The sequence below is a fragment of the Sphingomonas sp. CROZ-RG-20F-R02-07 genome, assembly GCF_022662335.1.
Taxonomy (GTDB): Bacteria; Pseudomonadota; Alphaproteobacteria; order Sphingomonadales; family Sphingomonadaceae; genus Sphingomonas.
On the sequence record NZ_JAKNQJ010000001.1, the window covers coordinates 1 to 450894 of the forward strand.

Genomic DNA, 450894 nt, shown 5'->3' on the forward strand with positions numbered 1-450894 from the left:
TCACATGCGCGGGTGAAGCATGGTGAACGCGTTAACTGTGAGAGAACAATGCTTTGATGGGCCAGGAAACATTGGAGTGGGAATAACCGCCGGCCCGCTTAGAGTTCGATGACGTTACTTTGAACCGTTCGCCCTGAGCTTGTCGAAGGGCCTGTACCGCCTGCGGAAGCACGCCTGCGGAGAGCGTGCTTCGACAAGCTCAGCACGAACGGATCGCGTGATCCGGTCACGCTGATGCCATCCCGCTTAGCCGAGCCCGGCGAGCCACCCGTCGATCGCATCGCACGCCGCCGCCGTGCCGCCCTGTTCTTGGAGGGTCAGTGCGCGTTCGTCGGTGCCGGGCCGCTCCAGCGTGGCCAATTGGCTGTCGAGCAGCGACACCGGCATGAAGTGCGTCCGGTGGACCAGCCGGTCGCGCAGCGTCGCCTCGTCGGTGTCGAGCAGGACGAAGCCGAGCGTGGGGCGGCCGGCGGCGCGCAAGGCGTCGCGATAATCCCGCTTCAGCGCCGAGCAACTGACCACGCCCCAGCCGTCGCCGCGCTCCGCGATCCAGTGCCCGACCGCGGCCAGCCATGGCGCGCGATCGGTGTCGTCGAGCGCGATCCCAGCGCTCATCTTGGCGATGTTGGCGAGCGGGTGGAGATCGTCGCCCTCCTCGAACGGGCATCCCAGCCGTTTTGCCAGCATCGCGCCCACGGTCGACTTGCCCGATCCCGATACGCCCATCATTACGATCACGCGCGGCGTCATGCGCGGCGTAAGCCTAGCAACACATTGCCCTCCGTCGAAAGATAGTTGCGCGCATAATCGAAGCGCGGCGTGTCCGAGAACAGCAGATAATAATATTTCATCTGCTCGGACCACCAATAGCCTGGGCAATGATCCGATTGCACCATCGGCTGCACGCGCATGTCCTCGATCTGGGCGTAGCCGAAGCGCGCGCGGTTGAAGCGTTTCATGTTTAGGTAATGGGTGCGCCCGATCATCCGCCATTCCGGTGCGCGGTCGAGCAGCCAATGGTTGAACGCGGCATCGGCGAGTTCGGGGCGCAGCGCGTTGGTGGGCGCGAACGCCTCGCCGGTCAGATAGTCATAGCCCTCGGGCAGGATGCCGAACCGGTCCTGCACCGCCGCCCAGGCGCGGGTATAGGCGGCGGCCAGCGCGGGCGCGCCGCCCTGGGCGAGCAGGCCGCCATAGAAGGCGGCGAGTTCGTCCTGCTGTGCGCTCAGCGGGCCGCCGGTCTCAAAATCCACATCGCCGAACCAAGTGTGCGGGCCCGCGCGCACCGCCTGGTATTTGACAATCGCCGCGGTGCAGACATCGTACATCGCCTTGCAGTCCCGGTCGCCGAAGAGCTGCCAGCCGTCCCACAGATATTCGTAGTAGCTGTCCGACGGCGGCCCCACGGTCGCGCGGCGGGTGAGCCAGATGCCGGTATCGGAATCGATCCCGTCCGCCAGCAGCCCGATCGTCGAGCGGCGCGCGAACAGTGCGACCTGCGCGCGCTTGGCGGCGTGGTGGTAGCGCGGATCGCCGGTCAGCCGGCTCAGCGTGCCGAATTCGGGGAGATAGGTGCCGATCTCGGCGGGATTGGTCTGCGTGCCGCGCGTCGCGCCGGTGCGCAGATTGACGAAGCGATGCGGCATGCCGGTCGGCGTGGCGAAGGCCGGAAGCAGCCGGTTGCCGAGATCGCGGGCGTGCGCCAGCAGCATCGGATCGCCGCTCGCGTGATGCGCCGACAACAGTCCGCCGAGCAGGCGGATCGCGGTTTCGAAGACCGAGACCTCGCCGTCGACGTCGAAGCTCAGATGCGCCCGCACCCAGCGCTGCGCCTCGGCGAATTCGGCGTCGAGGCCCATCACCCACAGCGTGTCCATCGCCTCGATCAGGCTGAGGCCCAGATGATGGGTCTTGAGCGGAAAGCTCTCATAGCCGCCGCTGATCGGCAGGATCTGGTCGCGGCCCCAGGCATGCGCGCGGTAGTTCGCCCAGGCCCAGCGCATCTCGGCCCGGACGTCGGCGGCGAGCGCATGCCAGTCGACCGCGCTCGCACCCTCTTGCGCGAAGGCGGGCGCAGCCGCGAGAGTGAGCCCGCCGCCCAGCAATCCGCGCCGTCCGATCCTGCTATCCACCCGCGTCTCCTCCATGCCTCATCCTGTGCCAAACGGAGCGCCGGGGGCAAGGTTCATCCGGGGATGACGGTGCCGCAACGAACTGCTTTACTGCGTTTATGCGCATCGCTTTCGCCCTGACCCTGCTCCTCCCGTCGATCGCCGCCGCGCAGACCGCGCCGGCGCCGCCCACACCCTATGCCGCCGTCGATCCGATGATCGGAACGGGTGGGGAGGGGCATACCTTTCCCGGCGCCACCGCGCCGTTCGGCATGGTGCAATTGTCGCCCGACACCGATACGTCCTGCGTGATCCGCAGCTGCTATGGCCATGCGGCGGGCTATCGCTACGAGGATCCGACGATCCAGGGCTTCAGCCACACGCATTTCTCGGGCGCGGGGCATAGCGATCTCGGCGACATTCTGGTGATGCCGGTATCGGGCGCCCGCGTGCCGCTGGAGCCGGACGATTCCAAGCTGCCGGGCTCGGGCTATCGATCGCGCTTCGCGCATGCAAACGAGACGGCGCAGCCCGGCTATTATGCGGTAACGCTCGACGATGCTAGGGTGCGCGCGGAGATGACCGCGGGCACGCGCATCGGCGTGCATCGCTATACCTTCGCCGACAACGCTGATGCGCATCTGGTGATCGATCTGCGCACGTCGCTCTATGCCTATCCGGGCAAGATCCTATGGTCGACGTTGCGGTTGCGCCCCGACGGCACGCTCACCGGATCGCGCGAGACGCGGGGCTGGGCGCCGGGGCGCAAGCTGTTCTTCGCCATGCGCTTTTCCGCGCCGATCACCGGCCATGGCTTCGTCGATACCGAGACGGGCGTCGCCTATAGGGGATTCCAGGGGCCGGGGCGCGGCAGCGATGCGGTGCCCGAACGGCTCGGGCGGGCGCTGGTCGCGCGGCTCGATTTCGGGACGCTCGCCCGGCCGCTGGAAGTGCGTGTCGGCCTATCGGGGGTGGACGAGGCGGGCGCGATCGCGAACCTCGATTCCGAACCGGGCAATTTCGACGCGATCCGCGCGAGGACGCGCGCGGCGTGGGAGACGGCGTTGGGCGCGGTCGCGATCGATGCGCCCAGGCCGATCCGCACCAGCCTCTACACCGCGCTCTACCACGCGCTGCTCGCGCCGTCGGTGTGGAGCGACGCGGACGGCCGCTATCGCGGGCCCGACGGGCAGGTGCATGTCGCGGACGGCTTCACCTTCCGCTCGACCTTTTCGCTGTGGGACACGTTCCGCGCCGAGCATCCGCTGCTCACGATCGTGCAACCCGCCAGCACGACCACCGATGTCGTGCGTTCGCTGATCGCGAGCCAGCAGGAAAGCGCGTTCGGCATCCTGCCGGTGTGGCAGTTCGCGGGTGCCGAGACATGGACGATGATCGGCTATCACGCGGTGCCGGTGATCGCGGACGCCTATCTGAAGGGTATCGGTGGCTTCGACGCGAACGCCGCGCTGGATGCGATGGTCGCCAGCGCCACCTATGCGCCTTATGGCGGGCTCGGCGCGTATATGGCGCGCGGCTATGTGCCGATCGAACAGGAGCCCGAGGCGGCGTCCAAGACGGTTGAATATGCCTATGACGACTGGACGATCGCGCGGATGGCGCGAAAGCTCGGCCGCACCGACATAGCCGACCAGTTCGAGAAGCGCGCCGGCAACTGGCGCAACAGCTTCGATCCCGCCACCGGCTTCGTCCGCGCGCGCCTGTCCACGGGCGCATTCCGCACGCCGTTCGATCCCACCGCGATCAACTATGGATCGGATTATACCGAGGGCAATGCCTGGCAATATAGCTGGTTCGTGCCGCAGGATCTGGGCGGCCTCGTCACGATACTGGGTGGCGATGCGAAGACCGTCGCAAAGCTCGACGCGATGTTCGACTATGACAATTCGAAGCTCGATTATAGCCATGCCGAGGATATCGCCGGGCTGATCGGCCAATATATCCATGGCAACGAGCCGAGCCACCATGTCGCCTATCTCTACGATTACGCCGGCGCACCGTGGCGGACTCAGGCGCGGCTGAAGCAGATCGTCGACAGCCAGTACAAGCCCACGCCTGACGGCCTGGCGGGGAACGACGATCTGGGCCAGATGTCGGCATGGCTCGTCTTCACCGGGCTTGGCTTCTATCCGGTCACGCCGGGCAGCGGCGAATATGCGATCGGCCGGCCGTTCGTGGATCGCGCCGTGATCGCGCTGCGGGGCGGGCGGCGCTTCACGATCGTCGCGGACGGCTTGTCGGAGGCGAACCGCTATGTCGGCGCGGTGACGCTGAACGGCCGGCCGCTCGACCGGGTGTATCTCCGCCATGCCGAGATCATGGCGGGCGGCGAACTGCGGTTCCGGATGCAGGCTATGCCCGACACGCGCTGGGCGGAGTCGGTGGCCGCGCGTCCGGCGTCGATGACGCCTTATCGCTGAAGGTCTGGCGCTGGCGGTCAGGCGGAGCCCGTCACGCGCGCCGGCCTCGCGACGGAAAGGGCGGGCGGGGCATCAAGTTGTCGGTTGACCCCCATGAGAGGGATGTCTGCAAGGTTGAAATGGCGGAATTTAGCCATTCCTGCATTGTGATTAGGCCAAGGTTTTACCTGCGTGCCGTACCAGCGCGGTTGATGTCGGGGATCGATTAACCTCGTATGGGGTTCTGTCAGACCAACGTGGCAGGCCGGGCAGGAGGCTGATAACGGCGGCTGATGCCCCGCCGTTAACGTGCCCTGCCGCCATCGCCGTTTCGCCGCTTCAACTCGTCGCCTGAGGTGATCCGCCTGGTGGTCATGATGTACGTGCGTTTCCCGCTGAGTTTGCGGAACGTTGAAGACCTGCTGTTCGAACGCGGCATTGATGTCTGCCACGAGACGGTGCGGATGTGGTGGAACCGCTTCGGGCCGCTCTTCGCCGGCGACATCCGCCGTCAGCGGGTAAACCACATACGCGGCTTTCGCCATTGGCGGTGGCACCTGGATGAGACGTACGTGAAGCTGAACGGCGAGATGGTGTACCTCTGGCGGGCAGTCGATCACGAGGGCGAGATCCTTGAGAGCTACGTCACGAAGACGAGGGACAAGGACGCAGCGCTGACCTTCATGAAGAAGGCGCTGAAACGCCACGGCAGCCCTGAGAAGGTCACTACCGACGGGCTTCGCCCCTATGGTGCGGCGATGAAGGAGCTTGGTAACGCCGACAAGCAGGAGGTGGGTCGCTGGGCCAACAACCGGGTGGAGAACAGTCACCTGCCGTTCCGACGACGAGAGCGGGCGATGGTGCGCTTCAGGCGGATGAAGACGCTACAGAAGTTCGCCTCGGTCCATGCCAACGTCCACAACCACTTTAGCCTCGAACGCCATCTCGTCGACCGCCAGACCTACAAGGAACGACGCTCCGCCGCGCTGGCGGAGTGGCAGGTCCTCGCAAGCTAGGCAGATGCGTACAAAGCGCGACGTGCATCGTGTAGAGACCGGTTCGCTTTAGACTGACAGCACCCGTACACCGAGTGCGTAGCCCCGCGCTCGCGGGTGGTAACGGCCCGGAGGGTCAGCGCCACGCGCTCTGCCCGGCCCATCCATTCGGGCCTAGCCGCAGGCAAGGAGTCGCGCAGGGTTGCTTAGCCGGAAGGGAACTGCCGGCGCAGCGGTACCAGCAGGTCCTCGACCAAGCGGGTCCGATCGAGCCGGAGCGCCGCTCGCCGCTGCACCGTGACGACGGGCAAGCGCTCGCGGTTGCCGGCGCGGCCGATCATAACGGAGCTAGGGCTGGCTGCATGCTGCGCCTGGGTGCGCCAAGCGCGGTACTCCGCGCCCGAAATGCGCGCGGCGATGGCAACGTCGGTGATGCGCTGCGTCGGGTCAATGTGCTCGATGGCTGCCGCGGCGTAGCCGATGGCGGTGGATAGCTTTGCCTGAATGACCTCCTCAAGGAGGACCATCATCCCGCCCATGTCCATCCCGCCCCGTCGGCGTTCGGTGCCGTCGAGGGGCAGCTGGACGAGCAGCGATCCCTGCTCGTCCAGCCGGAGCGAGCCGCCACGCTCCTGCGTGATGGTCAGTGCACCTCCGGCGAGTCCAACCTCGTTGCCCAGAGCCCGGTCGAAGATCTGGTTTTGGCCGAACAGCGCGGTCTGCAGCATGAAGTCGCCTAGCGTGGCGGCCTCGATTTCCACCGGCCTCAGGATCGGCTGCGTTGGTCCGGCTGCGATCGCCACGTCAAGCGAGGCGGCCGACACCATATTGCGGCTCTCGGGCGGAATGAGACCCGTCGCCCGTTTGGCGAGATCCTCCGGATCGACCGCGCCGACCACGGTCGCAACGGCGTTGTCGTGCAGGGCGCGGATCACGCCTGCCTGCAGGTCCGCAGAGTCGTCGAAGCCGCCGCGGAAAAGGCCGCCCTCCCATCCCTGCACCTCGGCAATAAACGCCGCCTGCTGAGGGTCGGGGGTGACGCCCTGCTGCACGAAGGCGAGCACGGGCTTGGTCTGGCGCGCCTTCGCGGTACTCCTCGTGCGTGGCCGACAGGCCCGACCCCGGCTGGACGGCGCCGTAGCTGTCGCCGAGGACGAGGACGACCATGTCGGAGAGCCGCAGACCTTGAAGGCAGGCAACTTGGGGCGACGTGGGGAGCGCACCGAAGTCCTCGGCCATCACTGCCTCATGGCGCAGCGTAGTTACACCTGCCTTGGCGGCCTGCCGTTGAGGGGCGAAGCCGGCAATGAGCGAGCTGATGAAAATCTTCATCTGGTCTGTTTAGGCGATGCATCGGGCGTCTCCAACGCTTTACGCCCACTTGTTGGACGCTTGCACATAATATCAGAAAGATCTGCGCCGCCTTAAGCGAGAACAGCGTCGCAAGGTATTTGCCCTCGCCGTCTTAGCCACCCCCGGTCTACCGAGAGATGAACGAGTGACCGGAGTTGGGAACCGCTGATAAGCCCGTGAATGGCCGAAGATGGGTCTTCGCGCGCTTTAGGACGAACGGCAGCTTTCTCGTTTCCGCCGCTGGAAGCTGCCGTTCAGCAGTCGCCCACCTTCGGCCATTCAGCAAATGAGGCTGATGCCACGCTCCACGGCGGAGTGTACGGAAAACAGGCGATCTGGACAGGGTGGCCGCTTGAATAGCCCTAGCCGATTGGCTGCTCGCGGCACCGCGCCTTTTTCTACAGCCTCGAGCGGTTGTGACACCGCCACCCTGACACATTGCGAATACGCTGCTGCCAAACGCCTTCTCGACTGAGCGAGGGCAAACCTCCTGCCAGTAGCGCCGACACCGGCTTGGCTCGGATCGGGCCAATACCGCGTTGTGATGCAAGTACGAGGTATAAGGAACGTTGATGGCAGATAACACACCGCCCCATTTCACCTGCGACGTGGCCATCATTGGCGCTGGCACCGCAGGCCTGGCAGCCGAGCGGGTTGCCCGATCCGACGGTGCCCGGACCCTGCTCATCGACGATCGCTTTGCCGGCACCACCTGCGCAACCGTCGGCTGCATGCCGTCCAAGCTACTCGTCACCGCGGGCATGGCCGCCCAAGCGGTACGTCGCGCGCATCTTTTCGGGATCGACGCCACGCCCCATGTCGATGGCACCCGCGTCATGCAGCGAGTCCGCCAGGAGCGCGATCGGTTCGTAGCCGCTACCAAGAAGGGCTTCGATGATTTGCCTGAAGGCGTGGCGATTAAGGGCTGTGCCCGCTTCACTGGTCCGACCGCGCTCACACTCGACGACGGCAGAACGGTGTCGGCACGCGCCGTCGTAATCGCCACGGGGTCGAAACCGATCGTACCGGAGCCTTATCGCGCACTCGGCGATCTCGTCGACACGAACGAGACCATCTTCGATCGGGACGAACTGCCCCGCGCGCTAGCCGTCATCGGCGCGGGCGCGCTTGGGCTCGAACTGGCGCAGGCCTTTGCCAGCCTCGGCGTCGAGGTCGTCGTATTTGAACGTGGCGAGCGGGTTGGTGGCGTTCACGATCCTGTGGTGCACGACGAGCTGGTCCGCATCCTCCGCCAGTGCATGACGCTTCATCTCGGCGTCGACGCATCTCCATCACCCGGTAATGGCGGCGTGGTCATCAGCTGGGATGGTGGAAGCAAGCGCTTCGATCGGGTGCTGGTGTCGACGGGACGCGAACCCAAGCTCGAGGGCCTAGGGCTCAACCAGACGGGCTTTGCGCTGAACGACCACGGCGTGCCAGTCTATGACAAGCGCACCATGCAATGCGGTGATGCGGCGGTATTCATCGCTGGCGATGCCGACGCCGACCGACCGGTGCTGCACGAAGCATCGGACGAAGGGACGATCGCGGGGCGCAACGCCGCCCGGTTCCCGAAGGTCGAGCCTGCGGCGCGCGATCTGCCCTTCACCATTACCTTCACCGATCCGCCGGTTGCCATGGTGGGCGAGCCAGCGCGCGAGGACAGCGTGATCGGCTGTGCGCCCTATGACGATCAGGGTCGCGCCAAGGTTATGGCGCAAGCCGAAGGCATGGTGCGGCTCTACGCCAGCAAGCCCGATGGGCAGCTGACCGGCGCCGTCATGATCGGCCCCGGCATGGACCACATTGCCCACCTGCTCGCACTCGCCATCATGCGCGGCGAAACCGCGACTAGTTTGTTGGAGTTACCCTTCTATCATCCCACGCTCGAGGAAGGATTGAAGCCCGGCCTTCGCGCGATCTGTCACGAGGTGCATGCGCCGCTCCCTCCACGCGACCAGGGCACACCGCCAGGCGCGTAATCGAATTCTCGACCAATCAGGAGTCCGACCGATGCTGACCCTTCACCACCTCGCCTTCTCTCGCTCGCAGCGCGTCCTGTGGCTGATTGAGGAACTCGGCCTATCGGTCGAGCTCGTCCGCTATGATCGCACGCCGGAGTTTCGTTCACCTCCCGAGCTCAAGAAGGTCCATCCGCTCGGCAAGTCGCCCGTGATCCAGGACGGTGATCTGACGTTGGCAGAGTCCGCCACGATCTTGCGCTATCTGGACGGCTGCTATGGCGCAAATCGGTTCTCGCCCGCACCCGACACTACCGAGCATGCCATTCATGAGGAGTGGCTCGACTTTGTCGAAAGCACAGCAGCTGGCCCCCTGCTGACGGTGCTGCTTTCCGAGCGTACCGGCGAACAGGGAGCAGGCGATCGTGCACGTCCCATGGTCGGCAACGTCCTGTCTTATATTGCTAACGGCCTTGGCGATAAGCCGTTCCTGATGGGCGAGCGGCCTATGCTCGCTGATATGCAGATGAGCTATTTCCTGGCCATGGCGCGCATGGCCAAGGCGTTGCACACCTATCCTACTCTCACTGCCTACCTCGATCGACTGGAAGCCCAGCCCGGATTTCAGCGGGCACAGGCACGTGGCGGACCGATGCTGCCCGCCGCGCTCCCATAGACCGTCAACGTTGGTTGGGATTCGGGGAAGTAAAAAGGTAGACCTGACGTTCAGCAGGCAAAGGGCCGGTGCGTACACCGGCCCCAAACGTGGCGTTCCTTCCAGACGAAGCTATTCAAGCATTACTTTGCCTTCGACGATAGAGTGTCCCACTCGTCCCATTCGGCGAGCCGGCTCTCATAGTGCTTGCTGATGATCGGCAGACCATCGCTGCCGAGCAGAAAACGCAGCGGCGGCTTCTCGGCATCAACGATCTGAAGGATCGCGTCTCCAATCGCTTCGGGATCACCCTTCATGCGTGATTTGCCGCTCTCCGCCCGCTGCTCGCGGACCGGATCGTAGGCAGCGATCTCAGTCGCATGCTGCGACGAGGGTCCGCTCCAATCGGTCGTGTAGCCGGCCGGCTCGATCAACGTCACCCTGATGCCGAAGCTCGCGACCTCCTGCGCCAGCGACTGGTTGATCGCTTCCAGCCTCCATTTCGAAGCATGGTGCAGACCAACGGTTGGGAAGGCGGTAACCCCGCCGATGCTCGACGTGCTGAGCAGATGACCGCTAAGCTGGCCTGCGAAAACGGCTGTCAAGCTGACGTGAACGAATGTCCGAAGTTGGCGAGCCGAAAACAGGCCGCGAGCGGCGGAAAGTGGGTCTTGAGTATGCGAGCTCAGAAGCCTTGGGAGCGGCACTCATATCGCGTGCCGCTTCGCTTTAGTCGCTTGAGGACAGGGCGCCTAGCTGCTGTCACGGCCAAGGGCAGCCCCGGATGGACCCGGTAATCACCTAAACTGGATGGCAATCGGGGACCCTCAACGCCAGCGAAGTGTCTCTATCCACATTGACGACAACGACCTGCGACCTAGAACAGTGAGTGAACGGGTTGCTCTGCTTGCCCGGTTAGGAGCGGGTCGGTCCGGGTCATGGCAGTGCTAACTGATGGTGCCGCCGGCGCTCTCGACTCCTTCCTCACGCTGCGCCGCTTCTGGTCCGAGAAGCGGCACGCCCTCGGCGGGCTCGCGGCCATGGCCGGCTTCGACTTCCAGTTGGCGAGCGCATTGCACGTCATCGTGCGACAGGAGGCAGCGGGGCAGGGCGGCTCGGCGTTCGTCGAGGTGCTCTCCGACATCGTGGAGAGCTCCGACGGCTTTCTGATCACGCAGGCCAAGCGCACGCTCTCCAGCTCGGCGTTCAGATCGGCGCTCGACGAGCTCTGGGGTGTGCATCTGCTGGCCAAGGAGCGGACGCCGGAACTGCTTCCCCTCCTTCGCTACAGGGTCCAGGCGGCTACGCGGACGCTTGGCGACTGGTCCGGAAGTCTCGAGCGCTGGAGTCCGGAAGGCGCCGACGGCGATGAACTGGCCGTGTTCCGCGAGCGCGTCGACATCGCGGTCACTCCCTCTCCGCGGATCGAGGCGGCAAAGATCCTCATCGAGGACTTTAGGGATGCCGATCCTTTCGACAGACTCGACAGGGCGATGTCGCGCTTCCTCGCCGGTTCGGGGGGCGTTCTCGATCAGGTCGTGGACGAGTTCCGCGGCGAACTGCGGGCGCTTCGACTGGCGGCGGCAACCGTGGCGCGGCGCTTCGGGCTGTGGAGCAGCGAGGACAGGGCGCCGGATGTGGTCGTCCGAGAGGACGACGACAGACGCGCGGTGCGGATCGGGGAACGCCTGTCCGTGTCCGACTTCCGAGAAGGCAGGCTGGCGAGGCGCTCCGTCTACGATCGGATAGAGCGCGCCTGCGAGGAGCGCCTCGCCGGCGAGCGCCCGCTATACAAGCTGCCCGTGTTCTGGATCTCCGGAAGGTCGGGATGCGGCAAGAGCGCCGCGCTGCTGCATGTGGCGGCGAGACTTCATGCGCAGAACCCCGACCGGCTGGTGCTCTGGCTCGGCCACCGCCCCGAGCTCATCGGGCCGGCCGTACGGTGGGCGGGCCGGATGGCGGCGGAGGGGCGCGCGGTCGTGCTGGTGCTCGACGACCCGTTCACCGCCGAGCGCCAGTCCGAGTTCATCAGGTCGGTCATCGATGCCCAGGCCGAGTGGGAGGGCATATGCGTGGGTGCCGGGGAGGCGGCCCGGTCGCCGCTCCTCCTCTGCTGCGGGCCGAACGAGCAGCGGGCGTCGGCCGAGGAGACCTGCGGGGGCCAGCTCGACTTCGACGGCTTCGACATGCCGAACGAGACGGACGCTGACTTCGTCGAACTCGCCGAGTGGTATCGCCTTCGGACCGGAAGGTCCGTCGAGCCGATGGAGGGCAACGTCCTACTCGTCCAGCAGCTGTTCGAGTGGACGAAGGGCAGCATCGCCGAATTTGGCAGGCGCTTCCGGGAACGGATCAGCGCCTTCGACGACAGCAGCCAGGGCGGACCGGTCCTCGAGGCGATCGCCAGCATCCTGGCCCTCAACCGCCTCTACGTCGACTATCCCATGTCGGAACTGCTCCGTCGGCAGCATGAGCATCCGACGCTGGAGAGCGCGCTGATCCGGCTGCAGGAGCTCGAATCGCACTTCGAGTTCACGGCGCAGTCGTCGGGTGGCATCAGGTTGACCCATCCCCACCTCGCCGACGCGATCTACCGGGAGTGGTTCGGTCGGGTCACGGACCGGCCCTGGCGCAAGCGGCATCTCGCCGCGTCACTAGCGGCCGACCTCGCGAACGACGAACGACCTCCCGAAGTGCGATACGCTCCCTTCTGGGCCATCAGCCGGCTCGCTCGGGAGCGCGATCGGGGAGGTCGCGAGACCGACCCGGCGCTGCGCGCGCGCATCGACCTCATCCGACCGGAGCTGCGGGAGGTGCTCGCCTCGATCTACGCGAACGGGGTTGGAGACGGACTGCACCCCATCGCGGACCTTCCGGTCTGGCTGGCTCTCGACCGCCTCCTCGACCTTCGTCTGAATTCATCGCCCGCGAACCTTCTGGTGGCCGCCATCGACGAGGTGCGCGAACCGGTCAGAGGACTTCGGCTGTCCTGCCACTGGCTGCTTGCGGAGGAGGGTCCGTTCCGCGACCGCGCGGTCGCTTCGGTCTGCGACTGCCTGCGGCGGCTCGCGTCCTGGGGCGATCCGCTGCCGTGGCACGACTGGGCGCCGCTCGCGATGGACTACGTGGCGAGGGAGGGCGGCGAGACCCTGCTCGACGAGATCTCCGCCCTGTCGCGCGACGCTCCGCAGCTGAGGGGAATGTCGCGCCTGATGAACGGCCTTGCCCAGGGCGATAGGTCCGACCGGGTAAGAGGCATCGTCGTCGACTGGCTGCAGCGGACGCCCGACGACGAGTTCGGCTGGGGCTCGATCCTCTCGAACCTGATCGATGGGCACGGGCACTGCGCGGAGACGGACGTGCTGTCGCAGCGTCTGCTCGCTGCAGGCCGCGATCGAGTGGCGTGGCCGCGGGTCTGGGCGGCGCTGATCGATGCGGGGAGGGGACAGGCGGCCGTCCTGCGGATACAGGGCATGCGCTGGCTCGGTCTCGCCGAGGGGAGCAGCCTCGTGGCGGGTCCGGAGACGCCCGGCTGGGACATGATCTGGCGTCGTCTGCTGGAGCAGGCGATCCATGGCGGGGAGCCGGAGGTCGGTCGACTGCTTCGGGTCGGGCGCGACTGGGTCGAGGCGTCTGACGTGGGGGACGAGCGCTGGACGCGGGTCTGGCCCATCGTCTTCGAGCACGCGGATTCCCGCACGCGTGGTGAACTGCTGACCCTGGCCGTCCGTCGCCTGCGGTCAGCGCCAGCCGAGCTCAAGGGGTGGTCCCACGTCTGGGGACCGGCGATTCAGGAAGCTCGTCGGGCCGCCGACCATGACGCGATCGCGAATCTGGAAGGGGTCGGCCGGGAGTGGCTCGCCACGGCGGACCCGGAGCATCTCGGCTGGGCGTTCGTCTTCGAGGGTCTGCTGCTCGCGACCGAGCCTGACGAGCAGCGACGTGCGCTGCGGTTCGGGGCCGAATGGCTGGAGCGCTCGTCGGGCGGGCATCGGAGTTGGGCGCACGTCTGGCTCGCGCTGGCCAAGGCGGGTCCGGAAGACACACGGGACGCCATCGAGGCGCAGGGACTGGCGTGGTTGCGCAGGACGCCGGGTGAGCATGTCGGTTGGTCCCGCGTGGCCGGCTTCCTGCTCGAGGACGGCTCCCCCAATGCGGTCGGAGCCGTGCGTGCCCTCACTTCCACGTGGCTGCTCCGCCATGACGGCCATCCCGGATGGCTGCCGGTGATCCCGTCCTGGATTGCGGCGGATCCCGACACGGGCGAGCTGGAGGCGTTTCACCGTCACTGTGCGGACCGGCTGTCTCGTTCCGATCTCGACGACGATGCGTGGTTCCGCGTCTGGCAGGGCGCTCGCCGGGCGCGGTTCTCGGCGAGGATCCTCACCCGCTCGGCGCTCGACTTCCTGACGTCCGGACGTGGGGTGGAGCGCCGTCGTGCGACCGTATGCTCCTATGCGCTGAGCCTCCGCGCGGAGGCGGCTGTCGCTGCCGCGCTGGTCGACCAGGGCATATCGCTGATCCGGTCGGATGCCCTCGGCAGGTCCTGGCCATCGTTGTGGGAGGGCCTCGCCAAGCGCGAGCCGCCATCCGGCTGGGCGGAACTGCTGGACGCCGCGTCGGCATGGCTCCTTGCGGTAGGGCCATCACACGACAGATGGGATCGGGTCCTGCTGAGGGCTCGAGCAATCGACAAGCGCTTCGCGAGACGCCCGGACATCGCGGAGGGCATGACGATCTGGCTGCGCGCGAACGCCGGCGCCGAGCGGTGGATCAAGGTCTGGAGCGTCCATCCCGACGGCGAGGCTCTTCTCGACGATCGCACGCTGCGTGACCCGGCCTTCGCCGCCGTGCTGAAGCCGCAGGACAATGGAGCGTGGGTGCATCTCTGCGCGGCGCTGCTTCCGAGGCTGGACGGCGGCGCGCGCGATCAGGCGCTGGGCCGCGCGCGCCCCTGGCTGGAGGGGCCCGCCGATCGATATGGATACGGCCTGCTTTGGCGCTCGGCGTTCGACGTCGAGACGGACCACAAGCGGCTCGCCCGTCTAATCGATGTGGGCATCGAGGCCTTGCCGCTGATCGAGCCCAGGAGGTGGTATCCGGTTTTCTCGGCGCTCCTGCGGGCGGCGCCCGAGAGACTCGGAACCGGAGACGTGATCGCTTCTGTGGACCGCTGGCTCGGCTCCGACGCAGGCGGAGGAAAGGGCTGGCTGCGCGTCCTGAAGTGGCGCGAACCCGTCGATCCTTCTCCGTGGACCGATGCGGCGATCGTCGCCCGGGCGCAGCGGTGGCTGTCGCAGACGGACTTCTCGGATCGGAACTGGAGCCTGATCTGGCGTTCGGCGAGCCGTGCCAGGGCGGGCAGGGACACGATTTGCCTGCGTCGCCTGGGTGAGCGCTGGCTGGAAGAGGTGGCGTTCACGATGCCGGGGTGGCCGTATGTCTGGCGCTCGATCTGGGACATGCGAAGCCGCGACGGGACGTCCTCGCTCGACATGCGGGCTCTCGGGCTTCGGTGGCTAGCAAGCGGCGTGACCCACAAGGATCGGCGCCTCGTTCAAACCAAGCTGAAATGAAGGACCCCCGACGTTGCCGCCGGGGGTCGTTGTTGCCTTGCGGCCTGTGGGACGCCTTGGAGCGTCCGTTGGTGAGAATGCTCTCGGTCCGATGTCGGTTCCGCTCGCTCGAGCGTATAACCGGATCGGCTTAACGAACCTTAAAACCAATTCAGTCGCCGACGTGCATCGGAGCGACCGGCACCTTCTTCCTCGGCATTCGCTAGGCCGTCAAGCCCCATCGTCAACTTGGAGCGGTCCCGCGGAAGGACCAGCGCCGTTATGGGTTGTAGTCGGCTGCGCCGCAGCCGATCGGCTTCGTGCCATGGCTGATCAGCCGCAGCGGGGAACTGGGCCGGTCTACCAGCAGTCGGCCGGGCTCTGTCGGAAAATTCAGGAGCGCTTTCACTTGCTGTCGACCTTGGTGAAAATACAGATGAACGATGGCCGAAATTGGAAAGGACAGTCGGCAGCGTGAATGGCCGCAAGTGGGTCGTCCTGCCCACGAACTAAGTGACGAAGGCGTGCTCATGGTCGAGGCGGCTTGACGGAGCTGAACCGAGCACTCCACAGACGGGCATGACCTTTTCCCTACATGCTGCGATCATTCCATCCCAGGCGCAAATCCTGCGTGCCTGTGCTGCTCTGATCGACAAGGCCGAAGCGTTCTGCGCCGAACGCACCCTTTCGCCGGATTCCCTGATCCAGGCGCGGCTTGCAGAGGACATGCTGCCTTTCGCCTATCAGGTGAAGTCGATGGCGGTGCATTCGCTCGGCGCGATCGAGGGCGTGCGCAAAGGCGTGTTCGAGCCCGACATGACGCCGCCGCCATCCGACTTTGCGGGGCTGAAGATGCGTCTCACTGAGACTCTGGCCGACCTCGAGGCGATCGATCCAGCGGAGGTCGACAGCTTTCTCGGCCGCGACATGCGCTTCGAGTTCGGTGAGCGTCGCATGGAGTTCGTGGCGGAGGAGTTCCTGCTCTCTTTCTCGCAGCCAACTTCTACTTTCATGCCACCACCGCGTACGACATCCTGCGCTGGAAGGGATTGCCGATTGGCAAGCGCGACTTCGCGGGAATGCCACGCATGAAGCGCTAACCGCTTAGATCTCACTCAAGCGGCCTGCTTCGGAGCAGACGGCCGATTCAGGGGGGCTGCAGTTGGGTGAGAAACCCGAGCGGAGGGCTTGCTCAGTGGCTCGATTTGAGTACGGTCGTTGACCAAGCGTTAGATCGCGTGCATTCCGCGACTCGCACTCCATAAATCCAATAAAATCAACAGCGAAGGATTCTGACGGTATCCTCGACGGTATTTCCGTTTTTTCAGGCCGGATAAGCGATGGGAAATCAACACGTTAACGGGTCAGGAAACAATGGAGTGGGAATGATAGCGAGGCCGTTTCCCGCCACGGGAATCAAGGGCGATACCCCGATCCGATGCCATGGCCCGTTCGCCAGTGTCCGTCCGCGCGAGCCATGCTCCATGGCGCATCCCTCACCCGTTTAGAGAATGCCGGGCGCTCAGTCGCCGAACCACCCGCTTTCGCCGCCGATGGGCATGCCCGGCGGAATGACCGGCTCGGGCCGCGCGCCCTTGGCGATTTCGCGGGCGAGCCGGGAGTCGTCGCGGAGCAGGGTCGCCATGCCGCGACACCATTCGGCGTCTTCCCCGTTTCCCTTCACCGCGGCGAAGCGCGCAGCGATCGCTTGCAGCCGGCCATCGAGCACCGCGGCGACGTCGGTCGAAACGGTGGGATCGCGCCGGGTCTTGGCCATCGTCAGGATCGTGCGGTGCGCCACTCGCCGCTCGACCGCGTCGCGGCGCTGGTCGATCGCCGCTGCGGTCAGCTTGTCGAGCAACGTGCCCAAGCCGGGAAGGGAGGGATCGCGCCCGTGCTGGAGGTACACGCGCGTCAGGCGGGACGGCGCGAGCAGCGTGTCCAGCGTCACCTGCGCCGCGACGTCGGCGGCGACGAGCGGATCGAACGCCGAGGCGCCGGCAGTGTCGAAAACCTCGGTATCGAACTGGGGGTCCGACCGGCCGTTGACGCCCGAGGACAGTGCCAGAGCGAGCGGCCCCGGCACGGTCAGCTCTCTGGCGGACAGGGTCTCCAGCAACGCGTCGAGCGCCGCGTTCTGGTCGGCGGCGGATGCCGGGGCGGGCGGCGGGCTGCCGTCGCCTGCGACCGCATAGCGGTAGTCGATCCCGCCGATGTTTTTGCCGACCGCGATCACCTCGTAGCGGTGGAACAGCCAGATCGGTGCGAATTTGCGCCGCAGATCGGCCAGCGGCTCGCCCCGGTGCAGCACGCCGGGGCCGAAATGGGCGAGCGCCACCCGGCGCACCGCCATCATCCGCGTCAGATCGGGCGCCTTGTCGTCGCCATCGGTCCACATATTGTCGCCGGGCACCGCGAGATCGGGCGCGCGACCGTCGATATCGGTCATGTATCTGAGGCCTGCCGCCTGCGCCGCGTCCGCCTTGCGCGCGGCATCGGCGTCGGGATCGACGCCGGGCTTCGGCTGACCGTACAGCCAGTCGACGGTGAACTTGTCCCACCGTCCGATGCCGACCGCATAGGCGTCGCCGAGATCGAGCTTGCCATCGACGAGTTTGATCCGCGCGAACGGGTAATCCATCACGGAGCTGCGATCCTGCGTGCTCCCGGCGAAATTGTGGACGAAGCCGATCGCGTGGCCGACCTCGTGTGCGCCGAGCTGGCGGATGCGCGCGAGCGAGATGCGGATTGGATCGTTGGGGCCGCCGCCGTTGTCCTGCGCGGTGCCCAGCAGCCCTTCGAAGATGTTGATGTCCTGCCGCAACCGTAATCCTTCGAGAACGACATTGCCCTTGATGATCTCGCCGGTGCGCGGATCGATCACGCCGCCGCCATAGGACCAGCTCCGCGTCTGCCGCTCGTCCCAGTTGACGATATTGTAGCGGACGTCCTGCGGATCGGCGCCGGGCGGCAGGATCTTTACCTGGAAGGCATCGATGAACCCCGCGGCCTCGAATGCCTGGTTCCACCACGCGACCCCTTCGGCCAGCGCGGAGCGGATCGGCTCGGGCGCGGCATTGTCGATATAGAAGACGATCGGCTTCTTGACCGCCGAGCGCGCCGCGCCGGGGTCGATCTTGTCCAGGCGGAAATGGTTGGCATATTGCTGCACCACATCCTCGCCGAGCGGCGTGCCGAAATCATAGACCTGGGTCGCGTGGGTGCCCGAGCGGATGTCGAACCTGCGCGGCACGAAGCCGGGTGCGGGAAGCCGGACCAGCGAGTGATGGACGGTGAAGCTGACCTGCCGCCCGTCGGGCGCGATCGTGTCGACCTCGCTGCCCGGCGTATCGGAGGCGAAGGTCTGCACCGACTCCATCTCGATATTGTCGGGGAAGATCTTGACCGAAGCCGGATCGGCGGCGCTGAGCGCGTCGACCAGCTTGAACCCCTTGCCCTCGGTGTTCAGCGCCTCGGCGAGCCGCATCACATCCTTGGTGAGGAACGGCGCCAGATCGACGGTCACGCCGCCATCGGGCGTGGAGGACACCGCGTCCAGCATCGCGATCGTGCTGAACGGGAAGCTGTCGCGCACGCCCCGTTCGGTATCGGCATTGCCCGTGCCCTTGTAACGCGGGTTCTCGTAGATCACCGCCACCTTCCTGCCCATGCGCCGGAAGGCGAGGAGATGCGTGTCGCCCAGCATGCCGTGATCGATCCGGATCGGTGCCGAGCCGAGCCCGGTCTTGATCGCGGTGGAATAAAGGAAGCGCCCCGACATGCCATCGGCCGCGGGCGCGGGCAGGGTGAGCAAGATCCGCCCGGCCTCGGGTTCGACCTTCACCGGCAGCAGCGCGCCGTCGGCGGGCGCTGCCGGCGCCGCCCAGGACGGCTGTGCTGCGGTCAGCGCCAGACCGAGCGCGACGCCGATCGTCGATCCGCCCCGCAGCATGGTGTGCAATCTCGCCATGGCCATCCCTCTTCGCTCTCGCCCGCCGAGGAGCCTATCACGACCAGGATTGCGTGTTCCGACATTTTCAGAACAAATCGGCAGGGTGAGCGATGAATTCCATCATGGAGGCTGCCGGCTATGAACGAAATGATCCTGACCGACCTGGATCGGACCGACTTTCGCCTACTTCGTGAGATCAGCGAAGATGGCCGCCTGTCCGACGTGGCGCTCGGCGAGCGCGTTCACCTGTCGAGCACGGCGGCCGCCCGGCGGCGGCGGATCCTGGAGGAGCGCGGTGCGATCGCCCGCTATTCGGCGACGCTGGACCTCAACCGGCTCGGAATCGGCATCGTCGTGCACGTCGCCATCGAACTGCGCTCGCAGGCGGAGGAGGTGCTCAACGAGTTCGAGGCCGCCGTCGTCAAATGCCCCTCGATGACCTATTGCAGCTTCGTCTCGGGCGACACCGACTTCATGATGATCGTCCATGTCCGGTCGTTCGAGGATTATGACCGGGTCTATCGCAGCGAATTGTCCACGCTGCCCCATGTCGCCAAGATCCGCAGCAGTTTCGTGATGCGGCATGTCGCGAAACGCATCGTACCGCCGGTGCTGTTCGCCGGCATCCTGTAGGCGATTCGGGCCTGGGAGCCCGGCCCGGTGGCTTTCCCGATCCTCGAACGTGCCGGCGCAGGATCTCGGCAACGATCCAGCCTTTTACGCAGGAAACCACCTCCACGCTTGCCAATGAGCAACGAATTTAACGAGAAGCTGCGCAACCGTTAGGGCAATATTACATCACCAAGAAAGCAGAACGCGCAAGATTATAGCGCGCTTTCCTGGGAACAGCCCGATCGGTGCCCGGCAAACCGGGATCGTGGGCGGAACGGTACGAGTCGCGACATAACGCACGAATGCGCGGTCGCGCTCGAGCCGGACTTCGGTCCGTCCGTTTCGACGCATCGGGGAGAGGATCGTCCTTGGCACGGCATGTCGTCAAAAGGGGGCCTCGTTGTGGAAATAGTCTCGAATTGGATCGGCGGATATCGGCCGCGATCATACCTGCGGGCCGCTCTGCTTGCGGGCGGCGCCACCGCGACGCTGATCCTGGCTGGGCAAGCCGGCGCACAGACCTTAGCGCCACCCTTGTCGGCCGTGGCGTCGAGCGCGGCCCCGGCGCAAGTCGTGCCGGCGGATCCGCCGATCGCGCCGCCCCCCGCCGCCGACGAGGCGATGATGCCCGGGAACGAGATCACCGTGACCGGCAGCCGCATCGTCCGAGACGGCTATAGCGCTCCCACCCCGGTCACCGTGCTGGGGGCGGCGGATATCGCCGCGCAGGCGCCGGCCAACATCTCGGACTTCGTCAACCAGCTTCCCGCGATCACCGCGGGCGGCAGCACCTCGTCGAACAGCTCGGGCAGCCTTTCCAACGGCATCGCCGGAATCAACTCGGTCAATCTGCGCGGCCTGGGCGCGGGGCGCACCCTGGTGTTGCTCGACGGCCAGCGCTCGGTCGCCTCCGCGGTCAACGGGGTGGTCGACGTCAACACCTTCCCGCAGGACCTGATCGAGCGCGTCGAAGTGGTGACCGGGGGCGCTTCCGCGCAATATGGGTCGGACGCGGTCGGCGGTGTCATCAACTTCATCCTCGACAAGAAGTTCAAGGGCTTCAAGGTCTCGGCGGACGAGGGGCTCTCGACCTATGGCGACGGCCACAACTACACGTTCAGCGCGAGCGCCGGGCTGTCGTTTCTGGACGATCGGCTCCACGTCCTGCTCAACGGCGAATATTTCCATCAGGACGGCGTTCCGACCATCGATCGCGCCTGGAACGGCAGCGGCTATTTTCAGATCAACAACCCGGCTTATACCGCCACGAACGGCCAGCCGCAGCGGCTCGTCGGCGCAGGCTTCGCGCCAGCGACCTATACCGCCGGCGGCCTGATCGCCTCGGGGCCGCTGCGCGGGACCTATTTCCTCGGCCCCGGCGTCACGGGTCAGCTCAACTACGGCACCACCAACACCGTCTCCAGCCCGTGGATGATCGGCGGCGACGGTGCGACGACGCTGGCGGGCCATGTCGGCACCAACTCGCTGTTGCCGACCGAAGAGCGGATCAGCGTGTTCGACCGCACGGCGTTCGACCTGACCGACGCTATCCAGATCTACGGGCAATTCTCCTGGAACCGCTATCAGGGGCAGAGCTTCTACCAGCAGACGCCCAGCACGGGCGTCTCCATCCGCAGCGACAATGCCTATCTGACCAGCCTGTACCCGCAGGTCGCCGCGCTGATGCGCGCCAACAATCTCGGCACGATCACCATCGGCACCAGCAATGCCGGCTTTCCGGTGCCCGGCAACGACAACAGCCGCGAGGTGTTCCGCTATGTCGCGGGCGCGACGGGCCGGTTCGCGCTGTTCGGGCGCGACTGGAAATGGGACGCCTATTACCAGCACGGCGTCACCAAGGCGCATGAGGAGCTGACCAACACCTGGAACAACGCACGCATGGCGTTGGCGCAGGATGCGGTCTTCTCGGGCGGGCAGATCGTCTGCCGCTCCACGCTGACCAATCCGGCGAATGGCTGCGTGCCGATCGACCGGCTCGGCACCGGCGGCCCGTCCGCGGCGGCGCTCGCCTATATCTATGGCGGCCAGCAGCCCTATCGCGACGAGACGATCAAGCAGGACGTCGGCTCCGCCAGCGTGAACGGCGAATTGTTCAACCTGCCCGGCGGCCCAATCGCGATCGCGCTGGGCGGCGAATGGCGCAAGGAGCAGATCGACGGCTATGTCGATCCGCAGTTCAACAGCGGCTGGCTCTACGGCAACTATCTGGTCAACAAGGGCGAATACAACGTCAAGGAAGGCTTCGTCGAGATCGACGCGCCGCTGTTCAAGGGCTTCACCGTCAACGCGGCGGGGCGCTACACCGATTACTCGACCTCGGGCGCAGTGCAGACCTGGAAAGCAGGTGCGACCTATTCGCCCGTGCCCGACATCAAGTTCCGCGGCACGTACAGCCACGACATCCGCGCACCCAATCTGCAGGAACTGTTCGCGGCCGGGACCGCGCGGACCAACACCGTCATCCTGCCGGCCAATTCCCCGCTCGGTGCCGGCAACTACCAGTTCATCGAAAACACCGTCGGCAATCGCAACCTCAAGCCGGAAAAGGCCAATACCTGGACCGCCGGTGTGGTCATGACGCCGCGCTTCCTGCCCGGCTTCACCGCGTCGTTCGACTATTACGACATCAGGATCACCGATGCGATCGGATCGATCACGTCGCAGAACACCGTCGATTTCTGCTATACCGGCGTCACGGCCTATTGCTCGAACATCGCCTATGGCAACGGCGCGCTGAGCGCGATCACGATCCAGCCCTTCAACTTCGCCAGCCAGCGCGAAAAGGGCTTCGACATCGAGGCGAGCTACCGCACCGAACTGTCCGCCATCTCGCCCAAGCTGCCGGGTGCGTTCAGCATCCACAGCGCGATCACCCACTATATCTCCAACGTGATCGACAACGGGATCTTCCCGGTCGACTATGCCGGGGTGAACGGCGGCAGCCTGTCGGGCACATACAGCGAACCGAGCTGGGTCTACCGCGTCAGCGCGTTCTACGAAATCGATCCGCTGACCTTCAATCTGGTCGGGCGCGGGTTCAGCTCGGGCGTCTACGGCAACGACTATGTCCAGTGCACGTCGAACTGCCCCACTTCGACCACGCGGTACCGCACGATCAACGACAATCATATCGACGGCATCACCTATTTCGATGCCTCGGTGAGCGTCAGGATCAAGGCGGCCGGCCATGACGGCGCGCTCACCTTCGTCGTCAACAACATGTTCAACCGGGCGCCGGTGCTGATCGGCAACGGGCCGGACGGCAACAACGTGCCCGCCTATTCGCAGACCAACCGCTCGCTCTACGACGTGGTCGGCCGCGTCTTCCGCGTCTCCACCAAATTCCGGTTCTGATCGCTCCCGCACAACCAGAGGCTTTGCTCATGATCCATTTTCGAAAGACCCTGCTGGCCGCGCTGATGGCCTCGACGCTCTATGCTCCGGCCGCGCAGGCCGCCGCGGGAAAGGCGCTGAAGGCGGAAGTCGCCGCCGGCGTCGATGCCCAGACCAAGCAGATCCAGGTGATGGTCGACCAGGTGTTCAGCTATGCCGAGCCCGGCTTCCAGGAGGTGCGCACCTCGGCCTATCTCGAGGACATTCTCGAAAAGAACGGCTTCACCGTCACGCGCGGCGTGGCGGGGATCCCGACCGCCTTCACCGCGACCTGGGGTTCGGGCGGGCCGCTGATCGCGCTGGGCAGCGATATCGACGATCTGCTCGGCGTTTCGCAGGTGCCGGGCATCCCCAACATCAAGCCGCTGGTGGCGGGCGCGCCGGGGCATGGCGAGGGCCATAATTCGGGCATGCCGCTCGTCATCGCCGCCGCGATCGCGACCAAGGCTGTCATGGAGAAGAACCACATCCCCGGCCGCCTGATGATCTGGCCAGGCGTCGCCGAGGAGTTGCTCGCGACCAAGGCCTATTATGTCCGCGCCGGCCTGTTCAACGGCGTCGACGCCTGCATCTTCAACCATGTCGGAAGCGACTTCACCACGGCCTATGGCGATCTCGGCATGAACGGGATGGTGTCGGTGGAATATACCTTCCACGGCAAGACCGCGCATGCCGCGGGCGATCCCTGGGACGGCCGCAGCGCGCTCGACGGCGTCGAGATCATGGACACCGCCTGGAACTTCCGCCGCGAGCATCTGCCCGTCACGCAGCGCTCGCACTATGTCATCACCGATGGCGGCGATCAGCCCAATGTGGTGCCGGGCAAGGCCTCGGTCTGGTATTATTTCCGCGATCGCACCTTCGGTGCCGTCCGCAGCCTCTATGATACCGGCAACGAGATTGCCGAGGCCGCGGCCAAGGCGACCGGCACCACCGTGACGCGCCAGGTGCTCGGCTATGCCGCGCCTGACTGGGGCAACAAGCCGCTCGCCGAGGCCGCCTATGCCAACATCCAGGCGGTGGGCATGCCCAAATGGTCCGCCGACGACCAGGCCTTCGCCAAGGCCGTGCAGACCGTCAACACCCGCAAGATCGAGCCGCTGCACGACAAGGTGACCGCGCTGTCCACGCCCGAGAATCGGCCGCAGTCGCTGGGTGGGGGCTCGGACGATATCGGCGACATCATGTGGACGGTGCCGACGATTACGATCCGCTACCCCTCCAACATCCCCAACACGATCGGCCACAACGTGACCTCGGCCATGGCGATGGCCACGCCGATCGCGCACAAGGGCGTGGTGGTGGGCGCCAAGGCGCTGGCGATGACCGTGCTCGATCTGATGACCACGCCCAGGATCCTCAGCGACGCCAAGGCCTATTTCACCGACGTTCAGCTCAAGGCCGATCATTATGATCCGGTGCTGACCCCCGCGGACAAGCCCGCCATCTGGCTGAACACCAAGACGATGAAGGAACTGCGGCCCGCGATGGAGAAATATTACTATGATCCGGCGAAGTACCCGACCTATCTCGATCAACTGGGGATCAAATATCCGACGCTGACGCCGCAGTGACGTTCGCCGAATACCGCTGGCATCACCGGCGCTCGCGCCGGGATGGTGACCCCTACGAGAATCGAACTCGTGCTTTCGCCGTGAGAGGGCGACGTCCTAACCGCTAGACGAAGGGGCCGTATGCGGGTGAGCGGCGCGTCTAGGCGGCGGCGCGGGCGGCGTCAAGCGGCATCGTGCCGCCCCGCCGCCCGCGCGGCCCGCTCTCAGGCGGCGACCTTACGCCGTTCCGCCATCTCGGCGTTGAGCATCTCGGCGAGCAGGAACGCCAGTTCCAGGCTCTGCCCCGCATTCAGCCGTGGATCGCAATGCGTGTGGTAGCGGTCCGCCAGGCTCTGCTCGGTCACGTCCACCGCGCCCCCGGTGCATTCGGTGACGTTCTGCCCCGTCATCTCGGCATGGATGCCGCCGGCATGCGTGCCCTCGGCGCGGTGCACCGCGAAGAAGCCGCGCACCTCGGTCAGGATGCGGTCGAACGGCCGCGTCTTGTAGCCGGTCATCGCTTTCACCGTATTGCCGTGCATCGGATCGCACGACCAGACGACCGGATGCCCCTCGCGCGTGACCGCACGGACGAGGCGGGGCAGGGCGGCCTCGATCTTGTCATGGCCATAGCGCGTGATGAGCGTCATCCGCCCGGGCACGCGGCCCGGATTGAGCGTGTCGAGCATCCGCAGCAGCGCGTCGGGCTCGAGGCTCGGCCCGCATTTGATGCCGATCGGATTGCCGATGCCGCGCAGATACTCGACATGCGCGCTGCCCTCGAACCGGGTGCGATCGCCGATCCACAGGAAATGCGCCGAGGTGTCGTACCAGTCGCCGGTCAGCGAATCCTGCCGCGTCAACGCCTGCTCATAGGGAAGCAGCAGCGCCTCGTGGCTGGTGTAGAAGCTGGTCTGCGCGAGCTGCGGCACGGTTTCGTAATCGATCCCGCACGCCGCCATGAATTCGAGCGCCTCGCCGATCCGGTCCGCGGTCTCGGCATATTTGCGGCTCCACGGGCTGCGGCCCATGAAATCGTGAGTCCAGCGATGGACCTGGTGGAGATTGGCATAGCCGCCGCTGGCGAAGGCGCGCAGCAGGTTGAGCGTGGCGGCGCTTTGCGAATAGGCGCGGATCATACGCTGCGGATCGGGCGCGCGCGATTCCGGCGTGAAGCCGATATCGTTGACGTTGTCGCCGCGGTAGCTCGGCAGCTCCACGCCGTCGATCGTCTCGGTGGCGGTGGAGCGCGGCTTGGCGAACTGTCCCGCCATCCGGCCGAGCTTCACCACCGGCAGCTTGGAGGCATAGGTGAGGACGACCGACATCTGGAGGATTACGCGGAACGTGTCGCGGATGTTGTTCGCGCTGTGCTCGGCGAAGCTCTCGGCGCAATCGCCGCCCTGGAGCAGGAACGCCTTGCCCTCGGCCACGCGCGCCAGCTCGGCGGTCAGGTTGCGTGCCTCGCCCGCGAAGACGAGCGGCGGATAGGTGGCGAGCGTCGCGGTGGCGGCGTCGAGCGCGGCGGCGTCGGGATAGTCGGGAAGCTGGCGGGCTTCGGCCCGTGTCCAGCTGTCGGGGGCCCAGTTCGCGGCCATGTCACGTCGTCCGATGATGAAGGGAGGCATTTCCATGCGCCAAAAGCGCCGCAGACGCAACGAAGCTTTCCTCGTCAATAGCCGGCGGCGAGATCGACGACGTTCTTCATCGGCCTGTTCTCGCGCCATGCCGCCAGGTTTTCGAGGAACAGCACGGCGGCGCGGCGAAACATCGTCGTCTGGCTGCGTCCCGACAGATGCATGGTCACCATCGTGTTCGGTGTGTCCCAGATCGGATGGTCGGCCGGCAGGGGCTCGGGATCGGTCGGATCGAGAAAGGCCCCCGCGATCGTCTTCGTCGTCAGCGCCGCGATCAGGGCATCCTCGTCGATCATGTCGCCGCGCGCGATGTTGATGAGCCAAGCGGTGGGTTTCATCGCCGCGAGCTCCGCCTCGCCGATCAGCGCCTTGGTGGTCTGCGTCGACGGGGCGGCGAGGATGACCCAGTCGAACGTGCCGAGCCTGTCGCGCCATTCGTCGGGCGTCAGCAGGCCATCGCCGCCCGATCGGGTGACGCCTGTCACCGCGACGCCGAACGCGGCCAGCCGTTCGCCGATCGCGCGCCCGATCGATCCATAGCCGATCACGAGCGCACGGGTATCGGACAGTTCGATCTTGCCCGGCGCGTCGCCCAGCCATTCGTGGCGGTCGTGCGCGCGGACGACTTCGTCGAAGCGCTTGGCGGCCACGAGCACGCCCATCACCGCATATTCGGCGACCGCGATCGCCAGGATGCCGGCGCCGTTGGTGACGACCGTACCTTGTCGGGCGAGCGCCCCCAGATCGAGCGACTCCAGCCCGGCGATTGCGGTAAAGAGCCATTTCAGCTTTCCGCCCGCCGCGACCGCCTCTTGGGTCAGGCCATGGGGGAGCAGGTCGACCCATGCGATATCCGCATCGGCGACGGCGGCGACCGCTTGCTCGCGCGTCGCGACCCAAACGACTTCGATATCGTCGGGCAGACGGTCGGCGAGCAGCGTACGCGTGAAGGCGGGGAGGACGGCTTTCATGGCCATCGTTCTGCACATGGGGTTGCCGCACCGTCCAGCCCCACCGGCCAGCGGCGATGACATATAAAGACATCTTTATATTTGATCCGGCGCCGTTCTCGGCCTATGGGTCGCCCATCCGGCACGGGCACGCGGCCCGCCGATCATGCCCGTTTCAGGAGACTTCCTCGTGGCCACCACGCTCGCGCCCGCGAAGACCGATTACGTCGTCGCCGATATCGCCCTTGCCGATTTCGGCCGCGCGGAGATCAACATCGCCGAAACCGAAATGCCGGGCCTGATGGCGCTGCGCGAGGAATTCGGCGCGTCGCAGCCGCTGAAGGGCGCGCGGATCACCGGTTCGCTGCATATGACGATCCAGACCGCGGTGCTGATCGAGACGCTCACCGCGCTCGGCGCCGACGTCCGCTGGGCGACCTGCAACATCTTCTCGACGCAGGACCATGCCGCCGCCGCGATCGCCGCGACCGGCGTTCCGGTGTTCGCGATCAAGGGCGAGAGCCTGGCCGACTATTGGGATTATGTCGGCGACATCTTCAACTGGGGCGCCGACGAGTCCGGCAATGGGGGCGGCCAGACCGCGAACATCATCCTCGACGATGGCGGCGATGCCACCATGTTCGCGCTGTGGGGTGCCAAGCTCGAGGCGGGCCACACGCTCGGCGAGCCCGAGAATGACGAAGAGGTCGAGTTCCAGCGCGCGCTGAAGGCGTTCGTCGCGAAGTACCCCGGCTACCTGACCGAGACGGTGAAGAACCTGAAAGGCGTCTCGGAAGAGACCACCACGGGCGTCCACCGTTTGTACGAGATCGCCAAGAAGGGCGAGTTGCCGTTCCCCGCGATCAACGTGAACGATTCGGTGACCAAGTCGAAGTTCGACAATCTCTATGGCTGCAAGGAGTCGCTGGTCGACGCGATCCGCCGCGCCACCGACGTGATGCTCGCCGGCAAGGTGGCCTGCGTCGCCGGTTTCGGCGATGTCGGCAAGGGTTCGGCGCAGTCGCTGCGCAACGGCGGCGCGCGCGTGATGGTCACCGAGATCGATCCGATCTGCGCGCTGCAGGCGGCGATGGAGGGCTTCGAGGTCGTGACGATGGACGAGGCGGTGAAGCGCGCCGACATCTTCTGTACCGCGACCGGCAATGCCGACGTCATCACCGCCGATCACATGAAGGCGATGAAGCCGATGTCGATCGTCTGCAACATCGGCCATTTCGATTCGGAGATCCAGATCGCGGCGCTGTCGAACTATGACTGGACCGAGGTGAAGCCCGGCACCGATCTGGTGAAGTTTCCCGACGGCAAGCAGATCATCATCCTGGCGAAGGGCCGCCTTGTGAATCTCGGCTGCGCCACCGGTCATCCGTCGTTCGTGATGTCGGCCAGCTTCACCAACCAGACGCTCGCGCAGATCGAATTGTGGACCAAGGGCGAGGACTACAAGAACGAAGTCTATGTCCTGCCGAAGCATCTCGACGAGAAGGTCGCGGCGCTCCACCTCGAAAAGCTCGGCGTGCACCTGTCGAAGCTGACGCCCAAGCAGGCGGGCTATATCGGCGTGCCGGTCGAGGGCCCGTTCAAGCCCGATCATTACCGCTACTGATCGCCCCGACGCCTGTCGGCAAAAAGGGGCTCGGTCGCAAGGCCGGGCCCTTTTTCCTTGCGAGTCTGGTTTATACGGGCGGGGCGTGGAGGGCTGAAGCTTGATGGCGCTACCTTGATCCGTTCGCCCCGATCCTGCCGATGGGCTTATGTCGCATGCCAAGGCTCGACTGCGGATAGCGTGCTTCGACAAGCTCAGCACGAACGGCTCTGAGGCCGGCCCTAACTCACGTCATCCTGCTCTTTCCTCGGGTGACCATGCCGGTGCGGAGCACCATGCGCCGTCAGGCGATCTCAATGCTGTCCCGATGGAAGGCTCAACTCCTCAGACGGCAGCGCCTTCGTCTTTTCGATGGCATCCCACTCGGCCTGGGTATGACAGACCGAAACTGGCATGCGGCTCCCTGTCACGTTCTGCGTCATGCAGATGCGGTGGCGAGACACGGATGGCTTTGCCTTTGCCGGCCGATCAGTGTCTTGTGCAACTGCGACCGACGCGAGCGGGCAGAGGGGCAGAATAACGGCGAACGCCAGCCTCATGATGCCATCTCCTTTGATTTCGGAACATCCGATACGATGGAGATTGCCGCGCCATCGCTGCGGCGTCCACCCCCGTCAACATTGTCCTTGCCCGCTTTGGACCCTAGACGTTCAGTATGATGCCGTGCTGCTCTTCCTTCGTCCGATGATCGTGCTCGGCACCGGTGCGATCGTCGCCGGCGGCGTCGTGCTGTTCGCGCTGGTCGCGGCCGGGGCGGCTGCGTTGTTCGTGGGCCTGCGCGCACGCTCCGATGCGGCGGCGATGGTGGCGGAGAGCGTCCGGCTGGCGGCGATGCTGCGCGCCGCGCCCGCGCAGGCGATGCTGGTGCGCGGCGATGGCCGGGTCGAGATGCCGCAGCGGATGGCGGACTGGCTGGGCCTCGCACTCGCCCCGCGGACGCTCGCCGATTTCGCCGATGGTGATGCCGGTCTGTCGGCCGAGGACGTGGCCGCGCTCGACCGGGCGGTGGGCGCGGCGGCGCGGGCGGGGCGGGGCTTCGTCCTGTCGGTGCGGCCGCTGCAATCGTCGCGCACCATCGCGCTGCGCGGCGAGCGGGCGCCGGCCGATCTCGGCGGTGGGGGCGGCGTGCTCGTCTGGGCGTTCGATGCCACCGACAGCGAAGGCGAGATCGCGCGGCTGGGCGCCGAGACGACGCGGCTGAGCGACGCGTTCGCCGCGCTCACTGGGCTGATCGAGGCGGCGCCGCTGCCGATGTGGTATCGCGGGCCCGACCTGCGGCTGGCGATGGTCAATTCGGCCTATGTCGAGGCGGTGGACGGCCAGGATGCCGCCGACGTGGTCGCGCGCGGGATCGAACTGGTGGAGGGATCGGGCCGGGGCGGCCCGCTGACCGGGGCGGCGGCGGCGCGCGACGCCGGGCGGCCCTACGACCAGGTTCTGCCCGCCACGATCGGCGGTGCGCGGCGCTCGCTTCGCGTGTTCGACGTGCCGCTGCCGACCGGCGGGATCGCGGGCTTCGCGGTCGACATCGAGGATCTGGAGCAATCGCGCGCGGGCGCCAAGCGCTTCGCCGACGCCCAGCGCGCGATGCTCGACCGGCTGTCGGCGGGTGTCGCGCAATTCGGCGCGGACCGCGGTCTCGTCTTCTGCAACCAGCCCTTTCGCCGCATGTTCGCGATGCGCAGCGAATGGCTGTCCGACCGGCCCGAGTTCGAGCGCGTGCTGGAACGGATGCGCGAGGCGAACCGCCTGCCCGAGGTGCGCGACTTCCCGGCGTGGCGGGCGGAGCGGCGCGAATGGTTCGTCCCGGCCGACGAAGCGACCGAGGAACATTGGCATCTGCCCGGCGGCACGCATGTCCGAGTCGTCGCCCAGCCGCTGCCCGATGGCGGGCTGCTGCTGATCTTCGAGGATCGCACCGAGGAGGTGCAGCTGGCGAGCGCGCGCGATACGCTGCTGCGCGTGCGCACCGCGATCTTCGACAATCTGTTCGAGGCGCTGGGCGTCTTCGCCGCGGATGGGCGGCTGCAATTGTGGAACAACCGGCTACGCGCCGTGTGGGGGTTCGAGGAGGAGTTCCTGGCGGGCCATCCGCGCGTCGATGCCTTTGCGGAGGCCGTGGCGGGGAAGCTCGCGACGCCCAACCGCGCCGCGTTGATCCCCGAACTCGTGCGATCGGCGACGATCGAGCGGCAGCAGCGCGGCGGGCGCGTGGCATTCGCCGACGGGCGGCATTTCGAATTCGCGGCCGTGCCGCTGCCCGACGGCAACGCGCTGTTCACCATGCTCGACATCACCGACAGCCGCCGCGCGGAACAGGCGCTGCGCGACCGCAACGCCGCGCTGGAGGCGAGCGACAAGGTGAAGACCGCGTTCGTCGCCAATATGAGCTATGAACTGCGCACCCCGCTCACCTCGATCGGCGGCTTCGCCGAGATGCTGCACGGTGGCTATGCGGGCAAGATGACCAAACAGGCCGATGGCTATGTCGAGGCGATCCTCGAATCGGTCGAGCGGCTGGGATTGCTGGTCGACGACGTGCTCGATCTCACGCGCGCCGAGGCCGAGGGGTCGGCGATCGAGAAGAGCGACGTCGATCTGGGCGCGGTGGCGCGCGCGGCGGCCGAGACGGTGCTGCCCGCGGCCAAGCGGCGGCGGCTCGATTTCGCCGTCGAGGTCGCGCGCTCGGCGGGGCGGCTTCAGGGCGATGCGGCGCGGCTGCGCGAGGTGATCGAGCATCTGCTGCGCCATGCGCTGGCCGCCACGCCCGAGGCCGGGCGGGTGCTGCTCCATGTCGACGGCAATGCCACCGGCGCGCGGATCGTGGTGTCCGACGACGGGCCGGGCATGGATGCCGCCAGCGTCGCGCATGCGTTCGATCGGTTCGCGGAACCCGGCATCAAGCCGATCGGCGAACGCGCACTGGGGCTCGGCCTGCCGCTCGCCAAGCAGTTCGTCGAGGCGCATGGCGGCACGATCGACCTGGTGTCCGAGCCCGGCTCGGGCACGCTGGTGACCGTCCGGCTGCCGCGGCGATGAGCGGCATCCGGCTGGCCGATCCGGCGGCGACGGAGGCGTTCGGCGCGACGCTCGCGCCGCTGGTGCGCGTGGGCGACGTGGTGGCGCTGGTGGGCGATCTGGGTGCGGGCAAGACGAGCCTCGCGCGCGGGCTGCTCGCCGCGCTCGGTCTGGCGGGCGAGGCGCCGAGTCCCAGTTTCGCGATCGTCCAGCCCTATGCCCCGCCCGAGACGCGGCTGCCCGTGCTCCATGTCGATCTCTACCGGATCGAATCGCCCGACGAGATGGAGGAGCTGGGGCTCGACGAGGCGCTGGGCGATTCGGTGCTCTTGGTCGAATGGCCGGAGCGCGCCGGGGTGGCGCGCTGGCCCGACGCCCTCGTCCTGACGCTGGCGGCGGAGCCCGATGGCGCGCGCCGCTTGACAGTGACGGTGCCGGAGGGCTGGAAGCGGCGATGGCCATCGACATGACCCCGCCGCCCGGCGCCGCCGCCTTTCTCGCCGCGCATGGCTGGGGAGGGGGCACCGTCGCGCCGCTGGCGGGCGACGCGTCGTTCCGCCGCTATTTCCGCGTGACGCACGGCGCGCGCGCGGCGGTGCTGATGGATGCGCCGCCCCCGCACGAGGATCCGCGGCCGTTCCTGACGGTGGCGGGCTGGCTGGCGGAGCGCGGCTTTGCAGCGCCCGCGATCCATGCCGCCGATGCAGCCCAGGGGCTCGTGCTGCTCGAGGATTTCGGCGATGCCCGGCTGCGCGAGGCGGCCGACGCCGCGCCGCACGACGCCTTCGGCCTCTATGCGGCGGCGGTCGACGTGCTGGTCGAACTGCGCCGCCATCCGGCCGGCCCGTTCGCACCCTATGACCGCGCGGTGCTCCAGCGCGAGGCGGGATTGTTCGTCGATTGGTACATGCCCGCGGTGGGCCGCGATGCCGATGCGGCGGGTTACCACGCGGCGTGGGACGCGGTGCTCGATCATGCGCTGACAGCCGAGCCGGTGACGGTGCTGCGCGACTATCATTCGGAAAATCTGATGCTGGCGGGCGGGCGGCTCGGCCTGCTCGATTTCCAGGACGCGCTGGCGGGGCACCCGGCCTATGATCTCGTTTCGCTGCTCCAGGATGCGCGGCGCGACGTCGATCCCAACATCGAACAGGCGATGCTCGAACGCTACCGGGCCGAAACCGGCGCCGGCGACGATTTTCTCGACACGTATCATGTGCTCGGCGCGCAGCGGAATGCCAAGATCCTCGGCATCTTCACCCGGCTGTGGAAGCGCGACGGCAAGCCGCGCTACGCCGCGCTGTGCCCGCGCGTCTGGGCGTATCTCGAACGCGATCTGTCGGAGCCGGTGATGGCGCCCGTCGCGCGGTGGTTCGACGATCACGTCCCGCCCGAGCTGCGCGGCGATCCGGCGATGATCGGCGCATGACCCGCCAGCGGATGATCCGCCCCGATCCGGGCGGCACGGTGCCGGAAACGGCGATGGTGATGGCGGCGGGCCTGGGCAAGCGGATGCGCCCGCTGACCGCGACGCGGCCCAAACCGCTCGTCGTGGTGGCGGGCAAGCCGCTGATCGACCATGTGTTCGATCGCCTCCGCGCCGCGCAGGTGAAGCGCGCGGTGGTGAACGTCCATTATCTCGCCGACGCGCTGGAGGCGCATGTCGCCAGCCAGGCGGACGGGATCGCGGTCGCCTTTTCCGACGAGCGCGCCGCGCTGATGGAGACGGGCGGCGGGCTGGTGAAGGCGCGCGCGCTGCTCGGCGACGCGCCCGTGCTGGTCATCAACAGCGACAATCTGTGGATCGACGGGCCGGTCGACACGCTCCGCTTGCTCGCGTCGCGCTGGGACGATGCGACGATGGACGCGCTGCTGCTGCTGGTCCCCTACGCCCGCGCGCACAACCACAAGGGACAGGGCGATTTCAACCTCGCGCCCGATGGCCGGATCACCGGCCGCCGGGTCGCCGGGCGCACCGCGCCGTTCGTCTATTCCGGCGTGCAGATCGTCCATCCCCGCCTGATCGCCGATTGGCCCGAAGGACCGTTCTCGACCAACATCTTCTGGGACCGGGCGATCGCCGAAGGTCGCGCCTATGGTCAGGTGCACCAGGGCCTGTGGTTCGACGTCGGCACGCCCGCCGCGATCCCGCGCACCGAGGCGATGCTCGCCGATGGTTGAGCGCGCCGATGGCTGAACCGGGGGGGCTCCACCTGTTCACCATCCCCGCGCACCGGGCGTTCGCCGATGCGCTGGTCGCGGGGTTGATGCGCGACGCGGATAGCGATCGGCTGGCGCTCGCGCGCGGGCTGGTGCTGCTGCCCAACAATCGCGGCGTGCGCGCGGTGACAGAGGCGTTCGTGCGGGCGAGCGGCGGCGCGCTGCTGCTGCCGCGGCTGGTGGCGCTCGGCGATCCGGAAATCGGCGAGGCGGTGGGCGCCGCGCTCGATCCCGCCGGTACGGAGGACGACATCCCCCCGCCCGCGGTGGCGCCGATGCGGCGGCGGATGATCCTCGCGCGGATGGTGAGCGAGGAGCGCACGCGCGCCGGGCAGCCGGTCGATGCCGCGGAGGCGGTGCGGCTCGCCGGCGATCTCGCGCGGACGCTCGACCATTTGCTGGTCGAGGAGGTCGATCCCGCCCGGCTGCGCGCGATCGATCTGGCGCCCGAACTCTCCGATCATTGGCGGCGCTCGCTCGAACTGTTCGGGCTGGTGCTCGACCGCTGGCCCGCCGAGCTCGCGGCGATGGGCTGCACCGATGCGGCGGTGCGTCGGGCGCGGCTGCTCGATCGGCTCGAGCGGCAATGGCGCCGGCGACCGCCGGGGGGCTTCGTGTGCGCGGCGGGGATCACCGACAGCGCCCCTGCGGTCGCGCGGCTGCTGCGCTGCGTGAGTGCGATGCCGAACGGGCAGGTGGTGTTCGCCGGGCTCGACACGCTGATGCCGCGCGAGGAATGGGATGCGCTGGGGCCGCACGATCCCGATCCGGTGACCGGCCGCCGCGTGCGCGCGATCGAGACTCATCCGCAATTTCACCTGAAGCTGATGCTCGACCGGATGGGGGTAGGCCGCGACGAGGTGGCGGTCTGGCGCGCGAGCGGCGGTCATGACGCCAATGCGGCGCGCGGCCGCGCCGTCGCCAACGCGCTGGCGCCCGCCGACTTCACCGCCAAATGGACCGATCTCGGCCCCGAGGACCGCCGGCTCGCGGGCGTGGCGGTCGCCGAACTGGCGAGCCCGGCCGAGGAGGCGCAGGCGATCGCGCTGGCACTGCGCGAGGCGCTGGAGACGCCCGGGCGCACCGCCGCGCTCGTCACCCCCGATCGCGCGCTCGCGCGGCGCGTCGCGGCGCATTGCCGGCGCTGGAACATCGAGGTGGACGACAGCGCCGGGCGGCCGCTGTCGATCCTGCCGCCGGGCACGCTGCTGCTGGCGCTGGCGGAGGCGGCGGCGCAGCGTTTCGCGCCGCTCGCGCTGCTGGCGCTGCTGAAGCATCCGCTGGTGCGCAGCGGCGCCGCACGGCTCGAATGGCTCGACGGCGTCCGCGCGCTCGATCGCGCGCTGCGGGGTCCGCGCCCGGCGGCGGGACTGGACGCGATCGCCGCGCATGTCGCCGGGCGCGAGACGCTGGCGGCGTGGTGGGCGCAGGTGCAGCCGATGCTCGCGCCGCTCGGCGACACCTTTGCCGAGGGGCCGAAAAGCCTGTCCGCGCTCGCGCTCTGCCTGCACGAGGCGGCGGACGCGCTGTGCGGCGGCGAACTCTGGGCGCGGCAGGAGGGGCGCGCCGCCGCCGACTTCCTCGCCGCCATCGAGGAGGCCGCCGATGCCGGCCCCGCCAGCGTCGATCCCGGCAGCGTGCCGGCGCTGCTGCGCACGCTGCTCGACGAGGTGGCGGTCCGGCGCCGTCAGGGTGGATCGCGGCTCGCCATCTACGGCCTGATCGAGGCGCGGCTGCAGACCGCGGACCTGATGATCCTCGGCGGCCTGAACGAGGGGACATGGCCGGGCACGCCCGCGCCCGACCCGTGGCTCGCGCCGCGCATCCGCGCCGAACTCGGTCTGCCGGGGCTGGAGCGGCGGATCGGCATCGCCGCGCATGATTTCGGCCAGGCCCTGGGCGCGCCGCATGCGCTCGTCACGCGCGCGCGGCGCGATGCGAAGTCGCCCGCGCTCGCCTCGCGCTTCTGGCTGCGGCTGGAGGCGATGGCGGGCGATCGGTTCGAACGCGCGCGCACGCTGGAGGGCTGGACGCGCTCGCTCGACGATCCGGGCGAGCACGCGCCCGCCGAACGCCCCGCGCCCTCGCCATCGGCCGAGCTGCGCCCCAAGGCGATCTCGGTCACCGAGGTCGATCGCCTGAAGGCCGATCCCTATGCCTTTTATGCGCGGCGCGTGCTGGGGCTCGGGCCGATCGACCCGGTCGATGCGGATCCGAGCGCCGCGTGGCGCGGCACCGCGGTGCACGACATCCTCGAAGCCTGGTGGAAGGAGGACCGGTGCGCGATCGATGCGCTGCGCCCGCGCGCGATCGCGATGCTGGCGGATGCGCGCACCCATCCGATGATGCGCGCGCTGTGGCAGCCGCGGCTGATGGAGGCGATCGACTGGATCGCCGCCGAGGTGGCGGAGCAGGCGGGCGACGGCCGCATGGTGCTGAGCGCGGAGGGGCGCGGCGAGATCGCGATCGCGGGGGTGCGCCTGTCGGGCCGTTACGACCGGATCGACCGCACCGCGGGCGGCGCGCTGGCGATCGTCGATTACAAGACGGGCAAGCCCCCCTCGACCAAGGCGGTGCGCGAGGGGTTCAGCCTGCAGCTCGGGCTGCTCGGCCTGATCGCCGAGCGCGGCGGCTTCGCCGATGTGACGGGCACCGCCGAGCTGTTCGAATATTGGTCCATGGGCAAGGCGCGCGACGCGTTCGGCTATATCGCCACCCCAGTCGATCCAACAGGCAAGCGCGACCGCATTCCCGCCGCCGATTTCGCCGCGCTCGCCGCGCACAACTTCACCGTCGCGGCGGGCCGGTGGCTGACGGGCAACGAGGCGTTCACGGCCAAGCTGGTGCCCGAATATGCGCCCTATGCCGAATATGATCAATTGATGCGCCGCGACGAATGGTATGGCCGTGACTGATCCCGGCGGCCCCACGCGCACGCTGCCGCATCTGAAGGGCGCGCAAGCAGCGGCCAGCGATCCGCACGCGCATGTCTGGCTCTCCGCCTCGGCGGGTACGGGCAAGACTCAGGTGCTGGCGGCGCGCGTCTTTCGCCTGTTGCTGAAGGGCGTCGATCCCGGCGCAATCCTGTGCCTCACCTTCACCAAGGCGGGCGCGGCCGAGATGGCGGGGCGGATCGGTGCGCGGCTCGCCGCATGGGTGCGCATGTCCGACACGCTGCTGGGCAAGGATCTGATCGCGCTGGGCGAGCAGCCGAGCCCGTCGCTGCGCGCACGGGCGCGGACCTTGTTCGCCAAAGTGCTCGATGCGCCCGGCGGCGGCGTGCGCATCCAGACGATCCACGGCTTCTGTCAGGGGCTGCTCGCCGCCTTTCCGGTCGAGGCGGGGCTCACCCCCGGTTTCCGCCCGCTGGAGGCGCGCGAAGAGGCCGGGCTGGCGCGCGAGGCGTTGGCGGGCCTGCTGACCGATGCCGAGCGGGACGGGCGCACCCGGCCGATCGCCGCGATCGGCGCGCTCAGCATGCGGCTGGGCGAGGGCGGTGCCGAGGGCTTTCTGATCGCATGCGCGCGCGCGCTTCCCGCGCTGGAGGCGCTGCCGAGCGGCATCCAGCCCTGGCTCCGCCGGGTGCTTGATCTGCCCGCCGGCGATATCGCGGAGGTGATCGCGCAAGGCTGCGACGATCTCGACCATGACGCGATCGATCGGCTTGCCGCCGCCAACCGCGCCTGGGGCACCGCGACCGGAGCAGGCCATGCAGAGTCGATCGCGACATGGCTCGCCGCCGCGCCCGATGCGCGCGCCGCGTCGCTCGACCTGCTGGCGTCGGTGGTGCTCACCGGCAAGGGCGATCCGCGCAAGGCGAGCAAGAAGCTGATCGATCTCGAGCCCGATTACGAGGCGATCGCCGCCGAGCTGGGGACGGCGTGCACCGGGCTGCTGTCGCTCGCCACGCGCGCCGCCTATGCCGATCTGCTGGCGGATGCGCTGGAGGTGGGTCGCGATTATGCGCGCGCCTATGCGCTGGCCAAACGCCGCACCGGCGCGGTCGATTTCGACGATCTGATCGCCACGACGGTCGGGCTGCTCGAACAGCCGGGGATCGGCGAATGGGTGCGCTTCAAGCTCGATCAGGGCACCGAGCATATCCTGATCGACGAGGCGCAGGATACCAACGTCAACCAGTGGCGGATCGTGCGCGCGCTGGCGGACGAGTTCTTCGTCGGCCGCGGCGTTCATGCGCCCTCGACGCGCACGCTGTTCACGGTCGGCGATTACAAACAGGCGATCTTCGGCTTCCAGGGCACCGATCCGATCAACTTCGCCGCCGCGGAGCGCCATTTCGGCGGCGCCGCGCGCGCGGTGGCGGGCGACGAGGATTGGCCGATCGAGGAACGCGGGCTGCCGTTCGAGCAGCTCTCGCTCAACCAGTCGTTCCGCTCCACCCGCGCCATCCTCGAATTCGTCGATGCCACGCTCGACGAGGTGGGCGAGGAGGGGCTGGGCGTCGCGGGCGCGCTCGACCGGCATGCGAGCGAGGTGCCCGGCCCCGGATCGGTGACGCTGTGGCCGCCGATCGCGGCGGGCGGCAGCGACGAGGACGAGGAGGGCTGGATCGAGGATTCGGTCCGCGAACAGGCCGCGCACATCGCGCGCACCATCCGCGACTGGCTGGCGAGCGGCCGGATGCTGGAGAGCAAGGGGCGGCCGATCGCGCCCGAGGACATCATGATCCTGGTGAAGCGCCGCGGCGACCTCGCCTCGCTGATCGTCGCGCGGCTTTATGCCGAGAAGGTACCGGTGGCGGGCGTCGACCGGCTGCGGCTGAACGCGCCGCTCGCGGTGCAGGATCTGCTCGCGGCGATCCGCTTCGTGCTCCAGCCCGACGACGATCTGAGTCTCGCCAGCCTGCTCGTCTCGCCGCTGATCGGCTGGAGCCAGGACGACCTCATGGCGGCGGCACCGCGCGACCGGGGGAGCCTGTGGCGGCATCTGGGCGCGACCCAGCCGCCCGAGCGGCTGGCCCCGTTGCGCACGATCCTCGCGCGCGCCGACATCGCCACGCCTTACCGCTTTCTGGAGGAGATGCTGTCGGGGCCGCTCGACGGGCGGCGCAAGCTGATCCGCCGGCTGGGCGCGGAGGCGCGCGACCCGATCGAGGAACTGCTCAGTGCCGCACTCGATTTCGAGATGGTGACGACGCCGTCGCTCCAGCGGTTCCTCGACTGGTTCGATCGCGGCGACGTCGATATCGTCCGCGATCCGTCCGCGCCGCTCGACGCGGTGCGGGTGATGACCGCGCATGGCGCCAAGGGGTTGCAGGCCCCCGTCGTAATCCTGGCGGACGCGACCGCCGATCCCGCCGCCGCGCCGCGCTCGATCCTCAAATGGACGCCGGATGGCATGACGGCACCCATCCCGGTGTTTCGTCCGCGCAGTGGCGAACGGGGCGGCCCGCTCGACGCGGTCGCGGCGGAGGCCGAGGCGCGCGAATTGCAGGAGCATTGGCGGCTTTTCTACGTCGCGGCGACACGCGCCGAGGAGCAGTTGGTGATCGCAGGCGCGCTCGGTCCGCGAGCGAAGGGGGTGCCGCCGCCGTCGAGCTGGTATGCGGTGGCGGCGCGTGCGCTGGACGGGTTGGGCGTGGACGCCGCCCCCGGCGCGCGCCTGTTCGGCGGCCGCACCGCGCAGAAGCCGGTCGCGCGGTTGGCGCAGGCCGGCGTCGCCGCGGATGCGCCCGTGGCGCTGCCCGCCTGGGCGCATGCCGATGCGCCGGAGGAGGCACGCCCGCCACGGCCGCTGTCGCCGTCCGCGCTCGGTGACGACCAGGTCTCCGATCCGCCGCCCGGCGCAGCGATGCGCCAGGCCGCCGAGCGCGGAAAGCTGGCACATGCGCTGTTCGAGCGGTTGCCGGGGGTGGTGCCGGCGGCGCGGGCCTCGGCCGCGGACGCCTGGCTGGCGCGAATGGGCGGCATCGCCGATCCGGACGAGCGGCGCGCGATCGCCGCCCCCGTGCTCGCGATCCTCGTCGATCCGGCCTTCGCCGCGGTGTTCGCCGCGGACGCCTTGGCGGAGGCGCCGATCACCGCCACGTTGCCCGACGGCACCGTCGTGGCGGGCACGGTCGATCGGCTGCTGGTGGAGGAGGGACGCGTGCGCGTGGTCGATTTCAAGACGATGCGCCGCCCGCCCACGCGGGCCAACGACGTGCCCGATTATCATCTGCGCCAGATGGCCGCCTATGCCGCGGCGCTGGCGGTGATCTTCCCGAGCGCGCGGATCGAGGCGGCGTTGTTGTACACGGCGGGGCCCGTGATGATCGATCTGCCGCCCGCCCTGCTCGCCGCGCACAAGCCGCGCTTGGGGCCGATGGAGCAAAGCTAGCGTGGCGATGGTTGAGCGCGCGAGTGGCCTTTCCTAAATGGGATCCGAAGGAGAAATTTTGTGGCGACCAAGACGATCACCGATGCGAGCTTCCAGGCCGATGTGCTGAATGCGGACGGCCCCGTGCTCGTCGATTTCTGGGCCGAATGGTGCGGCCCGTGCAAGATGATCGGGCCGAGCCTCGAGGAGCTTTCCACCGAACTCGGCGAAAAGGTGACGATCGCCAAGCTCAACATCGACGACAATCCCGACGCGCCTGGCAAATATGGCGTGCGCGGCATCCCGACGATGATCCTCTTCAAGGGCGGCGCACCGGCGGCGACCAAGGTTGGCGCAGAGCCCAAGGGACGGATCAAGGCCTGGCTCGAGGGCGAGCTGGCCTGATCGTGGGGCGGCATCGTTGGTCACACCACGATGCCGCCTTTTTACTTGGCGCGGCGGTGCTCAGCTCCGATAATCGGCATTGATGGCGATGTAGCCGTGCGTCAGATCGCACGTCCAGACCGTCGCCGCGCCGTCGCCCAATCCCAGATCCACCCCGATCTCGATCTCGCGGCCTTTCAGATGGGCGGCGACCGGCGCCTCGTCATAGCCGGTCACCGCCAGCCCATCGCGCGCGACCGGCGTGTCGCCGAAACGGATGGCGAGCCGGTCGCGTTCGGCGGCTTCGCCGGCCTTGCCGACCGCCATCACCACGCGGCCCCAATTGGCGTCCTCGCCGGCGATCGCGGTTTTCACCAGCGGCGAGTTGGCGATGCTCATCGCGATCCGGTGTGCGCTGCGATCGCTCTCCGCGCCGGATACCACGATCTCGATCAGCTTCTGCGCACCCTCGCCATCGCGCACCACGAGCATCGCGAGCTGGTGGCACAGGTCGGCCAGCGCCGCCCGAAACGCATCGGCCCCGGCGCTGTCGCCGGTGAGCGGCGCGTTGCCCGCTTGGCCCGTCGCGAAGGCGAGCACGGTGTCGCTGGTCGAAGTGTCGCCATCCACGGTGATGCACGAAAAGCTCCGCGCGTTCGCCGCCGACAGCGCGGTCTGGAGGAAGGCGGGCTCCACCGCGGCATCGGTGAAGACGAAGCTGAGCATCGTCGCCATGTCGGGCGCGATCATGCCCGAGCCCTTGATGATCCCGGCCAGCGTCACGGTGCGGCCATCGACGATCGCGGTGGTGACGGCACCCTTGGTGAAGGTGTCGGTCGTCATGATCGTGGCGGCGGCCTCCTCCCAGCCGCAGGGGGTGGCACCGAAGGCGGCGTCGAGCCCCGCTTCGGCCTTGTCGATCGGCAGCGGCACGCCGATCACCCCGGTGGAGGCGACGAACACGTCCGACGGGTGGCAGCCCAGATGCGCCGCGGTGCGCGCGGCGATCGCCTCGACCGCGCTGCGCCCGCGATGACCGGTAAAGGCGTTGGAATTGCCGGCATTCACGACCAGCGCGCGCGCCTGTCCGAGCGTCAGCGCGGCGCGGCACCATTCCACCTCGGGCGACGGGCAGCGGCTGTTCGTCAGCACGCCGGCCACGGTCGTGCCGGGCTCCAGCGTCACGAAGGTCAGATCGCAGCGGTCCCAGCTCTTGTAGTGCGCCCGCGCGACGCGGGGCATGACGCCGGCGATCGGCGGCAGCGGCGGAAAGGGCGTGGCAAGCGGCGAACGATCGGACGACATCGGCATTTCCCGCGACTGGCTTCGAGGATGAGGCCTCGGGCGTTAGCGTCGCCGCCGGGCAGAGCAAGCGCCTTGCGATGCCGATCCGACCGATGCCGGGATCGGCGGGGCAGGGGTGTACGACGGGCCGTTCCCTTTTTACGTTGGACGATCCCGGCCCCGATCCCTATGTCCGACCCGCCATGAACCTGTTGCTGCTCCTGTCTGCCCTCCTGTCCGCGCTGAATGGCGTGGGCGTGGCGGTCCGCCGGCAGGAACTGGCGCAGTCGGTCGCGCAGATCGCCGCAGCCGCGGACAGGGTCTGCGACACGACCGCCGCCGCGTCGTCGCGGCCGCGAGCGGCGATGCCCTCGCTGGCGCAGGTCGCGGCGGCCGGTACGCGCCGCGCGGTGCCGCTGTTCGCAGCCATCGCGCCATGGACAGAGCGCCGGCGCGAATAGCGGCCGGCCGGCGGTTTCCGTTGCGGCACCGCGCGCCTTCTTCCCGATTATCGCTGGCAGCCGCTTCGATCGGTGCCGCTGCGTCTCTTGCTATCCAGGAATTCCCATGTTCGGTGGCTTCGCCAAATCGCTGTTCGGTTCGTCCAACGACCGTTACGTCAAATCGCTCAACCCGATCCTCGCCAAGATCGCCGCCTTCGAGCCCGCGCTCCAGGCGATGGGCGACGATCAGCTCGCAAACCAGACCGTGCTGTTCCGCGAGCGGCTCGCCAATGGCACGAAGCTCGACGATTTGCTGCCCGAGGCCTTCGCCACGGTGCGCGAAGCGGCGCGCCGGGCGCTGGGGCAGCGGCATTACGACGTGCAGATGGTCGGCGGCATCGTGCTCCACCGCGGCGAGATCGCGGAGATGCGCACGGGCGAGGGCAAGACGCTCGTCGCCACGCTTGCCACCTATCTGAACGCGCTGCCCGGCAAGGGCGTTCACGTCATCACCGTCAACGACTATCTCGCCGCGCGCGATTCGGACTGGATGGGGCAGGTGTATCGCTTCCTCGGCCTGAAGGTGGGTGTGATCGTGCCCAACCTGACCGACGAGCAGCGCCGCGACGCCTATGCCGCCGACATCACCTACGGCACCAACAACGAATTCGGCTTCGACTATCTGCGCGACAATATGAAGTACGACCGCGCGTCGATGGTGCAGCGGCCGTTCGCGATGGCGATCGTCGACGAGGTGGATTCGGTGCTGATCGACGAGGCGCGTACCCCGCTCATCATCTCCGGCCCCACCGACGACAAGTCCGAGCTGTACATGCAGGTGGATGCGGTGGTGCGGCTGCTCGATCCGATCGATTACGAAAAGGACGAGAAGCAGAAGTCGATCATACTGACCGAGGACGGCACCGAAAAGGTGGAGCGGATGCTCGAAACCGCCGGGCTGCTCGAGGGGCAGAACCTGTATGATTTCGAGAATACGCAGGTGGTCCACCACCTGAACCAGGCGCTGCGCGCGAACATGATGTTCAAGCGCGACACCGACTATATCGTCAAGGACGGCAAGGTCATCATCATCGACGAATTCACCGGCCGCATGATGGACGGCCGGCGTTGGTCCGACGGGCTGCACCAGGCGGTGGAGGCGAAGGAGGGCGTGACGATCGAGCCCGAGAACCAGACGATGGCCTCGATCACCTTTCAGAATTATTTCCGCATGTACCCGAAACTCAGCGGCATGACCGGCACCGCGGCGACCGAGGCGGCCGAATTCTACGACATCTACAAAATGAACGTGGTGACGATCCCGACGAACGTGCCCATCCAGCGCGAGGACGAACAGGACGAATTCTATAAGGACACGCAGGACAAGTTCCGCGCCATCGCCAAGAAGATCCGCGTCCATGCCGAGCGCGGGCAGCCGGTGCTCGTCGGCACCGTCTCGATCGAGAAATCCGAACTCCTCTCCGAATTTCTCCAGCACGAGGGCGTCGCCCACAAGGTGCTGAATGCGCGCCACCACGAGATGGAGGCGCATATCGTCGCACAGGCGGGCCGCGCGTCCGCGGTAACGATCGCGACCAACATGGCGGGGCGCGGCACCGACATCCAGCTCGGCGGCAATCTCGAATTCCGCATGCTCGACGAGCATCCCGACCTGACGGCCGGCACGCCCGAATATGAGGCCCGCGCCGCCGAGATCCTCGCCGAGATCAAGCAGGAGAAGGCCGCCGTGCTCGCGGCCGGCGGCCTGTTCGTGCTCGGCACCGAGCGCCACGAGAGCCGCCGGATCGATAACCAGTTGCGCGGCCGTTCGGGTCGGCAGGGCGATCCGGGGCTCAGCCGCTTCTATCTCAGCCTCGATGACGACCTGCTGCGGATCTTCGGCCCCGACACGCTGTTCGCCAAGATGATGCGCAACAACATCGAGGATGGCGAGGCGATCGGCTCCAAATGGCTGTCCAAGGCGATCGAGACCGCGCAGAAGAAGGTCGAGGCGCGCAACTACGACATCCGCAAGCAGGTCGTCGAATATGATGACGTGATGAACGACCAGCGCAAGGTGATCTACGAGCAGCGCGCCGACATCATGGATGCGGACGGTGTGAGCGAGATGGTCGACGACATGCGCGCCGAGACGGTCAATACGATCGTCGGCAGCGCCTGCCCGCCCAACAGCTATCCCGAGCAATGGGACGTGGAGGGCATGCGCACGCGGCTCGCCGAGGTGTTGAACCTGCAGCCGCCGCTCGAGGAGTGGCTGAAGGAAGAGGCGATCGATCCCGAGATCGTGGAGGAGCGCGTGCGCGCGGCTGCGGACGCTTCGGTCGCGGCCAAGTCGGCCGATCTGTCGCCCGAGACCTGGACGTCGGTCGAGAAGTCGATCCTGCTCCAGAATCTCGATCATCACTGGAAGGAGCATCTGTCGACGCTCGATGCGCTTCGCCAAGTGGTGCATCTTCGCGCCTATGCGCAGAAGACGCCGATCAACGAATATAAGCAGGAGGCGTTTTCGCTGTTCGAGCGGATGCTGGACAATATCCGCGAAGACGTGACGCGCACCATCGCCTTTGCCGAGTTCCAGATGCAGGCGCCGGTCGGCCTGCCCGAACTCCCCGACTTCATCACGACCCATTTCGACCCGTTCACGGGTGAGGACAATTCGCACGATACCGACGGTGGTTCGCTGGGCTTCGTCTCGACGCAATTGCCGCCGCTCCAGATCCCGCAGCCCCAGCCGGCCGAGTTCGGAATGGATCCGGCCGATTGGATGGGTCAGGTGAGCCGTAATGCGCCGTGCCCCTGCGGGTCCGGCCTGAAATACAAGCACTGCCACGGTGCGGTGACGAGCGCCGCCTGATACGAAAAGGGCCGGTGGTCGTAAACCACCGGCCCCTTCTTTTCCGAGCGATACGCCTCAGTAGGAACGCGGCGCCGCTGCCGGTCGCGGCGGTGGCGGGTTGCCGCGATTGTCACGCTCCTGTCCGGGCAGCACGATCGTCGGCCCCAGCGTTTCGACGACGCGGTGCGCATCGAAGGCACGGATGTTGCCGGTGGGAATGGGCCCGCGGCGCATCACGATCTCCGCGGTCGCCTCGAACTTGTCGACGGTTTGGATGTCGAAATCGTCGCCGAAGCCACCAAAGCCGCCGAACCCGCCATAGCCGAAGCCACCGCCAAAGCGGCGCCAGCCATAGCCGCGACCATAGAAGTTCCACGACGGGCCCCAATAGCCGCCGAACCCGCCATAGCCCCAGCCCGGACCACCGATGCCCGGCGTGCTGTAGGTCCGCGAACGCAGCTTGGTGTCGCGGTCTGCCATCAGGAAATAGTCATAGCCCTGCTGGAGCGTCAGCTCGGCCGACCGGAAGAACAGATAACGCTCCACCGTGTCGCGCGAGGTGACGCTGTTGCCCGCGAAGCTGACGAGGAAGCGGCCCGGCTCGATCATGCGATCGCTGTAGCCGGTGCGATCGAACCCGCGGCCGGTGGCGGGGCGGTAGGTGGTTTCGGTCGCGCAGCCCGCGACCAGAAGGACGCTCGACGCGAGCGCGGCAAGCACGAGCTTGCGACCGAAAGGGTTTGGCATGTGTATCGTCTCCGTTCGCGATCCATACGGCGAAACGCCCCGTATTAACCGCTGCTGATGGAACGTGCGATGAACAGGTTCGATCCAGCGATGAAACGTTGTTCATGTTCCGATCAGATGGAGCGCCAGCGAACGGCGATGCGGGCGGCGGCGATGTTCGAACAGATAGATGCCCTGCCACGTTCCGAGCGCCGGACGCCCCGCGATGATCGGGATCGCCAGATGCGTCTGCGTCAATGCGGTGCGCAGATGCGCCGGCATGTCGTCCGGCCCTTCGTCGTCATGCGCATAGGCGGGGCTCTCGGGCGCGAGCCGCGCGAAATAGGATTCCATGTCGCTGAGTACCTCGGGCGACGCATTTTCCTGGATCAGCAGCGACGCAGAGGTGTGGCGGCAGAAGACGGTGAGCAGCCCTTCGTCCACCCGCTCGCCCGCGACCCAATCCAGGATCGGCCGCGAAACGTCGAGCATCCCGGGACGGCGGGTTTCGACGGTGAGAATGGTGGTGGCCTGACGCATCGGCGTTGAACGCGTTGGCGGTGAAGATGCTCCGGGCATCGCCGCCCGTCCGCCGTGACGCCCGCTTGACATGCTCTTGTCAGACGTAGCGCTAACAGCCGAGGCTAATCATAGCCATTGGAGAGGGCAGGATGGAGCGGCCGACGGTGGCGCCAAAATAATTGGGTGCGCGAAGATAGCCGGTCATGTCGCGATAGCCGAGCACGATGTCCGCCGATCGTCCCGCGCGGTCCGGCACCTCCACCGCTTGCAGGATCGCGCCCCAGCTCAGGACGCGCACCCGCATGCCGTGCGCGTTCGTCAGCGTGACCGCCTCGACCGGCTGGCCGTCGCGGGTGGTGCCGAACGCGACACGGTCGGCCTTGGCTGCAAGCGCGCTGCCGGGCAGCGCAACGCCGAGCAGCGCGCTCGCGGCGATCAATCGGTGAGCCAAGCCATCCTCCATCGTGTTCGCGTCATCGTGCGCGCAACATCCTGCATCCGTCTATGGCCGGACAAGTGGTTGCGCAACCATTGCACGCAGGCGGACGGACGCTCAGGGCGAAACGCGGTCGTTGAGCCCGCGGCGCGAACATCAGGAAAACCCCGCCGACGATAACGCTTACATCTCGACGGGCGCCGGCCTCGTCCATAGACACGCGGCATAAACAGACATGGAGAGGTATGACATGCGCCGCCAACCCCGTTTCGCCGCGGCCGTCCTGACTTTGACGATCGCTGCGCTGAGCCCGGTTCCGGCGGTCGCGCAGGCCACCGAGGACGCCACCGCGACGATCCACGCCGATCGACCCGGCCCGGTGATGAACCGGCAGGTGTTCGGCCAGTTCGCCGAACATCTCGGCCACGGCATCTATGGCGGCATCTGGGTCGGCGAGAAATCCGCCATCCCCAACGACCATGGCTATCGCCGCGACGTGCTCGACGCGCTGCGCGCCATCAAGGTGCCCGTGGTGCGCTGGCCCGGCGGCTGCTTCGCCGACGATTACCATTGGCGCGACGGCGTCGGCCCGCGCGCGAAGCGGCCGGTGAAGATCAACACCAACTGGGGCGGGGTGGACGAGGACAACGCGTTCGGCACCAACGAATATATGGGGCTGGCCGAGCGGCTCGGTGCGGAGGCCTATATTTCCGCCAATGTCGGCAGCGCACCGCCGAGCGAGACCGAACAATGGTTGGAATATATGACCTCGCCCACCGGATCGACGCTGGCGAAGGAACGCGCGGCGAACGGCCATCCGGCACCGTTTCCGGTTCGGTATATCGGCCTCGGCAACGAACTATGGGGCTGCGGCGGCAACATGCGCGCGGATTATGCCGCCGACCTGACCAACCGCTACGCGCAGTTCGCCAAATCGGGCAGCGGCAAGATGCTGAAGATCGCCAGCGGCCCAAGCGATGCGGATTACGCCTGGACCGAAACGCTGATGCGCCTGTCGGGCAAGTATATCGATGGGCTGTCGCTGCATTACTACACCCGGCCGCGCGACAAGGAATGGGGCGACAAGGGCGCAGCGCTCGGCTTTCCGGAACATGAGTGGGCGACGACCATGGCGCACGCGCTGCAAATGGACGAGTTCGTCACCAAACATTCCGCGATCATGGACAAATATGATCCCGGGAAGAAGACGTGGCTGGTCGTGGACGAATGGGGAACGTGGTACGATCCCGCGCCGGGCAGCAACCCCGGCTTCCTCGTTCAGCAGAACAGCGTGCGCGACGCGGTGGTCGCCGGGCTCAACCTCAACATCTTCGCGCACCATGCCGATCGGGTGAAGATGGCGGCGGTCGCGCAGATGGTGAACGTGCTGCAGGCGATGCTGCTCACGGACGGCGCACGGATGGTGAAGACCCCCACCTATTGGGTGTTCGATCTCTACAAGCCGTGGATGGATGCGACCACCTTGCCGGTCGACCTTCGATCGCCCTGGTATCACGATCAGGAGGTGGCGGTGCCGGCGGTCAGCGTGTCGGCGGTGCGCGACGCGGCGGGGCAGGTGCACGTCGCGCTCGTCAACCTCGATCCGCACCGTGCGATCGCGACGTCGCTCTCGCTCGCCGGGGTTCAGGCGACGGCCGTGACGGGGCGGATGGTGACCGGCCCCGCGATGGATTCGCACAACAGCTTCGACCAGCCCGATGCGGTGCGGCCGGTGGCGTTCACCGGTGCGCAGGCGAACGGGAGCACCCTGACCGCGACGCTGCCGCCTATGTCGGTAGTGGTGCTGGATCTGCGTTGAGGCGAGTCGCCGATCGGGCCGGGGGGCGCGGCCCCGCCGCGTCACAGCGGGATGGCGGCGGCCTGGGTGGTGGTGAACGGGGCCGACTGACCGGGAACGCCGGTGTCCGGTTGCCCCGATCCGACCGTCACGCGGTATCGCCCCACCATGACGTGCCGGATGCCGTCCGCCCCCACTGCGCTCAGATCGCGCGGCGACAGGTCGAAGGTGAGGGTGCGGTGCTCACCCGCCTTCAACGCCACGCGCTGATAGCCACGCAGCGCGACGCGCGGCGCGCCGGGTTCGTCGGGGAAGTTGAGGTAGAGCTGCGCCACCTCGTCGCCCGCGCGGGTGCCCGTGTTGCTCACCTCCGTCACGACGCGCATGCCGCCCTGCGCCCCGGATGCCGACGGCGTGACGGTCAGCGGCGCATAGGCGAAGCTGGTGTAGCTCAGCCCGTAACCGAACGGATAGACCGGCGTGCCGGTGAAATAGCGATAGGTGCGCCCCGTCATCGCATAGTCGCTGAACGGCGGCAGATCGGCGACGCTGCGGTAGAAGGTCAGCGGCAGGCGCCCGCCCGGGTCGGCACGGCCGGTCAGCACGTCGGCCACCGCCGCGCCGCCCGACTGGCCGGGATACCACGCCTCGACGATGGCCGCGGCATTGTCCTTGGCCCAGGACAGGTTGATCGGGCTGCCGTTCATGGCGACGACGATCAGCGGCTTGCCCGTCGCCTTGGCGCGCTCGAGCATCCGGACCTGATCGGGGGCGAGGTCGAGCGAGGTCTTGTCGCCGCCCTTGAAGCCGGGCACGTCGACGCCCGTCTCTTCCGCCTCCAGATCCGAGGTGAGGCCCACCACCGCGACGATCACGTCGGCGCGGCGGGCGGCATCGTCCAGATCCGCGTCGGGCTGCGCCGAGATCCGCTTCCACACCAGATCGGTGTTGCCGAAGCCGCGCGCGGTCGACACGATCCGCACGGCGTAGCGATGGCCCTTCGTCAGCGTGATCGTCTTCAGCGTCGGCAAGGGGCTGTGGTGATCGGCGCCGACGTCGAGAAACGTCTTGCCGTCCAGTTCCAGCAGGCCGCTTCCGCCAAGACCCAGGCGATAGCTGCCGGTTTCCGGGGGCACGATGAAGCCCGTCCATTCGGCGCGGTGATAGTCGTTGACGGCGGGCAGATCGAAGGCGCGGTTGGCCACATCGGCTTCGCGCCGCGTCACGACCGCGTTCGTCTCGTAGCGGAGCGCCGCCAGCTGCGCGCCGTCCGTCCCGGGGGCGAACGGCAGCACCGGCGGCGTGACCGGGTTGTAATAGCGGGCGAGCAGCCCCGGCTTGCCGTCGGGCGCCCGGAGCGCGCTCGTCGGGATCCGGTCGCCATCGGTGATCGACTCGCCGAAGGGCACCAGCGTCACCTGGCCCCCACCGACCGCGCGGCGCAGGCCGTCGACGACCGACACCGGCGGCGCGGACAGCGCCGAGGAATAGTTGCCGCGCAGCACGCGCGTGGCGTCTCCGAGCGGCCCCACGACCGCGATGCGCACGCCGGGGCGCAGCGGCAGCACGCCGTCGTTCTTGAGCAGCACCAGGCTCTTGCGCGCGGCTTCCAGCGCCAAGGCGCCGTGATCGGGGGCGCCGATCATGCGGACCGGCACGATTCCGGGCGCACTTGCGACGCCCGGCAGGTCGCCGTTGCGCAGGCGCGCGGAGAACAGCCGGGTGAGCGTCCGGTCGATATCCGCCTGCGAGATCAGGCCGCGCGCGAACGCTTCGCCGAACCGGTCGGGCAGGCCGCCGACATCGCCGATCGTCTGCGTGTTGCACTCGTTGTCGACGCCGGCCTTCATCGCCGCGGCGACCGCGGTGGCCTGATCGGGTGCATATTTGTGGTTGTCGGCGATATCCTTCACCGCGTCGCAGTCGGACACGACATAGCCGCGAAAGCCCCACGCCCCGCGCAGATGGTCCTTCAGCAGCAGATCGCTGGCGCAGGCGGGCTGGCCGTCGATGCGGTTATAGGCGCACATGATCGACCCGGCATGCCCCTCCACGATCGCGGCGCGAAAGGCGGGCAGATAGGTGTCCTCCAGATCGTGCGGCGAGACATAGACGTTGGCCATGTGGCGCGTCGATTCGGGGCCGCTGTGAACGGCGAAATGCTTGGGGGTCGAGATCACGTCGGGCAGGTCGGGATCGGGGCCCTGCATGCCCGTGACGAACGCCACGCCCATGCGGGCGGCGAGATAGGGGTCCTCGCCATAAGTTTCCTGCCCGCGCCCCCAGCGCGGATCGCGGAAGATGTTGATGTTGGGCGACCAGGTGTCGAGCCCGGTGCCGATCCGCCCGAGATGCCCGGTCTGCCGGCCCAGCGTGTGCAGCGCGCGCACCTCCATGCTGATCGCGCCCGCCACGTCATGGACGAGCGGCGCATCGAAGCTGGCGGCGAGGCCGATCGGCTCGGGAAAATTGGTGGTCGGCAACGGACCGAGCGCGCCGTGCAGCGATTCCGTCCACCAGTTATAGGCGGGAATCCCCAGCCGCGGAATCGCCGGCGCGACGTTCAGCAACTGGGGCAGCTTTTCGGCCAGCGTCATGCGCGCCACGATCGCGGCCGCGCCTTCGTCGGCGCGCGCGCGTACCGTGTCGGACGAGGCTTGCACCTGTGCGGACGCGGGCGTCCATGCGAACAGGATACCCGCAAGCAGCGCGGCACGGCGCATGGCCAGGTGCTTGGGCACGATCGATCCCCTCCATTGTTGTCGGAGCGATCTAGCGCGGCCCGGGCAGCATTGGCTACGCCGTTTTCTAAGCCTGTATCCAGTAGATAGCGGCTGCAACGGCGCCGTTTCGCCCGGTTGCGCGATTGACATCGACGCGTTTTGCCGGACAAGCCACGGACCCATGGCAGGGTGAGGAAATGGAATGACGCGATCGATCCGGTCAGGCCTGGGCCGTCGCCTGCTCCTGCTCGTCACCGCCGCGCTGGTGCCGGCCTGCGCCTGCGCTGCCGACCCGCTGGCGCCCACCGGCCGATGGAGCGCGAACATGCGCGGTCAGGCGCCGGTGCCGCCGATGGGATGGAGTTCCTGGAACGCATTTGCCACCGATGTGACGGAAGAGAAGATCCTCGCCTCGGCCGAGGTCATCGCGCGTTCGGGGCTGGCCGCGAAGGGCTATCGCTACATCAACATCGACGATGGCTGGTGGCTGAAGCGCCGTCAGCCGGACGGCCGGGTCCTGATCCGCACGGCCAATTTCCCCTCCGCAAATGTGCCGGGGCAGGATCCGAGCTTTCGCCCCTTGACCGATCGCCTGCACGCGATGGGGCTCAAGGCGGGGATCTACAGCGATATCGGGCGCAATTCGTGCGGGCAGGTGTTCAGCTCCACCATGCCCAACCAGCCCGAGGGCAGCGTGGCGGAACGCGAGATCGGCCTGTACGGCCATGTCGATCAGGATCTCCGGCTGTATTTCGCCGATTGGGGGTTCGACTTCATCAAGGTCGATGGCTGCGGCATCCGCGCCCTGACGGCGAGCAATCCCGATGTTCGATCCGGCAAATACCGGCTCTTCACACCGCTCGACGACGCGGACTCGCTCGCCCGCACGAACGTCCCGGCGGTGCGCGCGCTCTATGCCGACGTCGCAAGGACGCTGGCGCGCTACAGGCCCGACAACGACTATCTGTTCTCGATCTGCCTGTGGGGATCGGCCGACGTGCGCGCCTGGGGCAAGGATCTCGGCGGTCTGTCGCGCACCAGCGAGGATCTGTCGCCGCAATGGGGGCGGATGCTCCACAATTTCGATTCGGTGACGCACCGTGCGCTCTACGCGCATCCCGGTTCGTGGAACGATGCCGACATGCTGTATGTCGGCAGCGGCGATTTCGACGACCGGCACCCGACCGAGGCGCGCACTCATTTCGCGCTATGGGCGATGGAAAATTCGCCGCTGTTCATCGGCTACGATCTGCGCCGCGCGTCGCCGGCGCTGCTGGATCTGCTGGGCAATGCGCGCATCATTGCGGTGAACCAGGATCGGGCGGGCAACCAGGCCACGCTGGCGTTCGACTCGGACGAGGTGCAGATCCTCGTCAAGACGCTGGCCGACGGGCAAAAGGCGGTCGCGCTGTTCAACCGCGGCAGCGGTGCCGCCGACGTGACGCTGACCGCGAGCCACCTGGCCATGGTCGATACCGCCGATGTCGAGCTGACCGATCTATGGTCGGGCGCGCGGTCCCGCTTCGTGGGGGAGCATGGATTTCATCTGGCGCCGCGGCAGACCTTGATCTTCACCGCACGCGGCACGCGCCTGCTCGCCAACGGGCTGTTCCTGTCCGAACAGCCGGGCAGCGTGAACCCCGCGGTGGACGGCGTCGAGGTGCCGACGCCCGATCCGCTCATCCACCGTGCGCCGCTCGCCTGGCGCGGCACGCACGGATCGGGCGATTTCCCACGTTATGGCGGCTGGGGCGGTGCGCAAGTCGATCGCACGCCCTACGATCAACCGATCCGGATCGCCGACCAGGCGGTGGACCATAGCATCGGCGTGCTGGCGAATTCCCGGCTCGAAGTGCGCAACGCCGGGTTCACGCGGTTCAGCGCGCGCGTGGGCGTCGACGATGCGACGACGGAGCGGCAGCGGGGAGTCACGTTCCTTGTGTTCGGCGACGGCCGGCTGCTCGCCCGCTCGCGTCTGGCGCGCGGCGGCGATCCGGCCCAGGTGCTGACGGCGAACGTCGCGGGGGTGCGGATCATCGAACTCGTCGCGCAAAGCCCCGGCGCCGGTGGCTCACGCATCTCGGCCGATTGGGGAGAGGCGGCGCTGACCCGGTGACGGTAGCAAAGCCGTTCTCCGGGCCGCGCGATGCCGCAGCAGAGGTCCGTCTCCACTTAGACAAACCCGCCGCGGGGATGGTCGAGGAAGCGCTACCGCCGCCGACCGGGCTCGCGTCCTATTTCACACCGGCGATGCCCGGCGCCGTCGCACCGGACGAGGATGGCTTCCTGCGCCGCTGGATGCTGCTGGAACCGGTCGTCAAGCCCAACCGCACCAATGCCGGCTTCACCCCCAGCTATGCGCGCGACGCGCTCGCACTCAGCCATTATCCCGGCCGGCCGGGCGATTTGCCGCGTGATGGCGATGTGGCGCCGGGGGGGGCATGCGCTGGCATGCGCTCGATTCCACGCTGTTCGACGTCAAGCTGTTCAACCTGGCACAGGGGCTGGGCAAGCCGACCTATGGCGTGATCTTCTGGGCGAGCACCGTGGTGAACAGCCCGCACGAGATGCGCGACGTCCGGCTAGCGGTCCGCTCCAATTCCGCGTCCTTGTGGTGGCTCCACGGCAAGGAGGTCGCCGGCCTGTTCGGCGATCGCCGCATGCGGCAGGGCGATGTCGTGTCGGCGCCGCTGACGCTGCAAGGGGCGCAACGTGCTGCGCCGCGCGGTCATCAACGGTCCGGGCCTCAGCGATTTCTGCGTGCGTTTCCTCGACGCGGACGGCCGGCCGGTCCGCGACCTTGCCATCGCGGTGAAATAGCGTGGCTGCGCCCGACCGGACCGACCGGACCGACCGGACCGACCGCCCGATTGATCCGGAGACGCCATGAAGTACGCAGCTTTCGCCACGACGTGCCTTGGCCTTCTGCTGGCGATGCCGGGCGCCGCCACCGCCCAGTTGGCCGGCGAACCGTTCATTCACGATCCGTCCACCATCGCGCTGTCGGACGGCCGCTATTACACCTTCGGCACGCGCAGCGGCGGCCTGGTGTCGGACGATGGCTGGACATGGAATAGCGGCGGCGTGCGGCCCGGCGGCGGCGTGGCGCCCGATATCGTCAAGATTGGCGATCGCCATTATGTCGCCTATGCGGCGGGCGGCTGGTTCGGCGCGCCCTATTACCGGATCGCGATCGCTGGCACCGCGCGTTCGCTGGCAGTGGCCGGCATCGATGTCGTGGCCGTCCCCGATTTCACCGGCGCGCCCGAGCAATCGTGGCGGATCGATCAACTGACCGATGGCACCTACCGGATCATGCCACGCACGATGACCGGCGCGAAGGTGCCGCTCGCGCTGGTGGCGATCGGTGCCAGCACCCCGGCGCTTGTCCGCTTCGATCCGATGAGCGATGCGGGTCGCTGGAGCTTCCAGCAGCCCTGACGCGGCCGACCGTGCGTCGATCCGCCCAAGCTCAGCCGGACGGACGACGTTTGACAAGCGACGATGGCGCCGGCGCACGCCGGCAGAGGATGAGGAACAGGGTTGATGAGAATGGTGACGACCTCATGGTATCTGACCGGGCTGGCGGCCCTGCTCCAGCCCGTGGCCGCGCCCGCCGCCGATCCGCTCCCGGTGGTCACCACCGTCCCGGCGGCGATCCCGCTCTGGCCGAACGGGGCGCCAGGATCCGAGGGGCGCCGACACGAGGCCGAAATCGGCCGCGATTATTGGGTGCGCAACATCCACGATCCCTCGCTGATCCCGTTCGCGGCGCCCGTCCGGCACAATACGGGGGCGGCGGTGATCGTCGTGCCGGGCGGCGGCCACAAGCTGCTGGTGTGGACCAACGAGGGCACCCGGGTGGCGACCGCGATGAACCGGATGGGGGTCTCCGCCTTCGTGCTGAAATACCGGCTCGCCCGTGAGGAGGGCTCGCGCTACTCGGTCGCGGGCGATGCGGCGGACGATCTGCGGCGCGCGATACGCTGGGTCCGCGCGCATGCGACCGCCTATCACATCGATCCCGCGCGGGTCGGCGTGATGGGCTTTTCGGCCGGCGGCGAGCTGGTGACGCTGGTCGCCGACAATGCCGAGCCGGCCGGGCGCCCGGTGCGCGACGCCATCGATCGGATCGGCGCGCGCCCCGATTTCCAGGTGCTGATCTTTCCGGGACCGGCGGGCCAGCCCGCCGACGCCATCACCCAGGCGCCGCCGGCGTTCATCGCCGCGGGTTCGGTGGACCAATGCTGTGCCGCGCCCTCGGTCGCGCTGTACGAGCAGTTGCGCAAGGCACGGATCTCCGCCGAGCTCCACATGTACGCCGGCGCGGACCATGCCTTCAATCTCGACGAAACCGATCGCATCGCCGTCCTGCACTGGCCCGACCGGCTGGCCGACTGGCTCGCGGACGGCGGCTGGCTCGATGGTTCGAAGAATGGCGCATCCGATCGCGGCGCAGCCGGGTCGGGGCAAGCCCGGGATGGAGCCTCTGGGGCTAAGCGGCCTTAGCCCGGAGCGTTGCGGGTTGTGATCGCCCAGCGCAGGCATGCGATGCGGTGGTGGGCCCGGCAGGACTTGAACCCGCAACCTAGCCGTTATGAGCGGCCAGCTCTAACCAGTTGAGCTACAGGCCCACGCCGCGCGGTCCTATAAGCCCGATGCGCCGCTCGCAACCCCGCCGCTCTGCCGATCGAGCACGGCGCCGTTCACCACGGCCGCGGGGCGGTGGCGCCACAGCAGGAGGTTGACCTCGGCGGCGAGCGCCATCGCCGCGAACGCCACGAACGCGCCGATCACCATGTCGATCAGATAATGCGTGCCCTCCACCGGCGTGGACAGCAGCATGGCCACGTTGATCGCCAGCACCGGCCAGCGCAGCACCGGATAGCGCCACGCGCCGAAGATGTAGAGCATCGCCGCCGTGGTGTGGAAGCTGGGCGCCGACACCAGCCCGCGCAGCGCGCCGATATCGACATAGTGCATCGCGTGGAGCCGAAGCGCGGGGATCAGCTCGGGCTGCCACAGCGCGCTTTCGGGCATATAGGGCACCGAGCCGTGCCAGAGATAGGCGAGCGGGCCGACCGCGGGCATGAAGTGGAACATCGCGAGCGCGATGATCGCCGCCAGCCAGAAAGTCGCGATGAACGCGCGCGCCTCGGCCCGGCGGTTGGTCCAGGCCAGATAGGCGAGGAAGATCGCGGGCGTGACATAGATGCTCTGATAGGCGGCGCGTCCGAGAAGCTGCAGGCTGTGATGCGCGGCGACCGTGCGATACCAGGCGAGCCAGTCGAAATGGAGCATCACGTCCATCCGCTGAAGCCGCGCATCGACGAAGCCATGCGTCGCCGCCGCGCAAGGATAGCTCGCCACCGCGCCGATCAGCGTCACCAGCGTGATGAGCGCATAATATTCGGCGCCGTCGCGCAGCGCGCGCTGCAGCCGCGTGCGGGGATGGCGATAGCCGAGGCGAAGCGCGGCGGCGATCAGGCCGCAAACGTAGAAGGGCGCGTCGTCCGCGGCGAAGGGATCGATCTTCAGCCCCGTGGCCGCCATCATCACCGCCAGCACCGCGAAGCTGACGAGCAGCATCGTCACCAGCCATGTGCCGGGGATCATCCGCACCGGCGGCGTGGCCGGACGCACCACCGAGCCGCGGTCGATCAGCGACGCGGCGATGGAGGACAATGGATGAATCATTCGCGACCTTTGCATCCGGCGACGACGCGTCGCCGGCTCCCCCCGGAGGATGCGCGATAATCTACGACACCTGAACGTAATATAACAGTCTTATGACGATCCCCCCGATCCGCAGGTGCCTGCGCCCGCCGGAGGCGCGACGCAGGCGATCGTTCAGCGGCAGCGGACCTGGCTGTTGTTCTGGTCGATAGCGCGGCCCGCGAGCCCGCCGACCGCCGCGCCGAGCAGCGTACCGACGGTTCGCGAATGGCCGCCGTCGATCACGTTGCCGAGAATGCCGCCACCCGCGGCACCGATGATGAGGCCCGTCGTGCCGTCGCTGCGCTTGCAATAATAGCGGCCGTCGGTGCCGGCATAGACGCGGTCGTCGGTCGAGAGCGTGCGCTCCTGATAGGTGGAGCCCGAACGGTAATAGCGCGCGGGATCATAGCCCTGCTCGACGCGGTCGTCCGGATAGCCGCCATTGTCGTAGCCGGCGGGCGGGGCCTGGCGATAGCCGCCATTGTCGTACCCGCCATTATAGCCGCCGCGCCGCGAGGCCTGGTAGCGTTCGGCTTCCTGGCGATAGATCTGGTATTCCCGGTCGAACCGCGCCTGTGCGGCGTTGAAGCGGGCATCGTCCTGCGGGCTCTGCGCGAGGGCGGGCATGGCGGTGCCGAGCGTCGCGATGGCGAGACCGGCGGCGAGGAGGCGGGTGAACATGGCAAGGTTCCTCTCGGAAAAGGGCGACCCGACGGTTCGGGCGTGCGGGGAATACGTTGCGCAGGCGAGACGGTTCCTGAACGGGATCGTCGGCTGGCGTTCAGTCGGCTGGCGCGAGCGGCGGTTCGGACGCGGATCGGCCATGTGCTCGCTCCTCCGCTCGCAGGGAGGATTGGGCGACCCGCCGCGTCAGCGTGCGCCGGCGGCCTCGACGAACCGGGTGGCGCGATCGTGGAGGCGGCTGGCGGAATGATCGAGCGTTTCGGACAGTTCGCGGAGCACGACGGCGTCCTTGCCGAGCCCGGCGGCCTTTTCGTTCATGCCCCGCGCGCGGTCCGCGATGTCCAGCCCGGCGTCCACGGCCTGATCGACATTGTTCGCGATCGTCCGCGTGGCACCCTGCTGCTCACCGATCGCGGTGTCGATCGCGCGCGAGATGTCGGCAATGGCGGCGATCGCCTGATCGATGTCGCGATGGCCCACCAAAACCTGGTCGAGCACGTGATGAAGCGAGCGGACATGCGAACCGACGTCGCGTGCCGCCGTCCGCGTCTGCTCCGCAAGGCTGCGCACTTCGGCGGCGACGACGCTGAAGCCGCGGCCCGCATCGCCGGCATGCGCCGCCTCGATGCTCGCGTTGAGCGCCAACAGGTTGGTGCGTGCGGCGATCTCGCCGATCGTCGCCAACATGGTGTCGATCGTGCGGGTGGTGGTGGCCAGCAGATCGACGCGTTCGCCCGCCGCGCTGACGGTGGAGCGGGCGTCGACACGGATCGTCTGCGCGTCGGTCGTTCGCCGCGTCACGCAGTCCAGCGCGTCGTCCAGCATCCGGCCCTGCGTCCCGATCGCCTCCAGCGCGCTCGACGACTGGCGCGTCGCCGTCGCGATCGACAAGGCGTTGCTGCAGGTTTCGTGAGCCTTTCCGGCCACCTGGCGGGCGAACCCGTTCACGCCCAGAGCGATCGTTCGCAGCTCCTGCGCCATAGCGAGGATCTCCGCATTGAACTCGCGCCCCGCCGCATCGAGCCGCGCGACGCGTTCCGCCTCGTCGCGGCTCGCCCGACGATCGCGTTCGACCGACAGGCGGACGAAATCGCGATGGCCCAGCACGCCCGCATAGAAGCCTCCACGGGTCAGGATGATGCCCGCGATCGCGCCTGCCGCGGCGTAGAGTTCGAGCAGATCGGCGGTCGATCCCTGCATCTCGGCGATCGGGCAGGGCCGGATCATGGGCTCGAGAGATCCGCCGAACGCCGGATTCATCGTGAGGGCATGGCCGTAAGGATTGAACAGGATGTCGCGCATCTCGCGCTCCAGGATCATCCCGACCGGCCGGTCGTCCTCCCCGACGACCACCAGGAAGGGCAGATACGGATCGTCGCGAAACCGCTCGAACGCCGTCACGAGCCGGGAGCCGCGCGCGATCGGCGGGCCATAGGAAAAGGCCTCACGATCCTCATCCGCGAACATGATTTGGGACGTGACGGCCATGCCCCCTATTAACCTGAAGCAGTAAACGGGAGTTTATCCGGGCGTGACGCTTTCGTGACGCAGCGCGTCACGGCGCCAGCGTCACGAAACTGTCCATCACCCGTTTCCGCCCCGCCGTTTCAAAATCGATTTCCAGCTTGTTGCCCTCGATCTCGGCGATCGTGCCATAGCCGAATTTCTGATGGAACACGCGCAGCCCCGGCGACACGTCGTCGCGCCCCTTGTTGCCCAGGCTGACCGCGCTCGCGCGCGCCTCGACCACGCGGGCGGGGGTGGTGGCATAGCCGCCGGCCGAGGCCGCGCGCTGCCAGCCCGGGCCGCGTCCGGTGCCCCGCGCCACGTCGGCGAACGGGTCGGCCCGGTCCGACCAGTTCGCCTGCCACAGGCTCGCGCCGCCCGACAGCGTGGTCTCGCTCTCGATATGTTCGGGGGGAAGTTCGCCGACGAAGCGACTGGGAATGCTGGAATTCCACTGGCCGTAGATGCGCCGGTTGGCGGCGTGGAAGATCACTGCCAGGCGCCGGGCGCGGGTGATCGCGACATAGGCAAGGCGGCGTTCCTCCTCCAGCGCGGAGGTGCCGCCTTCGTCGAGCGAACGTTGCGACGGGAACAGCCCTTCCTCCCAGCCGACCAGGAAGACGGTGTCATATTCCAGCCCCTTGGCGGCGTGGATCGTCATGATCGTCACTTGCGGCTCGGCGACACGACCTTCGGTGTCCATCACCAGCGAGACATGTTCGAGGAACGCGCCGAGGCTGTCATATTCCTCCATCGCACGCACGAGTTCGGAAAGATTCTCCAGCCGTCCGGCGGCCTCGGCCGATTTCTCGTTCTGGTACATCGCGGTATAGCCGCTCTCGTCGAGCAACTGCCGCGCGAGTTCGGCATGGGGCAGCGTCGTCGCCATCTCACGCCAGCGCGCGATATCGCCGACGAGGCGGCCGAGCGACTTGCGTGCGGGGCCGGCCAGCTCGTCGGTATCGAGGATGCGCGCGGCGGCGGTGGTGAGCGGCACATGCGTGGCGCGCGCCAGTTGGTGGATACGCGCCACCGCCTTGTCGCCCAAACCGCGCTTGGGCACGTTGACGATGCGTTCGAAGGCGAGATCGTCCGCGGGCTGGTTGACGACGCGCAGATAGGCGAGCGCGTCGCGGATCTCGGCACGCTCGTAGAAGCGGAAGCCGCCGACGATCTTGTACGGCATGCCGGTCGCGATGAAGCGATCCTCGAACTCGCGCGTCTGGTGCTGCGCGCGCACCAGGATTGCGACGGAGTCGAGGCTCTTGCCCGACCGCCGCGCGCTGTCGATCTCCTCGCCGACGCGGCGCGCTTCCTCGGGGCCGTCCCAGACGCCGATCACCTTCACCTTTTCGCCGGCGTCGAGTTCGGTCCAGAGCTGCTTTCCGAGCCGGCCGCCATTGTTGGCGATCACGCCCGATGCGGCGCCCAGGATGTGCGGCGTACTGCGATAATTCTGTTCGAGCCGGATCACCTTGGCGCCGGGAAAGTCGCGTTCGAACTTCAGGATGTTCTCGACCTGCGCGCCGCGCCAGGAATAGATCGACTGATCGTCGTCGCCGACACAGGCGATGTTCCGGCGCTCCTGCGCTAGCAGGCGGAGCCACAGATACTGGCTCGAATTTGTGTCCTGATATTCGTCCACCATGATGTAGCGGAAGCGTTTCTGATAGAGTTCCAGCACGTCGCGGTGCGTCTTCAGGATGACGAGCATGTGGAGCAGCAGGTCGCCGAAGTCGCAGGCGTTGAGCGCGATCAGCCGCGCCTGATATTGCGCATAGAGTTCGCCGCCGCGGCCGTTGGCGTAGCGTTCGCTCTCGCCGGCATCGATATCGGCGGGGACGAGCCCCTTGTTCTTCCACTGGTCGATCAGCCCCGCCAAGCTGCGCGCGGGAAAGCGTTTCTCGTCGATGTCGGCGGCGAGGATGAGCTGTTTGAGCAGCCGCAACTGGTCGTCGGTGTCGAGGATGCTGAAATTGGATTGCAGCCCCACGAGTTCGGCATGGCGACGCAGCATCTTGGCGGCGATCGCGTGGAAGGTGCCGAGCCAGGGCATGCCCTCGACCGCGTCACCCACCAGCCGGCCGACGCGCTCGCGCATCTCGCGTGCGGCCTTGTTGGTGAAGGTGACGCTCAGGATCTCGCTGGGATACGCCTTGCGGGTGAAGAGCAGATGCGCAAGCCGTGCGGTCAAAGCCGCGGTCTTGCCCGTGCCGGCGCCCGCCAGCACGAGCACGGGGCCGTCGGTCGTCAGCACCGCCTCACGCTGTTCGGGGTTCAGGCCGCGGAGATAGGGCGCGTCGGCGGGGTTCTGGGCGAGCTGGTTCACCGGTGAACAGGTAGGGAACGCTGGGCTTCAGGGCAACCTTGCGGCGGCGGGGCATGGACTTTCGCGCCGTCTTCATACCGTCGCGAAGCGGTCGCGAGCCCGTCACGGGAGCCGACTAGGGGAGGCGTGCCGGTGATGCCGGCCCGTGATTTCGGTCCGTCAGAGGCGCGATGCGGGCCCGGCGCGGCGGTTGGCAGATCGTCCATCAGGAGAAACATCGTGATCCATTTCGTCTGTCGCGGCGCCGCCGCGGCCGTTTTCGCCATGCTTTGCATCGCGCCCGCCGTCGCCCAGACTCGCGAGCCGGTGAAGGTCCATGTGTCGAGCGCCGGGCTCGACCTCGCCAATCCGCGCGACCGTACGATCCTGAGCGACCGGATCCGCATCGCGGCCGACCAGGCCTGCGTCTCGATGGCGATCGGCCTCGTTCGCGAGCGCGACGAGCAGCAGTGCCACGCCGAAATGCTCCGCGACGGCGCCACGCAGATCGCGGCGATCGCGGCGCGTTCGGGCGTCGAAGTGGCCGCCATCCAGCGTTGAGGCGGTGGCCGGGCCGGGGGCGGAGCCGCCGGCATCGCCCCCGGATCCGCCGGCGCCCGTGTCAGTCGGCGCGCAGCAAGGTGATCCGCGCCTTGCCGTGAACGCGGCTGGCATCGACCGTGAAGCCGGCGATCACGGGCTCCTCGGCCTTGGCGGTCTCGATGCTGATCCACGTCGCCGGGCTCGTCCAGCCGAGCCGCGCGAGGCGATCGAGCGCGACGACCCCCGCGCCGGTGCCATAAGGCGGATCCATAAGGATCAGGTCGAGCGGCGCGGCGGCGGGCGGCAGCGCCATAACCGACGTGGCGCGCACGTCCTGCCGCGTGCCCAGCTTCGCCAGATTGGCCTTCAGCGCGTCGAGCGCGGGGCGATCCTGTTCGACGAACAGGCACGCCGCGGCACCGCGCGACAGCGCCTCGATCCCGAGCGCACCCGATCCGGCGAAGAGATCGGCGACGGTCAGCCCCTCGAAACTGCCGACGCGGCTCGTCAGCATCGAGAACAGCGCCTCGCGCGTGCGATCGGCGGTGGGGCGCGTGGCCTCGCCCTTGGGCGCGACGAGCGGGCGGCCCCGCCACTGGCCGGCGATGACGCGCATCAGCGCTTGCCCCCGCGCGGGGTGCGCGGCGGATGGCCGCGGCCGCCTGCCGGACCCTTGGCCGGCTTTCCGCCGGCGGGCTTGCCGGCCGTGGGGCGGGGGGCGCCGCGATCGTCCGAGCGGGTGCGATCCGTGCGCACGCGCTCGGTGCCGGCATAGGGCGTGCGCGCCGCGGTGCGCGCGGTGCGGCCGTTCGCGGTTTCGTCCGCCGGTGCGCGGTCGCGGCTTGCAAAGGCTCCGCGCTCACCCTGGCGACCCGAGCGGCCACCCCCCTCGGGCTTGGCGAAGCCCGTGCGCGGGGCGTCGCGGCCGGTGCGCTCGGTGCGCGGCGCATCACCGCGGGCATTGCGGTCGCCGAAGCGCGGGTTGGTCGCATCCGTCCGAGCGGGGCGGTCGGTGCGGGTGTCGCGGTCCACGCCGGGCTTGGCATAGGGCCGGCTCGTGCGGAACCGTTCGTCGGTGGCGACTTCGCGGATGCGGAAGGGCCGCTCGGTGGTGGCGGCGCGGGGCGTCTGTGGGCGGACGGGCCCGCCCTCGCTCGCCGGGCGGATGCGGAACGGCCGTTCGGGTTCGCGCGCGGGGCGCAGGTCGCGTGCCGGGGCGGGGCGGGGCGCCCGCGCGGCCGGCGCGGCGCGGCGTGCCTCCACCGTCACGACGGCCGGCGCGACCGGCGCATTGGGCACGTCGAGGCTCGCCGACAGCGCCGGCGCGCGCCCGAGCGACTTGCGGAAATCGACCAGATCGTGCTGCTTGACCTCGCCGAGCTGCCCCGGCTCCAGTTCGCCCAGCACGAACGGGCCGTAGCGGATGCGGATCAGCCGCGACACCTGAAGCCCGAGATGCTCCAGCACGCGGCGCACCTCGCGGTTCTTGCCCTCGGTCAGCGTCATCTCGATCCACACGTTCGCGCCGGTGCGCCGCTCGATATTGGCGTCGATCGATCCGTAGCGGATGCCCTCGATCTCGATCCCCTGGGACAGATCCTCGAGCTGCTGCTGCGTGATCGGGCCATAAGCGCGCGCACGGTAGGCGCGTTCGACGCCGGTGGCGGGCAGTTCCAGTTGCCGCTTCAGCCCGCCATCGGTGGTGAGCAGCAACAGCCCCTCGGTAGCCAGATCGAGCCGCCCCACCGGCACGACGCGTGGCAGATCGTCGGGCAGATGATCGTAGATCGTCGGCCGCTCACGCGGATCGCGCTCCGTCACCAGCAGGCCGGGCGGCTTGTGGTAGAGGAACAGCCGCGTCGGCTCGGGCGCCTGGACGGGCTGGCCGTCCACCGTGACGCCGTCGAGCGTCGTCAGGACGGTAGCGGGCGTGGTCAGCACGGTGCCGTGGATCGCGATCCGCCCGTCCTCGATCATCCGTTCCACCTCGCGGCGCGAGGCGATGCCGGCGCGGGCGAGCAGCTTGGCGATGCGCTCTCCGGCGCGTGGCGCGGGGCGTTCGCCGGCGCCGGGATCTCGAGGGGTATCGGTCATCGCCGCGCTGATAGCCGAATGCGCACCCCCATGCGAAAATATTTGCATCCCCGCGCGCAGCGGCGCGTTAGGAGACGGACGCGTAACGAGCCCGCTGGGCGGACGAGGATGAGCAAGGCATGATCTTCGGACGGAAGAAGCGGCAGATCGTGCGCCTGCTCGTCGTGGAGGACGAGCCGCTGGTGGCGTTCGATACCGAACATTTCCTGTCGGATGCGAATTATACGATCGTCGGTACGGTCGACCGCGTGGCCGATGCGGTCGCGGTGATCGGGCGGGGCGAGCCCATCGATCTGGTGCTGGTGGACGTCCGCCTTGCCGACGGATCGGGGCTCGACGTGGCCCGCGCAGCGCTCGCGCAGGAGATCCCGGTGTTGTTCGTGACCGGCAATTTCCCGCCCGAGGCGCAGCCTTTGGCCGCGGGCTGCCTCGCCAAACCCTATGCGCAGCGCGACCTGATCGCCGCGATCGCCGCAATCGAGGCGGCGATCGACGGCCGGCCGGCCAAGCGTATGCCGCCGGGCTTGACGATCTTTCTGGAAGCCTGAGTCGTTCCCGTTATGCGGGCCGGTCGGCGAGGCACGGGATCTGCGGTGCGGCGTCGCGCGGCAGCGTGCCCGACAGGCGAGGATCGGGGAACGTCTCCATGGTGCGTGACGTCGCGGTGAAGCCCTGTGCGCGGTAGAAGCCGAGTGCCGACGGATGGTCGAGCGTGCAGGTGCACACCGACAACCGCGTCACGCCCGGCGCCCAGGCGCGGGCGAGCGTCTCCGCCATCATCCAACGGCCATGGCCCTGGCCCGCCAGTTCGGGCACGAGCCCGAAATAGGCGAGCCTGACCTCGCCCGGCTGGCGGTGATCGAGTTCGACCATCCCCACCTCGATCCCGCGCGGATCGACCGCCGCGAAGACCTGCACGCCGGGGTCCGCGAGAATGGCGGCGAGATCGGCATCCGCCATCACCAGCCGCGAATACCAGAGCCAGGGCGAGCCCACCTGCGCGAACAGCATGCGATAGCGGGCGAGCGTCGGCTCGGCCCAGCGCACCAGCCGCAACGGCGAGGGTGGGACGGGGCGCAGCGGCGGCCGCCGCGTCATCTCCAGCGTGGTGACGATCGTGGCGAGATCGCCGTTCGGTACCGCGATCAGTCCCATGTCGCCACCGGCGGCAAGCTCATCAGGATCGCATCGATATTGCCGCCGGTCTTCAGCCCGAAGAGCGTGCCGCGATCATAGACGAGGTTGAATTCGGCATAACGCCCCCGCCATGCGCGCATCGCCGCCACATCGGCAGCGTCGAACGGCGCGTCCATCCGCGCCCGCACGATCGCAGGATAGGCCGACAGGAAGGCCAGCCCGACGTCGCGCACGAACGCGAAATCGGCGTCGAAGTCGCTCTCCAGATGATCGAAGAAGATTCCGCCGACGCCGCGGTGTACCTGCCGGTGTGGGATGTAGAAATACTCGTCGGCCCAGGCTTTGAAGCGCGGATAATAGGCCGGATCATGCGCGTCGCACGCCTCGCGCATTGCCGCGTGGAAGGCGACCGTGTCGTCGGCGATCGGCAGCGGCGGATTGAGGTCCGCGCCGCCGCCGAACCAGCGTTTGGTGGTGGCGAGGAAGCGGCAGTTCATGTGCACCGCGGGAACGTGCGGATTGGCCATGTGCGCGACGAGGCTGATCCCGGTGGCGGCGAATTGCGGATGCTCGCCGGCGCCGTGGATCGACTTGGCGAAGTCGCCCTCGAACGTGCCGCCGACGGTCGAGACGTTGACGCCCACCTTCTCGAACACCCGGCCCTTCATCACCCCGCGCACGCCGCCGCCGCCCGGCGCACCGCTCGGGTCCGCGCGGTCCCAGGGCGTGTAGGCGAAGGCGGCGTCCGATCCCGCCTCGCGCTCGATCGCCTCGAATTCGGCGCAGATGCGGTCGCGCAGGGTTTCGAACCAGGCGCGGGCGGCGGTTTGCTGGGGGTCGGGCGGTGGCATGGCGGTGCCCCTATCAAATCCTGTTTCGCACGGGGAGGATTTTAGGCGGGATCGGTTTTCAGCCATGGCGATCGGGTCGGCGCCAAGTTCCGAAGAAACGATGTTCGCTCCGCGCCTCCGTGCGACCCGCTTCGATCTCCGAAGGCCCGGCGTCCCGGTCTAAACCGGCCAACCCATCTGCCGCATCGCCTCGCCGAGCACGATCGCGGTGGTGGCGGCCACGTTCAGCGAGCGGAACCCGTCGCGCATCGGCACCCGCACCCGGAGGTCGGCGCGGGCATGGACCGGCTCGGGAACGCCCGCGCCCTCCGATCCCAGCAGCAGCACGTCGTCGGCGCGAAAGCTGGCGGCGGGCAGGTCGATCGCACCGGTGGTCGTCAACAGCACGATCCGCCCCCCCACCTGCGCCTCGAACGCCGCCCAATCGACATGGCGCACCACATCGACGCGGCGCGCATAATCCATGCCCGCGCGCGCCAGCGAACGGTCGCCCCAGGGGAAGCCCATCGGCTCGATCAGGTCGACGCAGGCGCCCAGGCACGCCGCGGTGCGCAGGATCGTGCCGACATTGCCGGCGATATCCGGCTCGTAGAGCGCGATGCGCATGATGGATGTTCTCCGCCGACGCGCCGCCCCCCGCGGCCGCGCAAAATGCCTGTTGGCAAAGCGCCCGTCCGCCGTCTATCACATCATGGCAGCCTTTGGGGACGAAAGGCGCGGCACGGCGGGGGCGCTGTCTTCCGTACGTGGCTTCGGTATCCGGGGTTATAGGGCGAGTTGAATGGCGAACGTCGACACCATGGTTCCTCCCGGCGAAGATCCCGCGCCGTTCCACGAACCGATCGACGATCCGCGCCGCCGCGATTTCATCAACGTCGCCGCGGTGTCCTTCGCCGGCGTCGGGGCGCTTGCCATCGTGCTGCCGCTCATCAACCAGATGAACCCGTCCGCCGACGTGCTCGCGCAATCGACCACGGTGGTCGACCTGAGCAAGGTGGAGGCGGGGCAGGGCGTCATCACCTCGTTCCGCAAGCAGCCGCTGTTCGTGCGCAACCTGACCGCCAAGGAGATTGCCGAGGCCGATGCCGTCGCGCTGAACGAACTGCGCGATCCGCAGACGCTGGAGCAGCGGACCAAGGCGGGGCACAAGAACTGGCTCATCACGCTCGGCGTCTGCACGCATCTCGGCTGCATTCCGCTCGGCATCCACGAGGGCGAGAACCGCGGCAAATATGGCGGCTATTTCTGCCCCTGCCACGGCTCGCAATATGACACCGCAGCACGCATCCGACAGGGGCCTGCGCCCAAGAATCTGTTCGTGCCCGAGTATAATTTCACGACGCCGACCAGCGTCACGGTCGGCTGAGGAACGAGAATATGAGCTTTTCCTGGGCCAAGCATTACGAGCCGAAGCAGCCGCTGATGCGGTGGCTCGACGAGAAGCTGCCGATCCCGCGGCTTGCCTATAACGCCGTGGGCGCGGGCTATCCGGTGCCGCGCAACCTCAACTATTTCTGGAATTTCGGCGTGCTGGCCGGTGCCGCGCTCGCGGTGCAGATCGTCACGGGCATCGTGCTCGCCATGCATTATGCCGCCAATGCCGGTGTCGCCTTCGACAGCGTCGAGGGCATCATGCGCGACGTGAACGCCGGCTGGTTCCTGCGCTATGCGCACGCGAACGGCGCGTCGATGTTCTTCATCGTGGTCTATACGCACATCTTCCGCGGGCTGTATTACGGGTCGTACAAGGCGCCGCGCGAGATGGTGTGGCTGCTGGGCGTCACGATCTTCCTGCTGATGATGGCCACCGCCTTCATGGGCTATGTGCTGCCCTGGGGGCAGATGAGCTTCTGGGGGGCGCAGGTCATCACCGGCTTCTTCTCGGCGATACCGCTGGTGGGCGAGACGATCCGGGTGTGGCTGCTGGGCGGCTATGCGCCCGACAATGCCGCGCTCAACCGCTTCTTCTCGCTCCACTATCTGCTGCCGTTCGTGATCGCGGCGGTGATCGTGCTGCACATTTGGGCGCTGCACATCCCGGGGTCGAACAACCCGACTGGCGTCGACGTGAAGGGGCCGCAGGATACCGTGCCCTTTCACCCCTATTACACCGCCAAGGACGGCGTCGGTGTCGGCGTGTTCTTCCTGGTGTTCGCCGCGCTGGTGTTCTTCTTCCCGAACCTGCTCGGCCATCCGGACAATTACATCCCGGCCAATCCGCTTTCGACGCCCGCGCATATCGTGCCCGAATGGTATTTCTGGCCCTTCTACGCGATCCTGCGCTCGTTCACCGCGGATTTCATCCTGCCGGCGAAGCTCTGGGGCGTGCTGGCGATGTTCGGTTCGATCCTGCTGCTGTTCTTCCTGCCCTGGCTCGACTCGTCGCCGGTGCGCTCGAACAACTATCGGCCCAAGGCACGGATCGCCTTCTGGGTGCTGGTGGTCGACGTGTTGTGCCTCGGCTGGGTCGGCGGCGCGGAGGCATCGCCCGGCTACATCATGCTCGGGCAGATCAGCGCGGCCTATTATTTCGCGCATTTTCTGATCGTGCTGCCGATCATCTCGCGTTCGGAGCGGCCCCGGCTGCTGCCCAATTCGATCACCGAAGCCGTGCTGGAAAAGCATGGCGGCACCAGCCCTGCCAAGACGGCGCTGGCGTAAGACGAACGAAGACTTAGGGGTAGAACGGGACATGGTTCGAGCAATTGCAGCTCTGGTCGGCGCGGCGTTCGTCTTCGTGCTGGCGCTCGCGCTGTTCGGCACGGTGTCGGACCGGATCAAGAATCCGCCGGCGGAAACCGCCGCGGAGTTCGTGCAGGGGCGGATCGAGGCCACGACCGGATCGCACCTGCTGAACGCCGGGCTGTCCTCGGACGGCGTGCTCGGCAAATATGACCGGCGCCAGCTTCAGCGCGGGTTCCAGGTGTACAAGGAGGTCTGCTCGGCCTGCCACTCGATCCGCCTCGTCGCGTTCCGCGACCTCGCGCAGATCGGCTATACCGCACCCGAGGTGAAGGCGATCGCCAACCAGTGGCAGATCGAGCAGCCCGCGCCCAATCCCGACACGGGCGAGGCCTCGACGCGCAAGAACATTCCGTCCGATCACTTCCCGCTCGTCTTCGCCAACGACATCGCCGCGCGCGCCGCCAACAACAATGCGGTGCCGCCCGACCTGTCAGACATGACGAAGGCGCGGCACGGTGGGGCGAACTATGTCTACTCGCTCGTCGCCCATGGCTATGTGAAGCAGCCGACCGATCTGGTGAAGGAATTCCCCGACATCGCAACCCCCAAGGGGCTGTACTACAACCAGTATTTCGCGAACCTCAACATCGCGATGCCGCCGCCGCTGAAGTCCGACGGTCAAGTGCAATATGCCGACGGCACCCGCCCGACGGTGGACCAGATGGCGAAGGACGTGGCGGCGTTCCTGAGCTGGACGGCCGAGCCCAATCTGGAGGCGCGCCACGCCGCCGGGCTCGCGGCGGTGATCTTCCTGATGATCTTCTGCTTCCTGGCTTGGGGCGCCTATCAGAATGTCTGGCGCGACCTGAAGCATTGAGGGCCGGATTGCCTGGCGCGGTTTGAAGCACCAAAGCGGCGTTCCGCGTCCGTTCCGGCCGGAACGGAACCGGTATCACTACGGTCCGTTGATGGTGTTCGACGGCGCGTCTTGCCGTCCCAAGTATGGGATTATATCCATGAACCTCAAGAGCATCGCTCTCGCCGGTATGGCCGGTCTGATGGCGCTTGGTACGGCCGGCTGCAACGATGGTTACGGCTATGGCGGCGTCGGTGTCGGCTATGACGCGGCGGGCTATGGCCCCGGCTATTACGGCGGCGGCTATGGCGGCTATGGCGGCTATGGCTATGACGGGTTCGGCTATGGTGGCTATGGTGGCTCGTATTTCGGCTGGTACGGCGACTATTATTATCCCGGCAGCGGCGTGTACGTCTATGATCGCTATCGCCGGCCCTATCGCTGGAATGGTAATCAGCAGCGCTACTGGCAGGGTCGCAGCGGCGGCTATCGCGGTGGCGGCAATTGGGGCGGCTTCGGCCACGGCGATCACGGGGCGAACTTCAACGGCGGTGGCTATCGCGGAAACGGCGCCGGGTTCCAGGGCCGTGGCGGGTTCGCCGGGCAGGGTGCAGGTGTCCCGGGAGCGAACGGCGCGCCAGGTGGCGGGCAGCGTGGCGGCAATCCGGGTGGGTTCCATGGCGGCGGCTTCCATGGCGGTGGCTTCCATGGCGGAGGGCACGGCAATGGTGGGCACGGGCATCGCTGAGCCGGCGGCGCCCACGGCGTCTTGGGTTTCGCGCTAAGACGCCAGGATGCGAAGAGTGGCGTTCATAGAGTTTGATGACGCCACTCTCATCCGATCGCCCTGAGCTTGTCGAAGAGCCTGTTGAGAATAGGAAGGCACGCCTGCGGAGAGCGTGTTTCGCCAAGCTTAGCACAGAAGCATCGCGTGATCGGATCACGCGGCTTTATCCAGGTCTAGGCCGGTCGTGTCGAGATCAGCCCATTCGACACGAAGGTCATCACCACCACGTCGTCCTGGTTGAACACGCGCATCCGGCTCTTGAAGATCCCCATTTCGGGGCGGCTGGCAGAGACGCGCTTTTCCAGGATCTCGGATTCGCACCGCAGCGTGTCGCCGGGATAGACCGGCGTCAGCCATTGCAGCGCATCGATCCCTGGCGAGCCCAGCCCGGCCTGCTGGTTGGTCTTCATGTTCTCGACGATCATCCGCATCGTCATTGCGCAGGTGTGCCAACCGCTGGCCGACAGGCGCGCGAAATAGGTCTCCGCCGCCGCTTCGTCGGACAGATGGAAGGGCTGCGGATCATAGGCTTCGGCAAAGGCGGTCACCTCTTCGCGTGTGACCGCATAGGCGCCGAACCGCGCGACCGAGCCGACGACCAGATCCTCGAAATATTGCATGCGCCCGTCTCCTACCGTTGCAGGACCTTGTCGAACGGACGGTCGTCGCCGTCCAGTCCCTGCCCGGCGGGAAGGTGCATCAGGTCGCGGAGCAGCGGCGCCACATCGACATTGTCGAACGGCGCCAGCCGCCGCCCGGCCGCGAAGCGGGGGCCATTCGCCACGAACAGTGCTGCCATCGCCGGATCGGCATTGTCATAGCCGTGATTGCCGCGCGCGAAAGCTTTGGTGGGGCTGCTGTTCTCGACCAGCCAGCCGCTTTGCGCGAGGCACAGATAGGGCGGCACGCGCGGGTTCGTGCCGAAGCGCAGACGCGCGGGAATCGCGTCCTTGCGCCAACAGGTCATGTGCGGGATCGGGCGCAGGATCGCGCGCTCCAGCGCCGCCGCGTGACCGGGCACGGGCACCAGCGTTGCATAGGGGCCGGTCTCCACCGTGCGGTAGTCGGCGGGGTCGGCGACATCATCCAGCGCCACGACGCGCGTGCTCGACGTAGCCGCCATGCCGTGATCCGCCACGATCACCAGATCGGCCGGCTGGTGCAGTGCGGCCAATCCCGCCACGAGCCGGCCGATCTCGCGGTCCACATCGGCGACCGCCGCGGTGACGGCGGGTGAATCGGGGCCGTTGTCATGGCCTGCGGCGTCCACCGTATCGAAATAGAGCGTGACGAACCCTGGTCGCGTGGCCGCGGGCCGCCGCAGCCAGTCGATCACCGTATCGACGCGCTGGTCGCCCGACAGATTGGCGTTGTATTGCGCCCAATCGTCGGGTCGGACGCCGCCGGTGATGACGCCATGCTCGTTCGCCGTCACGGTGGAGCCCCAGGCGACGTTCGCGCCCGGCCACAGCATCGTCGCGGTGCGGATCCCCGCGCGCTTTGCGGTCACCCAGATCGGCTCGGCGGCGTTCCACCAGAAGGGATCGTCCGTGGCCATGGTGAAGACGGTGCCGGGGCGCCGCACATCCTCCATCCGGTTGCCGACGATGCCGTGATGATCGGGCACCAGCCCGGTGACCAGGGTCCAGTGATTGGGGAAGGTCTTGGTCGGGAAGGACGGCCGCATCGACGCACTGACGCCGGTCGCGGCCAGCGCGTTCAGATGGGGCGTCACGCCGCGGGTCAGATAATCGGGCCGGAAGCCGTCGATCGAGATCAGGATGGTGACGGGCGCGCGCCGCGCATCGGGCGTTTCCGCGGTGGCCAAGGGCGCGGCCATGCGGGGACTCGCCGCGCCGAACGGGGCAGGGGTCTCGCCCGCGATCGTCGTCGGCGCCGGCGGGATCGTGGTGCACGCGGCGGCGAGCGCGAGGAGCGACGCCGCCAGAAGGGGTTTCAGCATGATCGCTTCTCCGGCGTCGCGGGTTGGTCGGAAGACCCGGGCATCCGCCGGGAACGCCGCGTCAGACGTTGAAGCGGAACAGCATCACGTCGCCGTCATGGACGACATAGTCCTTGCCTTCCTGGCGCAGCTTGCCCGCATCGCGCGCGCCGCTTTCGCCGCCCAGCGCCACGTAATCGGCAAAGGCGATCGTCTCGGCACGGATGAAGCCGCGCTCGAAATCGGTATGGATCTCGCCCGCCGCCTGCGGGGCCTTGGCACCGGCATGGACGGTCCAGGCGCGCGCTTCCTTGGGGCCGACGGTGAAGAAGGTAAGCAGGTGGAGCAGCTTGTAGCCTGCGGTGATGACGCGGGCGAGGCCGGTTTCCTCCAGCCCCAGCTCGGCGAGGAAGTCGCCGCGATCCTCGGGCGGCATGGTCGCGATCTCGGCCTCGATCGCCGCCGACACCACGACCGCCTCGGCACCCTCGGCCGCGGCCTTCTCGAACACGCGCGCCGAGAGCGCATTGCCGTTCGCCGCATCGCCCTCGTCCACGTTGCAGACGTAGAGCACGGGCTTGGCGGTCAGCAACTGCGCCTGCGCGAAGACCCGCGCCTCGTCCTCGTCCTTCGGCTTGGTGAGCCGCGCCGGCTTGCCCTCGCGCAGCAGGTCGAGCGCCTGGCCCAGCACCGATGCCGCGATCTTGGCCTCCTTGTCGCCCTGCATCGCCTTTTTCTGCGCGGCGGGCACGCGCTTCTCCAGGCTTTCGAGATCGCTGAGCATCAGTTCGGTCTCGACCGTCTCGGCATCGGCGATCGGATCGACCTTGCCCTCGACATGCGTGACATCGGTCTCGGTGAAGCAGCGCAGCACATGGACGATCGCGTCCACCTCGCGGATATTGCCGAGGAACTGGTTGCCGAGGCCCTCGCCCTTGGACGCGCCGCGCACCAGGCCGGCGATGTCGACGAAGCCCAACTGGGTCTCGATGATCTTGGCCGAACCGGCGATCTTGGCGAGCGCATCCAGCCGCTTGTCGGGCACGCCGACATTGCCGACATTGGGCTCGATCGTGCAGAACGGATAATTCGCCGCCTGTGCCGCCGCCGTCTCGGTCAGCGCGTTGAAAAGCGTCGACTTGCCGACATTAGGCAGACCGACGATGCCGCAGCGGAAACCCATTCTTCGAACCCTTATCCCTGCGCGAAAGGCGCGCCGCCGCCGGATAGAGCGCGCGCGTCACAAACGCCAGCATCGCTGCGGGTTTCGTGGTTAATCCACGCCTTACCTCTCACGGAGAACGGTTCGTCGCAACGCGACGTTTTACGGGTGCGGAAAGTCCGCGACGGCCCCGTCTCGATCATGACGGCCGGGCACGGGGGCGTGACGGCCGGACGATCGCAGGGGAAACGATCATGCGGATGGCATTCGGGATGGCAGCGTTGGTGACGTGCATCGCCGCGCAGCCAGCCACAGCGCGCGAGGAGCCGGTATTTTCGGGGGAAGTACCGGCTCCCGTCGCTGCCTTTCAGGGCGGCAACCTCTTTCCGATCGGCACGGCCTATCAACCGGGCGCGGCGATCCCGGCCGCCGGGGCGCTTCCGCCCGTGACGTTCTTTCCGGCCATCGCGACACTGTCCGCCATGACGGCTCTGCCGATCGCGGGCGATTTCCGCCTGCACGCCACGATCGCCGTCACGGACCAGGCGCCCATCGTCGATGCGGACAGCCGCCTGCGCCACCGCATCGCCAGCGCGATGATGGAATTCTACCCGGTCACCGGCACGGGTTTTCACCTTTCCGCGGGGATGCGGATGTTCTCGCGCACCAATTTCATGGCCGAGGCGGAGAAGTTCACCGGCGGCCTGCTCTTCGCGCCGCACGGCATGGGCAATTCGGCGGTGCGCACCGGGTTCAAGCGCTACACGCCCGCGATGACGGTCGGCTATACGCGCATGATCCAGCGCGATCTGAGCCTCGGCCTCGAGGCGGGCTCGCTGCTCGGCCATGCCTATTCGGGGATCCCGGGGCGGATCCATAACGGCGCGTCGCTCGGCGGATCGGGCGCGGCGATGAACCCGATCATGAACCTGGTGGTCGGCGCGCGGTTCTGAGGCGAGGTTCGCGGCGCGGCGCGGTGGTCAGGCCAGCCGCTGCGCCACGTCGTTCATGAAGCGTACGTCGTCGCCGGCCGCCAGCCATGGCGCCTCGGCCGCGATCGCACCCAGCAGGTCGGTCAGCGGATCGATCTCCGCCTTGGCATAATTGCCGAGCACATGGCCGGTCACCCGGTCCTTGTGCCCCGGATGCCCGATCCCGATCCGCACGCGGCGGAAATCCGGCCCCAGATGCTGGTCGATCGAGCGCAGCCCGTTATGCCCGGCCAGCCCGCCGCCGGTGCGCACCTTCAGCTTCATCGGCGCGAGATCCAGCTCGTCGTGAAAGACGGTGAGCGCGTCCACACCCAGCTTGTAGAAGCGCAGCGCGTCGCCGACGCTGCGGCCGCTTTCGTTCATGAAGGTCGCGGGCTTCAGCAGCAGGATCTTCGCGGTGCCGATCCGCCCCTCCTGCACCCATCCCTGGAACTGTTTGCGGGGCGCCGAGAAGCCATGGACGTCGGCGATCGTGTCCACCGCCATGAACCCGACATTGTGCCGGTGCATCGCATATTGCGCACCCGGATTGCCGAGCCCCACCCAGACCTGCACGTCGCACTCCTTCGATACGAAAAGGGCAGGGGAGCGATGCCGCTACCCTGCCCCTATCAATCCCGCTCCGCCCTGAGACGGCTAAGGGATCAGCCCTGCGGCGTTTCGCTCACGCCGATGCCGGCTTCGGCATCCGCAGCGTCGTCGGCGGCGGTCGGCACGGTCGGCGGCACGATCGTGGCGATCGTGAACGTCTCGTCGGCCGAGGCCTTGGCGCCGGCGGGCAAAGTCACGTCGCCCATGTGGATCGAATCGCCGATCTCGCGGCCCTTGAGCGAGATGGTGACCGCCTCGGGGATCTCGGCCGCATCGCAGACCAGCTCGACCTCGTGCGCGACGATGTTCAGCACGCCATTACCCTTGGCGATGCCCGGCGACAGCTCCTCGTCGGTGAACACGACGGGCACCGACACGGTGACCTCGGTGTGTTCGCCGATCCGCAGGAAATCGACATGGAGCGGACGATCCGTCACGGGATGGAACGCCACGTCCTTGGGCAGCGTGCGCACGCCGTTCACCATCACGACCGAGGTCATGAAATGGCCCGTCGACAGCGCCTTCACGAGCGCCTTGGCCTCGAGATGGACCGATGTCGGTTCCTGGTTCTGGCCGTAGATCACGGCGGGCACGCGGCCATCGCGACGGAGTGCACGGGAGGCTCCCTTGCCAACCCGGTCACGCGTCTCGGCTGCGAGCGTCAGCATATCGCTCATGGTATCACTCCGAAATACGTAAGGTCATTTCCGCCCACGCCTCCAGGGATGACCATGGCCGGAAGCGGGCGCGCATAGCCCATATGACGGATCGGTGCAACCGGGCGCCCGCGGTCAATACTTCACGCGCTTCGCCTTCAGCCCCAGCTTGGCCAGCTGCGCCTGGACGCTGTCCGCGCCCGCCAGATGGCCGGCGCCCACCGCCATGAAGACCGTGCCGGGCTTCGCCAGCCGCGCCTTGATCCACTGCGCCCAGCGGCGGTTGCGGTCGACGAGCAGCGTCTGTGCGACCTCAGGCGATTCCTTCAGGTCGTCGTTCATGTCCTCGGCCAGCGCCTCGGGGCGGCCCTGCGCCCATTCGTCGACCATCTTGCGCATCTGCGTGCCGACGCTCGGCAGTTCGTCCAGCGTCGAGACGAGGAACTGCACCTGCGCCTTTTGCGACAGGCCGCCGAAATAGCCGAGCTGCTGCTGCGCGGTCTCCAGCCCGATCACCGGCTTGTGCGCGGCCTCGGCCGCGGCGGTGATGACGTGTTCGGGCCCGTTCGCCGGATCATAGCCGAGCTTCTCGAGCGGGGTGATCGACAGCGTGGTCGCCGCGAGCCAGGGCTTGTAGCGGTCCAGCGCGTTCGCGGGCAGGCCCAGATCGACCACCGCCTTGGTGAAGGCGGCGCGCTTGTCGGGCGGCAATTGTTCGGTGAGGGTCGGGCCGCTGCTCGTCAGGCCGGTTGCCTTGACGATGCCCTGCATCGTCGTGGCATCGGGCATCACCAGTTCGAGCACCACCTGGTCCGAGCGGTCGAACGCCGTCTTCACCGCCTCGTCGAACCAGGAGAGGCCCGGTTTCAGCACATGGATCGTCCCGAACAGATACACCGTGCCCCGGTGCGCGCTGGCCGGCCCATGCACCACCCACAGGGCGGGATCGGCATCGTTCGCCGCGCGCGCGGGCGTCTTCTGCGCGCAGGCGGGAAGCGCGGCGGCGAGCGCCAGCAGCGCGAGCGCGGTGCGGAACGGGGCATGGTTCAAGCGTAGGATCCTCGCGAATGGGGCGTCAGCCATGCGGTCCTAACCGCTCGCAGCGCCGGGCACCACTTGCCTGATCGGCGGCACTTCGCCAAAGCCGGCCCGTGACCGCACTTTCCTTCCAGCGCATGATCCTCACGCTCCATGATTACTGGAGCGATCGCGGCTGCCTCATCCTCCAGCCCTATGACATGGAGATGGGCGCCGGCACCTTCCACACCGCGACGACGCTGCGCGCGCTGGGGCCCAGGCCCTGGAACGCCGCCTTCGTCCAGCCGTGCCGCCGCCCGACCGATGGCCGCTACGGCGAGAACCCCAACCGGCTGCAGCATTATTACCAATATCAGGTGATCCTGAAGCCGAGCCCGGCCGACCTTCAGGACCTGTATCTCGGCAGTCTCGCCGCGATCGGGATCGATCCGCTCGTCCACGACATCCGCTTCGTGGAGGATGATTGGGAAAGCCCGACGCTCGGCGCATGGGGGCTCGGCTGGGAGGTCTGGTGCGACGGGATGGAGGTGACCCAGTTCACCTATTTCCAGCAGATGGGCGGCTACGACATGAAGCCCGTCGCGGGCGAGCTGACCTATGGGCTCGAACGTCTCGCCATGTACGTGCAGGACGTCGACAACGTGTACGACCTGGCGTTCAACGATGCGGGCGTCACCTACGGCGATGTGTTTCTCGAGAATGAGCGCGAGATGTCGACCTGGAATTTCGAGGTGGCCGACACCGATTCGCTGTTCGACAGCTTCCGCAAGCATGTCGCCGAATGCGAGAATTCGCTGAACGCGAAGCTGCCGATCCCCGCCTATGAACAGGCGATCAAGGCGAGCCACGTGTTCAACCTGTTGCAGGCGCGCGGGGTGATATCGGTCGCCGAGCGCCAGGCCTATATGGGCCGCGTCCGCGATCTGGCGAAGGGCGCGTGCGGCGCCTGGATGGACAAGAACGGATGGGCGGCGTGAGCGACTTCCTTCTCGAACTCCGCTCCGAGGAAATCCCCGCGCGCATGCAGGCCAAGGCGCGCGAGGATCTCGCGCGGCTGTTCGCGGCGGAGATGGCGCGCGCGGGCGTCGCGACCGGCGCGATCGTCACCTATGCCACGCCGCGGCGCCTCGCGCTCATCGCGCGCGATCTGCCGCTGGAGACCGCCGCCACCTCGGAAGAGGTGAAGGGGCCCAAGACGTCCGCGCCGCCGCAGGCGCTCGAGGGTTTCCTGCGCAAGACCGGCCTGGCGCGCGAGCAACTGGTCGAGCGTGACGGCGTTTTCTTCGCCGTGACTCACAAGCCCGGCCGCGCGACCGCCGACGTGCTCGCCGAGGCGATCCCCGCCATCGTCCGCGGCTTTCCCTGGCCCAAGTCGATGCGCTGGGGCGATGCCTCGCGGTCGACCGAGTCGCTGCGCTGGGTGCGGCCGTTGCAGGGCATCGTCGCGCTGCTCGGCGAGGAATTGGTGCCCGTCGGGATCGCCGGGATCGCGGCGCGGGCCGCGACACTCGGCCACCGCTTCCACCATCCCTACCAGATCACGATCGGCGGTGCGCACGACTATGTCGAGAAGCTGCGCGCCTGCCATGTGATCGTCGATCAGGACGAACGCGCCCGTGTGATCCGCGACGGCTCGCGCGCGGCGGCGAGCGCGGCGGGGCTGGTGCTGGTGGAGGACGAGGGGCTCGTCGCCGAGAATGCGGGGCTGACCGAATATCCGGTGCCGCTGCTCGGCCGCTTCGATCCCGCGTTTCTCGACGTGCCGCCCGAGGTGATCCAGCTCACCGCGCGCGTGAACCAGAAATATTTCGTCTGCCGCACCCCGGATGGCGTGCTGGCGAACGCCTTCGTCTGCACCGCCAACATCGCCGCGGCGGACGGCGGCGCACGCATCGTCGAGGGCAACCGCAAGGTACTCGCCGCGCGGCTGGCGGATGCGAAGTTCTTCTACGACACCGACTTGAAGGTGCCGCTCGATGCGCAGGCGGCCAAGCTCGGCAAGATCGTCTTTCACGAAAAGCTCGGCACCGTGGCCGATAAGGTGGACCGTGTGGCGAAGCTCGCGCGCTGGCTGGTCGAGGCGGGGATCGTTCGCGAGACTTTCTCTTCTGCGCTCCCCGGCGAAGGCCGGGGAACGAAGGGATTGGCGGATCTCGCCGAACGCGCGGCGCGGTTGGCGAAGGCGGATCTCGTCACCGGGATGGTCGGCGAATTCCCCGAGCTCCAGGGGCTGATGGGCGGCTATTATGCCGCCGCGCAGGGCGAAGATCCGCAGGTCGCCGCAGCGGTGCGCGACCATTACAAGCCGGTGGGGCAGGGCGACGACGTGCCCGACGCGCCAGTGACGGTGGCGGTCAGCCTGGCCGACAAGCTCGACACGCTGCTCGCCTTCTTCGCGATCAACGAGGCGCCGACGGGATCGAAGGATCCGTTCGCGCTGCGCCGCGCGGCGCTCGGATTGCTGGCCCTGATCCTGAAGCACGATCTGCGGCTGCCGATGGGGCTGATGATCGAACAGGCTGGCGGCAGCGTCATCCGTCAGCTCGGCCAGCGCGTGGCGGGCAAGGCGGTGTCGGAAGACATGGCGGCGGCGAACCGGATCGGCGTCGCGCGCGAATCGCTGCTCGGTCCCGATTACGAGCACCGGATTGCGTTCGAGGGCGAGGGCGGCGCGGCGGTGAAGCTGATGGAGGACGGGCTGCCCAAGTTCGAGCCCTTTCTGCTCGAACGGCTGAAGGTGCAGCAGCGCGAGGCTGGCGTGCGCCACGACCTGATCGATGCGGTGTTTGCGCTGGGTGGCGAGGACGATCTCGTCCGCCTGCTCGCGCGCGTCCGTGCGCTCCAGGCGTTCGTCGGCATGACGGACGGCGCCAACCTGCTCGCCGGCTATAAGCGCGCGGCCAATATCCTGAAAAAAGAAGGTTTCGCTGCGGCAGAGAACGATGCGGGGCAGGCACCGTCCTATGCCCGCGAGCCCGCCGAGGAGGCGCTCGTCGTCGCGCTCGACGCCGCCGCACCGCGCGCCGCGCGGGCGATCGCGGCGGAGGATTTCGCCGGCGCGATGGCGGCGCTGGCCACGCTTCGCCATCCGATCGACGCGTTCTTCGAGGCGGTGACGGTGAACGATGCCGATCCGGCGAAGCGCCTGGGCCGTCTGGCCCTGCTCGACCGCGTGCGGCGCGCGGTGCACGACGTTGCCGATTTCTCGCGCATCGAGGGCTGAGGACCGCACGGCCCGTACGATTTTCCAGCGCCTCCCCAGCGAAAACAGAAAACACGAAGAGGATCGACCATGACCCAATATGTGTACCGCTTCGGCGGCGGCGTTTCGGATGGCGGCGCGGGCGACAAGACGTTGCTCGGCGGCAAGGGCGCGAACCTCGCCGAGATGGCCTCGATCGGCCTGCCGGTGCCGCCGGGGTTCACCATCTCCACGCCGATGTGCACGCGCTATTACGACGAAGGCGAGCAGTTTCCCGACGATGTCCGCGCGGAGGTGGCCGCCGGGCTGACGCATATCGAGGGGGTGACCGGCAAGCGGTTCGGCGATTCGTCGGACCCGTTGCTCGTGTCAGTGCGCAGCGGCGCGCGCGTGTCGATGCCGGGAATGATGGACACGGTGCTGAACCTCGGGCTCAACGACGAAACCGTCGAGGGCCTCGCCACCGCGAGCGGCGATGCGCGTTTCGCGTGGGACAGCTATCGCCGCTTCATCCAGATGTATGCCGATGTCGTGCTCGAGCTCGATCATGGCAGCTTCGAGGAAGCACTGGAAATCGCCAAGGAAGATCGCGGCTTCTATCTCGACACCGAACTCAGCGCCGACGATCTGAAGGCGCTGGTCGACGAATATAAGACGCTCGTCGCGCAGCAATGGGGCAAGCCCTTTCCGCAGGACGTGCACGACCAGCTGTGGGGTGCCGTCGGCGCGGTGTTCGGATCGTGGCAGTCGGAGCGGGCGAAGGTCTATCGCCGCCTCAACGACATTCCCGCAAGCTGGGGCACGGCGGTGAACGTGCAGGCGATGGTGTTCGGCAACATGGGCGACACCTCGGCCACGGGCGTCGCGTTCACGCGCGATCCGGCCAAGGGCACCAACGCCTATTATGGCGAATTCCTCATCAACGCGCAGGGCGAGGACGTGGTCGCGGGGATCCGCACCCCGCAATATCTGACCAAGGCGGCGCGCGAGGAGGCCGGCGCGAAGCCCGCCTCGATGGAAGAGGCGATGCCCGAGGTCTATGCCGAGCTGGCCACCGTGTTCGACACGCTGGAAACGCATTACCGCGACATGCAGGACATCGAGTTCACGGTCGAGAAGACCAAGCTGTGGATGCTCCAGACGCGCTCGGGCAAGCGCACCGCCAAGGCGGCGCTGCGCATCGCGGTCGACATGGCGAGCGAAGGGCTCATCACGCGCGAGGAGGCGATCGCGCGCGTGGAGCCGATGGCGCTCGACCAGTTGCTGCACCCGACGCTCGATCCCAAGGCGGTGCGCGACGTGCTGACCAAGGGGCTGCCAGCGAGCCCCGGTGCCGCATCGGGCGCGGTGGTGTTCGATGCCGACACCGCGGAGAAACGCGCGGCGGCGGGCGATGCGGTGATCCTGGTGCGCACCGAAACCAGCCCCGAGGACATCCACGGCATGCACGCGGCCAAGGGCATCTTGACCGCCCGCGGCGGCATGACGAGCCATGCCGCGGTGGTGGCGCGTGGCATGGGGCGCCCCTGTGTCTCGGGCGCGGGTACGCTGTCGATCGACGTGAAGGCGCGGGTGATGCGCGTCGGAGACCGCGAGGTGCGCGAGGGCGAGACGCTGACGATCGACGGCACCACCGGCGAGGTGATGATCGGCAGCGTGGCGACCGTTCAGCCCGAGCTGTCGGGCGATTTCGCGACGCTGATGGAATGGGCCGATGGGGTGCGCCGGCTGAAGGTGCGCGCCAATGCCGAGACGCCCGAGGATTGCCGCGTGGCGCGCGAGTTCGGCGCCGAGGGCGTCGGCCTGTGCCGCACCGAGCATATGTTCTTCGACGCGAGCCGCATCACCGCGGTACGCCAGATGATCCTGGCCAGCGACGAGGCCGGCCGCCGCGCCGCGCTCGACAAGCTGCTGCCCGAACAGCGCGCCGACTTCACCGCGATCCTGGAGGTGATGGCGGGCCTGCCCGTCACCATCCGCCTGCTCGATCCGCCGCTGCATGAGTTCCTGCCGCACGAGGAGGCCGAGTTCGCCGAGGTGGCGACCGCCGCGGGCGTTTCGGTGGACGTGCTGAAGCGCCGTGCGATGGAGCTGCACGAATTCAACCCGATGCTCGGCCATCGCGGCTGTCGGCTGGGCGTCACCTATCCCGAAATCTACGAGATGCAGGCGCGGGCGATCTTCGAGGCGGCGATCGACGTGGCCGAGAAATCGGGCTCCGCGCCGATTCCCGAGGTGATGATCCCGCTGGTCGCGACGCGGCGCGAGCTCGAATTGATGAAGGCGGTGGTCGACAAGGCCGCGCAGGCGGTGTTCGCCGAGCGCGGCACGACGATCCAGTATCTGGTCGGCACGATGATCGAGCTGCCCCGCGCGGCACTGCGTGCGGGCGAGATCGCCGAGGTGGGCGAGTTCTTCTCGTTCGGCACCAACGATCTGACGCAGACGACGCTGGGCGTCAGCCGCGACGATGCGGCCCGGTTCCTGGGCGTCTATGTCGAGCAGGGCATCTACGCCAAGGACCCGTTCGTCAGCATCGACGTGGAGGGCGTGGGCGAGCTGATCGAGATCGCCGCCGAACGCGGGCGGGCCACGCGCCCCGACATCAAGCTCGGTATCTGCGGCGAACATGGCGGCGATCCGGCGAGCATCGCCTTTTGCGAGACGGTGGGGCTCGATTACGTCTCGGCTTCGCCGTACCGCGTGCCGATCGCCCGGCTGGCCGCGGCGCAGGCGGCGTTGGCGAAGGCGAACGCGGCCAAGTGAGGCGCGGCGCGCGCTATCTGCTGTGCGCGGTCGTCGGCATCGGGACGGGGGTGGGCGTCGCACTGTGGCAGGTGCGCGTCGGCCCGCCCGGCCTGGCGATCGGGCCATGGACCACCGACGCGTCAATCGGCACCGCGCAGGCGAGCGCACGCACCCGCGCGGCGGTGGCGGTGCACGGGCTGCTCGCGCTTCCCGCCGGCGAGGCGCGCTATTATGAGGCCGAAACCGACGATGCCGGTCGCCCGCTCGACGGCCATTGCCGGTATCGGATCGAAGGCGGCCCGCTGCCCGCGCGGTGGTGGAGCCTCACCGTCTATGATGCGCAGGGCTATCTGATCGCCGATCCGAGCGGCATCCACTCGCTCGAAAGCGCGGCGGTGGCGCCGGGCGCGCGCTGGGACGCGACGCTCGCGCCCGGCCGGGTCGCCGGCCATTGGCTGCCGAGCGGCGGCCTCGCCCATGTCGGGCTGACGCTGCGCACCTATCTGCCGGCGGGCCCGCTCACGCGCGCGCAATTGCCGAGCATCGTCCGCCAGGGTTGCGCATGAGGCGCTGGATCGATCCGTTGCTGCTCGGCGCGGCGTTCGCGCTCGTCGCGTGGCGGGTGACCTTGGTCGAAACGCCGCGCGTGGTGATGGCGCGGGCGGTGAGCCGGCTGGGCGAGGGCGGGTTCAACCGCTTCGTCCACGCGCCGCTTGCCACCGCCGCGGCGCGCACGATCGTCCGCCCGAGCCCCGATCTCGCCTATTCGTCCTGCGCGTTCGATCTGCTGAAAGGGCCGCTGGTCGTCGCGGTGCCGCCGATGCCGTCGCCCTATTGGTCGCTGTCGGTGTTCGATGCGCATACCGACGTCGCCTATGTGCGCAACGGCGTTCAGGCGCATGGCGGCCCGATCCGGATCGCGGTGGCGCTAGGCGGGCAGCGCGTGCCCGCCGGTGTACCGGTGGTTCGCGTCGGCGGCCGTCGCGGGGTCGCGTTGCTGCGCATCCTGATCCAGGACCGCACCCGCTTCGCGCCGATCGATGCGGCGCGCCGCAGTGCGACCTGCGCGACAGGTTAGGTCAGGCGCGCGGGGTGGTGCCCCAATCGAACCAGCCGCGGCGTTCGCCCGAGGGATAGGCGGGGCGGGTGGCCATCGTCACGCGCGCCGGCCGGGCCGCCGTTGCGGCGACGGGCGCCGGCTGCTGCGCCAGACGCGCATTCTCGCGCTCCAGTTCGGCATGGTGCGCGGTGGCCGCCGAGACGCGCGCGTCCGCATCCTTGCGCGTGGCCGCATGCGCCTCGCGTTCCGCGGCGTGCGCATCGCGCTCGGCAGCATAGCGCGCGCGCCACTTCTTGCCGCCGGGATGGCTCGCGAGTCCGAGGAACCAGCCGGCGACAAGCATCAGCGCGAGCACGGCGAACTGCGTGGGCGTGGAAAACAACGGCATCGAAATCCTCCTGTTACGGGAGGATAACGACCGACCGCCGCGACGGTTGCCGCCTCAATGCGCCTTGAACGCATCCGAGATCGAGCAGGCCGCCGGCCCGAGGATGACGACGAACAGCACGGGCAGGATGAACAGGATCAGCGGCACCGTCATGATCGCGGGCAGGCGCGCGGCCTTTTCCTCGGCGCGCATCATCCGCTCGTTGCGGAATTCGGCGGACAGCACGCGCAGCGCCGATGCAAGTGGCGTACCGTATTTCTCGGTCTGCACCATCGTCGTCACCACGCCCTTGATCGCATCGAGCTTCACGCGCGCGGCGAGATTCTCGAATGCCTGGCGCCGCTCGGTCAGGAAGCCCAGCTCGATCGCGGTGAGCGTAAATTCGTCGCCCAGTTCGGGATAGGCGCGGCCCAGTTCGCGCGAGACGCGGGCGAAGGCGGCATCCACCGTCAGGCCCGCCTCGGCGCAGATCACCAGCAGGTCGAGCGCATCGGGCAGGCCCTTGCGGATCGCGGCGGTGCGCTTCTGGATCTTGTTGTTGAGGAAGAGATCGGGCGCCTTGTAGGCGAGAATGAAGCTGACCGCGGCGATGCCATAGCGTTTGAGCGGGCTGTACGTCGCGAAGGTGTCGGTGCCGTAGACGATGTAGAGCATCAGCCCGCCGAAGACGATCGGCAGCACCAGCCGGCCGAAGATCACCGCGACCGCCCATTCCTTCGACCGGATGCCGGCCTGCATCAACTTGGTCTGCGCCGCCTTCAACTGGCTGTCCTGCAGCACCTTCATCGACGTCAGCATGCCGCGCATCTTGTCGGCGGTGTCGTTGCGCTGGACGAGCTTGGCGCGGCGTTTGGTGGAGGCGGTGATGCCCGCCTTCAGCTGCTCGCGCCGGTCGTTCAGCGCCTTGACGCGCTTGGTCATCGGGTCGTGCACGGTGGTGACGGCATAGATCGCCATCATCACCGCGAACGCGCCCACGCCTGCGAGAATGGTTGCGATCCAGATCACGTCGAAGCCCAGGATCGTCGGACCGGCGGTGGTTCCCATCATCCGATCCTCAAATCTCGAAGCTGATCATTTTGGCCATGATGAAGGCGCCGATCCCCATCCACAGCAGCCCGCCGCCGCCTGCGACCATCAGCCGCTGGTCGGTGAAGAAGGTCTGCATATAGGTGCCGTTAATCATCCAGATCATCACGAACACGATGAACGGCAGCGATCCGATGATATAGGCCGAGGCCTTGGATTCGGACGACATCGCCTTGATCTTCAGCTTCATCTGGCCGCGCATGCGCAACACATTGGCCAGGTTCGCGAGCGTTTCGGCCAGATTGCCGCCGGTCTCGCGCTGGATCGCGATCGTGATGACGAAGAACTGGAATTCGGGCGTGCCGAGCCGGTCCGCGGTATCCTGAAGGGCGGCGTCCATCGTCCGCCCGATCTTCATGCGATCGGATACCAGTCGGAATTCGACCCCCACCGGGCCGTTGATCTCGTGCCCGACCACGCCGATCGTCTCGCTGATCGGCAAACCCGAGCGCAGACCGCGCACGAGCAGTTCGATGGCGTCGGGGAATTTGGCGGTGAACTGCGCGATGCGCCGCTTGATGAAGAAGCCGACGACGAAATGCGGCAGCCCGACGCCCACCATCAGCCCGAGGAACAGCGCCAGCAGCAGCGGCAGGCCGACGACCTTCAGCACGATCAGCATGACGACGGCCAGCACCGCGGTCGCGATGCCATATTGGCCGACGGTCCAGGTCTTGCCGGTCATGGCCAGCCGCTTGGCGAGTTGCGCGGGGTTGGGCAGGATCCGGCCGAACGCCAGGTCCATCCGCGTGTTCTGCGCATTGGTGATGCGGCGCATCTGCGAATCGACCGCGAGCGCGCCCTCGACATGGCGGCCGCGCACCGCGACCAGGCGCCGCGTCTGCGCGCGCGAGGCCGACGGACCGGAAAACGCCATGAACAGCAGGCCGATCATCATCAGCCCGCCCATCGCCACGAGCAGCAGCGGCATCATCGGCATCGCGAATCCTCCTGCACCGGGCGGGGCACGATCAGGCCTTCGCCCGCTTGGCCGGCAGCTTGAAGCTGAATTTGGCCATCAGCGACGTGTTCGCGGACGCATCCTTGCCGCCCTTGGCCACCTTGCCGGGCCTGCCGCCGGGCTGGGGTGCCACGGCATCGTCGTCGCCCGACACGAGGCCGATCTGCGTTCCGAGATCGACGAGCGCGGCGACGGTCTTGGAGTTCTTGCCCGCTTCCACCAGCGGCTTGCCGAGCTTGGCCGCCTGCGCCGCCAGCTTCTGGTCGAACGGCACGACGAAATCGATCTTGCGCTCGATCGAGCCTTCGAAATCCTTGCGCGAGATTTCGAGCTGCGCACCGGGATGGACGCGGTTGGCGAGCACCAGCACGCGCGTCTGCGGTGCGTTCGATTTCATCCACGACAACAGGCGGATCGTGTCGCGCGCCGCTGCCAGCGTGAACTCGGTCACCACGACCGCGACGCCGGCATCGGCGGTCAGGTGCGGGTGCTGGACGAGCATGCCGCGCGGCAGATCGACGACGGTGCATTCGAACGCCGCGCGCATCTCCTCCTGCAACTGGTAGAAGGCGGCGCCATCGGTCATCAGCGGCGAATTGATCGGCGCCTCCGCCGACAGCACGGCGAGCTTTTCGGACGCCTTCACCATCGCGCGTTCGATGAACAGCCCGTCGATGCGGCTCGGATTCTCGATCGCGTCGGTCAGGCCCCGGCCGGGCTCGAGATCGAGCGCCAGCGCGCCGGTGCCGAAATGCACGTCGAGATCGAGCAACGCGGTCGCGCGCCCCTGTTTTTCGGCGAGGAGCCAGGCCAGCGACGTGGCGACGGTCGATGCGCCCACACCGCCGCGCGTGCCGATCACCACGACCGAGCAATGCGGCCGGTCGACCGCCGCTTCGGCATGTTTGGGCGCGTTCAGCATCGCATGCGCGTGGGCGAAGGCGTCGCGCAGCATATCGGGATGTAGCGGCTTGAGCAGATAATCCTGGATGCCGCTCGCCACGAGATCGCGGTAGAGCCGAACGTCGTTCACCTGGCCGCTGGCGATCACGACAGTGCCGGGCTCGCACACCTCGGCGAGCGCGTTGATGTCGTTCAGCGGATCGCCGGATTCGGCCAGATCGACGAAGAGGATCATCGGGCTGGCGGAGACCGACAGCGACTGGACGGCGTTGCGCAGGCCGCCCTTGTGGACCTTGTCCGCCGACCAGCCGAGTTCGATGGCGATCGGGCGGATCGCCTCGGCCGTGGTCTCGTCGCAGACATAGGCGGCGAACGGCTCGCGGGTGGAGGCGCTGGCGGGTTTCCAGGGTGCGTTCATCTCACTTGGTTCCCTTGGCGCCGGCGGCGATGCTCTTGCGGTAGGCGTCGATCGCGCGTCCGGCGACGGCGGGATCGGTCACCGCATCGCTGTCGCGGCCGTGGACGAGGTCTTCCGGACGGGCGACCATCGCGGCCAGGTTCTTGTTCGTCGCGCAGCCGTAATTGGACGAGGTGTTGCTATCGAATTCATGGCTCGCGTCGCGGCTCCAGTCGGCGCAGCCGGGCACGCCCGCGGCCATCCGGCTGACGATCACGCGCACGGTGCCGGGCGTGACGGGCGCGGGGCTCACCGGCGCGTCGTCCGAGAGGATCAGGCCGTAGCCTGCGACCACTGCCGCGACCTGCGCGCGTGCGCGCCGACCCTCGCCCGCCGGATCGTCGATCGCCACATGGTCGCCAAAGCCCAGATGCATCGTGTCCATCCATCCGCGCAGCCGCTGCTGCTCGCCCGAGGCGAGCGCGTCGCCGGCGGTGCCGATGTCCAGCGCATAGTCGTTGCGCGTCACCACGGGCTGGTGGACCGATTCGATCCCGCGATTCTGCGTGCCCATGCAGCCGCCGAGCAGCAGCGCGGGCGCCAGCGCGGCGAGGAGAAGCGATCGCGTCGTCATCGGGCGAAATCCTTGGGGCGAGACGGAAGGAAGGATGCGGGCGGCGGTCATTCGGAAAATCCCGGCGCCGGCAGCGGCTTGGCCGATTTCGCCTGGGGTTTGGCCTCGGGCTGGTCGCGGCGCGCGTCCGCAGCGGCGCTGCGGGCGGGTGGGGCAGGCACCACCGGAACGCTCGCCGCCGCACCGATCGTCGGGTTCGTCTCCATCGGCGCCGCAGTCGGCACCGGACGCTGACCGCCGCTGGTGCCCTTCGCCAGATCGCCCATCAGCACGCGGCCGAGATCGGTCGGCGCCTTGTAGCCGTCGCTGGGCAGCGCGATGTCGCGCTGATTGTTCACCGGCTTGACGAGATAGGGGGTGATGATGACGACCAGCTCGGTCTCGTTGCGCTGCCAGCTGTTCGACCGGAACAGCGCGCCGATGATCGGCAGGTCGCCGAGGCCCGGCGCCTTGTCGATCGAATTGTTGTGCGAGTTGGAGAGCAGGCCCGAGATCATCATGCTCTGGCCCGAGCCCAGCTCCACCGTGGTTTCGGTGCGGCGAGTCGTCAGGCCCGGAACCCGCGTGCCGTTGAGCGTGACGGCGTTCGAATAGTCGAGCTGCGACACCTCGGGCTTCACGCGGAGCGAGATGCGGCCGTCGGACAGCACCGTCGGCGTATAGGAGAGGCCGACGCCATATTGCTTGTATTCGACCGACACCGCACCCAGCCCCTGTGCGATCGGGATCGGCACCTCGCCACCGGCGAGGAACGTGCCGGTTTCGCCCGACAGGGCGGTAAGATTGGGATTGGCGAGCGTCGTCACCTGACCCGTCGTTTCGCCTAGATCGATCGCGCCGAGCAGGTCGAGCCCAAGCAGATGACCCGCAAAACCGAACGTCGATCCCGTTGCGGCGGCGGTGATGACGCTTGTGCCCACGCTGCCGTTGGTGACTCCCGTGCCGAGTGGGCCGCCAGGCGAGAATTGGCTGCCGGCGGCGCGACCCTGCGCGATGCCGAACTTGAAGCCGCCCGTGCTGTCGGCCGAGGCGAGGTTGACGCCGACATTCTTGATGAACGACCGGCTGACCTCGGCGATGCGCACCTGGAGGTTCACCTGAAGCGGCGTCGCGGTCTTCAGCCGGGTGACCACCTTCACGGTATCGCCGACGAACGCCTGGACGAGGCGCTCCGCCTCCGCGGCGTCCTCGGGGGCGGCGACGGTGCCGGTCAGCAGGACGAGGCCGTTCATCGGCGTCGCCACCACATGCGCCTCGGGCATCGCGAGCCCCAGCATCTGGCCGATCGAATCGAAATTGTTGCCGACGCGCACGGTCGCCGAGAACACCACGCCGCCGCCCTTTGCGGTCGCCGAGATCGTCGTCTCGCCGCCCTTCTTGCCGAAGACGTAGAGCTGCGTCGGCGAGCGGACCTGGACGTCGGCGATATTGTCGTCCGCCACGAACAGGTCGCTCATCGGCTGCGCGAGCGTGATGAGCCGGCCGCGCCCGGTGGCCACCTGCACGACGGCGGGCAGCGCGGTGGCGGCCATAGCGGCCGTCGCAGGGCGGCCGGGGGCGGCGGCCAAGGGGCTCACCACCAGCGCGGCCGCGATCGGCAGGGCAAGGGGGATCAGGCGGTTGCGCATCTCAGTTCTTCCCCATGGCCGAAACGGCCTGCGTCGGAGCGACCGGCATCGGTGCGGTCGCCGTGGTGATGGTCATCGTCGTGCCCGCGGGCAGCGCGGCGCGGCGCGGCACCGACGGCGGCGCACCCGCACCGACCGCAACATCGGTCACGGAATTGCCGCGCGCGACATGGACGACGGGGCCGGTGTAGACCGGCGCCGCGCCGCCGACGGCTAGGCCAGGCGCCGCGTTGGTGATCCCGGTGGGGCCGCCGCCGAAGCTGCCGCCGGCCGATTTCGCCGGCACGCTGCTGCGCTGGAAGCGCGACACGTCGGCGCCCGTCGCAAAGGTCGGGTTTCCGGTCTGCGGCTGGCTCGCGAGCTGGAGCATCATCGCCTTTTCCGCGCGTGGATCGTTGCCGCTCGGCATCTTCACCGAGCCCGAGGCGATCGCCTCTTCGAGCTGGCTGGAATTGTCCGCGATCGAGCGCAGCGACAGCGAGAGCGAGCCGACCGTCTGCGCCACCGCGAGCTGCTCGGCGATCTTGGGCGTCGCCTCGACGGTGACCGTGCCGAAGGTGTGCACGACGGTCTTGCCGTCCTCGCCCACGGCGTTGTCGGTGCGCTGGTCGGTCGCGAGCACGCGGATGTTGCGCATGATCGTTTCGGACACCTTCAGCGGCTGGCCGTCGCCGCCGCCGGGAACGGTCTGCGTCAGCACCAGATCGATCCGATCGCCGGGAAAGACGAAGCCCGCGACCGAAGTCTGCGCGGAAACGGGGAAGGTGACGGCGCGCATGCCCGGCCCCAGCGCCGCCGCCAGGAAGCCGCGATCGCCGGGCTTCACCAGCGCGCCCTGGGTCACCGGCTGCCCCGCGGTGATCGCGTTGCGCACCACGGTGCCCTGAAGCGATTTCAGGTCGGTCTTGTCGCGCAGGAAATAGGCGTTGTCGACCAGCTCCTTGGGCCAGGGCTGGAACTTCAGCGCGGTCGCATCGAGGATGGTGCCGACGGGCAGCGCGCGGGTGGCGACCAGCACCATCGGACCGTCGATCACCGGCGCGGCGACCACCGCACCCGCCTGCGGCGCGGCGCTGCCCGTCATCAGCGAGCGGGCCAGGAACGCGGTCGTCCCCGCGACGAACAGGGAGCCTGCCAGCAGAAGGACTTTGCGGCTATCCATGGTGAGTCGTGCCTTTCGGGCCGTTGCCGGTTGATCCGGTGTTAAGCATCACGCGAATTGATTAAGGATCGGTTCGCGCAGGGACATCAGCGCGGCAAAGGCGATCGCGACGCCATAGGGGATCTCCAGCGGACCCTCGCACCGGCGCCAGCGCTGCTCGATCAGCATCGCCAGCGTCAGCACGCCGCCTGCCAGCGACATGACGATCAGCATCGTCAGGAACACGCCCGCCGGCAGCCACAGCGCGAGCGCGGCGAGCAGCTTCACGTCGCCTCCGCCCATCCAGCCCATGTGGAAACAGGCGCAGAACACCGCGAAGACCACGGCGGCGAGCAGCAATTGCTCGGCGATGCCCGGCCACGGCGTCACGCCCAGCGCCCACCACCAGACCGGCGCGAGCAGCGCGATGGCGGCGTTCTTCCAGTTCGCGATCTCGCGGGTGCGCGCATCCTCGATGCCCACCCAGACGAGCAGCGCGCCGAGCACGAGCAGCAGCCAAACCTGTAGCGATTCCAAAGTCATCGGGTTTCGTCATAGACTTCAGGGCTTTCCAAATCGTAACCATGTGCCGATGCTCATCCCGCCCCGTTCCAACCGCGCGATCCCGCCGGGTGCGACCGTCTCGCACTGGGCGGCGGCGGACGGCTGGCCATTGCGGCGGATCGACTGGCCGGGCGACGGCCGTCGCGGCCGCGTGCTGTTCCAGGCGGGGCGGGGCGACATGTTCGAGAAATATCTCGAATATCTGGCGCATCTGCAGGCGCGGGGCTGGGCGGTGACCGCGTTCGACTGGCGCGGGCAGGGCGGATCGGGGCGCTTGGCCGCAGACCCGAACGTCGGCCATGCCGGCGATTTCGCGGCCTATGTCGCCGATGTTGCGGCGTTCTGGCGCGAATGGTCGGCGACAGGGGCGGGCCCGCGCGTGGCGATCGGCCATTCGATGGGCGGCCATCTCGTCCACCGCGCGCTGGTCGAAGGCGCGATCGATCCGCAGGCCGCGGTGCTCGTCGCGCCGATGCTCGGACTGAAATCGCCGCTGGGCGCGCGCCTCGGCGGGTGGCTCGCGCGCGGCATCGCGGCGATCGGCGATCCCGCGCGCCCGGCGTGGAAGGCGAACGAGCGACCGGGCGCGCGGCTCTCGCGTCAGGCGCTGCTTACTCACGACGCCGCACGCTATGCCGACGAACTTCATTGGCACGATGCACAGCCGTCGCTGCGGCTCGGGCCGCCGAGCTGGGGCTGGCTGGCGGCGGCGTTCGCCTCCACCGCGCGCGTCGCGGCCGATCCGCGGCTGGGCGCGGTCGACACGCCGGTGCTGATGCTGCTTGCCGATCGCGACGGTTTGGTGGATTCGGCCGCGGCGCTGCGGATCGCGGCGCGGATGCGCGATGCCGAGACGCTCCGCTTCGGTTCTGAATCCGCGCACGAGATCCTGCGCGAGGCCGATCCGGTGCGCGACCGCGCCATAGCCGCGATCGACGCCTTTCTCGATGACCGCGCCCCCGCATGACCTATGACATCGCCATCGTCGGCGCGGGGATCGCGGGCGCCAGCCTCGCCGCCGCGATCGGCGCACGCGCCCGCGTGCTGCTGATCGAGGGCGAGGATGCGCCGGGCTATCACGCCACCGGCCGGTCCGCGGCCTTCTGGTCCGAAACCTATGGCGGCCCCGATATCCAGCCGCTCACCACCGCGTCGCGGGCCGCGTTGCAGGCGGGCGGTTTCCTCCAGCCGCTCGGTTCGCTCCATATCGGGCGGCCGCGGGACGCGGCTGCGATCGACGCCTTCCTCGCCGAGTTCGCGGACACGCCGGTCAGGCTGGAGCGAGTCGATCCGGCCGCGATCGTGCCGGGACTGCGACCCGAATGGACGCTCGGGGTGAGCGAGCCGAGCTGCGCCTATATCGACGTCGCCACCCTTCATGCCGCCCACCTGGCGACTGCGCGCCGCGCCGGCGCCGTGCTGGCGACGCGCGCACCGTTCCACGCCGCCACGCGCGCGGCGGACCGGTGGACGATCGAAACCGGCGCAGGTATTTTCCAGGCGCGCGTTCTGGTCGATGCGGGGGGTGCCTGGGGGGACGTGGTGGCACGCGCCGCGGGCGTCGACCCGATCGGCATCCGCGCCTATCGCCGCACCGTCGTGCAGTTGCGCACCGATCCGCCCGCGCCTGCCGGGCTGCCGCACGTCGCCCATATCGCCGGCCGCTTTTATTTCAAGCCCGAGCCCGGCGGCCGGCTATGGCTCAGCCCGCACGACGAGGCGCCCACCGACCCGTGCGACGCCGCGCCCGAGGAGATCGACGTGGCCACCGCGATCGACCGTTTCGAGCATGTGGTCGACTGGCGGGCAGCGGCGGTCGAGCGGCGCTGGGCGGGCTTGCGCAGCTTCGCGCCCGATCGGCGGCCCGTCTATGGCTTCGATGCGCGGGTGCCCGGCTTCTTCTGGTGTGCGGGGCAGGGCGGCTTCGGCATCCAGACCGCACCCGCCGCGGCGTCGCTTGCGGCCAGCCTGTTGCTGGGCGAGGATGTGGCGGTTCCCGTCGATCCGGCGCGCTATGCGCCCGGCCGGTTCGGGCGTTAGAACGGGATGACGTCAGGTTGATCGAACCCCTCATCCGTTCGTGCCGAGCCTGTCGAAGCACGCTCCTCGCAGGCGTGCCTTCCTCCGCGGGCGTGCCTTCGCATTCCGGACAGGCCCTTCGACAAGCTCAGGGCGAACGGGTCGAGGGATCGCCGCCCAAGTCTAGCCGCGCCGGCCCGCCATCACCGCGGCGTCGCTCGCGAGTTTGTCGCAGCGTTCGTTGTCGGGGTGGCCGGCATGGCCCTTCACCCATTGCCAATCGATCCGGTGCGGCGCGGCGGCGGCGAGCAGCGCCTGCCATAGTTCGGCGTTCTTCACCGGCTTGCGATCGGCGGTCTTCCAGCCGTTCTTCTGCCAGCCCTTGATCCACTTGGTCAGGCCATCCATCACATAGCGGCTGTCGGTCGACAGCGTCACCGCGCAGGGGCGTTTCAGGGCCTTCAGCGCCTCGATCGCGGCGGTCAGCTCCATGCGGTTGTTGGTGGTCAGCGCCTCGCCACCTGACAATTCCTTCTCGGTCTCGCCCGCGCGGATCAGCGCGCCCCAGCCACCGGGGCCGGGATTGCCCTTGCACGCGCCATCGGTGGCGATCTGGACGGGAGTCATGCGAACAAATTCCGGCTTTGGTAGGATCGAAGCCGCCGCCAATAGGCCAGCGGGTCCTTGCGTGTCACCAGCGCATCGGCCGGCGTGTTGAGCCAGTCCCAGGCGCGCGTCAGCAGGAAACGCAGGCACGCGCCCTGCGCCAGCACGGGCAACGCCGCGCGCTCGGCATAGGACAGGGGAAAGCGCGTCTCGTACCCCGCGACCAGCGCGTTGCCGACGGCCGCGTCATAGCCGTCGCCCCGCGCATCGAACGCCCAGGCGGTGTGCATCACCGCCAGATCATAGGCGCGGATGTCGGTGCAGGCGAAATAGAAATCGATCAGCCCGGTCACCCGGTCGCCGAGCATCAGCACATTGTCGGGAAAGAGGTCCGAATGGATCGCGGCAACGGGCAGGTCGCGCGGCCACGCCGCCAGCACCGCGTCGAGCGCCTCGGCCACGCGGTCGTGGAAACCGGCCTCGATCACGTCGATGGCGCGGCCACATTGCGCGAGCATCGTGCGCCACCGATCCGCGCCCAGCGGGTTGGCGCGGGTCTGCGCGAAGCCCGCCAGGCTCGCATGGAGCTGCCCGAGCGCCGCGCCCGCGGCATGCGCCTGCGCGGGCGTGGGGTGCGATACGGAGACGCCGTTCAGGAATTCGATCAGGCAGGCGGGCCGCCCTTCCAGCGCCTGGATCGCGGCGCCGCCCCGATCGGGCAGCGCGCGCGGCACCGGATTGCCGTCGGCCGCGAGGTGATCGAGCAGCGCGAGGAAGAAGGGCAGGTCGGCCGTCTCGGTGCGCTCCTCGTAGAGCGTCAGGATGAAGCGGCCGGCATCGGTGTCGACCAGATAGTTGCTGTTCTGGACGCCCTCGGCGATGCCCTTGGCCGAGACGAGCGCGCCATGATCGTAGCGTTCGAGAAAACGCGTCAGCGCTTCCGCCGACACCTGCGTGTACACCGCCATCGTTGTTCAGCCGATCGCTTCGAGGCTGCGCGGCAGCTTGAACGCGATCGTCTCGCGCGCCGTTTCCAGCTCGTGCTCCGTGATCTGGAACCGCGTCGCGAGCCGGTCGACCAGTTCGCGGACGAGCAGCTCGGGCGCCGACGCACCCGCAGTGATGCCGAGCGTCGCCACACCCTCGAGAAAGTCCCAGTCCAGATCGTCCGCGCGCTCGATCAGCGCCGCGCGCACCCCTGCACGCGCCGCCACTTCGACGAGGCGCACCGAGTTGGACGAATTGGGTGCCCCGATCACGAGCATCGCGTCGCATTCCTCCGCCATCGCCTTCACCGCCGCCTGGCGGTTCGACGTGGCGTAGCAGATATCCTCGCCGCGCGGGCTTGCGACGTCGGGAAAGCGCGCGCGGATCGCCGCGACGATCGCCGCGGTGTCGTCCACCGACAGCGTGGTCTGGGTGAGAAAGGCGAGCATCGCCGGGTCGGCGGGCGCGAGTGCCGCGACATCGGCCTCGCTTTCCACCAAGGTCATCGTGCCCGGCGGCACCTGGCCGAGCGTGCCGATCACCTCGGGATGGCCGGCATGGCCGATGAAGAGGATGTGCCGCCCCGCCGCGACCAGCCGTTCGGCCTGGCGGTGCACCTTCGACACCAGCGGGCAGGTGGCGTCGAGCCAGTCCAGCCCGCGCCCGTCCGCCTCCGCCGGCACCGTCTTGGGCACCCCGTGCGCCGAGAAGACGACTGGCGCGCCGTCGGGCACCTCCGACAGATCCTCGACGAACACCGCGCCCTTCGCCTTCAGCGCATCGACCACGAAGCGATTGTGGACGATCTCGTGCCGCACATAGACCGGCGCGCCATGTTTTGCGATCGCCAGCTCCACGATCTGGATCGCCCGATCGACGCCGGCACAGAAGCCGCGCGGGGCGGCGATGGTCAACGCGAGCGGAGGCTTGGCGATTATCATGACAATTTCGCCATCTACGCGATTGCCGGGCCGCGCGGAAGAGGACGGGCGTGCGATCGCCGCAGCGATCATGGCCATGGGATCACGGGTTCGCTTGCACGCGGCGGAGCCGGTTTCTATGCTCCGCCACCAGTGAGGCACGCGCAGATTCATGCCGGCCGCCGTTTCGAGAAGGTGCGCGTACCCGTGAAAGCCTCCAAATCCGTCCCGATCGCCGTCGCTACCGCGGCCCTGCTGCTTGGCGGCTGTGCCCGCCATCATGGCGATATCGACGAAACCGGCGGCATCACCGCGGTGCGCTCGGCCTGCCCGATCGTCGGCCTGCCCGCCAACACGGGCGACGTGACGCTGTTCGATCCGGCCACCAGCCGCGATTCGACCGCCATCGACCTGGTTGCGACGATGACCAACCTGCGCTCGACCTGCGACGATACGACCGACCAGATCGGCACCACCGTCACCTTCGACGTCGACGCTCGCCGCACGCATGCCGAGGGCGCGCGCGACGTGACCTTGCCCTATTTCATCACCGTGGTGCGCGGCGGCAACGTCGTGGTCGCCAAGCGCGTCGGCGCGGTGGCGCTGCATTTCGACGCCGGCCGGCCGCGCGCGCATACGACCGGCACCGCCTCGAGCGCGGTGTCGCGCGCCGCCGCCACCTTGCCCGAGGCGGTGCGCGAGAAGCTGACGCGCAAGCGCAAGGCGGGCGACGCCGATGCCGCGATCGACCCGCTGACCCAGCCCGACATCCGCAAGGCGGTGGCCAGTGCCACGTTCGAGGCGCTTGTCGGCTTCCAGCTCACCGACGACCAGTTGAAGTACAACGCCACACGATAGATTCGCACGCCAAGCCGCGTTGACACCCCCGCGCGCACGCGGCAGAGATCGGGGTGTCGATGCCGGGCGACCGGCATGTCACGCGCGGGAGAGCATCCCGGGTCCTTTCAGGGCCCAAGGCTTCGAAGGCCAGGGATCGCCGAAGGAGCAACCACCCCGGAATCTCTCAGGCAGCAGGGACCGCGCGGGGCCATGACACTCTGGAAAGCGCGGGCCGAGGGTCCGCCACCGAAGGGGTAAGCCGGCCGCCGCCCGCGCGGACATGCCGGTCAAAGCTCTCAGGTTCCCGTGACAGAGGGGGTTCGAACCGACGTGGGGCAGCACCCCGCCGAGGCCGCGCCTTCGACGGAGACCGTGCATGAGCAGCTCGACCATCATCGACCATGCGGACGACTATGTCGCCCCCGCCGCTGAGCCACTGCCGCTCGACGCCTGGCACCGGGCGCATGGCGCGCGGATGGTGGAATTCGCCGGCTATCAGATGCCGATCCAGTATGACGGCATCATGGCCGAGCATCTGTGGACGCGTGAGCAGGCCGGCCTGTTCGACGTCAGCCACATGGGCCAGCTCCGCTTCACGGGTGCCGGCACCGACGCCGCGCTCGAGACGTTGCTGCCCGCCGATATCGCCGGCCTGCCGATGCACCGCGCGCGCTATTCGCTGTTGCTGGCCGACGACGGCGGCATCCTCGACGACCTGATGCTGACGCGGATCGCGCCCGACGACGTGTATATGGTCGTGAACGGCGCCACCAAATATGATGACATCGCGCATATCCTCGCCGCGCTGCCCGACGACGTGACGCTGAACCTGATGGAGGATCACGCGCTGCTCGCGGTGCAGGGGCCGAAGGCGGTTGCGGCGCTCGACCGGCTGGTGCCGGGCGTCGCGGCGATGGTGTTCATGCAGGGGCAGGCATTCACCTGGGAAGGCGCCGATCTCTGGATCAGCCGTTCGGGCTATACCGGCGACGACGGGTGCGAGATTTCGGTGCCCGCCGCGATGGTCGAGCGGCTGGCCGACGCGCTGCTCGCCCAGGCGGAGGTGAAGCCGATCGGCCTCGGCGCGCGCGATTCGCTCCGGCTCGAGGCGGGTTTGCCGCTCTATGGCCATGACCTCGATGCCGAAACGACGCCGGTGATGGCCGATCTGGGCTTTGCGCTGTCGAAGCGCCGCCGCGAGGAGGCGAATTTCCCCGGTGCCGCGCGCATCCTGGCCGAACGCACCGCGGGGCCCGCGGTCAAGCGCGTCGGCCTGATGGTCGAGGGGCGCCAGCCGGTGCGCGAGGGTGCGAGCGTGATCGACGATTCGAACACGCCCGTAGGCCGGGTCACCAGCGGCGGCTTCGCCCCCATGGTCGGTGCGGCGATCGCGATGGCCTATGTCCCGCTCGCCGATGCGGTGCCCGGCACCGCCGTGCGCCTCTATCAGCGCGGCAAGGTCCATCACGCGACCGTGGCCGCGATGCCCTTCGTTCCCCACCGCTATGTCCGTGCAGGAGGAAAATGACATGAGCCGTTATTTCACCGAAGATCATGAATGGGTCGATGTCGACGGCGATGTCGGCACCGTAGGGATCAGCGACTATGCGCAGAGCCAGCTGGGCGACATCGTGTTCGTCGACGTGCCCGAGGACGGCAAGCGGCTGACCAAGGGCGACGAGGCCGCGGTGGTCGAATCGGTCAAGGCCGCATCCGACGTCTATTCGCCGGTGTCGGGCAACGTGATCGAGGGCAATCCCGCGCTCGCCGACGAGCCTGCGCTGGTGAACAGCGATGCCGAGGCCGAGGGCTGGTTCTTCAAGATCACGCTCAGCGATCCGTCCGAGCTGGAAGAGCTGATGGACGAGGCCGCCTACGAGGCGTTCGTCGCCAAGCTGTAATCCCTACCGGATCACCCTTGCCCTTCCGGCGCTTGGCGCCTCCCTTCCTCTCTGGATGCGAGAGGGAAGGGGCACGCCGCCGCAGGCGGTGGGAAGGGTGAGGGCGATGGAGAAATGAATTGCGCTACCTGCCGCTTACCCCGTCCGACCGCCAGGAGATGCTCGGCGTCATCGGCGCCGCCACGATCGACGCGCTGTTCGCCGACGTGCCCGAAGCCGCACGGCTCGCCGGGCCGATCGAGGGCCTGCCGGCCCACGCCTCCGAACTGAGCGTCGAGCGGCACATGACCGCGCTCGCGCGGCGCAACATGGTGGCGGGCGAGGTGCCGTTCTTCCTCGGCTGCGGCGCGTATCGGCATCATGTGCCTGCCAGCGTCGACCACCTGATCCAGCGCGGCGAATTCCTGACCGCCTATACGCCCTATCAGCCGGAGATCGCGCAGGGCACGCTGCAGATGCTCTTCGAATTCCAGACGCAGGTGGCGCGGCTGCTCGGCACCGACGTGGCCAACGCGTCGATGTACGACGGATCGACCGCCTGCTGGGAAGCGGTCGGCATGGCGCGGCGGATCACGAAGCGCGGCAAGGCGATCCTGTCGTCGGGGCTGCACCCGCATTATGTCTCGGTCGCCAAAACGATGGCGAAGTACACCGGCGACGTGCTGGAAACGTCCACGCCGACGCTGTCCGCCGACACCGATATCGACGCGCTGATCGCCGCGGTCGACGGCGAGACGAGCTGCGTGGTGGTGCAATATCCCGACATCCTGGGCCGCATCGCCGACCTGACGCCGCTGGCCGAGGCCTGCCATGCGCACAAGGCGCTGCTGATCGCGGTGGTGACGGAGCCGGTCGCGATGGGTGCGATCCGTGCGCCCGGCGAGATGGATGCTGACATCGTCGTCGGCGAGGGCCAGTCGCTCGGCGTCGGGCTCCAGTTCGGCGGCCCCTATGTCGGGCTGTTCGGCTGCAAGGAGAAATATGTCCGCCAGATGCCGGGGCGGCTATGCGGCGAGACGGTGGACGCCGATGGCCGGCGCGGCTTCGTGTTGACGCTGTCGACGCGCGAGCAGCATATCCGCCGCGAAAAGGCGACGAGCAACATCTGCACCAACAGCGGGCTCTGCGCGCTCGCCTTCTCGATCCACATGACGCTGCTGGGCGAGGCGGGGCTGCGACGGATGGCGGGGCTCAACCATGCCGGCGCCGTCCACGCCGCGCGGCGTCTTGCGCAGGTGCCGGGGGTGAGCGTGATGAACGATACCTTCTTCAACGAATTCACGCTGGTGCTGCCGCGCGAGGCGCGCCCGGTGGTGCGCACGCTGGCCGACCGCGGCATCCTGGCCGGCGTGTCGCTCGGCCGGCTCTATCCCGGCATCGACTCGCTCGCGGGCGGGCTGGTGGTCGCGGTGACGGAGACGACCACCGCGGAGGATGTCGAGGCACTGGCGACCGCATTGGAGGAGACCCTGGCATGAGCATCAATCCGAGCGGCTGGCGCCCCGAGATGACGCCCGAGCGGCGCGCGCCCGTGCAGAGCTTCACCGGCAACAAGGCGCTGATGCTGGAGGAGCCGCTGATCTTCGAGATCGGCGACACGAAGACGACGGGCGTCGATTTCGCCGAAGGCGATGTCGCGCACGATCGGCTGGGCGACCTGACGCGCAAGGCGCCGATCGGCCTGCCGGGCCTTTCCGAGCCCGAGACGGTGCGCCATTATACGCGGCTCAGCCGCCAGAATTACGCGATCGACCTGGGGCTCTTCCCGCTCGGATCGTGCACGATGAAGCACAATCCGCGGCTGAACGAGAAGATGGCGCGGCTGCCGGGCTTTGCCGACGTGCATCCGCTGCAGCCGGTCGATACGGTGCAGGGCGCGCTGGCGGTCATCAACGAACTGGCGGTGTGGCTGATCCGGCTGACCGGCATGTACGGCGTCGCGATGAGCCCCAAGGCGGGCGCGCATGGCGAGCTGTGCGGCATGCTGTGCATCAAGGCGGCGCTGGAAAAGCGCGGCGAGGGGCACCGCAAGGTCGTTCTTGTGCCCGAATCCGCACACGGCACCAACCCCGCGACCGCCGCCTTCGCCGGCTTCACCGTGGAGGACATTCCCGCCACCGCCGACGGCCGCGTGGACACCGCGGCGCTGAAGGCGCGGCTGGGGCCGGACGTCGCCGCGGTGATGATTACCAACCCCAACACCTGTGGCCTGTTCGAACGCGATCTGAAGGCGATCAGCGACGCGGTTCATGACGCGGGCGGCTATGTCTATTGCGACGGCGCGAACTTCAACGCGATCGTCGGCCGGGTACGCCCCGGCGACCTGGGCATCGATGCGATGCACATCAACCTGCACAAGACCTTCTCCACCCCGCATGGCGGCGGCGGCCCGGGGTCGGGGCCGGTGGTGCTGTCCGAAGCGCTCGCGCCGTTCGGCCCGCTGCCCTTCACCGCGCGCATGGCCGACGGCCACATCGCGCTGATCGAGGAAGAGACCGCGGGCGACGATCACCCCGACACGTTCGGGCGGATGACCGCGTTTCACGGCCAGATGGGCATGTTCACGCGCGCGCTCACCTATATCCTCAGCCACGGCGCCGATGGGCTGCGCCAGGTCGCCGAGGATGCGGTGCTCAACGCCAATTACATCCTGCGCTCGCTGGAGGAAACGCTCGACGCGCCTTTCGCCGGGGCGGGGCCGTGCATGCACGAGGCGATCTTCAGCGATGCGAACCTCGCCGAGGGCTTCTCGACGCTGGACGTCGCGAAGGGGCTGATCGACGAGGGCTTCCACCCGATGACGGTCTATTTCCCGCTGGTGGTGCACGGCGCGATGCTGGTCGAGCCGACCGAAACCGAGTCCAAGGCGGCGCTCGACCAGTTCATCGGCGCGCTGCGCAGCGTGGCGGAGCGCGCGAAGGCGGGCGACCCGTCGCTGAAATCGGCGCCGCATTTCGCGCCGCGCGCGCGGCTCGACGAGACTCTGGCGGCGCGCAAGCCGGTGCTGGTGTGGAAGGGGGAAGCGGGAGAGACGGCGGGGTAGTTGGCGGCTTACGCCCAATAGCGGACCTAATGCTTACCGCAATTAGGGAAACATTTACAGGCATCTCGTATCGCAACGCGATGGGACAAGCTCGTTTTTTTACCTCGCAATTCAGCGAAGACAATGACGGCGTTGTTTTCCGCGACAGCGGAACAGGCCGCGCATACCGCATCACTTTTTCCGAAAGGGATCAGATGATTGCAATATATTCTCGTCTAACCAACCGGAACGGATTGCTAATGGTAGCGCCGATCTTCGTTGCATATGGTTTTTCCCGATTGATGGGCCTTTTGCCTCAAAGAGTCGTGATCGCACTCATTATAATAGATGCAGTTTTTTTTATTCCAGTTCTTTGCTGGGGAAATTGGGCCAACGCGTCGGCGCGAACCAAAGCAATGGACGTTCTCGGTAGCCGGCCGTCATTTCCTTCAATATACTGAACAACTAAAATCCACTCATTTTAGCTGGTGCCGATGGTTTGCTGCGGAAGATCGTAGCTAATGTGAGCGCCTTGCTTTCGGAAAGATGACCGTCCGCTTTCCACCAGGATGCGAAATTCCACGCTGGCGGCTCCCGCCCAATTTCGGACAATCAGCCGCGTATGTAGACCGACCGCGTGAATCTTTAACCCTCCGGTGCCATGCATACGCGCGGTAATAACGAGGCGAACATGGGCGCTCAAAATATACAACGAACTGCTGCTACCTTTGCAGCCCCTGCCTTACCACTATTGGCAGCTATTTGGGCTGTTCATCAGCCAGAGTTCGTCACCCTTACTAAGTCTGTTCCGCATCCGCCAGTTGCGCTTACGATTGCGATCATAATCTATTTTGTGGTCTTTGGTGTTATATGCCGGAGGGAAATACCAGCGATAAAAATCGCGGGTGCCCTGTGGATCATATCGATATCGGCTAGTCTTTACGGAAGTGGATTTATATATAGAACATATTGTCAAAACAAAATATTTGATAATCGTACTACGGTCTATGTTCGTTCAATTGTGATAGTACAAGTCGCGCGTGTAGTGGGCCGTGGAGGGCCAGGCTATTACGCGAAAATCAGTCCCGATGGGCGGGATGCGATGTTAGAGATCAGCAAGGGGTTATTTGATAGGTGGAATCGGGCTGCCGCCAATTCTGGAATAGCCAACAAAGAGTTCCTTCCTGATTGCAAGATCAGTGTCACCGTTCAGAAGGCAATCGGCGGAGCGGAGCGAATCGCCGACCGTCGGCTATTTACCGATCGCGATGTAGTTTCGACATGCTAACCAGCTGAAGGTGATCGGTTGCACGCGCTCGCCCGGACTCGGAATGTCTGCTCACCACCACGTCGAGCCGTTAGCGGTCAGCGATGCGTGAGCCCGAAGCAGTCGACCGGCAATCGCCCAGTTGCGGAGATTCATGTCACGCTTATAAAGCATCTATGTATGAAGCATGGCTCTCTCTAAAGCGTGAACGGAACGCAATCTTTGGGATCGGCATATTGATCGCGGTCATTATTTCGGTCGTTATTCTCTGCCAATCCGGACCGACCCAAATCGAAGCGGGAGTAATCGTCAGATTTGAAAGTCGAGCAGACGTTATAGGTGATCAACCAATCGTCGATGTCAAGCTCGCCGACGGACACGTCGAGCAAATAAGGACTACGCAGGATTTGTTGAACCGCTGCAAGACAGGCGGCCGTATTTCACTAATCCGCAGGCCACACAGCCTACAGGTTTCGCCCGATGGCTGCATTTAAAACTGGCAGTGAATGTCCGCTCTCCACCAACTCCGGCTATTTGCGCCGCTCCCAAAAGCCGGCCTCGACGCCCCCATTCCAGCGCTCCCACCCACACCCTTCCCATAACTGTATCGTCACGCTAATACACGCGGCACAGACGACGAGGGGGCTCTTCGATGAACACGCACGCGGTTACCGTCCATCAGGCGGGCAATCCGCTCGTCACTTATGCGATCACCGCCGTCGTGATCGCGGTCGTCATGGCGCTGCGCTGGCGGCGGATGCGGCGGGTGATGCCGTTGAAGCTCGAACGGCTGTGGATCGTGCCGGCGCTCTATCTCGTCATCGCCATCGCGATGTTCGTGGTGGCGCCGCCGGTGGGGCCGGGCTGGCTCTTCTGCCTCGTCGCGCTGGTGCTGGGCGCGGCGCTCGGCTGGCAGCGCGGGCGGATGATGCGGATCGCGATCGATCCCGAGACCCACGCGCTGAACCAGGTGGGCTCGCCCGCGGCGATGCTGTTCCTCGTTGCGATCGTGCTGCTGCGCTCGGGCGCACGCGCGGCGATCGACAGCGGCGCGGGCACGATGCTCCACCTCAATACGCTGGCCGTCACCGATATGCTGGTGGCGCTGGCACTCGGCCTGTTCACCGCCACGCGGGTGGAAATGTATCTGCGCGGGCGGCGGATGCTGGAGGCGGCGCGGCGCGTCAGCTGAGGCCCTGCGAAGCCGCCTGCCGGGTTTCCTCGCGGCGGCGGACATGTTCGCGCCACACGATGTAGAGCCCGCTGCCGATGATGATCGGCGCCCCCGCCCAGGTGGCGGCGGGGGGCAGCGCGCCGAAGATCAGCCAGCCGAACAGCGTCGCCCAGAGCAGGCTGGAATAATCCATCGGCACGACGAGCGTGACGGGGCCGAGCTTCAGCGACCACGTCATGGCGATCTGCGCGCATCCGCCGAGCAACCCCACGCCCGCCAGGCACGCCCAGGCCGCCCGGTCGTGCGCCTGCGCGACCTGCGCATAGATCAGCCCCATCGGCACCAGCGACAGCGTGGAGAACCAGAACACCGTCGTCAGCGGCGCCTCCGTCCGCCCGATCCGCCGCAGCAGGATCGAGACCGCCGCGGTGCCCAGCGCCCCCGCCACCGCGCAGGCCGCGCCGGCGACGGGCACGTGCGCGCCGCCGGGCTGCGCCACCACCAGCACGCCGACAAAGCCCGTCGCCACCGCCACCCAGCGGTGCCAGCCGGTCGGCTCGCGCAGGATCAGCGCGCCGAGGATGGTCGCGAAGATCGGCACGCTGAACCCGATCGTGGTCGCCTCCGCCAGCGGCAGCGCCACGATGCCCGAAAAGGTGAACGCCATCGCGCTCAGCCCGACGATGGCGCGGCCGATATGCGCCGGGATCCGCTGCGTGGCGACCGAGCGCAGCCCGGGCCCGCACGCGATCACGCTGCCCACCAGCAGCGCCGCGCCGAACTGGCGATAGAACAGGATCTCCGCCACGCTGGCGCCGTGGATCTGCGCCAGCTTGATGACCGCGTTCATCGCGGCGAAGAACACCACCGACACGAGCCGGAGCACGATCGCGGGGAGCAGGCGGTCGGTGGCCATGCGCTCTCCTAGCCACGCCGCCGCACCCCGTCATCCCCTGCGCGGCCGAGGGTGACGGGCTGCCGGATTGCGGTTACAGCCCGCGGCCATGATAAAGCGCGCACTTCCCGTCACCCGCGAAGCGGATTTTTCCGCCTGGTATCAATCCGTCATCGCCGAGGCCGATCTGGCCGAGGAATCGGGCGTGCGCGGTTGCATGGTGATCCGCCCGTGGGGCTATGGCATCTGGGAGCGAATCCAGCGGCTGCTCGACGATCGGATCAAGGCGACCGGCCACGAGAATTGCTATTTCCCGCTCTTCATCCCGCTCTCCTATTTCGAGAAGGAGGCCGAGCATGTCGAGGGCTTCGCCAAGGAGATGGCGGTCGTCACGCATCACCGGCTGGTGAGCGACGGCAAGGGCGGGCTCGTCCCCGATCCGACCGCGAAGCTGGAGGAGCCGCTGGTCGTGCGGCCGACATCGGAGACGGTGATCGGCACGGCCTTCGCGCGCTGGGTGCAATCCTGGCGCGATTTGCCCGTGCTCATCAACCAATGGGCCAACGTCGTGCGCTGGGAGATGCGCACGCGGATGTTCCTGCGTACCACCGAATTCCTCTGGCAGGAGGGCCACACCGCGCACGCCAGCGCCGACGAGGCGCGCGCGGAGACGATGAACATCCTCGAACTCTATCGCAGCTTCGCCGAGGATTGCCTCGCGCTCCCCGTGATCGCGGGCGAGAAGCCGGAGAACGAGCGCTTCCCCGGCGCGGTCGCGACCTACAGTATCGAGGCGATGATGCAGGACGGCAAGGCGCTGCAAGCCGGCACCTCGCATTTCCTCGGCACCAATTTCGCGCACGCGCAAGGCATCCGCTTCCAGAACAAGGATGGCGAACTCGAATGTGCCAACACCACCAGTTGGGGCATGACGACGCGGATGATTGGCGCGGCGATCATGGTGCACGGTGACGACGACGGCATGCGCGTGCCGCCCGCCATCGCGCCGTGGCAGGTGGTGATCGTGCCGATGCTGCGCGATCAGCCGGAGGACGAGGCGATCGTCGCCTATTGCCGCGCCTTGCAGGTGGAACTGGCGAAGCAGTCCGCGCTCGGCGAACCGGTGCGTGCGCTGCTCGACCTCAAGCCCGCCAAGGCCGCGACCAAGCGTTGGGGCTGGGTGAAGAAGGGCGCGCCGATCGTGATCGAAGTGGGCGGGCGCGACGTGGCCGGCGGCAACGTCTCGGTGATCCGCCGCGACCGGCTGTACCGTGCGGACGGCAAGCTCGACAGCGCGGTGGTGCCGCGTGACGGCTTCGTCGACGGCGCATCGGCGATGCTCGCGGCAATCCAGCAGGCGCTCCATGCCGAGGCCACCGCGCGGCTTCGTGCGGGGATCGTGCCGGTCGCCGATTTCGCCGGCATCGCGGCGCATTTCGCGGACGGCGTCGCCAATCCGGGCTGGGTCGACGTGGCGTGGTCGAAGCCGACCGGCGCCGCGCTCGACGCGGTGGTCGAGCGGCTGAAGGCCCTCAAGCTCACGATCCGCAACGCCCCGATGGCGCAAGGCGCGATCGACGGCGTTTGCGTCTTCACCGGCGAGCCTGCCGTGGAACGCGTGCTGGTCGGGCGTTCCTACTGATCGGGGGTAATTGCGGGCATCTTCCCCTGCCGTACCCCGGCCTTCGCGGGGGAACGGCAGGGGAGCGATCGCATGGGAGGGTGACGCGGGCCCCCCGTGCGCCTATCTCCGGGCGATGCCCAAAATCAGAAATGCCGGCCTGCCCTCGCGCGAACAGATCCTCGACTTCATCGCGCAATCCGACACTCCCGCGGGCAAGCGCGAGATCGCCAAGGGCTTCGGGCTCAGCGCGCAGGACAAGATCGGCCTCAAGGCGCTGTTGAAGGACATGGCGGACGAGGGGCTGATCGACAGCGCCCCCGGCCGTGCCTTTCACAAGATGGGCGGGCTGCCCAAGGTGACGGTGCTGCGCATCGCCGATGTGGACGATGGCGGCAATGTCTGGGCGGTGCCCGAGAATTGGCAGGCGGACGGCGTGCCGGTGCCGCGCCTGCGCGTGCGCGAACGGCGCAAAGGCGCGCTCGGCATCGGCGAGCGCGTGCTGGCGCGCACCGAAGAGGCGGGCCAAGGCTGGATCGCGCACCCGATGAAGGTGCTGGCGCCCGCGTCCGAACAGGTGCTGGGCGTGCTGCGCGAAGAGGCCGGGCGGATGTGGCTGACGGGCGTGGACAAGAAGGAGCGGCGCGAGTTCGGCGTGTCCGATGCCGGAAATGCGCGCGCGGGCGATCTGGTGCTCGCCGAGAAGACCGGGCGGCCGCCGCGGATCACGGTGCGCGTCGTGCAGGTGCTAGGCGATCCCTTTGCGCCGCGCAGCTTTTCGCTGATCGCGATTCACAAGCTGGGCATTCCGGACGTGTTTCCGCCTGAGGCGCTGGACGAGGCGCGGGCGGTGTCCGCGACGCCGTTGGGCGACGACCGCGAGGATCTGCGCGACCTCCCGATCGTCGCGATCGATCCGGTCGATGCGCGCGATCACGACGATGCGGTGTGGGCCGCGCCCGACGACGACCCCGCCAATGCCGGCGGGTGGAAGGCGATCGTCGCCATCGCCGATGTCAGCTTCTACGTCCGGCCGGGCTCGGCGATCGACAAGGAGGCGCGGCGCCGCGGCAATTCGGTGTATTTCCCCGATCGCGTCGTGCCGATGCTGCCCGAGATCCTGTCGGCGGACATGTGTTCGCTGAAGCACGGCGTCGATCGCGCGGCGCTCGCCTGCCACCTGACGATCGCGGCCGACGGCAGCCTGAAGGATCACCGCTTCACCCGCGCGGTGGTGCGGCTGGCGGCGAACCTGGCCTATGAAGAGGCGCAGGCGATCGCCGACACCGGGTTCTTGGGCGGCGAGCGCACGGATCTGAACGCACCCCTGTCGCATCTCTGGGACTGCTGGCATGCGCTGGCCAAGGCCCGCGACGCACGCGAGCCGCTCGAGCTCGATCTGCCCGAACGCCGCGTGGTGCTCGACGAGACCGGCCGGATCATGTCGGTGGCGCCGCGCGAGCGGCTCGACGCACACCGGCTGATCGAGGATTACATGATCGCCGCCAACGTCGCCGCCGCCAAGGCGCTGGAGCGCAAGAAGGCGCCGGTGATGTACCGCGACCACGAGCCGCCCAGCCGCGAAAAGCTGGTCGCGCTGAAGGATTATCTCGAGACGTTCGGCGTGAACTTCGCGCTCGGCCAGGTGGTGCGGCCGAAGACGTTCAACCACATCCTCGAGCGCGTGGGCGATGCCGATTTCCGGCCGCAGGTGATGGAGCAGGTGCTGCGCACCCAGACCCAGGCCTATTATGCGCCCGCCAATCACGGCCATTTCGGCCTCGCGCTCGGCAGCTATGCGCATTTCACCTCGCCGATCCGGCGTTATGCCGATCTGCTCGTCCACCGTTCGCTCGTCGCGGCCTATGGCCTTGGCCCTGGCGGCCTGTCCCCCGCCGAGGCCGAGCGGATGGAGGCGATCGGCCAGTCGATCAGCCAGTTCGAGCGCCGCGCGATGGAGGCCGAGCGCGACACGATCGACCGCTATGTCGCCGCCTTCCTGGCCGAACGCGTCGGGCAGGTGATGGACGTGCGGATCACCGGCGTTACCAATTTCGGCTTCTTCGCGACGGTCGAGGGGATCGGCGGCGACGGGCTGATGCCGGTGCGCGATCTAGGCGGCGATTATTTCCGCTTCGACGAGGCCGCACGCACCCTGACCGGCGAACATGGCGGCGAGCAGTTCGCGCTCGGCCAGCGGTTGCAGTTGCGGTTGGCGGAGGCGAACCCGGTATCGGGCGCGCTGCGCTTCGAGATGCCGGAAGGGAAGGGCGCTGCCCCCGCCGCCGGCCGCAAGCCGCCGCGTGAGATCAAGCGGCGCGGTCGCCCCGCGAACATCCGTCACCAGGGCCGGAAGCGCTGAGCCGCTGTCCTGCACGGCAAGATGGTGGCGTGCGGGGTGCGTTCGGCTCCCCGAGCGCTCCTGTTCCCCGGCGAAGGCCGGAGCCCAGTCGGGCGAGGTTGGTAATGACGCGCTGTCCCGCATCACCCGGGACGTTCCAACTGGGCCCCGGCCTTCGCCGGGGAACATATAGAACACCCACTCCCGGTCGCTAGATCTTCACCCCGCGGTGAACGTCAGCCCCGCCTTCGCCGCCAGCCGGTTGCGCAGCGCCGTGCCCATCAGCGCCCCCGGCGTCCAGATCCCGCCTTCGCCGGCCACGTCCTGCACCAGGCACAAGGCGGCCTCCGCGATCATCCGGCTGGTGGAGCCATAGCCCGGATCGCGATTCCCCGTGACGACCGCGTCGATCCGCTCGCCGTCCGGCATCAGCGCGGCGAACAACAGGTCGTAATGGCCGGCGTCGCGTTCGGCCTTGGACGGGCCTTCGCCGGGCTTGGGCCCCTTGTCGCCCGCGAGCGGGTTGATCCGCGCGATCGCCTCCGCCGCGGCGCGGCCCATGTCGCCCAGCCCCGGCGCGATCATCATCTCGTCATAGACGAAATCGGCGCCATACGCCTGGCCGAGCAGAAAATTGGTCCGGTGGACGTTTTTGGTGTTGATCGGCGCCATGATGAACGGCGCGACCCAGGCGCAGAGCGTCGTATCATATTCGGGCAGCATTCCCATCGGCTGGTGCGGGCCGGCAAAGCCCGGCGTCAGCGCGAACGGGCTCGCCAGCAGCGCGACGATGCGCGGGTCGTGCGCCGCCGCCGCCAGCGTCGCCTTCAGGCTGGCCGCGGTGCCGCCCGAAAAGCCGCCCTGCATTTGCCGCACCCGGCCCTTCACGCGCGGGGCGGGCCGGCCGAACCGCGCCTTCGCCGCCTCCTGCACGCTCAGCACACCCAGATCGAACGGGATCGAATCGAAGCCGCAGGAAAACACGATTCGCGCGCCACTCGCCCGCGCCGTGTCGTGATGCGTATCGATCATCTGGCGCATCCAGGCGGGCTCGCCGCACAGATCGACATAGGCCGTCCCGTTCGCGGCACACGCAGCCACCAGCGCGGCGCCGTAGAGCTGATAGGGGCCGACGGTGGTGAGCACGACGCTCGTGCTTTCGCAAAGCCGTCTCAGCGCGGCGGCGTCGTCGGCATCGGCCGTCACCAGCGGGGTGTCGGCGGGCGCACCGATCAACTCGCGCACTTCCTCCAGCTTGGCGCGCGAGCGGCCCGCCATCGCCCAGCGCACGCCGTCCGGATAGGTGGTGGCGATATATTCCGCGACGAGCCGGCCGGTGAAGCCGGTGGCGCCATAGACGATGATGTCGAACTCGCGGGCCATGTCCGTCTCCTCGCGGCCGTCCGGCGGATCAGGCGGCCTCGCTGAATTGTAGGCTCGCGAGCCGCGCGTACAAGCCGCTGCGTGCCATCAGCGCGCCGTGGTTGCCCTCTTCGATGATGCGGCCATGGTCCATCACCACGATCCGCTCGGCGGCGCGCACGGTGGCGAGCCGGTGCGCGATGACGAGCGTGGTTCGCGTGCGCATCAGCCGCTCCAGCGCCTCCTGCACCAGCCGTTCGCTTTCGGCATCGAGCGCGCTGGTGGCCTCGTCGAGCAACAGGATCGGCGCGTCGCGCAGCAGCGCACGGGCGATGGTGATGCGCTGACGCTGCCCGCCGGAAAGCCGCGCGCCGCCTTCGCCGAGGAACGTGTCGAGCCCGTCGGGCAGGCGGTGCAGGAACTCGGCGGCGTTGGCGGCCTCGGCCGCTGCCCAGAGTTCGTCGTCTTGCGCATCCCACCGGCCGTAGCGGAGATTGTCGCGTGCGCTGGCGCCGAAGATCACGGTTTCCTGTGGCACCATCGCGATCCGCGCACGGACGGCGGCGGGATCGGCGTCGCGCAGATCGACGCCGTCGAGCGTTACGCGGCCCGCATCCGGATCGTAGAAACGCTCGGCCAATTGGAACAGGGTCGTCTTGCCTGCGCCGGAGGGGCCGACCACCGCGACCGTCTCGCCCGGCCGCACCGCAAGGCTGAAGCCCTCCAGCGCCGCGACCTCCGGCCGGGTCGGATAGTGGAAGCGCACCTCCTCGAATGCGAGCGCGCCGATCGCCGGCACGGGCAACGCCACGCACTGCGCCGGGGCGGCGATCTCGGGCCGCTCCTCCAGCAGTTCGGCCAGCCGCCCCGCCGCGCCAGCGCCGCGCAACAGATCGCCATAGACTTCGGTCAGCGCGCCGAACGCGCCGGCGACGATGCCCCCGGTCAGCACGAACGCTGCGATCGAGCCGCCGGTGATCCGCCCCGCGGCGACGTCGATCGCGCCTTCCCACAACACCATCGTGATCGATCCAAACACGAGGCCGATGACGATGGCGGTCATCACCGCCCGCAACGCGATGCGGCTGCGCGCCGCCGCGAAGGTGGCGCTCACCGCGTCGGCGAAGCGGCGCGCCTCGCGCGGTTCCTGGCCGAACGCCTGCACGATCCGCATCGCGCCCAGCGTCTCGGTGGCGATCGCGCCGACATCGGCGATCCGGTCCTGCGAGGTGCGCGAATGGTTGCGTACGCGGCGGCCGAGCAATGTGATCGGCGCGATGATGAGGGGGATGCCCAGCATCAGCATGCCCGCCAGCTTAGGCGAGATCGCGAACAGATAGATCACCCCGCCGATCCCGGTGAAGCTGTTGCGCAGCGCGATCGACACGGTGCTGCCGACCACGCCCTCGATCAGCGCGGTGTCCGAAGTGAGGCGCGAGGCGATCTCGGACGGGCGGTTCTCCTCGAAGAAGCGCGGCGTGAGCGTGAGGAGATGCGCCTGAACCCGCGTGCGGATATCCGCCACGACCCGCTCGCCGAGCCACGACACGTAATAGAAGCGGATCGCGGTCGCGATGGCGAGCACGGCCACGATCATCAGCAGATAATGGAAGGAGGTCGCGACCGAGCCGGAGGCGCCCGGCCCGAAGCCGCGATCGATCACGCGCTTGAAGCCGTAGGGGATGCCGATGGTGGCCGCCGAGGTGGTGGCGAGCGCCGCGCCGGCAAACGCGATCTGCCGCGGATAGGCGCGCGCGGTGCGCCACACCATCGCGAGATCGCCGATGCGGCGGCGGCCCTTCGGTTCGACGAGCGGTGTGCGATCGGCCATGACGCCGTGCCTAGCAGGGGCGGCAGGCGCGCTCAACTCCGCTGCCGAGCCGCGATGTTGCGCTGCACCATGATGCGCCTATAGGTGGAGGCAAGCGGCTTGAGCACCGGCCGCAGCGGAGAGAATCCTTGCTCTACGACATCTATGAAATGCAGCGGTCGATGCTGGCCGGCGCCAGCGCGATGGCGGATTATACTGCGGGCCTGCTCCAGAACCCGGCCAACCCGTTCGCCTATCTCGGCGGCGGCGCGGTGGTCGGTTCCGCACTCGAGGTGTTCGCGCATGCTTCGGCGCCGCGCGGCAAGCCGGCCTTCGGGCTTGACAGCACCGTGATCGATGGCCGTACCATTCCGGTGCGTGAGGAGATCGTGCTGCGCCGCCCGTTCGGCCAGCTCAAGCGCTTCGTGCGCGAGGGCGTCGAAAGCGGCCCGAAGCTGCTGATCGTCGCGCCGATGTCGGGCCATTACGCGACGCTGCTGCGCGGCACGGTGGAGCGGATGCTGCCCGTCGCCGACGTCTACATCACCGATTGGCGCGATGCGAAGCGCGTGCCGCTTGCCGATGGCCGTTTCGATCTCGACGACTACATCGACTATCTGATCGCCTATCTGGAGGCGATCGGGCCGGGCGCGAACATGCTCGCGGTGTGCCAGCCGTCGGTGCCCTGCTATGCGGCGGTGGCGCTGATGAGCGCGGACGGGCATCCCTGTCTGCCCCGCACGCTGACGATGATGGGCGGCCCGATCGACACGCGCGAGGCCCCCACCGCGGTCAACACGCTGGCGACCGAACGGCCCTATGCCTGGTTCGAACAGAATGTCATCGCCACCGTGCCGTCCAGTTATGCGGGCGCTGGTCGCAAGGTCTATCCCGGCTTCCTGCAACTCGCCGGCTTCATGTCGATGAACCTCGGCAATCACATGAACTCGCATTGGGAGATGTTCAAACATCTCGTCCAGGGCGATGGCGAGGGCGCGGATACGACCAAGGATTTCTACGAGGAATATCGCTCGGTCTGCGACATGACCGCGGAATTCTACCTCCAGACGATCGATCTGGTGTTTCAGCGCCACGCGCTGCCGAACGGCACGATGACGCATCGTGGTCGCCCGGTGGATCCCGCGGCGATCACCGACGTCGGGCTGCTGGCGATTGAAGGTGAGCGCGACGATATCTCGGGACTGGGGCAGACCCGTTCGGCGCTGACGCTGGCGACTGCGTTGCCCGACGGCAAGAAGCGCTACTTCATGGCGCCGGGCGCGGGGCATTACGGCATCTTCAACGGCTCGAAATGGCGCAACACGATCGCGCCGATCGTGGAGGAATGGATCGCCGCGAACGCGTGAATTTGCCGCCCGGCCGATCTGGCCGGGCGGCGAACCGATGGCTTATGCCAGGCTGTCGACCACGGCGTGGCTGCTGCTTTCGTCGGAACGGATCGTGCCGCCGAACAGCATCTTGACGCGCCCGCCGAGCGAGATGTCGGTTTCCCACAGTTCCGCGCTGTCGATGTCGAAGCGGAGCAGCGTGAGGTTGGGATCCTCCTTGCCGCCCGGAAACCAGGCCTCGACCTGCTTGTTCCAGAGCCGGTCGATCTGCGCGCGATCATTGTCGACCGCGACATTGCCGGCCATGCACGCGAAGAAGTCGTGACCCTTGCCGACGAACTGCGCCATCGCCTGACCGCCGCCCGCGATGCGGTTGTCCTTGCCCGAAAAGAAGAACAGCGTGTTGGGACGATCGTCGTCGATCTGCGCCGTCATCGGCTCGGAATGCTCGCCGTCCATCAGGCCGATCATCACGAACGGGCTGTCCTTCAGCTTGGCGATGAACTTCGCAGCGACTTCCTGCGGGGTATCCTTGTCGGCCATCGTCGGTCTCCTGGTTGGTTGCCGGGAGAACGGGCGGAGGCGGGGTTGGTTGCGCCGCCGAAATCAAGACGACGAACGACGAAGCCCCGGACGCCGAAACGCCCGGGCCCACGCAAGCCTCAGTTCACAGCACCTCGAACAGGCCGGCAGCGCCCATGCCGCCGCCGACGCACATCGTGACGACGACATATTTGGCGCCACGGCGCTTGCCCTCGATCAGCGCATGGCCGGTCATCCGCGCGCCGCTCATCCCGTAGGGATGGCCGATCGAGATCGCGCCGCCATTGACGTTCAGCAGCTCGTCGGGAATGCCGAGCTTGTCACGGCAATAGAGCACCTGGACAGCAAAGGCTTCGTTCAGCTCCCACAGGCCGATATCGTCCATCTTGAGGTCGAAGCGCTCGAGCAGCTTGGGGATCGCGAAGACCGGGCCGATGCCCATCTCGTCGGGAGCGGTACCGGCGACCGCCATGCCGACATAGCGGCCGAGCGGGGTGAGGCCGCGTGCGGCGGCGACCTTTTCCTCCATCAGCACCGAGGCGGACGCGCCGTCGGAAAGCTGCGAGGCGTTGCCCGCGGTGATCGTGCCGCCCTCGATCACGGTCTTCAGGCCGCTCAGACCCTCGATCGTGGTGTCGGCGCGATTGCCCTCGTCCTTGGTGAGCGTCACTTCCTTGTGGGTGACCTCCTTGGTCTCCTTGTTCACGATGGCCATCGTCGCGGTGACGGGGACGATCTCGTCGTCGAACCTGCCCGCCGCCTGCGCCGCCGCGGTGCGCTGCTGCGACTGGAGACCATAGGCGTCCATCTGCTCGCGCGTGATGCCGTAGCGATCGGCCACGATCTCGGCGGTCTGGAGCATCGGCATGTAGATGTCCTTGTGCATCGCGACCAGCTCGGGATCGGGCGCGACGTTCATCCGGGGCGTCTGGACGAGGCTGATGCTGTCGACGCCGCCGCCGATCGCGACGTCCATCCGGTCGATCACGATCTCCTTGGCGGCGGTGGCGATCGCCATCAGCCCCGAGGCGCATTGGCGATCGAGCGACATGCCCGACACCGTCGTCGGCAGGCCGGCGCGCAGCAGCGCGGTGCGGGCGATGTTGTTCGCCTGGTGGCCCTGCTGGAGCGCGGCGCCGAACACCACGTCCTGCACCTCGGCGCCGTCGATCCCGGCGCGCTCCACCGCGGCCTTGATCGCATGGCTGGCGAGCGTGGGCGAGGGCAGGTTGTTGAACGCGCCGCGATAGGCGCGGCCGATGGGCGTGCGTGCGGTGGAGACGATGACGGCGGAACGCATGGCGGGTCCTCTCGGGCGAAGTTGACGAAGTTGGCACGCAAACGCGCGTGCGGGGATCGGGTCAGACGAAGATCAGGCTGATCCATTCGGCGATCAGCGCGGGCTTGGGCAGGCCGGCGATCTCGACGGTGAATTCCACCGTCTGTTGCCACTGGCCCGGCCTTTTCTCGTCGAAAGACAAGAGCTTGAAGCGGCCGCGCACCTGCGAGCCGGAGCGTACGGGGTGAAGGAAGCGGACGCTGTTGCCGCCATAATTCACCCCCATCTTCACGCCCGCGAGCATCGGTGCGTCGGCCACTTTCGACGACAGCAGCGGCATCAACGACAGCGTGAGGAACCCATGCGCGATCGTGCCGCCGAAGGGGGTCTGCGCGGCGCGTTCGGGATCGACATGGATGAACTGGTGATCGCCCGTCGCCTCGGCGAAGGTGTCGATCATCGCCTGAGTCACCTCGACCCAGTCGGACACGGTTTCCTGTCCGATACGGTTCTGCATTTCCTCTGGGCTCAGATCGGCCACGGCATTCCCCTCGACGGCGCTTTGCGGCAAAGCGCTCGGATCGCTCTAGGCACCTTGCCGCCTCTATCGCAAGCCTCAACCGACCGGATCCTCCAAAATGGCCACCTCCCTTGTGTCAGACCCTCGCAAGACCATGGCGTCGCTGTATCGTGCAGCCGAACCCGATGTTCTAAAACCGCTGCTCGAGCGGGCCGCGCTCGACCCTGATTCGCGCGAGCGCGTGATGGGCCATGCGCTGGGGCTGCTGGCCGATCTGCGTGCCGCGCAGTCCAGGGGATGGGTCAACCAGTTCCTCCAGGAATATCGGCTGAATTCGTCCGAGGGCGTCGCGCTGCTCAGCCTCGCCGAGGCGTTCCTGCGCGTGCCCGATCCCGAGACCGCGGACCTGTTGATCGCCGACAAGCTGGGCGACGCGGACTGGCGCGCGCATGCGGGGCGTTCCAATTCGAAGCTCGTCAATTCGGCGACCTGGGGCCTCGTCGTCGGGCGCGTGCTGGTGGGAGAGGGCGCGCAGGGCCCCTTGCCCCGGCTGATCTCGCGCGCGGGCGAGCCGTTCGTGCGTCAGGCAGTGGGCGCGGCGATGAAGATGATGGGCGAGATCTTCGTGATGGGCCGCACCATCGACGAGGCGATGCGCCGAATGAAACGCCCGGAAAACAAGGGCTTCACCGCCAGCTTCGACATGCTGGGCGAAGCTGCGCGGACCTATGACGATGCCGATCGCTATTTCCGCGCCTATGTCGGCGCGATCGATGCGGTGGGCAGCGATCCGGCGGCAGGCCATTCGGTGTCGGTGAAACTGTCGGCGCTCCACCCGCGCTACGAGGTGGCGCGGTGGAGCGAATGCGTGCCCGCGCTGACCGGCATGCTGGAGGCGCTGGCGGTGCAGGCCGCCGCCAAGGGGATCGCGCTCACCGTCGATGCGGAGGAATCCGAGCGGCTGGAGATGAGCCTCGACATCATCGGCGCGGTCGCCGCGCTGCCGGCGCTGAAGGGCTGGGACGGCTTCGGCATGGCGGTGCAGGCCTATGGCAAGCGCGCGCGGCCGGTGGTCGCCTGGGCCAACGGGCTCGACCGGGTGATGAACGTGCGGCTGGTGAAGGGCGCCTATTGGGACAGCGAGATCAAGCGTACCCAGGTGGAGGGCCTGGCCGATTATCCGCTGTTCACGCGCAAGGCGGCGACCGACGTGTCGTATCTGGCGGTGGCCAAGGACATGCTGGATGCGGAGAATATCCGCCCCGCCTTTGCCAGCCACAACGCGCTGACCGTCGCCACGATCATGGAATGGGCGGGCAATTCGCGCGATTTCGAGTTCCAGCGGCTGCACGGCATGGGTGACGGGCTGTACGAGCGGCTGGTGCGCGAGAATGGCTATCATTGCCGCGTCTATGCCCCGGTCGGCGGGCACCGCGATCTGCTCGCCTATCTCGTCCGCCGGCTGCTGGAGAATGGCGCCAATTCCAGCTTCGTCCACCAATTGGCCGACGCGCGGCTGACCGAGGCGGAGATCCTCGCCGACCCCGTCGCGCGGATCGCCGCAGTAGGCGGCCAGCGCCATCCGAGCATCCCGCTGCCGGTGGATCTGTTCGGCGCGGGGCACCGCAATTCGGCGGGGCTCGACCTGAGCGACGTGGACACGCTGGCGCGCACGGTGCGCGCGGTGGCGCTGTTCCCCGGCGAAGGCCGGGGCCCGGTCGGGGGCGGGGCGTTGGCGGAGGACGGCGCGTCGTCGCGGGAGCCTTCCCAACTGGACCCCGGCCTTCGCCGGGGAACAGAAGAGGGGCTGGGAACGGAAGGAGACGTAACCAACGCCATCGCCCGCGCGCACGCGGCGTTCCCCGCATGGTCCGCCACGCCCGTCGACCAGCGCGCGGCATGTCTCGACCGGCTCGCCGACCTGCTGGAGGCGAATCGCGACGAACTCATGGCGATCTGCGTGGCGGAGGCGTTCAAGACCCTCCCCGATGCGATCGGCGAGGTGCGCGAGGCCGCCGATTTCTGCCGCTATTATGCGAACGAGGCGCGCACGAAGCTGCACGCGGTCGAGCTGCCCGGGCCGACGGGCGAGCGCAACACGCTGCATCTGGACGGTCGCGGCGTCTGGGCGACGATCGCGCCGTGGAATTTTCCGCTCGCGATCTTCCTGGGGCAGACCGTGGCCGCGCTGGTGACGGGCAACAGCGTGGTGGCCAAGCCCGCGCCGCAAACCCCGGAAATCGCGGCCGCCGCGGTGCGGCTGGCGCACGAAGCGGGCATCCCGCGCGACGTGCTGGTGCTGGTGACCGGAGGCCCCGAGACGGGCGCTGCGCTCACCCGCGATCCGCGGATCATGGGTGTGGCGTTCACCGGCTCCACCGCGACCGCGCGCCGGATCGCACGCACGCTGCTGGAGGACGATGCCCGGCCGATCGTGCCGCTGATCGCGGAGACGGGCGGGATCAACGCGATGATCGTCGATTCCACCGCGCTGCCCGAACAGGTGGTGGCGGACGTGATCGCGTCGTCGTTCCGCTCGGCGGGGCAGCGTTGTTCGGCGCTGCGGCTGCTGCTGGTGCAGGAGGATGTGGCGGACGGCGTGATCCGGATGCTGGGCGGCGCGATGGACACGCTGCGGCTGGGCGCCCCCGGCGATCCCGCGACCGATGTCGGCCCGGTGATCGACCGCGCCGCCTATGACCGGCTGATGGCCTATCGCGAATCGGTGCGCGACCGCTGGATCAAGACGCTCGACGCGCCCGCCGACGGGCTGTTCGTGCCGCCGACGCTGATCCGGCTCGACGCCGTGGAGGCGCTCGACCAGGAATGGTTCGGACCGCTGCTCCATGTCGCGACGTGGAAGGCGGGCGCGTTGTCCGAGACGATCGCGCGCGTGAACGCCAAGGGATACGGCCTCACCATGGGCCTGCACAGCCGCATCGCGCGCGCCGCCGAACTGGCCGAGGCCGAGGCGGCGGTGGGCAATCTGTACATCAACCGCTCGATGATCGGCGCGGTGGTCGGATCGCAGCCCTTCGGCGGCGAGGGGCTGTCGGGCACCGGGCCCAAGGCGGGCGGCCCGCATTACCTGTTCCGCTTCGTCTCCGAACGCGCGGTGTCGGTCGATACGACCAGCGCGGGCGGCAACGCGACCTTGCTCAGCCTGGACGAAGGGGGGATCTGACCCCCGTCACTCCAGGTTGCTGGTGCCCTCGCCGCCGTCCTGATCCACCGCCGACCGATCGGTGGAGGGGGGCAGCGGCGCGGTCGGGGCGGGGGTTTGCGCGACTGCGCGGCTGAGCGGCTCGAGCGAGGCATAGGGCATGATGAGCCCGCCCTCGGGCCGCGCGGTGAAGCCCGTCTGCGTGGGGTAGGCCAGTTCGATGCCGTCGTCGTTCAGCCGGCGGACCAGCGCCACGCCCACCTTGTGGCGCATGTCGTAATAATCCTGATAGGCGGCACTCGGCGAATCGAACTCGACGCCGAAATCATAGCTGGAATCGCCGAACGCGGCGAAGCCGGCGCGGACGAACTTGGCGCCGCACGCCTCGACCACCTCCTTCACCAGCGCCGGCAGCCGCTCCATCGTGTCGATGCTGCTCCACTGGACGAGGCCGAGCGTGAAAGTGATGCGGCGATATTCGCGCTTGGTGTTGTTGAGGATCTCCTTGTCGAGCAGATGCTTGTTCGAGATGATCCGCTCCTCGCCGGTGGGCGCGCGGATGCGGGTGGATTTCAGCCCGATCGCCTCCACCGTGCCCGACGACTTGTCGTAGGTGATCGCATCGCCGCGGCGGAACGGCCGGTCGAAGATGATCGCCAGCGCCGCGAACAGATCGGCGAAGATGCCCTGCGCGGCGAGGCCGATCGCGATGCCGCCGACGCCCAGGCCCGCGACGAGCCCGGTGACGTTCACGCCCAGATTGTCGAGCACCACGATGAACGCGATGGCAAACAGCGCGAAGGTGACGAGCAAGCGAATCAGCCCCATCGCGCTCAGCAGCGCCTCGCCCGAATAATGTTCCGATTTGGTGCGATGCTCGATCGCGCCGAGGATGATCTCGCGCGCCCAGATCGCCGCCTGGAACACCGAGGCGACGGTCCACAGGAAGTTGATCGTGGTGTTCACCTCGCCCGGCGTGGCGGCGTATCCCGCGACGAGCTTGGCCGCGAGCATGACGATGAAGAAATTGTTGGTGCGCACGACCGCGCGACCGAACACGCTACCCCAGCCGGCGAGGCGGCGATCCTGCGCGCACAGCCGGTTGCCCAGCCGGCGCAGGACGTGCAGCGCGAAGACGATCGCCGTGCCCGCACCGATGGCGATCAGGATCTGCAGCCAGTTGGTGTGCAGCCATGCGGCGCTGGCGGCGAACAGCGACTCGATCTGGCCCTTCACGTCGACGGGCTGGATCAGCGGCGTATGCCGGGCGGCGGCCGCGGAGGAATTGGGCATGGTAACCTTCGTCAGGCGGCCTTTTCGAGTACGGCGCTGCCGCGTTCGAGAAAGGCGATGAGGCCGCGTTCGCTGCGGCTCAGATAGCGCCCGGCACGCGGCAGGCGCAGGGCGTCACGGAATTTCGCCTGCCCCTCTTTCACGAGCCCGATGAGCGTGGGGTGAACATAGCTTTTTCGCGCGATCGCGGCGGTGTTGCCGAGCTTCATCGTGACGGGTTCGAGCAAGGTCTTCAGGCTCAGGTCGTGTTCGGCCGAAGCGAGCGCCTCGAACGCCGTGACGCTGGCCGCCCAGGTGCGGAAATGCTTGGCGGTGAAATCCTCGCCGGTGGCCTTGCGGATATAGGCGTTGACGTCGCAGGACGTGACGGGGTGCGCGACGCCGGCATCGTCCAGCCAGGCGAACAGATGCTGTTCGGGCAGATCCTGGCATTTCTTCACGAAGCGCACGAGCGCCTTGTCGGTCATGGTCAATTGGCAGGTTTTGCCCGATTTGGCCTTGAATTCGAGCTTCAGCCGCGATCCCTTCAGATCGGCGTGACGCTTGCGCAGCGTCGTCGCGCCGAAACTGGCGTTCGCGTCGGCATAGGTCTCGTTGCCGACGCGGATATGGCTTTCGTCGAGCAGGCGAACGACGGCGGCGACGGCGCGGTCCTTGGTCAGCGCGCGTCCGGCGAGATCGGTCTCCACGTGCTTGCGCAACGCCGGCAGCGCATGGCCGAATTCGGCGCAGCGCTCGTATTTCGCCGCTTCCTGCGCCTCGCGGAAATCATTGTGGTAGCGATATTGCTTGCGACCCTTGTCATCCCAGCCGACCGCCTGGATATGGCCGTTCGCCTTGGGGCAGAACCACGCGTCGACATAGGCGGGGGGCAGGCCGATCGCGTTCAGCCGGTCGATCTCCTCGCGGTCGGTGATCCGCTCGCCATGCCGGTTGAAATAGGCCCAGTGGCCGCGCAGCTTGCGGCGGGTGATGCCGGGTTTGGAATCGTCGCAATATACGATGCTCGCGGCCACGCGGTGCTCCTTCGGGTTGCCTGAAGAAATGCGCGCGCGCGCGCTTCGTTCCGGAACGCGGCGGCGGGGCGCGGGGTTGAGCGCTTCGAGCTGACCCCAAGGAGCATATCATGGCCGACCTGTCCGAAGCCCGCGTGCTGATCCTCGCCACCGACGGTTTCGAGAATGACGAACTGTTCAAGCCGCGTCAGGCGCTGCTCGATGCCGGCGCCAAGGTGACGCTCGCCTCGATCAAGACCGATCCGATCCAGGGCGAGAAGGCCGGCGAGAAGGCCGACAGCATCACGCCGGACATGACGCTCGATTCGGTCGATACCGACGATTACGACATGCTGCTGCTGCCGGGCGGCGTCTCCAACCCCGACACGATGCGGATGGAGGATCGCGCGGTCGAGATCATCCAGGAATTCGCCGAGGACGAGAAGATCGTCGCCGCGATCTGCCATGCGCCGTGGCTGCTGATCGAGGCCGATGTGGTCGACGGGCGCCGGATGACGAGCTGGCCGTCGGTGCGCACCGACCTGGAGAATGCCGGCGCCGAGGTCGTGGACGAGCAGGTGGTCGTCGACGGCAATTTCATCACCAGCCGCAAGCCAGACGACATCCCCGCCTTCAACCAGGCGATCATCGAGGCGCTGGAGGAAGAGCTGGCGGACGAAGAGGTGGATTGATCCGCGTCGCCCCGCGCCGGCCGAGCCAGGCCTGCGCGGGGCGCTCCACCCCATGGTGGAGCACGACGGATGCCGCCAGCACCAGCAGCAGGTACAGCGCGATCAGCGGCGCGCTCACCCGCGCGGCGTCGCTCACCGCCACCAGCTTGAACGATTTCCACAGCAGGAAGTGCGACAGATAGGTCGCATAGCTGATCGTACCCAGATAATGGACCGCCCGCCACCGCGGCGCGGGCACCGCCGCCAGCACGAGGAGCGCAGCGGCGAGCGCCACGGGGGCGGCGAGCGTCTCGGGCGCGCCCATCGCCCAGGCGGCCAGCGCCAACGCGGCGACGATGGCCGGGCCCGCGATCCGCATCGGACGCCGCAGCCACAGCGCGCACAGCAGCGTGCCCGCGCCGAATTCGGCGAGGCAGCGCACCACGCCGAACCGCGCGATATCGCTGCCGAGCGTCGGCATGGCGGCCATGGCCAGATGCAGCGCCATCAGCACGGCACCCGTGACGGCGAGGAGCAACCAGCTCGGCACGCGGCGCCAGTCCACCAGCATCGCGGAGAGCGGGAACAGCAGATAGGCGGCGAACTCCGCGCTGATCGACCAGGCCGGGTCGTTCCACGCCAGCGGATCGGACCATCCCCATGCCTGGACGAGCAGCAGGTGGCGCGGCAGCGCGGCGAACGGAAAGGCGGGATCGGCATGCCCCGCCAGCGCCAGCACCGCCGCCAGCACGGCCGCATAGCCGAGCATCACCGCATGCAGCGGCCAGACGCGCGCGAACCGCTTGCGCAGGAACGGCAGCACGGCGCGCCAGCGCTCGGCATGCAGCCGCGGCCCCCAGCTGAGCGCCATGACGAAGCCCGAAAGCAGGAAGAAGAAATCGACCGCCAGATAGCCCTTGCCGAGCACGGCGCGGACGGATTCGGGCAGCCCGGCGACCGACAGGCGGATGTGGAAAAGCACCACGCCCCACGCCGCGATGCCACGGGCGCCGGTGAGCATCCGCAGTTCGGGCACCCGGCTCATGAGGGCATGGGGTCGCCGGTCGCGCGCTGCATCGGCTGGAAGCGCATCGCGCTGCGCTTGCGCGCGAGATAGGTGTCGAGCCCGATCTGCGCGCCGATCAGCATGTAGATGAACGGCTGGAAGGCGATCGCGATGAACCCCGCGCCCAGCAGATAGACGATCTGCGCGCTCTGCAGCGCGCCGGCGAGGGGCCCCGCCCAATCATCCTCGCCCGATCGATAGCGCCGCCGCAGCACCTCCATCCGGACGATGCCGACGAGATTGATGACCAGCCACAGCAGGAGGCCGGGATAGCCCTGTTCCCCCAGCATCTCGAAATAGGCGCTGTGATAGGCGCGCGCCTTGTCCATCTCGGTCTTGTCGACCGGTCCGCTCGCCTTGCCGCCGGTGTCGATCAGGTCGTAGCGGATATGGTTCTGGCGATAGGCCTCGAATCCGCCGCCGAACGGGTGAGTCTTCGCGTAATCCCAGGTCCATTGCCACACCGCCAGCCGGGTGGAGGCGGATTCGTCGGCCTGATACGACTTGATCGTGTTCATCCGCTCGGTGAAGGCCGATGGCAGGAACGGCACCGCGCAGAGCGCCAACAGGACGAGCATCGCGACGTAGCGCGCCTTCTTCTTCACCGCACGGATCGACAGCACCGCCACCAGCACGATGCAGAGCAGCCCGGTGCGGGTCGAGGTGCCGATCGGGATCAGCAGGCACGCGAAGATCAGCGCGAGGCCATAGGCCTTCACCCGCCAGTCCGGGCGGAATACGGTGCCGTGCGTCATCAGCCACGCGATGATCGGGATGATCGCGATCGCGACGGTGGAGATCGTGCTGCCCTCGTAGAGGCCGCTGTTGTTGTCGACCATCAGGTTGAGCTGGCCATATCCGCCACCGCCGCTCGCCAGCGTCTTGATGCCGCCGACGATGATGATCGACGAGGCGGCGAGGATCATGAACAGCAGCAGCGCCTCGATCCGCAGCCGCGTACGCAGCGTGAGCGGCAGGAAGGCGGCGAACAGCAACGCCTTCCACACCCAATCCCATTTATCGAGCGCCTCGATCGGAAAGTCCGCGCCGATCGTCGTCACCCAGCAATAGACGAGCAGCAGCAGGATCAGCGCCTGGCGCGGCGCCACGCGCATGTCGCGCTTGTCGTCCGCCAGTGCCCAGCCACCGACCGCCAGCCCTACCGCGATCAGCGAGATCGGCACCGTGTTGAGCAGATAATAGGTCAGACGCTGCGGCGAGACGATGTCGATATAGACATAGGCGAGCACGAACAGGAACGGCCGACGAAATCCCATGCCGAGCAGCGCGACCAGAAAGCCGATAAAGGCGAGATCACGCACCCGGCGGCCTCCGCCGGCGGATCCCGGAGGGGCGTTCGCCTTCCTGATCGAGATCGGGACGGCGCAGCAGCAGGATGGCGACCAGCATCAGCAGGCCGTGGCTGAGCCCGAGCGCGAGATTGTCGATCATGGCGCATGCTGCTCCGCTGGTGTCGCCGGGCCCTAGCGCGGTTTCGGTTGACGGCCCGTTAAGCGCTTGTGACCTAAACCGGAAACCACGATGCGCATCCTCCATATCCTCGATCACGGATTGCCGCTGCAAAGCGGTTACACCTTTCGCACGCGCGCGATCCTGAAGGCGCAGATCGCCCGCGGCTGGCAGGTCGCCGCCGTCACCGGCCCGCGCCAGGCGCAGCCGGGCGCTGCAGAGGCGGGTGGGGGGGCGCTGGTCGAGACGATCGACGGGTTGACCTTTCATCGCACCCGCGGCGCGGCGCCTGCCGGGCTGTTGGGCGAGGCGGCGGGGCTTGCGGCCTTTGCGCGGCGGATCGATGCGGCGGTCGAGTCGTTCCGGCCCGACATCCTCCACGCGCACTCGCCCGTGCTCGACGCATTGGCGGCTTTGTGGGTGGCGCGGCGTCGGTGCCTGCCCCTGATGTACGAGATCCGCGCCTTCTGGGAGGATGCCGCGGTCGGCAACGGGACGGGGCGGGAGGGTTCGCTGCGCTATCGCACGACGCGCGCGCTCGAAAGCTGGGCGGTGGCGCGGGCGGATGCGGTGGCGGTGATCTGCGAGGGGCTTCGCGGCGATCTCGTCGCGCGGGGCATTCCGGTCGAAAAGATCCTGGTGTCGCCCAACGGCGTCGACATGGATCTTTTCGGCACGCCACCACCCCGGGACGCGGCGCTGGCCGCCGAACTGGGGCTCGACGGCGCCGATGTCGTCGGCTTCATCGGCAGCTTCTACGATTACGAGGGGCTGGACGACCTGATCGCGGCGATGCCCGCATTGATCGCTGCACGGCCTGCCGCGCGACTGCTGCTCGTCGGCGGCGGCCCCATGGAGGTGGCGCTGCGCGCGCAGGCCGCGGCGTCGCCGGGGGCTCACGCAATCCGCTTCGTCGGGCGCGTGCCGCACCAGATGGTCGAGCGCTATTACGGCTTGGTCGACATCCTCGCCTATCCGCGCAAGCGGATGCGGCTGACTGATCTCGTCACGCCGCTGAAACCGCTGGAGGCGATGGCGCAGGGCCGGCTGGTGGCGGCATCGGACGTCGGCGGCCACCGCGAACTCATTCGCGATGGCGAGACGGGCACCCTGTTCGCCCCCGATTCGCCGCCTGCCATCGCCGCGGCGCTCGCCGGCTTGTTCGCGGACCGGTCGGGCTGGGACGCGCGTCGCGCCCGGGCGTGTGCGTTCGTCGCGGCCGAACGTAACTGGTCGTCAAATATTTCTCGTTATGCCCCGGTTTACCAGTGGCTTATCGACGCCGCAGCATCGGAAAAACCATGATCGCGTTTCCTCGTCTGCACAGCCTCGGCCCCCATGCCCCCACCATCGGCGGGGCGGTGGGCGGCGCCATCGTCGTTCTCGCCTGCGTGTTCATGCCCACGGCGCTGCTCGAACGGGCGGTGTGGGCGAGCGGCGTGGCCGCGCTGGTGCCCGCCGCCGCGCCGCCGCTGGGCGTCACCGCGCGCGGCGTGCTGGCGTTGGTGGCCGGCGGGCTGACGGCGGCGATCCTGTGGTCGGCCCTCTACCTGCTTTTCGGTCCCGGCGGCGTGTTGGACCAGACGCGTATGGGCGAGCGGGACGTTCGGGCGCAGCGGAGCGAGAGCAAGCAACGCGCCGTTCCCGCGGTGCGCCGCGCCGACGCGCATCCCGACGCGCCGCCGCGCCGGCCGGTGTCGGCCGCCGAACTCGGCACGCCGCTGATGGACGTGGCCCCGGTCGAACGGTCCTTGCCGCGCGATCTGGAACAGCCGCTCGCCGCATTCGATCCGGCGGCGATCCCGCCCGAGCCGCGCGCGCCCGTGCGCCCGGTGGCGCCGCTCACCGGCCGCCCCGCCGCGCCGAAGCCCGCCGCCAAGCCGATCGCCCGGATCGAAACCTTCGCGCTGAACCCCGCGCCCGCCTCCGCATCCAAGCCCGCGCCCGCGCCGCCGCAGACGATCGAATCGCTGCTCCGCCGGCTCGAACAGGGCGCCAGCCGCCGCGCCCGGACACACTGAAACCACTTCGCACCCGCCCGATGCTCTGATACCCCCGTCGAACAGACACGGGAGAGGTCGGTGATGGAGAGCGGTTTCGGGCAACCCCAGCGGGCGTCGCGCTACGCCTGGTACGTGCTGGCGATCCTGTTCCTCGTCTATGTGCTGAACTTCGTCGACCGGCAGATCATCTCGATCCTCGCCGAAGACATCAAGCGCGACCTTCACCTGAAGGACGAGGATCTCGGCTTTCTCTACGGCACCGCCTTCGGCGTGTTCTATTCGCTGTTCGGCATCCCGCTCGGGCGGCTGGCGGACAATTGGCATCGCGGACGGCTGATGACGTTCGGGCTCGGGCTCTGGTCGCTGATGACCGCGCTGTCGGGCCTGTCGCGCACCGGCGGCCATCTGGCGCTTGCGCGTGTGGGCGTCGGCATCGGCGAGGCGACCGCCAGCCCGGCGGCCTATTCGCTGATCTCCGACTGGTTTCCCAAACGCCTGCGCGCCACGGCGCTCGCGATCTATTCCTCGGGGCTCTATGTCGGCGGCGGGCTGTCGCTCGGGATCGGCGGCTTCATCGTCCAGCGCTGGGATCGCAGCTATCCGCATGGCGGGCCGCTCGGTCTCCATGGCTGGCAGGCGGCGTTCCTGGCGGTCGGCATTCCCGGGCTGTTGCTGGCGCTGTGGATCTCGACGTTGCGCGAGCCGATCCGCGGCGCGGTCGAGGGGCTGCCCGAGCCCGCACGCCACGACGCGCCGTTCCGCGCCTTCTTCGCCGAGCTGGCGACCATCCTGCCGCCGCTGACGCTGATCGCCGCGGCGCGCGACGGCGGGAGGGCGCTGGCGATCAACCTGCTGGCGTTGGGGATCGTGGTCGCCGGTGTGCTCGGGCTGCACGCGGCGGGCGAGCCCTATCCGCAATGGATCGCGATCGCGATCGGCGTCTATGCGGTGTTCTCCTGGGGCAGCGCGCTGCGCCGGCGCGATCCGCCGACCTTCGCGCTGATCGTGGCGACGCCCGCCTTCGTGCTCACCGTCGTCGCCTATGGCCTCAACGCGTTCCTGTCCTATGCCATGAGCTTCTGGGCGGCGCCGTTCGCGCTGCGCGAGCTGGGCGCGTCGCCGCTCACCGCAGGTCTGTTCATCGGCGGATCGGGCGCGCTGTCGGGATTTCTCGGCGTGACGATCGGCGGCGTGGTGGCGGACCGGCTGCGGCGCACCAATCCGGCGGGGCGGCTGCTCGTCGTGCTGTTCGGGGCGATCGCGCCGTTGCCCTTCGTCGGCATCGCCTTCACCGCGGGCACCACCGCGCTCTTCTACCCGATGCTGTTCTGCGCCTCGATCTGCGCCAGCACCGCGCTCGGCGCCGCGGCGGCCACCACGCAGGATCTCGTCCTGCCACGGATGCGCGGCACCGCGACCGCCACGTTCTTCATCGGGACGACGCTGCTGGGTCTTGCGCTCGGGCCCTATCTGGCGGGGCGCATGTCCACGCTGACGGGTAGCCTGTCGGTCGGCGTGCTGTCGCTGCTGGCGGTCGCGCCGATCACGATCCTGGCGGGCGTCTTCGCCTACCGCTTCGTCCCCGCCGCCGAGACCACGCGCGAGGGGCGCGCGCGGGCGGCGGGGGAAGCGATCTAGCTCGCCCGGAAGACGCCGCAGGCGATCCGCCCCCCGCTGTTGCCCGAGGGATCGGTCATCAGATCGTCGGGCCCGGCATGCACCACGATCGCGGCGCCGTCCGCGTCGAGCAGACCCGCCATCGTCGCGCCGGGCACCACCGCGCCCACCGTACCGCGGCCGTCGGTACCGACGATCAGATTGGGCAGGTCGCCCTCATGCGGCCCCTGCGGGTTCATGCTGCCATGCTTCATGCCCGTCGGGTTCCAATGACCACCCGCAGTCGCGAAGGCAGGCGCGTCGCACAGGCCCGTGGTGTGGATATGCGCGCCGTGCGTGCCGGGCGGCAGGCCGGTCGCGTCGATCGTGAAGCGCAGGCCGCCTGCCACCTCGGTCGCGGTCGCGCGCCCGGCGGGGACGCCGGTGGCGGTCATCAGCATCGCGGTGGCGGTGGCGCCACCTTGCGCGGGCATGCCGGTCCTCATCGAATCGCGCTGGCATCCGGCAAGGCCGAACGCGGCGATCGCCAGCAAGGCGGTGGTGGTCATCATGCGCATCGTCGTCGCTCCCCGGTCCGGTCGTGCAAGGTTCGTTACGCAGGCGAACCCGCGAGCGGATCGCCGGTTCCCAAGGGCCAGCGCGCGACCGCATCATAGGTCGCGCCGCTGCGGCTCAGGCGGCTTTCGTAGAGCACCAGGTGCGGCATGGCGAACGGCGCGCTGGACGTGCCGTCATGCCGCGCGATCCAGGCGCCGATCGCGGGACGGCCATCCGCGCTGCGCGCCAGCCGCGCGAGCGTGATGTGCGGCAGATAGGCCCGGCCGTCGGGTGCGATCCCGGCGGCGACGCAGGCCTGATCGACCTTGCGGTGCAGGTGCGCGAGCGCATCGTGCGGCGTCACCCGCGCCCACAGGCTGTCCGCCCGCCCGCGCTTCTCGAACGCGCCGACGCCCGCCAGCGCCACGTGCGGCACCGGCGCGCGGATGCGGGCGAGCGCGGCGGCAAGGTCCTCGGCCGTGACGCGCTCCACCTCGCCGACGAAGCGCAGCGTGAGGTGAAGCTGGTCGTCGTCCTGCCAGCGCGCATCGGGCACCCCGTCCATCAGGTCGGCGAGTGCCTCGCGGATCGCGAGCGGCGGACGAAGCGCGACGAACAGGCGGTGCATCCCGGCATCAACCATCCGACTGGCGCATCGCGCAACCGGTTTCGCTTGAAATGGGGCCGGGCAGGGCCGATATCCCTCGCAACCGGGCTTATTCCGGCAAAGGAGTATTCGTCGACATGGCAAACTGGTCCGACCCCCAGCCGCGGGTAGCACCGTTCGGGCGTCCGGCAGCGGGCATGCGCTCGGATGCGTATGACTCGGGTCTGCGATCCTACATGCTGTCCGTCTACAACTACATGGCCTCGGGCGTGCTGCTCACCGGCATCGTCGCTTTGCTGTTCGCCTGGGGGGGCGAGACGTCGCCCGCGGCGCAGGTGTTCATCGGCGGTGGCCTGCTGAAATACGTCATCATGTTCGCGCCGCTCGCCTTCGTGTTCGGTATGAGCATGGGCCAGGCGCGCATGAAGACGTCGACGCTGCAATTGCTGTTCTGGGGCTTTGCGGTGGTGATGGGGCTTTCGCTCTCCACCATCTTCCTCGTCTACAGCCCGACCGCGATCGCGCAGGCGTTCTTCGCGACGGCAGCGGGCTTCGCCGCGCTGAGTCTCTACGGCTACACCACCAAGAAGGACCTGTCGGCGTTCGGCACGTTCCTCATCATCGGCGTGGTCGGCCTGCTCGTGGCGAGCGTCATCAACATGTTCGTGCATTCGGGCCCGCTCGGCCTGCTCATCAGCCTCGTCGGCGTGCTGCTGTTTGCCGGGCTCACCGCCTATGACACGCAGCGCACGAAGAGCCTGTACATGCAGGTGGCCGGCACTGACATGGTCGGCAAGGTCGTCATCATGTCGGCGCTGAATCTGTATCTCGACTTCATCAACATGTTCCTGTTCGTGCTTCGTCTGTTCGGCAACGGCCGCAACTAGGACGTTCGAAGCGACGGTTCGGGAAGGCCCGGCGGGGAAACCTGCCGGGCCTTCCCTGTGTCTCGTCCCCTCCGTGTTCCAGGAGCGTCATGCGCCTCGCGATCGACGTCCATCTCGATTACGGCTTCCCCGCACCCGCCGACGTGCTGCTCCAGATCGAGGCCGCGCTGCTGCCCGATCAACGGATCGTCGAGGCGGTGATGGACGTGTTTTCGGATCATCCGATCCGCGCGGTGCCGGGGGAGGAGGGAATCGGCCAGCGCTGCTGGGCGCGCGGCGACGGACGGCTGGTGGTGGACTATCGCGCGCTGATCGATGTCGACCGCCCGGTCGTCGCGCTGGAGGCCTATGCCGCCACGCCGATCCGAATGCTGCCCGGCCCGGTGACGGCCTATCTGTTGCCGAGCCGCTATTGCCAGTCGGACCGGCTCGAAGGCTTCGTCCTGCGCGAATTCGCCGGGCTGGACGGCGGTCCGCTCGCGGCCGCGCTGGCGGCGTGGGTGGAAGGCGCGATCGATTATCGCAGCGGATCGAGCATGGGCGAGACCACTGCGCTCGACACGTTCGCGACCCGGGCTGGCGTCTGCCGCGACTATGCGCATCTGCTCGTGGCGCTGGCGCGCGGCGGCGGCATCCCCGCGCGCTGTGTCTCGGCCTATGCGCCCGGCGTCGATCCGCCCGATTTTCACGCGGTCGCCGAGCTGTGGCTGGAGGGCGCATGGCGGCTGGTCGACGCGACGGGCATGGCGCGCTGCCAGGACATCGCGCGCGTGGGCGTCGGGCGCGACGCGACGGACATCGCGTTCATGACGATCTTCGGCAGCGCGTGGCTGCAACGGCAGGAGGTGCGTGTGCGCGCCGTGCAGGAACGCGCGGCCGATTGAACCGTTCTCTTCCCGTAACCTGACGGAGATACGCCATGACCGATATCGATGATCGCGCACTCGACAGCCTGTCCGTGGCACCCGCCGAGGATGATGGCGACGGCGCCCGCGACCCGCGCCAAGATGCCGGCCAGGATAAATCGATCGCCAAGCGCCTGGAGAAGAATCCGGGCAGCGAGGACGCCAAGCTCGACAACGGTCTCGATGAATCGATGGACGCCAGCGATCCGCCCTCGATCACGCAGCCGTCCGGCAGCGGCGAACCCGCGCCGTCGTCGGGCTATGACGCCGATGCCGAGGCTGGGCGCTGAGCTACACCGAGGCGCCTTCGCGCGGGCTTTGGCTCACGCGAGGGCGCGGATAACAATGAGGGCGCGCAGGCGCCCAGATACTAATCCCGGCCAATGGATTCTGCCCGCTACGCCGGACGATTTACTTCGGCGCCTGCGCGCCTGCGCATGGACCCATTTTTCTTGGTGTCTTAGCGCCCTCTCGCAAGCCCTTAACCGCTTCCTCAGACCGATTGTTGCTCAAAAGCGCCAATCGGCGTTTGATGGCAGATCTCCAATTCAGTTCATCGCAACCGATGTTGCGCCGCGCAAGCTTTCGTGATGACTTGGGAATACCGGTGGCGGTGCGGCGGTAAGATGGATGTTAACCATCCTGATCCTATCGTTGGAGTGTTGGACGATAGCGGGCGGGGTGAGGGCGATGGGTTCGAGAATGAAGCCGGCCGACGGCGCGATGACGCTGGCCGAGATGAAGGAATTCGCCGGGTTTCCGGCCGCGACGCAGCGATATATCCGGCGCTCGCTCGATATCGGGCTCGACCGCGAGGACGCGATGGCGCGCTGGTCGCGCGATGTCGTCGAGGCCGCCAGCATCCGGGCGCAGGCGCGCATCTATGCGATGCTCCCCGAACTGCGCGAGATGGTGCCCGACGACAGCGGCCTCGATGCGGTGGAGGCGTTCCTCGGGCCGCTCGTATCGGTGGTAGCGTTCGATCTGGGGCAGGGGCGGCTGACCAGCTTTTCCGCCTTCCGTTTTCTCTACGAACGGCTGATCGGCGCCGAGGTGCGGCCGTGGCTGCCCTCCGCCTTTTGCGCGGCGGCAGCGCTGCCGCATCTTCATCCCGAGCTGCGGCGCAAGCTGCTCCAATCAATCAGCGAGGCGGCGGCGACGGCGTCGGGCTGGTCCAACCGCCAGCCCGCCTTTTTTCCCTATTGGGTGGAAAAGGTGGATGCCGGTGCGCCGATGGCGGGCTGAGCCGGGGGGCTATCCTCGTACCGCCTGGTCGAAGGGCTCGGACGTGACCGGATAGCCCAGCCCCTCGGGGATGCAGAGATGCCGAACCCCGTCGCGCTCGTCCTCGAACGGCGTGATGGTGCGCACCGGGTGCGCGGCGGCGTCCGCGGCGGCGGCGGCGAACCCGGCGAAGCGCGCCAGCCGCTCGAGATTGCGCCGGGTGGGATAGATGATCGCTACCCGCCCCGCATCGGCATCGGCCAGCACCGTCGCGGCGCTGGCCCAGAGCAGCCTCACATTCTCGGTGCGATCGACCTGCGGCTCGCCGAGGCCGTCGGGCCAGGCGACCAGATAGAAACGGGTATCGAAAATGCGCGACGCGCGGTGCGCCGGCCGCCAGCGGGCGAATGCCACCAATACCGCCGGATCAATCGCACAGCCCGCGCGGTCGAGCGCCTCGGCGAACGCCATCCCATCGGCCAGATCCGCGCGCAACCGGTCGAGCGTTGCCGCCGCAGGCATCGGCGACAGCCCCATCGGCACGCCTGCCTCTTCGATCGTCTCGCGGATCGCTGCGATCCGTGCGGCGGTTTCGCCCTCGGCATCGTCGCTGCCGAGCCGCTGCGCGAGCGCATGGTCGCCTGAATCGACGCGGCCACCGGGAAAGACCAGCGCGCCACCCGCGAATGCCATCGCCCGGGCCCGCTCGACCATCAGCAAGTCGGGCGGCGCGCCCGCACGCGCGCGCAGGATCACCAGCGTCGCCGCCGGGATCGCCACAGGCGGCGCATCGAGGGTCATCGTTGGGTGGTCATGCGATATCGAAAGCTTGGCGCGGTGGTGGAGCCGAGGGGAATCGAACCCCTGACCTCTGCAGTGCGATTGCAGCGCTCTCCCATCTGAGCTACGGCCCCGCGCCTTTTTCCGCGGCCAGAAGACCGGGTCGGATGCGTTTAGCGGCTCGATCAGGGCGATGCAACAGCGCTGGCGGCTTTCCTGCCATCGCCGCAGCGGCTCGTCGTGGCGCAGGGCCGGCTTTGCGATCGGAACAAAGACGGGCGTCGGCCCTTATGGAATCCGGTGCGGGACGACGCGCAAACCGCGGGCCTGCCACCGAGTGAAACCGTCAGGAGGTCTGTCATGGTGATCCGTTATCCCGGAACCAACAACGAGCCGAACCCCGATTATTACGGCGGCGAGAACCCCGCCGATTATGCGCCCGACCGGTCGAGCCGCGACTATTACCGTTCGAGCGCGCGCGAATATGCCGCCGCCGGCGAATATGATCGCGGCAACCGCGACCGCGGCGCCTATGGTGCGCGCAACGACGGCAACGACCGTTACGGCCCGCGCGGCGACCAGGGCCGCTATGCCCAAGGTCGCAGCGATGATCGCGGTTATGGTCGTGACGAGCAGCCCTATCACGGCAGTTATGCGCATGACGGTCACCGGTTCGAGGATGTCGGTCGTGCGCGGCATGCCGATGACGACAACCGCCACGATCCCGATCGGTCCCGCGGCCGTCCGGCGCCCCGCGGACCGGAGGCGCAGCGCGGCTATGGCCGTCAGCCGCAGGGCTATGACTATGAGGATCGCGGCTTCTTCGCGCGAGCGGGCGACGAGGTCCGTTCGTGGTTCGGCGACGACGAGGCGGAGCGCCGTCGCGACCGGGACGCGCGCCACGACGAGCAGAATTACGCGCATCGCTCGCAGAACGACCGCGACGATGATTATCATAGCTGGCGCAAGTCGCAGATCGACGCGCTCGACCGCGATTACGATGAATATCGCCAGGAGAACCGCACCAAGTTCCATGCCGAGTTCGGAAGCTGGCGCACCCAGCGCGAGGGCCAGCGTTCGTCGCTGTCCAAGGTGAGCGAGCATATGGACGTGGTCGGCTCGGATGGCGCGCATGTCGGCACCGTCGACAAGGTGCGCGGCGATCGCATCCTGCTGACCAAGAACGATCCGGACGCGGGCGGCCAGCACCACTCGATCCCGTCGCGCTGGATCGCCACCGTCGACACCAAGGTGACGCTGGCGAAGACCGCCGACGAGGCCAAGGCGCATTGGCGCGACGAAGAGCGCAATCAAGCGATGTTCGGCTATGGCGACAACCAGCGCGATCCGTCGGGTGAGGATCGCGGCACGACGAACGCGCGCGACAGCCAGGGCCGCGTGCTCGGCCGGAGCGGCACGAACGCCTGACCCGCGGCTTCGGAAAGCCACAGGCGAGAAGGGGCTCGGGCGGAAGCGTCCGGGCCCTTTTGCCGTCGACGCGGTGCCGCGTACAGGCTTGCATCCGCCGCCGCGCGGCCATACCGCAGGCCGGAATTCACACGAGGAGGATCGACCAATGGCGCGCGCATGGAGCCTGCATTCCCGTCCCGAGGGCATGCCCAAGCATACCGACTTTGCGATGATTGACGTGGCCCCGGCGGCGCTGGGCGACGGTGAGGTGCGGATCGCGAACCGGTGGCTGTCGGTCGATCCCTATATGCGTGGCCGGATGAACGACGTGAAAAGCTATGTCCCGCCCTTCGCGCTGGGCGAGCCGATGCAGGGCGGCGCGGTGGGCGAGGTGATCGAAAGCCGCGCCGATGCGGTGCCGGTCGGCACCTGGGTGCAGCATATGGGCGGCTGGCGCGACGAGGCGGTGATGCCCGCCGCGCAGGTGCAGCGGCTGCCGGATCTGGGCGTCGATCCGCAGGCGTTTCTCGGCCAGTTGGGGATGCCCGGAATGACCGCCTATTTCGGCCTGCTCGCGGTCGCGGAAGCGAAGGCGGGTGACACGGTGTTCGTGTCGGCGGCGGCGGGCGCGGTGGGATCCACCGTCGTCCAGATCGCCAAGGCCAAGGACATGACGGTGATCGGCTCGGCCGGCGGCGCGGACAAATGCGACTGGGTGCGCTCGCTCGGTGCCGATGCGGTGATCGACTACAAGGCCGGGGAGCCGCTGGTGAAGGCACTCGCCGCCGCCGCGCCCAAGGGCATCGACGTGTATTTCGACAATGTCGGCGGCGATCATCTCGACGCCGCGCTGGCGCATGCGCGGCCGAATGCGCGCTTCGCGATCTGCGGCATGATCGACGTGTACAATTCGGGCGAGCCGACGAAGCTGCGCTATCTCGCCCGGCTGATCGGCAACCGGGTGCGGATGCAGGGCTTCATCGTCAGCGACCATATGGCGCGCGCCGCCGAATTCTACGACGACATGGGCGCGATGCTGAAGGCGGGAACGCTGAAGCGCGAGGAGACGGTGCATGACGGACTGGAGGCGATGCCCGACGCGTTTCTCGGGCTGTTCACCGGCGGCAACAAAGGTAAGATGCTCGTCCGACTCTAAGGGAGATCGGCGATGCTCGTGGTTCTGATCGGCGCGGCTCTGGCATCGGGTTCGGCCGCGTCAAGTGGGACGGCGATGGAGCCGCCCGCCGCGATCGCCGCGGCGGACGCGGCATCGTCGAACGGGCGCACCGGGCGGTTCGTGATGACCGTCGTTTCTACAGCCAAGACCGCGCGTGGCACGTTCCTCAATTCGACGGACGATTATCGCCGCCCCGACGATCTGACGTTCGACCTGTCGCGCGTCGCGGCGAATGAACTCGCCAAACGCTATGGCGCGCCGCCCGAAATCTACTTCAAGGGGCGCCATATCGTGGTGGATGGTGTCGTGCGCCGCAACCTGATCGTCAACACGGTGTCGGGGCGCGCGCACAGCGTGAACCGCTATCAGCACGTCGTCCAGATTCAGCATCCGCAGCAGATCGTCGCGGTGGACTGACCCGCCCGCGCACCGTCTCGGGCGCTCAGATCGCGCCCGAGAAGGTGTCGCATTGCGCGGGATCGCCGCTGTCCAGCCCGCGCTTCAGCCACTTCATGCGTTCGGCCGAGGTGCCATGGGTGAAGCTGTCGGGCACGACGCGGCCCTGGCTTTCCTGCTGCAGCGTGTCGTCGCCGATCGCGTGCGCGGCGGTGAGCCCTTCCTGGATGTCGCCCGGATCGAGCCGGTCGCGGTTGTTGGCGGCCCACACGCCCGCATAGCAATCCGCCTGAAGCTCGAGGCGCACCGACAGCGCGTTGCCCTGCGTCTCGCTCGCCTGGCGCTGCGCGTTGGACACCTGATCCGACACGCCCAGCAGATTCTGGATGTGGTGGCCGAACTCGTGCGCGATCACATAATCCTGCGCAAAATCGCCGCCGGCGTGGAAGCGATTCTGCAATTCCTGGAAGAAGCTGGTGTCGAGATAGATGCCGCGATCGGTCGGGCAATAGAACGGGCCCATCGCACTCTGCGCCGCACCGCAGCCCGAACGGCCGCTGCGACTGTAGAATTGCAGCGAGGGCGCCTCGAACGTCTTGCCCTCGCGCTGGAAGATCGCCGCCCAGGTCTTGTCGGCCGAACTGAACGCGTTGCAGGCGGCAGTGCTCGACGCATCGACCCTGCAGGCGGTCGTTGCCTCGCTCTTGCGCGCCGATTGCTGCGTGGGGACCGAGGTCTGGCTGCCGCCGCCACTGCCGAGCATCGAACCGATATTGCCCAGACCGCCGAAGACGGCGAGCACGATCAGCACCACGACGATCCCACCGCAACCGAACCGGCTGCCGATCAGCGGGAGCAGGCCGAACAGCAGGCCGCCACCGCCACCACCCCCAAAGCCATCGCCGCCGCTTTCACCGCGCTGGTCGCCGACGTTGATGTTCGGGTCGAAATCGTCGAGCCGCATCATGGGCCTCCCTTGTCGTCTCCCCTGCGCAATGCTCGGCCTCCCGCGTGGTTGCAAGGTTGATCGCGACGGCGCGCGGGCGCAGGGGGGGGGACGAGTGGAGGATCGGTGCATGTTTCTGAAGGGCAAGACTGCGGTCGTCACCGGCTCCACCTCGGGAATCGGCCTGGCCTATGCGCGCGCGCTGGCGGCCGAAGGCGCGACGGTGGTGCTCAACGGCTTCGGCGAGGGGGACGTGATCGCGGCGGTGCGAGACGAGCTGACGGCGACGAGCGGCGCGGCGGCGCTGTACGATGCGGCGGACATGACCGATCCCGCCGCGATCGCTGCGCTGGTCGAGCGCGCCGTCGCCGAGACGGGGCGGATCGACATCGCGATCAACAATGCCGGCATCCAGCATGTCGCGTCGATCGAGGATTTTCCGATCGACGCGTTCGACCGGGTCCTGGCGATCAACCTGTCCTCCGCCTGGCACGTGATGCGCGCTGTGGTGCCGCACATGAAGCGGCAGGGCTGGGGCCGGATTATCTCGACCGCCTCGGCGCATTCGCTCGTCGCGAGCCCTGGCAAATCGGCTTATGTCGCCGCCAAACATGGTCTCGTCGGGCTCACCAAGACGGTGGCGCTGGAGACGGCGCGGCACGGCATCACCGTCAACGCGATCTCGCCGGGCTATGTCTGGACGCCTTTGGTCGAACGCCAGATCCCCGACACGATGGCGGCGCGCGGGATGACGCGCGATCAGGTGATGAACGACGTGCTGCTCGCAGCGCAGCCGACGCGCGAATTCGTCACCCCCGAACAGGTGGCGGCGCTCGCGCTGTTTCTCTGTCGCGACGAAGCGGCGTCGATCACGGGCGCGAACCTGTCGGTCGATGGCGGGTGGACGGCGGCATGAGCGCGCGGATCGCTCAGGCTGCCGCCGCCCTGCTGCTGGTCGCCGGCCCGGTGATGGCGCGCGACGTGCCGACCGACTGGCGCCGCGCCGCCAGCCCGGCGGATCGCGACCGGCTGCGGCGGTGGCGCGACGCGTGGATCGAGGCGCTGGGCAAGGCGCAGCGCAGCGGCGGCGGTGCGCAGATCGCGGCACAGGGTGCGCTGCTCGATCCCGATCACGCGCTGGCCGGCGCGTCGCCACCGCCCGGCGCCTATCGCTGCCGGACGATCCGGCTCGGCGGTTATGGCGGCGGTGACGGCTTTGCGCCGGGGGTGTGGGCGCCGTGCCTGATCGCGGGAGAGGGCACGAACCGAGGCTTCGCCGCGCTCAGCGGGCCGCAGCGCACGACGGGCACGATCTTCGAGGATACCGGGGCGCGCAGCGTGTATCTCGGTGCGCTGATGCTCGGCGACGAGACGCGGCGCATGGCCTATGGCCGCGATGCGCGCCGCAACATGGTGGGGGTGGTCGAGCGGATCGGGCCGGCGCGCTGGCGGATCGTGCTACCCTATCCGAGCTTCCAGTCGACGCTCGACGTCATCGAACTGGTGCCGGCGCCGGTCGAACCGGAAGCGGCGCCGCCGCACTGAGCGCCGGCGCTGCCGCGGCGGCCGCGCCGATCGGCGGCGGTGCGGCCAGATAGACCGTCCCGCTCTCGTCGATCCTGGTGATGCGCGACGCGTTCGCGGCGGCGACCGCCTGGAGATAGGAGCGCGGGCGCTTCATCAGATCGGGATGGTCGAGCCCGGTCAGCCCCATGATCCGCGCCGCGGCCATGACGAAATGGACGCAATTGTGCGTCTTCAGGTTATAGGTGCTGTCTGCGCCCTTGTCGTCCCACGCCGCTGCCAGCGCCAGCACGGCGGCATATTGCGCGTCGGTCATGGTCGTCGAGAATTGGGCGGTGCTGCTGCGGACATAATAGGGCGTGGCGATATCGAGCTTGCCGCGCACGGAGCGGAACAGCAGCGCCGGACTCAGCGTGCGCGCGGTGAAGCCGAAGTTGCGATCGACCGCCGCCCCGCCGGCATCGGGCACGCCGCGGAGCGTGACGAAGGCGTGGGGGAAACTGTCCCCCAGTTCGTGGCTCCAGAAGGCGATCGTCACCGCGGCGTGCGCGGGCAGCGCGGCCCCGATCGAGAGCAGCACGAACGCGACGAGATGGGAGAGGCGAGGCATGACGCTAGCCTATCGCACTGGTTTGTCCCGGGAAAGCGGCGATGGCGTCCTCGCGCTTCTCCGGCCGGATATAGATGGAGGCGAGCATCGGCTCGGCGGCCTTCAGCTTCGCCTCGATCCGCTCCACCAGCGTTTCGCCTTCGCCCATCGTCAGCGAATCGTCGAAATCGGCGCTGATCGCCACGAAGATGCTCGTCGGTCCGGTGTGGATCGTGCGGACATGGTTGACCGCGGTGACGCGCGGTTCGGCGGCGACGATGGCGCGCACCGTCTCGACGATCGCGGGGTCGGCGCGCTCGCCGATCAGCAGCCCCTTGGCCTCGCGCGCCAGCAGCATCGCGACCAGCCCGAGCACCAGCCCGATCAGGATCGAGGCGATGCCGTCGATCCGCGGCTCGGCGAGCGCATGGCTGAGCCACACGCCCGCCGCGGCGATCACCAGTCCGGCCAGCGCCGCGCTGTCTTCGAACAGGACGATGAACCCCGCCGGATCCTTGGAGCGCCGGATCGAGGCCCACCAGCCGAGCGGTCCCTTGGCGCGGCCGAACGCGCGCATCGCCAGGAACCAGCTGCTGCCTTCGAGTGCGGTGGAGACGCCCAGCACGATGTAATTGACCAGCGGCGAGCGCAGCGGCTCGGGATCGATGATGTGGAGATAGCCCTCATAGACCGACACGCCCGCGCCCACCGCAAAGATCAGGATCGCGACGACGAAGCTCCAGAAATAGAGTTCGCGCGCATAGCCGAACGGGTGGATCTCGTCCGCCGGCCGCTTCGCACGATGCTGGCCGTAGAGCAGCAGCAATTGGTTGCCGCTGTCGACCACCGAATGGACGCCTTCGGTCAGCATGGAGGAGGATCCGGTGATCGTGGCGGCCACGAATTTGGCCACGGCGATGCCGAGATTGGCGGCGAGTGCCGCCAGGATGACGAGATTGGATTCGCGTTCGACGGGTTCGGCCATGGTCACTCTATGCGGGGGGCGGGCGCGAGATGCGAGCTTTGCGTGACGCGGCAAGCATGTTGTTACGTCAGTATGAACATCGCCCTGAAAATCATCCGCTTCGGCAACTCCGTGGGCGTCATCATCCCCAAGGAAATGCTCTCCAAGCTGCGCGTCGATCTGGGGGGATCAGATCGTTTTGACCGAACAATCGGACGGCTTCGCAATCCGACCGCATGATCCGGCCTTCGTCGAAGCGATGACGGCTGCCGAGGCGATCATGCGCGAAGACCGCGACATACTCGCCGGTCTCGCCAATTGACGTCGTCGGGCACGCCGCGTTTTCCCAGTGCAGACATTGCGCGTGCGGTGCATGATCGGCAACTGGCCGAACATGGCGGACCAGCGGGCGTCAAGGACATAGGCCTGCTCGAGTCAGCCATCGCACGGCCGGTCAACAAACATGGCTGTAGAGAAGACGATCTCTGCGCCTCAGCGGTCGCTAATGCGTTCGGCATCGCCCGAAATCACCCGTTCGCGGATGGCAACAAGCGCACCGCATGGGCCATGGCGCGCTTGTTCCTGCGCCTGAACGCCGTAGAGATCGAGTTCGACAAGGCGGACGCCATTCGCACCATGTTGGCACTCGTCTCCGGTATTCTGGCAGAGGACGATTTCGCCGCTTTATTTCGCGAGCACATCGTTCGCGCCTGACACCGCGCCCCGGTCACACCCCCGCGTCGGTCAGCCGTTCGCGCTGATCGGGGGTGAGCGTCAGGTCCATCGCCGGCAGCAGATCCTCGATCTGCGCGGCGCTGGTCGCACTGGCGATCGGCGCGGTCACGCCGGGTTGCGCCATCAGCCAGGCGAGCGCGATCTGCGCGAGGCTGGCGCGGGTCTCCGCCGCCACCGAGTCCATCGCCGCCAGCACGACCTTGCCCTTGCCCTCCAGCAGATCGCCCATCCGACCGCCGCGCACGCTTTGCCCCAGATCGGCGGTGCTCCGGTATTTGCCGGTGAGGAAGCCCGAGGCGAGGCCGTAATAGGGCGTCACGCCGATATTCTCGGCCACGCAATAATCCTGCAGTTCGCCCTCGAACTTCTCGCGGCTCAACAGATTATATTCGGGCTGGAGCACGTGATAGCGCGGCAGATGCGCAGCGAGAGCGGCGTCGTTCGCCGATTTCAGGCGCCCGGCGTGGAAGTTGGAAGCGCCGATCACCCGGACCTTGCCGGCGTCGACCAGCCGGCCAAACGCCTCGAGCACCGCGTCCTGCGGAACGGAATCGTCGTCCTGATGCGCGAAATACAGGTCGATGCGGTCGGTGCCGAGCCGCTTCAGCGAGGCCTCCGCCGCGGCGGCGATGCGCGCGGGGGCCAGCTTCTCGCCGCCTTCGCCCGGCAGCATCCCCACCTTGGTCGCGATCAGCACCCGGTCGCGCTTGCCGCCCTGCGCGAGCCATTCACCGATCATCGTCTCCGATTCGCCGCCGCGGTGGCCGTCCGCCCAGGCGGAATAGACGTCGGCGGTGTCGATCATCGTGCCGCCGCCGGCGACGAAGGCGTCAAGCACGGCGAAGCTCGCGGCCCTGTCCGCGGTCCAACCGAACACGTTGCCGCCCAATACCAGCGGCGCGATCTTCAGGTCGGTGGAGCCCAGGCGGCGAAGTTCGGTCATGATGGATCGCTTTCGTTGTCGCTACCGACGGCATTGGCGTCGACGCTGTTGGCATCGAGCATCGCGGCGGCGTCGTTCAATTGCCGGGCCTCGTCCGCGGTGACGGCGCCCGGCTGATCGTTATGCGACGAGCAGGCGGCGAGCGCGAACGCCGCCGCGGCCGCCATGCTCGCGCGGCCGCGCATCAGTTCTTCAGCGAACGGCCGGCGCGCTCCAGCGCGTTACCGGTGGCGTTGGAGGCGCGATCGATGCCGTTGTCGATCGAATTGCCGGCGCGATCGGCGGCCGGCCCGGCACGGTCGATCGAGTTCTGCGCGGCACCCAGCGCGCGGTCGGTGGCGGCGTTCACGTCGTCCACTGCGTTGCGCGTCGTGGCGTTGGCGTCCGCGGCGACCGCATCGGCGGCGTTGGCGCTCGCATCCTGCGCGTTCTGGCTGCAGGCGGCGAGTGCCAACGAGGTGGAGGCCAGCAGGGCCAGCAAAGGCGTCTTCATGATCGTCACTCCCCATGTTGTTGCGGCAATGGTATTCAGGCCCGAACGCGTTGTCACGGCATCGGGTCCGTGCCGGATCGATTGACCGCATATAAAGATATCTTTATATGTTGTTCCCGATGACCCTCGCGCTCGACATCTTCCGTGCCTTGGCCGACGCCACGCGGCTGCGCATCTTGACGCTGCTGCGCTCGATGGAGCTGTCGGTGGGTGAGCTCGCGCAGGTGCTGGGCCAGAGCCAGCCGCGCGTGTCGCGGCACGTCAAGATTCTCTGTGACGCAGGCCTCGCCGAACGGCGCAAGGAGGGGAGCTGGGTGTTCGTGGCGCTCGGCAAGCCCGATGCGGTCGCGCCCGTGGCCGCCGCGCTCGATCGCTGGGGCGCGGCCGAGCCCGATCACTGGGCGCTGGCCGACGTCGCGCGCCTTGCCGCTGTGCGTGCCGATCGCGCCGCTTCGGCGGCGGGCTGGTTCGAGGACCATGCCGGCGAATGGGACGCGATCCGCTCGCTCCACATCGCCGAAAGCGAGGTCGAGGCGGCGATGGCGGCGGTGCTGGGCCTGGAAGGCGGAGAGACCGGATCGCTCGGCACGCTGATCGACATCGGCACCGGCACCGGCCGGATGCTCGAGCTATTCGCCGGCCGCGCGCGATCCGCGCTCGGGATCGATCGCAGTTCGGAGATGCTGCGGCTCGCGCGCGTGAAGCTGTCCGAACGCGGGCTTTCCAATACCGAGCTGCGCCAGGCGGACCTCTATGCGCTGCCGATGGCGGACGGCGCGGCGGACGTCGCGATCCTGCACCATGTGCTCCATTTCGCGCAGCAGCCCGGCGCCGCGATCGCCGAGGCGGTGCGTGTGCTGGGGCCGGGCGGGCGGTTGCTGATCGCCGATTTCGCGCCGCACGACCGCGAGGATCTGCGAACGCGCGACGCGCACACCCGGCTCGGCTTTTCGGATGCGCAGATGGCGCAGTGGTTCGCCAATGCCAGTCTGGTGCCCGCCCGCATCGAGACGCTGGGCGGCGGCGAGCTGACGGTGAAGCTGTGGCTCGGCCAGAAACGGGACAAGACTGTGGAATTGCGTGAGGTGAAGGCGGCATGACGACGATCTCGATCCCCCAGCTGGCGGAAGCGCGCCGCGCATTGGAGGAGCCGCTGTTCGCCGATCTGGCAGGCGATATCGGCATCAGCTTTGAATTCTTCCCGCCCAAGAGCGAGAAGATGGAGACGCAATTGTGGGAGGCGATCCGCGCGCTGGAGCCGCTCGGCCCCGATTTCGTGTCGGTCACCTATGGCGCGGGTGGCTCCACGCGCGAGCGCACGCATGCCACGGTCGCGCGGATTCAGCGCGAGACCTCGCTTAGCGCCGCCGCGCACCTGACCTGCGTCGAGGCGACCCGCGCCGAGATCGATCAGGTGGCCGAGGAATATTGGGCGGCGGGCGTCCGCCACATCGTCGCGCTGCGCGGCGACATGCCGACGCCGGGCGAGCCCTATCGCCCGCACCCGGGCGGCTATGCCAACGCCGCCGAGCTGGTCACGGGATTGGCCCGGCTGCACCCGTTCGACATTTCGGTCGCGGCCTATCCCGAATGCCACCCTGAAAGCGGCGGCGACCAGGCCGATCTCGACAATCTGCGTGCGAAGTTCGATGCCGGCGCCAATCGCGGGATCACGCAATTCTTCTTCTCGCCCGAGGCCTATTTCCGGTTTCGCGACCGGGTGGCGGCGGCGGGGATCACGGCGGAGATCCTGCCCGGCATCCTTCCCGTTTCGAATGTCGCGCAGTTCCGCAAATTCGCCGGCCAGTGCGGGGCGGCGATCCCCGCCTGGATGGACCGGCTGTTCGAGGGGCTGGACGACCATCCCGCCGCGCGCCAGCTCGTCGCGGCGACGGTGGCCGCCGAGATGTGCCGGCGGCTCTATGCGGGCGGCGTGAAGAACTTCCATTTCTACACGCTCAACCGCGCCGAGCTGGCCTTCGCGATCTGCCACATGCTGGGGGTTCGCGCGAAGCCGACCGAAAAGGCCGTGGCCGCATGAACGCGGCCAGGACGAAGGAAACACCGATGACCGCCCGCGAACGCCTGAACGCCGAAGCCGCCAAGCGCATTCTCATCACCGACGGCGCGTTCGGCACCGAGATCCAGAACTGGAAGCTGGACGAGGCCGCCTATGCGGGCGATCTGGGCTTGCCGCACGACCAGAAGGGCAACAACGACATCCTCGCGATCACCAAGCCGGAGGTGCCCGAGACGATCACGCGCGAATATCTTGATGCCGGATCGGACATCGTCTCCACCAACACGTTCAGCGCGAACCTGATCTCGCAGGCGGATTACGGCGCCGAGCATCTGGTGCGCGAGATCAACCTGCAAAGCGCGAAGATCGCCCGCCGCCTCGCCGACGAATATGCCGCGAAGGACGGCCGGCCGCGCTTCGTGGCGGGCGCGATCGGGCCGACCAACAAGACGCTGTCGCTCTCGCCCGACGTCAACGATCCCGGCTACCGGGAGATCGATTTCGATTATCTGAAGGGAGTCTATCGCGACCAGATCGACGCATTGCTGGAAGGCGGCGTGGATTTCATCCTGATCGAGACGGTGTTCGACACGCTGAACGCCAAGGCCGGGATCATGGCCGCGCTCGACGCCGCGGACGATCTGGGGCGCGACGTGCCGATCATGCTGTCGATGACGTTGACCGACCTGTCGGGGCGCAATCTGTCGGGCCACACCGTCGAGGCGTTCTGGCACGCGGTGCGGCATGCCCGGCCGGTGACGATCGGGCTGAACTGCTCGTTCGGCGCCGAACAGCTCCGCCCGCATGTGAAGACGCTGAGCGGCATCGCCGACACGCTCATCATGATCTACCCCAATGCGGGCCTGCCCAACGAACTCGGCGAATATGACGAGATGCCGGCGACCACGGCGGGGCTGGTGGGCGAATGGGCGGCGGCCAGGCAGGTGAACGTACTGGGCGGCTGCTGCGGCTCGACGCCCGCGCATATCAAGGCGATGGCGGACGCGGTGCGCGGGCTGGAGCCCAGGGTGCCGGCCCGCCCCGAGGTGCGGACCAAACTCGCCGGGCTCGAACCGTTCACGATGGCGGCGTGAACGGACCTGCCGCAATCCTGTCACCGTTCGTGCTGAGCCTGTCGAAGCACCTGCCCGGACCATGCCCTTCGACACGCTCGGGGCGAACGGATGTTGAAAATGACTAGCACAATTTCCTCCACCAATTTCGTCAATATCGGCGAGCGCACCAACGTTACCGGCTCGGCACGCTTCAAGAAGCTCATCATGGCGGGCGACTATCCCGCCGCCGTGGAGGTCGCGCGCCAGCAGGTGGAATCGGGCGCGCAGGTGCTCGACGTCAACATGGACGAGGGGCTGCTCGACGCGCACCACGCGATGACGACGTTCCTGAAGCTGATCGCCGCCGAGCCCGACATCGCGCGCATCCCCTTCATGGTCGACAGTTCGAAATGGAGCGTGATCGAGGCGGGGCTGAAATGCGTCTCCGGCAAGCCGATCGTCAATTCGATCAGCATGAAGGAGGGCGAGGCGCCGTTCCTCGCCCAGGCGAAGAAGTGCATGGCCTATGGCGCCGCGGTCGTCGTCATGGCGTTCGACGAGGTGGGGCAGGCCGACACCAAGGAACGCAAGGTCGAGATTTGCGAGCGCGCCTATCGCCTGCTCACCGGGATCGGCTTTCCGCCCGAAGACATCATCTTCGATCCCAACGTGTTCGCGGTGGCGACAGGGATCGAGGAGCACAATAACTACGGCGTCGACTTCATCGAGGCCTGCCGCGAGATCAAGGCGCGGTGCCCGCATTGCCACATTTCGGGCGGCCTTTCGAACTTCAGTTTCTCGTTCCGCGGCAACGAGCCGGTGCGGCGCGCGATGCACAGCGTGTTCCTCTATCACGCCATCCCCGCTGGCATGGACATGGCGATCGTCAACGCCGGCCAGCTCGACATCTATGACGATATCGATCCCGAGCTGCGCGCGGCGGTCGAGGACGTGGTGCTCAACCGCGATCCGGAATCGGGCGACCGGCTCGTGGCGCTCGCGGAGAAATATCGCGGCACCGACGCGGTGGCGGAAAAGGCGGCGGCGGAATGGCGCGGCCTGCCGGTGACCAAGCGGCTGGAATATGCGCTGGTGAAGGGCATCGACCTCCACGTCGTCGAGGATACCGAAGAGGCCCGCCAGGCGATCGACGATGCCGGCGGCCGGCCTATCGAGGTGATCGAGGGGCCGCTGATGGACGGCATGAACGTCGTCGGCGACCTGTTCGGATCGGGCAAGATGTTCCTGCCGCAGGTGGTGAAGTCGGCGCGGGTGATGAAGAAGGCGGTGGCGCATCTGCTGCCCTTCATCGAGGCGTCCAAGGAGCCCGGCGCGCGCGGCAAGGGCAAGATCATCATGGCGACCGTGAAGGGCGACGTGCACGATATCGGGAAAAACATCGTCGGCGTCGTGCTCCAGTGCAACGGCTTCGACGTGGTCGATCTGGGCGTCATGGTGCCCTGGTCGAAGATCCTGGAGGCCGCGAACGAGAATGACGCCGATATGATCGGGCTGTCCGGCCTCATCACGCCCTCGCTCGACGAGATGGTGACGGTCGCCGAGGAGATGAAGCGCGCGGGCATGACGATGCCGCTGCTGATCGGCGGCGCCACCACGTCCAAGGTGCACACCGCGCTGCGCATCTCGCCCGCCTATGATGGTCCGGTGGTGCATGTGCTCGACGCCAGCCGCGCGGTTGGGGTCGCCTCGACGCTCGTCTCCGACACGATCCGCGACGAGTTCGTGACGAAGACCGCGGACGAGTATGAGGCGGTGCGGATGGCGCGCGCGGGCAAGGGGCAAAGCGAATTGCTGCCGCTGGAGACGGCGCGCGAACGCGGCTTCGCCGCCGATTTCGCGCTGAAGCCCGCCGCGCCCGCCAGGCCTGGCCTGCATGTCTTCGCCGCGTGGGATCTGGCCGATCTGCGCGACTATATCGACTGGACGCCGTTCTTCCGCGCCTGGGAACTCGCGGGCAATTTCCCCGCCATCCTCGACGATGCGGTGGTGGGCGAAAGCGCTCGCGCGCTCTATGCCGATGCGCAGGCGATGCTCGAAACGATCGTGGCGGAGAAGTGGCTGACGCCGCGCGGCGTGGTCGGGCTGTGGCCGGCACGGCGCGAGGGCGACGACGTGGTGGTGAGCCATCATGGCGACGTGCGCCTGCCCATGCTCCGCCAGCAGATCGCCAAGCGCGAGGGGCGCGCCAATATGTGCCTCGCCGATTTCATCGATCCCGCGGGCGACTGGTTCGGCGGCTTCGCGGTCGGCATCCACGGCATCGACGACCATATCGCGCGCTTCAAGGCGGGGCACGACGATTATAACGACATCCTGCTGAAGGCGCTGGCGGATCGCTTCGCCGAGGCGTTTGCCGAGCGGCTGCACCGCCATGTCCGCCAGGAGCTCTGGGGCTATGCACCCGACGAGCAACTGACCAACGACGCGCTCATCAAGGAACAATATCGCGGCATCCGCCCTGCACCCGGCTATCCGGCCTGCCCCGATCACAGCCTGAAGCCGATCCTCTTCGAACTGCTGGGCGCGCAGGAGGCGACCGGGCTGGAACTGACCGAAAGTTTCGCGATGTTTCCTACGGCGGCGGTGTCGGGCTTCTATTTCGGCCATCCGCAGGCGGAGTATTTCGGCGTCGCCCGTGTCGGCCGGGACCAGCTGGAGGATTATGCCGTCCGCCGCAGCGTGGAGGTGCAGACGGCGGAGCGCTGGCTGCGGCCCAATTTGGATTGAGCGCATCCCTCCTGTTCCCCGGCCTTTCCCCTGGGAACAGGTTCGCAACGCTGCCCGCGATCGTAGGTGCCGTTAACGTCCTTTGTGGCTTGCCGAACCACCGGCTCCGCGTCCACGCTGCCCCGCGAAAAGGACCCATCATGCGCCAGTTCCTCCCGTTCGCCCTGCTCCTTGCCGCTCCCGCCGCCGCGCAGGGCACCGCACCCTTCACCATCGACGGGCACGGCTTCGCGACGTTGCAGGATGCGGTGGATTCGGTGCGGCTGGGAACGGCCACGATCCTGATCGCGCCCGGCGTCTATCACCAATGCGCGGTGCAGGCGGGCGGGCGGATCACCTTCAAGGCGCAGCAGCCCGGCACCGCGATCTTCGACGGCGCGCCATGCGAGGGCAAGGCGGTGCTGGTGCTGCGCGGGCAGGGCTCCACGGTCGACGGCCTCGTCTTTCGCGGCATCCGCGTGGCGGACGGCAATGGCGCGGGCGTGCGCACCGAGATGGGCGACCTGACCATCACCAACGCCATGTTCCTCGACAGCCAGGAGGGCGTGCTGGGCGGCGAGCCGACCGCACAGCACATTGCGATCGACCGGTCCACCTTCTCGGGCCTCGGCCAGTGCGACGAGACGCCCGATTGCGCGCATTCCATCTATCTGGCGAACCGCGGCAGCGTGTCGATCACGCATTCGCGCTTCGAGCGCGGGCGCGGCGGCCACTATGTGAAGCTGCGCGTGCCCAACGTATCGATCACCGACAACAGCTTCGACGATACCGGAGGGCGCAAGACCAACTATATGATCGACCTGCCCGAAGGGGCGACCGGGCTGATCGCGGGCAACGTCTTCGTGCAGGGGCGGAACAAGGAAAACCATTCCGGCCTGATCGTCGTGTCGGCCGAGGCGAAGACCTATCGCTCGACCGGGCTGCGGATCGAGAACAACGATGCGCGCCTGTCGCCGGGCGACACCACCAGCCCCGCCTTCGTCGCCGATCTCAGCCACGATCGGCTGGCGGTGGGCGCGAACCGGCTGGGCGCGGGCATCCGCCCGTTCGAGACACGCTGACCGCGCCGGCGCTCAGCCGGGAACGATCGCATAGAGTTCGCTGATGTCGTCGCGCCAGATCCGGCGGAGGCGGCGATCATGATGGCCGGGCGGTAGCTGCACGCCCGTCAGCCAGAGATAATCCGCTTTGTTCAGGGGAAGGGTGCGCAGCGCCATGAGCGCGGTCTGCGCGGGGCGGTAATTGGCATAGGGCTTGAAATCCCGATCGACGCAGCGCGCCGGAAACACCATTTGCGACGGGTCGTCATAATAGGCCGGGGCGGGCCGGTAGGTCACCTGGAGGAGATGAAGGCCGGGCACGCTCCAATGCGCGTTGACCCAGGCGCCGCGAAACGTCGTGGCCAGATTGCCGAGATGCTCCAGCCGCTCCGACCGCCAGCGGTCGCAGCTCACCTCGGCCAGATTGAAGACGCGGGCGCCGTAGCGGACATGATCCAGGGCAGTGAGCTCGCGCCGATAACGCTGGTCGTAGCGGGCAAAACTGACGGTTGTCACCGCGAAGCGGACCGTCAGCAGCGCCAGCCCCGCCAGCAGGATCCATCGGCGCCGGCGCGGATCGACCCGCGACCAGTCCTGCATCGCCAGCGCCAGCATCGGGATCAGCGGCGCCAGACGCGTATCGATCTCGTCGCTGCCGCTGATCATGCTGGGCGTGGCCAGGAACAGCGCGATCACGAGGATCACCGCACCCGCCGCGCCGCCGTTCAGCCGTGCGCCCCACCGCCAGCCCAGCAGCCAGACGAGAAGGCAGGCGGCGACCGAGCCGATGTCGAACAGCTTGTTCTGGTCGCGCAGCGTTGCTGGGATCGCCCCCAGCTTTCGCGGGAACAGCCAGAGCGTGGCGCCGCGATCCGACGACCCCACCGCCTTCCACAGGACGAGCGTGGCGATCGCCGCCAGTACCGGCGGCCACAGCGTCATCGCGGCGGCGCGGATGGCCGCCCGGTTCCACGCCCGCGGGCGATGGAGCGAACCGGCCCATGTCGCGTGACCGACCATCATCGCGATCAGCGCGACGCCGGCGACGCCGTGGCCGATGGTCAGCACCGGCACCGCGACGATAGCGAGGACCGCCCGCCGGCGCGGCGCGTGCTCCAGCGCCACCCATGCCGCGAAGACGATCAGCGCGAGCGCCTCGCTCAAGGCGAAGTTGAGAAAGCCCCAGAGGAACGGCAGGTTGAAGACGAACAGCAGCGCCCAGGGCAGGGCGTATGCGCCCGCGCGATTGGTCGTGCGCGCGATCGCGGCGATCCCGATCACCGTCAGTGCCGGGGTGGCCGCGCAGAGCAGGCGAACCGTCGGCACCACGCCCAGCCAGGGATGGACCGCCTGGACGATCAGATCGCTCGCGAGATTGAGCGTCAGCGCCCAGTTGAAGCTGAAATAGCGCAGCACCGCGTCGCCCGCCGCCGCGGTCTGTACCGAGAACTGGCCGATATGACCGGGAACGTCGGTGAGCGGCGGGATCGCGGTGAAAAGCAGCGGCAGCGCGGCCAGGATCGCGAGCAACGCCATGATCGGCAGGCGCATGAGCAAGATGGGGCGGTCGTCGGGGTGTTGCGACAATAGGTGTTCCGCCGGTTGTTCGAAGCGCAGGGGTGGGACGCTTAGCGCAAAATCGGCGCGGTGCAGCGTCATTCGGCACGGTACCGCGCGGCTGATGCAAAATCCGAGATACCCCGCTATGCCGCGCCTATGACCCGTTTCCGCCTCGTCGCCCGCGCGCTCGCGCTCGTTCTCGCGCTGATCGCCTGGCCCGCGCTGGCCGATACGCTGGGGCCGCCGACGCAGCATCTCGCGATGCGGCTGGTCGCGGAAAGCGCGCACCCGCGCGCCGGCGCGCCGCTGACGATCGCGATCGACACCCGGCCCGAGCGGGGCTGGCACGGCTATTGGCAGAATCCGGGCGATGCGGGCTTCCCTGCGCGCTTCGGCTGGACGTTGCCGAAGGGCATGACGGCGGGCGAGGCGCGCTACCCGGTGCCGGGAACGCTGCTCGTCGCGGGGCTGATGAACTATGTCTACGAGGCGCCCTATGCGCCGCTCGTCCCGCTCCAAGTGCCGGCGGGGCTCGCGACGGGCACGCCGCTGCCGATCCGGCTGAAGCTCGATTATCTCGTCTGCACCGACACGATCTGCGTTCCCGAGGAACAGACGCTCGCGCTCGACCTGACCGTCGGCGACGGCGCGGTGGACCCGGCGGCGCGCGGCGCGTTCGACGGCTGGCGCCGCGCGATCCCGCATCCGCTCGATGCCGTGGCGCATTATGCCGTTGGCAAGGATGGCGCGGTGCGGATCGCGGTGCCCTATCCCGCGGCGGCAGCGGTGACGAACGCCTATTTCTTCCCGCTCACCGCCGGCGCGATCGACTATGCCGCGCCGCAGACGGTATCGCGCGACGGCGACACGCTGACGATCGCCACCAGGGGCAAGGCCGCAACCGGCCCGATCGACGGCGTGCTGCGGATCGGCGCGGGGCAGGGGCTCGCGGTCCATGCGGTGCCGGGCGCGATCGGCGCGGACACGGGGGCTGCGGCGCCCGCGCAGGGCGTGCTGCTCGCCACGCTCGTCGCCTTTGCGGGCGCGGTGCTGGGGGGGCTGATCCTCAACATCATGCCGTGCGTGTTTCCGATCCTCAGCCTCAAGGCGCTCAGTCTCGCGCGCGGCAACACGGATGCGCGCACCGCGCGCCACGACGCGCTGGCCTATACTGCGGGCGTGGTGCTCGTGCTGCTGGCGTTGGGCGGCGCGATCCTGGCGCTGCGCGCGGGGGGCAGCGCGATCGGCTGGGCGTTCCAGTTGCAGGATCCGCGCGCGATCGTCGTGTTGCTGCTGCTGTCGGTGGCGATTTCGCTCAACCTATCCGGGCTGTTCGAGGTGCCGATGCCGCGGTTCGCGGGCAATAGCGGCGTGAGCGGCTCGTTCGCGACCGGCGCGCTGGCCGCCTTTGTCGCGACGCCGTGCACCGGGCCGTTCATGGGCGCGGCGCTGGGCGCGGCTTTGGTGCTGCCATGGCCCGCCGCGCTCGCGGTGTTCGGCGGCCTGGGGCTCGGGCTGTCCCTGCCGTTCCTCGCGATCGGGTTCGTGCCCGCGCTGCGGCGGCGGCTGCCCAAGCCCGGCGCCTGGATGGAGACGTTTCGCCGCATCCTCAGCGTGCCGATGTGGCTGACCGCGATCGCGCTCGCCTGGGTGCTCGGGCGGCAATCGGGCGTCGACGCGCAGAGCTTCGCGCTGCTCGTCGCGCTGCTGCTCGGCTTCGTGCTGTGGTGGGCTGGCACGCGTCAGCGCCGGGGCGAGGCCGCGGGGATCGTGCTAGCGCTGGGGCTGATCGCGGTGCTCGCGATCGGCGTGGAGGCACTACCCAAGGCGCAGCCACACGGTGCGGAAGCCGTGGCGGGCACCACGCCGTTCAGCGAGGCGAAGCTGGCGGAACTGCGCAAGGCGAACCGCCCGGTCTTTGCCTATTTCACCGCCGACTGGTGCCTGACGTGCAAGGTGAACGAAAAGGCCGCGATCGAGACGGCCGGCGTCCAGGCCGCGTTCCGCCGGCATAAGGTCGCGGTGCTACTGGGCGACTGGACCGATGGCGACCCGGTGCTCGGCCGCTTCATCCAGGCGCACAACCGCGCGGGCGTGCCGCTCTATCTCTATTACGCGCCCGGCGCCGCGGAACCGCGGGTGCTGCCGCAGGTGCTGACGCCGGGGATGCTTGCTACGCTTGGCGAATAATCAGAATTTGAACCCGACCGCTACGCCGTAACGCCGCGGATCGATCGTGAAGATGTTGGTGAACAGCCCCGACGATTGATCGGTCACATATTGGCCGGTGATCGCGTTGTTGTTCGTCAGGTTCTGCACGAAGCCGCGGATATAATAGCGGTCGGCGCGGGCGTTGAGCTGCACCTGCATGTTGATGACCTCGTAGCCCGGAACGCGGTCGATATTCTGGTTGAAGATGCTGGCATACAGGCCGCCGGTATAGTTGAGGTCCGCGCGTGGCACGAGGCTCATGCCGTTGGCGAAGTCGATCGTGTATTGCGCACCCACCGAGAATTTATAGGTCGGTGCCTGGGGCAGGCGGTTGCCGCGCAGGTTGGTGGTGACGCCGTCGAGCACCTGGACGCCGCTGGCGGGCGCCACCGCCGACAGCAGCGAGCAGATGCCGAACGCGCCCCGGGCCGCCACGCTGGGGATCGCGGTCGTGCCTTGAAGCCCCGCGCCGCCCTGAACGCCGGCCGCGGCGAAGGCGCCCGCGTTGATCGCCGCGTTCGTGGCGTTGACGAAGCCGTTGGTGAGCGCGGCGCCGCCCGCGCCCGTCGGCAGCACGACGCAGTTCGACGCGTTGGTGATGTCCTTGATGATGACCGCATCGGACCGGCCGCCCGACACGTCGCGCGGGTTCACGAGGAACTTGTCGCTCGTCACCTTCGAATGGAGGTAGCTCGCGTTCATGTTGACGACGAAGGCGGGGATGGGTGCGATGATCGCCTCGGCCTCTACGCCATAGATGTCGGCATCGACATTGTCGTTCACCGACGTGCGCGCGACGATGCGGCTGAGCTGGAGATTCTTGTACTGGTAATAGAAGCCTGTCAGGTTCAGCCGCAACTGGCCATGGCCGAAGGTGTTCTTCGATCCGATCTCATAGGCGTTCACCTGTTCCGGGCCAAACGTGCTCGGCACGTTGAACTGCGGCAGCAGCGGCGGATTGATCCCGCCCGATTTATACCCGCGCGAATAGGAGGCGTAGAGCAGATTATTGTCGGTGATCTTGTAATCAAGCACCGCGCGTCCCGTCAGCCGCGAGAAGCTCACCTGCGCGAAGGCATATTCCTGCGTGCCGGCGATATTCGGGTCGAAATCGGTCGCGGCATAATTCAGCCCCTGGTTGATGTTCGTCGAGCCGATCGCGGAGAGCACGTTGAGCGCGGTGTTGCGCGCCTGATCGCTCTTCTGGTCGTGATTGTAGCGCAGGCCGAGCGTCAGCTTCAGCTTGTCGTTGAACGCGAAATAGGTCTCGCCGAAGATGCCGTAGGATTTCAGCCGGAACTGCTCGTCGGCGTTGCGGTAGAAGGGCGTGCTGAGGAAATAGCCGTTGCCATTGGGCAGGCCGGCGGCGAACGCCTTGGCCGATCCCAAGATGCCGGACGCGTAATCCAGCCCGAAGGCGTTGACGAAATAATCGGTGTTGGTCGATTTGCTGTCGACATAGATGCCGCCGAGCAGGAAGTTGAACGGACCGGTGAAATGGCTGTCGATATGCGCTTCGGCCGAATATTGGCGGTTCACCTGGCGCGAACGATCGAAATCGATGCTTTGCGGATAGCAGCCGATGCCGTTGCCGCCGAAGACGCCGACGCCGTTCGGATCGGCGGCCGATTGGCACACGCTGCCCGTGCCGTTCGGGATCAGCGTCTGGCGCACGCCGTTGAGGAACGGGGCCAGGCTGCCGGTGCGGCCATAGGCGTTGAGCGCGGCCAGCCCCGCATTGTTGGCCAGCGGGCCCTCTACCGCGAGGTTGTAGTCGGTCGTGCTGTCGACGACGTTGCGCGTATAGCCACCGGTGAAGGTGAAGTTCACCGTGCCGAAATCATGGAAGACCTTGGCAGTATATTGTTCTTCTTCGGCATAATAGGTCGGGTCGTGATCGATGTTCACGGTGCGCACGTCGGCCGGGTTGGTGACGCCGGCATAGGTGTCGGTCCCGTTCAGATCCTGCAATCCGAACGGGCGCAGCCCGGCGCCGCCCTGCGTGGCGAACAACTGGCTGGAGCTCAGCACCGCGGCGAGCGTCGAATTGCCGTTCGGCTCTTCATAGGCGAGCCGATCGGGCAGGCAGCCCAGAATGCCGGTCGGGTCGCGGTGGCAGAGCTGTTTCTGGATGCGGCTGCGATCGTCGCGCTCGTGGAAATAATAGCCGATCAGGTCGATCCGGGTGTCGCTCGTCGGTGCCCAGGACAGCGTGCCGCGCAGCGAATACAGGTCGCGCCCGTCGATGTCGCGGTTGTCGTAGGTGTTGTGGGTATAGCCGCCACGGTTGAGATATGTGCCCGCCAGCCGGATTCCCAGCGTGTCGGTAAAGGGCAGGTTGAGCATCGCCTTCACGCGCTTCGAATCGTAATTGCCATATTCGAACTCGCCCGCCGAATGGATGCCCGACAGATCGGGTTTGGCGGTGATGAAGTTGACGACACCCGAGGTGGCGTTGCGGCCGAACAGCGTGCCCTGCGGCCCGCGCAGCACCTCGACGCGCTCCAGATCGAAGAACTCGCTTTCGAACAGGCGCGTCGTCACCAGCGGCATGTCGTTGACGTGGATCGCGGTCGCGGTGTCGCAGGTCGCGCCGGTGCACAGGTCGCCGATGCCGCGGATCGTGAAGCTGGACGTCGTGAAATTGGTCTTGGTGAAGGTGACGTTGGGCAAGGTCTGCTGAAGCGCCAGCGGGTTGACGATCTGCTGCCGCTCCAGATTCTCGGCGGTGAAGGCGCTGACCGCGATCGGCACGTCTTGCAGCCGCTGCGACTGGCGCTGTGCGGTGACGACGATGTCGCCCGGCATCGTCGCAGGCGCGGTGCGGGCGTCATCGGTGGGCGTGGAGGTCGCCTCCTGCCCAGGCCCGTTGGTGGGCGCGCCATCCTGCGCGGAGGTGGTCGAGGCGGTCTGCGCCACGGCGGGCGTAGCGATCAGCAACGCGAGCGCCGACGCGGCGAGCAGTTCGGTCTTTTTCATGCTAGCATCCCCCCATTCGAGCCCCCTCCGATCTTGCGTCGGCGGTGTTCGATTGTTCGGTACGGAGATTAGCGACGAAAAAAAATGGCCGTCAATCGAATTTTATCCCGCTTTGCCGCGGGTCAACGGAGATGTTGCCGGAATGAAACAGTTGCTCTTTAGAACTTATGTCCTGCTGGCCGGCGACGGCCGTAGCGGCATCTCGGGATCGGCGGAGGCGTCGCATGGATGATCTTCACGCGTCGCCCGACGATGGCGATCTGATCGCCGCGCCCGGCCAGAGCGACGTGCCCGCCGATGTCGCCGCCGCCATCCGCACGCTGATCGCCTGGGCCGGCGACGACCCCGGGCGCGAGGGGCTGGTCGACACGCCCCGCCGAGTCGCCAAGGCGTGGAAGGAATATTGCGCGGGCTATGCCGACGACCCGGCGCATCATCTGGAGCGCGTGTTCGAGGAGGTGGGCGGCTATGACGAGATCGTGCTGCTGAAGGACATCCCGTTCCAGTCGCATTGCGAGCATCACATGGCGCCGATCATCGGCCGCGCGCATATCGCCTATCTTCCCAAGGACCATGTCGTCGGCATTTCCAAGCTGGCGCGCGTGCTTCACGGCTTCGCACGGCGCTTGCAGGTGCAGGAGCGGCTCACGGCCCAGGTGGCGGATTGTATCTGGAACAAGCTGCAGCCGCAGGGCGTGGCGGTGGTGATCGAGGCGAGCCATGCCTGCATGACCGCGCGCGGCGTACGCACCCCCGGCGTGACGATGGTGACGAGCCGGATGATGGGCGTGTTCCGCGATGACGATCGCAGCCGCAAGGAGGTGCTGGCGTTGATGGGGCATCGCTCGTGATGCGAACCGTTCTGGTTACCGGCGGTGCGCGGCGGCTGGGGGGTGCGATCGCGCAGGCGCTCGCCGCGGCCGGTCACCGTGTGGTGATACATCACCATGGTTCGGCGTCCGATGCGAACGCGGTGGCGGCGCGGATCGGAGCGGTGACTGCCGAGGCGGACCTGTCCGATCTGGCGCAGGCCTCCGCGCTGATCGGCCGTGCACGCGCGGCGGCGGGTGCCCCGATCGACGGGCTGGTGAACAGCGCGTCGGCGTTCCTGTTCGACCGGCCCGAGGCGATCGACCCGGCGTTGTTCGCGACGCTGGGCGCGATCAACGCGGGCGCGCCCTCGCTGCTCGCGAGCGCGCTGGCGGCGCAGGACGATGTGGCGGACGGATCGGTGGTGAACATCCTCGACCAGAAGGTCGCGAACCTCAATCCCGACTATTTCTCCTATACCTGCGGCAAGCTGGCGCTGGACGGTGCGACGCGGATGCTCGCGCAGGCGCTCGGCCCCCGGATCCGCGTGAACGCCGTCTCGCCGGGTCTCACGCTGCCGAGCGGCGACCAGACGTCCGAGCAGTTCGCCAGCGTCGCGAGCCGGAACCTGTTGCGTCGGCCGGTGGGCGCCGATGCGGTGGCAGATGCCGTGGTGTACCTGATCGGTTCGCATGGCGTCACCGGGCAGAATCTCTTCGTCGACTGCGGCCAGCGCTTCGTCGCCTCGGCGCGCGACGTGATGTTCGAGGACGCGACGGCGGAAGGCGCACATGGCTGAATTCACCACCATCCTCGACGCGCTGTCGGTGATGATCCGCCTCGGCATCCACCCGCACGAGGCCGAGCCGCAGCGCGTGATCGTCTCGCTCGCAATGACCGTCGACTATCCCGCACCGCTCGACGAGGATTCGATCGACCGGGTGCTCGACTATGATTTCGTCCGCGAGGCCATCCTGTCGCTGGCGGCCACGCGCCGCTTCGCGCTCCAGGAAACGCTGTGCGAGACGATCGCCGCTTTGTGTCTCGCCGACGCCCGCGTGACGCGCGTCACCGTCCGCACGATGAAGGCGGACATATATCCCGACGCGCGCGTCGGCTGCGAGGTGATGCGCGGGCGGTGAGGGGGGCTGGTCGGGTGGCCTGGCGAGCAAAGGCGCGTCGACAGATACGCCGAGCCGTTAAACTCTGTTGAAAGGCCATCATGTTGCGATTGACGGGAAAAAGGTGCGTCATAACCGGTGCGGCGCGCGGTATCGGCCGCGCAATATCCGTCCGATTCCATGAGGAAGGGGCGCTCGTCATCCTCACCGACATCGACGAAAAGATGGGATCGGCGGCGGCTGCCGAGATCGGCTGCCGGTTCGAACCGCTCGACGTGCGTGAAGAAGCCGATTGGTCACGTCTGGCGGCCATCATTCCCGCGGCCGATGTGGTGGTCAACAATGCCGGTGTCACAGGGTTCGAGGCGGGGATGGTGCCCCATGATCCGGAACATGCCAGCCTTGCGGATTGGCGGGAGGTGCACCGCGTCAACCTGGATGGAACGTTTCTCGGCTGCCGTTACGCCATCGGCGTGATGAAAGAAGCCGGCATGGGATCGATCATCAACATATCCTCGCGATCGGGACTGGTTGGTATCCCCGGTGCGGCCGCCTACGCCTCGTCCAAGGCCGCGATCCGCAACCACAGCAAGACCGTCGCGCTCTACTGCGCCCAACAAGGCTGGCGCATCCGGTGCAACTCCATCCACCCGGCCGCCATCCTCACGCCGATGTGGGAAGCGATGCTCGGCAACGGCGCAGACCGGGATTCCAAAATGCAGGCGTTGGTAGCCGATACGCCGCTCAAGCGGTTTGGATTGCCCGAAAAGGTAGCGGCTATTGCGGTCACGCTCGCCTCCGACGAAGCCACCTATGTCACCGGCACGGAAGTGAACATCGATGGCGGGCTGCTCGCCGGCTCGGTCGCGTCGCCGGGGTGACCGTGGCGGGCGTGATGGATGCCTAACTATGCGTCTTTCAACTTCGAAAGCATGGAGAGGATAGTTGGGTGGCGAGCCGCAATCCCGTTGCCGATTAAGCAGAGTAACTACGGCGCCCCCCGCGGCGGCGCTCACTCACACCCGGTTCGCCGCGCTCAGCACTGCGCGGACGCTGGCGGTGGCGATGTCGGTGTCGAGGCCCACGCCGAACACGGTACGCCCGTCCGCGGTCCGGCATTCGACATAGGCAGCGGCTTGCGCATCGGCGCCGTGGCCAATCGCGTGCTCGCTATAATCCACCACGTCGAGCGCCGGGCCGGTGCTCGTCTCCAAGGCGGCGATCACGCCCGAGATCAGGCCGTTGCCGCGTCCGGTGATCGAGCGCTCCTCGCCGTCCACCGCGACGCGGCCGATGAAGATCCGCTCGCCCGCCGCGCCGCTCTCCTCATAATCGCGCAGCACGAACCGGTCCGCGTCGCGCGGCAGATAGACCTGCTCGAACCGGCCCCAGATGTCGGCGGCGTTCAGCTCGCGGCTGGTCTCGTCCGCCAGCCGCTGGACGTGCGCGCTGAAATCGGCCTGGAGGCGCTTGGGCAGTTTCAGCCCCTTGTCCTGCTCGATCACCCAGGCGACACCGCCCTTGCCTGACTGCGAGTTGACGCGGATCACCGCCTCGTAGCTGCGCCCCAGATCGGCGGGGTCGATCGGCAGATAGGGCACCTCCCACAGCGTGTCGTTCTTCGCGGCCTGCGCGGCGAAGCCCTTCTTGATCGCATCCTGATGGCTGCCCGAAAAAGCGGTGAACACCAGATCGCCCGCATAGGGGGTGCGCGGGTGGATGGGGATGTTGGTGCAATAATTCACCGTGTTCACCACCGCATCGATGTCCGACAGGTCGAGCTTCGGGTCGACGCCCTGGGTGTAGAGATTGAGCGCGACGGTGACGAGATCGCAATTGCCGGTGCGCTCGCCATTGCCGAGCAGGCAGCCTTCGACCCGGTCGGCGCCCGCCATCATTCCCAGCTCCGCGGCCGCCACGCCGGTGCCGCGATCATTGTGCGTGTGCAGGCTGACCACGACGCTGTCGCGGTTGCGGATGTGCCGGCCGAACCATTCGATTTGATCGGCATAGACGTTGGGCGTCGCGCATTCGACGGTGGCGGGCAGGTTGAAGATGATCGGCCGTTCGGGCGTCGGTGCCAGCACCTCCATCACCGCCTCGCAGACCTCCAGGCTGAAATCGAGTTCGGCGGTCGAGAAGGTTTCCGGGCTGTATTCGAACTGCCAGGCGACATCCGGCTGCTTCGCGGCTTCGTCGCGCAGCACCTTGGCGCCGGCGATCGCGATTTGCTTCACCTGCGCGCGGTCCATGCCGAAGACGATCTTGCGCCATGCCGGGCTCACCGCGTTGTAGAGATGGACGATCGCCGATTTCGCGCCCTTGAGGCTGGCGAAACTCGTCTCGATCAGGTCGCGGCGCGACTGGGTCAGCACCTGGATCGTCACGTCGTCGGGAATGCGATCCTGCCGGACGAGGCCGGAGATGAAGTCGAATTCGGTCGCGCCGGCGCTGGGAAAGCCGACTTCGATCTCCTTCAGGCCGATCTTCACCAGCAGATCGAAGAAGCGCGTCTTCTTCTCGGCGTCCATCGGGTCGATCAGCGCCTGGTTGCCGTCGCGCAGGTCGGTCGAGAGCCAGCGGGGCGCCTGGGTGATGGTGCGCGACGGCCATTGGCGGTCGGGCAGGGCGATGGTGGGAAAGGGGCGGTATTTGGTCGATGGGTCGCGCAGCATGGCTCGGTCTCTCGGTGGTTCGGGAGCGTTCGGGTCAGCCCTCAGGCGCGGGGTGCGCCGCAGCGGGCACACCATCGGGTGACGCGCCTAAGGGCGCGTAAGTCGAAGGAGCGTGGGCAGCCGATGCGTCATCGCCGTGCTGGGTAGCGCGTCAGGGGCGCAATTGTCCAGCAGAACCGTCGAACAGCCGATCGAGGGGGCTGGCGGGCAGGAACCACAGCATCGCCACCAGCGCGGCGGCGGCGATGCCGAGCCAGGGCTCCCAGAGCGCCAGCACGAGCCCCAGCGCATAGATCAGCGTGGCGGCCACGCCCTTGCGGATCGTGCGCCGGTGGTAACGCTCCGCGCGCGGGCCCTGGACGCCCGTCCGCCGGATCACGCGCTGCAACGGCACATAGGCGAGCGTCGGCAGCAGCAGGATGACGAGATACACCCCGGTCGCACCGCGGCTGAAATGCTGGCCCCCCAGATAGGCCGTGGCGAACGGCACGAGCGACAGCGTGAAGAGCAAGGCGAGGTTCCACCAGATCAGCGCGTTCGTCACCCGGCGGGCATGGCTGAACAAGCGGTGATGGTTCGCCCAATAGAGACCGACATAGGGAAAGCTCAGCGCATAGGCGAGGAGCGTCGGCCAGAGCGACCAGAGATGCCCGAGCCCTGCCGCCTCGGGCGGATGGAACTCGAGCACCATGATGGTGATGATGATCGCGATGACGCCGTCGGAAAAGGCCTCGACCCGGCCGATGCCGGGAACACCCTCGCCGACGGCATCGTCGTCGCTCACTGCTTCTCGAACGCCGCGTTGATGACGAGCACGGTTTCGTCCGAAACGAGCGGGACATATTTGGTCACGCCGAAATCGGCGCGCTTGATCGCGATGCGACCGAGAAAGCCGACCGAGGCCTTCTTGCTCATCGGGTTGGTTGCCGCGCCGAAGAAACGGGCACGCAGGACGACGGGTTTGGTGACGCCGTGTAGCGTCAGCATGCCGTCGATCTCCGCGCCGCCACCCATCGCGCGCACCGCGGTCGACTTGAAGGTCGCGGTCGGGAACCTGGCAGTGTCGAGCCAGTCGGCGCTGTTCAGCTCCTCGGTCAGCTTGGTGCTGGTGGTCTGGATGCTGGTCGTCGGGATCGTGACGGAAACGGTGGCGGCCGTCGGTTTGGCCGGGTCGATCGTCAGCTTGCCGCTACCGCCCGAGAAGGTGCCGGCGAACGGCGAAATGCCCATGTGGCTGACGCTGAACGTCACCTGCGTGTGAGTGGGTTCCAGCGCGTAAGTGCCCGCGGCCACGTCGGCGGGTGCGCCCGCGCCGTGAAGCGGATCGGGGATCGCCATCTGTGCAAGGGTGGGACTGGCAACGAGCGCGGCGAGCGCGAGCGGAAGGATGAAACGGCGCATGGTGAACTCCCTTTTGATGATGGGGAGAGTGACGGGCTGGCACGCCGAGGTCAAACGCCGTCCTCGCAACGATATGTTTCCGCATGCCTCCCTCCCGTATGGGGAGGGGAGGCATGTCCGATCAGTTCCGGGCCTTGTCGACCAGCGCGTTCTTGCCGATCCACGGCATCATCGCGCGAAGCTCCGCGCCGACCTTCTCGATCGGATGCGCGGCGGCGGCCTTGCGGGCGGCCTTCAGCTCCGGCTGGCCTGCGCGGTTGTCGAGCACGAAATCCTTCACGAACCGGCCGCCCTGGATGTCGGCGAGCACGCGCTTCATCTCGGCCTTCGTCTCGTTGGTGATGATCCGCGGGCCGGTGGTGATGTCGCCATATTCGGCGGTGTTGCTGATCGAATAGCGCATGTTGGCGATGCCGCCTTCGTACATCAGGTCGACGATCAGCTTCACCTCGTGCAGGCATTCGAAATACGCCATCTCGGGCGCATAGCCGGCCTCGGTCAGCGTCTCGAAGCCGGCCTGGATCAGGTGGGTCAGGCCGCCGCAAAGCACGGCCTGTTCGCCGAACAGATCGGTTTCGCATTCCTCGCGGAAGTTCGTCTCGATCACGCCCGACCGGCCGCCGCCCACGCCGCTGGCATAAGCGAGCGCCAGGTCATGCGCGTTGCCGCTGGCGTCGCGTTCGATCGCGATCAGGCAGGGCACGCCGCCGCCGCGGACATATTCGCTGCGCACCGTGTGGCCCGGGCCCTTGGGCGCGATCATGATGACGTCGAGATCGGCGCGCGGCTCGATCAGGCCGAAATGCACGTTGAGGCCATGCGCGAAGGCGAGGGCGGCGCCCTGCTTCATATGCTCGTGATAATCGGCGGCATAGATCGCGGCCTGATGCTCGTCGGGGGCGAGGAACATCACGATATCGGCCCATTCGGCGGCTTCGCGGTTCGACTTGACCGCGAAACCCGCCTCGATCGCCTTCTTCGCGGTGGCCGAGCCTTCGCGCAGTGCGATGGCGACGTCCTTCACGCCGCTGTCGCGCAGGTTCTGCGCATGCGCATGGCCCTGGCTGCCATAGCCGACGATGGCGATCTTCTTGTCGGTGATGAGGTTCAGATCGGCGTCGCGATCATAATAGACACGCATTTCTTTTCCCTTTTCCCCCCTCCCCTTGCGGGAGAGGCTACGAAGACTTGCCAGCTTGCTGGCCGGTCGGAGTTGGTGAAGGGGAGCGGGTGGGGGACCCCCTCACCCTCCCATCGGCTTTGCCGACGGGCCCCTCCCTCTCCCGCGAGGGGAGAGGGGATGAATCAAGCGGCGTCCCGACCCCGTGCGATGGCGACGATGCCGGTGCGGGCCACCTCGACCAGGCCCACCTCTGCCATCAGGCTGACGAACGTGTCGATCTTCTCGATTCCGCCCGTCACTTCGAACACGAAGCTGGTGGTGGTCGCATCGAGCACGCGGGCGCGATAGACTTCGGCGAGGCGCAGCGCCTCGATCCGGTGATCGCCCGTGCCGGCCACCTTCACCAGCGCCAGTTCGCGCTCGACATGCGGGCCCGCGGCGGTGAGATCGGTCACCTTGTGGACCGGGATCAGCCGGTCCAGCTGCGCCACGATCTGTTCGAGCACCGAGGGCGAGGCCGACGTCACGATCGTGATCCGGCTGACCGCCTTGTCCGCGGTCACCTCGCTGACGGTCAGGCTCTCGATATTGTAGCCGCGCGCGGTGAACAGCCCGGCGATCCGCGCGAGGATCCCCGGTTCGTTGTCGACGATGACGGCGAGCGTATGCCGCTCGGCCTTGTCCTGCGTGATGTGCATGGGCCTACACCAGCGCCCTGGCTTCGTCGTCCATCGTGCCGGACACCTCGTTGGCCTGAAGGATCATGTCGGTATGCGCCGCGCCGCTGGGGATCATAGGGAAACAGTTGACGAGCTTCGACACCATGCAGTCCACGATCACCGGCCCGTCATGCGCCAGCATCGCGGCGATGCCGCTTTCCAGCGCGTCCGGCCGCTCGATCCGGATGCCCTTCCAGCCATAGGCTTCGCCGAGCTTCACGAAATCGGGCAGGCTGTCCGAATAGCTTTCGGAATAGCGGCTCTCATAGGTCAGTTCCTGCCACTGGCGCACCATCCCCATATATTCGTTGTTGAGGATGAATATCTTGACGGGCAGCCGGTATTGCTTGGCGGTGGCGAGTTCCTGGATGTTCATCTGGATCGACGCCTCGCCGGCAATGTCGATCACCAGCGCGTTGGGATTGCCGAGCTGCGCGCCGATCGCGGCGGGCAGGCCGTAGCCCATCGTGCCCAAACCGCCACTCGTCAGCCACGTGTTGGGCTTTTCGAACCCGAAATGCTGCGCGGCCCACATCTGGTGCTGCCCCACCTCGGTGGTGATGATCGGATCGCGGGCATGCGTCGCCTCCCACAAGGCGCGGATCGCGCGTTGCGGCATGATGGCGGCGCCGTCCTCGGGAAAGTCGAGGCTCTTGCGCGCGCGCCAGCCGGCGATGCGGCGCTGCCACTCGGCGGTGTCGGGCCGGGGATGCTGGCGCGCCTTCCAGATGCGGACCATGTCCTCCAGCGCATGGCCGACATCGGCGACGATGCCGAGATCGACGCGCACCGTCTTGTTGATCGACGAGCGATCGATGTCGACATGGACCTTGCGGCTGTTGGGGCTGAACGCATCGAGCCGCCCGGTCACGCGGTCATCGAACCGGCTGCCCAGTGCGACCACCAGATCGGCCTGGTTCATCGCCATATTGGCTTCGTAGGTGCCGTGCATGCCGAGCATGCCGAGCCATTGCGGGCCGCTCGCCGGATAGGCGCCCAGGCCCATCAGCGTCGAAGTGACCGGCGCACCGGTGATCCGCACCAGCTCGCGCAGCAACTGGCTGGCCATCGGCCCCGAATTGATGATCCCGCCGCCCGTGTAGAGTACCGGCCGCTCGGCGGCGGCGAGCATGTCGACGAGCTGCTCGATCTGCGCCGGATCCGCCTTCACCTGCGGGCGATAGGTCTTGTGGCGGATCGGCCCGGGCTTCGCATAGCGCGCGGTCGCGACCTGGACGTCCTTGGGAATGTCGACCACCACAGGACCCGGGCGGCCCGAGGTGGCGATGTGGAACGCCTCGTGAATCACCGCGCCCAGGCGGGCGGGATCCTTCACGAGATAATTGTGCTTCGAGCAATGGCGCGTGATGCCGACGGTATCGGCCTCCTGAAAGGCGTCCGATCCGATCAGCGCGGTCGGCACCTGCCCGGTGATGACCACCATGGGGATCGAATCCATCAGCGCGTCGGTGATCCCGGTCACCGCATTGGTGGCGCCGGGGCCCGAGGTGACGAGCACGACGCCGGGCTTGCCGGTGGAGCGGGCATAGCCCTCGGCGGCGTGCGTCGCGGCCTGTTCGTGGCGCACGAGGATATGCTTGATCCGGCCGCTGCGGAACAGCGCGTCGTAGATCGGCAGGACGGCACCGCCCGGATAGCCGAAGACGATCTCGACGCCGAGATCGCACAGCGCCTCGACGAGGATATCGGCTCCGCTTTTCTCGGCCATGATCGTGCTCCATTCGGGTGACACGCTCCCTTAGCGTGCCAAGGCGGCAGCGGCTAGGGGATTGAAAGATGCGCGTCAACCATCTTTCACATAACTAAATTGCTTGGAGGATCGGCCGGCGGCGTGGTCGCGATTGGCCATTCGGCGGGCAATTGGTTGCGAAACCACGTATATTGCCGCTTGGCATATTGCCGGCTCGCCAGTTTTGCGGTTTCCAGCGCCGCGGCACGCGACAGGGTGCCCGCCAGCATGGCGGCGATGGGCGCGACCCCGATCGCGCGGCGGACGGGCGCGTCTTCGGGCAGATCGGACCGCGCCACGAGCGCGGCGACTTCGGCGATCGCGCCTTCCTCGAACATCATATCGAGCCGGCGATCGATCCGCGCGAACAGCCAGTCGCGATCGGGCAGCAGGATGCGGGGATCGAGCGTTACGGCGTCGCCGATCCCGCCGCTTTTCGCGCGCTGCCAGTCGGCGAGCGGGCGGCCGGTCGAGCGCACCACCTCCAGCGCGCGGGCGACCCGCGTCGTGTCGGCGGGGGCGAGACGCGCGGCGGCGGCGGGGTCCTCGTCAGCCAACGCGGCATGTGCATCGGCCACGGGGAGCGCGCGGACCGCGGCGCGCACCGCGGCGTCGATCGGCGGCACGGGCGCGATCCCGTCGATCAGCGTGCGGAGGTAGAGGCCGGTGCCGCCCACCAGCACGGGCAATCGCCCCTCCGCCAGCACCGCGGCGATCGTCGCGCGCGCATCCGTCGCCCATGCCGCTGCCGAATAGGACACCGCGCCATCGACATGGCCGAAGAGCCGGTGCGGCACCGCCGCCTCGTCCGCGATCGAGGGCCGCGCGCTCAGGACGCGCAGGTCGCGATAGACCTGCGCCGAGTCCGCGTTGACGACGACGCCGTTCTCGGCAGCGGCCACCGTGATGGCCAGCGCGGACTTGCCGCTGGCGGTGGGCCCTGCGATGAGCACGATCCGCGGCTTGGGAGACGATATGTTCACAGCGACGCTGATAGCAGCCGGCGGCCTGGCCGCAGGCGATATTTCCGCCGCGACCGATCGCCTGGCGCAGGCGGGTTGCGCGCCAGGCCCGTCACGCTGGATCGACGAGGCGGTGGCCGTCGACCTGATATTCGCACGCGATCCGGATGCGGCGCGTCGCGTGCTGGAGGGCGCGTTTGCACGGACCGACGTGATCGTGCAGCCGCGTGTCGCGCGCGCCAAGGCGTTGCTCGTAGCGGACATGGATTCGACCATGATTACGGTCGAATGCATCGACGAACTCGCCGATTATGCGGGGATCAAGCCGCAGATCGCCGCGGTAACCGATGCCGCGATGCGGGGAGAGCTCGATTTCGCCGCGGCGCTCGATGCGCGCGTGGCGCTGCTCGCGGGGCTGGACGAGGGGGCGATCGACCGGTGTCTCGCCGAGCGGGTCGCCATCATGCCCGGCGCGGTGGCGCTGGTGCGTACGATGCGCGCGCGCGGGGTACGGTGCGTGCTGGTGTCGGGCGGGTTCACGCGCTTCGCCGAACCAGTTGCGGCGCAGATCGGGTTCGATCTCGCGATCGCCAATGTGCTGGAGGTGGCGGACGGCCGGCTGACCGGACGGGTGGCCAAGCCGATCGTCGGTTCGGACACCAAGCGCGCGACGCTCGACCGCGAGATCGCCGCGCGTGGGATCGCGCCCGCCGCGAGCCTTGCGGTGGGCGACGGCGCGAACGATCTGGCGATGATCCGCGCCGCTGGGCTGGGCGTGGCCTATCATGCCAAGCCAATTGTGGCCGATGCCGCCGCCGCGCGGATCGACCATGGCGACCTGACCGCGTTGCTCTACGCGCAGGGGATCGCGCGGCGCGACTGGATCACGGCCGAATAAGCCCGTGCCGGCGACCACTGGGATCGCAGGACCTCGCTTGCCCGGATCAGGGCGCCAGCACCACACAGGCCGAACCTGCGCTCTTCGCCGCCGCACAGGCCCGCGTCGCGTCCGCGCGCGAGCCGAACGGGCCGGCGACGAGACGCGTCACCGCACCGGCCTTTTCGTAGCTGGGCGTGCTGCCCGTCATCCGGCCGCGCACCTTGGCCCATTGCACCTGCGCATTGCCCGCATCGTGGAACGCGCCGAGCTGGACGCGCCAATGGCCGCCAGCAGGTGCGGCATGCACGGGGGCCGGGCGGGGCTCGGGCGATGCGTGCGCGATCACGGGCGGCCGGGGGGCGGGCGACGGCGCGGCGTGGGTCATCGGCGCGGCGGGGCGGGGCATCGGGCGCGGTGCGGCATCGGCGATGCGCGACGGCGGCACGTCGACATTGGCGATGCTGCCCGCGCGGCGCGGCGCGGGTGCGGGCTGCGCCTTGGCCTGGGCGGCATATTGCGCGGCCATCGCGGTGCCGCGCTCGCGATCGGCCGGGCTGATATACTGATCCATTTGCGACAGCGTCTGTGAGGCGGACTGGAGCCCCGACTGCGAGGCGCGCGTCATCAGCGCATAGGCGCGCGGCCAATCCTTGGCGACGCCGTCACCGTTGAACAGCATCGTGCCCAGCACGAGCTGCGCGCGCGGCTCGCCGCGGGCGACCGACTTTTCGAGCCATGGCACGGCCTCGCTCTTCCGGTCCGCCTGGAACAGCGCGAGCCCGTAATTGTCCTCCGCCTGAAGATGGCCCTGAAGTGCGGCCTTGCGGAACCAGCTTTCGGCAAGCGCCGGATCGACGGGCACGCCGCGGCCGAGCTTGTAGGCCTGGCCTAGATTGAATTCCGCATCGGCGTCGCCGGCGATCGCGGGGCCGCGCCATTGCTCGACGGCGGCACGGTAATCGCCCGCCTTCCACGCATCGACGCCCGTCTTTACATCGGCTGCTGCCGGTGCGGCGACAGCCAGCGCCGCCATCCCGATCGCACCCAAGATCCGCTTGTCCATCGCCACCACCTGAAAACGCGCCACTTGAAAAATCCGCGCCCACCATGGCGCCGTTCGCGAGCGTTGGCAAAGCCGTTAACCGCTTCTTAGTCCACCCCATGCGATCGATCTTGCAATTGGCGGGAGTTCTGGGGACCTATGCGCGTTCTCGCGATGGCATCACAAAAGGGCGGTTCGGGCAAGACGACCCTGTCGGGGCATCTGGCCGTGCAGGCGCAGCGTGCCGGATCGGGCCCGGTCGTGCTGATCGACATCGATCCGCAGGGCAGCCTGGCGGATTGGTGGAACGAGCGCGAGGCCGAATATCCCGCCTTCGCCTCCACCACCGTTGCGCGGCTCGCCGCCGATCTCGAAGTGCTGCGCCAGCAGGGCTTCAAGCTGGCGATGATCGACACCCCGCCCGCCATCACGATGGCGATCCAGAGCGTCATCAACGTCGCCGAGCTGGTCGTGGTGCCGACGCGCCCGTCGCCGCACGATCTGCGCGCCGTGGGCGCGACGGTCGATCTGTGCGACCGTGCGGGCAAGCCGCTGATCTTCGTCGTCAACGCCGCCACGCCCAAGGCGCGGATCACGTCGGAGGCCGCGGTCGCACTGTCGCAGCACGGCACGGTCGCGCCGATCACGGTCCATCATCGCGTCGATTTCGCGGCCTCGATGATCGACGGACGCACGGTCATGGAGGTCGATCCCGGCGGCAAGTCCGCCGGCGAGATCGAGGCGCTGTGGACCTATGTCTCGGACCGTCTGGAAAAGAATTTTCGCCGCACCGTGTTCAGCGTACCGCAGGCGGGCGCTGGCGCGGGCCAGCGGCCGCAGGGTGGGGGTTTCGGCCGCCGCGTGGTGGGCTGAGCGATGTTCGGAGGACCAAAACCGCTCGCATCGCTGTCGTCGGGCCTGTTGGCGCGCAAGGGGCAGGCACGCCCCGCGATGCGGCCGCAGGGCGGCAGCTTCGCCGCCACCGCCGACGATCTCGGCTGGAACGACATGGGCGCGCCTGTGCCGATCCCGCCCGTGCCGATCCCGCCCGTGCTCGTCGCCCGCGAGGCGCTCCAGGAAGAATTCGCGGAACCCGCTCCCGCCCCTGCAGCCGCGCCCCAGGCGCCGCCGACGATCGCATCCGATGCGCCCGTCGCGGTGAAGCCGGTCTCGCTCGCCACCGCGGCGCGGATCGGTCGCGAGGCGGCGGCCAAGACGGCGAAGGGCAGCAAGGCCGCGTTCACGCTGCGCCTCGATGCAGATCGGCACCTGCGGCTTCGGCTCGCGAGCGCCGTCGCCAACCAATCCTCGCAGGCGCTGGTCGCGCAGGCGCTCGATGCTTTCCTGAAGACGTTGCCGGAAGTGGAGGCGCTCGTCGCCCAGCTTCCGAAGCCGAAGACACGGTGATGGGGTTCACAGCCATGAAGACGCGCATGATGTTGGTGGGCGGCCTTTCCGCCGTGGTGATGGGCGGCACGATGGTCGGGTGTTCGGCCACCGGCGGTGGCGGCGGCGTCGCCTCGGCGAGCGATCGCAGCGCGGCGGTTGCGGCCAGGGGCGCGGCAACCGAGGCGGGCCAGGCGACGCGCGCGCTCGCACGGCACGAATCGGTGGCGGCGGTCGGCTTCGCCGAGGGAGCCGCTGGCCTTGCACCGCGCAACGCCGCGTACCGGATGCTGCTCGGCCAGGCCTATCTCCAGTCCGGCCGGTTCGTCTCCGCCAAGGCTGCGTTCGGCGAGGCGCTCGCGCTTTCGCCGCAGAACGGCCGCGCCGCGCTGAACCTCGCATTGTCCACCATCGCGACCGGCGATTATCCGGCGGCGCGACGCGTCCTTGATGCGAACAGCGCGACCATTCCGGTGGCCGATCGCGGCCTTGCCATGGCGCTTGCGGGCGATCCCGCAGGCGCGGTGGCAGTGCTGACCCAGCTTGCGCGCTCGCCGCAGAGCGATGCCAAGGCGCGGCAGAATCTGGCGCTGGCGCTGGCGCTCGGCGGCCAGTGGCAGGGCGCGCGGGTCGTCGCGGCGGCCGATATGTCGCCCGCCGATGTCGATCGGCGGATGCAGGAATGGGCGGCCTTCGCGCAGCCCGCCACAGCCTCCGACCAGGTGGCGCAATTGCTCGGCGTGCACGCCGTGGCCGATCAGGGCCAGCCGATCGCGCTCGCGCTGAACGGCCCGGTCTCGGTCGCGCAGGCGATGCCCGTGGAGCGGGCGACGAGCCCGGCTCCGGCGACGGCGGTCGCGGCAGCACCCGCTGGCAGGATCGCGTTCGCTGCGCCCCACGCGGTCGTCCAGCCGCTGCCAGCGCCGCTGCTACGCGCGGAGCCCGGCGCCACGAAGGTGGCGCTCGGCGCACCGTCGGTTGCCCCGGCGGCCGAGGGGCCCTTCTATGTCCAGCTCGGCGCGTTCGGCAACGCGGGCGTGGCGCGTGACGCCTGGGGCCGCGCCAACCGCCGCTTCGTCGGCTTTGCCGGCCATGTGCCCTCGGCCATGACGATCCGCGCGCGCGGTGCGGCGCTGTATCGCCTGTCGGTGGGCGGCTATGCGCGCGGCGAGGCGGATGCGGTGTGCCGCCGTTATCGCCAGGCCGGCGGCGCCTGTTTCGTCCGTCATGGCGCGGGCGATCAGGTCGCGGCCTGGGCGCGCCACTCGGTGCAGCTCGCCGCGCGCTGAGCTCACGCCGGCGGGGGTGCGATCTCCCGGCCGCCCTTCCACAGTCGCAGCACGCGGCCCTGGACCGGCAGACCGTCGAAGGGCGTGTTGCCGGCCGACGCCACGAACGAGTCGCCGCTGATCCGCCACGGCGTGGCGCCATCGAACAGCAGCAGGTCGGCCGGCTTGCCCGGCTCCAGCGTGCCGGTGTCGAGTCCCAGCACCGCCGCCGGGTTGCGCGCGAGCAGCGCGAACAGCGCGGGCAGCGTCACCAGGCCGTCGCGCACCAGCATCAGCGCGAGCGGCAGCAGCGTTTCCGCCCCCGCCATCCCGGCCGCCGAATCGGCGAAGGGCAGGCGCTTGGCCTCGGGGCCCTGCGGATCATGGCCGGAGGCGATCACGTCGATCGTGCCGTCCGCCACCGCGGCCAGCGCCGCGCGCCGATCGCTTTCCGCGCGCAGCGGCGGCGAAAGATGCGCGAAGGTCCGGAAATCGCTCATCGCGATGTCGGAGAGATGGAGATGCGCGGGGGTGATCCCGCACGTCACCGGCACCCCCCGGCGCTTGGCCGCGCGGACCAGATCGAATCCGCCCGCGGTCGTCACCTGGCGGATGTGGAGCCGCGCGCCCGTTTCCTCCGCCAGCATCAGGTCGCGCGCGATCGCCAGCGCCTCGGCGGCGGCGGGGGCGGCGGGCAGGCCCAGCCGAGTCGCGGTCTCGCCCGCGGTCGCCACCGCATCGCCGATCAGCCCGCCATCCTCGGCATGGACGACCATCGCCACGTCGAGATCGCGCGCATAGGCGAGCGCGCGGTGCATCACGCCGGCATCCGCGATCCATCCCCGCCCGGTGCCGACCGCACGCGCGCCAGCCGAAGCGCAGATCGCCATCTCGGCCAGATCCGCCCCCGCCAGCCCGCGCGTGGCGGCGGCGATCGGGTGGATCCACAGATCGGGCTTGCCGATCAGCGCGGCACGCTGGACGATGCCGGGATCGTCCAGCACCGGCGACTGATCGGGCATTAGCCCGACGCGGACGATCCCGCCCGCGCGGCAGGCGGCGCGATCGACCTTGAACACGCCCAGATCGACCAGCGCGGGCGCCAGCATCTTGCCCCCGCAATCCACCGTTTCTGCGTCGGAAGGCAGGTCGAAATTGCCGACGGCGCGGATCGTGCCGTCCTCGACCAGCAGGCCGCCCGGCCGCTCGCCACCCACCGGGCAGACGAGCGATGCGTTGAGGAATGCGCGCTTCATGCCCAGCCCTCCACGCCGCGCGCACGCCTCGTCAGCACGTCGAGACACGCCATCCGCACCGCCACGCCCATCTCCACCTGCTCGGTGATCGCCGAGCGCGCATGGTCCGCCACCACCGAGTCGATCTCGACGCCCCGGTTCATCGGCCCCGGATGCATCACCAGCGCGTCGGGCACGCGCGCGAACCGCGCCTCGGTCAGCCCGTAGCGCATCCGATATTCGCGCGCCGATGGGATATAGCCGCCCGCCATCCGCTCGTTCTGCACGCGCAGCATCATCACCACGTCCGCCCCCACCAGCGCGGCGTCGAAATCGGTGAAGGCGGTGACGCCCATCCGCTCGATGGCGGGCGGCATCAGCGTGGAGGGCGCGCATACCCGCACCTCCGCCGCCAGTGCGGTGAGCGCCAGGATGTTCGACCGCGCGACGCGGCTGTGGAGCACGTCGCCGCAGATCACCACGCGCTGGCCGGCGATGGCGCCGCGCCGCCGCCGGATCGTCAGCGCATCGAGCAGCGCCTGGGTCGGATGCTCGTGCCGCCCGTCGCCCGCGTTGAGCACGGGGCAATCCACCTTGCCCGCGATCAGCCGCACCGCGCCCGACGCCATGTGGCGGATGACGATCACGTCCGCGCGCATCGCGTTCAGCGTCTTGGCGGTGTCGATCAGCGTCTCGCCTTTCTTCACGCTGGATTGCGCGGCGTGCATGTTGACGACGTCGGCGCCCAGACGCTTGCCCGCGATCTCGAACGACAGCAAAGTGCGCGTCGAATTCTCGAAAAAGGCGTTGATCTGCGTCAGGCCGGCCAGCCTCTTGTCGGGCGTGGCATGTGCGCGGTTCGCGTCCACCCAGGTTTCGGCCTCGTCGAGCAGGAAGGCGATCTCGTGCGGCTCGAGGCCGTCGATCCCGGTCAGGTGCCGGTGCGGGAACACGGCGCCCCCGTCGATCAGCGTGGCGGGGCGGTGGTCCGATCTGGTCATCGAGGGTGTCGGGTAGCGGCCGGAACACGGCCGTGCAAGCCGTGCGGCGCCGAAGCGGAGGGCCGAAGTGGAGGAAGTGGAGGTGTGTGAAGCATCGAAGTGGAAGGACAGTGTGGCTGTCGCTCCGGCAGGCGGGCGGCGTGGCGGACGGCGTTCGGCATGCCGCCGAGATCGCACGGATGCCGCCTTGTAGGACAGCGGCTGACGCGGCGTGGTCGCTGCGCTATGGCGCGGCGATGACGGTCCGCACGCTCTTCGCCTCGCTCCTGTACGAAGGGTCGCTCGACGATCCCGCGCTCGTCGCCGATCTGGAGGCGTCGTGCCGTGCGCTGGCCGAGGACGACGGGGCGGGGCGGCGCTGGTCCAAGGCGCATGGCTATCGCGGCTATACCTCCTATGCGTCGCTGAACGACCTGCCGCAGCGCGATCCGGCCTTCGCCGATCTGAAGCGCGCGCTCGACCGGCATGTCGCGGCGTTCGCGAAGGAATGCGCGTTCGATCTGGGCGGGCGCAAGCTGAAGCTCGACAGCCTCTGGGCGAACGTCCTGAAACCCGGGGGCGCCCACACCGCGCATCTCCATCCGCACAGCGTCGTGTCGGGCACCGTCTATATCGCGCTGCCCGAGGGTGCGCGCGGGCTGAAGCTGGAGGATCCCCGGCTGCCGATGATGATGGCCGCGCCGCCACGGCTCGCCGACGCGCCCGACGCCCTGCGCACCTTCGTGGAGGCGGTGCCGGTGGCGGGCAGCGTGTTCTTGTGGGAAAGCTGGCTGCGCCACGAGGTGCCCGCGGGCACGGGCAAGGGCGAGCGGATCAGCGTGAGCTTCAACTATCGCTGGTAAGTGCCTGTTTCAGAATGCCGGATCACCCGCCACCAGCGCATCGATCGCACCCTGCAGGATATAGGCGGCGGCCATGTTGTCGACCCGCTCGGCACGTTTGGCGCGGCTCATATCGGCCTCGATCAGGGTGCGCGTGACGGCTTGCGTCGACCAGCGCTCGTCCCACAGCAGGATCGGCAGACCCATGTCGACGCAGTTGCGCGCGAACGCCCGAGTCGACTGGCTGCGCGGGCTTTCGCTGCCGTCGAGATTGAGCGGCAGTCCGATCACGATCCCGCGCACCGCCTGCGCGGCGATCAGCCCGGCGAGCGCGGCCTTGTCCTTCATGAACTTGGTGCGGCGCACGAGCAGCGCCGGGCTCGCGAAGCTCCACCCCGCGTCGCACAGCGCGGTGCCGATCGTCTTGGTGCCGACGTCGAGGCCGATCATCCGGCCGCCCAGCGGCAGCGCTTCGCGAAAGACGGCGCGATCGACGGTCAGCACGCTCATCGCCCGAACGCCGCCAGCCGCCGCGCCGCATCCGCGCGAACATTCGCCCAGAACAGGCTGTAATCATAGACATGATAGTTGTTGCCCGGCAGCACATAGCTGCCGACGTTCGGGGGCGGCCCGATCAGCAACAGCCCCGGCGGGGCGCAGCGCGCGGGCACCGCCTGCGTCATGATGACCGCGTCCGACAGGTCCTTGTTCGGATAGAGCGTGCCGAGATTCGCGCTGGCCGCCGCGGCGGCATCGGCGGTGCCCGTCAGCGGGTTGGTGCAGACCATCGCCGTGCCCTTGCGCGGCGCGCCGGTGAATCCCGTAGTCGCGTCATACCCCTCGACCACCAGAGAAGGATCGGCGGGCTCGGCATAGCTCTGCCAGGACAGGATGCAGCCGGCCTGATCGCCGCGCGTGCATTCGGGCAGCCCGAGCCGCGGCAGATCGGTGCTGCGCGAGATCGGCCAGCCGACGACATAGGCCGCGACGATCCGGTGCGACAAGGCGGGGTCGGGCGCGATCCGTTCGCGCAGCAGCCGCTCGAGATGGAGCGCGCCCTGGCTGTGGCCGGCCAGCACGATCGGCCGATCGGGGCCGATCTGCGTCAGGAATGCGTCGAACGCCGCGGCCACGTCGCCATAGGCGAGATCGAGCGCGCGACCGGCGTCGGCGGCGGTCGTCAGGAACGCGCCGAACGTCGCCTGGCGGTAGCGCGGCGCCCAGACCTGGCCGACGCCATTGAACGCGCTCGCCTGCCCGCGCAGGAACAATACGGCGCGGCCATTGGCCTCGGCATCGTTCAGCGGCGCGTTCCAGTGATCGCGCGCGAGATAGGATGTGGGGTGGACGAAGAAGACCGCCGCGCCCGGCGCTTGGGTGGGCGCAGCCCCCGCGGGCGTCCAGAGCGAGGGGTTGCCGGCGATGTCGGGCCGCGCGATCCACATCGCGGCGGGCGCATAGGCATTGGGCGAGACGCGGCGCTGCACGGCGAACGCCGTTCGCGGCACGAGTGCCATCCGCAGGAGCTGCGTGCCGTAGAGCCGATAGGCGAAGGCGCCCGCGATCACGAGCACGATCAGCACGGCGAAGGCATAGAGGAACTTGCGGGCCATCGTTGCACCCTTGCACGGGGCGCGGGCCGGATGCTAGCCGGGCGCCATGTCCGTCACACCCGCAACCGTGAAGAAGATCGCGAGCCTGGCCCGCATCGCGATCACCGAGGAGGACGCGACCCGGATCGCGCCCGAGCTCGGCAACATCCTGGGCTGGATCGAAATGCTGGAGGAGGTCGACACCCAAGGTGTCGAGCCGATGACGGCGGTGATCCCCAACCATCTGCGGTTGCGCGACGACGTCGTCACCGATGGCGGCATCCGCGAACAGGTTCTGGCCAACGCGCCCCAGGCCGAACACGGCTTCTTCACCGTGCCCAAGGTGATCGAATAATGACCGAGCTGACCGATCTGGGCGTGGCCGCGATCCGCGACGGCGTGCGCGAGGGCGCCTTTTCCGCACGCGAAATCGCCGACGCCTTCGTGACGAAGGTGAGCCGCGCCAAGGCGTTGAACGCGTTCCTTGTCGAAACGCCCGAACATGCGATCGCCGCCGCCGACGCCGCCGACGCGGCGCGCGCGGCGGGCGAGACGCCCAAGCCGCTGGCCGGCGTGCCGATCGGGATGAAGGACCTGTTCTGCACCAGGGGCGTGGCGACGACGGCGGCGAGCCACATCCTCGAAGGCTTCGTGCCGACCTATGAATCGCGCGTGTCGCAGAATCTGTGGGATGCGGGCGCGGGGATGCTCGGCAAGCTGAACATGGACCAGTTCGCGATGGGCTCGTCCAACGAGACGTCGGCGTTCGGCAACGTGATCTCGCCGTGGCGACGACGTGACGGCGGCAATGCGGCGCTGGCACCCGGCGGCTCCTCGGGTGGCTCGTCGGCCGCGATCGCGGCGCGGCTGTGCCCGGGCGCGACCGGCACCGACACCGGCGGATCGATCCGCCAGCCCGCCGCCTTCACCGGGATCGCGGGGATCAAGCCGACCTATGGCCGCTGCTCGCGCTGGGGCACGATCGCGTTCGCCTCCAGCCTCGATCAGGCGGGGCCGATGGCGCGCGACGTGCGCGACTGCGCGATCCTGCTGGAGGCGATGGCCGGGTTCGACCCGCGCGACTCGACCTCGCTGAAGCTCGACGTGCCCCGGTGGGAAGCGGGATTGTCGGGCGATCTGAAAGGTTTGCGCGTCGGCATTCCCAAGGAGTATCGCGTCGACGGGATGCCCGCGGAGATCGAGGCCTTGTGGCAGCAGGGCATCGCCTGGCTGAGCGACGCCGGTGCCGAGATCGTCGAGGTCTCGCTGCCGCACACCAGATACGCGCTGCCCGCCTATTACATCATCGCGCCGGCCGAGGCCTCGTCCAACCTCGCGCGCTATGACGGCGTGCGCTACGGCATCCGCGATCTGCCCGAAGGGGCGGGGCTGCAGGACATGTATGCCGCGACGCGCGCCGACGGCTTCGGCCCCGAGGTGAAGCGGCGCATCCTGATCGGCACCTATGTGCTGTCGGCCGGCTTCTACGACGCCTATTACACGCAGGCGCAGCGCGTCCGCACGCTGATCGCGCGCGATTTCGAGCGTGCTTGGGAGCGATGCGACGTGCTGCTTGCACCGACCGCGCCGTCGGCGGCGTTCGCGCTGGGCGAGAAATCGGCCGATCCGATCGCGATGTATCTGAACGACGTCTTCACCGTGCCGTCGAGCCTCGCGGGATTGCCGGCGATGAGCGTGCCGGGCGGCCTCGATGCGAACGGGCTGCCGCTCGGCCTGCAGATCATCGGCAAGCCGCTCGACGAACAGGGCGTGCTGAACGCCGGCCTCGCGATCGAGCAGCGCGCCGGCTTCGTCGCGCGGCCGGAGGCCTGGTGGTAGACGCTTGAACCACAAAGTGTTACCACGGTAACACTGGAGATGAGCGATGAACGCCTATAGCCCCGTCACCGAAGCGAGCGACGGCAACATGACCAGCAAGGGTCAAGTGCTCATTCCCAAGGGCTTGCGCGAGCGCGCCGGTCTGGTGCCGGGCGGCGAGGTGACCGTCGGCCTGAATGCCGACGGACAGGTGGTGGTCGTGCCCCGCCAGCCGACCGAAACGCGCGAAGAGCGCAAGGCGCGGTATCTCGCACAGATCGGATCGGTGGTTGGCACGCTCGACACCGGCTTTGCGACGACCGACGATTACATGGACCATGTCCGGCCGCATCGGCACGAGGATTGGTGATCTTCGTCGACACCAACGTCCTCATCGACGTGTTGCAGGACGATCCGCATTGGCGGCCATGGTCGCTAAGGCAATTGGCCGAGGCCCGTGCCGATGGCGACCTGGCAATCGACGCGATCGTGATCGCCGAACTCAGCCGCGATTACCCGACGCTCCGCGCGCTTCAGGTGGCGGTGGCGCCGCTGGAACTGACGTCGTCCGTGCTGGACGACGCGACGGCGTTCCTGGCCGGGCACCGCTTCCTGCAAGCGCGCGCCGAGCGTGGGGAAGGAGAGGCGAAGCGGCCGCTGCCCGATTTCTTCATCGGGGCTCACGCGCTGTCGCTCGGCGCCACCTTGCTGACCCGCGATGCCAGGCTCTATCATCGCTACTTCCCCGATCTTTCCCTCATCACACCCGAGACGCATCCATGACCGACACCGCATACCGCATCCAGGGCGCTACCGGGGAATGGGAGGTCGTCGTCGGCCTAGAGGTCCATGCGCAGGTGACGTCGAACGCCAAGCTCTTCTCAGGCGCGGCGACGACGTTCGGCGCGGAGCCGAACACGCAGGTCAGCCTGGTCGACGCGGCCATGCCGGGCATGCTGCCGGTGCCGAACCGCGAATGCATCCGCCAGGCGGTGCGCACCGGCATGGCGATCGACGCGCAGATCAACCGCTGGTCGCGTTTCGACCGCAAGAATTATTTCTACGCCGATCTGCCGCAGGGTTATCAGATCAGCCAGCTCTACCATCCGCTGGTGGGGGAGGGCGCGATCGACATCGCGCTGGACGAGAAGAACCCCGACGGCGCGACGAAGCGGATCGGCGTGGAGCGCATCCATGTCGAGCAGGATGCGGGCAAGCTGATGCACGATCAGCACCCGACGCGCAGCTATGTCGACCTCAACCGGTCGGGCGTCGCGCTGATGGAGATCGTCAGCCGGCCCGACATGGCGTCTCCGGCCGAAGCCGGCGCTTACCTCCGCAAGCTGCGGGCGATCCTGCGCTATGTCGGCAGTTGCGACGGCAATATGGAGGAAGGCTCGATGCGCGCCGACGTGAACGTCAGCGTGCGCAAGCCCGGCGCGGGGCTCGGCACGCGCACCGAGACGAAGAACGTCAACTCGGTCCGCTTCGTGATGGCGGTCGTCGAGCAGGAGGCGCGGCGCCAGATCGACGTGCTGGAGGATGGTGGCACGATCGCGCAGGAAACCCGCCTCTATGACCCCGACCGCAACGAGACGCGGTCGATGCGGTCGAAGGAGGATGCGCATGATTACCGCTACTTCCCCGATCCCGATCTGTTGCCGCTCGAACTGGACGAGGCGTTTCTCGACGAATGTCGCGCGAGCCTGCCCGAGCTGCCCGACGCCAAGCGCCGGCGTTACGAGGCGGCGGGGATCGGCGCCTATCAGTCCGCCGTGCTGACCGCCGAGGTGGAAGCGGCGCGCTGGTTCGACGCGCTGCTGGAGGCGGGCGCGCCGCCAGTGGCGGCGGCGAACTGGACGACGTCCGAACTGTTCGGCGCGCTCAACCGCACCGGGCGCGACATCGCGAATTCGCCGGTGACGCCGGTGCAGGCGGCGGAACTGCTGGCGCTGGTGGCCGACGGAACGCTGTCGGGCAGCCTTGCCAAACAGGTGTTCGAGGTGATGCTCGAAACCGGCGAGGCGCCGGCCCGGATCGTCGAGGATCGCGGGCTGAAACAGACCAGCGACACCGGCGCGATCGACGCCGCGATCGACGCGATCATGGCGGCGAACGCGGACAAGGTGGCCGATTACCGCGGCGGCAAGGACAAGCTGTTCGGCTTCTTCGTCGGCCAGACGATGAAGGCGATGGGCGGCAAGGCCAATCCCGGCGTGGTCAACGCGCGGCTGAAGACGCTGCTCGGGCCGTCGGTGGCATGAGCATGGCCGCGCCGTCGCTGCTTGCCGTGCTCGGCCTGTGGGCGATGCCCGCGCTTGCGCAGACGAACGCGGCGCCGGTGGCGACGTCGCCCGTGCCCGTCGCGTCCGCGCCACTGCCGCGCGTGGCGCTGGAGACGAGCGCGGGGCGGATCGTGATCGAGGCGGATACGGTGCATGCGCCCATCAGCGCGGGCAATTTCCTGCGCTATGTCGACCAGCACCGGCTGGACGGCGTCACCTTCTACCGCGACGTGAAGGTGGCGGACCATTTCGGCTTCGTGCAGTTCGGCGCGAACGGCGACCCCAAGCGGTCGCTGCCGCCCGTCCGTCACGAGCCGACCACGGTGACCGGCATCAAGCATCTGAACGGCACGATCTCCACCGCGCGGCTCGCCCCGGGCACCGCGCGCGGCGAGTTCACGATTCTGGCGGGCGATCAGCCGGGGATGGATGCGGATCCGACGAAGCCGGGCGACAATCTGGGCTATGCCGCCTTCGGCCATGTGGTCGAGGGTATGGACGTGGTGGTGGGCGTGATGGACGCACCGGTGTCGCCGACGGCGACGTTGCGCGGGGCGTTCAAGGGCGAGGTGCCGGTGGAGGCGGTGCGGATCGTTTCGGCGCGGCGGGTGCCGGTTTCGCGGTGAGCTTTGGGCGCTTCATGCCGCGATCAGGGTAATGGCTGAACTGTTCCCCGGCGAAGGCCGGGGCCCAGTTGGAAAGGCCATCGTGACGAGGCGCGGCGTTCTCCAATAAGGGTTCTCCCACCTGGGCCCCGGCTTTCGCCGGGGAACAGATTGGGCATCCCCTAAAAACTACTGCGCATCGTCGTCCTGATTGCGCACCACGCCGCCGGTGCCGCCCACGCCGTCGGCCAGGCCGGGCGCGGTCATCGTTTCGGGTTCGGGGCCGCCTTCGCCGCGCGCCACCGCGTCGCTGCGCGCTTCCACCGCCTGTTCGATGTCGCTGCGCGGATCGGCGCGGTCGGGCGGGCTGTCGGGATGGTCGTCCGCGGGGGGCGGGCTGTCGGGCATGGTCTCGGGATCGGTCATGATCGTCCTTCTTTAGCGGCTGGTGCCGGCAAGGCCGCCGGTGCTTGCGGTCATGGCGTCGGTGCTGCCGATATCGCCGGTGTCGCCGGCCTCGCGCGTGCCGACGTCGCTGCTGGTCGGCATCGCGAAGCCCACCGGGTTCGGCGCGTCCATGTTGGGCGTCTCGGTCGGCTGGGGCGAGGGGATGTCGGTATCGGGCGCGGGCGTGTCGATCTCGTGGCCGGGCGCGTCGGGCTGGTCGAAATCGGGTGTCGGCGTCGGGAATTCGGCGGGGGGTATGCTGGCCATCGGGTTTCTCCTTGCAGGCCATCAACGCCTTGTTCGCGCAGCGGTTGCCTCGGCGCTTGCCCCGGAGCGCCCGGCTGGTATAGACGCCCGCCGACCGGCGGTGTCCTTGCGGGCGTGGCGGAACTGGTAGACGCGCTTGGTTTAGGTCCAAGTATCGCAAGATGTGGGGGTTCGAGTCCCTTCGCCCGCACCAGTCCCGCCGCCCCGCGGCGGGACGCACGCCTCAACCGATTATCCTTACCGGAAGGCCCGTTCATGCAGACTGTCGAGACGTTGAGCGAGGGGCTGAAGCGCGCCTTCACGCTGACCATCACCGCCAAGGACATCGATTCGAAGGTCGATGCCGAGCTGAAGCGCCTCGCGCCGCAGATGAAGATGCCCGGCTTCCGCCCCGGCAAGGTGCCCGCGAACCTCGTGCGCAAGATGCACGGCCCCGCGCTTCATCAGGACGCGCTGAATGCGGCGATCCAGGAAGGCGTTCAGGGCCTCGTCGCCGAAAAGGGCCTGCGCCCCGCGATGCAGCCCTCGGTGTCGCTCGGCGAGGGGTACGAGCCTGGCAAGGATGCCGAACTGACCGTCGAGATGGAGGTTCTGCCCCAGGTGCCGACGCCGGCGATCGATTCGCTGACGCTGGAGCGGCTGACGGTGCCCGTCTCGGACGAAGCGGTGACCGAGCAGTTGAAGAAGTTCGCCGATCAGCAGAAGAAGTGGGACGATGCGGGCGACAAGGCCGCCGAGACCGGCGACCTCGTCACGATGGATTTCGTCGGCAAGGTGGACGAGGTCGCCTTCGACGGCGGCACCGGCACCGACATGGCGGTCGAGATCGGCAGTGGCCGGCTGATCCCGGGCTTCGAGGAGCAGGTGATCGGCGCCAAGACGGGCGAGGAGCGCCGCATCGACGTGACCTTCCCGGCGGATTACCAGGAGAAGTCGTTGGCCGGCAAGGCGGCGACGTTCGACCTGACGATCAAGTCGGTCAAGGTGGCGGGCGAAAGCACGATCGACGACGATCTGGCGAAGGGGCTTGGCCTCGAAAGCCTGGAGCAGCTTACCGGCCTGCTGAAGGGGCAGATCGAGCAGGAGCATAACGGCCTGACGCGCACGCACATGAAGCGCAAGCTGCTCGACCAGCTGGCCGAGGGTCATGACTTCGAAGTGCCGCCCTCGATGGTCGAGGCGGAGTTCGCGCAGATCTGGTCGCAGCTGGAGCATGAGGCCGGCCACGAGGCCGATCCCGAAGCCGCCAAGGCCGAGATGGAGAATGAGCGCGAGGATTACAGCAAGATCGCCGAGCGTCGTGTGCGCCTGGGGTTGCTGCTGTCCGAGATCGGCCAGGCGAACGGCGTCGAGGTGAGCCAGCAGGAGATGAACCGCCTGATCGCGCAGGCCGCGCAGCAATATGGCGCCGAGGATCGCCAGCGCTTCATCCAGTATATCCAGCAGGAGCCGATGGCGGCCGCCCAGCTCCGCGCGCCGCTCTATGAGGACAAGGTCGTCGACTTCCTGTTCGGCAAGGCCGAGATCACCGATCGCGAGACGACCCGCGAGGAGCTGGAAGCCGCGATCGAGAGCGAAGACGGCTTCGCGACCGGCACGCACGTCCACAACCACGACGATCACGATCACGATCACGCCGGGCACGATCATGCGGGCCACGATCACGCGGGGCACGATCACGCCGATCACGACCATGCGGATCACGCCGCGCCCGCGGAAGCGGCCGAGCCTGCCGAAGCGACCAAGCCCGTCGCCAAGGGCGCCAATGCCGGTGCCGAGGTCGAGCCCGCACCCGCGCCCGTGAAGAAGCCGCGCGCCAAGAAGGCGGCGCCGGTGAGCGCGGAAACCCAGGTGCTCGAATCGTCGCCGGTGGCAGCCGAGAATGCGGAGGGCACGCAAGCCCCAGACGCCGCACCGGCGAAGAAGCCGCGCGCGAAGAAGGCCGCGACGACGACCGAGGGCTGATCTCCTGTTCCCCGGCGGAGGCCGGGGCCCAGTAGGGAGGACCAACGTGGCGGATCGCTCAGCTTCGTTATAGACCTTCCCCCACTGGGCTCCGGCCTTCGCCGGGGAACACCGTGAAGGCAGGGAGCGACACATGACCGAACCCAGAATCGCCGTCCTGCTGCCCTGCTACAACGAAGAGGCGGCGATCGCCCAGACGGTGGCGGGGTTCCGCGCCGCGCTGCCGGGCGCGACCATCTACGTCTATGACAACAACAGCCGCGACCGGACCTGCGCCGTCGCCGCAGCCGCGGGCGCGGTGGTGCGCAGCGAGCGGATCCAGGGCAAGGGCGCGGTGGTGCGGCGGATGTTCGCCGATATCGATGCCGACATCTATGTGATGGCCGATGGCGACGCGACCTATGACGCAGCGTCCGCCCCCGCGCTGGTCGATCGGCTGCTCGACGAACAGCTCGACATGATCGTCGGCAGCCGGGTGCACGAAGCGGCGGAGGCGTATCGCCGCGGCCACCAATTTGGCAACGCGCTGCTGACGGGCATGCTGACGCGGCTGTTCGGGCGCAGTTTCACCGACATTCTATCGGGTTACCGCGTGTTCTCGCGACGGTTCGTGAAGAGCTTTCCGTCCCTGTCGGCCGGGTTCGAGATCGAGACCGAGATCAGCGTCCATGCGCTCGAACTGCGGATGCCGGTCGCCGAGATCGAGACGCCCTATTATGCGCGGCCCGAGGGCTCCGAATCGAAGCTCAGCACCTATTCGGACGGCTGGCGCATCCTGCGCACGATCGTGACGCTCTATCGCATCGAGCGGCCGCTGCTGTTCTTCGGCGCGATCGGCGGCGTGTTCGCGGCGCTGGCGCTGGCGTTGGGCGTGCCGCTGATCCTCACCTATCTGGACACGCATCTGGTCCCGCGCTTCCCGACCGCGATCCTCATCACGGGTCTCGGGCTGTTCGCCGCGCTCAACGTGTTCACGGGGCTGATCCTCGACACCGTGGTGCACGGCCGGCACGAGGTGCGGCGGCTTGCCTATCTGGCGCACCGCGCGCCGTCGCGCGGGGCTTGAACTCGCCGCGACAAGCGCCGATGTTGCGGTCATCCCACACAAGCGAGTTCTTCCATGCACAATCCGTTCGAGACCGGCGATTTCGCGAGCCCGCTGGCGCATGCCGGCCTCGGTCTCCAGCAGACCCAGGCGGGTCTGGTTCCCATCGTCATCGAACAGTCGAACCGGGGCGAACGTTCCTTCGACATCTTCTCGCGCCTGCTGCGCGAGCGGATCATCTTCGTGACGGGCGGCGTCGAGGATGGCATGGCCAGCCTCATCACCGCGCAGCTGCTCTTCCTCGAATCCGAGAATCCGAAGAAGGACATCTTCATGTACATCAACTCGCCGGGCGGCGTCGTCACGGCGGGCATGGCGATCCACGACACCATGAATTATATCCGGCCGCGCGTGGGTACGGTGTGCATCGGGCAGGCGGCGTCGATGGGCAGCTTCCTGCTCGCGAGCGGCGAGAAGGGCATGCGCGTCGCGCTCACCAACGCGCGCATCATGATCCACCAGCCTTCGGGCGGCGCGCAGGGCATGGCCAGCGACATCGAGATCCAGGCCAAGGAAATTTTGCGCATCCGCGCCCGGATGAACCAGCTCTATTCGCAGTATACCGGCCAGCCGATCGAGGAGATCGAGCGCCGGATGGATCGCGACACGTTCCTCGAGGCGCATGAGGCCAAGGAATTCGGTCTGGTCGACGAGGTGTTCGACAAGCGCCCGGCGCCCGCCGACGATATGGCGAAAGCCGCCTGAGACGGGACGAAATCGTTAGGCACTTTATGCCATTGTGGTTTGCGTAAGGGGCGGGTTACCATGCCTGTCCCACAATCGGCGGGGCCGGTCTCCGCCCGAAGGATGGTTTGAATGACGAAGTTGAGCGGTGGCGACTCCAAGAGCACCCTCTATTGCTCGTTCTGCGGCAAGTCGCAGCACGAGGTGCGCAAGCTGATCGCCGGCCCCACGGTGTTCATCTGCGATGAGTGCGTGGAACTGTGCAACGACATCATCCGCGAGGAGACCAAGTCCGCCCTGGTGTCCAAGAAGGACGGCGGGGTGCCGACGCCGCAGGAGATCTGCAACGTGCTCGACGACTATGTCATCGGGCAGAAGCAGGCCAAGCGCGTGCTGTCGGTGGCGGTGCACAACCATTACAAGCGGCTGAACCACGGCGCCAAGGGTGCCGATGTCGAGCTTGCCAAGTCGAATATCCTGCTCGTCGGCCCGACGGGTTGCGGCAAGACTTTGCTCGCGCAGACTCTGGCGCGCATCCTCGACGTGCCGTTCACGATGGCGGATGCGACGACGCTGACCGAGGCGGGCTATGTCGGCGAGGATGTCGAGAACATCATCCTCAAGCTGCTCCAGGCCTCCGACTATAACGTCGAGCGGGCGCAGCGCGGCATCGTCTATATCGACGAGATCGACAAGATCAGCCGCAAGGCCGAGAACCCCTCGATCACGCGCGACGTGTCGGGCGAGGGCGTGCAGCAGGCGTTGCTGAAGCTGATGGAGGGCACGACCGCGAGCGTTCCGCCGCAGGGCGGGCGCAAGCATCCGCAACAGGAATTCCTGCAGGTCGACACGACGAACATCCTGTTCATCTGCGGTGGCGCGTTCAGCGGCCTCGAGAAGATCATCGGCGATCGCCTGCAGGGCAAGTCGATCGGCTTTGGCGCCTATGTCGCGGCGCCCGAGGAGCGGCGCACCGGCGAGCTGCTGCGCCAGACCGAGCCCGAGGATCTGCTGAAGTTTGGTCTGATCCCCGAATTCGTCGGCCGTCTGCCGGTGATCGCCACGCTCGAGGATCTCGACATCGACGCGCTGGTGAAGATCCTGAGCGAGCCCAAGAACGCGCTGGTGAAGCAATACCAGAAGCTGTTCGAGATGGAGGACGTGGAGCTGGGCTTCACCGACGACGCGCTGGTGCAGGTCGCGCGCAAGGCGATCGAGCGCAAGACCGGTGCGCGTGGCCTTCGTTCGATCCTCGAAAGCATCCTGCTCGACACGATGTTCGAGCTGCCCGGCATGGACGGCGTGGACGAGGTGATGATCGACAAGGACGTGATCGAGGGCCGCAAGGAACCGATCCGCGTCTATGCCGAAAAGAAGAAGGCGGGCGACGCCGCCTGACGGCGGCGCGCCTTCCGGCAGCGATGAAGCGGGCGTCGAGCGATCGGCGCCCGTTTTCGTGTGGGCTGTCGTCCCATCCGATGGGAAGGTCGCGGGCCTGGATCGGGATGTCAGCGGCTTGATTGGATTATCAAATCCGTTCGTGCTGAGCTCGTCGAAGCACGCTCTCCGCAGGCCTGCCTTCGCAGTCGGTACAAGCCCTTCGACAAGCTCAGGGCGAACGGAGCAAGGTCAAGTTCAACTCTACCCGCCGAGCAGCGTCATGTACGCGTCGAGCACCTTCTGGTTGGCGCTGTCCCACCGAAAGCCGGCGGCGCGGGCATGGCCGGCTTCGCCCATCGTCCGGCGCAGCGCGGGTTCGGCAATGATCCGGCCGATCGCTTCGGCATAGGCTTCGGTGTCGCGCGGCGGCACGAGGAAGCCGGTGACGCCGTGCTCGACCAGATCGACCGCGCCCGTCGCGCGCGCGGCCACCACCGGCACGCCCGCCGCCATCGCCTCGGACGTCACCTGGCCCCAGGTCTCGGTGATGCTGGGGTTGAACAGGATGTCCATCGAGGCGACCGCACGGCCCAGATCGTCGCCGCGCTGGAAGCCGGCGAAGGCGGCGTCGGGCACACGCTCGGCGAACCAGTCGCGCGCCGGCCCTTCGCCGATCACCAGCACGCGGTGCGCGATGCCGCGCGCGCGCAGCGCGGTCGTCACGTCGGCGAAGACGTCGAGCCCCTTTTCCAGCACCAGCCGCCCGAGAAAGCCGATCGCGATCTCGTGATCGGCGATGCCCAGCGAGCGCCGCCATTCGAGGCTGCGCGCCTGCGGATTGAAGCGATCGTGATCGACACCGCGCGGCCACAGATCGGCGGGCGTCGTTACGCCCCATTCGCGGATCAGCGCGGTGACCGAAGGGGTCGGCACCAGCAGGCGATCCGCACGGCCGTAGAATCGTTTCAGGATCCACAGGATCGCCGGCTCGACGAAGCCGATGTTGAGCGGCCCGATATGATAATAGCGAAAATACGTCTCGAAGCGGGTGTGGACCGAGGCGATCGAGGCGATGCCGTGCGCGCGCGCGTAGGTGAGCGCGCCGTGCCCCAGGAATTCGGGCGCCGAGACATGGATGATGTTGGGCGCGAACGCCTCCAGATCGGCGCGGGTCTCCTTGGGGAAATAGCGGCCGAGCTTGTATTCGCCGCGGCCGGGGAAGGAGAAGCCCGGCACCTTCACCAGATCGCCCGTCGGTGCGAAGGCGGGCTTGTTCGTGGTCGGCGAATAGACGCGGACGTTCACCCCGCGCGACAGCAGATAGCCGACGAGCAGGTTCTGCGCCTGGTTCGCGCCGTCCCGCACGTAATTGTAGTTGCCGCTGAACAGGGCCACGCGGAGATCGGTCGGCTGCATCGCGGCGCGTTAGCGGGGAGGGCTGGCAAACGCCATCCCCCCGCCCGACCGGGATTGATGTTCCCCAATCGTTCTCCTACAATGGTGTCATGGCGAAGCCCCAGAAACGGTATGTGTGCCAGGCGTGCGGTTCGGTCGCGTCGCGCTGGGCGGGGCAATGCGGCGATTGCGCCGAATGGAACACGATGGTGGAGGAGGCGAACACCGCCGCCACGCCCTTCCACGCCAAGCACAATCTTCAGACCGGGGGCCGGGCGATCCAGCTCGTCGGGCTGGATGCGGACATCGCGCTGCCCGATCGGATGGCGACCGGGATCGCCGAACTCGATCGGGCGCTGGGCGGCGGCTTCGTCGAGGCGTCCGCCACGCTGATCGGCGGCGATCCCGGCATCGGCAAATCGACCCTGTTGTTGCAGGCGGCGGCGAAAATGGCGCTGTCGGGCCTGCGCGTGGCCTATGTCTCGGGCGAGGAGGCGGCGGATCAGGTGCGGTTGCGCGCGCGGCGGCTGGGGCTCGGCAGCGCCCCGGTGCAGCTCGCGGCCGCCACATCGACGCGCGACATCCTGACGACGCTGTCGCAGGGCCAGCCGCCCGCATTGCTGGTGATCGATTCGATCCAGACGATGCATTCGGACCTGATCGAGGGCGCGCCCGGCACGGTCAGCCAGGTGCGCGCCTCGGCGCAGGAGCTGATCCGCTTCGCCAAGGAGCGTGGCACCGCCGTCGTGCTGGTGGGGCATGTGACCAAGGACGGCAGCATCGCGGGGCCGCGCGTGCTCGAGCATATGGTCGACACCGTTCTCAGCTTCGAGGGCGAGCGCAGCCACCAATATCGCATCCTGCGCGCGATCAAGAACCGGTTCGGCGGGACGGACGAGATCGGCGTCTTCGCGATGGCGACCGAGGGGCTGACCGAGGTCGCCAACCCCTCGTCGCTGTTCCTCACGCACCGCGACGAGAGCGTGACGGGGATGACGGTGTTTCCCGCGCTGGAGGGCACGCGCCCGGTGCTGGTCGAGATCCAGGCGCTGACGGTGCGCCTCGCAAGCGGGGCGACGCCCCGGCGCGCGGTGGTGGGCTGGGATTCGGGGCGCCTCGCGATGATCCTCGCGGTGCTGGAGGCACGGTGCGGGCTGAGCTTCTCGGCCTGCGAAGTGTATCTGAATATCGCAGGCGGCTACCGCGTGCAGGATCCCGCCGCCGATCTGGCGGTGGCGGCCGCGTTGATCTCGGCGCTGAGCGAGCGGCCGGTGCCGATCGACTCGGTCGCGTTCGGCGAAGTCGCGCTGTCGGGCGAGATCCGCCCCGTGGCGCATGGGCCGTTGCGGATGAAGGAGGCGGCCAAGCTCGGCTTCGAACGCGCGCTGGTGCCCGCGGCGGTGGCCAGCGGCAAGGCGGACCTGACGCTGACGGGGTTTCGCACGCTGGCGAGCTTCGTCGATCATATGCTCGGGCGGGGGTGAGTGGGGCCGTACGGCGACTGTGCCATCCGCCCGGTCCGCATGGCGGCAAGAAGGGAACGGGTTCACGCTCCGCGTGAGCCCATTCTTCGTGGTGGTGTTCAATGGCGGCCTGATCGGAAAAGTTAGCGGCCATCATGATCGTCTCCCAACTGGGCCCCGGCCTTCGCCGGGGAACAAGGGAGAAACGGGGTGAGGATCGCTCCGGCGCACGTCAGCTTCCCATTTCAAACCTGTTCCCCGGCGAAGGCCGGGGCCCAGTTGGGCGAGGGTACTTATAGAGACCCACCATTCGTCGTGCACGATCCCGCCCAACGACACGAACAGGGAGATCGCCCCGACGCCCCGACCGCCCCCTTCCACGCACGCACTAGCGATTGTCCGTCCGCATCCCTATTCCAGCGGGCATGAACCTCACCGCCCTCGACATCATCGTGCTCATCGCGGTCGCAGGGGCAGCGATCATGGGGCTGGTGCGCGGGTTCGTGACGGAGGTGCTGTCGCTCTTCGCGTGGATCGCGATCGTCGCCGCGCTGAAGCTGTTCCACATCAGCCTCGCTCTGGCCTTGACGCACGTCGTCGGCACGGCGTCGGGCGCGGCGGTGCTCGCCTTCGCGATCATCGCCGGCGGCTGCTATATCGGCGGCCGTCTGGTGGCGAGCGCGATCGGCCGGCGGACGCGCACCTCGATTCTGGGGCCGGTCGATCGCGCGCTCGGCTTCGGCTTCGGTGCGCTGAAGGGGCTGATCCTCGCCAGCCTCGTCTTCCTGCTGGCCACGCTGGTGATCGACACGGTCGGCGGCGGCGCGGCGCGGCGGCCACTCTGGATGACCGCGTCGCGCACCTATCCGCTGCTTAACGCGACGAGCGCGGGTATCGCCGATTTCGTCGATCGCCGCCGCCATGGGCTCCCCGTCTTCGGCGCGCGCCCATTGCCTGCCAACCCTGACAATATGAGCGAGCCGACGCGATGAGCACGCCGCTCTACAATGCCGAGATCCTGCGGCTCGCCGCCACGATCCCGTATCACGAACGGCTGGCGGCACCGATGGCCACCGCGGAGCGGCGATCGCCGATCTGCGGCAGCCGGGTGACGGTGGACGTGGCGCTGGATGCGGAGGGGCGCGTGAGCGCGGTGGGGCTGCTGGTGCGCGCCTGTGCGCTGGGCCAGGCCGCGTCGTCGCTGCTGGCCGCGAACATCCTGGGCCGCACGCCCGAGGAACTCGCCGCGGCGCGCGACGCGCTGACCGCATGGCTGGCGCGCAAAGGCGAGCCGCCCGCTTGGCCGGGGCTCGGCGTGTTCGAACCCGCGCTCGACTATACCGCGCGCCACCCCTCGATCCGGCTGGCCTTCGAAGCCGCCGCAGACGCCGCCGACGCCGCGCGGGGGCCGCGCTGATGGGGCACACCGTCTCGACGTTGCGCGACGGTGTGGTCCTGCTGGGCTTCGCGCTCGGATCGGTGCTGCTGTTCCGCCGGCTGGGGCTCGGGCAGGTGCTGGGCTTCCTGGTCGCCGGCGCGATCGTCGGGCCGCATGTGCTGGGCCTGGTCGGCGATGCCGAACAGAAGATGGGGATCGCCGAACTCGGCATCACGCTGCTGCTGTTCCTCGTCGGGCTCGAACTCTCGCCCTCTCGCTTATGGGCGATGAAGCAGGATATCCTGGGCGTCGGACTGCTTCAGGTGGTGGCATGCGGGCTGGCGGTGGCGGGCGTGGTGTTCGGCCTGGCGCATGTCTCGCCCTCCGCCGCGCTCGCGCTCGGCCTGCCGCTGGCGCTGTCGTCCACCGCGCAGGTGCTGCCGATGCTGCAATCGGCGGGCCGGCTGCGCACCCCGTTCGGCGAGCGGGCGTTTTCGATCCTGCTGTTCCAGGATCTCTCGATCGTGCCGCTCATCACGATCGTCGCCGCGCTCAGCCGCGCGCCAGCGGATGCCAGCGCGCCGCCGGGATGGCTGCTCGCCCTGTACACGGTGGGCGCGATCGCCGGGCTGGTGCTGGCCGGGCGGTTCCTGCTGCGGCCCCTGTTCACGCTGATCGGCGTGCTCGGCGAGCGCGAGATGTTCATCTTCGCCGGACTGTTCACGGTGATCGCAAGCGCGGCGGTGATGGAGGCGCTGGGGCTTTCCACCGCGCTCGGCGCGTTCGTCGCGGGCGTGATGCTGGCCGACAGCCCCTATCGCCACGAGCTCGAGGCCGATGTCGACCCGTTCCGCTCGATCCTGCTCGGGCTGTTCTTCCTGGCGGTCGGCATGATGCTCGATCTTCACGCCATCGCCGAGCGGCCGTTTTTCGTCGTCGGCATGGCGGTCGCGCTGATCGCCACCAAGACGCTCATCATCTTCGCGATCGGCAAGGCGTTCCGGATGCCGTGGCGCGGCGCGCTGGCGCTCGGGCTGTTGCTGAGCCAGGGGGGCGAATTCGGCTTCGTCCTGTTCGCCCAGGCGCAGGCGGCGATGCTGATCGAACCGCAGGCCGCCAGCCTGTTCGGCGCGGTGGTCACGCTGTCGATGGCGACGACGCCGTTCCTGATGGGCGTGACGCGCCGCTTCCGTGCCGAGCCCGTGAAGGACGGCGCGGGGCTGGCCACGCCGAGCAACGACGGCGCGAGCGCGATCGTGATCGGCTATGGCCGCTTCGGGCAGACGGTATCGCGCATGCTCCAGCTTCAGCGCATTTCGGTGACGCTGATCGACACCGATACCGACATGATCGAGACGGCGGGCACGTTCGGCGCGAAGGTCTATTATGGCGACGGCACGCGGATGGATCTGCTCCGCCAGGCCGGCGCGGCGGATGCGGCGCTGCTGCTGTTCTGCATCGACGGCGACGTGATCGACGCCGAGATGCTGGCCGGGGTGAAGGCGGCGTTTCCCGATGCCGCAGTGTTCGTGCGCGCCTATGATCGGCGCAGCATGATGCGGATGGCGGGTGCGCCGATCGCCGGCGCGGTGCGCGAGGTGTTCGAATCGGCGGTGTGCATGGGGCGGCTGGCGCTCGACGCGCTGGAGGTGGACGGCGACGACATCGACCGCACCGAGGCGGAGTATCGCAAGGCCGATGCCGAACGGTTGCGGTTGCAGAGCGACAGCGGCGACCTGCGCGCGGGCATCGAGACGCTGACCGCCGAGATGAAGGATGCGCGCGCATGAACCTGCTGATGATCCTAGCCGCGCTGTCGGGCGCGATGGCGGTCGCGGCGGGGGCGTTCGGCGCGCATGGCGCGAGCGGGGCGGCGGCCGACTGGCTGAAGACCGGCGGCCATTACCAACTGATCCACGCCGTCGCCGCACTGGTCGCGATCCGGATGGAGGCGCGCGTGGCCGCGTGGCTGTTCGTCGGCGGCGGCTTCGTCTTTGCGACGACTTTGTACCTGATGGCGATCGGCGCGCCGCGCTGGCTTGGCGCGGTGACGCCGATCGGGGGCGCCTTACTGATCGGCGGCTGGCTGTGGCTGGCGTGGCGCGCGCGGGGGTAGGGGCCGGCGACGATATGGCGATGGCTGGAGGTGGTGGATTCCGGAAAGGCCGGTTCAGGATATACGTTCGGCGTTAGCTGCCGTTGACCGCCGGTTAGATACGACGATATTGCCACACGATGGAAAAGATAGACGACCGTGGGGCGCGCAGACGCAGCCTCGTTTTGCGAATAATCTATGGAGCATGCCTCCTCGGTGCGACTTACAACCATTGGACCGATATTTTTCATCATGGCTTCTTTTACGATCACGGCCTATTCCCCAAATCCGCCGCCGTGTTTTGGACGATTCTAGCTTTTCTTGATCCGGCCACTGTGGTGCTTCTATTTATACGACAAAATTATGGTGTTGCCGCAACTACTACGATCATCGTTACTGATGTGATCTGTAATGTATGGATAACGGCACATTACTTTCCACCGCTACGTCATGGTCTCGCGGGCGCACCGCTGGTTATTGACCAAATCGTGTTTATGGTTTTCGTCTTGATCACAGCGCCCTTCGCCTGGCGGTCGAGATCATAGATGTTATCGTGAAACGGGTGGCGGCTTTCAGGATTTGCGTTCTCGTGGTTAAATGACCAAAAGTGGGCGTAAGCGGTCCTTCCGTCGCCTTGGTCCCACACCCGCACCATAAACCCCGCCGCTCCCCAACTCAGCGTTTCCGGCGGCACGCATCCGAACAATAGATCACGCTTTCCCAGTCGCGCGCCCATTTCTTGCGCCAGGCGAACGGGCGTTCGCAGGCGGGGCAGGTCTTGGTCGGGAGGTTGGCCTTGGCGACACCGTTCGGCATCAGCGTGGCTGGGCGTCGAGAAAGGTCGCGACATCGGTCAGATCGACGCCGCGATCGAGGACGGTGCCGCCGATCCCGCGCGCGAGGAGGAAGGGCAGCGTGCCGGCGTCCATCTTCTTGTCGTGGCGCATGTGATCGACGAGCCGCGCGCCGCTCGCGGCGATGCCGGTGGCGGCGAGGCCGTCGGGCAGCCCCACCTCGCGCATATGCGCCGCCACCCGCGCCGCGTCGGCGTCCGTGCAAAGCCCCTGCGCGGCGGAAAAGGCGAAGGCGAGCGCGCAGCCCGCCGCGACGCCCTCGCCATGGATCAGCGTGCCGTCGAAGCCGGCCTCCGCCTCCAGCGCATGGCCGAAGGTGTGGCCGAGGTTCAGCAGCGCGCGCGTGCCGTTGGTTTCATGCTCGTCCGCGGCGACGATCCGCGCCTTGGCCGCGACGCTGTGCGCGATCGCCCGTTCGCGCAGATCCTCGTCGCCCGCCAGCAGCGCCGCGCCGTTCGCCTCGCACCAGGCGAAAAAGGGCGCATCGTCGATCAGGCCGTATTTGACGATCTCGGCATAGCCCGCGCGCAGTTCGCGGGGCGGCAGCGTGTCTAGCACGGCGGGATCGATCAGCACCATCACCGGCTGGTGGAAGGCACCGATCAGGTTCTTGCCCGCGCGCGTGTTGATCGCGGTCTTGCCGCCGACCGACGAATCGACCTGGGCCAGCAGGGTGGTGGGTATCTGCACGAAGCGGCAGCCGCGCTTCAGGATCGCGCAGGCGAAGCCGACCAGATCGCCGATGACCCCGCCGCCCAGCGCGATCACGTGATCGCCGCGCTCGATCCCGAGTTCGAGCAGCCGGTCGCACAGCGTTTCCAGCACGCCCCAGCTCTTGGTGGCCTCGCCCGGCGCCAGCACGATCGCCTCGCTGGCGATATCCTCTTCGGCGAGCGCCGCCTGAAGCGTGGCGAGATGCGGCAGGACGTTCGAATCGGTCACGATCGCCACGCGCCGGCCCTGGAGCAGCGGCGCGAGCAGGTCGCCCGCGATGGTCAGCAGCCCCGTTTCGATATGGATCGGATAGCTGCGCTCGCCGAGCGAAACGGTAACGGTCTTCATCGGCCGATGGCTTTCATGATGGCGGCGACGGTCGCCTCGTGCGGCGTGCGCTGGCTGGCGACATGGATGGGGGCCAGCGCATAGACCGGATCGCGGACGCGGGCGAGTTCGCGCAGCACCACGCGCGGATCGCGCCCGCGCAGCAGCGGCCGCGTGTCGCGCCGCGCGACGCGGTCGGCCAGCACATCGGGATGCGCGCTCAGCCACACCGCGGTCGCCTGTTCGAGGATCAGCGCGCGCGTTTCGGGGTGGAGAAACGCGCCGCCGCCGGTGGCGATCACCTTGGGCCGGCCGTCGATCAGCCGCGCGATCACCCGCCGCTCGCCGTCGCGGAAATAGGCTTCGCCGAAGCGTTCGAAGATCTCGGTCACGCTCATGCCCGCGGCGCGCTCGATCTCGTGATCGGCATCGACGAAGGCGAGGCCCAGGCGCACCGCGAGCCGGCGGCCGACGGTCGTCTTGCCGACGCCCATCAGGCCGACGAGCACGATCGGCTTGCCCTTTTCGGGCGGCGGAGCGTCTGGGGGCGGGGCGGGGCTGGCCGCTTGGGGATCGTGGCTTTGCAACATCGAGCCTCGCGCTATACAGCGACCATGCGGGTTCGCCAAAAGCTTGCGCGTCCGTGCAACATGTAAGGTTCGTCCATGTCCCGCCTCGTCCTGACCATCGCCGTCCTCGCCGTCATCGTGATCGGAGGGATGGTCCTCCTGGCCGGGCGCACGACCGAGCGGCCGCAAACGCATGTGGAAAAGGCCGTCGCGCTTGCGAACCTCCAATAAGGCGCTGATCGGCGGCCTGGGCCTCGCGCTCGCCGCGGCCGCCGCCTATCCCGCGATCGGGCAGCAGCGCCCCGAATCGATCCTGCCGCCCGGTTTCGGCGAGCCCGCGCCCGCCCCGCGTGCGACCGCGGCCGCGCCGCGCGCACCCGGTTCCGCAGGCCCCGCGCCGCGGCCGAGCGGTGCTGCGCCTGTAGCGGGTGCATCGCCCGCGCCGGCGACGGTGCAGCCGCTGCCGGTGGAGACGCCCGGCGCGACGCCGACGCCAACACCCACGCCGACCCCGCCGGATGCCCGCGCGCTTGCCGAATATGAGCTGCCCGCCTCCGCGCGGCGCTCGCTCGCGCTGGTGGGGGCTGCGGGGCCGGCCGAGGGCGGGCTCGCCGCGGATGCGTTCGGCGAGGCCGACGGGCGCATGGTCGAGATGCTGATGCGGCGGCTGTCCGCGCCGCTGCCGTCGCGCTGGATGTCGATCCTGTTGCGGCGCGCGCTCGTCTCCAGCGTGGCCACGCCGCCGCATGTGAACGGCGCCGATTTCGCCGCCGAACGCGCATGGCTGTTGCTGCGGATGGGCGAATCGGTCGCGGCGCGCGCGGTGGTTCAGGGCGTCGACGACGCAAATTATACGCCCAAATTGCTGCAGGTGGCGATGAACGCCGAGCTGGCGAACGGCGATCCGGCGGGCCTGTGCCCGCTCGCCGATGCCGGCGTGCGGATCGGCCATGAGGGCGGCTGGACGCTGGCGCAGGCGATGTGCGCCGGGCTCGCCGGTCAGTCGGCGCGCGGCACCGCGCTGTTCGCCGCGGCCCGGCGCCACCATGTCGCGGGCGGCGTGGACCTGTTGCTCGCGCAGAAGGTGCTCGGCATCGGCGGCCAGGGTCGCCAGGCGGTGACGATCGAATGGGACGGCGTCGACCGGCTGACCGCGTGGCGCTTCGGCCTCGCCACCGCCACGGGCGTCGCCATCCCCGATTCGCTCTATGCCGGGGTGGGGCGGCAAGTGACCTATTGGCGCGCGCTGTCACCCGGCGTGCCGCTGAACGACCGGATCGCGGCCGCGGAGGCGGCGGCGGCGCAGGGCGTGCTGTCGAGCGCGGCGCTGATCGACCTTTATGGCGCGGTGGACGCAGCGAATGATTCGCCGAGCGCCGCGGATGCGACCGCGCAGGATCTTCAGACCGCCTATGCGGGCGCGAGCCCGGACGCGCGCGCCGCCGCGCTCCGGCAATTATGGGGCAATGCGGACGCCCGCATCCCTTATGCCCGGATGGTGCTGACCGCGCGTGCGGCCGGGCTGGTGATGCCCGCCGCCAACGATGCGGATGCCGCGACGCTGATCGCGGCGATGCTGTCGGCCGGGCTCGATCGCACCGCGCTGCGCTGGCAGGGCTATGTGCCGCAAGGGAGCGATGCCTGGGCGATGCTCGCGCTGGCCGATCCCGAGGGGCGGACGGTGAGCTATCGCGACTTGAACGGCTATGCCGGCAAGGGCGATGCCGTGCTGAAGCGGCGGATGTTCTTCGCGGGCATGGCGGGGCTCGGGCGCGTCGCGCCGGCGGATGTGGAACGCGCCGCCGAATCGCTCGACGTGAAGATCGGTGCGGAAAACGCCTGGACTGCGGCGCTCGATCGCGCCGCGCGTGCCGGCCAGCCGGGCACCGTCGCGCTGCTGGCGGCGATCGGGATGCAGACGGGCGACTGGCGCGGCGTGCCGCCCCAGGCGCTGTATCGCATCGTCGGCGCGCTGCGCGCCGTCGGGCTGGAGGGCGAGGCGCGGATGATCGCGGCCGAGGCGATTGCACGGGTCTGATGGCCGGATGAGCGCAGGCGGCGGCGACCGCGCGCTCGTCGACCGCTTTCTCGAGATGCTCGCGGCGGAGGCCGGCGCCGCGGCGAACACGATCGCCGCTTATCGCAGCGACCTGATGCTGGCGTCCGAGGTGCTGGGCGGCCGGCTGGGCGAGGCGGATGCCGCGATGCTCGGGCGGGTGGCGGAGGAATGGCGCGCGCTAGCCACCGCCACCGTCGCGCGCAAATCGGCGGCGCTGCGGCGCTTCTACGCCTTTCTGGCCGACGAGGGGTTGCGCGCGGACGATCCCGGCGCCGCGTTGCCGCGGCCGGGTGCGGGGCGTTCCTTGCCCAAGGTGCTGAGCCGCGCCGACGTCGATTCGCTGTTCACCGCGATCGATGCTCGGCTGGCGCGTGCGATTCCGGATCCGAACGACCTGCGGCTCGCCGCACTGATCGAGCTGCTCTACGGATCGGGCCTGCGCGCGAGCGAACTCGTCGGCCTGCCGCGCGGCGCGGTGCATCCCGACAAGCCTTTCCTGATCGTGCGCGGCAAGGGCGGGCGCGAACGGCTGGTGCCGATCTCGGACCGCGCCCGCGCCGCGGTGGCGGCCTGGCGCGAGGCGAGCGACGCGGCCAATCCGTGGCTGTTCCCCTCCGGCAAGGGCCATCTGTCGCGCGTGCGGCTTCACCAGATCGTCAAGGCGTTGGGCGCGGACGCCGGGATCCCGCCCGATCGGATCAGCCCGCACGTGCTGCGCCATGCCTTTGCCACGCATCTGCTGGCGGGCGGCGCGGATCTGCGCGCGCTGCAGACGATGCTCGGCCATGCCGATATCGCGACCACCGAGATCTACACGCATGTCGATGCGAGCCGGCTGGTCGAGCTGGTCAACACCCGGCACCCACTCGCCGAGATGGGCCCCCGCGTTGACGCCGCGCGCGGCCCGACCTAACCGAACCGTCATGGCAAGCTTCCTCGACTTCGAGAAACCGATCGCCGAGCTTCAGGGCCGGATCGACGAACTGCGCGATACCGCGGCGGACGGCAGCGTGGATATCGCCGCCGACATCGCGCGGCTCCAGGCGAAATCCGACAAGCTGCTGAAGGACACCTTCGCCAGGCTGACGCCGTGGCAGAAGACGCAGGTGGCGCGGCATCCCGAGCGCCCGCATTTCAAGGATTATGTCGCCGGGCTGTTCGACGAGTTCGTGCCGCTGGCGGGCGACCGCGCCTTTGGCGACGATCAGGCGATCCTCGGCGGCTTCGCTACGCTCGATGGGCGCAAGCTGATGGTGATCGGCCATGAAAAGGGCGACGACACCGCCAGCCGGCTTCGCCACAATTTCGGCATGGGCAAGCCCGAGGGCTATCGCAAGGCGATCCGGCTGGTGGCGCTGGCGGACCGGTTCGGGCTGCCGATCGTGACGCTCGTCGATACCTCGGGCGCGTTTCCCGGCATCCAGGCCGAGGAGCGCGGCCAGGCCGAGGCGATCGCGCGCTCGACCGAAGCGTGCCTCAACGCGGGCGTTCCCGTGGTCGCGGCGATCGTGGGCGAGGGTGGATCGGGTGGCGCGGTGGCGCTCGCCGCGGGCAACCGCGTGCTGATGTTCGAACACGCGGTCTATTCGGTCATCAGCCCGGAGGGTTGTGCGTCGATCCTGTGGCGTACCGCGGACAAGGCGCCCGAGGCGGCGGAGGCGATGCGCGTCACCGCCCAGGATCTGAAGGCGTTCGGCGTGATCGACACGATCGTGCCCGAACCCTTGGGCGGCGCGCACCGCGCACCGGCGGCGGCGATCGCCTCGCTCGGCGCGGCACTGAGCGCGACGCTCGGCGAACTGAGCGGTCAGAGCGCACAGCAATTGCGGCAGGGCCGGCGCGAGAAGTTTCTGGCGATGGGCCGGCTGTAACGCTTTCGCGCGCGACGAAGAGGCGCACGCACGACGAAAAGGGGCGGCGGAACCAGGTTCCGCCGCCCCCTCGCGTTTCCGATCGTCGGGTAAGGCTTACGTGGCCTTCATGTTCGACGAAACGTTGTTGAAGGTCGTCTGGAGCTTGTTGCCCAGGCCCTGCATCGCGGCAATCGCGGCAACCGCGATGAGTGCGGCGATCAGGCCGTATTCGATGGCGGTCGCGCCCTTCTTGTTACCAAAAACCTTGCGGATCATCTGCATACCGGTCTCCATGTCTTGAAAGCTTCAGTCACCCGGCTGAACCGGTGAACCGGAGCAGCACCGAAAGAATTAGGCCTCGACGGTTGATAAAGGCTTAAATCCAGCGGGTATTTTTACCGCGGCGTCACGGCGCTCACCCGCGCGCTGGTGTTGTTCCACATGCCGCTGGTGACGGTGCCCACGCCGCCGATCGCGGCGATCACGCCGACGACGATCAGCGCGGCGATGAGGCCATATTCGATGGCCGTCGCGGCGCGGGAATCGCGTACCAGGCGCGACACCGTGCAAATCACGGCCTTTACGGATGGACGCGTCGGTTTCATGAAAGCCGGGTTAGTGGCACGGGGTTAACGAATGTCTTCCATCGCCGTCGCCACGCCGCTGATCCTGCCCGTTTGCGCCGCGGCGCTGGTGGATGCGGACGGCCGCGTGCTGTTGCAGCAACGCCCCGCGGGCAAGTCGCTGGCCGGTCTATGGGAATTCCCGGGCGGCAAGATCGAGGTCGGGGAGACGCCCGAGCAGGCGCTGATCCGCGAGCTGGAGGAGGAACTGGCGATCACCGTGCCCTGCGCGTGCCTGGCGCCGGCGGCGTTCGCCAGCGCGCCGCTCGGCGATCGTCACCTGCTGCTGCTGCTGTTCGTCACGCGCAAATGGACCGGCGTCCCGCGCGCGCTGGAAGCGGCGGCGCTGCGCTGGGTGCGCCCGGCTGAGATGCACGCGCTGCCGATGCCCCCCGCCGACCGCCCGCTGATCGGGCTGCTCGACGCACAGCTTTGACAACGCGGCACTTTGCGAACCGTGGAGGGGCCCCTATGATCGGTGGCCCGGCACATCCTGGTGTCGGGCACGCGATGCGGAAGATGCCCATGCGAGCTGACGAACATATCCCGCCGGTGGCATCCACCGGCATCGAGGGGCTGGACCGGATCCTGGGCGGCGGCATCACGCCCCACCGCATGTATCTGGTGGAAGGCACGCCGGGCACGGGCAAGACGACTTTGGGCCTGGGCTTTCTCTTGGCCGGTGCCGCCGCGGGCGAGTCCGGCCTCTATATCACGCTCGCCGAAACCGAGATCGAGCTGCGCGCCGTTGCCGCGACGCACGGGTGGACGCTGGATTCGATCGAACTGTTCGAGATGGTGCCGGCCGACGGGCTGGGCGAGGATCAGGAACAAACGCTGCTTCACCCGAGCGAGGTCGAACTCGGCGAGACGGTACGCGACATCATGGACAAGGTGGACGCCGCCAAGCCCAAGCGCATCGTGATCGACAGCCTGTCCGAACTGCGGCTGCTCGCGCAAAGTGCGATCCGCTACCGGCGGCAGATCCTGGCGTTAAAGCATTTCTTCTCGACACGTGAAGTGACCGTGCTGATCCTCGACGACAAGAGCGCGTCGGGCGGGGACCTGCAGCTCCACAGCATTGCACACGGGGTGGTGTCGCTCGAACAGACGCTGTCCGGCTTCGGGGCGCAGCGACGACGGCTGCATGTCATGAAGATGCGCGGCCTGCGCTATCGTGGCGGCTATCATGATTTCGAGATCGAGCGCGGCGGATTGCGGGTCTATCCGCGGCTGGTCGCGGCGCGCCATGACGGCAGCTCGCTTGCCGATCCGGTGTCCACGGGATCGGATCAGCTCGACCTGCTGATGGGCGGCGGGCTGGTTCCGGGAACCGCCACGCTGCTGACCGGGCCCGCGGGCATCGGCAAGACCACCGCTGCGGTCCAGTGCATGCTGGCGGCGCTGAAACGCGGCACGAAGGCGGCGTATTTCCTGTTCGACGAACGCCTGCCGACGCTGTTGAAGCGAAGCGCGGCGCTCGGCCTCGATCTCCAGCCGCATATCGACAGCGGCCAGTTGACGATCCGCGCGATCGATCCGGCCGAGATGTCGCCCGGCGAATTCGCCGGCGCGGTGTGCAGCGCGGTCGAGAAGGACGGCGTACGGATGGTCGTGATCGACAGTCTCAACGCCTATCTGCAATCGATGCCGAGCGAACAGTTCCTGGTGCTCCAGATGCACGAGATGCTCACCTATCTGGGGCAGCAGGGCGTGGTCAGCATGCTGATCCTCGGGCTTCACGGCGTCACCGGCGATGTCCGGCAGGACGTGGATCTCAGCTATCTCTCCGACACCGTGGTGCAGCTCCGCTTCTTCGAGGCGTTGGGCGAGGTGCGCCAGGCGATCTCGGTCATCAAGACGCGCACCGCGCCGCACGAGCGCACGATCCGCGAGTTTCAGATCGGCAAAGAAGGGCTGCAGGTCGGGGAAGCGCTGCGGGATTTTCAAGGCATCCTCACCGGCGTTCCGACCTTTTCGGGAGAGGGCACGACGCTGATGCGCCATCGGCCGGGATCGTCCGCCGGGAATGGCTGAGATGGAAGACCGCGTCCTCATCCTGGCGCCGCGCGGGCGGGACGCCGCCATCGCCGCCAAGCTGCTCGGGCGGCACGGTATGGCCGCGATGGTCTGCAAGGATCAGGCGGAGTTGATCGCGGCCGCTGAGGCGGGGGCGGGGATGATCCTGCTGACCGAAGAGGCACTCGCGATCGGCGATCCGGCCGCGCTCACCGCCTGGGTGGCGGCTCAACCCACCTGGTCGGACATTCCCTTCATCGTGCTCGCCAACGGCGCCGCAGCGCCGCGTACCGAGGCCGCCACGAAGCGCCTCGCGGAGTTGGGCAACGTCGTCCTGTTGCAGCGTCCCCTTCATGCCGAGGCGATGCTGGGTGCGGTCCTGTCGTCGCTGAAGGCACGGCGTCGGCAATATGAGGTGCGCGATGCCGCCGAGACGCTCGAGCGCGCGGTGCTCGATCGCACCGCCGAACTGGCCGCCGCGCGCGAAAGCCTCGAGATCGCGCTCGACGCGGCCGGGATGGGCAGCTGGGACATCGACTTCCGCACCGGGGACGCACGCCGGACGCCGCGGCACGACGAGATCTTCGGCTATGCCAAGCCGGTGGCGCAGTGGAGCGTCGAGACGTTCCTCGCCCATGTCGATCCAGCGCAGCGTCCGGGTATCGAGGAGGCGTTCGGCAAGGCGCTCCTGTCTGGCGCGCTCGACGTGGAATGCGCGATCCTGGCGGCGGACGGCACCAGCCGCTGGATCGCGGCGAAGGGCCGCGTCCGGTACGATCCGGACGGCGAGCCGCTGCGGATGGCGGGGGTGGTGTCCGACGTGACGGACCAGAAAGAGGCCGACGCCCAGCTCGCCCAGGCGCAGAAGATGGACGCCATCGGCCAGCTCACGGGCGGCGTGGCGCATGATTTCAACAATCTGCTGACCCCCATCGTGGGCAGCCTCGATCTGCTCCGCCGTCGTCACAAGGACGACGAGAAGACGCAGCGGATGGTGGGCGGCGCGCTGCAGGCGGCCGAACGCGCCGCGACGCTGACGCAGCGGCTGCTCGCCTTCGCCCGCAAACAGGCGCTCCAGCCGCGGGCGGTGGATGTCGGTGCGCTGATCGACGGGATCGTCGATCTCGTCCGGCGCTCTCTCGGCCCCACGATCGCCGTCGTGCTCGAAGTGCCGCGCCACCTGCCGTCGGCGCGGGTCGATCCGAACCAGCTCGAGCTGGCGCTGCTGAACCTGGCGATCAACGCCCGCGATGCCATGCCGGGCGGCGGACGGCTTCTCCTGTCGGTGGCGGAGGTCGCGGTCGACGAGCGCAATCCGCTGAACCTGAAGGGCGGCCGCTATGTCCGGCTGATCGCCGAGGACAACGGCACCGGCATGGACCGCGCGACGCTGGCGCGTGCGACCGAGCCGTTCTTCTCGACCAAGGGTGTCGGCAAGGGGACGGGTCTCGGCCTGTCGATGGTCCATGGCCTCGCCGCGCAATCCGGCGGCATTCTCCACCTGCGCAGCGAGCCCGGGGCGGGCACCGCGGTCGAACTCTGGCTACCCGCCACCGACGAGGTGGCCAACGACGCCGCGCGCAAGGCGAGCGACCCCGCACCCGCGCGGCGCGCGGCCCGGATCCTGCTGGTGGACGACGAGGAGCTCGTCCGGTCCGCCACCGCGGATATGTTGCGCGATCTCGGCTATGTCGTGGTGGAGGTGGGCTCGGCGAGCCAGGCGCTGTCGGCGCTTCGATCCGGAATCGAGGCGGACGTGCTGGTCAGCGATTATCTGATGCCGGGCATGACGGGCGGCGAACTGATCGGCGAGCTGCGCTCCATCGGCATGCGCATCCCCACCTTGCTCGTGACGGGCTATGCCGCGACCGGGGAGGACGTGCCCGACGACGTCGTCCGGCTCGGCAAGCCGTTCCGCCAGGTGGACCTCGCCGACAAGGTGGACGAGCTCCTTCGCCAGCGTCCGGCCAATGGGCGGCGGCTGAGGGTGGTGGAATGATCCGGGCGGGAGACCGGCCGACGGCATCGCGCCGTTGCTGGCCGATCTCCCGTCGGCGGCCTCAGAACTTGTAGGCCGCGGTGATCGTGGCATGCCGGCCGAAGATCGGCCGTCCCAGGAAATAGCCGTTCTGATTGGCCGCCCCGACGGTCCGCACATTGCCTTCGGTCAGCGCGAGCGTGTTGGTCACGTTCTCGCCGGTGGCCTGGATCGAGAAGCGATCGTTGATGTCGAGCGAGCCGCCAAGATCGACCGTGTTGTAGCTGCCTAGCCGCTGCTGGTTCTCCAGATCGGCGAAGCGGTCGCCGATATGGGTGAAGGTGCCGAACAACCGCGCCTGACCCCAGCCCGTGCGGAAGGTGTAGGACGGGATGGCCGCGATCTGGAACCGGGGTTGGCGGTTGACGTCGTTGCCCGAATTGGTCCCGAAATCGACGAACTTGCCGTTCTGCACCACGCCCCGCACGGCGAGCTGGGCCCCCGCGACCGGCCGCACCGCGCCTTCGAATTCGAGGCCATAGGCGCGCGATCCGCCGAACTGGACGACGTTCTGCTCCACGCCGTTGATGATCCGGATGTCCTGGAACACGAGATTGTGGAAGCGATTGTAGAAGCCGGTAAGATAAAGATCGTACAGGTGCGTCGCCGTCTTCAGGCCGGCTTCGTACTGGTCCGCGACCTGCGGCTTGATGTTCTGGATCGCGGTCGCATTGCCGCGAAGATCGTCGAACTGCGGAAGCAACGCACCATGGTTGGCGCGCACGAAACCGTTCAGATGGTCTCCGAACGCATAATCCGCGCCGGCCGTCCAGCTCACTTGCGTCTTCGTGTAGCGCGCGTCGGAGAAGGTGCCGTTCAGATAGGTGGCGCCGTTGTTGTACGCGGTCAGCGGATTGTTATCGAGATCGCCGGTGGAGCTGTTCTCGTAATGGTCGGTCAGAATGGTGTGCTCGACGCGGACGCCGCCGTCGAGTCGCAACTGCCCGATCTTCCACTCGTCGCTGACATAGCCCGCGACGTTGTCGCTGCGGTAATAGGCGTTGACGTCATAGCTGTTCGCGCTGGTGAAGCCGTTGCGGGTCAACTGGGTGCCGTTGACGAGCGTCGCGTTCAGCACCCGCGCCTGCGGCTCGAGCGCCAGCAGGATGTTGTTGCCGAGATTCCACACGTCATGATCGTTCACATGCGCATAATAGCCGCCGAGCGTCAGCGTGTTGCCCGCGAACAGCTGCTTGGAGATCTTCAGTTCGTCGGTGAAGCTCTCGATATGCTTCTGGACGGACCAGATGCCCGCTTGGATGGTCTGCTGGCCGGGCGTCAGCGCCACGCCGCTGTCGGCATAGGTCACGGTGCCCGCGCCGCCCGAGGCCGCGAGATAGGCCGCGACGGTCTGCGGGTTGCTGCCGGTGAACAGCGCGGACGTATCGGCCGTGCCCCTGGTGTAGTTCACGTTGTTCTGGACCTGTACGAAGCCCAGATCATAGTTGAACGTGCTGCCGAAGGTGTAGAGATGCGCGCCGCGTCCGTTCGACAGATCGACCTGCTTCTTCTGGGTCGCGCCGCCATTGATGGCTGGCCCGGTTTCGATCATCGTGGTCTCGATCTCGCGGCCGACCAGCGTGTCGGTGCGGGCGTCGAAGCCGGCGAAGGTCTGGAAGCCGCTGCCGTTCTGGACGAGCGGCATCGGCGTGTAGAAGGCGTCCTTGTCGCCGAGATAGCGGCCATAGACCGTGAGCTTGCCTGCGCCGAAATCATGCGTGATGCTGCCCGTCACCTGGCCGCCGAGATCGCCCGTGAAGCCGGTGTGACGGAAACCGTCCGAATAGCGGTAGAAACCGCCGAGCATGTACGTGGTGTTGGCGTCGATCGGCCCTTGCGCGACCGCATCCAGCCGGTACGTCCCCTCGGTGCCATAGGTCGTGCGCAACGAGAGCTGCGGATCCTGCGTGCCCGTCTTCAGGATGAAGTTGGTGGTGGCGCCGGGCTGGCCGTTGGCGAAGATCGGGCTGGGGCCGCCGCGCAGCACCTCCACGCGCTCGACCGTGTCGTCCAGGCGAAAGACCGAGCTGTCCTCCAGGAACGACAGCGACGAGGGCTGGATGATCGGAGAGCCGTTCATCTCGACCGTCAGAAAGGGCGCGTCGCCGGTAGACGGGAAGCCGCGGATGAAGACGTTCGCGCCGGCCTGGCCGCCCGAACTCTCAACCCACAGGCCGGGCACGATCTTGAGCAGATCCGCCGTCGACGTGGGCTGGACCTCGCGGATCTGCTCGGCGGTGGCGGTCGAGATCGAATAGCTCGCATCGAGCTTGCGCAGGCCCTCGCGATTGGGGGTGCCGGTCACGACGATGTCGTCGGGGGTCGCATCCGGCTGTGCGGCCTGGCCCGATGGCGCCTGAGGCGAAGCGTCGGCAGGCGCGGTCTGCGCGACCGCCGGGACGGACAGCATCGCCGAGCCGCAAAGCAGCCCCGCGATCACATGCGTGAAATTCATGGCCTTCATCCACCCTCTCCCTGTCGAACGGGCACACTTGCCTCGCCGGATTTGGGTTAGATGCGTTTGAAACGCATTTCAATATTCTTTTCATACCTTTGTACGGATGGTCACTTGCGCCAAGCGCACCCGCAGCATCATGCACAGGGCCGGACGCAACGCCGTTGAAAAGCGTTTCAGAACTGTTAGACAGGCGGTGAACGGACGATCGATCCGAACAGGCGGGGACCCCATGAGTTACGTCGGCGCGAAGCCCAAGCCGTCCGGGCGGAATCCATCGATGCGCGTGCGGACGATCGTCGCGCTCGCGCTGAGCTATGCGACGCTCGGCATCCTCATGAACAGCGTCGGCGTCGTCATCCTGCAATCGATCGAGCATCTGGGCGCGACCAAGGTGATGGGTTCGGGTCTGGAGGCGTGCAAGGATCTGTCGGTGGTGGCGGCCTCCTTCTTCCTCGCGACCCGCGTCGCCGCGTTCGGGTTCCGGCGCGCCATCATCGGCGTCCTGATGCTCATGGCGGCGACGTGCCTGATCGTGTCCACGCTGGGCAGCTTCACCGCCATGCAGGGCCTGTTCGTCATGACCGGCCTGGGCTTCGGCATCGTCAAGGTCGCCACCTATGCCACGATCGGGCAATTGGCGCGCGATCCGGCGGAACATGCCGGCATCACCAACACCGTGGAGGGCGCGTTCATGGTCGGTGTGCTGGCGGGCATCTGGATCTTCTCCTGGTTCGTCGGTGGTGGCGCGTGGCTGCATGTCTATTGGCTGCTCGCGGGGCTGTGCGGCGTCAGCGCACTGCTGTGGGCGACGGTGTCGCTGGGCGAACCGGCGGCCCGCGCCGCATCGTCGCAGGCCGGCTGGCGCGAGATGGCGACGCTGGCGATGCTGCCGGCCACGACGATCATGCTCGTGGCGCTGTTCTTCTACGTGCTGATCGAACAGGGCGTGGGAAGCTGGCTGCCGACCTTCAACCGCGAAGTCCTGCATTTGCCGACCGCGATGAGCGTGCAGATGTCGACGATCTTCCTCGCCTCGCTCGCGCTCGGCCGGCTGGCTTCGGGCTGGCTGCTGCGGCGCCGGTCGTGGCTGTTCGTGCTGCTCGCCTGTCTCGGCGCGATCGCGGTGCTGATCCTCGTCTCGCTGCCGCTCGCGCGCGGCGTCGTGCCGCGCGCCGATATCGGCTGGTCCGACGCCCCGGTCGCGGCGTTCCTGTTTCCGCTTCTGGGGCTGTTCATGGCGCCGATCTATCCGACCGTGTGTTCGGTCGCGCTCAGCGCCTTGCCACAGGCGCACCACCCGGCGATGATCGGGCTGATCGTGATCTTCTCCGCACTCGGCGGCACGATCGGATCGTTTCTGACCGGGCTGCTCTTCCAGCACCTGTCCGGCGCACTCGCCTTCTATTTCCTGCTCGTCCCGATCGGCGTGATCGCCGCGACCCTGCCGGTCATGCGCCGACGCCAGCGCGACGCGGCGGCGGTGGGCGCATGACGCCGCCGGGCCCGGCGGCGCTGTTCGGTCCGATCTTCACGGCCGTTCAGGAACGCGCGCTGTTCACCGATTCGAAGTCGTTCGCCGATGCCGTGCCGCGGCGCCCGCTGGCGGACATCCTCCGCGCTTGGGACGCGGCACCGCCCGTCGGCGACGATGCGCTGCGCATCTTCGTCGCGCACCATTTCGAACTGCCCGCCGACGATCGCGAAGCCGTGCGCGGCGAAGCGCCGCTGGTCGATCATATCCGCAACCTCTGGCCGGTGCTCACCCGCGAGCAGACCCACGCCGCGCCGCAATCCTCCGAGATCGCGATGCCGCGGCCGTTCGTGGTTCCCGGCGGTCGCTTCCGCGAGCTCTATTACTGGGACAGCTATTTCACGCTTCTCGCGCATCGACGGCTCGGCAACCCACAGCCGGTCGAGGACGCGATCGCGAATTTCGGTAGCCTGCTCGACCGGTTCGGCCACATCCCCAACGGCACGCGCACCTATTATCTCGGCCGTTCGCACCCGCCGGTCTTCTATCTGGTTGCGGGCCTGTCGAACGCGCGAGGCGAGGCGGCACGGCGCCAGCGTCTCCAGTGGATGCAGACCGAGCACCGCTTCTGGATGGCGGGGGCCGAGAGGTTGCAGCCGGGCGAGGAGCATCGCCGCGTCGTGCGGCTGGCGGACGGCGCGGTCCTCAATCGCTATTGGGACGATCAGCCTTCCCCGCGGGACGAATCCTGGCGTGAGGACGTGGCGCTGGCGGCGGAGGCCCCCGACCGGGACAGCGCGACGCTATGGCGCGACGTTCGCGCCGCGGCGGAGAGCGGCTGGGACTTCAGCTCGCGCTGGCTGGGCGATGGTCGCACGCTGGCGACGATCCGAACCACGCGCCTGATCCCGATCGATCTGAACTGCCTGCTGCACGGGCTGGAGCAGGCGATCGCCGACGAGGCCGAAGCGCTGGGCCATGCCGCCGACGCCGCAGCGTTCGCCGACCGGGCGGCCAAGCGCGCGGCGGCGATCAACGCTCATCTCTGGAACGCCGCGGGCGGTTTCTACGCCGATTACGACATCGATGCGGCGCGGGTCTCCAACCAGCTCACAGCCGCGTGCGGCTTTCCCCTGTTCACGGCCGTCAGCGACGCGGAGCGGGGCGCGATCTCGGTGCGCGCGATCGAGCAGCTTTTGCGCGACGGCGGCATCGTGACGACGCTCGACGAGACCGGCGAGCAATGGGACGCGCCGAACGGCTGGGCGCCGCTGCAATGGATCGTGGCGCAGGGATTGCGCCGTCACGGCCATATCGCGCTCGCCGCGACCATCGCCGAGCGCTGGTCGTCGATGGTCGAGCGCAACTACCGTGCAAGCGGCGTCCTGCTGGAAAAATACGACGTCGAACGCGGACGCCCCGGCAGCGGCGGGGAGTATGTGGCGGAAATCGGCTTCGGCTGGACGAACGGCGTGACGCTCGCGTTTCTCGATCCCTGACCGATCGCTGCCGGGGCGGGATTGAGCGGGATCTCCGTCGAAGGCGGTCGCTGCCCGTCTCCGCACGACGTTGCAGCACCGGACTGAGGGCAAAGGGCTGAAGGCGCGCACCGTCTTGCCGGCCGTCGAGCGATGACGAGCCGATCTATGCCGGCGGCATGGTGTCTTCGTTCGCGGTCGAGGCGAGCGGCATCGAGAAGGTGAACCGCGTCTCTTCGTCCGACGAGGTCACGCCGAGCGCGCCGCCATGGGCCTTGGCGATCTCGGATGCGATGTAGAGACCCAGTCCAAGCCCCTCCTGGCTGGCACGCACCTCGCCACGCACGAACGGCTGGAACAGTCGCGCCATGGCGTCCGGCGGAATGGCCGTGCCGGCGTTCGCCACCGATATCGTCAGCACGTCGTCGGCGGTGGTCGCGCTCAGGCTGACGGGTGCGTCCTTCGCGCCGTGGGTCAGCGCGTTTCCGAGCAGGTTGGATGCGAGCTGTCCGAGCCGGGACGGATCGCAGTCCACCGGCAGCATCGTGCCGAAACGCACGTCGATGACGCGGTGAGGCGAGGAGAGCCGCAGCTCCTCCGCCACCTGCGCCAGCAAGGGGGCGATGGCGACCTGCCGTCTGACGTCGAGCGGGGCGCCGCCGCCCAGCCGGCCGCGCGCGAAGTCGAGTACGTCGTCGATCAGCGCCGACATGCGCGCGACGCTGCCCTCCACCAGCTCGACCACGCGAAACCCGTCCGGGCCAAGCCGTTCCCGGCGCCTCAGCAGCCGCATGCCGGCCTCGATGGACGCGACGGGATTGCGCAAATCATGTCCGAGAACGGCGATGAACTGCTCGCGCAGTTCGGCGGTATCGACCGCGGCAGCGAGCAGGGTCTCGCTCGCCCTGCGCGCCTCGACAAGCTCGTGTTCCCAGCGACGCCGCTGCCCGGCCTTGACCAGCACGAGCCGGTAGTGGGGACGCCCGCTCGATCCCACATGCTCGACGCCGTGTGCGAAGACCGGGATGCGTTCGCCGGTTCTCGCCTTCAGCTCAAGCGCCAGTTCCTCGATGCGTCCCTGCAGGCGCAGCATCGGCGCGCCATGCGTCTCGAAGAAGATGCGCGTCCCGACCGTGAGCAGATCGGCCAGCCGCTTGCCGGTCAGCTCGGCGTGGCTGAACCCCGTCCAGGTCGCGAGCGTCGCGTTGACCTTGAAGATGCGCCCATCGTCCAGCATCGACAGATAGCCGCAGGGTGCATCGTCGTAGAGGTCGGCAAAATGCTCGACCGGCAGGGCCGGGACCGGCGGATCGCCCGTCTCAGACAAAGGCGCGGATCGCGGCGATCACCTGATCGGGTGCGCTGAGGTTCGGGCAGTGGCCCGAGGCATCGAGCAACTGCATCCTGCTGTTCGGGATCGCCCGCTGAACGAACTCTCCGACCGCAACCGGCGCGATGGCGTCATCCCGGCATTGCAGCACCAGCGTCCTCGCGCGGACGCCGGCCAGATCGGATCGATTGTCCGACGTGAAGGTCACGCGGGCGAACGCCGCGGCCAGCGCCGGATCGGTACGGCAGAAGCTCGCTTCCAGCTCGTGCGCCAACTCGGGCCGATCGGCATTGCCCATGATCGTCGGCGCCATCGTGGCGGCCCAGCCCATGTGATTGTTGGCCAGATAGTCGAGCAGTTCGTCGATCTCATCCGCCGCGAAGCCACCGACATAGTCGTCATCGTCTATGTAGCGTGGCGACGGACTGACGAGCACGAGGTCGGAGAAGAGCCTGGGCTGGGCGGCCGACGCCAACACGCCGATCATCGCGCTGACCGAGTGGCCGACGAAGACGGCATCGCGCAAGTCCAGTGTCTGCCCGAGTTCGATGACATCCTCAGCATAGCCGTCGAGCCTGGCATATTTGGCGGCATCATAGGCCGACAGATCCGACGAACCCGCACCGACATGGTCGAACAGGACGGTACGATGGCTGCCGCGAAACGCCGGTTCGACGAACCGCCACATGTTCTGATCGCAACCAAAGCCATGCGCGAAGACCATGGCACGCTCGCCCGCGCCGCCGATGGTGACATTGTTTCGAGCGATCGTATTCATGGTGTCGCCCTCTCACGCGCCTGCGCCGCTTACGAGGATCGGGTTCGCGAGGAAAGGGGATCGTTCGCGGGGCGTATCGTCTCATCCGCGAGGATGGAGGAGCGGCCCCGGCATGGCGTCAGAACAGGCCGTCGTCATCCTCGTCGAACAGGCCGTCGTCGCTCGAAACGCTTCCGACCGGCGACATGCCCGTAAGCAGAAACTCGTCATGCACGCCACGCTCCTGCGCCATGGTGTACAGGTCGGCGATCCGCGGCAGCAGGTCGCGCAGCACCGCATCCGCGCGATCGGGCAGGGCCGTGTCGTCGCCCGCCGCAAGGGCGAGCGACGAACCCGCCTGCCGGATGGCGTCGCTCAGCGCCAGTTCGTCGGCAAGCTCGGCGCTCGTCTGATCGATGATCGCGATCACTTCGTTCGCATCGTCGCTGCCCCGGCTTACCCCGCGTTCGGTGCGCCGGCAGCCATCCCCGATCGTGTTCAACGCCTCCGACAGCGCTTGCGAGCCGTCTATCCGTTCCGGCCCGCCCTGGGCGGCTTTCATCGACACGCCCACCTGGGTCAGCTCGTGGATCGGCCCCATCACGCCGTCCAGCGCGGTGCCGAGCCGGTTCGCATAGACGTCGACCTCGCTCGCGATCACGGCGACGGCCTTGCCGACATCGCCGAACCGGCGACACATCAGGCGCGTGTTGATGGCGATGTCCTGCACGTCGAGCCGGATGCGCCGGATCCGGTCGGACCGGGCAGCCAGCGCGTCCACGGCTTCGGTGATCGCGCCCACCATCACGTGCGAGCGCCGGTCCGCCTCGTGGAGCTGCGACGTCAGCCGCTCGACATCGCCGATCCCGTGTTCCAGCCGCTGGAGGAAGTTGCGCCCCTCGTCGGCGTTGCCGTTTTCGATCAGCGACAACAGGCGCGCGGTATCCGGCGCCAGCTCGCCGAGCGAGCCCACCAGCAGGCTCGCCTCGCGATCGAAGTCCGTCGCGATCGCCGCGAGTTGCGCGTCGAGCATGCGATAGACATGCGCGACGACCGCATGCTCGGCCGCGCCGTCCCCAGTTGCCGGCCGGGCACCCAGCATCTGGAGCGCGGCCACGACATGTTCGAGCCGCTGGCGCGTGCTGTCGCCGACCTGGAGCGCACCCAGGATCGTCGCCACCCGGGCCTGAATGTCGCGGGCGATCACGCTGACGCGCCGTGCGGCTTCGGCGACGGTTTCGAGATGCGCGTGCAGTTCCGCCGCATCGCCGGCCAGCTTGCGCGGCACGTCGGGCGCCACCTTGCCGCACTCCGCAGCGAGCAGCCGTTCGGCCTGATGCGCGGCCGCGACCGCGGCGGTCAGCCCCTTCAGGACGAGCTGGAAGGCGTCGAGCTCCTGTTCCCCCACGCCCAACGTCCGCGTCATGCCGTCGACGAAGACGACGAACTGATCCGCGCCCGATGCCGCGATCTTGATGTTGACGCCGTAGATCCGCAGCACCTGGAGCGCATGGTGCATGTCCACCACCTGTTCGCGCAGCGACTTGGTCATCGCCGACACGGTCGCCAGATCGGCCGTGCGCTCCGCTTGGGCGATGGGCAGCGCGGCGAGCCGTTCCGCCACGTCGCCCAGATCGCGCACGGCGGCCCCCGCCGCCCGCTCGTCGAGCGCCTTGGTCACATCGTCGAGCGCGTCGATCACCCGGCCGATCGCCGTCACGGCGGTGGCGAGCGTCGTGCCCGCATGCAGGAAGCGGGCATCGAGCCCGGCGGCGAGATCGGTCAGATCCTTCTGGACGCCGGTCAGCAGATCGGCGGCGCCTTCGCCATCGATATGGGTCAGATACATGTCGTCTCTCCTTGTCGGGCGGGCGCCGCGGGGCGGTGGCGATGCTGCCACGTCATCGTGCCGCAGCCTGCAGCAGCTCGCGCGCGATGTGGTTCAGCGGGGCGATCCGGTCGGCGGCACCGCGCGCGATCGCCTCCTTGGGCATGCCGAACACGATGGAGCTGGCCTCGTCCTGTGCGATCGTGCGGGCACCGGCCTGTTTCATCTCCAGCAGACCGCGCGCGCCGTCGTCGCCCATGCCGGTCATGATGATGCCGACCGCGTTGGCGCCGGCGTTGCGCGCCGCGGACCGGAACAGCACGTCGACCGACGGGCGATGGCGCGAAACCAGCGGTCCCTCGCGCACCGCCACCACATAGCGCGCGCCCTGGCGTTCGAGCATCGTGTGGCGCAGCCCGCCCGGCGCGATCAGCACATGGCCGCGCATCACGGTGTCGCCGTCCTCGGCCTCCTTCACGTCGACCTCGCACAGCCCGTTGAGCCGCTTGGCAAAGGCCTTGGTGAAGCTTTCGGGCATGTGCTGGACGATGACGATCCCCGGCGCGTTGGCGGGCAGCGCCTCCAGCACCTCGCGCAGCGCCTCGGTGCCCCCGGTGGAGGCGCCGATGCAGACGACCATTTCCGTCGTGCGGCTCATCGCCTTGCCGCTGGGTGGCGGCAGCACCGCGTCGGCGGTGAGCCTGCGTTGCGGGGCCTGGGCCTGGGCGCGATCGCCGCTTCGTTTTGCCTGCACCCGCGCCCGTGCGGCCCCCTTCACCGTCTCGCGGATCATCATCCGCGCCTCGGCGAGATGATCGGCCACGCCGATGCGCGGCTTCAGGATCACGTCGACCGCGCCCGCCTCCAGCGCCTGGAGCAAGGTCTCCGATCCCTCCTCGACCAGCGACGAACACATCACCACGGGCGTGGGGCATTGGCTCATCAGCTTGCGCAGAAAGGTGACGCCGTCCATCCGCGGCATCTCGACGTCGAGCGTGATGACGTCGGGCACCTCCTCCTGGATGTAGCGCGCCGCCGCGAACGGGTCGGCGGCGGTCGCGATCACCTCAATCTCGGGATCCTCCTGGAGGATCGCGGTCATCACTTGGCGGACGCTGGCGCTGTCGTCGATGACGAGAACCCGGACCTTCTTCATGTCAGTTCCGTTCGAATACGGTGTAGGAGACCGGTCTGACCGGCAGATCGAGCCCGGCGATCGATTCCGAATGGCCGAGAAACAGATGGCCGCCGGGGCGCAGGCACGCGCACAGCCGCCGGACGACGGCTTCCTGCGTGGCGCGGTCGAAATAGATCAGCACGTTGCGGCAGAAGATCACGTCCATCGGCGCGCCGACCGGATAATGGTCGTCCATCAGGTTGAGCGGGGCGAAGCCGACCGCCGATCGGAGCGCGGGCACGATCCGGACGCGATCGTCGCGGGGTGCCAGCGCGCGGGTGAGATAGCGGTTGCGCAGGGCAGGGGGCACGGGCTCCACCAGCGCGGCGGGATAGATGCCGCGGCGTGCGGTCTCCAGCACCTCGGTGTCGATGTCGGTCGCCAGGATGCCATAGTCGATGCCGTTCGCCTGCGCGAACCGGTCGAGCAGCATCGCCATGGTATAGGGTTCCGCACCCGTCGAGCACGCCGCGCTCCACGCCCGCAGCCGACGCCGGCCGGTCGCGGCGAACGCCGGCAGCACCGTATCGACGAGAAAGTCGAAATGGCCCGGCTCGCGAAAGAAGTCGGTCTTGTTGGTGGTTACGGCGTTGATGAGATGGCCGGTCTCGGCATCGTCGGCTTGGCCGCTGAAGAAATGGTCGCAATAGGCGTCGAGCGTCGCGCACGCGGTGTCGCGCAACCGCCGACGCAGGCGGCCTTCCAGCATCACCGCCTTGGTCAGCGGCATCTTGATTCCGGTCCGGTCGAAGACGAAGGCGGACAGGCGCGCCAGATTCTGCGGGCTGAGCCGATCGACACCGGTGCGGGCGATCATGAGGGTCGAGGCAGCGGACATGGGAGCGGTTTCCGGTCGATCGGCCAAAGGGATGGTTCCGGAACGCCCCGGCCGGCGCGGCGCGGGGCCATGCTCCGACCGGGGCCGGATCAGGCGGCGACGCCGAGCGCGGCGACATCGGCAGCGAAGATCCGCGCGATGTCCACCAGGACGACGAAGGCGCCCGCGTCGCGGACGACGCCCTGGATATAATCGGAACGCCACCGCAGCCCGATATCGGGCGCGGCCTCGATCCGGTCGGCGCTGAAGGTCGCGACCGCCAGCACGCGATCGACCACCAGCCCGAGCGCCACCTGCCGATCGGCGAGCGGGACATCCACGATCAGCACGCGCGTGGCCAGCGTGGGTTCGGCGCGCGCCAGACCCAGCCGTGTGCGCAGATCGACCATCGGCACGCCCTGGCCGCGAACGTCGGTGAGGCCGAGCATCCAATCCGGCCCATGGGGGACGCGGAAGGCGGGCGTGTAGTCGAGGATTTCCCGCACCATCGTCACCGACAGGGCGAAGACCTCGTCGCCCAGGCCGAAGGTGACGGCCTGGACCTGGGCGGCGGCGCTCATGCGGCCTGGCCGAATTCGGCGTCTTCGTCGTCCGGGCCACCCTGCGCCAGATCGAGCGCGAAGCCGCGGACTCGCGCCTGCTGGTCGCCGACCGAACCTGCCCGCGCCTTGCCGGCGGGTGCGGGCTTGGCCTTGGCGGCCGCCTTCACCTTGGCAGGCGCCTTGCGGGCCGACGCCGGCGCCTTGCGTGCGGCGGTCACCGGCTGCACCCGGGCGTCGCCATCGTCGACCCGGAAATAGGCGATGCTGGTCTGCAATTCCTCGGCCTGACCCGCCAGCTCTTCCGAGGTGGACGAGATCTGTTCCGAGGCGCCCGCATTCTGCTGGGTGACGGTGTCGAGCTGCTGGATGGCCTGGTTGATCTGACTCGCCCCGATATCCTGCTCGCGGCACGCCGCGCTGATCTCCGCGACGAGTTCGGCGGTCCGGCGGATGTCGGGCACGAGGCGCGTGAGCATGTCGCCCGCTTCGGCCGCGGCCTTCACCGTCTCCGTCGACACCGAACCGATCTCGGCCGCCGCGGTCTGACTGCGCTCGGCCAGCTTGCGCACCTCCGAGGCGACGACCGCGAAGCCTTTGCCGTGCTCGCCGGCGCGCGCCGCCTCGACCGCCGCGTTCAGCGCCAGCAGGTCGGTCTGGCGGGCGATCTCCTGGACGATGCCGATCTTCTCGGCGATGGTGCGCATCGCGCCCACCGCCTTGTCGACCGCCACGCCGCTCGCCTCGGCATCCTTGGACGACTGGCGCGCGATCTTTTCCGTCTGCGCGGCGTTGTCGGCGTTCTGTTTGATGTTGGCGGCCATCTGCTCCATCGATGCTGACGCTTCCTCGGCGGCGGCGGCCTGTTCGGTCGCGCCCTGCGAGACCTGCTCGGACGAGGCCGAGAGCTGCTGCGACCCCGCGGCCACATTGGCGGCGGCGGCGGATGCGTCACCCACCACGCGACGCAGACGCTCCACCATCGCGATCAGCGCATGGCCCAGCTTGTCCTTGTCCGACAGCGGCGTGTGATCGACCGTCAGGTCGCCGCCCGCGATCGCGTCCGCCAGCGAGGCGCTCATGCGCAGGTTGGTGGTCATGCGGTTGACGGTGGCGACGAGGTCCTTGATCTCGTCGTTGCTCGTCACCGTGACGTCCTGATCGAGATCGCCGATGGCCACGGCATCGATCGCGGCCCCGATCCGCTTCAGGCCCCGCGACACCAGCATGGAGATCCACAGCGCTCCGGCGACAGCGACGAGAATCGCGAGCGCCGCGGCGGCCAGCAGCGTCGCGCGGGCCTGGGCATAGAGGGCGTCGGTGTCCAGGTCGGCCTGGTGCATCTGCTGCTGGAGCAGAGCGACGACTTCGTCGGCGGACGCGGTGAGTTCGAGCGCGGCCTTTCGCGCGTCGGTGATCGAGAGCCGGCCCGCTTCGGCGTTCTCGTTTTTCATTCCGAGCGCACGGATCCGATCGTTGATCGCCTTATAGACATCCCATTCCTGTTGCATCTTGAGCCACAAAGGCTTGCTGACGGTCGCGGAGGCGATGCCTTCGCCGAGAAGCGTCTCCGCCTTCTTGCGATGCTCGGCGCTCTGACGGTCGAAGTCGCGCGTCAGCGCCTCGTCGGTCGTCAGCGCCATGTTCTTTTCGAGCCGCAGGACGAGGCCCAGTTCGATCTCGAATTGTTGCGCCACGTTCAGGCGGTGCGCAGGCCCCCCGATGACTTCGGTGATAGCCGAGTTGAGGCTGCTCATCCGGGTGATGCCGACGCCGACGACGGCCAGCATCATCAGGATCAGGATGCCGAACGTGGCCCCCAGTTTCATTTTGATGGTTGCACGCATTGTAGTTCCCCCCAAAGGACAGATCAGTGAATGGATCGCGGTGCGACGGGCTCGCCCCGTGTGATCGCGTCGAAGATCGCGTGGAGATCGGGCAGCACGACGATGTCGCCTGCGCCGTGGCGCACCAGCGCGCGGACGAAATCGCGGCGCCAGCGCAGGCCCACCACCGGCACGTCCTCGCTCGATTTCGCCGCGAAGGTCGCGACCTCATGGACCTTGTCGGTCTTGAGCCCGGCGGTGACCGCCTCGCCGTCCAGCATGATCTCGATCACGACGATCCGGCTGTCGACCGTGGCGTCGGAGGCCGGAATGCCGAAGGCGAGCCGCAGATCGGCCAGCGGGATGATCTTGCCGCGGAAGTTCACGACGCTGGCGAACAGCGCGGGCGCGCCCGGCACCCGCGTTTCCGGCATCATGTCCAGGATCTCGCGCACCAGCACCGCCTCGACCGCGAAGCTCTGGCCGCCCAGATCGAAGACGAGCACCTCGAGTTCGCCGTTCGTCCAGTCCTGATGGGCGACGACGCCCGTTTGGATCTCATCCGGCTGCACGGCGGCTCTCCTCGTCGGGTTGGGCGAGCGTCACGAGCTGGGCGATGTCGAGGATCAGCGCGACCTCGCCGTCGCCCAGGATCGTGGCGCCGGCAAAGGTGGCGGCATCGCGGTGGAGCGACGACATCGGCTTGATGACCGTCTGGTGGTTGCCGACGATCTGGTCGACGACCAGCCCGACGCGGCCTTGCGCGGTCGTGACCACCACGATCTTCTGATAGGGATCGGGGCGGGTATCGGTCGCGAACAGCTCGCGCAGCCGCACGAACGGCACGAGCCGCTCGCGCAGGGTGATGAGGCTGCGCCCGCGGTGGCGCATATCGTCTTCGAGGCTCAGCTCCAGGCATTCCTCGACCGCGGTCAGCGGGATCACGTAGCGCGCCGCACCCACCCGCACGAGCAGCCCGTCGATGATCGCGAGCGTCAGCGGGATGCGCAGCGAGATCGTCGATCCCGCGCCGTCGACCGACTGGACGTCGATCGACCCCCGCAACCCCTCGATGGTGCGTTTGACGACGTCCATGCCGACGCCCCGGCCCGACAGGCTGGTGACCTGCGCGGCGGTGGAAAAGCCGGGCGCGAAGATGAGCTGGAGCAGTTCCTGGTCCGTGAGCGCCTGACCGGGCTGGATCAGCCCGTTGGCCTCGGCCTTCGCGCGGACACGCCCGCGATCGATGCCGCGCCCGTCGTCGCGGATCGTGATGACCACCTCGCCGCCTGCCTGATGCGCCGACAGCCGCACCGTACCGGCGGGCGCCTTGCCCGCGGCGGTGCGTTGGCCCGGCTCCTCCAGCCCATGATCGCAGCTGTTGCGGATCAGGTGGACCATCGGATCGAACAGCCGCTCGATCACCGTCTTGTCGACCTCGGTCGCTTCGCCGTCGGTCGCGAGTTCGATCGTCTTGCCGGTGTCTCGCGCAAGATCGTGGATCAGCCGGCGGAAGCGCCCGAACAGCGAGGCGACAGGCACCATGCGCAGCACCATCATCGTGTCGCGCAATTCGCCGGCCAGCCGCTCGATCTCCTCCGATACCGAGCGCAGCACCAGATCGTGGCAATCATGCGCGAGCTGCGAAAGGCGGCTCTGCGCGATCACCAGTTCGCCGACGCGGTCCATCAGCGCGTCCAGCCGCTCCGCCGGAACGCGGACGGTTTCCTCCGTTCGCGCGGCTGCGGCCTTCGCGGTGGGGGTGGGCTGATCCGGCGCCACCGGCGCGGGGGCGGCGGGGATCGCGGCCTCGAGCGGCGCCACGATCGCGGCGGGTTCGGGCGTCAGGGGTTCGATCGCCAGCACCATGTCGTCCATGACGAAGATGAAGACGTCCTCGATATCGTCCCGCGTCACGTCGCCGAACAGCGTCGCGTTCCAGCCGACATGGCAGTGGGTGGGATCGAGATCGGCGAGCGCGGGGATGCCGCCGGTGTCCGCAACGATCGTGCAGTCGCCCAGCGTGCGCAGTTCATCGAGCAGGACGAGCGGATTGGTGCCGTTCGCCATGGCATCGGGCGGCAGGCGGAAGCGGATCTTCCACCCGCGCCGCACCTCGGATCCGGCCGCCATGCAGGGTTCGGGCGCGGTATCGGCGGCACCGTCGATCGCCGCCTGGAGCCGCGCGAGGATCGCGTCGCCATCCGCGGTAGGCGCATCGCCATCCACCAGCGCCCGCATATGATCCTGCGCGGACAGGATCACCGCGACCAGTTCGGCGGTCGCTGGCACCTGGCCCTTGCGCACGCGGTCGAACGCGCTTTCGCAATGATGGGTAAAACCCGCCAGCGCGTCGAAGCCGAACATCGCGCCCGAACCCTTGAGCGTATGCAGCCCGCGAAACACCGCATTGACGAGATCGTGATCGTCCAGCCGGTGGCCGAGATCCAGCAACCCCTGCTCGACCTGATCGAGCAGTTCGGCGGCCTCGACCCGAAAGGCGGCGACCGGATCCTCGGCGCTCACCGTCCGAGCACCTTGCGCGCGACCTTGACGAGCTGGTCGGCGACGAAGGGTTTGACCAGCCAGCCGGTCGCGCCGGCCGCCTTGGCCTGCGCCTTCATGTCGGCGTCGCTTTCGGTGGTCAGGAAGATGATCGGCACGCCGGCCTGGGCGGGCTGCTTGCGAAGCTCGCGGATCATCGTCAGGCCGTCCATGTTCGGCATGTTGAGATCGGTGACGATCAGGTCGAACTTGGCGTCGGCCGCCTTGGCGAGACCCTCGACGCCGTCGCACGCCTCGGTCACGGCATAGCCCGCGCCGGTGAGCGCGATGCGGATCGCCATGCGCAGGCTGGCGCTGTCGTCGACGGTAAGGATAGAGGCGCTCATCGCGGACATTCTCCGTGGAACCAGAAATGGGCAGATGCGGGATCGGGCTGTGCGGTGAAGCCGGCCCGATCGAGCAAAGCGGTGAGGACGGCATTGGCGGGCTGCGCGAGCGTCAGCGCCGTGCCGCGCCGTTCGGCTTCGATACGCGCGGCCGTGACCAATTGGACGAAACTCAGATCGGCGGCCCTTATCGGCGATGCATCGATGACGATGTCCGCACCCGCGGCCAAACCGTCGGACAGCTCCGCGTGCAGGTCCGCGACCGACTGTATGGTGACCGTCTCTGCGGTCCTGATCTCTGTTGCCATGTAACCCCCGTCCGTGCCGAGGTCCGGAGATAGCGGGGACTAGTTAATAACCCCAAAACGGTTTCTATTCATCGGCGCCGAAAGGCGGGCGTTATTGTTCGTTGTCTGTGGGCGGAGCCGCCGATCGTAATAGACGAACCGAAATGAACAGATCTCTTCAGGTCGAGATCAAGGCGATCGGGCGAAAGAGCGCCGGGAACAAGGGCTGTTGTGTTCTTAATCATGGAGGCTTTTGAAGGACTTGGGAGACATGCAGGTCACCTGTGACGGAAAGCGATTAGCCGCCGTCGGCAGAGGCTCCATGGGACAAGGCCGAGCGGTGTGTTCATCCGGTCGAACGCAAGAATGAACTGCCCGTCAGTCGCTGGACCGTTCGTCGGCGACGACGCGGGGCAGGGGGGCGGCTAAGACCGTCCCGTCGGGATGATGAAAATGGAATTCGGCTAATCGGCCCGCTACGTCTGTCCGATGGCTGTACGGGCAGCATATTGATGCCGCCATCAGCGCACCCGATCGGACAATCGCTACACAGTTACACGCGATCTACACACGCCAGTGATCGAAAGCAGCCCCACTGCTGCCGGGGTCATGTCGATAAGGGTGCTGAAAACAACGGCTTGACCGTGTCGATGAGCAACAACGCCCGTCGATCTAACTGCCTCAATAGCCTTGGATTGTGCAAAAACAACAATCGAGTGGTTGGCAGGAAGAGGGGCTCAAAGCGGCCCTTTGGGCAACTACGGGTGCTCAACGTGCGGGGGGCGCGTCCTCACGCCGCGCCGATCGGGGGATGTCGGAGGTGTTGGCGAGATGGTCGGCCCTTGAAATCGGACGTCAGGATGTCAGCGGCTGAGTTCCGGAAAAATCCGCTCGGCCTGCAGCCGGTCCCAGAGGCCATGGGCCACGGTCATGATGCCGGCCCTCGCGACCACGTGGTAGGTTGAGGCAGCCGACCGGCCCGTGGCGGTCGCGATTTCGAGAACCGAAACGCCCCGCTGGGCGAGACTCGTCACGTCCCCGAGCTTGAACGTCACGGGATTCGTCCCGGATGAGTCGAGCGCGGCCACCGCACTGCTTTTGTTCGTGGCGTTCAGTATCTCAAGCGCCTCGGACTTTGTCACGCGCTCGATATGCGCTCCGGAAAGAGTCGTGGAGGCCATCCTCCCGATCGCCGCTGCGGAGCTGCCCTCAACCAGCGCGTTCTCGAACAGCTTCCCGTCCACGTCCTCAAACGCGTACGGGAGATCGCCGGCGAGCATGGCGCCGACCACCTCGCCCCAAGGCTTCGGTCTACCGTGGACTGCCATTAATGCCGAACGCAGATTGATTGGATCGCGGAGGCTCGGTCGCGCTCCGTTCACGACCCGGGCTTCGAAAATGGCGACGTTGGGCTCCGTGAACCAGGCTTCGTCATTGACCAGCGAGATCCCGTTCGCGGAGATGTGGCCGCAAGCGGTGATGTCCTGCACGGCGCGCCGGCCCATTCCGAGACGGTAGCCTACGCTCTCGGCCGATAACCGCGATCGGAAGAGGTCGGCGAAGCGGACTAGCTCCTGTGGATCGAACGCGGGTACGATGCGGCCTCCGCGGAGACGTTCGTGTCTGGCGAGGAGATTGTTCGATCGCGCCGCGACCAGCGTTTCCGGAGACAGTTTCGCGAGTTCGTATGCGGGACGGATGCCGATGAGCGCGGACTTATGGCTGCTCGGCGCCGGCGTCACCCCAGCGCTGGCGGGCGGGAGGTCCTGCGAATGTGGCAGGGCGACGGCCGGTCGCCTCGGCTGGACGGATGCGGCCGGCCCGCGGACACCGCGTTTCGGGCTGACCGTTCGTTTCGCGCCGGCACCTGATCGCGGTCGAACGCTGAATACTGGCTGGACCTGGGCGGGGACGAGATTGGCGTAGCCCGAGAGGGCTCTGTTCCAGGTCGAAGGAGCGGTGGATGCCGCCGGCCGGAGGTCGGCGATGCCGGTCGGCCACGCCAGCACGGCCACGCAGGCGGCATGGAGGGCTAGCAGATCCGTACTCCAGTCCGGATTCTCGTCGATAAGTGCTCGCCGCAGCTGGAGTATGCAGTCGTATATCCTCGATCTGTCGATCCCCCGCAGGCGCTCCGGCAGACTTTCGATGGCGATCTTCTGCATCTCGGGCAGTGGGTTCGCCAGCCCAGCGACAAGCGACAGTCCGCTTTGAAGCTGCTTGGGGACCTGCTCCGTTTTTACGTTCGCGAGTGGTCGCCCGCAATCGTCGCACCGATGTACGCCGTTCAGGCGGATCCAGCCCTGTTTCGCCTTGCAGACGCAGCTGTCTACGAGGAGATCCCAACTTTCCGCGCAGAACGGTAGGTCGCGCAGCTCCCAGAGCGCCCGCATATGAGGGAACATCGCAAGGGACTTCGGTGAAAACCGGCGAACCTTCTTCTCGATGGCCGTGCTGCGCACGACGAGACCGAAGAACAGGTAGCGCTTCATCCCGAGCGGCTTGTAGCGACGCTGCTCGAGCTCGCCGACGTCGACGCGGATGATCCGCCCCATCTCCTCGAGGTCGATCTCCGGATCTTCGGCGATCGTGACGACGTTGCGGTGCTGGGCGCCCAGTCGGCGCAGCACGGTGAAGCTCAACGGGACGCCGTGATCGCCCAGCGCCCTGCAAAAGAGGCCGCGTGCCGACTCGCCGTCGATCGGCGTCGTCGCCTTTCGGAGCGGCCGGACGTGCGCCATCTTCAGCGCTTCGTCCCGAACGGATTGTGCTTGATGAACCCATAGCCGACGCACCAGGCATCGATAGCGAAGACGATGTCGCCTTCGCTGAGGCTCAGGCGACCATCGCGCGCCATCTCTCGGACTGCCGTGCGGATCATGCCCATGAGCTGCCCAATGGTGCCGTTGCATGCCTCGATCAGGTCCTGGGCGACTTTCTCGTCGGCGAAGCCGAAGAGGCTCGAGCACGTTCCCTGTGCCATGAGCTGCGTGTCGAGCGAGGTGAGCAGCCGGATCCACATCTCCTTGTCGTCATCGTCGTACCAGTCGAGCGGAGCGAGCGAGGAGGGAGCGGAGAGCCGACCTGCGAGCTCCCGATCCTTTGCAAGCACCTCCACCGCCTTCTCCGTCCCGAGCAGAGCCACCGGTACGACGCCCGTGTCGAGCAGGAGCTTGACCGCGGCCGCGATCTGCCCGCCGATCCCAGACGTCGCGGCGCCCTGCTGCGTCTCGTCGATGACGAGGAGCTTGGTGCCGCTCTCCTCGAGGCGCTCGCAGAGGTGCGTCAGGAGCCGGCTCTCACGCGCCTGGTTCATGTGCGTGTCTCCCAGCTTCGCGAGGGCGTTGGAGAAGAGGCCGATCGCCGTCCCGCTTGCGGGCAGCCGGCAGTGCACCACCGAGACGATGCCCTCCTCGTCTTCGGCACATGCCAGCTCGGCGACGGCCTCGGCACTCGTGGTCTTGCCGCATCCCGTGGGATCTAGCATTAGGCAGCCGATCTGCTTGCGCCCCCTCAGCAACTGCCCCGTCTCCAGCGTCTCCCACAGGTCCCCCATGGCGGCCAGCTGAGGTTCGAACGGCAGCTTCATCTCGCGGACTTCTGCCACCGCCTTCGCCGCGGTGCGCGAGCGGGACTGGAGGTTGAAGGCACCGGCGAGCGTTGGGACACCGTCCGGCGACTTGTCCACGAACGGCACGCCTCGGCGGTCGGCGCGCGGACGTGCCGTCGAGCCGGCGGGATGCCGACCTGGGAGGACTTCGGCTTCGGGGCTGCTGGCGACGACGTTCGACGCATTCTTCGAGTTCTTCATTTGATACTCCGATTTAGATTTCTGTTTGCTGAGGACTTGGGGCGGGGCGGGCGAGCGGTGCCGTCGCCCCGAGGCGCGTCTCGACGGTCGCGCTTTTGTTCGGTTGTGGCTCGGGCGATGCGGCGTGACGGAACGGTCGCTGACGCGCCTTTCCCACCAGGAGCGTTGCGTGGTGTTGAGACTTCCGCGTCGAGGGAGGTCGCGGATGAAAGTTCGACGTCGGCGAACTGGTGATCGGCGTCGATCAGGTCGGCAACGAAGTAGTCCTCCTCGTCGAGTACTTCCGCGATGTCGCCCATCACGCGGCGGAAGATCGAGGTGTCCGCGAGCCGTGCGGCCCGGCGGCGCTCGTCCTCGCCTGCAGCCTGCGTGATATCCGACTGCCGTTCGAACAGCCGTGCGCGGTATTCGATCAACATCTCCGGCGAACAGGTCGCCGACTCGATCTCGCCGATGTCGGCTATGATGAGTTCGTGGACCCACTTTGGTAGCCCATCGGCATATTCGGGCGCATCGCACTCGAAGGTGACGTAGCCTTTGTGCACCGGATCCCAGACGTGGACCTGCCCGAGGTCGCCCGGATCGTACTTGATCTTCACCGGAACGCCGGCGACCTTGGTCCTCTTCGAGGGTCTCTCGCGGTGGCGCAGCTTGTCGAACAGGCTGGGAGCGCGCGGAGGTTGTATGAAGCGCAGACCGTTGAAGGCCTCGATCCCGGAGTTCCTGAGTTCGACGTCGTATGCGACGCATCCGATCGCGCGCCGGAACTTCACGAGATCCTTTATGATGTTGACCTTTCGCTCGTTCAGCTTCTGCACATAGTAGGAGAGAGGTGACCGGCGCATCAGCGCGTCGGTCGGCGAGACGTTCAGGACCGCGGGCGCCCGCGCCAGGATCGGGCGAAGCTCCCCAAGCGTCGGCAGCTGGTCGGCGGGAGGATCGTTCTTCGTATGCCTTCGCAGCGCGATCGGCTCGACGGCTGCCGCCGTTCCCTTGAATCCCAAGTCTAGCATCGTACCGACCAACCGCTCGATGTCGGCCTTGTCCCGCGGTCGCTCGGCCCCCGTGAAGTCGGCGTCGATGTTGGTCTCACGCAGGGAGTCTTCGACGTGCCGGCTGTGATGTCCGCTCAGATTGTCCATGACGAGGCGGTCTGGTTTCACCACCATCATTGACAGCTGACCATGCTTGACCATGTCGATTGGCACTCGCTTCGGCGTGCTCGCATCGGCAACCGTCCGCAGGACCGTCGCGGACGACGCCGGATCCCATGATAGGTCCGTGCCGAAGATTCCCGCGGAAGCCTGATCCCGGAGTACCGTCAGCGTCGGGGTGCCTACCCAAATAAGCCCCGCCGCCATCACCTTGCACAGCACAGGGACGGGAGTGTCGTCGATCTTGCAGATCGCGCCGACGTGGGTGGCCCGGTCCATTCGCCCGCCGCCGCCGAAATCGGCCTCCGCGGCGTGCTTGCCGTGGCGTCCTTCGGTCGCGTCCCGTCCGCGCAGTTCTCGGTTCAGCCGAAGGAATGTCCAATAGCTCAGCCCGGTATAGGGAGTCTTCGGCTTCGGGAACGCAATCGGTTCGCCATTGTCGTCGAACCTGCCCGTCGGTTGACCACGACTCACGCGGCCCAGCTCGGCGATGTAGCTCTGGTGGTTCTTGAACACGTCGCGGTTGTTGACGCGGGCTCTGCCAAGCCAATGTTCGAGAATCGCTTTGGGGTGGCGCAACTTCTTCTTGCGCGGCACACGACCGGAGCGGCTCACGCCGTCACGTTGCTGACGATCGCCATCCTCGCCACGCTCTTGGATCCAAGTCCGCAACGTGCGTCCGCAAGGCACCCAAGGAGCGATCTTCCTTCCCCTGCGCTTCGCCTTCGGTGCGGCGCACGCGAGACGATGGAATTCCGGATCGGTCAGCAGCAGCTCGTTGTAAAAGGACCGCAAGGCGGCGTCCGAGAGGCTGCACTTCTTCTCGTCGTATCGACGACAGAACAAGACGCGCAGGTCGCTGACCGGATCCATCCGACGGGCATCTGCGACCTGAAGTTCAGTCGTGCGCCGGGCAGCCGCCGCCTCACTCTCCAGATCGTTGGGAACCACGACGACCCGTGCGTCGGCCATGAGCTCGAGAACCTTGGACGCGTCGGGATACTGGGGGAGACCGGTCGTGACGTTCGCCACCTTGAAGGTCTTCTGGCTGCCCAGCCTGCGGAAGACCATCTCGCCATCCGGATCGACCCGGTCGAGCACGTGCGCAAGGTCGTCGATGTCGAAGCGCTGACCTGGGCTGACGGGGAAGGGGAGCTCGGTGTTCATGCTCAGATCCTGATGGTCGCGGTGGCGGCTGCCGCGTGCAGAGGGGTAAGCACGGTGCGAGGCGTGATGCGGCTGTCGAGGTCCGCCGTGAATCGGCCCCGAGCGATGGCCCATTCGACCACGGCATCGCCGCGGGCGGCGTCGCCGGGTGCCACGGCTTCGCGAGCGGTTTTCCACTCGATCTCTCCGCCATGCGCGACGAGTGTCGACAAGGCGTGCTTCTCGTAATCGGAGGCCAACAGGTATCGCCGCGAATAGATTGCGTTCACGTTCGCCCAGCGGGCGTCGCGTATCTCGCGGCGGCCGAAGATGTCTTCGTCATAGACAACCTGCAGGGTCCACCCGATGAGGCGCGCCACCTCGAGCATGATCTGGATCTTGCGCAGGTAGTCGGGATCGTCGAGGGCCGAGATGTCGGTCTTAACCTCAACGAGATGCGGTCGACCGCCCCGCTCCACCCACACGATGTCGGGATACCAGGTGAGCACCTCGCCATCGGCGACGACATCGATGCGGAAGGGGTGGGCCTGATAGTCGACCTTGTTGCCGTCGATCTCGCAACGCTGAATCAGGAACCGCAGTCCCTTGCCCTCGCTGATCTGGAGGAGGTCGGTCTTGCGCGAGACGACCCTGCTGCGCAGGTGCCGGCTTCCACGATGGATGACGGGGCGACGGCGGCCCCCGTGGTCCAATACGACGATGCGGGCGAACCGCGTCGCCTGGTCGAGGCCGGGCCAGCGCGTGTGTTCGCGGCGGAGACGGCGAGGATCAACGATCTCTCCGGCATCGCGGCGGTCGGGATGCAGGATGTCGGAGCGGATCGGCGGCATGGCTTAGTTTCTCCTCTACCGGACGCGTGATCGCGCCCGGTAGGCACTGACTCAGGCGGCCGGTGCAGCGTTTCCAGCGGCGACCGTCCGGACGGACGAGTTCAAGCGCTTGGTGCGCACGCTCCAGTGGCTGACGAGACCGGTCACGCTGTCGATCCGGATGTTGAGCGAGACGTCTCCCGATCCCGCGTGCAGCAAGGCGTGCGCAGTTTCCGCACTCAGGCGCCCTTTCGTCAGCCGGACAAACAGTTCGGAAAAGCTCAGCGGCGGCGTGGTGGGCGAGCGGTCGATCCGCAGGGTGCTGCCGGGGTGTCGGAGGCCGCTACGGCGCCAGGATTCTCGCCGTGCCGCTGCCGTGTCGGTGTCATCCAGCTTCATCATCATATCTCCAAACAGTGGCTATACGAGGTAGGCGACCGAATACAGGTCGTCAATAGCCACTGTTTGGAGATTCTCCGACAAGGTTGTTATGTGTCCAGACTGTGGTTAATCAAATTTCATGGGCAGGAAGACCGACGTAGGAGGCGAGGGGCCCACTCTGCGGCCAGGGGGCAGGCCGCGACCCCCAAAATCGATTGAGACTATACTGGGCGACCTGTTCGGCACCCCGGTTCCACAACGAGAGGTCGCGATGTGGTCGTTGATGGACACGTCGCAAAGGCAGCGAGCGTTGCAGAGAGCGCGCGCGCTCAAGGCTTGGAAGGACGGCGAGAGCGGCGTTCCGGCCAAGGTTGCCGCCGCAGATGCCGGCGTGCCGCTAGTCCGATTCTATCAGATGAATTCAAGCTGGCGGAAGCAGAACTCGTTCGCGGCTGTCGGGGTGGGAGCCGAGCCCGAACGGAACCGTGCCAGCCAGTTCAAGTCCGTGGCGAACCAAGTACTGCAGGTGATCGTGGCGGAGCTCGTGAAGGCAGAACCCGAGAAGTTCATGAAGGCGTCGGTCCGCTCCCTGGCCCTGCAGCTTGCGGATTCCGCGCGGGAACGGGGTGTGCCGATTGGGGATGTACCCGGACACAACACCCTTCGTTCACTGATCGAACGTGCTCGCAGGGATCTGGTCCGGAAGGACGAGGTCGGAAGCGCCTTGCTGTTGGATCATGCGGCCTGTGGACTCCAGCGTTCCGACGGAGCGCCTTGGACCATGTTCGTCATCGTGGACGCCGCGTCACAACTCATCCTCGGCGCATCACCGGGCGAGATCGAGGCTGCCGGGATCGCGTATCGTCACGCCGCCCGCGACGGGCTGCGTCGTGTCAATGACCGTGCGTTAGGCGGGATTCCCTGGGCCGATCGGCTCACCAGTGTGCAGCTCGTGCCGGGCAAGGGTGACGCGTCCGAGTTCTCCCGGGTGGCGGAAGAGGCTCGGGCGATCGGAATCGGGTTCAACGTGACCGCCGACGCCAAGGCAGGGCGATATCTTGAGCGGCTGGTTGGCCGCTCAATCGGCGTACTGCCGATATGGCCCGGTCGAGTTTCGTCGACGAGCCTACCCGACTGGGCCGCAGAACGGTCGCCGCGGCTCGATCTCGAGCAAGCGGGTGCGAGAATCCTGTTGGCGGTTGATGATTACAACGCGCAGCTGTTCGCCGCAAAGGACTCCGTTCCCGATCGCCCGCCCCCGCCGGAGCTGGCGCGGTTCTTCAAACTCCTGTCGGATTAGAGCGCCGATCCCGCGTCGACGATGTGGGGCGGGGGCGCTCCACGTACCGCATTGTGGACGGTAGACGCTGCGACCAGCGCATTTGTCGCTTCACGCCAGCTGAGTGGTTGGTCGACATCAGCCCGTAAGGTTCGGGTTGGGTCCGTCGAAGCCAGCGGACCGTAGGACAGTCTAATTCCGTCGATGCCGCGCCCGAGCGTTTTGGCCAGTTGGCGGCTCGCCAGAAATCGCGAGACGATCTTCACCCGTGGCAACGACGTGGAAAACGCGGTGTCGTCGGCTCCGACCGTCACCGGGCCGTCCATCATCGACGACGTCTCAATCGTCGCCTTCTCGAAATCGCCGGGGGCGGGTTCGCCTGGGCGGAGAAGCGCTGCGGAGATGATGCGGCCGTCTTCGGAGCTCGCCGAGATGACGATTTCCGGAATAATCATGCCGTCGTTCTCGAACACAGGAAAATTTACGATCGCGCGGCCTATCACAAGTCCGGGATCGCCACGTCCTGCCGCCCCGGACCGTCGAATGGCAAGGCGAAGATAGGAGATCATGCTGTCGGAAGGTGGGCGCGTCCCTCGCTCGTCACACATGGCACGTACGGCGGCGATCGCCTCCTTGTGACTCGCCGATGCTGGCAAGGCGCGTAGTGCGTCTTCTGCGGCCTGACGTGTCGACGGTGGCAATCCTTTACGCCTTGGAGCGCGGGCAACTCCCGCCTGCGACCCAGCCTTGGCGATCGCGGCCGCCGAGCCTTGGCGCCACGCCCTGACCAGATTCATGAACTGCTGTGAACCGATGCCAAGGTTGTTCGCTGCCAGGTCTCGGTCGGCACTGCTTGGATTTGTGATGTTCAGATAGTCGCGGATGGTCTGGATACGCCGACGCGTCTCCGCGCGACGCAACGGCGCTACGCCGCTGAGATCAATCTCAAGCATGCATTTTCCTCACGTAATTTCTGGAATGGTCGGCCTGCTAGGCTCCGGGAGGATTTCTCCCTTGGCCGCACTCAACGGCATGCATCCGGACTCGGAAGGGGGTCCGTGCACACATGGCGCACCGACACGCCACGTTTGGAGGCTCGGTCTAATTAGGGTTCAAAGCGGCATCGATGGGCGGATCGGATTGCCGAGCGCCCGGCGTCGGCTATGCTCGCTCGGGGAGAGCGGCAATGCCGAAGGTTTACAGCCACACCGAATGCTTCGAGTTCTTCGGGACGGTGCCGCGCAACACGCGGTGGAGCTGGTCGGGACGAAGCAATGATGGGCGGAACGTGTCCGTCACGCTTTGGCAGGACCGCTTCGAGGAACAGGGACGGATCTATCGGTCATGGAAGACCGATCAACCCGGAGATTGGAAGTCCCGGCCGGGCTTCACCGAGCTGATCGAGAATCTTGCGGTGGCGCGCGATGCCGCCGACGGCATCGTTCACGTGATTCTAGCACAGGCCCGAGACAAGGAGGCGGTTCCGCGCTCGATCGCGCGTTGCTTTCCTCAGCCGAAGCTCAAGATGCGCATCATTGAGCTCGACGAGGACGAGGGTACGTTCGTCCTCGAACGGGTGGATCAATAGTTGGCCAAGAACAGCAACCCGTACGTCACGATCGTCGCCGAGAGCTTCCGTCCCGTCAGCACGGCGCGCCTTCATGGAAAGGTCCATATGCGTCCGGCTTCCGGGCAGCAGTTCGGCCAAGATATGATGATCGAGTGTTCGAAGACGCTGCCCAACGCCCATCCGGTGGGAACGAGGTTCCGCATGCGGGTGAAGCTGACCGATCGCGAGGGCGGCGGAGAGTTCCTCTATTCCTATCATGGCTGGAAGGTCGACGTGCTCGGCGACGCCGAGTGAGCATCCGGATCATCGTCGCGGTCGCTTCCCGCGGTAGGAGCGGGGGGTCTAACCTTCAGGGACGTTTCAACCCCTGCTACGATTTGTCTGCCATCCGGCTGACAAGACGCTCTCGACGTCGTTCCGGGCAAACACCTTGCTAGCCGTCGCCCAAGCGTCCTCGTCCAGTAGATCACCGCTGGATCGGGCCTCGAACGGATCGAATCGTCTACGAGGGACGGTGAACGCCCGCAGCTTTTCTTCCAGACTCTCGATGTCCTCGATCCAGTCTGCCTCTATCGTCTCCGGGAGCGTCCCGAGGATGTCGCTTGTCGTCTTCAAACGCTCGGATAAGACGCGGTAGACCTTCTCATCGATGGTGCCGGCGTAGGTTAGGTTCGCCATGTCGACCCTCGTTCGGGTCTGCCCGAATCGTTTGATCCTTCCTATCCGCTGCTCCAGCCGGGATGGATTCCAGGGAAGGTCTACGTTGATCAGGGTGCCCAGTGTCTGAAGGTTCAGCCCCTCGCATGCGGCGTCGGTCGCAACCACGAGCCGGACCTCGCGATCCGCGACGAGCCGTTTGATCTGGGCGCGTTCGACGCTCGTGGCGGCGCCACCTATGATCAGGCGTGACTTGCCTGTGCCGGCATAGAGCGCGACGACCTGATCCGGCCTGTTGCGACTGAGTGCCTCCGCCATCCATGCGGCCGTATCGTAATACTGGCTGAAGACGATCGAACCCATCTCGCGCCAGGTGCGCCGGTCGGTGCGGTGGTCATCAAGGAAATACTCGACGGCGCGGAGCTTGGGGTCGTTGCCGCCAGCAAGCGCCTCGATGATCGTCCGAAGGTGTTTCCGCTCCTCTGAACGGGCGTCGAAGCTGGCGCTGTCGAGTTCCTCCTGGACCTCGTCGTCGAGTTCCCCGTCGCCGATCAATGCCCTTGCGGTCGCGACTGCCGCCGCTTGGCTGGAGCAGAGCCGCTGCAGCAGCAGCGTCCGCATAAATCCCGCCGGCTTGTCGCGTCGCCCATACGCCTTCGTGAAATCCGCGACGGCATCAAGGGCGGTCGCGAACGCATCGGACGTGTACAGGCTCAGCGCATCGAAGAGATGGGTCGGTCCGGGATGCTCGGTGCTAGGATGGATGTCGACCGGCAGCGCTGGAATGAGACCGAGCCTCTCCAGGTCGCGCCGCTTTCTAAGCACTACATGCCGCACGAGCGGGTTTTCACGTTGGAAATAGCCGAGACCGTCGCGCAGCCCCGTCAGCTCCATCTCAGCCTTCATGGTGACTACCGGGTTGCCCATGTCTGAGGCGAACCTCGTCGTCGTCCATGCGTCGGTCCGCAGATCAAGCGAAGCGCGGATGTCTGCAAGCAGATCGTCGTCACCAGTTGGCGGAAGGGGGTTGGTTATGAGCTGCCATCCTTCCCGCAGATCCATCACTTGGCGTTCACCCTTGAGGTAGGGAAGAACCCGGTCTGGCCGCTGCCACTGGGAAAAGGCATTCCCCAGAACGAACTCGGCATCCTGGTTTAGCGCCTGAAGCAGATCCCATAGATCATGCTCGCTGGTCTGTATCGGTGTTGCGGTCGACAGCAGCATATGCCGCGTCCGCGTGGCCATGCGCGTGATGAACTTCAACAGGTTGTTCGGGGTCCGATCGTCCGATCCGATTGGCTCGGATCCTCGCGCCTTGTGCGCCTCGTCAAGCACCACCATCCCGAACTTCCGGCTTAGGAGGTGCTCGGCCTCGGTCCCAGGTTTGGGCTCCCCATGTCGATTGACGCCGTGCACTATCAGGCCGGTCGACACGAGGCCGATCGCATACGGGCAGCGTGCCACATCGGCCACTCCGGCGCCCTTCACGGCACGACCCGAGGGGTCGATCCAGCATTTTCGGGTGCTGTGCCATCGCGCCACCGGCATCGCCAACCTGTCGAGCAGTTCGATCTGCCATTGCTCCAGGAGCGTCGATGGCACGAGGATCAGCACAGGCCCGTCACCGAGAAGCACGGACACCAGGGCGGACGCCCCAAGTGACAGGGTCTTCCCGACTCCAACCTCGTCGGCCAGCAGCACGCGGACCTTCTGATACGTCTCGCGATGATGCAGGAATTGCGACACAAATGATCGCTGCCAAGGCTGTAGCGATTCACCCTCGCGATAGATGGGCGTTTCCGCCAGCGCCGCAGGTGCGATGGCGTTAGGGTTATCGTGAAAGTCGACGATCTCGACTTCCTGTCGCTTGGCAAGCCGGCCGACTTCCCGAACGATCGCATCCGGCAATGGTTTGCCAAGCGCCCAGAGTTCATCGAACTCGGCTTGCACCCAAGACACGCCTTCGATGGAGGTATCTTCCCATACGAGCTCGTAGTTATGGGCCCAGGCGGCCTGGGTCTCATTAATGGATCCCATGAAAGCCACTGCGCCGTCGGCATTGGTGATCACGCCGGCTTTTCCATGCAGGAATGGCGCGACGTTCCTTGCGACCACCCGGATCTCTACGCGTCCTGATAGCAGGAACTCGTAAAGCCGTTCGTACCTGTCCCGGTGAACCGCGGCATCGACGATCATGTCGGACTCGACGAACCGTTGGAACAGCAGAGCGTCACGGACACGCTGTGCGGCCTCGATGTCTTCGATATCCAGGTCGGCGTTGGCGACGATCCGCACCTTGGCGAGCGTGCTGATCTCCTCACCGACGAGTTCGAAGATAGACGAGCGGAAGTAGCCCGCGATGCGGTCGTAGGTTTTGGCGCCCTTCAATCGATCGGCGAGGTAGGCATGCGATAGCCGACCCTGGCGGGACGAGAACCTCGACAGCCTGCCGCCGTCGATGAAGCCGGTGCTGTTCGACGGCGGAGGAGATGTCACGTCAGAGTCTCTCGTTTCGCATGAGGTTGACGAGGATGGCGGCATGTCGCCCTTCTACGGTTTGGGCACCCCGCCGGCGAGCCAGATAGTCCGCGACCTCGACGAGATCGCTCCGCCTCTTGAAGTAGTCGGGCAACAGTTCTCGCATCTGCTGCAGCACGACGTCGGGGTCCGTTTCGCGGATGAGGCCGTCGATCCCGTAGAGCGTCGTTCTGATAATGCCGGAGCCGAAGTCCGGGATGTCGAACCCCGTCCGGGTTCCGAAATCCTCCGCGCCGCGCAACCTCGCCGCATTGGGTCTGACACTCGCCATGAGGGGGTTGTAGTCGCCCACGCGGAACGCCCGCGAGAAGTTCTGGTAGTTGTCGAGCTTGGTGATGCCCTCAGCTTCGAGGCCTACCATCTTCAGGTAGAACCGCTCCGGGCCCTTGAGCGTCTGCCAGAGGCGGGCGTGCAACCCATCGGGCACCATGTGCTCGTTGGCGACACCAACTGCGAAGTCGATCATCCGGTCGACGAAGCCCAGCTCTCCCTTCCGTCGGGTGCGAAGCGCCTCGACCGTCATGTCCCGACCGTCGATCTTCGTATAGCCGGTGAGGACGCGGAGTGCGGCGGCATAGCCAGCCATCTGCAAGTCCGCATCCTCGAACAGGTTCTCGATGCGGCCGGCACCCTTCAGCGACTGGTTGAGCCCGACCATGGTGTCGATCTGCCTTGCGACCTCCGCACGAACGTCCTGAACGATCTCGTCCTCGTAACCCGACTCGGATCCCTGACGCTTGCGTAGGACGAGGATGACGGTTCCCTGGACCAGTCCGACGCCACGCTTGCCTGGGGCGTTGCTGCCAGTCTCGGTTGCGATGTACCATGCAGCGCTGACTCGCAGACCCGCGCCCCAGAATATGAGCGCAAGGTCCGCCCAGACGCTTCCGGACTGGTGGGTGAACATCACGATCTGCATGCCGTCATCCGGCATGAGCCTGGTGAGGTTCGCATAGGTCTCGACCATCTTGCGCCGGAACTCGTCGCCTTCGCCCTGGATCGCGAGGGGGCGGCGCGAGTCCCAGGTCCACTTGTCGAACGGCGCGGGCGGGTTGCGCCGCAGCCAGGATATGAAGAACTCCGTCAGTTCGTGATACACCACTGCGTCCGCATAGGGCGGATCGGTGATCCAGATGTCACGCGGTTCGACGACCTCGTTCCCCGGCACCGTGTCGATGCGTCGCTTGCCGTGAAGTTCAGTCGATCGAGCAGGGCCCGCAACAAGTGAGCGCAGCCCGATGCTTCCACGGACGGCAAAGTTCAGCAGGGTGTTCAAGGCTTGGTTGTCGAAAGTGCCGACCACACCACCAAGTCCACCGCCTTGGCTCGCTTTCCAGCGGTTCAGTCGCGACCCGTTGTCCAGCGCTCGCGGCATGAAATAGTAGAGATGTGCCGCCCGATCGCTGGCCTTAATGCGACGGTGAAGGTTAGAGAGCATAAGGATCTGCCGCGGGTGAAACAGATGCAGCCAATCGCTCCACCCACGGGTGCGGATCGGATCGTCGGTCTTCAACCCGCCTTCGATCGGCATGTCGGGCACAAGACCTTCCATCCGCAGATCCTCGAGGTCGCGCTCGACAACGTCGCGCACGGCCCGTTCCCGCACTGCGTCCTCCACGGTCGGGGCGGCGTAGAATACCGAGTGCCTCGGCTCGCCGACGGATTCCGCACGGGCCCACTGGATGCAGTAGAGTCGCTCACCAAGGATATCCTCGGTGCGGGGGACGATCTGATCCCTATCCCATCGACGCAGGTGGCTAATTCCACCCCGTTCCCCTCGAAGCCTGGCCAAGGAAAAGCGGTATTTCTGGCCTTCCAGTTCGTAGCTGACGTAGTCACCCGCGACGGTGCCGACCTCGGCCTGCGTCATCTCCTCGGGGGTGGCGTCGCTGATGATCTCCACGTCGAGCCGACGTGCCGTATGATCGGCGACCAGCTTCCCGATTGTCCCCATCTTCGGGCTGATGATCCAGTTTGGCGCTAGCGGGATCATGTAGCCGGTCTCTGGGCAACGGACCTCGAGGCAGTAGAGATATGCTTTCGCCCGATCGCCCGCGGCGTTCGTCTCGTATGCGGCCATGTCCCGTTCAACCGATCGCTCGATGCGACCGAGTTCGTCGATCGCCGCCTCGAGCGTATCCGGTGACGATCCCGCAAGCTCGAACGAAGACCAGGTGAGCAGCGCGGCGATGGGGTTCTGATCGGACGCGTAGCTGTCGCATCCGATGCGCAGCGCCTCGAAGGGGATCTGGCCGGATCCGGAGAATGAGTCGCCGACACGTGGCACGTGACCGTAGCGCATGACCCCGAGCTGCTCGACCAGGTCCGTCAGGTCGGCCGCGTCCGTCCCGAGATGCTCGTTGATCCTCGTCCAACTGGACTCGTCGGGACCCGCGGTGGCACCGAGGTATTCGGGGCGAAGTGTTCCATCCACCTTGGCACCGTAGGGAACACACGATAGGATTTTCGCTGCAACGTCGCGCCAGCCGCCGGTCCTCAGGTCCTTGCTCCAAGCCAGGCGGCGCCCTGCGCTGCTGACTGTCTCTGGATCGAGCGACTCCAATGCGGTCTCGCCACCGTCGGCATCGCGGACGACGAAGTGTCGAACGAGTTCATCTTTCGCGCGATAGCGATGGGCGAGCGCCAGGCGCGCGAAGTCGCCGGCCGACCACCCGCGGGCCCGCTCAACGAACCCGGCATCATCAAGCATCATGATCCGCTCGAAGACGGCTAGATCCTCCTCGGGCTGGTCCGTGGCAGGCAGCAGGGCCCCCAGAATGCACGCGCGATTCAAGATCAGGGGCTTGCGGCCCTTCCAGTAGCCGCCCAACCCGGTCAGCGTCTGTCCTGACACGGACTTTCGTTCGACTTCCGACTCTTTCGAGATTTTCTGGGCGGGCCAGACGGCCTCGATCAGGCTCGGTGCCCCGGCCAAGCTGAGCGGCCTCACGCTCGATTTCAGATCATCGTCGGTCATAGTCGATCCAGCAGGGTAGAGCGATGGTTGTCGGGCAAGGTTGCGCCTTCGGTGAGGCCGAAGCGGATCGCCTTGCGCCAACCGCGATCGTGGTCTCCGGCCTTGCCGGACGTGTGCGCGGCCATGGCGTAGAGCCACCAGCGTTCCTCGGGTCGGAGCCCGAGCCATGCGTTGATGGCAGCGGGAACGAGGTCCTCCTCGCACTGCTCCACTGCCCACAGCAGGACACACATCTCGCGGCCAAGAAGTCGATGCACGCGGTTCTCGCCGACATCCCAGCGCCCGGTGCGGTAGCGGCGGCTCTTCAGGCGCTCGTTGAAGGCGTTCTTCAGCGGTGTCGCCACCATCCGCCAGCGGCGAGGGTGAATGGTGCATCGAACGACACGGTCGACATAGGTGTTGTCGTCGCTGTCGATCCGCGGACCGGATATTCCGTAGTCCTCGATGATCGTCACCAGTTCGCGACCGGTAGGGCTGATCTGCACGACGAAGTGCTGCGGGTCTACCTCATCCTCCGGCACGCCGAAGCCGGCTCTGGGTCTGCTTGCCATCTTTTTTCCTCGCTCGGACCATTCCGCCCGGCTCCAATCAGTTCTGTTCGATCTCGCCCGAGGCGAGCGTCTCACCCACGGCCGCCATAAGCTGGTCGAGGTCGCCGGCACGATCGGCCTCGACGGATCGCCAGGTGACCGTGACGTCGGCGTTCTCGTCACCGAGTTCCGTCCTCGCGTACTTGGCAAGTCGCTCGATGGCCTCGGCCGTGACGTCGAGGTCCGATCCGAAGTGGGTGCTGACGTTGCGGCTGCCCGATCCGACCGTCACGAGGACGTTCCGAAAACGAGCACGCGTCTCCTTGCCCTTGGCGACGGCGGCGAAGACCTTGTCGGTCGTCGTCAGCTGGACCTGCTTGCGTGCGCGTCCGGGCCGTTCGAGATCGACCTTCGTGCCCTCTCCCTCGCGCCTGGCGATCCTGAACTCGCGCGTGGTCTCGACCCCGCCTGAACTCGCCCAGGCATAGATGACCACATCCTTGTCGCCCTCCAGGCGGATCGGACCGCCATATGCCTGCCCGTCGCGGGCGGCGGTGGCATCCGTGTTCCACCGGATCTCACCGCTGGGGACCACGGCCAGCTTGACCTCATAGCCAGTGCCGACGGCCTTGGGATCGTGGGTGAGGTTCAGGCGGTTAGTCCAGACTAGGACATCGCCGGTCTCGTGCTCGCCCATCGGATCGACCGCTATGAAATACAGCCGCATTTCCGAGGTCTCGTGCCGGGGAGCATCGAGACGAGGCGAGGCGGAGGAGACGTCAGGCGTGTTCGACCAGTGAATGCGGCCACGACGACCTGCGTTGCGGGCGACCACGTTGATCGTGGCGGTGCCTGTCAGATCGTCATAGGCCGCCTCGGTGAAGCCGACGCTTGTCTTTTCTTTCTCGAACGGCCCCTTCTCGATCCCACCGGTCCCGGTCTCCCGCCAGCGCTGCCGTGACACGGCCAGGCGCCGCAGCTCGTCCAGCCCACCGCGTGGCAGCCAGAGCCAGCGCACATTGCTCATGGCGCGGTCCTGGATGTCACCCCAGGTCGTCGATCTGGTGTTCGCGGGCCAGAGGATGTCTTCGGCGCGGTCCGCGAGCATGTCGAAGTTGGTCTCAACATCGACGATCAGCTTGCGGCTGCCGGTTGAGGTCAGGGCGTTCTCGACGGCGGTCTCGCCATCATACCCGGCGGCTCCCTCGCGACGAAAGCTGTCGAGCTTGAGCGTGGCGCCGAGGAGGCGCTCGCCACCCGAATCGCGGCCGGGATACCAGATCTTGTTCAGCGTTGACGCGATCGTCTGGTAGACGTCGAGCTCAGCGTCGGCCTGGCGACTCTCGAGATCAGGTCGGTTGGGGCTGCCCTGACCTTCCTGATCCAGCACCTTGGCGATCGCATAAGCGGTCCGCAGCTTCTCCTCGACTGATGCCAAGTCGAGCCCTTCACCGCTGACGATGGCGAAGTTGTTGCGCTCCGACGTGGCGGCGAACAGCTGCTGCGCCTTCTCAGGCGGGATCTTCGCATCGGGCGAGAGGACGATGAGAGCCCGGTCGCCGCGGGTGTTGATGTCCTCAACCCGAGGGAGAGCATGGACTCGCGAATACGCCGCTCGTCGCCGGGTCGTGAAGATTTCGTCGAGCCGCCGAGCCAGATCCTGCTCGACCTTGTGCGCCGGGGCGTTGCGCGCGAGATTCTCGATCTTCTTGGTCAGGTTCTCGTTTTTGGAAAAGTGCCACGCGCCGTTGTCGCGCTTGTGCAGGTACCAGCAGCGAGCCACCAGCGCCTCGAGGGCCGCCACGAAGTCGCTTTCCGATCGGAGCGGTGCGATGAGGAAGGACAGGATGTCCGCCGGTTGCAGCCCCTTGACGGCGTCCGACGACTCGGCGAGCGATGCCATCAGAACCAGCCGGGCGGTCTGGCTGGCAGCATCGTTCCCCATGTCGGCGTCTATCAGTTCGGCGTGAGCATCGCTGGCGCCGGTGTCGACGATGTCGACTGTAATGGCGGCGTCGAGATCGTATATGTTGTTTACCATGTCGCGAATGCCGCGATCGGACAGATCGAGATGCTGCGGACCGATTAGGTAGACATCGTTCGTCTTTCGCTTCTGGACCGATTTGATCATCAGCGCGGCGATGGTCATCAGCCCGCGGGTCTGGCGGAAACCCTCGTTGTCCTTAAAGGTGGCGACCACGGTCTTGAGGCTTGGATGGAACGGGTAGGTGGCTGCTACCTCGTCCGCAATCTTCTCGGCGGCACGTTCGAGCGTCTTGGATTTGACTGCATCGGACAGCACCTGCCCATAGGCCTCGGCCACGCTCTCCACGACCACGGGAGCCGGTTCCCGAGCCAGCAGTCGCTTTCGCAGGATGTGGTAGATTTCGTCGGAGCCCAGCTCTACCGGGGTGATCGGCTTCGCCTGACGCCGTGCTTCATTCGTGATCTGCGACATGATACGCGAGAGGTCGCCGCTGGCCTTATACTGACCGACGAGAGTGGACAGCACGATGCAGAGCCGCGGCAGCTTGATGGCGGCAGCCAGAAGGTTTGAGATCGCCGCAGACGTCACGTCGCCCAGCGTTCCCGCGCCAACGGGGATGGTGACCGCGTTTTCCAGGTATGGCGGTAATTCGTCAAAGAGCATCAGCACCGGCTGATCACCGATCAGGGCGATCCAGTCGTCCTCGTTCGGTGCCCGCGCGCCGTTGCGCCAGAAGCGGGCGAACTGCTCACCCTTGCCAAGCTGATCGGCGATCGACCCCCAAAGAAAGCGGTCGTGGTCGATGTTGCGGCCGCTGATCACAACGACCTTCGCCACCTGCGGTGTAAAGCCTTCAGTGATACGGGCTGACGTCGCCCCCGCGATCTCGGGGTGTGCAGCGAGGTATCCAAGTGCGAGCATCGAATGGGTCTTGCCGCCGCCCATTGCTTGCCGCAGCTCGAACGCAGCCTGTTCGTTCAGGCCGGCTAGGCGCTGCAGCCCCTGCCGCAGCAGCTGAGCCATGCCGTCGGTGACGTAGGTGCGATCGAAGAAGTCGCGCGCCTTTGCATCGTCATGGTCGACGAGATCGGCGAGATCCTCGATCTGCTTGGAAAGAGCGTAGTCGAGGGCATCCTGCTTGAATTCGCAGGCGTCGATGATGGTCTGTAGCATCAGGCGGTACCGTCCAAGCTGTTCTCGATGGTGAAGATCAAATGTGTCACACTCTCGCCTCGGCGGCGAAGGATCGGGAGAAGCCTCGTCCTGACGTCGGTCGGGCATCCGTGCCGACCCACCCAGTTGCGCACCGTTCGGTCGGTCACCCCCAGATCGCGGGCGAGTGGCGCCTGCCATCGAGCGCCGTAAAGCGTCTCGCCAACCTCCCGTAGAATGTCCCGATCGTTCTCCATTTCCGGATTGTAGGAAAATGTTCTGAATTCGGCAAGGACGTCGATTGGGTCGGCGATGCAGATCCGGGCTCTCCAAAACTGAATACAAGGCAAAGCTGAACGGAATGAGTAAGACCCAGATCGTCGAGGCCGTGGCGCGGAACTACGGTCCGTGCGCATGACGTGATGCGGGCCTGTCGGTATCGCAAACGTCAATCCTGTTCTCATTATGTTCACTCCGTCCTACAACGCTCTCGAACCAGCGTGTGGATGTGTGATGATGGCCAGCCCGACCCTGCATGACGTGCCCTTCGAGCTTGTCGCCCATGAGGCTCCCTTGTTCGTCTGCACCACCCCGGCCGGCTTCCCGTCACCCGCTCAGGACGACATGGAGGAGCCGATCGACCTCGGGGCATGGCTGATCGATCAGCCGGCGGCGAGCTACATCATGCGGGTATCAGGGCATTCCATGACGGGCGCCGGCATCAACGACGGTGACCTGGTCGTCGTCAGCCGGGCATCCGAGCCGAGAGCCGGCGATATCGTGGTCGCTCTGGTTCACGGTGACAGGACGATGAAGCGGCTCCGCCGTCGCGGCGAGAAGCTGTGGCTCGTTCCGGAAGCGGAAGGATACGACCCCATCCGCATCGACGAGCATGTCGAGATCTGGGGGGTCGTGGTCGCGCTGGCCCGACGGTATCGCGCGTGACGGCGATCGCGCTGATCGACTGCAACAACTACTACGTCAGCTGCGAGCGGGCGTTCGACTCCAGCCTCGTCGGCGTGCCGGTCATCGTCGCGAGCAACAACGACGGGTGCGCGATAGCCCGTTCGCAGGAGGCGAAGGCGCTCGGCGTCAAGATGGGCGACCCCATCCACCTGATCCGGGACCGGCTCGACAAGCACGGCGTGCGGGTGCTGAGTTCCAACTACACGCTCTATGGCGACATGCAGCGGCGGGTCGTCGCCGCCGTCGAGGAGTTCGCGAGCGAGATCGAGATCTACAGCATCGACGAGAGCTTCGTCGACCTGACGCCCTTCGCCGACAGGGACCTCGTCGCGCACGTCAACGGCATGCGCGATCAGGTCAGACGCTGGACGACCATTCCGACCTGCGTCGGGATCGGGCCCACCAAGACATTGGCGAAGGTGGCGAACGCCGCGGCCAAGAAGAATCCCTTGTTCGACGGCGTCGCGGACCTGCGCGACGCCGTGATCCGCGGCTTCGTCCTCGACCGCTTCCCAGTCTGCGACGTCTGGGGCGTCGGCCGGGCGACCGCGGCGAAGTTGATGACGCTGGGCGTCACCACCGCGGGCCAGCTGCGCGACATGCAGATGAAGCAGGCGCGCGGCGTCGGGACGGTCGTGCTGGAGCGTCTCGTCGCTGAGCTGCAGGGTGTAGCAGCCAGCGCCGTCGAGGTGGTCGAACCGCAGCGTCGCGGCATGGCGGTGACGCGGTCATTCGGGTTACCGATTCGCGACCTGGAACAGCTGATGGGCGCAGTCGCTCAGTACGCCATGCGCGCGGGGGAGAAGCTGCGCTCCCATGGACTGGTCGCGGGACAGCTCACCGTCTTCTTCCACACCAATCCTCACAAGCGCGATCGACCACAGCATCACGCAAGTCGCCGCGTCACGCTCCATCCCATGTCGGCCGACTCGCTCGAGCTTCTCGCCGCCGCCCGGCGAGGCGTCGAGGCGGCGTGGAGGGACGGTTTCGCTTACACCAAAGCCGGGATCATGCTCGACGATCTCGTTGCGGTGGAGTTGCGACCGAGGACGTTGTTCGAGTGTGACGCCGAGCGCCGCGTCCGGCTCATGACGGCGCTCGACGAGGTGAACGGGCGGTTCGGCCGGTTCACGGCCGTTCCGGCGGCCCAAGGTTTCAATCGCGGTTGGCAGGCGAGGGCGGACAGCAGGTCACCCGCGTGGACCACGCGCATCGACGAGGTGCCGGTGGTGAGGGCGTGACGAAGGTGCTGATTGGGATTGACCGCGGCGTTGCCGGTCCGAGCCGCTCCGGATACTACGTCACGCAAATGAGAACGGGGGTAGTGTGAGTTTCTTCACGGACGCCGAACAGGAACATCTCCGGGTCGCGCGCATGATCATCCATGTCGTCGGAAGACCCGACGAGGAGTTCACGCCGGAGCCGGAGATCGAGGTTCAGGAGGAAGGCTTCTTCCGTGCGCGGATCATTGCGGAGGCGGGCGATGCCGTCCACGAGTTCAAAGCCGACTCGTTCGTCAGGCCGGTCATCGAGCGAATGGCACTTGGCGAGAGCACGTTCCAAGATGGCGGTCAGGATCTCGCCAGACTGTTCGCCCGCGATCACGTCCGTACCGCGATCAGCGGGGCCTTCTTCGTCTTCGAATTGAATGTGGGAGGCGACGCGCGCGTCTATGCGTTGATCAAGTACGATTATCGCGAGGCCGTCGAGTTTTCCCAGGCCGAAGGTCGCAGTGTGCTGCGTGCCATCGTCCAGGCGTTCGTCAAGGAGCGCAAGGCCGTCCAGAAGATTTGCTTGGTACGGGTGGTCGATGGGGTGGCCGATGTAATGGTGTCGGCAGCCGATAGGATGCAGCAGGCCCCGGACCTGACCGACTATTTCGCCAAGTACCTCGGGGTTGCGCGCAACCGATCCGACACCGAACTGAGCGATCGCCTGAACGAGGCGATGAGGGAGTCCCTCAACGAAGTGCGCCAGCACCTGCCGAACGGCGTCCCCGCCGCGCTTCGGCGTATGAAGGAGGCGTTGCAGGGGCGTGATCCAGTTACGAATGACGACGTCGTCAACGCCGCCTTGCATGCCGCCGGCCGACCGGAGGACGAAACGATCCGAGCGACGATCGAGGCGAAAACCCGCCGGTGCCTCAGACGGCAGAGGCTCGATGACGTGGCGTTCACGCCCGAGCGTCGCATCTTCGATCTACGCCCGCGCGAATACGTTCGAACCGCCGAGGAAGTCAGGCTTGAATATCCGGCCGAGCAGCTGGGCCAAGCCATCACTAGGGTGGAGCACGACGGCAACATCGTGTTCACCATCACGACCAGGAGGATAGTCGAAGATGGAACGGTCGCGGACCGCTCTCGCGCACGCGGTTGACGCGCTGGCGCGAGCCGGTGCGACCGTGACGGAGTCCAGGACGGAGATCGCCGTCTACCAGCTGGATGGGGTCGGCGCGCGCGGGATCCTTTCACTTCTCGGTCCGGCGGGCTTCACGCTTTCGCGCCTCGCAGACGAAGGCGGGGCTCTTCCCGTCGATCTGCTCGCGGACGAGTCGAACGGCATCGAACTGGTCGCGGACAAGCCCGCGGTACCCGATGGCATACTGCCCATCCTGACAAGGACCGCGTTCCGAGCGCTGTTGGACCGCGAGCCGGATCAGCACGTCATCTGGATCCAGGAGCTGGATCGCCGAGTAGACACGGTCCGCTCGCGTTTGACGCCCTGGGGCGACGAGGAACCGTTCACTCTTAACGCCGATCCCGTCGATCCGGCTCGCGTCGTTCGCGCGCTTGGCAATGGTGGAATGGTCGAGCCGATCGGTCGATGGCTCCTGCGTGACCCCGACTTGGACTTGTCGGGCCCATTCCTCTCGCCGTGGCGAGCGCGAGCGGCGGGTGCGCTGGCGGCGGCACTGGCGCAGGAGTTGGAGCGGGATGGCCGGCTGCTGTTTCGTGGGCCGCCGCCGACCCGCTTTCGAGCGAGTGGCGGCGACCGCGTGGAGGTTGCCGCTCTGGCAGACCTGCAGCGGGCCGCAGCGTGGACGTACGAGAACCCGCGCGAACTCGAGAACCGGCACGGCCTTCTGGCCGCCGAAGTGGCGCGCACCGCGCTCAGGGATGGCGACCTGGCCGACCTTACGTCCGTCATGTCGGGCGCGTTCGAAGGCGCGAGGATCGCCTACGGTTTCGGCGTGACGCAGCAGAGCCGGGACGCGCTGAAGACGCTCAGCGATCTTCGCAAGGCGGTGACCGAAGAGACGGTCAAGCTCGCTGATGCTACGAGATCGCTCGCGGCGGCGATGACGACGTCCGCCATTGGCAATGCGGGTCTGATCATCGCCCGTTTGACCCTTCCCAAGGGGGCCGGCTTCGTCGGACCGGCCGCAGTGATCATTGGGGTGGCGCTGGCGGCCTACGTTACCGTAGTGATCGCAAGCGGATGGCACTTTCTGTCGATCCAAAGGGATCTTCGTGCCGATTGGAAGGAGCGACTCTACCGATTCCTGCCGGAGCCCGAATACGAGAAGATGGTGACCACCCCGATCGGGCGGGCCGAGATTGGGTTCAGGAACGCCGCGATCGGCAGCGGCGTGATCGCGGTGCTCATGCTGGTCGCGGTAGTTCTCATCGTGATGTCCGCCGGTCGCCCGTCTTGAGCTCGATGAGGGGTTCATTAGCTAACAGGGTCGGTTGAGGAACAGTGCTGCGAAAGACGCAGTCCCGATGTCGCGATTGATGGCCCGGGGCCTAGCGATGGCTAAATTGTTGGGCTCTGCTGCACGATGCCCCGCGTGGGAAAGACAGGGCCACTCGCCGTCATCCGCTCAGGATCGTATGGCCGCTGCAAGGCGACCACGTCGTCGTAGCTACCCGCCAACCAGCGCTCGTGGTCGCGCGGCTCCAGGATGGTGATCATGGCCTTCGGGTGAATCGGCTCGACCAACAGGTTTGGATCGCACGTGACCATGGTGAAGCCGCTCCCGTTCTTGGTCGGCTGCCAGAACCCAGCTACCGCGAAAAGCGGCTGGTCGGTCACCTCGAACCAGATCTCACCCTTGATCGGCTTTCCGCCACCGACGTCGTGGACGTCGGGCGTCCACTCGCAGAATGCGCTCAAGGGCACGAGGCATCGGTTCTCCGGTCGCTCCGCCAGGCGGCGCCATTGCGGAAGTGTCAGGTTTCTCACGTTCGTCATCGGCCATTTCGCCTGGCCGCCGAGCACGTCCCATGACATGACGTCGACGCCGAGCCCGCGCTCATCGCGCCGTATCACCCATGCCCGGCTCCTGGGCATCAGCTCGCGGGGATTGAAGCGGTTGTCCATCGGCCGCTCCGCCAGCCATTCGGCACCGAAGTGGGCGCGGAGTGTCTCAGGTTCGCTGCTCAGACGGGCGCGGTTGCACATGCGATGACCTTACCGCGTCCGTGATGCTACCGCACCTGCTCGATCGTATCCACGGCGAGCAGGTCGAAACTGTCGCGCACGCCGGTCACACGGACTCGCAGGCCGAGCAGACGATGTGCATGCGAGCTCGCTTCGAGCCGCCATGTGCCCCCGTCATCGACCTCGAGGATCAGGTCGCGTCGATTCCGCAGAAGCAGGCCGACGGCTTCGTGATGTGAACCCATGGGCATCGCGTTTGCTCCGGCGGTGGATAAGGGTCGGCTTCGATCGCCGCGGTCGACGGTTCGATCCGGTCGGAGATTTAGCCTACCCGGCACAATCGACGCCATCATACGTCGTCATCGCGGACGTGGAATGACGATCTCCCACATGTCGTCCGAAGCGGCCGGATCGACGGTCGAGCGCTGCTGCGCCGGTAGGGAGATCCGATCCAGTTCCCGTTCGATGGCCTGAACCACGAACGCATCGATGCTGACGTGAGGCGTCCTCGCCAGGTGCGAGCGGACCATGGCGTCGGTGACGGTGTCGACGATCAAATTCCACTGCAGGTGTCCGGTCATGCCGCACGATGGAATCGCGCTTGCCGGATGGCAAGACGCAGCGCCCCGTCCGGCGCCCCGACGTCCACCAAGATGATCTTGTCGTCCCCGATCGCGGTCGTGTATCTTCCCGTTCGGGAATGGCGGAAATGATCACCGACGTGGCCAAGGTGGGCATAGCCGTGCGGACGGCACGGAAGACGCTTGGCCTCACTCAGGACACGCTTGCGGCGGCGTCCGGGGTCGGGCCGCGGTTCATCGTGGAACTGGAGGCGGGCAAGCCGACCGTGCAGATGGACAAGGTGTTCGCGGTGCTGGCCGTTCTCGAGATCACCCTTCAACTCGAGCCACCGCCGCGGTGATGACCCCTGATCAGGAGCGCTACGCCGAGGCGTTGGCGATCGAATGGATGCATGGCGAGGATGCCCTGCGCTGGGTGGCCGAGCGCGTCGGGGCGCTGGCGCTGGCGGGCGACGAACGCGGCGTCCGGCGTTTTATCGAGATCGCGCATCGCCTCGAACATCTGCGACGCGCACCAAGTGTATGAGTTCGTCGGTACCGCTCAGCCGAGCCTCGGTATAGATTGGAGAAACGGACAGCCCCGTCATGGACATCATATCTGGGGTCGGGAAGACAGGCTTAGGTTGCCGTCGGACTTCCCAGAGTTATCGGACTTGTCGTGGGATCGTCGCGCCGGATGTGGACGCAGCTCCCTTCGTCGGCAGGCGCTACGAAGCGGCATGGCTGGCGAAGGTTGCGCGCTACGTCACGTTGCCTCGGTTATGGTGTAAACTTCAGTGGAGAATCGCATGAACGGGATGTTCGGTGACGATGGCGGCAAGGGGGCTTCACAGGCCTACTGGAATGCCTTCAGCAAACTACGAGAGGCTTGGCGCGAGGTGTTCGACGATGAACTCGCGAAGACGGGTACTCGCGGCATGGAGGCGTACGAGAACGCCCTGGTGTTCATCAAGAGCAAGCTGCAGCAGGACAAGACCGGCGACCGCGCCTTCCGCGCAGCTCTTGATGTTGCGCCCGATGACGACATCGGCAAGGCTCTGCTTGCAGTCGATCTGGACGATCTCGCACCGAATGTGATCAAGCAGGCAATCCGCGACAAGGTCGAAGCTCTACGCGAGCACGGAAGGGCGAGGCATCCGCTTCGGCCACTTCTGCGCGCAGCCCTGGACGCACTCTTCGAAAGCGATAGCGTACGACGGCCGCACGTGGGGGCCAACCGCCATTGGGAACGTCTTCACCAGTACCTCCGCGAACTGGAGAACGAAACAGATTGGACCCCCGATGGACGCGGCTTCCGCCTCGCGAACGCCGGAGGCCGCGGGCCCGTCGCGCAACTTCCGCGTGATCCGGGCAAGCTCGATGTTATCGTCGATCCCGAGTACCTATGGCCAAGACCGAGGAGCGCCTGACAAGCTGGTTCCGATCACGATTGTGATCCGCGGCGGAAACGTTGGAATTCATGGCCGTTGGCCTCTGACATCTACTTTCATCGCTCGTACGATGCGGCGGACATGCCGCTTCACTTCATCGCGGCGATGTCGCGGGCGCTTCTTCCGCGCTCCACCGCGGTTGCAAGAAACGCGCTTAGATCCTCGACCGGCTGCGTTTCCGCTTTGTAGATTACGGTACGGCCGATCTTTTCCGATGACACGAGCCCGGCTGCCGCCAGGATCGTGAAGTGGGAGGTCATGCCGTTGGGCGACATGTCCATGGCCTTTGCGATCTCGCCCGCGGCCAGTCCGTTTGGCAGTTCGTCGACCAGCCTCTGATAGACCTTGAGGCGGGTCGCCTGCGCCAGCGCGCTCATCACCTGCATTGCTTCCACGTTTTCCACTCCTGATACGCTACGCGAAGCCATCCCGAGCTTCAACATGGGCTGCCCGAATCGTTACAGAACGCTAACTATACATTATCTCCGGAAGTGTTGAAGTGTTTTCTTGATCTCCTATATCTCGGGGGTCGGCGGCTTTCGCCACCTCCGACAGGAACGTCATCGGCGACGATGGAGTGAACCCATGGATATGACTGTCGCCGAGCGCTCCGACGCTGGCTCGAAGCCGAAGACCGTCTCGACCGGCAGCGCCCCGGTGTCTGCGAAGCGTGTGGGTGCGCTGTTCCCCGATCCGCTCGACGAGGATGACGGGGCCGACGAGCTCGTCGTGACGACCCGCCGCGCTATCAGCCGGGTTGCACTTGTGGCGACGGAGACCGCTGCCCGCTTCCAGCGCGAGTCGGTGGATCACGATCCGATGGCATGGATGCTGGCTTCGCGTGCGGTGTTCGACGGCGCGGCCGCGATCGACGCCTGCCTCAACCGGGACGCCTGCATGCGCGGCATCCTCGTCCACGGGCTGGGCCTCGGCCTCGATGTCGAGCGGTCCGCGGTCGACGTGCTGCTCGCCTCCGATGACGATGACGATGACTTCGACGAGCACGAGTTCCAGCATCTCCATGGCGACCGTACGGGTCGCCGCGGCAAGGGCGAGCGCGGGAAGTACGGGCGCGTGACCCGTGTGCGCCTCTTTACCGCTACGATCGTGGATACGCGCGACAACCTGATGCGCCAGGTCTTTCACGCCAGCCTGGCGCGCGACGCCGCCGAGGTGCGTTCGCGCCTGGCAGGACGGTTCGGTCCCGACATCGCGGATCTCGCCGACATCCGGCTCGGTGTCCACATCGCTTCGCCGCCCGTGGTGGCGCTGGTCCCCGAGCCCGTCCTCGAGCTCATCCGCCGTATGGAGCGCGACTGCGCGAAGCCGCACGCGCGCACCTTCGCCGTCGATATCGAGATGGGGATCCAGGCCTGACCGCCTCGCTATGAGGCCCTGACCTCCGCCCTTCTCGGAACGAGCGGGCAGCGCGGATCGCAAGGCGTGCGGCTCAGCGTCCACCGGACGGCGTGGTCGACCACCTCCTGAACAGGGGAAGACGACATGAATCTTCAAGTTGACGTCGGTCGCTCTGCGGCCGGCAAGGGGCTCGTTCGCGTCCTCCATCCATTGAACCTGCCTGACGGCCCGACCGGGGACGGTGTCGGGCGTGGCCCCCACGTCGGCATCGCGGTCGATGTGGAGACCACCGGTCTCGATCCGTCGACAGGCAAGGTCATCGAACTCGCACTACGGCGGTTCCGCTATGACGCCGACGGCTTCGTCACCGACATCGACCGGGCTTATGAATGGCGTGAAGATCCGGGCGAGCCGCTGAGCGAGGAGATCGGCATTCTGACCGGCCTCACGGACGCCGACTTGGCGGGTCGCGAGATCGATGAGGGTGCCGCGACGCGATTGCTGCGGTCGGCATCGTTCGTGGTCGCGCACAACAGCGGCTTCGACAGGACGTGGGTGGAGCAGCGCCTACCCGACGCGGCCGGTTTGGCCTGGTGCTGTTCGATGCGCCAAGTCGATTGGCGCGCGCGCGAGTTCGACGGTCGCGTCCTGGGCTACCTGCTGCTCCAGCACGGCTATTACCATTGCGGCCACCGCGCGTCAGCCGACGTGGATGCGCTCATCCAGATGCTGCGCCACCGCGATGCGAACGGGCGTACCGCTCTCGCGGAGATGATCGAGCGTGGATCGCAGCCGACATGGCTCGTTCGTGCCACCGGCGCCCACTTCGACGTCAAGGACATGCTTCGAGCCCGCGGCTTCCGCTGGGATGGCGAACGGAAGGTCTGGGCGAAGGAAGTCGCGGACGAGGAACTGGTCCCGACCCAGTTCTGGCTGGCCGGCCACGTCTATTCCGCCACCGCCCGCGCGAAGGCGCTCGGTCCGGAGGTCATCGGGATCACCCCGCAGACGCGCTTCCGCTGACACCCTTCAAGTCTCCCGCTCGGCTACAGCAAGAAAGGAACTGACATGCCACGCAAGAAATCCATTCCCGCCATCACGACCGCCATTGCGCTCAATTCTGTCGCGCGTGCCTCGCTCATCCCGATCATCGGATCCGAGGTCGCGCTGTCGAAGCTGCCTGGCACGGGCGGTACCGCCGTCCGCGACCTTGGCGTCACGCTCATCACCGACCAAGAATATTCCACGCGCGACCGCACGATCCCAGCTCGAGAGATCTTCTACGTCGATGGATCCAAGCCCACTGCCGACGGGCCTTGGCGCGGCGAGGCCGACAAGCTCGCCTGGATCGACGAGCGCACTGGGTTCGAGTGCATCATGCTCCGCGACCCGCGTCGGGGTCATCTCAGCGGCTATGTCGGCGTTCCCCGTGACCACCCGCTGTGGGGCTGGGACCATGAGGCGGTTCCTGCCGATCTGGGCATCGAGGTGCATGGTGGCCTGACCTATTCCCGCATCTGCAAAGACGGCCCGGAGCCGGTCCGGCGCCGCATCCGTACGGAAGCGACTCGTATCTGCCACGTTCCGCCGGTGCCGCCGAAGTTTGAGCCCCTTACGCAGGCGACGGATCACAGTCCCGACGCCCACGTCTGGTGGTTCGGCTTCGCCTGCAACCACCTCTACGATCTCATTCCCGTCGACGGACCGCGCAGCAAGCACTTCATGGGTGCGGAGACGAAGGCCGAATACCGTGACGATGCCTACGTGGTGCGCGAGATCCTCAACTTGGCCGGCCAGTTGCGCGCGGTCGGCGACGGCGAGGCGGTACCAGCTCGGGAAGGACCGCCGTTGCCGCCGGTTGGGCTCGACCCGTCGACGGGAGGCTGACTCATGTCGGAACGTGATCGCCATTATGGCGAACTGCCTTGGGGTTGGTGGTTGCGCGCATCAGGTAGCAGCTTGGAGGACGACGAGGGGCGCAAGTGGCATACGGTTCGCGATGCGTTCTGGCATGGCGAACTCGGCTTTCCGACGTCGAACGTCGCCAACGAGCAGCATGAACTCCTCCTCCGCGTGCTGACCGGGATTTATGCCGGATGGTCCTCGCCGTCCGAGGACCGGCAGGATCTGTTCCTGGGAAACACGCCGGCTTGGCGCTTCTACATGTGCTGGCTCGCCTCCGTCGGTCTGACCTATGCCTTGGGTCATCTGGGCGCGTTGGACGCGCCGCTCTCCACAAAGGGCAGATCGGTCATGATGATGCTCCAGGCGACTCGCGACCCTGCTTGGGAGCCACTGCCGATGTCCGAAGTGATCGAGGCGATCGCACGCGCCGAGCGGGGTAGGGAGGGCCATGCTCGCGAAGAGGCGTTGACGGCGTTCGAACGGGGCGTCGGTCTTCGGCGGTTCGTCTTTGCCCGCGAACAGGTCGGCAGGTCGTTCCTCATCACGCTTACCGGGATCGCCACGGACGCCCGCATGCCCACTCGGCGGGTGATCTGGTCGCAACCGTTCACTGACGCCACTGTACGCGACGACCTGTTCACATGGTTGGCGGCCCGAGTTCACCGGTGGGACGATTGGGGTCACATTGCATATCGTACTGGCGGCGAGGCGCTCACCCGCCAAATCCTCGCGCTCGTCGTCCATAGCTATGGTTCGCTCTAGGGTTCTAGCCGTAGGAAGCTGACGATCAAGTTGACGGTCCGCACTGAAAATCGCGTCTCGCTCAGCCGCCAGATAGGCGAGGCATGCACGATAGAGTCAATTCCGACATCAGTCTGAAACAGCCATCTGACGTTGTTCGGCCGCCTTATGCAATCCGTGCTGACCATCCTGGCGACTATCGGCGCTGAAGAAAGGGGAGAGGCGACGCTCTCTTGCGGTACCGTCGACTACCGCGTCATTGGCTGCACCCACCGCCGCCAAATCATAGGACGGGAGCTCGGCCCTCGGAAATCAGCCGCACGGATATGAGACCGCCGTTCGGGCTAATGCGTAACTACGCGGTGTTCGTGTAGTGAACCTGCTATTCCTTAACACTACGACTTTGAAACCAGCAAAACTGGATTCAGTGTTGGTTTGCCGCTTATGTGCAAACCACTCATTTGCTCACATCGAGTAGCTCTTATTGCTAATCGACAGACCGCTGGAGGCCCGACCGGGAATCGAACCCGGGTGCGAGGATTTGCAGTCCTCTACGTCACCACTCCGCCATCGGGCCTCGATCGCTGGAGGCGGGGCCAATGCCGGGGCGGGGCGAGGGTGTCAACCATTTCGCCGTGCAAATCCGTGTGCAGACGGCTTGGCGGTGGCCGGCGCGCGGGATAGAACATGGCGCGAAACGAAGTGTATTGTATAACTAACACGGCTGTGCGACAGGGTGGGCATGATGACGACGGACATGGATCAGATCAGCGGCGACCGGTTCGCCACGATGCGCCACGCGATGGTGGCGAGCCAGTTGCGGACCACTGCGGTCGAGGACCAGCGCGTGGTCGCCGCGATGGCACGCCTGCCGCGCGAGGATTATCTTCCCCGCAGCGCGCGCGACCTGGCGTATCGCGACACCGCGATCGCGCTGGGCGGCGGGCGTTACGCCAATCTGCCGCTGGCCACCGCGCGGCTGCTCGATGCCGCGGATCTGCACGCGGACGAGCGCGTGCTGCTGATCGGGTCGGCCGGGGGCTATACCGCGGCGGTACTCGCCGAGATCGTCGCCGAGGTGACCGCAGTCGAGAGCGACCCGGCCTGCGTCGCGATCGCGCGCGAGCGGCTGGAGCACGCCAAGCGCATCGTGCTGGTCGAGGGGCCGCTGGCCGAGGGTCATGCCGCGGGTGCGCCCTATGACGTGCTGGTGATCGACGGCGCGGTGCCCGCGGTGCCCCAGGCGCTGGCGGATCAGATCCGGCCGGGCGGCCGGGCGGTGCTGGGCCTGGTCGATCGCGGCCTGACGCGGCTCGCCGCGGGTGCGCGCACGCCCGGCGGGTTCGCGGTGATGCCGTTTCTCGATTGCGACTGCGCCGTGCTGCCGGGCTTCGACCAGCCCACGCCGTTCCGCTTCTGATGGCGCGGCTCCGTTCCGGCTGGCTGCTCCTCGCCGGGGCGAGCCTCATCGCGAGCCCCGCATCGGCGGAGACTCTGCGCGAGGCCCTCGTCAAGGCCTATGCGAGCAATCCCACGATCACGGGCCAGCGCGCGGCGCTGCGCGCGACCGACGAGGGCGTGCCGCAGGCGCGCTCGGCGGGGCTGCCCTCGGTGGCGCTGAACACGGGCTATGTCGAGAATGTGCTCGGCACCAGCAATTCGCTCGCCTCGCCCGCGCGCCAGGCGACGGGGAACACGCAATTGACCGTCCCCGTCTATCAGGGCGGCGCGGTGCGCAGTTCGGTGCGCGCGGCCGAGACTCGCGTGGAGGCGGGACGGGCCACGCTGCGCGGCACCGAATCGGATCTCTTCACCGCGGTGGTCGCCAGCTATATGGACGTGATCCGCGACGAGGCGATCGTCGGGCTCAACATGCAGAATGTCCGCGTGCTGGAGGTGAACCTGCAGGCGAGCCAGGACCGGTTCCAGGTCGGCGACCTGACGCGCACCGACGTGGCCCAGTCGCAGGCGCGGCTCGCGCTCGCCCGTGCGCAGCTCGAAACCGCGCAGGCGCAGCTGATCGGCAGCCGCGAAACCTATATCCGCGTCGTGGGGACGCCGCCCACGAAGCTCGAAGTGCCGCCCACGCTGCCGAAGCTGCCGCCGTCGCCCAACGCGGCGGTGGGCGAGGCGCTGAACAACAATCCGACGCTGCTGGCCGCCGCCAAGGCGCGCGACGCGACGCGCTACGACGTGAACGTGGCGCGGGCGAGCCGGCTGCCCAAGCTGAGCGTCGTGGTGGGCGGCAATTATTACAATTATCTGGGTTCGCTGGGCGCGGGCACCGCGGTGCCGGTGGGCCAGACGGGCACGTCGGGCACCGCAGGGGTCGCCTTGACGGTGCCGCTGTTCCAGGGCGGGCGCCCGGCATCGCTGGTGCGCCAGGCGGAGGCGCTGCGCAGCCAGTCGATCGAGAATGCGACCTCGGCCGAACGCGCGGTGATCGCGCAAACGCGGTCGGCCTATGCGAGCTGGAAATCGTCCGAACAGGTGATCGCCTCGTCCGAGACGGCGGTGAACGCGAACAAGCTGAGCCTCGAAGGCGTGCGCGCCGAGAACAGCGTGGGTACGCGCACCATCCTCGACATCCTGAACGCCGAGCAGGAGCTGCTCAACAGCCAGGTGACGCTGGTGACGGCGCGGCGCGACGCCTATGTCGCGGGCTTCGCGCTGCTGGCCGCGATGGGCGATGCCGAGGCGCGCGACCTGGGGCTGGAGGGCGGCGTGCTCTACAATCCGGTGACCAATTACGAGCGCGTCCGCAACCGGTTCGGCGATTTCGGCGGCGATGGCGAGCCCAATGCACAGGCGACATCGACCGCCCAGACCCCGGCGCAGGACGCCACCGTCGCGGCGCCCGTCGACCCGATGCTCGAAAGCCCGGTTGACAGACGCGCGCCGTTAACCACAGGTGCGCAAGCGCCGAGCCGCCGTCAATAAGGGTGGTGGCCGGGATCGGGAAGCTCAGGATGGGCGAAGTCAGCGTCGAACCTTCGATGGAGGAGATCCTCTCGTCGATCAAACGGATCATCGCCGAAGAGGGCGAGGGCGTTCCGCCCCGGCGCCGTCCGCAGCGCACCGCGCCGTTGCCCTCGCCCGTCGACCTGCTGGGCGACGACGAGGATGACGACGACCATGTCCTCGAACTGAGCGATCCGATGCCGGAAATCGACCGCCTGCCGGAGCCTGCGCCGATGCCCAAGCCTGTTCCCGCGGCCCGCGCCGTGCGCGATCCCGCGCCCGCTGCCGCCGCCCCCGTAGCCACGACCACGCCCGCGGCTCCTGCTGCTGCGGCGCCCGCGACCGCCCCCATCGTGTCGCAGCAGACCGCCGCGGCGAGCCGCGGCGCGCTCGACATGCTGTCGCGCATGATGGTGAAACCCGAGAGCGATTCCGACGGGACGCTCGAGGGGCTGGTGCGCGAGATGCTGCGGCCGATGCTGAGCGAATGGCTCGACGCGAACCTGCCCGCGCTGGTCGAGACGATGGTCGCGCGCGAGATCGAACGGATCACCAGCCCGCAGGGTTGAACCCCGCTGGCCTCGTGCGTGCCGCCTCGCTAAGGCTCGGCGCATGAGCGAACTTCCCAAGACCTTCGATCCCGCCACCATCGAGCAGCGCTGGTACGCGCATTGGGAAGAGCAGGGCCTGTTCCATCCCGATCGTCCGGGCGCCGAGCCGTGGACGATCGTCAACCCGCCGCCCAACGTCACCGGCGCGCTGCATATCGGCCACGCGCTCGACAACAGCCTGCAGGACATCCTGACGCGCCACGCGCGGCTGAAGGGCAAGGACGCGCTGTGGGTGGTCGGCACCGATCACGCCGGCATCGCCACGCAGATGGTGGTCGAACGCCAGATGGCGCTTCTCCAGCAGAAACGCACCGATCTGACGCGTGAGCAGTTCGTCGAGAAGGTGTGGGCGTGGAAGGCGGAGAGCGGCGGCGAGATCACGCGCCAGCTCCGCCGGCTCGGCTGTTCGATGGACTGGGCGAACGAGCGGTTCACGATGGACGAGGGCTTTTCGCAGGCTGTGCTCAAGGTGTTCGTGGCGCTTCACCGCGAGCGGCTGCTCTACCGCGACAAGCGGCTCGTGAACTGGGATCCCGGCCTCGGCACCGCGATCAGCGATCTCGAGGTGGAAACGCGGGAGATCAAAGGGAGCTTCTGGCGGCTGCGCTATCCGCTCGCCGATGGGTCGGGCTTCATCGAGGTCGCGACGACGCGGCCCGAGACGATGCTCGCCGACATGGCGGTCGCCGTGCATCCGGACGATGCGCGCTACACCGCGCTGGTCGGCAAACAGGTGCGACTGCCGATCACCGGGCGCCTGGTTCCGATCGTCGCCGACGAACATGCCGATCCCGAACTGGGCTCGGGCGCGGTGAAGATCACGCCGGGGCACGACTTCAACGATTTCGAGGTGGGCCGCCGCGCCGGGATCGAGGCGCGCGACATGCTCAACATGCTCGATGCGAAGGCGCAGGTCGTCCAGACCGCCGACGGGCTGATCCCCGCCGAACTGATCGGCCTGACCACCGCCGAGGCGCGCAAGGTCATCGTCGCGCGGCTGAAGGCCGATGACGTGCTGATCGCGCATATCGACAAGGATGGCGAGGCGCACGACGCCGAGCCGCGCACGATCCAGACGCCCTATGGCGACCGTTCGGGCGTGGTGATCGAGCCTTGGCTGACCGACCAATGGTATGTCGACGCCAAGACGCTCGCAGCTCCCGCGATCGAGGCGGTGCGATCGGGCGCGATCCGGCTGGTGCCGAAGACCTGGGAGAAGACCTTCTTCAACTGGATGGAGAATATCCAGCCCTGGTGCGTGAGCCGCCAATTGTGGTGGGGGCACCGGATCCCGGCATGGTTCGGGCCTGCCCTCAGTCCAGATGGAGAACCGATCGCTCGTATCGAGGCGGCCACGACTTCTGTGCCGAACAGGATCATCGTGTCCGTCAAACTAGACAAAGTATTCGTCGCTGAAACCGAGGACGACGCGTTCGCTGAAGCCGCGAACTACTACGGCGTTAGCGAAGAAGAGCTTCGAGCAAATAGTGAACTCGAAGTATCAAGCAAGCTTCCACCAGACACTCCTCGCTTAGTTCGCGATCCCGACGTGCTCGACACCTGGTTCTCCTCGGCGCTGTGGCCGTTCGCCACGCTCGGATGGCCGGAGAATGCCGATCCGACGCTCGCCGGCCGCTACCCGAACGACGTGCTCGTCTCGGGCTTCGACATCCTGTTCTTCTGGAACGCGCGGATGATGATGCAGGGGCTGCATTTCATGAAGGACGTGCCGTTCCGCACGCTGTACCTCCATGGTCTGGTGCGCGCCGCCGACGGTTCCAAGATGTCGAAGTCGAAGGGCAACACGGTCGATCCGCTCGGGCTGATCGATCGCTACGGCGCCGATGCGCTGCGCTTCTTCATGGCGGCGATGGAAAGCCAGGGCCGCGACATCAAGATGGATGAGAAGCGGGTCGAGGGTTACCGCAACTTCGCGACCAAGCTGTGGAACGCCGCCCGATTTGCCCAGGGTTATGGCATCGAATCGAGCACCGCGCTGGAGGCGCCGGCAGCCATGCTCGCGGTGAACCAGTGGATCGTGGCGGAGACGATCGCGTGCGTGCAGGCGGTAGACCTGGCACTCGCCGACTATCGCTTCGACGGCGCGGCGAACGCGATCTACCAGTTCGTGTGGAGCCGCTTCTGCGACTGGTATCTCGAACTCATCAAGCCGGCGATGATCGACGGCGAGCGCGGGAGCATCGATCCGGAATCGAAGGCGGTGGCGGGCTGGGTGATCGACCAGATCCTCGTGCTGCTGCACCCGTTCATGCCCTTCATCACCGAGGAATTGTGGCACGCGATGGCGCCGGCCGATCGCCCCCGCGCGCACGACCTGATCGTCGCGCGCTGGCCGATGGCCGATGCGCGCAGCATCGATCCGGCGGCGAGCGCGGAGATCGACTGGACGATCCGGCTGGTCGGCGAGATCCGCACCGCGCGCACCGAGCTGAACGTGCCGCCCGGCGCGCGGCTGCCGCTCCACGTCCGCGATGCGAATGGCGAGACGCTGGCGCGGCTGGAGCGGCAGGCATCGGTGCTGGCGCGGCTGGCCCGCGTCGAGCGGGTGGAGGGCGCGGCCACCGGCGGCGCGGCGCAGGTGGTGGTGGACGAGGCGACCTTCGTCCTGCCGCTCGAAGGCGTGATCGACCTCGAGGCCGAGCGCACGCGCCTGGCCAAGGCGATCGCGGCGGCGGAGAAGGAGCGCGACGCACTGGCCGGGCGGCTCGGCAATGCGAGCTTCGTCGAGCGCGCGAAGCCCGATGCGGTCGAGAAGGCGCGCGCCGATCATGCGGAGAAATCCGCCGAGGCGGCGCGGTTGCACGCGGCGCTGGGGCGGCTGGGGTAGGCGCGTTGGCGGGGTGACGGCGTTGGTGGGGTGAGTGGGGGTGCGGAGTGGCTGACGAGAAACCGGCGATGGCGCCCAGGCGGGGCGCACATGATCTGACTCAGGGGCCGATCGGCAAGACGCTGCTCGCCTTCGCGCTGCCGACGCTCGGCTCGTCGATCCTGCAATCGCTGAACGGTTCGATCAATGCGGTGTGGATCGGCCAGTTCCTCGGCGAACGTGCGCTGGCGGCGACCACCAACGCCAATATCATCATGTTCCTGCTGGTGGCCGCGGTGTTCGGCTTCGGCATGGCGGCGACGATCCTGATCGGCCAGAATATGGGGCGGCGCGACATCGACGCGGTGCGGCGGGTCCTCGGCACGTCGATCGGGCTGTTCACGATCATCTCGGTGCTGACCGTGGTGCTCGGCTGGCTCGTCGCGCCATCGATCCTGCGGCTGCTGGCCACGCCGGCGGACGTCTATCCGCTCGCGCTCGCCTATCTGCGCGTGATCTTCGTCGCGATGCCGCCGGGCTTCCTGGCGGTGCTGCTCACCATGGCGCTGCGCGGCACGGGCGATTCGCTGACGCCGCTGAAGTTCATGGCGCTGGGTTCGGTGATCGACGTCGGGCTGAACCCGCTGCTGATCCGTGGCATCGGCCCGATCCCCGCGCTCGGCATCGAGGGATCGGCGCTGGCGACGCTCACCGCCAACATGGTCTCGCTGGCGGCGATGCTCGGCTATATCTATGCCAAGGATCTGGTGATCCGGCTGCGGGGCGCCGAGCTGCGCTATCTGCGGCCCGAGCGCGCGCTGTTGCGCACGATCGTCGTGAAGGGGATTCCGATGGGGCTGCAGATGCTCGTCGTCTCCACCTCGGCGCTGGCGATGATCGGGCTGGTCAACCGGCACGGCACGGTGACGACCGCCGCCTATGGCGCGGCGAACCAGCTCTGGACCTATATCCAGATGCCCGCGATGGCGGTGGGCGCGGCGGTCAGCGCGATGGCGGCGCAGAATATCGGCGCGGGCGCATGGGACCGGGTCGACCGGATCACGCGCGCCGGGCTGCTGATGAACCTCGCGCTCACCGGCGGGCTGCTGGTGCTGCTGACGCTGCTCGACCGGCACGTGCTCTGGCTGTTCCTCGGGCAGGACGGCACCGCGATCGCCATCGCCGCGCGGATCAACCTGATCGCGGGCTGGAGCTTCGTGCTGTTCGGCATCTCGATGGTGCTCGCCGCCACGGTGCGCGCGAACGGCGCGGTGGTCGGGCCGCTCGTGATCCTGGCGATCGCGATGTTTCCGGTGCGCTTCGGGCTGGCCATGGCCTTCGCGTCGCGGCTGGGCGCGGATGCGATCTGGTGGAGTTTTCCGGCCGGATCGCTTGCCTCGATGCTGATGACGATCGGCTATTACCGGTTTGGCGGGTGGCGTAAGGGCGGGCTCGTGGCGGCGCCCGCCCATGCGCAGGAAACGGCGCTGGCGGACGCGCAGCCGACGGGCAAGCCTATGCCGGTGGGCTGATCTGCGGTGGCGGGAAAGGGGTTTCGCGTGGAGGCGCGGAGCGGTGTGGGGCGCGGCAGCGTTTCGACCTCTACGACGCTGGAGAATGCCTATGCCCGTTGGATCCCATAATCCGTTCGTGCTGAGCTTGTCGAAGCACGCTTTCGGCGATCCGGCCCTTCGCCTGTGATACAGGCCCTTCGACAAGCTCAGAGCGAACGGTGAAGAGTGGGATCAGCCGAGATCACCAGGCTTCAGGCCATGTCCTACTGCCTCCGCGCCTCCGCGTGAACGTCTCCTGGCATCGTGTGCAAGCCGGCTGACGATCTAAGCCGGCACCATCACCTCGATCACCCCCGCCGCGATCTTGGCGGTGACCGGCGTCTTGGCCAGCACCTCGCCGTCGATCGAGATCGGCAGCGGCGGTTCGGTGGCGATGCGGATGCTCTTGCCACGGAAATCGCGCGTGTCGTCGTGACGGGCGTCGAGCCTGAGGACGCTTGCCGCCCAGTTGCGCACCAGCCGCGTCTTGGTCCGGCCGACCACCGCCTGCACCACGATCTCGCCCGAATCGACCGTGGCGCCATCCACCAGCTGGGTGCCGCCATGATAGGGGCCATTGGAGATCCGCACCTCCACGACGCGCAGCCGCTCGGCCGTATCGCCTTCGCCGACGATCAGCGTGAACGGCTTGAACTTCGCATATTGGTACGCCGCCCAGCTCAGATAGCCGACCCGCCCCAGGATCTTCTTGAGCCCGTGCGGCACCGTCTCGGCAATCTGCGGGCTCATCCCCATCGCTGCGCAATTGGCGAAATAATCGTCGCCGATCATGCCGAGATCGATGCGCCGCGGCTTGCCGCTCGCGAACACGCCCACCGCTTCGGCGATGTCGAGCGGCAGGCCGAGCGTGCGCGCGAAGCTGTTGGCGGTGCCGAACGGCAGCACGCCGAGCAGCACGCCCTTGCCGACCAGCAGGTCGACCAGCCCGCTGATCGTGCCGTCGCCGCCGCCCAGGATCACCAGATCGGGCTTCTTGGCGAGCGCGGCCGTCAGCACGTCCTCCAGATCGTCGGGATCCTTCACGGCATGTGCGTCCACCGGAAAGGGCAGCGCGCGCGTCGCCCGGCACGCCTGTTTGAACAGCGCGCGTCCCTTGCGGGATTTGGCGTTCACGATCATGGCGGCGGAGCGGATGCGAGGCTGTCGGTCGTTCATGAACACCCCAACGCACGCGCGGCGGTTTCGCCCCCGTAACGCTTGCACGGGCCGGCTTGCAGGCGCAGACCGCGCCGCATGACCGCCAGCTATCCCGCCATCCGCCTGCGCCGGACCCGTTCCAGCGCGTGGAGCCGCCGCCTTCATGCCGAGACGGTGCTCACCCCCGCCGACCTGATCTGGCCGCTCTTCGTGTGCGAGGGGCAGGGCGTCGAGGACCCGATCGGCGCGCTGCCCGGCGTTTCGCGCTGGTCGGTCGACGGCATCGTGGCGCGCGGCCGCGAGGCGCGCGATCTGGGCATCCCGTGCGTCGCGCTGTTTCCCTACACCCCGCCGCATCTGCGCGACGAGGAGGGGTCCGAGGCGCTCAATCCCGACAATCTGATGTGCCGCGCGGTGCGGGCGCTGAAGGATGCGGTGCCCGAAGTGGGGGTGCTGACCGACGTGGCGCTCGATCCCTATACCAGCCACGGCCATGACGGGCTGGTCGATGCGGCAGGCTATGTCGTCAACGACAGCACCGCGGAGCGTCTGGTGGCGCAGGCGCTGAACCAGGCCGAGGCGGGCGCCGACATCATCGCGCCGTCCGACATGATGGACGGCCGCATCGCCATGATCCGCGCGGCGCTGGAAGGGGCGGCGCACCAGAACGTCCAGATCATGTCCTATGCCGCCAAATATGCGAGCGCCTTCTACGGCCCGTTCCGCGACGCGGTCGGCACCCGCGGGCTGCTGAAGGGCGACAAGAAGACGTATCAGATGGACCATGCCAATGCCCAGGAGGCACTGCGCGAAGTGGCGCTCGATCTGGCCGAGGGCGCGGATACGGTGATGGTGAAGCCCGGGCTGCCCTATCTCGACATCATCGCCAAGGTGCGATCCGCGTTCCAGGTGCCGGTGTTCGCCTATGCGGTATCGGGCGAATATGCGATGATCGAGGCATCGGCCGCCGCCGGGGCGGGGGACCGCGATGGACTGGTGCTGGAGACGCTGGTCGCGTTCAAGCGCGCCGGGGTATCGGGCGTGCTGACCTATCACGCCGCGCACGCCGCGCGGCTGCTGAACGGGTAGTCCGGCCTAGCCTTGCGGCAGCGCGGCGGACAGGCGCGCGATCGTGGCGCCTTCGCTGTCCGCCTCCGCCTTGGCGCGATCGCGCAGTGCGGCGATGCCGGGATAATCGGGCGCGAGCGTCGCGGCGCGGTCGATCGCCAGTTGCTCGACATCGGTGAGGAGCGCGGATGCCTGCGCGCGCCAGTCGTCGAGCGAGGCGAGCGCGCTTTGCGCGGCGATCCAGCGTTCGCTGCCGGCCGCCTGACCCTTGGCCGCCGCCGCCGCGGTTTCCGCCTTTGCGGCGTCACCGGCGAAACCATGCGCGATCGCACCCAGCCGCTGCGCCGTCTCCGCCAGCCGGGCATCGAGCGCGGGATCCGCGGTGGCGACAACTGGCGTGACGGTCGGTTCGGCAAAGCCCAGCTTCTCGATCGGACGCGGTGCCAGCGAAGGAAAATGCCCCTTTTCCGCCGCGCAACCGCCGAGCGACGCAAGGGCGAGGGACAAGGCCGCGAAGAGGGGGAGGGTGCGCATGATGGCCTTGCTCTATGCGGCCGAAGAATGTTGCGCAACGCACTTGCGCGATCCGATCGCCGCGTCTAACAGCGCCATTCCAATGTGCACCCGTAGCTCAGCTGGATAGAGCATCAGACTACGAATCTGAGGGCCGGGCGTTCGAATCGCTCCGGGTGCACCATTGGTTACAGCGACACGACCCCCTTCGTTCCTGCCGGAACGGAGGGGGTCGTCGTTTGTGCGGCGCTCGCCGCGGATGACGAGCCAGCTTGCAGTGGGCGGGGCCATCGATAGAAGCGGGCCGTGACCATCATCGACCCCATCGGCACAGCGCGGCGGCTGCTGCTCGCCTGCGCCGGGGCGGCGCTCGCGACCGGCGTCGCCCGGGCAGACCCCGCGCCGTTCGATCTCGCCGGCCCCTCGCTCCGCGTCTCGGTCGGGCGGGACGGGGTGACCTTGCCCCTGTCGGAGACGCCCAATCTCGCGGCGGGCGACCGGTTGCGCATCGTCGCCGATCTGCCGGCCGGGCAGGCGGCGCGTTACCGCATGGTGCTGGCGTTCCTGCGCGGCGCCACCAATCCGCCGCCCAAGGGCTGGCTGATCGACGCCCAGACATGGAAGCCGAAGGATGCGACGATCGACGCCGTCGTTCCGACCGGTGCCGAACAGGCGGTCGTCCTGCTGGTGCCCGAAACGGGCGGTGCGCTGGGCGCGGTGACCGCGGCGATCCGCGGGCGGCCGGGCGCGTTCGTCCGGGTGTCGCAGGTGTTGAACCAGTCGATGCTGGACCGGGCTCGGCTGGCGGCGTTCGTCGACGGCATCCGCGGGCTCGGCCCGGCCGAGTTGGCGGAAACGTCGCCGCGGCTCGCGCAGAGCCTCGCGGTGAAGCTCGACACGGATTGCCTGCTGCGCCAGCCCGATGCGCGCGCCGCCTGCCTGACCCAGGGCGGCGACGCGGCGGTGCTGGCCGACGGCCAGACCAGTTCGATCGCGCAGACCCTGGCGGGTGCGCCCGCCGATGTCGCCATGCAGCTCAGCTCGACCCCGCAGGCGGGGCTCGGCTATTACAGCCCCTATATCGGCGTCATCCGCGACGTGGCGCGGATCCTGGGTGCGTTCCAGTCGGCGCAGCTTCAGTTCATCCCGGCGCTGAGCGTGCAGCATGGCGGATCGACCGCGCTGCTGCTGAACGCCGTCCCCTCGTTCCGCAAGCCGCAATCGGTGCTGGTCGCGGCGCTTCCGGGGATTGCACCGGCGGCGCCGCCGCCGCTGGTGGCCAAGGACGATGCAGCCTTGTGCGCGACGCAGCCCGCGCCGGTGCTGCGCGTGGCTGGTGCGCCGCTGGTGTTCGCCACCGCCTATGCGCGGAACATGGCGCTGCGGCTGAGGACCAAGGCCGGCGCCACGATCGACCTCCCCGTCGAGGCGCAGGCGGCGAAGGGCGGCTATGTCGTCGATTCCGCCGGGCTCGCCGGCAAGAGGCTCGATCCGGTGATGGAGGGGGTGCTGCACGGATCCTGGGGGTTCGGCACCTTCGACGGCCCGCGCTTCCGCCTGGTCGCCCCCGCCGGGCGGACCTGGCAGGTGGTGGACGGCGGCTCGCTGGTGGTCGGCCGCGAGACGCCGCTGCTGCTGTCGGGCAGCGCCGCCGCCTGCGTCGCGGACGTGTCCATCGGGGACGGCGATGGGCACCGCCCGGTCGCCTGGACGGCGCAGGGCGAGGACCATCTGGCGCTGAAGGTGCCGCTGACGGACGCGCAGCCGGGGCCGGTGACGATCGCCGTGCAAAGCCACGGGGTCGAGGCGCCGCAGCGGATCGTGCTGCGCGCCTATGCCGAGGCGGGCCGGATCGCGGGCTTCGTGATCCATGCAGGAGATCGCGCCGGGGTGCTCGAGGGGACGCGCCTCGATCAGGTCGCGCGGCTGGAGCTGGGCGGTGTGGCGTTCGAGCCCGGCAGCCTCGACCGGGTCGCCGGCACCGACCGCCTTGCGATGTCGACCGATTCGGCCGCGGTCGGCGCGCTCCACGTCGGCGACGTCCGGGTGGCGCGTGTCGTGCGCCGCGACGGGCGCGCGGTGGAGGTGAAGATCACGATCGCCCCGCCCCGCCCGCAGGTCGTGCTGATCGGCACCACGGTCGCGCGAACCGGTGCGCCGGCGCCCGTGCCGACCACGCTCCAGGGTGCGGAGCTGATGCCGCAGGACGGACGGCTCACCTTTTCGCTGAAGGGCGAGGGGGCCACGCGGTTCTCGGCGAGCGACACCGTGGAGCTGATGGCCGCCACGACGGGGCAGACGGTCACGCTGCCGTTGCATCTCCAGGACGCCGGGGTGGCGATCGGCGAGTTGGATGCCCGGGCGGCGTTTGGCGGTTCGGCCTATGGGCCGATCCGGTTTCGCGTGGTTCAGGCCGACGTCGCGGGCGACTGGCAGCCCCTGACGACGCTGGTGCGCATGCCCCGGCTGGAGGCGCTTACCTGTCCGGCCGCGGGCGGCGCGTGCGTGCTGAAGGGCGCCGGACTCTATCTGGTGCGCGAGATCCGCACGTCTTCGAGCGGGGCCGCAGCCGGTGATCCGCCGACGCAGGTGCCCGACGGATTCACGGGCTCGACCATCGCAGTACCGCGCGCGCCCGGCGGACGGTTGTTCCTGACACTTCGCGATGCGCCGGACGCGATCGTCGTGATCGGCGGACCGCGCCCTGCGTCCTGACGCGATCGTCGGCGAAGGTTCGACCCTTTTTCCCCCTTTGCGGCGGACAGTTACCCGTTCGACACAGTTTTCGAGCAACGGGTATGCCCCTGTCATGCGCTTGTCATCCGATCTTCATCTGGCGTGGCCCAAAGCACCGGCAAAGGCACCGAATGATCGGGCCCGGGAGGATGATGATGACGGTTCGAGGAAATCTTCGCGCAGCAGGATCGGCCATGGCGCTGGTGGCGGCAGCGATCGCCGCGCCGGCCTTCGCGCAGTCCGCCGCGAGCCCTGCGCCGCAGCCGGGGGATCAGCCCGCCGCCGCCCCCAACACGCCGCAGGCGGCAACCGCGAACGGCCCGGCGAGCGTCGACGACATCGTCGTCACCGCGCAGAAGCGCAGCCAGAGCCTGCAGGACGTGCCGATCGTCGTGACGACGGTGAGCCACCAGTTGCTCCAGGATGCGGGCGTCAAGGACATCAAGGATCTGGCGTTGCTCGCCCCCGGCCTGCTCGTCACCTCGACCAGCAGCGAGGCCTCGACCACCGCGCGAATTCGCGGAATCGGTACGGTCGGCGACAATCCCGGCCTCGAATCCTCGGTCGGCATCGTGATCGACGGCGTCTACCGTTCGCGCAACGGCGTCGGCTTCGGCGATCTGGGCGATGTCGAGCGGATCGAAGTGCTGAAGGGGCCGCAGGGCACGCTGTTCGGCAAATCCGCGACGGCCGGCGTCATCAACATCATCACCGCGCTGCCGCAATTCACCTTCGGCATGGATGCCGAGCTGACCGCGGGCAATTACGGCGCGATGGGCGGTGCGGTCGAGGTGACCGGCCCGGTGAGCGACAAGCTGGCCGCGAGCCTCTATTTCGCCGGCCGCGAGCGCGACGGCTATTTCGACGTGAACACGGGCGCGGGGCCGCGCACCAAGAGGGACGACACCGACCGGCATTTCTACACCTTCCGCGGGCAGCTCCTCTACAAGCCGACCGACACGCTGACGCTGCGCCTGATCGGCGACGTTTCGCGCCGCGACGAGCATTGCTGCATCGCCGTCATCACGCGCCCCAGCCAGGCGCCGGCACCCAACCTCGCCAACAATCTGGTCGCGGCACTGGGCGGCAACGACGGAAACCCCGCCACGCCTTATGACCGCAACGCCTATTCGAACCGCGACGATCGCCAGCGGACGCGCGACCAGGGTGTGTCGCTCCAGGCCGACTGGCAGGTCGGGCCGGGAACGCTGACGTCGATCACCGCCTATCGCGACTGGAAGATCACCGGCGGCTTCGATGCCGATTTCTCGACCGCCGATCTCGATTACCTGCCCGACAATGACAGCAATTCGAGCCAGTTCCGCACCTTCAGCCAGGAACTCCGCTATGCGGGCACGTCCGGCAAGCTCGACTATCTCGTCGGCGGGTTCTTCTCCAACGAGAAGCTGCGCCAGAACACCAGCGTGCTCGTCGGCAGCCAGTTCACGCCCTATCTCAGCCTGCTCTTCTCCTCGCTGGTCGAGGGCAAGCCCGATCCCACCTTCCTGCGCACGGGGCTCACCTTTCCGTTCGTCGGCGGCGTGAACTATGCCGCCGATTCGGGATCGGTCGATCGCTATCGCCAGACCGACGACACCTATGCGATCTTCACGAACAACACGCTGCACCTGACCGACAAGCTCGATTTCAACGTCGGCCTTCGCTACACGTGGGACGACAAGTCGCTGAACACGGCGAGCACCAATATCGGCGGCGGCGCGGGTTGCGGCGCGGCCAATGCGGCCTTCGGGATTCTTGCGCGGGTCAATCCGGCGGCAGCGGCGCAACTGGCCGCCGTGAACGGCACACTCTGCCTGCCGTTCCTGAGCCCGGGCTACAACAACTTCACCGACTATCAGTCGGAGAATGAGCGCAACCTGTCGGGCACGGCCAAGCTCGCCTATCGCTTCAGCCGTTCGCTGCTCGTCTATGGTTCCTATGCGCGCGGCTACAAGGCCGGCGGGTTCAACCTCGATCGCGTCGAATGCACCGTCGGCCAGCCCGGCTGTGCGCCGGGCAGCGCCGCGGTGAACACGCCGATCACCAACACCGGTTTCCCGAAGGAAACCAACGACTCGTTCGAGCTGGGCCAGAAGGCGACGCTGTTCAACCGCAAGGTGCTGTTCAACACGACCTTGTTCTACCAGAAATATGCCGGCTTCCAGCTCAACACCTTCAACGGGCTGGTGTTCGTGGTGGATTCGGTGCCCCATGTCGTCAGCAAGGGGATCGACGCCGATTTCGTCTGGTTCGCGACCAACCGGCTCAATCTGCAGGGCGGCGTGACCGTGGCGGATACGCGCTATCACCTGTCGTCGAGCGAGCTCGCCGATCTCGTGCTGCGGACGGACTTCCAAGGCGGTGCGCGGTCGCGGCTGTCGCTGGCACCCCTCTACTCGGCGTCGCTGTCGGGCACCTACACGCAGCCGATCGGCGAGACCAAGCAGTTGCGCCTCACGATCGGTGCGAAATACTCGTCGGGCTACAACACCGGATCGGATCTCGATCCCGGCAAATACCAGACGGGCTATACGCTGACGAACGGCCGGCTGGGCTTCGGTCCGACCGATCACCGCTGGAGCGCCGAGGTCTGGGTCGAGAACATGTTCGACACCAACTACAAGCAGGTGGCGTTCGACTCCGGCTTCCAGAACGTGCCGACCAACGCGACCGGCGTGCTGGACGCGTTCCTGGGCGCACCGCGCACCTTCGGCGGCACGCTGCGCTTCCACTATTGACGATCAGGTGCGGTCGGCGGGTTCCCCGTCGGCCGCCATCGTCTCGGCGGGAGACTGGGGCGGGGTCATGCCGCGGTGGATGCGGACCCCCGCCGTCATCGATGCGCCGGTCGCCGGCATCGCCGCCGCGTGTTCGCGGTGGATGGTGACGCCGGCCTGCTGCACCAGATCCATGGGGAACGCGGCCTCGGGCGCGAAGGGCGCCGGGGCGCTGCCGCCGGTCGCGGGCTCGAGGCCCGAATAGCCTTGATGGAACGACAGCGATCGGGCGAGCGCATCGTGCCAGCGATAGAAGATATGCGCGCCGATGCTGCCGATCCGCGACAGGCTGGGCGCCCACCAGGGTGAAACCGCCTGAGTGTGGTAGAAGACGGCCGCGCCCACCGGAGCATAGACGTTGCCGGACAGCGCCGCTTCCGCCACCGCGCGCGCGCGTTCCCATGCGTGCGGTTCGCGGCGCGCCATCAGCGCACCGTCGCAGGTGAAGGTGAACTGACACCCCGACGAGCGGGTGCCGCGCTGATACACCACCCCGCACACGCTTTTGGGAAACGCGCGGTCGCGCACCCGGTTTAGCACCACCTGCGCCACCGCGCGCTGGCCGTCGAGCGGCTCCGATCGCGCCTCGTAATAGACGGCCTGGGTCAGGCAATCGGTCGCGCGGCTCGCGTCGTCGGCGCTGCGGGCGGCGGCGAGGAAGGGCGGGGCGGAGGCGATGCGCGCGGCGAAGCGGGGCGTGGCGCCAGCAGCAGCGGGCACGGCGTCGTCGGGCACGCGAAGCGCCAGTGCCTGCAGCAGCGACCGCGAGTCGAGCGCCCGCGGCCGGGTGGAGGCGACCGTCCGCGCCGCGTGCTCCGACGGCACGCACGACGTGACGACGCCGAGGGCGCTCACGAGCAGGAATTGTCTATACATCATGCCCGCGCCGATCGCCGCCGAAGCGCCGACCATAGGAGCGGCTGGTTAGCGGCCGGTTAAGCCGGATCGGCGGCCGGGCGCTCCGCCGTTAACCTTTCTAAACAGAAGCTGAACGATGATGTTCAGCGGCGATTGCGGCCGTCCGGCTAGGAACGGCGGCAAGGTTCTTGCGGATGTTCGAACGCGAGCTTTCGCCCCGTTTTCAACAGCGTGCATCCAACAGCCGAACGACACGCGATTATAATATATGACAAATAACGACCGGCCTGGACCTTTCGCCCATCACTTGGGTTAAGCGCGGGCAGCGAGGAGCATGGCATGGCGACGATGGCGGTCCCGAGCGGGGGTGGTGACGCTGCGGGGACGAAGGGGGGCGACACGAAGCGCGCTACTCGCGCGCTTCAGGCGCTGAACTTCAGCATGGCGGACATGCAGGCGGGCATCGGCCCGTTCCTGGGCGTGTTCCTGCAGCAGCGCGGATGGCAGACCGGGCCGATCGGCACGGTGATGACCGCGGGCGGCGTGGCCGGCATGCTGATGACCGCGCCCGCCGGTGCGTTCATCGATCACACCGAGAAGAAGCGCTGGGTCGTCGTCGTCACCGGCATCTGCACGGTGCTCGCGTCGTTCCTGATCCTGTGGTCGCAGACCTGGACCGTGGTGACGATCAGCCAGGTCGCGACCGCGATCGCCGGTGCCGCCATCGGCCCCGCCGTCGCCGGCATGACGCTCGGCATCGTCCGGCAAAAGGGTTTCAACGCGCAGAACGGGCGCAACCAGGCGTGGAACCATGCCGGCAACATGGTGGGCGCGGGGCTTTCGGGCTGGCTCGGCTGGAAGTTCGGCATGCCGGCGATCTTCTATCTCGCGGCCGGTTTCGGCGTGCTCGCCATCATTTCCGTCCTGTCGATCCCCGAGCGCGCCATCGACCATCGTGCGGCGCGCGGGCTGGAAGGCGAGGGTGGCGACGACGACGCGGGCGGCAAGGCGGAGGGCTTCAAGGTCCTGATGCGCAACAAGCCGATGCTGATCCTGGCCGCGGCGCTCGCCTGTTTCCATCTCGGCAATGGCGCGATGCTGCCGCTGTACGGGCTGGCGGTGGTCGGCGCGGGCAAGGGCAATCCCGCGATGTTCACCGCCATGACCGTCGTCGTCGCGCAGGCGGTGATGATCGTGACGAGCTTAATCGCCATGAAGGTGGCGGCCGGCCGGGGCTATTGGCTGGTGCTCCTGATCTCGTTTGCGGCGCTGCCGCTGCGCGGGTTTCTCGCCGGAACCTTCATCGAATATTGGGGCGTGTGGCCGGTGCAGGCGCTCGACGGGATCGGGGCCGGGTTGCAGAGCGTCGCGGTGCCGGGGCTCGTCGCCTGCCTGCTCAGCGGCACCGGGCGCGTAAACGTCGGGCAGGGCGCAGTGATGACGGTGCAGGGCGTTGGCGCCAGCCTGTCGCCCGCGATCGGCGGGTGGCTCGCGCAGGAACTGGGCTATCACGTCGCCTTCTTCATCCTCGGCAGCTTCGCGCTGGCCAGCCTCGCGCTGTGGATCGGTTTTGCCGGCACGCTGCGCCCGGCCTGCTCGCCCAAGCACGACGGTGACGGGGATGGCGATGGCGGGGAGCCCCAGCCGGAGGCCGCGCGATGACCGCGACGATCGCCTGGGTCCATGTCGGAGACCTCCACATCGACGAGGCCGATGGCTGGCAGAGTCTCGATCGGCTGGAGACCATCGTCGGGCAGGTGAACACGCGGATCGGCCGGGATGCCGATTTCGTGTTCCTGCCGGGCGACAACGCCAATCATGGCACGCCGGAGCAATATGCGCGGATGATCGAAGCGCTCGCGCCGCTCGACTGGCCCTGGCGCGCGATCCCCGGCGATCATGATTTCGAACCGCACGATCTGATCGCCTACGAGGCCGCGATTCCGCCCGCGAACCGGCCCGAGGCGGAAACGATCGGCGGCTATCGCTGCGTGTTCCTCGACATCGTCGGCGACGGCGCGGGCGGCCCCGATTTCCGCGTGACGACGCACCACCGCAACCGGATCCGCGAGGAACTGGCGCGGGCCGAGGCGGCCGGGCAGATCCCGCTCGTCTTCATGCACGCCTATCCCGGCGATCTCGCCGCCGATGGCGACGAGATCGCGCGCACCTTCGCCGATGGCGGCGTGGCGTTCGTCGATACGGGGCACACCCATTATAACGAACTGCTGAACGACGGCCGCACCGTCTATGGCGCGACTCGTTCCACCGGGCAGATCGAGGAGGATGACGGCCGGCCGGGGTTCACGATCGTCTGCCTCCACGACCGCGTCCCGAGCTGGCGATTCCGCCGGCTGGATGACGCCTGGCCGCATGTGCAGATCGTCGCCCCCTGCGACCGGCGGCTCGTGACCCGGCCGTCCGACTCCCATCAGGTGCCGCGACCGGGGCCGGTGACGATCGTCGCCAGGCTCTTCGGCGCCGGCCCGAACGCGGCGGTGTCCGTGTCGATCGACGGCGGCCCGGCCGCCACGATGACCCTGGTGGACGGCGCCTGGCAGGCGGAAACGATGCTGTCGGAGGGCTTGCGGCGCGTCGAGGTGGCTTGCGGCACCGCGCGCGATCGGATCGAGCTGCTGGTGCGGGACGTGATGGACATTCCCAAACGCCGGCCGCTGGTGGCGCCGGGGATCGACTGCCACGCGGTGGGTGCGTGGCCCGAGGCCGGGATCGATGGATCGCAGCGCGGCCCCAACAAGAATGGCGGTGGCTGGTGACCTTGGCGACGGGGGCGACATGGGCCATTGCCGGCCTGTCCACGGCAGGCGTGATCGGCCGGCCGATGCGCTGGCCCGAATGGATCTGGGCGGTCGCCGGTGCGGTGCTGCTGGTGTTCGCGGGCCTGATGCCGATCGGCGCCGCGGGCGACGCGATCACCAAGGGGCTCGACGTCTATCTGTTCCTCACCGGCATGATGCTGCTGAGTGAAACGGCACGCGAACATGGCGTCTTCGACTGGGTCGCGGCCACCGCGGTCAACGCCGCCAACCGGTCGCGGCCGCGGCTCTTCGCGCTGGTCTATGCGACGGGCGTTATCGTCACGACCTTCATGTCGAACGACGCGACCGCGGTGGTGCTGACGCCCGCGGTGTTCGCCGCCGCCAAGAAGGCCAAGGCCGAGCCGCTGCCGCTGCTCTTCGCCTGCGCGCTGATCGCCAACGCGGCCAGTTTCGTGCTGCCGATCTCCAACCCCGCCAATCTCGTTCTTTATGGCGGCCATATGCCGCCGCTCGGCCAGTGGCTCGGATCGTTCGCGCTGCCGTCGCTGGCCTCGATCGCCGTCACGTTCGTGGTGCTGCGCGTGATCGAACGCAAGCGGATCGCGGGCGAATGCGAATGCGACGTGGAGCGCGAGGCGCTGTCGCGCGGCGGCAAGCTCGCCTTTGCCGGGATCCTGCTGACGGCGGTACTGCTGGTGGCGATGTCGGCGCTGGACCAGCAGCTTGGCCTGCCGACCGCTTTGGCGGGCATCGCCACCGCACTCGCGGTATCGGCGATCGCGCGCCGCTCGCCGATCGATCTCGTGAAGAGCGTCTCGTGGGGCGTGCTGCCGCTGGTCGCCGGGCTGTTCGTGCTGGTCGAGGCGCTGGACCGGACCGGCGTGATCCGGATGGTGGCCGATGCGATCCGGCACGGCGCGCAGGATCCGACGCGAACCGCGGCGGTGGCGGGCACCGTGCTGGCGTTCGGATCGAACCTGATGAACAATCTGCCCGCGGGGCTGATCGCCAGCACGGCAGTGCTTCAGGCGCAGCCGCCGCGGCTCGTCACCGATGCGCTGTTGATCGGGGTCGATCTCGGACCCAATCTGTCGGTGACGGGCTCGCTCGCGACGATCCTCTGGCTCCAGGCGATCCGCCGCGAGGGCGAGAACGTCACCTTCGCCGCATTTCTCAAGGTGGGCGCCGTCGCGATGCCCGCCGCGCTCCTCGCCGCGCTCGGCCTGCGGCTTCTGATCGGCTGAACAAGGAAATCATCGCATGAACGCTGCCTGGGCCTATCCCTTCATCTTCGCTGCCGGCATGTTGCAGGCGGTGGGCGCGGCCATGGGCGGCGAGCTCAACAAGTCGCTGCAGAACCCATGGCTCGCCACCTCGGTCTCGTTCATGCTCGTGCTGTTCGCGACGGTCGCGCTCTTCGCGTGCATGCCGCGCCCGCTGCCGACTGTCGGTGACTTCGCGTCGATGCCGTGGTGGGCGCCGTTGGGCGGCATCGTCGGCGCGGTCGCGGTGTTCGCCGGCTTCCTGCTGATCCAGAAGCTGGGGGCGGGGCCGGTCAACGGGATCACCATCACGGCCAATATCCTCGCCAGCCTCGCCATTGATCATTTCGGGCTGCTGCGCATGGAACAGCATGCGATGAACCCGTGGCGGGCGCTGGGCGCGGTGCTGATGGTGGCGGGCGTGACGCTGATCGCCAAGTTCTGATCGGCGTTAATCTCCCTGAAAAATTCCCAATGTCCGGCCGGCCGGGCGTTTTGTAACACAACTGACTTCGGTTCTTCCTAACGCCGCCACAAAGGTACTGGCCTTAGGGGGACCGACACATGACCAATCTTCGCAAACGGGCATTTGCCCGTTCGATGGCGCTCGGCACGAGCACGCTGGCGTTCTGCTTCGCACCCGCCGGCGCGCACGCCGCGGACAAGCCGGTGGCGTCCGGCGCCGAAGTCGCGCGCGACACGTCCGCGCCCGCGCCGCTCCCGGCCGCCGAGGATCCCCAGACGCGCGGCGATGGCATCGCCGAGGGTTCCGACATCGTCGTGACCGCGACGAAGGCGAACGTGATCGCGCCCGTCACCGCGTCGCTGAAGACCACGCAGCCGCAATCGATCATCTCGCGCAGCTTCATCGAGGATTCGCTGCCCGCGACCGCCGATTTCAACCAGATCGCGCTCATCAGCCCCAGCGTGTCGAACACCGGATCGGCCAACGGCATCGGCCTGTCGGAATCCAAGGCGCAGATCCGCGGCTTCCAGGACGGCGAATACAACGTCACCTATGACGGCGTGCCGTTCGGCGACACCAACGATCCGACGCACCATTCGAACACCTTCTTCCCGTCGAACACGGTGGAAACCGAGATCATCGATCGCGGCCCCGGCAATGCCAGCCAGCTCGGCCAGGCGACGTTCGGCGGCAATTTCAACCTGTTCAGCCGCGCAACGCGCGAGAATGCCGGCGCCGAGTTCAAGGGCACTTATGGCAGTTTCGACACCTATCTGCTGCGCGGCCTCGTCCAGACCGGCGCGATCGACGCGCTCGGTGGCACCGAGATGGTGTTCAGCGGCCAGCACATCCATTCGAACGGCGCGCGCACCTACAGCCCGTTCAATTCGAACAACGTCTTCGGCAAGATCGTCATTCCCGTGGGACCGTCGGCGCGGTTGACGATCCTCGGCACTTATAACGAGAACACGTTCAACCAGCCCGACAATGACGGCGTAACGCTCGGCCAGGCGGCGCTCTACGGCAAATATTTCAGCCTCAACAACGATCCGAACACGCAGGATTATTATGGCTACAACCACACGCACAAGACGACCGATTTCGAGCTGGTGAAGTTCGAGGCCGAACTCGCCCCGCATTCGGTGTTCGAGAACCGCGCCTATACCTACAGCTACGACAACGAGACGCTGTCGGGCAACGACGTGACGATCTTCGGCACGGCCTTCCCGACGGCGACGGGTCAGGCCACCGCGGCGCAGGTGGCGGCGGCGGTGACGGCGGCGAACGTGGTGACGATCTCGCCCGCGGCCGTCGCGACCAAGGCGGTGACCGGCGCTGGCGTGCCCGGCTATACCAAGACGAACAAGTACCGCGTGTTCGGCGACATCGCCAAGACGCGGATCGATTTCGGCTTCGGTGCGATCACCGCGGGCGCGTGGCTCGAATTTTCAAACACCTATCGCCAGCAGCGCGACGTGAACCTCGTCAACATGGCGCCCAACTATATCGAAAAGGCGGTGACCAACCCGGCGACGGGCGCCGTCACGCCGCAGAACGTCAAGTTCGACCAGAAGAGCGAGACGAACCACACCGAGGAGTTCGTCGAACTGGAGCTTCGCCCGATCGACGGGCTGACGATCACGCCCGGTTACAAGCATGTCGATTTCCAGCGGCGGATCGATGCGCTCTACAACCAGACGACGCGCTATGCGCAGTCGCAGCGCAACGACTACGTCGCTGACCTGCCGTTCGCGACGATCAACTACGCGATTACGCCGGGCCTTTCGGTTTATGGCCAATATGCCAAGGGCTTCCTCGCGCCGCCGCTGAGCGTGCTTTACGTCGCCAATCCGAGCCTTTCGACCGTGGAACCCGAGCGCTCGACCAATTATCAGGCCGGCGCGGTCTATCACGGCCAGAATCTCAGCATCGACGCCGATGTCTACAAAATCGATTTTAAGAACAAGTTCGCCTCGGTCACCTCGGCGACGCCGGGCGTGGGCGTCGTGTATTTCAACCAAGGCGCGGTGACCTACAAGGGTGTCGAGGGGCAGGTGACCTATGCGCTGCCACGCGGCTTCGCGGTCTTCGCCAACGGTTCGCGCAACTATGCCAAGACCGACAACGCCGGGGCGCCGCAGCAGCAGGTGGCCAAGGCGCCCGAATGGACCGCCGCCGGCGGCCTCCTCTACAAGAGCGGACCGATCCGCTTCTCGCTGATCGACAAATGGGTCGGCCACCAGTGGTTCATCGCGCCGCCGGGCACCACCGGCACGAGCTACGACAGCCCCGTCTATCAGAGCAAAGGCTATAACACCGCCATCGTCTCCGCGCGGTACGACATCGGGCCGATCCGGCTGGGCATCGAAGTCACCAACCTGTTCGACTCCACGCGCGTGACCAGCATCAGCCAGGGCAAGGGCGTGACCGATCCGGTCTCGAAAGCGACCGTCTATCCGTACGACCAATATATCTTCCAGGTCGGCCGCGCGTTCACCGGCGACATCACGGTCACCTTCTGATGAAGCCCCTGTTGTTGCTCGCGCTCGGGCTGGCCGCCACGGCGGTGGCCAAGGAACCGAAAGACGCTTCGCTCTTCACCGCGTCGGATCTCGATCCGGCGCTGGTGCTGCCGCCGCCGCCCGCACGCGACAGCGCCCAGGCGATGGCGGAACTGGCCGAGCTTCGCACCGCGGAACGCACGCGCACCGCGGCGCAGGCCGCCGCGGCCAAGGCGGAGGGCGAGATCAAGGATGCGTCGATCTTCGCCGCCGCGATCGGGCCGGGCTTCGATCTCGCCCGCCTGCCCGCCACCGCGCGGCTGATGGCGATGGTGCGCGCGACCGAGAAGGCGGTGACGGCGCGCGGCAAGGACGAGTTCCGCCGTCCACGGCCCTGGGTGATCGATCCCCGGCTCGCCACGTGCAAGCGCAGCGAGGGCGAGCCGCTCTCCAGCTATCCGAGCGGCCACACCACCAGCGCCTATGCCTATGCGGGCACGCTCGCCCGGCTGTTCCCCGATCGCGCCGCACCGATCCTGGCGCGCGCCGCCGGCTATGCCGAGACGCGCATCACCTGCGAGCAGCATTTCCGCAGCGACGTGACCGCGGGGGAAGCGCTGGGGTTGCTCGTGGCCGAACGACTGTCGGGCAAACCCGCCTTTGCCACGGCCTATGCTGAAGCCGCGGCCGAACTTCGTGCGAACCGGCTCATCCCCTGAGGGGATGCGCTTGGTCAGATGGACCGAAAGATCGCGACTGCACCATGACCAAGTCGTTGAAAAACCTGGCTTGGTGACCCCTACGGGAATCGAACCCGTGCTTCAGCCGTGGAGCCGTAATCTCCAACGATATCAACGTCGTTTGCCCGCTTGGCTCCCGAAATCGGCGCCATGCAAATCAATGGCTTACGCCACCGGGGGCAAGGGGCAGGGCTAATCGCCGAGGCGATCTGGGGTTGCGTTGTTGGAGAACATAGTAAGAACATGTGGCTCAACGACTCGGAGCCTGACGTGTCCTCTCGTGCCAACCTCGTCCCGATCGCGGAGAAGCGCGGGCATAGCCTTACGCACCTATCGCGGCTGCTCGGCCGCAACGCCGCCTATCTCCAGCAGCATGTTGCGCGCGGAGCGCCCAAGCGCCTCGATCCGGACGATCGCCGCCGGCTCGCGATCTATCTGGAGGTGGACGAGCGCGAGCTTGGTGCGCGCGATCCTTGGGTGCCCAATGCCCCGCATCCCTGACGCGGGGCACCCGCATACCGAGCGCTTTGCGGAAGATCTCTACGTCCGGACACCGTCCGCCGGCTGGCCTGCGCCTTTTACCGGCCGAGCCGGCGTATGGGAGCGAGAGCCTCCAGAGGTTCGCGTTGCGTTTCGTGATCGAGCGCGGCGGTTCATCGCCGGAGATCTCAGCGTCGCGCCGTGGTTGCTGCTATAGCGGCGACATCGGCCGACATGGTGGCGGCCGATGCGGATCAATGGATTGGCGCGTCCGGATCGAAGTCGTAGCCGAGCTTGTGGAGCGTGAAGGTGCTGCCGTCCGGCCGGCGAACGTCGACATGGTTCGTGCCCCATGAGAGGCTATCGCCCTCGGCGATCTGAGGGCCGTCCTCCGGCACGAAGAACGCGACCTTGCTTGTCTCGGTGGCGCCGGTCAGGACCTGCACCTTAGTCGCGGGCTGGTTCGTATCCGGGACCGAAGCCCCGGATACTAGCCATGCGATGCCGGTGCGGATCACACCAGCCCGAGCGCGTGGAGCAGCGCCAAGCCGAGCTTGACGATCGGCGTCTGCTTCATGGTGGCGACCACCTCTTCGACCACCATGCCGGCGAACTGCTCGGCATCGGCGATGGCCGCGCTGACGCCGCCCTTCGCCGCCTCGGCGATGACGACATCCTTCACGATGGAGATGGCCTGGGCCTTCTTTTCGGCGCCAGTGAGGGTCGTCGATTCGGCGGTGGTGACCGCCTTCAGTGCCGCGGCGCCGATCGGATTTCCGGTCTGAGCGGCCACGGCGACCGCAGTGGTGATCGCCGACGTGGCGGCGGTCGCCAAGCTATGGCCGTCGGCCTTCAGCTGCGCGAGCTTGGCGGACGTGACGAGGTGCAATCCGAGAAAGGGCATGGGTAGGCTCCATTATTGAACGACGGATGACGCGCGTGTTCAGCCGCCGTCGCCGGCTGGCGCGTATCGGGCCAGCCATGAGGCTGGTCGGATGGGTGTTGGCGCTGTGGGCGCGGTTCAGGCGGGCGGCAGCGGGCGAGCCGGCGCAGGAGCGTAGAGGGCCTCCACCCAGCGCCAGTGCGTCGCGCGCGCGCGGAGCGCGCCCCATCCGGCGGCTCCGCCAGCGACGACGAAACCGACAATCTGTTCGGCGATAGGCGCCACGGCGCTGGATGCCGTGTCCTGATCGATCCAGCCGCGGTGTGCGAAATATCCGCCAGCGATGGTGAGGCCGTGCCGCACGAGGGCGCCCGCAACTGCCCGTTCTGCCGTAGCGGCCGGCGTCGGGACGCCGCTCACGACGTGAGCCCCATCATGCACTGCAAGTGCTCCCGCTGCCGGCGCAGCGTCAGGCCGCGAACCGATACGAGCTTGCCGTCCACCCGCGCCTTGTTCCACGGCATGAATAGGTCGCATCCACCGTGCCAATCATCGCGGTTGAAGTGGATTGCTGCGCCCGATCGGCAGAACGCGGTCACGCCGATGTTGTGCGCGAGCCGAGTGGACGCCGCCCACTGGTACGGACGCGAGCGGAGCCCTGGCACGCACGCGGCGACACCATCCTGTTCCAGCTTCACGTCCGCGGTGAGGGTCGCCTCGCACTGCGCGTCCGTGTGGAGCGTGCCGACCTTCGACGTGCGATCGGCGTGGCCAAAGCAGTAGGTCGGGATCTTCGCCACATCGAGATACGTGCGGTTGACCTTGCCTTCGTCCGGCTTGATGCCGGCGACGGCCAGCGCCGCGGCCATTGCAGCAACGCCGGCCAGGCCGGCTCCGCTTGCGATCTTCTTCCCGGCGCCCGCGCCAGCGGCGGGGGCAGATTGGTAAGGAATGCTCATTGTCATGTTCCTTTGGCAAGTGGAGGGCGCGCATGAAGTGGAGGATGCGATGCTCGTCGTTGTGCTTGCTATGCTGGCGATCGTGATCGCCGCTGGGGTCGTTTTCGTTCGAAGGCAGCGGCGCGAGACCAGGCAGGCCGCTTCCCGGATCAGGCGATCGGCGAGGGTGCATGCCGACTGGGACGCGATGCTTGAGAGGCGGGACGCCGCCGATCGCGATGCCCGCTAGGCGCTGCACTTTGCGCGTGACGGCGGCGCCCCGCCCGCGAGGGGCGGCTTGGTATTTGCCATCGATGTTCTCCTGGTTAGGGGCGGTCGCGGTCGAGCTGGATCAATGCCGCGATCTGGTCGTCTGGTGGCCGGGTGTTGACGGGCTTGCGGAAGCCGCGACGAAGCGATCGGCCGACCTCGCCGCCGGTCACGTCATCAGCAGTTTCCTCGCCCAGAACAGCGCTTGTCTTCTTCTCGGCGATGCCGATCAGGCCAGCGCCTATCGCGCCGAGCCCGGTCCCAAGCACGAGCGCCATGAGCAGGCTGGGACGACTGCTGATGACGATCCCGACGGTGAACAGCACGGTCAGCGCCGTAATCGCGAGGTCTGCGAGCCAGCCTTCGCGGCTCTTGTCTGCGAGGCCCATGTAGACCCGGACGATCACACAGGAGGACACGCCCATCACCATGGGCGCCCACTCGAACTGATACCCCGCGAGGTCGCCCATGGCAGGGGTCACGACGCCAGCCGCTGCGGCGCCGAGCAGATACGCACGCATCAGCGCCCCCGTAGATAGATGGCCCCGAAGGACATGGCGGCGACGATCACCACCACGATGAGCGGCCGGATGAGCTGCGGCAGGGTTGCCCACATCTTCATCGGCAGTGGCTCGACCCGTAGCTGCGCGTTGACGGCGCGCTTCGACACGATGCGCAGCGTCATCCATGCGAAGAGGCAGCCGATCGAAACCGGGTCGAGATAGTGCTTCAGGTTCAGGATCACCGCGCCCGTCGCCGCGTCGCGCGGATCCCAGCCGAGGATCGTCGCCGCCTCCGCCCCGCACCGGATGAAGGCGGCGAGGCTGGCGAAGATCATCGTCAGGCGCTGCGCGGTTACCGGGTGGTTCCAGCGATCGAACCGCCGCCAGCGCCATATGTCGCCGGCCTCGGACAGCAGCATCGCCGCTCCAAGGTAGGCGCCCGCCATCATGAAAAGTAGGTTGAGGGCGACCAAGAAGCGGTCGCCCCCGTAGCTGATCGGCGTAGTCGACGACGCGATCACCCGCGCCACATGGCTGGAGCCTACGGCCAGCATGGTGATGATCATCCGTTCCTAAAACCTTCCTGCCGATGTAACTCGGCTCCATGACTTTCAAGATTGCGCAACAGCGGCTCGCTTTCCTCCTGCCTCACATGACCGGCGGCGGGGCGGAACGGGTCGCGCTCAGGCTGATCCAAGATTTTGTCGCCCAGGGTCATCCGGTCGACTTGTTGCTCATGACCGAATGGGGCGAACTGCTTCCGCTGCTGCCACCCTCGGTTCGCGTCATCGACCTGCATGCACCACGCATTCGTGATGCGATCCGGCCGCTGATCCGCTACCTGCGTACCGAGCAGCCGGAAGGATTGCAGGCGTTCATGTGGCCGTTGACTGTGGCTGCGGCAGTGGCGCACCGCTTTGCGCGGTCTAAGGCGCGTCTAGTCCTGAGTGAACACATCACGCTTTCCAAACAATACAGTCACTTCAATTATGTCCGCCGTACGCTGCTGCGCAACAGTATTCGCTTTGCTTACCCGCTAGCCAGTTCGCGTGTGGCGGTATCTGTGCAGGCGGCAGACGATCTGGCAGCGGTCGGAGGGTTGGACCGAAGCAGCATCACGGTAATCTATAACCCGGTCGATCGACCATCCGATGCAGGACTCAACCCCGAATCGTTGAAGGCAGCGCGCACCGCCTGGGGTGATGCCGAGACACGGATCATAACCGTTGGAAAGCTCAAGGCGCAGAAGAACCAGGCGCTGCTGATTGAGGCGTTCGCGCTTCTTCGGCGGACCCGTCCGGCGCGGCTGGTGATCCTCGGTGAGGGGGAACTCCGCGGCGAGCTGGAGGCATTGGTCGCCGCACGCAGTCTTGGCGGCGATGTGGTGTTGCCGGGCTTCTTTACGGACCCCTGGCCCTTTTACGACGGCGCGCAGATATTCGCACTGTCGTCTCACTATGAAGGCTACCCGCTTGTCTTAGTCGAGGCGATGCGCGCTGGCCTCTCGATAGTCAGTACCGATTGCCCGAGCGGCCCGCACGAGATCCTGGACGGCGGGACTTTCGGGCGGCTGGTGCCCTGCGACGACGCGGCCGCGCTCGCACTGGCGCTGGCGCAGATGCTTGACCAGCCCGCCGACCCGGCGGTCATGCGGACACGGGCTGAGGCGCTGTCCGGGCAGGATGCTTCCGACCAATACCTAGCGCTCATGTTAAAGTAGTTATTATGCGGTTAGAAGCACTAAAATCACTCGTCATAATGCTCATAGGCTATGCTGCACTCAGAGCCTTGGGTTGGGTGGTTCGGGAAAACGACCATGAGTTCACATGGTCGTCAAGCGATCCATTTATAGAATTGTCAAACGAAGAGTTAGCGCGATTGAAGACGGTACTACAGCCGAAAGGACATGACAACGTTGCTGTATTTAGGCGGATGCTAGGTAGCGAATCGACAGACACATAAACCGGATTACGATGACGGGAAGCACCCGTTGTCACCGGCATCGGTGTTGTCGGTCATCGCGACCGGCCCCTTCGAGAAGGATGTGACGGCCGAACCTGCGCCCGCGAAGTCGAACTTCGGTCCACCTGCGCGCGCGGGGAAGCGGCAGCCGGTAATGACGTAGCGCTCGCCAGCGTTGGTGCCTTGCAGACTGACGTCCGAATTGATCTGCGCGGCTGGCCAATCGAAATCCACGTTCTTCACGCGCAGATCTTTGAAGGAGTCGCCTGAGTAAAGCTTCAGGCTGATCAGAACATCGGCCGTGCCGTCCGCGGCGCGCAATCGGCCCTTTAGCTGACCATTCTCAAGAACGACCTGGCTTGCGGTGCCCGTTCCCGTGAACCCTGCCGCAAGTCCCACGCCAGTGAAATTGCGCACCTCAAACCGATCGACGGTTTCATAGACGCCGTAGCTCCCGCCCGTGGCTTCCATGTATAGGAACGCTGCGCCGGGCTTCGCGCTGTTGTCGACATGGAGGTTGTTGATTGCAACGATCCCAACGGTGTCGTTGACGTAGAGTACGTTCAGGAACACGTCTTTTACGCGCACATTCGTGTAGAAGTCGTTCGTGTTGAGCTGGCGGTGGTTGCCGATCATGGAGCCGTTGAACATCAACGCGTTTCGCATGAGGCCATTGCCGGTCAGCTCGATATCGTTCGCGACGGTGCCGATCCCCCCGTTGTTACGGATGCCGGCGCAGAACAGTTCGCCAGGGTCTGTTTCGCTGTCGAAGTTGGCTTTGAACCGATTGATGCGGACGTTCAGCGACTGGAAGCAGCTGATGCCTTGGTAGTGGCCGTTGTAGGTGCAGTCGTCGATGGTGACCGTTACGTCGCCGACAATCGTGTCTTGGCCATTGACGTTCGCAGTTGCCGGAATGGCCAAATAGCCGATCGATCCATCGGAATGACAGCGCTCGATCTTTGCGCCGACGATTGCGACGGGATTTGCGACCCCGGTTTGAGAGACGTAGATGGTCGCCACGTTGTTAGCGCCAAGATGCGTGCGACCACCAATCCCCGACAGGTCTCGCACGGCCGTATAGCTGCGGCGAAGCTGGAACATGGCGGCAGCGTTGCCTTCGACGATCGCCTTGATGCACACCGTCTCGCCACGTCCGGCACCAACAACCTCCTGACCGTCTTTGTCGATGTGGACGATGCCCAGGTTGCCGCCGAGCGTACCATCGCCCCACGTGATGTCGGTCGCGGCGGGCAGCACCAGGATCGTGTGCGCCGGCATGAGCGTGAGCGCATTTTCGATCAGCAGATCCGCGTTGATGCCGTAGCCGGGTCCGAGGCCCCACCAGGTTGCAGGGTAGAACGGCTTCACCCCTGCAACCGCGCGAACGATCCGCCGCCAGCCACCGACTTCCCCAGCGGCCGTAGTGGCGACATAGAGGCCCTGCCGCGGGTCGCTCGCGAATACGCCGGCAGCGATCGTCGCATCGCGCAGCCAGTATCCCTCGCGCCCCGCCTCGCTGAGAAACGCCTGTCGGCCCTGCGCTTGGCCGGTGAACCCGGCCATGGTCGGGCGGTCCGAAGCCTGAAGCGGCAGCACGGCAGCCGTGGGGAGCCCCGCGACGGCGTCAGCGATGCCCTGCCGGTATTGGCCGGCGACATTGGCCGCAGTTGCAGCCGTTGCCGCGTCGCGGGTTGCGGAGGCCGCCGATCCGGCCGCGCCGGCAGCGCTCGCACCCGACGCCAACGCCGCGGCCGATGCGATATCGGCTTGCGTCTTCGCCTTCAGGAGCAGCGCCGCGAGGAGCCCCGCGCCGTCGACCTGGACGGTGACACCGCCGGTTCCGATCGTGAGCGTGACGCCCGAGACCAGCGCGCCGCCAGCGGCACCGCCCCAGCCAACCGGACGATTGGCGGGTGCGTTGTCGCTGTCGATCGGCGACGCGATTGCGCCGAACGGGCCGGCGAGACGGGTTTGCCCATCAAGCTGAAGCGCATATGCGCCCACCCAGGCATCGCCGATTTCCCCGGCGTACGGCAGGCTCTGCATGCCAGCCTTGGTGATCTGCCACACGGCCTGCCCGGTCGGAACGCCGGCCGCATCGAACGTCGTGGGCAGGACCCGGATACCGGTCGCCGCAGGATCGGTGACGGCGGGCAGGTCGAGCATCAGGACGGGATTGTCAGCTTGGCCGCGGATCTGCGCGCGCATCGCCTTGCCCGCGAGATCGACGCCGGGCACCGCGATGGGGATCAGGCATGGCTCGTTGCGCCAGCCGCCGAGCGGCTGGGTTGCGTATGGAAGCATCGATGTTTCCTGTTCAAGCGGAGGGAATTGGGCTCGGCCTGGCTTCCATCGCTGCCAGCCTGGCTTCGATGCGATCCATCCTGCGGCGCTGATATGCGGCCTCGATGGCCTGAGCGAGGTCGTAGCGGATGCCCCAGCGCTCACCGGCCGCGACGGTCTTCGTGATCTCGGGCTGCCCTTCAACGGCGACGCCGTCTTCGGCATCGTCGGCACTCACGGCCGGGATCGCGTACTGGACGACCAGATCGTGCGCGTTCCATTGGTCGAAGCAGAGGACGCCGTAGCGGTGGCCATCGATACCACCCGCGGCGAGCGCATCACGCACCTGTTGAGCGATGACGCCCCAATGAATGCGAGCATGCTCCGCGCCCTTTTCGGCCACGGCATCAAGGTATTGGAACTGCACCCACTGCACGCTGGCCCAGGCATCGAGCAAGGCGTCTTCGAACGGCAAGGGCGCCGTTTTCGCGGCCTCGTCCGACGTGCTGATCGCTCCCGAGGCGAGGTAGAAGTTCGCCCAGCGCTGACTGCTGCCGCCAAGGTTATAGGCGTTGTCGTTTGTCGGATGCAGCGCGGCAGCATCAATCCTCAGCGTGTCCTGATCGCTGACCAGGAAGCGATGGGACGATGCGGCGAACACGAGGAAGTTGCGGATGGTGTTCGCGCTGTTCGTGGCGATGATTGCGACGCCGTGGCTGTCGTCGGCCGTTGCCGCGTTGTTCTCCAGGCCGAGCGCGACGACGTAGGGGCTGGACGATGACCCCATGACATTGGCCGTTCGCAGGCCAGACGTTCCGCCAACGCTCAGGCCGGTTGTGGTGATCGGCCCCGGTGCCGCCAAGGTATCTGCGGCCTGTTGCTGTTGCGGGAGGCCATCGCCTCCCATGACCAGCGGCGCGCGCGCGGTCACAGCAGGATCGGCGGCTGGATATCGAGTTCAAGCTCGGTTGCCGAGATCGCCAGCCCTATCATGGTAACAACCTGGCCGACCGTGGTGGGCGGCGTGGCCGTGAGCTTTCCGGGATTGGCCGGATCGACGAAGTAATAGGTGCCGAAGGTCAGGCCGCCAGTGGTGCCCGCAACGGCGTCCCACTGCGCCGTCGTCGCGACGAGCACGCCGCCGGTGATCATGTTCCCGGCCGCGCTGGCGGCGATCGAGGGATCGAGCCCAAGGCCGGCAACCCGGCAGGTCGCCTTGGCGTTTGCTTGGGCGCGCTTCACCGTATCGGCTGCTGACGCATAGACCGGGGCGCCGATCACGACGGCGGCCGAGCCCTCGCCGTTGGTGACGACGCGGCTGGTATAGGTGGAGGCCGCAGCCGTGATCGTGTCGCCGGCCTGCAACTGTTGCGGCAAGCCGTCCGCGCCCATGACGAGCGGCGTCTTCAGTCCCATAGCGATGTTCCTTGGTTAGAGCAGGATCGGTGACGACAGGCGCAGACGCAGCGTCGTGACGGACACCGCCTCGCCGACGACAGCCACGGCCGAGCCGCGGGCGGTCGGCGCGGCGATCGTCAGGCCGCCGCCCTCGCGCAGGAAGTAGAGCTGACCGGGCGACAGCGCGGCCGCGCCGGCGACGGCCGTCCAGTCCGGCAGCGTGAACGCGCCGATCGCCGCGTCCACCGCGTACCCAGCCTGCGTCGCCGCTGCCGCCAAGCCGACGACGACCGCACGCGGGTAGATCAGCGCGTCAGCCGCGACGAAGCGGCCCGTCGCGCGGTTGATCGCGAGCGGCAACCCCGCCGGCACGGCCGTGTCGGTGACGAGCGTAGCAGCCGGCGGGCTGTCGGCGACCGCATAGGGCAGGCTGTTCCATGGGGTGACACCGTCGCCGACCTTGAAGCGGCGGGTGTCCGTTTCCAGTCCCACCTCGCGCGCGAGCAGCACGAAGGTGGAAGCCGCCCAGGCCGCGGCGGGGTAACCTGCCAACTGATAACGAGGGCTATCGCTCATTGTAGCTGCACCTGACCGTCATAGTTGCGGGTGCGCTTATCGACTGTCGAGATGTCCTCCCCCTGACCGGCTACAATCTCTGCCTGTGTGGCCACGGTCGCCGACAAAGCGTCAATTTCACCTTCGACAGCTGCTAAGCCCGGCACTTCGAAGGCCCACGCGTTTGCCGGCAGAGATGGCGCAGGCGGCGGCGTCGTCGTCTGTCCAAGGGCAAAGGCGTGCTTCGCCGCGGTTTCCGAACGCGCCGTGATCGTCACCACGCCGGTGCTGGCTTCCAGCGTGCGGCTGAGGATCATGACGTCCTGATGGAAGAGGCCGACTTCCGGCAGATTCACGGTGACGACGTCGCCGGGCTTGTAGCCCATCCACCGGATCTTCAGCGGCAGCGTGATCGGTCCGAACTCGCGAGCATCCTCGATATCGTACCTAGCGAGCTGCGCGACCTGCGTCGGCTGTTCGCCGGCAAAGCACTGGACCAGCGGGTACTGCACTTCCTTGCGCCGCTGGCGTCCATCGGCCGTCACATAGTCATCTACGACGATCGGCGGAGCGGATACATCCGCCCAGGTGGATGCCGTGTAGAGCCGGACCTGTCCATTGACCGTCGCCGTGACGTTGGTCAGCAGCTCGGCACGATAGCGAGGGGCAACCGCATTGATCCGATCCCGCCGCGCGGCCATGGCGACGATGCTGATATCGCCCTGCGCGAGATCGTCGCGGCCGATCGTCGCGAGACTGACGCGCGGGGCGTTGACGACGCAGCCGAGCAATGCGCCAAGGCGGAGCGGCTGGCCGCCGCCCGCCTGAAGGATGTCCTTCAAGACGTCCCAGTGATCATCACTGGTCGATCGCGTGCCACCGACCTTCCACCCGTTCGCATCGGCGACGTTGGCGCCCTCGACGAAGTCGGCCACAACGATGCCGGCGATCGGCAGCCCGGCGCCGGCCACCAGCTTGCCATTCTGCCGCCAGCCGAGACACCACGTCAGGCCGACGTCATAGGGGTTGTCCGACCACTCCCAGGTCGTCTCGTCGTCCGACCGGTGGGCGCCGACGCCGCCGGGGTAGGTGCCGTCCTTGCGTGGTTGGTAGCAGAGAACGCCTTTGCCACGCCATCCGCAGGTCGGGATCGACGTGAATGTCGTGCTGCTCTTCGAGTCGTATTCGAAGGTGGTGATGATCGCCGCCTTGCCCGACAGCTTGCAGCTGGCGTCCCAGTGCCACGGATCTCGGGGGCCGACAGTCAGGTAACTGGGCTCGGGGCATAGGCCCAGCTGTCGTGCCTCGTGGAACTTGCCTTTATCGGGCATGTCCACCACCGTTCCCACCACATCGCGAGCAATGTTGTCGACATAGAGCTGATCGATCGAGTGCACTGGGCCGATCGACCAATGCGTCACCTCGGTCTGGTACTTGTTCTTGTCGTCATAGGCCTGCCGGTAAACGATGTGGCCCGAGTTGCAGGCTTCCCCGAACACGATATCCATGCCGGCATTCGGATCGGCGGCCCAAGCATCGGGAGACGCACTGGATAATCGTTTGGCGGTAAGCGCGCTGCCCGCTGCCAGCGCAGCCGCGGCGAAGCTCGCTACCTTTGCGATCGTCGCGATTGTGGTTGCGATGGAAGAGCCCGCAAATCCCGCACCGAACAGGCCTATGGAACCCGCGGCGCCCACGCCTGTCGCAATGAGCGCTACACCGCCGACGATCTCAGCCGCGGTTGCGAGGAAGTGCGACACGTCAGGCGACTAGCTTCACGCGCCAAGCGGCGGAAAGCGATAACCGCTGCAACACGGCCGCGCCGGGAGCGTGCTCGTGATAGCCGACCAGCCGCCCATTGCTCAGCACGATCCCGAGCGCTCCAAGCGCGTCGGCCGACTCGCCCTGGACTATGTCCCCCGGTAGGGTTGCGGCCGGCGCGACACGCTCAAGGCCCATGGCGTCCAGCGCGTCTGCGAGCGTGCCGAAGCCACGGACGCGCAATGCCTTTAGCGCGGTTTTCACGCTCGCGTAGCTGCCTTTTGCCGGCAGGCGGACCTTGTAGCCCAATCGCCGAAGGTGCGCCGCGACCATGCGGACGCAGTCCCGCTCGCCCATCTTAAACGGCTTGTCGCGAAACTCCTCCAGCGTTGCCTGCGCGGCAGCGACGCGGCGGATCATCTCGTGATTGGCCTCGGTCATCGCGTTACCCCATCCGGACTTGATGCGCCCCAGTAGATCTGCTGCGTCACGTAGGTGACGAAGGAACAGCCCAGTTCGCCGGGCCAGAGATATTGGTGGAAGGCGTCGCAGAGCCGTGCGCCGTCGTCCGAGAGGAAGAAATCTTCGAAGATCGACGTCACTTCGTAATCGACGGTGCGCGCCGTCGACCCTGCCTTGAGTGTTGCAACATCGAGCAGACCGTTAAACAGCAGCAGCGGATCACCGAGGACGGCCCCGGTCTGTGGATCGATCGCGCCCAGCCAGAGCCGCACCGCTGATCCCTGCATTTCGACGGACGCCAGTTCAGCCGCTGCTGCCTCGCCCTCCGGCATGAAGGTGATGGTGAGGGCAGGGGCCTCGTCACCAATGCCGTCGGTGATCTGCTCGATGGCAGCGAATACGCCGACGATGTCATCCTTGCCGGTGAACGTTTCGAGCACGCCGTCGACGACGAACTTGACGACTCCAGAGCCGACGATGACCTGCACCGTGCGACCGGGCAGCTTCATCTGGATCGCGCCGAAGATCGTGGCCTGCGGCTGCGCGAGCGCCACCTCCAGGGCGGGCGAAAGCTGCGACATCAGGCGATCTCGGCGATCGTGAAGCTGAGGCCCTGGACCCGCGCCGGGATCATGGTCCAGCCCTTGTCATTCCCCGATAGCTTGCCCTCGATCATCGGCTCGCCGAACTCGCAATGGTCGCCATCGTCGGGCTGGATGCGCAGCATCGGCCCGATCGGCACTGCCGCCGTGCCGTTAGCGTCTGCGAGTACCGATCCAGTGGCATAATGCAGGTAACGTCGACCGGCGTGCATGATGTGGAAGAATTGACGGCGCACGACGGACGAGCCTGCCGCCATGCCGCGCACATTTAGCGTCATGCCAGCCTGGCCAGCGCCGTCCACCGCGACGCCGGTTCCACCTGCCGGGAGGCCCACCCGTGAAACGAGGCCTGGTTGCGGGAAGCGACAGGCGACGGGCTCACCGGTCAACCACGCGTCGAGGAGCGCAGCAGTCCAGAGGCGGCCATCGGGCTCGGGCCGCAGGTTGGGCGTCTCGATCGCCATGGACAGGCGCGAGCCCATGAACCCCAGCCAGCTTTCTACACCACCCGTGGCGGGTGTCTGCCACCCGCCGAATACAATCGGCGCGGGCGTGGCTGATTTCGGCAGCGGAGAAGACGGGAGGATGATCGTCATCCGCGCGTGCCCATCTGCCGGCGCCGGGCGCGCGTTGCATTGGCGTTGCCCATCTGAGCCCCGCCTGCCACGATCGACGGGGCTGCCATCGCAATGCGGCCATCGGCACCGTCTGCGATCGTCGCATCGAGCATGTCGCTCTTCAGGTGGATCTCGACACGAGCTGCGTTGCCGCCATTGTCATTCCCGGCCGCCGCCATCTGTCGCGACAGCGCAGCGGGATAAATCCGCGTCCCACTGGGCAGATCCTCGATCTCAGGCCCGTTCTCGTTCACCCAGGTCCGGCCGCCGGAGAAATTCTCCGTCCCCGAAGCGTTGTGCACGAGGCTGTTCGCGAAACCCGCGTTCGCCGCGTCCAGCGTGGAGTTGGTCAAGCCGCTCACAGATGAAGTGAGCGCTCCCGCCCCGCCGTCACCGAAGATCGATCCGAGCAAGCTCCCCGCCGTCGGCAGGTTGCTGTTGCCGTTCAGCATGTTCTTGAGCGGGTTCAGCAGGATCAGCTTCAGGAACTCGTCTTCGATTTCCTTCAGGACGGTCCGCCCAGCGTTGCCCCAATTGCGCCACGCGTCCGGTGACAGCATCGTGTCCGCGACCGAATCGCCAACCGATCGCATCTCGCCGAGCGAAGCGGACATGACCTTCAGCTTATCGTTCGCCTCGTCCTGCGCGGCGACACCGGCCAAGAGCTGGCGCACGTCGGCCTCTGCCATATCCGGGAATTGCCGGCGGATCGTGAGGGCGAGCCGCAGCTTGTCCAGCTCGACATCACGCTGATTATCGTTGGCACCGGCAAGCGCCAGCTCGCGCTGGGAAAGCGCCAAGCCATCACGCTGGTCGACCAGCGTGTCATGAATGAACTTCTGCCGATCGGCTTGGTACTTGGCTTGGGCTTCGTCGACGCTCGAACTGACGAACGCGGTGCGTTGCGCCGGATCGACGTTGGCACCCCACTGGGCATCGGCCGACCGGTTGGCAGCACGGTTGGCGGCATTCAGCGCGCCGTCCAGAGGGCTGTGCGCCATGTCTTCGATCGTCGCGCGCGTCTCGCCAGCGCGACTGCGGCTGTCATCGATAGCCTTCGCCACGCCGGTCGCGGCCTCGGCAGCATGTGACCGCGTGAGAGCGGCGGTGTAGCCGTCGATTATGGTGGTGAGCTTGGCTTTTGCATCACCCTCGGCCGCATCGCGCATCGCGATCAGAGGCCGCAGGACATTCTGGTCCGCCAGCGCCTGGTTCATCGCATCGACGCTGATCGTGCCTGCCGCGACGGCGGCGTTGACCTTCTCGCGCGCGGCGGTTTCGTCGGATAGCGTGGCCACGGCCTTCGCGCCGTTGGCGGCTCCCTCCGCGATATCGATGGCGAGCTGGCGCCGCGCCTGCGCTTCGACGTCGATCCCCTTGCGCGTGGCGTCCGTGGACGCTTTGCGGCGAGCTTCGGCCAGGACGCCCGCCGCGCTGCTTTTTAGATACGCGTCGGCGACGTCGAGGGCGCCGCGGGCGCTGGCATCCATCGCGGCAGCCTCGCGGGCCAGCGTCTCGGCATGCTTGTCGCCGGTGTGCTTGAACCGATCGGCCGCGCGCTCGCCGCGATACATGGCGTCAGCGGCGCGCTCCGCCGAGGTTTGGACCTTGCCGGCGTTCTGGGCCTCTTCGAGGTGCTGGCCCGCCAGCGCCTTTTCGGCCTTCGTGGTCGCGTGCGCCATTTCCTCCTGCGCCTTGCGCACCGCCAGATGCTGTTCGGCCGGCGGAAGATAGGTGCGGATCGCGTTCGTGTACGCGTCGAGCGCCGTGGCGGCATTGCGGCTGGCCTCGGCGTCCCCGCCGAAAGCATTGCCGCGAAGCGCATCCTGAAGAACCGAGCGCTTCTTCTTCAGCTCGTCGAGTTTGTCCTCGCCCGTGAAGCTATTCGTGATCCCGCGAGCCTGCTGCGCCAGCTGGTTGGTCCGCGCGGAATGATCGGCAACCGACTGGCGTGCAGCCTGGGCGCGCATCTCGGCGATCTGCTTGTCGATGTCCGCCGTCGATCCGCCTTGCGAGAGGGTGACCAGGCGATCCTTCTGCAACTCGGCGATATGATACATGCCGAGCATGGCATCGATGCCCCGGCCTGCGTTCTCCAGTCCCGAACTCATCGCCGAGCCGAGCCCGCGCCAGAGCTTCGTCAGTTCGTTGACATGGTCGCCGGTCTTGTCGAGCGCAGCCTGGACGTCGTGCATCAGCGCGTTTTGCGCATCGAACAGCCGGTTCTGATCCATGAGCGCGCGTATCTCGTCGACCTGCGCGGCGGTTAGCAGCCCGAATTTGGCCGCCATCTCTTCGGCGCCCTTGGTGGGGTCCGTCATGGCCGCCCCGAGCTGCTTGTTTGCCTCCTTCATGTCGACGCCCATCTCGTCGGCATAGGTTCGGGAAATGGCGATGGCCGTCGTCAGCGCTTCGCCGCTCGACCGTGTCATCTGGAGGATCGCCAGTTCGGTCTCGCGCGCGGACGCCACGCTGACGCTGCCGCTGGCGGCGCCCTGCTGCGCGAACGCCTCCAACTGCGCGCCGGTCATCTCCGACGTGCGAGCAAACCCCGTAGCAGCGCGATCCATTGATTCGAGCGCGTTGGCGTAGGCGACGGCAGCATAGACAGCGAGCCCGATCGCAGCGACGGACGCGCCGATCATCAGGTTCATGGGGCTGAACAACGCCGTGACCTTCGCCAGGCCGCCGCCCATGCCGTCATTGTCCATCGAAAGGACCTCGACACCCTTGTGCGCCTCCAGCGCGAAGGCGCGGAGCGGGCTCTGTCCGGCCATGACCGAGTCGGCGAAGCGGAGGACGGCGCTTTGCGCGGTTATGACCTGGGCACGGTTCAGCGACATAATGCCGGCATGCTCGGCCGCCTCGCGCTTGGCGGCGTTCAGCGCGGCGGCACTACCGGATACGGCTTTGGCGAAAAGCTCTTCCGACAGCCGGCCGGACGCCTTCAGCTCGGTAGCGTTGCGGATCTCCGCATTATAGGTGCGCTGGGCGACGGACAGGGGATCGAGCTTGGCCTTCAGCGCAGCGGAACGAGCGTCGAGATCCTCTTCCGCCTTTAGCAGCTCGCGCATGGCAGCGGCGGAATCGCGAGCGGATGCCCCACCATAGTTGGTAGCCGCGCCAGCCTGATAGATCTGCTGCGTGCTGGTCTGCGGCGTGATCGCCGCCATCTTCTCCGACGCACGCGCCTGCCGGATCGTGGCCTGGGCGATCTCGTCGCCGGCCTTCTCGAATTCCTTCGAGATGCGGCGCGCCTGGGCTGCACCGGCGTCGCCAAGTTCGGCAAAGCCGCCCTCGATGTCCGACTTCCCCGTCAGCGCGAGGCGAATGGCGACAGACTTATCCGACATGGGTCATTCCTCCTCTTCAGGGGCTTCGGGTTCGGCGATGATGCCGTCGAGGATCGCGGCCTCCACGGCCGGCAGGACGCGCGCGACGAGTTGACGATCGGCTTCGAGCGCGTCCGCCATCTGGAGGACAACGCCGTAGTCGAGACCGACCGGTTGCGTGATCGAGCCGGCAGGCCCGAGCGAGATGGTGGCGTAGCGCAGTTGCGAGCCGCAGCTCGCGATCACGTCCCAGGCAGCGTGGCCTTGCTCCGTCTGCGGTTCGTGGACGAGGTAGGGGCAGCCTTCTTCCCGTGCCGCTTCGTCGGGGCGGCAGCGGCCGTTTTCGCGCCATCGGCAGACTGCGGTGCAGTATTGGCTTCCTGCGTCTCCGCCTTTCCAGTGCCACTTGGCGAGGCGGACGAGACGTTTCCCTCCATGTCGGCGCGCACGAACGGCATGACATAGAGCCGGTCCGCCGGCTCGAACGTCCGTGGATCGGCGACGAACGCTTCGATGGTCTCGGGCGTGACGGGCACGGTATTGCCCTCGTCGTCGCCAATCCCCCGCCATTCGAGGATACCGCGGCGGATCAGCTCGCGCGACATGGCGTCACCCGCCATCTCCAGATCGTCGGCGTCGATCTGGAGCGAGGCGGCAACCGCGCGGCGCGCGGCGCGCACACCGGCGATCGTGATAGGCGAGAAACGCACCTCGACTGCCGGCCGACCCTTGCTCGCCGGACGCCCCTTTGCCGCACGTCGCGCCTCTACCGCCGGGTAGAGGGTCAGCCACGCCGGATCGGGCTTTGCCAGTGCGAACATCAGGCGCCTGCCAGTGGCGTTGCGGCAGCGGGTTCGTCGACATGATCGACGATCGTTTCCGGCTCGATCCACTCGATCCGGATGGCACGGTCTTCGTCGATCACCTTGAACCGATCGCCCTCGCGAATGAGGTTGCCGTTCTCGACGGCCATGCGGCGGATCTTGCCGGTCACGCTGTCGGCCTCGACGACGCGATCGATCGTCGCGCCAGTGGCCGCATCGACGATGCGCAGCCGTGCCGCGACATCGGCCGATGCTTCACCGATCTTGACGGCTGTCGGGGGAGGGGTCTGTTCGGACATTCGAAACTGCTCCTATCGGTCGTTTCAGGCGTAGCTGGCGACGTCGGTGACGAGGGTGGCGGTGAGCTGCGCGCCGGCCGCGCCGGACGCCTGCCAGTTGAACTGTGCCTGGATGCCCTTCGGGCCGGTGATCGGCCGCTTCGGTTTCGGCAGGAAGACGCGGGGCAGGTTGAAGTTCAGGCTGAAGCCGTCCGGTGTCGCCCAACCGAAGTTCAGTGCGACCGGCGTCTTGCCCCGCGCCTTGTTCAGCAGGGTCTGCGTCGCGAAACGCGTGTCGAGCGTGCCGCTGGACATCGCCTTGCCGGGATCGACGCCGGAGATCCGACCATCGGAGCGGATCACCTCCAGCTTTTCGAGCATGTTCGAGTACGAGATCGCGGCCGTGAGGATCTCCGCGATGACCGCGCCATCGACGGTGATCGAGCCGGTGGCCTGCGCGAAGCGCGGGCCGCGAAGCACCTGAAGGATGCCAGCCGCCGTCGCGACGGCAGGGTCCATCTCGCCCTGCGCGATCAGCGACAGGGTAGCGTTCAGCATGCCGCTGCGCGCCATCGCGATCTTCATCGTGTTGACGGCTGCACCGTAGTGCATGCTGTAGATCGGCATTTCCGGGTTGCCGATCTCGATCGAGGTCGACGGGATCGACGATGCGCCGGACGAGAAGACGTGGACGAACTTGCCGGCCTGCGCGCCGGCGCCGGCGGAGGTGACCGGAGGCCCGAAGGTCTGCCGCAGCCAGAACCCGATTGCGCGCGTATCGACCGGCACGACGACATCGCCATCGTTCGTGATGACGTCATAGGTCGGATCGAGGCCTTCGCGTCCGAAGCCGAGCTGATCGTCTTCGATCAGTGGCTGCTCTTCGCCGAGGCCGTGGCTGACAAGCGGCAGCTTGAAGAAGTTGACGGCGGGCGTGATGCCGTAGGCCGCCTCGACCGCAGCGGCCAGGACGGCATTGATGCCCAAGGGACGTGGCATGCTGTTCTCCATTGTAGCGGGGTGACGTCAGTTCAGCGGATCGGTTGTCGAGTAGGAGGCGACGATGTCGAACGTCGCCCAGCGCTGGGAGCCTTCGCCCGAGGGCGTGTCATCCTCGTCCGGGGCCTGCGCCTCCAGCCAGATGCAGAGGCCGCCGAGCGTCCGGTCGGCGACGATCGCGCGACCGAGATCGCCGAGCATCACGTCCAGCGCGGCAGCCTGGTCCGCGTCCACCGACGGCGAGATCTCCAGCGTGATCGGATGGTTATAGGTGTAGCATGCAGGCGACAGGTCGATCTGCGGATCGCCAGCAGCGCCAGGGTGGCCGATGACGACGCCACCGGCGGGAATGGATGCAGGGCGCGCACTGTCGACGTCGAAGCCGCGCACCTTGGCGTCCGGGAGCGCGACAGCCACAAGGGCCTTCAGCGCCAGGATCACGTCACGGCGCTTCGACATGGATCGGTTATCCCAGTTGATCGGTGATCGATGCGGCGATCGAAGTGGCCCAGCGGTTAGCGGCGCCCTCGACGTCGAGCACCTTGGCGACGCGCACCGCTTTCACGAACACGAACATCAGGATCAGTTCGCGTTTGCGGCCCTGCGCCAAGCGGCCTTTGGTGGCATTGCGCACACCGGGACGCCTCACGCTTTTGGCACGCACCGCGTCGACGAACCCGAGCAGCGATCCACGCCGACCGGGGCGAAGGATCAGGTCCTGATTGAAGGCGGTCTCGACCTCGAACACGGTCATGCGAGGCATGCGACGGCCGCTTGCGCGCGGCACGTTCTTGGTCGGGATGGCGATGAACCGGTGGCCATTGATCGGCACGATCTGCGCGCCTTCGGCATAAGCCGAGATGATCGTCGGCGCCCGCGAATAAACATAGCCCGCCGGTTCGATGCTCTCACCCGTCTCCGGGTAGGCAATACCCTGCCATGTCGTCGCCAGGCGGCTGCCGAGGCCCGCCCCACGCACCTGCTCCCGAAGCTCGTCCTTCAGGCCGGCTGCACCCTCGCGCATCGCATCGGTTACGACGCTGGCGATCTCGCCCTCGGCGGCTTTCAGAACGACATCGAGGCCGTCGAGAACGGCCGTGATGCGCATCAGGCGATCTTCTTCACGTCGCAAGGCCAGACGCGCTTTGTGTCGAGCGTCGGCTCGCCGATCACGCGGTAGGTGCCGGCATTCGGGCCGGACTGCACGATCACCTCGTCACCCTCGGCCGGGGCGGAGACTTCGCTGGCCCGGACGCGGATCGTAGTCGCCTGGGAGATGAAGCTCGAATCGGAGAACTTCTGGTCTTCGCCCGCCGTTCCGAAACGGATCGTCACCGGAGCGGCGATCCCGTTCCAGGTGGCAGGTTCCCCGAACCGCACGAACGTGGTGTCGATCAGCCGCGCGCGCAGGTCGGGAAAGCCCATGACGATCAGACCTGCGGCAGCAGTTTGACGTTGCCCGCGGTGTCGCCGGCCGCCTTCGGCTCGGCAGCCATGCCGATCTTGGTGTTGCCGACAGCGACGGTGGTCACGCGGGCATTCGCCGTGTCCCAGTAGAGCGTGTCGCAGGTGTTCCATGCGGTACCGGGCGCGCAGGGCAACGTGTAGACGCCGACGATCCAGCCCGAATAGCTCTGCCCCTCCAGCGCCGAGGTGGCGGGCACGACGAGGATACCGCCGATCAGCAGCGCGATGCCGCTGAGGACGCCGCCGGCAGGCGCGACGAAGTCGAGGGCGCGGCCCTCCTTAACGAAGTTCTTCATGGACGTTCTCCCAGCCCGCGAGGCGGGCCGTAAGGGGTGGGGGAAGCCGCCCGGTCAGTGACGACCGGGCGAGAGGCTCAGGAGCCGGGGTTGCGGTAGGAGCCGCGATAGTCGATCGCGCCGCAGTAGAAGTCTTCGGTCACCCGCCAGGCCATGCCGTCGTACTGGAAGGTCTCGTCGAACAGCACGCGGGGGCCGGGGGCGTCGCTGAGATAACCATAGACGAAAACGGGCAGATCTTCCGGGCTGGTATACATCTCCCAGGCGTTGCCCGCGAGCGTGGCCTCCGGGATGATGTCCAGCTTGCCGGAGAACGGGTTGACGAAGCCCGACTGCTGCGCCTGAAGCGGCGCGATCAGCTGCTCGGCCTTGGTCTCGACGTCCGGGCCGACCAGCATCGACTTGGGAGGCAGGTTGAGCGGATTGCCGTCGAGGTCCTTCTGCTTGCGGATGGCCGCACGGCCCGCCCCGAGCGTCTCGATCGAAGGATCGGCACCGGCCGCGGCGAGGTTGCCGTGCGCGGGATCGAACAGCGGCTTGCCGTCCGACAGCTTCGGCCCGTTCCCGTTGTTCTGGTTCTTCATGTTGTAGAAAGTGGTGTTCTCGAACCGGGCGACCACGCGGCCGATCGAGCCGAACACGTCATCGAACGCGTTCAGATCGTCGTTCACGATCGCCTGCCGCGACAGCCGCAGGATGCGGCCATACGAGCCGAGCATCACCTGCTCGCGGCCCTCGTTGATCGTGCCGGCCTTGATCTCGCCGTCTTCCTGGTACGGCATCAGGGTCGGGAAATCGCCGATGCGCAGCAGCTTGGTCGGCTTGAAGTCGCGCAGATCGCGCCGCGCGGCGATGGCGGTGTAGGTGAGGAGGGCCTGGCCGTAGCGGGCGAGCAACACCTTGTTCGCAGCGGCCTCCAGCAGCATCGGGAAATCCGAGCTGGTGTTCGCCGCGCGGAGGATCACGCTGGCGTCACGCTCGCGCGGCGAGAGGCCGGCGCGCTGGGCGGCCAGTTCGAGCAGGCGGTAGCCCATCCATTCGCGCGAGGCATCGTCGGGCTTGGTGCCGAGCGTGCGGGCGACGATCGCGCCTGCGATGGCGGCCCGGGACGCCTCCGCGTTGGCTTCCGAAACGACGATACCGGACGGCGAGGGGCCGGCCGTGCTGCGCGTCCGCTGGGCCTCGGCGCCGGCTTGCAGGAGCGCCGCGCGCGCCGCTTCGGTGCCGATCTCGCCGCGCGAATTTTGGTCGACCAGCTCGCGACCGCGAGCGTCGACGCCCAAGCTCCGCGCACTGTCCATGAAGTCCACCGCATCGACCGCACCAAAGCGCGTGACGGCCAGCACGTGGGAGATGGGCGCCGGTTCGGCAGCCCGCACGGCCTCGGCGGCCGGCGTCGGGGTCGCGACAGGTTCGGCCGCCGGTGCGGCGCCGCGATTGGCGTTCGGATGGGCGACACCGCCGCCCGGAAGGTTCCGGTTCATATCTTCGTCCTTTTCGTTGGAGCCGGTGGAGGCGGCAGTTCCGGGAATGGTCCCTTGATGCGATCGAACCCCGGCGTTCGAATCGGCGGGAACAGGTACGAGGCTGACCTCCAGCAGCTCCCAGCGCTGGGCGGTCCAGGTGTCGACCGCATCGGTCATCTCGGTCAGCTGCCAGATGTCGACCGTGTAGCCGATAGAGATGCCCGTCAGCTCGCCGCGCTGGACCATGCCCTCGGCTTCCACGCCGGCTTCCGTCTCATTGAACTGCACAGTGCCGACCAGCTGACCGCCTTCGATGCTGGCGGCGATGACGCGTCCGAGAACGGCCTTGATGTCAAACTGGTTGTGAGCGTTCAGGAAGGGGCAGAGGTTCGCGCCGACACGGTCGAGGTTGATGGCTTCGGGCGAGATGGCGAGCATCTCGATGCCGAAGTAGCGCTGGACGCCCGCACCGGACGAAAACACCGCTTCCACGGTATGCGCGTCGGCGTTGTACGAGCTGCCGCTGAAGGTGGCGGAGCGGCTGCCCATCTTGGGCGGCGGTGCACCACGCTGATGATCGATGGCGGTCGGCGGTTCACGGGTCAGTGGCACGCGGGGTGCCATGTCGCGACGCCCGTCAGGTGCCGATCGGAGCGGCGCGCGCTTGTCCGGCGCTGCCGGCTTCGGTGCCGGCGCGGTCTTCTTGTCGTCCATGATGGTCTCCAGTCAGGCCGCCGCGGCGGCTTCCGTTTTCGGTGCGATGTAGCCAGCGGCGAGTTGCAGGACGCCGGCATCGGTCAGGCGGCGCGGATCGCTGTCGAGCGCCAGCCCCAGGGCATCGATCTGCTTGTTCATCTCGGCGATCTTCGCGAGATGCGCTTCAGCGTTGATGCCCCGCTCGGCAAGGCTGCGTGCCAGCGTCTTCAGGCCGGAGCGGATCTCGATCAGCTCGCCCATGAGATCCTTGATTGGATCGACGAAACGGCGAACGGGAAGGGCGTAGCCGATCCGCAGATCCAGGAAGCGCTTGTCGCCGGTCTCGATAGCGAGGCGCCGCATCCGCCGCTTGACCGCCGGCATCGTATGATGCGGGATCATCACGTGCTGCTGCCAGTCGTCGAGCAATGACCAGTGGCCGAGCATTGCTGCCCGCAGGCTGGAATAGTTCGCCTGGCTGACGTCGCCTGTCATCAGATGATAGGGCGCCATGTTCGCCGACACCGCCGCGAGCTGCTGGCGGATGAACTCGACGGCGCCGCCCGACTGCGTCGGATTGAGCGACGTCACCGTCTCGCCGGGCTGCGCGCGAAACACCATGCCGGGGCTCAGGGCCTCGGTAGGCGGGCGGCGCGCATCGCCGGGATCGCGCGCCTGTGACAGAGGCGAGGCGGTGTTGCCCTCGCCGGGCGTGATGATCAGCCCCAAGCACGCCTGTACCTTTTGCTGCATGCGCACCGCGTCCTCGATGTCCCCGATGTCGCGGAGCGTCATGGCGACCGAAGACAGCCACGAAACGCCGCGCGATTGGCCGAACCGCAGACGTTCGAACACATGATCGATGTCGATCGCCGACACAGCGGCAGATACGTGGTTGCCGGTCAGCCCCACATCGCCGGGGTGCCGATCGAACAGCCAGTAGCTGGTGACGTCGCCGAAGGCGTCGTATTCCACACCCTGAACGATCCGGCCACCGCCTGGCAGATCGAGCAGGCGCGATGCGTCGAGGAAGTCGCCTTCCAGCCCGACGATCCGCCCATCCGGTCCCGTGCTGTCGGGCGACCAGCGCGTGAGGGTCTCGCCACCCGTCACCATCCCGCGAGCCGTCAGCTTCTGATGCTCGTAGAAGTCGCCCTTGCCGTCGACCTTGCCTTCGGCCCAACCATCCCAGGCGGCCTGCGCCTTGCGCGCGACACTCTTGTCGTCGTGGTCGAATTGGGGCGAGATGCCGTCGCCGATCATGTTCGTCACGATCTGGCGCACGCCGGCTGCGGCGTATTTGTTGTTGCGCACCAGATCGTTGCCCGAGTTGCGCAGCATGGCGATGGCGCGGGCATTCTCGGCGTCAGCCGAGGTGGCCGGCCGCTTCCAGCCTTGCGTGCGACGGCCACGCTCCGCCGCATCATAGTTGCGCGCGAGGTTCAGCCCGATGCGCGCGGACATCCGGCGCGCAGCGAGCGCGGGCGCGAATGGCGCAATGGCGCCGTCGATGATGTCGCCGAGGCCCATGTCAGTCGTTGTAGAACGCGGCGTACGTCGTGCCGCAGGCCGGCCCGCGCGCGGTGGTCGATGCGGCAAGCCGCTCGAAATAGGCGATGCCCTTCATGATGTCGCCAACCGAGCGGTAGATCACGAGGTCACCGTCGGATTCCACGCGCGCTTCGCCGCTGGCGAGGCCGGCGCGAAGCGCGGCGATCTCGGGAGCGTAATCGGGCGCTGGCATCAGATCCATTCCTCTGCATGTTCGATGTAGGCGGCCGGCGCGGGGTGCGCTGGCGCGACGGGTGCAACCTCGGCGGGTGCGGCGCGGGCGATGATGGGCATGACGAGCAAATCGCCCTGCGCGTCGTCGCTGGGAGCATAGCGCTCGGCGCGCAACGCCACCCAGTCGGCCACGGTGAGTGTGTCGAGCATCAGCTTTTCCGCTGCTGCGGTGTTGTAGACCCGGCAATCGAGCCAGTGGTTCGGGCGGCCGGCGAGGGGCTTCCAAACCCGTCGCGGCTGGTTTTGAACCGTCTCGGTTACGATCGTCTCGGCCGTGATCTGCTCGAAATAATCATCCGGCAGATCGACGTTGAAGTGTGCGCGCCCCCGCGCCGACATCGGCGCGCCTTCGCGCTCGACCGCTGCCGCCGCGATCGTTTCGCGGAGAAAGCCGTACCATGCGAGCTTCACGCCGAACGTGCCCACGATGTAGGCCTTGTCCTCGGCGCGCTTGGACGCCTGCCCGGCTTTTCGACCCTGCTGCTCGTAGCGCAGGTTCTCGCCGCGCCCGAGGATCGGGAGCGTCCAGCCCGCGCGTCCGAACACCGCCAGGCGGTTCGGATGGGCTCGGCAGAAAGCCTCCGCCGCTTCCGTGTTGTAGCCGGCGTCCACGCAGATCTGATCGATGCCGAACTCGCGGCCACCAGGGAAGCGCGTCTTCCGGCGCGCATAGGCCTCCAGATCGGCCCAGGCACCTTGACCGCGCACGTCGGTCGCACCCGGTAGGAACCGCGCATCGAGCACCCAGCTCTCCGCATTCTCGGCCCAGCCAACCCTTTCGAGGTATAGGCCGTCACCCTGGACGTCGACGCCCATGGTGGTGACGACCGGGCCGATGGGCATCTGCGCCGATTGACGCGGACCCCAGCCTTGCTCGCGCAACTCGCGCAGCTTCTCGTAATCCGGCGTGCCGCCCTTCAGCTCGAACTCAAACCCATGGACGAGGTTGGTCCAGGTCTTCAGCTTGCTCAGGTCACCCTGCGCCGCGATGAAGCCGACCGCCATGTCCGCCCAGGTCTGAAACGAAGAGATGATGCCGGTCAGGTGGAAGCCGCGCTTCACACTGGCCGGCATCCGCCCACGGGCAGCCAGGAATTCGTCTTCCGACATGACCCGCGCCAGCTTCACGCCGTCGATTTCGTCGGAAAGCCACCCATCGGGCAGCTTCATCGTCGCTTTCTGCCAATGCTCGATATGGTCGAAGCCGCAGCAGGGCGGGATCAGATGGGCCTGCTCCGGTTGTCCGTCAGGCCATTTGACGTCGCTCCACTCCGGCACGAACCGGCTACCGCATTCCGGGCATTTCAGGTGGTAGCGACGACGATCGGAGCCGGCATAGGCCCGGCCGATCTTGCTCGTGCCCTTGATCAGCGGCGTGCTGATCTTCAGCCGCTTCGAGAGGCCCTGCCGCTTCCAGACCTTGAGGCGCTGGTCGACCATCGTCTCGGGCGATCCCTGACCCTCGACGTCGTCAGGATACTGATCAAGATCGTCCTCGACCGCATAGCGCACGGTGCGCTGGCGCAGCGAAGCGGCTGACGTCGCTCCAGCGAGCAGCACGAAGCCGTTCGAGCGCGAGAACCTGATCTTGCCCTTGGTCGATCCGTCGCCATCGGGTGTGCCCTGCGCCCGGATCGTCCCGCCGCGCGCGGGATTGAGCTTCGGCGTGGCCTCGACCATCGGCCAGAACTTTTCGGCCGCCCATGCGAGCGCGGCGGTCAGCGTGCCCTGAACGAACAGCATCGGACCCGGCGCCAGATCGGAGATGAACCCGATCCAGTTTTCTGCCGAGGCCGAGCCGCCCGACTGCGCGCATTTGATGATGCTCGCCTCTTCGCAGGGATCTTCCGGCGAGAGGGAATCCATTATCTCGACCAGCTCCGGCGCCGTCTCATGGCGCCAGGGGCCGGGTATCGGGTCATCATCGGCAAAGCGCCGCTCGGTCGCCGCCCATTCGGAGACCTTCATCCGGCGGGGAGGGCGCAGGCCCGACGCCATCGACCGATCCAAGGAACGCGCATTCGCACGAAGCGCATCGCCAGCGGTACTGCCGAAGCGCGCGTAATCGAACACCGTCATGCCTCCGCCAGTTGCGCTTCCACTTCGTGCTCGATTGCCGCCTCTTCGTCGCTCGCCTCGTCCTGGACGAGGCGGCCGGCGTCGACGTCGTCGGCGAGCTGCGCGAACACGCGGTCGATCTCGCCGACGCCGATCGCCATGATAGTGCGCACGTCGCGTTCGGCCGCGAGGCGCTCCGAGACGGCACGCCACATCGCAAGCATCCGCTCGCGAGCGACGCGCCCCATCTCGGCCGCTCGGCGATCTAGCTCGACCTTTGCGGCCAGCTCCTTCGCCTCGCGCGCATTCTTCAGTCGGACGCTGACCAACTGCTCTTCCGCCAGGTCGGCGCGGACATGAGCGACGCTCCTGCCCGAGATACGCTGATCACCCCCTTCCTCTACCGGCGCCGGGCTCGGCGCGGTCAGCGGCAGGCCACCAGTCGGCCTGCCGCGCATCGGATCGACGCGAGAATTGATCCGGGCTTGGGTGCGCTCGACATCGACCATGATGGCGCCGCTGGTCGGGCACTCGCCCATCACCAACAGGCCTTTCTTGGCCCAGTTCGAGACCGCCGATTTGCCGACGCCGCGATGCCGGGCGAAGTCGCCCTTGGTCATCAGCGCCATCGAACCACCCCGTTCATGCCGGTGAACCTGTTCAGTTCACCAAGTTCATAAAGGCGAAATGCCCCTGAACACTGAAATGCTGCGCCACGCCACACCGCAATGCCCGGCCGGCCCCCGAAGGGACCCGTGAGGGGTGGGGGTGCATGCGTCGACGCCTGACCCCACAACGCCGATGGGCGCCGAGGCCGAAGCCGCAGCGCCCATCGAAAGGTTCAGGGGAGGTGCTGGTTCAGTTACATGGCAGCCTCCATCGGTTGGGATGAAGAGCCGCACCCGAAGGCCCAACCCAGCGTGTCGATAAATAGGCTCATTTGGTCTCATAGGCGAACAGGTAAAATTTGCGGGCGTGCATATTCATCGGGTTGACACGTTCCGACTAGGATTTCCGCCATTCACCGCAATGCATATTGAGTTAAGCGCCCGTCCGTAGCGCATCCGCAGCCCGTCAGAGCCGCGGCGAAGCCCCATCGGCGCGAGCAGCCGGTTCCATGACACCTCGCGCTTGCCGCGCGCCAGCTCGCGGATGGCAAGCCCCACGAGCTTCCGCTCGGCAGGCGCAACGGCATCGAGCCAACCGAATGCTTCATCCATCGCGGCGATATCCGCACGCGTCTGCGCCGCTGCCCGCAGCGCCACGTCGGCGCTGGTGCCGTCACCACCACGCGCGTCATAGTCGCCAGCCCACACGTCGCGGCTGATCTCCGGCCATGCCGAGCGCAGCGTCTGCCATCCGCGTTCCCGATCTGGATAGCGCCAGCACGTCAGCAACGCCTCGACAAGACGATCCTCGATGTCGGCGAACGTCAGGAAGCCGCAACCCTCCCGCGATCCTCCCGCAATAGCAGCCGATCCTCCCACGTCACTCACAGCCTAAGTCCTTCTAATAAAGGGTTTCTATCAAATTCTATGGGAGGATTGGGAGGGTAGGGAAGTTTACCGTGAATTGTCGTCGTGCATGCGCGCATGCCTGTGATGTACAGAATACGCAGGCGAACCTCCCAACCCTCCCAAAGCCGCGCAAGAGCGCGCTTTCTCCCTCCCTAGATGCTCCCACCATCCTCCCACATCGGGAGGGTCACATCGGAATGTCGTCATCCGGGTCGCCGTAGGGTGAGGGCGGCGGTCCGGTGCCCGGCGCATCGTCGTCGTCGTCGGCGGCGCCGAGATCGAGCGGCTTGCCCTCGTGATCGACAAAGTCGCTGACAGCCTTCACCAAGCGGAGCTTGAGCCAGTACATCCCGCTCGCCTTGTGCTTGGTGTAGCCCTTCTCCATCATCGCGTTGGAGAAGCCCTTCTGCTTCCATTCACGCTCGCCAACCGCCGCGCACCAGGCGACGAACACCTCGTAGAGCTTGGAGGACTGGACGCTGCTGTCCTCCTCGGTCACGGTGCAGAGGCGCAGGAAGCGGGCCAGCGGATCGCTGGCGTCCCGGTATGCTTGCGTGTCCGCCGTCACCGCAGCGGGTTCGACCAGGCCGTTGGCGAGATAGTCGAGCAGCCCTTCCACCAACCGGTTGAACACGCCGGCCGTTTCCTGAGCCTTGATCTTGTTCAGCAGGTCCGGGTCTTTCTTCGGGCTGCCATCCGGGTTGAATTCGAGGTCGATGTTCTTCAACCACGACACGAGCTTCATGCGGCTCCAGATGCCTTCGTCGGTATCCGGGATCTCGGGCTTACTGTTGCCGCCGATGATCAGCTTGAACTGCGGCGTCAGATCGAAGAACCCGCGGTGAAGTGCGCGGGTGGGAACCGGCTCGCCACCCGTCACGAACTTGATCAGCGCCGAATTGAGTTTGGCGCCGCGTTCCGGTTCCGACGCGCGGAGCATGCGGATGCCGCCGAGGCGCGCCATGTCCGGTGAGGCTTGGTCGCCGCGTTTCTTGATGCCTTGGTCGAGGAAGGTCTCGATGAGCGTCGTGCCGCTATAGTCGCCGAGCGCATGGCACCACGCGTCGATTGTCGTCGACTTGCCGTTGCGCCCGCGACCGTACCAGAACCAGAGCTTGTGCTCGACGGTCAGACCAGTCGCGCCATAGCCGCCCACCTGGTGCAGGTAGCGGCGCATGCCGGCATCCGGCTGCGCCCATTCGAGCATGCCGTCATAGAGTGGCGCCTTGGCAGTCGGATCGTAGACGATTGGCGCGAGCTTCGTGTTGTAATCCGCGCGCCGATGCCCCGACAGCTCGACCTTGGAAGTGCGGGTGCCATCGGCCGCGATGATCCGCTCGAAGCGCAGCGTGCCGTTCAGCACGCCGATCGCGAGCGGGTCGGTGTCGAATTGCTCGATCGGCACCGTCAGCCATCGCCGTGCAAGCGTCGCCACCGATGCCGGTTTGCCGGTAGTCTCCGACGCCCGGCCGAACGCCTTGACCATGTCGGACAGGCGGACGAAGCCTTTACCCTTCGGGATCCAGCGATCGAGCCCGTGCGGATTGTCGCTTTCGAGCTGAAGCTCTTTCTGATCCTTCATTAGCTCGAACTTGATGCCGGTATCGGCGATCGCGCGCGCCTGGTCCTGGAACCGACGCACGGTATCGAACACGGCCGCGATCACTTCGGCCGGCGGCGTTTTTTCGTCCTGGTCGAGCACCTTCCAGCGCCGATCATCCCAACCGACCCATCCCTTGGCGGTCGTGAAACGATAGTTGTCGCCGTACCGATCGCGAAAACACTCAGCTATGCCGAAGTCTGTCAGAGGATACTGGATGCACCGCAGGGTGAGCAGCATCTGTGACACGTCGAAACCGCGCGTAACGCCGTCTTCGATCGCGCGATCAACGTCGGCGTGCTGAACGTCGGCAATTGCCTCATAAACATTCCAGAGCGCTTCCTTCGCTGCGGCTTGTTCGACCAGCCCGGCAGAGATCCGTTGTCCGATCGCGAAGGCAAGGCGGGTGATGCCGTCTTTGCTAAGCTCGACATGTTGGATTCGACGGCTTAGCCAGCCCGCGGCCATTCCCTTCAGCCGCGCGCGCTCGTCCCCCTTCAGCGAGGCGATATCATCCACCCTCCCATCGTGGGAAGATCGCTGAACTTGGCTGTCGCCAAGTGGTCGGCGCCGCGTGGGAGGGTCGCCTACGTCGACCGCTTGCGCCTCGTAGGCTGCGGGAGGAGGCGAGGGACGATCGTCCGGAAGAGACTGGAAAGAGTGGCCGCTATCGCGCCCACGCGTGGTTCGAACGCCTACGGCGCTAAGGTCGCGTGGACTGGCGTTCTCGAACCCGTTCTCGATCGCCGCCAGCGCCCCCGGCAAATCGGCGTTGTTCGGCATCGCGCGAACGACTGCCTCGAGCCCGGCGCGAACCACCGACTCGCGCAGCGCCCCGGCCTGGACAAAGCCGCCGAGCTTGAGGGCGGCCTGATAGATCCCGTAGTTCCGCCCTCGGCCGTGACGGCCGCCGCCCTCAGGGGTCCGCTCCAGTTCGAGCAGCTCCTCGTCCAGCGCGCGCAGCGCGTAGCGGCGCTGCGCCTCGTCGGCGTCACCGTGCGCCATCGGGGCGGCCGGCGAGCGGGCGACGGACAGGTCGCGCGACCGCGCCGGCCTCTTCCGCTCGCGCAGGACCGCGACCAATTCGGGCGGTGCCGGCAGGACGGCCGCAGGATCGGTCCAGTCGCCGTGCAGCCAAGTGTAGGCACCCGGTCCCTTCTTACCGCCATCGTCGAGATCGCCGAGGCGGGCCGATGGGGGCGTGATGACGTAGCCGCCCTGGCCGCGGACATCGATGTGGCGCGGTAGCGCGCCGCTGTTCCCGATCGGCTCGCCTGCCGGCATCAAAAACCAGTGATGCTCACCGCCCGATGGTGTCAGCGAGACTAGGGTCGGGGGCAGCGCCACACCCATCTGAGCGAGGAGCGCGGCCTTCAGGCGCTCAACGGTCCACACATCCCGCGTGACTTCGCCGGTTTCGGCATCGACCAACTCGTCGACACGCGGATCGAAGTCGACGTGCAGCAGGCCGCCGTCACCTGAGTGGAGTCCGATCTGTGCCCGCGGCCACTTGCGCCACCACGCCTCGATCTGGCGCTCGTCGCACGTCGCCTTGTGCAGGCCGCCCGTGTTCGGGATGGCCTTGCCCTCGGCATCCTTGTCGCCGCCCACGAGCGGGCGCCCGTTCTTCTCGTTGCACGGGAAGACCGGCCAGCCACGGCGAGCGAAATCGAGCGCCGCCTGCCCGATGGGCGACAGCGACGGTGGATTGGCGGACACGATGATGATTCCCCTGGACGCGGTAATCGGCACTGAGATGGTGATGGGATGCTCGGGCCTCGACCCACCGACGAGGTACGGAACGGCGTGTCATCGCCGCACCCGAAGCTGGATCAGGTCACGCGAACAGCGCTCTGGCCTGGGCGAGCTTGTCCTCGGCCGCGACGGCGCGAGCCTCGGCCACCGCCGCACGCTCGTTGGCAGCCGCCAGCTCGGCCGTAAGGTCCGGCCTGCCTGCATGAGCCACGAGCCCATCGAAAACGGTGTACAGATCCGCGACGACGCTGGCGATCGTCGGCTCGCGCGGCGCGTCCTCGGCGACCGCCGGGATGGCAGGGGGCGCGGCTCGCGCCTGCCGCGACGCCATCAGCTCTTCCAGCATCTCCAGCACGACCCGGTTGTTCGGCGTGCCATCGGCCGTGCGTCGTTTGAGTTCGTCGACCAGCGGGCCGGTTGCGACGAAGGTGATGGACTTGGTTGTTCCCACGGGTTCCTCCCTAGGCGGCGTTGGCGCCGCGGTTGATGTTGGTGTTGACGCGACTTCCGGCTTGGCTGGCGCCAGTGCCGGCGGCGCAGGTTCGCGAGGCGGCTGGACCGACTTGCCTCGGCCGAGAATGCTGGCGATCTTCGCAACGCCGGCATCCAGATCACGGTCGGCGCGCTTGACGCTGGGCGTGACGCGCAGCGCTGGCGTTCCCCCCGGCTTGCTTCGGCCGAGACTGATCGTTCGCGTGTCGCCGTAGCCCTTGATCGTGATGCGCCCGGCGTCGGCGAGATCGGCGAGCAGCGTGCGGGCCTGTTCGGTCGATTGAAACACAAAGCGATCGACGATCGCGGCATCGGTGGGCAGCGGCTCGCCCGCATCGAGACAGCGCTCGATCCAGTCGAACATGGCCATTTTGTTGAGGGACGAATGCGCCATTGCTCAGACCCGCATCGGCATGACGACGAAGATCGCGCTGGCATCCTCGCGGTCGCGCCACAGTGTCGGCGCGGCAGCATCGGTGAACGTCGCCTCGATCTCTTGCGCGGTGAGGTGGCCGAGCACGTCTGCCAGAAAACGGGAATTGAACCCGATCGTCAGCGCCGGCCCCGCATAGTCGCAAGGCAGTTCCTCGACCGCCGTGCCGTTTTCGGGGCTCGTCACCGACATCGTCAGCACATCGCGATCGATCACGACCTTCACCGCGCGCGTCTTGTCGCTCGACACGGTCGTGACGCGCCCGATCGCGGCGAGCAGCGCCTCGCGATCCGCCTTGAGCAGCGACGCCTGCGACGAGGGCACCACGCGCGTGTAATCGGGATAGGTGCCGTCGATCAGCTTGGCCTGGACGACCGTCTCGCCGATCTCGACGCGTATGCTCGTGGCCGACACGCGCACATCGATCGTCCCCTCGTAGCGGCCGAGAAGGGTGTTCAGCACCTTTACGACCTTGGTCGGGATGATGACGTCGGGAAGTGTCTGCGCGCCGTTCGGCAACGCCATGACGCCGCGCGCCAGGCGGTGTCCATCGGTCGCCGCGAAACGCAGATCGCCGCTTTCGGGGGCATGCACGAAGACGCCGCGCAGATAATACCGCGTTTCCTCCGTCGACTGGGCAAAGCCGACTGTCGACAGCGCGCCCGCCAACATGATGGCCGGCATCTCGAACTCCGCATCCCAATCCTTACGCGGCACGGTCGGGAAATCGTCGACGGGCAGGGTGGGAAGGGAAAAGCGCGACCGGCCGGCCGACACGGTCAGCTTGCCATCGGCATAGGCCAGCCGAACGCTCGCTTCGGCCGGCAGCTTGTCGGCAATGCGCGCGAGAACGGCGGCCTCGACGGTCAGCGACATAGCGTCGGCGTCACCGCTCAGCCCGACGTGGCGCTCACCCCAGATCTCCAGGTCGGTTGCGATCAGCGTCAGCGACGACGGCGTGACCGTCAGCAGGACATTGGACAGCACCGGGATGGTGTTGCGCGCCTCGACGACGCCCGACACGTCCTTCAACGCGGCACGCAACAGCGGCGCGTCGATCTCGAACGAGCGCGCGGGTTCGCCCGGCTCGGCCTTCTTCTTCGTCATGCGGTCCCTCCCAAGTTCAGCACGGGCCGAGCCCGATCTCGTTGGCGTAACCTTCCCAGTCGGCGAGATCGGCGCGCAGGCGCTCGATCCGCGCTGGAAGCCGTTTCCAGAGCCCGTCACGCCAGGCGGATAGGCGGTCGTGTTCGACCTGCTCGGCAGCCGAGAGCGTCTGCCGGCGGTTGAGCTGCGCGAGCCGCGCCTCCCGCTGCTGACGCTCGCGCTTGCTCACGCGGCGATCCCCGTGATCGCGCCGCTCGCGAGGATGATGATCCGACGATAGGTGGGCGCCGCGCATCCCTGCACGCGGATCAAATTGGCCGCCGCCATCGCCTGCAACCCGGCTTTGACAGCGCCTTCCGTCAGCCGCGCCTTGTCGGCGAGCTGCTTGTCGGTCGGGCAGGGGCGGCCATGCGATGCGAAGCGGCTGATGACGGGCAGCAGCGCGTCGACGATCGCCGCCTCGTCATCGACCAGCACCGCGGTCGTCAGCGCGAGCTTCGGCCGCTCGGGACGGGGTTCGCAGACCAGATCCAGCGGCCGGCTGGTCCGCTGGACGAAATAATCCCATTCGTCGCGGTGCGCGGGATGGCGTGCGCGCGATGGCAGCACCATGCCGTGCGTGTAGAGCTTGCGGACCTGCGCGGCCCCCGGCGATCCTGCCGGAAGGCAGGTCCGCGTCGCGTAGATCAGCCGATCGCCATAGCCGGCGGCCTGGAGCCAAGCGAGGATCTGATCGGGCGATGCGACGATGCCGCGAGCGGCATCCACCGACGCCGACCGGGTGGTGACGGGGCCGGTGATGCTCACGCAGCCAGCTTCCCCGTCTCGGGCGCGATATCGAACCACCAGCCCTTCGCCGGGCGACCCCAAGACGCGATCATGACCGCCGACGAGGTGAACGCGTAGATCGAGAAGGCCAGATCCAGACCGGGCCGCACCTCACCCGCAATCAGGCGATCGGCCATGATCACGCCGCCGACACGCTGGACGAAGCGCCGATAGGTGCCGACAGGCTGCGCCACCATCCACGCCGCGAGGAGGCGTGCGCCTTCGTTCGGCACCACGGCCGGGAGGTGCATCTTAACGGTCGTCATCATCGTCCCCCAGTGCGGTCAGTTTCGAAGCAAGGTGGCGGGAGCGTCGGCGCAGGCTGGCGTCTTCCCGGTGATCGATCACCCCGTCAGCGCGCGCGTCGCAGATCTCCGCGATCAGCCCGACCGTTTCGACGGCCACTTCGTCCCAGTTCGTCGAAGAGCGTTCGCGGTCGGCGAGGCGCTTGCCGGCGGGCTCGAACAGCAGGTCAATCGCTGCGGCCGGCAGGTGCGGCGCGATCGCGAGCACGACGTGCAGCGGCATCGTCGCGCCGAGAGCGTATTCGCGAAGCGACGACGCCGGCACACACGAGGCCGCGGCGAGCGCGGCGCGCGTTGTGTGCAGCCCAGGTCCGACGAAACTATCGAACATCGTGGCCTGCCGAGCAGCGACTTTCCGCTGATAGTCGCACGGATCAGCCATGATGCCGCTCCGCAACATGGGTTACCTCGTCCAAATGGATGACAGGCAGCAGCACGATCGCACCGTTGATGGCTTCCGCTATGCGGTCACCAGCGCCATGCAGAACCTGGGCGAGCATGTCGGCGACGATGGCGCGCACGGCGGCATCCTGGGCAGGGCTAAGAGCTTCGTTCATCGGGCCGCTCCAGCGATGGTGTTGATCACGAGCGAGACGACCAGCAGGTATGCGAGGCCGAGCATGAAGGCTGCCCAGGCCGGCACGCTGGCCGCCTGGACGGTGCTCGCCAGCACGGCGCCGATCGCGACGACGATGAGGAAGGTGGGGAGGGCGCGCATCTATGCGGTCGCCTGCGGAACAACGGGGGCGGCCCAGGCTTGCATGGGCACAGCACCGTCCGTCACGGTTTCGATGCGTGCGGCGACGTCCAGCGTGGGGCGCATCAATCCTCGGCGGATCTTACTGACGACAGATCGGTCGCGAGCAATTAGAGCAGCCATGTCGGCATCGCCGACGTTGCGCTCCTTCATGTAGGTGTCGAGAGCTGTGATCATGTCCGCTATCTGTGCGCCACACGCACAAAGGTCAAGACACATTCGTGCAGAATACGCTCACGACATTCCGCGCACCTTTGTGCACGATAGGCACATGGACAGCGAATGGTTTCGAGCGCGAAAGCGCGAGTTAAAGGTAAGCGATGTGACGATCGGAGAGGCGATCCGACGCGACCGCTCTGTCGTTAACCGCGTTATCGCCGGGATCATTCCGTTCGATCTCAAATACGTCGAAGGCTTTATGGAAGCCTTGAAGGTGAGCCGAGAAGAAATACTTGCTCGCGTCGGCGCCCTGCCAGACGCCTCCACACCATCGGCCACATCAAACGCGTCTGTCATCCCGATGGAGGGATCTTCTAATGAAAAGCCGCAGGGCAACTTACCGGTTTATGGTACCGCTTTAGGAGCAGAAGCACGGATAGATGGTGAGGCGCTTGAGCAAACGACGTTAAACAAGTCGGAGGTGCTAGAGTACGTCAAACGCCCGGTACTCCTAAACGGACAGTCGAAAGCCTACGCGCTGCACATTCAAGGATCTTCTATGCACCCAGCGCTTCCCGATGGCGAGATGATTGTCGTGGTGCCGGGTATGCCCTTGTCCATTGGCGACAACGTGGTCGTTTATCTCCGCACTGAAGATCCCGATGAGGACGATGGTGAAACGGCGCGAGCAGTCCTCGTGAAGGAGATGGTGCGCCGGACGGCCCGTTACGTCGAGCTTCGACAGTATGAACCTGCCGGAGATTTCAGGATCGACATGGACCAGATCCTCAGAATTGATCGCGTTCTCACTCGCAAGGAGATGCTATCCTAGCGCGCACCAAGAGTGGCACTAGAGCTAGCAATGTGCACATCGCGCACGATTGTGGATTGACGTTGTTGTGCGTATAGCGCACACGTTCGCCACCACCTGATCCGTCGCGGCCGTCACGACGCGAAGACGGTGGCGGAGAACCGCCGTGCAGTCTGCAAATGTCCACCGCATCCATGAGGCGCCGCCAGCCGACGCCTTCGCACACGTCCGCCTGTCCACGACGCTCGCGCACCAGGCGCCCGCATCTCATTCGATTGGCGGTACGGTCGCCCGTTGGCGCGAGCGCGACGCCGAGGCGCTCGATCTTGGCATGTACCCGATTGTCGAGCCGCAGGCCGACCCGTCGCGGGTGCTCACGGGCATTTGCTACGCGACCGCCATCAGCCTTCTGTTATGGCTCGCGATCGGGGTGGCCATCGCGCACTTCGCGGGGCGTTTCTGATGGAAGGCCTCTCCGAACCGTTCAGCACCGCCGACGCGAAAGCCGCGCTTGGCTGGGAGGGCTCGAACAAAGCCCTTGCGCGCCTGCTCACGTCTAAGGGTTACGTGCTGCACGTCCAACGTCAGCCCTATACCACAGACAAGTTCACCCGGCTTTGGCGCCGTGCGCCGACTGCCCAGCCGCTTCAGTGCTTCTGCTCGTGCCATACGGGCACCTGCGGCGCGAACGAGATGCTGCTCGCCGAGCGCGCGATCCAGCTGGTCGAGAAGCTGCGCCCGATCGGCGCCGACATGATCGAGCGTATCGAAGCGCTCGTCGATCGTGCGGGGGTGGATCACGCTAAAGCCGCGCTCGGCCCGCTGGATGACGAGGTGCCGTTCTGATGGCCGACAGCTACACCGCAACCGCGGCCGAGATCCGCAGCATGTCGCTGGAGACGTTCGCGCTCCAAGCCGAGGACATCGTCAACAGCGCACCCGTCGTCGGGATCTACGGCGCCCGCGAATGGGAAGAGCTGCACGAAGCCTCTCAGCAGTGGATCGCCGGCATCGTCCGCGAGACGACGGCACGTGCCACGGCCGCATCGGTCACACTCGATAGCACGAAGACGGGAGGGCAGGGCTGATGGCCACCACGTTCGAAGCGCTTGATCGCACCTGCGCGATCGTCGATCAGCTCGCCGCCAAGCTGGCCGCGGCCGATGGCCTGAACTGGGCCGAGCCTTGCGGCTATGACGGTGATGGCGACTGTTGCGACAGCGACACCTGCGTGGCGGCTAACTATGAGGATCACGACGCCGAAGTCGGCCGCGCGGCCTACCGCCGCTACGCGCGTCACGCGCTTGCTTTCACCGGCCGCGTTGCATCTCGGGAAACCGAGATCGCCGCGGCGCGCGCGGCCGATTCGGACAGCCAGCCGGACGGCACGCGCGATAGCCTCGCCATGTGCGCCCTGATGCTCGAGACCTACGGGCCGGATTGCTTCCCGCCCGACGAGAACGGCCAGCTGCACTTCGCGCGCTGCATGATGGACGCCACGGCATCCGAGATCCGCGCGTTCCTCGCCGCGCCGATCGGAGGGCAGGGCTGATGCGCGCGATCTCCCTCTGGCAGCCATGGGCCTCCGCCGTCATCCTCGGCCACAAACGGATCGAGACACGTCACTGGTCCACGCCATTCACCGGCCGCATGGCCGTCCACGCCGCCAAGCGCTGGACGCGCGAGGAACGCGACGACGCCGAGGCCTTCGCCCGGCAGATCGATCCGCGTCTCGCCACACCGCCGCTCGGCGCCATTCTCGGCACCGTTCGTCTCGTGCGTTGCGAGCCCTCCGAGGCGTTCTCGCACATTAGCCAGATCGAGCGCATGCTTGGCAACTTCGCGCCCGGCCGCTTCGGCTGGATCCTAGACGATGTTCGCGCCTTCGCCGAGCCGATCCCGTTCAAGGGCGCGCAGGGCTTCTTCGACGTGCCCGACGAACTGATCGCCCGCGGGTTCATACCCGATAGCACGAAGATGGGAGGACAGGGCTGATGTCCGATCCCCGCATCAAGACGGTTAAGGGGCCGACGATCCTCCTGCGCAGCGGCGCCTACTTCGACCTGCTCGATCCGCACGGCAGCGCGTTCACGATCGAGGACATCGCCCACGGGCTTTCCATGACGTGCCGCTTCGCCGGACAATGCCGCCAGTTCTACTCGGTCGCCGAGCATAGCTGGCACACCAGCTTCTTGGTCGCGCCGGAGTTCAGGCTCGCCGCGGTCATGCATGACGCGGCTGAGGCTTTCATCGGTGACGTCACGCGTCCGCTGAAATCGCTGCTGCCCGAATACAAGGCGATCGAACGCAACGTCGAGGCGGCGATCGCCGAGCGCTTCGGGCTGGACGATGCCGGCGCCGACGAGATCAAGCGCGCCGATCTGGTCATGCTGCACGCCGAGCAGGCGGTGATGATGCCGCATCACGAGGATCGCTGGGACACGTCGCCAGAAGACGACGCCTCCGCGCGCCTCGTCAACTTCCGTTGCTGGTCGCCGGACGACGCCCGGCGCGCTTTCCTGTGGCGGTTTGAGGATCTGGGAGGGCGTCGCTGATGCGCGGCCTGATCATCGACAACTTCGCCGGTGGTGGCGGCGCCTCGACCGGGATCGAGCGCGCGCTTGGCCGCAAGGTCGACGTGGCAATCAACCACGATCCCGAGGCTGTGGCGATGCACGTCGCCAACCATCCGGACACGCGGCACTTCTGCCAATCGATCATGGCGGTCGATCCGCTGGACGCGACTGGCGGCCAGCCCGTGGCGCTCGCCTGGTTCTCGCCCGACTGCAAGCACCACAGCAAGGCGAAGGGCGGCAAGCCACGCGAGAAGAACATCCGCGATCTCGCATGGGTCGTAGTCCATTGGGCGGAGCGGCTGCGCAAGGCGACGCCAGGCGGACGGGGCGCACCGGCCGTCATCATGCTGGAGAACGTCGAGGAGTTCCGCCAGTGGGGGCCGCTAGACGCCGAAGGCAAGCCGATCCCGGAACGCAAGGGCGAGGAGTTCGACCTTTGGGTTCGCGGGCTCAAGCGGCAGGGCTACAAGGTCCAGTGGCGCGAGCTGCGCGCGTGCGACTATGGTGCGCCCACCAGCCGCAAGCGCCTGTTCCTGATCGCACGACGCGATGGCTTGCCGATCGTGTGGCCCGAGCCGACGCATGGCAAGCCGGGCTCGGACGAGGTGCTTGCGGGCAAGCGCCTGCCATGGCGCACCGCGGCCGAGTGCATCGACTGGTCGATCCCGTGTCCGTCGATCTTTGACCGCAAGCGCCCGCTGAAGGAAGCGACGCACCGCCGCATCGCGCACGGCGTCATGCGCTACGTCGTCAATGCGGCGTCGCCGTTCATCGTCCCGCTGACGCATCATGGCGAGCGCCGGACGCTCGACCCGGCCGATCCATTCCCGACGATCACCGCCGCCAACCGCGGCGAGTTGGCCGAGGTCGACGCCGCAATCGTGCCCATCACGCACACGTCGAATGGCGTGACGGCACATAGCCCAGCCGAGCCGCTGCGCACCGTCACCACCGCGAAGGGCGGTGAGCTAGCCCGCGCCACCGTGACGCTGGCGCCGCACGTCACCAAGTTCCGCACCGGCTCCATCGGCAGCGATGCCGGTGACCCCATGCCAACCGTGACGGCGAACGGCGACAGCGCACGCCCCGCCGGTGCCACACCGCTCGGGATCGTCGTCGGGCATCTGGAGAAGTTCAGCGAGAACAGCCGCGGCAAGGCCGCGACCGTCCCACTGGACGCCGTGATGGCCGGCGCGCCGCGCCATGCGGCTGTGACTGCGTTCCTCTCGCACTTCTACACGTCGAACACGAATGGCGGGCAGGGCGACCCACTTCACCCGGCGAAGACCGTCACGAGCGGGGGCCAGCACCACGCGGTGGTCTGCGCCCACATGGAGCAGGCGAACACGGGCCGGATCGGCCACCCGATGGCTAAGCCCGTCTCCACGATCACGTCGGCCGGTGCGCATCAGCGGCTAGTGCAGACGACGATGATCGCTGCCGACACGCTGCCGCCCGAGCAGATGGAGCGAGCCGTCCAAGTCGCGGCGTTTCTCGTAAAATACTACAGCAACGAGGATGGCGGCCACGGGCTGGACGCGCCGATCGGCACGGTCACCACTAAGGATCGCTTCGCCGTCGTCACCGTCACGATAGACGCGGTGACCTACGTTATCGTCGACATCGGGATGCGGATGCTCACCCGCCGCGAACTGGCGAACGCGCAGGGCTTTCCGGCGGCCTACATCCTCGATCCGATCGGGCCGAGCGGGAAGCCGCTGTCGATCAGCAGCTCGATTCGGATGATCGGCAACAGCGTCTGCCCCGACATGGCCGAGGCGCTCGCGCGGGCGAACGTCGCGATCGAAAAGGAAGCGCAGGTGGCGGCGTGAAGTGGTCGTTCGACACCGCCATGGGGGGCTTGGCGAATGGCTGAGGCCGTCAGCAAGTTGCAGACCGCTGTTGATCGTGGGCGATCTGAAGGAAAGCTCGTCCTGTTCTTCGGCGCTGATCCGATGGGTCATTATCTGCATACACCTAAAGGAAAGACCATTTGGGATGCCTGCCGCGACATACCCGACTTTCCATGGTCAATGCCGCTTCTAGACGGCGGACTCCTTCGTAACGGCGAACGCACCGACATCTACGACGGCAAGGTCTTTTGGACCTGTGGCGGCCTTTCATTTTGGTATGCATTTTTCTGGTGGGATCGTTCAGCCGATAAACGCAGTGCGTCCAACTCGGGTTTCTACGTCCGCGGCTTTGGTTGGCCCGAAACGACCGCAGCATTCGACTATGCTTCTGAGCAGTTTCCACGAATATTCGCCCGGCAAAAACATCCACTGATTTTGCAGAACCCCCGCGATCCTGTCGAGGAAGGGGCATGATCGGCATCCCGCGCCACGCTTGCCACCACCTGCGCGATTACTGCGCAGCCGCGACCGTGCACCTGCTGCGCGAGCGCGAGGCCCGGTATCCCGCGCTGGTGAACGCCGGCAAGGTGACCGCCGAGGATGCAGCCACCCGGCTGGAACTTGCGCTCGCGATCGTGGCGCAGTGGCGCTGGGTCGTCGATCCCGCGGCGCCAGTGCTGCCGGCGTTCGGCGAGCGTGGCTATTTCGGCGCGCACGGGTTCGAGATGCGCGACGAGCTGGCGACAGCGGCGCGCCGGCAGCGCGCGGTCGCCGATCGCAACCCGGACAACGCCGACGCGGCCGAGCTGGCGGATCTGTACGAGGCGGTCGCCTGGTGGCAGCAGGGGCATCCGGGCGACGCGCGGATCATCACCGACGTTTGCGCCGAGCGGGCGGCGACTTGGCGCCAGCGCGACGCGTCATCGCCCAGGATGGCAGCGTGAACCTCGCGCACCTCGAGCGGTTGCCCGACTGGCCTGCCCGAATGACGGCCGAGATCGCCGCGGCCTATATGGGGATCTCGAAGACGACCTTCCTCACCCGCTACACGGAAAGCGGCGTTCGCGAAGGATCGAACGTTCTCTGGGCGCGCATCCAGCTCGACGCGATGATTGCCAAGCAGTTCTCGATAGCCCAGCCTGCCAAGGCTGCCGCCAACGAGGACGATTCATGGGACGACTTGCGTTGAAGAACGTCAGCGAACGGCCGGCGGGATCTGGCAAGCTCTACTTCCGCCGGAAGATCGCGCAGAAAGACGTCTATGTCAGGTTGCCTGCCGTGGACGATCCCGACTTCGCCGCGGAATACGCTCGCCTATCAGCACCCGATGTCGTCCGCGCCGGCCCCAAGCATGGAACGCTGGCGTGGCTGGTCGTAGATTATCGCGGCAGCGCGGAGTGGAAGGCGAAGGGCCTCAAGACGCGTGAGGACCAAGGCCGCTATCTTCAACTGATCAATGACGAGCATGGACATCGCAGCGTCGCCGGTGTTCGGCCGGTCAGCCTTTTCAAGATGCGCGACAAGTTCGCGGACACGCCGGGCAAGGCGAACGTGTGGCTCAGCGTCTTCGGTTCGCTCATGCGCCACGCGATCAAGCTGGGGCTGCGTGACGACAATCCGACCGACAAGGTGCCGATCCTCGCGATCGGCGAGCATGAGCCATGGCCGGCGGACCTCCTACGCGTGTGTATGGAGGAAGCGACGCCCATGACGCGCCTCGCGATCGTCACTGGGCTCTGCTCGGGGCAGCGCATCAGCGATTGTGTGCGGATGCAGTACGGCTGGATATCCGCCGGCATCATGGAATTCACGCAGGTCAAGAAGCGGCGGGGCGGCGTCACCAAGGATGTCGCCGTCCCCATGCATCCGTTCTGGCTGGAGGAATTGGCGAAGCCGCCGCGCCGATCAGTCACGCTGCTCTACGAGCGCACCGGCGCGCCGTTCAAGACGACGGCTGCGATCCAGGAGCGGCTTCGCGCGCTGATGGCGAAGGATGCCGTTCGCGAGGTGCTCGACGACCTGATCGCGCGCGAGACGATCGCGGAGGGATCGACCTTCACGTTCCACGGCCTGCGTAAAAACGCGTGCTGCTACCTGGTCGAGTGCGGCTTGAACGACAGCGAGATCGGCGAAATCCTCGGCATGTCGCCGGAGATGGTGCGCCACTATTCGAAGCGCGCGCGAGCCCTAATGGTGGCGCGCGGGGCCGCCGATCGGATGACCGGGGGCAAAATCGTGGCGTTGCCGGGGGCAAAAGGTGCAGGGGGGAAGTCGAAAAACGGCTGATTTCCGCCGTTGGTGACCCCTACGGGAATCGAACCCGTGCTTCAGCCGTGAAAGGGCCGCGTCCTAACCGCTAGACGAAGGGGCCTGCGCCGGTGGATGCGACTAGGGCCAAGGGCGGGGACGGTCAAGCGCTCAATCGGCCCAGGCGGCGTCTTCGACGTGAAGTTCCGCGGTGGCGCGGCCGGACCAGAGATCGACCTTGGCGCGGCCGGCGAGCCACAGGCGGCGGTGCGGCGGTGCGCCGAGCAGCGCCTGGCCGAGCGGCGTCTCACCCGCGCGGAACGCCACCGTCTTCAGGCTGCGCCCGTCGTCGCCCGCCACGATGGCGCGGACATGGCCGCCCTGGCCGACCAGATCGGCCTTCACGACGCGCACCGGCCCGGCGGCGATGCGGGGTGCGGGCCAGCCCATGCCGTAGGGGCCTCCCGCGTCCATCGCCTCGACCAGTTCGGGATTGACGCCGCCGGGCGCCATGACCGCGTCCACCAGCAGCGCCCGATCCTCGCGCGCGCGGTCGACGGCGTCGGCCAGCCGCGCCTCGAGGAAATCGGCGAACGCCGCCACCCGATCGGCCGCGATCGTCAGCCCCGCCGCCATCGCATGGCCGCCGCCGGCGACCAGCAGGCCGTGCTCCTTGGCGGCCAGCACGGCGGCGCCCAGATCGACGCCCGCGATCGATCGGCCCGATCCCTTGCCGATGCCGTCCTCACCGAGCGCGATGACGATCGCGGGGCGGCCGAGCCGTTCCTTCAGCCGCCCCGCGACGATGCCGATCACGCCGGGATGCCAGCCCGCTCCGGCCACGACACGGACGCGGCGTTCGCCGTGCGGGTGCGCATCGGCCGCGTCCTGCACCACCCCCTCGATCGCGCGGCGTTCCTCGTTCAGCCGGTCGAGCTCCGCGGCGATCGCGCGGGCCTCGTCCGCGTCTTGCGTGGTGAGCAGCCGGACGCCCAGGTCCGACCGGCCGACGCGCCCGCCTGCGTTGATCCGCGGGCCCAGCGCGAAGCCCAGATCGGTTGCGGTCGGCGCGCGGGTGAGCCGCGACGCCTCGACCAGCGCCGCCAGCCCGAGGTTGCGGCCCTGCGCCATGATCTTCAGCCCCTGCGTGACGAAGGCGCGGTTGAGGCCGCGCAACTGCGCCACGTCCGCCACCGTGCCGAGCGCGACCAGATCGAGCAGGTCGAGCATGCGCGGCTCGGCCCGCCCGGCGAAATGGCCGCGCGCGCGCAGCGTGCGGACGAGCGCCGCGCCGAGCAGGAAGGCGACGCCCACCGCCGCCAGATGGCCGTGCGCGGCGCCTTCGTCCTCGTCCAGCCGGTTGGGATTCACCAGCGCGTGCGCATGGGGCAGGGCGGCGGCGCATTTGTGGTGATCGACCACGATCACGTCCACCGGCGCCAGCCGGGCGGCTTCGAGCGCATCGAACGCCTGTGCGCCGCAATCGACCGTCACGATCAGCGACGCGCCTTCGCGCGCGAGGCGCACCATGACCTCGGCGCTGGGGCCATAGCCTTCGGTCAGCCGATCGGGGATATAGGCGGTCGCCGCGATGCCCAGATCGCCGAGCAGGCGCAGCATCAGCGCCGCGGACGTCGCGCCATCGACGTCGTAATCGCCGAACACCGCGACCGTCTCGGCCGCCTGCACCGCATCCGCCAGCCGTTCGGCGGCGCGGTCCATGTCGCGGAAGATCGACGGATCGGGCATGAAGCCGCGGATCGAGGGGGTGCGGTGGAGCGCGAGCGCCTCGCGCGGGACGCCGCGGGCGAGCAGGATCTGCGTGACCAGATCGTCGGGCGTGAAACCGCCGTCGCGGCCGTCGGCGGAGAGCGCCCGCCAGCGCCAGGGCTGGCCGAGAATGGATTGCGTAATGCCGAGGACGTTCACAAGGGGAGCGCCTACCGGATCCAGTTCTCCTCGCGAAACCATTTCGTCACGATATATTTGACGCCACTGACGACGGGCATGCCCTCGTGGATCGTCAGCGTGTTGGGGCCGCCATCGGCGCGCATGTTGTTCCAGGCGAGCAGCAGGCCGCGCTTGGGCGACACCTTGATCCCCGCCTGCGGAAACCAGGTGGCGCCGCCCTCGACCACGTCGTTCAGATAGATCATCGCCGTCCAGGTGCGCTGGCCACCCACCTTCTGCATGTCCTTCCAATAGGCTTCGCCCTCGTGGAAATAATCATGGTGCGCGCGGAAATGCTGGCCGGGGGCGTAACGCTGGCCCTGCATCGTCTCGCCCTTCAGCGGATCGATGCCGAGCAGCTGCGCGATGCCCTCGTCGATCGGGCGGACATCGGGGGACCAGCGATCCATGTCGCAGCTTTCGCTGGTGCGAAAGCCCGGCTCGGCATGCGTGGCGAGCAATGTGGAGGGACGTCGGCTCGCGTCGATCATCGCCATCAGCCGCTCGCACTGCGCAGCGTCGAGGAAATCGTCGTGGTGATAGAATTGGATGCCGTCGATCGGCATCCGGACGGCGCCCGGCGTCGCATCCAGCCGCTCGGCGACCTGAAGCCCGGCGAATTGGCGCAGCTTCGACGGCGCGCCCTGCTTCTTGGCGAAGAATTTCATGATCGCCCGATTCTGCCGATTCCGGCGCGAAAGGCAACCGGGTCCGGCAGGGCAAGGGCGGCTCCGGCGCGCCACGCGCCGGAGCCGCGATCGACCTACCAGAAGATGTCGTACACCGCGTCGACCACATAGCCGCTGCGCGTGTCGACCAGGAGCGCGTCGTTGTAATAGCGCACCCAACGATAGGGGCCGTAGGCCGGCGGAAGGCGATAGGCATAGGGATTGCCGATCCAGTAATTGCCGCCGAACAGGCCGTAGCCGAGCGTCACGCCCACCGAGAAGCGGCGATACCCGCCGTGCCAGCTCGGCGGCGCATAATAGCGCGGCAGGCGGAAGGCGCCGCGATTCTGGTTGCGATAGCCGCCGTAATTGTAGCGCTGATCGCCGCGCCAACCGCGGTTCCAGCCGCCGCGGCCGTCGTCATGGCCGGCATAGCCGCCTTGGCCGCCGCGCTGCTGGCCGCCATAGCCGGGCTGGCCGCGCCCGGCATAATTGCCCGGGTTGCCGTAGCGGCCGTTCGGGCCGCCCTCGTCGCCGCGCCCGCCATAGCCGCCATGATCGTTGCGGCCGGCATAGTTGCCGGGACCACCGCGATCGAAGTTCTGCCGGTTCTGATCGCGATTGGCGTCATACCCGCCGCGTCCGCCCTGACCGAAGTTCGGCTGGCCGGGCTGGCCGGGCTGGCCCGGCTGGCCCTGGCGATAGGCGTCGCGGCCGCCCTGCTGCTGCACCTGCACGCCCGCCTGAACCTGCCCCTGCGCGCGCGGATCGCCCGGCTGCGGGCTGCGGCGCTGCTGCCCGTCGGGGCGCTGGCCGTGCGGGCGCTGGTCGGGGCTACGCTGGTCGGGTCCGCGCTGATCGGGGCCACGCTGTTGGCCGCGATCGTCGTTCGGCGCTTGCTGGGCGTTCGCCGCGGCGGGCACCAGGGCGGACGCCGCCAGCAATGCGCTCGTGATCCATTTCATCATCACCGTCATCCTTGTTCGCCGGCGCACGAGCCGGCCCCGATAATGCAACCCCTATGCCGTGCCGCCGGCGAACCGAAGCTGAACCCGATCGTCAGCGATGCGAAAGAATGTGGCCGAACGATGATCGCCGCGGCAGGTCAGGGCGCCGGCGGCGGTGTCAGCGCAGGGACGACGCGGGCGGCGTCGGCGGGGTCGATGCCGGGGCGCGCGCCGGCCGGGATGATCTCCTCGCCCCGCGCCGCGCGGCCGGCGCGCTGGATCGCCTCCACCAGGCGGGGATAGATGCCGCAGCGGCACAGATTGGTGATCTGCGCGCGAATCGTTTCCTCCGACGGGTCGGCCTCCCGGCGGAGCAGGATCGCGGCGGCCATCACGATGCCGGGAATGCAGAAGCCGCATTGCGTCACGTTGCCCGCGATCAGCGCCAGTTGCACCGGATGAGTGCGCTCGTGACTCAACCCCTCGATCGTGGTGACGGTGCTGCCCTCGATCCGGCCGATCGGCACGCGGCAGGATCGCACCGCCTGGCCGTCCACATCGACGGTGCACGCGCCGCAATGCCCCGTCCCGCAGCCATATTTCGCGCCCGTCAGGTTCGATGCGTCGCGCAGCGCCCAGAGCAGCGGCGTCGCGGGATCGAGCCGGTATTCGACCGGCTGGTTGTTGACGGTGAAGCGGGTCATGACGCGGACGGTCATGCCCGCGAAACGCGCTGTTTCCAAGGCGGCGATTGCGGGCGCGCGGCGAGGGGCGGACAAGGGGGCATGACGCTTCCCACGCTCTTCTTGCCGCATGGCGGCGGCCCCTGTTTCTTCATGGATCCGCAGGGTGGTCCGCCCGACCCGATGTGGCGGCCGATGCAGGCCTATCTGGCGGAGCTGATCGCCACCTTGCCCGAACGGCCGCGCGCGATCCTGCTGGTGTCGGGCCATTGGGAAACCCCCGTCATCACGCTCAACACGGGCGACGGTCAACCGCTGCTCTATGATTATCATGGCTTTCCCGAGCATACCTATCGGCTGCGCTGGAATGCGGGCGGGGCGCCGGACGTCGCGCGCCGGGCCGCCTCGCTGCTTGAAGCCGCGGGCCACCCGATCGCCGAGGATGCGGCGCGCGGCTGGGATCACGGCGTGTTCGTGCCGATGATGGTCGCGGTGCCGGATGCCGACATCCCGCTCGTCCAGATGTCACTGCGCTCCGATCTCGATCCCGCCGCGCACATCGCGACCGGCCGGGCGCTGGCGCCGCTGCGCGACGAGGGCGTGCTGATCGCGGGATCGGGCATGAGCTTCCACAACATGCGGGCTCGCGGGCCCGCGGTGACGGCACAGGCCGAGTCATGGGACGCGGCGCTGACCGCGGCGGTGACGGACCCCAATCCGGCATCGCGCGCCGCGCGCGTGGCGGCATGGGAGGACCTGCCCCAGGCCCGGTTCGCGCATCCCCAGGCGGAGCATCTGCTGCCGCTGATGGTCGCGTTAGGCGCGGGCGGCGATGACCGCGCGGTGCATGATTTCCGCGGCGTGGTGATCGGCTGGGTGGTGTCGGGCTACCGCTTCGGCTGACCGGCTCAGTTGCGCCAGCTCGTGTCGCGCCGATCGACCAGCCGCACCATCGCCTCGAAATCCGCCTTGCCCACGCCGCCGGGGATCGCGACCTTGCCGAGATCGCGCTGGTGGACGGCGATCACCTCGGGTGGCACCTCGATCGGCGTGCCCATCGCGTTGGTGGCGAGCTGGATCTCGCACGCGCGCTGGAGCGACCAATGTTTCAGGAACGCCTCGGGCAATGTGCGGCCCATTACGAGTATGCCATGGTTCTTGAGGAACATCACGCGCTTGGCGCCGAGATTCTCGATCAGCCGCTCGCCTTCTTCGGAGCGCACGGTGACGCCCTCGAAATCATGATAGGCGATCTGCCCGGCGAAGTTGCACGCATAGAAATTGGTGGGGCGCAGGCCGCCCTCCACCGCGCTGACCGCCATGCCGGCGGTGGTGTGCGTGTGCATGATGCAATGTGCATCGGGCAGCCGCGCATGGAACAGCGCATGCTGGGTGAAGCCCGCGAGGTTCACGGGGTAGGGGCTGTCGTCCAGCTTGTTGCCGTCGATGTCGATCTTGACGAGGCTGGAGGCGGTCACCTCGCTGAAGTGCAGCCCGAACGGGTTGATGAGGAACGCGTTCTCCTCGCCCTCCAGCTTCACGGTGATGTGGTTGTAGATCATCTCGGACCAGCCGAGCATGTCGAACACGCGGTAGCAGGCGGCAAGCTGCTGGCGCGCCTCCCATTCGGATGCGGACATGGACGCATTGCGAAGGACGGCGGTGGCCATGGCGTTTTCTCCGATTTCTCTCCGCCTCTGGTATCGCACGGTCGCGGGCGGGGAGCAACTCGCGGGCGTTGCATGGGGTGGCCGCGAGCGCCTATGCTCGGCGAAACTTTCCTGGGGACAGCATGCAGATCGAGAGCAAGCCGGCGGGCGCCGCCACGCGCGACACGCAAGGGGGCTATGACGCGCCCGACCTGCGCGTGTTCGTGTTCGCGCTGTTCTTCATCTTCGGCGGGATCACGTCGCTCAACGACGTGGTCATCCCGAAGCTGAAGGAGCTGTTCACGCTCAACTACACGCAGGCGATGCTCGTGCAGTTCTGCTTCTTCACCGCCTATGCGCTGATCGGCATTCCCGGCGCGCGGCTGGTGAAGCGGATCGGTTATATGCGGGGCGCGGTCGCGGGGCTGGTCACGATGCTGGTCGGCTGTCTGCTGTTCATCCCGGCCTCGCGCAACGGGATCTACGGGCTGTTCCTGCTCGCCCTCTTCGTGCTGGCGAGCGGCGTGGTGATCGTGCAGGTCGTGTCGAACCCGCTCGTCACGTTGCTGGGCAAGCCGCAGACCGCGTCGAGCCGACTGACCTTCGCGCAGGCGTTCAATTCGCTCGGCACGACGATCTTCCCCTTCGTGGGCTCGATCGTCATCCTCGCGCCGCTCGCCGCCAAGACGGGCACCGTCGTTCAGCCCTTCTGGGACGTGACGCGCGTCGTCGATCCGAGCTGTGGGGGTCAGGGGCCGGTGGGCGGCGCGGTGCAGACCACCGCCTATCGCATCGCCGAATCGCAGACCGTCGCACATGCCTATACCGGCCTGGCGATCGTACTGGCGATCATCGCCGCGGTCGTCTGGCTGCTTCGTAACCGGCTGAAGGGCGAGCGGCACGAGGTGACCGATCTCGCGTCGAGCATCGCGCTGCTGAAGCGGCCGCGCGTCGCGTTCGGGGCGCTGTGCATCTTCCTCTATGTCGGCGCGGAGGTGTCGATCGGCTCGACGCTCGTCAATTATCTGCGGTCGAGCCACACGCTGTGCCTGACCGGCGAATCGGCGGGCAAGCAGCTCCTTTTCTATTGGGGCGGTGCGATGATCGGGCGGTTCATCGGCTCGGCGGTGTTGCGCGTCGTCAACCCCGGCAAGGTGCTGGCGGGCACGGCGGTGGGCGCGATCGCGCTCGTCCTGATCTCGATCGCGACGACGGGCGGGGTGTCGGCCGACACGCTGCTCGCGGTGGGGCTGATGAATTCGATCATGTTCCCGACGATCTTCTCGCTCGCCAGCGAGAAACTTGGCCAGCGTGCTGCGGACGGTTCGGGGATCATCAACGTGGCGATCTTCGGCGGGGCGGTCGTGCCGCTCGTCACCGGCGGCGTCGCGGACGCGGCCGGCCTGACGGTCGCGCTCTTGATCCCGGTGGTCTGCTACGTCGTCATCGCCGCCTTCGGCCTGTATGCGCGGCGGCCGGCGTCCGACTATGCGGACGCCTGACCGGGCCTGAACGCCGCCTGTTCGGCCGGCGTTCAGCCTGGGCGGATCACAGCGGAGCCGTCCACCCGCCGGAGCTTCCCGATGCGCCTTCTCTCCGCAACGCTCCTGTCGCTGGCTGGTGGCGTCGCCTCCGCGCTGCTCCTGCCGGCGGCCACCGCACAGCACGGGATCCGCGCACCGCTGACTGAGGCGGATTCGGGCGGCAGCTTCTCGGTGCCGCGCGGCACGGTGGTGACGGTGACGCTGAACCGCGCCGCGGGCACAGGGTATATGTGGCGCTATGTCGCCCGGATCGGCATCCTCCCGGTGGATGCCCGCACGGCGCCGGGCGGGGCGGAGCAGCCCGGCGGTGCCGAGGCGCAGATCTTCCAGTTCCGCACCGTCACCCCGCAGTCCGAGGCGGCGTTCGCGCTGGCGCGACCCTGGGAAGGGGACAGGCCGGCGGCGAAGACGGTGCGTTACGCCTTCACGGCCGATCCGCCGCGCTGAGGCGGGGATCGGCGCGTCGCTCAGAAGGCGGCGATGCCGGTGATCGCGCGGCCCAGGATCAGCGCATGGACGTCGTGCGCGCCTTCATAGGTGTTGACCGTTTCCAGGTTCATCATGTGGCGCATCACCTGATATTCGCCCGAAATGCCATTGCCGCCATGCATGTCGCGCGCGTCGCGGGCGATCGCCAGCGCCTTGCCCACATTGTTGCGCTTGACGAGGCTGACCATCTCTGGCGCGAACCGGCCCTCGTCCATCAGGCGCCCGACGCGCAGCGACGCCTGGAGGCCAAGCGCGATCTCGGTCTCCATATCGGCCAGCTTCTTCTGGTAGAGCTGGCGCCCGGCGAGCGGCGTGCCGAACTGCTTGCGGTCGAGCCCATATTGCCGGCTGGCCGCCATGCAGAACTCCGCCGCGCCCATCGCGCCCCAGGAGATGCCGTAGCGCGCGCGGTTGAGGCAGCCGAACGGCCCCTTCAACCCCGACACGTTCGGCAGCAGCGCATCCTCGCCCACCTCGACCTCGTCCATCAGGATCATGCCGGTGATCGAGGCGCGCAGCGACAGCTTGCCCTCGATCTTCGGCGTCTCGATGCCGTTCATACCGCGTTCCAGCACGAAGCCGCGGATCGCGCCGCCATGCTCGTCCGATTTCGCCCAGACGACGAACACGTCGGCGATCGGTGCGTTGGAGATCCAGGTCTTCGCGCCAGAGATCCGGTATCCGCTCTCGGTCTTTACCGCGCGCGTCGTCATGCCGCCGGGGTCCGATCCGGCATCGGGCTCAGTCAGGCCGAAACAGCCGATCCATTCGCCGCTCGCGAGCCTGGGCAGATAACGGTGGCGCTGCGCCTCCGAGCCATAGGCGTAGATCGGGTACATCACGAGGCTGGACTGGACCGACATCATCGACCGATAGCCCGAATCGATCGCCTCCACCTCGCGCGCGACCAGGCCGTACGCGACATAGCTGGCGCCGACGCCGCCATATTCCTCCGGGATGGTCGGCCCCAGCAGCCCCAATTCGCCCATCTCGCGGAAGATAGCCGGGTCGGTATGCTCGTTCTGGAACGCCTCGATAATCCGCGGCGCGAGCCGGTCGCGCGCATAGGCCTTGGCCGTATCGCGGATCATCCGCTCGTCGTCGGACAGTTGGTCGTCGAGCAGGAACGGATCCGCCCAATCGAAACGCGCCATACCGCTCATGCGAAACTCTCCTTGCCGGCCACGGCCTTGGCCGATTTCCGGGCGTACGCCAACCCCTACAGCCCGGTGCGCACGTTCAGCAGATCGGGAAAGAAACGCTGTTCCACCACGCGCGCCAGATAGGGCACGCCCGCGGTGCCGCCGGTGCCGGGCTTGAAACCGATCACGCGTTCCACCGTCTTCAGATGGCCGAACCGCCAAAGCTGGGTGTGATATTCGAGATCGACCAGCTTTTCGGCGAGCGCGTAGAGATCCCAATAGCGATCGGGTTCGGCATAGACCGCCGCCCAGCAGCGCTCGACATCGGACGAGGCTTCGGCGGGTTGGCAAACGTCGCGGGCGAGCCGCGCCGCCGGCACCGGCAGCCCGCGCCGCGCCAGCAGCGCGACCGCCTCGTCATAGAGGCTCGGCCGCGCCAGCTCCGCCTCCAGCCGCGCCTGCACCGCGGGCTCGTCGGCGAAGACGCCGACCATCTGCGCGTTGCGGTTGCCCATGACGAATTCGAGCATGCGATACTGGTCCGACTGGAAGCCCGAACTCGCGCCCAGGCTGCCGCGCATCGTGGCGTAATCGGCGGGCGTCATGGTGGCCAGCACCTCCCAAGACTGGATGAGCTGCGCCTGGATCCGGCTCACCCGCGCCATCATCTTGAGCGCGGGCGCCACATCGTCCGCCGCGATCCGCGCGCGCGCCTCGCCCAGTTCATGGAGGCACAGTTTCAGCCACAATTCGGAGGCCTGGTGGATGGTGACGAAGAGCAACTCGTCATGCGTCCCGCTCGGCGTCGACTGGCAGTCGAGCAGTTCGGGCAGGCGCAAATAGCGGCGATAGGTGAGGGCGGTCATGGCGTGGGACCTAGCACGAAGTGGAGGAAGTGGAGGCACGAACGCAGTTTCCACTTCGCTCGCGCCTCATCCCTCCACCAGCGTGAGCACGTCGATCATGGCCCGTCCGTCGCCGCGCGCGACGACGGCCAGATCGGCGACCAGATGGCCGCGCAGCGCGAACTCGGCCTCGGGCAGCGCGTCCAGCCATGCCGCCGCATCCGCCTCGAGGGCCAGCACCACCCGGTGGCGCGTGCCGGTAAAGGTCGCGCTCGACCAGGGTCGCGCCGCCAGCGATTCGATCGCGACTGTGTGGTGACAGGACAGGCTGGAGTAGGCGGGAGTATCCGGGATCATCCGGTATAATCTGGGCTTTTCCCCCGGAAATCCTGGGGTTTCGAGGTCGGTTCTGGACCGGCAAGGTTGAATTCGGCTGTCTAGAGTCAACGGTCATTTAGACAGTGCTCGGACAAGACATGCTGGAGTCAGTCATGCCGAGGCGGTCGGCCTCTCAGGATGCTCTTAACGGCGGGAAAGCGGCACTTATTCGTTGATTGGCCGGCCGACGAAGCGTCACATGACGGCTCCGTTCGGCTGCTAAGTGGGCGTTCGATACGCCCACTTAAGGAGATGCCGCCTGTGTCATGCAAACCTGACGGATTTCGGCGGTTTTCCGCGGCTTGCGGTTGGCTAATGACAGCCTTGTAAGTGGGCGGCTATTTCGGGGCGGGGGCGAGATGGCTGCCGAGCAGCGCAGCCTTTTGTGAATCAAATTCGGCACGCGTTATGAGACCGCGATCAAGCAGGCTCGCCAGCTGGGACAATTGATCGGCCGCCGTCTGGGTGACAGGCGACGCGGCGGCCATCAACTCCGGTTGGACGGGAAACATACCAGGCTTGCTACACTGTGACACCGCCCAGTCTGCGCGGCCAACCAGGAGATTGCCGGCAGTGGTGTAAGCGGCGTAGCGCGGCTCGGCGCCGACATAACCGCCCAGTCGGTTCTTGGCGTTTATGGAGACGCAACCCACCCAAGCCCACATGTGCGGCTTCAATGCAGGCTTGATATAGCTCCAAGCGAACCCGCTTGTCCAAGTGAACTGTGCAGCCTCAGGATCAAATAAATCAGTCTTTAGGGCCAGTTCAGTATTCTTCCTGACTACGGTCCAGTCAGGTTTACTGCTCGGCTCCGGCGTTGCCACTCGTTCAGCCGAGATTGCAGCGCTAGGCACGGCTGCCATAAACGACACGAAGGCGATGGTAATGGCTGGCAGCTTCACAGAAAATGACCTTTCACCTTGTGCATCGCCAAAATGTCGCTTTTTGCAATCCGAAGCTCTTGTGGCGGGTTATGCTGGTGAAGAACGATCGAGGAGCCGTTGCGCCGGACAAGTTCTTTTATGAGAACGCGCTGAACGCGATCCGAGTCCCGACTGCGCAGCTGGACGATCACATCGTCGCCGATTTCGATCTTGGCGGCAGGCGAGACGCCGACGCGCTCGCCCGGCTTAAAACGTGGGCTCATGGAATTGCCGACGATCGTTAGCGCGTAAGACGCTTGGTCGTCCGCCAGCGCAGCCGGGCGACGCAGATAATCGAGCACCTCGCTCAGATCGAGTTCAGTTAGCGCAAAGCTGTGGTCTAGATCACCGCCCTCGGCCGACCCATATAGTGGAAGAGGCGCCAGCGCTTGTTCGCCAAAGACCATGCGATTTAGTTCGGTAACGCCAACGGCGTCCGCGCCACGCACTTCAGTCTGAACCGGATAGAGGCCCGCCTCTGCCTCGAAGCGAGCGTGCGTCCAGCCGATCGCCGCAAGCAGAGCCTCTAGCGTGTCTCGCTTCGGATTTCCGTGACGACGCAGATCATTGAAGATGTTGCGCGGCTTGCCGGCAGCCGCCGCCCAGCCTCCCAGCGTGAGGCTCGCGGGCTTGATTCGCATAAGTGCGGCGTAGACGGGGGGGTCGGATGGCTCCTGCATGGTGTTAGGTTCATCTAACAAAACCGGCCGTGATGAAATGTTAGATTCATCGAACATAATTGCTTGAGTGTTCGATTGATCTAACATACATCCCTCGGCTATGGACGTTCCCTCACACGCCGAAGTGGTCGCGCTAGTCGACTCCTTCCTCACTCGCCGTGACATGAAGCCCTCGCGGTTCGGCCGCGACGCGCTTGGCGAACCGCAGTTCGTCAGCCAGCTGCGTGCTGGTCGCATGCCTGGACTGGTCACGCTGACAAAGCTGCGCGACTTCATGCGGGAGCGGGACGAGATTGCGGAGCGATCGGTCATGGTGGCGGATCGTAGCGGCGGTCGACGTGCGGCTCATCGTCTAAATGCAGGGGCCCGCTAGACATGGCGACGCTCCCAACCGATTCACTTCACCAAGAAGCGCTGGCCGACTTCGTGCTAATTCGCACGGCGGATGTCCGCCAAGGTGATCGGCTCCGGCCGATTGATCCCGTGTGGGCGGAAGCTTTGGGCCGGCTGATGCTCCGCGATGGTCAGGACACAGCCATCCAGGTGTGCCGGTTACCCGGCCGGAGTGACTGGGAGCTGGTGACGGGCGGGCATCGCCACGCCGGAGCTATCTCCGCAGGCATCGAGTTCATGCGCGCCGAGATCGTCAGCGCTAACCGCGACGAGCGTCGGCTCCGCGAAATTCGTGAGAACCTGTGGCGGTCGGGGCTCACGCCGATTGATCGTGCAGCCTTCATTGCAGAATCGGTTGCCATCCATAAGCGCCGGGTCGGCATCGATCCTTCCAAGGATGGCCGCGCTGCATCGGCTGCTGCACGGTGGCAGAAAGCCGTGAAAGAGGAGGCTGCCGATACAACCGCAACGATTGCGGTTGTTTACGGCTTCACCGACGCAGTGGCCGCTGAAGTCGGGTTCTCGGCGCGCACGGTCGAAAATGACCTCATGCTTTACCGCCGATTGCAGCCCTCGCTGGTGGAGCGCCTTCGGAAGGCGCGTCACCCCGTATTCGGCAACGCTACCCAGCTCCGTGCCCTCGCGAAGCTCGACGAGCACGCGCAGGCCAAGGTGGTCGATCTGTTGCTAGTGCCCGGCGCGAGCCTGAATTACGACCAGCCGACGACGGTTGGCGATGCCGTCGCACACCCGCTGGGGCCGAAGCCGGCGGGGCCCAAGCCAACGCCAGACGCAAAGAATCTGTCAGCCTTCATTGGGGCATGGCAGCGCATGTCGGTCGCCGACCGGAAAGGCGCGCTAGCCCACCTGGCGCCGCATCTGCCTACCGGCACCCGGATCGTGGATGGGGCCGAGGGCCGTTCCAAGGCCGCGTTCCCAGATCAGCACGCCCAATATCGAGACGAGGCGCTCGCGGCGATCGACCTAATGCGCGACATCGTTGAAGGGCTGCTCGAAGACGAGATCATTCCTGGCGAGCGTGACGGTGACCTCCGTCGAGCGAGTGGCCAGCTTCAAATAGCGCGCTTCACTATCGCCGGGAACGGCTTTGAGATCACGGGTGAGCAGGCATGAGGCCGCGTGCGCTCGCCGGCAACCGCGGTCTGCTGTTCGCGCTGCCGATCGCGGCAATCCTGAATGGCGTGCTGCTCTGGTGGTTCGCATGACGCCGCTGGAGATCAAGGTCCTCGATTACGCCCGCGAGTTCATGGCGCAGGCGGAATTGTCCCCGCCGGTGCGTGAACTCGCCGATGCGGTCGGCGCCAGCGTGTCGAGCACACACCGCGCGATCAATGGCCTCGTGAGGCGAGGGCTGCTGTCGCGCGAGCCGCGCGTTGCGCAAGGCCTGAGACTGGCAAACCTGCCCGAGCTGCGCGGGGTCCCCACGGACGTGCTCGCGGGTGAGCTGGCCCGCCGCGGCAAGACGCTCGCATCGCTCAACATGCGCGAGCCGATGGCGGTGAGCGGCCAGCGCACTTGCGCTGCTGATACCTGCGGACACGCTGTCCAGCGCGGACACCTGATGTGCCGAACGCACTGGATCGGCCTGCCGATGTCCCTGCGCGACCGCATCATGCGGAGCAACGGCGCTCGCGATGTCCGCGCGTTCGAGCGTGCCGTCACCGAGGCGCGCGATCTTATCGACAGTGGCGAATGGAGGCGGCGGGCATGAGCGGGCTGACGAAACTCGGCGGTGAAATCCTAGACTTTCACGACTCGGGCATGGCTCCCGATTTGATCGCCGTGGTGCTGAAGGTGCCCGAGGCGATCGTTCGTTCGATCATCAACGCCTATGCCGGCACGACCGATCACGCCGACGTGCTCGAAGAGCTGGCGGGCGGCGCGCTTCCCGCGCCGACCACGCTCCGCCGTGTGGCCGGGCCGCATCTGTGATGGCCCGGCATTCCGACGTGGTCAGCACGCGGGAGCACCGCGAGCTGTTCCAGCGGGCGATCCGCGAGGACATAACGATGGAGGAGGCTCGTCGCCGCCAGTCGGCAGACCGCTGGGCTCATACTGACTCCCGCCTTGCGTCCAAGCGCACAGCGCCCCTCCACGCTAGCAACGAGGAGCGCGCGCCGCGCTTTTGGTGGGATCGTGACTGATCGTCCGTCGCTGCACGCGCGTCGCCGGGCCGTGCGCAACCTGCGTACGGCCCCCGGTTTCCTGACCGAGTCGCGCGTCGAGCGCATCCTCGCGCTGCTGAACGGCGCGCCAGCGCACCCCGCCGCGGCAATCCCCCTTGCGCCGGTCGCGCCTGCCGCCGTGCAGCCGATGGAGGCGCCCGTCGCGCCTCCATCGGCGCCGATCGCGCCGGCTGCCCCGCCCGCACCGGCGCCCAAGCGCGTCGCTCCGGCGGCGCCCACGACGCCTGCGCTCCCGGCGCCCGCCGCGGCCGCACCGCCGCCTGCCGCCAACGCTGTCGATCAGTCGATGGCCGTAGCGCCTGCGTTGGTGCCGACCGAGGACCGCTTGCCGCCCGCGCCGCGTCGGCTCGCGTTCATCGGCACCGACGCGGAAATCGCAGATCGCAAGGCCATGATCGCGGCTGCTGCCGCCAAGCTCGGCCGGGCTGTTATCGAAGTCACAAAGCCAGCGCCACGTCTTGGCGGCCCCGCATCGTCCGCGCCCCGAAAAACCTACGGCGGCGACAACGGCAGCGCCGCTCCCGCGATCGACTGGCTGCGCTCGAACGGCGTGTCGGTGAAGGCCGCGACCACCGGCGTGTTCGGGACCCGCTATCTCGTCTCCAACGAGTTGGGTGAGCTCGACGTGGCAGCTGTTGTCGCTCTGGCGCGACGCAAGGGCTTCGCACGATGATATCGGCTTGCGCCCCAAGTGCGCGGGGATACCGCGTTCTCTATCGCCCCGGCACGATCTGCCCAGGTTGCGGCACCACGTCGTGGCACGTCGGTCGTCACTCGGCGGAATGCGCGCGCTGCACAACCGCGCTCCCGCTCGCTCCCGTCGAGCGCTCGACCGATGCGTGACGGTGCCACCAGGATCGAGGAGCTGGAGAACCAGCTGGTGATCGCCAAGGTGCTTGCGCGGCGTTTCTGGCGCGCGCTCGCAAGCCGCGTAGATCGCGCCAGCGCCGTCCTGTTCGCTGAATCCTTGAGCCACGAAGCGCTCACGGTGGTCGATAGCGCTTTCGACGCCGCTGAGATCGTCTGGAATCGCCAGCGCATTCTTGTCGAACCTGTTCGTCGCCTGCTCGACGCACCCTCGGCTCGCATCGATCATAACTGGCCGGTCCAAGACGAAGCCTATCTGGCGCGCCTGCCGAATGGCGAGACGCGCAACCTCACCCGCGCCCAGCTGCTCATGATGGCCGGGATGGATGCCGACGCATGAGCAAGCGCCGCCCCTCGATCGATCCGTCACAGCTCGGGTTCACCTTCACGCCGCCGGTCCCGGCGAGCCGTGAGGCGGACCTTGCCGGGCTCGATCGCGTGGTCGCTGCGTCCGTCGCGGCGGCGCTGAAGGATGATCCGCGCTCGCGTCACGAGGTTGCCGGCGCGGTTTCGTCGCTGCTCGATGATACGGTGAGCAAGGCGATGCTTGACGCCTATGCGTCGGAGGCGCGCGACGCGCACAATATCTCGGCGGGTCGGCTTTTCGCGGTGATCGCGGTGACCAAGCGGTTCGACCTGCTCGATTCGCTCTGCCGCCGGATCGGCGCGGCCGTGCTCGTCGGCGAGGAATTGCAGACGGCGCGTCTTGGCCACCTGAAGGCCCAGCGCCAGCGGCTTGATGACGAAATCCGGGCCCTTCGCACCACCGTTCAGCCGATCGAGCGGGGGCAGCGGTGAAACGCAACCTCGGCAAGCTGCCCAAAGCAGCGATCGGCAAGAGGGTGCGCGGCATTCTCGCATCCGGCTCACACTTCGGCGGCACGGACGGCTGGGCGGCAGATGGCCGCGCCGGCTGCCGCTGGGAACTGATCGGCGACCCCTTCGACATCGAATTTTATGAGGTAATCGCGTGAAGCTTGGCGGGGGAAAAGACTGGTTCACCGCAGGCGAACTGGCGGAGCTCGCATTGCCCGGCCTGGGCAATCTGAAGCGTCGGATCAACGAGCGGGCGGCGGCGGAAGGCTGGGCGCTTCGTACCGGATCATTTGACGAGCCGCTCGCCCGACCGCGCGCGGCGCGCGGCGGCGGTCTCGAATACCACGTCAACGTCCTGCCAGCCGCCGCACGCGTGGCGCTGGCGTCGATGGGGATCGCTGTCATTGCCGACGTGGTCGATGCACCGCAGGCGCGGGTATTGACCGGCGCCGCGCAGTTGTGGCGCTGGTTCGACGGCACGACCGCAAAGGTGAAGGCCGAGGCGTCGCGCCGGAACGCGGCGGTCGGAAAGGTCGAGTTCTACGAAAGCGCCGGATTGACTCGCTCGGCGGCGGTCAGCGCTGCGGCAAAAGACGCGGCGATCGGCGCATCGACACTCTGGAGCTGGTTGGAGCTGATCGTCGGCGTCTCGGCGGCGGACCGCCTCCCATACCTCGCACCGCGCCGCCAGGGCGGCGGGACGGAAGCTGCGATCGATCCTGGCGCGTGGCAGTTTCTCGTCTCCGACTATCTGCGTCCCGAGCAGCCGACGTTTTCCGCCTGCTACTGGCGAATGGTGAAAGATTACGCGACGCCGCGTGGCATCGCAGTCCCCGTCGAGCGGACGCTCCGCCGCAAGCTCGATCGCGAGGTCGACGGTCGCCTGATCGTCGCGCGTCGTGAGGGTGCCGAAGCGCTCCGCCGCAGCCTCCCCGCGCAGGAGCGCTCGGTCGCGAGCCTCCACGCGCTCGAAGCCGTCAACATCGACGGTCACAAGTTCGATGTGTTCGTGCGCTGGCCGGATGGTCGCGTCGGTCGACCCATGATGGTCGGCATTCAGGACATCATGAGCCGCAAAATTCTGGCTCACCGGATCGATGAAAGCGAGAACGCTCTCGCCACTCGCCTCGTGTTCGCCGACCTGTTCCGCGACTACGGCATTCCCAAGGCATGCCTGCTCGATAACGGGCGGGCATTCGCATCCAAGATGATTACGGGCGGCGCCAAGAGCCGTTTTCGGTTCAAGATCAAGGATGAGGAGCCGACCGGCGTTCTCACGGCCCTCGGCATCACGATCCACTGGGCGACGCCCTACCGAGGCCAATCCAAGCCGATCGAGCGCGCATGGCGCGATTTTTGCGACACCATCTCGAAGCATCCAGCGCTGGCCGGCGCGTACACCGGCAACAAGCCGGACGCGAAACCCGAGAACTACGGCTCCAAGGCGATCCCGATCGAAGAGTTTCGAAGCGTCGTCGCGGCCGGGATCATGGCGCACAACGCCAAATCCGGTCGCCGCACCGAAACCGCGCAGGGGACGCGCAGTTTCGACGACGTGTTCGCGGCCTCCTACGCGGCGGCCCCGATCGGCAAGGCCACGGTCGAGCAGCTGCGTCTGGCGTTGCTCACGGCCGAAGAACGGACGTGCGACCGGCAGACGAGCGTCGTGACACTGGAGGGCAATCGCTACTGGGCACCCGAGCTGTCCGACCATAGCGGCAAAAAGCTCACCTTGCGGTTTGATCCCGATAATCTTCACGGCGAAGTTCACGTCTACGATCGTACGGGCGAATTCATTTGTACCGCGCCCGCGATCGAGGCTGTCGGGTTCTTCGATAAGTCATCGGCCGGAGCGCGCCGCGCCCAGGAAGCTGATCTCCGTCGTCTTGTACGCGAGCAGGAGAAGCTGGCGGGGCTGCTCGATGCAGCGACGCTCGCGGCGATGATGCCGGCGCACCCCGACGAGACGCCTGACCTAGTGCCGAGCGTCGTGCGGCCCGTCCGCCACCGCGGTCAAACGGCTGCCGCGCTCAAGCACCTTTCATCGGTCGCTGAGGCGCCCGTGACGACCCCCGTAATCGACCGGTTCGCAGCGGCGGCAGCTCGCCTGCGCATCGTCGACTGATCCCCAAGGAGCTTATCTCGTGAACAACCCCGATTCCTTCCCCGTCGATGTCTCCGAACAGCGTGACTGGATCAATGCCGAGAAGGCCGCGAAGGGCCTGAGCTGGACGCAACTCGGCACGCTGGTCGGCATCCCTTCCGGTACGCTGTCGCCGTTTGCCGCTGACCAATATGCCGGCAATGTCGAGCGCGTCGCCCGCGCGATCTACAAGTACCGCCAGACGATCACCAGCCAAGCCGCGCGCGCCCAAGGTTTGGCCCGCGACCCAGGCTATTTCGAGACAGCCACGTCCCGCCGGCTGCGCGGTCTGCTCATCATCGCGCACATGGGCCGCATCACGGTGGGCGCGACCGGTCCCGGCACGGGCAAGACGATGACCCTGCGAGAATATTGCGCGAGCACGTCGAACTGCTGGATCGGCACGATGCGGCACACCGACAAGTCTGTGAACGCGATGATGGCAGAGGTGCTCCGCGCGCTCGGCGTGCCAGCCAAGGGCACCGGCTGGGGCCGGCAGATGTCGCACATGGTTTCGTCCAGTGTGGCGGGAAAGCGGGGCCTGCTCGTGATCGACGAAGCCAATCACCTGACATGGGAGTCGTTGGAAGAGATTCGCGCATGGCACGACGACACCGGCGTGGGCGTGTGTCTCCTCGGCAATGAGGAACTGCTGATGCGCATTCAGGGCGGCCCGCGCCGGGATGCCTTTGCGCGCCTGAACAGCCGAATCGCGCAAAGTCATATCCAGAACCTTCCGGTCGAAGAAGACGTCGAGGCCTTTTGCGATGCTTGGGAGCTCGCCGACCCGGCCGTCCGCTCGATGCTATCGCGGATCGCCCTGACGCCTGGTGCGGGCGGTCTGCGCGAGTGCCGTCAGATCGTCGAGCAGGCATCCATGCTGGCCGCCGACGAGGATCGGCCGCTCGCCTTTGCCGATCTGCGCGATGCGCAGGCTGGACGCGCCACCAAGCATATCCGCACGAGCTGAGGAGTCGATAGATGCTTCGTTTCCTAATCGCTGAACACCGCCGTAATCCTTGGATTGCGCCGGGTGTGTTCTTGACCGGTTGTGCAGCGTTCGGCTCGGCACTTCCTGACATTCTGCACGTCATCCGATCGGTGTTGTCGTGACGTGCTTCGCATCTAGCGTGATTTCGCCGGGAAGCGTCTCGATCGCGAGCGTGCTTGAGCATGTGGCCTTCGAAACGGAGTTCGCCGTCTCCGACATCATTGGCCGGAGCCGCAAGCTGCACCTGGTGCGCACGCGCTATGCCGCCGCATGGCTGGCGCGGCGCCATACGGGCAAAACGCTCACCCAGATCGGGCGGGCATTTGGAGGCCGGGATCACAGCACCGTCACCCATGAGATCACGCGCGCCGAACAGCTGCGCGGAGTAGACGATTATTTCTGCTGGTTGACCGATCAGCTGGACGAGCAGCTTGCTCGCGTGGCTGGCGAGGACGCTGCCGTTGAGCTCGCCGATAGCGTGATTCGCCACCTCGCCGACTGGCGTGGTCGTCCCGAAAACCTTCCGCATGCGCGGTATTCACGCCGTCAGGGAATGACGCTCTGGAGCCAGCTGGCCCTGCGGGTCGCGCAGGAGACGATGGCATGAAAGCCGCCGCAGCTCCCGCGCGCTTCGATCGCGCCGACCAGCATCGCCGGTCGATGCTGGCCAAGGTCCATATCGCCAAGAAGACGCTCGGCCTGACAGACGACGATTATCGAGCGGTGATGCTGCGCGTCACTGGCCGGGTGAGCGCGGGTGACTGCTCGTCGGTCGAGCTGGACAAGCTGTTGAAGGAATTCGAGACCAAGGGTTTCTCAGCAAAAGCACGAACTGGTCCGGCCCGCCCGGCAGATCATCCGGCGGCGAAGAAAGCTCGTGCGCTCTGGATTTCACTCTACCATCTCGGCGCGATCGACGATCCGTCCGAACACGCGCTGGAGACGATAGCGCGCCGCATGCTGCGTATCGATCGTCTTCAATGGGCGAACCAGGCGCTTGCCTACAAGCTGATCGAGGCTCTGAAGGCGATCGGCGATCGCCACGGTTGGAACCAGTCGATCGAAGGCGTCGCGGTGCGCAACGTGCCCGTCGTGCTGCGCCGCCGGCTTGTCGAGACGATCATGGGCAAGCTGAAGGCGGAGGCGATCATCCCCGCCGATTGGTCGCTGACACGCGCCGCATACGATTTGGGCGGCATCCGTTTTGAGGGGCTAATGCTGGCCGGTGTCGAAGACCTCGACCTTGTCGCTCAGGCGCTTGGTGCCAAGTTGCGCGCAGTCAGAGACGCGCGGTGAGCAGCCGGCCGGGGCCTGAGCTGGAGACGCTGATCGGCGAGGAGGCGCTTGTCCGCCTCGCCGAGGCGTTCGGCGGCACCCGGCTGTTCGTTCCGGCCAAAATGACGGCCAGCCATGCAATCGCCAAGGCCATCGGTCTGCCGGCTGCGCGGATCATGTCGGAGCGCCTCGCGCCCGACGTTGTGCGCGTCCCGCTTGCACGTGAGCAGCGTGCGCTGCACTATCGCGCGATCGGTAAGAGCAACGCGCAGATCGCGCGGGCACTCGGGATCACCGAGTCGGCGGTCGACAAGCTTTTCCGCCGCCGTTCTGACGCCCCGGCAAAGGGCAGCGCTCAACTCGGTCTTTCGTTCGACTAATGCTGTCCTAGGCCAGCATGTTGGCACGACGCTCCAGCCCGCAAAGTCGGGTTTATGGGCACCACCGCTACGATCGACATCGACGGCCTGATCGACGCCGTCATTGGCCGCGAAGGCAGCTATTCCAACAATCCCGCTGACAAGGGCGGCGCCACCATGTGGGGCGTCACCGAACAGGTGGCACGCGCCTATGGCTATCAGGGCGACATGCGCGTCCTGCCGCGCGCCACCGCGGCGGCGATCTATCGGCGGCGGTACTGGAGTGACGTGGGCTTCGACCAGGTCGCACTCCGCTATCCCGACATCGCCGCCGAGCTTTTCGACATCGGTGTGAACATGGGCACGGCGATCGGCGCCACGTTCCTCCAGCGCGTGCTGAACGTCTTCAACCTGGGCGGCGCGCAATATGCCGATGTGACCGCCGATGGTCGGCTGGGCGCCGTCACGTATCTCGCGCTCGACGCCTTTCGCCAGCGCCGCAGCGACGAGGGCGGTGCGCGCGTGCTGGAGGCGATCCGCTCCCTCCGCGGCGCGCGCTACATCGAGATCAGCGAAGCGCGCCCCGCGAACGAGGCGTTCACCTACGGGTGGTTCGGCCGGATGGTTGCAATGCTGAAGGGGGTCGTCGGCCGATGAATTTCGGGCTGTTCGCGATGCTGGCGGGCTTCCTGCTGCCGCTGGCGCTGATCCTGCGGCTTGGCGCGCAGGCCGTCTGGGAGAGCTATCGCGGCTGGAGCCATCCCGTCGTGCTGGCGCTGACCAGTACCGCGCTGCTGACCGGCATTCCGGTCGTCGCTTTGATCCCCAGCGTCCTGACCGTGTGCGGCCGGCCGAACGCGGCCGGAGCCCTCCTGCTCGAATATGCCGGCACGGGCTGGGGCACCATCAAGCTCGCGCTGACGCTGGTGGCCGTGCTCTTCGCCGACATCGCGATGCCGCGCGTCTGCGCGCAGCTTGTCGTACTGCCGACCACGTCGGTGTGGCCCAGTCGCCGCTACCTGCTGCGCGACGTCGGCATGATCGCAATCCTCCTGATCGTGGCGTGGCTCGGTGCGCGGTGAACAGCTCGGTCATCATTCCAGGGCCGGAAGTCGTGCTTTGGTGGGGTGTGCATATCCCCGTCCTTTCAGCGGCTTTCGGCATTGCCGGCATCCTGCTCGGCCATCTCATGGCGCCGGCTGCGGCGGTTCCGCTGCCGCCGAGGCGGCAGGCGGCGGTCGTCATCGCAGGGGTGCTGGTGTCGCTCGGCATCTCGATCTCCACGGGCCAGCGTCCCTTGGTGGTCCTCGCTTGGAGCATCGGCATCGGATTCGCCGGCATCACCATTTTTCAGACGCTCGGCGGCCAAGCGACGCGAGCGTCCAGGGACCTGACCGACATGGTCATCGACAGGATTACCGGTCGCGCGAGCGGCGCCGGGGGGAAGGATAGCGCGCCGTGACGGTCGGGGATTATTTCATTTCGTTCGTGGTCGTGGTCCTGGTGCTGATCGCCGCGTGGCGCGGCGGGCAGGTCAATCCGACCGGCACCGGTCGCCTGGGCACTCGCATCGGCGAGCTTGAGCTGAAGGTCGGCGAGCACGGCGTCAAGATGGCGGCGATCGAGCGATCGGTGCTGGAGCTGGCGGATACCGCGCGACACACGAACGACGGCATCCAGGCGCTCCGGATCGAGCTGGCGGCTGATCGGGGCGTGACCGAGCGGACATGGGAGGCCACCGATCGGCTCCAGAAGTTTTTCATGGAAGAAGGCTTCCGACGGATTACCGACCGATGACCGCGTCGTTCTTCGACTTCACCATGAGCCATGCGAGGCTGGCGATCCTGCGCGCGCTCACCGAGGCGGTCCAGCACACCGCCAACGACAGCACGCTCTTCATGGAGATGGAGCGCCTCGGCCTGCCGGTGACCCGCGATCAGTTGCGAACCCAGCTCGGTTGGCTGGAGGAACAGGGCCTCATTCGCCTTAGCCGCCCGACCGATAGCCTGCTTGCCGTGACGCTCCGCGAGCGCGGCGCCGATGTCGCGGTCGGCCGATCGTTCGTCGACGGCATCCAGCGGCCATCGCCCGGCCGATAGGCCGGCCCCAGTTCAACACCCGAGGAGACGTGGAATGAAGATCGACCTGCACCAGCTCGCGAACCAGGCCATCCGCATCGGTGGCCCGATCGTCCTCGCGGCGATTGCGCACAAGATGGCCACCAACAAGCCGATCGTCGGCGGCGCCGCATCGACGGGAAGCGACCTGAAGACCGTCGCCGTCGAGATGGCAACGGCGGCGCTTTCTCAGCGGCTATCGGTCGTCGAACAGAGCTTGGCGATGCAGGCGGGGCAGTGATCCCGGCCGATCGCATCGCCGAGGATGCGCGGCTGATGATCCTGCGCGAGCTGGCCACTCAGACAGACGGCCGATCCAACGATCTCGTGCTCGATCGCGTGCTTGATGCCTATGGCGTTCGGCGCTCGCGCGACTGGCTCCGCACCCAGATGCGCAAGCTCGCCGAGCTGGAGGCCATCCGGATCGAGGATGTTGGCACGCTGTTGGTCGCAACGCTGCGCAAGGCGGGCCGCGAGCATGTCGAGCGGCGTGCCGTAATCGAAGGCGTCTCGCGCCCCGCCGACGAGGATTGATCCATGGCCCGCTCGCCTCGCCGTGCCGGCTGGCGTTCCAAGCAGGAAGCGCCTGCCGTCATCGGCCCCATGTTGCGCCAAGCCGGCTTTATCGGCTCGGATAGCGACCCCACGTCCGTCCGCGCCTCTTACGACGCGGACGGGCGACCGCGGCGCGTTCACGCCCGCTATGCCGATGGTTGGACGTGCACCATGCACCTGTCGCTCGACGGTGGGTTCTCACTAACGCAGTCGATCCGCATGCGCGTGACCGGAAGGATGCCGGCATGACCGACGATCGTCGCCAGGGGCGCGGCCGGCTGTCCTCGCTCGACCTCATGCCGGAGGAGGCCGAAGCCGATATCGTGTGGGCACTGGAGCAGCTGCGCGAGCGCGCGATGCCCCAGAATGCCATCCTGGACGAGTTCAACGCCCGTATTGCCGATCGCGGGATCGCGAAGGTGAGCAAGTCCGCCTTCAGCCGCTGGTCGGTGCGCAAGGCGATCCAGTTCCGCCGCCTGGACGAAGTCCGCGCGATCACCAGCGATGTCGTCACCGGCCTCGGCACGGATGGCGCCGATCAGGTGACGGTGGCCGTTGCCGAGATGCTGAAGGTCGCAATCTACGAGTCGCTCGAAGGTCAGCTCGATCCCAAGTCGATCATGGAGCTGTCGCGTGCGCTTGGGTCCGCCGTAGCCGCACAGAAAACGTCGGCTGACCATCGCCGCAAGCTGGAGGAACAGGTCAACGCCAAGGTCGAAGCTGCGGCCGAGACGGCGACGGCATCGGCGCGCGAGGCGGGACTCAGTGCCGATCGCGTCGCCCAGATCAGGCGCGACGTGCTGGGCGTGCGAACGTGAAACAGAACGACGCTGCCTTTCCTCTAACCTTGATCCGCATCCCTTCGCGGTTCGAGGTCGACGACACTGGGCCGACGATCGCGGTCGCGACATTTCGTCTCGGTCGGGGCCCGTGCGGCAAGGACGTCGTCGAACTCGCCATCGATTTCGGCAAGCTGGCGCTACGTATCACGCAGCGACATGGAGATGGGACGGAGACTGATTTCCTCTACTTCTACGTCGATCTGACGGGCCGGATCGAGGTCAGCTATGGCTAAGGTTCCTGCAACCGCCATGGCTGCCGCGCTGGCGGCTGCCGCCGTCGCCGCGCCGCCCCCAGTTCTGCCGCACGATCCCGCGCGCCTTCCGCAGGAGCTGCCGCGTGGCAGCGAGCTCCCGGCGGATCATGATCCGCTAGCAGCCGGCATCCTCATGCAGCACCAGCTGGAATGGCTGGAAGACAAATCGGACCTGAAGCTCGGCGAAAAGGGCCGTCGGTGCGGGATCACCTACGCCGAGGCGCTCGACGACACGCTGATCGCGGCGTCATCGCGCGCGGCCGGCGGCGACAACGTGTTCTACATTGGCGACACGAAGGACAAGGGCAGGGAGTTCATCGGGTACGTCGCGCACTTCGCGAAGATCGTCGCGAAAGAGCTCGGCGTCGTCGAGGAGTTTCTGTTCGAAGATCAGCTTGACGACGGATCGTCGCGGATGATCTCGGCGTACCGCATCCGGTTTGCGTCGGGGTTCCGTGTCGAGGCGCTGTCGAGCCGGCCGGAGAACATCCGCGGCCTCCAAGGCGTGGTCGTTATCGACGAGGCAGCGTTCCACCAGGACGTGCGCGCGGTGCTCGATGCCGTCAACGCGCTCCTGATCTGGGGTGGTCGTATCCGCGTGATCTCGACGCACAACGGTATCCTCAACCCGTTCAACGAGCTGATCCGGGAAGCAAAAGCGGGCAAGGTGCCCTTCAGCCTCCATTTCATCCCGTTCGCCAAATCGGTCGCCAACGGCCTGTTCAAGCGGGTTTGCCTGCTGCGCGGCAAGCCGTGGTCGGCTGAGGCCGAGGCCGAGTGGGAAGCCCAGATCAGGACGGCGTACGGATCGCGTACCGCCCAGATGCACCAGGAGCTCGATGCTATCCCGGCGGATGCCGAAGGGGCGGCCCTCACACGCGTCGCGATCGAGGCGGTCGGCGATCGGTCCGTGCCGATCGTCCGTTGGCTGCTGCCGGACGAGGCGAAGACCGCGCTGCCGGAAATCCGAAACGCGATCGTTCGCGATTTCTGTCGCGAGAAGCTGGCGCCAATCCTGGCAATGCTCGACCAGAACCGGCGCCACGATCTCGGCTCCGACTTCGCACGTACCGGCGACGGTGCCGGTACGATCGTGACCGAGCTGGGGCAGGACTTGGTCCGCCGCACGAAGCTCGTCTTGGAAATGCACAACGTGCCTTTCGAGATGCAGCGCGACGTGCTGTTCTTCGTCCAGGATCGGCTGCCCCGCTACGGACACGGCGCCTTCGACGCTGGCGGCAACGGAGCCTACATCGCTGAGGTGTCGGCGCAGCGCTACGGCGCGCGGATTAGCGAGATCAAGCTCAGCCAGGATTGGTATCGCGTGAACGGCACGGCGTATGTCGAGGCCTTCGGCGATCGCTCGCTCCTGGTCGCGGCGGACGAGGATGTCGTGCGCGACCACCAGGCGCTGAGCTACGTCGGCGGCATCGTGAAGGTGCCGGACGATATGCGCTACAAGGGATCGGACGGGCTCCAGCGCCACGGCGATACCGCGATCGCCGGCATGCTGGCGTGGTTCGCCTCGCGCCAGGGCGCGGCCGAATACGGCTATGAGCCGGTGACCGCCGAAACGGCGAGCCCGTTCGCCGACGATGGTTTCAGCCACTTCGACGGGTTTCGGCAGCCGCTTGGCGCTCGACTGCGCGGCTCGTTGTGAAGGGCCCCAGGAAGCGCCTGCGGGATGGCGGGGCGGCCCGACGTGGCCGGATGCCTAAGAGCCCATCTCTTAGGGCCTCTTACAGCCTCTTAATCAGTAATTCAGATGGTCGGCGACCGACCGGGATGCGTGGACGATGACGGAACTGGTCGATCAGTATGGGCGCCCTCTCCGCCGCGAGGTGCTCACCCAAGAGATCGCCGGGCCCACGCTCGCCGGCTTGCGCAGCCCGATCGCCGGCTATCCGGCCGATGGTCTGAACCCGATGCGGCTCGCGCAGATCCTGCGCGGTGCCGACATGGGCGATCCCCAGCGCTATTTCGAGTTGGCGGAGCTGATCGAGGAGCGCGACCTCCATTACGTCGGCGTTCTCGGCAAGCGGAAACGCTCCGTCGCGCAAGTCGATGTCACCGTGATTTCGGCCAGCGACGATCCGCGCGATGTCGCGATGGCCGATATGGTCCGTGAATGGCTGGATCGCGACGAGCTTGAAGACGAGAAGTTCGATATCCTCGACGCGATCGGAAAAGGCGACAGCTTCACCGAAATCGTCTGGGACACGAGCGAGGGGCAGTGGCGACCGGCGCGGCTCGAATGGCGTGATCCGCGCTGGTTCGAATATGACCGCCGCGACGGCCGCACGCCGCTGCTGCGCGGTGGGGAGAGTGGCGTCAGCCAGTCGATCCCGCTGGAACCGTTCAAGTTCATTCGCCACACTGTCAAGGCGAAGTCGGGTTTGCCGGTCCGGTCGGGCATCGCGCGGATTGCCGCCTGGGCCTGGATGTTCAAGGCGTTCACCCAGCGCGATTGGGCGATCTTCACCCAGACCTATGGCCAGCCCGTGCGCTTGGGCAAGTTCGCGAGCAGTGCCAGCGATACCGACAGGAACACCCTCTACCGTGCCGTGGCGAACATCGCGGGCGACATGGCCGCGATCATTCCCGAGGGCATGTCGATCGAGTTCATCGAGTCGAAGAACGTCGGCGCCGGCAGTGAGCTGTACGAGCGTCGTGCGGACTGGCTCGACAGCCAGATATCCAAGGCGGTGCTCGGCCAGACCGGCACGACGGACAGTAAGAAGGGCGGTCTCGGCGACAGCGGCAACAAGGTCCACCAGGCGGTCGAGCAGAACATCGAGAAGGCTGATTGCAAGGGCCTCGCCGCAACGCTGAACCGCGATCTGATCCGCCCGTGGATCGATCTCGAATATGGGCCGCAACAGCGCTACCCCCGCATCAAGATCGAGCGGCCCGAGGCGGAAGACCTGAAGCTGTTGGCGGACGTACTCGACATCCTGGTGCCGCTTGGCATGCGCGTCAGCGCGGGCGAGGTCCGCGATAAGATCGGACTGGCCGATCCGGCGCCCGACGATCAGCTCCTGGTGGCACCTCCAAGCAAGGCGTTGCCTGTCATCGCGCCGTCGCTGCAATCTCAGCAGCCGGTGGCGGTGGTGAAGCCATCGACAGCGCCAGCCGACCAGATCGCCGACCGGATGGTCCAGGAGACGGCCGGCGGCATCCAGGGATGGCTGGCCAAGCTCGGCGAGATGATGGGAGCCGCCACCAGTCTCCCCGAACTGCGCGAGATGGTCGCCAACGCCTATCCGACGCTCGATACGGCGCCGGTCGCCGCCAAGCTGGCGGACGGCTTCGTCGCCGCGCAAGCGGCGGGGATCAGTGACGTGGAGGACACGGGTGCCTGACCAGCCGAGCGCGGTGTCGGGCGTTTTCCGGCGTCCCTTCCGCGAGCAGGCGGCTTTCTTCCGGCGCAAGCTCGGCAACCTTGTGCCAACCCAGCGCTGGGATGACATCACCGCCGAGGCACACGACACCGCGTTCATGGTCGCCGGAGCGCAAAAGGCGGACCTGCTCGCCGATCTCGCGGCGTCGGTCGACCGCGCGATCGTCGAGGGCAAAAGCCTCGAATCGTTCCGGCAGGATTTTCGCGCAGCCGTCGATCGGCACGACTGGCACGGGTGGACAGGCGAGGACACCAAGGGCGGCACGGCCTGGCGCACCCGGACGATCTACCGGACCAACACCTATGTCTCCTACGCCGCCGGGCGACGCGCGCAGCTCCAGTCGAGCAATTGGCCTTTCTGGGTCTATGTTCATGGCGGATCGCGCGATCCCCGGCCCGAGCACCTCTATGTGTTCAATGGCCTGGTGCTACCCCCCGATCACCCGTTCTGGATCACGCATTATCCGCCCAGCGACTGGGGGTGCAGCTGCTACGTCGTCGGCGCGCGGTCGGAGCGGGGCGCACGTCGGCTGGGTGGCGACCCCGCGCGCAAGCTTCCCGATGGCTGGAACAGGATGCTGCCGGCCACTGGCGAGCCGCTCGGCGTCGGCAAAGGGTGGGGCTATGCGCCGGGCGCCAGTGTCGCCGGCCCGGTTTCGGCGATCGCCGGGAAGATCGGCGCTTGGGATTACCAGATCGGCAAGGCGTTCATGAGCGAGATGCCGCCGGCGGCGCGCGACGCGATCGCCGATGCCTATCGCCGACTCCCGTCTGTTCAGGCTGACCTCACGCGTTTCGCGCAGCGGACGTTGGACGATGGCGCGAGCGAGGGCGGCGACGAACCCGAAACCCGCACGATCGGCGCGCTGACCACGGCGGCGGCCGATCAGATCGGTTCGCTGATCGGCCGCGATGTCGCCGGCTATGACTATTCGATCGAGCGTTCCGCGATCGGCCATGTCGAGGCTCGTCACGGTGCAGCCGAGCGTGACAGTGCGCAGCGACCCGTCCAGGCGGCGGACTATGGCCGTCTGCCAGCGGTCCTTGATCAGCCCGACAGCGTGTCGGCACTGGGCAAGTCTGACACGGGGCTAGCGGTTATCGAATACCGCCGGACGCTGGACGGAGAGGATTTCGTCGCGCGCTTCGAAGTGCGCGGGAAGAAGCGGCGCACGCTCGCGCTCAAGACGTTCTTCATCAAACAGTAAGAGGGGAGTGAGACCGAGCCTCCAGCCTACGCCTTGCGCGACCTCCGGGTTATCGGCCCGGCGCTGCGATGCTCGTGTCTCGTCGGAGTAGCTAGCGATGTTCAGCCTGCAATTCAACGCATCGGCCGTATTCGACCAGCTTGACCGCGCTCGCGCTGTCTTGGACGATTTGACGCCGATAAACGAGGATATCGGCGAGTACATGGTCAAAGCGACCCGCGACCGGTTCGTGTCGAGCACCGCGCCTGATGGTTCGCGCTGGCGCAAAAAGTCACCGACGACGATCGCGGCCTATCTCGCGCGGGGGGATGGCAACCGGCCAAACCCGCTGATCGGCCCGTCTGGTCGCCTCGGCAAGGAAATTGCGAAGCTCGTGGCGCGCGACGCAGTCGAGATCGGTTCAGCCCTCGAATATTCGGGTGTCATGCAGGACGGCGCGGCCAAGGGTGCGTTCGGGAGCACGAAGACCGGACGGCCGGTGCCCTGGGGCGATATCCCGGCGCGGGTATGGCTCGGCATTTCGGCCGAGGACGAGCGCAACATCCTCGACATCGTCGACGAGCATCTGGAGCTCGCACTGGACGAGTAGATCCGGGTTGCCGATCGATCCTCGATCCGGCAGGTTGACGATCGAGGCGCCGGATATGAGCGCCTGACGCCCGCCTTGGCGGGCATGTTTCCCCCGCTTCCAGCACGTCACAACCGTGCTCATGAACGGCATGTCCACCGCGCTCTGCGCGGCCATCACCATTGAGACGAATGGCGGCGCGGCGCCTGAATGGCTGCACCTGTTGCCCGCCGGTGAAGCGCGTACGGTTGACGGCCGCGGTCCCTATCGGGTGGCCGACACCGCGGCGCTGATGGCGGCGTCGCTCGCCGCCGGCAAGCTCACCCTCGACGAGAACCATGCGACCGACTTGGCGGCGCCCAATGGCGGCGCGGCGCCCGCGCGCGGGTGGATCGTCGACCTACAGAGCCGCGCGGACGGGATCTGGGGCAAGGTCGACTGGGTCGATGCCGCGGGCGGCACCCCCGTCTGGAAGCAATATCGCGGCGTCTCGCCGGTGATCGCGCACGACAAGACCGGCACGGTCAGCGCGATCCTGCGAGCATCGCTCACCAACACGCCGAACCTCGCGGGGCTCGTGACCCTGCATTCCCAGGAGAAGACCAACATGGATTTCCGCAAGCTGCTGCTCGGGCTGTTGGGGCTCGACGACAGCGCCGACGACGCGGCGATCACCGCCGCGATGGAGGCGATGAAGAAGACGGTCGCCCAGCCCGATGCGGCCGTCGCGCTCCAGGCCGCGTTCAAGCCCATCGCAGCGGTTCTCGGCTTGCCCGAGGGCGCCGACGCCGTGGCGCTGCTGTCCAGCGTCAAGACGCTGAAGGCCGGTGGCGATGACCGTGTCGTCGCCCTCCAGTCGGAGGTCGCAACGCTGACCACGCGGCTCGACGCCTCCACCACCGACCGCGCCCGTGACAAGGCCACCGCCTTCGTCGACGCGGCGATCGGCGCAGGGCGTGTCGGGCTGAGGCCCGTGCGCGCCGAATATATCTCGATGCACATGGCCGACCCCGCCCAGGCGGAGAAGCTTGTGAACGCGATGCCGACGCTCGCGCCCGGCGCCTCGACGCTGACCGTGGTGCCGCACGAGGGCGCGCCCGAGAATCCCGCGCTGCTCGCCCAGAAGGCGGGCGCCTACCAGGCCAAGCAGGCGGCGGCCGGCATCACCATCGACTTCGCCACCGCCGTGCGCGCCGTCAGTGAAGGGAAAGCCGCATGATCCGCGGGCTCATCACGTCGCACGCCGCCATCGCGCTGATCGCGCCGTACTCGATTGTCGCGTTCGCCAATGCGGCGAGCGACACCAGCGTCGGACCGGCGAACGGTCCCGGCGCGCCGATCGCCGGCACCGTAGGCCAGATCGGCGCGAGTGCGCCGGGCGTCATGGTCGATGTCGAGAAGGGCGGCATTCCGCGCGTTCGCCTCGGCGGGCCGGTGGGAGCAGGCGACTGGCTGACCAGCGACGCGAACGGCGCGGCCGTCAAGGTTTCCGCCGCCGGCCAGCGCACGATCGGCCAAGCGCAGCAGCCCGGCGTAGCCGGCGACATCATCGATTATTTGTCCGCGCCGGGCGTGGACGGGGGAGCGTAAATCATGGACCGTCCTTTCATCGTCGACCCGGTGCTTTCGGCGATCGCCGTCGGCTACCGCAATCCCGCCAGTTTCTACATCGCCGATAGCGTGCTGCCCCGGCAGCAGGTCACCGGCGAGAAGTTCAAGTGGACCGAGTACCCGATCGAAGAGAGCTTCAACGTCCCTGATGGGCGTGTCGGCCGGCTCGGTCAGGTGCAGCAGCTGACGTTCGGCGGCATCGAGCGCGCCAGTGCGGTCGAGGATTTCGGCTTCGACGTTCCGATCCCCAACTCCGATATCGAGGCGGCGGAGAACGCGCGCAAGCTCGGGCTGAACAGCTTCAACCCCGAGGATCACGCGGTCATGTCGGTGACCGACACGCTGATGAACATCCGCGAAGTCCGGGTGGCGAACATCGTGCACAATCCCGCCACTTATGCGGTCGGTCGGAAGATGCAGCTTCAGGGCACGAGCCAATTCAGCGACTATGCGAATTCCGACCCGGTCGGCGTTATCAAGACGGGCATGGACTCGACGCTGGTGCAGCGGCCGAACACGGCCGTCTTCGGCCGCGCCGGCTGGTCGAAGGTCAGCTCGCACCCCAAGATCGTCAACGCGGTCAAGGGCAACGTCACGTCGGCCGGCGTCGTCACGCCCCAGCAGTTCCTGGAGCTGTTCTCGGGCGAAGGGCTCCAGAACGTGTTCATCGGGGATGCCTGGTACAACACCGGCAAGCCGGGGCAGCCGGTCGCCCTGACGCGCGCCTGGGGCAAGCATCTCGCACTCATTCACATCAACCCGCTGGCGACGCCGGAGTTGGGGGGGATCACGTTCGGCCTGACCGCCCAGTACGGGTCGAAGATCGCCGGTCGGATCGAGGACAAGGATGTCGGTCTCCAGGGCGGCATCCGGGTCCGCACCGGCGAGCGCATCAAGGAGCTCGTCGTCGCCCAGGATGTCGGCTATTTTCTTCAGGATATCGTCGCATGAGCCGCCCCACGCACTCCACGCGCGGCGGTCACCGCTCCGCGCTTCTCGCCAGTGCCACTGCGGCCGCCGCCACGCCGGCCGTGCCGGACACCACGCCGCTGCCCTCCGACCAGATCAGCGCGCCCGCCGCGCCGGCCGTCGAGGCGGCGCCGATCGCCGCGCCCGTCGTGACGGAGACGGTGCCGTTGCCGGTGCCCGAGGCGGCGCCGCGTGATGTCGAGGAACCCGCGGTCTACAAGCCGCCACTGGTCGAGGTCGACAGCACGATCCCGCTACCATCCGACCAGATGACGCCGCTGGTGTCACCTCTCGGCACGACCGACGTGAGCGCGACGACGCGAGCGGCGATCGCGGCGGAGGAGGGGCTGTCCGCTGCCGAGGAGGCGGAGACGCGGCGGGACCCCGATTTCGAGCGGGTCAGCGTCGGCGCGGAGGACCGTCGATCGTTCTTCGACGAGCGCGATCCGGTTCTGGCCGTGAACGGCCGCGGTGGCCGGTTCACCCGTGGCCAAGGCGATCGTGCGATCGACCTCCTCCGCGATCAGCTGGAGAGTGCCGGCTACGGCGTCGTGATCCTGTCGGCCGAGACCGTCGATGCGCTTCGCGACGTGCTCGGTATGCACCCGCTGACGATGGAGCCGCCTACCGAAGAACCCGGCGAAGTGCCGGAGCCCGAGGAGCGGCGCCGCTTCATGGTGTCGGCCGACGTGCATCACGATCGCAAGCACGTGAAGCCGGGTGGGTTCGTCACCGTCACGCTGGCGGAGTTTAACCGCTACCGCGCCGGCACGTCGATCGCGCCGAGCACCAACTGGTTCGACGGGAAGCTCGTGGTCTGATGCCGTACACGTCGGTCACGGCGCTGGTCGACCGGCTTGGCGAGGACGTGCTGATTCAGCTGACGGATCGCGCGTCCCCGCCTACCGGTGCGATCGTCAGCAGCGTGGTCGATCAGGCGTTGGCGAATGCCGACGCCGTGATCGATGCGTCGTTGGCGATGCGATATCGGCTGCCGCTGATCGCCGTGCCCGTCGTCGTCGCCGACCTCGCGCTGTCGATCGCGGCCTACAAGCTCCACCGGTTCGCCCCTGATCCCAAGGTGAAGGACGATTACGACCAGGCGCTGAAGGACCTTGGTGACATCGCCGCTGGTCGCAAGAAGCTGGAGCTAGCCGGGATCGAGGCCCCTACGTCCGGCGCAGGCGGCGTCGTGACGACGGATAGGGCGCGCGATTTCACGCCCGAGAACCTGCACGGCTTCATCTGATGGAGACGGTGCGGGATCGGCTGGAAGCGATCCCGGCGTTGGCCGGGCGCATTCAGGGCGCTGCCAAGCTGGCGCAGCTGACGCAGGCGGGCGCGGCGGTCCAAGCGAACACCGCGGCCTTCGTGCTGCCGCTCGGTTTGCGCGGCGGCAAGGCGGACGCGGTCAGCGGCATGTTCCGGCAGTCGATCGACCGGCTTGTGGGGGTGGTGCTGATGGTGCGCAACTTGGGCGACGCGACCGGCGAGAAGGCGTTCGCCGAGCTCGATCCGATGATCGAGGCGGTGATCGAGGCGCTCGCCGGCTGGGCGCCGGACGAAGCGATCGGCGTCTACGTCCTCGCCCGCGGCGAGCTCGTCAGCATCTCGGCCGGGACCATCACCTACCAGCTCGATTTCGCTCTTGATGACCAACTGAGGATCGCACGATGAAGAAGAACGACGACGCCCCTCCCGAGATGGAGCAGCCCCGCACCGGCGGCAGCTTCATTCGCCAGGGGGATGGCACGCTGAAGATGGTCGAGGGCGCGATCGCCGACGATGAAGCGGCGCCCGATGCCGCGCCCGTCACCGACCCGGCGCCTGACGCCGAGCCGCCGGCTGACGCTGGCGCACCTGTCACCGACCAGAACAAGGGCTGATTGGCATGGACCCGATCAAGTGGAAGTCGAAGATCATCCTCGTGAAGCCGGAGGGTGCCACATACGGCATCGATCCAACGCCGACCGGCGCGGCCAACGCCATGCTGCTGACCGATGTTCAGCTTCAGCCGATGGAAGGCGAGGATGTCAGCCGTAATTTGGAGCTGCCGTATCTCGGTGCCCAGGAGACGATCCCGGCGGGCCTGCGCGCAGTGCTGACCGGCACCTTCGAGCTGGTCGGCTCCGGCGCCGCAGGAACCGCCCCGGCGTGGGGGCCGCTCGCGCGTGCGTGCGGCATCGCAGAGGTGCTGACGCCGGGCACGCAGGTCGATTATTCTCCGGTCAGCGACAATCACGAAAGCGTCACCGCCTACTTCCAGATCGGCCCGTCCCTGCACGTCCTCCTGGGCGCGCGAGGCACCGCGGTCTGCACCCTGAACGCCCAGGGCATTCCGATCGTGCGCGTGACGCTCACCGGCCTGTTCACCCGGCCCGGCGACCAAGCGCGCCCCGTGCCGGACTATTCGGCGTGGCAAGGCCCCCAGATCGCGAGCAAGGCCAATACGCCCACCTTCACGATCGCCGGTGCGCCTTTCGTCCTGCGCTCCTACGAGCTGAATATCGGCAACGACGTGCAGCCGCGTCTCCTGGTCGGCGCGGAGCGCATTGTGATCGTGGACCGTGCAGAGGCGCTGAGCGTGACCGTCGAGGCGGTGCCCTATGCGTCGTATAACCCGTTCGCGATCGCCGAGCAGCGCACTCGCCAGGCCGTCGTCCTGCAGCACGGCACGATCGTCGGTCGTCGGGTAAGGGTCACGATCCCCACTGCCCAGCAGAAACGCCCGTCCGGCGTGCAGCAGAACCAGAACATCGCCGAATGGCCGCTCGCCTTCACGCCGTTGCCGACGCTTGGCGATGACCAGTGGAAGATCACGCTCACTTAAAGGAAACGTCCATGTTCAAGCTCGAAACCGCCCCCCGCTTTACCCACGGCGTTACCGTCCAGGTCCCCGTCGATGGCGGGTTCGAAGGGCAGACCTTCAAGGCCACCTATCAGACGCTCGGTATCGCCGAGCTCGCCCAGTATGATTTCAACGACGACGCGCAGGGAGCGACCTCGACCGCGTTCTTGCGCAAGGTCCTCGTCGGTTTCGAGGACGTGCAGGGTGATGACGGGCAGGTGATGCCCTATTCGGACCGCGCACGCGACGCGCTGATCGATATGCCCTTCGTCCGCGTGCCGCTCACGCAGACCTATTTTGCGGCGGTTTCGAAGGCTCAGTTGGGAAACTGAAGGCGGCTGCGCGGATTTGGGCACTTGGCGGGGCGCCTGATCTCGCGGAGGCGGCTGGTGACGCCCAGGAGTTCGGCGCGCCGGCCGAGGTGATCGCCAGCCTGGAGGCGGAGCCGGAAGGTTTCGGTGTGTGGCCGGTCAACATGCCGATCGTGGATGCCTTCCTGTCGGTGTGCAGCCAATGGCGGACCACTGGCCTCGCCGATGGTCGGGTGCTCTGGCACGGGCTCGATTACACCGCGGTGAAGGTCGGGCTCGAACAGGGCGACCTCACTATCTCGCCCGCCGACTGGTCCGCCTTCCGCCTGATGGAACGCGTGGCCGCGTCCGCGCTGAACGGCAACCGAGGGTAGCTTTCGACAATGCTGAAAACCTCTCTTCTAATCACCGGCGACGCGTCGGTTGCGCGCAAGGAAGTGGAGGACCTTGTCACGAGCGTGCGGACGCTCGCCACCGGCGCGAAGGCCACCGCCGCCCCCGTCGCCGAACTCGATCAGGCGCAGCGCGGTGCCGCCGGCAGTGCGCGCGAGCTAGGCGGCGCGTCGGCTGCCGTCACGAAGGTGCAGAATGGCGTCGCCGCCGCAGGGGAGGCGGCGTCGGCCGCCATCGCCGAGATGAGCGCGTCGCAATTGGCGGCGGCAGCCGGCGCGCGCGAGCTGACGCAGGCGCTTGGCGCGGCGGAGGCTGCGCAAGCGGCGTCCGTCGCCGAGATGCGGCAGGGTGCCGCCGCGCAGGCTGCGGTGAATGCGTCGATGGTCGAATTGTCCGTGCGTGCCGGGCAGCTGGGCGCGATGCTCGCCGCCGTCGCCACCGCCAGCGCCCAATCCGGCGCAGCGTCGAATCAGAACGCGTCCTCGCAAACGCGGGCCGCCAGCGGCGCATCGGAGTATGCGGCCCAGCTCGCGCGCCTGAAGGCGCAGCTCGATCCAGCGGCCGAGGCTCAGCGCCGGCTTGCCCAAGCGACCGACCTGCTCGACACCGCGTTCCAGCGCGGCGACATAACCCAGGAGCAATACGCGCTCGGGTTGAAACAGGCGACCGCCGCCGCGCACGGCCATGCCGAGGGCAGCATGCGCATGGGCGCGTCGGGCATGATCGCCGAACACGTGGTGCGATCGTTCTCGGATTCGGTCGCCGCCGGGCAGTCGCCGGTGCGGGCCATGACCATGGAGATGGGCCGCGTCACCGAAGCGATGACGATGTGGGCGGCGCAGTCGGGCAAGACCGAAGGCGCGATCGGCCGGGTTGCCGGCTTCCTCGGCGGCCCCTGGGGTCTCGCCGTCAGCGTCGGTATCGCCGTCCTCACTCCGCTGATCGGCAAGCTCTTCGAGACGGAGGGCGCGGCCGACGCAGCCAAAGACGCCCTGAAGAATTTCGCCGAGCATCAAAACGACATCGGCAACTTCATCGACAAGACGACGGGCAAGCTGATCGCCCAAAATGCGGCGTTGATCCAGAACGCGACGCTGATGCGCCGGCAGGGTGCGACCGCTGCCGACAAGGCATCGCTCGACCAGGGCAAGCAAGGCTTCGACGCGGCTGATGCGGCGCTGAAGAAGAACGTCCAGACATTCTACAATCCCACGACGCTTAGCTTTCAACAGACCGACAACAGCGGCCTGAAATATGCGATCGACAGCGCCAACGGGAGCGTCGTGCGCCTTTCGCAGAACCTGAACGCGCTTGCATCGAGCGATCCCAAGTTCAAGCCGCTCGCTGACCAGGTGTCGGGTTTTGCCGCCCAGGCCGCGTTTGCGAACCAGAACAGCCGAAAGCTACGGGGCGAGATCACGGAGCTGGCCGACGCCCAGCGCAACGGCAGCGTTGCGACCGTCGCCAGCGTCAAGGCGCAGGCAGATGCGGCTGCCGCCAGCGATGCCGTGTCGAAGGCCCAAGCCCACCTGAACGATGTCGATACCCAAGCTGCCGATATCGAACGGATGGCTTATGGCCCGGAAAAGATCGCCGCACTTGCCAAATATAAGGCGGCCCGGATCGATGCCCTGAACGCAGTCGAGTCCGCAAAAGAGGCGGCGAAGAAGAAGCGAAAGAAGAAGGAGCGCAAGCCGGCCGACACCACGTCGTTCACGGCAGGCGTCAGCAACGACATCAATTCGCTTGTCGCGCAGTTCACCGATGCGCCGACGTTCGTCGAAAAGGCCCGGGCGGCAGTAGCACGTCTCGACAAGGATATTGCCGAGCTTTCGAAGAAGAAGCCGCCCAGTTTCCAGACCCTGATCGATCAGGCGACGGCGGCCAAGGCCGTCATCCAGGCCAACCTGACGAAGCCCTACGACGACTATATCCGCGAGCAGAGCCGCTCCTACGAGGTGCTGAAGCTCCAGGCGTTGGGATTGGACGATCAGGCCAAGGCGCTGGAGCAGATCAACGCACTGGAGCAAAAGCAGGGCAAGCTGTCCGACGAAGCAAAGGATGGCATTCTCGCGAGCGTCCAGGCGGTTCGTGCCGAGCAGCGCGAGCTGGAAATCCGAAACGCGCTTAACGCCAAGTATGTGACTGAGGTTGGCAGCATCAAGTCTGCGATCGAGGACGCGAGCCAGGCATTCGTGCGTGGCGACCTTGGTCAATTCCTGAAGACGCCCTCCAAGCTGATCGACGCGTTCCAGACGCTCCAGGGACAGCAGCTGTTCGACAAGCTGTTCGACGGCGCGTTCCGCGACCTTCAGGATCAGGCGAACGGCACGTCGATTGTGAAGGATGCCGCGAAGCGTTTTTCGACAGCCGTCGATGACGTGAGCGCGCGAAGCAAGGCTACTGCCGAGGCGGTCGCCGCCTTCCGCTCGCCGGTCCAGGACGCGACCTCGGCACTGGGCGGCTTCGTCGCCGCGCTTCGTTCGGCTGCGAACAACGTCGCCGGCACGGCCGCCTCGCCTGACCTCGCCAGCCAGCTCGCGCAGGGCAATAACGTGGATGGATCGATCTCCGTCCCCGGCGACATCGTCGTAACGGCCAACAAGCTGCTGAAGCCCGCCGCTGCCCAGCCCGACACGGCGAAGCCGGACTATCTCGTCAGCGCGATGCAGAAGGTCGCGGCCAGCGTCACGGGGCTCTTCACCAATCACGACACGGCAGAGCGCCTAGGCGCATCGATCGGCAAATATGCCGGCAAGGGGCTAGAGGGGGCTGCTACCGGGTCGATGGTCGCCGGTATCGGAAAGACGATCGGCATCAATCTGAGTTCGTCGGGTTCGCAACTCGGCGGCGCTGTCGGCGGCATTTTGGGCAGCATCAAGGGCGTCACCGCCGCGCTTGGTCCCCTCGGTTCTGCAATCGCGCCCGTCCTGAGCGTCGTCGGCGGCCTGGTTGGAAAGCTATTCGCGCCGAAGGCGCAGCCGGGCGGCGTTACCGTTTCTGCCGTCAACGGCTCGGCCGGCGTGTCAGGCACGGTTGGGAGCGACGCCGCCGGGATCAAGGCGGGCAACAGTCTCGGCGCCAGCGTGTCCTCCGGCGTGAACCAGATCGCGCAGCAGCTGGGCGGCACGATCGGCGCGTTCGCCGTCGAGATCGGCAAGTACAAGGATGATCTCCGCGTCAACGTGAACGGCAAGGCGTTGGGCGGGGTGAAGGGCTCAGGTGCGGTCGGCTTCGGAGACGACGAAACCGCCGCCGTCTCTTATGCCATTTCGCAGGCGATCGCGCAGGGCGCAGTGCAGGGGCTCGATCAGGCGGTCCAGCGCGCCCTGGGATCATCGACCGATACGCAGAAAGCGCTGTCCGAGGCGCTCGGCGTCAAGAACCTGGAGATCCTCTTAGGCGGCGTTCAAGCCTCGCTGAAGGCCACTTTCGACGCCGAGGCGGCCAGTGCCAAGGAGCGGCTGCGCTTGGCCCAGACTTACGGCCTGGACATCGTTGCCACTGAAAAAGCGAACGCAGACTCTCTCACCAAGCTGATGGCTTCGACCTTGAAACAGCAGGTCGGCTCGCTCCAGACGCTTATCACCGACATGACTAGCGGCAGCCTATTCGAAGGCACTGCCATGGAGAAGATCACCGCGATCAACGCCCAGATCGTGAAGGCGAAGGCGGACCTGGACGCCGGTGTTGATGGCGCTGCCGACACGCTGGCGAAGCTCTACCAGGACAAGCTTTCCGCTTCGAAGGATGCGTACGGTACGACCGACGCCTATGCGGCCGACCGCACCGCCACGCTGAACGATGCGCAGGCGGCGGTTGCGAAGGCGAATGCGCAGATACTGGCGGCGGCTGGCCAGAACCAGAGCGACCCTGCGCTCACGACCACGAACGCGGCGCTGGACGAGAACAACGACCAGAACGCGCAGATCATCGCGGCGCTCAACACCGCGAACAGCCTGCTCGCGGGCACGTCGGCCGGCGCCGCGAAGAGCTTCAATCTCGCCAGCCTGGCGACGGTCTGATGGTTGCTGTCGTAATCCTCGTCGAGGCAACGCCGCGATCGGCGATCGACGGCTCGCCCGTGGCGGTCCGGCTCGCCGGTGGCGGGGGCGAATTTCCCTATCATTATAACGACCAGCATTACCGCGCCGGGATCGAGGGGCTGCCCAAGGCGATCGCCTCGCTCGACTTCGACGGCGAGCAGCTCGGCGGTGGTGGTGTCGCCCAGGCGCTGGAGTTGCGTTGGACGCCCGAATCGAGCGCTGCGCTCTTCGATCTTTCGAACCTGTTCTGGACTGACGCCCCGATCACGGTGCGCATCGGGCCGGAGGGCGCGGCCCTGCCGCCGATCGCCAGCGCCGGGCTTGTCCTGGAGACGGCGGTCGAGACGGGTGCGCTCCGGATCGCGCTTGCCGATCAGACCACCGATCTGAAGCGGGCGATCCTTACCGATCGCTTCGCCGGCACCGGCGGCATCGAGGGGCCGGCCGCGCTGGCGAGCAAGATCAAGCCGCGTGCCTGGGGCCAGTGCTTCAACGTCATTGGGCAGGTTCTCGACGCGGCGAACAACATCTGGTGCTTTGGCGATCCGAACCATCAGTGGCTGTCGTTCGATCAGGTGCGTGACAAGGGCGCGGCACCGTCCGCATCCGCGCTGACCCTGCTCGGCTGGCAGGGCACAGTCGCCGCCACCTTCACGGCCTTGCAGAGCGCGAAGGCCATTCAGGGCGGCGGTGTTGTCTGCCCCTCGATCGGCTGCGTGAAATGGTGGGCCCAGCCGGCTGGCGATCTGCATGCCGACATCCGCGGCGAGGTAGCGAGCGGCTATGTCGAGACAGCGCCCGAGATCGTCGCCAGCCTGGTCGCGGTTCGCTCGACGCTAACCTTCGGGGCCGGCGAGGTGGCGGCCGCTGCCGCCGCGCGCCCTGCACCCTGCGGCGTTTTCGTCGACAGCGACAGCGCCACGGCGTCCGATCTGGTCAGCGGCATTCTCGGCGACGTTTCGCTGTCGTGGATGCTGAGCGGCGGCGCGATCGCATTTCGGCGCTGGGAGTGGAACGCCTCTACCCGCGTCGCGCGTAGCTACGGCGTCACCCGGCAGAAGACGATGAAGCCGGTGACCGCGCGCAAGCTCGGCTACCGCCGCAACTGGTCGCCGATGGCGCGGGGCGATCTCGCCGGCATCGTGCTGGCGACCGACGTCGTCTACGACACGGGCGTGCCGGTCACGACAGCGATCGCCGCCGCCGCCACCACGGCGCAGTGGCCGAACGTCAGCGATCCGACCGGGACCAAGCCAGTCGACAATGCCACCAAGGGCGCGACGATCGGTACCGATGTGCGGGATGCTACGGGCCGCATTGTGACGGCGGCCGAGCTGCTCAACCCGCTGCTGACGCTTCAGACCGACGGCACGCTGATCGCGACGATCGCGGGCGCGCCCACTGTTCTGGGCAAGGTGGCGCTGCCCGACCTGGGCGCGGCGACCGATGCTAGCCGCCGGCAGCTCGAAACCGATCTCGCCAGCCTCTCCGCGGCCGTCGCGCAGCTCACCGCCGGGCAGGCGCTGGTGCAGAACGTCTTTCGCGACGCCGGCCTCTACACCGATCCGTCGAGCGGCGTCGCCAAGCTATATGCCGTCGAGAGCCGGGGCGAGCAGATCACCAACCTGTCGGTCGCCCTCAACGCGCAGCTCGCGACGATCTCGCTCAAGGCCGATGTCAGCTACGTCAAGAACGCGATCGCCACCGCGCAGCTTCCCGGCCAGACGGTGGACCTGTCGTCGATACTCGTCCGCCTCACCAGCGCCGAGACGAACATCAACGGCCTCGCCGCGACCGTCCAGCTCAAGGCCGACGCCACCGTCGTCACCGGCATCCAGGGCACGGTCGGCGCGGTACAGCAGTCGCTGAACGCGCTGACCGCCACCGTCGCCACCAAGGCATCCCAGACCACCGTGGATGCGCAGGGCGCCCGCCTTGGTGTCGCCGAGCAGACCCTTTCCGCACTCGACGGGGCATCGATCGCGCAGTCGGTGACAGCATCACGGCGCTCGGCTGGCGACGGCGACATCGCTGGCGCGACATCGATCCTCGACATGCTGAACGGCGCGCAGAACGCACAGACGGCGGCCGATGGCATCGCGCAGGCGCGTCAAGAGCTTGGCGCGCGCGTCACCGGCGCGTTCGATGCGATTGCGACGCTTTCCACCTCGCTGGCCGTGCAGATCGGCGCGGCCACCGCCTCGCTGGCAACCGAGAGCACCGCCCGCCTCGCCGCCGACCAAGCCGCCGCTCAGACGCTGACGACCTATCAGGCGAGCATCGCCGGCAACCTCGCCGCCGCCAACACGGCGATCGGCGTCGTGTCGACGAAGGTTGATGCGACGGCGCAGGCGTTGACCGACTTCAAGGTGCAGACGGCCTCGACGGTGTCCACCCTCAAGAGCCAGCAGACGGCAATCGCTTCCGCCACGGAAGCGCTCTCGCAGCAATTCACCAGCCTGTCGGCCAGCACGACGAGCAGCATCGCCGACGCAAACACGGCGCTTGGCGGTGTCGCGGCCGGCCTGGGCACTGCCAACGACAAGATCGCCGTCAACGCGGCCGGGCTGGATGCGGCCAACGGCAACATCGTCGGGCTGACCAAGAGCCTCAACACGACAATCACCAACCTCGCCGATGCGAGCAGCCGGCTCACCGCGGTCACCTCCAAAGTGGACGCGACCGCCCAATCGCTCACCAGCCTGTCGGCCAGCACGACGAGCAGCATCGCCGACGCAAACACGAAGATCGGCGGTGTCGCGGCCGGCCTCGGCACCGCCAATGACAAGATCGCTGTCACCTCGGCCGGCCTCGGCGCGGCCAATGACAAGATCGCGGTCAACGCGACCGGATTGGGCACCGCCAACGACAAGATCGCCGTCAACGCGGCCGGGCTGGACGCGGCCAACGGCAACATCGCGGGGCTGACCGCGAGCCTCAACACCACCATCACCAACCTCGCCGATGCGAGCAGCCGGATCACCGCTGTCACCTCCAAGGTGGACGCGACCGCCCAATCGCTCACCAGCCTGTCGGCCAGCACGACGAGCAGCATCGCCGACGCAAACACGAAGATCGGCGGTGTCGCGGCCGGCCTCGGCACCGCCAACGACAAGATCACGGCTGCCGCCGCTGGCCTCAGCACGGCCAACGACAAGATCGCCGTCAACGCGGCCGGGCTGGACGCGGCCAACGGCAACATCGCCGGGCTGGCGACGAGCCTCAACACGACGATCCTCAATCTGGCCGGCGCTAATACCAGGATCAGCGCCGTCACCACCAAGGCGGACGCGACGGCCCAGTCGCTTAGCGACTTCACCGCGCAAACCGGCCAAAACCTCGCCTCGATAAACCAAACTCTGGTGGCGCAGTCGGGGGTCAACAGCGCGCTGTCTGGCCAGCTCAGCTCCGTATCGACCACCGTTGGCGGTCATACCAACACGCTCACCCAGTACGGACAGTCCATCAATGGGCTGTTCGCCAAGTGGGGCGTCGAGTTCAACGCGAACGGCGCGATCACCGGCTTCGCGCTCAACAACGGCTCCGGACGGACCGACGCCTCTTTTGTCGTCGACAACTTCCGGATCGTGCAGCCAAACGGCGGCAACAACCGGCAGGTGTTCTCGATCGCCGACGACGGCACGATCCAGATGCCGAGCGTGCGCGTGAACACGCTTGCCGCCGGGTCCGTCTCCTATGACGGCTTGCAGCTCGGCGCCGCCCAAAAGTGCGCCTTCCAGTCGACCGGCGGCGATTTTGCGATCGGCCAGAACCAGACCGCCAACGTCGTCAGCGTCACCTTCGTCAAGGAGGATGATAGCAGCGTGCTGAAGATGGTGCTCTTCGCCAACTGCTACAGCCCGGACGATCTCCAGTTCATCGGCAACATCCTGCTCGACGGCAACAGCGTGCAGGCCGCCCGCGTCAACATCGTCCTCGATACGCAGACCTCGCAGGGCGAGATGCCGATCACCCCGTTCAAGTTCCTGACTGGCGTCAGCGCCGGGCAGCACACCGTCACCTTCACCATGCAGAACACCAACGTGAAGAACCTCAGTCTGACGATCAGGGGCGGCGCCACGCTGGAGGTGACCGAGCTGCGCAAGGGCTCGATCGGGTCATCGACCGGCAGCGGATCATCCATCGTCTCCAGTGGCGGCAGCTCGGGTGCCACCAGTGGGGGCAGCACGAGCTCGGGCGGCACCAGCTCGGGCGGGAGCTCCGGTGGCGGCGGCTACTCCGGCGGCAACACCAACATTCAATGACCGAAAGGAACCTCTAAATGGCATGGTATCGGGGCGGAACAATCGCCGTCACCAACGGATCGCAGGTCGTCACCGGCACGGGCACGGCCTTCGTGGCGAACGTCCAAGTGGGGCACGCAATCAATCTGCCCGATGGGCGGGCTTATGAAGTGGCAGCGGTCAATTCCGATACGCAAATCACGCTCGGCAATCCGTCCGGTTATCTGGGCGCGACAGCGTCCGGCCAAGCCTATTCGATCCAGCCGAACCAAGGTTTCGCGCAAGCCGCGGCTTCGGCCTTGGCGACGCTGCTGTCGCAGTTCACCGGCTATCTCACCACCGCGCTTGCCGGGCGCTTCGGCGACGGCACGGTCGCAGCGCCTGGGATCACGTTCGCAGCCGATCAGGACACCGGCGTGCGTCGGACCGGCGACAATGCGCTTGCGATTGTCACTGGCGGCGTCGACCGTATCACCGTCTCATCGTCGGGCGCGGTGGCCACCGCAGGCCCGTTCAGCGTAGGCAAGGGCACTTATCCGGTCACGATCAGCTCTGATTCGGCCAGCTACGCGAACATGGGCGTTGGCTATGGCGCTGGAAATACTGCGGCGGCCACGGGCTCTAACAATGTCGCGGTCGGTCTCCAGGCGCTCTCCAGCCTCACATCCGGGGGCTCCAACTCCGCGCTCGGGCTGCGGGCGGGCCAGTCGGTCAACTCGGGTTCGTCGAGCGTCTATGTCGGCACCAACGCGGGCAGCAGCGTTACCACCGGCGGAGGCAATACGCTGCTGGGCTATGGCGCTGGATCGCAGCTAGCGGGTAGCGACGGCAACAATACAATCGTCGGCATCTATGCGGCCGTCGCCGGCATGAATGGCAACATCGTCCTCGCCGACGGCAGCGGCACCCCGCGCTATCGCTGGGACGGCGCAACCAACACGATAGCAGGCAATTTGGCTGTCACCGGCAATCAGACAACTGCCGGAACGGTCTCGGCCTCTACCCACAACGTCTACACCGCGAACGCCGCTGCTGCCGCACTCTACGGCGTGGCGACACAAGACGACATCGCCGGCCCCGGATGGGCCATCGGCTGCGCGGGCATCGCCAATCTGGGCACGAGCAATCCTACCTCCACCACCGGCCGCACATGGGGGTTGTACGGCGCGGCGCCCGGCGCTGGCGCAGGTGGGGCGGTCAATGTCGGTGTGATGGCCTGGAGCAAATCCGGCTACCAGTTCGCCGCCTTCAATTACGCGCAAAACGGCTATTCATTTTTCGTGGACGGCGCCGGAAATATCCAGCCCGGCACCACAGACAATACCGCATCGATCGGCACCGCATCCAACCGTTACAGCACCGTCTTCGCTGGCACCAACACGATCAACACGTCGGACAAGACGCTCAAGACGGTGCGCTCGACCACGCTGACGAATCAGGAGCGTGCTTGGGCAAAGTCGATCGCGGTCGTCGCCTACCAGTTCAACGATGCGATTGCGGAGAAGGGCGTGGGCGGCGCCCGCATGCACTGGGGCGTGCTGGCGCAGGACGTTTATCAGGCTGGCTTGGATGCCGGCATCGCGGACCCGATGCACTATGCCTTTCTCTGCCGCGATCCGCTGACGGTTCACCGGCAGGAGATCGAGACGGTGCCGACCCGCGTGCCGGCCATGGAAACGGTGCAGGAGCCGCAAACGACGATCGAGATGATCGATGGGCGTGCCGTCCAGCGCGTCGTCATAGTCCCGGTCGAGCGGCAGATCGTCGACAGCTTTCCCGTCTTCGACGAGAGCGGCAACCCGCTCACGCGGATCGAGCAGCCGTTCGTCGCCGGCTCGCCCGCGGCGGCCGAGGTTCGCGATGACGCCGGAGAGGTCGTGCAGGCTGCGGTCGCGGCGGTGCCCGAGATCCCCGAGGTCCGCGTACCGATCGTGCATGACGTGCCGCGGCTGATCGACAGCACGGCGGAGGTCGCGCGCGACATCACGGAGCCCGTTCTGGACGACCATGGCGCGCCGGTCATGCGCTGGGGCATCCGCTATACGGAGCTGCTGATGTTTCTGCTCGCTTGCCAGCCCCCGCAGAGCTGATGGCCGTCGATCCTCTCTTCGCGCAATGGCTCCAGGCGGACTCCGACAACGTCGTGCGCACGGACAACGCGGCGACGGCCCGCTGGGGGGCGAGCGCCCTCACAACGGAGCGTGTCACCGGGATCGCCAACTTTGCGGCGGCTACCGTCGAGGCTGATCGAGAAGTGGCATTCTTCTCGCGCGGTCCCTTTGCTGTCGATCTGCACACGGTGGTCGGAACCGACTGGCAGAACGACCTTGGCCATGTCGTCACCTTCATCTCCGACCAACTGGGCTACGACGGCGGCGTTGATGTTTTTGTGACTGGGGTAGAGATGGATCAGGCAACTGGGATCACCATCGTGACCGTTCTTCGGCCGCTACGAGGCGTTGCATGACGAAGCTGCTGATTATCGAGCCCATGGACTTCCAGGCCACCGCGTCGCGCGGCTCCGGCGCGGCCAACCTTACCAGCCGCGATCCCAAAGAAGTCTGGGCCGATAGCGCCGCAGGATCGGCCGCCGCCATCACGATCGACCTTGGTCAAGCGCGTTCCATCGACACCATCTTCCTCGGCTACGTCCGACCACCTGTCGCCACGGCGACGTGGACGATCACCGGTGGCCTCTCAGAAGGTGCCGAGTTCGTGATCCAGCCCCAGGCGATCCTCCGCGTCCCGGACGTGAGCGGGAGGTTTGCGACGATCAGCCATGCACTCTGGAATGGGTTGGCAGTGACCGCGCGCTACCTCACGATCACCGTCAATCAGCCTGCCGGCACCCCGCTGACGATCGGTGTGGCCGTCGTCGGGCTCGCGTTCGTCGCCGCGCTTGGGCAGGAATGGGGCGCGGGCCGGCAGCCGATCGATACCGGCTCGGCGACTTCGCTGCCTTCGGGAGGCTTTTCCGTTGTGGACGGCGTTCGGAAGCGCCGCTTCGGCTGGACCTTCGGTGATCTCTCGCTGACCGAGGCTGACCAGCTTGAACAGATCGCGCTTGATCTCGGGGAAACCAAGCCTGCGCTAGTGATCGAGAACGCGGCTTCGTTGCCGGGCCTGCGCTCCCGCATCTTTTACGGCCTATTCGAAAAGTGGAAGGTTTATGAGCGTCGCAACCGGCAACAGACGCGTTGGGATATCGGGATTGAGGAGTGGGTCTGAGCGGGCTCTTAAAAGCCGCTCAGAGGCGGCCTAGCGCCGTTTGAATTGCTCCAGACTCTCTTGTCACAGACTCCAGAACCTTTTGTCACGCTACAGCGACGGTGCAACCCGCCGCCGCCGCGCTCGCCCGCAGCGCCCGGAGGAGCAGCGTTCCCGCATCAACCGGGCCGATCCGATCCATCCTCATGCGCGTGGCCCCTCGATGAACGCTTCGATTCGTGCGACCAGGTCGGGCCCGGGCTGGCGCCCGCGGCGCAGGTCGCCGACGAGCCGCGGGTCGTTCGCCGCGAGCCGGCCGAAGCGCGTCACGGGCATCGCCGTGTGCCGCAGATAACGGTCGATCTTGATGATGATGGACATGGGGAGCCTCGCTGATTCGCCATCGATGTTCTTGAAATGTTCCGGCCCCTCCAACTTGTCTAGGAAAACTTCCTACGCTAGGCGGGAGATATGTCGGATCTGGATCCAAGAGCGGCGCTGGCGCATCACGCGGCGGCCGGCGGCGTCAGCCTCGCCGCGCTGTCCGCGATGATCGGGCGCAACGCGGCCTATCTGCAGCAATATGTGAAGCGCGGCACCCCGCGCGCGCTGGCCGATCGCGACCGGCAGGCGCTGGCGGCGTTCTTCGGCGTGGCGGAGGCGGTGCTGGGCGGGCCGGCGGCCACGGGCGGGCCGGTGCGCGTGCCGCGGCTCGATATCGGCGTGTCGGCGGGGCCGGGCGCGCTGGTCGATGGCGAGGTGACGCTCGGCGCGGATGCGTTCGATCCGGTGCTGCTGCGGCGGCTCGGCTTGACGCCCGGCGCGGGCGCGATCCTGCGGGTGCGGGGCAGTTCGATGGAGCCGAGGCTGATGGACGGCGACCAGATCCTGATCGACACCGCGGATCGGCGCCCACGCGGCGGGGTCTTCGTGATCCGGATCGACGACGCTACGATGGTCAAGCGGCTGGGCGTGCAGGGCGGGCGGATCGTCGCCACCAGCGACAATCCCGCCGCGCCCCCCGTGCCGGACGGCGCGATCGCGGTGATCGGCCGCGTGGTGTGGCAGATGCGCGAGACTCGCTAGGGTCGGGCGGGCGCCGCGGCGTGGCCAAGGTCGGACGATGTTCCCTGATCCGTTCGCCCTGAGCTCGTGGAAGGGCCTGTAACGCCTGCAAACATTCGATGGTGGAGAGCGTGCTTCGACAAGCTCAGCACGAACGGCTGGGGAGGCTGCGCTTGGCCGAAGTCATTCCGCCCGCGCGTTTTGCGACTTCCAATGAACCGTTCGTGCTGAGCCTGTCGAAGCACATCGAGGCTCGAGCTCTCCGACTGGCTCGGCCGGATCACCCGGAACCCTATCCCCGCCCGCGCCACCAGATCAGCAGCGCCAGCACCACGCCGGCCGCGATTCCGATCAGAACCCCCGGGGTCGCCTGACCGAACAGGAAACCGATCGCCGCGCCGCCGAGCGCACCGAGCGCGATGAGCGCACCGCCGGCGGCGGGAGGACGGGATTGGGCCATGTGGCAGGCTTTGCCACGTCCCCCGGCGGGACGCCAGCGTCCCGTGGCGGGACGCGAAAACCGGGCGGGAGCCGGTGTTTACCATCGTATGCCGCCACGTGGCGCGGCTGGCGGCCGATCGGGCGCCTCGGATCGCAAGGGCTTGCAACATGGAAGCCGATCCTCGATCGGGTTGGCGATGCCGACGATGCCCTATCTCGCCGATCCCAAGGCCGTTCACGATGCCGCCGAGTTGATCGCCCTTCACGGCCCGGCAGCGGCCGAAGAAGCCGCGCTGCGCGCCGATCGGAGCCGCGACATCGGCAACGTCGTCCATTTCTGCCGCTGGCGCCAGATCGAGCGGCTGATCGCGGTGATGGCCGCACCCGGCGCGCTGGGCACCGTCCACTAGAGTTTGATGACGTTACCCCGACGCGTTCGCCCCGAGCCTGTCGAAGCCTGTCCTGAGCTCCTCCGAAGGAGGCCTGTCCTGAATGCGAAGGCACGCCTGCGGAGGGCGTGCTTCGACAAGCTCAGCACGAACGGAAGAGTGACTGGATCAACCTGACGTCATCCCGCTTAAACGGCGATCGCCGCCGCGTGGATGCGTTCGGCGGCATGGCGCGTGCGACCGGCGGGCGGGCATGGCCTGTCGCTTCGCCGCCGATACGGCTAGGGGTCGGCCATGGTGTCCCGTCTGGGGCGGCGCAGCGCGAGCGCGGCCGCCGCGTCCTTTCTCGTCTTCACCGCATCGGTGCGCGCGCAGACCGCGCCCGCGCCCGCGCCCGCGCCCGCGCCGCCGGCCGGCTCCGACATCCCGCTCGCCCCCGATTCGCCGCTGGCGCCGATGACCGATCTGGGGGTCGGCTGGCCCGATCTGACGGCTCAGCCCGGCGATCCGGCCACCGATGCGGCGGCCATTGATCCCGCGGGCGCCGAGCGCCGCTACACGTGGCGGATCGACGGCCTGGGCGGCGCGGACAGCACTCTGCTCCAGCAGCGTTTTGCCGACAATTCGACGCTGGACGCCAATGACCGCCAGCCAGCCAACGCCGCGCAGCTCGAACGCCGCGCGCGCGAGGATGCCGCGCTGCTCACCAGCCTGCTGCGCGCACGCGGCTATTATGATGCGCATGTCGCCACCCGGGTCGAGCCCGGCGCCAAGCCGCTGGTGGTGCTCGCGGCGACGCCGGGTGCGCGCTACACCTTCGGCAGCGTGACGCTGGCTGGCGTCGCGGCGGCGGGGGACAAGGCGGCGGGGCTGACGGGCGCGTTCGGGATCGCGCCCGGCGCGCCGGTCGATTCGGACGCCGTGGTCGCTGGCGAGGCGAAGCTGCGCACCGCGATCGGCAAGCAGGGCTTCGCCTTCGCCACGGTGGGCGAGCCGGCGATCGTGGTGGATCATGCGACACACACCGCGACGATCGACGTGGCGGTGGCGCCGGGGGCGGCCAAGCGCTTCGGTCATGTCGTCGTCGAACCGGGCAACCGCGTGTTCGGTGCCGACCATGTGCAGGAGATCGCCCGCTTCCGCCCCGGTGCGCCCTATGACGCCACCGCGCTCGACGATCTGCGCCGCGCACTGATCCAGACGAGCCTGGTGTCGGCGGTCGATCTGAAGCCCGTGCCGGGGCCGACGCCCGACACGGTGGACATCGCGGTGAAGCTCGATCCGGCGCCGCCGCGCACCATCGCCGCGCAGCTCGGCTATGGCACGGGCGAGGGCGCCACCGCCGAGGTCGACTGGACTCACCGCAATCTGTTTCCGCCCGAGGGCGCGCTGATCCTGCGCGGGGTGCTCGGCACGCAGGAGCAGCTGGGTTCGGTGATCTTCCGCCGCAACAATTTCGACGGGCGCGACCGCGTGCTGACGTTCCAGCTCGCCGCCGCGCACGTCAACCGCACCGCTTATGAGGCGCGGACCTTCTCGCTGTCGGGCACGCTGGAGCGGCAGACCAACATCTTCTTCCAGAAGGCGTGGGTGTGGTCGCTCGGCGCCGAGCTGCTGGCGTCGGACGAGCGCGATTCGGTGGAGGCCACCGGCGCGCCGCGCGAGGGGACCTATTTCATCGGCGCGCTGCCCACGAGCCTCACCTATGACGGCTCCGACGATCTGCTCGATCCAACGAAGGGGTTCCGCCTCGGCGGCCGGATCTCGCCCGAGCTGTCGCTGCGCGGCGCCGCGTTCGGCTATGCGCGCACCCAGCTCGATGCGAGCGTGTACCGCACGATCCTGCCCGGCGTGGTGCTCGCGGGGCGCACGCGGCTCGGCACGATCGTCGGCGCGCCGCGCGATGCGGTGGCGCCGTCGCGGCGTTTCTATGCGGGCGGCGGCGCGTCGGTGCGCGGCTATGGCTATCAGGACGTGGGGCCCCGCGATGCGAACAACAATCCGATCGGCGGGCGCAGCATCACCGAATTCTCCGCCGAGGCGCGGCTGCGGCTGTTCGGCAGCTTCGGGATCGTGCCGTTCCTCGACGCGGGCAACATCTATACCAGCCCGCTGCCCAAATTCACCGGCCTGCAATATGGCACTGGGGTGGGCGTGCGTTATTATTCGAACTTTGGCCCGATCCGCCTCGACGTCGGCACGCCGATCAACCCGCAGGCGGGCGACGGGCGGATCGCGGTCTATGTCTCGCTGGGCCAGGCGTTCTGATGGTCTGGGCCAGGCGAATCGGAATCGCGATCGGCGTGCTGCTGGCGGTGATCGCGGCGGCGCTGCTGGGCGTCGATACCGATATCGGCCACCGCGTGGTCGCGGACCGGATCGGCACGGTGCGCACCGCGACCGGCCTGCGCTTCGCGGTCGGGCGGATCGACGGCTCGCTCTATTCGAACACGCGGATCCGCGATCTGCGCGTCTATGACACGCGCGGGCTGGTGTTCACCGCGCCGAACGTCGCGCTCGACTGGTCGCCCTGGCGCTGGTTCGCGAACACGCTGGCGATCCGGCGGCTCGCGGTGCCGTCGGCCACGCTGCTGCGCACGCCGGTCACGCGGCCGACGCGACGCAACGGACCGATCCTGCCCGGCTTCGACATTCGCATCGACCGGCTGGCGATCGACCGGCTGACGCTGGCCGCGCCCGTGCTCGGCACCGTGCGCACTGCGGCGCTGCACGCGCGCGCCGATATCCGATCGGGCCGTGCGCTGGTGGCGCTGAACGGCATGGTGGCGGGCAGCGACCGGCTCGCGATCGGGGTGGACGTGGCGCCCGATGCCGATCGGTTCGCGATCGCGGTGCACGGGGCAGGCGCGCGCGGCGGCGTGCTCGCGCGGATGCTGGGCGCGAAGACCGGAGTGGCGATCGACTTGGGCGGCCATGGCCGCTGGCACGCGTGGAACGGGCGCGCGACGCTGTCGGGCGGGGCGGAGCGGCTCGCCGCGCTGACGCTGGCGGCGCAGTCGGGGCGCTACACGCTGTCGGGCATGGTCGCGCCCGAGCGGCTGACCCACGGCATCCTGCGCAGCCTGACCGTGCCGCGCGTGCTGGTGAACGGCAGCGCCACCTTCGCCGATCGCCGTCTGGCGGGCACGCTGACGCTGCGCTCGCCCTCGCTGCTGGCCGAGGCGAGCGGCGGGGTGGATCTGGGGGCGAACGCGTTTCGCGACCTGCACGTCCGCGCACAGCTGCTGCGTGCGCGTGCGCTGTTCCCCAACATGACCGGCAACGACATCCGGCTGCGCGCCACGCTCGACGGCGGCTTCGACAGCGCAGCCTTCGCCTATCGGCTCGATGCAGACCGGTTCGCGTTCGACGATACCGGGTTCGAGGATGTCCATGCCGGCGGCCACGGCCATCTGTCGGCCGCGCCCGTCGCGGTGCCGGTGCGGATCGCGGCGGCGCGCGTGACCGGGGTCGGCAGCGTCGCGGGCGGCATCCTGCGCAACCTGACGCTATCGGGAATCCTCCACGTCACGCCCGAGACGGTGAGCGGCAGCGACCTGGTGCTCGTGTCGGACAAGCTGAAGGGCCGCTTCGTCCTCACGGTCGATCTCGACAGCGGCGTCTATGCGGTGGGAATCGCGGGCGGGCTGGGGCGTTACCTCATCCCCGGGCTCGGCATCGTCGACATCGCGTCCACCTTCCGCGCGGTGCCGGGGCCGGGCAACCACGGTACGCGGCTGATCGGCAAGGGCACCGCCGATGTGCGCCGGCTGGACGATGCGTTCTTCGCCAGCCTGATGGGCGGGTTGCCGCACGTCACCGCCGATCTCGAGCGCACACCCGACACCGTTCTCCATCTGAGCAACATCGTGCTGACCGCGCCGCTGCTGCGGATCGTCGGCGGAGGCTATCGCCGGCGCGACGGCAGCGTGCATTTCGAAGGCACCGGGCGCCACGCGACCTATGGCCCGCTGACGCTGAAGCTGGACGGACCGATCGGCAAGCCGGTGATCGACCTGGCCTTCGCGAGCCCCGACGCGACCTTGGGCTTGAACGGGGTGCGCGCGCATCTCGATCCGACACCGCAGGGCTTCGCCTTCACCGCGAGCGGCGGGGCGCACACCGGGCCGTTCGTGGCGCGGGGCGCGATCCTGTTGCCGAGCGGGCCCGGCGCATCGGCGATCCGCGTCGATGCGATCGACACCGCGGGCGCGCATGCGAGCGGGCTGTTGGCGATCGTGGCGGGCGGCTTCGACGGGCGGCTCGCGGTCACCGGCGCGGCGACGGGCGCGCTGACGTTCCGTCCGGTCGGCACCATCCAGCGGATCGGCGTGGCGCTCGACGGCCGGGGCGTCCGATATGGCGGCGCGGTGCTGCGGCAGGGCCATGTCGAGGCGGATCTGCTGCTCGATCCGGCGGGCATGCGGATCGATGCGAGCGCCAATGGTCAGGGCCTCCGCCGCGGCGCGCTGAACCTCTCGCGCTTCGCCATCGCCGCGCATCTGAAGGGCGGCACGGGCGAGGTGCGCGGATCGATCGCCGGCACGCGCGGCCGGCCCTTCGCGATCCAGGCGATCGCGCAGATGACGCGCACGCGGGCGAGCGTGGCGGCGCAGGGCACGCTCGACGGCCGCCCGATCGCGCTGACGGCGCCCGCGATCCTGACGCGCGAGGACGATGGCTGGCGGCTGGCGACGACGCGGCTTGCCTTTGCCGGGGGCGAGGCGACCATCGCCGGCCGGTTCGGCGGCAGCCATGGGGCGATCGACGCGACCATGACGCGGATGCCGCTGGCGATCCTCGATATCGGTTATCCGGGGCTCGGGCTGCTGGGCAACGCCTCGGGCAGCCTGTCGGTGGTGACGGGGCCGGGCCCGACCACGGGCAAGATCGCGGTGACGGTGCGCGGGCTGTCGCGCGCGGGGCTGGTGCTGTCGTCGCGGCCGATCGACCTGGGGCTCGCAGGAATGCTCTCCGCCGACACGCTCGGTGCGCGCGCGGTGCTGGCGAGCGGCGGCAAGACGATCGGACGCGCGCAGGCGCGGCTCGCGCTGGCGCCAGGCGGCGACGTCGCCACGCGGATCGCCTCGGCAGGGCTGTTCGCGCAGCTCCGCTATGCCGGGCCGGCGGACGCGCTGTGGCGGCTGAGCGGTGTCGAGCTGTTCGACCTGTCCGGCCCGATCGCGGTTGCGGCGGACGCCACCGGCCGTGTCGATGCGCCCGCGATCCGCGGCGTAGTGCAGGCGACCGGCGCGCGGCTGGAAAGCGGCACGACCGGCACCGTCTTCACCAATGTGCAGGCGAGCGGCCGATTCGGCGGCGCCGGGCTGGTGATCGACCGTTTCGCCGGCGATGCGGGCAAGGGCGGGCGGGTGACCGGCGGCGGCCGGTTCGACTTTTCCGCCGCGCACGGCGTCGGGCTCGATCTCGCGCTCAAGGCCGATCACGCCGCGATGATCGCGCGCGACGACATCGCCGCGACCGTTACCGGCACGCTCACCTTCAAATCGGACGGGTCGGGCGGGACGATCGGCGGCGACGTCACGCTCGACCGCAGCCGCTATCGCTTGGGCCAGGCGACCGCGGCGAGCGCGGTGCCGCAGTTGAACATCCGCGAGATCAACCTGCCCGAAGGCGGCGAGGAGGCAGAGGCGCCCACCCGGCCCTGGACGCTCGCCGTGCACGCGCATGCGCCAGGGCAGGTCCGCGTGCTGGGCCTCGGCCTCGACAGCGAATGGAGCGCGGACCTGGCCATCGCGGGTGCGCCGGACGATCCCGCGATCACCGGCCGCGCGACGCTGATCCGGGGCGATTATGATTTCGCGGGTCGCAAGTTCACGCTCGATCGCGGCGTGATCCGCTTCGCCGGCGAATTGCCCGCCAACCCCGCGCTCGACATCACCGCCAATGCCGACAGCACCGGGCTTAACGCGCAGATCCGCGTGACCGGCGTGGCGCTGAAGCCCGAGATCGGCTTCACCAGCGTGCCCGCGCTGCCGCAGGACGAGCTGTTGTCTCGGCTGCTGTTCGGCACCTCGATCACCAACCTGTCCGCGCCCGAGGCGCTGCAACTCGCAGCGGCCGTGGCGGCGCTGCAGAATGGCGGGCGCGGCGGGCTCAACCCGATCAACGCGGTGCGGCGCGCGGCGGGGCTCGATCGCCTGCGCATCCTGCCCGCCGATCCGCAGACCGGGCAGGGCACCTCGATCGCGGCGGGCAAATATGTGACGCGGCGTTTCTATGCCGAGATCGTGACCGACGGGCAGGGCTATAGCGCGACCCAGGCCGAGTTTCAGGTGACGCGCTGGCTGTCGCTCCTCTCCAGCATCTCGACGCTCGGACGGCAGAGCGGCAATGTGCGCGTGTCGAAGGATTATTGATCCCGGCTTTGGTGAACGTGCCATAACAGGATCGATCTGACGGAAAATTCACGTTTTTTGCACGCGGGGACGCGTATCGCGCGATGATGAGCCTCGCGCCGTCTCGCCGGCGGCCGGGCGCCGAAAGGATATCGGGTGTCGCACCGCGTACCGTCGCGAAACCATCTGTTCGACGCATTGCGCGGCCTGGCGGCCGTGGCGGTGATGCTGTTCCACGTCACCAACATCGATCGCGATCCGATGCTGGCCGGCGGCTATCTCGCGGTCGACCTGTTCTTCCTGCTGAGCGGTTTCGTGCTGTGGAACGCCTATGGCGCGCGGCTGGTGGAGGGCCTGTCGGCGGGCGCGTTCCTGCGCATCCGGCTGGTGCGGCTCTATCCGATGTTCGCGATCGGGATGGCGCTGGGGATCGTCCGCGCGCTGGGGGCGATGCATCTCGGCGATCCGCGCGCGCCGACCTGGCCGATGCTGATCGTGCAGACGCTGGCGACCGCGCTGCTGATCCCGTCCGGCGTCAGCGACGAAGGCGTGTTCCCGCTCGACAACCCCGCCTGGTCGCTGTCGCTGGAGGTGATCGTCAACATCGCCTTCTGCCTGTGGATGGTGCGGCGGCCAGACCGGATGCTGGGGATGCTGTGCGTCGTCGTCGCCTTCGCGCTTGTCATGGTCGCTTTGCGCTTCGGGTCGCTCGATACGGGGTGGAAGGCGGCGAACGCCATCGGCGGCCCGATCCGCTGCGCGTTCAGCTTCACGCTCGGCGTGCTGATGGCGCGGCGGGGGATCCATGCCGCGCATGATCCGCGAAGCGGGCGGCTGTTGCCCTATGCCATCCTCGCGCTCGTGCTGGCGGTCATCGCCTTCCCGCCGGGCGCGGCGTTGCGGCCGTGGTTCGATCTCGCCTGCGTGATGATCGTGTTTCCCGCGATCGTGGCGCTGGCGGCGAACGCGCGGATGGCGGGCGCAGGCGCGTGGATCGCGACCGTGCTTGGGGACATGTCCTATCCCCTCTATGCGATCCACTATCCGCTGATCCGGCCGGCGATGGTGCTCTGCGCCCGGTTCCACATCGGCGGCGGCAACGCGATCGTCGCGATCGCGGGATTGTGCCTGGCGTCGGCCGCCCTGCTCGTTCCCGTCGATCGCGTGCTACGCGGCTGGCTCGGCCGCCGGCTTCAGCCGTGCAGGCCCACCACCGTCTTCACCTCCATGAAGTCCGCCAGACCGTAACGCCCGTTCTCGCGGCCGTTGCCCGATTGCTTGTAGCCGCCGAACGGCGCGCCCAGATCGGGGCTCCAGCTGTTGATCGTCACGAGCCCCGCGCGCAGCCGCCCGGCGACCTCGGCCGCCGCCGCCGGATCGCCCGAGATCGTCGCGGACAGGCCGTAGGGCGTGTCGTTGGCGATGCGGATCGCCTCGTCCTGATCGGCATAGCGGGTGATCGTCGCGACCGGGCCGAACGTCTCCTCCTGCGCGATCCGCATTTCGGGCGTCACGTCGGCAAAGAGCGTCGGCTGGATATAATAGCCGGCGTTGCGGCCGTCGGGGCGGCCGGGGCCGCCGGTCACGAGCGTCGCGCCCTCGTCGATCGCCGACTGGATCAGCTCCTGGATCTTGTCGAACTGCGCCTTGTTGACGACGGGGCCGATCTGCTGGCCCATCTCGGCCGGATCGCCGACGCGGGTCTGCTCCATCATCGCCTTCACGAACGCGGTGGCGTCGGCCACCTGGCTGTCGTGCACGAGCAGGCGGGTGGGCGCGATGCAGCTCTGGCCCGAATTGGCGAGCACGCCCGCGACGGTCGGCGGCAGCACGGCCGCCAGGTCCGCGCCCTCCAGCACCAGATTGGCCGCCTTGCCGCCCAGTTCCTGATGGACCCGCTTCACGGTGGCGGCGGCGGCCTGGGCGATCAGGATGCCGGCGCGGGTGGAGCCGGTGAAGCTCACCATGTCGACATCCTTGTGCGCGCTCAGCGCCGCGCCGACGCCGGGGCCGTCGCCCTGCACCAGGTTGAACACGCCGGCGGGCACGCCCGCGGCGTGCATGATCTCGGCCAGGATCGCCGCGCATCCCGGCGCCTCTTCCGAGGGCTTCAGCACCATCGTGTCGCCTGCCGCGAGCGCGGGGGCGACCTTCGCGCAGATCTGGTTCAGCGGCCAGTTCCACGGCGTAATCATCGCGACGACGCCCAGCGGCTCATGCACCACGCGCGCCTTGCCGATCGTCTCCTCGAACTGGAACGCGGCCAGCGCCTTGGCGGTCGCGGCGAAATGGCCGAGCCCGGTGGGCGCCTGCGCCATCGTCGCCAGGCCGATCGGCGCGCCCATCTCCTGGCTGATCGCCTTGGCCAGATCGGGGATGCGCGCCTTGTATTCGGCCATGATCCGCTGGAGCACCGCCTGGCGCTCGTCCACGCTGGTGCGGCTCCAGCTTTCGAACGCGCGGCGTGCGGCGGCGACCGCCTTGTCGGCATCGGCGGCGGTGCCGAGCGTGATTTCGGTGACGGGCTGTTCGGTCGATGGGTCGATCACCGCATGCCGCCGGCCGCCCTCGCTCTTCACCCAGGCGCCGTCGATATAATGGTCGAGATAGCTGTTCATGGTCGATCCTCTCCAGATTCCACGATCGGGTATGGCGACGATCCTTGGGCCCCGCGCGGGTGGGTTGCAACCCGAAACGCGCCGGGCGCGTTCGGGACGTTCGCGATCAAGGAGAAGTTCATGACCCGCTTCACGGGCAAGACCGTCATCGTCACCGGCGCCGCCTCGGGCATCGGCAAGGCCGCCGCGGAGCGCTTCGCGCGCGAGGGCGCGAATGTGCTGGCGCTCGATCTGGACGGGGACAAGCTCGCCAAGGCGCTCTCGGCGCTCCCCGCGGAGCGGCTCGAGACGATGGCGTGCGACACCGCGCGATCGGCCGATGCGCGCGCGGCGGTGGCCAGGGCGGTGGAACGGTTCGGCGGGGTGGACGTGCTGGTCAACAATGCCGGCGTCGCGGTCACGGGCGACGTGACCGACACCGACGAGGAGGATTGGAACCGCGTGATGGCCGTGAACGTGAACGGCTATTTCCACATGGCGAAGGCGGCCCTTCCCGAATTGAAGAAGACGCGCGGCGCGATCGTGCAGACATCGTCCGTCTCGGGTCTGGGCGGCGATTGGGGGATGGCGGCCTACAACGCGTCCAAGGGCGCGGTGACGAACCTGACGCGCGCGATGGCCATGGATCACGGCAAGGACGGGGTGCGCGTCAATGCGGTGAACCCCACCTTCACCGATACCGGCATGACGTCGGATATGAAGGACGAGGCCACCGTCGCCAAATTTCTGGAGCGCATTCCGATGAGGCGTATCGGCCAACCCGAAGACATCGCCGCGGCGATGGCGTTCCTGGCGAGCGAGGATGCGGGCTTCATCACCGGGGTGAACCTGCCCGTTGATGGCGGGCTGACCGCCTCCAACGGGCAGCCTGCGCAGTGAGCGCGCGCGTCGCCCGGATCGATCGCATCGGCGGCCCCGAGGTGATCGAATGGCATGACGTCGACCTGCCGGCCCCGGCCGCCGGCGAGGTGCGGATCGCACACCATGCGGTGGGGCTGAACTTCATCGACGTCTATCACCGCAGCGGAGTCTATCCGGTCAGCCTGCCTTCCGGGCTCGGTAGCGAAGCGGCGGGCACGATCGAGGCGGTGGGCGAGGGCGTCGAGGGCTTTGCCGTAGGCGACCGCGTGGGCACCTTCGGCCCGACGCGCGGCGCCTATGCCAGTGCGCGCAACGTCGCCGCCGATCAGGTCGTGCCGCTGTCCGATGCGGTGGATTTCGACACGGCGGCGGCGATCATGCTGAAGGGCGCGACCGCCGCCTTCCTCGTCGAGGATTGCGCGAAGGTGGCGGCAGGGCAGATGGTGCTCGTCCACGCGGCGGCGGGGGGCGTCGGCCATCTGCTCGTCGGCTGGCTGAAGGCGGTGGGCGCGGTGGTGATCGGCACCGCCGGCACGGCCGGAAAGGCGGCGCGCGCGACTGCGGCGGGCGCTGACCATGTGATCGTCCACACGCAGGAGGATGTCGTCGCGCGCGTCCGTGCGATCACCGACGGGGCCGGCGTGTCGACGGTGTTCGACGGCGTCGGTGCCGCGACCTGGGACGTGTCGCTCGCGAGTGCTGCACGGCGCGGGCTGATCGTGAGCTATGGCAATGCCGGCGGCGCGGTGGAGGGCGTGAAGCTCGCCACGCTGGCGTCGCACGGCTCGCTGTTCGTCACCCGGCCGACCTTGTTCGATTATGCGGTATCGGGCGACGACAAGCGGCGGATCGCCGCGCGCGTCTTCGCGATGCTGGCGCGCGGCGCGATCGTGCCCGAGATCGGCCGCCGCTTTCCGCTCGAACGCACGGCCGACGCGCACCGCGCGCTGGAGGCGGGCGAGACTCAGGGGAGCACGGTGCTGACGCTCTAGCGCTGCGCCAATACTGACCTATGTCAGCATAAATTGCTGTAATCATTGCGCTTTGTCGTCGGGCATTTTGGCGCCTGGTCCGTTTCTCCGTCGGCATCACGCCACCGATGGAGATTTCCATGTATTACCACGACAGCCGCCTGCAATATCCGGTCACCTGCGAGCGACCCGATCCGGCCTTTGCCACGCTGCTGCAACAAGCGATCGGCGGGGTGGAGGGCGAGATCCGCGTCTGCATGCAGTATTTCTTCCAGGCCTGGGGCAATCGCGCGCCGGACTCGAAATATCGCGACATGCTGCTCCACACCGCCACCGAGGAGATCGGCCATATCGAGATGCTGGCAACCGCGGTCGCCCTCAATCTCGACAAGGCGCCGACCTCGCTTCAGGAAGAGGGCGCGGCGGACGGCGTCGTCGGCGCGATCATGGGCGGCGGCAGCGGCAAGGGTGCGATCGAGCACATGATCCACAAGAACCTGTTGTCGGCAGGCCTGGCCGCAATGCCGATGGACTCGGACGGCGTGCCGTTCAACATGAGCCACATCTATGCCAGCGGCAACGTCGCCGCGGACATGTATTGCAACGTCGCGGCGGAAAGCACGGGCCGCGTGCTCGCGGTGCGCCTGTTCAACGCGACCGAGGACGCTGGCATGAAGAAGATGCTGCATTACATGATCGCGCGCGACACGATGCACCAGCAGCAATGGCTTGCGGTGCTGGAGGAACTGGGCGGCCCCGGCGCCAATCTGCCGATTCCCAATTCCTTCCCGCAGGAGCAGGAAGACCAGCAGAACAACTATAATTTCTATGCGACGGCGGTGAACGGCTCGGTGCCCGCAGGCCGTTGGAGCAGCGGGCCGTCGATCGACGGCAAGGGCGAGTTTACCGTCTTCCGCAACGAACCGCTCGGCGACACGCCCGTTCTCGGCGCTTCCAGGCCCGACAGCGCCGCGCAAAGCCAGCAGATCGGCTGAGCGCGAACGAAAAGGCGCCCGGATCGCTCCGGGCGCCTCTCGTCACGGGTGGCGGCATGGTGGTCCCATGCCGCCGCCGATGCGATGTCAGCCGCTGTAATACATGTCGAATTCGACCGGGCTGGGCGTCATTTCCCAGCGCGCGACCTCTTCGAACTTCAGATCGATATAGCTTTCGATCTGGTCGGCGGAGAACACGTCGCCCTTCAGCAGGAAGTCGTGATCCGCCGCCAGGCTGTCGAGCGCTTCGCGCAGCGATGCGCAGACGGTCGGCACCTGGGCCAGTTCGGCGGGCGGCAGGTCGTACAGATTCTTGTCCATCGCCTCGCCGGGATGGATCTTGTTCAGGATGCCGTCCATCCCCGCCATCATCAGCGCCGCATAGGCGAGATAGGGGTTGGCGAGCGCATCGGGGAAGCGGATCTCGACGCGCTTCGCCTTGGGGCCGGTGCCGTACGGAATGCGGCACGATGCCGAACGGTTGCGCGCCGAATAGGCGAGCAGCACGGGCGCTTCGTAACCCGGTACCAGCCGCTTGTAGCTGTTGGTCGAGGGGTTGGTGAAGGCGTTCAGCGCCTTGGCATGCTTGATGATGCCGCCGATGAAGAACAGGCACATGTCCGACAGGCCGGCATAGCCATTGCCCGCGAACAGCGGCTTGCCGCCATCCCAGATCGAGAAATGCGTGTGCATCCCCGAGCCATTGTCCTCCTTGATCGGCTTGGGCATGAACGTCGCCGTCTTGCCGTAAGCGTGCGCGACCTGGTGGACGACATATTTGTAGATCTGCATCCGGTCCGCGGTGGTGGTCAGCGTGCCGAAGGTCATGCCGAGTTCGTGCTGCGCGGCGGCCACCTCGTGATGGTGCTTGTCGCAGGGCAGGCCCATCTCGAGCATGGTCGACACCATCTCGCCGCGGATGTCGACCGCGCTGTCGACCGGGGCAACGGGGAAGTAACCGCCCTTGGCGCGCGGACGGTGTGCCAGATTGCCGCCCTCATATTCGCGGCCGGTGTTGGTCGGCAGCTCGATATCGTCGATCTTGAAATAGGAGCCGGCATAGTTGGTGTCGAACTGCACGTTGTCGAACATGAAGAACTCGGCCTCGGGGCCGACATAGATGGTGTCGCCGACGCCCGTGGTCTTGAGATAGGCCTCGGCGCGCTTGGCGGTGGAGCGCGGATCGCGCGCGTACAGCTCGCCCGTCGACGGCTCGACGATGTCGCATACCAGGATCAGCATCGGCGTGGCCGAGAACGGATCGGTCCACACCGCGCCCAGATCCGGCTTCAGGATCATGTCCGACTCGTTGATCGCCTTCCAGCCCTCGATCGAGGAGCCGTCGAACATCAGCCCGTCGGTCAGCTCGTCCTCGCCGATGACGCTCGCGACCATCGTCAGATGCTGCCATTTGCCCTTGGGATCGGTGAAGCGCAGATCGACCCACTCGATCTCCTGCTCCTTGATCATGTTCAGGACGTCGTTGGCCGAATTCGCCATGTTTTCGCTTCCTTGGTTAGAACGTCAGAAAAAACTCTGGGGACTAGAGCGCGTCCTCGTCGCGTTCGCCGGTGCGGATGCGCAGCGCGGTCTCGACGGGGATGACGAAGATCTTGCCGTCGCCGATGCGGCCGGTCTGCGCGGCGCCCGCGATCGCCTCCACCACGCGTTCGGCGAGCGAATCCTCCACGACGACCTCGAGCTTCACCTTGGGGAGGAAATCGACCACATATTCGGCGCCGCGGTACAGTTCGGTATGGCCCTTCTGGCGGCCGAAGCCCTTGGCCTCGGTCACCGTGATACCCGACACGCCGACTTCGTGCAGCGCTTCCTTCACCTCATCCAGTTTGAACGGTTTGATGATGGCTTCGATCTTCTTCACGCAACGCCCCCGGACCCGATGAATCGATAGTCGCCCCATGGGCGCCTTGCACCAAACGTGCCAGCGCCGCGCCCCTGGGGCAACAGGCGAAATGGTAAGCAAAACATGAAGATCGCTGCCCGCGAATCGGGCATATCCGCAACGGCTGCCCAAGGACGCGGCAGCGATGCGCCTCGCAAGCCGGATTGGAGGCGGCCGGCGTTCGGGATCGCGGCGGCCGCCGCGCTCACGCCGGCCGCCCGATCGTCACGCCGCGACGGCCTCGCGCGCCAGCCAGTCCTCGAGCCACTTGATCGTATAGGCGCCCTCCTGGAACTCGGGGTCCTCGATCAGGTCGCGGTGGAGCGGGATGGTGGTCTTCATCCCCTCGATCACGAATTCCTCCAGCGCACGCCGCAGCCGCGCGATGCAGCGCTCTCGCGTGGTGCCATAGACGATCAGCTTGGCGATCATGCTGTCGTAATAGGGCGGCACGCGGTAGCCGGCATAGAGGCCGCTATCGACGCGGACGTGCATGCCGCCGGGGGCGTGGAACTGCTTCACCAGCCCGGGCGAGGGCGCAAAGGTGCGCGGATCCTCGGCGTTGATCCGGCATTCGATCGCATGGCCGGTGAAGCGCACCTGATCCTGCGTTACCGACAGCGGGCACCCCTCCGCCACGCGGATCTGTTCGCGCACCAGGTCGATCCCCGTAATCATCTCGGTGACGGGATGCTCGACCTGGAGCCGGGTGTTCATCTCAATGAAGTAGAATTCGCCCGCTTCCCACAGGAACTCGATCGTCCCCGCGCCGCGATAGCCCATATCGGCCATCGCCTTGGCCACCACGCCGCCCATGCGCTCGCGCTCGGCGGGCGTGATGATCGGCGAGGGCGCCTCCTCCAGCACCTTCTGGTGGCGGCGCTGGAGCGAACAGTCGCGCTCGCCCAGATGGATCGCGACGCCGTTGCCGTCACCGAACACTTGGAACTCGATATGGCGCGGATTGCCGAGATATTTCTCCATATAGACGGTGGCATCGCCGAACGCCGCCTTTGCCTCGGTGCCCGCCTGCTGCATCAGCGTCTCGAGCTGGTCCTCGGACGCGCACACCTTCATGCCGCGCCCGCCGCCGCCCGACGCCGCCTTGATGATGACCGGATAGCCGATCTCGGCGGCGAGGCGCTTGGCCTCGGCCACGTCGCTGATCGCCCCGTCCGAGCCCGGCACCAGCGGCAGGCCGAGCCGCCCCGCGGTGCGCTTGGCCTCCACCTTGTCGCCCATGGTGCGGATATGCTCGGGCTTGGGCCCGACGAAGATCAGGCCGTGAAGCTCGACGATCTCGGCGAAGCGCGCGTTCTCGCTGAGGAAGCCATAGCCGGGGTGGATCGCGTCGGCGCCCGACACTTCGGCGGCCGAAATGATGTTGGGGATGTTCAGATAGCTGTCGGTCGCGGACGGCGGCCCGATGCAGATCGCCTCGTCCGCCAGGCGCACGTGCATCGCATCGGTATCGGCGGTGGAATGCACGGCCACCGTCTTGATGCCCATTTCATGGCAGGCCCGGTGGATGCGCAGCGCGATCTCGCCGCGGTTGGCGATCAGCAGCTTGCGGATCGGCCGGTGGGGCTGCGTCGAACCCGGCATCAATCGACCACGATGAGCGGCTGATCGAATTCGACCGGCTGGCCGTTCTCGACGAACACCGCGCTGACCGTGCCGGCGCTGGGGGCGAGGATCGGGTTCATCACCTTCATCGCCTCGACGATCAGCAGCGTGTCGCCGGCCGCGACCCGCTGGCCGACGCCGGCGAAGGGCTTGGCGCCGGGCTCGGCCGACAGATAGGCGGTGCCGACCATCGGCGAGCGGACTGTATTGGCCGATACTGCCGGGGCGGATGCCCCCGTCTCGCTCGCGATCGCCGCGGCGGGCAGCGTCGGGGCGGGCGCGGCGGCCGGCGGCGGTGCATAATGCGCCACCGATGCGACGGGCGCGGCCTTGCGCGCCACGCGGATCTTGCGATCGCCGTCCTCGACCTCGATCTCGGTCAGCTGGGTGGTATCGAGCAGTTCGGCGAGCTGGCGGACGAGTTCCACGTCGACCCGGATCGCATCGTCTTGGGGCTGTGTCATGGCCAAGCCTCCTGTCAGATGCGCGCCGCCGCTTCAAGCGCGAGCATGTAGGAAAGCGCGCCGAAACCGGCGATCGTTCCGCGTGCGGCCTGCCCGACGAGGCTCACATGGCGAAACGCCTCGCGCCGGTGCGGGTTGGACAGATGCACCTCGATCACCGGCGTCCTCACCGCCTTGATCGCATCGTGGATCGCCACGGAGGTGTGCGTAAAGCCCGCGGCGTTGAGCAGCACGGCGCGCGCCTCGCGCGCCTGCGCCTCGTGCAGCCAGTCGACCAGATGACCTTCATGGTTGGACTGGCGCAGGTCGATCTCCAGCCCAAGCTCGCGGGCGCGATCCTCCAGCCGGCCGGCGATGTCGTCCAGCGTATCGTGGCCGTAGATCTCGGGCTCGCGCAGGCCGAGCAGGTTCAGGTTGGGGCCGTTCAGGACATAGATGGTGTCGGGCATCGTCGCGCTATGGCCTCGCAAATGGGGATGGCCCGGTCTATATCGGTGCCGGAGATACCGCCATGGCCACGATACCCGAAAGTGAGAACGCGCCGCTCGATATCCGCGAGCAGATCGCGCGGATCGACAAGCTGATCGTCGAGGCGGGCAAGACCCGGCAGGACACGCGCTTCGCGCCGCTCACGCTGGTGTTCACCGGAATGGGTGCCGCGGCCGCCTTCTTCGCCGCCGGCGTGGCCTTCACCAAGCTTCTCATTCACTGAGTTTAATTCATGCACAATGACGGAACCGTGTCGATCACGGTCAATGGCGACCACAAGCGTGTGGCCGCGGGCCTCAGCATCGCGGCGCTTGCCTCCGAACTGGGGCTGGTGCCCGAAAAGGTCGCGGTGGAGCGCAACCTCGAGGTCGTGCCACGCTCGACGCTCGGCGAGGTGATGGTCGAGGACGGCGACGATTTCGAGATCGTGCATTTCGTCGGCGGCGGGGATCATCCGCGCCCGATCGCGGACGACAGCTGGAGCGTGGCGGGCCGCACCTTCCGCTCGCGGCTGATCGTCGGCACGGGCAAGTACAAGGATTTCGCCCAGAACGCCGCGGCGCTCGCGGCATCGGGTGCGGAGATCGTGACGGTGGCGGTGCGCCGCGTGAACGTCAGCGACCCGAACGCGCCGATGCTCACCGACTTCATCGATCCGAAGAAAATCACCTATCTGCCCAATACCGCGGGCTGTTTCGATGCCGAATCGGCGATCCGCACGCTGCGTCTGGCGCGCGAGGCGGGCGGTTGGGATCTGGTGAAGCTGGAGGTGCTGGGCGAGGCCCGCACGCTCTATCCCGACATGGTCGAGACACTGCGCGCGACCGAGGTGCTGGCCAGGGAGGGGTTCCTGCCGATGGTCTATTGCGTGGACGACCCGATCGCGGCGAAGCGGCTGGAGAATGCGGGCGCGGTGGCGATCATGCCGCTCGGCGCGCCGATCGGCTCGGGGCTGGGCATCCAGAACCGCGTGACGATCCGCCTGATCGTCGAGGGGGCAGGCGTGCCCGTGCTGGTCGATGCGGGCGTGGGCACCGCGAGCGACGCGGCGGTCGCGATGGAGCTCGGCTGCGACGGCGTGCTGATGAACACCGCGATCGCCGAGGCCAAGGACCCGATCATGATGGCGTCGGCGATGTGCCACGCGGTGGAGGCGGGGCGCCTGTCCTATCTGGCCGGGCGGATGGGGCAGCGTCGCTACGCCGATCCGTCGAGCCCGCTCGCCGGCCTGATCTGAGCCGGAGGGTTCGCGCCGGGATCGCGCGGAGGAACCCCGTTTCGGTTCGGCCGTTAATCCCTTGCGAAACCAACGGACACGGTGTCCGCGACCGCGATGGAGGCCATCATGGGCGAACTGACCGACAAGATCAAAGGCAATGTCGACGAAGCCGTCGGCAAGGTGAAGCAGGCGATCGGCGGCCATCAGGGCGATTCCGAACTCCACGACGAGGGCGCCGCGCAGGAGCTGAAGGGCAAGGGCGAGCAGGCCAAGGGCTCGGTCAAGGGCGCGCTCGGCGACGATATCTGATCGACGCGAACCGATGATGCGATGGGCCGCTCCGGGATGCCGGGGCGGCCCTTTTTGCGTCGTACTGGTCTCGGCAAGGAGAATCTGGAGCGAACGACGCTGGTTCGATTCATCTAGGCAGTCCTTGCCCAGCCACCGGAGCAGCGTCACGCAAATCCATTCCAGAGTTTGCCGACATGACATCGATCCGTTCGCCCTGAGCTTGTCGAAGGGCCTGACCCGAATGCGAATCTACGCCTGCGGAGAGCGTGCTTCGACAAGCTCAGCACGAACGGATCTCGTGATCGGATCAGGCTAATGTCAGCCCGCTTTAGATCGCCTTGACCTGCCCGCCCAGATCGAGCGTCTCGCCGCGCGTCACGATCACCCAGTCGCCGAGTTTCGTCGCGCCGAACAGCTTCTTCGCGAACGCGACGGGCACGCCGATACAGCCATGCGTGGCATAGTCCGCCGCGATCGGGCTGCCGTGGATCGACACGCCGTCGTTGGTCAGCCGCAGCATGTACGGCATCGGCGCGTGATAGAGGTTGGAGACGTGGTGCGCGTCCTTCTGCGTGATCGGGAACACGCCGAGCGGCGTCGGCATGCCGTCGTCGCCATAGATCACCGCGGTCGTCCCGATCTCATAGCCGCCGCGGAAGATCGAGAGCACGCTCGCCTTGGTATCCACGGTGATGAGGATGGGGCCGGCGGGTACGCCTGCCTCGTCCCAGAACCAGTCGCCGAACCGGATCGCGCCATGCGTATCGAGCACGCGGCGGATGACCGTGCCAGCGGGCGCCGTTCGCGGTTGGGCGGGTGCGGGTGCGGGTGCGGCGGGCAGGGGCGTGGGCGCGGGGGCGGCGGAGGCCAGCTTCGCCGGATCCACCGCGATCGGGACCGGCCTGGCAGGGCGCGGCGTGGGCGAGGCGGCGGCGGCGCGGGTCGCGAGCGTCGGCGCAGCGGTCGGGGCGGTCGCGAGCCGGGCGCCGATCGCGACGACGCCGAGGAGCAGAATTGCCTGTGCGCCGCTGCGCGCGATCGCTGCCATGTTCGTGCTCCGGATGGTTGCCGGCCTTCCCGATCGCGCAAAGTCGCGCGCGCCGCCAGCGCCGAATCGGGCGCGTGTCGGATCGGGACGCCCGGCGCGCGCGTTTACCTTTTCAGCGCGGAGAGCGTCAGGCGGGGGGTGATCGCCTCGATATCGGTCTTGAGATGGAGCAGCCGCACACCGGTTTCGGCCATCGCGCGGTCGAGCGCGGGGGCAAAATCCGCGGTGCGCGTGATCGTCTCCGCCCAGCCGCCATAGGCCCGCGCGAGTGCGGCAAAATCGGGGTTGCCGAGCGCCGTCGCGGTCGTCCGGCCGGGGAACTCGCGCTCCTGGTGCATGCGGATCGTGCCGTAGGCGCCGTTGTCGATCACCAGTATGAGTACGTTCGCGCCGTGCTGCACCGCGGTCGCCAGCTCCTGGCCGTTCATCAGGAAACAGCCATCGCCCGCCAGCGCCACGACGCACCGGCCGGGATCGCGCACGCTCGCGGCGATCGCGGCGGGCAGGCCATAGCCCATCGCGCCCGCGGTCGGCGCGAGCTGCGTGCCGGGCCCGGCATAGCGCCAGTAACGATGCCACCAGCCGCTGTAATTGCCCGCGCCGTTGCAGATGACGGTGTCCGCCGGAAGCGCATCGCGCATCGCCGCGACGCAGGGGCCGAGATCGAGCGCGACGTCGCCCCGCGGGCGCGGCGTGGACCAATCCCGATACTCGGCATGCGCCTCGCGCGCCGCCTCCAGCGGCGGCAGATCGATCGAGAGCAGCGCATCGGCGAACCGCGCCATGCCGGCACAGATGGCCAGATCGGCATGATAGGTCCGCTCCAGCTCCTCGGGATCGGGATGGACATGGACGATGCGCTGCCCCGGATGATCCGGCGTGACGAGCGCATAGCCGTCGGTCGTCGCCTCGCCGAGCCGCGCGCCGATCACCAGCAACAGGTCCGCGTCGCGGATCCGCGCGGTCAGCCGGGGATTGGGACCATAGCCGAGATTGCCCGCCCAGGCAGGGCTGGCATTGGCGATCGCATCCTGCCGGCGGAACCCGCTGGCGACGGGCACGCCGCTCCGCTCCGCCCACGCCGCCACGTCGCGCGCGGCCGCCTCGTCCCAGCCGGCACCGCCGACGATCATTATCGGCCGTTCGGCTTCGGCGAGCATCCCGGCGAGCGCGCCCATCGCGACCGGATCGGCGGCCTGCACCAGCCGTTCCACCCGCGGCCGGTCGACCGCCGCCACCGTGTCGAGCAGCATGTCCTCGGGCAGCGCCAGCACCACCGGGCCCGGCCGCCCGTTCATCGCGGTGGCATAGGCGCGCGCGACATATTCGGGGATGCGGCGGGCATCGTCGATCCGCGCCGCCCATTTGGCGAGTGGCGCGAACATCGCGGCGAAATCCACCTCCTGAAACGCCTCGCGGTCGCGCGTGCCGCGATCGACGTCGCCGATGAAGAGGATCATCGGCTGCGAATCCTGCATCGCCACATGGACGCCGATCGAGGCGTTGGTCGCGCCCGGCCCGCGCGTGACGAAGGCGATGCCGGGCCGGTGGGTGAGCGTGCCGTCCGCGCACGCCATGAACGCCGCGCCGCCCTCCTGCCGGCACGTCACGAGGTCGATCGCCGGGGTGTCGTGCAGCGCGTCGAGCACCGCGAGGAAGCTTTCGCCGGGCACGGTGAAGATGCGTTCGCAGCCCTGTGCGACGAGTTGGTCGACGAGGATGCGGCCGCCGGTTCGGATTTCGGTCATGCGCGGGTTCTGGCGCCCGGCGGCGCCGCTGTCGAGACTTGGGCCGTCGAGACTTGGGCCGTCGAGACTTGGCATGCGGCGGTGGACGCGGTTAGTCTCGCCGTGACGACGGACGCTCACCGCGGCGCCCGCGCTGTGCTGGAGAGACCGATGACTGAATGGACGCTCGTCGCCGATGGGCTGCGTTTCCCCGAAGGCCCCGTGGCGATGGCCGATGGCAGCGTCATCCTGGTCGAGATCGAAGCCGGGCGGATTACCCGGGTGCACGCGAATGGCCAAAAGGAGACGATCGCGGAGCCGGGCGGCGGCCCCAACGGGCTCGCGATCGGCCCGGACGGCAAGCTGTATTGCTGCAACAATGGCGGCTTCAACTTCGTCGAACAGGGCGGCTATCTCGCGCCGCACGGCCAGGCGGACGATTATTCCGGCGGCCGGATCGAGCGGATCGACCTGGCGACCGGCGCGATCGAGACGCTCTATGCCGATGGCGATTTCGACTGCCGCCTGCGTGGCCCCAACGACATCGTCTTCGACGATGCGGGCGGCTTCTGGTTCACCGATCACGGCAAGACCCGCCCGCGCGAGCGCGACGTCACCGGCATCTTCTACGCCAAGGCCGACGGCAGCCATCTGGCCGAGGTGATCTTTCCGAGCGAGAATCCGAACGGAATCGGCCTCTCGCCCGACGGCAAGCGGCTCTATGCCGCCGAGACCTATACCTGCCGGCTGATGGCATTCGACGTCATGGCGCCGGGCCGGGTGAAGCCCGACGCGGGGCCGGGCGGGCCGGGCATCCCGCTCTACCGCCCGGCCGGCTACAAATTCTTCGATTCGCTCGGGCTGGAGGCGTGCGGCAACATCTGCGTCGCGACGATCGGCGAATGCGGCATCTCGGTGATCTCGCCCGCCGGCGAACTGGTCGAGTTCGTGCCGACCGACGACGTGTTCACCACCAACATCTGCTGGGGCGGCGCGGATATGCGCGATGCCTATGTCACCTGTTCGGGCACCGGGCGGCTCGTCCGGACGCGCTGGCCGCGGCCGGGCCTGCGATTGCAGTATCCGTAACGCGCACGCGTTGACCTGCCGCCCCGCGCGTCGCTATCGCGGCCAGAAGTTGGAGAGAGCCGGATGAACAAGCTGTACGCCGATGCCGCCGCCGCGCTGGACGGGCTATTGTTCGACGGGATGACGATCTGCGCTGGCGGGTTCGGCCTGTGCGGCATCCCCGATCGGCTGATCGACGCGATCCGCGACGCGGGAACGAAGGACCTGACGATCGCGAGCAACAATGCCGGGATCGACGGCGAGGGGCTCGGCAAGCTGCTGCGCACGCGGCAGGTGAAGAAGATGATCTCGAGCTATGTCGGCGAGAACAAGGAGTTTGAGCGGCAATATCTCTCCGGCGAGCTGGAGGTGGAATTCTGCCCGCAAGGCACGCTCGCCGAACGCTGCCGCGCGGGCGGCGCGGGCATTCCCGGCTTTTACACCCGCACCGGCGTCGGCACGCTGGTGGCCGAGGGCAAGGAGGTGAAGACTTTCGACGGCGAGGATTATATCCTCGAACGCGGCATCCGCGCCGATCTGGCCATCATCAAGGGGTGGAAGGCAGACGAGAGCGGCAACCTGGTGTTCCGCAAGACCGCGCGTAACTTCAACGCGCCGATGGCCACCGCGGGCAAGGTCTGCGTCGCCGAGGTGGAGGAGGTGGTGCCGACCGGCAGCCTCGATCCCGATCACATCCACCTGCCCGGCATCTATGTGAAGCGGATGATCGTCGGCAGCCCCTATGACAAGCGCATCGAGTTCCGCACGGTGCGCGAGCGCGCCGCGGCGTGATGCGCGTGTCGCCCCGGGCCGCCCTGGCATCGGCGCTGCTGCTGGGAGGGTGCGCGACCGTGGCACCCTCGGCGCAAACGGCATCGGTGCCGCCGTCGATGCAATATCTCTATGGCTCGGGCGAGGCGGCGGCGCTGTCGGAACAGGCCTATACCGCGCTGACCGAGCATGTCCGGATGTTCGTCGCCTCGCGCGCGGCCAAGCCCGGCCCGCGCCAGTCGGTGATCCTGGCACCCGGCACCACGCTCGAACGGATGGTCACGCTGCCCTGTGGCGACAAGCCGGTCGCCGCGGTGTTCGACATGGACGAGACCGCGGTGCTGAACCTCGGCTATGAATATGACGCGGCGCGGCGCGCGGGCCCCTACGACCAGGCGCGCTGGGATCGTTGGGAGCGGACCGGTGGCGACCGGATCGTCGCGGCGCCGGGTGCGGCCCGCGCCTTCTACGAATTGCGGCGGATGGGCGTCACCGTCATCGTCAACAGCAACCGGACCGCGGCCGCCGCGAACCAGACCGCGCAGGCGCTGGCGGGTGCGGGGCTCGGCCGCTTCGTGCACGGCGAGACGCTGTTCCTGCGCGGCGATGTGGACGGCAAGGCGGCCAAGGACGGGCGGCGCACCGCGATCGCTGCGCGCTGGTGCGTGGCGGCGATGGCGGGGGATCAGCTCGCCGACTTCACCGATCTGTTCGACCAGCCGCCCGCCACGCGGCGGGCGGCGGTGTCGGCGGTGCCGGCGTCGCGCTTCTTCGGGGTCTGGTGGTTCGTGCTGCCCAACCCGGTCTATGGCACGGGGCTGGAGGGCGGCTGGAACGACGTGTTCCCCGCCGGCAAACGCTGGGCGGACGCCCCGGCCAAGGGAGAGCGATGATGGCGTGGGACCGCAACCAAATGGCCGCGCGCGCCGCACGGGAGCTGCGCGACGGCTATTACGTCAACCTGGGCATCGGCATCCCGACCTTGGTCGCGAACAATATTCCGGAGGGCATGACGGTCACGCTGCAGAGCGAGAACGGGATGCTGGGGATCGGACCCTTCCCCTATGACGACGAGGTCGATCCCGACCTCATCAACGCGGGCAAGCAGACGATCAGCGAGTTGCCGCAATCGGCCTATTTCAGTTCCGCCGACAGCTTCGCGATGATCCGCGGCGGGCATATCGACCTGACCGTGCTCGGCGCGATGGAAGTGTCCGAAGGGGGCGACATCGCCAACTGGATGATCCCCGGCAAGATGATAAAGGGCATGGGCGGCGCGATGGATCTGGTCGCCGGCGTCAAGCGGATCATCGTGGTGATGGACCATGTCGCCAAGGACGGCAGCCCCAAGTTCATCCCCGCCTGCACCCTGCCGCTGACGGGCCGCAACGTGGTGGACATGATCGTCACCGATCTGGCGGTGTTCCAGCGGCCCGACCACATCGTGCCGTTTCGCCTGATCGAGACCGCGCCGGGCGTCTCCGCCGACGAGATCGCCGCCAAGACGACGGCGCACTACACCGCCTGACCCCGCCGAAACGGAGGCGTCCGGCCTCGTCGTTCCCGGCACCCGCTTCTAGCCTGCACCCGATCGAGAAGGGTGGGGGTGCGATATGGGGCGGGCGAAGATCGGCGATCTGGCGGTCGGCGAACTCGATCCGGCGGGGCAGCCGGTTCGCGAGATCTATGCCCGCAACGATCCCATGTACGGCGTGTATCGCACCGCCAAGCGGGTGTGCGTCCAGTTCGCCGACGATGCCGATCGCGAAGGGGCGCAGCGCAAGGCGATGGTGCCGCTGGCGGCGCTGCGCGGCGACATCAACGGCCTGATCGACGGTTGGCGAACGAGCGATCGCTACCGTGCCAAGGCGCGCCGGCGGCGGTTCGATCGCGGCACCGCCGATGCGCTGATTTCGGCGCTGGAGGAGGATCCCGCCGGCGCGCTTCATCAACTGACGGCGGTGCGGGCGACGATCGTCGACGGGCGGACGGCGATCGGCCGCTTCCAGTATCTCGGCATGGCGCTGGCGATCGTCGTCCTGGTGTTCCTGTCGCTGTGGCTGACGAGCCTGCGGGCGATCTCGTCCTCGCCGGTCACGACCGTCTATACGCACGACGTGCTGATCGCCATCGGGGGCGGGGCGCTCGGCGCGTTCCTGTCGATCGCCATGGGCCTGAAGTCGCGCACCGTGCTGCCCGATCTGCAATGGGTCGCGAACCTGTGCGATGCCGTGCTGCGGATGGTGGTCGGGATCGTCGCGGGTGCGATCTTCTTGTGCCTGTTGCGCGGCGGCTTCGGGCTGACCTTCGCGTCGCTGAGCGCAGCGTGCAGGGTGGGGGAGGACGGGTGCGATCCCCATCAGGGATGGATGCAGATCTTCGCGCTCGGCTTCGTGGCCGGTTTCTTCGAACGGCTTGTGCCCGACCTGCTCGACAAGGCGGGAGCGTCGGCGCGGACATCCGCGGCGGCGGCGGAAAAACCCGTAGTACCGCCCGTGGCATCGCCTGTGATGCCGCCCGCCGCCCCGCCCGCCATGCTGCGATCGGCCGAGGCCGACGAGTCGGGCGATTGCCTGTGTGATCACCCCTTGGCGGCCGAGGATGCGACTCCCGACTGGGCGCTGCCGGCGGCGACGGGCGGCGTCGCGGGAGAGCGGTCATGACCTATCGATTGACATGGTTGGAGGACGTCCTGCTCGGTGCGGGCTTGAAGGTCGCCGCGGTGGACGGCTGGAAGACGCGTGGCCTGGCCGATGCGGGCGATCCCAAGGGCATTATCTGCCATCACACCGGCTGCGGCGCGGTGACGGGCAACATGCCGAGCCTGAACACGATCGTGCATGGCCGCACCGATCTGCGCGGGCCACTGTCGCAGCTCGCGCTCGGGCGCGATGGCACCTTCTACCTCGTCGCCGCCGGCTTCGCGCAGCATGCGGGCCAGGGATCGTGGCAGGGCATCACCACGGGCAATTCGAGCTTCATCGGCATCGAGGCCGAAAATGACGGGCGGCTGGCGAACGGCGTGGCGGTCGAGCCCTGGCCCGAGGTTCAGGTCGATGCCTGCCGCCGCGGCGTCGCGGCGATCCTCAGCCGGATCGGCGCCAACGCCGTCATGTGCGCTGGCCACAAGGAATTCGCGCTGCCCCAGGGCCGCAAGGACGATCCGCTGTTCGACATGCTCACGTTCCGTGCGGCGGTCGCGGCGATCATGGCCGGCTCGGGTCCGGTGCGGCCCGCCATTCCCGCCATCGACGACGCGGCACGGCCGACGATGCGGCGCGGCGGCACGGGCGATCGGGTCAAGGCGCTGCAGGCGGCGATCGGGCAACCCGTCGATGGCGTGTTCGGCGCGCATACCGAGGCGGCGGTCCGCGCGTGGCAGGTGGCCCACCGGCTCGTTCCCGATGGGATCGTGGGCCCGCGATGCTGGGCCGTGCTGGACGCCGCGAATTAGTCTCGTTCCAGCACGATTGTTGCGGAGAATGGTTGCGTCGCTGGCCGTTTCGGTTACCGGGTGCGGTCATGTCCGACCGGCCACGCACGCTGTACGAAAAGATCTGGGACGCCCATGTCGTGGAACGTCGCGACGATGGCACCTGCCTGATCTATATCGACCGGCACCTCGTCCATGAGGTGACGAGCCCGCAGGCGTTCGAGGGGCTGCGCGCTGCCGGCCGGCGGGTGCGGCGGCCCGATCTGACGCTGGCGGTGCCCGATCACAATCTGCCGACGACGCCGCGCGTCGATGCCGCCGGGCGGCTCATCCCGATCGCGGACGCCGAAAGCGCGCAGCAGCTCGATGCGCTGCGCCGCAACACCGCCGAATTCGGCATCGACTATATCGACGCGACCGCGGCCGAACAGGGCATCGTCCATGTGATCGGGCCCGAACTGGGCTTCACGCTGCCCGGCACCACATTGGTCTGCGGCGACAGCCACACCTCGGCGCATGGTGCGCTGGGGGCGCTCGCCTTCGGGATCGGCACCAGCGAGGTCGAGCATGTGCTCGCCACGCAGACGCTGCTTCTGAGCCCGTCCCGGACGATGGAGGTGCGCGTCGACGGCACGCTCGGCTTCGGCGTGTCGGCCAAGGACGTGATCCTGTCGATCATCGGGCGGATCGGCGCGGCGGGCGGCACCGGCCATGTGATCGAATATACCGGCGAGGTGATCCGCGGCCTATCGATCGAGGGGCGGCTGACGGTCGCCAACATGTCGATCGAGGGCGGCGCGCGCGCCGGGCTGGTCGCCCCCGACGAGACGACCTTCGCCTATCTGAAGGGCCGGCGGATGGCGCCGACGGGCGCGGCATGGGACCGCGCGGTCACGTGGTGGCGCGCGCTGGCGACCGATCCGGGCGCCGCCTATGACCGGACGGTACGGCTGGACGCGACCGTCATCGCGCCGGCGCTCACCTGGGGCACCAGCCCCGAGGATGTCGTGCCGATCACCGGCACCGTGCCCGATCCCGACAGCTTCGCCGATCCGTCCAAGCGCGAGGCGGCGCGCAAGTCGCTGGCCTATATGGGGCTGACGCCGGGCGCCGCGATGCAGGACGTGGCCGTGCAGCACGTCTTCATCGGCAGCTGCACCAACAGCCGGATCGAGGATCTGCGCGCTGCCGCATCGGTGGCGAACGGGCGGCATGTGGCCGACGGGGTGCGCGCGCTGGTCGTGCCCGGATCGGGGCTGGTGAAGCGCCAGGCCGAGGCCGAGGGGCTCGACCGGATCTTCGCGAGCGCCGGCTTCGAATGGCGCGAGCCGGGCTGTTCGATGTGTCTTGCCATGAACCCCGACAAGGTGCCGCCGGGCGAACGCTGCGCCTCGACCAGCAACCGCAATTTCGTCGGGCGGCAGGGGCCGGGTGCGCGCACCCATCTCGTCAGCCCGGCGATGGCGGCGGCGGCGGCGGTGACGGGCCGGTTGGCCGACGTACGTGATCTGATGGGAGCGGAATGATGCGCAAGGTGTTGGCATTGCTGATCTGCGGCACGGTTGTCAGCGGCGTGGCCGCCTATGTCGCTTCGGCGCGCATGGCGCCCTCGACGATCGCCATCGCCGACCGATGAACCCCGTCCGCTCCGTTGCCGGCGGCGCCTACCCCTGGGGCGCGAAGAACGTCGATACCGACGTCATCATCCCCGCGCACTGGCTGAAGACGATCACCCGCGCGGGGCTGGGCCGCGGCGCGTTCGAGACGGTGCGCGCGCAACCGGGCAACATCTTCGACGATCCGGCCTATGCGGGCAGCCCGATCCTGATCGCGGGTGACAATTTCGGCTGTGGCTCCAGCCGCGAGCACGCCGCCTGGGCGCTCGCCGACATGGGCGTGCGCGCGGTGATCGCGCCGAGCTTTTCCGACATCTTTTCGGGCAACGCGTTCAAGAACGGCATCGTCGCGGTCGTGCTGCCGCAGCCCGCGGTCGACCGGCTGATCGCAGTCGCGCGCGAACAGCCGATCACGATCGATCTGGAGACGATGACGGTCACCACGCCGTTCCAGGATCGGTTCGTCTTCGAACTCGACGCGTTCCGTCGCCAATGCCTGATGGAGGGGCTGGACGAGGTCGGGCTGACGCTGGCAAGGGATACCGCGATTTCGAAATTCGAGCATGAGGTGGCGGATCACCGCCCCTGGCTCCAGCGGGAGAGCGGATATGCGGGCATTGCTGTCGAGGGCGCCGGGCGGACCTGAAACGCTGGAACTGGCCGACGCGCCCGATCCGGTCGTGGCGCCGGGGCAGGTGGTGGTCGCGGTGCGGGCCTGCGCGATCAACTATCCCGACGTGCTCATCATCGAGGACAAATACCAGTTCAAGCCTCAGCGCCCCTTCGCGCCCGGCGGCGAGATCGCCGGTGTGATCGACAGTATCGGCGAGGGCGTCACGGGCTGGACGGTGGGAGACCGGGTGATCGCGATGATCGGTCATGGCGGCCTGGTCGAGAAGGTCGCGGTCGATCCCGCGCGCATGTACCGCCTGCCCGAAGGGCGCAGCTTCGCCGAGGGCGCCTCGCTGATCCTGACCTATGGCACGACGATCCACGCGCTGCGCGATCGCGGCCATCTGAAGGCGGGCGAGACGTTGCTGGTGCTGGGTGCGGCCGGCGGCGTGGGGCTCGCCGCGATCGAACTCGGCAAGGCGTTCGGCGCCACCGTCGTCGCCGCGGTTTCGTCCGAGGAAAAGGCGGCGGCGGCCAAGGCGGCGGGCGCCGACACGACGCTCGTCTATCCGCGCGGACCGTTCGACAAGGATCAGTCCAAGGCGCTCGCCGAACAGTTCAAGGCGGCGGTCGGCAAGGGCGGCGCGGACGTGATCTACGATCCGGTCGGCGGCGATTATGCCGAGCCCGCGCTGCGGTCGATCGCGTGGGAGGGCCGCTATCTGGTGGTCGGCTTCCCCGCCGGCATTCCCCGATTGCCGCTGAACCTCACCCTGCTCAAGAGCTGCGACGTGTGCGGTGTGTTCTGGGGCGCGTTCGCGGCGCGCGATCCGCAGGCGAACGCCGCGCATATGGATCACCTCTTCCGTCTGTGGGAGGAGGGCCGGATCGCCCCGCGCGTGACCGAGACGTTCGCGTTCGAGCGCGGCGGCGACGCGATCGCCAAGATGGCGGGGCGGGGCGCCATCGGCAAGCTGGTGGTCGAGGTGGCCGGGGGCTGAGGCGTGAACCCGGCGGGCCATGTCGCGATCGTCGGCGGCGGCTTCAGCGGGACGCTCCTCGCGATCAACCTGCTCCGGTTCGCAGGGCCGCGCGCCACGCTGATCGACCGGGCGGCCGACCGGATCGGGCGCGGCGTCGCCTATAGCGCGATCGGCGCGGACCAGTTGCTCAACGTCCGCGCGGGCGGGATGAGCGCCTTTCCCGACGATCCCGGCCATTTCGCGCGCTGGGCGGCGGCGCGCGGCGCGGGCGATGCACAAAGCTTCGTGCCGCGTGCGACCTATGGCGCCTATCTCGCGGAAACGCTGGCGGAAATGCGCGCGGCCGAGCCCGGTCGGCTGACGCTCGTCACCGGCGACGTGAGCGACGTGAGCGACGTGGGCAACGGCGTGACCATCGCCGACCAAATGCTCGCGGCGGATAGCGTGGTGCTGGCGACGGGCAATCTGCCGCCGCACACGCCGCCCGGGATCGACCCCGCGCGGCTTCCCGCGGGCGCCTATGTCGGCGATCCCTGGCGCGGCGATATCGCCGAGGGATTGCGGCCCGACGATGTGGTGGTGCTGATCGGCACCGGCCTGACCGCGATCGACGTCGCGCTGAAGCTGGAAGCGGCGGGGTTTGCCGGCCCCGTGCTCGCGCTGTCGCGGCGCGGGATGCGGCCGCACCGGCATCTGGACGGCCTGCCGCCGAAGCGCGCGCGCCAGGATCCGCCCGAGGGATCGCTCTCCGCGCTGGTCGCCCAGGTCCGGGCGGAGGCGGCGCGCGACGGCTGGCGCGTCGCGGTGGATGCGCTGCGTCCCGTGACTCAGCGGCTCTGGGCGGCGAGCGACGATGCGGTTCGCGCGCGCTTCCTGCGCCATCTTCGCCCCTATTGGGACGCGCACCGCCACCGGCTCGCGCCGGCGGTGGCGGACCGGATCGACGCGATGGTCGCGGACGGCCGGCTGCGCTTCGCGGGCGGGCGGATCGTCGAGGCGGTCGCGCATGGGGCGGGCGTCACGCTGCGATGGACCCCGCGTCATGGCGAAACCAGCGAGACGGTGAACGCCGCGCGTATCGTGAACTGCACCGGCCCGCAGGGCGATCTGGTCCGCAGCGACGACCCGCTGCTGCGCACCCTGGCCGCGCGCGGCGCGATCCGGCCCGATCCGCTGCGGCTCGGCATCGACGTCGATGCGCAGTCGCGCGTGATCCGCGCTGACGGCACTCCCGATCCACGGCTGTGCTGCGTCGGCCCGATGACGCGCGGCGGATTGTGGGAGGTGGTCGCGGTGCCCGATCTGCGCGTGCAGAGCTGGACGCTCGCGCGCCGCCTGGCCAACGCGCATTGGGTGGGCGGCGAGGGGCTGTAGCCGGGCCGCCGTTGCACGCTGGGTCGGGCGCGCCTATCTCGCACCCAGACTAACGCAATCCGGGGACGCCAATGACCACTTTCGACGAACGCGAACGCGCCTTCGAGACCAAGTTCGCGCGCGACGAGGAAATGGCGTTCCGGATCGTGGCGCGCCGCAATCGGCTGCTCGGCCATTGGGCGGCGGGGCTGATGCAGCTCACCCCAGAAGAGGCGGAAGCCTATGCGCGATCGGTGGTCCATGCCGAATTCGAGGAAGCGGGCGACGAGGACGTGGTGCGCAAGCTCGTCGGCGATCTGGCGGCGGCCGGCGTGGAGATCGACGATGCCGCGGTGCGCCGCGCGCTCGACGCGCATATGATCGAGGCGCGTCGCCAGCTCATGCAGGCGCAATAAGATGCCGATGGCGGCCGACGATATCGCGGGCATGATCCGCGACGCGATCCCCGACGCGGTGGTGGAGATCACCGATCTGGCGGGTGACGGCGATCATTATGCGGCGCGCGTCGTCGCACCCAGTTTTGCGGGCCTGTCCCGCGTGAAGCAGCATCAGGCGGTGTATGCGGCGCTCGGCGGCCGCATGGGCGGGGTGCTCCACGCACTCCAGCTCACCACCGCGGTTTCGTGAGAGGATGATTGAGATGACCGACGACGCACAAGCCCGGATCGACGCGATCGTGAAGGAAAAGCCCGTGGTGCTGTTCATGAAAGGCAGCCCGCTGTTCCCGCAATGCGGCTTTTCAAGCCGCGCAGTCGCGATCCTCAACCATCTGAACGTCGAATTCGACAGCGTCGACGTGCTGCAGGATCAGGGCATCCGCCAAGGCATCAAGGCCTATTCGGACTGGCCGACCATCCCGCAGCTCTATGCGAATGGCGAGTTCGTCGGTGGGTCCGATATCATGATGGAAATGTACGAAAGCGGCGAGCTGGCGCAATTGTTCGCCAAATGAGCCGGGTGCGGGCGGGTCTTGCGAGATCGGTAGCAGCGAAGACCCGCCCTGCTGAAGCGTCAGACGCTCGGCTGCTGCTTACGTAGCACCGCGCGTGCCAGATCGCCCCAATCGCGCGAAACCGCGCGTCACGGTGGTTAACGCGATCGCGGCAGCGCGCCCGGTTGTAAATCCCGCCGACAGGCGACCCGCCCGCCCGGCAAGCCCGGGCGTCGCGCCCCTTGCCTTGAACCGTCCGAGCGGCCATCTCGCGGTGATGGGCGAGCATCCGACCGGCATCCCGATCCAGCTCGAGCCGCTGGTCACGCGCGTGCTCGCGCCCAATCCCTCGCCCTTTACGCACACCGGCACGCAAACGCACATCGTCGGCGCCGGCGATCTTGCGGTGATCGATCCGGGGCCGGACGATCCCGCGCATCTGGCGGCGCTTCAGGCTGCGATCGCCGGCCGTCCTGTCCGTGCGATCCTCGTAACTCATCACCACCGCGACCACAGTCCGGCGAGCCGGCCGCTGCGCGCGATGACGGGCGCGCCGATCTTGGGCGCCGCACCCTTCGCCTCAACGGAAACCGCGTTCGACGCGAACTATGCGCCCGATCGGGCGATGGCGGAGGGCGGCACGATCGGCGGCGACGGCTGGACGCTTACCGCGATCGCGACGCCGGGCCACACCTCCAACCATCTCGCCTTCGCGCTGCCCGAGACGGGCGCGCTGTTCGTGGGCGATCACGTGATGGGCTGGTCCACCACGATCGTCTCGCCGCCCGATGGCGACATGGCCGCCTATATGGCCAGCCTGGACAAGCTGATGCGCCGCGACGACCGGATTTATTATCCCGGGCATGGCGAGGCGGTGGAGAACCCGCAGCGTTTCGTGCGTGGGTTGCTCGGCCATCGCAAGCAGCGCGAGGGGCAGATCCTGCGCCTGCTGCGCGCGGGTCCGAAGGACGTGCCGGGCCTTACCGCGCTGATGTATGTCGGGCTGAACGCGCGGATGCTGCCCGCCGCCGCACGATCGGTGCTGGCGCATCTGTACGACCTGCGCCATCGCGCGCTGGTGACCGAAGAGGATGCGATGTGGCGGACGATCTGACCCCGCGGCGTGGCGGCGTGGGGAGTTTCCTCGCCAAGGCCGCGGGCGTGCTCGTGCTGCTGGTGCTGGCCGGGCTGATGGCGGCATGGGCCGTGCAGCGCTATATCGGCATGCGGCTCGCGCCCGATCCCACGACGATCGCCAGCGCGAGCCTGGCGGGGCTGCGCGAGCAGAACCGGTTGTCCGCCTTCGCCGCGCGCTTCGTGGCGGTCACCACCTCGCGCCAATCGCAGATGGGCTTCTCGACCGAGAAGACGCTCATCATGCCGGGGATGGTGCGCTACGAGGTGGATCTGGCGAAGCTCGAGCAGCGCGACGTGGCGTGGAACGCGGCGACGAAGACGCTGGCGGTGACGCTGCCGCCGGTCGAGATCGACGGGCCGCAGATCGATCTCAACGCGCTGCGCACCTATGGCTCGGGCGGCGTGCTGTCGCACCTGACCGACGCGGACAGCGTGCTCGACGCGGCCAATCGCCGTGCGGGCCAGGCCGAATTGCTGCACCAGGCGCGCGCCGCGCCGATGCTGTCGCTGGCGCGCGATGCCACCCGCCGCGCGGTCGAGCGCAGTTTTGCGATGCCGCTGCGCGCCGCCGGCGTCGACGCCACCGTCACGGTGCGCTTCGCCGACGAGCCGACCTCTTCCACCGAGCGTTGGGACACCAGCCGCTCGCCTGCCGAAGTCCTGGGGAAATGACGATGGAACTGCACCGCCACCCAACGGGAGTCGATCTCCGCGCCGAGATCGATCGCCTGCGCCGCGAGCGCAACGCCGTGATCCTGGCGCATTATTACCAGAAGCCCGAAATCCAGGACATCGCCGATTTCGTCGGCGACAGCCTCGATCTCAGCCGCAAGGCCGCCGAGACGGATGCCGACGTGATCGCCTTTTGCGGCGTGCGCTTCATGGCAGAGACCGCCAAGATCCTGAGCCCGCAGAAGATCGTGGTGCTGCCCGATATGGATGCAGGGTGCAGCCTGGAGGATAGCTGCCCGCCCGAACAATTCGCCGCCTTCCGCGCGCAGCATCCCGATCACATCGCGCTGACGTACATCAACTGTTCGGCGGAGGTGAAGGGCCTGTCCGACGTGATCGTCACCAGCTCGTCCGCCGAGAAGATTCTGTCGCTGATCCCGCCCGAACAGAAGATCATCTTCGGCCCCGACCGCAATCTGGGCGGCTATCTCAGCCGCAAGACCGGGCGCGACATGCTGCTATGGCCGGGCGTGTGCATCGTGCACGAGGCGTTCAGCGAGACCGAGCTGATGAAGCTGAAGGCGCAGCATCCCGGCGCGCCCGTGGCAGCGCATCCCGAATGCCCCGCGGTGATCCTCGACCACGCCGATTACGTCGGATCCACGCGCGGCATCCTCGAATTCGCGCAAGGCTTCTCGGGCGACACGCTGATCGTCGCGACCGAACCGCACATCATCCACCAGATGGAAAAGGCGCTGCCGGCCAAGCGCTTCATCGGCGCGCCCGGCGCGGACGGCAACTGCAACTGCAACATCTGCCCCTATATGGCGCTCAATACGATGGAGAAGCTGTACGTCGCGCTCCGCGATCTGGAGCCGCGGATCGAGATCGAGGAAGGGCTTCGGCTGCGCGCGAAGAAGAGCCTCGACGCGATGCTCGCCATGGCGAGCGGGTCGGTGGGGATGGGCGACCTCGGCCCCGTGCGCGTGACGGGGGACTAAGGGCGCCGAGAGAGATTCACGCAGAGGCGCGGAGGCGCGGAGAAGAGCATTCGGCCGCGTCACCGGCCTCTCATGAAAAGTGTGAAGGCGCTCCGCGCGGGTTACTTCTCCGCGCCTCCGCGCCTCCGTGTGAACCCGTTCGTCACGGGCCGGCCAGCCGATGCGACGAACGGTTGGCCGCCACGATCCCGATGCGGCCGGCGGCTCTGTCCTACACGGGACGCCTCCTGTAGGATCAGAAGCATGACGATGCTCCACATCCCTCTTCATGGCCGCCCCGCCGGGTGCGCGGCGTGGCACCTTCGCCAACTTCCGGGCGCACGATGATCCCCGGCTTCGACGTCGCCGCCTTCGTCGCCGCCACGCTGGCCGAGGATCTGGGCGACGCCGGCGACATCACCTCCGCTACGGTCATCCCGGCCGATGCGCGCTTCGTCGGCGTGATGGCCAGCCGCGACGCCATCGCCGTCGCCGGCCTCGCGATCGCCGAGGCGTTCTTCCGCGCGCTCGATCCCCGCGTTCGGATCGAACGGCTGGTGGAGGATGGCGCGCAGGTTCCGGCCGGCACCGCGCTCCTGCGGATGGAGGGGGCGGCGCGTGCGATGCTCACCGCCGAACGCTCGGCGCTGAACACCGTTCAGCATCTGTCCGGCATCGCCACGCTGACGCGCAGCTATGTCGACCGGATCATGGGCACGGGCGCCACGCTGCTCGACACGCGCAAGACGATCCCCGGCCTGCGTCTCCTGGAGAAATACGCCACCCGCATGGGCGGCGCGCAGAACCACCGCATGGGCCTGTGGGACGCGGCGATGATCAAGGACAATCACGTGGCCGTTGCCGGCGACATCGCCACCGCCGTCCGGCGCGCGCGCGACGGCGGCATCGCGCGGATCATCGTCGAGGTCGACCGCGTGGACCAGATCGAACCCGCGCTCGCCGCCGGGGCGACTCACTTGCTGCTCGACAACATGACCCCGCCGGTGCTGCGCGGCGCGGTGACGCTCGTTGGCGGCCGCGTGCCGACCGAGGCATCGGGCGGAGTCACGCTCGACACGATCCGCGCGATCGCCGAGACGGGCGTCACCTATGTGTCGGTCGGCCGCCTGACCCAGTCGGCGCCCGCCGCCGATATCGGGCTGGATTTCGCCACCGCCTGACCGGCGCCGGCACCAAAGGGGGGAATCATGCGACCACCGTCGATCGTGAATTTCGAACGCTGCTATCTCGGATCGTTCGCGATCTGGCTGCTCAACACGCTCGCCTTCTGGCCCGCGCTCACCGCCGCGATGCGCGCGAACCCTGCCGTCGCGCGCCTGTCGCCTGCGTTCGCGCCGACCGTGCTGGGTATCGGGATCGTGCTGGTTTCGGCGATCACGCTGCTGCTGTGGTATTTCACGGCACGCACCGGATCTTTGGTGGCCAAGTGGATCGTGACGATCTTCTTCGCGTTCAGCGCGATCCCGGCGTTCTATGGGCTGGCGGTGGCGATGCGCCCGATGACGCCGCAGGGGATCGGCAACCTCGTCTCGATCGCGCTGAACGCGGTGGCGGTGTGGATGCTGTTCCGTGCCGATGCCCGGCTTTGGTTCGCCGCAAGAAACGCCGATGTCCCGGTCGGCCGCAACGAGGAGATGCCGCTATGATTCGTTTGTCGCTCACTGCCATCGGTCTGTTGGCGGCCGGATCCGTCCAGGCGCAGGCGCTGCGTTGCACCCCGCCCTCCGGGCCGCAGCCCGTCCATGCCGAAACGCCGAGCGCGGACCAGCCGCGCCGCGTGCTGCCGATCGGCAGCTACACGCTCGCGATCACCTGGGTGCCCGAATATTGCCATGGCAGCGCGAACAAGCCCGCCGCCGCTTTCGAATGCGCAAGCAGCGCGCGGTTCGGCTTTTCGCTTCACGGTCTGTGGCCCGATGGCGTTGGCAAGGAATGGCCGCAATATTGCCGCGACACCGGCCTGCTGCCGCAGGCCGTCATCAAGGGCGCGATGTGCGCGACGCCCTCCGGCCAGTTGCTCCAGCACGAATGGGCCAAGCACGGCACCTGCATGGCCGACCTTCAGCCCTCCGCCTATTTCGGCCGTTCGACTGGACTGTACGCGAAGCTCCGTTACCCCGACATGGCCGCGCTTTCACGGCGTCCTGCGCTGAACGCCGGTATGCTGGCCGACGCCTTTGCCGCGGCCAATCCCGGCATGACCGCCGACATGATCCGCGTGACCGCCAATCCCCGCGGCTGGCTGGACGAGCTTTGGATCTGCCTCGACAAGCGCTTCATCTATACGCGCTGCCCCGCGCACTCGGGCGGGATCGATCGGCAGGCGTCATTGAAGATCTGGCGCGGCGGGCGCGGTCAGCCGTCGAGCGTGACCGACGCGGGATAATGCCGGTCGAGATGGCGCTTGATGATCCGCAGGTTGCGCGTGTTCGACCGGAAGAAGAAATCCGGGATCGCGCCCACCCAGGGGATCATCCCCAGCGCCCAGTCGACCCCCACATTGCCGAACATGCGCGCGATCTGTGTCTTCGACATGCCGATGTTGCGCGCTTCCCACACCATCCATGCGCCCACTGCGGCGGCGATGCTGCTGCCGGCGAAGGGAAGGAGATCGAGGATCACGTCGAGCCCGACCCGGCGGTTGATGCCGGGAATGACGAACAGCCCCTCCATCACCTTTTCCACCGCTTCGACGCGGCGGCGGACCGAGGCGGGATCGCGGCCGATCGGCAGCGGTTCGGCGAAGATGCGGGTGTTGGCCATGACCTTCAGTTGGGGGCCGTGCGCAGCCGGTTCAACGGGTGCCACGCCCGCACATTGGGCTGCCATGCCCCGAGGCGAAGCGCGACCAGCGACCAGCGCAGCGGCCGCGCCAGCGGAATAAATGCCGCATCCTCGGTCAGGGCGATGTCAGCCGCGGCGATCCGCTGCGCCCGCTCCCCAGGCGTCGGGGCCTGGCGGGCGGCCTCCAGCGCCTGCTGCGCGGCGTCGCTGCAGACGACGCAAGCCGTGGCCAGATACCAGCGCGCGCTGTCATAGGGCGCCACCCGGTCGATCAGCCGCAGATCGGCGGGGGCATCCATGCCGACGCGTTCGGGGGCGATGCCGATCCCGATCAGCGACGCCGCGATCTGGCCGAACAGCAGCGTCGCCCCGGGGCCATGGGGCAGGGCGATGCGGAGCGTCAGCGGCTTGACCGCCCATGACGCGACGCGCGCCCTTGCACCGGCGATACGGTCGCCGGCCGCCAGTTGCGTCCAGGCGGGGCTTGTCGGAGGCGCGGCCGAATCGAGCTGTTCGGGCAGCAACTGTTCGGTGGGCGCCCACCCGGCGGAAACCGCGCCGAGGATCGCGGTGCGGTCCAGCGCCTGCGCCACCGCGGTGCGGTTCGCCGGATCGCCGAGGAAGCCGCTGCGATCGATCACCGCCAGGCCGAATATCCCGGCGGCAGGATCGACGCGGACGTTGGCGGCGGCGGTCCCGCTGGCCGCGATCAGTGGCCAATCGGCGAAGCTGCCGCCGGTCACCAGATCCGAATCATGGTGCGCAAAGCGCGCGATGGCCCGTGCGGCGCGTTCGCCGATCAGCAGCACGTCGTCTTCTGGCGCGGGTTTGCGATCCTCGTCCGGATCGGCCCGGTCGGGATCGGGCGCCGGCTGCAGCAGCGGTGCGCGCCGGCCGCGCAGGATGCGGAACGGGCCGCTTCCGCCCGGTGGCCTGATCCGCAGCAATGCCATTTCCGGCTGGGCGAACAGTTTCAGCAAATCGGGGCGGGGCCGTTGCAGGCGGATCTCGATCACCTGCGGGGTCATGACGACGATGTCGTCGATCGCGGTGAGGAACGGCGCGAGGGGATTGCGCGACTGGGGCGCAATCTGCCGTTTCAGCAGCGTGACGACCTGTTCCGCGGTTACCGGGGCACCATCGGTCCATTCCAGATCGCGCAGCCGGAAGATGTAGCTCATGCCGTCATCGATCACGGTCCACCGCTCGGCGAGACCGGATTCGACCTGGCCGGACGCGTCGAACCGGACCAGACCCTGGGCCACCGCATCGGTCAGGATGCGCGACGATATGTCGGGTTCGCCGCGGCGGGCGTCGGCCAGCATCGGTGTCGCGCCGATCGCGCTGACCACGACGGGGCCAGAATCCGGCCGATGATCGCAGCTCGCGGTGACGAGCAGCCCGGCCGACAGGATGGTGCGGACGACGGGACTCGAACCCGTACTCCGAAGGAAACCGATTTTAAGTCGGCAGCGTCTACCGATTCCGCCACGTCCACGCATCACGGACAGGACAAGCCCACTGACAGGCGGGCGTCAAGCGCGCTCCGCCGGATGGACGGGATCAGACGTTCAGGCGGAGGCGCATTTCCTTGCCCGGCTTGAAATAGGGAACGCGCTTGGCGTCCACCGCCACCATTTCGCCCGTGCGTGGATTGCGGCCGGCGCGTGCATCGCGCTCGCGGGTGGAAAAGGCGCCGAAGCCGCGGAGTTCGACGCGGCCATTGGCGGCGAGGCGCTTGCAGATCTCGTCGAAGAAGGTGCCGACGATGGCATCGACATCACGCATGGCGAGCTCCGGATTGGTCTCTGCCAGTCTTTGCACAAGCTCCGAACGAATCACCTTTATCAATCCTTCCAGGCGTTACCGGCTGGATCTATTGATGGAGGTTAGGTGGGGAGGCAATGTCGTGGACGCATAGGAATAAAAAAAGGGGCCGGCACGCCTTGCGACATGCCAGCCCCCTGATTTGCGGCAGTTCAGCCCTTCGACTGTTCGCCGCGCGCCTTCAGGGCCTCGCCCAGGATGTTGCCCAGCGTCGCGCCCGAATCGGACGAACCATATTGCGCAACCGCCTGCTTCTCTTCGGAGATCTGCATCGCCTTGATCGAGAAGGTGGGCTTCTTCGAACGGTCGAAACCGGTCACCATCGCGTCGAACTTCTGGCCGACCTGGAAGCGCTCGGGGCGCTGCTCGTCGCGATCGCGGCCGAGATCGGTGCGCTTGATGAAGCCCGCCGCGCCATCGTCGCCTGCCTGGACCTCGAGGCCCGCATCGCGGACTTCGAGCACGGTGACGGTGACGATCGCGTTCTTGCCGAGACGATCGCCGGCAGCGGCGATCCCGCCGGCCGCCGGGCCGCCGCGCTCGAGCTGCTTCATGCCGAGCGAGATGCGCTCCTTCTCGGCGTCGATGTCGAGCACCACGGCCTGAACCGTCTCACCCTTGCGATGCAGGTTGAGCGCGTCCTCGCCCGAAACGCCCCACGCGATGTCGGACATGTGGACCATGCCGTCGACATCGTTGTCGAGCCCGATGAACAGGCCGAACTCGGTGGCGTTCTTGACTTCGCCCTCGACGGTCGAGCCGACGGGATGCGCGGTGGCGAAAGCCTCCCAGGGATTGGCCTGGGCCTGCTTCAGGCCGAGGCTGATGCGGCGCTTGTCCTGATCGACCTCGAGCACCATCACGTCGACCTCCTGCGAGGTGGAGACGATCTTGCCCGGATGGACGTTCTTCTTGGTCCAGCTCATCTCGCTGACATGGACGAGGCCCTCGATGCCCGGCTCGAGTTCGACGAACGCACCATATTCGGTGATGTTCGTGACGCGGCCCGAAAGCTTCGCGCCGACCGGGTACTTGACCGAGGCCGCATCCCAGGGATCGCTCTCCAGCTGCTTCATGCCGAGGCTGATGCGCTGCGTGTCCTTGTTGATGCGGATGATTTGCACCTTCACGGTGTCGCCGATGTTCAGCACTTCCGACGGATGGCCGACGCGCTTGTAGCTGAGATCGGTGACGTGGAGCAGGCCGTCGATGCCGCCCAGATCCACGAACGCACCGTAATCGGTGATGTTCTTGACCACGCCGTCGATGATCTGGCCCTCGGCCAGGCTCTGGATGAGGCCCGAACGCTGCTCGGCGCGCGTCTCTTCGAGGACGGCACGGCGGCTGACGACGATGTTGCCGCGCTTGCGGTCCATCTTCAGGATCTGGAAGGGCTGCGGGATGTCCATCAGCGGGGTCACGTCGCGGACCGGGCGGATGTCGACCTGCGAGCCGGGCAGGAACGCCACAGCGCCATTCAGGTCGACGGTGAAGCCGCCCTTGACGCGGCCGAAGATCACGCCTTCGACGCGGGTCGTCTTGGAGAATTCGGTTTCCAGCTTGTCCCATGCGGCTTCGCGGCGGGCGCGATCGCGGCTGAGCATCGCTTCGCCGTGCATGTTCTCGACGCGGTCGACATAGACCTCGACTTCGTCGCCGATCTTCAGCTCGGCCTTCTGGCCCGGCGCGGCGAACTCGCGCAGCGGCACGCGGCCTTCGCTCTTCAGGCCGACGTCGATGACGGCCATGTCGTTCTCGATGCCGGTCACGGTGCCGTGAACGACGCGTCCCTCGAAGCTGTCGGCGCCGCCGAACATGTCATCGAGCATCGCGGCGAAATCATCGCGGCTCGGCATTACCTGGGTTGCCATAAGTGCAAGCGTTCCTAGTGGTTTTCCGGCCAACCGGTTGTCTCCGGTGGTCTTGGCCTTCGCATTGCCGCAGCGACCGGATGCCGGCACGGCATCCGTCGGGACGGGTTCGCGGAGGATCTCGACGCATCATGCGAAAAGGGCGCGCGAGACGAGCTCCGCACCGACCTCCGCGAGCATCGGCTCGCCGGACGGGCGGGCCATAGCCGATGACGGGGGTTTCGGCAAGATGCCCGGGCGGCCGATACGTCGGCGAAGTTGAGCCACGGATCGGCGGTGCAGGCAGCCCGCGAGGCCCCCGCGCCGCTACGCTTTCGCGGCCGCCTGCGCGTCCACCAGCGCAATCGCCTTCAGCACGCTCATCTCGATCGACAGGAAGCTGGTATCGAGCAACGCCGCGTCCTTCGCCATCACCAGCGGCGCCGCCGAGCGGCTGCTGTCGCGCTCGTCGCGCGCGCGGATGTCGGCGAGCACGGTGTCGAAGCTCGTCTTGTCGCCGCGCGCCTGAAGCTCGGTGTGGCGGCGGCGCGCGCGGATCTGCGGCGTGGCCTTCACGAACAGCTTGGCGTCCGCATCGGGCGCGATCACCGTGCCGATGTCGCGCCCGTCGAGGATCGCGCCGCCCGCCTGGTTCGCGAACCGCTTCTGGCGCTGGAGCAGGGCGGCGCGGACCAGCGGGTGTGCGGACACGATGGAGGCGCGCTGCCCCACCGCGTCGTCGCGCAGCGCCGGATCGTCGAGCAACGAATCGTCGAAGCCGCAGGCCGCCACCGCATCCGCCTCGTTCGCCGGATCCAGCTCCATCCGCTCGACCATGCACGCGACCGCGCGGTAGAGCAGCCCGGTGTCGAGATGCGGCAGCCGGTAATGCCGCGCCAGCGCCTTGGCGATCGTGCCCTTGCCCGATGCGGCCGGCCCATCGACCGCGATCAGCATGCGGTGCCCTCCGCCGATGGCGCCAGCGCGTCGAGCGTGGCGAAGAAGGCGGGATAGCTCGTGGCGATCGGCGCGACATCGTCGATCCGGATCGGGCGGGTGGCGTGAAGCCCCGCGACCACCATGCTCATCGCGATCCGGTGATCGAGCCGGGTGGCGACGGCGCCGCCGCCTGCGATCGGCGTGCCGCCGGTGCCGGTGATCGTCATGCCGTCGTCATGCTCCTCGCAGGCCACGCCGCAGGCGCGCAGCGCCGCCGCCATCGTCGCGATCCGGTCCGATTCCTTGACGCGCAGCTCGTGCGCCCCGCGCGCCACCGTCCGGCCCTCCGCAAAGGCGGCGGCGACGAACAGCACGGGATATTCGTCGATCATGCTGGGCGCGAGATCGGGCGGCACGTCGATCGCGGAGAGTGCGGCGTGGCGCACGCGCAGGTCCGCGACCGGCTCGCCGCCGACGGTGCGCGGATCGATTTCGGTGATGTCCGCTCCCATCATCCGCAGCGCGGTGACGAGCCCGGCGCGCGTGGGATTGAGGCCGACGCCGATGAGCGTCACGTCCGATCCCGGCACGATCGAGGCGGCGACCATCCAGAAGCCGGCGGAGGAGGGGTCGCCGGGCACGACGATCGTCTGCGGCTTCAGTTCCGCCTCGCCGCGTATCGCGATCACGCGCCCGGCATCGGTCTGCTCGACGGTGACCTCGGCGCCAAAGCCGGCGAGCATCCGCTCGCTATGGTCGCGCGTCGGCACCGGCTCGATCACGCGGGTGAGGCCCGGCGTGTTCAGCCCGGCCAGCAGCACCGCGGACTTTACCTGCGCCGAGGCGACGGGCAGCGTATAGGTGATCGGCACTGCCGGCGTGATGCCGCGGACCATCAGCGGCAACCGGCCGCCCTTGCCGTCGGCGCCCGGCGAGGCGGTGATGTCCGCCCCCATCTGCGCCAGCGGATCGATCACGCGCCCCATCGGCCGGCCCGACAGCGAGGCATCGCCGGTGAAGGTGGCGGTGAGCGGGTGGCTGGCGACCAGACCCATCAGCAGCCGGGTGGAGGTGCCCGAATTGCCCATCTCCAGCGCTGCGTCCGGCTGGAGCAGCCCGCCGACGCCGACGCCGTCGACGCGCCAGGTGCCGTCCGCCTCGCGCTCGACGCCCACGCCCATCGCGCGCATCGCGGCGGCGGTGGCGAGCACGTCCTCGCCCTCCAGCAGCCCCGTAATGCGGCTGGTGCCGACCGCGAGCCCGGAAAACATCAGCGCTCGGTGGCTAATCGATTTATCGCCGGGCACCGGCGCGCGGCCGGCCAGGGGGCCGCGCGAGCGCGTTTCGAAGGGGGTGGGAAGGGGGTGTGGCATGGAGCGCCGCGTCTTTGACAGCCGGCTTGTGCTATGGCAAGGCGCGCCCCACTTTGCCGGGGCACCCCTGCGAACATCCTATATCCGAAAGGTTCTGCACGGCCATGATACAGCCGGAATGGGGCACGAAGCGTACGTGCCCGAAATGCGCGACGCGTTTCTACGATCTCACCAAGGACGATCCCGTCACCTGCATCAACTGCGGGAACACCTGGGAGCCAGAGCCGATCCTGAAGTCCAAGCAGCCGCTGCCGTTCGAGCAGGCCAAGCCCGACACGAAGAAGGCGGACGCCGATCTCGAGGGCGAGGACGAGGAGGACATCAATGCCATCACCGGCGAGGATGAAGAGCCTTCGGCCGACGACGAGGTCGATCTCGGCGGCGACGACGACCTGGGCGTGGAAGCGCCTACGAGCGACGACGAGCATTGATTTGAAAATTCCTTGGCAGGCGGCGATGAGCCGCTTGCCAAGGGCGCGGTCCACGGCTAGTGGGCTGCCTCCCGGAAGGTTGGGGGCCGTAGCTCAGCTGGGAGAGCGTTCGCATGGCATGCGAAAGGTCAGGGGTTCGATCCCCCTCGGCTCCACCATCCTTCCACCCGGCCCGATGACGGGCCTCCTTATATTTCCAGCGGCGTCACCGACAGCAGCGTGATCGCGTCGTCGCGGCCGGCAAAGGCCAGCGTCTCGCCGGGCTCCGCGCCGCTCAGTGCGCGGGCGAGCGGCGCGGAATAGGCGATCCGGTCGTGCTTCGGGTCGGCTTCGTCGTCGCCGACGATCGCGATCGTGCGCGGCTTGCCGTTCAGCAGGAAGGCGACGCGCGTGCCGAAGCCCGCATTGCCGTCCGCGGGCGGCGGCGTGAGCATCGCAGTGGCGTGGCGCGTCTGCCAGTAGGGCAGATCCCGCCGGAGCGCCTCGGCCGCTTCGCCCTGCGCACCGGCGATGCCCGCCGTAAGCGTCGCGATCCGCTCCGCGATCAGCGCCAGCCCCGCGTTGGTGACCAGATTGGGCCCTTGCGGCACCGGCAGTTCGAAGCGCGGTTCCTTGTGTTCCTCGTCGCTTTCGCGCCGGAATGCCACGCTCACGGATCTTATCCTTTCGTTAATCCTGTTGTGTCCCGCTGCCGGACGGCACGGGCTTAACCACCTTTGGGGCTGGTCGAAATCGTAAACGCGGCGTTAACATCCTTGCCATGACCAGACGCCTTGTCCTCACCAACGAATCCGCCCGCCATCCGTTTCGCGCGTCGCTGCCGCCGCCCGCTACGCGCAATGCGCTCCGCAACGACGATCACGACGTGAAGCTCTTCCTGCTGAGCTTCGCGGCGTTTTTCACCTGCTTCTACAGCTTCCTGTTCTGAGGCTGGGCGCTGGTTCGAACCGGCGCGCAAATCCGTTCGTGCCGCGCGGGGTGACGTCAGCCGCTAGTCGCAGGCGCGGTGCAGCTTCTGCGCCAGCCAGGCGGCGAACAGGCACATGGCGGCCACCAGGAACAGCATGTCGGCAGGCCCCACGCCCGCCCCCGAGATCAGCAGCACCGCGACCGAGCCGAGCGCCATGCATCCGGCGTTGACGACGTTGTTCGCCGCCACCGTCCGCGCGGTCTGGTCCTTTTCCACCGTGGTCGTCAGAAACGCGTAGAGCGGCACGACGAACATGCCGCCCGTGGTCGCGATCGCCAGCAGGCAGAGCAGGACGGGAATCGCGCCGGGCTGTTGGATGAACCCCGCCCAGTCGTAATAGGTGCCGGCGGGGGCCGGCGTCCAATGGCGCGCGAGCAGCGAGAACAGGCACACGAACACGCCCATCGCGATCACCGAGGCCGGCGAGAATTTGGCCGAGATCCGACCCTTCAGCATGGTGTTGATGACGACGGAGCCCACCGCCACGCCCACCGAGAACACCGCGATCACGAAACTTGCGACCTGCTCGTTTGCGGTCAGCACGTTCTTCACCAGTGGCGGGAAGACGATGATGAGCACCGCGCCGATCGTCCAGAAGAAGCTGATCGCCAGGATCGCGAGGAAGAGCCGGGGCACGTGCAGCGTCGCGCTGATGAGCCGCCACGATGCGGTGAAGGGGTTGAGTTCGAGCTTCAGGGGCGGCCCTTCGCGCGGGGCGGAGGGCACCGCGCGGCCGGCGAACCAGCCGAGCGCCGCCACCACCAGCACCGCCGCGGTCGCCTGTTCGACATGGCGCGACAGGAAGCCGGCGACGATCGTGCCCGTCAGGATCGCGAGATAGGTGCCCGCCTCGACCAGCCCCGTGCCGCCCAGCACGTCGCCCGCGGGCAGATGCTGCGGCAGGATGGCGTATTTGATCGGCCCGAAAAAGGTCGAATGGATGCCGAGCAGCAGCACCGCGGCCAGCATCAGCGCCAGCCCGATCCGGTCGTGCCCCGCATGCGCGAGCAACAGCCCGCCCGATCCGACGATCATGATCCCGATCTCGCAGGTCTTCACGATGCGGATGATCCGCGCCTTGTCGTGCGAATCGGCCAATTGCCCCGACAGGGCCGAGAGGAAGAAGAAGGGCAGGATCGACAGCCCCGTCGCCAGCGCGTTGAAATTGGCCTCGCCATGCGGATCGTTGAAGATCTCGTAGGTGGCGAACAGCACCATCGATTGCTTGAACAGGTTGTCGTTGAACGCGCCCAGGAACTGCGTGGCGAACAGCGGCAGGAAACGGCGCTCTTTCAGCAGGCCGAGCGCGTTGAGCATGGGAAGAAAGAGCCTCGATCGTGGCGAAATTGCGGTCCAATCATAGCCGAGCCCGATCCCCGCTGCCAATGCCAAAGCCGGTTCCGCTTTTCGGATGCCGGGTCTAGGGAGGGGAATGCTTTCGCTTCCCAACGTGTTGACGCTTTCGAGGATCGTCGCGCTGCCGCTGCTGGTAGCCCTGCTGTGGTGGCCGGCATGGGCGGCGGGCTACGGCGTCGCGTTCCTCCTCTACTGCGCGATGGGGATCACCGACTATTTCGACGGATATCTGGCGCGCGCGCAGGGCGCGGTGTCGCGGCTGGGCGTCTTTCTCGATCCGATCGCGGACAAGATCATGGTGGCGGCGGTCATCCTGATGCTGGTCGCCACGCGGCAGATCGCGGGCATCCATGTGATCGCCGGGCTGGTCATCCTGCTGCGCGAGATCGCGGTATCGGGTCTGCGCGAGTTCCTGGCGCAGGTGCAGGTGTCGGTGCCGGTGTCGCGGCTGGCCAAATGGAAGACGACGCTGCAGCTCGTGGCGCTGGGCGCGCTGATTCTCGGCGGCGCCGCGCCGCTGGAGACGTGGATCGCCGATGTCGGGCTGGCGGACTTGTGGGGTGCGGCGGTGCTGACGCTGGTGACGGGCTGGGACTATCTGCGCGTCGGCCTGCGGCACATGGACTGAGCGCGCCCATGCAGATGCTGTATTTCGCCTGGGTGCGCGAACGCGTCGGTACGGGCGCCGAGACCGTCGCGCCGCCGTCCGGCATCGCCACGCTCGCCGATCTGATCGACTGGCTCGCCACGCGCAGCGAGGGCCATGCCGCGGCCTTCGCCGATCGCGGGCGGTTGCGCGCGGCGATCGACCAGGAGTTCGTCGGGCTCGACACGCCGCTGGGGGACGCGCGCGAGGTGGCGATCTTTCCGCCGGTGACGGGCGGATGATCCGCATCCACGTGTCGCCCGCGGCGATCGACCTGGCCGCGGAGATGGCGGCGACGCAGGCGCCGGGCTGTGGCGCGGTCGCCACCTTCGCGGGCCATGTGCGCGCCGACGACGGCGTCTCGGTGCTGGAGCTCGAACATTATCCCGGCGCGACCGAGGCAGCGCTGGCGCGCGTGGCCGAGGGAGCGGTGGCGCGCTGGGCGCTGGGCGCGGCGACGATCGTCCACCGCGTCGGGCCGATGCATCCGGGCGACGCGATCGTGTTCGTGGCGGCGGCGGCGGCGCACCGGTCGGCGGCGCTCGAGGCTTGCGCCTATCTGATCGACCGGCTGAAGACCGATGCGCCGTTCTGGAAGCGCGAGACCCGGCCGGCGGGTGCCGGCTGGGTCGAGGCGCGCGCCGCGGACGATGCCGCCGCGGCGCGCTGGGACGGGCCCTAGTTGACGGTCGGCAGCACGACGCCGTTGACGACGTGCACCACGCCGTTGGCCTGTTTCACGTCGGCGGTTTCGACATAGCTCTTGTTGCCGTGCACGTCGGTCAGCGTGACGATGTTATTGACCAGCGTCACCGTGAGCGGCTCGCCCTCGACGGTGGTCAGCTTGGCAGTGCCGCCGCCCGCGGTCACCATCTGCTTCAACTGCGCCGACGTGATGGTGCCGGGCACGACGTGATAGGTCAGGACCTTGACCAGGGTCGGCTTGTTCTCGGGCTTCAGCAGATTGTCGACGGTGCCGGGCGCGAGATGGCCGAACGCGTCGTTGGTGGGCGCGAAGACCGTGAAGGGGCCGGGGCCCGACAGCGTCGGCACCAGCCCGGCGGCCTTCACCGCGGCGACGAGCGTGGTCAGGTTGGGCGCGGCGGATGCATTCTGCACCACCGTCTGCGTCGGCAGCATCGCCGCACCGCCGACGGTGGGATTGGCGGCGGTCGTTCCCGCGGCGGCGGAGGCCGCCTGCATGGGCGCGGGCGCGGTGGGGGTGGCCGCCTGGCCGGTGGCAAGCGCGGCCGCGAGCGCGATAAGGGATAGTTCGGTCATGGACACTCTCCGGTTGTTCCGGCGAAGATACGACCGGAGCGGGCCATGGGTTCCGAAATCCCGCCCCGGCAATCCTGTACCGAACGGTCTGGAAATTGCCGGCGGGCGTGCCTAGATGGCGGATGACCGTGAAGGGGACACGCGCATGTTCGGCCGATTGACCGCCTATCTCGACTCGATTCGCGCGCGTGATCCCGCCCCGCATTCGCGCGCGGAGATCCTCACCTATCCCGGCGTCTGGGCGCTCGGCTGGCACCGCATCGCGCACCGCCTGTATCGCCGCCGCCTGTTCTTTCTCGCACGGCTGGTCAACCACTGGTCGCGGATGACGACCGCGATCGACATCCATCCGGGCGCGACGATCGGCCGCCGTTTCTTCATCGACCACGGCTTCGTGGTGATCGGGGAGACCGCGCATATCGGCGACGACGTGACGATCTACCAATGCGTGACGTTGGGCGGCACCAGCCCCGACAATGGCGTGGCGGGCAAGCGCCACCCGACGCTGAGCGACGGTGCGATCATCGGATCGGGCGCGCAGGTGCTGGGGCCGATCACCATCGGCCCGCGCGCGCGCGTGGGCGCCAATGCCGTGGTCACGCGCGACGTGCCGGCCGGCACCACGGTGGTGGGCATCCCGGCGCGCGCGACCACCATCGAAGGCGGCGCGGCGCCCGCCCCCCGCTTCATGCCCTATGGCACGCCGTGCAGCGAGAGCTTCGATCCCGCCACGCAGCGAGTCGAACTGCTCCGCTGCGAGCTGGAAACCATGCGCAAGCGGCTCGACGCGCTGCTCGCCGAGGATGTCCGCGACCGCGCCTGATGGGGATCGTCACGCCATTCCCCAACGTTCGCCCCACGCAGGTGGGGTTCGAGCGGCTGGAGCTCATGCGCATCCTCGATCTCTATGGCCGGATGGTCGCGGCGGGCCATTGGCGCGACTATGCGATGGATCTCGGCCGCGACGCCGCGGTGTTCGCCGCGTTCCGCCGTACCGCCGAGCGCCCTGAATTCCGGATCGAGAAGCGCCCGGCGCTGCGCGCGCGTCAGGGCCAATGGGCGCTTATCAGCGAACAGGGCGTGGTGCTGAAGCGCGGCCACGAACTCGGGCCCGTTCTGGCGCCGATCGAGCGGCGGCTGATGAAGGTGGTAAGCGACTGAGGGGCTGGCGCCTCAGTTGAAGCGATGTTCGATCAGATACGTCCAGGTGGCGTTGTCGTAAGGGATAGGCGCGTACATCGTGTCGTACCGACCCTCCCACGGCGGCGCGTCGGCATAATGGAGGAACGGCCGCTGCGCCGGGCCGGGCATGGCGTAGTGGGGCCAGGTGGCCGGCTGGCACAGCGCCGTGCCCAACTGACCCGCACGATGTCGATCGCGCGCACCAGCGCGCCGCTGTCCAGATCCTCGAGATCGTCGATATAGTCGGGCCGCGCCTGCTCCATCAGATCGTTCCAGCCATCGCCGCGGATGAAGGTGAGATGCGCGGCGAAGACGGTCGACCAGATGTCGACCGCGGGGTTGGCCAGCACCAGACCGATGCGCTGGGCGACATCATGCCCGAGATGTTCGGAGTGGATGACGTCGAACAGCGCACCCTTGAACCACAATCCGGTCAGGTCCTTCATCGCGCTGTGGTATTCCAGCCAGGGCCGGTCGATGTCGCCGAGATTAAGCCTCATTTCGGCGAGCTGATCGGCGTTCTCCGGGTTCATCGCCACGGTGGAGTTCTCGAACCAGGCGTAAAGCTGGATCTTGAGCTGGCCGGGTTCGCTCAAGGCCCCGAGCGCACCCGTCAGCATCTTGGCGGTCATCACGTATACCATGGCCAGCTTGGTCAGATCGTCCACCGACCAGGTGGCGAGGTTCGCGTCCGTCCAGACGGTGCCACCCAGATGCGGCCAGATGGCGCGGGCATAGCCGTCGAACACATCCCAGATCACCGATCGCCAGAACCACGTCTCGATATTCTTGCGAAGCTGCGTGTCGGTCAGATCGGGCGGGAAGGGGTGGCCTTGGGTCAGGCACGCCTGGATCCCCGCCATCCGGTCGATCGATCGCCGGTATTTTTGATGACAATAGAGGAAATAGCCCGGCAGCGTCATCGGCATGTTCAACTGCGACGAATAGCCGGTGCGCCAGTCCTTCTCGCTGCGCGACAGGACGATCCGCTGGACGTAATCGTCCCAGCTATCGCGGTTGGTATAATGCCGCATCCGCGCCGCGGCGATGTTGATGCCGTCGTCGATATTCTCCTGGTTGAGCTGGCCGCCCACCGTCAGCCACGGCGTGATGGTGGCGGCAAAAGCGGGCATCCCGGGGATCGCGAGCGACGTGCGGCAGAGATCGGCGAGCCGCGGCAGCACCTCCGCGAGCCACTGGCTGAGCAGGACGGCGTAGATCGCGCCGAACTGCGCATCCTGCGGCGGCGGATTGGGCACGACCGACTGAGTCATGATCGCGACGCAATTTTCGCGAAAGCGGTGCGCATCGGCGACGTGCGCGAAGAACAGCGGCGGGGTCACGAGCTCCAGAACGCCGCCCGAATCCGATTCCAGCTTCCAGCCCGTCAGTTGCAGCCTCTCGCGATCGGTCATGACGGGAAGCGCGAAATCGATGTGGAGCACCTCGACATGCGTGAAGGTGAACACCGAACTGTCATGCGAGCAGAATTCGAGTTCCAGCCCATAGCTGTTGTTGGCCAGCGCTTCGCCGCCCTGTTCGATCACGATCCGGCGACCGCCATCGAACGCGTAGGTGGTGGTGTTCGGCTGGCCTTGCAGGATGTACACGCAGCGTTCCTTGCCGTTCGGCCGCCACGCACGGGGGTGTGCGGCCATGAGCGTTGCGCGCAGGATAGCGTGGTAGGGGCCGGGCAGAAGGACGGATCCGTCCCTTATGGATGCATCCCGGGGCCACGCGCCGGAACGTCCCGAAGACGGGACCAAGAGACCCGCAGGCCCGGTCTAGCGTGGACGGGGGTGGCTCCCTGAGTTGGATTCGAACCAACGACCAAGTGATTAACAGTCACCTACTCTACCGCTGAGCTATCAGGGAATGACGCCGTGCCGCGTCCTATACCGCCCGAAAATCAGGATGCAAGCGGCGATGCGTTCAAGCGATGAACTGCTCCATCGTGATGCGGTCGTCGAGCGCGTGTTCGGGATCGAACAGCAGGGTGAGTTCGCGCGCGCGGTCCATCGCCACGTCCACCCGCGCCACGTCGCGGATCTCGCGCTGGTCGGCGACCGCGGAGACGGGGCGCTTGCCCGGATCGAGCACGCGGATCGCGATCCGCGCCTTGTCGGGCAGGATCGCACCACGCCAGCGCCGGGGGCGGAACGCGCTGATCGGGGTGAGCGCGATCAGCGCCGATCCGAGCGGCAGGATCGGGCCGTGCGCGGACAGGTTGTAGGCGGTGGAGCCCGCTGGCGTCGCCGCCAGCAGCCCGTCGCACGCGAGTTCGGGCAGCACGACACGGTCGTTCACCGTCACTTCGAGCTTCGCCGTCTGCCGCGTCTCGCGCAGCAGCGACACCTCGTTGATCGCGGGCAGCGTGTGGACGCGGCCGTCGATCCCGACCGCCGTCATCGTCAGCGGCGTCACCCGGAACGCCTTGGCATTTTCGAGACGGGCCTCCAGATCGGCGGCGCGCCATTCGTTCATCATGAAGCCGACCGTGCCGAGGTTCATGCCGAACACAGGGACGCCCGGCGCGCGCCGTTCGAGCATGGTGTGGAGCGTCTGGAGCATGAAGCCGTCGCCGCCGAGCGCGATGACGACGTCCGCCTCATCGACGGACACCCAGTCGAACATGTCCGCCAGCGCCGCCGCCGCCGCCCGCGCGGGCGGGGTGGGCGATGCGACGAGCGCACGGCGCGGAAATCGGGTCATCCCCCGGTGACGCTCATGTGTCGCGCCACCGCAGGCGCACCGCCCGCCTCGATGCGGAAATCGTGCGCGAGTGGCTTGATGCCGAGCCCATGGTCGATCGCCGCGTCCAGCGCGGGCAGGCCGCCCGTGCGGAGTGCCGCCTTCAGATCGACCTGATCGTCATGGCCGAGGCACATGTACAACGTACCCTCGGTCGTCAGCCGCACGCGGTTGCAGCCGTCGCAGAAGTTGGCGGTCAGCGGCGAGATCAGCCCCAGCCGGGTATCGGTGCCCGACACCCGCCAGTAACGCGCCGGGCCGCCGCTGCGATGCGTGTCGCGCACCAGCGGAAAACGCGTCGACAAATCCTCGAACACGCGCGTCAGCGGCACGAAGCGGTCGATCCGGGCCTCGTCGATCGCACCGAGCGGCATCGTCTCGATCAGCGACAGGTCGAGCCCCTCGGCGCAGGCCCAGGCCAGCATCGGCGCGATCTCGTCCTCGTTCAGCCCGCCCAGCGCGACCATGTTGATCTTGACGCGCAGCCCCGCGTCCTGCGCCGCGCGGATGCCGCGCAGCACCACGTCCACGTCGCCATGCCGGGTGATGAAGCGAAACCGCTCCGGATCGCGGCTGTCGAGGCTCACGTTGATCCGCTTCATGCCCGCCGCCGCCAGCATTTCAGCGTGCGCCGCCAGGCGTGTGCCGTTCGTGGTCATGGTCAGCTCGTCGAGGCCCGCCCCGACATGGCGGCCGAGCCGGGTGACGAGTTCGCCCACGTCACGGCGCACCAGCGGCTCGCCTCCCGACAGGCGGATCTTGGTGACGCCGCGCGCGATGAAGCGTTCGGCGATCACCGCGGTCTCTTCGAGCGCCAGCAGGGCCGAGCGCGGCAGGAACGTCATCTCCTCGGCCATGCAATAGCGGCAGCGAAGGTCGCACCGGTCGGTCACGGAGATGCGGAGATAGCTGATCGCGCGGCCATGCGCATCGACCAGCCGATCGGTCGGGAGGGAAGCGCAGGTCATCACGTAGTCAGCTAGGGTGCGCGGGCGGGCAGGACAAGCGCCCGCTGCATAGTTCACGCCATGTTTCGCGGATTGGCGATACGGGCGCGCCGCGTTAGGGAGGGGTGATGGGGGCCCCAGTTGATTTGTCGGTGACGGTGTTCGCGCTACCGCAGGCCGAGCCGCTCGCGACGCTCGCCGCGGCCAAGGGCTGGCAGGTGCTCGCCGATCCCGGTGGCGCCGGGGTGATGGCGCGTTTTGCCGCCAGCGGCGCGCGGATCGCGCTCGTCGGGGCGGGCGACGTCGCCGCGCTCGCGCAGGCCGCCAAGTCGCGCGGCGCGGCGCTGCTGGCGGTGGCGGGCGAGGCGGACCGGCTCGATCTGCTACATGATGCGGGCGCCACGCATATCGTCCGGCGCGATGCGGATGCGGACGCGCAGCGCCAGGCGCTGCGGTCGGCGATGCGCCACGCGGAACGCACGGTGCGCCAGCAGCCTGACGACCGGCGCGAGGCGGCGCAACGCTGGATCGCGGCGCGGCTGGACGCGGGTGCCGCGGTAGGGGTGGCGATCACGACGCTGTCGCGGATCGATCTGGTGAACGCCGCGCATGGCCGCGCGGTGGGCGATGCGGTGATCGCGGCGGCGGGCGAGCGGATCGCCGAGCTGGCCATGTCGCGCTTCGGTGCGGCGCTCGTGGCGCGATCGGGCCGCACCGCGTTCGTGCTGGCTGCCGATGCCGACCGGATCGCCGGGGCCGCCGATGCGCTGGGCGAGGCGCTGGGCCGGCCGTTCGTCGTGGACGGCACCCCCATCGCGCTCGGCTGCCGCCTCGGCGTGGCCATCTCCGAAGCGGGCGACGATGCCGCCGCCTTGCTTCGCCGGGCGAACAGCGCGGTGGTGCAGGGCCGCCGCGTGGATGGCGCGGTGGTGCACCATGCCGAGCCGGAGGGCCCCGCCTCGATCGATTCGCTCGCGATCGACCTTCACCATGCGATCGAACGCGACGAGATCGCGATCCTCTACCAGCCGCAGGTCGAGATCGCGAACGGGCGGATCGCGGGCGTCGAGGCGCTGGCGCGGTGGGATCATCCGCGCCACGGCAGCCTGGGCGCGGAGGCGCTGTTCGCCGCGGCCGAGCGCGCCGATCTGGGCATCGCCATCTCCGACCATATCCAGCGCCTCGTCCTCGCCGAGGCTGCGGGCTGGCCGCGCGCGCTGCACGGGCTGCGGGTGTCGCTCAACCTCACCGCGGCCGACGTCGCCCGGCCGGATTTCGCGCGCGGCTTCCTGGCGCTGGTCGATGCGAGCGGCTTCCCGCGCGGGCGCCTCACGATCGAGATCACCGAATCGGGCATGATCCAGGATCTGGAGGCGGTGGCCACGCTGCTCGCCCATTTGCGCGGCGCCGGGTGCCGGGTGGCGATCGACGATTTCGGGACGGGCTATTCGAGCCTTGCCTATCTGAAGGCGCTGCCGCTCGACTATCTCAAGATCGACAAGGCGATGACGCGCGACATCGGCGGATCGACGCGCGACCGGGTGATCGTGCGCGGCGTGATCGCGATGGCGCGCTCGCTCGGCTTCGCGGTGATCGCCGAGGGCGTGGAGACCGAACGCCAGCGCGCCTTGCTGGCGGCGGAGGGCTGCGACTTCTACCAGGGATTCCTGCGCGCCGAGCCGCTGGACGTGGCGGCGCTGACCGCGCTGATGGAGGGTTCATGACACGCTGGGCGATGCTCGCACCCGTAGCGCTCACGATCGCGGCGGCGCCCGCGGCGACGCCGCAGCAGCGGATCGAGGCGGCGATGGCCGACAGCGCGGCCGGGTGGAACGGGGGCGACCTGGCGCGCTTCGTGGCGATCTATGCGGCGGATGCGGTGTTCGTCACGCCCGACGGGCTGGTGCGCGGACGCGACGCGATCGCCGCGCATTACGCGCCGAGCTTCGCCGGCGGGGGCAACCGCCGGGGTACGCTCGACTTCCAGTTCCTCGCGCTGCGCGAACTCGATCCCGCGCATGCGCTGCTGTTCGCGCGCTGGCGGTTGACGCCGGGCGGCCTTGCCAAGGGCGAGACGGGCATGACGACCTTGGTGTTCCGCCGCGAGGCCGATGGCTGGAAGATCATCGCCGATCACAGCAGCTAGACCGGGAGGACTCCAGGCCGGTCCAGCACTCTGATCCGATCGTGCTGAGCATTTCGAAGCACGCTTTCCACCGGCGAGCGTTTCGATGCGGCACAGGCGCTTCGACAGGCTCAGGGGGAACGGAGAAGGGAACTCTCAGGCTCCGCCCGTCACCCTGCGGCTTTGGCCAGCCCCTTCGCCAGTTGTAGCGCGCCGTGCAGCCGCGCCTTGGGATCGCCCCAGGCGCGCGCCACCACCAATTTGCTGTCGGGCCTGAGCTTGGCCACGCCGTTCAGCCGGTCGACATAGGCGAGCAGCCCCGCGACATTGGGCGGCGTGTCGTTGTGGAACGACACCAGCGCACCGCGCGGCCCCACGTCGATCTTCGACACGCATGCCTTTTTGGCGTGCAGCTTAATGTCGATGATCCGGATCAGATTCTCGGTCGGATCGGGCAGCGGGCCGAAGCGGTCGATCAGCTCGGCGGCGAACGCCTCCACCTCCTGCGTCGCGTCCAGCTCGTTCAGGCGGCGATAGAGGCCCATGCGAAGATCGAGATCGGGGACGTAATCCTCCGGGATCAGGATCGGCGCGTCGACGGTGATCTGCGGCGAGAAATCGCGCGGGCGGATCGCCATGCCTCCGGCCTTGGCATCCATGATCGCCTCCTCCAGCATCGCCTGGTAGAGTTCGTAGCCGACCTCCTTGATATGCCCCGACTGTTCGTCGCCGAGCAGATTGCCGGCGCCGCGGATATCGAGATCGTGGCTGGCCAGCTGGAACCCGGCGCCGAGCGTGTCGAGATCGGACAGCACCTTCAGCCGCTTCTCCGCCGCCTCGGTCATCTGCCGTTCGGGCGGTGTCACCATATAGGCATAGGCGCGCGTCTTGGAGCGCCCGACGCGGCCGCGAAGCTGGTAGAGCTGAGCCAGGCCGAAGCGGTCGGCACGGTTCACGATCATCGTGTTGGCGGACGGGATGTCGAGCCCGCTTTCGATGATCGTGGTCGAGACGAGCACCTCGAAACGCTTCTCGTAGAAGGCGCTCATCCGCTCCTCCACCTCGGTCGGTGCCATCTGGCCGTGCGCGATCACGTAACGGATCTCGGGCACGTTCTCGCGCAGGAACTCCTCGATATCGGGCAGGTCGGCGATGCGCGGCGTGACGATGAAGCTCTGCCCGCCGCGATAATGTTCGCGCAGCAGCGCCTCGCGCAGCACCACCGGATCCCAGGGCATCACATAGGTGCGCACCGCGAGCCGATCGACCGGCGGCGTCTGGATCACCGACAATTCGCGGATGCCGCTCATCGCCATCTGCAGCGTGCGCGGGATCGGCGTCGCGGTCAGCGTCAGCATGTGGACGTCGGCGCGCAGCGCCTTCAGCCGCTCCTTGTGGGTGACGCCGAAGCGCTGTTCCTCGTCCACCACCACGAGGCCCAGCCGCTTGAAGTCGATCCCCTTGGCCAGCAGCGCGTGCGTGCCGATCACCACGTCGATCGTGCCGGCCGCCAGCCCCTCCTTCGTGGCCTTGGCCTCGCTGGCGGTGACGAGCCGCGAGAGCCGGCCCATCTGCATCGGAAAGCCTTCGAAGCGGCTCACGAAATTGTTGTAATGCTGGCGCGCGAGCAGGGTCGTCGGGCAGACGATCGCGACCTGCTTGCCCGCCATCGCCGCGACGAAGGCGGCGCGCAGCGCGACCTCGGTCTTGCCGAAGCCCACGTCGCCGACGACCAGCCGGTCCATCGGCTTGCCCGCGCCCAGATCGCCGATCACGTCGCCGATCGCGCGATCCTGATCGTCGGTCTCCTCATAGGGGAAGCGGTCGACGAAGCTCGGATAGCCCGCCGAATCGGGCTCCAGCACGTCGCCGGCATGAAGCGCGCGTTCGGCGGCGGTCGCGATCAGGTCGCCCGCGATCTCGCGGATGCGCTCCTTCATCTTCGACTTGCGCCGCTGCCACGCCTCGCCCCCCAGCCGGTCGAGGCTCGCGCCCTCCTCGCCCGAGCCGTAGCGCGAGAGGATGTCGATATTCTCGACCGGCACGTAGAGCTTGTCGCCGCCGGCATAGCTGAGCGCCACACAGTCGTGGGGACTCTTGCCGACGGGGATCGAGGTCAGCCCCTCATATCGCCCGATGCCGTGATCGGCATGGACGACGAGGTCGCCGGGCGAGAGCGTCGCCAGCTCGGCGAGAAAGGCGTCGGCGGATTTCTTGCGCTTGGTGCGGCGAATCAGCCGGTCGCCCAGCATGTCCTGCTCGGTCAGCACGGCCAGGCCTGGCGCGGCATAGCCGTGATCGAGCGGCAACACGACGAGCGCGACGCCGGCGCTCTTCGCGGTGTCGGCGATCGCCAGCGCCGCCTGCCAGGTGTCGGCCGCCTTCGCGCCGGTGAGGCCGTGATCCTTCAGCAGCCCGCCCAGCCGTTCGCGCGCACCCGCCGAATAGCTGGCCAGCACCGGCCGCTTGCCGGCCTTGCGCAGCGCGGCGAGGTGATCGACCACCGCCTCGTAGATGTTGGTGCCGCTTGCGCGCTCGGGCGCGAAGTCGCGGGGGCCATCGACGTCGAACTCGACCACGGTGGGCGACGGCGGTTCGTGGAACGGCGTCGTCAAATGCGCGGTCGTGGCGGTGAGCGCCGCGCTCCACTCGGCGGCGTCGAGATAGAGCGACCGGGCGGGTAGTGGGCGGTAGCTGCCGGGCTGCGCGGCCTCGGCGCGCTGGCGGTTCTCGAAATAATCGGCAATGGCGTCGAGCCGGCTTTCCGCCGCCGCGGTCACGCCGCCGTCGCGCACCACCACCGCGCCGTCGCCCAGATGGTCGAACAGCGTGGCGAGCTTGTCCTCGAACAGCGGCAGCCAATGTTCCATGCCCGCCTGGCGCCGGCCCTCGGACACCGCCTGGTAGAGCGGATCGCCCGTGGCGGTGGCGCCGAATTTCTCGCGGTAGCGGCTGCGGAACCGCTTGATGCTGTCCTCGTCCAGCAGCGCCTCGGATGCGGGGAGCAGGGTGAAGCCTTCCACCCGCGCGACGGTGCGCTGGTCGCCCGAATCGAAGCTGCGCACGCTCTCGATCTCGTCGCCGAAGAAATCGAGCCGCAGCGCGAGCTCCTCGCCGCTGGGAAACAGGTCGACGATGCCGCCGCGCACCGCATATTCGCCCTGATCGTGGACGGTGTCGGTGCGGACATAGCCGTTCGCCTGGAGCAGCCCCGCCAGCTTGTCGCGGCCGATCCGTTCGCCGGGGGCGAGGCGCGCGACGAGCTGGCGGATGCGGAACGGCGTCAGCACGCGCTGAGTCGCGGCGTTGGCGGTGGTCAGCACCAGTTGCGGGCCCTTGGGGTTCGCCTGCAGCCGGTGGAGCGCGGCGATCCGCTCCGCCATCACGCGCAGCGTCGGCGAGGCGCGGTCATAGGGAAGGCAATCCCAAGCCGGGAAGGTGACGACCTCCAGATCGGGCGCGAAGAAGGGCGCGGTGGAGGCGATCGCGCGCATCGCCGCATCGTCGGGGGCGACGAACACCGCCCGGGTCCGCGCCGCGCGCGCCAGATCCGCCAGCAGCGACGGCTGGAACCCGGTGGGGACGCCCGCCAGCGTCAATGGCGTGGTGGCGGAGAGGATCGTCTTCAGGTCGGGCATCGTGGTCAATCTCGTTCCCCGGCGAAGGCCGGGGCTTAGGGGGGACAGGCGGAGGTAACGGGACGTTGTGATCCGTCACGATCGAACCCCGACTGGACGCCGATCTTCGGGGAGCGGCTATTCCGCCACGGTCACGTAATCGATCGACCGCATCGCGTGCATCATCGCGCCGTCCCACTGCGGCGGGCAGGGGATCGATCCGATCGCCCAGCCCATGATGTCGACATCCTGTTCCTCGATCAGCGCCTCGAACCAGTCGAGTTCCGCCGCGCTCCAGCCGGCGTGGTGCGCGTCGAAAAAGCCGCCGATCATCATGTCGGCCTCGCGCGTGCCGCGGTGCCAGCTTCGGAAGCGCAGGCGTTTCAGGCGGATGTCGTGATTCATATGCGCTCCAACGCCGACAGGCCGGCAGCCGCTGGCGGCGGCGGTCGGCTCGGCTATAGACATCAGATAGTCATGCGCCCCGAAATCCTCAATCCGCTGTTCGCCGAAGTCACCGCCCTGAAGGGCGTTGGCACCGGCCTCGCCAAGCCGCTCGACCGGCTGAAGATCGCCCGCGTCGTCGACATGGCGTTCCACCTGCCGAGCGGCCATGTCGACCGCGTGCCGCGCGACGAGCTGATGACGTCCGATGCCGGCCGCACGATCGCGATCACGCTGACGCCGCGCGAGTATCGCAGCAGCGCCGGCCGTGGCCCCACCCGCGTGCAGGCGGCGGATGCGCGGGGCAATAGTGTCAGCCTCGTGTTTTTCGGCGGCAATGCCGGCTGGGCGAAGAAGCTGCTGCCGCTCGGCGAGCCCCGCCGCGTCTCGGGCCGGCTCGACCAATATGGTCAGGAGCTCCAGATCGTCCATCCCGAGGTGGCCGAACCCGGCACCGAGGGCGAGCCGTTCCGCGAGCGCGAAGCGATCTATCCGCTGTCGGAGGGGCTCACCTCGCGCCGCCTCGCCGCGCTGGCCGCGCAGGCGATCGCGCGCGCGCCCGATCTGCCCGAGTGGATCGAGCCGGGGCTGAAGGCGGCGCGCGGCTGGCCCGGCTGGCACGAGGCGCTGGTGCGGATCCATGCCGATCCGGCCGATGCCAAGGCGCGCGAACGGCTCGCCTATGACGAAGTGTTCGCCAACCAGCTGGCGATGACGATCGTCCGCGCCGATACGCGCAAGCGGAAAGGGCGGGCGCTGGTCGGCGACGGACGGCTGCGCGATCGACTCGAACTGCCCTACGCGCCCACCGGCGCGCAATCGCGGACGATGCGCGAGATCGAGGGCGATCTGGCGCAGGCGGCGCCGATGCTGCGGCTGCTCCAGGGCGATGTCGGCTCGGGCAAGACGCTGGTCGCCGCGATGGCGCTGCTGGTGGCGGTCGAGGCGGGCGCGCAAGGCGCGATGCTGGCACCGACCGAGATCCTGGCGCGCCAACATTACGAGACGTTGCGCACGCTGCTCGCCGGGTTGCCGCTGAACGTCGCGGTGCTGACCGGCCGCGACAAGGGCCGCGCGCGCGAGGCGACGCTGATGGGGCTGGCGAGCGGCGAGATCGATATCCTCATCGGCACGCACGCGATCTTCCAGGAGGCGGTCGGCTACAAGGATCTTGGGCTGGTGGTGGTGGACGAGCAGCACCGTTTCGGCGTGGCGCAGCGGATGACGCTCCAGGCTAAGGGCAAGGCGCCGCCCCATCTGCTGGCGATGACCGCGACGCCGATCCCGCGCACGCTGACGCTTGCGCAATATGGCGAGATGGACGTCAGCCGGCTCGACGAGATGCCGCCGGGCCGCCAGCCGATCGAGACGCGCGTGATCTCGGAGGATCGGCTGGACGACGTGGCGAACGCGCTCGGGCGGCATCTGTCGGAGGGCGGCCAGGCCTATTGGGTGTGCCCGCTGGTGGAGGAAAGCGAAAAGAGCGATCTGGCCGCCGCCGAGATGCGCGCCGAGGCGCTGCGCGCGCGGTTCGATGGCGACGGGCAGGGCCGGGTGGGCCTGGTGCACGGCCGCATGAAGCCCGCCGAGAAGGATGCGGTGATGGCGGAATTTTCCGCCGGGCGGCTGGGCGTGCTGGTCGCCACGACGGTGATCGAGGTGGGCGTGGACGTGCCCAACGCGACGCTGATCGTGATCGAGCATGCCGATCGCTTCGGGCTGGCGCAGCTCCATCAGTTGCGCGGACGGGTCGGGCGGGGCGGGGGGCGTTCGACGTGCCTGCTGGTGCGCGGCACCGCGCTCAGCGAAACCTCGCGTGCCCGCCTCGCGCTGATGCGCGAGACCAATGACGGCTTCCGCATCGCCGAGGAGGATCTGCGGCTGCGCGGCGCGGGCGAGATGCTGGGCACGCGCCAATCGGGCGACATGGCCTTCCGCCTCGCGACGCCGGAGATGATGGCGGACCTGCTGCAATGCGCGCACGACGACGCGCGGCTGCTGGTGGACCGCGACGGCGGACTGCAAGGCCCGCGCGGGCAGGCGGCACGGACGCTGCTGTATCTCTTCGAGCGCGATGCGGGGGTGGCGTTGTTGCGATCGGGGTGAGGGGACGAGGGGCAGCTAACGCCCAAACTCAGCCATTCCGAAAGCTGAAGCTCAAACCTGAAAGCCGCCGTTCGTTCACCTTTGCCGCTGCGATGCCGTTGCGATATTCGACAGGTCAGTCGCAGCAACGACCGGCACGCCTGCGTCCTTCCGCTCCGAATACCGGTCAACTAGCTGGGCAGCGTGGGGCCGCAGCAGGATCGTGAAGCGTATCAGCTCCTCCATTACGTCAACAATGCGATCGTAGTAGCTAGACGGCTTCATTCGGCCAGCGTCGTCGAACTCCTCGAACGCCTTGGCGACGCTCGACTGGTTCGGAACCGTCACCATCCGCATCCAGCGCCCGAGGACGCGCAGGGTGTTCACGCTGTTGAACGACTGCGATCCGGCTGACACCTGCATGACGGCAAGGGTCCGGCCCTGCGTCGGTCGCATCCCGCCCATCGACAGCGGCAGGTGATCGACCTGCAGCTTCATGATGCCGGTGATCTGGCCATGCCGTTCGGGACTGCACCACACCTGTCCCTCCGACCACATCGACAGCTCGCGCAGCTCGTGGACGGCCGGATGGTCGTCGCCGGCCACCTGATCCGGCAACGGCAGGGTCGACGGGTCGAAGATGCGCGTCTCCGCTCCGAAGAAGCGCAGCAGGCGCGCCGCCTCCTCGACGCACAGCCGAGAGTAGGACCGCTCGCGCAAAGATCCGTAGAGCAGCAGGATGCGCGGGGGCGGGTCGCCCGCACCCAGCCCCAGAGCGGGATGATCCAGCGCATAGCGGCGATCGAGCGCGGGCAGATGGTCTGGGTCGGTTAGGGTGCGGAGGGTCATCAGGTGAGGTTTCCGGTAGTGTTCAGGGGGTTTTCACGGCTCACTGCGCGCTGATTCGCAGCGCGAGCGCGGCTAGCGTCACCAGCAGCACCGGGACGGTCAGGGTCGCGCCGATCCTGAAGTAGTAGCCCCAGCCGATCCGGATGCCCTTCTGCCCGAGGACGTGCAGCCACAGCAGCGTCGCGAGCGAACCGATGGGCGTGATCTTGGGGCCGAGGTCGCAGCCGATCACGTTGGCGTAGATCATGGCTTCCTTGACCGCGCCCGTGGCGTGGGTCGCGTCGATCGACAGCGCACCGATCAGGACCGTCGGCATGTTGTTCATCACCGATGACAGCAGCGCGGCGATGACGCCGGTGCCGAACGCCGCGCCCCAGACGCCGCCCTGGGCGGTGCGATCGAGGAGACCGGCGAGGTGGTCGGTCAGGCCGGCGTTCCGGAGGCCGTAAACGACCAGATACATGCCGAGCGAGAAGATGACGACCTGCCAGGGCGCGCCCCGCAGCACCTTGCGGGTCTCGATGACGTGGCCGCGCGCGGCGACGACGAGCAGCAGGCCCGCGCCGCCAGCGGCGACGGCGCTGACCGGTACGCCGATGGGTTCGAGCAGAAAGAAGCCGGCCAGGAGGGCGGCAAGGACGACCCAGCCCGCCTGGAACGTGGCCCGGTCGCGGATCGCGTCGGCTGGGGCGCGGAGCTGCGCCACGTCGTAGCTGGTCGGCACGTCGCGGCGGAAGAACAGCAGCAGCACGACCAGCGTCGCGGCGATCGACGCGAGATCCACCGGCACCATCACGGACGCGTAGTTGGCGAACCCGATGCGGAAGAAGTCGGCCGACACGATGTTGACCAGGTTGGAGACGATCAGCGGCAGGCTGGCCGTGTCGGCCACGAACCCGGCCGCCATGACGAACGCCAGCATCGCCTTGTCGCGGTAGCCGAGCGCCCGCAGCATCGCGATGACGATCGGCGTCAGAATCAGCGCCGCGCCGTCATTGGCGAACAGCGCCGACACGGCCGCGCCGAGGAGGACGATCAGAACGAACAGGCGTCTACCGTGCCCGCCACCCCAGCGGGCGACGTGGAGCGCCGCCCATTCGAAGAATCCGGCCTCGTCCAGCAGCAGGCTGACGATGATGATCGCCACGAACGTCGCGGTCGCGTTCCAGACGATGCCCCACACCACCGGGACGTCAGAGAGGGAGACCACCCCGACGAGCAGCGCCACGGCTGCGCCGCCCAGCGCGCTCCACCCAATGCCGAGGCCTCGTGGCTGCCAGATGACGAGCGCGATCGTGACGACGAAGATGGCGAGGGCGAGGAGCATCAGGCGATGCGCTGCCCGGAGGCGTCCACGACCTGTTCGCCATCCTCCTTGGCGAACGCGCCCCGCTGCGGCGCGGGCAGTAGATCGAGGACGGCTTCGGACGGACGGCAGAGCCTCACGCCGAGCGGCGAGACGACCAGCGGGCGGTTGATGAGGACAGGGTGCGCCATCATGGCGTCGAGCAGCGCGTCGTCGGTCAGCGAGGTGTCGCCGAGGCCGAGCTCGGCGTAGGGCGTGCCCTTCTCGCGCAGCAGATCGCGGGGCGTGATGCTGGCGCGGTCGATCAGTTCGACCAGCAGGGCGCGGGACGGCGGGGTCTTCAGATACTCCACGACGTGCGGCTCGATGCCGGCGTTGCGGATCATCGCCAGCGTGTTGCGCGACGTGCCGCAGGCGGGGTTGTGGTAGATCACGACGTCGACGGCCATAGCGCGTCCTTTCAGCAGCAGGGGGTGAGTTCGGCGAGGAGGGGCGCGCACAGCTCCGGCGAGCCGGCGCAGCAGTCCTTGACCAGGAACAGCGTCAGCGCCCGCAAGCCGTCGAGGTCGGCGCGGTAGATGATGGACCGGCTGTGCCGCTCGGAGCGAACGATGCCGGCGCGCGCGAGGATGCCGAGATGCGCGGACATGGTGTTCTGCGGCACGTCGAGCTGGCGGGCGATCTCGCCCGCCGCCATGCCGTCCGGCTCGTGCCGCACCAGTAGGCGGAACACCTCGAGGCGGGTGCCCTGCGCGAGTGCGCCAAGGGCGGCGATGGCCGAATCATTATCCATGCATCCAGCATAGACGATATATCCCGCGCGGTCAGCTTAAGTTTAGCAATGTCAGCTGTACCCGCTTGTGCTCCCAAAAGCGGCCAGTCGCCTTACCACCAATCTACGACATCGCCCACCAATCACCGCAGGCACGCATCCAGCCGATCGCCGCGCACCGTCGCCACCCGCCGTGCCAGCGTGTTCCCATGCGAGCGGACAAACCCATGCGGATCGATCGCGGCGCGTTTTTTGGGAAGCGGCAGGACGGCGGCGATGCGGCCGGCTTCCGTCGGCGTCAGGTGGCTCGCGTCATGGCCGAAATAGCGCATCGCGGCGGCGTTCGCGCCATAGGTGCCGATGCCGGTCTCGGCGATGTTGAGGTACACCTCCATGATCCGGGGCTTCCCCCACAAGGTTTCGATCAGGACGGTGAAATAGGCTTCCACGGCCTTGCGGGCATAGCCGCCGCCCTGAAACAGAAAGGCGTTCTTCGCGGTTTGCTGGCTGATGGTCGATCCGCCCCGGATCCGTCCGCCTTCGGCATTGCGTGCGGCGGCGCCTGCCAGCGCGTGCCAGTCGAAGCCGTGATGCGTGCAGAAACGCGAATCCTCGCCGGCGATCGCGGCGCGCGCCATGTCCGGATCCATTCGGCGTAGCGGCATCCACGTCTTGGTGACGCCGCGCCCGCCGATCACGTCGCCCAGCATCGTGAAGGTGAAGGGCGGCGGCACGAAGCGATAGAGGCCGACCCATGCGACCGTGACGATCACGAAGACGAGCAGCGCCTTGAGGAGGATGCGGAGGACGTGGATCATCGCGCGATGATAGAGCAGGTGGGGTGCGGCGGGGAAGCGGTCGGCGCGATCTTTGCTTTCTCCGTTCCCCGGCTATCGCCGGGAACGGGAGGGGTCAGGAGCGCGCTCGCGCCAGCACCGCATGGGCCGCTGCCCGGCCCGTCTCGTACGCACCATGCGCAGTGGAGAAATCGCTCGGGTGGCAGGCCTCCCCGGCGAAGAACAGGCGGTCGTCCACCGGCGCCGCGAGCACCGCGCGCTGGCCGGCTTGCCCGATCCGCGCGTGCGAATAGCTGCCATGGATATGGGGCTCGTCGCGCCAGCGCGTCGCGGCCAGCGGCGTCAGCCGCGCCCGCCAGTCGTTGCCGAGCAGCGCCACCAGTTCGTCCACCGCGAAGGCGCAGGCGGCGCGTTCGTCCTCCAGCGCCTTCGCGCAATCGCCGCCGAAAAAGCTCTCGATCACCGGCCAGCCGAAGGGCGACAGGCGGTGACTCGCGGTGCAACGCGCGAAGGGATCGCCGATCAGATGCGCGTTCGCCGGCCATTCGGGCCGATCGACGTGGAGGAACACCTTGTCCGCCAGGCCCAGCGGCAGCGCGGCGGCGGCGGCCTGTTTGGCGGACAGCGGCGGATCGAAGGCGATCCGGTCATAGGCGGTGGTCGGCACCGTCAGGATGACGGCATCCGTCTCGATCGTTCCCGCGGGCGTCTCGATCCGCACCGCCCGACCGCGATGATCGATGCGGGTGACGGGGGTGGCGAGCCGGACGGCGATCCCGGCGGCGTGCGACGCCACCAGCGTGCCGTAACCCTCGCGCACCGCCCAATTGTCGTCGGTCGCGGCGTCTTCATAGGCGGCCCAGTCGTGGAGCGACACGGCGGCCAGCGGTGCGCCATTGGCATAGCCCGAAATCGCGTCGATCATCGGATACCAGCGATCGTCGGGCGCGATGAAGTCTGAAAGCGGGCGATCGGGGCAGCCCAGCGCGGCATGCGCGGCTTCGCTCCAGCGGGCATAGGCGACATCGGCGTCGCGCCGGTCCTCGGGTGAAAAGCCGAGATCGCGCCATTGCTCGCGCCAATGGGCGGGCGAACGATCGACGGTGAAGCCCGTGGAGTCCGCGATCGTCGTCCACGGGTTACGCCGGGCGGAGTGAAGCCAGCCGCAGCCCCGATCCACGCGCATCGGTCCCGCCGCGCCCGGCGGCGTGGACAGCGCCATGCTGTGCGCGCGTCCGCCGATCCGGTCTTTCGCCTCCACCAGCAGCACGTCGCGCCCGGCATCGCGGAGCGCGCGCGCCGCGGCTATTCCCGCCGCGCCGGCGCCGATCACCACGACATCGGCACCGGGCATCGCTTACGCCGCGATCAGCCGCTTTTCGCCGGCGATGCGCATCATCGCCTTTTGCAGCTTCTCGAACGCGCGCACCTCGATCTGCCGGACGCGTTCGCGCGACACGTTGTAGACCTGGCTCAGCTCCTCGAGCGTCTTAGGGTCGTCGGTCAGGCGGCGCTCGGTCAGGATGTGCTTCTCCCGGTCGTTGAGGTCGTCCATCGCGTTGACGAGCATCGAATGGCGAACATCCGCCTCCTGCGCGTCGGCCACCACCTTGTCCTGCAGCGGCGCGTCGTCCTGAAGCCAATCCTGCCACTGGCCCTCGCCGTCCTCGCGCATCGAGACGTTGAGGCTGGTATCGCCGCCCATCGCCATGCGACGGTTCATGCTGGTCACTTCGGCCTCGGTCACGCCCAGATCGGTCGCGATCTTGGTGATGTGCTCGGGCCGCAGATCGCCGTCCTCGAACGCGTCGAGCTTCGACTTCATCCGGCGCAGGTTGAAGAACAGCTTCTTCTGCGCCGCGGTGGTGCCCATCTTCACGAGGCTCCACGAGCGCAGGATATATTCCTGGATCGACGCGCGGATCCACCACATCGCATAGGTAGCGAGGCGGAAGCCGCGGTCGGGCTCGAACTTCTTCACGCCCTGCATCAGGCCGATATTCCCTTCGGAGATCAGCTCCGACGTGGGCAGGCCGTAGCCGCGATAGCCCATCGCGATCTTGGCCACCAGCCGCAGGTGACTGGTGACGAGTTGCGCCGCCGCATCGGTATCCCCATGTTCCTGGAAACGCTTGGCGAGCATGAACTCCTGCTCGGGCTGGAGCAGCGGGAATTTCTTGATCTCGGCCAGGTAGCGGTTGAGACCGGCTTCGCTGCCGAGCGCGGGGATCGTCGCTGGGACGTTGCTGCGGGCTGCCATGGTTCGTGTCTCCTTGTCCGAGTTCGTCCGCCGCGCTGCGGCAAAACGCTCATGTCCTATACGTGAAGCCGGCTGAACAGTTCCTGCATATCGGCCGGCATGGTGCTTTCGAATGCCAATTTCGTGCCCGAGATCGGGTGGATGAACCCCAGATGCGCCGCGTGCAAGGCTTGTCGCCGGAATGCGAGCTGTTCGAGTAACCCACGATGCGGTCCGCCGCTTCGGCCATAGACCGGATCGCCCAGCAGCGCATGGCCGATCGAGCCCATGTGCACGCGCACCTGGTGCGTGCGGCCGGTCTCGAGCCGGCATTCCACCAGCGCCGCGCGATCGAGCGGCGCGATCGTCGTGAAATGGGTGACCGCGCGTTTGCCGCCGGCGACGATCGCGATCTTCTTGCGGTTCTGCGGCGAGCGGGCGAGCGGCGCGTCGACGGTGCCGGCGGACGGGCTGGGGATGCCGCCCACGATCGCCTTGTAGCGGCGATCGATGCTGTGATCGCGAAACTGTTTCGCCAGCCCCTCGTGCGTCCGGTCGGTCTTGGCAGCGACCATCAGCCCCGAGGTGTCCTTGTCGATGCGGTGGACGATCCCCGGCCGCGCGACGCCGCCGATGCCGGACAGCGATCCCCCGCAATGGTGGAGCAGCGCGTTGACGAGCGTGCCGTCGAGATTGCCCGCGGCGGGATGCACGACGAGCCCGGCGGCCTTGTCGATCACGATCAGATGTTCGTCTTCATAGGCGATGACGAGCGGGATCGCCTGCGCCTCGTTATGCGCCGGCGTGGGATCGGGCACCGCCACCGCGAAGACCTGCCCGGCGGCGGCCTTCTTGGCCGAATCGCGCCAGGCGGTGCCATCCGCGCTAACCTGGCCCGCCGCGATCAGCACCTTCAGGCGTTCACGCGACAGCGTCGGCACCGCTTCGGCCAGCGCGCGATCGAGCCGCCAGCCGTCCGCGCCGGCGGCGATCGTCGCTTCGATGATGGAAACCCCCCGGCTCATGTGCGAACGATGTGGCGATGGGCGTGACGATTTCAAGCGAGGTGCTGGCGACGATCCGCGCGGCGGCGGCGGCGAGCCCCGATGCCGAGGTGTGCGGGCTGCTGTTCGGCGCGCCCGACCAAGTCGAGGCCGCGCAGCCTTGCGCCAACGTCGCCGCCGATCCGCGCCGCGCGTTCGAGATCGATCCGGCTGCGCTGCTGGCCGCCTATCGGCGCGCGCGGCAGGGCGGCGCGATGGTGATCGGCCATTACCATTCGCACCCGAGCGGGCAGCCGGTCCCCTCGGCCCGCGACGCCGCCGCGGCCATGGGAGACGGCGCGCTGTGGCTGATCGCGGCGGCGGGTGCGATACGCGCATGGCGGAGCGACGCGCCGGGCGTGTTCGTGGAGGAAATGATCGATGCTCGTCCCTCCGGCCTTCCCAGCGCCCGGGGATCGGTCGGAGAACGCAGGTGATGCGCCGGGCGCTCGGTCATCCGCGGGCGTTCCGGTGCGCAAGATCGGTCACGTCATCGGATGACGACCGTTCGTTAACGATCCCGGCACACCGGGTCTTCGCGCGCCCATTCGCGCAGCCTTATCGTTCGGCCGGCCGCTCCCGCTCCACCGCCTGATCGCGCAGGATCGCCGGATCGGACGCGAGGTCATATAGATAGCGTCGCCGCTCCAGCGTTCCCATGCGCAACCGGTCGCGTGCCTTGACCTGCGCGCGCGTCAGCCTGAACGGCACATAGCCGCGCGCGCGCAGGCAGGTGACGACCGCATCCTCCATGAAGCTCTGCGTGCGCTTGACCCCGCCCCGGATGCTGCGCTTGTAGATGCTGGAATAATTGCGCGTCATCCGGTCGACTTCTTCCGGATCCAGGCCCACGCTACCTTTCATAAAGGATCTCATATTCGCCGAGTCGATGGCCCGGTCCTGATTGTGCGTACCGTCCAGCACGTCGCGCGTATCCTGCCGGTGTGCGATATCGACCTTTGCGCCGCCGATGCCGCATTCCATCGCATCGCGGCGATAGGCGTCGAAGTCGATGCCGGCTTTGCCCCAGGACCCGTCCCGGTCGGGCACCGCCTTGGCAGCGGCCGGAAGCGATAGCGACACCGTCACCATCCATGCATATGCGAAACAGGATACGCGCCACATCATCCGACAAACCCTTTCCGTTCGTTTGGCAGAAGACTATCCAAAGTATACCAAGCAGTTTTCTTTGCACGCGTTCAGTGTATCCGCCCGTGCTTGCCAGCAGGCCTCATCGGTCCCACCTCTCTGCTTGCAGGCAACATAGGCGGTGTTCGCCTTCGATTCGCATCCGCCGTTGCATGAGCCAGACTGACGTTGGGCCATCGAAGAACCCGCTGATACAATACAAGCTATTGCAATTACGCGATAAAACAACTTAATCACAATAATCTCTCTTAAAATTCAGACTATCGATCTAAATCAAGCAGAATCGGGCACAGAGCCCTTTTGAAAGCTATGAAAAACATTTGAGTTGGTCAAGGGTCATCAATCGGCAGGCTTGGGAAGCAATGGTATCACCTCTAGGATCGGCGGACGTCATCATGCCGCTCGATCCGGACGTTGTCCGTACGGCCCCATCGTGCACGGGGCGGTGTCGATCCGGACCGAGATCTCGCGGGCGGAGCTTGGCCGTAACCTTGTATAGGGCTACGAAGCGGTGAACGCGGATAATGCACGCGGTGCTCCGCTACCGGAGACGCTCCGACCGGGCCCAGGCCTTTGCAGGCGGCGCGGCGTCCCTCTTCGGCATCGCTTGCGTCCTCACCGCGCACACGTCAGATAGATCCTTGTAACGCAAAGGGGATCGCATGACCGTCAGCCCGGTGGATTTCGCCAGCCTGCTTTGTTCGCGGCTGTGCCACGATCTGCTCTCGCCGGTGGGCGCGCTCAACAACGGCCTCGAGCTGCTCGCCGACGAGACCGATCCGCCGATGCGCGAACGCTGCATGGAGCTGCTCGCGGACAGCGCGCGTGCGTCGGCGGCCAAGCTCAAATTCTTTCGCCTGGCGTTCGGTTCGGCGGGCGGCTTCGGCGACATGGTCGATGCGCGCGAGGCGCAATCCGCGGTGCGCGGGCTGTTCGGTGCGAACAAGCGCCTGGAAATCGGCTGGCTGGTCGAGGACGACACGCTGCCCAAGGCGGCGATCAAGGTGCTGCTCAACCTGGCGATGATCGCGGGCGAGGCGCTGGTGCGTGGCGGCCGGCTCGATATCGGCGGCGAGAGCCATGGCGGCCAGGTCGAGATCGTGGTGCAGATCGAAGGGCCGCGCATCCTGCTCGATCCTGAACTGCGCCGCATGCTCGTGGACGGCGAGGGCGAGGAGGGCGTTACCGCGCGCGGCGCGGCGGCGTATCTGGTCCACACGCTGGCGCGTCAGGGCGGCGGCGGCATTCAGGTGTCGGAGCCGGCCGAGGGCGTGATGATCTTCGGCGCGGTGTTCAACGCGGGCTGAATGGGGCCGGCGGTAAAGTCGGTCTTAACCTCTCAGGGTCCATGGCTCCGGTCGAAGGATGCGCCGGGGACCCATGGACGATCTGCTGCAGGAATTCGTCGCGGAAACGCGCGAGACGCTCGAGGCGCTGTCGGGCGAGATCGTGGCCTGGGAAGCCGCGCCGGGCGACCGCGCGCGGCTGGATGCGATCTTCCGCTTCGTCCACACGGTGAAGGGAAGCTGCGGCTTTCTCGACCTGCCCCGGCTCGCCCGGCTGAGCCATGCCGCCGAGGACGTGCTGGCGGCGGTGCGCGACGGCCATCGTCAGCCAGACACCGCACTCGTCAACGCGGTGCTCGCGATCGTCGACCGGATCGGCGAGATCGTCGAGGCGATCGATGCCGGCAGCGCGCTGGACGATTCGAGCGAGGACTTGCTCGTCGCCGCGCTGGCCGAAGATGCGAAGCCGACGGGCCCGGCCACGCAGGCGCCGGTTCACCGCGCCGCCACGCGCAGCATCCGCCTCAACGTCGATCTGCTCGACCGGATGATGAGCGGCATGTCCGACATGGTGCTGGCGCGCAACGAACTCGCGCGGCGGTTGCGCGACGGCACGCCCGATCCGCGCATCGAGGCGGCGCTCGAACGCATGTCGCTGACGGTGGCGGACATGCGCGACACGGTGACTCGCACCCGCATGCAGAAGATCGACGCGCTGTTCTCCGCCCTGCCGCGGATGGTGCGCGATACGGCGGCCGAACTGGGCAAGACCGTGGCGCTGACGATCGACGGATCGGAGGTCGAGCTGGACCGCGAGATGATCGAGATGATGCGCGATCCGCTCGTCCACATCATCCGCAACGCGGTGGATCACGGCATCGAGGCACCCGATGCCCGCCGCGCAGCGGGCAAGCCGGCGGCGGGCGCGCTGATGGTCTCGGCGCGCCAGTCGGGCAACCAGATCCTGGTGGAGATCACCGACGACGGGCAGGGGATCGACGTCGATCGCCTCATCGGCAAGGCCCAGGCGCAGGGGCTCCACAGCGATACGCAACTGGCGCGGATGAGCCCGGCCGAGCGGCTCGACCTGATCTTCCACGCCGGGCTTTCCGTTCGCGACACCGTCACCGCGATCTCGGGCCGCGGCGTCGGCATGGACGTGGTGCGCGCGAATATCGAACAGATCGGCGGCCGGATCGCGCTGACCAACCGCCCGGGCCGCGGGCTCGCCATCTCCATCCAGGTGCCGCTGACGCTTTCGATCATCCCGACCATCGTGGTCGGCGTGGGCGCGCAGCGTTTCGCGCTCGCGCGGCCATCGGTGGAGGAGATCGTGAAGCTGCGCGGCGCAGTGCGGATCGATACGATCGGCGACACGCGCGTCGTCAGCCTCCGCGGCCGGCGGCTCCCGCTGGTCGATCTGGGCGCGTTGCTGGGCATCGCCGCCGCGCCGGAGCCCTCGACCGTGGCGATCGTCGCGAGCCGCGACGGCACCTATGCGCTGGCGATCGATTCGGTGCTCGACACGGAGGAACTCGTGGTGAAGCCCGCCGCGCCGGCGGTGATGGCGACGGGCCTCTATGCGGGCCAGACGCTGCCCGACAGCGGGCTGCCGATGCTGCTGCTCGACGGCGGCGGCATCGCCGCGGCGGCGGGGCTGCGCTTCGAGACGGTGCGCGCCGACGAGCATGCCGATGCGAGCGATGCGACACCGGGCATCGCCGCGCTGCTGTTCGAGGATCTCGACGGCTGCCGCCGCGCCATCGCGCTGTCGGTCGTCGACCGCGTCGAGCCGGTGGCGATCGACGCGATCCGGCATACCGCGGGGCGGCTGCGGCTGACGATCGGCGGGGCGATCGTGCCGCTCCACGCCTGCGCCCCGCTCGACGAACGCAGCGAGGTGCCCGTCCTCCGCCTGACCGACGGCGCGACCGAGATCGCCTATGCCATCGGCGAAGCGATCGAGATCGTCACCTTGCCGGCCGAGATCATCCCCACCGCCGGATCGTCGGGGCCGATCGCCGGGGTGGCGATGATCGCGGGCCAGCAGATCGAGCTGATCGATCCGCACGCCCTCTTCGCGGGCCAGCCGGCGAACGGCACCCGGACCCCGGTCTGCCTGATCGAGGCCGATGGCTGGATGGACGTGTTCCTGAAGCCGGTGCTGGAGGCGAGCGGCTATCGCTGCGTCACCCGGCTCGGCGCGGGCGAGGTCGCTGCGGTCGCGCTCGCGATGGAGGGCGATCCACCCGTAATCGGAGCCACGCCCGTCGTCCACCTGCGCCGCGAGGTCGCGCTCGCCGACCCCGCCCATCCCAGCATCTATCGCTACGATCGCCAGGCGCTGCTTGCCGCGGTTGCTGCGGTCTCACACGGGAAAGCCGCATGACGCCGTTGTTCCTCATCGCCCATATCGCGGGCCGCGGGGTCGCGATCGACACAACACAGGTCGATTCCGTCGTCGATCTGGGCGAGATCGTCGCGGTGCCGTGCGCGCCCGGTGCGGTGCGCGGACTGGCGGCGCTGCGCAGCCGGGTGGTCACCGTGATCGACACCGGCACCGCCCTGGGCCTGTCGGCGACCGCGACGAGCGCGAAGCGGGCGATCATCACGCGCGTCGATGGCCATCATTATGCGATCCTGGTCGATGCGCTCGAGGACGTGACGATGCTGGAGCGGGTGCCGCTGTCGTCGGGCGTCACGCTCGATCGGGGCTGGGCCACGGTCGGCACGGGGATGGTGGAGCGCGACGGCGAACCGCTGCTCGTGATCGATCTGGCCGCCATCCTGCCGACGCTCGCCATCGCGGCCTGAATCCGTTTTTCGAGAAGCGCTTAACGGGGCGCTTACGCTTTGCTGGCACAAGGCTTGCGGCGAACACACGTCATCCCAGAAAAAGGGCGTTTCATGAAGACCTGTCTAGTCGTCGATGATTCGAAGGTGATCCGGAAGGTGGCTCGGCACATTCTCGAGACGCTCGACTTCACTGTCAGCGAAGCCTGTGACGGCCGCGAAGCGCTGGACGCGTGCATGGCATCGCCCCCCGACGTCATCCTGCTCGACTGGAACATGCCGGTGATGAGCGGCCTCGATTTCCTCCGCGCGCTCCGCCAGAGCAGCGTGGCCGCGCGGTCCAAGGTCGTTTTCTGCACGACGGAGAACGGCACCGCCTATATCCGCGCCGCGATCGAGGCGGGGGCGGACGAGTATGTCATGAAGCCGTTCGATCGGGACACGCTGGAAAGCAAGCTGCAGATCGTCGGCGTCGCCTGAGCGGAGCGCAAGCGATGGCGTTGGCCCAATCGAGCGATCGGCCGCCGTCGGGCGGCGAGGATTCGCGCGGACGCATCCTGATCGTCGATGATTCGGTGGTGATGCGCGCCGTGCTCCAGCAGATGGTGCAGGCCGAGGACCGGTTCGTGGTCTCCGCCGCGGTGGCGCATGCAGGTGCCGCGATCGCCTTCCTGAAACAGCACCGCGTCGACGTCATCCTGCTGGATCTCGAAATGCCCGGCATGAACGGGCTGACCGCGCTGCCCGATCTGATCGCGGTGGGGCAGGGCGCACGCGTGCTGGTGGTGTCGTCTTCGGCCACCGAAGGCGCGATGGCGACGATCCAGGCGATGGCGCTGGGCGCGGTCGACACCCTGGTCAAGCCCGGTCTCGCCTTGCGGTCGAGCCTGTTTGCCGACATGCTCGTCGACAAGCTCGGTCGCCTGATCGACTGGCCCGCGACCACCGAACCGGAACCGCGATCGGCCGTGCTCAGCTTTCCCCCGCGCGTGGCGGTATCCGCCGCACCCGCGCGCGGCGCCGCGGATTACGACGTCGTGGCGATCGGCGCTTCCACCGGCGGCATCCATGCGCTCGGCCAGCTGTTCCGGCAGCTTCCCAAAGAATTCCACATTCCGGTGCTCGTCACGCAGCATCTGCCGTCCACCTTCATGCCGTTCTTCGCCGCGCAGGTGGCGACGCTCGCCGGGCGGCCGTGCGACGTTGCGATCGATCGGATGCGGCTGATGCCCGGCCGCGTCGTGCTGGCCCCGGGCGACGCGCATATCCGTCTGGTGTCACTCGGCGACGGCGGCGTCGGGATCCGGCTGTCGTCCGAGCCCGCCGCCAGCGGCTGCACACCCTCGGTCGATCCGATGTTCGAGACGCTGGCGGAGGTTTTCGGCGCACGCGCGCTGGCGGTCGTGCTGAGCGGGATGGGCCGCGACGGGGCCGACGGTGCGCGGCTCGTCCATGCCGCGGGCGGGTGCGTGGTGGTGCAGGATCGCGAAAGCTCGGTCGTGTGGGGGATGCCGGGTGCGGCGGCGGACATCGCCGACGCGATCCTCGCCCCCGACGATATCGGCGCGCTCATCGCGACACGCCGCCGGCCATGATGCACACCCCCATTCCCGACCCCGCCGTTTCGCAGACCGCGATCAACGTGCTGACTGCGTTGCTCGAGGCGCGGACCGGCCAGCAGATGGCCAGCTATCGCTCGTGGCGGATCGACACCGCGGTGAAGCCGCTGATGCGCGCGCGCGGCCTCGAGACGCTCGACCAGCTCGTCACGCAATTGCTCGACGGGCAGGACCGCGACGTCGGCGACCTGATCGTCGATGCGCTGCTGAACCAGGAAACCTCGTTCTTTCGCGACGCGGCCGTCTTCGACCAGATCGCCGAAGTGGTGGCCGAGGCGGAGGCCGCGGGGCGCCGGGTGCGGATCTGGTGCGCGGGCTGTTCGACCGGGCAGGAGCCGCTGTCGCTCGCGATGCTCTTCACCGAACGCGCCGAGGCGCGCGGCACGCCGATCCCCGAGATCGTGGCGACCGACGTGTCCGAGGCGGCGCTCGCCCGCGCGCGCGCCGGGCGCTATACCCAGTTCGAGATCCAGCGCGGCCTGCCGATCCGCCGCATGGTGCGCTGGTTCGACGAGGCCGGGGGAGACTGGGTCGCCAAGCCGGAACTGCTCCGCGCGATCACCTTTCGCCGGATGAACCTGGTCGCCGATCACGCATTGCCGGGCCGGTTCGATCTGGTGCTGTGTCGCAACGTCCTGCTGTATCTGGCGCCCGCCACGAAGGTCGCGGTGTTCGCGCTGATGGCGCGATCGCTCCAGTCGGGCGGCACGCTCGTGCTGGGGGCAGGCGAGACGGTGATCGGCCAGACCCCCGATTTCGTCCCGAGCAAGACCGCGCGGGGGTTCTACGTCGCGCGCGGCTGACGGTTTACTTTGACGCAGGCCCGCGCCAAGCATTTGGCGGCAACGACGTCCACGGGAAGCGCCATGACGATCATCGAGACGCCCTCGCCCAATTTCGACGAACGTGCCCTGCCGGTGACGATGATCGTGCTCCACTATACCGGCATGATCGACGCGCAGTCGGCGATCGACCGGCTGCGCGATCCCGCCGCCAAGGTGTCCGCCCATTATGTCGTGGCTGAAGACGGCACCGTGCTGCGGATGGTGGCGGAGGACAAGCGCGCCTGGCATGCCGGCCGCTCGCACTGGCGCGGGATCGAGGACGTCAATTCGGCGAGCGTCGGGATCGAGATCGTCAATCCCGGCCATGAATTCGGCTATCGCCCCTTTCCGCCGCAGCAGATCGAGGCGCTGATCCCGCTGGTCGCTGCGATCAAGGAACGCCACGGGATCGGCCGCGGCGACATCGTCGGCCATTCGGACGTCGCGCCGGCGCGCAAGCGCGATCCGGGCGAGCTGTTCCCCTGGGGACAGCTCGCGCGCCTGCGCCTCGCGCTGCCGCGCCCGACGCGCAACCTGATGGACCCGATGTGGACGGAAGGCGGCTTCTGCCTCGCGCTCGAACGCTTCGGCTATGACGTGAGTGACCGGATGGCGGCGATCATGGCGTTTCAGCGCCGCTTCCGCCCCGAACTGATCGACGGCGAGGTGGATGCCGAATGCCGGATGATCCTGCTCGCTTTGCTGCTTCCCAAACCGCAGGGCGACGATTAGGGCCTGATCCGCCAGAGGGTCGGGCGGCCGCGGGTATCGTCACGATACGCGAGGAAAGTCCGGGCTCCGCGGAACGACGGTGCCGGGTAACGCCCGGCGGGGGTGACCCCAGGGACAGTGCCACAGAGAGCAGACGGCCGGCCTTCGGGACGGTCACGGTGAAAGGGTGCGGTAAGAGCGCACCGCGCGCCCGGTAACGGGGGCGGCACGGCAAACCCCACCGGGAGCAAGATCGAATAGGGGTGGCATAGGGGCTTCGTTCCGGCTCGTCACCCGGGTTGATTGCTGGAGGCGGCGCGCAAGCGTCGTCCTAGAGGAATGGTCGCCCATCCGCCCGCAAGGGTGGTGGACAGAACCCGGCTTACAGACCCTCTGGCACGGTCTTTCGGTTGCACCGCGCGCCGCGCGGCCTATGTCGGGCCGATGGCGCGCATTCCGACACGATCGAACGACTGGGGCTTTCCCCGCTGGCGCGAATATGGCGCCGCGCGCGAAGCGACCACGGTGCGGCTGTGCGACCGGCATGGCTGCAACGAACCCGGCAACTGCCCCGCGCCCAAATCGCCCAACAGCCCGGACCGCTGGTATTTCTGCACGACGCATGCGGGCGAATACAATCGCGGCTGGAATTATTTCGAGGGGCTGAGCGCCGAGGAGGCCGCCGCGCGCGAAGCGAACGAGACGCGCGCTGCCGAGGGCCTTGCGGAGGCGAAACATTATGGCTGGGCCGGCCCTGGCGACGGCAGCCGCTCGCGCGACGAGATGCGCGCGCTGGCGGTGCTGGAGCTCGATCCCGACGCGGCGTTCGACGAGGTCCGCACCGCGTGGCGGCGCATGGCCAAGGCGAACCATCCCGACGTGCGCCCCGGCGATGCCGATGCGGCGGGGCGTTTCCAGGCGGTGCAGGCGGCCTATGAGGTGCTGCGCGCCGCCGAGGATGCGCGGACGTGGAAGCCGGCGTGATCCGGCCGCTCCGCAGCGGCTGGAACGACGTGGTGCTGGTCTGTGGCAAATGTTCGAAAAAGGTCGGCGGCGGATTCGGACCGAAGCGCCGGCACCCGCTCGCCAAGGCGCTGCGGCGCGCGCTGGGGCTGAAGGGCCGCAGGGCGGCGGGCGGCGTGGTCGAGACGAAATGCCTGGGCGTGTGCCCGAAGGGCGCGGTTATGGTGGTCGACGGCGCCCGCCCCGACGCCTGGTTGATCGTGCCGATGGGAACGCCGCTGGCGGCGGTGACCGCGCAACTGTCGATCGGCGGTGGCAGCGATCAGGCGTAGCGCGCGGCGGTTTCCCGGATCAGCGCGATCATGTTGGGGATGCCCTGCGTCCGGTTCGAACTCAGTTGGTTGCCGAGATCGAAGGGCGCGAGCGCGGCGGCGATGTCGGTCGCCAGGATCGCGGAGGGCGTGCCGTCCTGTATCGCGGCGAGCACGAGGGCGATGATCCCCTTGGTGATCGCCGCGTTCGAATCGGCGAGGAAGTGCAGCGTGCCGTCGCCCTGCGCCATGGGGTAGACCCATACCGAAGCCGAACATCCCCGCACCAGCGTCGCCTCGGTCTTGAGCGCGTCCGGCATCGGCTCCAACGCACGGCCCAGATCGATCAGCAGGCGATAGCGATCGTCGGCGTCGAGGAAATCATATTCGTCGTGGAGTTCGGCGAGGCTCTGCATGGCGCGGGCGCTAGAGCGGGTGCCCTCAAAGGTCCACCCCCGCGGCGATCGCTTCCAGCTTGCGGATGCGTTCCTTCAGGTCGGCGATCTCGATCCGAGCGCCCGCGCCGCCGCCGCTGGCGGGGGCATGCGTCTGGTCGATCTCGGTGCGCTTCAGCGCCAGCCAGCCGCGCCAGCCCGACAGGCCGGCGGCGACCAGCATCGCGAGCCCGGCGAGCCCCGCGCTGGCGACGATCGTATATTCGTTCGGTCCCATGTCTCGCCTCCTTCAGCGATCGCGCAGCCGGGCGATCTCGCGGTCGAGATCGAGGCTGGTGTGGTTGTCGGTGACGACGCGTTCCAGCACCGCGATACGCTCCTTCAGCGTGCGCATCTCGGCGCGCATCTGGACGATCTCGGCGATGTCCGCGCCCTGTGCGCTCTCCGCCCTGGTGCGCAGGTGCGTCTGGATGATCTTGCTGACGGTCACGATCAGGATGATCGCGACGACCATTTCGAGGGGATTCATGGATCTGCTCCGGGTGTCGGTTGCGGCGGGTGGCTAGCGAAGCGCTTCGATCTCGCGGGCGGTGCGCTCGGCGGGATCGGTGGCGATGCGTTCCAGCACCGCGAGCCGCTCCTCGAGCCGGCCGATCTTGCCCACGAGCTTCTCGTTCTCGTCGGACAGCAGCAGGATCTTGCGATCGCTTTCGAGCGCCCCCTCCTGACGGCGCTGGCGGCGGCCCTTCCAGGTCTCGGGCTCGTAACCGTGCCGCGCACGCACCCAGTTGTTGAACGCCCAGCTCATCGGTCCCACGGTGAAGATCGCGATCGGGACCAAGATACCAAGATTGCTCATGATGTTCCCCCTTTTACGTCGGTGTCAGCGCAGGCTTTCGATCTCGCTCGCGAGCTGGCTGTTGCGGCTGGTATAGTGAAGTTCGATATCCGCCAGGCGGCGATCGATGTCGCGGAATTGCGAGCGGACCTCGGCGGTGGATCGCTTGGGATTGGCGCGCACGCCCTGCCAGAATTTGGCATCCTCGGCGGTGTCGTACAGCCCGATCGGCTTGGCCGGCGCCAGCCACGCGGCGGCGATATAGGCCAGGATCAGCCATCCGCTGGTCGCAAAAGCCAGCACGACGGCGGCAATGCGGACGATGGTGACGTCGACGCCGGTGTAATCGGCGATCCCCGAACAGACACCCTTTACCTTGGCATCCTGCTTGTCGAGGTAGAATTTGGTGCGGCTGGCGGACATTTCAGTTCCTCCGATCGAGCTGATAGGGCGACGGGCTGGGCGCGATGCTCGGCTTCCAGTCGGGATGGTCGGCGGCGATGATCCGCTCGACGGTGTTCACGCGGTCTTCGAGGCGGCGGGCCAGGTTGAACATCTCGTCCAGCAGCTTCTCGTCCTCGACGGTGATCTTGGGCGCCTGCTTCCACTTGGTGACATAGTGGAGGATCAACCAGGGCAGGCCGATGAAGATCGCGGCGATCGCGAGCAGCGGCACGCTTAATCCGAACAGATCTTCCATCGCTCAGCCCTCCCGCTTCGTGTTCAGGCGGGCCTTCAGCGCGGCGAGTTCGGCATCGACGCGGTCGCTCTGGCGCAGCTCGGCAATCTCGTCCTCCAGCGTCTTCACGACGCCCAGGCCCATCGCTTCGGCGCGGCCCTCGGCATCGTCCACCCGGCGTTCCAGCACGTCGAAGCGGCTGAACGCGTCCTGAGTCTTGGGGCCGTTGTACATCTCGCGGAGCCGCACGCGGTTGTTCGCGCTTTCGAGGCGGGTCGTCACGTTGTTCTGCTTGGTACGCGCCTCGCGCAGCTTGTTCTGGAGCTTGGCGATATCCTCTTCCGACGCGCGCAGCGCATCGTCGAGCACGCCGACTTCGGCCTGGAGCTGTTCGGCCATGTCCGCCGCCTTCTGCCGCTCGACCAGCGCCGCCTTGGCCAGATCCTCGCGGTTCTTCGACAGCGCCAGTTCGGCCTTCTCGGTCCAGCCCGCCTCGAGCTGCTCGAGCTTGGCGATGTGGCGGCGCATCTCCTTCTGGTCGGCGATGGTGCGCGCGGCCGACGCGCGAACCTCGACCAGCGTCTCCTCCATCTCGAGGATGATCATGCGGATCATCTTCGCGGGATCCTCCGCCTTTTCGAGCAGGTCGGCGAAGTTGGCGGCGACGATGTCGCGGGTGCGGGAAAAAATGCCCATTCGGATACTCCTGGGTGAACTGGCGCCGCTGGTTATGCGACGGTGTGGGTCGTCGGGGAAGCGGAGCCGGGACCGGCGGTCGCGGGGCCGACCGCGCCGATGATCGCCATGCCGCTGAAGAGCAGCGTGCAGGCGAGGGTGGCGATGGTGCGGCCGAAGCTGGAATTGGTCATGGTCGTTCTCCTGAACCCTGGTGGACCGCGCTGCGGCGGGATATCCCAGGCCTTGCATGCGCCGTGCCAATTGCAAAAATGGCGGAAAAGCGTGGGTTCGCACGGCCGTTCGCACTTGCCTCTTGCCAAGTGTCGGGATTTTCCACCAGAGTTTGGCAATGGAGCGCACCACCCAGGTCATCGGTCAATCGAGCAGCTTCATGGGCGCGCTCGAACGCGCCAGCCGCGCCGCCGCGCTCGACCGCCCGGTGCTCGTGATCGGCGAGCGCGGCACGGGCAAGGAGCTGGTCGCCGAACGCCTCCATCGTCTGAGCCCGCGCTGGGACCAGCCGCTCGTCATCATGAATTGCGCGGCCCTCCCCGAGACGCTGATCGAGGCGGAACTGTTCGGCCATGAGGCGGGCGCGTTCACCGGCGCGACCAAGGCCCGTGCGGGGCGGTTCGAGGAGGCGGACGGCGGCACGCTGTTCCTCGACGAGCTCGGCACGCTGTCCATGGCGGCGCAGGACCGGCTGCTCCGCGCCGTGGAATATGGCGAGATCACGCGGATCGGGTCGTCACGGCCGATGCGCGTCGACGTGCGCATCGTCGCGGCCACCAACGAACATCTGCCCGACAAGGTGGCGAACCACAGTTTTCGCGCCGATCTGCTCGACCGGCTGTCGTTCGAGGTGGTCACGCTGCCGCCGCTGCGCGCGCGCGCGGGCGACGTGATGGTGCTGGCGGATCATTTCGGGCGGCGCATGGCGTCCGAGCTGGGGCGCGATCGGTGGGAGGGGTTCGGCCCGAGCGCGATCGACGCGCTGGCGCAGCATGACTGGCCGGGCAACGTCCGCGAACTGCGCAACGTGGTGGAGCGCGCGGTCTATCGCTGGGAGCAGGCGGGGCCGATCGATTCGATCGAGATCGATCCGTTCCAGTCCCCGCATCGTCCCGGCGCGGCGCGCGGCGCCTCCGCCCCGGCGATCCCGACGCCCGCGAACCCGCATGACGACGAGCCGGTCGCGGCATGCGAGACGGGGCCATCCGACTTCAAGGCGCGGGTCGCGCGGTTCGAGCGCGAACTCCTCTCGCGCACGCTCGGCGAACACCGGTTCAACCAGCGCGCGACCGCGGATGCGCTGGGGCTCAGCTACGATCAGCTGCGCCACGCGCTGCGCCGCCACGACCTGATCGCGAACGGCGGCTAGGAACGCTTGCGCAACGACGGCGCCGGAGCCATTTGCACCGGGTGCGCGTTACCGCCGCGACCCATTTCAAAGGAGACTTCCGATGGCGTTCGAACTCCCCCCGCTCCCCTACGACTATGACGCGCTGGAGCCGGTGATCTCCAAGGATACGATGCATTTCCACCACGACAAGCATCACAAGGCCTATACCGACAAGCTGAACGAAGGCGTCGAGAAGGACTCAGCGCTCCAGGGCAAGACGATCGAGGAAATCCTCGGCATGATCTCGTCGCAGCCGCCGCTCATCCGCAACAATGGCGGCGGCTACTGGAACCACGATTTTTTCTGGAAGAGCATGAAGAAAGGCGGCGGCCAGCCGTCGGGCGCACTCGCCGAGGCGATCGAGCGCGATTTCGGCGGCCTCGACTCGCTGAAGGAGCAGTTCAACACCAAGGGTGCGGGCCAGTTCGGCTCGGGCTGGGCGTGGCTGATCGCGGACGAGAGCGGCACGCTGAAGGTGACGAGCACGCCCAACCAGGACAATCCGCTGATGGACGATGCCAAGGAGCCCGGTACGCCGCTGCTCGGCAACGACGTGTGGGAACATGCTTATTATCTGACGTACATGAACGACCGGCCCGGCTATTTGAAGGCCTGGTGGGACGTGGTCGACTGGGACACGG

Annotated in this window: 441 protein-coding genes, 10 tRNA genes, 1 other RNA gene, 2 pseudogenes and 1 riboswitch (1 of these 455 only partly in view); of the genes and pseudogenes, 247 read left to right on the forward strand and 207 right to left on the reverse strand. The window is 67.5% G+C overall.

All coding sequences use genetic code 11. The annotated features are described in order from the left end of the window. Positions 1–246: 246 nt before the first annotated feature. Both L8H00_RS00005 and L8H00_RS00010 read right to left on the reverse strand, forming a co-directional pair. Positions 247–729 (reverse strand): gluconokinase, encoded by a 483-nt coding sequence (locus tag L8H00_RS00005; RefSeq protein WP_242095898.1) that lies wholly within the window; start codon positions 727–729, stop codon positions 247–249. A 17-nt stretch (positions 730–746) separates the two neighbouring features. Next, positions 747–2132 carry a glycoside hydrolase family 47 protein gene (locus L8H00_RS00010; protein WP_242095175.1) on the reverse strand — a complete coding sequence of 462 codons (1386 nt, stop codon included), beginning with the start codon at positions 2130–2132 and terminating at the stop codon, positions 747–749. 98 nt (positions 2133–2230) lie between these two features. On the opposite strand from L8H00_RS00010, the gene L8H00_RS00015 reads away from it, so the two are divergent. Continuing rightward, entirely contained in the window at positions 2231–4552 is a 2322-nt protein-coding gene (locus tag L8H00_RS00015) for a GH92 family glycosyl hydrolase (RefSeq protein ID WP_242095176.1), read from the forward strand. 293 nt (positions 4553–4845) lie between these two features. Beyond that, positions 4846–5547, forward strand: a complete 702-nt coding sequence (locus tag L8H00_RS00020) for an IS6 family transposase (RefSeq protein WP_277924232.1) — start codon at positions 4846–4848, stop codon at positions 5545–5547. Between the two features lie 185 nt (positions 5548–5732). Here the strand turns inward: L8H00_RS00020 and L8H00_RS00025 are convergent, their stop codons facing one another. After that, positions 5733–6590, reverse strand: coding sequence for a hypothetical protein (locus L8H00_RS00025; RefSeq protein ID WP_242095178.1), 858 nt, complete (start codon positions 6588–6590; stop codon positions 5733–5735). A gap of 861 nt (positions 6591–7451) precedes the next feature. Here L8H00_RS00025 and L8H00_RS00030 point away from each other — a divergent pair. Together L8H00_RS00030 and L8H00_RS00035 are read left to right on the forward strand one after the other, a co-directional pair. Continuing rightward, entirely contained in the window at positions 7452–8861 is a 1410-nt protein-coding gene (locus L8H00_RS00030) for a dihydrolipoyl dehydrogenase (RefSeq protein ID WP_242095179.1), read from the forward strand. 31 nt (positions 8862–8892) lie between these two features. Then, positions 8893–9516 carry a glutathione S-transferase family protein gene (locus tag L8H00_RS00035; RefSeq protein WP_242095180.1) on the forward strand — a complete coding sequence of 208 codons (624 nt, stop codon included), beginning with the start codon at positions 8893–8895 and terminating at the stop codon, positions 9514–9516. 122 nt (positions 9517–9638) lie between these two features. On the opposite strand, the gene L8H00_RS00040 is transcribed toward L8H00_RS00035, so the two are convergent. Further along, positions 9639–10100 (reverse strand): SDR family oxidoreductase, encoded by a 462-nt coding sequence (locus L8H00_RS00040; RefSeq protein ID WP_242095181.1) that lies wholly within the window; start codon positions 10098–10100, stop codon positions 9639–9641. A gap of 333 nt (positions 10101–10433) precedes the next feature. Here L8H00_RS00040 and L8H00_RS00045 point away from each other — a divergent pair, with 333 nt between their 5' ends. Further along, a complete protein-coding gene (locus L8H00_RS00045; RefSeq protein ID WP_242095182.1) occupies positions 10434–15071 on the forward strand; it encodes a hypothetical protein in 4638 nt (1545 codons plus the stop codon). 558 nt (positions 15072–15629) lie between these two features. Beyond that, positions 15630–16150 (forward strand): annotated as a pseudogene (locus L8H00_RS00050) (DUF1993 domain-containing protein). Between the two features lie 422 nt (positions 16151–16572). Here L8H00_RS00050 and L8H00_RS00055 read toward each other — a convergent pair. Beyond that, positions 16573–19020 (reverse strand): zinc-dependent metalloprotease, encoded by a 2448-nt coding sequence (locus L8H00_RS00055; RefSeq protein WP_242095183.1) that lies wholly within the window; start codon positions 19018–19020, stop codon positions 16573–16575. Between the two features lie 120 nt (positions 19021–19140). Here L8H00_RS00055 and L8H00_RS00060 point away from each other — a divergent pair, with 120 nt between their 5' ends. The 3 genes from L8H00_RS00060 (at position 19141) to L8H00_RS00070 (ending at position 24602) form a co-directional block, all read left to right on the forward strand. Continuing rightward, positions 19141–19635, forward strand: a complete 495-nt coding sequence (locus tag L8H00_RS00060; RefSeq protein WP_242095184.1) for an Lrp/AsnC family transcriptional regulator — start codon at positions 19141–19143, stop codon at positions 19633–19635. 552 nt (positions 19636–20187) lie between these two features. Next, positions 20188–22989 carry a TonB-dependent receptor gene (locus L8H00_RS00065; protein WP_242095185.1) on the forward strand — a complete coding sequence of 934 codons (2802 nt, stop codon included), beginning with the start codon at positions 20188–20190 and terminating at the stop codon, positions 22987–22989. A 29-nt stretch (positions 22990–23018) separates the two neighbouring features. Next, a complete protein-coding gene (locus L8H00_RS00070; RefSeq protein WP_242095186.1) occupies positions 23019–24602 on the forward strand; it encodes an amidohydrolase in 1584 nt (527 codons plus the stop codon). 43 nt (positions 24603–24645) lie between these two features. Here the strand turns inward: L8H00_RS00070 and L8H00_RS00075 are convergent. The 3 genes from L8H00_RS00075 to L8H00_RS00085 all read right to left on the reverse strand — a co-directional run bounded on the left by L8H00_RS00075 (position 24646) and on the right by L8H00_RS00085 (position 27189). Continuing rightward, positions 24646–24720: transfer RNA gene (locus tag L8H00_RS00075), tRNA-Glu, on the reverse strand. 85 nt (positions 24721–24805) lie between these two features. Continuing rightward, the gene (locus L8H00_RS00080; RefSeq protein ID WP_242095187.1) at positions 24806–26179 is read right to left on the reverse strand and encodes a 3-deoxy-7-phosphoheptulonate synthase class II; all 1374 of its coding nucleotides are present in this window, start codon (positions 26177–26179) and stop codon (positions 24806–24808) included. A gap of 74 nt (positions 26180–26253) precedes the next feature. Beyond that, the gene (locus tag L8H00_RS00085; RefSeq protein ID WP_242095188.1) at positions 26254–27189 is read right to left on the reverse strand and encodes a D-2-hydroxyacid dehydrogenase; all 936 of its coding nucleotides are present in this window, start codon (positions 27187–27189) and stop codon (positions 26254–26256) included. Between the two features lie 145 nt (positions 27190–27334). On the opposite strand from L8H00_RS00085, the gene ahcY reads away from it, so the two are divergent. After that, complete coding sequence (gene ahcY, locus L8H00_RS00090; RefSeq protein ID WP_242095189.1) at positions 27335–28792, forward strand: adenosylhomocysteinase; 1458 nt, start codon at positions 27335–27337, stop codon at positions 28790–28792. A 293-nt stretch (positions 28793–29085) separates the two neighbouring features. On the opposite strand, the gene L8H00_RS00095 is transcribed toward ahcY, so the two are convergent. Next, positions 29086–29331, reverse strand: coding sequence for a hypothetical protein (locus L8H00_RS00095; RefSeq protein WP_242095190.1), 246 nt, complete (start codon positions 29329–29331; stop codon positions 29086–29088). A gap of 262 nt (positions 29332–29593) precedes the next feature. On the opposite strand from L8H00_RS00095, the gene L8H00_RS00100 reads away from it, so the two are divergent. Genes L8H00_RS00100 through trxA form a run of 7 tightly spaced genes read left to right on the forward strand, consistent with a single transcriptional unit; the run spans position 29594 to position 40753 of the window. After that, a complete protein-coding gene (locus L8H00_RS00100; protein WP_242095899.1) occupies positions 29594–31831 on the forward strand; it encodes a PAS domain-containing sensor histidine kinase in 2238 nt (745 codons plus the stop codon). Beyond that, positions 31828–32280 carry a tRNA (adenosine(37)-N6)-threonylcarbamoyltransferase complex ATPase subunit type 1 TsaE gene (tsaE, locus tag L8H00_RS00105; RefSeq protein WP_242095191.1) on the forward strand — a complete coding sequence of 151 codons (453 nt, stop codon included), beginning with the start codon at positions 31828–31830 and terminating at the stop codon, positions 32278–32280. Before L8H00_RS00100 ends, tsaE begins: the two co-directional genes overlap by 4 nt. Beyond that, the gene (locus L8H00_RS00110; protein WP_242095900.1) at positions 32277–33239 is read left to right on the forward strand and encodes a phosphotransferase; all 963 of its coding nucleotides are present in this window, start codon (positions 32277–32279) and stop codon (positions 33237–33239) included. Before tsaE ends, L8H00_RS00110 begins: the two co-directional genes overlap by 4 nt. Then, complete coding sequence (locus L8H00_RS00115; RefSeq protein WP_242095192.1) at positions 33236–33991, forward strand: nucleotidyltransferase family protein; 756 nt, start codon at positions 33236–33238, stop codon at positions 33989–33991. The genes L8H00_RS00110 and L8H00_RS00115 overlap by 4 nt, the downstream gene beginning before the upstream one ends. Positions 33992–33999: 8 nt before the next feature. Next, positions 34000–36945 carry a double-strand break repair protein AddB gene (gene addB, locus L8H00_RS00120; protein ID WP_242095193.1) on the forward strand — a complete coding sequence of 982 codons (2946 nt, stop codon included), beginning with the start codon at positions 34000–34002 and terminating at the stop codon, positions 36943–36945. Next, the gene (gene addA, locus L8H00_RS00125; protein ID WP_242095194.1) at positions 36932–40369 is read left to right on the forward strand and encodes a double-strand break repair helicase AddA; all 3438 of its coding nucleotides are present in this window, start codon (positions 36932–36934) and stop codon (positions 40367–40369) included. Before addB ends, addA begins: the two co-directional genes overlap by 14 nt. A 60-nt stretch (positions 40370–40429) precedes the next feature. Continuing rightward, on the forward strand, positions 40430–40753 hold the full coding sequence (trxA, locus tag L8H00_RS00130; protein ID WP_242095195.1) for a thioredoxin TrxA: 324 nt from the start codon (positions 40430–40432) through the stop codon (positions 40751–40753). A 60-nt stretch (positions 40754–40813) separates the two neighbouring features. Here trxA and argJ read toward each other — a convergent pair whose 3' ends face one another. Continuing rightward, a complete protein-coding gene (argJ, locus tag L8H00_RS00135) occupies positions 40814–42037 on the reverse strand; it encodes a bifunctional glutamate N-acetyltransferase/amino-acid acetyltransferase ArgJ (RefSeq protein ID WP_242095196.1) in 1224 nt (407 codons plus the stop codon). Positions 42038–42219: 182 nt separating this feature from the next. Between argJ and L8H00_RS00140 the strand changes: the two genes are divergently transcribed. Together L8H00_RS00140 and secA are read left to right on the forward strand one after the other, a co-directional pair. Next, a complete protein-coding gene (locus L8H00_RS00140) occupies positions 42220–42477 on the forward strand; it encodes a hypothetical protein (RefSeq protein ID WP_242095197.1) in 258 nt (85 codons plus the stop codon). Between the two features lie 106 nt (positions 42478–42583). Continuing rightward, positions 42584–45334 carry a preprotein translocase subunit SecA gene (gene secA / locus L8H00_RS00145; RefSeq protein ID WP_242095198.1) on the forward strand — a complete coding sequence of 917 codons (2751 nt, stop codon included), beginning with the start codon at positions 42584–42586 and terminating at the stop codon, positions 45332–45334. 57 nt (positions 45335–45391) lie between these two features. Here the strand turns inward: secA and L8H00_RS00150 are convergent, their stop codons facing one another. The 3 genes from L8H00_RS00150 to L8H00_RS00160 all read right to left on the reverse strand — a co-directional run bounded on the left by L8H00_RS00150 (position 45392) and on the right by L8H00_RS00160 (position 47015). Further along, positions 45392–46063 carry a hypothetical protein gene (locus L8H00_RS00150; protein ID WP_242095199.1) on the reverse strand — a complete coding sequence of 224 codons (672 nt, stop codon included), beginning with the start codon at positions 46061–46063 and terminating at the stop codon, positions 45392–45394. A 102-nt stretch (positions 46064–46165) separates the two neighbouring features. Further along, on the reverse strand, positions 46166–46582 hold the full coding sequence (locus L8H00_RS00155; RefSeq protein WP_242095200.1) for a secondary thiamine-phosphate synthase enzyme YjbQ: 417 nt from the start codon (positions 46580–46582) through the stop codon (positions 46166–46168). Between the two features lie 91 nt (positions 46583–46673). Beyond that, a complete protein-coding gene (locus L8H00_RS00160; RefSeq protein WP_242095201.1) occupies positions 46674–47015 on the reverse strand; it encodes a hypothetical protein in 342 nt (113 codons plus the stop codon). Between the two features lie 235 nt (positions 47016–47250). Between L8H00_RS00160 and L8H00_RS00165 the strand changes: the two genes are divergently transcribed. Then, entirely contained in the window at positions 47251–48819 is a 1569-nt protein-coding gene (locus L8H00_RS00165) for an alpha-L-arabinofuranosidase C-terminal domain-containing protein (RefSeq protein ID WP_242095202.1), read from the forward strand. 41 nt (positions 48820–48860) lie between these two features. On the opposite strand, the gene L8H00_RS00170 is transcribed toward L8H00_RS00165, so the two are convergent. Continuing rightward, on the reverse strand, positions 48861–51521 hold the full coding sequence (locus L8H00_RS00170) for a glycoside hydrolase family 3 C-terminal domain-containing protein (RefSeq protein WP_242095901.1): 2661 nt from the start codon (positions 51519–51521) through the stop codon (positions 48861–48863). Between the two features lie 202 nt (positions 51522–51723). Between L8H00_RS00170 and L8H00_RS00175 the strand changes: the two genes are divergently transcribed. The 4 genes from L8H00_RS00175 to L8H00_RS00190 all read left to right on the forward strand — a co-directional run bounded on the left by L8H00_RS00175 (position 51724) and on the right by L8H00_RS00190 (position 56030). Then, a complete protein-coding gene (locus L8H00_RS00175; RefSeq protein ID WP_242095203.1) occupies positions 51724–53637 on the forward strand; it encodes an NPCBM/NEW2 domain-containing protein in 1914 nt (637 codons plus the stop codon). A gap of 77 nt (positions 53638–53714) precedes the next feature. Further along, a complete protein-coding gene (locus L8H00_RS00180; protein WP_242095204.1) occupies positions 53715–54050 on the forward strand; it encodes a hypothetical protein in 336 nt (111 codons plus the stop codon). 357 nt (positions 54051–54407) lie between these two features. After that, positions 54408–54962: an RICIN domain-containing protein gene (locus L8H00_RS00185; protein ID WP_242095205.1), complete on the forward strand. Its 555-nt coding sequence runs from the start codon at positions 54408–54410 to the stop codon at positions 54960–54962. 105 nt (positions 54963–55067) lie between these two features. After that, on the forward strand, positions 55068–56030 hold the full coding sequence (locus tag L8H00_RS00190) for an alpha/beta hydrolase (protein ID WP_242095206.1): 963 nt from the start codon (positions 55068–55070) through the stop codon (positions 56028–56030). A 48-nt stretch (positions 56031–56078) separates the two neighbouring features. Here the strand turns inward: L8H00_RS00190 and L8H00_RS00195 are convergent. From L8H00_RS00195 to L8H00_RS00215, 5 genes are all read right to left on the reverse strand, one after another. Beyond that, positions 56079–56155: transfer RNA gene (locus L8H00_RS00195), tRNA-Ile, on the reverse strand. Between the two features lie 13 nt (positions 56156–56168). Beyond that, positions 56169–57206 carry a phosphatase PAP2 family protein gene (locus tag L8H00_RS00200; RefSeq protein WP_242095207.1) on the reverse strand — a complete coding sequence of 346 codons (1038 nt, stop codon included), beginning with the start codon at positions 57204–57206 and terminating at the stop codon, positions 56169–56171. A gap of 165 nt (positions 57207–57371) precedes the next feature. Continuing rightward, positions 57372–57920, reverse strand: a complete 549-nt coding sequence (locus L8H00_RS00205) for a glycine zipper 2TM domain-containing protein (RefSeq protein WP_242095208.1) — start codon at positions 57918–57920, stop codon at positions 57372–57374. Positions 57921–58109: 189 nt separating this feature from the next. Further along, positions 58110–59411, reverse strand: a complete 1302-nt coding sequence (locus tag L8H00_RS00210) for a methyl-accepting chemotaxis protein (RefSeq protein WP_242095209.1) — start codon at positions 59409–59411, stop codon at positions 58110–58112. Between the two features lie 67 nt (positions 59412–59478). Continuing rightward, positions 59479–61758 (reverse strand): UvrD-helicase domain-containing protein, encoded by a 2280-nt coding sequence (locus tag L8H00_RS00215; RefSeq protein ID WP_242095210.1) that lies wholly within the window; start codon positions 61756–61758, stop codon positions 59479–59481. Positions 61759–61977: 219 nt separating this feature from the next. On the opposite strand from L8H00_RS00215, the gene L8H00_RS00220 reads away from it, so the two are divergent. After that, positions 61978–62298, forward strand: a complete 321-nt coding sequence (locus tag L8H00_RS00220) for a UrcA family protein (protein ID WP_242095211.1) — start codon at positions 61978–61980, stop codon at positions 62296–62298. A 61-nt stretch (positions 62299–62359) separates the two neighbouring features. Here L8H00_RS00220 and rsmD read toward each other — a convergent pair whose 3' ends face one another. Together rsmD and L8H00_RS00230 are read right to left on the reverse strand one after the other, a co-directional pair. Continuing rightward, the gene (rsmD, locus tag L8H00_RS00225) at positions 62360–62896 is read right to left on the reverse strand and encodes a 16S rRNA (guanine(966)-N(2))-methyltransferase RsmD (protein WP_242095212.1); all 537 of its coding nucleotides are present in this window, start codon (positions 62894–62896) and stop codon (positions 62360–62362) included. 716 nt (positions 62897–63612) lie between these two features. Continuing rightward, positions 63613–64422: pseudogene (locus L8H00_RS00230) on the reverse strand (pseudouridine synthase); the annotation flags it as partial. A gap of 71 nt (positions 64423–64493) precedes the next feature. On the opposite strand from L8H00_RS00230, the gene L8H00_RS00235 reads away from it, so the two are divergent. After that, positions 64494–64922, forward strand: coding sequence for a response regulator (locus L8H00_RS00235; protein WP_242095213.1), 429 nt, complete (start codon positions 64494–64496; stop codon positions 64920–64922). 10 nt (positions 64923–64932) lie between these two features. On the opposite strand, the gene L8H00_RS00240 is transcribed toward L8H00_RS00235, so the two are convergent. From L8H00_RS00240 to L8H00_RS00250, 3 genes are all read right to left on the reverse strand, one after another. Continuing rightward, positions 64933–65529: a GNAT family N-acetyltransferase gene (locus tag L8H00_RS00240; protein WP_242095214.1), complete on the reverse strand. Its 597-nt coding sequence runs from the start codon at positions 65527–65529 to the stop codon at positions 64933–64935. Then, positions 65520–66362: an oxygen-dependent coproporphyrinogen oxidase gene (gene hemF, locus L8H00_RS00245; RefSeq protein WP_242095215.1), complete on the reverse strand. Its 843-nt coding sequence runs from the start codon at positions 66360–66362 to the stop codon at positions 65520–65522. The genes L8H00_RS00240 and hemF overlap by 10 nt, the downstream gene beginning before the upstream one ends. 159 nt (positions 66363–66521) lie before the next feature. Then, positions 66522–66968 carry a tRNA (cytidine(34)-2'-O)-methyltransferase gene (locus L8H00_RS00250; protein ID WP_242095216.1) on the reverse strand — a complete coding sequence of 149 codons (447 nt, stop codon included), beginning with the start codon at positions 66966–66968 and terminating at the stop codon, positions 66522–66524. 175 nt (positions 66969–67143) lie between these two features. On the opposite strand from L8H00_RS00250, the gene petA reads away from it, so the two are divergent. The 4 genes from petA (at position 67144) to L8H00_RS00270 (ending at position 70651) form a co-directional block, all read left to right on the forward strand. After that, a complete protein-coding gene (petA, locus tag L8H00_RS00255; protein ID WP_242095217.1) occupies positions 67144–67728 on the forward strand; it encodes a ubiquinol-cytochrome c reductase iron-sulfur subunit in 585 nt (194 codons plus the stop codon). Between the two features lie 11 nt (positions 67729–67739). After that, positions 67740–69023 (forward strand): cytochrome b/b6, encoded by a 1284-nt coding sequence (locus L8H00_RS00260; RefSeq protein WP_242095218.1) that lies wholly within the window; start codon positions 67740–67742, stop codon positions 69021–69023. A gap of 31 nt (positions 69024–69054) precedes the next feature. Next, entirely contained in the window at positions 69055–69924 is an 870-nt protein-coding gene (locus L8H00_RS00265) for a cytochrome c1 (RefSeq protein WP_242095219.1), read from the forward strand. A 139-nt stretch (positions 69925–70063) separates the two neighbouring features. Then, a complete protein-coding gene (locus L8H00_RS00270) occupies positions 70064–70651 on the forward strand; it encodes a hypothetical protein (protein ID WP_242095220.1) in 588 nt (195 codons plus the stop codon). 212 nt (positions 70652–70863) lie between these two features. On the opposite strand, the gene L8H00_RS00275 is transcribed toward L8H00_RS00270, so the two are convergent. From L8H00_RS00275 to ychF, 3 genes are all read right to left on the reverse strand, one after another. Continuing rightward, on the reverse strand, positions 70864–71310 hold the full coding sequence (locus L8H00_RS00275; RefSeq protein ID WP_242095221.1) for a MaoC family dehydratase: 447 nt from the start codon (positions 71308–71310) through the stop codon (positions 70864–70866). Positions 71311–71321: 11 nt separating this feature from the next. Next, complete coding sequence (locus L8H00_RS00280) at positions 71322–72653, reverse strand: ectonucleotide pyrophosphatase/phosphodiesterase (RefSeq protein WP_242095222.1); 1332 nt, start codon at positions 72651–72653, stop codon at positions 71322–71324. A 61-nt stretch (positions 72654–72714) separates the two neighbouring features. After that, positions 72715–73815, reverse strand: coding sequence for a redox-regulated ATPase YchF (ychF, locus tag L8H00_RS00285; RefSeq protein ID WP_242095223.1), 1101 nt, complete (start codon positions 73813–73815; stop codon positions 72715–72717). A gap of 239 nt (positions 73816–74054) precedes the next feature. Here ychF and L8H00_RS00290 point away from each other — a divergent pair, with 239 nt between their 5' ends. Next, positions 74055–74747: a hypothetical protein gene (locus L8H00_RS00290; protein WP_242095224.1), complete on the forward strand. Its 693-nt coding sequence runs from the start codon at positions 74055–74057 to the stop codon at positions 74745–74747. Between the two features lie 27 nt (positions 74748–74774). Here the strand turns inward: L8H00_RS00290 and pth are convergent, their stop codons facing one another. From pth to L8H00_RS00305, 3 genes are all read right to left on the reverse strand, one after another. Continuing rightward, complete coding sequence (gene pth, locus L8H00_RS00295; protein WP_242095225.1) at positions 74775–75341, reverse strand: aminoacyl-tRNA hydrolase; 567 nt, start codon at positions 75339–75341, stop codon at positions 74775–74777. A gap of 89 nt (positions 75342–75430) precedes the next feature. Further along, positions 75431–76054, reverse strand: a complete 624-nt coding sequence (locus L8H00_RS00300; RefSeq protein WP_242095226.1) for a 50S ribosomal protein L25/general stress protein Ctc — start codon at positions 76052–76054, stop codon at positions 75431–75433. 114 nt (positions 76055–76168) lie between these two features. Beyond that, the gene (locus tag L8H00_RS00305) at positions 76169–77083 is read right to left on the reverse strand and encodes a TraB/GumN family protein (RefSeq protein ID WP_242095227.1); all 915 of its coding nucleotides are present in this window, start codon (positions 77081–77083) and stop codon (positions 76169–76171) included. A gap of 125 nt (positions 77084–77208) precedes the next feature. On the opposite strand from L8H00_RS00305, the gene L8H00_RS00310 reads away from it, so the two are divergent. The 5 genes from L8H00_RS00310 (at position 77209) to L8H00_RS00330 (ending at position 84099) form a co-directional block, all read left to right on the forward strand. Continuing rightward, positions 77209–78048, forward strand: coding sequence for a glycine--tRNA ligase subunit alpha (locus L8H00_RS00310; RefSeq protein WP_242095902.1), 840 nt, complete (start codon positions 77209–77211; stop codon positions 78046–78048). Beyond that, on the forward strand, positions 78045–80294 hold the full coding sequence (gene glyS, locus L8H00_RS00315; protein ID WP_242095228.1) for a glycine--tRNA ligase subunit beta: 2250 nt from the start codon (positions 78045–78047) through the stop codon (positions 80292–80294). The genes L8H00_RS00310 and glyS overlap by 4 nt, the downstream gene beginning before the upstream one ends. 69 nt (positions 80295–80363) lie before the next feature. Then, on the forward strand, positions 80364–83039 hold the full coding sequence (gene ppdK / locus L8H00_RS00320; RefSeq protein ID WP_242095229.1) for a pyruvate, phosphate dikinase: 2676 nt from the start codon (positions 80364–80366) through the stop codon (positions 83037–83039). Next, positions 83036–83587: a DUF1214 domain-containing protein gene (locus L8H00_RS00325; RefSeq protein WP_242095230.1), complete on the forward strand. Its 552-nt coding sequence runs from the start codon at positions 83036–83038 to the stop codon at positions 83585–83587. The genes ppdK and L8H00_RS00325 overlap by 4 nt, the downstream gene beginning before the upstream one ends. Then, positions 83584–84099, forward strand: coding sequence for a DUF1254 domain-containing protein (locus L8H00_RS00330; protein ID WP_242095231.1), 516 nt, complete (start codon positions 83584–83586; stop codon positions 84097–84099). Before L8H00_RS00325 ends, L8H00_RS00330 begins: the two co-directional genes overlap by 4 nt. A 1-nt stretch (position 84100) precedes the next feature. Here L8H00_RS00330 and L8H00_RS00335 read toward each other — a convergent pair whose 3' ends face one another. From L8H00_RS00335 to L8H00_RS00370, 8 genes are read right to left on the reverse strand one after another with little or no spacing between them, the layout of a single operon-like run. Then, positions 84101–84469, reverse strand: coding sequence for a hypothetical protein (locus tag L8H00_RS00335; protein WP_242095232.1), 369 nt, complete (start codon positions 84467–84469; stop codon positions 84101–84103). 54 nt (positions 84470–84523) lie between these two features. Then, positions 84524–85519, reverse strand: coding sequence for a type II secretion system F family protein (locus L8H00_RS00340; RefSeq protein ID WP_242095233.1), 996 nt, complete (start codon positions 85517–85519; stop codon positions 84524–84526). A 7-nt stretch (positions 85520–85526) separates the two neighbouring features. Continuing rightward, positions 85527–86498, reverse strand: a complete 972-nt coding sequence (locus L8H00_RS00345) for a type II secretion system F family protein (RefSeq protein WP_242095234.1) — start codon at positions 86496–86498, stop codon at positions 85527–85529. A gap of 31 nt (positions 86499–86529) precedes the next feature. Continuing rightward, positions 86530–87840, reverse strand: coding sequence for a P-loop NTPase (locus L8H00_RS00350; protein ID WP_242095235.1), 1311 nt, complete (start codon positions 87838–87840; stop codon positions 86530–86532). A 1-nt stretch (position 87841) separates the two neighbouring features. Further along, a complete protein-coding gene (locus L8H00_RS00355) occupies positions 87842–88453 on the reverse strand; it encodes a CpaD family pilus assembly lipoprotein (protein WP_242095236.1) in 612 nt (203 codons plus the stop codon). Between the two features lie 47 nt (positions 88454–88500). Next, complete coding sequence (locus L8H00_RS00360) at positions 88501–90081, reverse strand: type II and III secretion system protein family protein (protein WP_242095237.1); 1581 nt, start codon at positions 90079–90081, stop codon at positions 88501–88503. Between the two features lies 1 nt (position 90082). After that, positions 90083–91243 (reverse strand): Flp pilus assembly protein CpaB, encoded by a 1161-nt coding sequence (gene cpaB, locus L8H00_RS00365; RefSeq protein WP_242095238.1) that lies wholly within the window; start codon positions 91241–91243, stop codon positions 90083–90085. Between the two features lie 48 nt (positions 91244–91291). Then, positions 91292–91765, reverse strand: a complete 474-nt coding sequence (locus tag L8H00_RS00370) for a prepilin peptidase (RefSeq protein ID WP_242095239.1) — start codon at positions 91763–91765, stop codon at positions 91292–91294. A gap of 49 nt (positions 91766–91814) precedes the next feature. Here L8H00_RS00370 and L8H00_RS00375 point away from each other — a divergent pair, with 49 nt between their 5' ends. Both L8H00_RS00375 and L8H00_RS00380 read left to right on the forward strand, forming a co-directional pair. Further along, positions 91815–92753 carry an alpha/beta hydrolase gene (locus L8H00_RS00375; protein WP_242095240.1) on the forward strand — a complete coding sequence of 313 codons (939 nt, stop codon included), beginning with the start codon at positions 91815–91817 and terminating at the stop codon, positions 92751–92753. Then, positions 92750–93826: an FAD-binding oxidoreductase gene (locus L8H00_RS00380; RefSeq protein WP_242095241.1), complete on the forward strand. Its 1077-nt coding sequence runs from the start codon at positions 92750–92752 to the stop codon at positions 93824–93826. The genes L8H00_RS00375 and L8H00_RS00380 overlap by 4 nt, the downstream gene beginning before the upstream one ends. A gap of 162 nt (positions 93827–93988) precedes the next feature. Here L8H00_RS00380 and rnhA read toward each other — a convergent pair whose 3' ends face one another. Genes rnhA through ispH form a run of 3 tightly spaced genes read right to left on the reverse strand, consistent with a single transcriptional unit; the run spans position 93989 to position 96339 of the window. Further along, a complete protein-coding gene (gene rnhA, locus L8H00_RS00385; RefSeq protein WP_242095242.1) occupies positions 93989–94432 on the reverse strand; it encodes a ribonuclease HI in 444 nt (147 codons plus the stop codon). Beyond that, complete coding sequence (thrB, locus tag L8H00_RS00390; RefSeq protein WP_242095243.1) at positions 94429–95379, reverse strand: homoserine kinase; 951 nt, start codon at positions 95377–95379, stop codon at positions 94429–94431. Before thrB ends, rnhA begins: the two co-directional genes overlap by 4 nt. Before the next feature lie 6 nt (positions 95380–95385). Further along, the gene (gene ispH, locus L8H00_RS00395) at positions 95386–96339 is read right to left on the reverse strand and encodes a 4-hydroxy-3-methylbut-2-enyl diphosphate reductase (protein WP_242095244.1); all 954 of its coding nucleotides are present in this window, start codon (positions 96337–96339) and stop codon (positions 95386–95388) included. Positions 96340–96525: 186 nt separating this feature from the next. Here ispH and L8H00_RS00400 point away from each other — a divergent pair, with 186 nt between their 5' ends. The 8 genes from L8H00_RS00400 to L8H00_RS00435 all read left to right on the forward strand — a co-directional run bounded on the left by L8H00_RS00400 (position 96526) and on the right by L8H00_RS00435 (position 104540). Continuing rightward, the gene (locus L8H00_RS00400) at positions 96526–97176 is read left to right on the forward strand and encodes a hypothetical protein (RefSeq protein ID WP_242095245.1); all 651 of its coding nucleotides are present in this window, start codon (positions 96526–96528) and stop codon (positions 97174–97176) included. A gap of 75 nt (positions 97177–97251) precedes the next feature. Then, positions 97252–97369, forward strand: a riboswitch (glycine riboswitch). 165 nt (positions 97370–97534) lie between these two features. After that, positions 97535–98686, forward strand: coding sequence for a glycine cleavage system aminomethyltransferase GcvT (gene gcvT, locus L8H00_RS00405; RefSeq protein ID WP_242095246.1), 1152 nt, complete (start codon positions 97535–97537; stop codon positions 98684–98686). A 1-nt stretch (position 98687) separates the two neighbouring features. After that, positions 98688–99059: a glycine cleavage system protein GcvH gene (gene gcvH, locus L8H00_RS00410; protein WP_242095247.1), complete on the forward strand. Its 372-nt coding sequence runs from the start codon at positions 98688–98690 to the stop codon at positions 99057–99059. 119 nt (positions 99060–99178) lie between these two features. Next, a complete protein-coding gene (gene gcvPA, locus L8H00_RS00415; protein WP_242095248.1) occupies positions 99179–100537 on the forward strand; it encodes an aminomethyl-transferring glycine dehydrogenase subunit GcvPA in 1359 nt (452 codons plus the stop codon). Continuing rightward, a complete protein-coding gene (gene gcvPB, locus L8H00_RS00420; protein WP_242095249.1) occupies positions 100534–102102 on the forward strand; it encodes an aminomethyl-transferring glycine dehydrogenase subunit GcvPB in 1569 nt (522 codons plus the stop codon). Before gcvPA ends, gcvPB begins: the two co-directional genes overlap by 4 nt. A 29-nt stretch (positions 102103–102131) precedes the next feature. Then, positions 102132–102542 carry a hypothetical protein gene (locus L8H00_RS00425; protein ID WP_242095250.1) on the forward strand — a complete coding sequence of 137 codons (411 nt, stop codon included), beginning with the start codon at positions 102132–102134 and terminating at the stop codon, positions 102540–102542. A gap of 230 nt (positions 102543–102772) precedes the next feature. After that, positions 102773–103369: a hypothetical protein gene (locus tag L8H00_RS00430; protein ID WP_242095251.1), complete on the forward strand. Its 597-nt coding sequence runs from the start codon at positions 102773–102775 to the stop codon at positions 103367–103369. Positions 103370–104000: 631 nt separating this feature from the next. Next, positions 104001–104540: a CcdC protein domain-containing protein gene (locus L8H00_RS00435; RefSeq protein ID WP_242095252.1), complete on the forward strand. Its 540-nt coding sequence runs from the start codon at positions 104001–104003 to the stop codon at positions 104538–104540. Here L8H00_RS00435 and L8H00_RS00440 read toward each other — a convergent pair. Beyond that, positions 104533–105438 (reverse strand): DMT family transporter, encoded by a 906-nt coding sequence (locus tag L8H00_RS00440; RefSeq protein ID WP_242095253.1) that lies wholly within the window; start codon positions 105436–105438, stop codon positions 104533–104535. The genes L8H00_RS00435 and L8H00_RS00440 overlap by 8 nt on opposite strands. 88 nt (positions 105439–105526) lie before the next feature. Between L8H00_RS00440 and L8H00_RS00445 the strand changes: the two genes are divergently transcribed. Continuing rightward, positions 105527–107059 (forward strand): aminoacyl--tRNA ligase-related protein, encoded by a 1533-nt coding sequence (locus L8H00_RS00445; RefSeq protein ID WP_242095254.1) that lies wholly within the window; start codon positions 105527–105529, stop codon positions 107057–107059. A gap of 115 nt (positions 107060–107174) precedes the next feature. Next, positions 107175–109400, forward strand: a complete 2226-nt coding sequence (rnr, locus tag L8H00_RS00450) for a ribonuclease R (protein WP_242095255.1) — start codon at positions 107175–107177, stop codon at positions 109398–109400. 198 nt (positions 109401–109598) lie between these two features. Here rnr and L8H00_RS00455 read toward each other — a convergent pair whose 3' ends face one another. Both L8H00_RS00455 and L8H00_RS00460 read right to left on the reverse strand, forming a co-directional pair. Beyond that, positions 109599–110762, reverse strand: coding sequence for a saccharopine dehydrogenase NADP-binding domain-containing protein (locus L8H00_RS00455; RefSeq protein ID WP_242095256.1), 1164 nt, complete (start codon positions 110760–110762; stop codon positions 109599–109601). Positions 110763–110790: 28 nt separating this feature from the next. Beyond that, positions 110791–112572 carry an ABC transporter transmembrane domain-containing protein gene (locus L8H00_RS00460; protein ID WP_242095257.1) on the reverse strand — a complete coding sequence of 594 codons (1782 nt, stop codon included), beginning with the start codon at positions 112570–112572 and terminating at the stop codon, positions 110791–110793. Positions 112573–112700: 128 nt separating this feature from the next. Between L8H00_RS00460 and phaZ the strand changes: the two genes are divergently transcribed. After that, a complete protein-coding gene (gene phaZ / locus L8H00_RS00465; RefSeq protein WP_242095258.1) occupies positions 112701–113918 on the forward strand; it encodes a polyhydroxyalkanoate depolymerase in 1218 nt (405 codons plus the stop codon). A gap of 42 nt (positions 113919–113960) precedes the next feature. On the opposite strand, the gene L8H00_RS00470 is transcribed toward phaZ, so the two are convergent. The 3 genes from L8H00_RS00470 to L8H00_RS00480 form a co-directional block, all read right to left on the reverse strand. Continuing rightward, entirely contained in the window at positions 113961–114443 is a 483-nt protein-coding gene (locus L8H00_RS00470) for a pyridoxamine 5'-phosphate oxidase family protein (protein WP_242095259.1), read from the reverse strand. 124 nt (positions 114444–114567) lie between these two features. Further along, positions 114568–115743: an acetyl-CoA C-acyltransferase gene (locus L8H00_RS00475; protein WP_242095260.1), complete on the reverse strand. Its 1176-nt coding sequence runs from the start codon at positions 115741–115743 to the stop codon at positions 114568–114570. A 61-nt stretch (positions 115744–115804) separates the two neighbouring features. After that, entirely contained in the window at positions 115805–116263 is a 459-nt protein-coding gene (locus tag L8H00_RS00480) for a MaoC family dehydratase (protein WP_347340699.1), read from the reverse strand. 97 nt (positions 116264–116360) lie between these two features. Here L8H00_RS00480 and putA point away from each other — a divergent pair, with 97 nt between their 5' ends. Continuing rightward, a complete protein-coding gene (gene putA, locus L8H00_RS00485; RefSeq protein WP_277924222.1) occupies positions 116361–119426 on the forward strand; it encodes a bifunctional proline dehydrogenase/L-glutamate gamma-semialdehyde dehydrogenase PutA in 3066 nt (1021 codons plus the stop codon). Positions 119427–119432: 6 nt separating this feature from the next. Here putA and L8H00_RS00490 read toward each other — a convergent pair whose 3' ends face one another. Both L8H00_RS00490 and L8H00_RS00495 read right to left on the reverse strand, forming a co-directional pair. Then, a complete protein-coding gene (locus L8H00_RS00490) occupies positions 119433–120698 on the reverse strand; it encodes a mechanosensitive ion channel domain-containing protein (protein WP_242095261.1) in 1266 nt (421 codons plus the stop codon). 11 nt (positions 120699–120709) lie between these two features. Further along, positions 120710–121714, reverse strand: a complete 1005-nt coding sequence (locus L8H00_RS00495; RefSeq protein ID WP_242095262.1) for a DNA topoisomerase IB — start codon at positions 121712–121714, stop codon at positions 120710–120712. A 110-nt stretch (positions 121715–121824) separates the two neighbouring features. On the opposite strand from L8H00_RS00495, the gene L8H00_RS00500 reads away from it, so the two are divergent. Continuing rightward, positions 121825–122385 carry a type 1 glutamine amidotransferase domain-containing protein gene (locus L8H00_RS00500; RefSeq protein ID WP_242095263.1) on the forward strand — a complete coding sequence of 187 codons (561 nt, stop codon included), beginning with the start codon at positions 121825–121827 and terminating at the stop codon, positions 122383–122385. On the opposite strand, the gene L8H00_RS00505 is transcribed toward L8H00_RS00500, so the two are convergent. From L8H00_RS00505 to L8H00_RS00515, 3 genes are read right to left on the reverse strand one after another with little or no spacing between them, the layout of a single operon-like run. After that, complete coding sequence (locus L8H00_RS00505) at positions 122339–123409, reverse strand: acyltransferase (RefSeq protein WP_242095264.1); 1071 nt, start codon at positions 123407–123409, stop codon at positions 122339–122341. The two genes, L8H00_RS00500 and L8H00_RS00505, sit on opposite strands and share 47 nt — an antisense overlap. Then, positions 123406–124752, reverse strand: coding sequence for a putative O-glycosylation ligase, exosortase A system-associated (locus L8H00_RS00510; RefSeq protein ID WP_242095265.1), 1347 nt, complete (start codon positions 124750–124752; stop codon positions 123406–123408). Before L8H00_RS00510 ends, L8H00_RS00505 begins: the two co-directional genes overlap by 4 nt. Next, entirely contained in the window at positions 124745–124882 is a 138-nt protein-coding gene (locus tag L8H00_RS00515; protein WP_242095266.1) for a hypothetical protein, read from the reverse strand. Before L8H00_RS00515 ends, L8H00_RS00510 begins: the two co-directional genes overlap by 8 nt. Before the next feature lie 90 nt (positions 124883–124972). On the opposite strand from L8H00_RS00515, the gene L8H00_RS00520 reads away from it, so the two are divergent. The 3 genes from L8H00_RS00520 to L8H00_RS00530 all read left to right on the forward strand — a co-directional run bounded on the left by L8H00_RS00520 (position 124973) and on the right by L8H00_RS00530 (position 128541). Then, on the forward strand, positions 124973–126205 hold the full coding sequence (locus L8H00_RS00520) for a TIGR04063 family PEP-CTERM/XrtA system glycosyltransferase (protein WP_242095267.1): 1233 nt from the start codon (positions 124973–124975) through the stop codon (positions 126203–126205). Beyond that, positions 126202–126921, forward strand: a complete 720-nt coding sequence (locus L8H00_RS00525; RefSeq protein WP_242095268.1) for a hypothetical protein — start codon at positions 126202–126204, stop codon at positions 126919–126921. The genes L8H00_RS00520 and L8H00_RS00525 overlap by 4 nt, the downstream gene beginning before the upstream one ends. Before the next feature lie 63 nt (positions 126922–126984). Then, positions 126985–128541: an MFS transporter gene (locus L8H00_RS00530; RefSeq protein ID WP_242095269.1), complete on the forward strand. Its 1557-nt coding sequence runs from the start codon at positions 126985–126987 to the stop codon at positions 128539–128541. Here the strand turns inward: L8H00_RS00530 and L8H00_RS00535 are convergent. Then, positions 128538–129068 carry a superoxide dismutase family protein gene (locus L8H00_RS00535; RefSeq protein ID WP_242095270.1) on the reverse strand — a complete coding sequence of 177 codons (531 nt, stop codon included), beginning with the start codon at positions 129066–129068 and terminating at the stop codon, positions 128538–128540. The two genes, L8H00_RS00530 and L8H00_RS00535, sit on opposite strands and share 4 nt — an antisense overlap. Positions 129069–129112: 44 nt before the next feature. Continuing rightward, entirely contained in the window at positions 129113–129685 is a 573-nt protein-coding gene (thpR, locus tag L8H00_RS00540) for an RNA 2',3'-cyclic phosphodiesterase (protein WP_242095271.1), read from the reverse strand. 116 nt (positions 129686–129801) lie between these two features. On the opposite strand from thpR, the gene L8H00_RS00545 reads away from it, so the two are divergent. The 4 genes from L8H00_RS00545 to L8H00_RS00560 all read left to right on the forward strand — a co-directional run bounded on the left by L8H00_RS00545 (position 129802) and on the right by L8H00_RS00560 (position 132701). After that, complete coding sequence (locus L8H00_RS00545; protein WP_242095272.1) at positions 129802–130551, forward strand: Bax inhibitor-1/YccA family protein; 750 nt, start codon at positions 129802–129804, stop codon at positions 130549–130551. Positions 130552–130640: 89 nt separating this feature from the next. Further along, positions 130641–131435 (forward strand): transglutaminase family protein, encoded by a 795-nt coding sequence (locus L8H00_RS00550; protein ID WP_242095273.1) that lies wholly within the window; start codon positions 130641–130643, stop codon positions 131433–131435. A gap of 35 nt (positions 131436–131470) precedes the next feature. Next, the gene (locus L8H00_RS00555; protein ID WP_242095274.1) at positions 131471–131746 is read left to right on the forward strand and encodes a hypothetical protein; all 276 of its coding nucleotides are present in this window, start codon (positions 131471–131473) and stop codon (positions 131744–131746) included. A gap of 400 nt (positions 131747–132146) precedes the next feature. After that, the gene (locus L8H00_RS00560; RefSeq protein WP_242095275.1) at positions 132147–132701 is read left to right on the forward strand and encodes a hypothetical protein; all 555 of its coding nucleotides are present in this window, start codon (positions 132147–132149) and stop codon (positions 132699–132701) included. A gap of 9 nt (positions 132702–132710) precedes the next feature. Here L8H00_RS00560 and L8H00_RS00565 read toward each other — a convergent pair whose 3' ends face one another. Then, complete coding sequence (locus L8H00_RS00565) at positions 132711–133481, reverse strand: NUDIX domain-containing protein (protein ID WP_242095276.1); 771 nt, start codon at positions 133479–133481, stop codon at positions 132711–132713. 37 nt (positions 133482–133518) lie between these two features. Beyond that, positions 133519–133594: transfer RNA gene (locus tag L8H00_RS00570), tRNA-Ala, on the reverse strand. 226 nt (positions 133595–133820) lie between these two features. Here L8H00_RS00570 and L8H00_RS00575 point away from each other — a divergent pair. The 3 genes from L8H00_RS00575 to L8H00_RS00585 all read left to right on the forward strand — a co-directional run bounded on the left by L8H00_RS00575 (position 133821) and on the right by L8H00_RS00585 (position 136464). Beyond that, positions 133821–134888 (forward strand): DUF2171 domain-containing protein, encoded by a 1068-nt coding sequence (locus tag L8H00_RS00575; protein WP_242095277.1) that lies wholly within the window; start codon positions 133821–133823, stop codon positions 134886–134888. Between the two features lie 148 nt (positions 134889–135036). Then, complete coding sequence (locus L8H00_RS00580) at positions 135037–136026, forward strand: NADP-dependent oxidoreductase (RefSeq protein WP_242095278.1); 990 nt, start codon at positions 135037–135039, stop codon at positions 136024–136026. 12 nt (positions 136027–136038) lie between these two features. Further along, positions 136039–136464: a hypothetical protein gene (locus L8H00_RS00585; RefSeq protein WP_242095279.1), complete on the forward strand. Its 426-nt coding sequence runs from the start codon at positions 136039–136041 to the stop codon at positions 136462–136464. Positions 136465–136489: 25 nt separating this feature from the next. Here L8H00_RS00585 and L8H00_RS00590 read toward each other — a convergent pair whose 3' ends face one another. Continuing rightward, positions 136490–137407, reverse strand: a complete 918-nt coding sequence (locus tag L8H00_RS00590; protein ID WP_242095280.1) for a neutral zinc metallopeptidase — start codon at positions 137405–137407, stop codon at positions 136490–136492. A gap of 112 nt (positions 137408–137519) precedes the next feature. Here L8H00_RS00590 and L8H00_RS00595 point away from each other — a divergent pair, with 112 nt between their 5' ends. Both L8H00_RS00595 and L8H00_RS00600 read left to right on the forward strand, forming a co-directional pair. Then, complete coding sequence (locus L8H00_RS00595) at positions 137520–138305, forward strand: 3-hydroxybutyrate dehydrogenase (RefSeq protein WP_242095281.1); 786 nt, start codon at positions 137520–137522, stop codon at positions 138303–138305. Further along, positions 138302–138934, forward strand: a complete 633-nt coding sequence (locus tag L8H00_RS00600; protein WP_242095282.1) for a DUF4893 domain-containing protein — start codon at positions 138302–138304, stop codon at positions 138932–138934. The genes L8H00_RS00595 and L8H00_RS00600 overlap by 4 nt, the downstream gene beginning before the upstream one ends. Here L8H00_RS00600 and L8H00_RS00605 read toward each other — a convergent pair. Further along, the gene (locus L8H00_RS00605; RefSeq protein ID WP_242095283.1) at positions 138882–139523 is read right to left on the reverse strand and encodes a hypothetical protein; all 642 of its coding nucleotides are present in this window, start codon (positions 139521–139523) and stop codon (positions 138882–138884) included. The genes L8H00_RS00600 and L8H00_RS00605 overlap by 53 nt on opposite strands. A 4-nt stretch (positions 139524–139527) precedes the next feature. Next, positions 139528–140487, reverse strand: coding sequence for a cation diffusion facilitator family transporter (locus L8H00_RS00610; protein ID WP_242095284.1), 960 nt, complete (start codon positions 140485–140487; stop codon positions 139528–139530). A 72-nt stretch (positions 140488–140559) separates the two neighbouring features. On the opposite strand from L8H00_RS00610, the gene L8H00_RS00615 reads away from it, so the two are divergent. After that, complete coding sequence (locus L8H00_RS00615; protein WP_242095285.1) at positions 140560–140706, forward strand: hypothetical protein; 147 nt, start codon at positions 140560–140562, stop codon at positions 140704–140706. Positions 140707–140784: 78 nt separating this feature from the next. Then, the gene (locus L8H00_RS00620; RefSeq protein ID WP_242095286.1) at positions 140785–141180 is read left to right on the forward strand and encodes a type II toxin-antitoxin system death-on-curing family toxin; all 396 of its coding nucleotides are present in this window, start codon (positions 140785–140787) and stop codon (positions 141178–141180) included. Positions 141181–141193: 13 nt separating this feature from the next. On the opposite strand, the gene L8H00_RS00625 is transcribed toward L8H00_RS00620, so the two are convergent. The 3 genes from L8H00_RS00625 to L8H00_RS00635 are packed head-to-tail and all read right to left on the reverse strand — an operon-like array spanning position 141194 to position 142637. After that, complete coding sequence (locus L8H00_RS00625; protein WP_242095287.1) at positions 141194–142144, reverse strand: aldo/keto reductase; 951 nt, start codon at positions 142142–142144, stop codon at positions 141194–141196. Next, positions 142141–142329: a hypothetical protein gene (locus tag L8H00_RS00630; protein ID WP_242095288.1), complete on the reverse strand. Its 189-nt coding sequence runs from the start codon at positions 142327–142329 to the stop codon at positions 142141–142143. The genes L8H00_RS00625 and L8H00_RS00630 overlap by 4 nt, the downstream gene beginning before the upstream one ends. Further along, positions 142329–142637, reverse strand: a complete 309-nt coding sequence (locus tag L8H00_RS00635) for a hypothetical protein (RefSeq protein ID WP_242095289.1) — start codon at positions 142635–142637, stop codon at positions 142329–142331. The genes L8H00_RS00630 and L8H00_RS00635 overlap by 1 nt, the downstream gene beginning before the upstream one ends. 119 nt (positions 142638–142756) lie before the next feature. On the opposite strand from L8H00_RS00635, the gene L8H00_RS00640 reads away from it, so the two are divergent. From L8H00_RS00640 to L8H00_RS00660, 5 genes are all read left to right on the forward strand, one after another. Further along, positions 142757–143737 (forward strand): metalloregulator ArsR/SmtB family transcription factor, encoded by a 981-nt coding sequence (locus tag L8H00_RS00640; protein ID WP_242095905.1) that lies wholly within the window; start codon positions 142757–142759, stop codon positions 143735–143737. Then, a complete protein-coding gene (gene metF, locus L8H00_RS00645) occupies positions 143734–144678 on the forward strand; it encodes a methylenetetrahydrofolate reductase [NAD(P)H] (protein ID WP_242095290.1) in 945 nt (314 codons plus the stop codon). Before L8H00_RS00640 ends, metF begins: the two co-directional genes overlap by 4 nt. 26 nt (positions 144679–144704) lie before the next feature. Then, a complete protein-coding gene (locus tag L8H00_RS00650) occupies positions 144705–145751 on the forward strand; it encodes a homocysteine S-methyltransferase family protein (RefSeq protein WP_242095291.1) in 1047 nt (348 codons plus the stop codon). 99 nt (positions 145752–145850) lie between these two features. Beyond that, positions 145851–148460: a methionine synthase gene (gene metH, locus L8H00_RS00655; RefSeq protein WP_242095292.1), complete on the forward strand. Its 2610-nt coding sequence runs from the start codon at positions 145851–145853 to the stop codon at positions 148458–148460. 140 nt (positions 148461–148600) lie between these two features. After that, positions 148601–149521, forward strand: a complete 921-nt coding sequence (locus L8H00_RS00660; RefSeq protein ID WP_242095293.1) for a right-handed parallel beta-helix repeat-containing protein — start codon at positions 148601–148603, stop codon at positions 149519–149521. A gap of 12 nt (positions 149522–149533) precedes the next feature. Here the strand turns inward: L8H00_RS00660 and L8H00_RS00665 are convergent, their stop codons facing one another. Beyond that, positions 149534–151051 carry a hypothetical protein gene (locus tag L8H00_RS00665; protein WP_242095294.1) on the reverse strand — a complete coding sequence of 506 codons (1518 nt, stop codon included), beginning with the start codon at positions 151049–151051 and terminating at the stop codon, positions 149534–149536. Between the two features lie 165 nt (positions 151052–151216). Here L8H00_RS00665 and L8H00_RS00670 point away from each other — a divergent pair, with 165 nt between their 5' ends. Continuing rightward, a complete protein-coding gene (locus L8H00_RS00670) occupies positions 151217–153250 on the forward strand; it encodes a protein-disulfide reductase DsbD domain-containing protein (protein ID WP_242095295.1) in 2034 nt (677 codons plus the stop codon). Here L8H00_RS00670 and L8H00_RS00675 read toward each other — a convergent pair whose 3' ends face one another. After that, entirely contained in the window at positions 153251–156250 is a 3000-nt protein-coding gene (locus tag L8H00_RS00675) for a TonB-dependent receptor (protein ID WP_242095296.1), read from the reverse strand. Positions 156251–156474: 224 nt separating this feature from the next. On the opposite strand from L8H00_RS00675, the gene folE reads away from it, so the two are divergent. The 4 genes from folE (at position 156475) to L8H00_RS00695 (ending at position 159062) form a co-directional block, all read left to right on the forward strand. Then, positions 156475–157101: a GTP cyclohydrolase I FolE gene (gene folE, locus L8H00_RS00680; RefSeq protein ID WP_242095297.1), complete on the forward strand. Its 627-nt coding sequence runs from the start codon at positions 156475–156477 to the stop codon at positions 157099–157101. Continuing rightward, positions 157101–157859: an SDR family oxidoreductase gene (locus L8H00_RS00685; RefSeq protein ID WP_242095298.1), complete on the forward strand. Its 759-nt coding sequence runs from the start codon at positions 157101–157103 to the stop codon at positions 157857–157859. Before folE ends, L8H00_RS00685 begins: the two co-directional genes overlap by 1 nt. Continuing rightward, positions 157852–158202 carry a dihydroneopterin aldolase gene (locus L8H00_RS00690; RefSeq protein ID WP_242095299.1) on the forward strand — a complete coding sequence of 117 codons (351 nt, stop codon included), beginning with the start codon at positions 157852–157854 and terminating at the stop codon, positions 158200–158202. Before L8H00_RS00685 ends, L8H00_RS00690 begins: the two co-directional genes overlap by 8 nt. Positions 158203–158282: 80 nt before the next feature. After that, a complete protein-coding gene (locus L8H00_RS00695; RefSeq protein WP_242095300.1) occupies positions 158283–159062 on the forward strand; it encodes an SDR family oxidoreductase in 780 nt (259 codons plus the stop codon). 135 nt (positions 159063–159197) lie between these two features. On the opposite strand, the gene leuA is transcribed toward L8H00_RS00695, so the two are convergent. The 7 genes from leuA to miaA form a co-directional block, all read right to left on the reverse strand. Continuing rightward, a complete protein-coding gene (leuA, locus tag L8H00_RS00700) occupies positions 159198–160856 on the reverse strand; it encodes a 2-isopropylmalate synthase (protein ID WP_242095301.1) in 1659 nt (552 codons plus the stop codon). 151 nt (positions 160857–161007) lie between these two features. Further along, a complete protein-coding gene (locus L8H00_RS00705; protein WP_242095302.1) occupies positions 161008–161640 on the reverse strand; it encodes a TMEM175 family protein in 633 nt (210 codons plus the stop codon). Continuing rightward, on the reverse strand, positions 161637–162257 hold the full coding sequence (locus L8H00_RS00710) for a YceI family protein (protein WP_242095303.1): 621 nt from the start codon (positions 162255–162257) through the stop codon (positions 161637–161639). The genes L8H00_RS00705 and L8H00_RS00710 overlap by 4 nt, the downstream gene beginning before the upstream one ends. 121 nt (positions 162258–162378) lie before the next feature. Beyond that, a complete protein-coding gene (gene ilvC, locus L8H00_RS00715; protein WP_242095304.1) occupies positions 162379–163398 on the reverse strand; it encodes a ketol-acid reductoisomerase in 1020 nt (339 codons plus the stop codon). Positions 163399–163562: 164 nt separating this feature from the next. Next, positions 163563–164078 carry an acetolactate synthase small subunit gene (ilvN, locus tag L8H00_RS00720; protein WP_242095305.1) on the reverse strand — a complete coding sequence of 172 codons (516 nt, stop codon included), beginning with the start codon at positions 164076–164078 and terminating at the stop codon, positions 163563–163565. A 4-nt stretch (positions 164079–164082) separates the two neighbouring features. Then, positions 164083–165828 carry an acetolactate synthase 3 large subunit gene (locus L8H00_RS00725; RefSeq protein WP_242095306.1) on the reverse strand — a complete coding sequence of 582 codons (1746 nt, stop codon included), beginning with the start codon at positions 165826–165828 and terminating at the stop codon, positions 164083–164085. A gap of 86 nt (positions 165829–165914) precedes the next feature. After that, on the reverse strand, positions 165915–166832 hold the full coding sequence (miaA, locus tag L8H00_RS00730; protein WP_242095307.1) for a tRNA (adenosine(37)-N6)-dimethylallyltransferase MiaA: 918 nt from the start codon (positions 166830–166832) through the stop codon (positions 165915–165917). On the opposite strand from miaA, the gene serB reads away from it, so the two are divergent. Continuing rightward, positions 166825–167709, forward strand: a complete 885-nt coding sequence (gene serB / locus L8H00_RS00735; protein ID WP_242095308.1) for a phosphoserine phosphatase SerB — start codon at positions 166825–166827, stop codon at positions 167707–167709. The two genes, miaA and serB, sit on opposite strands and share 8 nt — an antisense overlap. A gap of 46 nt (positions 167710–167755) precedes the next feature. Here the strand turns inward: serB and L8H00_RS00740 are convergent, their stop codons facing one another. Then, positions 167756–168778 carry an SPOR domain-containing protein gene (locus tag L8H00_RS00740; protein ID WP_347340700.1) on the reverse strand — a complete coding sequence of 341 codons (1023 nt, stop codon included), beginning with the start codon at positions 168776–168778 and terminating at the stop codon, positions 167756–167758. Positions 168779–168892: 114 nt separating this feature from the next. Here L8H00_RS00740 and L8H00_RS00745 point away from each other — a divergent pair, with 114 nt between their 5' ends. From L8H00_RS00745 to L8H00_RS00755, 3 genes are read left to right on the forward strand one after another with little or no spacing between them, the layout of a single operon-like run. Beyond that, positions 168893–169606 carry a ParA family protein gene (locus L8H00_RS00745; protein WP_242095309.1) on the forward strand — a complete coding sequence of 238 codons (714 nt, stop codon included), beginning with the start codon at positions 168893–168895 and terminating at the stop codon, positions 169604–169606. Between the two features lie 3 nt (positions 169607–169609). Then, positions 169610–170140 carry a hypothetical protein gene (locus L8H00_RS00750; protein ID WP_242095310.1) on the forward strand — a complete coding sequence of 177 codons (531 nt, stop codon included), beginning with the start codon at positions 169610–169612 and terminating at the stop codon, positions 170138–170140. Beyond that, positions 170140–171408, forward strand: coding sequence for an SPOR domain-containing protein (locus tag L8H00_RS00755; protein ID WP_242095311.1), 1269 nt, complete (start codon positions 170140–170142; stop codon positions 171406–171408). The genes L8H00_RS00750 and L8H00_RS00755 overlap by 1 nt, the downstream gene beginning before the upstream one ends. A 2-nt stretch (positions 171409–171410) precedes the next feature. Here L8H00_RS00755 and L8H00_RS00760 read toward each other — a convergent pair whose 3' ends face one another. Together L8H00_RS00760 and L8H00_RS00765 are read right to left on the reverse strand one after the other, a co-directional pair. Continuing rightward, positions 171411–172643: an amidohydrolase family protein gene (locus tag L8H00_RS00760; RefSeq protein WP_242095312.1), complete on the reverse strand. Its 1233-nt coding sequence runs from the start codon at positions 172641–172643 to the stop codon at positions 171411–171413. Then, positions 172640–173623 (reverse strand): aspartate carbamoyltransferase catalytic subunit, encoded by a 984-nt coding sequence (locus tag L8H00_RS00765; protein ID WP_242095313.1) that lies wholly within the window; start codon positions 173621–173623, stop codon positions 172640–172642. The genes L8H00_RS00760 and L8H00_RS00765 overlap by 4 nt, the downstream gene beginning before the upstream one ends. Positions 173624–173859: 236 nt before the next feature. Here L8H00_RS00765 and L8H00_RS00770 point away from each other — a divergent pair, with 236 nt between their 5' ends. Continuing rightward, the gene (locus L8H00_RS00770) at positions 173860–174465 is read left to right on the forward strand and encodes a TIGR02466 family protein (RefSeq protein ID WP_242095907.1); all 606 of its coding nucleotides are present in this window, start codon (positions 173860–173862) and stop codon (positions 174463–174465) included. A gap of 9 nt (positions 174466–174474) precedes the next feature. Here the strand turns inward: L8H00_RS00770 and ruvX are convergent, their stop codons facing one another. Both ruvX and L8H00_RS00780 read right to left on the reverse strand, forming a co-directional pair. Beyond that, positions 174475–174954: a Holliday junction resolvase RuvX gene (ruvX, locus tag L8H00_RS00775; protein WP_242095314.1), complete on the reverse strand. Its 480-nt coding sequence runs from the start codon at positions 174952–174954 to the stop codon at positions 174475–174477. After that, on the reverse strand, positions 174951–176057 hold the full coding sequence (locus tag L8H00_RS00780) for a DUF3089 domain-containing protein (protein ID WP_242095315.1): 1107 nt from the start codon (positions 176055–176057) through the stop codon (positions 174951–174953). The genes ruvX and L8H00_RS00780 overlap by 4 nt, the downstream gene beginning before the upstream one ends. 46 nt (positions 176058–176103) lie before the next feature. On the opposite strand from L8H00_RS00780, the gene gatC reads away from it, so the two are divergent. Genes gatC through L8H00_RS00810 form a run of 6 tightly spaced genes read left to right on the forward strand, consistent with a single transcriptional unit; the run spans position 176104 to position 180765 of the window. Next, on the forward strand, positions 176104–176391 hold the full coding sequence (gene gatC / locus L8H00_RS00785) for an Asp-tRNA(Asn)/Glu-tRNA(Gln) amidotransferase subunit GatC (RefSeq protein WP_242095316.1): 288 nt from the start codon (positions 176104–176106) through the stop codon (positions 176389–176391). Further along, complete coding sequence (gatA, locus tag L8H00_RS00790; protein WP_242095317.1) at positions 176391–177875, forward strand: Asp-tRNA(Asn)/Glu-tRNA(Gln) amidotransferase subunit GatA; 1485 nt, start codon at positions 176391–176393, stop codon at positions 177873–177875. Before gatC ends, gatA begins: the two co-directional genes overlap by 1 nt. A gap of 46 nt (positions 177876–177921) precedes the next feature. Then, positions 177922–178224, forward strand: a complete 303-nt coding sequence (locus tag L8H00_RS00795; RefSeq protein ID WP_242095318.1) for an AbrB/MazE/SpoVT family DNA-binding domain-containing protein — start codon at positions 177922–177924, stop codon at positions 178222–178224. Beyond that, positions 178221–178637 carry a type II toxin-antitoxin system VapC family toxin gene (locus tag L8H00_RS00800; protein ID WP_242095319.1) on the forward strand — a complete coding sequence of 139 codons (417 nt, stop codon included), beginning with the start codon at positions 178221–178223 and terminating at the stop codon, positions 178635–178637. Before L8H00_RS00795 ends, L8H00_RS00800 begins: the two co-directional genes overlap by 4 nt. Continuing rightward, positions 178634–180118 (forward strand): Asp-tRNA(Asn)/Glu-tRNA(Gln) amidotransferase subunit GatB, encoded by a 1485-nt coding sequence (gene gatB, locus L8H00_RS00805; protein ID WP_242095320.1) that lies wholly within the window; start codon positions 178634–178636, stop codon positions 180116–180118. Before L8H00_RS00800 ends, gatB begins: the two co-directional genes overlap by 4 nt. Then, positions 180115–180765: a peptidylprolyl isomerase gene (locus L8H00_RS00810; protein ID WP_242095321.1), complete on the forward strand. Its 651-nt coding sequence runs from the start codon at positions 180115–180117 to the stop codon at positions 180763–180765. The genes gatB and L8H00_RS00810 overlap by 4 nt, the downstream gene beginning before the upstream one ends. A gap of 168 nt (positions 180766–180933) precedes the next feature. Here L8H00_RS00810 and L8H00_RS00815 read toward each other — a convergent pair whose 3' ends face one another. Together L8H00_RS00815 and L8H00_RS00820 are read right to left on the reverse strand one after the other, a co-directional pair. After that, positions 180934–181152 (reverse strand): hypothetical protein, encoded by a 219-nt coding sequence (locus tag L8H00_RS00815; RefSeq protein ID WP_242095908.1) that lies wholly within the window; start codon positions 181150–181152, stop codon positions 180934–180936. 30 nt (positions 181153–181182) lie between these two features. Continuing rightward, positions 181183–181458, reverse strand: a complete 276-nt coding sequence (locus L8H00_RS00820) for a hypothetical protein (RefSeq protein ID WP_242095322.1) — start codon at positions 181456–181458, stop codon at positions 181183–181185. Positions 181459–181566: 108 nt separating this feature from the next. Here L8H00_RS00820 and L8H00_RS00825 point away from each other — a divergent pair. The 5 genes from L8H00_RS00825 (at position 181567) to clpX (ending at position 186610) form a co-directional block, all read left to right on the forward strand. Continuing rightward, positions 181567–181651: transfer RNA gene (locus L8H00_RS00825), tRNA-Leu, on the forward strand. 62 nt (positions 181652–181713) lie between these two features. Beyond that, positions 181714–183423, forward strand: coding sequence for a trigger factor (gene tig / locus L8H00_RS00830; protein WP_242095323.1), 1710 nt, complete (start codon positions 181714–181716; stop codon positions 183421–183423). Between the two features lie 133 nt (positions 183424–183556). Further along, entirely contained in the window at positions 183557–184489 is a 933-nt protein-coding gene (locus L8H00_RS00835) for a glycosyltransferase family 2 protein (RefSeq protein WP_242095324.1), read from the forward strand. 54 nt (positions 184490–184543) lie between these two features. Further along, positions 184544–185233, forward strand: coding sequence for an ATP-dependent Clp protease proteolytic subunit (locus L8H00_RS00840; RefSeq protein WP_242095325.1), 690 nt, complete (start codon positions 184544–184546; stop codon positions 185231–185233). Positions 185234–185344: 111 nt separating this feature from the next. Beyond that, positions 185345–186610, forward strand: coding sequence for an ATP-dependent Clp protease ATP-binding subunit ClpX (clpX, locus tag L8H00_RS00845; RefSeq protein ID WP_242095326.1), 1266 nt, complete (start codon positions 185345–185347; stop codon positions 186608–186610). A 243-nt stretch (positions 186611–186853) separates the two neighbouring features. Here the strand turns inward: clpX and L8H00_RS00850 are convergent, their stop codons facing one another. Beyond that, positions 186854–188008 (reverse strand): glycosyltransferase family 1 protein, encoded by a 1155-nt coding sequence (locus L8H00_RS00850; protein WP_242095327.1) that lies wholly within the window; start codon positions 188006–188008, stop codon positions 186854–186856. Between the two features lie 89 nt (positions 188009–188097). Here L8H00_RS00850 and radA point away from each other — a divergent pair, with 89 nt between their 5' ends. From radA to L8H00_RS00875, 5 genes are all read left to right on the forward strand, one after another. Next, on the forward strand, positions 188098–189471 hold the full coding sequence (gene radA / locus L8H00_RS00855; RefSeq protein WP_242095328.1) for a DNA repair protein RadA: 1374 nt from the start codon (positions 188098–188100) through the stop codon (positions 189469–189471). A 404-nt stretch (positions 189472–189875) separates the two neighbouring features. Then, positions 189876–190442 carry a CvpA family protein gene (locus L8H00_RS00860; protein WP_242095329.1) on the forward strand — a complete coding sequence of 189 codons (567 nt, stop codon included), beginning with the start codon at positions 189876–189878 and terminating at the stop codon, positions 190440–190442. Next, the gene (locus L8H00_RS00865) at positions 190439–190867 is read left to right on the forward strand and encodes an iron-sulfur cluster assembly scaffold protein (RefSeq protein WP_242095330.1); all 429 of its coding nucleotides are present in this window, start codon (positions 190439–190441) and stop codon (positions 190865–190867) included. Before L8H00_RS00860 ends, L8H00_RS00865 begins: the two co-directional genes overlap by 4 nt. Then, positions 190867–192618: a cation:proton antiporter gene (locus tag L8H00_RS00870; RefSeq protein WP_242095331.1), complete on the forward strand. Its 1752-nt coding sequence runs from the start codon at positions 190867–190869 to the stop codon at positions 192616–192618. Before L8H00_RS00865 ends, L8H00_RS00870 begins: the two co-directional genes overlap by 1 nt. Further along, positions 192615–192944 carry a DUF423 domain-containing protein gene (locus L8H00_RS00875; RefSeq protein ID WP_242095332.1) on the forward strand — a complete coding sequence of 110 codons (330 nt, stop codon included), beginning with the start codon at positions 192615–192617 and terminating at the stop codon, positions 192942–192944. Before L8H00_RS00870 ends, L8H00_RS00875 begins: the two co-directional genes overlap by 4 nt. Positions 192945–193598: 654 nt before the next feature. Here L8H00_RS00875 and L8H00_RS00880 read toward each other — a convergent pair. Genes L8H00_RS00880 through L8H00_RS00890 form a run of 3 tightly spaced genes read right to left on the reverse strand, consistent with a single transcriptional unit; the run spans position 193599 to position 195408 of the window. Next, positions 193599–193739, reverse strand: coding sequence for a DUF2256 domain-containing protein (locus L8H00_RS00880; RefSeq protein WP_242095333.1), 141 nt, complete (start codon positions 193737–193739; stop codon positions 193599–193601). Beyond that, positions 193739–194839 (reverse strand): 3-dehydroquinate synthase, encoded by a 1101-nt coding sequence (gene aroB / locus L8H00_RS00885; protein ID WP_242095334.1) that lies wholly within the window; start codon positions 194837–194839, stop codon positions 193739–193741. The genes L8H00_RS00880 and aroB overlap by 1 nt, the downstream gene beginning before the upstream one ends. Then, positions 194836–195408: a shikimate kinase gene (locus L8H00_RS00890; RefSeq protein ID WP_242095335.1), complete on the reverse strand. Its 573-nt coding sequence runs from the start codon at positions 195406–195408 to the stop codon at positions 194836–194838. Before L8H00_RS00890 ends, aroB begins: the two co-directional genes overlap by 4 nt. 75 nt (positions 195409–195483) lie before the next feature. On the opposite strand from L8H00_RS00890, the gene L8H00_RS18725 reads away from it, so the two are divergent. Genes L8H00_RS18725 through L8H00_RS00905 form a run of 4 tightly spaced genes read left to right on the forward strand, consistent with a single transcriptional unit; the run spans position 195484 to position 199317 of the window. Then, positions 195484–195618, forward strand: a complete 135-nt coding sequence (locus L8H00_RS18725) for a hypothetical protein (protein WP_267380570.1) — start codon at positions 195484–195486, stop codon at positions 195616–195618. Continuing rightward, entirely contained in the window at positions 195602–197425 is a 1824-nt protein-coding gene (locus tag L8H00_RS00895; protein WP_242095336.1) for a hypothetical protein, read from the forward strand. Before L8H00_RS18725 ends, L8H00_RS00895 begins: the two co-directional genes overlap by 17 nt. Before the next feature lie 7 nt (positions 197426–197432). After that, positions 197433–198359 (forward strand): tyrosine recombinase, encoded by a 927-nt coding sequence (locus L8H00_RS00900; RefSeq protein ID WP_242095337.1) that lies wholly within the window; start codon positions 197433–197435, stop codon positions 198357–198359. 10 nt (positions 198360–198369) lie between these two features. Further along, on the forward strand, positions 198370–199317 hold the full coding sequence (locus L8H00_RS00905) for an acetyl-CoA carboxylase carboxyltransferase subunit alpha (protein WP_242095338.1): 948 nt from the start codon (positions 198370–198372) through the stop codon (positions 199315–199317). A 96-nt stretch (positions 199318–199413) separates the two neighbouring features. Here L8H00_RS00905 and L8H00_RS00910 read toward each other — a convergent pair whose 3' ends face one another. Both L8H00_RS00910 and L8H00_RS00915 read right to left on the reverse strand, forming a co-directional pair. Further along, complete coding sequence (locus L8H00_RS00910) at positions 199414–199581, reverse strand: Flp family type IVb pilin (protein WP_242095339.1); 168 nt, start codon at positions 199579–199581, stop codon at positions 199414–199416. A 113-nt stretch (positions 199582–199694) separates the two neighbouring features. Further along, on the reverse strand, positions 199695–199862 hold the full coding sequence (locus tag L8H00_RS00915) for a Flp family type IVb pilin (protein ID WP_242095340.1): 168 nt from the start codon (positions 199860–199862) through the stop codon (positions 199695–199697). A 73-nt stretch (positions 199863–199935) separates the two neighbouring features. On the opposite strand from L8H00_RS00915, the gene L8H00_RS00920 reads away from it, so the two are divergent. The 3 genes from L8H00_RS00920 (at position 199936) to L8H00_RS00930 (ending at position 203940) form a co-directional block, all read left to right on the forward strand. Next, entirely contained in the window at positions 199936–200358 is a 423-nt protein-coding gene (locus L8H00_RS00920; RefSeq protein ID WP_242095341.1) for a (deoxy)nucleoside triphosphate pyrophosphohydrolase, read from the forward strand. Positions 200359–200447: 89 nt separating this feature from the next. After that, a complete protein-coding gene (locus L8H00_RS00925) occupies positions 200448–201959 on the forward strand; it encodes an ATPase domain-containing protein (protein ID WP_242095342.1) in 1512 nt (503 codons plus the stop codon). Between the two features lies 1 nt (position 201960). After that, positions 201961–203940 carry a hybrid sensor histidine kinase/response regulator gene (locus L8H00_RS00930; RefSeq protein ID WP_242095343.1) on the forward strand — a complete coding sequence of 660 codons (1980 nt, stop codon included), beginning with the start codon at positions 201961–201963 and terminating at the stop codon, positions 203938–203940. Between the two features lie 61 nt (positions 203941–204001). Here L8H00_RS00930 and L8H00_RS00935 read toward each other — a convergent pair whose 3' ends face one another. Beyond that, complete coding sequence (locus L8H00_RS00935) at positions 204002–206443, reverse strand: TonB-dependent receptor (protein ID WP_242095344.1); 2442 nt, start codon at positions 206441–206443, stop codon at positions 204002–204004. 271 nt (positions 206444–206714) lie between these two features. On the opposite strand from L8H00_RS00935, the gene L8H00_RS00940 reads away from it, so the two are divergent. Both L8H00_RS00940 and L8H00_RS00945 read left to right on the forward strand, forming a co-directional pair. Then, a complete protein-coding gene (locus L8H00_RS00940) occupies positions 206715–207929 on the forward strand; it encodes an MFS transporter (protein ID WP_242095345.1) in 1215 nt (404 codons plus the stop codon). Continuing rightward, positions 207926–209407, forward strand: coding sequence for a trehalase family glycosidase (locus L8H00_RS00945; RefSeq protein WP_242095346.1), 1482 nt, complete (start codon positions 207926–207928; stop codon positions 209405–209407). The genes L8H00_RS00940 and L8H00_RS00945 overlap by 4 nt, the downstream gene beginning before the upstream one ends. A gap of 145 nt (positions 209408–209552) precedes the next feature. Here the strand turns inward: L8H00_RS00945 and L8H00_RS00950 are convergent, their stop codons facing one another. From L8H00_RS00950 to L8H00_RS01025, 16 genes are all read right to left on the reverse strand, one after another. After that, complete coding sequence (locus L8H00_RS00950; protein WP_242095347.1) at positions 209553–210713, reverse strand: HAMP domain-containing sensor histidine kinase; 1161 nt, start codon at positions 210711–210713, stop codon at positions 209553–209555. Beyond that, the gene (locus L8H00_RS00955) at positions 210706–211494 is read right to left on the reverse strand and encodes an alpha/beta hydrolase (protein ID WP_242095348.1); all 789 of its coding nucleotides are present in this window, start codon (positions 211492–211494) and stop codon (positions 210706–210708) included. The genes L8H00_RS00950 and L8H00_RS00955 overlap by 8 nt, the downstream gene beginning before the upstream one ends. 118 nt (positions 211495–211612) lie before the next feature. Continuing rightward, positions 211613–213322, reverse strand: coding sequence for a hypothetical protein (locus L8H00_RS00960; RefSeq protein WP_242095349.1), 1710 nt, complete (start codon positions 213320–213322; stop codon positions 211613–211615). A 52-nt stretch (positions 213323–213374) separates the two neighbouring features. Next, positions 213375–214457 (reverse strand): chemotaxis response regulator protein-glutamate methylesterase, encoded by a 1083-nt coding sequence (locus tag L8H00_RS00965; RefSeq protein ID WP_242095350.1) that lies wholly within the window; start codon positions 214455–214457, stop codon positions 213375–213377. A 1-nt stretch (position 214458) separates the two neighbouring features. After that, the gene (locus tag L8H00_RS00970; protein ID WP_242095351.1) at positions 214459–215316 is read right to left on the reverse strand and encodes a CheR family methyltransferase; all 858 of its coding nucleotides are present in this window, start codon (positions 215314–215316) and stop codon (positions 214459–214461) included. Between the two features lie 89 nt (positions 215317–215405). Further along, entirely contained in the window at positions 215406–215876 is a 471-nt protein-coding gene (locus L8H00_RS00975) for a chemotaxis protein CheW (protein ID WP_242095352.1), read from the reverse strand. Beyond that, positions 215873–217702: a methyl-accepting chemotaxis protein gene (locus L8H00_RS00980; RefSeq protein WP_242095353.1), complete on the reverse strand. Its 1830-nt coding sequence runs from the start codon at positions 217700–217702 to the stop codon at positions 215873–215875. Before L8H00_RS00980 ends, L8H00_RS00975 begins: the two co-directional genes overlap by 4 nt. Positions 217703–217725: 23 nt before the next feature. Further along, entirely contained in the window at positions 217726–218253 is a 528-nt protein-coding gene (locus L8H00_RS00985) for a chemotaxis protein CheW (RefSeq protein WP_242095354.1), read from the reverse strand. Beyond that, a complete protein-coding gene (locus L8H00_RS00990; protein ID WP_242095355.1) occupies positions 218240–220207 on the reverse strand; it encodes a chemotaxis protein CheA in 1968 nt (655 codons plus the stop codon). Before L8H00_RS00990 ends, L8H00_RS00985 begins: the two co-directional genes overlap by 14 nt. Continuing rightward, positions 220204–220572: a response regulator gene (locus L8H00_RS00995; RefSeq protein WP_242095356.1), complete on the reverse strand. Its 369-nt coding sequence runs from the start codon at positions 220570–220572 to the stop codon at positions 220204–220206. Before L8H00_RS00995 ends, L8H00_RS00990 begins: the two co-directional genes overlap by 4 nt. Continuing rightward, complete coding sequence (locus tag L8H00_RS01000; RefSeq protein WP_242095357.1) at positions 220569–220880, reverse strand: STAS domain-containing protein; 312 nt, start codon at positions 220878–220880, stop codon at positions 220569–220571. The genes L8H00_RS00995 and L8H00_RS01000 overlap by 4 nt, the downstream gene beginning before the upstream one ends. Before the next feature lie 842 nt (positions 220881–221722). Further along, entirely contained in the window at positions 221723–223600 is a 1878-nt protein-coding gene (locus L8H00_RS01005; protein WP_242095358.1) for a TniQ family protein, read from the reverse strand. 2 nt (positions 223601–223602) lie between these two features. After that, the gene (locus L8H00_RS01010) at positions 223603–224670 is read right to left on the reverse strand and encodes a TniB family NTP-binding protein (RefSeq protein WP_242095359.1); all 1068 of its coding nucleotides are present in this window, start codon (positions 224668–224670) and stop codon (positions 223603–223605) included. After that, positions 224667–226991 (reverse strand): hypothetical protein, encoded by a 2325-nt coding sequence (locus L8H00_RS01015; protein WP_242095360.1) that lies wholly within the window; start codon positions 226989–226991, stop codon positions 224667–224669. The genes L8H00_RS01010 and L8H00_RS01015 overlap by 4 nt, the downstream gene beginning before the upstream one ends. 2 nt (positions 226992–226993) lie before the next feature. Continuing rightward, entirely contained in the window at positions 226994–227821 is an 828-nt protein-coding gene (locus L8H00_RS01020) for a hypothetical protein (protein WP_242095361.1), read from the reverse strand. Between the two features lie 51 nt (positions 227822–227872). Beyond that, a complete protein-coding gene (locus L8H00_RS01025) occupies positions 227873–228202 on the reverse strand; it encodes a hypothetical protein (RefSeq protein WP_242095362.1) in 330 nt (109 codons plus the stop codon). 250 nt (positions 228203–228452) lie between these two features. Between L8H00_RS01025 and L8H00_RS01030 the strand changes: the two genes are divergently transcribed. Beyond that, positions 228453–229481, forward strand: coding sequence for a hypothetical protein (locus L8H00_RS01030; RefSeq protein ID WP_242095363.1), 1029 nt, complete (start codon positions 228453–228455; stop codon positions 229479–229481). Here the strand turns inward: L8H00_RS01030 and L8H00_RS01035 are convergent. Further along, a complete protein-coding gene (locus L8H00_RS01035; RefSeq protein ID WP_242095364.1) occupies positions 229478–230413 on the reverse strand; it encodes a hypothetical protein in 936 nt (311 codons plus the stop codon). The two genes, L8H00_RS01030 and L8H00_RS01035, sit on opposite strands and share 4 nt — an antisense overlap. Before the next feature lie 233 nt (positions 230414–230646). Between L8H00_RS01035 and L8H00_RS01040 the strand changes: the two genes are divergently transcribed. Further along, positions 230647–231048, forward strand: a complete 402-nt coding sequence (locus L8H00_RS01040; protein WP_242095365.1) for a hypothetical protein — start codon at positions 230647–230649, stop codon at positions 231046–231048. Continuing rightward, positions 231049–231324 carry a hypothetical protein gene (locus L8H00_RS01045; protein ID WP_242095366.1) on the forward strand — a complete coding sequence of 92 codons (276 nt, stop codon included), beginning with the start codon at positions 231049–231051 and terminating at the stop codon, positions 231322–231324. It abuts the gene before it with no gap. 66 nt (positions 231325–231390) lie between these two features. Here L8H00_RS01045 and L8H00_RS01050 read toward each other — a convergent pair whose 3' ends face one another. From L8H00_RS01050 to L8H00_RS01065, 4 genes are read right to left on the reverse strand one after another with little or no spacing between them, the layout of a single operon-like run. After that, positions 231391–234183 (reverse strand): phospholipase D-like domain-containing anti-phage protein, encoded by a 2793-nt coding sequence (locus L8H00_RS01050; RefSeq protein WP_242095367.1) that lies wholly within the window; start codon positions 234181–234183, stop codon positions 231391–231393. Position 234184: 1 nt separating this feature from the next. Beyond that, positions 234185–237202 (reverse strand): anti-phage-associated DUF1156 domain-containing protein, encoded by a 3018-nt coding sequence (locus L8H00_RS01055; RefSeq protein ID WP_242095368.1) that lies wholly within the window; start codon positions 237200–237202, stop codon positions 234185–234187. After that, positions 237199–237753 carry a DUF3780 domain-containing protein gene (locus L8H00_RS01060; protein ID WP_242095369.1) on the reverse strand — a complete coding sequence of 185 codons (555 nt, stop codon included), beginning with the start codon at positions 237751–237753 and terminating at the stop codon, positions 237199–237201. Before L8H00_RS01060 ends, L8H00_RS01055 begins: the two co-directional genes overlap by 4 nt. 37 nt (positions 237754–237790) lie before the next feature. Beyond that, entirely contained in the window at positions 237791–240892 is a 3102-nt protein-coding gene (locus L8H00_RS01065; RefSeq protein ID WP_242095370.1) for an anti-phage-associated DUF499 domain-containing protein, read from the reverse strand. 495 nt (positions 240893–241387) lie between these two features. Here L8H00_RS01065 and umuD point away from each other — a divergent pair, with 495 nt between their 5' ends. The 4 genes from umuD (at position 241388) to L8H00_RS01085 (ending at position 245492) form a co-directional block, all read left to right on the forward strand. Continuing rightward, positions 241388–241816 carry a translesion error-prone DNA polymerase V autoproteolytic subunit gene (gene umuD, locus L8H00_RS01070; protein ID WP_242095371.1) on the forward strand — a complete coding sequence of 143 codons (429 nt, stop codon included), beginning with the start codon at positions 241388–241390 and terminating at the stop codon, positions 241814–241816. Continuing rightward, complete coding sequence (locus tag L8H00_RS01075) at positions 241813–243078, forward strand: Y-family DNA polymerase (RefSeq protein WP_242095372.1); 1266 nt, start codon at positions 241813–241815, stop codon at positions 243076–243078. Before umuD ends, L8H00_RS01075 begins: the two co-directional genes overlap by 4 nt. Before the next feature lie 85 nt (positions 243079–243163). After that, positions 243164–244213 (forward strand): hypothetical protein, encoded by a 1050-nt coding sequence (locus L8H00_RS01080; protein ID WP_242095373.1) that lies wholly within the window; start codon positions 243164–243166, stop codon positions 244211–244213. Further along, positions 244176–245492, forward strand: coding sequence for a hypothetical protein (locus L8H00_RS01085; RefSeq protein ID WP_242095374.1), 1317 nt, complete (start codon positions 244176–244178; stop codon positions 245490–245492). The genes L8H00_RS01080 and L8H00_RS01085 overlap by 38 nt, the downstream gene beginning before the upstream one ends. 101 nt (positions 245493–245593) lie before the next feature. Here the strand turns inward: L8H00_RS01085 and L8H00_RS01090 are convergent, their stop codons facing one another. From L8H00_RS01090 to L8H00_RS01100, 3 genes are read right to left on the reverse strand one after another with little or no spacing between them, the layout of a single operon-like run. Continuing rightward, positions 245594–246241, reverse strand: coding sequence for an SOS response-associated peptidase family protein (locus tag L8H00_RS01090; RefSeq protein ID WP_242095375.1), 648 nt, complete (start codon positions 246239–246241; stop codon positions 245594–245596). 26 nt (positions 246242–246267) lie between these two features. Continuing rightward, positions 246268–246573, reverse strand: coding sequence for a DUF5818 domain-containing protein (locus tag L8H00_RS18915; protein WP_347340701.1), 306 nt, complete (start codon positions 246571–246573; stop codon positions 246268–246270). Between the two features lie 6 nt (positions 246574–246579). Continuing rightward, positions 246580–246801 carry a hypothetical protein gene (locus L8H00_RS01100; RefSeq protein WP_242095376.1) on the reverse strand — a complete coding sequence of 74 codons (222 nt, stop codon included), beginning with the start codon at positions 246799–246801 and terminating at the stop codon, positions 246580–246582. A gap of 128 nt (positions 246802–246929) precedes the next feature. Between L8H00_RS01100 and L8H00_RS01105 the strand changes: the two genes are divergently transcribed. The 3 genes from L8H00_RS01105 to L8H00_RS01115 all read left to right on the forward strand — a co-directional run bounded on the left by L8H00_RS01105 (position 246930) and on the right by L8H00_RS01115 (position 248210). Further along, on the forward strand, positions 246930–247142 hold the full coding sequence (locus tag L8H00_RS01105; protein ID WP_242095377.1) for a helix-turn-helix transcriptional regulator: 213 nt from the start codon (positions 246930–246932) through the stop codon (positions 247140–247142). After that, positions 247142–247327, forward strand: a complete 186-nt coding sequence (locus L8H00_RS01110; protein WP_242095378.1) for a hypothetical protein — start codon at positions 247142–247144, stop codon at positions 247325–247327. The genes L8H00_RS01105 and L8H00_RS01110 overlap by 1 nt, the downstream gene beginning before the upstream one ends. 262 nt (positions 247328–247589) lie before the next feature. Next, entirely contained in the window at positions 247590–248210 is a 621-nt protein-coding gene (locus L8H00_RS01115; RefSeq protein ID WP_242095379.1) for a hypothetical protein, read from the forward strand. 110 nt (positions 248211–248320) lie between these two features. Here the strand turns inward: L8H00_RS01115 and L8H00_RS01120 are convergent, their stop codons facing one another. After that, positions 248321–248617: a metalloregulator ArsR/SmtB family transcription factor gene (locus L8H00_RS01120; RefSeq protein WP_242095910.1), complete on the reverse strand. Its 297-nt coding sequence runs from the start codon at positions 248615–248617 to the stop codon at positions 248321–248323. Between the two features lie 199 nt (positions 248618–248816). Here L8H00_RS01120 and L8H00_RS01125 point away from each other — a divergent pair, with 199 nt between their 5' ends. The 4 genes from L8H00_RS01125 (at position 248817) to L8H00_RS01140 (ending at position 252257) form a co-directional block, all read left to right on the forward strand. Further along, complete coding sequence (locus L8H00_RS01125; RefSeq protein ID WP_242095380.1) at positions 248817–249608, forward strand: hypothetical protein; 792 nt, start codon at positions 248817–248819, stop codon at positions 249606–249608. Between the two features lie 126 nt (positions 249609–249734). Next, a complete protein-coding gene (locus L8H00_RS01130) occupies positions 249735–250613 on the forward strand; it encodes a 3'-5' exonuclease (protein WP_242095381.1) in 879 nt (292 codons plus the stop codon). Positions 250614–250658: 45 nt separating this feature from the next. Beyond that, positions 250659–251477 carry a hypothetical protein gene (locus L8H00_RS01135; RefSeq protein ID WP_242095382.1) on the forward strand — a complete coding sequence of 273 codons (819 nt, stop codon included), beginning with the start codon at positions 250659–250661 and terminating at the stop codon, positions 251475–251477. Between the two features lie 72 nt (positions 251478–251549). Then, positions 251550–252257: a hypothetical protein gene (locus L8H00_RS01140; protein ID WP_242095383.1), complete on the forward strand. Its 708-nt coding sequence runs from the start codon at positions 251550–251552 to the stop codon at positions 252255–252257. A gap of 482 nt (positions 252258–252739) precedes the next feature. On the opposite strand, the gene L8H00_RS01145 is transcribed toward L8H00_RS01140, so the two are convergent. Continuing rightward, positions 252740–252813, reverse strand: a tRNA-Cys gene (locus L8H00_RS01145). 168 nt (positions 252814–252981) lie between these two features. Here L8H00_RS01145 and L8H00_RS01150 point away from each other — a divergent pair. The 5 genes from L8H00_RS01150 to L8H00_RS01170 all read left to right on the forward strand — a co-directional run bounded on the left by L8H00_RS01150 (position 252982) and on the right by L8H00_RS01170 (position 260167). After that, positions 252982–253656, forward strand: a complete 675-nt coding sequence (locus L8H00_RS01150; RefSeq protein ID WP_242095384.1) for a protein-L-isoaspartate O-methyltransferase — start codon at positions 252982–252984, stop codon at positions 253654–253656. Beyond that, a complete protein-coding gene (locus tag L8H00_RS01155) occupies positions 253656–255176 on the forward strand; it encodes a TolC family outer membrane protein (protein ID WP_242095385.1) in 1521 nt (506 codons plus the stop codon). Before L8H00_RS01150 ends, L8H00_RS01155 begins: the two co-directional genes overlap by 1 nt. A 29-nt stretch (positions 255177–255205) precedes the next feature. Further along, positions 255206–255766, forward strand: a complete 561-nt coding sequence (locus L8H00_RS01160) for a DUF2497 domain-containing protein (protein WP_242095386.1) — start codon at positions 255206–255208, stop codon at positions 255764–255766. Positions 255767–255809: 43 nt separating this feature from the next. Beyond that, positions 255810–258656, forward strand: a complete 2847-nt coding sequence (locus L8H00_RS01165; protein ID WP_242095387.1) for a valine--tRNA ligase — start codon at positions 255810–255812, stop codon at positions 258654–258656. Positions 258657–258724: 68 nt separating this feature from the next. Beyond that, positions 258725–260167: an MATE family efflux transporter gene (locus tag L8H00_RS01170; RefSeq protein ID WP_242095388.1), complete on the forward strand. Its 1443-nt coding sequence runs from the start codon at positions 258725–258727 to the stop codon at positions 260165–260167. Positions 260168–260473: 306 nt separating this feature from the next. Here the strand turns inward: L8H00_RS01170 and L8H00_RS01175 are convergent, their stop codons facing one another. Next, positions 260474–261364, reverse strand: coding sequence for a diacylglycerol kinase family protein (locus L8H00_RS01175; RefSeq protein ID WP_242095389.1), 891 nt, complete (start codon positions 261362–261364; stop codon positions 260474–260476). Positions 261365–261442: 78 nt separating this feature from the next. On the opposite strand from L8H00_RS01175, the gene hemB reads away from it, so the two are divergent. Then, positions 261443–262435 (forward strand): porphobilinogen synthase, encoded by a 993-nt coding sequence (hemB, locus tag L8H00_RS01180; RefSeq protein ID WP_242095390.1) that lies wholly within the window; start codon positions 261443–261445, stop codon positions 262433–262435. A gap of 6 nt (positions 262436–262441) precedes the next feature. Here the strand turns inward: hemB and L8H00_RS01185 are convergent, their stop codons facing one another. After that, entirely contained in the window at positions 262442–262948 is a 507-nt protein-coding gene (locus tag L8H00_RS01185) for a hypothetical protein (protein ID WP_242095391.1), read from the reverse strand. A gap of 86 nt (positions 262949–263034) precedes the next feature. Here L8H00_RS01185 and L8H00_RS01190 point away from each other — a divergent pair. From L8H00_RS01190 to L8H00_RS01200, 3 genes are all read left to right on the forward strand, one after another. Beyond that, a tRNA-Arg gene (locus L8H00_RS01190) sits at positions 263035–263111 on the forward strand. 122 nt (positions 263112–263233) lie between these two features. After that, positions 263234–265642 carry a hypothetical protein gene (locus tag L8H00_RS01195; RefSeq protein ID WP_242095392.1) on the forward strand — a complete coding sequence of 803 codons (2409 nt, stop codon included), beginning with the start codon at positions 263234–263236 and terminating at the stop codon, positions 265640–265642. A 215-nt stretch (positions 265643–265857) separates the two neighbouring features. After that, on the forward strand, positions 265858–268401 hold the full coding sequence (locus L8H00_RS01200; RefSeq protein ID WP_242095393.1) for a TonB-dependent receptor: 2544 nt from the start codon (positions 265858–265860) through the stop codon (positions 268399–268401). A gap of 3 nt (positions 268402–268404) precedes the next feature. Here the strand turns inward: L8H00_RS01200 and L8H00_RS01205 are convergent, their stop codons facing one another. Then, positions 268405–269352, reverse strand: a complete 948-nt coding sequence (locus tag L8H00_RS01205; RefSeq protein ID WP_242095394.1) for a cell wall hydrolase — start codon at positions 269350–269352, stop codon at positions 268405–268407. A gap of 285 nt (positions 269353–269637) precedes the next feature. Here L8H00_RS01205 and L8H00_RS01210 point away from each other — a divergent pair, with 285 nt between their 5' ends. The 7 genes from L8H00_RS01210 to L8H00_RS01240 all read left to right on the forward strand — a co-directional run bounded on the left by L8H00_RS01210 (position 269638) and on the right by L8H00_RS01240 (position 277548). Next, a complete protein-coding gene (locus L8H00_RS01210) occupies positions 269638–270960 on the forward strand; it encodes an MFS transporter (RefSeq protein ID WP_242095395.1) in 1323 nt (440 codons plus the stop codon). Continuing rightward, positions 270957–272075, forward strand: coding sequence for a metallophosphoesterase (locus L8H00_RS01215; protein ID WP_242095396.1), 1119 nt, complete (start codon positions 270957–270959; stop codon positions 272073–272075). The genes L8H00_RS01210 and L8H00_RS01215 overlap by 4 nt, the downstream gene beginning before the upstream one ends. Continuing rightward, the gene (locus L8H00_RS01220; protein WP_242095397.1) at positions 272072–273322 is read left to right on the forward strand and encodes an arsenic transporter; all 1251 of its coding nucleotides are present in this window, start codon (positions 272072–272074) and stop codon (positions 273320–273322) included. Before L8H00_RS01215 ends, L8H00_RS01220 begins: the two co-directional genes overlap by 4 nt. A gap of 16 nt (positions 273323–273338) precedes the next feature. Next, positions 273339–273785, forward strand: coding sequence for a DMT family transporter (locus L8H00_RS01225; RefSeq protein ID WP_242095398.1), 447 nt, complete (start codon positions 273339–273341; stop codon positions 273783–273785). 119 nt (positions 273786–273904) lie between these two features. After that, positions 273905–276328, forward strand: coding sequence for a TonB-dependent receptor (locus tag L8H00_RS01230; protein WP_242095399.1), 2424 nt, complete (start codon positions 273905–273907; stop codon positions 276326–276328). Next, positions 276328–277026 carry a phosphatase PAP2 family protein gene (locus L8H00_RS01235; protein ID WP_242095400.1) on the forward strand — a complete coding sequence of 233 codons (699 nt, stop codon included), beginning with the start codon at positions 276328–276330 and terminating at the stop codon, positions 277024–277026. The genes L8H00_RS01230 and L8H00_RS01235 overlap by 1 nt, the downstream gene beginning before the upstream one ends. Before the next feature lie 291 nt (positions 277027–277317). Next, positions 277318–277548 (forward strand): hypothetical protein, encoded by a 231-nt coding sequence (locus L8H00_RS01240; protein WP_242095401.1) that lies wholly within the window; start codon positions 277318–277320, stop codon positions 277546–277548. 233 nt (positions 277549–277781) lie between these two features. Here the strand turns inward: L8H00_RS01240 and L8H00_RS01245 are convergent, their stop codons facing one another. The 4 genes from L8H00_RS01245 to L8H00_RS01260 form a co-directional block, all read right to left on the reverse strand. Then, positions 277782–278045, reverse strand: coding sequence for a hypothetical protein (locus L8H00_RS01245; protein ID WP_242095402.1), 264 nt, complete (start codon positions 278043–278045; stop codon positions 277782–277784). Further along, complete coding sequence (locus L8H00_RS01250; protein ID WP_242095403.1) at positions 278042–278431, reverse strand: hypothetical protein; 390 nt, start codon at positions 278429–278431, stop codon at positions 278042–278044. Before L8H00_RS01250 ends, L8H00_RS01245 begins: the two co-directional genes overlap by 4 nt. Before the next feature lie 117 nt (positions 278432–278548). After that, positions 278549–278830: a hypothetical protein gene (locus L8H00_RS01255; RefSeq protein ID WP_242095404.1), complete on the reverse strand. Its 282-nt coding sequence runs from the start codon at positions 278828–278830 to the stop codon at positions 278549–278551. Then, on the reverse strand, positions 278827–279369 hold the full coding sequence (locus L8H00_RS01260) for a hypothetical protein (protein WP_242095405.1): 543 nt from the start codon (positions 279367–279369) through the stop codon (positions 278827–278829). Before L8H00_RS01260 ends, L8H00_RS01255 begins: the two co-directional genes overlap by 4 nt. Before the next feature lie 4 nt (positions 279370–279373). Here L8H00_RS01260 and L8H00_RS01265 point away from each other — a divergent pair, with 4 nt between their 5' ends. Continuing rightward, positions 279374–279598, forward strand: a complete 225-nt coding sequence (locus L8H00_RS01265) for a hypothetical protein (RefSeq protein WP_242095406.1) — start codon at positions 279374–279376, stop codon at positions 279596–279598. A gap of 76 nt (positions 279599–279674) precedes the next feature. On the opposite strand, the gene L8H00_RS01270 is transcribed toward L8H00_RS01265, so the two are convergent. Next, positions 279675–280139, reverse strand: a complete 465-nt coding sequence (locus tag L8H00_RS01270) for a hypothetical protein (RefSeq protein WP_242095407.1) — start codon at positions 280137–280139, stop codon at positions 279675–279677. Then, complete coding sequence (locus L8H00_RS01275) at positions 280139–280675, reverse strand: hypothetical protein (protein ID WP_242095408.1); 537 nt, start codon at positions 280673–280675, stop codon at positions 280139–280141. The genes L8H00_RS01270 and L8H00_RS01275 overlap by 1 nt, the downstream gene beginning before the upstream one ends. Before the next feature lie 50 nt (positions 280676–280725). On the opposite strand from L8H00_RS01275, the gene L8H00_RS01280 reads away from it, so the two are divergent. Beyond that, entirely contained in the window at positions 280726–281841 is a 1116-nt protein-coding gene (locus L8H00_RS01280) for a glycosyltransferase (protein WP_242095409.1), read from the forward strand. Between the two features lie 248 nt (positions 281842–282089). On the opposite strand, the gene L8H00_RS01285 is transcribed toward L8H00_RS01280, so the two are convergent. From L8H00_RS01285 to L8H00_RS01325, 9 genes are read right to left on the reverse strand one after another with little or no spacing between them, the layout of a single operon-like run. Next, positions 282090–284390, reverse strand: a complete 2301-nt coding sequence (locus L8H00_RS01285) for a hypothetical protein (protein ID WP_242095410.1) — start codon at positions 284388–284390, stop codon at positions 282090–282092. A 13-nt stretch (positions 284391–284403) separates the two neighbouring features. Continuing rightward, on the reverse strand, positions 284404–285300 hold the full coding sequence (locus L8H00_RS01290) for a tail fiber domain-containing protein (protein WP_242095411.1): 897 nt from the start codon (positions 285298–285300) through the stop codon (positions 284404–284406). Next, positions 285297–285785: a hypothetical protein gene (locus L8H00_RS01295; protein WP_242095412.1), complete on the reverse strand. Its 489-nt coding sequence runs from the start codon at positions 285783–285785 to the stop codon at positions 285297–285299. The genes L8H00_RS01290 and L8H00_RS01295 overlap by 4 nt, the downstream gene beginning before the upstream one ends. A 15-nt stretch (positions 285786–285800) precedes the next feature. Next, complete coding sequence (locus tag L8H00_RS01300; protein WP_242095413.1) at positions 285801–286343, reverse strand: hypothetical protein; 543 nt, start codon at positions 286341–286343, stop codon at positions 285801–285803. After that, a complete protein-coding gene (locus L8H00_RS01305) occupies positions 286340–288082 on the reverse strand; it encodes a hypothetical protein (protein ID WP_242095414.1) in 1743 nt (580 codons plus the stop codon). Before L8H00_RS01305 ends, L8H00_RS01300 begins: the two co-directional genes overlap by 4 nt. Before the next feature lies 1 nt (position 288083). Continuing rightward, the gene (locus L8H00_RS01310) at positions 288084–288524 is read right to left on the reverse strand and encodes a hypothetical protein (protein ID WP_242095415.1); all 441 of its coding nucleotides are present in this window, start codon (positions 288522–288524) and stop codon (positions 288084–288086) included. Then, a complete protein-coding gene (locus L8H00_RS01315) occupies positions 288521–289126 on the reverse strand; it encodes a hypothetical protein (protein WP_242095416.1) in 606 nt (201 codons plus the stop codon). Before L8H00_RS01315 ends, L8H00_RS01310 begins: the two co-directional genes overlap by 4 nt. Beyond that, complete coding sequence (locus L8H00_RS01320) at positions 289126–289743, reverse strand: hypothetical protein (protein ID WP_242095417.1); 618 nt, start codon at positions 289741–289743, stop codon at positions 289126–289128. Before L8H00_RS01320 ends, L8H00_RS01315 begins: the two co-directional genes overlap by 1 nt. Further along, complete coding sequence (locus tag L8H00_RS01325; protein WP_347340705.1) at positions 289740–292607, reverse strand: phage tail length tape measure family protein; 2868 nt, start codon at positions 292605–292607, stop codon at positions 289740–289742. Before L8H00_RS01325 ends, L8H00_RS01320 begins: the two co-directional genes overlap by 4 nt. On the opposite strand from L8H00_RS01325, the gene L8H00_RS01330 reads away from it, so the two are divergent. Beyond that, the gene (locus L8H00_RS01330) at positions 292497–292826 is read left to right on the forward strand and encodes a hypothetical protein (RefSeq protein WP_242095937.1); all 330 of its coding nucleotides are present in this window, start codon (positions 292497–292499) and stop codon (positions 292824–292826) included. The two genes, L8H00_RS01325 and L8H00_RS01330, sit on opposite strands and share 111 nt — an antisense overlap. Before the next feature lie 294 nt (positions 292827–293120). On the opposite strand, the gene L8H00_RS01335 is transcribed toward L8H00_RS01330, so the two are convergent. The 24 genes from L8H00_RS01335 to L8H00_RS01450 form a co-directional block, all read right to left on the reverse strand. Next, entirely contained in the window at positions 293121–293342 is a 222-nt protein-coding gene (locus L8H00_RS01335; RefSeq protein ID WP_242095418.1) for a hypothetical protein, read from the reverse strand. Beyond that, the gene (locus tag L8H00_RS01340) at positions 293339–293917 is read right to left on the reverse strand and encodes a hypothetical protein (protein ID WP_242095419.1); all 579 of its coding nucleotides are present in this window, start codon (positions 293915–293917) and stop codon (positions 293339–293341) included. Before L8H00_RS01340 ends, L8H00_RS01335 begins: the two co-directional genes overlap by 4 nt. After that, complete coding sequence (locus L8H00_RS01345; RefSeq protein ID WP_242095420.1) at positions 293917–294219, reverse strand: hypothetical protein; 303 nt, start codon at positions 294217–294219, stop codon at positions 293917–293919. Before L8H00_RS01345 ends, L8H00_RS01340 begins: the two co-directional genes overlap by 1 nt. A gap of 24 nt (positions 294220–294243) precedes the next feature. Continuing rightward, positions 294244–295197 (reverse strand): phage tail tube protein, encoded by a 954-nt coding sequence (locus L8H00_RS01350; protein ID WP_242095421.1) that lies wholly within the window; start codon positions 295195–295197, stop codon positions 294244–294246. Positions 295198–295224: 27 nt separating this feature from the next. Beyond that, positions 295225–295638 (reverse strand): hypothetical protein, encoded by a 414-nt coding sequence (locus L8H00_RS01355; protein WP_242095422.1) that lies wholly within the window; start codon positions 295636–295638, stop codon positions 295225–295227. 25 nt (positions 295639–295663) lie between these two features. Next, positions 295664–296305 carry a DUF6441 family protein gene (locus tag L8H00_RS01360; protein ID WP_242095423.1) on the reverse strand — a complete coding sequence of 214 codons (642 nt, stop codon included), beginning with the start codon at positions 296303–296305 and terminating at the stop codon, positions 295664–295666. Next, positions 296305–296622, reverse strand: coding sequence for a hypothetical protein (locus L8H00_RS01365; protein ID WP_242095424.1), 318 nt, complete (start codon positions 296620–296622; stop codon positions 296305–296307). Before L8H00_RS01365 ends, L8H00_RS01360 begins: the two co-directional genes overlap by 1 nt. 5 nt (positions 296623–296627) lie before the next feature. Further along, positions 296628–296960: a DUF2190 family protein gene (locus L8H00_RS01370; protein WP_242095425.1), complete on the reverse strand. Its 333-nt coding sequence runs from the start codon at positions 296958–296960 to the stop codon at positions 296628–296630. Positions 296961–297037: 77 nt separating this feature from the next. Beyond that, entirely contained in the window at positions 297038–299140 is a 2103-nt protein-coding gene (locus L8H00_RS01375) for a prohead protease/major capsid protein fusion protein (protein ID WP_242095426.1), read from the reverse strand. Between the two features lie 12 nt (positions 299141–299152). Then, positions 299153–300652 (reverse strand): phage portal protein, encoded by a 1500-nt coding sequence (locus L8H00_RS01380; protein WP_242095427.1) that lies wholly within the window; start codon positions 300650–300652, stop codon positions 299153–299155. A 1-nt stretch (position 300653) separates the two neighbouring features. After that, a complete protein-coding gene (locus L8H00_RS01385; protein ID WP_242095428.1) occupies positions 300654–300866 on the reverse strand; it encodes a hypothetical protein in 213 nt (70 codons plus the stop codon). After that, complete coding sequence (locus L8H00_RS01390; RefSeq protein WP_242095429.1) at positions 300866–302986, reverse strand: terminase gpA endonuclease subunit; 2121 nt, start codon at positions 302984–302986, stop codon at positions 300866–300868. The genes L8H00_RS01385 and L8H00_RS01390 overlap by 1 nt, the downstream gene beginning before the upstream one ends. Continuing rightward, positions 302983–303594: a hypothetical protein gene (locus tag L8H00_RS01395; protein WP_242095430.1), complete on the reverse strand. Its 612-nt coding sequence runs from the start codon at positions 303592–303594 to the stop codon at positions 302983–302985. The genes L8H00_RS01390 and L8H00_RS01395 overlap by 4 nt, the downstream gene beginning before the upstream one ends. Positions 303595–303948: 354 nt before the next feature. Continuing rightward, positions 303949–304461, reverse strand: a complete 513-nt coding sequence (locus L8H00_RS01400) for a hypothetical protein (protein WP_242095431.1) — start codon at positions 304459–304461, stop codon at positions 303949–303951. A 208-nt stretch (positions 304462–304669) separates the two neighbouring features. Beyond that, positions 304670–307801 (reverse strand): phage/plasmid primase, P4 family, encoded by a 3132-nt coding sequence (locus L8H00_RS01405; RefSeq protein WP_242095432.1) that lies wholly within the window; start codon positions 307799–307801, stop codon positions 304670–304672. A gap of 118 nt (positions 307802–307919) precedes the next feature. Beyond that, positions 307920–308693, reverse strand: a complete 774-nt coding sequence (locus L8H00_RS01410) for a hypothetical protein (protein WP_242095433.1) — start codon at positions 308691–308693, stop codon at positions 307920–307922. 33 nt (positions 308694–308726) lie between these two features. After that, the gene (gene dnaN, locus L8H00_RS01415; RefSeq protein ID WP_242095434.1) at positions 308727–309869 is read right to left on the reverse strand and encodes a DNA polymerase III subunit beta; all 1143 of its coding nucleotides are present in this window, start codon (positions 309867–309869) and stop codon (positions 308727–308729) included. Positions 309870–309885: 16 nt separating this feature from the next. Next, positions 309886–310098 carry a hypothetical protein gene (locus L8H00_RS01420; RefSeq protein WP_242095435.1) on the reverse strand — a complete coding sequence of 71 codons (213 nt, stop codon included), beginning with the start codon at positions 310096–310098 and terminating at the stop codon, positions 309886–309888. Beyond that, positions 310095–310676, reverse strand: coding sequence for a hypothetical protein (locus tag L8H00_RS01425; RefSeq protein ID WP_242095436.1), 582 nt, complete (start codon positions 310674–310676; stop codon positions 310095–310097). Before L8H00_RS01425 ends, L8H00_RS01420 begins: the two co-directional genes overlap by 4 nt. Next, positions 310673–310948: a hypothetical protein gene (locus L8H00_RS01430; protein WP_242095437.1), complete on the reverse strand. Its 276-nt coding sequence runs from the start codon at positions 310946–310948 to the stop codon at positions 310673–310675. Before L8H00_RS01430 ends, L8H00_RS01425 begins: the two co-directional genes overlap by 4 nt. A 1-nt stretch (position 310949) precedes the next feature. Next, positions 310950–311384: a hypothetical protein gene (locus L8H00_RS01435; protein WP_242095438.1), complete on the reverse strand. Its 435-nt coding sequence runs from the start codon at positions 311382–311384 to the stop codon at positions 310950–310952. After that, the gene (locus L8H00_RS01440; RefSeq protein ID WP_242095439.1) at positions 311377–311559 is read right to left on the reverse strand and encodes a hypothetical protein; all 183 of its coding nucleotides are present in this window, start codon (positions 311557–311559) and stop codon (positions 311377–311379) included. Before L8H00_RS01440 ends, L8H00_RS01435 begins: the two co-directional genes overlap by 8 nt. Continuing rightward, positions 311556–311720 (reverse strand): hypothetical protein, encoded by a 165-nt coding sequence (locus L8H00_RS01445; RefSeq protein ID WP_242095440.1) that lies wholly within the window; start codon positions 311718–311720, stop codon positions 311556–311558. Before L8H00_RS01445 ends, L8H00_RS01440 begins: the two co-directional genes overlap by 4 nt. Beyond that, positions 311721–311936: a hypothetical protein gene (locus L8H00_RS01450; protein ID WP_242095441.1), complete on the reverse strand. Its 216-nt coding sequence runs from the start codon at positions 311934–311936 to the stop codon at positions 311721–311723. It abuts the gene before it with no gap. A 94-nt stretch (positions 311937–312030) separates the two neighbouring features. Between L8H00_RS01450 and L8H00_RS01455 the strand changes: the two genes are divergently transcribed. The 12 genes from L8H00_RS01455 to L8H00_RS01510 all read left to right on the forward strand — a co-directional run bounded on the left by L8H00_RS01455 (position 312031) and on the right by L8H00_RS01510 (position 319444). After that, positions 312031–312750 carry a S24 family peptidase gene (locus L8H00_RS01455; protein ID WP_242095442.1) on the forward strand — a complete coding sequence of 240 codons (720 nt, stop codon included), beginning with the start codon at positions 312031–312033 and terminating at the stop codon, positions 312748–312750. 145 nt (positions 312751–312895) lie between these two features. After that, complete coding sequence (locus L8H00_RS01460; protein ID WP_242095443.1) at positions 312896–313192, forward strand: hypothetical protein; 297 nt, start codon at positions 312896–312898, stop codon at positions 313190–313192. Further along, on the forward strand, positions 313192–313575 hold the full coding sequence (locus tag L8H00_RS01465; RefSeq protein WP_242095444.1) for a hypothetical protein: 384 nt from the start codon (positions 313192–313194) through the stop codon (positions 313573–313575). Before L8H00_RS01460 ends, L8H00_RS01465 begins: the two co-directional genes overlap by 1 nt. Further along, positions 313575–313817, forward strand: coding sequence for a hypothetical protein (locus L8H00_RS01470; RefSeq protein WP_242095445.1), 243 nt, complete (start codon positions 313575–313577; stop codon positions 313815–313817). Before L8H00_RS01465 ends, L8H00_RS01470 begins: the two co-directional genes overlap by 1 nt. Then, on the forward strand, positions 313817–314281 hold the full coding sequence (locus tag L8H00_RS01475) for a hypothetical protein (protein WP_242095446.1): 465 nt from the start codon (positions 313817–313819) through the stop codon (positions 314279–314281). The genes L8H00_RS01470 and L8H00_RS01475 overlap by 1 nt, the downstream gene beginning before the upstream one ends. Next, positions 314281–314724 carry an ASCH domain-containing protein gene (locus tag L8H00_RS01480; protein ID WP_242095447.1) on the forward strand — a complete coding sequence of 148 codons (444 nt, stop codon included), beginning with the start codon at positions 314281–314283 and terminating at the stop codon, positions 314722–314724. The genes L8H00_RS01475 and L8H00_RS01480 overlap by 1 nt, the downstream gene beginning before the upstream one ends. Then, on the forward strand, positions 314724–315284 hold the full coding sequence (locus L8H00_RS01485) for a hypothetical protein (protein WP_242095448.1): 561 nt from the start codon (positions 314724–314726) through the stop codon (positions 315282–315284). The genes L8H00_RS01480 and L8H00_RS01485 overlap by 1 nt, the downstream gene beginning before the upstream one ends. Beyond that, complete coding sequence (locus tag L8H00_RS01490) at positions 315284–317137, forward strand: DNA cytosine methyltransferase (RefSeq protein WP_242095449.1); 1854 nt, start codon at positions 315284–315286, stop codon at positions 317135–317137. Before L8H00_RS01485 ends, L8H00_RS01490 begins: the two co-directional genes overlap by 1 nt. Before the next feature lie 36 nt (positions 317138–317173). Next, complete coding sequence (locus tag L8H00_RS01495) at positions 317174–317632, forward strand: hypothetical protein (RefSeq protein WP_242095450.1); 459 nt, start codon at positions 317174–317176, stop codon at positions 317630–317632. Next, positions 317629–318102: a hypothetical protein gene (locus L8H00_RS01500; protein WP_242095451.1), complete on the forward strand. Its 474-nt coding sequence runs from the start codon at positions 317629–317631 to the stop codon at positions 318100–318102. Before L8H00_RS01495 ends, L8H00_RS01500 begins: the two co-directional genes overlap by 4 nt. Further along, the gene (locus L8H00_RS01505) at positions 318099–318347 is read left to right on the forward strand and encodes a hypothetical protein (protein WP_242095452.1); all 249 of its coding nucleotides are present in this window, start codon (positions 318099–318101) and stop codon (positions 318345–318347) included. Before L8H00_RS01500 ends, L8H00_RS01505 begins: the two co-directional genes overlap by 4 nt. Beyond that, entirely contained in the window at positions 318344–319444 is a 1101-nt protein-coding gene (locus L8H00_RS01510; protein ID WP_242095453.1) for a tyrosine-type recombinase/integrase, read from the forward strand. The genes L8H00_RS01505 and L8H00_RS01510 overlap by 4 nt, the downstream gene beginning before the upstream one ends. A gap of 10 nt (positions 319445–319454) precedes the next feature. Here L8H00_RS01510 and L8H00_RS01515 read toward each other — a convergent pair. From L8H00_RS01515 to L8H00_RS01535, 5 genes are all read right to left on the reverse strand, one after another. After that, positions 319455–319529, reverse strand: a tRNA-Glu gene (locus L8H00_RS01515). Between the two features lie 47 nt (positions 319530–319576). Then, positions 319577–321376 (reverse strand): single-stranded-DNA-specific exonuclease RecJ, encoded by a 1800-nt coding sequence (recJ, locus tag L8H00_RS01520; RefSeq protein WP_242095454.1) that lies wholly within the window; start codon positions 321374–321376, stop codon positions 319577–319579. Continuing rightward, entirely contained in the window at positions 321346–322023 is a 678-nt protein-coding gene (locus tag L8H00_RS01525; protein ID WP_242095455.1) for a 2OG-Fe(II) oxygenase, read from the reverse strand. The genes recJ and L8H00_RS01525 overlap by 31 nt, the downstream gene beginning before the upstream one ends. A 95-nt stretch (positions 322024–322118) precedes the next feature. Beyond that, entirely contained in the window at positions 322119–322991 is an 873-nt protein-coding gene (locus tag L8H00_RS01530; RefSeq protein ID WP_242095456.1) for an RcnB family protein, read from the reverse strand. Between the two features lie 137 nt (positions 322992–323128). Beyond that, the gene (locus L8H00_RS01535; RefSeq protein ID WP_242095912.1) at positions 323129–323674 is read right to left on the reverse strand and encodes a (2Fe-2S)-binding protein; all 546 of its coding nucleotides are present in this window, start codon (positions 323672–323674) and stop codon (positions 323129–323131) included. An 81-nt stretch (positions 323675–323755) separates the two neighbouring features. Here L8H00_RS01535 and L8H00_RS01540 point away from each other — a divergent pair, with 81 nt between their 5' ends. Further along, positions 323756–324556 (forward strand): class III extradiol ring-cleavage dioxygenase, encoded by an 801-nt coding sequence (locus tag L8H00_RS01540; RefSeq protein WP_242095457.1) that lies wholly within the window; start codon positions 323756–323758, stop codon positions 324554–324556. A 5-nt stretch (positions 324557–324561) separates the two neighbouring features. On the opposite strand, the gene L8H00_RS01545 is transcribed toward L8H00_RS01540, so the two are convergent. Beyond that, positions 324562–325323 (reverse strand): class II aldolase/adducin family protein, encoded by a 762-nt coding sequence (locus L8H00_RS01545; protein ID WP_242095458.1) that lies wholly within the window; start codon positions 325321–325323, stop codon positions 324562–324564. A gap of 122 nt (positions 325324–325445) precedes the next feature. Here L8H00_RS01545 and L8H00_RS01550 point away from each other — a divergent pair, with 122 nt between their 5' ends. Continuing rightward, positions 325446–326804 carry a sugar MFS transporter gene (locus L8H00_RS01550; protein ID WP_242095459.1) on the forward strand — a complete coding sequence of 453 codons (1359 nt, stop codon included), beginning with the start codon at positions 325446–325448 and terminating at the stop codon, positions 326802–326804. 81 nt (positions 326805–326885) lie between these two features. Further along, the gene (locus tag L8H00_RS01555; protein WP_242095460.1) at positions 326886–327293 is read left to right on the forward strand and encodes a protease inhibitor I42 family protein; all 408 of its coding nucleotides are present in this window, start codon (positions 326886–326888) and stop codon (positions 327291–327293) included. Between the two features lie 20 nt (positions 327294–327313). Here the strand turns inward: L8H00_RS01555 and L8H00_RS01560 are convergent, their stop codons facing one another. From L8H00_RS01560 to L8H00_RS01580, 5 genes are all read right to left on the reverse strand, one after another. Next, on the reverse strand, positions 327314–328498 hold the full coding sequence (locus tag L8H00_RS01560) for an acyl-CoA dehydrogenase (protein WP_242095461.1): 1185 nt from the start codon (positions 328496–328498) through the stop codon (positions 327314–327316). 56 nt (positions 328499–328554) lie between these two features. Further along, positions 328555–329343, reverse strand: coding sequence for a tryptophan 2,3-dioxygenase family protein (locus tag L8H00_RS01565; protein ID WP_242095462.1), 789 nt, complete (start codon positions 329341–329343; stop codon positions 328555–328557). A gap of 66 nt (positions 329344–329409) precedes the next feature. After that, positions 329410–329679: a hypothetical protein gene (locus tag L8H00_RS01570; protein ID WP_242095463.1), complete on the reverse strand. Its 270-nt coding sequence runs from the start codon at positions 329677–329679 to the stop codon at positions 329410–329412. A gap of 359 nt (positions 329680–330038) precedes the next feature. Beyond that, complete coding sequence (locus L8H00_RS01575) at positions 330039–330602, reverse strand: SHOCT domain-containing protein (RefSeq protein ID WP_242095464.1); 564 nt, start codon at positions 330600–330602, stop codon at positions 330039–330041. Further along, entirely contained in the window at positions 330599–331390 is a 792-nt protein-coding gene (locus tag L8H00_RS01580) for a S24 family peptidase (RefSeq protein ID WP_242095465.1), read from the reverse strand. Before L8H00_RS01580 ends, L8H00_RS01575 begins: the two co-directional genes overlap by 4 nt. 288 nt (positions 331391–331678) lie before the next feature. Between L8H00_RS01580 and L8H00_RS01585 the strand changes: the two genes are divergently transcribed. The 40 genes from L8H00_RS01585 (at position 331679) to L8H00_RS01780 (ending at position 366948) form a co-directional block, all read left to right on the forward strand. Then, the gene (locus L8H00_RS01585) at positions 331679–332830 is read left to right on the forward strand and encodes a hypothetical protein (RefSeq protein WP_242095466.1); all 1152 of its coding nucleotides are present in this window, start codon (positions 331679–331681) and stop codon (positions 332828–332830) included. An 88-nt stretch (positions 332831–332918) separates the two neighbouring features. Next, entirely contained in the window at positions 332919–333428 is a 510-nt protein-coding gene (locus tag L8H00_RS01590; RefSeq protein WP_242095467.1) for a helix-turn-helix domain-containing protein, read from the forward strand. After that, positions 333425–333649 (forward strand): hypothetical protein, encoded by a 225-nt coding sequence (locus L8H00_RS01595; RefSeq protein ID WP_242095468.1) that lies wholly within the window; start codon positions 333425–333427, stop codon positions 333647–333649. Before L8H00_RS01590 ends, L8H00_RS01595 begins: the two co-directional genes overlap by 4 nt. A gap of 204 nt (positions 333650–333853) precedes the next feature. Continuing rightward, positions 333854–334576, forward strand: coding sequence for a hypothetical protein (locus L8H00_RS01600; RefSeq protein WP_242095469.1), 723 nt, complete (start codon positions 333854–333856; stop codon positions 334574–334576). 162 nt (positions 334577–334738) lie between these two features. Then, positions 334739–335110: a hypothetical protein gene (locus L8H00_RS01605; protein WP_242095470.1), complete on the forward strand. Its 372-nt coding sequence runs from the start codon at positions 334739–334741 to the stop codon at positions 335108–335110. Continuing rightward, a complete protein-coding gene (locus tag L8H00_RS01610) occupies positions 335107–335568 on the forward strand; it encodes a hypothetical protein (protein WP_242095471.1) in 462 nt (153 codons plus the stop codon). Before L8H00_RS01605 ends, L8H00_RS01610 begins: the two co-directional genes overlap by 4 nt. Continuing rightward, positions 335565–335744, forward strand: a complete 180-nt coding sequence (locus L8H00_RS01615) for a hypothetical protein (RefSeq protein WP_242095472.1) — start codon at positions 335565–335567, stop codon at positions 335742–335744. The genes L8H00_RS01610 and L8H00_RS01615 overlap by 4 nt, the downstream gene beginning before the upstream one ends. Next, on the forward strand, positions 335741–337711 hold the full coding sequence (locus L8H00_RS01620) for a transposase domain-containing protein (protein WP_242095473.1): 1971 nt from the start codon (positions 335741–335743) through the stop codon (positions 337709–337711). The genes L8H00_RS01615 and L8H00_RS01620 overlap by 4 nt, the downstream gene beginning before the upstream one ends. Positions 337712–337730: 19 nt before the next feature. Further along, positions 337731–338699, forward strand: a complete 969-nt coding sequence (locus L8H00_RS01625; RefSeq protein WP_242095474.1) for an AAA family ATPase — start codon at positions 337731–337733, stop codon at positions 338697–338699. A 160-nt stretch (positions 338700–338859) separates the two neighbouring features. Beyond that, positions 338860–339327 carry a helix-turn-helix domain-containing protein gene (locus L8H00_RS01630; protein ID WP_242095475.1) on the forward strand — a complete coding sequence of 156 codons (468 nt, stop codon included), beginning with the start codon at positions 338860–338862 and terminating at the stop codon, positions 339325–339327. Next, a complete protein-coding gene (locus L8H00_RS01635; protein WP_242095476.1) occupies positions 339324–340016 on the forward strand; it encodes a regulatory protein GemA in 693 nt (230 codons plus the stop codon). The genes L8H00_RS01630 and L8H00_RS01635 overlap by 4 nt, the downstream gene beginning before the upstream one ends. Continuing rightward, positions 340013–340375 carry a LuxR C-terminal-related transcriptional regulator gene (locus tag L8H00_RS18920; RefSeq protein WP_242095477.1) on the forward strand — a complete coding sequence of 121 codons (363 nt, stop codon included), beginning with the start codon at positions 340013–340015 and terminating at the stop codon, positions 340373–340375. Before L8H00_RS01635 ends, L8H00_RS18920 begins: the two co-directional genes overlap by 4 nt. Before the next feature lie 54 nt (positions 340376–340429). Beyond that, entirely contained in the window at positions 340430–341011 is a 582-nt protein-coding gene (locus L8H00_RS01645; protein WP_242095478.1) for a glycosyl hydrolase 108 family protein, read from the forward strand. Next, the gene (locus tag L8H00_RS01650) at positions 341008–341436 is read left to right on the forward strand and encodes a hypothetical protein (protein ID WP_242095479.1); all 429 of its coding nucleotides are present in this window, start codon (positions 341008–341010) and stop codon (positions 341434–341436) included. The genes L8H00_RS01645 and L8H00_RS01650 overlap by 4 nt, the downstream gene beginning before the upstream one ends. Beyond that, positions 341433–341816 (forward strand): hypothetical protein, encoded by a 384-nt coding sequence (locus tag L8H00_RS01655; protein ID WP_242095480.1) that lies wholly within the window; start codon positions 341433–341435, stop codon positions 341814–341816. The genes L8H00_RS01650 and L8H00_RS01655 overlap by 4 nt, the downstream gene beginning before the upstream one ends. Next, positions 341813–342151: a hypothetical protein gene (locus L8H00_RS01660; protein ID WP_242095481.1), complete on the forward strand. Its 339-nt coding sequence runs from the start codon at positions 341813–341815 to the stop codon at positions 342149–342151. The genes L8H00_RS01655 and L8H00_RS01660 overlap by 4 nt, the downstream gene beginning before the upstream one ends. After that, positions 342148–342453 (forward strand): ArsR family transcriptional regulator, encoded by a 306-nt coding sequence (locus L8H00_RS01665; protein ID WP_242095482.1) that lies wholly within the window; start codon positions 342148–342150, stop codon positions 342451–342453. Before L8H00_RS01660 ends, L8H00_RS01665 begins: the two co-directional genes overlap by 4 nt. 34 nt (positions 342454–342487) lie before the next feature. Then, positions 342488–342712 (forward strand): hypothetical protein, encoded by a 225-nt coding sequence (locus tag L8H00_RS01670; RefSeq protein ID WP_242095483.1) that lies wholly within the window; start codon positions 342488–342490, stop codon positions 342710–342712. After that, a complete protein-coding gene (locus L8H00_RS01675) occupies positions 342709–343005 on the forward strand; it encodes a hypothetical protein (RefSeq protein WP_242095484.1) in 297 nt (98 codons plus the stop codon). Before L8H00_RS01670 ends, L8H00_RS01675 begins: the two co-directional genes overlap by 4 nt. 266 nt (positions 343006–343271) lie before the next feature. Then, on the forward strand, positions 343272–343844 hold the full coding sequence (locus L8H00_RS01680; RefSeq protein ID WP_242095485.1) for a phage protein Gp27 family protein: 573 nt from the start codon (positions 343272–343274) through the stop codon (positions 343842–343844). Beyond that, positions 343841–344101: a hypothetical protein gene (locus L8H00_RS01685; RefSeq protein WP_242095486.1), complete on the forward strand. Its 261-nt coding sequence runs from the start codon at positions 343841–343843 to the stop codon at positions 344099–344101. The genes L8H00_RS01680 and L8H00_RS01685 overlap by 4 nt, the downstream gene beginning before the upstream one ends. A gap of 16 nt (positions 344102–344117) precedes the next feature. Beyond that, the gene (locus tag L8H00_RS01690; protein ID WP_242095487.1) at positions 344118–345782 is read left to right on the forward strand and encodes a hypothetical protein; all 1665 of its coding nucleotides are present in this window, start codon (positions 344118–344120) and stop codon (positions 345780–345782) included. A 136-nt stretch (positions 345783–345918) separates the two neighbouring features. Then, positions 345919–347484 (forward strand): DUF935 domain-containing protein, encoded by a 1566-nt coding sequence (locus tag L8H00_RS01695; RefSeq protein WP_242095488.1) that lies wholly within the window; start codon positions 345919–345921, stop codon positions 347482–347484. Then, entirely contained in the window at positions 347477–348730 is a 1254-nt protein-coding gene (locus tag L8H00_RS01700) for a phage minor head protein (protein ID WP_242095489.1), read from the forward strand. Before L8H00_RS01695 ends, L8H00_RS01700 begins: the two co-directional genes overlap by 8 nt. Before the next feature lie 97 nt (positions 348731–348827). After that, a complete protein-coding gene (locus L8H00_RS01705; RefSeq protein ID WP_242095490.1) occupies positions 348828–349319 on the forward strand; it encodes a phage virion morphogenesis protein in 492 nt (163 codons plus the stop codon). A gap of 130 nt (positions 349320–349449) precedes the next feature. Then, positions 349450–350517, forward strand: a complete 1068-nt coding sequence (locus tag L8H00_RS01710) for a phage protease (RefSeq protein WP_242095491.1) — start codon at positions 349450–349452, stop codon at positions 350515–350517. Further along, positions 350514–350888, forward strand: coding sequence for a hypothetical protein (locus L8H00_RS01715; protein WP_242095492.1), 375 nt, complete (start codon positions 350514–350516; stop codon positions 350886–350888). Before L8H00_RS01710 ends, L8H00_RS01715 begins: the two co-directional genes overlap by 4 nt. Before the next feature lie 3 nt (positions 350889–350891). Next, a complete protein-coding gene (locus L8H00_RS01720; RefSeq protein ID WP_242095493.1) occupies positions 350892–351860 on the forward strand; it encodes a hypothetical protein in 969 nt (322 codons plus the stop codon). After that, positions 351857–352699: a hypothetical protein gene (locus L8H00_RS01725; protein ID WP_242095494.1), complete on the forward strand. Its 843-nt coding sequence runs from the start codon at positions 351857–351859 to the stop codon at positions 352697–352699. Before L8H00_RS01720 ends, L8H00_RS01725 begins: the two co-directional genes overlap by 4 nt. Beyond that, positions 352699–353127, forward strand: coding sequence for a DUF1320 domain-containing protein (locus L8H00_RS01730; protein ID WP_242095495.1), 429 nt, complete (start codon positions 352699–352701; stop codon positions 353125–353127). Before L8H00_RS01725 ends, L8H00_RS01730 begins: the two co-directional genes overlap by 1 nt. After that, positions 353127–353555, forward strand: a complete 429-nt coding sequence (locus L8H00_RS01735; RefSeq protein WP_242095496.1) for a hypothetical protein — start codon at positions 353127–353129, stop codon at positions 353553–353555. Before L8H00_RS01730 ends, L8H00_RS01735 begins: the two co-directional genes overlap by 1 nt. Then, a complete protein-coding gene (locus tag L8H00_RS01740; RefSeq protein ID WP_242095497.1) occupies positions 353552–353764 on the forward strand; it encodes a hypothetical protein in 213 nt (70 codons plus the stop codon). The genes L8H00_RS01735 and L8H00_RS01740 overlap by 4 nt, the downstream gene beginning before the upstream one ends. A gap of 5 nt (positions 353765–353769) precedes the next feature. Next, positions 353770–354708, forward strand: coding sequence for a hypothetical protein (locus L8H00_RS01745; RefSeq protein WP_242095498.1), 939 nt, complete (start codon positions 353770–353772; stop codon positions 354706–354708). 11 nt (positions 354709–354719) lie between these two features. Next, a complete protein-coding gene (locus tag L8H00_RS01750) occupies positions 354720–355058 on the forward strand; it encodes a hypothetical protein (protein ID WP_242095499.1) in 339 nt (112 codons plus the stop codon). A gap of 89 nt (positions 355059–355147) precedes the next feature. Further along, on the forward strand, positions 355148–355411 hold the full coding sequence (locus L8H00_RS01755) for a DUF1799 domain-containing protein (protein WP_242095500.1): 264 nt from the start codon (positions 355148–355150) through the stop codon (positions 355409–355411). Between the two features lie 9 nt (positions 355412–355420). Then, complete coding sequence (locus L8H00_RS01760; protein ID WP_242095501.1) at positions 355421–359455, forward strand: hypothetical protein; 4035 nt, start codon at positions 355421–355423, stop codon at positions 359453–359455. After that, complete coding sequence (locus tag L8H00_RS01765) at positions 359455–363741, forward strand: hypothetical protein (RefSeq protein ID WP_242095502.1); 4287 nt, start codon at positions 359455–359457, stop codon at positions 363739–363741. The genes L8H00_RS01760 and L8H00_RS01765 overlap by 1 nt, the downstream gene beginning before the upstream one ends. A gap of 278 nt (positions 363742–364019) precedes the next feature. After that, positions 364020–365810, forward strand: coding sequence for a tail fiber domain-containing protein (locus L8H00_RS01770; RefSeq protein WP_242095503.1), 1791 nt, complete (start codon positions 364020–364022; stop codon positions 365808–365810). Further along, on the forward strand, positions 365810–366187 hold the full coding sequence (locus L8H00_RS01775; RefSeq protein WP_242095504.1) for a hypothetical protein: 378 nt from the start codon (positions 365810–365812) through the stop codon (positions 366185–366187). Before L8H00_RS01770 ends, L8H00_RS01775 begins: the two co-directional genes overlap by 1 nt. Beyond that, on the forward strand, positions 366184–366948 hold the full coding sequence (locus L8H00_RS01780) for a hypothetical protein (RefSeq protein ID WP_242095505.1): 765 nt from the start codon (positions 366184–366186) through the stop codon (positions 366946–366948). Before L8H00_RS01775 ends, L8H00_RS01780 begins: the two co-directional genes overlap by 4 nt. Before the next feature lie 183 nt (positions 366949–367131). Here the strand turns inward: L8H00_RS01780 and L8H00_RS01785 are convergent, their stop codons facing one another. Beyond that, the gene (locus tag L8H00_RS01785) at positions 367132–367308 is read right to left on the reverse strand and encodes a hypothetical protein (RefSeq protein ID WP_242095506.1); all 177 of its coding nucleotides are present in this window, start codon (positions 367306–367308) and stop codon (positions 367132–367134) included. 90 nt (positions 367309–367398) lie between these two features. Here L8H00_RS01785 and L8H00_RS01790 point away from each other — a divergent pair, with 90 nt between their 5' ends. Continuing rightward, positions 367399–368013, forward strand: a complete 615-nt coding sequence (locus tag L8H00_RS01790; protein ID WP_242095507.1) for a S24 family peptidase — start codon at positions 367399–367401, stop codon at positions 368011–368013. Positions 368014–368284: 271 nt separating this feature from the next. Here L8H00_RS01790 and L8H00_RS01795 read toward each other — a convergent pair whose 3' ends face one another. After that, positions 368285–368452 carry a hypothetical protein gene (locus tag L8H00_RS01795; protein ID WP_242095508.1) on the reverse strand — a complete coding sequence of 56 codons (168 nt, stop codon included), beginning with the start codon at positions 368450–368452 and terminating at the stop codon, positions 368285–368287. A gap of 178 nt (positions 368453–368630) precedes the next feature. Here L8H00_RS01795 and L8H00_RS01800 point away from each other — a divergent pair, with 178 nt between their 5' ends. The 4 genes from L8H00_RS01800 (at position 368631) to L8H00_RS01815 (ending at position 376429) form a co-directional block, all read left to right on the forward strand. Then, positions 368631–368843 (forward strand): hypothetical protein, encoded by a 213-nt coding sequence (locus L8H00_RS01800; protein ID WP_242095509.1) that lies wholly within the window; start codon positions 368631–368633, stop codon positions 368841–368843. A 273-nt stretch (positions 368844–369116) separates the two neighbouring features. After that, positions 369117–371090, forward strand: a complete 1974-nt coding sequence (locus tag L8H00_RS01805) for a BamA/TamA family outer membrane protein (protein WP_242095510.1) — start codon at positions 369117–369119, stop codon at positions 371088–371090. Beyond that, on the forward strand, positions 371090–375202 hold the full coding sequence (locus L8H00_RS01810; protein ID WP_242095511.1) for a translocation/assembly module TamB: 4113 nt from the start codon (positions 371090–371092) through the stop codon (positions 375200–375202). Before L8H00_RS01805 ends, L8H00_RS01810 begins: the two co-directional genes overlap by 1 nt. Before the next feature lie 135 nt (positions 375203–375337). Further along, positions 375338–376429 (forward strand): acyltransferase, encoded by a 1092-nt coding sequence (locus L8H00_RS01815; protein ID WP_242095512.1) that lies wholly within the window; start codon positions 375338–375340, stop codon positions 376427–376429. Here L8H00_RS01815 and L8H00_RS01820 read toward each other — a convergent pair. Beyond that, positions 376375–377799 (reverse strand): aldehyde dehydrogenase family protein, encoded by a 1425-nt coding sequence (locus tag L8H00_RS01820; protein ID WP_242095513.1) that lies wholly within the window; start codon positions 377797–377799, stop codon positions 376375–376377. The two genes, L8H00_RS01815 and L8H00_RS01820, sit on opposite strands and share 55 nt — an antisense overlap. A 120-nt stretch (positions 377800–377919) precedes the next feature. On the opposite strand from L8H00_RS01820, the gene L8H00_RS01825 reads away from it, so the two are divergent. The 3 genes from L8H00_RS01825 to L8H00_RS01835 all read left to right on the forward strand — a co-directional run bounded on the left by L8H00_RS01825 (position 377920) and on the right by L8H00_RS01835 (position 380626). Further along, positions 377920–378678, forward strand: a complete 759-nt coding sequence (locus L8H00_RS01825; protein ID WP_242095514.1) for an SDR family oxidoreductase — start codon at positions 377920–377922, stop codon at positions 378676–378678. Continuing rightward, positions 378675–379652, forward strand: a complete 978-nt coding sequence (locus L8H00_RS01830; protein WP_242095515.1) for a quinone oxidoreductase — start codon at positions 378675–378677, stop codon at positions 379650–379652. The genes L8H00_RS01825 and L8H00_RS01830 overlap by 4 nt, the downstream gene beginning before the upstream one ends. Before the next feature lie 119 nt (positions 379653–379771). Next, a complete protein-coding gene (locus L8H00_RS01835) occupies positions 379772–380626 on the forward strand; it encodes a manganese catalase family protein (RefSeq protein ID WP_242095516.1) in 855 nt (284 codons plus the stop codon). An 87-nt stretch (positions 380627–380713) separates the two neighbouring features. Here L8H00_RS01835 and glnA read toward each other — a convergent pair whose 3' ends face one another. The 5 genes from glnA to aroQ form a co-directional block, all read right to left on the reverse strand. Next, on the reverse strand, positions 380714–382126 hold the full coding sequence (gene glnA / locus L8H00_RS01840; protein ID WP_242095517.1) for a type I glutamate--ammonia ligase: 1413 nt from the start codon (positions 382124–382126) through the stop codon (positions 380714–380716). 43 nt (positions 382127–382169) lie between these two features. Then, positions 382170–382508, reverse strand: a complete 339-nt coding sequence (locus L8H00_RS01845) for a P-II family nitrogen regulator (protein WP_242095518.1) — start codon at positions 382506–382508, stop codon at positions 382170–382172. A 246-nt stretch (positions 382509–382754) separates the two neighbouring features. Then, positions 382755–384134, reverse strand: a complete 1380-nt coding sequence (accC, locus tag L8H00_RS01850; RefSeq protein WP_242095519.1) for an acetyl-CoA carboxylase biotin carboxylase subunit — start codon at positions 384132–384134, stop codon at positions 382755–382757. Next, a complete protein-coding gene (gene accB / locus L8H00_RS01855) occupies positions 384134–384619 on the reverse strand; it encodes an acetyl-CoA carboxylase biotin carboxyl carrier protein (RefSeq protein WP_242095520.1) in 486 nt (161 codons plus the stop codon). Before accB ends, accC begins: the two co-directional genes overlap by 1 nt. Positions 384620–384633: 14 nt before the next feature. Continuing rightward, positions 384634–385068 carry a type II 3-dehydroquinate dehydratase gene (aroQ, locus tag L8H00_RS01860; RefSeq protein ID WP_242095521.1) on the reverse strand — a complete coding sequence of 145 codons (435 nt, stop codon included), beginning with the start codon at positions 385066–385068 and terminating at the stop codon, positions 384634–384636. A gap of 62 nt (positions 385069–385130) precedes the next feature. Here aroQ and L8H00_RS01865 point away from each other — a divergent pair, with 62 nt between their 5' ends. The 3 genes from L8H00_RS01865 (at position 385131) to L8H00_RS01880 (ending at position 386636) form a co-directional block, all read left to right on the forward strand. Continuing rightward, positions 385131–385331, forward strand: a complete 201-nt coding sequence (locus L8H00_RS01865) for a hypothetical protein (RefSeq protein WP_242095522.1) — start codon at positions 385131–385133, stop codon at positions 385329–385331. A 9-nt stretch (positions 385332–385340) separates the two neighbouring features. Beyond that, on the forward strand, positions 385341–386345 hold the full coding sequence (gene thiS, locus L8H00_RS01875; RefSeq protein ID WP_277924224.1) for a sulfur carrier protein ThiS: 1005 nt from the start codon (positions 385341–385343) through the stop codon (positions 386343–386345). Positions 386346–386453: 108 nt separating this feature from the next. After that, positions 386454–386636: a CsbD family protein gene (locus tag L8H00_RS01880; protein ID WP_242095523.1), complete on the forward strand. Its 183-nt coding sequence runs from the start codon at positions 386454–386456 to the stop codon at positions 386634–386636. A 310-nt stretch (positions 386637–386946) separates the two neighbouring features. Here the strand turns inward: L8H00_RS01880 and L8H00_RS01885 are convergent, their stop codons facing one another. Together L8H00_RS01885 and L8H00_RS01890 are read right to left on the reverse strand one after the other, a co-directional pair. Then, positions 386947–387666 carry a L,D-transpeptidase family protein gene (locus tag L8H00_RS01885; RefSeq protein WP_242095524.1) on the reverse strand — a complete coding sequence of 240 codons (720 nt, stop codon included), beginning with the start codon at positions 387664–387666 and terminating at the stop codon, positions 386947–386949. Between the two features lie 104 nt (positions 387667–387770). Next, positions 387771–389414 carry a thiamine pyrophosphate-binding protein gene (locus L8H00_RS01890; protein ID WP_242095525.1) on the reverse strand — a complete coding sequence of 548 codons (1644 nt, stop codon included), beginning with the start codon at positions 389412–389414 and terminating at the stop codon, positions 387771–387773. A 150-nt stretch (positions 389415–389564) separates the two neighbouring features. On the opposite strand from L8H00_RS01890, the gene L8H00_RS01895 reads away from it, so the two are divergent. From L8H00_RS01895 to L8H00_RS01985, 19 genes are all read left to right on the forward strand, one after another. Next, positions 389565–390482, forward strand: a complete 918-nt coding sequence (locus L8H00_RS01895) for an SMP-30/gluconolactonase/LRE family protein (RefSeq protein ID WP_242095526.1) — start codon at positions 389565–389567, stop codon at positions 390480–390482. A gap of 63 nt (positions 390483–390545) precedes the next feature. Continuing rightward, on the forward strand, positions 390546–391253 hold the full coding sequence (locus L8H00_RS01900; protein WP_242095527.1) for a CoA transferase subunit A: 708 nt from the start codon (positions 390546–390548) through the stop codon (positions 391251–391253). Continuing rightward, the gene (locus L8H00_RS01905) at positions 391253–392125 is read left to right on the forward strand and encodes an HAD family acid phosphatase (RefSeq protein ID WP_242095528.1); all 873 of its coding nucleotides are present in this window, start codon (positions 391253–391255) and stop codon (positions 392123–392125) included. The genes L8H00_RS01900 and L8H00_RS01905 overlap by 1 nt, the downstream gene beginning before the upstream one ends. Next, the gene (locus tag L8H00_RS01910) at positions 392125–392760 is read left to right on the forward strand and encodes a CoA transferase subunit B (RefSeq protein WP_242095529.1); all 636 of its coding nucleotides are present in this window, start codon (positions 392125–392127) and stop codon (positions 392758–392760) included. Before L8H00_RS01905 ends, L8H00_RS01910 begins: the two co-directional genes overlap by 1 nt. 85 nt (positions 392761–392845) lie before the next feature. Continuing rightward, positions 392846–393895 carry a hypothetical protein gene (locus tag L8H00_RS01915; RefSeq protein ID WP_242095530.1) on the forward strand — a complete coding sequence of 350 codons (1050 nt, stop codon included), beginning with the start codon at positions 392846–392848 and terminating at the stop codon, positions 393893–393895. Then, on the forward strand, positions 393892–394686 hold the full coding sequence (locus L8H00_RS01920) for an N-acetylmuramoyl-L-alanine amidase (protein WP_242095531.1): 795 nt from the start codon (positions 393892–393894) through the stop codon (positions 394684–394686). The genes L8H00_RS01915 and L8H00_RS01920 overlap by 4 nt, the downstream gene beginning before the upstream one ends. Before the next feature lie 68 nt (positions 394687–394754). Further along, a complete protein-coding gene (gene leuC, locus L8H00_RS01925; RefSeq protein WP_242095532.1) occupies positions 394755–396191 on the forward strand; it encodes a 3-isopropylmalate dehydratase large subunit in 1437 nt (478 codons plus the stop codon). Between the two features lie 106 nt (positions 396192–396297). Then, positions 396298–396927: a 3-isopropylmalate dehydratase small subunit gene (gene leuD, locus L8H00_RS01930; protein WP_242095533.1), complete on the forward strand. Its 630-nt coding sequence runs from the start codon at positions 396298–396300 to the stop codon at positions 396925–396927. Further along, positions 396890–397894, forward strand: a complete 1005-nt coding sequence (locus L8H00_RS01935; RefSeq protein ID WP_242095534.1) for an NADPH:quinone oxidoreductase family protein — start codon at positions 396890–396892, stop codon at positions 397892–397894. Before leuD ends, L8H00_RS01935 begins: the two co-directional genes overlap by 38 nt. A 3-nt stretch (positions 397895–397897) precedes the next feature. Further along, complete coding sequence (locus L8H00_RS01940) at positions 397898–399250, forward strand: FAD/NAD(P)-binding protein (protein WP_242095535.1); 1353 nt, start codon at positions 397898–397900, stop codon at positions 399248–399250. A 71-nt stretch (positions 399251–399321) separates the two neighbouring features. Next, positions 399322–399645 (forward strand): DUF1476 domain-containing protein, encoded by a 324-nt coding sequence (locus L8H00_RS01945; protein ID WP_242095536.1) that lies wholly within the window; start codon positions 399322–399324, stop codon positions 399643–399645. A gap of 1 nt (position 399646) precedes the next feature. Then, entirely contained in the window at positions 399647–399877 is a 231-nt protein-coding gene (locus tag L8H00_RS01950; protein WP_242095537.1) for a BolA family transcriptional regulator, read from the forward strand. Positions 399878–399890: 13 nt separating this feature from the next. Further along, on the forward strand, positions 399891–400202 hold the full coding sequence (grxD, locus tag L8H00_RS01955; protein WP_242095538.1) for a Grx4 family monothiol glutaredoxin: 312 nt from the start codon (positions 399891–399893) through the stop codon (positions 400200–400202). A 256-nt stretch (positions 400203–400458) separates the two neighbouring features. Beyond that, complete coding sequence (locus tag L8H00_RS01960; protein ID WP_242095914.1) at positions 400459–401295, forward strand: MBL fold metallo-hydrolase; 837 nt, start codon at positions 400459–400461, stop codon at positions 401293–401295. After that, a complete protein-coding gene (locus tag L8H00_RS01965; protein WP_242095539.1) occupies positions 401280–401990 on the forward strand; it encodes a DUF4230 domain-containing protein in 711 nt (236 codons plus the stop codon). Before L8H00_RS01960 ends, L8H00_RS01965 begins: the two co-directional genes overlap by 16 nt. Positions 401991–401992: 2 nt before the next feature. Next, the gene (gene nadA, locus L8H00_RS01970; RefSeq protein WP_242095540.1) at positions 401993–402991 is read left to right on the forward strand and encodes a quinolinate synthase NadA; all 999 of its coding nucleotides are present in this window, start codon (positions 401993–401995) and stop codon (positions 402989–402991) included. Positions 402992–403314: 323 nt separating this feature from the next. Beyond that, a complete protein-coding gene (nadC, locus tag L8H00_RS01975; protein WP_242095541.1) occupies positions 403315–404151 on the forward strand; it encodes a carboxylating nicotinate-nucleotide diphosphorylase in 837 nt (278 codons plus the stop codon). Positions 404152–404178: 27 nt separating this feature from the next. Beyond that, the gene (locus tag L8H00_RS01980; RefSeq protein ID WP_242095542.1) at positions 404179–404637 is read left to right on the forward strand and encodes a hypothetical protein; all 459 of its coding nucleotides are present in this window, start codon (positions 404179–404181) and stop codon (positions 404635–404637) included. Next, positions 404634–405377 (forward strand): ribonuclease T, encoded by a 744-nt coding sequence (locus L8H00_RS01985; RefSeq protein WP_242095543.1) that lies wholly within the window; start codon positions 404634–404636, stop codon positions 405375–405377. The genes L8H00_RS01980 and L8H00_RS01985 overlap by 4 nt, the downstream gene beginning before the upstream one ends. Here the strand turns inward: L8H00_RS01985 and L8H00_RS01990 are convergent. The 7 genes from L8H00_RS01990 to aroA form a co-directional block, all read right to left on the reverse strand. After that, positions 405347–405754, reverse strand: coding sequence for a DUF4112 domain-containing protein (locus L8H00_RS01990; protein ID WP_242095544.1), 408 nt, complete (start codon positions 405752–405754; stop codon positions 405347–405349). The two genes, L8H00_RS01985 and L8H00_RS01990, sit on opposite strands and share 31 nt — an antisense overlap. Positions 405755–405759: 5 nt before the next feature. Next, the gene (locus L8H00_RS01995) at positions 405760–407127 is read right to left on the reverse strand and encodes an ABC transporter substrate-binding protein (RefSeq protein ID WP_242095545.1); all 1368 of its coding nucleotides are present in this window, start codon (positions 407125–407127) and stop codon (positions 405760–405762) included. A 62-nt stretch (positions 407128–407189) separates the two neighbouring features. Then, a tRNA-Leu gene (locus L8H00_RS02000) sits at positions 407190–407273 on the reverse strand. A 65-nt stretch (positions 407274–407338) separates the two neighbouring features. Next, the gene (locus tag L8H00_RS02005; RefSeq protein ID WP_242095546.1) at positions 407339–407617 is read right to left on the reverse strand and encodes an integration host factor subunit beta; all 279 of its coding nucleotides are present in this window, start codon (positions 407615–407617) and stop codon (positions 407339–407341) included. Positions 407618–407754: 137 nt separating this feature from the next. Next, entirely contained in the window at positions 407755–409473 is a 1719-nt protein-coding gene (gene rpsA, locus L8H00_RS02010; RefSeq protein WP_242095547.1) for a 30S ribosomal protein S1, read from the reverse strand. Positions 409474–409779: 306 nt separating this feature from the next. Then, positions 409780–410409, reverse strand: a complete 630-nt coding sequence (locus L8H00_RS02015; RefSeq protein WP_242095548.1) for a d(CMP) kinase — start codon at positions 410407–410409, stop codon at positions 409780–409782. Continuing rightward, complete coding sequence (aroA, locus tag L8H00_RS02020) at positions 410403–411764, reverse strand: 3-phosphoshikimate 1-carboxyvinyltransferase (protein WP_242095549.1); 1362 nt, start codon at positions 411762–411764, stop codon at positions 410403–410405. The genes L8H00_RS02015 and aroA overlap by 7 nt, the downstream gene beginning before the upstream one ends. 104 nt (positions 411765–411868) lie before the next feature. Here aroA and L8H00_RS02025 point away from each other — a divergent pair, with 104 nt between their 5' ends. Together L8H00_RS02025 and L8H00_RS02030 are read left to right on the forward strand one after the other, a co-directional pair. Beyond that, positions 411869–412195, forward strand: a complete 327-nt coding sequence (locus L8H00_RS02025; protein WP_242095550.1) for a TIGR02300 family protein — start codon at positions 411869–411871, stop codon at positions 412193–412195. A gap of 82 nt (positions 412196–412277) precedes the next feature. Beyond that, positions 412278–412353: transfer RNA gene (locus tag L8H00_RS02030), tRNA-Ala, on the forward strand. A 30-nt stretch (positions 412354–412383) separates the two neighbouring features. Here the strand turns inward: L8H00_RS02030 and L8H00_RS02035 are convergent. Continuing rightward, the gene (locus L8H00_RS02035; RefSeq protein WP_242095551.1) at positions 412384–412848 is read right to left on the reverse strand and encodes a GreA/GreB family elongation factor; all 465 of its coding nucleotides are present in this window, start codon (positions 412846–412848) and stop codon (positions 412384–412386) included. A gap of 107 nt (positions 412849–412955) precedes the next feature. On the opposite strand from L8H00_RS02035, the gene L8H00_RS02040 reads away from it, so the two are divergent. Then, positions 412956–413123, forward strand: coding sequence for a hypothetical protein (locus L8H00_RS02040; protein WP_242095552.1), 168 nt, complete (start codon positions 412956–412958; stop codon positions 413121–413123). Positions 413124–413186: 63 nt separating this feature from the next. Here L8H00_RS02040 and L8H00_RS02045 read toward each other — a convergent pair whose 3' ends face one another. Next, complete coding sequence (locus L8H00_RS02045; protein ID WP_242095553.1) at positions 413187–414482, reverse strand: MFS transporter; 1296 nt, start codon at positions 414480–414482, stop codon at positions 413187–413189. 115 nt (positions 414483–414597) lie between these two features. On the opposite strand from L8H00_RS02045, the gene pgsA reads away from it, so the two are divergent. Genes pgsA through L8H00_RS02060 form a run of 3 tightly spaced genes read left to right on the forward strand, consistent with a single transcriptional unit; the run spans position 414598 to position 415849 of the window. Continuing rightward, complete coding sequence (gene pgsA, locus L8H00_RS02050; protein ID WP_242095554.1) at positions 414598–415149, forward strand: CDP-diacylglycerol--glycerol-3-phosphate 3-phosphatidyltransferase; 552 nt, start codon at positions 414598–414600, stop codon at positions 415147–415149. A gap of 8 nt (positions 415150–415157) precedes the next feature. After that, positions 415158–415409, forward strand: coding sequence for a molybdopterin converting factor subunit 1 (moaD, locus tag L8H00_RS02055; protein WP_242095555.1), 252 nt, complete (start codon positions 415158–415160; stop codon positions 415407–415409). Beyond that, positions 415406–415849, forward strand: a complete 444-nt coding sequence (locus L8H00_RS02060) for a molybdenum cofactor biosynthesis protein MoaE (RefSeq protein WP_242095556.1) — start codon at positions 415406–415408, stop codon at positions 415847–415849. The genes moaD and L8H00_RS02060 overlap by 4 nt, the downstream gene beginning before the upstream one ends. On the opposite strand, the gene L8H00_RS02065 is transcribed toward L8H00_RS02060, so the two are convergent. Further along, the gene (locus L8H00_RS02065) at positions 415846–416448 is read right to left on the reverse strand and encodes a fasciclin domain-containing protein (RefSeq protein WP_242095557.1); all 603 of its coding nucleotides are present in this window, start codon (positions 416446–416448) and stop codon (positions 415846–415848) included. The two genes, L8H00_RS02060 and L8H00_RS02065, sit on opposite strands and share 4 nt — an antisense overlap. A gap of 145 nt (positions 416449–416593) precedes the next feature. Here L8H00_RS02065 and epsC point away from each other — a divergent pair, with 145 nt between their 5' ends. Together epsC and L8H00_RS02075 are read left to right on the forward strand one after the other, a co-directional pair. Next, positions 416594–417271, forward strand: a complete 678-nt coding sequence (gene epsC, locus L8H00_RS02070) for a serine O-acetyltransferase EpsC (RefSeq protein ID WP_242095558.1) — start codon at positions 416594–416596, stop codon at positions 417269–417271. Further along, positions 417271–417609: a DUF2794 domain-containing protein gene (locus tag L8H00_RS02075; RefSeq protein ID WP_242095559.1), complete on the forward strand. Its 339-nt coding sequence runs from the start codon at positions 417271–417273 to the stop codon at positions 417607–417609. The genes epsC and L8H00_RS02075 overlap by 1 nt, the downstream gene beginning before the upstream one ends. A gap of 32 nt (positions 417610–417641) precedes the next feature. Here L8H00_RS02075 and L8H00_RS02080 read toward each other — a convergent pair whose 3' ends face one another. The 4 genes from L8H00_RS02080 to moaA form a co-directional block, all read right to left on the reverse strand. Beyond that, positions 417642–419240 (reverse strand): hypothetical protein, encoded by a 1599-nt coding sequence (locus tag L8H00_RS02080; protein WP_242095560.1) that lies wholly within the window; start codon positions 419238–419240, stop codon positions 417642–417644. Positions 419241–419430: 190 nt separating this feature from the next. Next, positions 419431–419505, reverse strand: a tRNA-Asn gene (locus L8H00_RS02085). A gap of 57 nt (positions 419506–419562) precedes the next feature. Beyond that, positions 419563–420342, reverse strand: a complete 780-nt coding sequence (locus tag L8H00_RS02090; RefSeq protein ID WP_242095561.1) for an NAD kinase — start codon at positions 420340–420342, stop codon at positions 419563–419565. Further along, positions 420339–421349 (reverse strand): GTP 3',8-cyclase MoaA, encoded by a 1011-nt coding sequence (gene moaA / locus L8H00_RS02095; protein WP_242095562.1) that lies wholly within the window; start codon positions 421347–421349, stop codon positions 420339–420341. The genes L8H00_RS02090 and moaA overlap by 4 nt, the downstream gene beginning before the upstream one ends. A gap of 107 nt (positions 421350–421456) precedes the next feature. Between moaA and L8H00_RS02100 the strand changes: the two genes are divergently transcribed. Together L8H00_RS02100 and L8H00_RS02105 are read left to right on the forward strand one after the other, a co-directional pair. Continuing rightward, positions 421457–423052, forward strand: a complete 1596-nt coding sequence (locus L8H00_RS02100; RefSeq protein ID WP_242095563.1) for a GGDEF domain-containing phosphodiesterase — start codon at positions 421457–421459, stop codon at positions 423050–423052. Continuing rightward, positions 423049–423474 carry an SgcJ/EcaC family oxidoreductase gene (locus L8H00_RS02105; protein ID WP_242095564.1) on the forward strand — a complete coding sequence of 142 codons (426 nt, stop codon included), beginning with the start codon at positions 423049–423051 and terminating at the stop codon, positions 423472–423474. The genes L8H00_RS02100 and L8H00_RS02105 overlap by 4 nt, the downstream gene beginning before the upstream one ends. A gap of 149 nt (positions 423475–423623) precedes the next feature. On the opposite strand, the gene mfd is transcribed toward L8H00_RS02105, so the two are convergent. Both mfd and L8H00_RS02115 read right to left on the reverse strand, forming a co-directional pair. Beyond that, entirely contained in the window at positions 423624–427091 is a 3468-nt protein-coding gene (gene mfd, locus L8H00_RS02110; protein ID WP_242095915.1) for a transcription-repair coupling factor, read from the reverse strand. 117 nt (positions 427092–427208) lie between these two features. Beyond that, positions 427209–427475, reverse strand: a complete 267-nt coding sequence (locus L8H00_RS02115; RefSeq protein ID WP_242095565.1) for a succinate dehydrogenase assembly factor 2 — start codon at positions 427473–427475, stop codon at positions 427209–427211. A gap of 72 nt (positions 427476–427547) precedes the next feature. On the opposite strand from L8H00_RS02115, the gene recG reads away from it, so the two are divergent. Continuing rightward, positions 427548–429620, forward strand: a complete 2073-nt coding sequence (gene recG, locus L8H00_RS02120; RefSeq protein WP_242095566.1) for an ATP-dependent DNA helicase RecG — start codon at positions 427548–427550, stop codon at positions 429618–429620. A gap of 75 nt (positions 429621–429695) precedes the next feature. On the opposite strand, the gene arsH is transcribed toward recG, so the two are convergent. From arsH to L8H00_RS02160, 8 genes are all read right to left on the reverse strand, one after another. Continuing rightward, on the reverse strand, positions 429696–430448 hold the full coding sequence (gene arsH, locus L8H00_RS02125; RefSeq protein ID WP_242095567.1) for an arsenical resistance protein ArsH: 753 nt from the start codon (positions 430446–430448) through the stop codon (positions 429696–429698). 40 nt (positions 430449–430488) lie between these two features. After that, positions 430489–431775 carry an arsenic transporter gene (locus L8H00_RS02130; RefSeq protein ID WP_242095568.1) on the reverse strand — a complete coding sequence of 429 codons (1287 nt, stop codon included), beginning with the start codon at positions 431773–431775 and terminating at the stop codon, positions 430489–430491. Further along, the gene (gene arsC, locus L8H00_RS02135; protein ID WP_242095569.1) at positions 431775–432203 is read right to left on the reverse strand and encodes an arsenate reductase (glutaredoxin); all 429 of its coding nucleotides are present in this window, start codon (positions 432201–432203) and stop codon (positions 431775–431777) included. Before arsC ends, L8H00_RS02130 begins: the two co-directional genes overlap by 1 nt. Before the next feature lie 11 nt (positions 432204–432214). Continuing rightward, positions 432215–432547, reverse strand: a complete 333-nt coding sequence (locus tag L8H00_RS02140) for a metalloregulator ArsR/SmtB family transcription factor (protein WP_242095570.1) — start codon at positions 432545–432547, stop codon at positions 432215–432217. Between the two features lie 122 nt (positions 432548–432669). Beyond that, positions 432670–433344: a monofunctional biosynthetic peptidoglycan transglycosylase gene (gene mtgA, locus L8H00_RS02145; protein WP_242095571.1), complete on the reverse strand. Its 675-nt coding sequence runs from the start codon at positions 433342–433344 to the stop codon at positions 432670–432672. A 94-nt stretch (positions 433345–433438) separates the two neighbouring features. Continuing rightward, positions 433439–434677, reverse strand: a complete 1239-nt coding sequence (locus tag L8H00_RS02150) for an NAD(P)/FAD-dependent oxidoreductase (protein ID WP_242095572.1) — start codon at positions 434675–434677, stop codon at positions 433439–433441. A 3-nt stretch (positions 434678–434680) separates the two neighbouring features. Next, positions 434681–435583, reverse strand: a complete 903-nt coding sequence (gene rpoH, locus L8H00_RS02155; RefSeq protein WP_242095573.1) for an RNA polymerase sigma factor RpoH — start codon at positions 435581–435583, stop codon at positions 434681–434683. Positions 435584–435639: 56 nt separating this feature from the next. Beyond that, the gene (locus L8H00_RS02160; RefSeq protein WP_242095574.1) at positions 435640–436587 is read right to left on the reverse strand and encodes an RluA family pseudouridine synthase; all 948 of its coding nucleotides are present in this window, start codon (positions 436585–436587) and stop codon (positions 435640–435642) included. 17 nt (positions 436588–436604) lie between these two features. Between L8H00_RS02160 and L8H00_RS02165 the strand changes: the two genes are divergently transcribed. Further along, positions 436605–437042, forward strand: a complete 438-nt coding sequence (locus L8H00_RS02165) for a Mov34/MPN/PAD-1 family protein (RefSeq protein WP_242095575.1) — start codon at positions 436605–436607, stop codon at positions 437040–437042. 121 nt (positions 437043–437163) lie between these two features. Here L8H00_RS02165 and L8H00_RS02170 read toward each other — a convergent pair whose 3' ends face one another. After that, positions 437164–437688: a hypothetical protein gene (locus tag L8H00_RS02170; protein WP_242095576.1), complete on the reverse strand. Its 525-nt coding sequence runs from the start codon at positions 437686–437688 to the stop codon at positions 437164–437166. Between the two features lie 728 nt (positions 437689–438416). On the opposite strand from L8H00_RS02170, the gene L8H00_RS02175 reads away from it, so the two are divergent. From L8H00_RS02175 to L8H00_RS02220, 10 genes are all read left to right on the forward strand, one after another. After that, complete coding sequence (locus L8H00_RS02175) at positions 438417–439061, forward strand: histidine phosphotransferase family protein (RefSeq protein WP_242095577.1); 645 nt, start codon at positions 438417–438419, stop codon at positions 439059–439061. 73 nt (positions 439062–439134) lie between these two features. Beyond that, on the forward strand, positions 439135–441429 hold the full coding sequence (locus L8H00_RS02180) for a chemotaxis protein CheW (RefSeq protein WP_242095578.1): 2295 nt from the start codon (positions 439135–439137) through the stop codon (positions 441427–441429). Beyond that, complete coding sequence (locus L8H00_RS02185; RefSeq protein WP_242095579.1) at positions 441426–441854, forward strand: chemotaxis protein CheW; 429 nt, start codon at positions 441426–441428, stop codon at positions 441852–441854. Before L8H00_RS02180 ends, L8H00_RS02185 begins: the two co-directional genes overlap by 4 nt. Positions 441855–441947: 93 nt before the next feature. After that, positions 441948–442313, forward strand: coding sequence for a response regulator (locus tag L8H00_RS02190; protein ID WP_242095580.1), 366 nt, complete (start codon positions 441948–441950; stop codon positions 442311–442313). A gap of 14 nt (positions 442314–442327) precedes the next feature. Beyond that, positions 442328–443428 carry a chemotaxis protein CheB gene (locus tag L8H00_RS02195; protein ID WP_242095581.1) on the forward strand — a complete coding sequence of 367 codons (1101 nt, stop codon included), beginning with the start codon at positions 442328–442330 and terminating at the stop codon, positions 443426–443428. After that, positions 443425–444255 (forward strand): protein-glutamate O-methyltransferase CheR, encoded by an 831-nt coding sequence (locus tag L8H00_RS02200; RefSeq protein ID WP_346731928.1) that lies wholly within the window; start codon positions 443425–443427, stop codon positions 444253–444255. The genes L8H00_RS02195 and L8H00_RS02200 overlap by 4 nt, the downstream gene beginning before the upstream one ends. 63 nt (positions 444256–444318) lie before the next feature. Further along, positions 444319–445008: an N-acetylmuramoyl-L-alanine amidase gene (locus L8H00_RS02205; RefSeq protein WP_242095582.1), complete on the forward strand. Its 690-nt coding sequence runs from the start codon at positions 444319–444321 to the stop codon at positions 445006–445008. Positions 445009–445019: 11 nt separating this feature from the next. Then, an RNA gene (rnpB, locus tag L8H00_RS02210) (RNase P RNA component class A) lies at positions 445020–445388 on the forward strand. A 43-nt stretch (positions 445389–445431) separates the two neighbouring features. Then, a complete protein-coding gene (locus L8H00_RS02215; protein WP_242095583.1) occupies positions 445432–445971 on the forward strand; it encodes a J domain-containing protein in 540 nt (179 codons plus the stop codon). Continuing rightward, the gene (locus L8H00_RS02220) at positions 445968–446282 is read left to right on the forward strand and encodes a (2Fe-2S) ferredoxin domain-containing protein (RefSeq protein WP_242095584.1); all 315 of its coding nucleotides are present in this window, start codon (positions 445968–445970) and stop codon (positions 446280–446282) included. Before L8H00_RS02215 ends, L8H00_RS02220 begins: the two co-directional genes overlap by 4 nt. Here L8H00_RS02220 and L8H00_RS02225 read toward each other — a convergent pair. From L8H00_RS02225 to L8H00_RS02260, 8 genes are read right to left on the reverse strand one after another with little or no spacing between them, the layout of a single operon-like run. After that, a complete protein-coding gene (locus L8H00_RS02225; protein ID WP_242095585.1) occupies positions 446273–446677 on the reverse strand; it encodes a SufE family protein in 405 nt (134 codons plus the stop codon). The two genes, L8H00_RS02220 and L8H00_RS02225, sit on opposite strands and share 10 nt — an antisense overlap. 25 nt (positions 446678–446702) lie before the next feature. After that, positions 446703–446933: a hypothetical protein gene (locus L8H00_RS02230; RefSeq protein ID WP_242095586.1), complete on the reverse strand. Its 231-nt coding sequence runs from the start codon at positions 446931–446933 to the stop codon at positions 446703–446705. A 12-nt stretch (positions 446934–446945) separates the two neighbouring features. Then, a complete protein-coding gene (locus tag L8H00_RS02235) occupies positions 446946–447185 on the reverse strand; it encodes a hypothetical protein (RefSeq protein ID WP_242095587.1) in 240 nt (79 codons plus the stop codon). Positions 447186–447218: 33 nt separating this feature from the next. Continuing rightward, positions 447219–447515, reverse strand: a complete 297-nt coding sequence (locus L8H00_RS02240; RefSeq protein ID WP_242095588.1) for a hypothetical protein — start codon at positions 447513–447515, stop codon at positions 447219–447221. Between the two features lie 24 nt (positions 447516–447539). Next, positions 447540–447917, reverse strand: coding sequence for an envelope stress response membrane protein PspC (gene pspC, locus L8H00_RS02245; protein ID WP_242095589.1), 378 nt, complete (start codon positions 447915–447917; stop codon positions 447540–447542). A gap of 1 nt (position 447918) precedes the next feature. Beyond that, positions 447919–448194 (reverse strand): envelope stress response membrane protein PspB, encoded by a 276-nt coding sequence (gene pspB, locus L8H00_RS02250; protein WP_242095590.1) that lies wholly within the window; start codon positions 448192–448194, stop codon positions 447919–447921. 3 nt (positions 448195–448197) lie between these two features. Further along, positions 448198–448869, reverse strand: coding sequence for a phage shock protein PspA (gene pspA, locus L8H00_RS02255; protein ID WP_242095591.1), 672 nt, complete (start codon positions 448867–448869; stop codon positions 448198–448200). A 32-nt stretch (positions 448870–448901) separates the two neighbouring features. Beyond that, the gene (locus L8H00_RS02260; RefSeq protein ID WP_242095592.1) at positions 448902–449042 is read right to left on the reverse strand and encodes a hypothetical protein; all 141 of its coding nucleotides are present in this window, start codon (positions 449040–449042) and stop codon (positions 448902–448904) included. Positions 449043–449200: 158 nt separating this feature from the next. Between L8H00_RS02260 and pspF the strand changes: the two genes are divergently transcribed. Beyond that, positions 449201–450232 carry a phage shock protein operon transcriptional activator gene (gene pspF, locus L8H00_RS02265; RefSeq protein WP_242095593.1) on the forward strand — a complete coding sequence of 344 codons (1032 nt, stop codon included), beginning with the start codon at positions 449201–449203 and terminating at the stop codon, positions 450230–450232. 82 nt (positions 450233–450314) lie between these two features. Continuing rightward, positions 450315–450894 carry the 5' portion of a superoxide dismutase gene (locus L8H00_RS02270; protein ID WP_242095594.1) on the forward strand. It continues 32 nt past the right edge of the window, so only the first 580 of its 612 coding nucleotides appear in the window; it begins with the start codon at positions 450315–450317; the stop codon falls past the right edge of the window.

Coding starts and splice junctions, on each gene's coding strand:
- L8H00_RS01445 (WP_242095440.1), bottom strand. CDS start 311,720: ATGCGCGCCCTCCCCACCTTCCTCATCGTCGTCGCGATCGGCGCCGTG.
- L8H00_RS01540 (WP_242095457.1), top strand. CDS start 323,756: ATGACGCTTCCCACGCTCTTCTTGCCGCATGGCGGCGGCCCCTGTTTC.
- L8H00_RS00190 (WP_242095206.1), top strand. CDS start 55,068: ATGAGAATGGTGACGACCTCATGGTATCTGACCGGGCTGGCGGCCCTG.
- L8H00_RS01495 (WP_242095450.1), top strand. CDS start 317,174: ATGGCTGAGGCCGTCAGCAAGTTGCAGACCGCTGTTGATCGTGGGCGA.
- thrB (WP_242095243.1), bottom strand. CDS start 95,379: ATGGCGGTGTACACGCAGGTGTCGGCGGAAGCGCTGACGCGTTTTCTC.
- L8H00_RS00940 (WP_242095345.1), top strand. CDS start 206,715: ATGCGCGTGCGGACGATCGTCGCGCTCGCGCTGAGCTATGCGACGCTC.
- arsH (WP_242095567.1), bottom strand. CDS start 430,448: ATGACCCTCCGCACCCTAACCGACCCAGACCATCTGCCCGCGCTCGAT.
- L8H00_RS01565 (WP_242095462.1), bottom strand. CDS start 329,343: ATGACCGCCCTCACCTATCGCCGCTATTTGCGCCTGCCCGAACTGCTC.
- L8H00_RS00615 (WP_242095285.1), top strand. CDS start 140,560: ATGAACATCGCCCTGAAAATCATCCGCTTCGGCAACTCCGTGGGCGTC.
- L8H00_RS00430 (WP_242095251.1), top strand. CDS start 102,773: ATGGGCGCTCAAAATATACAACGAACTGCTGCTACCTTTGCAGCCCCT.
- L8H00_RS01090 (WP_242095375.1), bottom strand. CDS start 246,241: ATGTGCAACCGCGCCCGTCTGAGCAGCGAACCTGAGACACTCCGCGCC.
- L8H00_RS01365 (WP_242095424.1), bottom strand. CDS start 296,622: ATGGGCTTTCCCGACCTGCGCGCGCGGCTGATCGACACCACGTTCGTG.
- L8H00_RS02165 (WP_242095575.1), top strand. CDS start 436,605: ATGGGCGTGACGATTTCAAGCGAGGTGCTGGCGACGATCCGCGCGGCG.
- L8H00_RS00880 (WP_242095333.1), bottom strand. CDS start 193,739: ATGCCGAACGGTGTCGCCAAGGCCAACCTCCCGACCAAGACCTGCCCC.
- aroA (WP_242095549.1), bottom strand. CDS start 411,764: ATGCCACACCCCCTTCCCACCCCCTTCGAAACGCGCTCGCGCGGCCCC.
- radA (WP_242095328.1), top strand. CDS start 188,098: ATGGCGAAGCCCCAGAAACGGTATGTGTGCCAGGCGTGCGGTTCGGTC.
- L8H00_RS02215 (WP_242095583.1), top strand. CDS start 445,432: ATGGCGCGCATTCCGACACGATCGAACGACTGGGGCTTTCCCCGCTGG.
- L8H00_RS00030 (WP_242095179.1), top strand. CDS start 7,452: ATGGCAGATAACACACCGCCCCATTTCACCTGCGACGTGGCCATCATT.
- tig (WP_242095323.1), top strand. CDS start 181,714: ATGCAGACTGTCGAGACGTTGAGCGAGGGGCTGAAGCGCGCCTTCACG.
- L8H00_RS01325 (WP_347340705.1), bottom strand. CDS start 292,607: ATGTCGCTGAACCGTGCCCAGGTCATAACCGCGCAAAGCGCCGTCCTC.
- L8H00_RS00035 (WP_242095180.1), top strand. CDS start 8,893: ATGCTGACCCTTCACCACCTCGCCTTCTCTCGCTCGCAGCGCGTCCTG.
- L8H00_RS00070 (WP_242095186.1), top strand. CDS start 23,019: ATGATCCATTTTCGAAAGACCCTGCTGGCCGCGCTGATGGCCTCGACG.
- L8H00_RS01810 (WP_242095511.1), top strand. CDS start 371,090: ATGGTCTGGGCCAGGCGAATCGGAATCGCGATCGGCGTGCTGCTGGCG.
- L8H00_RS00210 (WP_242095209.1), bottom strand. CDS start 59,411: ATGGCCGTCACGTCCCAAATCATGTTCGCGGATGAGGATCGTGAGGCC.
- L8H00_RS01320 (WP_242095417.1), bottom strand. CDS start 289,743: ATGACGATCATCCTCCCGTCTTCTCCGCTGCCGAAATCAGCCACGCCC.
- L8H00_RS00725 (WP_242095306.1), bottom strand. CDS start 165,828: ATGGCCGAGAAAAGCGGAGCCGATATCCTCGTCGAGGCGCTGTGCGAT.
- L8H00_RS02105 (WP_242095564.1), top strand. CDS start 423,049: ATGACACGCTGGGCGATGCTCGCACCCGTAGCGCTCACGATCGCGGCG.
- L8H00_RS00240 (WP_242095214.1), bottom strand. CDS start 65,529: ATGGGACTGATCGCGGTACCGAACGGCGATCTCGCCACGATCGTCACC.
- L8H00_RS01360 (WP_242095423.1), bottom strand. CDS start 296,305: ATGCGCATCACGGCCGTTCTCGACGGCCTCGATGTCGTTCTGAAAGCC.
- clpX (WP_242095326.1), top strand. CDS start 185,345: ATGACGAAGTTGAGCGGTGGCGACTCCAAGAGCACCCTCTATTGCTCG.
- recG (WP_242095566.1), top strand. CDS start 427,548: ATGCGCCCCGAAATCCTCAATCCGCTGTTCGCCGAAGTCACCGCCCTG.
- L8H00_RS01720 (WP_242095493.1), top strand. CDS start 350,892: ATGGACCGTCCTTTCATCGTCGACCCGGTGCTTTCGGCGATCGCCGTC.
- L8H00_RS00685 (WP_242095298.1), top strand. CDS start 157,101: ATGCGAACCGTTCTGGTTACCGGCGGTGCGCGGCGGCTGGGGGGTGCG.
- L8H00_RS01115 (WP_242095379.1), top strand. CDS start 247,590: ATGAACGGGATGTTCGGTGACGATGGCGGCAAGGGGGCTTCACAGGCC.
- L8H00_RS01535 (WP_242095912.1), bottom strand. CDS start 323,674: ATGACCCGCTTCACCGTCAACAACCAGCCGGTCGAATACCGGCTCGAT.
- L8H00_RS00250 (WP_242095216.1), bottom strand. CDS start 66,968: ATGCGCATCGCGCTCTACGAGCCGGATATCGCCGGCAATGTCGGCACG.
- L8H00_RS01035 (WP_242095364.1), bottom strand. CDS start 230,413: ATGCTTGAGATTGATCTCAGCGGCGTAGCGCCGTTGCGTCGCGCGGAG.
- aroQ (WP_242095521.1), bottom strand. CDS start 385,068: ATGCCCGACACCATCTATGTCCTGAACGGCCCCAACCTGAACCTGCTC.
- L8H00_RS00590 (WP_242095280.1), bottom strand. CDS start 137,407: ATGCGGCTCGACGATTTCGACCCGAACATCAACGTCGGCGACCAGCGC.
- L8H00_RS01235 (WP_242095400.1), top strand. CDS start 276,328: ATGAAGCCCCTGTTGTTGCTCGCGCTCGGGCTGGCCGCCACGGCGGTG.
- L8H00_RS00815 (WP_242095908.1), bottom strand. CDS start 181,152: ATGCCCGACAGCCCGCCCCCCGCGGACGACCATCCCGACAGCCCGCCC.
- gatA (WP_242095317.1), top strand. CDS start 176,391: ATGACCGAGCTGACCGATCTGGGCGTGGCCGCGATCCGCGACGGCGTG.
- L8H00_RS01200 (WP_242095393.1), top strand. CDS start 265,858: ATGGCGCTGGTGGCGGCAGCGATCGCCGCGCCGGCCTTCGCGCAGTCC.
- L8H00_RS01650 (WP_242095479.1), top strand. CDS start 341,008: ATGAATTTCGGGCTGTTCGCGATGCTGGCGGGCTTCCTGCTGCCGCTG.
- L8H00_RS01490 (WP_242095449.1), top strand. CDS start 315,284: ATGCGCGGCCTGATCATCGACAACTTCGCCGGTGGTGGCGGCGCCTCG.
- L8H00_RS02260 (WP_242095592.1), bottom strand. CDS start 449,042: ATGACCAATTCCAGCTTCGGCCGCACCATCGCCACCCTCGCCTGCACG.
- L8H00_RS00165 (WP_242095202.1), top strand. CDS start 47,251: ATGCGCCGCCAACCCCGTTTCGCCGCGGCCGTCCTGACTTTGACGATC.
- leuA (WP_242095301.1), bottom strand. CDS start 160,856: ATGCTGCGCGACCCATCGACCAAATACCGCCCCTTTCCCACCATCGCC.
- L8H00_RS01765 (WP_242095502.1), top strand. CDS start 359,455: ATGGTTGCTGTCGTAATCCTCGTCGAGGCAACGCCGCGATCGGCGATC.
- L8H00_RS00085 (WP_242095188.1), bottom strand. CDS start 27,189: ATGAAAGCCGTCCTCCCCGCCTTCACGCGTACGCTGCTCGCCGACCGT.
- L8H00_RS01165 (WP_242095387.1), top strand. CDS start 255,810: ATGAGCGAACTTCCCAAGACCTTCGATCCCGCCACCATCGAGCAGCGC.
- putA (WP_277924222.1), top strand. CDS start 116,361: ATGGCCACCTCCCTTGTGTCAGACCCTCGCAAGACCATGGCGTCGCTG.
- L8H00_RS18915 (WP_347340701.1), bottom strand. CDS start 246,573: ATGATGGCGTCGATTGTGCCGGGTAGGCTAAATCTCCGACCGGATCGA.
- leuC (WP_242095532.1), top strand. CDS start 394,755: ATGTCCGACCGGCCACGCACGCTGTACGAAAAGATCTGGGACGCCCAT.
- L8H00_RS00435 (WP_242095252.1), top strand. CDS start 104,001: ATGAACACGCACGCGGTTACCGTCCATCAGGCGGGCAATCCGCTCGTC.
- thiS (WP_277924224.1), top strand. CDS start 385,341: ATGCACAATGACGGAACCGTGTCGATCACGGTCAATGGCGACCACAAG.
- moaA (WP_242095562.1), bottom strand. CDS start 421,349: ATGACCTGCGCTTCCCTCCCGACCGATCGGCTGGTCGATGCGCATGGC.
- L8H00_RS01375 (WP_242095426.1), bottom strand. CDS start 299,140: ATGGACGACAAGAAGACCGCGCCGGCACCGAAGCCGGCAGCGCCGGAC.
- L8H00_RS01555 (WP_242095460.1), top strand. CDS start 326,886: ATGCGCCTTCTCTCCGCAACGCTCCTGTCGCTGGCTGGTGGCGTCGCC.
- L8H00_RS01740 (WP_242095497.1), top strand. CDS start 353,552: ATGAAGAAGAACGACGACGCCCCTCCCGAGATGGAGCAGCCCCGCACC.
- L8H00_RS00630 (WP_242095288.1), bottom strand. CDS start 142,329: ATGCGCGGCCGCGCGAGCATGGCGGCCGCGGCGGCGTTCGCGCTCGCC.
- L8H00_RS00155 (WP_242095200.1), bottom strand. CDS start 46,582: ATGCGTCAGGCCACCACCATTCTCACCGTCGAAACCCGCCGTCCCGGG.
- L8H00_RS01025 (WP_242095362.1), bottom strand. CDS start 228,202: ATGATGAAGCTGGATGACACCGACACGGCAGCGGCACGGCGAGAATCC.
- L8H00_RS02100 (WP_242095563.1), top strand. CDS start 421,457: ATGGGGGCCCCAGTTGATTTGTCGGTGACGGTGTTCGCGCTACCGCAG.
- L8H00_RS00710 (WP_242095303.1), bottom strand. CDS start 162,257: ATGCGCCGTTTCATCCTTCCGCTCGCGCTCGCCGCGCTCGTTGCCAGT.
- L8H00_RS00600 (WP_242095282.1), top strand. CDS start 138,302: ATGAGCGCGCGGATCGCTCAGGCTGCCGCCGCCCTGCTGCTGGTCGCC.
- L8H00_RS01795 (WP_242095508.1), bottom strand. CDS start 368,452: ATGGCCCAATCCCGTCCTCCCGCCGCCGGCGGTGCGCTCATCGCGCTC.
- L8H00_RS00270 (WP_242095220.1), top strand. CDS start 70,064: ATGAACCTCAAGAGCATCGCTCTCGCCGGTATGGCCGGTCTGATGGCG.
- pspF (WP_242095593.1), top strand. CDS start 449,201: ATGGAGCGCACCACCCAGGTCATCGGTCAATCGAGCAGCTTCATGGGC.
- L8H00_RS00310 (WP_242095902.1), top strand. CDS start 77,209: ATGATCCTCACGCTCCATGATTACTGGAGCGATCGCGGCTGCCTCATC.
- L8H00_RS00205 (WP_242095208.1), bottom strand. CDS start 57,920: ATGTTCACCCGCCTCCTCGCCGCCGGTCTCGCCATCGCGACGCTCGGC.
- ppdK (WP_242095229.1), top strand. CDS start 80,364: ATGACCCAATATGTGTACCGCTTCGGCGGCGGCGTTTCGGATGGCGGC.
- L8H00_RS00780 (WP_242095315.1), bottom strand. CDS start 176,057: ATGGCCCGCAAGTTCCTCTATGCCTTCGCCGTGCTGATCGTGCTCGTG.
- L8H00_RS01820 (WP_242095513.1), bottom strand. CDS start 377,799: ATGAACAGCTATCTCGACCATTATATCGACGGCGCCTGGGTGAAGAGC.
- ahcY (WP_242095189.1), top strand. CDS start 27,335: ATGCCCGTTTCAGGAGACTTCCTCGTGGCCACCACGCTCGCGCCCGCG.
- ispH (WP_242095244.1), bottom strand. CDS start 96,339: ATGATAATCGCCAAGCCTCCGCTCGCGTTGACCATCGCCGCCCCGCGC.
- L8H00_RS00795 (WP_242095318.1), top strand. CDS start 177,922: ATGAACGCCTATAGCCCCGTCACCGAAGCGAGCGACGGCAACATGACC.
- L8H00_RS00765 (WP_242095313.1), bottom strand. CDS start 173,623: ATGACCAGATCGGACCACCGCCCCGCCACGCTGATCGACGGGGGCGCC.
- L8H00_RS01310 (WP_242095415.1), bottom strand. CDS start 288,524: ATGACCGAGGCCAATCACGAGATGATCCGCCGCGTCGCTGCCGCGCAG.
- L8H00_RS01430 (WP_242095437.1), bottom strand. CDS start 310,948: ATGCACCTCCCGGCCGTGGTGCCGAACGAAGGCGCACGCCTCCTCGCG.
- metF (WP_242095290.1), top strand. CDS start 143,734: ATGACGACGATCTCGATCCCCCAGCTGGCGGAAGCGCGCCGCGCATTG.
- L8H00_RS01880 (WP_242095523.1), top strand. CDS start 386,454: ATGGGCGAACTGACCGACAAGATCAAAGGCAATGTCGACGAAGCCGTC.
- L8H00_RS01905 (WP_242095528.1), top strand. CDS start 391,253: ATGCGCGTGTCGCCCCGGGCCGCCCTGGCATCGGCGCTGCTGCTGGGA.
- L8H00_RS01105 (WP_242095377.1), top strand. CDS start 246,930: ATGATCACCGACGTGGCCAAGGTGGGCATAGCCGTGCGGACGGCACGG.
- L8H00_RS00235 (WP_242095213.1), top strand. CDS start 64,494: ATGATCTTCGGACGGAAGAAGCGGCAGATCGTGCGCCTGCTCGTCGTG.
- L8H00_RS00610 (WP_242095284.1), bottom strand. CDS start 140,487: ATGGCCGAACCCGTCGAACGCGAATCCAATCTCGTCATCCTGGCGGCA.
- L8H00_RS01485 (WP_242095448.1), top strand. CDS start 314,724: ATGTCCGATCCCCGCATCAAGACGGTTAAGGGGCCGACGATCCTCCTG.
- L8H00_RS00890 (WP_242095335.1), bottom strand. CDS start 195,408: ATGTTGCAAAGCCACGATCCCCAAGCGGCCAGCCCCGCCCCGCCCCCA.
- L8H00_RS01250 (WP_242095403.1), bottom strand. CDS start 278,431: ATGCCCTTTCTCGGATTGCACCTCGTCACGTCCGCCAAGCTCGCGCAG.
- L8H00_RS01730 (WP_242095495.1), top strand. CDS start 352,699: ATGCCGTACACGTCGGTCACGGCGCTGGTCGACCGGCTTGGCGAGGAC.
- L8H00_RS00375 (WP_242095240.1), top strand. CDS start 91,815: ATGCTCATCCCGCCCCGTTCCAACCGCGCGATCCCGCCGGGTGCGACC.
- L8H00_RS00920 (WP_242095341.1), top strand. CDS start 199,936: ATGTCTTCCATCGCCGTCGCCACGCCGCTGATCCTGCCCGTTTGCGCC.
- L8H00_RS01670 (WP_242095483.1), top strand. CDS start 342,488: ATGAAGATCGACCTGCACCAGCTCGCGAACCAGGCCATCCGCATCGGT.
- L8H00_RS00965 (WP_242095350.1), bottom strand. CDS start 214,457: ATGAAGAAGGTCCGGGTTCTCGTCATCGACGACAGCGCCAGCGTCCGC.
- dnaN (WP_242095434.1), bottom strand. CDS start 309,869: ATGACGAAGAAGAAGGCCGAGCCGGGCGAACCCGCGCGCTCGTTCGAG.
- L8H00_RS00490 (WP_242095261.1), bottom strand. CDS start 120,698: ATGCCCAATTCCTCCGCGGCCGCCGCCCGGCATACGCCGCTGATCCAG.
- L8H00_RS01380 (WP_242095427.1), bottom strand. CDS start 300,652: ATGGGCCTCGGCGACATCATCGACGGCGCCATTGCGCCATTCGCGCCC.
- L8H00_RS00810 (WP_242095321.1), top strand. CDS start 180,115: ATGAGCATGGCCGCGCCGTCGCTGCTTGCCGTGCTCGGCCTGTGGGCG.
- L8H00_RS02185 (WP_242095579.1), top strand. CDS start 441,426: ATGACGCCGTTGTTCCTCATCGCCCATATCGCGGGCCGCGGGGTCGCG.
- L8H00_RS02225 (WP_242095585.1), bottom strand. CDS start 446,677: ATGCAGAGCCTCGCCGAACTCCACGACGAATATGATTTCCTCGACGCC.
- L8H00_RS00260 (WP_242095218.1), top strand. CDS start 67,740: ATGAGCTTTTCCTGGGCCAAGCATTACGAGCCGAAGCAGCCGCTGATG.
- L8H00_RS00935 (WP_242095344.1), bottom strand. CDS start 206,443: ATGAAGGCCATGAATTTCACGCATGTGATCGCGGGGCTGCTTTGCGGC.
- L8H00_RS00080 (WP_242095187.1), bottom strand. CDS start 26,179: ATGGCCGCGAACTGGGCCCCCGACAGCTGGACACGGGCCGAAGCCCGC.
- L8H00_RS00960 (WP_242095349.1), bottom strand. CDS start 213,322: ATGTATCTGACCCATATCGATGGCGAAGGCGCCGCCGATCTGCTGACC.
- L8H00_RS00475 (WP_242095260.1), bottom strand. CDS start 115,743: ATGCGTTCCGCCGTCATCGTCTCCACCGCACGCACGCCCATCGGCCGC.
- moaD (WP_242095555.1), top strand. CDS start 415,158: ATGCAGATGCTGTATTTCGCCTGGGTGCGCGAACGCGTCGGTACGGGC.
- pgsA (WP_242095554.1), top strand. CDS start 414,598: ATGCTTTCGCTTCCCAACGTGTTGACGCTTTCGAGGATCGTCGCGCTG.
- L8H00_RS01020 (WP_242095361.1), bottom strand. CDS start 227,821: ATGCCGCCGATCCGCTCCGACATCCTGCATCCCGACCGCCGCGATGCC.
- L8H00_RS01585 (WP_242095466.1), top strand. CDS start 331,679: ATGGCGACGCTCCCAACCGATTCACTTCACCAAGAAGCGCTGGCCGAC.
- nadC (WP_242095541.1), top strand. CDS start 403,315: ATGATCCCCGGCTTCGACGTCGCCGCCTTCGTCGCCGCCACGCTGGCC.
- L8H00_RS00690 (WP_242095299.1), top strand. CDS start 157,852: ATGGCTGAATTCACCACCATCCTCGACGCGCTGTCGGTGATGATCCGC.
- L8H00_RS01695 (WP_242095488.1), top strand. CDS start 345,919: ATGACGGAACTGGTCGATCAGTATGGGCGCCCTCTCCGCCGCGAGGTG.
- L8H00_RS01590 (WP_242095467.1), top strand. CDS start 332,919: ATGACGCCGCTGGAGATCAAGGTCCTCGATTACGCCCGCGAGTTCATG.
- L8H00_RS00585 (WP_242095279.1), top strand. CDS start 136,039: ATGCTCGTGGTTCTGATCGGCGCGGCTCTGGCATCGGGTTCGGCCGCG.
- L8H00_RS02175 (WP_242095577.1), top strand. CDS start 438,417: ATGACCGTCAGCCCGGTGGATTTCGCCAGCCTGCTTTGTTCGCGGCTG.
- L8H00_RS01295 (WP_242095412.1), bottom strand. CDS start 285,785: ATGGGACTGAAGACGCCGCTCGTCATGGGCGCGGACGGCTTGCCGCAA.
- L8H00_RS01665 (WP_242095482.1), top strand. CDS start 342,148: ATGACCGCGTCGTTCTTCGACTTCACCATGAGCCATGCGAGGCTGGCG.
- L8H00_RS02075 (WP_242095559.1), top strand. CDS start 417,271: ATGGGGATCGTCACGCCATTCCCCAACGTTCGCCCCACGCAGGTGGGG.
- L8H00_RS02230 (WP_242095586.1), bottom strand. CDS start 446,933: ATGGGACCGAACGAATATACGATCGTCGCCAGCGCGGGGCTCGCCGGG.
- L8H00_RS01110 (WP_242095378.1), top strand. CDS start 247,142: ATGACCCCTGATCAGGAGCGCTACGCCGAGGCGTTGGCGATCGAATGG.
- L8H00_RS00820 (WP_242095322.1), bottom strand. CDS start 181,458: ATGGCCAGCATACCCCCCGCCGAATTCCCGACGCCGACACCCGATTTC.
- ilvN (WP_242095305.1), bottom strand. CDS start 164,078: ATGCACATCACGCAGGACAAGGCCGAGCGGCATACGCTCGCCGTCATC.
- L8H00_RS00500 (WP_242095263.1), top strand. CDS start 121,825: ATGGCCGACCTGTCCGAAGCCCGCGTGCTGATCCTCGCCACCGACGGT.
- metH (WP_242095292.1), top strand. CDS start 145,851: ATGACTAGCACAATTTCCTCCACCAATTTCGTCAATATCGGCGAGCGC.
- L8H00_RS00550 (WP_242095273.1), top strand. CDS start 130,641: ATGCGCCTCGCGATCGACGTCCATCTCGATTACGGCTTCCCCGCACCC.
- L8H00_RS00100 (WP_242095899.1), top strand. CDS start 29,594: ATGGTGGCGGAGAGCGTCCGGCTGGCGGCGATGCTGCGCGCCGCGCCC.
- L8H00_RS00290 (WP_242095224.1), top strand. CDS start 74,055: ATGGCATTCGGGATGGCAGCGTTGGTGACGTGCATCGCCGCGCAGCCA.
- rsmD (WP_242095212.1), bottom strand. CDS start 62,896: ATGCGCGTCATCGCCGGCCAGTGGCGGGGCCGCCCGCTCGTCGCGCCC.
- L8H00_RS01465 (WP_242095444.1), top strand. CDS start 313,192: ATGGAAGGCCTCTCCGAACCGTTCAGCACCGCCGACGCGAAAGCCGCG.
- L8H00_RS01340 (WP_242095419.1), bottom strand. CDS start 293,917: ATGTTCGCACTGGCAAAGCCCGATCCGGCGTGGCTGACCCTCTACCCG.
- L8H00_RS01910 (WP_242095529.1), top strand. CDS start 392,125: ATGGCGTGGGACCGCAACCAAATGGCCGCGCGCGCCGCACGGGAGCTG.
- L8H00_RS01775 (WP_242095504.1), top strand. CDS start 365,810: ATGGCCGTCGATCCTCTCTTCGCGCAATGGCTCCAGGCGGACTCCGAC.
- rnr (WP_242095255.1), top strand. CDS start 107,175: ATGCCCAAAATCAGAAATGCCGGCCTGCCCTCGCGCGAACAGATCCTC.
- L8H00_RS01915 (WP_242095530.1), top strand. CDS start 392,846: ATGGGGCGGGCGAAGATCGGCGATCTGGCGGTCGGCGAACTCGATCCG.
- gcvH (WP_242095247.1), top strand. CDS start 98,688: ATGAGCCGTTATTTCACCGAAGATCATGAATGGGTCGATGTCGACGGC.
- L8H00_RS00955 (WP_242095348.1), bottom strand. CDS start 211,494: ATGAATACGATCGCTCGAAACAATGTCACCATCGGCGGCGCGGGCGAG.
- hemF (WP_242095215.1), bottom strand. CDS start 66,362: ATGCCACCGCCCGACCCCCAGCAAACCGCCGCCCGCGCCTGGTTCGAA.
- folE (WP_242095297.1), top strand. CDS start 156,475: ATGGATGATCTTCACGCGTCGCCCGACGATGGCGATCTGATCGCCGCG.
- L8H00_RS00770 (WP_242095907.1), top strand. CDS start 173,860: ATGACGGTCCGCACGCTCTTCGCCTCGCTCCTGTACGAAGGGTCGCTC.
- L8H00_RS01265 (WP_242095406.1), top strand. CDS start 279,374: ATGTTCCTTTGGCAAGTGGAGGGCGCGCATGAAGTGGAGGATGCGATG.
- L8H00_RS01550 (WP_242095459.1), top strand. CDS start 325,446: ATGCAGATCGAGAGCAAGCCGGCGGGCGCCGCCACGCGCGACACGCAA.
- L8H00_RS01985 (WP_242095543.1), top strand. CDS start 404,634: ATGATTCGTTTGTCGCTCACTGCCATCGGTCTGTTGGCGGCCGGATCC.
- rpoH (WP_242095573.1), bottom strand. CDS start 435,583: ATGGCAGCCCGCAGCAACGTCCCAGCGACGATCCCCGCGCTCGGCAGC.
- L8H00_RS00945 (WP_242095346.1), top strand. CDS start 207,926: ATGACGCCGCCGGGCCCGGCGGCGCTGTTCGGTCCGATCTTCACGGCC.
- L8H00_RS01760 (WP_242095501.1), top strand. CDS start 355,421: ATGCTGAAAACCTCTCTTCTAATCACCGGCGACGCGTCGGTTGCGCGC.
- L8H00_RS00185 (WP_242095205.1), top strand. CDS start 54,408: ATGAAGTACGCAGCTTTCGCCACGACGTGCCTTGGCCTTCTGCTGGCG.
- L8H00_RS01300 (WP_242095413.1), bottom strand. CDS start 286,343: ATGAGCGATAGCCCTCGTTATCAGTTGGCAGGTTACCCCGCCGCGGCC.
- L8H00_RS01680 (WP_242095485.1), top strand. CDS start 343,272: ATGACCGACGATCGTCGCCAGGGGCGCGGCCGGCTGTCCTCGCTCGAC.
- L8H00_RS00170 (WP_242095901.1), bottom strand. CDS start 51,521: ATGCGCCGTGCCGCGCTGCTTGCGGGTATCCTGTTCGCATGGACGCCC.
- L8H00_RS00750 (WP_242095310.1), top strand. CDS start 169,610: ATGTTCGGAGGACCAAAACCGCTCGCATCGCTGTCGTCGGGCCTGTTG.
- L8H00_RS00115 (WP_242095192.1), top strand. CDS start 33,236: ATGACCCGCCAGCGGATGATCCGCCCCGATCCGGGCGGCACGGTGCCG.
- L8H00_RS01895 (WP_242095526.1), top strand. CDS start 389,565: ATGACTGAATGGACGCTCGTCGCCGATGGGCTGCGTTTCCCCGAAGGC.
- L8H00_RS00755 (WP_242095311.1), top strand. CDS start 170,140: ATGGGGTTCACAGCCATGAAGACGCGCATGATGTTGGTGGGCGGCCTT.
- L8H00_RS01715 (WP_242095492.1), top strand. CDS start 350,514: ATGATCCGCGGGCTCATCACGTCGCACGCCGCCATCGCGCTGATCGCG.
- L8H00_RS00930 (WP_242095343.1), top strand. CDS start 201,961: ATGGAAGACCGCGTCCTCATCCTGGCGCCGCGCGGGCGGGACGCCGCC.
- L8H00_RS01480 (WP_242095447.1), top strand. CDS start 314,281: ATGCGCGCGATCTCCCTCTGGCAGCCATGGGCCTCCGCCGTCATCCTC.
- L8H00_RS01210 (WP_242095395.1), top strand. CDS start 269,638: ATGGCGACGATGGCGGTCCCGAGCGGGGGTGGTGACGCTGCGGGGACG.
- gatB (WP_242095320.1), top strand. CDS start 178,634: ATGACCGACACCGCATACCGCATCCAGGGCGCTACCGGGGAATGGGAG.
- L8H00_RS00530 (WP_242095269.1), top strand. CDS start 126,985: ATGGAGAGCGGTTTCGGGCAACCCCAGCGGGCGTCGCGCTACGCCTGG.
- L8H00_RS01030 (WP_242095363.1), top strand. CDS start 228,453: ATGTGGTCGTTGATGGACACGTCGCAAAGGCAGCGAGCGTTGCAGAGA.
- recJ (WP_242095454.1), bottom strand. CDS start 321,376: ATGGTTTCGCGAGGAGAACTGGATCCGGTAGGCGCTCCCCTTGTGAAC.
- ychF (WP_242095223.1), bottom strand. CDS start 73,815: ATGGGTTTCCGCTGCGGCATCGTCGGTCTGCCTAATGTCGGCAAGTCG.
- L8H00_RS00370 (WP_242095239.1), bottom strand. CDS start 91,765: ATGACTTTGGAATCGCTACAGGTTTGGCTGCTGCTCGTGCTCGGCGCG.
- L8H00_RS00995 (WP_242095356.1), bottom strand. CDS start 220,572: ATGAGCGCCTCTATCCTTACCGTCGACGACAGCGCCAGCCTGCGCATG.
- tsaE (WP_242095191.1), top strand. CDS start 31,828: ATGAGCGGCATCCGGCTGGCCGATCCGGCGGCGACGGAGGCGTTCGGC.
- L8H00_RS02150 (WP_242095572.1), bottom strand. CDS start 434,677: ATGCCCGGTGCCGATGTCGTGGTGATCGGCGCCGGCGCGGCGGGAATA.
- L8H00_RS01530 (WP_242095456.1), bottom strand. CDS start 322,991: ATGATGAAATGGATCACGAGCGCATTGCTGGCGGCGTCCGCCCTGGTG.
- L8H00_RS00665 (WP_242095294.1), bottom strand. CDS start 151,051: ATGCGCCTGCCGATCATGGCGTTGCTCGCGATCCTGGCCGCGCTGCCG.
- mtgA (WP_242095571.1), bottom strand. CDS start 433,344: ATGATCCACGTCCTCCGCATCCTCCTCAAGGCGCTGCTCGTCTTCGTG.
- L8H00_RS01350 (WP_242095421.1), bottom strand. CDS start 295,197: ATGCCACGTCCCTTGGGCATCAATGCCGTCCTGGCCGCTGCGGTCGAG.
- L8H00_RS01370 (WP_242095425.1), bottom strand. CDS start 296,960: ATGAAGAACTTCGTTAAGGAGGGCCGCGCCCTCGACTTCGTCGCGCCT.
- L8H00_RS00355 (WP_242095236.1), bottom strand. CDS start 88,453: ATGACGACGCGATCGCTTCTCCTCGCCGCGCTGGCGCCCGCGCTGCTG.
- L8H00_RS00850 (WP_242095327.1), bottom strand. CDS start 188,008: ATGCAGCCGACCGATCTCCGCGTGGCCCTGTTCAGCGGCAACTACAAT.
- L8H00_RS01890 (WP_242095525.1), bottom strand. CDS start 389,414: ATGACCGAAATCCGAACCGGCGGCCGCATCCTCGTCGACCAACTCGTC.
- L8H00_RS02115 (WP_242095565.1), bottom strand. CDS start 427,475: ATGAATCACGACATCCGCCTGAAACGCCTGCGCTTCCGAAGCTGGCAC.
- pspA (WP_242095591.1), bottom strand. CDS start 448,869: ATGGGCATTTTTTCCCGCACCCGCGACATCGTCGCCGCCAACTTCGCC.
- L8H00_RS02040 (WP_242095552.1), top strand. CDS start 412,956: ATGACCAGACGCCTTGTCCTCACCAACGAATCCGCCCGCCATCCGTTT.
- grxD (WP_242095538.1), top strand. CDS start 399,891: ATGACCGACGACGCACAAGCCCGGATCGACGCGATCGTGAAGGAAAAG.
- L8H00_RS01900 (WP_242095527.1), top strand. CDS start 390,546: ATGAACAAGCTGTACGCCGATGCCGCCGCCGCGCTGGACGGGCTATTG.
- L8H00_RS00860 (WP_242095329.1), top strand. CDS start 189,876: ATGAACCTCACCGCCCTCGACATCATCGTGCTCATCGCGGTCGCAGGG.
- L8H00_RS01780 (WP_242095505.1), top strand. CDS start 366,184: ATGACGAAGCTGCTGATTATCGAGCCCATGGACTTCCAGGCCACCGCG.
- thpR (WP_242095271.1), bottom strand. CDS start 129,685: ATGCACCGCCTGTTCGTCGCGCTTCGTCCGCCGCTCGCGATCCGCGAG.
- L8H00_RS01040 (WP_242095365.1), top strand. CDS start 230,647: ATGCCGAAGGTTTACAGCCACACCGAATGCTTCGAGTTCTTCGGGACG.
- accB (WP_242095520.1), bottom strand. CDS start 384,619: ATGACACAGCCCCAAGACGATGCGATCCGGGTCGACGTGGAACTCGTC.
- L8H00_RS00445 (WP_242095254.1), top strand. CDS start 105,527: ATGATAAAGCGCGCACTTCCCGTCACCCGCGAAGCGGATTTTTCCGCC.
- L8H00_RS01950 (WP_242095537.1), top strand. CDS start 399,647: ATGCCGATGGCGGCCGACGATATCGCGGGCATGATCCGCGACGCGATC.
- L8H00_RS01610 (WP_242095471.1), top strand. CDS start 335,107: ATGAGCAAGCGCCGCCCCTCGATCGATCCGTCACAGCTCGGGTTCACC.
- L8H00_RS01980 (WP_242095542.1), top strand. CDS start 404,179: ATGCGACCACCGTCGATCGTGAATTTCGAACGCTGCTATCTCGGATCG.
- L8H00_RS01205 (WP_242095394.1), bottom strand. CDS start 269,352: ATGGTCGGCGCTTCGGCGGCGATCGGCGCGGGCATGATGTATAGACAA.
- L8H00_RS02065 (WP_242095557.1), bottom strand. CDS start 416,448: ATGACCGAACTATCCCTTATCGCGCTCGCGGCCGCGCTTGCCACCGGC.
- L8H00_RS01935 (WP_242095534.1), top strand. CDS start 396,890: ATGCGGGCATTGCTGTCGAGGGCGCCGGGCGGACCTGAAACGCTGGAA.
- L8H00_RS00905 (WP_242095338.1), top strand. CDS start 198,370: ATGGCAAGCTTCCTCGACTTCGAGAAACCGATCGCCGAGCTTCAGGGC.
- L8H00_RS01735 (WP_242095496.1), top strand. CDS start 353,127: ATGGAGACGGTGCGGGATCGGCTGGAAGCGATCCCGGCGTTGGCCGGG.
- L8H00_RS02240 (WP_242095588.1), bottom strand. CDS start 447,515: ATGAGCAATCTTGGTATCTTGGTCCCGATCGCGATCTTCACCGTGGGA.
- L8H00_RS02180 (WP_242095578.1), top strand. CDS start 439,135: ATGGACGATCTGCTGCAGGAATTCGTCGCGGAAACGCGCGAGACGCTC.
- L8H00_RS02205 (WP_242095582.1), top strand. CDS start 444,319: ATGACGATCATCGAGACGCCCTCGCCCAATTTCGACGAACGTGCCCTG.
- L8H00_RS01885 (WP_242095524.1), bottom strand. CDS start 387,666: ATGGCAGCGATCGCGCGCAGCGGCGCACAGGCAATTCTGCTCCTCGGC.
- L8H00_RS00555 (WP_242095274.1), top strand. CDS start 131,471: ATGACCGATATCGATGATCGCGCACTCGACAGCCTGTCCGTGGCACCC.
- addA (WP_242095194.1), top strand. CDS start 36,932: ATGGCCGTGACTGATCCCGGCGGCCCCACGCGCACGCTGCCGCATCTG.
- L8H00_RS00575 (WP_242095277.1), top strand. CDS start 133,821: ATGGTGATCCGTTATCCCGGAACCAACAACGAGCCGAACCCCGATTAT.
- L8H00_RS01155 (WP_242095385.1), top strand. CDS start 253,656: ATGGCGCGGCTCCGTTCCGGCTGGCTGCTCCTCGCCGGGGCGAGCCTC.
- L8H00_RS00140 (WP_242095197.1), top strand. CDS start 42,220: ATGAACCTGTTGCTGCTCCTGTCTGCCCTCCTGTCCGCGCTGAATGGC.
- secA (WP_242095198.1), top strand. CDS start 42,584: ATGTTCGGTGGCTTCGCCAAATCGCTGTTCGGTTCGTCCAACGACCGT.
- L8H00_RS00180 (WP_242095204.1), top strand. CDS start 53,715: ATGGTCGAGGAAGCGCTACCGCCGCCGACCGGGCTCGCGTCCTATTTC.
- L8H00_RS01790 (WP_242095507.1), top strand. CDS start 367,399: ATGTCGGATCTGGATCCAAGAGCGGCGCTGGCGCATCACGCGGCGGCC.
- hemB (WP_242095390.1), top strand. CDS start 261,443: ATGACCGCCAGCTATCCCGCCATCCGCCTGCGCCGGACCCGTTCCAGC.
- L8H00_RS00005 (WP_242095898.1), bottom strand. CDS start 729: ATGATGGGCGTATCGGGATCGGGCAAGTCGACCGTGGGCGCGATGCTG.
- epsC (WP_242095558.1), top strand. CDS start 416,594: ATGTTCGGCCGATTGACCGCCTATCTCGACTCGATTCGCGCGCGTGAT.
- L8H00_RS01470 (WP_242095445.1), top strand. CDS start 313,575: ATGGCCGACAGCTACACCGCAACCGCGGCCGAGATCCGCAGCATGTCG.
- L8H00_RS01920 (WP_242095531.1), top strand. CDS start 393,892: ATGACCTATCGATTGACATGGTTGGAGGACGTCCTGCTCGGTGCGGGC.
- ilvC (WP_242095304.1), bottom strand. CDS start 163,398: ATGCGTGTCTATTATGATCGCGACGCCGATCTGAACCTCATCACCGAC.
- L8H00_RS01745 (WP_242095498.1), top strand. CDS start 353,770: ATGGACCCGATCAAGTGGAAGTCGAAGATCATCCTCGTGAAGCCGGAG.
- L8H00_RS00580 (WP_242095278.1), top strand. CDS start 135,037: ATGGCGCGCGCATGGAGCCTGCATTCCCGTCCCGAGGGCATGCCCAAG.
- L8H00_RS01450 (WP_242095441.1), bottom strand. CDS start 311,936: ATGATCACAGCTCTCGACACCTACATGAAGGAGCGCAACGTCGGCGAT.
- accC (WP_242095519.1), bottom strand. CDS start 384,134: ATGCCGGGTTCGACGCAGCCCCACCGGCCGATCCGCAAGCTGCTGATC.
- leuD (WP_242095533.1), top strand. CDS start 396,298: ATGAACCCCGTCCGCTCCGTTGCCGGCGGCGCCTACCCCTGGGGCGCG.
- gcvT (WP_242095246.1), top strand. CDS start 97,535: ATGAGCAGCTCGACCATCATCGACCATGCGGACGACTATGTCGCCCCC.
- L8H00_RS02160 (WP_242095574.1), bottom strand. CDS start 436,587: ATGAGCCGGGGGGTTTCCATCATCGAAGCGACGATCGCCGCCGGCGCG.
- L8H00_RS01725 (WP_242095494.1), top strand. CDS start 351,857: ATGAGCCGCCCCACGCACTCCACGCGCGGCGGTCACCGCTCCGCGCTT.
- L8H00_RS00980 (WP_242095353.1), bottom strand. CDS start 217,702: ATGCGTGCAACCATCAAAATGAAACTGGGGGCCACGTTCGGCATCCTG.
- L8H00_RS00360 (WP_242095237.1), bottom strand. CDS start 90,081: ATGCGCAACCGCCTGATCCCCCTTGCCCTGCCGATCGCGGCCGCGCTG.
- L8H00_RS00275 (WP_242095221.1), bottom strand. CDS start 71,310: ATGCAATATTTCGAGGATCTGGTCGTCGGCTCGGTCGCGCGGTTCGGC.
- mfd (WP_242095915.1), bottom strand. CDS start 427,091: ATGCCCGACCTGAAGACGATCCTCTCCGCCACCACGCCATTGACGCTG.
- L8H00_RS01705 (WP_242095490.1), top strand. CDS start 348,828: ATGTTCAGCCTGCAATTCAACGCATCGGCCGTATTCGACCAGCTTGAC.
- L8H00_RS00970 (WP_242095351.1), bottom strand. CDS start 215,316: ATGTCCGCTGCCTCGACCCTCATGATCGCCCGCACCGGTGTCGATCGG.
- L8H00_RS02015 (WP_242095548.1), bottom strand. CDS start 410,409: ATGCTGATCGCGGTCGATGGGCCGGCCGCATCGGGCAAGGGCACGATC.
- L8H00_RS00460 (WP_242095257.1), bottom strand. CDS start 112,572: ATGGCCGATCGCACACCGCTCGTCGAACCGAAGGGCCGCCGCCGCATC.
- L8H00_RS00660 (WP_242095293.1), top strand. CDS start 148,601: ATGCGCCAGTTCCTCCCGTTCGCCCTGCTCCTTGCCGCTCCCGCCGCC.
- L8H00_RS01135 (WP_242095382.1), top strand. CDS start 250,659: ATGCCACGCAAGAAATCCATTCCCGCCATCACGACCGCCATTGCGCTC.
- L8H00_RS01000 (WP_242095357.1), bottom strand. CDS start 220,880: ATGGCAACAGAGATCAGGACCGCAGAGACGGTCACCATACAGTCGGTC.
- L8H00_RS00675 (WP_242095296.1), bottom strand. CDS start 156,250: ATGAAAAAGACCGAACTGCTCGCCGCGTCGGCGCTCGCGTTGCTGATC.
- L8H00_RS00840 (WP_242095325.1), top strand. CDS start 184,544: ATGCACAATCCGTTCGAGACCGGCGATTTCGCGAGCCCGCTGGCGCAT.
- L8H00_RS00925 (WP_242095342.1), top strand. CDS start 200,448: ATGCGAGCTGACGAACATATCCCGCCGGTGGCATCCACCGGCATCGAG.
- cpaB (WP_242095238.1), bottom strand. CDS start 91,243: ATGGATAGCCGCAAAGTCCTTCTGCTGGCAGGCTCCCTGTTCGTCGCG.
- L8H00_RS01785 (WP_242095506.1), bottom strand. CDS start 367,308: ATGTCCATCATCATCAAGATCGACCGTTATCTGCGGCACACGGCGATG.
- L8H00_RS01435 (WP_242095438.1), bottom strand. CDS start 311,384: ATGGCTGATCCGTGCGACTATCAGCGGAAAGTCGCTGCTCGGCAGGCC.
- L8H00_RS01175 (WP_242095389.1), bottom strand. CDS start 261,364: ATGAACGACCGACAGCCTCGCATCCGCTCCGCCGCCATGATCGTGAAC.
- L8H00_RS01150 (WP_242095384.1), top strand. CDS start 252,982: ATGACGACGGACATGGATCAGATCAGCGGCGACCGGTTCGCCACGATG.
- L8H00_RS00865 (WP_242095330.1), top strand. CDS start 190,439: ATGAGCACGCCGCTCTACAATGCCGAGATCCTGCGGCTCGCCGCCACG.
- L8H00_RS01125 (WP_242095380.1), top strand. CDS start 248,817: ATGGATATGACTGTCGCCGAGCGCTCCGACGCTGGCTCGAAGCCGAAG.
- L8H00_RS00525 (WP_242095268.1), top strand. CDS start 126,202: ATGATCGCGTTTCCTCGTCTGCACAGCCTCGGCCCCCATGCCCCCACC.
- L8H00_RS01285 (WP_242095410.1), bottom strand. CDS start 284,390: ATGCTTCCATACGCAACCCAGCCGCTCGGCGGCTGGCGCAACGAGCCA.
- L8H00_RS00625 (WP_242095287.1), bottom strand. CDS start 142,144: ATGACCGAACTTCGCCGCCTGGGCTCCACCGACCTGAAGATCGCGCCG.
- L8H00_RS00335 (WP_242095232.1), bottom strand. CDS start 84,469: ATGCCGTTGTTTTCCACGCCCACGCAGTTCGCCGTGCTCGCGCTGATG.
- L8H00_RS01455 (WP_242095442.1), top strand. CDS start 312,031: ATGGACAGCGAATGGTTTCGAGCGCGAAAGCGCGAGTTAAAGGTAAGC.
- L8H00_RS01225 (WP_242095398.1), top strand. CDS start 273,339: ATGAACGCTGCCTGGGCCTATCCCTTCATCTTCGCTGCCGGCATGTTG.
- L8H00_RS00520 (WP_242095267.1), top strand. CDS start 124,973: ATGCGCATCCTCCATATCCTCGATCACGGATTGCCGCTGCAAAGCGGT.
- L8H00_RS01005 (WP_242095358.1), bottom strand. CDS start 223,600: ATGGCGCACGTCCGGCCGCTCCGAAAGGCGACGACGCCGATCGACGGC.
- L8H00_RS02060 (WP_242095556.1), top strand. CDS start 415,406: ATGATCCGCATCCACGTGTCGCCCGCGGCGATCGACCTGGCCGCGGAG.
- L8H00_RS00560 (WP_242095275.1), top strand. CDS start 132,147: ATGGGTTCGAGAATGAAGCCGGCCGACGGCGCGATGACGCTGGCCGAG.
- L8H00_RS00910 (WP_242095339.1), bottom strand. CDS start 199,581: ATGCAGATGATCCGCAAGGTTTTTGGTAACAAGAAGGGCGCGACCGCC.
- L8H00_RS00635 (WP_242095289.1), bottom strand. CDS start 142,637: ATGAAGACGCCTTTGCTGGCCCTGCTGGCCTCCACCTCGTTGGCACTC.
- L8H00_RS01015 (WP_242095360.1), bottom strand. CDS start 226,991: ATGAACACCGAGCTCCCCTTCCCCGTCAGCCCAGGTCAGCGCTTCGAC.
- L8H00_RS01055 (WP_242095368.1), bottom strand. CDS start 237,202: ATGACCGACGATGATCTGAAATCGAGCGTGAGGCCGCTCAGCTTGGCC.
- L8H00_RS00900 (WP_242095337.1), top strand. CDS start 197,433: ATGAGCGCAGGCGGCGGCGACCGCGCGCTCGTCGACCGCTTTCTCGAG.
- L8H00_RS01385 (WP_242095428.1), bottom strand. CDS start 300,866: ATGCCAGCGCCCGATTACGCTCCCGAGATCGCCGCGCTTCGCGCCGGC.
- L8H00_RS01120 (WP_242095910.1), bottom strand. CDS start 248,617: ATGCAGGTGATGAGCGCGCTGGCGCAGGCGACCCGCCTCAAGGTCTAT.
- L8H00_RS01440 (WP_242095439.1), bottom strand. CDS start 311,559: ATGAACGAAGCTCTTAGCCCTGCCCAGGATGCCGCCGTGCGCGCCATC.
- L8H00_RS01570 (WP_242095463.1), bottom strand. CDS start 329,679: ATGATCCCGGATACTCCCGCCTACTCCAGCCTGTCCTGTCACCACACA.
- rpsA (WP_242095547.1), bottom strand. CDS start 409,473: ATGGCAACCCAGGTAATGCCGAGCCGCGATGATTTCGCCGCGATGCTC.
- L8H00_RS00425 (WP_242095250.1), top strand. CDS start 102,132: ATGCTTACCGCAATTAGGGAAACATTTACAGGCATCTCGTATCGCAAC.
- L8H00_RS01085 (WP_242095374.1), top strand. CDS start 244,176: ATGGAACGGTCGCGGACCGCTCTCGCGCACGCGGTTGACGCGCTGGCG.
- L8H00_RS02190 (WP_242095580.1), top strand. CDS start 441,948: ATGAAGACCTGTCTAGTCGTCGATGATTCGAAGGTGATCCGGAAGGTG.
- L8H00_RS00265 (WP_242095219.1), top strand. CDS start 69,055: ATGGTTCGAGCAATTGCAGCTCTGGTCGGCGCGGCGTTCGTCTTCGTG.
- L8H00_RS00670 (WP_242095295.1), top strand. CDS start 151,217: ATGACCCGTTTCCGCCTCGTCGCCCGCGCGCTCGCGCTCGTTCTCGCG.
- L8H00_RS01825 (WP_242095514.1), top strand. CDS start 377,920: ATGACCCGCTTCACGGGCAAGACCGTCATCGTCACCGGCGCCGCCTCG.
- L8H00_RS00595 (WP_242095281.1), top strand. CDS start 137,520: ATGTTTCTGAAGGGCAAGACTGCGGTCGTCACCGGCTCCACCTCGGGA.
- L8H00_RS02195 (WP_242095581.1), top strand. CDS start 442,328: ATGGCGTTGGCCCAATCGAGCGATCGGCCGCCGTCGGGCGGCGAGGAT.
- L8H00_RS18725 (WP_267380570.1), top strand. CDS start 195,484: ATGTCCCGCCTCGTCCTGACCATCGCCGTCCTCGCCGTCATCGTGATC.
- L8H00_RS00760 (WP_242095312.1), bottom strand. CDS start 172,643: ATGAAGCGCGCATTCCTCAACGCATCGCTCGTCTGCCCGGTGGGTGGC.
- L8H00_RS02025 (WP_242095550.1), top strand. CDS start 411,869: ATGATACAGCCGGAATGGGGCACGAAGCGTACGTGCCCGAAATGCGCG.
- L8H00_RS00835 (WP_242095324.1), top strand. CDS start 183,557: ATGACCGAACCCAGAATCGCCGTCCTGCTGCCCTGCTACAACGAAGAG.
- L8H00_RS00535 (WP_242095270.1), bottom strand. CDS start 129,068: ATGACCACCACCGCCTTGCTGGCGATCGCCGCGTTCGGCCTTGCCGGA.
- L8H00_RS01345 (WP_242095420.1), bottom strand. CDS start 294,219: ATGTCCGAACAGACCCCTCCCCCGACAGCCGTCAAGATCGGTGAAGCA.
- L8H00_RS00340 (WP_242095233.1), bottom strand. CDS start 85,519: ATGATGGGAACCACCGCCGGTCCGACGATCCTGGGCTTCGACGTGATC.
- arsC (WP_242095569.1), bottom strand. CDS start 432,203: ATGGCCGTCGACGTCGTGATCTACCACAACCCCGCCTGCGGCACGTCG.
- L8H00_RS02090 (WP_242095561.1), bottom strand. CDS start 420,342: ATGACCCGATTTCCGCGCCGTGCGCTCGTCGCATCGCCCACCCCGCCC.
- L8H00_RS00640 (WP_242095905.1), top strand. CDS start 142,757: ATGACCCTCGCGCTCGACATCTTCCGTGCCTTGGCCGACGCCACGCGG.
- L8H00_RS00470 (WP_242095259.1), bottom strand. CDS start 114,443: ATGGCCGACAAGGATACCCCGCAGGAAGTCGCTGCGAAGTTCATCGCC.
- nadA (WP_242095540.1), top strand. CDS start 401,993: ATGGAACTGCACCGCCACCCAACGGGAGTCGATCTCCGCGCCGAGATC.
- umuD (WP_242095371.1), top strand. CDS start 241,388: ATGGCCAGCCCGACCCTGCATGACGTGCCCTTCGAGCTTGTCGCCCAT.
- L8H00_RS01560 (WP_242095461.1), bottom strand. CDS start 328,498: ATGAGCGGTATGGCGCGTTTCGATTGGGCGGATCCGTTCCTGCTCGAC.
- L8H00_RS01270 (WP_242095407.1), bottom strand. CDS start 280,139: ATGCGTGCGTATCTGCTCGGCGCCGCAGCGGCTGGCGTCGTGACCCCT.
- L8H00_RS01395 (WP_242095430.1), bottom strand. CDS start 303,594: ATGGCGCTGATGACCAAGGGCGACTTCGCCCGGCATCGCGGCGTCGGC.
- L8H00_RS00505 (WP_242095264.1), bottom strand. CDS start 123,409: ATGAGCCGGGTGCCCGAACTGCGGATGCTCACCGGCGCCCGTGGCATC.
- pspC (WP_242095589.1), bottom strand. CDS start 447,917: ATGTCCGCCAGCCGCACCAAATTCTACCTCGACAAGCAGGATGCCAAG.
- L8H00_RS00440 (WP_242095253.1), bottom strand. CDS start 105,438: ATGGCCACCGACCGCCTGCTCCCCGCGATCGTGCTCCGGCTCGTGTCG.
- glnA (WP_242095517.1), bottom strand. CDS start 382,126: ATGGCGAATTCGGCCAACGACGTCCTGAACATGATCAAGGAGCAGGAG.
- L8H00_RS02045 (WP_242095553.1), bottom strand. CDS start 414,482: ATGCTCAACGCGCTCGGCCTGCTGAAAGAGCGCCGTTTCCTGCCGCTG.
- L8H00_RS00175 (WP_242095203.1), top strand. CDS start 51,724: ATGACGCGATCGATCCGGTCAGGCCTGGGCCGTCGCCTGCTCCTGCTC.
- L8H00_RS02200 (WP_346731928.1), top strand. CDS start 443,425: ATGATGCACACCCCCATTCCCGACCCCGCCGTTTCGCAGACCGCGATC.
- L8H00_RS01525 (WP_242095455.1), bottom strand. CDS start 322,023: ATGAAATTCTTCGCCAAGAAGCAGGGCGCGCCGTCGAAGCTGCGCCAA.
- L8H00_RS01835 (WP_242095516.1), top strand. CDS start 379,772: ATGTATTACCACGACAGCCGCCTGCAATATCCGGTCACCTGCGAGCGA.
- L8H00_RS00060 (WP_242095184.1), top strand. CDS start 19,141: ATGAACGAAATGATCCTGACCGACCTGGATCGGACCGACTTTCGCCTA.
- pspB (WP_242095590.1), bottom strand. CDS start 448,194: ATGGAAGATCTGTTCGGATTAAGCGTGCCGCTGCTCGCGATCGCCGCG.
- L8H00_RS00605 (WP_242095283.1), bottom strand. CDS start 139,523: ATGCCTCGCCTCTCCCATCTCGTCGCGTTCGTGCTGCTCTCGATCGGG.
- aroB (WP_242095334.1), bottom strand. CDS start 194,839: ATGAAGACCGTTACCGTTTCGCTCGGCGAGCGCAGCTATCCGATCCAT.
- L8H00_RS01750 (WP_242095499.1), top strand. CDS start 354,720: ATGTTCAAGCTCGAAACCGCCCCCCGCTTTACCCACGGCGTTACCGTC.
- ruvX (WP_242095314.1), bottom strand. CDS start 174,954: ATGAGCGTGCTGACCGTCGATCGCGCCGTCTTTCGCGAAGCGCTGCCG.
- L8H00_RS01690 (WP_242095487.1), top strand. CDS start 344,118: ATGGCTGCCGCGCTGGCGGCTGCCGCCGTCGCCGCGCCGCCCCCAGTT.
- L8H00_RS01390 (WP_242095429.1), bottom strand. CDS start 302,986: ATGACGGTGTTCGATTACGCGCGCTTCGGCAGTACCGCTGGCGATGCG.
- addB (WP_242095193.1), top strand. CDS start 34,000: ATGGCTGAACCGGGGGGGCTCCACCTGTTCACCATCCCCGCGCACCGG.
- L8H00_RS01805 (WP_242095510.1), top strand. CDS start 369,117: ATGGTGTCCCGTCTGGGGCGGCGCAGCGCGAGCGCGGCCGCCGCGTCC.
- L8H00_RS00345 (WP_242095234.1), bottom strand. CDS start 86,498: ATGCCGATGATGCCGCTGCTGCTCGTGGCGATGGGCGGGCTGATGATG.
- L8H00_RS01475 (WP_242095446.1), top strand. CDS start 313,817: ATGGCCACCACGTTCGAAGCGCTTGATCGCACCTGCGCGATCGTCGAT.
- L8H00_RS01960 (WP_242095914.1), top strand. CDS start 400,459: ATGGGCGAGCATCCGACCGGCATCCCGATCCAGCTCGAGCCGCTGGTC.
- L8H00_RS01275 (WP_242095408.1), bottom strand. CDS start 280,675: ATGCTGGCCGTAGGCTCCAGCCATGTGGCGCGGGTGATCGCGTCGTCG.
- L8H00_RS01060 (WP_242095369.1), bottom strand. CDS start 237,753: ATGGCAAGCAGACCCAGAGCCGGCTTCGGCGTGCCGGAGGATGAGGTA.
- L8H00_RS01635 (WP_242095476.1), top strand. CDS start 339,324: ATGAAAGCCGCCGCAGCTCCCGCGCGCTTCGATCGCGCCGACCAGCAT.
- L8H00_RS00055 (WP_242095183.1), bottom strand. CDS start 19,020: ATGGCGAGATTGCACACCATGCTGCGGGGCGGATCGACGATCGGCGTC.
- L8H00_RS00695 (WP_242095300.1), top strand. CDS start 158,283: ATGTTGCGATTGACGGGAAAAAGGTGCGTCATAACCGGTGCGGCGCGC.
- L8H00_RS01500 (WP_242095451.1), top strand. CDS start 317,629: ATGATCGGCATCCCGCGCCACGCTTGCCACCACCTGCGCGATTACTGC.
- L8H00_RS00095 (WP_242095190.1), bottom strand. CDS start 29,331: ATGAGGCTGGCGTTCGCCGTTATTCTGCCCCTCTGCCCGCTCGCGTCG.
- L8H00_RS01160 (WP_242095386.1), top strand. CDS start 255,206: ATGGGCGAAGTCAGCGTCGAACCTTCGATGGAGGAGATCCTCTCGTCG.
- L8H00_RS00350 (WP_242095235.1), bottom strand. CDS start 87,840: ATGAACGCACCCTGGAAACCCGCCAGCGCCTCCACCCGCGAGCCGTTC.
- L8H00_RS01545 (WP_242095458.1), bottom strand. CDS start 325,323: ATGGCCACCGCCGTCCTTCGCAATGCGTCCATGTCCGCATCCGAATGG.
- L8H00_RS00455 (WP_242095256.1), bottom strand. CDS start 110,762: ATGGCCCGCGAGTTCGACATCATCGTCTATGGCGCCACCGGCTTCACC.
- L8H00_RS00330 (WP_242095231.1), top strand. CDS start 83,584: ATGAGGCGCTGGATCGATCCGTTGCTGCTCGGCGCGGCGTTCGCGCTC.
- L8H00_RS01595 (WP_242095468.1), top strand. CDS start 333,425: ATGAGCGGGCTGACGAAACTCGGCGGTGAAATCCTAGACTTTCACGAC.
- L8H00_RS00150 (WP_242095199.1), bottom strand. CDS start 46,063: ATGCCAAACCCTTTCGGTCGCAAGCTCGTGCTTGCCGCGCTCGCGTCG.
- L8H00_RS01645 (WP_242095478.1), top strand. CDS start 340,430: ATGGGCACCACCGCTACGATCGACATCGACGGCCTGATCGACGCCGTC.
- L8H00_RS00650 (WP_242095291.1), top strand. CDS start 144,705: ATGACCGCCCGCGAACGCCTGAACGCCGAAGCCGCCAAGCGCATTCTC.
- L8H00_RS00015 (WP_242095176.1), top strand. CDS start 2,231: ATGCGCATCGCTTTCGCCCTGACCCTGCTCCTCCCGTCGATCGCCGCC.
- rnhA (WP_242095242.1), bottom strand. CDS start 94,432: ATGACTCCCGTCCAGATCGCCACCGATGGCGCGTGCAAGGGCAATCCC.
- L8H00_RS01170 (WP_242095388.1), top strand. CDS start 258,725: ATGGCGCCCAGGCGGGGCGCACATGATCTGACTCAGGGGCCGATCGGC.
- L8H00_RS00300 (WP_242095226.1), bottom strand. CDS start 76,054: ATGAGCGATATGCTGACGCTCGCAGCCGAGACGCGTGACCGGGTTGGC.
- petA (WP_242095217.1), top strand. CDS start 67,144: ATGGCGAACGTCGACACCATGGTTCCTCCCGGCGAAGATCCCGCGCCG.
- L8H00_RS01260 (WP_242095405.1), bottom strand. CDS start 279,369: ATGAGCATTCCTTACCAATCTGCCCCCGCCGCTGGCGCGGGCGCCGGG.
- L8H00_RS00565 (WP_242095276.1), bottom strand. CDS start 133,481: ATGACCCTCGATGCGCCGCCTGTGGCGATCCCGGCGGCGACGCTGGTG.
- gatC (WP_242095316.1), top strand. CDS start 176,104: ATGTCCGTCACACCCGCAACCGTGAAGAAGATCGCGAGCCTGGCCCGC.
- L8H00_RS02130 (WP_242095568.1), bottom strand. CDS start 431,775: ATGCTCCTCGCCCTCGCCATCTTCGTCGTCACGATCGCGCTCGTCATC.
- L8H00_RS01185 (WP_242095391.1), bottom strand. CDS start 262,948: ATGCGCACCCTCCCCCTCTTCGCGGCCTTGTCCCTCGCCCTTGCGTCG.
- L8H00_RS01230 (WP_242095399.1), top strand. CDS start 273,905: ATGACCAATCTTCGCAAACGGGCATTTGCCCGTTCGATGGCGCTCGGC.
- L8H00_RS02140 (WP_242095570.1), bottom strand. CDS start 432,547: ATGGATAATGATTCGGCCATCGCCGCCCTTGGCGCACTCGCGCAGGGC.
- L8H00_RS00875 (WP_242095332.1), top strand. CDS start 192,615: ATGAACCTGCTGATGATCCTAGCCGCGCTGTCGGGCGCGATGGCGGTC.
- L8H00_RS01800 (WP_242095509.1), top strand. CDS start 368,631: ATGCCGACGATGCCCTATCTCGCCGATCCCAAGGCCGTTCACGATGCC.
- L8H00_RS01215 (WP_242095396.1), top strand. CDS start 270,957: ATGACCGCGACGATCGCCTGGGTCCATGTCGGAGACCTCCACATCGAC.
- L8H00_RS01865 (WP_242095522.1), top strand. CDS start 385,131: ATGGCCACGATACCCGAAAGTGAGAACGCGCCGCTCGATATCCGCGAG.
- L8H00_RS00515 (WP_242095266.1), bottom strand. CDS start 124,882: ATGATCGACAATCTCGCGCTCGGGCTCAGCCACGGCCTGCTGATGCTG.
- L8H00_RS00745 (WP_242095309.1), top strand. CDS start 168,893: ATGCGCGTTCTCGCGATGGCATCACAAAAGGGCGGTTCGGGCAAGACG.
- L8H00_RS01130 (WP_242095381.1), top strand. CDS start 249,735: ATGAATCTTCAAGTTGACGTCGGTCGCTCTGCGGCCGGCAAGGGGCTC.
- L8H00_RS00110 (WP_242095900.1), top strand. CDS start 32,277: ATGACCCCGCCGCCCGGCGCCGCCGCCTTTCTCGCCGCGCATGGCTGG.
- L8H00_RS00380 (WP_242095241.1), top strand. CDS start 92,750: ATGACCTATGACATCGCCATCGTCGGCGCGGGGATCGCGGGCGCCAGC.
- L8H00_RS00870 (WP_242095331.1), top strand. CDS start 190,867: ATGGGGCACACCGTCTCGACGTTGCGCGACGGTGTGGTCCTGCTGGGC.
- L8H00_RS01605 (WP_242095470.1), top strand. CDS start 334,739: ATGCGTGACGGTGCCACCAGGATCGAGGAGCTGGAGAACCAGCTGGTG.
- L8H00_RS01065 (WP_242095370.1), bottom strand. CDS start 240,892: ATGCTACAGACCATCATCGACGCCTGCGAATTCAAGCAGGATGCCCTC.
- L8H00_RS01410 (WP_242095433.1), bottom strand. CDS start 308,693: ATGTTCGACTGGATCGAGCGCTGTCTCGATGCGGGCGAGCCGCTGCCC.
- L8H00_RS02235 (WP_242095587.1), bottom strand. CDS start 447,185: ATGAATCCCCTCGAAATGGTCGTCGCGATCATCCTGATCGTGACCGTC.
- L8H00_RS00975 (WP_242095352.1), bottom strand. CDS start 215,876: ATGAGCGCCGCCGCCCAGGTCCAGGCCGTCACCTTCGGCCTGGGCGAC.
- L8H00_RS00280 (WP_242095222.1), bottom strand. CDS start 72,653: ATGCTGAAACCCCTTCTGGCGGCGTCGCTCCTCGCGCTCGCCGCCGCG.
- serB (WP_242095308.1), top strand. CDS start 166,825: ATGTTCACAGCGACGCTGATAGCAGCCGGCGGCCTGGCCGCAGGCGAT.
- L8H00_RS01315 (WP_242095416.1), bottom strand. CDS start 289,126: ATGTCGCAGCTTTCGCCCGCCCTGGAGGTGGCGCTCGCGCAGCCGCAG.
- gcvPB (WP_242095249.1), top strand. CDS start 100,534: ATGAGCATCAATCCGAGCGGCTGGCGCCCCGAGATGACGCCCGAGCGG.
- L8H00_RS01010 (WP_242095359.1), bottom strand. CDS start 224,670: ATGAAGAACTCGAAGAATGCGTCGAACGTCGTCGCCAGCAGCCCCGAA.
- L8H00_RS01100 (WP_242095376.1), bottom strand. CDS start 246,801: ATGACCGGACACCTGCAGTGGAATTTGATCGTCGACACCGTCACCGAC.
- L8H00_RS01990 (WP_242095544.1), bottom strand. CDS start 405,754: ATGGCCAACACCCGCATCTTCGCCGAACCGCTGCCGATCGGCCGCGAT.
- L8H00_RS01280 (WP_242095409.1), top strand. CDS start 280,726: ATGACTTTCAAGATTGCGCAACAGCGGCTCGCTTTCCTCCTGCCTCAC.
- L8H00_RS00545 (WP_242095272.1), top strand. CDS start 129,802: ATGGCAAACTGGTCCGACCCCCAGCCGCGGGTAGCACCGTTCGGGCGT.
- L8H00_RS01710 (WP_242095491.1), top strand. CDS start 349,450: ATGTCCACCGCGCTCTGCGCGGCCATCACCATTGAGACGAATGGCGGC.
- argJ (WP_242095196.1), bottom strand. CDS start 42,037: ATGTCGTCCGATCGTTCGCCGCTTGCCACGCCCTTTCCGCCGCTGCCG.
- L8H00_RS01580 (WP_242095465.1), bottom strand. CDS start 331,390: ATGTTAGATCAATCGAACACTCAAGCAATTATGTTCGATGAATCTAAC.
- L8H00_RS01945 (WP_242095536.1), top strand. CDS start 399,322: ATGACCACTTTCGACGAACGCGAACGCGCCTTCGAGACCAAGTTCGCG.
- L8H00_RS00045 (WP_242095182.1), top strand. CDS start 10,434: ATGGCAGTGCTAACTGATGGTGCCGCCGGCGCTCTCGACTCCTTCCTC.